Consider the following 455,322-nt stretch of genomic DNA (forward strand, 5'->3'; position numbering starts at 1 on the left):
CCCTCTGCGAGAGCCGCGAACGAGATCACGGCCGCGCCGGACAGAGAAGTGGAGGAGTTCCTCCTCAAGCGACGCCTCTTCGATGGCACCCGGACAAGGACACGACAACTCATCTGGCCAGGCAAGAACAACAGAAACACACGTATACGTCCGCAATCCACGGCTGCCAGCACGGATAGCCATGACCGTAAGACCCGGAACCGTTACGAGGTCATTGTGGTAGGAGCAGGATTTGCCGGCACAGCCGTTGCCCAGGAACTGGGACGTAAAGGAGTCGAAGTTCTCCTCGTTGATTCCAACAGCTATCACCAGTTCCAGCCACTTCTTTACCAACTCGCCACGTCCCAGATCGGTGTGTCAGCGATTGCCCGGCCGATCCGTTCCATTTTCCGGCGCTTGGGGTCTGTGAACATCATGACGGCCGCTGTCACAACCATTGACTCGCGGAACCGCACGGTCACCCTCGGAGACGGCGAAACCCTGCACGCCGACCAAACCTTGGTGGTCGCGTTGGGCGGGGTACCGAACTACTTCGATACCCCCGGCGCCGAGGAACACGCATACCCGCTCTACTCCCTGGAAGATGCCACCCGCCTCGCAACCAGACTGACCCGGATCTTCGATCACGCCGCCAACCACCCCGAGGAAACGGTCGACATAGTCGTCGTAGGAGGCGGACCGACTGGGGTCGAAACCGCTGGAGCAATAGCTGAGCACATCAACTATGTGGTACGAAAATACTTCTCACCGGACCTCACAGCCCGCAGCAAGGTGCACTTGGTTGACATGGTGTCCACCGTGTTGGCACCTTTCTCCCCCAACCTCCAGGAATACACCAAAGACCGGCTCTCCGCCCTAGGAGTCCAACTACACCTCGGCGTCGGCGTAGCCGAGGTCCGCACCAACGCGGTCAAACTCGCCGACGGAAGCGAAATCCCCGCCCAATTGACAGTATGGGCCGGAGGGCTCAAAGCCGGAAGGATCCTCCAAGATTCCGGCTTACCGCAGGGGAAAGGAGGACGCATCGATGTACTCCCGGACCTGACAGTCCCCGACCAAAAAAACGTATATGTGCTGGGCGACGCGGCCAACATCACTGATTCTGAAAGGCGGAAGCTGCCGCAACTCGGCTCCGTCGCACAACAAAGCGGAAAATGGGCAGCCCGGAACATCTACCGAGATATTAACGGCGGTCCCCGTGAACCCTTCCACTACGTCGACAAAGGCTATATGGCCATGATCGGCCGAGGCGCCGCCGTAGCGGAAATCGGACGGAAGCGCCTCCAGCTTCGTGGAGCCGTTGCATTCCTCTCCTGGCTCCTCGTGCACCTGGCACTCCTCTCCGGCGCCCAACAAAAGGTCCGTGCGATGTTTTCCTGGGTCAACGGCTACATCCTGCACAGCCCAGCCCAAGTAGTAGTAGGCAACAGAGAAGACGGCCCATCCAGCCCCGCCCAATAAGGGGAAAGCAGGGATCTCGGGACAAGCAACAACCTGTTCCGTCATTTCCCCGCTCCTTCATTGACAGAAGTTCCCTTTGCCCCACAAAATCCGCTACCTCACGAAGGGGAAACCAACTGCCTGAAGAAGCATCATTTTCTGCATATTGCCGGACAATTGAGTGTAAAAAGCGCCGGGAACGCGGTCAGGCCGCTGGCTATGTTTCTCCGACGCTTTCGCCGGGGTGAAAGAATCCCGGCCGCTCACTAGAACGTGAGGACATGGCCACTTTACAGTTTTTGTTGCGGTGAAACTGAAGTTCGTCCGTGTCTGTTACAGCGCCCCGCTTTTCTGCGATGGCGGCGCCGATCCTTTCGTATCTATGGCCAGGCGGTGGCTTCCGGGAGATCGTGCTTCACTGTCGTGGCCGCGGGCTTCGACTCCGGGCTGGACCCGACCATTACCTCCTGTGGGCTCAGCGCACCACCCGAGCGACTACACCGCATACTGACCATGACGCACGGTATGGGACGAGCACCAACCATGCATTCTCAATCATCGGTGTATGTTCCATGCTCATCTGCGTAGATAGCAAGAATGTCCACAGGCGAATCTCCGCCGGCCTGAAACTCTTCCTTCAAAGTCATGCTGAACGCGGTTAGCGCCGCTTCAAGGTGCAGGCCTGCCGCTTGAACCTCAGCTACCGGCGACCTAGAGGCTCGGCGGCTGATTCTCATGGCATAGGGTAGCTGGCGAGCCAAAGACGTGGAGGGCGCCGGATCCCGGAAGAAGTAGGTTTCCGTATTCTCCACGAGATCAGCGCACAGGCGGGCTACCGCAGCGGCCAGACTATGCACTGTATGTACAACAGCATCGGAACCGAACTGCTGCAACCGGTCGGCATATCCTGTATCGGCCAACCAGGAGAGCTGAAGAGCTAAGGTTCTGCGCCGAGCAAGAGCAGGATACACCTGACCGAACCAGGAAACGGCTGCAGTCAACAAAGCAAACCCAGCCAACGCCTCCAGCGGCGTGACCAAACGTAACCAGGGCACAGTGGGAACAACATCACCAAAACCCAGAGTCGTAAGCGTAACCATCGATACATAAAACGCATCAACGAAACCAGCGCGCTGCCCAGCCTCCTCGAAAGAGTACGAGAAGCCTCCCGGTATCTGCGGCAAATAAATCAGCGCCCAGCCAACGGCCTGCAACAACACCCAAAGCAGAGCCACGACAGCCATCGCCCCGGGCCCGTTAAGCGGACCGATCCGATTACCGGTATGCTGCGAAGCCCGCCAACTCAGCCAGAACACCTTACGAGTCACGCTGCCCCGGCCTGCCGGATGCAGAAGGGTATGAAACATATCGCCTAGACCAACAAAAATCAGTACTGCTCCGAGTATCACCAGCACTACTTCCATCAGCCAGCTCCCTCCCAACATCGGCAACCACTGGACCCAAACCCACGGGCAAGCATGAGACGGGCGATGAGGTCATGGTATCGATAATAAGAGTGCTGTCGATTTTGAGCAGAGGGGCCGGGGAGGCTCCCGTCCTTCCTCGCTTCTTCCCAATGGGCGGGCGAGTTCCTGCCGATGGCCACAGTCTCGCATCAGATTGGACCTTTGAGTGCCGATAATGGCCCATGCGTCAGCCCTTGCAGGACGGTCAGAGCACCCAGTCTCGGCCTTTCGCGTCGCGAAGGAATCTTACGGCCCGCTGAATCCGCAGGAGCGCGGGCTCCTCAGCGGCGACCGGTCCACGTGGTACCGCTTTGATACCCCAGGACGCACCATCTACACAGCGGAAGACCCCACAACTGTGTTCCTTGAAGCCTTGTCGTGGCCGCGGATGACCGCCTCGCACGATGCGTACCCGAGAAAGGCCGCCGCGTTCTTCGGCGAACCTGTAGAAACCATCAGGCAGGAAGTCGAGGAGCCGTGGCGCGCCAACGGGCACATGATTCCGGGGTGCATTCCCGCCAACTGGCGAGACGGGCGGCTGCTCTATTCGCTGCAGTTCGAGGCCCGCCCGTGGGTGGATATCGCCCACTCCGAGACTTTCGCCGCCCTCAACGGAGCGCTCCCACCAGCACCTGGCGCAGCTCCATGGCACTGCCCCGCGAAGAGAGGCTCACCGAAACACCGGAAGGCCCGCGCCCACCGGATCGCAATTGTGCACACCGAGGAAGAAGCCAGTTTGTGGTCTCGCCAGGGCAAGGATCTCACCCGCTACTTTCCGGACCTTCCCGCGGCGACCGAGGACCAGATTCCACCGGGTTTCATCATCGATGGTGAAGCGGTCATCTGGACCGATGACCGGCTCGACTCCGAAGCGCTGCAGACGGCATGGACACCCGCGGTTTGGCGTTACGTGATCGGCCAGGTACACAGACCAGCGGGGCCTACCATTCCAGTGGTCCCGCTCTCTAGCTCCCCGGGGTAGTCGGCACGGGTTCGACGACGTTTGCCTGGTCGAGCGGGTCGCGGGAATCTGGCGCCTGCCGCAGTTCGTCGACGCGGACCAGGATCACTCCGCCGATGATGAGCGCGCCGCCGAGCAGTTGGACGACTGAAGGTAGCTCGCCGAGAATGAGCCACGATGCGAGGACGGCGAACATCACTTCAGTAAGACCGACGAAGGACGCCACCTTTGATCCAAGGCCCCGCGCGGCGAAAATTCCGGTGACGTAGGCGAGCACCGTAGCGATCAGTACCAGCATCAGCACCGGGACCAGCCAGTGGGTCTGCCAGCCTGCGAGGGTCACGTCGCGGAACTCGAACGCAAAAGGCATCACGCCGATGAGCCCAAGCACGAGGATCGTGAAAGCACCGACCAGCATGCCGCCGCCGGCCATGATCAGTGGCGGCAGGTCGTCGTCGGCTTTTGCCGACATTACAAAGAACACCGCGAGGCAGACCGCGGCTCCGAGTCCATACAGAACCCCGATGGGATCGAGCCGCTGGTCACCGGTCAGGTCGAGGACAAGAAGCAGCCCCAGCATGGCGGTGATGGAACCACAGATGGTGAGCCTGCTCGGCGCCCTGCGGGAGCGCAGCCACAGCCAGCCGACAATGAGTACGGGCGCAAGGTACTCGAGCAGCAGTGAAACGCCGACCGACATGCGCTGAACAGCACTGAAGTAGAAGAACTGACAGAGCGCAATGGCCGTTGCGCCGTAGATGATCAGCGTCAGTGCATTGCGCCGCAGTGTGCCCCAGCGGCCTCGGAGCGCAACCACCACGGGGACAAGCAGCACCAGGGCTGAGCCACCGATACGGATTCCGACGGCGGCACCAGGGCTCCATCCGATCTCCAGCAGCGATTTGGCGAAGGGCCCTGACAGGCCGAAGGAGGCGGCTGACAGCAGCGCACACCACAGTCCGGTAGCTGTACCGCTTCTCATGGGTGTCCCTCATAACGTCATAACCAAAGTGTGTTTACGGTGATGACGTTACGCTGAGAATTGGTTATGAGTCAACACCAGCTACGGTCATGACGCACCAGCTACGCTTTCTGCTTCGCGGCTGCCTTCGCCGCGCGTTTGGTCTCACGAACCTTCGCCAGTGACTCTGCGTCAGTGATGTTCGCGACGGACCGGAAGCAGCCGTTCTCGCCGTAGTGGCCTGCTGCCTCCCGCCATCCGGAGCCCGTGAAGTCATAGCGTTCGCCGAGCAACGCAAGGAAAATCTGCGCTTTCTGGACCCCAAAGCCCGGCAGGCCCTTCAGCCTCTTCAGCACCTCGGCGCCGTCAGGTTCACCGCGCGTCCAGATGGCCGAGGCGTCGCCACCCCATTCATCCACCACCGTCCGGCAGAGTGTCTGGATCCGGGCCGCCATGTTGCCGGGATAGCGGTGCACAGCGGGAGGGGTGCGGCAGAGCTCAACGAAAGCATCGGCGTCGTACTCTGCGATGGTGGCGGCATCCAGCGCGCCCAGGCGTGCCTTGATCTTGGCCGGCCCCGCAAAGGCCGTTTCCATCGCTACCTGCTGGTCGAGGAGCATGCCCAGCAGCAGCGCGAGCGGATTATTGGACAGCAGCTCATCAGCTTCGCTGTCGCCGGTGATGTGAACATGTGGCGCCATGGATCCAATGCTATCGACCGGACGGGCGATCAGAGTCGGAAGCCGCTTCGTCATCCTTGAAGATGCGGAGGAGGGCACCGACGTCGTGGTGTGATTCCGCAGGATGCCTGAAGGGCTGGGAACCCTCCACGACGTAGTGTGTGCGGCGCCCTTCCTTCAGACGGTGGATGTACCCGGCTTCCTCGAGATCCTTGAGGATGTGCAGGGCGGCACGGCGGGTGATTCCCACCCGGAGCGCAAGGTCCTCCACCAGAATGTCCGGATGCGCTGCCACCGCGAGGAGCACGTGCCCGTGATTCGTGAGGATGGTCCACGACGGGCGGCCTTCACCGCCCGTCGCAGCCGGGGGGGCCATCTCCGGGATGGGGGTCCGATCCAGCCTCCGGCATAGTGCCTCCCCGTTGTCGTTTTAGGTGTCGTCGCGGGAGTCAGTTCCCGCCGCTACACCTTTTCTACCCCAGAGCGGTTGCAAATCTTCGAACTCTTCCGGTGTGGCCGTGCGGAAGGGAGAAGTCAGCGGACCGGGAAGCGCCCGGCGTTCCTCCCCGCGGGTCGCCAGCAGGCTCGCGCCTATGGAGATGGCCAAAATGGTGATGATGACACCCAGGGAAATCGCTGTGGGAATGTAGAAGACGTCCACCTTGAGGAGCATCTTGATTCCCACCCACACCAGCACCAGGGAAAGCCCTACCTTCAGATAGATGAAGCGGTGAATGAGGTCGGCAAGCAGAAAGTACATGGCACGCAGGCCCAGAATAGCGAACGCGTTAGCGGTGAAGACCAGGAACACCTCATCCGTCACCGCGAAGATCGCAGGGATGGAATCGACCGCAAACACAATGTCCGTCACCTCTACCATGACGAGGACCGCGAGCAGCGGAGTGGCAAGCAGTACGCCCTTTCTGCGGATGAGAAGACGCTGACCATAAAAGGCGTCGGTCATCGGGACATAGCGGCGGAACAGCTTCAGCGTGCGTGACTTCTCCGGATCAATGTGCTCGTTGCGCTGCTTGAGCATCTTGTAGCCGGTAAAGATCAGGAACGCGGCGAACAGGTAGAGAACCCACTCCGCACTGGCAATGATGGCCGAACCGGCGGCAATGAAAATGCCTCGGAAAACCAGGGCTCCCAGCACGCCGAGAAACAGTACGCGGTGCTGGAACTCGCGGGGAACTCCGAAGAAGGCAAAGATGATGGCCCACACGAAGACGTTGTCGACGGCGAGAGATTTCTCAATCACGTATCCGGCGAAATACTGCTGGCCGAACTCAGCGCCATATCCGAGCCAGACCACTCCACCGAACGCCACGCCCATCAGGACCCAGACAGCAGACCAGATTGCAGCTTCCCGGACAGAAATGACATGCGCGCGCCGGTGCGCAACGAGGTCGAACGTCAACATCAGGAGTATGAGGCCAATGACAGCAAACCACAGCCACAAGGGCACGTTCATGGGGTACCTGCTTCCAGTCAGTTACTACCAACTGGAGGTCTCTCCCGGCCGCTGCCGGCCTGTCCACCGGGAAGCGCTGGGGCTGCCGGAATGACGATGGACTGGTTAGGGGATACTCCCCTCCGTGAAAATAAGTGAACCAGAGTTCACCTTTTCGCGCAAGCGCCCTGGTTCCCGCGCCTCCCCTGATCCGGTTGACGGCAGCCTGCCGTCTTCGCTTGTGTGTTAGCGGGCGTCGTCGCCCGTGCTTTTCGGCTTGGTGCCCCGGGGGTTGCCGTGCTCATCGAGGTTGGCTGATCCGCCGGGAATCTTCGAGGACGAGCGATTGATCCCCGTGCCCTTCCCGAGGTGATCTTCATTGGGTTTCTCCGTCATCAGCAACAGCGCGCAGATGACCATTGAGGCGATGAAGGCGATGCCCGCAGCCGTCAGGCCCAGGTCCACCCGCAGCTCCCGGGTGCCACCGCCGGTGGCGAACACCATGGTCGCGATCCCCGCTATTGCTGCCAGAACGGTCGAAAAAATGAGAGGACCCTTGACGCCCTTGACCTGCTTGGACACGGTTCCTTCTCCTCAATGTTTTCTACGAATAGTAGAAATCTAGTTTACGGGTTTGGCGTGGGTTGCGGGACCGGGAACTTCCCGTGCATCATGCCGGTAGCTGAGGGCTGCAAGAGCAAGCACGACGGCGGAAATCACCGCGCCGCCGCCGGCCACACCGAGCAGGGCATGCGCTCCGAGAGGCTGGAACAGCGGCAGCAGAGCTCCGGTCAACGTTGTCACGATCCCGATCAGGAGGAAATCGCGGGCAGCAATATAGGAGCCGCGGTTCCTGAACCAGATAATCAGGTACACCAAACCCATCAGGATCAATGCAAACGCACCGGCTTGGGCAAACACCCGGTCTGCATGCACCCACAGATTGAGCAGACCGGCAATTGCCAGGGACACCGGCACCGTTCGGGTGAGCCACGCGGGTATGGCGCCCTGTATCAACAGGCTCTGCTCGGTGAAGTAGACGGCGGCGGCCAGCCCCAGAAAATAGAGCCCTCCGGAGACGGACATCACATGGACGGAGGGCTGTCCCCAGAAGATGGTCAGCAGCCCGAAGGCACCGGCCACTGCGGCGTGAAGCAGAAAAGCACGCCAGAGCAGAGTCAGTGCGGGCGTGCCTGCCTTTTCCACGCTCATGTCCTGCCTTTCCGTGCGTCTGATGAACGGTGCAAGTTTAGTCTCAGGCTGCCCCGGTCACCATCCAGCGATCATTCCGGACCCGCCAGCCCAGAGTCAGTGCGCGCGCCAGCATGTACCCGACAGCGAACGCTGCCCATAGCCAGGCGATCCCCTCCAGTCCCGTCAGGCCGGCTGCGCACACCAGAACCAGCAGTGGAACGTACAGAACCAGATTTACGACGCCGGCGAGCGCCAGGTACCTCGAATCACCCGCACCGATCAGCACTCCGTCCAGCACAAAGACGTAGCCGCAGACCGGCTGCGCTGCAGCGAGTACCCAGAGGCCCATGGTGAACGCCGCCTGGACGCCCTCGTCAGACGTGAAAATCCAGTCAATGAACGGTGCAACGGCTGCCAGCATCAGTCCGGTGAGGACGCCGAAGACAACTCCCCAACGGATCATGGTGCGGGTGAGGGCATGTGCAAGAGGCCGGTTGCCGGCACCGAGCTCCTTTCCGATGAGCGCCTGTGCCGCAATCGCAAGAGCATCCAGCGCGAAGGCGAGGAGAGTGAAGATGGTCATGATCAGCTGGTGGGCTGCAAGGGACACGGGCCCTTGCGACGTTGCCACCACCACGGTTGCGAGGATCGCCACCCGCAGACTGGCGGTCCGGAGCATCAGCCATGAACCGACGCGTGCCGTTGCCCTCAGGCCCCGCCAGGTGGGACGAAGCGAAACCGAGTGCCTGCCTGAAAAGCGGTAAATGATGACGAGATAGACCGCTGCCATGCCCCATTGCGCAATGCTCGTCCCCAGTGCGGAACCTGCAACGGAAAGCCCCGCACCGTACACCAGTAGGTAGTTCAGAACGATATTGGCGCCGAACCCGGCTCCGGCCACTACCAGCGGCGTGCGTGTGTCCTGGAGCCCCCTCAACACTCCTGTTGCCGCGAGTACAACGAGCATGGCCGTCAGCCCGGGCATGGAGAATCGAAGGTAATCCACCGCGAACTGGTGAACTTCGCCTTCAGCGCCCATTGCGGCAGCGAGCCCTGGCGCGAGGATCCAGCCGAGAACGGACAGGACCACGCCCAGCAACAGTGCCAGCCCGACGCCGTCGCGCCCTGCAGCGAGCGCATCCTGCATGCGTCCGGCGCCAAGGAATCGCGCAACCGCGGGCGTTGTCGAGTACGCGAGGAAAACCATGAGCCCTACGGCGGTCTGAAGCACCGTTGATGCGAGTCCCACGCCGGCCAGTTGGTTTACGCCCAGATGACCGACGATCGCTGAGTCCGCCAGCAGGAAGAGCGGCTCGGCAATGAGGGCACCCAGCGCAGGCAGAGCGAGGCGGAGAATGGAGCGGCCAAGCTGGCGGCGATCAGGGACAGTGGTGGACACGAATCCCAGCCTAGGCCCTGGGCAGGACAAAACGGATGGGCCATCCTGGCTCCGAATAGCTACGCTGGGTACTGGTTGAATAGCTGTTCAGCCAGATGAGGAGATGTCCGTGAAAGCTGGAGTCAAGCACTTCATCGTTGGTGCTGCACTCCTTCTGTTCAGCACCTTCTTCATACCGCAGGGGATGTCAGGTTTTGCGCGGTCCGCCGCTCGCAGCGAGCCTGTCGATGCCGGTTCCATAGTGCTGCTGATTATCGGCGTTGTCATCGTGGTGGCGGCGATCGCGTTGATCGCGCGGGGCCACATGCTGCGTTACAGGGAGCGCGCACGCGAGGCCGGGCAGAGGCCAACGGACCTCCCCTAAGGTCATAGCCCTTTCTCAACCATCTCCAGCAGTCGCCGCGCAGCGAAGGTCCGCTGCTCCTCATCCAGTCCCCGCAGCGGTCCGTCGATGACGAGCATGGCGAGCCCATGCACCGACGACCACGCCAGGAACTCAGCTCCCAAACGCCGCTCCGCCGGAAGAACACCCGCCTCGACCAGGCCATCCAACGCCGCAGACAACAACTGGAACGGTGTCAGGCCGCTGTCGCCGGCCGAATCAGGGGCAGCGGCATCGCGCAGGTCCGCATGCTCCGCGAACGCAGTACGAAAAAGGCCCGGCTGGGTCTGTGCATAACGAAGATACCCGGCTCCTACGGCGCGGAGCCGAGCCTTGGCCACGTCGCTGGCATCACCGCTTGGTTCAATCCGGGACAGTTCCTGCTCGATGGAACGCGCCAGTTCCGCCTGAGCTGCCATCGACACGGCATGGAGGAGTGCCCGCTTGTCGGCGAAGTGCCGGTAGGCGGCGTTGGGTGTCACGCCCGTGCGGCGCGTGACCTCACGGAGCACGACGGCGGAGGGCCCGCCTTCGCGGGCAAGTTCAGTACCAGCAGCCACCAGGGCGCGGTGCAGGTCACCGTGACGGTATGTGCTGCGCTTCCGATGAATCACACCATCTCCTCCCCTCGTGAGGCGCCTGAACAAATGTGAACAGTGTCAACAATTGTGCCACGACGCCGGTAATCGAGCCGGGACGTTCAGCGCAGCGTTGCTGCCTCGGCGGAAAGGTTCACCCGAGCCTTCACCGCCCACAGACGCCGCCCCTCCGCAGTGCGATAAAGGGGATCAAGATTCAACAAGCGGTCGACGACGACGGCCCTCCCCCGCGCGAATTCCGGGTCCGGTACGTGGGCGTACTCCTCCCGGACGGCGGCGAGGTACCGCCGGTATCCACCCGGAGCACGGCCCAGCACCGCAAGGTCCGCATCACACAGCAACTCGGCCGGGCGGTCACCCTGCAGCGGCGCGTGCGTAGTGGTCAGCAGCACCAGCCGCCTCACCTCCGCATGAGTCTCTATGACACCTTCGAGCAGGGACTCCGCGAGCGCGGCCGACGCCGCCTCATCCTCCCCAGCACGGCCGTTATACACCGCGTCGTGGAACCAGGCGGCGAGCCGGGCATTGAGGCGGGTTTCGGCGTCGTCGTTCTCGGTGAAAAGGAGGTCCAGCGCCTCCAGGACATCGAGCAGGTGTTCGGGCGTGTGATAGCGGCGGTGCGGCTCGGACCACCGGCCCAGCAACTCCGCGCCGAGATGGGATGTGCCGCGCAGGGTCTGCTCCCATCGCGTGAGGAGGGACCGGCGGATGCGGTCCGGCCGGCGTCGTGCAGGTACCCGTAGCCCACTGGCGATCAGGACCCGCACCAGCGTTCCGCCGTCAACCTCGTGGGCACCGAGCTCGGCGAGCCGGCGGTAGCGGCGGGCCGGGACGTCGTAGTGATCTATGTCGAACGCGCGCTCGGGAATGCCGGCGCCGGCTGCGAATGCGTGCAGCTCAGCGAGCGAGGTATCCGAGATGAGGTGCGAGAAAAGCGTGCCGTGCGCGGGCCAGAGCGGAGGATCGATATACACGGCCATGGGACAGAAGCATACCCAGCAAAACCCCTGTACAGCCGCTGGGTGCTGTGCCATTGTTTACGGTGTCTACATGCGGTGCAGTCGTGCGTTTGGTGTGTCCACGGCGACCGCGTTTTCACCTTCGCGAATCGAGTACCCATGGAAACCACCCTCCTTGCCATCGGAACCAAAAAGGGCCTTTGGCTTGCAACCAGCACCGACCGGCAGAACTGGACGCTCTCACAGCCCCACCACCTCATGTCCGAGATCCCGAGCATCGGAATTGATACCCGCGAGGGGAGGACGCGCATCCTGGTGGGAATGATGGACTGGCACTGGGGACCCACCGTGGTCTATTCGGATGACCTCGGCGCGACCTGGTCCGAACCCGAGCAGGGCGCCATCAAGTTTGCCGAATCAGATGACACCGCGCTTGGCCGGATCTGGCAGCTGCAGCCGGATTCAACGGACCGGCCGGGGGTTGTCTGGGCCGGCTGTGAACCGATCTCCGTGTGGAAGTCGATTGACGGCGGGCAGCACTTCGAGCTCAACCGCGGGCTGTGGGACCATCCGCACCGCTCGGAGTGGGGCGCCGGTTTCGGCGGTGCCGCGGCGCACACGGTCATGCCCAGCCCGGTCGACGACACCGTCCACGTGGCCATGAGTACCGGCGGCGTCTATCGCTCCACAGACGGCGGCCAGTCCTGGGAACCGCGGAACAAGGGCATCTCGGCGTACTTCATGCCGGACCCAAACCCGGAATTCGGTCAGTGTGTTCACAAGATCGCTCGGGATTCTGAGAATCCCCAACGGCTCTACGCCCAGAACCACCACGGTGTCTACCGGACCGACGACGGCGCAGAAACCTGGGAATCGATCGCTGACGGACTGCCGGCTGACTTCGGATTCGTGGTGCTGTCCCATCCTCGCCGCGGCGGTACCGCCTGGGTGATTCCCCTTAAAGCCGACGGCGAGCGCATCCCGCCGGATGCCCGGCTTGCCGTTCACCGCACGGACGACGCCGGTGCCACCTGGACCCGGCTGGACAACGGCCTGCCCGCCAGCGAATACAACGCCGTACTGCGCGATGCCGCAGGCGTGGACACTGCGGAGCCGGTCGGCGTCTACTTCGGCACGCGGGGCGGTTCTGTCTACGCCAGCGCGGACGAAGGCGAAACTTTCACTGAAGTGGCAGCTCACCTGCCGGATGTGCTGTGCGTGCGTGCCGCCGTCGTCGTTGGCGCGGCCGCTGGCGTCGGGTCACCATGAGCCCTGTCACCGTCCTGATTCCGACGCTGCTGCGGCCGCTGGTTAATGACCGGTCCGCCGTCGAGATTCCGTTGGAAGCACCCGCTCCGGTGTCTGCGTTACTGGACACGCTGGCCGACGGGAGACCTGTCCTTGCCCGTCGGATCCGCGATGAGACCGGGGCGCTGCGCCGCTACGTCAATATCTACGTGGACGGTGAAGACGTGCGCCGGGTGGACGGTCTTTCTACACCGGTTGCACCCGGGTCAGAGGTGATGATCATCCAGTCCGTGGCCGGCGGGTAAGCGGCCGCACTCAGCCGCAGTAGGCGTTAGTTTGGATGAATGAGCGTCTACCGGTACGAGGTCGAGATTCTGCATTTGCTCGTGTCCGGCCAGCACGCTTACTTCGGTCGGGCGCGTGATGGCGCGGCGGACGTGCCAACGGCGGACGCCGAGCACGTCAACGTGGTGGCGGGCAAGGGCATCGCCGGGGACCGATTCTTCGGCAAGGCGGCGCACATGGACGCTGCCGTGACGGTGTTCGCCGTCGAAGCGCTGGAAGCGATCGCGGCAGAGCTGGGTGAGGGTCCTTTCGATCCGCTGCTGACGCGGCGCAACGTGATCTTGAGGGGCGCGCATCTGGCGCCCCTGGTTGGGCAGGAGTTTACGCTCGAGTCCGGCGTGAACCAGGTGACGCTGCGCGGCGGCAGGCCAGCGCATCCGTGCGCGTGGATGGACCGGATGCTTGCTCCTGGGGCGCATGCGGCCATGCGTGGCCGCGGGGGCGTGCGCTGTCAGCCTGTCTCCAGTGGGATTATCCGCCGAGGGCCGGCCGTGCTGGTGAGCCCGGTGGAGCTCGACCCGGTGCAGGCCGGTATGCCGCACCGGCTGAGGCCCAGCCGTCTCCCGTGATCGGCCTCTGCCCTAGAACCCGCCCGTGTCCGCTGCCATGTTGTTGAACCGTGAGTAGTGCCCCTGGAACCCAACAACCAAAGTCTTGGTGGGGCCGTTACGGTGCTTGGCGACGATGACGTCAGCTTCTCCGGCTCGCGGCGATTCCTTGTCATAGACGTCGTCGCGGTGGAGCAGGATGACCATGTCCGCATCCTGCTCGATTGAGTTATGAACGGCGATGCCGTTGGCAACGAAGTTGTGGTTTCCAAGGACAGTCGCGTCGAATACCTCTTCCTTACCGTCCGGTTCAATACTGACAACGCTGTCCCAGAGGAGATCATTTACGGCCATGACATCGAGCTCTGCTGAGCCCAGCGCGGCCGCCACCCTTGCCAATCGCTGCCGCGACGGAGCGGCCTTGAAGAGGGTTGATCCACAATATTGGGTCCCAATGGCTGCCTGGAACTCACGGTGGGTCATATCCTTCTCCGCGAGGATGGACTTCACATCATCCCAAACCTGCAGAGGAACGGTGTCAACATTGGTGTCGCTTGTTTTGTCCCGGATGATCTCGAGCAGACGTTCACACGAAGACGCCCGGGCCCCGTGGACGCCGATCTCTTGCAGGAATCGGCGCTGATCATCGCGGCCGGAGACATCAAGCGTGTAGCCGGGACGGTGGTTGCCCTTTGCCGTCGAGGTTTTTACCCTCGCGCTGATACCGAAGCGAAGAAGGAGCCGCGTCACATCGTCGGTGAGCCGCCGTGACGTCGATGCATAGTAGATGCGGCCGCCCGTAGCCGCACGGTTCACGGTCACCGAACCGTCGGTGGCCCAAAGGTGCTTCAGGAACAGGGAAATCTGGGCCTTGGGTAATGCGAAGACCTCTTCCGGAACGAAGTCCCTCACCTTATTGGCGAGAAGGACGACCTGAGAATCATCCCAATGGGTTCGCTCTGACGGTCCATTGACGTGGCGAGGCACACCCAACCGGTCCCCGACGTTGAGATGACCGAGCGCGCGCCAGCCGTCGTAGGTGAAAAACGGGTGGTTGGAAGTGGCTCGAATAGTTTTCCCGGAGGCCAGCGTTAGACGGAAAACCTCCTTTGTGCCGGTCGAGAAAACATGCGTGAGGTGGCGCTCCACGTACCGGAGGCTGTCATCCAAAGACCAAACAGGTACATCCCGGGCACCGGTCCGGAACAGCTCGCCCATTGTGGTCTCCGCACCGGTATCCGATCGAAGCACCCTTGTGTCAGCAGTGAGGCAGCCCGATTCGCGAAGGTCCGAGACCATCGGCCGCTTGTCGGTTCGCTGTTCAGAGCCACGGTTGAGCTGGGAAAGCGCGACGACGGGGACGTTCAGTTCCTTGGCCAGGAGCTTCAGGGCGCGCGAGAATTCCGAGACTTCCTGCTGCCGGGATTCAACGCGCTTTCCGGATGACATCAGCTGCAGGTAGTCGAGGACAACGAGCTTCAGATCATGCCGCTGCTTGAGGCGGCGGCATTTCGCGCGGATCTCCATCAGGGACATATTCGGGCTGTCATCGATGAAGAGCGGAGCGTCATTCATGCGTCCCATCGTGGTGGCGATCTTGCCCCACTGCTCATCCTTCACGGTGCCCTTACGCAAGTCCTGCAGCCCGATGGTGGCTTCTGCGGACAACAGTCGCATGGCGATCTCGTTGCGGCCCATCTCGAGGGAGAAGAAGACGGTAGTCATGTTGTGCTTGATGGCGGCAGAACGAGCCCAGTCCAGCGCGAAGGTCGATTTGCCCATTGCCGGCCTGGCCGCAATCACAATCATCTGCCCGCCATGCAGGCCTTGGGTGAGTTCATCGAATTCGTAGAAGCCCGTCGGCACACCGGTCATGCCCTCACCGCGGTGGCCGGCCGACTCAATCTCGTCCACCGTGCCCTCGATGATGTCCTTGAGGGGCACATAATCTTCAGCGGTGCGGCGTTCAGCAACCGCATAAACCTCGGCCTGCGCGGCGTTGACGAGGTCATCCACCTCGCCGTCATTGGAGTAGCCGAGCTGGACGATCTTGGTTCCGGCATCAACCAGACGGCGAAGGACAGCGCGTTCTCGAACGATTTCAGCGTAGAAGCCCGCGTTGGCAGCGGTAGGAACAGACTGGATCAGTGTGTGAAGGTAGGCCGGCCCGCCGATACGTGAGATCTCCCCACGCTTGGTGAGCTCGTCCGATACGGTGACGGCATCAGCGGGCTCTCCACGACCGTAGAGATCGATGATCGCTTCATAGATGCTCTCGTGTGCCGGGCGGTAGAAATCCACGCCGCGCAGCACCTCGACGCAATCGGCAATTGCGTCTTTGGACAGCATCATCCCGCCGAGGACGGACTGCTCAGCAACCAGATCCTGTGGAGGCGTTCGGGAGAACTGCGGTGAACGAGTGTCTTCTGATGAATCCGCATGAGTCAAAGACACGTGTGCGGCCTTCCTTCCCGAAACTTTCCCGATCCCTGCCCAGGGCGTCTGCCGAGGAGTGGTGGATCCGAGCTGAATAACTATAGATACCAGCCGCCACCGACAGTCCTTGCGGTATGGGATACCCCGCAACGCTAGTGCCCAGCTTCCTCCCTGCCAAGTGAGTTATCCACAGGGGGTGTGTATAAACAGGCAATTGTTCGGCGTGTTGTGTGCACAGGCTGGGGATATCTCTGTGGAGTAGAAAGAATATTAATCCACAATGTAGGGCTGACTTGGGTAAATGCTTCATTCCACCTGTGGAGAAGAAGTTTATTCCGCCAACATTCAGCCCGCACTTTCGTGTTGACAGACGGGCAAAAGAGCCCTACGGCGGCGCATTTATGCACTGACTATCCACAACCCGTACGCCACTAGACATGACGTGCGTCACGGCGAATAGAAAGCATGACGGCCCTTTATGCCCCTACACTGATGGACCGGCCATAGACGTACGGGCACGGGAATACTCCACCTGCGAGATATATGCACCGGGCACGTTCCCGTGTACGCCTTAACCCTGAGATACTTCCTCCCATGGCAGACAACAAGACGGTACCCACCGCCGCGTCCCCACAGGACTTCATCGATTCAGTACCCCATGAACGCCGCCGGCAGGACGCTCAAACGCTCCTGGCCCTCATGAGCCGTATCACCGGGCTGGAAGCGGTGATGTGGGGTCCGTCAATGGTGGGGTTCGGAAGCTACCACTACAAGTACGCTTCCGGCCGCGAGGGGGACGCCCTGGCCGTCGGGTTCTCACCGCGCAGCGCCAACCTCGCGCTCTACGGGCTCACTTACGCACCACAAGCCGCCGAGCTTCTTCCGGAGCTGGGCAAGCATAGAACTGGTGCAGGATGCCTGTACATCAATAAGCTCCACGACGTCGACCAGGACGTTCTCGCTCAGCTCATCGCCCTGGGTCACGAGTTCATGGTCAGTGAGAACTTCACAAGCAGCTGATCCAGCGGCAAGCAGAAGGCCCCCGCTCCCGAAGGAACGAGGGCCTTGCGCGTACTGTGCGTAACTCTAGCTGGCGACGACGTCGAGATCGATCACAGCGGCAACGTCTTCGTGGAGACGAACGTTTGCCTGGTAGCTGCCGACCGACTTGATGTGTGCGGGCAGTTCCACCTTGCGCTTGTCGATGGCGCCGAGGCCAGCGGCCTCAACAGCCTTGGCGACATCTTCGGCCTTGACGGTTCCGAAGAGGCGACCGGACTCGCCGGCCTTGACGGTCAGCTTGACCGGCTTTGCCTGCAGTGCAGCAGCCTGACGCTGAGCATCCTCGAGTGAGGCGTGCTCGCGGGCAGAGCGTGCAGCCTTGATGGACTCCACCTGCTTCTCGCCGCCCTTGGTCCACGTGAGAGCGAAGCCGCGGGGCAGAAGGTAGTTACGTGCGTAACCGTTCTTGACCTCGACAACATCGCCTGCGGTTCCCAGGCCGGTGACTTCCTGGGTCAGAATGAGCTTTGCCATGGTGTGTTCCTTTCCTTAGCCGCGGCCTGCGCCGGAGTAAGGCAGGAGCGCAACTTCGCGGGCGTTCTTGATTGCCTGGGCGATTTTGCGCTGTTCCTGCACGGTCACGCCGGTAACGCGGCGCGCACGGATCTTTCCGCGGTCGGAAATGAACTTACGCAGCAGTGCTACGTCCTTGTAGTCGATGACGGTGACGTCAGCGGCCTTCAAGGGGTTGGACTTTGGTTTGGGCTTACGAAGTTCAGCCTTAGCCATCGTGGTGCTCCTTATGTCTGGTGGAGCCCGCAGAACGGTTCTGCGGGATGGTAATTTCAGATGTGGAACGCCGCCGGTGCGGCACCGTTCCTGGAAGGCCTAGAAGGGCGGCTCGGATGATTCCGGGCCGTTGCCCCAACCGGACGAGTTACCGCCGGCCGGTGCACCCCACGGGTCCTGGGACGGCTGCTGGGCCTGCTGGCCACCGCCGCCGTTCCAACCCTGGTTGGAGTTGCCGCCGCCGCCGAAGCCGCCGCCGCTGTCTCCACCGAAACCGCCGCCCCCACCGCCGGAGCGCTGGGTACGGCTTACCTTGGCGGATGCGTAGCGCAGGGATGGACCGATTTCGTCCACTTCCAGCTCCATGACGGTGCGCTTCTCGCCTTCCTTGGTGTCATACGTACGTGACTTGAGGCGGCCCTGAGCAACAACACGGGTTCCCTTGGTGAGGGTCTCCGCTACGTTCTCAGCCGCTTCACGCCAGACCGACGCCCGGAGGAACAGCGTTTCGCCGTCCTTCCACTCGCTGGACTGACGGTCGAAGGTCCGCGGCGTCGACGCAATGGTGAAATTAGCCACTGCAGAGCCTGACGGGGTGAAACGAAGTTCCGGGTCGCTGGTCAGATTACCGACGACCGTGATAGTGGTCTCGCCTGCCATGGTGCCTCCTACGGTCACGGACCCACCGGAGTGGGCCTGGTTTGATAGCCGAAATTACTCGGCGGAAACCTTCTGCTCCTCGGGCCGGATGATCTTGGTGCGCATGATGGTCTCATTCAGGCCAAGCTGGCGATCAAGTTCAGCTGCAACAGCCGGGGTAGCGGTGAAGTTGACGACGGCGTAGATACCTTCGGACTTCTTCTTGATTTCATAGGCAAGGCGGCGACGTCCCCAGATGTCTACCTTGTCCACAGTTCCTTCGCCGTTACGGACGACATTCAGGAACTTTTCGAGTGTTGGCTCAACGGTACGTTCCTCGACATCGGGGTCGATGATTACCATCAGTTCATATGCACGCATTTGTGAACCCACCTCCTCTGGGCTAAACGGTCGCGGTCTTTCCGCAACAGGAGGTTCTTTAGCGTTGATCCGCGCGCGGAAACCACTCATTTTCAGCGGTTCCACGTTGGCACGGACTCATCAATACTACCGGACATGAGGCAGCTCTCCGAACCGCCTGTGGACAAGTGGCTGGGCCGGCAAACCGTATCAGGAAACCGTGAAGAACCGCTGCATCACCCGGGTGAGCTGGTATGGATCCTCGACGCCGCAGAGCTCACGGGCCGAGTGCATGGACAGCAGTGGAACGCCGACATCCACCGTCCGGATGCCAAGTCTGGTTGCGGTCAGCGGTCCAATGGTGGATCCGCACGGCATCACGTTGTTCGACACGAACTCCTGGTACGGCGCGCCCGCATCCCTGCACAACCGCGCCCAGTAGGCGGCGCCGGGAGCGTCGGTGGTGTAGCGCTGGTTCGCGTTGATCTTCAGCAGTGGCCCGCCATTCAGGACCGGGTGATTTGCCGGATCGTGGCGCTCGGCGTAGTTGGGATGGACTGCATGGCCGGCATCCGATGACACACAGAACGACGACGCGAATGCCCGCCGCCGCTGCTCCGCACCGGCACCCAATCCCGTCGAGATCCGGTGCAGGATGTCCTCCAGGAACGGCCCGCTCGCGCCGGAGCGTGATCCGCTGCCGACTTCCTCGTGATCAAAGGCGGCCAGCACCGCGATGGGTGCACCACCGGCGTCGTTCTTTGTTGCTTGAATGAGGGCGGTGATCCCGGCGTGCACGGAAGAGAGGTTATCCAGCCTGCCCGAGGCGAAGAACTCGCCGTCCGCGCCGAAGACCCGCGGCTGCTGAGTGTCCGCAACCACCACATCGAAGCCGCCGATCTCCGCTGCTTCGAGATCAGCGTCGACCGCAAGAAGCTGCAGGAGGTCCGCCCGTCCCGGATCGCCAAGGCCCCAGACCGGGTTCATGTGTTGCTGCTTGTCGAGCTTCAGGCCGTCGTTGACAGCCCTGTCCAGGTGGATGGCCAGCTGGGGGAAGCGCAGGAGCGGGCCTGTGTGGACAAGGTGCTCCGCGCCGTCGTGCGTCACCAGCCGGCCGGCGAGCGCCAGCTCACGGTCGAGCCAGGAGTTCAGCAGCGGTCCGCCGTAGATTTCGACGCCGGCCTGTAGCCAACCGTGCCGTCCAATGGTGGGCTTGGGCTTCAGCTTGAAGGACGGGGAGTCCGTATGCGCTCCGAGGATGTGGAAGCCGGTGGTCTCCGTCGCAGTGGACGGGGCGATCCAGGCGATCAGCGCGCCGTCGCGGATGACGTAAAAGCGGCCGGGTCCCCCATCCCAGGGATCGTCCTCATGCAGCTGGCTAAAGCCGGCCGCCTGAAGTCGGATGGCGCCTTCGTGGGCAGCGTGGAAGCTGGAGGGTGAGGCGGCAACGTAGGCGCCGAGGTCTGCGATATGAGCGTGAGCGGCAGTCATGCCTGCAAGCCTACTGGCCGCCGCGTGCTGCCCCGGAGGCCGGCAAGCTCAGAAATCGAGCCCCTGGCTTGGGGTAACCAGACCGGTTTCGTAGGCATACACGACGGCCTGGACGCGGTCCCGCAGATGAAGTTTGGTGAGAATCCGGCGCACATGGGTTTTCACGGTGGCTTCGGAGAGGAAGAACCGGTGTGCCAGCTCCGCGTTGGAAAGCCCCTCCGCGATGGCACCAAGAACTTCGAGCTCACGCGGCGTCAGGTCCTGCAAAAGCGGGTCGCGGGGAGGCTTCGGCGCGTCGGGGCGGGAGCGTACGTACTCCTCGAGCAGCCGTTGGGTGACCCTCGGCGCAACTACGGCATCACCGCTCGCAACCACCCGGACGGCCTGCACCAACTCGTTGGGCGCGACGTCCTTGAGGAGAAAGGCTGAAGCCCCTGCCCGCAGCCCGGCGAACGCGTACTCATCAAGGTCGAAGGTTGTGAGAATGATGATCCGGGCACACGCACCTGACTGCGTGATGCGCCGGGTGGCCTCGATCCCGTCCATCACCGGCATGCGGACGTCCATCAATACGACGTCCGGCTCCAGCCGTGCTGCCAGACGTGCAGCCTCAGCGCCGTCGGAGGCCTCACCGACGATGTGCATGTCTTCCTCGCCCTCGAGGATCAGGCGAAAGCCCATCCGCAGCAGCGGTTGGTCATCCACCAGCAGCACCCTTGTCGGCTCGCTCACGCAATCTCCTCCTGTCGGTTCTCAATGGGCACCTGTAGTTCTGCGGCAACAACCCACCCGCCGGACGGCGTTGGCCCACAGTTCACTGTGCCGCCGTAAATGGCGGCCCGCTCACGCATGCCCGTGATTCCCTGCCCGGTTCCCACTGACGGCAGCGGTTCCATGGCGCCGCGGCCGTCGTCGGACACCCGTACCCTGACGGTGCTGCCCAGTCTGGCGATCAGGACGTCGACCGTGGTGGCCCCCTTCGCGTACCGCAACACGTTGGTCAATGACTCCTGGACAATGCGGTGGACGGTCATCTGGAAGGCGGCATCCTCGGGCAGGCCCGGCCCACTCAACTGCAACCGGATAGGCAGCCCTGCCGCGCGAAATCCCTCAAGGAGACCGGCGAGTGAACCGCCGGCCGGCAGCGGCGCGAGCGGGGCCGCGTCCGGTCCTTCACGGAGAACACCCAGTACCCGCCGCATATCCGCCAGCGCTGTGCGCCCGGTGGCGGAGAGCTCCGCCAGTACCTCCCGCGCTCGATCCTGATCCCGCTTCATAACGACGCCGGCGCCATCGGACAGCGCGATCATCACCGACAGGGAGTGCGCGACGACGTCATGCATCTCACGGGCGATCCGGTTCCTCTCGTTCGCGGAGGCAAGTTCCGCGTTGCGTTCAGCCCACTCGCGCAACTCATTCTCATGCAGCCTCTCCCGGCGGACGGTCATGCCGATGCCGACGGCCACGACGTACCACATGACCACGAATCCCACGACAACCCAGATGAGGAAGGGAGCGTCGTCGGGCATCAGGTCCGGGATAAAGGGCAGGGGAATCACCGAGGTGACCAGTGCGGCAGCAAACGCCACAGCTGCAATTTTGATAGGGAAAGCCACCGCAACCGCGTACAGCGCAAACCAGATGCTGATGCCCACCGTTGCGCGCCCGTCGGAGATCAGCAGCGCCACGGGTTCGATCAAACACAACAGCGCCAGGACAACCAGTGGCCGTCGGCGCCGAAAGAAGAGGATGAGGGCGGCGGCGCCGAGAGCCGCTATACCCCACCACCCCAGGGGAAGGTCTGCTGCCAGGACGACGTTGGGCACACTGGCAACAAGGAACAGCACGACGACGGCGACATCCATCACCCGCGGATGTGACCGGAAGTACCGGCGGATGGGGCCGAGCCGCCGGGCGTTAATCTCGGTGAAGGAGACGGCGGCCGTTCGTTCCGCAGTCTCCTTCACCAAGGCTTTTTCACTCATGGAGTGAGCTTATGTGGTGCGCAGGTCTACTCGTCTAGACGTCGCGCTTCTTGGTGACCGCCACCGAGATGACGAGCAGCACGAGAGCCCAGCCGCCGAGTACCAGCGCACCCTGCCACTGGTTGAGGGCGTCTTCAGCGATGGTGATTGCCACCATCTGCTCGCCGGCACTGCTCGGTAGGAACCGCGCGGCGTCAGGGATCCAGTCAGCGATACCTGCCAGCAACGTGGCCACGAGGATCGGAAGGACAAACAGGAGGCCAATGGTCGTTACAACTCCGCCGGCGGTGTTGCGCAGGAGGGTTCCGATGGACATGGCAATGATGGCGACCAGGGCCAGAACCGAACCCGTGTTGATGATGTGCAGCAGCACGCCGTCAGTATCCAGGCCGAAGGCCAGGTCAGATGGGGCGAGAATCGGCTGTGCAACGAGGTAGCCGACGAAAGCTGAACCCGCGCCGAGGATAAATGCGATGACAGCGAAAACGAGCTGCTTCGCCAGCAGCGCCGGAATACGTTTGGGGACCGCGACCATGGTGGACCGGATCATCCCGGTGCCCCACTCGGAGGCAATCAGGACCACTGCCAGGGACCCCATGAGCAGTTGCCCGAAGATCAGTCCGGAGCCCGGGATGGTGGAAACGATCGAGGTTGCGTCCGGCGCTCCCTGCACCTGGGCAGCCACTTCCGGATCGGACTGGAGATCAAACAGGATAGTTGTCTGCCAGGCGAACAGCGCCGCCAGGCCAACCATGACCACCACGGTGATGCTCAGCATGATCACCGTCGAGGGGACGGTTGTCACCTTGATCCACTCGGACTTGAGTACCCGCGTGAAGTTCACGCCGGATCCTTTGGCGGGGCCGCGGTGGGAGCCGGCAGTTTCCGGTGCGGGTGCAGTTGCTGTATGCGACATGGTTACTTGCCTTCCTTGGAGTCGGCGCCGGAAGGAGCCTCCGGAAGAGTGTGTGAGTGGTATTCGACCTCATCGGAGGTGAGCTGCATGTATGCGTCCTCCAACGAGGCCTGCAGCGGTGTCAATTCGTAGACGAGGATCTGGTGGTCAAGAGCGACCTCCGCGATCCGGCGCGAGTTCGCCCCGGTGACCTCGAGAAGTTCCGGTTCAAGCTGCTGGGTGGAAACGCCGTCCGCGGCCAGCGCCCGCACCAGCTCGGCTGGTCGGTCAGTGCGGACCCGGGCGCGGGTTTGACCCTGTGCGTCGAGGATTTCGCTGATGGGAGCATCAGCGATGATCCGGCCGCGGCCGATGACAATGAGGTGGTCCGCTGTGAGCGCCATTTCCGACATCAGGTGGGAGGAAAGAAAGACGGTACGGCCTTCGGACGCAAGGCCCTTGGCGAGGTGCCGGACCCACTGCACGCCCTCCGGGTCAAGTCCGTTGACCGGCTCATCGAGGATCACGGTATGCGGATCTCCAAGCAGCGCGCAGGCAATGCCGAGCCGCTGGCCCATACCGAGGGAGAAACTTCCGACACGCTTCTTCGCCACAGGTCCAAGACCGGTCATTTCAATGACCTCCTTGACCCGACTATTGGGGATGCCGTGAGTGGCAGCCATCGCCCGCAGATGGTTGTAGGCGGAGCGCTTGGTGTGGACCGCCTTGGCATCGAGCAGGGCGCCGACTTCACGCAGGGGTGCGGAGTGCTTGGCGTAGTGCTTGCCGTTGACGCGGACGTCGCCGCCTGAGGGATTGTCGAGCCCGACGATCATGCGCATTGTGGTTGACTTGCCGGCGCCGTTGGGACCGAGAAAACCAGTCACGCGGCCGGGCTTAACGTTGAAGGAGATACGGTCTACCGCCGTTTTTGCGCCATAGCGCTTGGACAGTTCTGCTGCCTCAATCATGATGGGCATCCTTGGGGAAGGGAAAGTTTTGGAATACACACAACCCTACGGAGCTTCACCGCGAAGGGCACCGACCAACCGGATGATCTTGGACGCGGCATGCGTCCATCAAAAGGATGACCCCTATTTGAAAAACTCCGGGCGACGACGGCGCTCGCTTGGCTACCCGGGCCAGCCTTGGGAACGCAGTGCCCTGCGCGCCAGCGAAGTAATCCACTGCTCCCCCTTCCGAAGATCCAGTTTGTTGAGTTCACCTGGGCTCGATCAGGTCGATCGCAAGCCGTGCCGCCCGGATACCGTGAATTTTGCTCGTGTGCTCAACCAGTTTTCGAAGCCCAGCGACGGGGATCACGGGGCGGCGAGGCTCTCCGAAATGGCGGTGGTTCTCGCTGACAATCGAATCACGCGCAGCCACCAGGTCATCAAGGTGCAACAGGGTTCCCAGATCGACGAAGGTGCGGAAGACACTTGTAACTGGCAACCCGTTGACGGGTAAGAGAGCTGCGTGCAGGGCGTGCGAGATGCAACACATCCTCGTGTTGACCCGGCACCGCGATGCCGTGAATTCTCGCGGCACTCACGTGGCTGACACAGGAGCCAAGATTGAGCTGTATGAAGGCTTCGGCGCGGCTGAGAACGTCAGCGTTCTGACCGACCGCTTCACGGATGCCCCTCGTGGGCGCAGTCAGGTCCTTCGCACGGAGTCGCGAATAGGGGATTTCGCGGGCCATCGACTCCCGCACCGTGAGCGGGCGCAGATCCAGTGGAAAAGGTAAGGGATGGGGTTGTTTCATCATCCCTTGATGCCACGCCGCACCTAGGGAAAATCAGCCGTGCCCGGATATGTGGATATCTTGAGTCATATCCGCTCCCCTTGCCGAGTTTTTGTCGCCTACTTGCTGCCTCCGCCGCCTCAACGCCTCAACGCCTCAACAAGGCGACAAAAACTTTCATGGGGCGGCGGGAATCACGGCAAGCGACTGCGGCCTCCCTGGCACCGCAAGCTCCTGCTGCTCGAACGTTTCGAGATCGACAAGGGTGACACCGGACCAGAAGCCGTCCCGGGTGTAACCCCCCGAGAGAATCGCATAGTCCTTGCCGGTTACGGGATCGGTCCACGGCACAACCGTCTCGTGCAGCCGTCCCAGCGGCACGATTCGCTCAGCGTTCGTTTCTGTATCCCGAACCGTAAGGTTCGGGGATCCAGTGGCGTTGCCGAATGCCCCCGTTCCGATCACAAGAAGGGTCCCGTCAACCAGAGCCGTTCCGTGCTGATGCGAGTTGGCGGTCATCTCCTCCACGGAGACAGCACCCGAGGCGGGGTTGACGATGGCGAGCGCCAGGCCCTGATAGGGCAGGAGGAGGTTCCCGGCGTCGTCAATTGCGCCATAGTGCGGCTTCTCCCAGGAGGCCAGGCCGCCCTGTGTGCCGAACGGGGCTACCTCGATCCGCCGCACGGCGAGGGTTTCGGTAGTGACTATGTGGACCGAAAAGGAATCATGGTCGATCGTGTAGACCTCAGAGCCGTCGGCGGAGAGCAGGATGTCAAACGGCCGCAGTCCCACCTCAACGGTACCGATGGTCCGCCCTTCCTGGACATCCATCTTCTCCAGCGCTGAGGTGCCGTCCGCCCGGAGCACCGCCACATAAACCGTGCTTCCGTCCGCGCTCACGGCAATACCCGTACCGCCTGGCCGATACTCCCCTTGCGAGATGGAATCGGCCGGATTCGCATACGGGATCAGTGACATACGACGCCGCTCCACAAGGTCGACTACCGCCACTCCTTCGGCAGTGGAGACGAAGGCCCGCGTGCCGCTCACCGCGACATCCCACGGTGCCTGCCCGACGACGACGCTCGCCACCACCGGATCGGTCACGTTGCCCGGATCGATCAAGTCAAGCGAATCCCCTGCTGCCTGCGTGGCAAGCACGGAGAATGCTTCCGGGTCCGCCGACGGAGCGGATGGCCTGGCAGGGACGGGCTGCGGCGCCGGAACCGCGGAGGCGGCAGGCGGCGTCGTTGATTGGATAACCGGAGGCGTAACGGGTGCCGTAGCCGGTGGCGAAGACAGCGACGGCGCCGCGGTGCACCCGCTGGCCAGGAGCAGCAGGACTGCGCAGGCGATGACAGTGAATCTAGCCAAGAGAATCCGCGATAGCGTCAAGGCCGGCCTGGGCGCACGCCTCGTCTGCGGTGCCCTGCGGCGCACCTCCGACGCCAATGCCTGCTATTGATGCCTCGCCCGCCTTCACACTGACACCACCGGCAAGGAATAGGGTGCCGGGAATGTCCCGGATAGTGGCGCCATCTCCGGCGGCGCGTTCGGTCAGCTCAGAGGTATTCGAGCCGAACGCGGCGGCCGTATATCCCTTCAGCCGCGCTGATTCCATCGTATGTTCACCGGCATTATCGCCGCGAAGCAGCACCTGCACCTGACCGAATCGATCAACAACGGCTACTGAAACGAATCCCAGGTTGTCCGCCTGGCACTGCGCAAGAGCAGCTTGTGCTGCTTCTGTGGCGGCCTCGATGCTCAGCCGGGGCATGCTGAGCACGGCATCTTCCGCCGATGCCGCGGGCTCTGATGCAGCAGGTGCAGGCTCGCCGGCAGTCACCGGCTCCGAAGCAGCGCCACTAGAAGCTTCAGCGCTGGCCTCCGTCGAGGGGGTATCGGCGGACGAACAGGAAACGAGGCCAACCGTCATCACGGCGGCTGCTGCGAAAGCGAAGGAAAGGCGGGGAAGGCTGGGGCTGGACATGATGATCCTTGGGGTTGGAAGTTGCCTGGACCTTTAGTGTCCCGCTCAAGCCCGCACGGGTACATCGTCTGGGCGAACTCATTCTGCTCGTACTCAAGGGCAGGTTAGCCTCCTACCTTTGGACGACGCACCAGAGCCTGCTCCGCGCTAGGATCACAGCAATCACAGCTACTGATCGGCGTTCTCCATGACTTTGCAGTTTCGCGGCAAGGCCAACGTTCTGATGTGGATGCACGCCGGTTTCTACCTGCTTCTGGTCACTTCCGCGGTTCGGTACCTTTTTCGCATGGGCTCAGCGAGGAGTGGGTGCTTCTGCTCGTGTTGTCCATTCTTCTAGCAGGCGTATATTCCGGCGGAAGCATTCTTATGGCTGCGAGCAGCTTCGCCGGCACCTGGCTGATGGCGGTGCTTCTGCTCTGGGGAACCCTTGCCTTCATGGCGCCGAGTTTCGTCTGGTGCGCATTTCCTCTATTTTTCGCCTGCCGGCACCTTCTGACCGGCTGGGAAGCCCGCATCTCCCTCGTGCTGGTTGTAGGTGTCATGATCGCTGCGCTGGCACGTTTGACCGGCGGCCCGGACATCGCCCTCATTGTGGGACCGGTTGCCGTCGCGGTACTCATGCTCGCCGTCTACAACAGGGTTGAGCAGGAGAGCCTTGCACGCAAAAAGCTGCTCGACGAGCTCACCGAAGCGCAGACCGAACTCAGTACCAGCAAGCAGCGGGAGGGTGCATTGGCGGAACGCGAACGGCTCGCCCGGGAGATACATGACACGGTCACACAGGACCTCACACAGTCTGTGCTGCTTCTGGAGGCGGCCGATCAACTATGGGAAATCGAACGGTCCTCGTCACGTTCGCATCTGATCAAGGCCACGGCATCCGTTCGGGGAAGTTTGGTGGAAGCCCGCAGCCTCGTGCACAATCTCACCTCCCCGCAGCTCACCAGCAGGAGCCTTGCCGAAGCGCTGCGCTCCGCCACCGGGGACATTCCCGCACTGCAATTGACTGTCACTGGCGAGGAATATGAGCTCCGTCCAGAAACCAGTCATGCGCTCCTGCGCATAGCGCAAAGCGCAGCGGCCAACGTCCGGCTCCACTCGGGTGCTGATAGGGCAGTCCTCACTCTGACCTATGTCGACGACGGCGTCAGCCTGGACCTCTTCGACAACGGCAAGGGGTTTGACACTCAGGCTGAGCATTCGGGCTACGGCATCCGGGCGATGCGCCAGCGTGCCGAGCAGCTCGGTGGCACCTTCACAGTGGAAAGCTCGCCTCCCGACGGAACCGTAGTCACGGCATGGTTTCCCAGGGAAGGCATCAGATGACAGCCATCCTGCTGGTGGACGACCACGAAGTGGTGCGTGCCGGGCTCCGGGCCATCCTCGAGACGCAGCCTGACCTTCACGTTGTGGGCGATGCCTCGAACGGTGCCGATGGAGTGCGCGAAGCACTTTCCCTGCGGCCGGACGTAGTGTTGATGGACCTGGTTATCGGCTCCGGAATGGACGGCATTGAAGCGACCAGGCAGATCACGGCGGAAGCTTCGGACATCCGGGTCCTCGTCTTCACCACTTACGATTCCGACGCGGATATTGTGCGGGTGATCGACGCGGGAGCCACCGGCTACTTGCTGAAGGACTCCACGCCGGCCGAGCTCTATGCGGCGATCCGGGCGGCGGCGCGCGGCCAGGCAACCCTCTCCGCGCCCGTCGCATCTGTCCTGTTGAAGCGGATGCAGCAGCCCGAGACAGCCCTGACTCCGAGGGAGGCAGAGATCCTTGAACTCCTCGCCTCCGGACTGAGCAACCGCGAGCTGAGCCGGAAGCTCTTCATCGGCGAAACCACCATCAAGACACACCTGCTCCATATCTACCGAAAGCTGGGTGTGGAGACGAGGTCGGGTGCCATCGCGGAGGCGAGCCAACGGGGTTGGGTGAGGCGCAGAGTCTGACGCAGCGCCTCACAGCGACAGGCGGCGGCAGCCCCGGTGGGCTGCCGCCGTCGACGGCTGATCTGTTACCGGGAACTGATGGACTTGAACTTCTTCACTGAGAGCGGCACGAAGATGGCAAGCATCACGATGATTCCCAGTATCACGGTGATGATCGGGTTCTGCAGGGTCCATGCGGTGGGCTCAGGGAAGTCGGGGTTTGTGTTCCCGAACAGTTGCCGCGCCGATTCCACAAGGGCTGACACCGGGTTCCACTCAGCGATGTTCTTCAGAACCTCCGGCAGGGTATGGATGGGAACGAAGGCGTTCGAGATGAACGTCAGCGGGAACAGGATCATGAAGGACGCGTTGTTGATGACCTCCGGGCTGCGGACGCTCATCCCGAGAAGGGCCATCACCCAGCTGAAGGAGTAGGAAAACAGCAGCAGGACCGCCACGCCGCCCAGGAAACCCCACACCGAGGTGGTGACCCGCCAACCGACCAGCCAGCCGGTGCCCATCATGATCATCATCGAAATGCTGTTGATCACGAGGTCACCGTTGGTACGGCCGATGAGCACTGCTGCAGGACTCATCGGCAGGGTGCGGAAGCGGTCGATGATGCCGTCCTTCAGGTCCTGTGCCATGGCTGCCCCGGAGAACGTCGAGCCGAAAATCACGGTCTGGGCAAAGATCCCGGCCATTAGGAAGTTCACGTAGTCGGGCACGTTCATTGCGCCGGCGTAAACCTGGCTGAACAGGAGTACAAACATGATGGGCTGGAGGATGGTGAAAACGAGGATCTCCGGCACGCGCCTGATCTTGATCAGGTTGCGGCGTGTGGCGATCCAGCCGTCCGAGAACAGTTGAGAGAGAGGCGACCCTACGCTCTCGTAGGCGGGCTGGCTGACCGCGGTCATTGGGCTTTCTCCATTTCGGCGTCATTCTTGCTGGCCTCGTCTTCGGCCCGGTGGCCGGTGAGCTTGAGGAAGACGTCATCAAGCGTGGGCCGGCGCATCCCGGCGTCGTGCAGTTGGATGTTTGCCTGGCCCAGATCGGAAAGCACGTACTGCAGCGCGCGTGGTCCGTCGACGACGGACACCTCCACGGTGCGCTCGCTGACGGTAGGAGTGCCGTCACCGTGACGCGCGAGGATTTCACGGGCCGCGCCGGCGTCTGCTTCATCCACCAGCGTCACGACCACCCGGTGTCCGCCGATTTGCGCCTTCAGTTCATCCGAAGTGCCCTCGGCGATAACCTTACCGCCGTCAATCACGGCTATGTCATCTGACAGGTGGTCCGCCTCCTCAAGATACTGGGTGGTCAAGAGCAGCGTGGTCCCGTCATTCACCAGCTGGGAGATGATCTCCCACAGCGCGAGCCTGCTTCGTGGATCCAGTCCGGTAGTCGGCTCGTCAAGGAACAGGATCTTCGGGTTGATGACCAGCGCTCCGGCGAGGTCAATACGACGGCGCATGCCGCCGGAGAATCCCTTGACCGGCCGGTTCCCTGCTTCCGTGAGCTCGAACTGGTCAATCAGCTCCTGTGCCCGCTTGCGTGCGGTCTTCGCACCGAGGTGGTAGAGCCTGCCCACCATCTCCAGATTCTCGAACCCGGTGAGATTTTCATCGACCGCCGCATACTGACCGGATGCTCCGATGATCCGCCGGGCCGCTTTGGGGTTGTTCACGACGTCGATGCCGTCGATATGTGCTGTGCCTTCGTCAGGCTTGATCAGGGTGGTGAGTACCTTGACCGCCGTTGTCTTGCCCGCGCCATTGGGCCCGAGCAGAGCCTTCACGGTCCCCTGCGGGACCGAAAGGTTGAGGCCCGCGAGTGCATGCACCGGGCCGCTCTTCGATTTATAGGTCTTGGTCAGGCCTTCAGCCTGGATAATCGTCATGGGTCAACCCTAGGTTTTCGGAATTACGGGAAGAAGGGGATCGCGGACAGCTTTGGTCCGCGACCCGGTGGCGGCAAATTGTGCCGCTGCGCGATGTCATGAGGAGGGGGCGGCTCCTAGGAAAACAGCATGTAGACACCGTATACATATCTTATCCTGACGGCAACGGTTTTCTTTGTACCAACCGCACTCATCGGGACTGCAGCGCGTCCAGCGCAACCGCCATCGCTGCCGCGAGCCTCCAGTCGAGACGTCCGCCGGGAACATTAACGTCATACCTGTCCCGCAGTGAAGCGCGCCGCTCCGAAGTCAGGACAAGCTGGCCCGTCGGATCGCGGAAATCGAAGTGGAACAGGAAGGGCGCCGGGATGGCGTCCAGGAACGGCACAATCTCCCACACACGGCGAGCGATCGCGACGCCCTGGCTCCGTTCGCTGCCCACCGCCTGAATTCCGGGTGCTTCGAGCTCCCAGGTGGAACGCAGCAGCGAGGAGCCGAAGTTCTTGCGAAAGCTGCCAAGCGGGCTTCCCTGCGCATCGAGCACATCATAGGTTGCTCCCAGGTCAAGACGCCGGCGAGCCTTGAAGGAGAATAGCTGCGTCTTCTTCGACTCGTCCGTGAAAAACCGAACCTCTTCCTTGAAGGCAGCCCGCTTCTGTTGCGCAAGAGCCATGAGCGCCCCCGGATTTCCGTCCGGATCGACGGATCGGACCTCGTACCGGTTGACCATGAGGGTGACCTTCTGGGTTACTGAAAATCGCTCGATCAGCGGCTGGGAGTTCATCTGATTCTTTCGTCGTTGTCTGTAGTTGCGACCGCTCTGTGGGCAGCCGTTCTGAGCCTAGCTACCTGAGGTCGCTGCCGACGTCGTCCTGAGGGAGTATCTCTGCCCAATGAGCGGCCGTGCCGGGGAAATGACGGCCGTGCCGCGAATCCGGAGCCCTTGACGACCTTCATCCGCGGGTCGAGAGTTACTACATGACGTCCCTTCTGGGCGCCGCTCAATTGGCTCGCCGCCTACGCGGCGGCCATTTATAGGAAGGCGAAGGCAATGGACGCAATGATGTGGGTCTGGATCATCATCGGGATCCTCGTGGTGCTGCTCATCATCGGACTGATCGTATTCCTTGGACGGAAGCGCAAGCACGCACACGATCAGGAGAAGCGCCGGAAAGACCACGAGCACGCAAACGAGATTCGGGAAGAGGCGCACGCCAAGGACCTGGAAGCCCGTGAGCGTGAGGCACGCGCCGCCCGCGCTGACGCCGATGCCCAGCAGGCCGAGGTGGACGCCGAAAGACTGCGCAAGGAAGCGGAACAGCGGCAAAACGATGCCCAGGGCCTGCGCCGGGAAACTGAAGAGCGCGCGCGCCACGCGGATGAGATCGATCCTGACGTACGCAACGACCAGGGGACGCGCAGCGACAGGAAGAACGACGCCGATCCCGGCCGGTCCGGACGTCACTGACAGCTGGGCCGCTAACCGCGCCGCTCCGTCATCAGGATCGGATGCCGGCGCCCCTCGGTTCGCCCGCGGGGCGCTCGGCCGCGGCAGGCGCTACAAGGAACGACGCCAATACAGCCACTCCGACGGCGAGTAGGGCATTCCGGATTCCCACCTGGTCACCGAGGAATCCGAGCAGCGGAGGCCCAGCGAGGAATGCCGTGTACCCGATCGTGGAAACCACCGACACGCGGGCAGCAGCCAGGCGCGGTTCGTCCGCGGCGGCAGACATTCCCATGGGGAACCCGAGCGCGGCGCCCGTTCCCCACAGAACCGCTCCGACTCCGGAAAGAAGCACAGTGGGTGCAAAGACGAAGAGCACCAGGCCGGCCAGCGACGACGCGAGGCTCACCTGCAGCACCCGCACCCGCCCGAACCGGTCGATGAAGCCGCCGCCAACGAAGCGGAAGAGGGTCATTGAGGCTACGAACACGCCGAACATCAGCGCACCGACGGCTTCAGTGGAACCAAGGCCGTCCACTGTTGCCTTTGCCACCCAGTCGTTTGCAGCACCTTCAGTGAGCGCTGCACCGAGCACTACCAGCCCGATGAGGAGCGTGCGCGGCTCCTTCCAGGCGGCGAATCCGCCGGAAGGGGAGGTCTCGGCGTCGTCATGTTTCCCGGCGTGAGGGTCCTCAGGCAGGAAGTAACGCGGAATCCACAGCGAAATAATGAGTACCAGCACCGCAACCACCGCCAGGTGGGTTGATAGCTCTACGCCTGCGGCCGCGAGACCGGCTCCCGTGAGCGCGCCGATGAAGGCACCACCGCTAAACGCCGCGTGGAACTTCGGCATGATGGTGCGCATGAGCCGGCGTTCGACGTCGGCGCCTTCCAGGTTCTGCGCAACATCCCAGAGGCCAATACCGAGGCCGAAAATGAAGAGGCCGATGGCGGCAACCACCACGGATTGCGTGACGAGTCCGCCGGCAATGGTGGAGGCGGCGATAGTGGCGGCCACTCCGCCCAGCCTCACGGTGTTCGCTGCCCCGATCCGTGCGGCGATCCCGCCCGACAACGGCAACGACACCATGGACCCGATCGCCGCAACAAGCAGCAGCGCGCCCGTCTGGCCGTCGCTCAGCTCCAGCGTGTCCGACGCAGATGGAATCCGGGCCGCCCAGCTGGCGAATACGAGGCCGTTGAGACCGAAAATGGCGAAGGTAGCCCACATGGCTGAATTGACGTTGCTCTGCACCTCTAAACCGTAGGCGCACGGGCTCGGAAGGGGCTACCCAGGGCAGGCAGTGTGATGGAGATGACAACAGGTTGCCGCCGCTACGGTGGCGGACCGCACTGAAACTCGGGCAAAAGAAACACGCCCGGCTCGACGTACCGCTAATCCTTGAAGCTGAGGGTGAGCTGGTCTCCATCAATCTGCACGGCCGCGCTGAAGTAGAGGCTCGCGGTGTCTTCTTCCGGCTCCCATTCGGCCGGCTCGTCGTCCTGCCACTGAGTGTTCCGCTCATAGGTGGCAGTCATCTCGCCTTCCGTCACGTACAGCGCCAGGGACCCATCCCAATTCTCCGACACCTCGAACTCAGGCTCCTGGGTAATTGACCAGCTGAAATTGCGATAGTCCTCGTCGTCGCCGAACGTGAACGCTCTGTTTGGGCAGCCCTCGGGCGCCGCCTCTGTGGAGTCGGCGCAGGTCTGAAGGAATTCCCTCGCCTGAGCCACCGCATCTTCCGTCACTGCATCCGTCATGGAGCGCTGGAAAAGGGCCCCTTCCCCAACACTGCTTGCCGGATCAGCCGACACTGTAATGGTTTGCTCCTCCCCCAACGTCACATATTTGGTGCCTTCCGGCGGAGTCAGCACATAGTCGCCCGGCAGGACCGGCAATGAGAACGCGCCCGGAGCCTGCTGGCCGAGCTGTTGGGACAGCTCCACGTCCACGCCGTTCACCGTCACCAGGTCCACGCCTTCAGGCATTTGGATCGGCAAGGTCCAGGACGTCCCGCGGGTCACCGTCCAGTTGTGGAAGAACAGCGCCGTTCGCTCTGCCTTCTCCAGGGTGAAGGTAAGTGGCACCCTTTTGGCATCCTGGGTTACCTCCGCCGTAACAGTCGCCAATTCACCCGAGAACTCGACGTCGCGAATCTCATGGTCGGTTATGCGGTTCTGAGCAGCACCGAAGATGCCGTCATCCAGCAGCAACCGCTCCTCGGACGTCACATTTGGATCATGCAGCGCTACCGCTGCGCTCGCATCCCCCTCCTCGAGCGCCTTGAGGTACTTCTCAACGTGCGCTTGGGGCCCATAGGTTGTGGCGCTCAGAATGTTGAACGCAACAGTGGCAGCCACAATCAGGACGATGACGATTCCCGCGATTGCTGTGCCAATCCGCAGCCTTTTCTTGGCATGGGCGGTTAATGGTTTGGTCTCCCGCCCGCCGGAGCCCGGGACCTCCTCCACCTGGCGCCCGGTATCGGTGCCGGCGACTGCGGAGTCGGCGGTTGCTGTGGGACCGGAGAACCAGCGGTGGATAATGGCGGGCAGGAAAGGCACTGCCACCGGGGCCAGGTATCGTCCCGAAACTTCAATTGCGGCTCCCCACAAACCCATGATCAGCGGCGTCCAGAGAGCCAGTGCCAGAGTGCCCGAAAACGACAATGCGCCGCCCCTGACACCGAAGACCACTGAGGTGAACAGAGTGATTAGGAGCCCACCCAACAGAAAAATAGCCGGCAGGATGGCCCATGACATCCAACCCTCCCGTTGCCGGTAGGAGGCTCGCGCAGCTGCCCAGGCGATCGATGCGACGAAAGCGATCGCAATGGCTAACAGGATAAGCAGCAGGGCGGCCCACCATGGGAGATCAAACAGCGTCATGGAATCTGTGCCCTGGCTGGTGGCGTTGCTGACGGAAGACAGATGCCCGATTCCGTAGGCCCAGCCGGCGGCGTTGGGTAGCCAGAGCGGTGCTGAGAATGCCGCTGCTGCTCCGCCTTTCACCGTGGCAAAGATGAACAGTACAAGCCCGCTCACGAGCGTGTAGGCCATGTAATGGAGGCAGAAGATCCTCACGCTCGCCAGTATTTCCGCGCCTGCGCGTCGCCTCGCGGTTGCTTGCAGAATGCCGTGTGTAGTCGCCGACCCGTGATGATGTCCCAAGCGACTGCCGAGTGTTCCGATGGCAAGGGCCCCGAAGAACAATGGCAAGGAGGCGCTCGTAAGGACAGCAGACATGCCGTTCTCGGAGATCCGGACTGCGAAGAGGAAGCTAAGCAACAAGCCGACGAGTGCAAGTGTCAGTCCGCTGACCGCCGAAAGCATCCACGCCTGCGTACTGGTGATACTTGTTTGGTTTCGAGCGCTCCGCCTACCAAGGAACCACAGCGTGAGTACCGCGATTCCCGTCAGAGCGAGCGGGACGCCCCAGCCTACAGCGCCTATTTGCAGCGGCATCCCGAGGACATTAAGACCCAGATCGGCGTGTAGGGCTCGATACGCGCGGAGTGGCTGGCGGCAGCGGCCGAAGGGCAGGGCGATCGACGGATTCTGGATTCATGGTTGTCCCCCAACGAAAGAATGATGAGGACGATCACTAGTTTGCCCCCGGAGACAATTTACTATGAGCGGCCAGTGCCCCGGATAGTGCTGTGGATAAGTGCAGGCCTTGTCCTAGCGCGACCGCTGCACTCTGCCTTCGTCCCACACAGGAGCTTCCGATTCATACACCTTGCCGTCCTCGCCGAAGACGAGGAAGCGGTCAAAACTCCGCGCGAACCAGCGGTCGTGGGTCACGGCCAGCACGGTTCCCTCAAACGCGTCGATAGCGCGTTCCAGGGCTTCGGCTGAATGGAGATCGAGGTTGTCCGTGGGCTCGTCGAGGAGCAGGAGCGTGGCGCCGGACAGTTCGAGGAGCAGGATCTGCAGCCGTGCCTGCTGCCCGCCGGAAAGCGAGTCATACAGCTGTTCCGCCTGCCCTGCCAGCCCGTAGCGGTCCAGTACTCCCGACGCCGCCTCCCGGCCGAGACCTGATCGGTGATCGTCGCCGCGGTGCAGGATGTCGAGCAGGCTCCGGCCCAGCAGGTCCGGACGCACATGGGTCTGGGCAAAGAACCCAGGGCGAATGCGCGCACCCAACTTCACGACGCCGGTGTGAGGCACGGGTGTGATGCTCACCTCGGACACCGGTTCATGTTCTTTCTCCGGGTCGGTGCCGCCGGCGGCGAGGAGGCGAAGGAAGTGGGACTTGCCCGACCCGTTCGAGCCCAACACTCCGACGCGGTCACCGAACCAGATCTCGGTGCTGAACGGCTTCATCAGCCCCGTCAGCTCCAGTCTCTGCGCGACGACGGCCCGCTTGGCTGTGCGGCCACCCTTGAGCCGCATGTTCACGTTCTGCTCGATCGGGATCGCTTCCGGCGGCCCTGCCTCCAGGAATTTCGCCAGGCGCGTCTGGGCGGCGTGGTAGCGATTAGCCATGTCCGAGCGGAACGCGGCCTTGTTCTTGTACATGTTCACGAGCTCTTTGAGCTTGATGTGCTCCTCATCCCAACGTCGCCGCAGTTCCTCAAAACGGGCGTTGCGGTCCGTCCGGGCCTGCAGGTAGGTGCTGAAACCTCCACCGTGCACCCAGCTGGAGGCGCCGAGTGCGCCGGGTTCCAGCGTGACGATCCGGGTAGCCGCATTGTCCAACAGCTCACGGTCGTGGCTGACAAAGAGGACCGACTTGCTGGACTCGTTGAGCTTCGCTTCGAGCCACCGTTTGCCGGGTACGTCGAGGTAGTTGTCCGGCTCGTCGAGGAGGAGCAGTTCGTCTGGACCGGAGAACAGCGCCTCCAGGACGAGCCGTTTCTGTTCTCCTCCGGATAACGACGACGCCGCCCGGTACTGCGCGCGATCGTACGGAACGCCCAGCGCAGCCATCGTCACTTCATCCCAGGTGGTTTCGAGCTCATAGCCGCCAGCGTCTCCCCAATCGGCAATCGCCTGGGCATAGCGCATCTGGGTGGGTTCGTCGTCGTGCTCCATCATTGCGAGCTCAGCGTCGTCGATCTTTTTCGCGGCCGCTGCAAGCACCGGCGGCGCCGCGGAGACGAGCAGGTCCCGCACCGTGGTGTCATCGCGGACCTGGCCCACGAACTGGCGCATGATGCCCATACTGCCGGAGCGGGTGATGGCCCCCTCATCGGCGGTGATATCGCCGGCAACAATGCGAAGGAGCGTGGTCTTTCCGGTGCCGTTGGGACCGATCAGGGCAGTCTTGTGGCCCTCGCCGACCTTGAAGGTGACGCCGTTGAGCAACTGGCGGCCATCGGAAAGAAAGTAGTCGATGTTGGAAATGTCGAGGTGCGCCACGCTCCCAGTCTTCCACCCGCATCCAGTGAGCCGAAATAGGGTCTCATCCTTGGGTAGACACTCGAGTGCGAGGATGGGAGCGTGATTCCAATAACTCCCCAGCGGGTGGTGTTCTTCGGCGTGACCGGATCCGGGAAAACAACAGCGGCTGAGCGCTATGCCGCTGCTACCGGGTTGCCGCTGACATCCGTGGACTCGGACATCGGGTGGCTTCCGGGATGGGCGGAGCGGGATCCCGCCGAGCAGCTCCGCATGGTTGAGGAAATCGCCTCGCGGGATGCCTGGGTGCTGGACAGCTTCTACCGGAAGTGGTCCGACCACCTGATTCCGCGCGTTGAAGTCATCGTTGCGCTGGATTATCCGCGCTGGCTCTCGCTCTCCCGGCTGGTCCGCAGGACACTGCGACGCATGGTGCTGCGGGAAGAGGTCTGCAACGGGAACACGGAGAGCTTCCGCCGGGTCATCGCACACGACTCGATCATTCGCTGGCACTTCACGTCCTTTGCCAGCAAGCGCCGGAGGATCCGTGAATATCAGGACGCCGGGTTGCCCGTGCTTCGCTTCACCAGACCGCGGGATCTGGAGCGATGGCTCAGGTCCTATGAGACCCCGGTAGCGGAGGACGGAGTTGGCTCATAAGACGCAGTAAGGGCTGGGCTCGCTCGGATCCGGCAACCATTTCATCGAGGTGAGCCTCGACGAGAATGAGGACGTTTGGCTCTTCCTCCACAGCGGATCCCGCGGCGTCGGAAACAAGATCGCCCAGCGGCACATCCGGGTGGCCCTTGAGCAGTGCCGGAAGCGCAACATCACCCTGCCGGACAATGACCTGGCCTACCTCACCGAAGGCGACGACGAGTTCGAGGAGTATATCCGCCAGCTTCGGTGGGCGCAGGACTTCGCGTTGCTGAACCGCGTGAAAATGATGGACCGCGTCATTCATTGCGTTACGCAGTGGACCGGGACAGCGGTTCAGGAGCTGGAGCACATCAACTGCCACCACAACTACACGGCTCAGGAAACCCACTACGGCAAGCAGGTGTGGCTGAGCCGGAAGGGCGCAATTGACGCGTCTGCCGGGCGCCCGGGACTCATTCCGGGCTCCATGGGGACCGCGTCCTATGTGGTGGAAGGCTTGGGCTTTGCGCCGTCGCTGAATTCAGCTCCGCACGGCGCCGCAGCTCAATGTCGGGGCAGTCCCTGAAACCCAATCAGCATTCCACGACGTTCAAGGCCAGCCCGCCACGGGCGGTTTCCTTGTACTTGTCCATCATGTCGGCACCGGTTTCACGCATCGTCTTGATCGCAGCGTCAAGTGAGACGAAGTGCTGCCCGTCGCCGCGCACGGCCATGCGGGCTGCGGTGATTGCCTTCATCGCTCCCACGGCGTTGCGCTCGATGCACGGGATCTGCACCAGTCCGCCGACGGGATCACAGGTCAATCCCAGGTTGTGCTCAATGCCGATTTCAGCGGCGTTCTCGACCTGCTCGGGTGCGCCTCCCAACACCTCGGCCAGCCCCGCAGCGGCCATCGCGCACGCTGAACCAACTTCCCCCTGGCAGCCCACTTCGGCACCGGAAATCGATGCGTTCTTCTTGAAGAGGGCACCGACGGCGGTGGCGGCGAGCAGGAAGCGGATAACGCCGTCGTCGTCCGCTCCCGGAACGAAGTCGGTGTAGTACTTCAGGACTGCCGGGATGATGCCCGCCGCGCCGTTGGTGGGAGCGGTCACCACACGACCGCCGGCCGCGTTTTCCTCGTTTACGGCAAGCGCGAACAGGGTGACCCACTCCATGGTGCTGAGGTGGTCATTGGGGTCAGCTTCCTTCTGGAGCAGTTCCAACTGCCGGGCAGCACGACGCCGGACATGCAACCCACCGGGAAGAGTGCCGCTGTTGGTCGACCCCCGCCGGATGGTGTCCTGCATGACGTCCCAGATCTCGAGCAGGCCGTTGCGGATCTCAGTCTCGGACCGGACGGCCAGTTCATTGGCCAGCACAATCCCGGAAAAGGACTTTCCCGTCGACGCTGCAAGGCCGAGCAACTGTTCGCCGGATTCAAACGGGTAGGGAATGGCGACGGTCTGTTCCGCGGACAGATCGGTGCCGATCTGGTCCTCGTCCAGAACGAAACCTCCGCCCACTGAGTAGTATTCGCGGGCGAGTAAGAGCATGCCCTCAGCGTTATATACCGAGAAACGCATACCATTGGTGTGATAGTCCAGCCGCTGCTTGCGGTGCAGAACAAGGTCTTGCTCCGGATCGAAAGCTACCTCGTGTGAGCCCGCGAGACGAAGGATCTTCGTTTCCGAGATTTCCTCGACACGAGGTTCAGCGCGTTCCGGGTCGGTGAGGTGCGGCTGCTCACCCTCGAGCCCCAGGATCACGGCCTTGACTGTTCCGTGCCCATGACCGGTCACGCCCAACGAACCGAACAGTTCAGCGTCGACGTGCTGGACCTGTTCCAGCAGCCCCTGCTCCACCACCATCCGGGTGAAGAGATAGGCGGCCGTCATGGGTCCGCCGGTATGGGAACTGGACGGACCTATGCCGATCTTGAACAGGTCAAAAGCGCTGATGGTCATGAGCGGCCCGGACGCTTGTAGAACGGCAGTTCAACGACGGTGAAACCCTCCGGACGCCCGCGCAGGTCAACCTGCAGTTCCGTGCCCGGTTCGCTCAACGCTGTGTCAACGTAAGCGAGGGCAACCGGGTACCCGAGGGTCGGGCTCGGAAGGCCGGACGTAACGGTACCTACGGTCTGTCCGTTCGAAACGACGTCGTACCCTGCACGGGCAGACCGGCGTCCGGTACCACGCAAACCAACCAGCTTTCGCTCCGGTGTTTCGCCCTTCAGCGGCTCCAGCACGGAGCGGCCCACGAAGTTCTCGGTCTTCTTCAGGCTGACGACACCGCCCAATCCCGCTTCAAACGGATTTGTCTCCAGGCCGAGCTCATGACCGTACAACGGCATGCCGGCTTCAAGGCGAAGCGAGTCCCGCGAGGCCAGCCCGCAGGGCGCCAGGCCATGGTCGGTTCCTGCCTCGGTCACGGCTTTCCACAGCTGTACGGCCTGGACGTTCTCGATGAAAAGTTCAAAGCCATCCTCGCCGGTGTAGCCGGTGCGAGCGAGGAGGACCGGCTGACCGGCGAGCTCCACGCGAACGGCGGCGTAGTACTTGAGCGAGGTGATGGCGTCCTGGTCTGCAGCCGGCGCCATACCGAGCAGGATCGCCTCCGCGTTCGGTCCCTGCACCGCGATGAGCGCGGTCTCCTCCGACTGATCCTGCACAGTGACATCGAAGTCGGCAGCACGCTGCTGCAGCTCGGCAGCAACCGTGTCGGAGTTCGAGGCGTTGGGCACCACAAGGAACTGGTCCTCGGCGAGACGGTACGTGATGAGGTCATCAATCACTCCGCCGCCCTCGGTGCAGATGAGGGAGTACTTGGCCTTCCCCACCGCCATGATCTCCATATTCCCCACGAGGGCATAGTTGAGGAAGCTGGCTGCCTGCGGCCCAGTGACCATCACCTCGCCCATGTGCGAAAGGTCGAAGATGCCGGCGGCCCGGCGAACCGTGTGGTGCTCTTCAAGTTCGCTGCGGTACTTCAGGGGCATCTGCCAACCGCCGAAGTCGGTGAATGCCGCACCGAGTTCCTGGTGCTGGCCATACAGCGCTGTCTGCTTCGTCATGGCAATTCCTTAGTCCTCGAAGTCTTCGATCGGCGGGCACGAGCACACGAGGTTCCTGTCACCGTGGGCGCCGTCGATACGGCGGACCGGTGGGAAGTACTTGTCGTGGCGCAGCGTCCGCAGCGGGAATGCAGCCAGTTCCCGGGAGTAGGCCTGCGACCACTCGTCACTGATGAGCGTTTGGGCGGTATGCGGTGCCTGGCGAAGCGGACTCTCCTCCAGCTGCCATTCGCCTGTTCCGACGCGGTCGATCTCGTGTCGGATGGCGATCATCGCCTCGACAAAACGGTCCAGTTCGCGGAGGTCCTCGGACTCCGTGGGCTCCACCATCAACGTGCCCGCTACCGGGAAGCTCAGCGTCGGGGCGTGGAAGCCGTAATCGATGAGGCGCTTGGCCACGTCTTCGGCTGTCACACCGGTCTTCGCGGTAAGTGCGCGAAGGTCCAGAATGCACTCGTGCGCCACGAGTCCGTTCTCACCCGAGTAGAGCACCGGGAAGTATTCATTGAGGCGGGCGGCGACGTAGTTCGCTGCAAGGAGCGCGGACTTCGTGGCTGCCGTCAGGCCCTCGCTTCCCATCAGCGCCACATAGGCCCAGGAAATCGGCAGTACGCCTGCTGAACCGAAGCGGGAGGCGGAGATAGGGACGCCGGCTGTGTCGCTGTTGTCTACACCAGCTGCGCTATTCGCATCTCCAGGCAGGAAGGGGGCAAGGTGCTCCGCCACTGCTACCGGCCCGACACCGGGACCTCCGCCGCCGTGCGGGATGCAGAACGTCTTGTGCAGGTTCAGGTGGGAAACATCACCACCGAACTCACCCGGCTTTGCTAGCCCGACCAGCGCGTTAAGGTTTGCGCCGTCGATGTAGACCTGACCGCCCGCGCCATGCACCTGGTTGCAGACCCAGCGGACGTCCTCCTCGAAAACGCCATGCGTGGACGGGTAGGTGATCATGATCGCGGACAGGGAATCCTTGTTTGCCTCGATCTTTGCCTGGAGGTCATCGTGATCGATGTTGCCGTTTCCGGCTGTCTTGACCACAACCACCTTCATGCCGGCGAGCACAGCAGAGGCGGCGTTGGTGCCGTGTGCTGACGACGGGATGAGGCACACTGTGCGGGCCTCATCACCGCGTGAAAGATGGTAGTTGCGGATGGCCAGCAGACCGGCGAGTTCACCCTGGGAGCCGGCGTTCGGCTGAATCGACACCCTGGCGTAGCCGGTGATTTCAGCGAGACGGCCCTCCAGGTCATCAATCAGCTGGCGCCAGCCCTTGGTCTGGTGCTCGGGGGCGAACGGATGGATGGTTGCGAACTCGGGCCAGGAGATCGGTTCCATCTCAACCGTGGCGTTGAGCTTCATGGTGCAGGATCCCAACGGAATCATGGTGCGGTCCAGTGCCAGGTCGCGGTCCGAGAGAGCGCGCAGGTAGCGCAGCATCTGGGTCTCTGAGCGGTGGAGGGAGAACACGGGATGGGTCATATAGGACGACGTCCGTTGCAGGTCCGCAGGGATTGCAGTCTCCGCGTCGGCTGACAGATTTACCCCGAAGATCTCGGCGATGGTTTCAAGGTGAGCGTCCGTGGTGGTCTCGTCACAGGAGATGCCGACGTGATCGGCATCGACCAACCGCAGGTTGATGCCGCGCTCCTCGGCCTTGCGGACAATGCTCTCGGAATGGCCCTCGACCTTCACGAGAAGGGTGTCGAAGAAGGACTCGTGGACCGTCCCTGGAACGGCTGCAGCGAGCCGCGCCGCCTTTCCATGGACACGTTCCGCGATCGCCTTCAGCCCGTCGGGACCGTGGTAAACGGCGTACATGCTGGCAGCGATCGCGAGGAGCGCCTGAGCGGTACAGATGTTCGACGTAGCCTTCTCGCGGCGGATGTGCTGCTCACGTGTTTGCAGTGCAAGCCGGTAGGCGGGTGCGCCGTCGGAATCCTTCGACACCCCAACAAGGCGGCCGGGGAGCATGCGCTCCAGGCCCTTTCGAACGGCCATGTACGCAGCGTGCGGTCCGCCGAAGAACAGCGGCACACCGAAACGCTGGGCGGAGCCGACGGCGATATCCGCGCCCTGCTCCCCTGGAGGGGTGATCAGGGTCAGCGCTAGCAGGTCCGCTGCGACCGTCACCAGGGCGCCGCCGTCTTGCGCTTTCGCGACAATGTCCGTGTGGTTGCGGAGGGCGCCAGACGTCCCGGGCTGCTGGAGTACGATGCCGTTGATGTCGCCGTCCGGCAATCCGTTTGAGAGGTCAGCGATCTCGATATCAAAGCCCAGCGCCTCAGCGCGGCCCTGCACGACGGCGATGGTCTGGGGGAGGCAGTCCGCGTCCAGGATGGTTCGTCCCTTGTTCTTGCCGGAGCGGCGCATCAGGAGGACGGCCTCGGCCACGGCCGATGCTTCATCGAGCAGGGAGGCGTTGGCGATGGGCAGCGCAGTGAGGTCCTGGACCATCGTCTGGAAGTTCAGCAGGGCTTCAAGACGGCCCTGAGAGATTTCCGGCTGGTAGGGCGTGTAGGCGGTGTACCAGGCGGGAGCCTCAAGCACATTGCGGCGGATGACAGGAGGGGTGACCGTGTCGTAGTAGCCCTGACCGATCATCTGCACGGCGGTCCTGTTCTTCGCGGCAATGCTGCGCAGTTCCGCCAGGACCTCCGACTCGCTCAGCGCAGACGGAATGTCCAGGCCCTCGTTGATACGGATGCTCGCCGGCACCGCAACATCGACGAGTTTGTCCAGGCTGGGGTAGCCCAGGACCTTGAGCATCTGCTCGGCGTCGTCCGAGCGGGGACCGATGTGGCGGTCGGAGAAAGTTGATTCCGTCTGGTGCGTCATGAGGAACTCCGTGAATCAGTGTGCGTGCAGGGCGCGCGGACAGGTGGATGGGTTCCTCCCCGCTCTGTATTGGACCTGAGAGATTCCGTGAACACAGGGTTCACCTTGCACCGTCGGTGAGCACAACCTGTCTTCAGCTGCGCTACTTTCCAGAGTTGCCTTTCCGCTGCGGTGCTGGGCCTGAGAGATTCCTGGGGAGGGTTTGCTCCTACGGCGCCTGCCGGCTGTAGGTCAACGGCAGGACTCTCCCGCTGCGGGTCGAGGGCGTTTTATTACTGCGCTTTTCAGTTATGCGATCGTGATCAAGCTTACTCTTCGCTGAAATCGATCAGCAAAGGAGTGCGCTCACGATGACCTTCCCAATTGCGGCACCGGCAGCCCGAACACGTCCTTGAGTGCAAGTTTCGCCGCGTGATAACCGCCCATCCCGTGCACGCCCGGGCCGGGTGGGGTCGATGCTGAGCACAGATAGAGGCCCTTCCTCGGCATCCGCCAAGGGTGCGGCCCGAATGAGGGACGCGCCAGCAGCTGAGGGATGGTCACCGCGCCACCGCTGAAGTCACCGCCCACGTAATTGGCGTTGTACTGCTCAAGGTCAGCTGCAGTCATGACGTGTGAACGCACGACGACGTCACGGAAGCCGGGCGCGAAACGTTCGATCTGCCGGACAATGGCCTCCGTCATGTCCCGCGTGGAACCGTTGGGCACGTGGCAGTAAGTCCACAGAACCTGCCGTCCGTGGGGTGCGCGGGAAGAGTCGAACAGGGAAGGCTGCGAAACCAGCACGTACGGTTTTTCCGGATGGCGTCCGGCGGCCACGTCGGCTTCCGACGCCGCCACTTCAGCCCGGGTTCCGCCCGCATGAACTGTGCCGGCCCCTCGTACTTCCTCGTTTGCCCACGGCACCGGCCCCGAGAGGATGAAGTCAACCTTGCAGGCGCCGTCCCCGAAGCGGAACCGGTCCAGCATGGAAACGTAGCCCTGCGGGAGGCGATCGCCTGCCAGACCGCCAACAGCACCGGGAGAGACATCGAGCAGGACTGCCTTGGCGCCGTCGAACTCGCCGACCGATTCAATCCGACGGGCAGTGTGGATAGCGCCGCCATGTGCCCGGATGTCATCCGCCATAGCGTTGACCAAAGTCTGGGATCCGCCAACCGGAATGGGCCATCCCACGGCATGCGCCAACGCTCCGAGGGTGAGCCCGGCACCGGCAGCTGCAAGTGTGGGCAGGGCAGCAACGGCATGTGCGGCAACTCCGGTAAACAATGCCGCCGCCTCTTCCGTCGAGAAGCGCAGGTTCCACAGGCCAGTCCCCTGCTCGAGCGTCCTTAAACCGAGCAGGGCGGCCGCGACTGGATGCCGCGGGACCCGCAGGAACTGGTTGAGCCCGGTATCGACCACCCCATCAATGTGCTGCACGAGCGGGCGCATCAGTCGCCGCCAGGCCTGTCCGTCCTTGTCCAGACCGACCGCCGTACGCCCAAGATCGCGGTACGCGAGTCCGGCACGGCCATTGTCCAGCGGATTGGCGTACGACAGCTCGGGAACCACGAAGGGAATCCGTTCCCGGAGACCGAACTCCCGGAAGAAGGGTGACGCCAACGCCATCGGATGCACAGCCGAACAAATGTCATGCACGTGTTCCGGCTCAAGCAGCTCCATGGTGCGTGACCCGCCGCCGATAGCTCGTTCGGCCTCAAATATCTCCACGCTCAAGCCTGCACGTGCCATCACGACGCCGGCAGCCAGCCCATTGGGGCCGGCACCGACAATCGCGACGTCCGCCATGGCTAGCTCTTCCCTCCGGACCGGTGGGCGCGAAGCCTGGACACGGACGAGGCTGCTCGCATGAGCAACGCGCGACCTTTGGCCGGCGCCGTTCTGCGGAATGAGAGCAGTCCAGCCACCACCTTGTACTTACCCGGGTTCAGCGGGATGTCATAAGTGGTGGGGAGGTCCACAACGTTCTTGGAGAAGTTCCGCTTGAACGTGGTGACGTTGACCAGTTGTGGGTAGTTCTCACTCACGATGCCGGTAAGCCCGCAAGCGGTATTGCCGGCAGCTTTGAGCTGTTTGAACGCTTCCCACAGCAACAGATAAGGCGCAAACGTCTTGCGCGCGTCATGTGTGCTGCCCGCAAAGTAGTAGACCGAGTAGCCGCGGTATTCGGTAGTGATCAACCAACTCACAGCCCTGCTGTCCACGTAGGCGACCATGAGCCGAAGATGATCCCCCAGAGTTGAAAGCAGCAACTCGTAGTATTCGGGGCCGAAGCTGGAGAAGCCGTCGCGCTCCGCTGTTTCCTGCAGGATCGGGTACAGGTCCGCCCTGAATACCTCGACCCAGCGTGCCCGCTCAATGGTCCGGACCTCCACGCCTGACCGTTCCGCACGACGGATACTGTTCCTGGCATTCGGCCGGAAAGACTTGAAGATGACATCCTCGCCCGGCGTCAGGTCAACGACGATCTCGCGCTCATACCAGCCGTGCTCGATCGGGCCGGCTGCAGGAGGCAGCGGGTGTTTCACCTGCATACGGACATAGAGAGGGTCTGTGCCCGGATCATCAGTGAACTGGTGCCGAACCGTGTGCATAAGACGGAGTTCAGCTTCCGCGGTACGGTCCGCGAACCATACGGGCCCGTTGATCGCGACCAGCGATTCTCGGAACCTGCGCCGCACCCGGAGGAAGCTCACCATCGCAGCCGGTGCGCCGTCGTCGTCGTAGTAGGCCCACAATCCGTACGGTTCCCGGCCCAGACTGCGCTCGAAGTCCGCCCACTGCGGAGTCTGTTCGAGCGGAATGACGACATCGGGGCTTGCCGACGCCAACAGCTCGAATGCCTCTGGCGTAAGGCGCTCACTGCGGAAGACGGATTCTGTCACTGGGGGTCTTTCGGTGCGGGGATGGTGAGGTTTGGAGAGGACTCGCTCAACAGTACCGGAGCAGGCGCATGCCGGTCTGGAGCGCCATCGAAGGGGCCGCCTGCCGGATCGTCAATACCAATGCGCCGTGCGGGGTCATATGTCGGTTCAAGTATATGTTGCGCAACCCGATACACCAGGTAACCGGTGGCCAGTAGCCGCGCCAAGATCGCGGCGACATAGTAGGGAGAGTCGATATTGTTCTCCACCACGCCTGACGACGCTTCACGGGCTACGTACATCCAGTACGCCCACCAGTGAAGTAGTTCAACAAGCTGCCAGACACAAAGTATTCGCCAATCGACATACGAGAGCGCAACGAAGGGCAGCAACCAAAGAGTGAGTGCTGGAGGGTAGTCGGGCAGGACCAGGACGAGTGCTCCGAGCAGCAGAAGAATCACTTGCGGGAGGCGTGGGCGTCGCGGTGCCCGCAGGACCAGCAGGCATATCAGGGCAACCAGCATCGCGAAAATGGTAAAAGCCAGGGTTGCTGTTGCTACCGGAGAGAGCACCGGCAGGCCGAGCCGCTGCGCAAGCAGGTCATAGCCCGCCCACAGCGAAGAGGAAATGCCGAGGCGAGCCGGATCGTATTCCCACGGCAGTGCCAGAACGCGTTCGGGCCCGAACGGCAGAACGGTGAGTACCCAGACGGCGATCAGCGAACCGCCGCTCAGCAGGGCACCCCTGAACCGGCCGGTCCGGATCGCCAACAGTATGACGGCAGCGAGGACCAGGAGCACGTGAATGCTGAACCCGGCGCCGAACCCGAGCAGGACGCCGGAGATCACATAGCGCTCCTGCGCAAACGCCCACACAGCCAGGACACTTAATAGGACGGACAGCAGCACCCAGCTTGAGGTCGCCGTCAGGATCGCGATCGGCGCCACCGCCACAAGCGCCGCATCCCACGGTCGGCGACTCGCCAGTCGCATCACGGTAACAACAGTTCCAATCCACGCGGCAGCGATCAGTACAGCGTTCACATCGAAATACTGCATCAGGGATTGCGTTTGGACTATGCCGTCCGCGGACGTCGGCACCAGTAGCGCGACCAGTCCCGCAAACACTCCAACGAGCAGCGGCCCATCAAAGGTGGACCCCTCCGCGAATGGGGACAAACCGCTTCCGAGACCCTGGAACTGGAAGGCCTCGGTCCAGTCTGTGTAGCAGCCCCGGTAGAACTGCGCAGGACGTGTCCATCCGTCGGTTCGGCACGGAGCCTTGATCAGCACCGCCAGGACAGCGGCGGCTGTGGTCATCAGGATCAGGACCCGCCCGACGGTGAAGACGGCCGGCCGCACCCTGCCCGGTGCAGCGTGCCTCCCAAGTGGTCCGCCGGCGACTTCCGCGGCATGCCTGAGCAAGGGGTCCCCGCGCGTAGGCACGGAGATGCTTGCGGGGCGGCGCTGACCCTGCTCTTGCTCCATGTCTCGAAAGCCTAGCCAACGGGCAGGACAATGGCGCCCTCTTCGTAGAAACCCACCTGTAATTCCGCACTCCGGAGAACTTGAGGGAATGAGCGGGCAACGACGGGCGTTCGCAATAACAAGTAGACTGGGTAAGCTGTGGATTTCGCCGGAGGCAAAGGCAAACAAAGACCTCGGTCCGGGCGGTTATAAGTGCGCGTAAAGAGGAGAACAGTGGGAACTAACCCCATTCGGGTAGCAATCGTCGGTGTTGGCAACTGTGCAGCATCCCTGGTGCAGGGCGTGCAGTACTACAAGGATGCAGACGCTACGGCGACCATCCCTGGCCTGATGCATGTGGAGTTCGGCAAGTACCACGTCAATGACGTTCAGTTTGTCACCGCGTTCGACGTCGATGGCAAGAAGGTCGGCCTGGACCTCGCCGACGCCATCGGCGCCAGCGAGAACAACACCATCAAGATCGCGGACGTGCCGCCCACCGGAGTGAAGGTCCAGCGCGGGCACACCCTCGATGGCCTGGGCAAGTATTACCGCGAGACCATCGTCGAATCCGATGCGGAGCCGATTGACGTCGTCGCTGAGCTCAAGGCATCACAGGTCGACGTAATGGTCTGCTACCTGCCAGTCGGCTCCGAAGCAGCAGCGAAGTTCTATGCCCAGTGCGCAATCGATGCGGGCGTCGCTTTTGTCAACGCACTTCCCGTTTTCATCGCAGGCACCAAGGAGTGGGCTGACAAGTTCACTGCAGCGGGTGTGCCGATTGTGGGTGACGACATCAAGAGCCAGATCGGCGCAACGATCACCCACCGCGTGATGGCCAAGCTGTTCGAAGACCGCGGAGTCACGCTGGACCGCACGTACCAGCTCAACGTCGGCGGCAACATGGACTTCAAGAACATGCTCGAGCGGGACCGCCTTGAGTCAAAAAAGATTTCCAAGACCCAGGCTGTCACCTCAAACGTAGAGGCCGAACTGCACGCCGACGACGTCCACATTGGACCGTCGGATTACGTCGCCTGGCTCGATGACCGCAAATGGGCGTTTGTGCGTCTCGAAGGCCGCAACTTCGGCGATGCACCGGTTTCCCTTGAGTACAAGCTCGAGGTGTGGGATTCCCCAAACTCTGCCGGTGTGATCATCGACGCCATCCGCGCCGCGAAGATTGCCGCAGACCGCGGCGTCGGCGGACCGATCCTCTCGGCGTCGAGCTACTTCATGAAGTCGCCGCCGGAGCAGTACAACGACGACATCGCCCGCGACAAAGTTGAAGCTTTCATCCGCGGCGAGGTCGAGCGCTAGAGCAGTTCCCTCTGATGAAACGCCCCCGGTCCTACCGGGGGCGTTTTGTTGTGAGGAAGGGGCACGCCGCCTAGCGACCACATTGCATGAGAGATTGTTGTCATGAGCAATAGCCTTCCCGGTCTGGCGGTGTGTCTCGCCGGCGCTGCGATTTCCTGGCTGCTGAGCGGTCTACTCCCGGGAACCAGCCCGCTCTTGATCGCCATCCTCCTTGGAGCGGCCTGGGGGAACCTATTGCCGGTGCCATCCCTGTTCTTCAAGGGGATCGGTGTTTCATCCAAAACCCTGTTGCGGGCGGGCATCGTACTGCTCGGACTTCAACTCTCACTCTCAGCAGTTCTTGGGCTGGGCCCGGGTGTGCTCCTCCTTGTTTTTCTGTCAGTGGGTGTGACCTTCGCTGCCACACTGTGGATCGGAAAGCTCCTGGGCATCAGCTTTGCCCAGCGACTTCTCATCGCTTCAGGGTTCTCCATCTGCGGTGCGGCAGCGGTTGCAGCCACGGAGACCGCGGCCGGCGCCAAGAAGACGGAAGTTGCGACCGCCATCGGACTGGTAGTGCTCTTTGGGACCCTGATGATCCCCACGGTCCCCTTCCTGGGCGGGCTGTTGGGAATGCCGGAGAAGACTCTCGGCGTGTGGATCGGGGCATCGACCCATGAAGTGGCACAGGTTGTTGCCGCGGGCGGATCGGTGGGTAGCTCTGCTCTTGCTGTCGCCGTCACGGTGAAACTCGCCCGTGTCCTCACCCTGGCGCCGATCACCGCCGGAATAGCCCTGCGCATGCGCCGTGCCGAACCGACTAAAGGCGGCAAGATGCCTCCAGTGGTCCCGTTTTTTATTGTGGGGTTTGTCGGAGCGATGCTGTTGCGCACCTCTGATCTCCTCCCGCAGGGGGTCCTGGAACTGGCACAGATCCTGCAGACGCTGCTGCTGTCAGCGGCGATGTTCGCCCTGGGACTGGGAGTCCACCTGAAAAGCCTGCTGCGCGTGGGCAAGCGCCCGGTGCTGCTCGGTTTGATTTCAACCCTGGTGATCCTCGCGGTATCCCTCGTATGCTCGGTGGCCCTGCCACTGTCCTGAAGAAACGGGCCTGCAGGCCTCACGCGGAACGTGTTCCACCCAGTCGGCGGATGCCGTGCGACGCCTGCGCCATCCCCACTAGGCCAAGGAGCAGTCGGCTGCATGCGCGGACACCCACTGCCACCGCGAGCACTGCCTGATCCCGGGACTGTGTGTCGAGGACTGTGCCCAGATCCTGCTGTGCCACCTGATCGGCCGCTCGTGCATACCCAAGTACGACGTCGGCGCTCACCGTAAGTCCCATTGTCTCCATTTCCCGGAGGATGATGTTGACGACTGACCGGAGACCCGAGATCAGCTCGAGGCGCGTCTCGGCCATCCGCCGCAACATCGTTGCTCACCGGGCCAACATGATCGGTAGCTACGTCGGCATTGCAATCGCTTTTGTGTTCGCAGCCACGGCACCGGGGCGGGCAATACCACATGACCTACCGCGAAGTAGCGGTACACCTCTGCGCGCCTGCAACCGTCAAGTCAAGGATCAGGGACGGACTGAAGCAGTTGCGCATCCGGATGGACGAGGTCTGACTGCTCTCGAAGCCGTCAGACCTACTTCAGGGGGAAGGCAGGAACTACGCCGTGGCGTCCCGTGCGGCGATGAAGGCGGTGACGCATGCTTCTACGTCTTCGGCGCTGTGCGCTGCGGAAAGTTGCACGCGGATACGTGCTGCACCCTTGGGGACAACCGGGTAGCTGAACGCGATCACGTAGACCCCGTGTTCGAGCATGCTGTCCGCCACTCTCGACGCCAGCGCGGCATCACCGAACATAACCGGGATGATGGCATGCTCACCGGCGAGCAGCTCAAATCCTTCCTCGCTCATCCGAGACCGGAACAGGGCCGCGTTCTCACCCAACCGTGCACGAAGATCCGCACTGTTCTGGACCAGGTCCAGGGCCGTCAGGGTTGCCGCGACAATCGAGGGGGCCAGCGAGTTCGAGAACAGATACGGCCGGGCACGCTGCCGCAACAACTCGACGATCTCCGCCCGCCCGGACACGTACCCACCCGAGGCACCACCCAACGCCTTACCGAACGTCCCGGTATACAGATCCACCCGGTCAGACACACCAGCATGCTCCGGTGTTCCCGCCCCCGTTGGCCCCATGAAACCCACCGCATGCGAATCATCCACCATCACCATCGCGTCATACCGCTCAGCCAAGTCGCAGATCTCCTGCAACGGAGCCAGGTACCCATCCATCGAGAAAACCCCGTCAGTGACCACCAACCGACGGCGCGCACCGGAAGACTCCTGCAGCTTCGCCTCAAGATCCGCCATATCCCGGTTCGCGTACCGGTACCGCTGCGCCTTACTGAGCCGAATCCCGTCAATGATCGAGGCATGGTTCAACGCATCCGAAATGACAGCATCCTCAGCGTTCAACAGGGATTCAAACACCCCGCCGTTGGCATCGAAACACGACGAGAACAAGATGGTGTCCTCAGTGCCCAAAAACGCCGACACGCGACGCTCCAGCTCGAGATGCAGATCCTGCGTCCCGCAGATAAAACGCACCGACGCCATCCCGAACCCGCGATCATCCAACGCACCCTTCGCCGCCTCGATAATCGCCGGATGATCCGCCAGACCAAGATAATTGTTGGCGCAGAAGTTCAACACCTGCGCCCCCTCCGCGCTGCCCAACGCCGCGCGGATCCTATTGGACTGCGGCGACGAAATCGTCCGCTCACGCTTATACAAACCCGCATCCCGGATTTCCTGCAGCTCCGACTGCAGCTGATCCCGCACTGAAACAAACATCCGCAAACTCCTCTAAATCGCCGACCAGTCAAGCACTACTTTGCCGCTGCGCCCATCACGGGCAATGCTGAAACCTTCCTGCCAATCAGAGGCCGGCAAAACGTCAGTGACCACACTCGCCACCGCATCACGCAACCGGTCATTGGACTGCAGCATCGCACTCATCGCGTACCACGTCTCGAACATCTCCCGCCCATACACACCCTTCAACGTGAGCATGTGCGTGACCACCTTCCCCCAGTCGATCGTGATGTCCTGGGACGGCAAGCCCAGCATCGCGATCCGCCCGCCGTGGTTCATGTTCTCGATCATCTCCGGCAACGCCGTGGGGTGCCCGGACATCTCCAGACCAATATCAAAACCCTCCACCATATGCAGCTCACGCTGCGCCTCGATGATCCGCATCCGGCTCACATCCACCGCCAAATCCACGCCGATCGACCGGGCAAGATCCAACCGCGGCTCGGACACATCCGTGATCGCGATGTTGCGTGCACCGGCATGACGGGCAACAGCGATCGCCATCAAACCAATCGGACCAGCCCCCGTGATCAACACATCCTCACCCACCAACGGGAAACTCAACGCCGTATGAACCGCGTTACCAAAGGGATCGAACACCGCACCCAACTCCGGGGACACAGCATCATGGTGAACCCACACATTCGTCTCCGGAATCACCACGAACTCAGCAAACGCACCATCCCGCTGCACGCCCACACTGACCGTCCGGATACACATCTGACGGCGCCCAGCACGGCAATTACGGCAAATACCACACACAATATGCCCCTCACCGGACACCCGGTCCCCCACCCGGACCTCACACACACCCTCACCGAGTTCCACCACCTCACCGTAGAACTCGTGCCCGGGAATCAGCGGCGCCTCAATAATCCCCGCCGCCCACGCATCCCACGACTCAATATGCAGATCCGTCCCGCAAATACCCGTGGTCAACACCCGGATCTTCACCTCACCCACACCAGGCACCGGCTCCGGCCGATCCACGAACTCAAAACCAGCCCCTGCACCTGATTTATAAAGCGCCTTCACCCACGGTCCTCTCGTTTGTGTCGCTGGACGGTACTCAGAACAGTCCTACCGCGTCGCCGTCGTCGTCCACGTTCATGCGCAGGGCGCCTGGCTCCTTCGGCAGGCCGGGCATAGTCATTACCGCTCCGGTGAGGGCGACAATGAAGCCCGCGCCGGTCTTCGGGATCAGATCCCGTACATGGAGGGTGAAACCCTCGGGAGCGCCGAGCCGGGTGGCGTCGTCGGAAAACGAGTACTGCGTCTTTGCCATGCACACCGGAAGCTGATCCCATCCATTTGCCTGGATCTCCTTGAGCCGGCGCAGGGCAGCCGCAGAGAAATCGACGTCGCACGCTCCGTAAATTTCCTGCGCAATCGTGCGGATCTTCTCCTCTACAGGGAGTTCCAGTGGGTACAGGTGCCGGAAGGAGCGAGGCGCTTCAAGCGCCGCCAGGACTTTCCCGGCGAGATCGTCACCGCCCGGTCCACCGCCGCCCTCACCCCAGATATCCGCCACGGCCGCGCTGATGCCCTCCGCAGCACACCACGACAACAGCCACTCGAGTTCCTCATCCGTATCAGTAGCGAATTTGTTGACCGCCACCACGGGTGTGATGCCGAACTTCCGCACGTTCGCTACGTGGCGCCGAAGGTTCACGACTCCGCGCTTCACCGCGTCGACATCCGGCTCCCGCAGATCGTCCTTCGCCACACCACCGTGCATCTTCAAGGCACGGATGGTCGCAACCAGTACGACGGCGTCAGGCGCCACATCCGCTGCCCGCGCCTTGATATCCATGAACTTCTCGGCACCCAGATCTGCGCCGAACCCGGCCTCGGTTACCACGATGTCGGAAAGGTGTTGCGCTGTCTGGGTGGCGATGACCGAGTTGCAGCCGTGCGCGATGTTGGCAAAAGGCCCACCATGGACCAGCGCCGGCGTGCCGGCAATCGTCTGCACGAGATTTGGTTTCACGGCGTCCCTCAGCAGCAGTGTTAGCGCTCCCTCAACGCCGAGGTCCGCAACGGTGACAGGCTTCCTGTCATAGGTGTACCCGATGGTCATGCGCGCGAGCCGCTGCCGAAGGTCTGCGAGATCGGTGGCCAGGCAGAAAGCGGCCATGACTTCGGACGCCACTGTGATGTCGAAACCGTCCTGGCGCGGAACTCCCTGCGTGGGCCCGCCCAGTCCGATCACAACGTCCCGCAAGCTGCGGTCATTGACGTCGAGCACGCGCTTGAAAGTGATCCTTCGCGGATCGATGTTGAGCGGGTTGCCCTGGTAGATGGAGTTGTCCACCAAGGCCATCAACGTGTTGTTTGCACTGGTGATCGCGTGGAAATCACCGGTGAAGTGAAGGTTGATGTCCTCCATCGGCAGCACCTGCGAATACCCGCCGCCGGTGGCTCCGCCCTTCATGCCCATGACCGGGCCAAGCGAGGGCTCGCGCAGCGCAACCATCACGCTCTGGCCGGCCCGCACCAGCGAATCCGCAAGCCCTACCGTCAAGGTGGACTTTCCTTCACCCGCGGGAGTTGGACTCATGGCGCTGACCAGAACCACTTTCCCCGGCGCCCTCCCGTGGACGCGAGGCAACTGCGCGACGTCGATCTTTGCCTTGTACCGCCCGTGCAGTTCCAGCGCTTCAGCAGGAATACCCGCCGCTGCTGCGATCTCCTCGATAGGACGGATACGGGCCGCTCGGGCAATGTCGAGATCGGACACAGGGGCGTGGATAGACGTCATCGTCTGAAATCCCTCCGGGGTGCTGGCTGGACTGTGGGCGGCTCGGGTGTGAACTGCATCCAATCTACCAGCGCGTCCAGGCGTGAGCGCGCCGTTGAAGAGGGGCTTCAGGCGAGTCCTGCGCGCTCCAGGACGTAGCTGGTCATCGGCTCATACAGACGTGGGCACAGATTGTCATCCAGCGGCACCGCAACCTCCAACTGCCCCTCAGCCTCGGAGACAAACAAGCCAGGATCATTGCAGTCGGCGAAGCCGAGAGTCGGGATGCCAACTGATGCGGCATGCCCTGCCCAACCATGATCGGCCACGACCAGCTCGGGCGCGGGTGCGTCCTGGGATGCGAGAAGCTCAAGGCTGAGCCGCATCGGCTCCGGATAGTGGGTGTGGACGAGGCCGCCGTACTGATGCCATGCCAGGACACCGAACAGCTGCCGGATGTCACCGTCACGGAAGGGCTGGCCCTCGGGGACCTGGACGACGGTTGCGCCGCCCCGTTCAGCTGCAGCGGCGAGCGCAGCGTGAACGGGCAGCAACCCTGCGGGGTGGCCGGTCGCGAACAGAATCCGGCTGCCCGAGCGGACGGCCACGCCAAACCGGTCCGCGAACCGGTCGAGTGCTGCGACGCACTTGTGCGCGTCGATGGTGTCCTGACCCTCGAGGTGATCCCGGTCGGCGCTGGTGCCGACGCTCTCGTGCATCAGGTCGAACACCTCATCGAGGGTCCACGTGCGGGTAAGCCGCACGCCGAATTCGAGGTGCTCGTTTCCATCAAGGAACAGCTGCATGTGCCGCAGGTTGTCCTGCCGCGGTGTGGCAACCTTCCCGGTGATACCTACTGAGTCGAGATAGCTGGCAAGTTCGGCGGCTGCATTCACCCGTCCATCCTAGGCACACTGTCCGGGGGAACTGGCTGATGTGCTGCGGCTACAGTGCGGGCGCACCCTCGTATTGTTCGACGGCCGTCCGGTAGCTCTGCGCCGTGAACAGTGCGGTCCGCTGCCAGCCGAAGGCCAGCGCGTGCACCGCAGCATTGGTGCCGAGCGTGCGGCGCATTGCGCCGTCGTCGTGAAGGACCTCCAGCGCCGCTGACCATAACGCGGCACCATGCCCGTCAACCAGAACACCGGTTCGCCCGGCACTGATCGCCTGCGGCAGTCCGCCGACATTCGCTGCCAGAACCGGTGTGCCGCAGGCCTGCGCTTCAAGCGCCACCAGACCGAATGATTCGCTGTAGGAAGGCATCGCAACGACGTCGGCCGCCCGGAACCAGTGCGCAAGCTGACCGGGCAAAACGGGCGGATAGAGCCGGACCACGTCCTGTAGTCCGAGCCGATTGATCAGGGGCCGAAGTTCCAGGGCTTCAGGTCCGCTGCCAGAGCCGATGATGCTGACCTGGAGCGGGATATCGGGACGCCGCTCCAGCAGGTCAGCGGCAGCTTCAACCAGCAGGTGGGGACCCTTCAGCTTCTGGATCCGGCCGGCGAAGACCACGTGGAACGTCTCGGCAGCGAACGAAAGCCCTGCGCGTGACGCGGGCCGGTCAAGCGCATTGAAGATGTCGAGATCCACACCGGGGGCGACAATGTCGACCTTCTCGGCGGCCGCCCCATAAAGGGATTCCAATTCCGCAGCCTCGGTACTTGTGTTGGCGATGAGGCGATCGGCGTCGTTGACGATGGTCTGCTCGCCGGAAATCCGCGATTCAGGTTCCCTTATTCCTCCGGCATGCAGCCGGAGGTTCTTCACCCTCGCCATGGTGTGCATCGAGTGGACCAACGGCAGGTTCAGGGATTTCGCGACGGTCAAGCCCACAATGCCGGAGACCCAGTAGTGGGAGTGGATGACATCGAAGTGTCCGTCTGCCAGCAGATCGGTGGCGTCGGCGATGGCGTCGGCCAGGTCATCGGAGAGTTGGGGAAGTACTTCTTTTGGAACCTGGCGCGTGGGTCCGGCAATAAGGTGGCGGACCAGGACACCCGGGCCCAGTTCCTCAATGTGCGGTTGCCCGTCCGCTGCTGCGCGGGTGAAAATTTCGACGTCGATACCGACCTTGGCGAGCTCCAGCGCCACTGAGCGTACATAGACATTCATACCGCCGGCGTCGCCGCCGCCGGGCTGATCGAAGGGCGATGTGTGAAGCGACAGCATCGCCACGCGCTTCACGGGTGTCACGACCCCTCCCTTCGCCGTCCGGATTGTGTTCTTGTGCCAGCGCTTGACCGCTGGCCACTAGTGACCATATAACGCGGACAACAGTCACTACATTCCGCGGAAGCGCCTCGTGGAGCCGGAGTGGTCCGTTAAGGCGGAAGCCCGCGCTGGGAAGCGCGGGCTTCTCTGGTGGTGGCACCGACGACTTGCATCAGTTTCTCCTTCGCGGATCGACAGGGCGCGGCACACACGCCGCATGGACGCACCTGTTATTTGATGAACAGGTGATGCTGCGGCAGGGCAAAGGACTGGGCGTTTTCCCAGGCGTTATCGACCGACGATTCCTGTATTCGCTTCCAGAAGAAAACACTTTCCCGGAGTTTCTTGATCATGACGTACACCTCCTCTCGCTGGGTAAAGTCAGGCATCACCGCTGATAGATCGACAGGTTGCGTGTCGGGTTCACGAACCGGGTTGTCGAGGCGGGTGAGATTGCCGGACATGATGAATTCCCCGTGTGAACGCTGCTGTACATCGACCTGGGTCGTGGTGCGTTCGGTGGAAACAGGGGCTGAAACAGGCATGGATATCTCCTGAAATTGTGGTGCGGGAAGAGAAGAGGGCTGCGATGAGCCCGGAATTCGTGAGAAAGGCACGAAAAAGCGAGGCGGGTTCCGCCTGACGCACACAAAGGAAAAAGGGAAACTTCTCCGCAGAAGAAAATTAGGAGAGAAGTGCCGTTTTCAGCAGGAAGTTAATGCGCAGCGATGGCGGAGGCTGGGCGGGTTCGCGCGGCCATCATGCCGCCGAGAAGATTAATCACCGAATCCCACCTCCATTTCTAACTAGCGCTTACGTGAAAAGTGCAAAAACAAAGGAAGATTGGGTTCTCCCAATGGCACTTCTCAAAGCTACCTCAAACGAAGCGCCTTCGCCTAGCTCTTTTGCGAGAAATCCCAAATATTTTTCCAGACCGGGAATACCCGGGACAGCAGCAGCGCATTAGCCCGCCAGGCAGCGTTAGGCTGACCAGGGATTCGAGGAGAGGTAGGCGGATGGGATCTGCACGGCTCCGCGAGGTTGATGCGCTGCGCAGCTTTGCGCTCGGCGGCATCCTCATGGTCAATATCTGGTACTTCGCCGACCCGTTCACCCTTGCCGCCGAAATCAGCCCGAATCACCGGTCGGCAGCCGACCTCGCAGTGCGGTTCACGGTTGCAGCTCTCTTCGAAGCAAAGTTCTACCTACTCTTCTCCTTCCTGTTCGGCTACAGCTTTGATCTGCAGTGGCGGGCGGCCATTGCAGCAACCGCATCCCCGGTACAACGCATGCAGCGCCGCCTTGCTGCGTTGTTTGTCCTCGGCTTGCTGCACGGTCTCGTCCTGTTTTTTGGGGACATCCTCCTGACGTATGCGCTGATGGGCCTGATTCTGCTCGCGACGCACTCACTGCGCACGTCCACGGCCGTCATCACGGGCAGTGCGCTGATTGGAGGGATCGGTTCGCTCATCCTGGCTGTGGGCCTATTCATTGCCGGCGCCGGAGCGGGTGCTCCTTCCGCCGATATTGCAGTGGATCCAGGCGCGCTTACCCAGAGCCCAAGCTCGGCCTTCTCAGCCAACGCGGACAACTTCCTGGAGAACGTTGCCGGTGTGGTCTTCGTTCAGGGTCCGCTCTCGCTCGGAATGTTCTACATTGGGCTCGCGGCCGCCCGGGCGCGCCTTTTCGAACGGCCGCTCTCCACCCGCATGCTGACGACGACGGCGGCAACCTGCCTTCCCGTCGGCCTCGCCGCCGGAGTTTTCCAGGCCTACCTGACCACCTATGGGAGCGGCGACCGGTTCAGTGTGCTGGCCTTCGGCATCTCAACTCTCACCGCGCCTCTGCAGACAGCCGGCTACGTGAGTCTCCTCCTGCTGCTTTTCCGCACGGCGGCCGGAGCACGCCTCTGCGGACTGCTTGCACCCGCGGGACGCATGGCGCTCACCAACTACCTCCTGCAGTCGGTGATCATGGCGCTCGTTTTCACCGCCTACGGGCTGCGGCTCTCCGACGGACTGCCGGCCAGCGCGGTGGCGGGAATCGCCGTCGTCATCTTTGCAGCCCAACTGATCCTCAGCCGCCTTCTCCTCGCACGTATAAGGATTGGCCCGGCAGAGTGGCTACTGCGGAGCATCACGTATGGCCGACGGAGTAGGCGGGCACCGGGAAGTTAGACGTTCCAGCGCAGGATGGCGGGAGTGCGCTTGTCCCAGCCGAGCGCACACACCGCGGCCGTACCAAGGATGAAGCGCCGCCCCTCGACGGGTTCGAACTCCAGCCAGCGCGCGGTAAGCACCCGGAGGAAGTGGCCGTGAGCAACCAGGAGGGCGTTACGCACCGGTTGCGCCTGCGGATCCTGGTCCGCCGGTGTGCCGCAACCGGCCTGAACCCTCGAGATGATCCGGTCAGCGCGTGCTGCGACCTGGGCAATGGTTTCTCCGTTTGGGACGCCGTCCTTCCAGATGAGGTAATCCGGATTCTCCTTGCGGACCAGCGCGCTGTTACGGCCTTCATTGTCGCCGTAGTCCCACTCGTGGGCATACGGGAGCACCTCGGCGCCACCAAAACCGGCCAGCTCAGCCGTGCGTCGCGCACGCTGAAGCGGAGACGTGAAGACCAGGTCAAACTCGACGCCGGCCAACCGGCTCGCAGCGTCCCGTGCCTGCTGCTCGCCGGCCGAAGTCAGCGCAAGGTCAGTGAGGCCGGTGTAGTTGCCGTCGCGGGACCACTCCGTCTCACCGTGGCGCAATAGCCAAAGGTTAGGCAGCGGTGTGCCCGCCGCGGTCAGATCAGCGGCAGCTGCTCCGGACTGGCTCATGATTCATCTCCTGCTTCGGGCTGGTCGGCCCACCAGAAGCGCAACTTGGACTCGGCAGCCTCACGGGTATGCGGACCATGTTCCATGCGTTCCTCCAAAAGAAAGCGGTAGGCCCGCCCCACAACCGGCCCCGGCCGAATGCCCAGCAGCTTCATGATGTCTTCTCCGTCCAGATCCGGCCGTATCGATGCGAGCTCTTCCTGCTCGGCGAGCGCAGCGATGCGGTTCTCGAGGTCGTCGTAAGCAAAAGCGAGGCGCTCTGCCTTCCGGCGGTTGCGCGTTGTCACGTCCGACCGCGTCAGCCGGTGCAGCCGTTCAAGCTGCAGCCCGGCGTCGCTCACGTAACGGCGCACGGCGGAATCCGTCCAGCCCGCCTCGCCGTAGCCGTAGAAGCGCATGTGCAGCTCCACGAGGCGCGCCACCGCCTTGATCGTGTCATTGTCGAAACGGAGCGTCTTCATCCGCTTGGCCGTCAGCTTTGCTCCGACAACATCGTGGTGACGGAAACTCACCGCGCCGGTTGATTCGAATCGCCGGGTTGCCGGTTTCCCGACGTCGTGCATCAGGGCAGCGAACCGCAGGGCAAAGTCCGGAGCCGGCACCGCGCCGTCGTCATCGGTTTCCAGTGCGCATGCCTGCTCAAGCACGGTCAGTGAGTGCTGGTAGACGTCCTTGTGCCGGTGGTGCTCGTCCATCTCGAGGCGCAGCGCAGGCACCTCTGGCAGCACATGGTCGGCCAACCCGGTGGAAACCATGAGATCGACGCCCCGCCGGGGGTGGGCGCCGTTGATGAGCTTGATCAGCTCATCCCGGACGCGCTCTGCGGAAATGATGGTGATGCGCTCGGCCATCGCGGTCATCGCATCCCGCACCTCCGGCGCAACCTCCACTCCCAGTTGGGAAGCGAACCGCGCCGCGCGCATCATGCGGAGCGGATCATCGGAGAACGACGACGACGGCGCGCCCGGAGTGCGCAGCAGGCCCGCGTGGAGGTCCTTTACGCCACCGTACGGGTCCACCAGTTCCAGTGAGGGAAGGCGAAGGGCCATGGCGTTGATGGTGAAGTCCCGGCGGAGGAGGTCATCCTCCAGCTTCGTGCCGAAGGCAACCACGGGCTTGCGGGACGACGGCTCATACGCCTCGGCGCGGTAGGTAGTGACTTCGATGGTGAAGGACGCCTTGCGCAGCCCGATGGTTCCGAACTCCCGGCCAATCTCCCAAAAGGAATCCGACCACCGCCGGATGACCGCGATGATCTGGTCCGGGTCAGCGTCCGTGGTGAAATCGAGGTCCGGCGAGGACCTACCGAGGAAAAGGTCGCGGACCGGCCCGCCCACCAGCGAAAGTTCGTGGCCGGCATCAGCGAACAGCCGTCCTAGCTCAGTAACCACCGCCGGAAGGGGGGCGGTCAACGGGGAATCTTCCAACAGGTGCACCATAGTCCTTTAAGCGTGCCAGAGATCAGCCCAAACACCATTACGGGAACGGGGCACGCGCTAAAGGGTCGCCGGTGGAACCATCGGCACGGCAACACGCCGACCGTCCTGCATGCTGGCGGGGAGCCGCCCGCGCGGTCATCATCCCCCAGCAAAGGTAGTTAGAGTGGGATCATGGACCGTCCCGTTCCGAGCGCACCAAAGCGCACCCCATTGACAGCGTCAATGGGCCGAACAGGCGCGCCTCTAATTCATCAGTCCCTCCCCACGGTGGAGGAAGTGTCGGCCGGCGGAATCGTCGTCGACACCTCTACGGACCTGCTCAACGTAGCAATCATCGCGAGGCTGAACCGCGGTGGACGGCTTGAGTGGTGTTTGCCCAAGGGACATCCGGAGAACCAGGAAAACAACGAACAGGCAGCAGTAAGGGAGATCGAGGAGGAAACCGGCATCTGCGGCCGCGTCCTCGCAGCGCTCGGCAGTATTGACTACTGGTTCACTGTCAGCGGTCACCGCGTCCACAAGACGGTCCACCACTTTCTCCTTATCTCTACGGGCGGGCATCTGACCATCGAGAATGATCCCGATCACGAGGCCGTCGACGTGGCATGGGTTCCGCTCGCAGACCTCGGCCGCAAGCTCTCCTTCCCTAACGAGCGGCGTATCGCCGACCTCGCCCGAGAGGTCCTGCCGCAGTACCTCTGAGCCGGTGTCCGTCATACCGTGGCGATTACGGGCTTGCTGCGAGGACCGCGGGTTACCGGAATCGGCCGCCAATGGTGAGACGATAAGTCACGATGTCTGATACCAACACCGCCTCAATACCGGTCCAGGATGCGGGCGTGGTGCCCAGCCGCCGTCCCACTCCCGCGGGCAACGTTCCGCCCACTGATACAACAGCACGCTCCAGCGCAATCATGGCTGCGGGCACCCTCGTTTCGCGTATCCTCGGCCTCGTCCGTGTCGCTCTTCTCGCCACGGCGATCGGCACGGCCGGCGCGGTGTCCGACCTGTTTCCTGCAGCCAACAATTTGCCGACCTACATCTTCCTGATGGTTGCCGGCGGCGTGTTCAATGCCGTGCTCGTGCCGCAGATCATCCGGGCAAGCCAGCAGGAGGACCGCGGTTCGGACTTCGTGAGCCGACTGATGACGCTCTCGGTCATCGTCCTGTTCATTCTTACGCTGCTGATTACGCTCGCTGCGCCATTCCTGGCGGACCTGTTGACCAACGTGTCCGGTGACGCGCTGGCCCTCACTACCGTCTTTGCCTATTGGTGCCTGCCACAGATCTTCTTCTACGGGCTTTACTCGATCATTGGCCAGGTGCTTAACGCCAACGGCTCCTTTGGCCCGTACATGTGGGCTCCAGTGGTCAATAACATCGTCTCGATCGGTTTCCTTATTGCCTTCATCGTGATGCTGGGCGCCGAACGGACCACTGGCCATACCCCCGATACGTGGACTCCCACCCATACGTTGCTGCTAGCCGGCGGCACCACCCTCGGCATCGTCATCCAGGCGGTGGTCCTCATCGTCCCGCTGCGCCGGTTGCACCTCGGCCTTCGTCCCAGGTTCGGGTGGCGCGGCGTCGGGCTCGGCAAGACAGGACGGCTGGCTTCCATAACGATCGTGACCATGCTGATCGGCAACGGTCTCTACATGATCAACCAGTGGGTGGCCACGATCGCCACCGAAGCTCGAACCGACCTGCCGGACGACGTCTACATCGCCGGTCTGACCAACCTGGACATCGGGTCGCTGGTCTACGTTCTGCCGCACTCCGTGATTGCGCTATCGCTGGCAACCGTCATGTTCAATCGGCTCGCGGCTGCGCACTCGCAGGGTGATGTGGAAACCACCAAGGAAACACTGTCCCTGGGCATGCGGACCATCGGCGTGGCCACTGTTTTCGGTGCAGCAGCGCTACTGGCCCTGGCCGCGCCGCTTGGCATGGTTTTCTCCGGTGGTATCCGTGCCGGCGGCGCACTCAACGCGCTGATCATCACGCTGCTGGCGGTCGGCGCGCCCTTCCTCAGCGCCAATTTTTTCCTCAACCGGGTCTTCTACGCGGCTGAAGACGCTATCACTCCGCTGAAAATCCAGCTCATCCTCTCGGTCACGGGGGTTGCACTGGCCCTCACCGCCAGCCTGTTCGAGCCGGCTCTCATCGTTCCCATGCTGGCTCTCAGCTTCACCCTCGGCAATATTGTGGCCGTCGTCGTCAGTCATGTCTTTCTGGTCCGGAAAATCGGCGGATACGGAGCTGGGCATATTTACGACGTGCACGTCCGGCTGACCGTTGCGGGCCTCATCGCAGCGGCTTTCGGCGCCGGGCTGTTGTGGTTTTTTGGTGCATACCAGCCGGACGGCTTCGTGTGGCAATCGGTGGGAAGCGCCGTCGTCGTTCTGCTGGTTGCCGGACCTCTGATGGCAGCGGTCTACATCGGCATGCTGAAAGTCCTGCGGATTACCGAACTGAGCGACTTCCTCGCTCCGCTCCTATCCCGCTTCGCACGCCGGTAAGCGGTGGCCCCGCGCGTGCGCACTATCTGCCCGGAAGTGGCCGGTAGCATTGGTACAAAGTATCCACATCCGGGAGGAACACGTGCCAGAAGCAGTAGACGTCGGCTCAGTACTGGGCGGCCGGTACAAGGTCACCGCTTACGTCCTCGCCTCTGCGGAGAAGGACCTGGTGCTCGATGGCGTGGACCAGGTGCTCAATCGGCCGGTCAGCATCCTGGTGGCATCGCCTTCCAACGCCGGTCAGGTTGCCACGAGCGCCCGCGAAGTCGCCACGGGTGAGCGGTCCGGTAATATCCAGGTTCTTGATCTGGGAATCACCGACGCCGGCACCTACCTTGTCACCAACCGCGCACCGGCGGCTGACCTCCTGGACCTCGTGATCCAGCAGGATGCCCCCTATATCGAACCGTTCTTCACAGACACCCTCGGTTCGGAGATCTTCGGTGTTGCCCGTTCCACGGAGCCGGAAACCCACGAGGACGACGACGACTATCACCACGAGCCGGAACGGCGCCCGGCACGCCTCCCGAAGGCGCGGATGCCCCGTTTCGGCCGCGGGTCTGCGGCCGGCGCCGCCGGCGGAGCTGCTGCGGGTGCTGCCGCCGCGTCCGGACAGGCAGATCCAGGCACTGCACCGCAGGACATCTCGGCATCCCGCCCCGCCGGAGGCAATGCGAGTGTTCCACCGCCACCGAGCGCCCCTCCCCGGGCTATCCCGGCTGACGAGCGGAACGAGCGGGCGAAAGTCACGGCCTGGTCCGAAGATGATTACGACCGCCCGGAAGACCGATCATCATCCCAGCGGCCGGCATCGCGTTTCCCCGCCGCTGCTGCTGCGGGCGGAGCTACCGCTGCCGGTAGCCAGTATGACGACGACGGCCCGTACGAGGATTACGACGAGGATGAAGATCGCGAGAACAACCCCCGCTTCACGCGCTTGCTCGTGGGTATCGTCCTCGCTCTTGTGATTGTGGGTGCGGTCGTCCTCGCTGTCACCCAATTGCGGCCCATCTTCGATCCGCCTGTCGCCAACGAAAGCGCAACGACGGAGAGTACCGTCGAAGCCACGGACAGCGCGGCTCCCTCTCCGTCCGCCTCAGGCTCCGCAACACCGACACCCGAGCTGATACCCCCGGTCGCCACAAGCGTCACTCGCCTGGTGCCGGATAATCCCGAGCTCAACTCCCAGACCGACGGTGACCTCGGGGCAATCATCGACGATAACCCTGCAAGCTTCTGGGGCAGCCTCGTCTACGCAAACGAAACCTTCGGCGGGCTCGCTCAGAACCTAGCGCTCGTGGTTGAACTGGAAGAGCCATCCAGCATCTCAGAAATTCAGATTGAACAACTGAACAGCTCGGGCGGCAGCTTCAGTGTATTGCTCAATGATGAGCCGACACTTGAGGGTGCTACCCAGGTGGCGCAGTCGGGCTTCACCGGACCGTCGGTGACGTTCAATGTGCCGCAGGTCGATGGTGCTCCTGCCACAGCGCAGTATGTGATCGTGAATTTCACTCAGCTCCCCAGGCTTTCCAACGTTCAGGCACAGTACCCATGGGGAATGCGTATCGCAGAGATCAACATCTCCTAGCGACTACCCCTCTGCCCGGGACACGGAATAACGGCAGCTGACCTGTCGTTATTGCAAATGATCGCGACTGGACTGAAGGTTCGATCGCTCTCACCGATAGAAAGGTTCATCAAACCCGTGAGCACTGAGACAGACAACGGCAGCAATTCGCCAAGCGATATCCGCGACGTCATCATCGTAGGGTCCGGTCCCGCTGGATACACCGCCGCGGTCTACACAGCAAGGGCCAATCTTTCACCGCTGCTGATCGCCAGCTCGGTGACCGCCGGCGGCGAATTGATGAATACGACTGACGTGGAGAATTACCCGGGATTCCCCGAAGGTGTCATGGGCCCTGACCTCATGGAGAACTTCGAGAAGCAGGCAGCGCGCTTTGGAACTGAGATCCTTTTTGAAGATGTGACGTCGGTAGACCTCTCTGGAGACGTCAAAGCCGTCACCGTCGGCACCGGTGAGACGTTCAGGGCTCGTGCGGTCATCATCTCCACCGGATCCGCTTACCGTGAACTCGGCCTCGAAGATGAGAAGCGACTTTCCGGTCACGGAGTCAGCTGGTGCGCCACCTGTGACGGGTTCTTCTTCAAGGACCAGGACATTGCCGTTATTGGCGGAGGTGACTCGGCTATGGAGGAGGCACTCTTCCTCACCAAGTTCGCCCGTTCGGTTACGGTGGTCCACAGGCGTGATTCCCTCCGCGCGTCACGAATCATGCAGGACCGCGCACTGGCTCACGAGAAGATCCGCTTCGAGTGGAACGCAGAAGTGGCAGCTATCCATGGCACGGACAAGGTGACCGGTCTGACGCTCGCGAGCACCGTCGACGATTCCTCCAGGGAACTGGCTGTCACTGGAGTGTTTGTGGCGATCGGCAACGACCCTCGGATCGACCTGGTCAAAGATCAGCTCAAGCTGACAGGTGAAGGAACCATTGCCGTTCTCGGGCGCACATCCAAGACCTCCTTGCCCGGTGTGTTTGCAGCCGGGGACGTCATTGACCCGACGTACCGTCAGGCCATCACCGCGTCCGGTTCCGGCTGTGTTGCTGCCATCGATGTCGAGCATTACCTCGCCGATCTGGGAGACACTGTGCAGACAGCCGCTGAAGTACCGACACCGGTAGCAGAACAAGTCTCCGAGACCGCTTCCGTATAACCCTCGAGAAGGAGTAGAGATATGAGCGACGCAAAGGAAGTAACTGACAGTTCGTTCGAAGCCGACGTACTCAACGCTTCGAAACCCGTAATGGTTGATTTCTGGGCTGAGTGGTGTGGCCCCTGCCGTAAACTATCGCCAATCCTTGATGACATCGCTTTAGAGCACGCCGACAAGATCGATGTCGTGAAGCTGAATGTTGATGACAACCCTGCCACGGCTGCAAAGTACGGGATAACGTCAATTCCCGCTGTGTACGTCTTTCGGGACGGGGAAGTAGCGGCTACCTCAATTGGTGCCAAGCCAAAGCAGGTGTTGGAGCAGGAGTTTGCACAGTTCCTCTAGGAACGCGTGTCAGAAGAAGCCGGGCCGCCCAATCGGTGCCCGGCTTTTTCGTGCATGAGATTGCGGTGCCGCCTCCCGATAGTTTCCAGACGCTCGTGTCCACGAGACCGATGTTTCACGTGGAACACAATCTGCGTTCGCGCGGCGCTCTAATGGCCGGAGTGAAGTGGCCGCGGGCCACTACGATTTCGACCAGAGCAACGGCTCACCACGATTCGCATCCCGCCCCCGGTGTGCTGTGGACCGATAACAGACGCTGGCCCGGGCATGTCCGGCAGGTTCTTTATCTCCTGCTCGTCCGAGACATCGGCCGTAGCTCCGCACCAGGACTGGCTAGTCGCCCGATTCTAGCCAGATATGTTTCACGTGGAACGGCCGAGCGATCAGGTACTTTCGAGGCGCCCCACCCAGCAGCCCGAAGGAGTCGGTACTCCGGTCGCAGGTGCCCAACTCTGTTCACGCCGGACTAAAGTCCGTCCAAGAACACACCTGCCGGCATCACGAGGCATCTCAGATATGAAATCGGCGGCTTCACGCGAAACCTCCGGTCTTCCTGGTGCATGGAGCCGGATCATCGACAACCAATCGCGACTCAGCCCGCTCGCGAGTCGCTGGCAACTCGATCCCGGGGAGGAATCCGCGGCCAGCCTTCCTCAGGCTTGCTAACCCGGCGCTTCGCGCTCATCCGAGCTGCGCGTCCTTCGGAACGGATCCAGGCAGTACCAGGTCTAACTCCCAACAGCGTCACGCTGGCATTCATTCGGTCGCAGTTTCACGTGAAACTGCGACTCAAACGTACAGTGACCGGGTCATTCCGATTTACAAGTTACAGGTCTTCAAAAGTTAGACGGCCATTACGGGTCGCGGCCGCCGTGGTGACGATTGAGATCAACGAGCGCGAACGTGCACGAACACACCCGCTTAAGCCTCCAGCAACGTTGTCATCGGCGGTACTTCTGAAGCACCTGCAGAAACTCATACGCAGACACTCATACCAATCGGGCTGCGGTTCTCTTTCCCGGAAGCGAGTGAGTAAGGCGGAAAAACGTTTGGCGCGGAATCTGGGCACAGGGCAACGCGCGACATGGGCACAGTTGGACCTAAATAGCGCATCGTCACATTGCATCCGGGCAGTAGTATCGTACGTTTCACGTGAAACGACTTGCTCCGACATCATAGAGCTGAAAGCAGCACCGGGGTAGAGCTCATCAACGGAAGCATGCACCAGTACGGACGCTGGACAATTCAATCAGTCGAGCCAACCGGCGACTCGCTAATGACGTCGGCCGAGTAGTGCCAGGCCCGTCGCCCGCCGTCGCCCTCGGGCCGCCCGCGCATCGCAACGGTCGGTTACCGAGATCGCATTCCGGTGTACCGGTGTTTCACGTGAAACCGTCCATTCCTTCGGACTCCCGCACGACCCACTTCCCACAAGGTAGAGGGTCGCCACGAGTGCTCGGATGCTCGGGTGACACCTTCTTCCGCCGTCGTATCCGGTGCCATCAGCACCGCAGCCGTCAACTGGGCCATCGTGCAAGGGTGCGAACGGTACGATCAGCAACCGGGTGAGTTCGGTAGACAGGCCGGCCTCTGTGCCAAACCCCGGTTCTACCTTAAGACCAAGTTTGACCAACTCAGGGATCATTCAAACCGAACGCGACCTAACCCAGGTAGCGATTGCATTTAGCGCGCCCATGGGGGTCGTGTGGTCTCAGCGTGATTCGCCGCTGTATGCGGCGATGTCTTGGACGGACGGTCCGAATGCAACGTGGAGTGATCAACCCCTGATTACACATTCAGCGCAGTTGGAACCGCAGATCCGGTCCGAGCGGACTTCGCCACTGCAATCGACCCGTCCTCGGCAGCACCAGTCTGACCAAGAAAAGGCGCCGTTTCACGTGAAACTTCCACGTAAACGGCGCCTTTTTGTAACCTATCGGCCGTTCCTTCCCACTACGGAGTCGGTGCGAGTACCCCCATGATTCGGTTTAGGTCGTCAACACTCGCGAACTCAATACTCACCCGTCCCTTTTTTGCGCCCAGTGTGATCTTGACACTGGTGTCCAACCGATCGGACAGAGAGGTAGCAAGGTAATCGAGGCGCTCATGTCGCGCGCCAACTCGCGGACTACTTGGCTTCGATGGCCGGCGCAGACCGTCACTCATGGCAACGATCTCTTCTGTGGACCGGACGGATAGACCCTCAGCGACGATCCGCTGTGCCAACTTCTCCATCTCAGCTGGATCGGACAGTCCGAGAAGGGCCCTCGCGTGCCCAGCACTGAGCACGCCAGCCGCGAGGCGGCGCTGCACGAGCGGTGGCAGTTTCATCAGACGCAATGTGTTCGAGATCTGCGGTCGGGAGCGCCCGATGCGCACTGCCAGCTCCTCTTGAGAACAACCGAAATCCTCGAGGAGCTGCTGGTACGCAGCAGCTTCCTCAAGTGGGTTGAGTTGACTACGGTGCAGGTTTTCCAGAAGGGCATCCCGGAGAAGATCATCATCCGTGGTGTCGCGAATGATTGCTGGAACGGTTTCAAGGCCGGCCTCTTTTGATGCTCGCCAGCGACGCTCGCCCATCACTAGCTCGTAGCCCTGTTCTCCACCCTCAGGGGAGACACGAACCACTACCGGCTGCAGCACACCAATTTCACGGACAGAGTGCACCAGCTCAGCCATCTCGTCTTCATCGAAGACGTTACGGGGCTGCTTCCGGTTAGGGTGGATGGAGTCGATCGGGAGTTCGGCGAAACGGGCTCCCGGCACCTCGCGAAGCGTTTCACGTGAAACGTCATCGGGTGAAACGTCATCAGCGGTATCGGTTCCGGCGTCGACGATACCTGTCGTATCCTTCCCTGGCTCGGCTTCAGAGCCCGGCAACGCCCCTTCAATTCGGGACACAGGGGAAGGTTCCTTCGCAGCCGAGTGATCCAACTCAGCTACCTCAGATGCCGCCAGGGTGGTCGCATCGCCAGGGCTTGTCTGCAAACCCGCTGCATCCGGAGCAGGCACCGCCGTGATGCCGCTATGGTCTGTCTTTTGATCATCAATCGCCAGATCAACCGGTGTGGCAACAGTGCCTTGACCAGTGGGTTCCGCCTTGGCTTTTACTGCCCTGTTCGGCGGTTGCTTCTTGAGCCCTGGCTGGTTACGTCCGGTCTGTCGCTTCGAGGGCGCGGTCAGCGCCTCCTTGTTAATCGACGATCGCGTAGACGACTTCGACGGCTCATCCCGCTCTCCGCCATCACTTGAGCGATCACCGGCGCCATTAGATGCTCCGGTGGGGAAGAAGAGGTCAACTGGACGCCCACGCTCAGTGACCCTCGTGCTAGTACTGCCTGCGTTTCCATCCTGTTGTTCTGCGCTGCTCGGTATGAGCGCGCCAAGTCCTCGACCTAGACCCCTACGCTTCTCAGGCATGAAACGGTTCCTCTCAAAGGAGAGCAGACAAACTGCAGCGATTGATAACGCGTTCAGTCTACTGTGGGGGATGCGCTATACAGCGCAGGCGCTCTAGGAGCGTTCCGCTATTTCAGCAGCCGCTTCTAAATAGGACAGTGCACCACTCGATGATGGGTCGTAGGTAAGTACTGTCTGCTGGTAGCTGGGAGCCTCTGATATCCGCACTGAGCGGGGAACAACCGCATTTAAGACCTGGTGGGGGAAGTGCTCGCGAACCTCGGCAGCCACCTGCGCGGCCAGATTAGTTCGGCCGTCGTACATGGTGAGAAGGATCGTAGACACAACCAGATCAGCATTGAGGTGCTTCTGGATCATCTCGATGTTCTTCAGAAGCTGGCTCAAACCCTCTAGAGCATAGTACTCGCACTGGATGGGTATAAGGACTTCACGAGCCGCTACAAAAGCATTGACGGTCAATAGACCGAGACTTGGCGGGCAGTCGATGAAGATAAAATCCAAACGGTCCTCACCATTCTCCGCACGCTCTTTCGCATACAGATCGATGGCACGCCTCAGCCGCTGCTCACGAGCCACCAACGAGACAAGCTCAATCTCAGCGCCGGCCAAGTGAATTGTCGCGGGCGCGCAGATCAGGTTTGGAACATCTGGGCACGGTGCCACCACACTCGACAATGGAAGGTCATCGATCAGGACATCGTAAATGCTGTCCACTTCGGCATGATGCTCAATGCCCAGAGCGGTAGAGGCGTTTCCTTGCGGATCGATATCGATAACAAGAACGTTCAAGCCGGAGGAGGCGAGACCTGCCGCGAGATTCACTGTTGTGGTCGTCTTGCCGACGCCGCCCTTTTGATTGCTGACGGTAAGCACACGCGTCCCGGCCGGCCGAGGCAACGAGCGCCCCAGTAGCTTCTCGCGTCGCCGGTTCTCCGACGCAAGCTCACGCGCCAAAGGGGTGCTGTCGTCGAGGACATCCATGACGTTCCTGGTACTTCCATTAGATTTCACGCTGGTGGCCTGACTTGAATCGCTTGCCCCGCCCGTGAGGCCCGTTTCACGTGAAACGATGCCGGTGTTTGTCGGGTTCGAAAACACTTCGGGTTGAATATCGGCGATAGTGATTGCCAAGGACGAACCCATCATCGACGTAGGCTGCTCGCGTCGCATGGCAGAATCTTTCGTCACAAGCGTTTTGCTCACTTTCCGGTCCGGGTGTTCCACTCTAGGTTATCGGGTGTAGGCCCCATACCCCGGCAAGCAATCCCTTGTGTGGTGGAACTTCCCTCTAGAGACGAGGTCAGCGTTCGACGACGATACGGACTACCGTTGTCGGTTCGTCAAGGAGATCGCCACCCACTGTTTCAACGCGCGTCGACTTTCCACCCAAACGGCGGATGATCTTCGCCGCCTTCTCTACTTCTTCACCCGCGCTTCGCCCCTTGATGGCAAGGACCTCTCCCGGACCCTTGAGGAGTGGCATGGTGAGCGAGGCGAGCCCGGACAGCGCGGACACAGCGCGAGCTGTAACAACATCTACGTCCGATTTTCCGATAGCTTGCTCAGCGCGACCGCGAAAAATCTCCACGTTCTTCAAGCCCAGATCCTCGGTCACCTCGCGAAGCCAGTTCACTCTTCGTTCGAGGGGCTCAATCAGGAGAAATGCAGCATCCGGTCTGGCGATGGCAAGAGCCAACCCAGGCAAGCCGGCACCACTACCGACATCAGCAACGCGAGACGCCTCTGGAATCAGTTCACCGACAACCGCACAGTTAAGGACATGCCTGTCCCACAAGCGCGGCAACTCCCGAGGCCCGAGAAGACCTCGCTCGATCCCTGACGTAGCCAAGTGGTGTACGAATCGCTCAGCAAGCGGAAGGTCGTCACCGAAGATGGTGCGCGCAGCAACAAGTTCCTTCGTACTGATCTCAATCGTCAAGGCAATCCCTCCTTTGGGAAAGACAGACGGGATGTCAGGATCCGGCTGACACTACGATGTGGCGCCGTGACCCCTCGCCCTCGGACTCGCTGACCATGCCCAGATCCGCAACAATGTCATGGATGATTTTGCGTTCGTATGCAGACATCGGCGCGAGAGCTACCTCTGCGCCGCCTTCCTTGACCGTACTTACTGCCTGTTCCGCAATCGCGCGGAGCTCCTTGTTACGGGCCTCACGAAATCCGTCAATATCCAGAACAAGACGTGAGCGGTGCTCCGTCGACGTAAGCACCGAGAGCCGTGCCAGTTCCTGGAGTGCTTCCAGAACCTCCCCATCCCGACCGACAAGAGCTTCAAGTCCCCGTGCTTCATTCTCTTCCGACACGATCGAGATGTAGGTGCGCCCATTTCGCACCTCAATGTCGATATCACCGTCTAGATCCGCAATGTCCAGGAGTTCCTCCAGGTAGTCCGCGGCGACGTCGCCTTCGTCTTCCGCTGAGGTCGCTTCCTTTTGGTCTCCTGCGTCCTGGGCACCGGCGTCCCCAGCAACTGTCTGAAGAGATTCTTCCTGCATGTTGTCAGTGCTCATTTGCGTTTCCTGTTCTTGCGCTGAGGCTGTACTCGTTGAGCTTTGGGTGGAGCAACTACTTCGACTGCCGGTTCACTCTTCTTCTCGCCGAGCAACGGAACCATGGGCAGTCCCTTCTTTGCGCGACGCTCGGCCAGGGCCTTCGCCGCCGGGGACCCCGGAGTAGGCATCCGCCTGATCACGTAGAACTGCTGAACCATGGTCCAGAGGTTGGTAGTGGTCCAGTAGATGAGCACACCGATCGGAAAGTTGATTCCACCAATGCCGAAGACCAGCGGAAGGATGTACAGCATGATCTTCTGCTGCCGCATGAAGGGACTCTGCATGGCCTCTTCGGACATGTTCTTGGCCATGATCTGCTTCTGCGTGATGAACTGCGAGGCGGTCATGGCAAGGATCATGATGATCGAAAGGACCACCACTGAGGTATGTCCCTCAGTACCGAACCCGTGAAGCAGGGAGGAGGAGAGGGGCGCACCGAAGATCTCGGCAGCGTCGAACTGCTGCACATCGTCGACGGTCAGAGCACCGATACCCTCACCATTGTCGCTTGCGGTGGATACACCGTTCAGAACAGTGAACAAAGCGAAGAAGAACGGCATTTGGATCAGGATCGGCAGACACGCAGCAAACGGGTTTGTCCCATGCTTCTTGTACAGCGCCATCTGCTCCTGCGTCATTGCCTGACGCGAAAGCTGATCCGTCTTGCCCTTGTATTTCTGCTGCAGCTTCCGAAGGTCCGGCTGCAGCGCCTGCATCCCGCGCTGGGCCTTGATCTGCTTCACGAAGACGGGGATCAAAGCGGCTCGGATGACCACAACCAGGCCAACAATGGACAGCGTCCAGGTCCAGCCGGACGCCGCGTCCATCCCGAGGAAGGTGAATCCCTCGTGGAAAGCCTGCATGACCCAAGACACCAGCCATCGGAAGGGCAGGAGAATCGTTTCGAAGAAATCCATAATCTGTTGCTCCTCAGGCCGCTGGGCGGCTTTCCTCGTCTGCAGGAATCACCGGGTGATTCAGCACTACAATCTGTGGTTCCTCACCGGGTGCAAAGCGTCGCCCACCAGACGGCACGTGGTCCACGCCGCCGTCGTTCCAGGGATGGCACCGGCAGAGCCGCCTGGCAGCTAGCCATGAACCCTTTCCAGCACCATGGACGGTGACAGCTTCAAGTGCGTAGGCCGAGCAGGAGGGGAAAAATCGGCATACCGGTCCATAGAGGGGTGATATCAAGCGGCGGTAGCCAACAAGGATGCCGATAAGAATGACACGTGGCAGCGACAACAGCCCGGAGAGTCTGGACGGCGAATGATCCCGTGTCATCTGCCGTCTCCCTTTCTGCCGCCGTCCTTGCTGAACCGCTTCACACTCGATGCCAGGCATCGCTCAAAATCGGAACTGAGCTCGGGCCAACCCGCCGAAGCCGCCGAAGGCAGTGCACGTACGACAACATCCACTCCGACTGGTCGCTTCACCAGCGCTGACGCTGCTGCTTCTCTCAGTCTCCTCTTAACGAGATTCCTTGTTACCGCGTTCCCCACACTTTTCGACACAATGAAGCCGAAACGCGAAGGCCTACCGGCTCCGGTTCCGACCGCATATAACACCAAGTTCCGGCACCCCGAGCGGGTACCGGAACGAACGGTATGTGAAAAATCTGTGGCCGTCCGAACTCGGTGGGTGATAGAAAGCACCTGGAGCTCCGGGACGGTCAGGGCGTTGTCAGTTGAAACAACACCGGCGGACGGATTGACTGATGCTAGGCCGAAAGCTCGGTGCGTCCCTTGCCGCGGCGCGCAGACAGGATGGCGCGGCCGGCGCGGGTGCGCATGCGAAGGCGGAAGCCGTGCTTCTTGGCACGACGGCGGTTATTCGGCTGAAAGGTCCGCTTGCTCACTGTGATACTCCAGAACGTTCTTGGCATGCGCTGCCGTTGCAACAAGGGGGAAGAACGGACTGGCGCAATGAAGTTGTAGTACATCTGCGTTGGCGGGCAACAGCATACTGTTCAGCGCTTGGCTGGCCGTATGGAGGCACGCAAAATGCAGACATAAAGGACTACATAACGTTAGGGCACCGGACACAAGACGGTCAAACCGACCGGCTTCGACACAGCGAGCGGCGTCCTGTGAACCATGTGGACAACTGCCGCCAACCGGCCGCTCCTGCACCTGACGGGCACTCGCGGGAATTACCTTATCCACAGGCACAGGCCCAGCTATCCTCTGTACTTTTCATCGTCTACTGTTGCCGGGTGGCGCAATTATCCACGTACTGTGCATAACTCTGTGGATTACTGACCCTCCTACGGGGTCGAGATGGCTCAAAAGAACTGACAACTGAGGACGCGAGTGAGTACAGACGAGATCAATGATGTAGGAAGCTCCTGGCGCAAGGTCATCCGAACACTGGAACAGGACGAGCGGATATCTCCACGTCAACGTGGGTTCGTGGTGCTGGCGCAGGCACAGGGACTCATCGGGACAACCCTGCTGGTGGCCGTTCCGAATGAACTGACCCGCGAAGTTTTGCAGAGTCAGCTGAAGAGCCAGCTCAATGACGCACTAAAAGACGTTTTCCGAGAGGATATCCAGTGCGCGTTCGTCATTGATCCGGAACTCACTCCGATCATTGAAGAAGAACCGGAAGAGATTCCGGAGGAAAGTGCGCCGCGGGAGCAGACGCCATCGCCCACTCCACCGAGCAACTCCCATGAGTTCGGGCGACTGAATCCTAAATACATCTTTGACACCTTCGTCATTGGTTCATCGAACCGGTTTGCGCATGCGGCCGCAGTGGCGGTCGCCGAGGCGCCGGCCAAGGCGTACAACCCGCTCTTCATCTACGGCGATTCCGGGCTGGGTAAAACCCATCTGCTACACGCCATCGGCCACTACGCCCGCCACCTCTACACAGGGATCCGGGTTCGCTACGTAAACTCCGAGGAATTCACGAACGACTTCATCAACTCAATTCGCGATGATGAAGGCACAAGCTTCAAGCAGACGTATCGGAACGTCGACATCCTGCTCATCGATGACATTCAGTTCCTCTCCGGCAAAGACCGTACACAGGAGGAGTTCTTTCACACCTTCAACGCCCTGCACAACCACAGCAAGCAGGTGGTCATCACCTCTGATCTTCCGCCCAAGCAGCTGTCCGGCTTCGAGGAGCGGATGCGTTCGCGCTTCGAGTGGGGGCTTCTTACTGACATCCAGCCGCCGGAACTGGAAACCCGGATCGCCATCCTTCGTAAGAAGGCAATCAGCGAAGGAATGAGCGCACCCGACGAGGTGCTTGAGTACATCGCGTCGAAGATCTCCACGAACATCCGTGAACTCGAGGGTGCGCTGATCCGCGTAACAGCCTTCGCCAGCCTGAACCGCCAAGCGGTGGACAAGAACCTGGCCGAGATCGTGCTCAAGGACTTGATCAGTGACGACGGCGCCCAGGAAATTACATCGTCGCTGATCATGGCGCAGACAGCTGAGTACTTCAACATCACTCTTGATGACCTGTGCAGCAAGTCGCGAACGCGCACGCTGGTGACGGCACGGCAGATTGCGATGTACCTGTGCCGTGAGCTGACCGATATGTCACTACCGAAAATAGGCCAGGAGCTGGGAGGACGGGATCACACCACTGTCATCCACGCTGACCGCAAAATTCGCGAGCTCATGGCGGAACGCCGGGCCATCTACAACCAGGTGACAGAACTGACCAACCGGATCAAGCACCACCGGAAAGATTCATAGGACCTCTGGTACCTACCTCAGCCGCGCGTGAATTAACAGCTGTGGAAACAATTGTGGATAACTACCGGATTCCCGTGGACGTTAATGAGGACAACGCCCGGGAAGCCTGTGGACCGCTGAATTACGGCTATCGCATACACAGCACACCTTGTACTTCTCCGTCTTCTGCTCACATGCTGTACACAGGGAGAATCCGCGGAAATGCCAGTACTAGGAAGGTTATCCACAGTATCCACAGGAGTTATTAACACTACTGATCCTTAATCCATCGATCTGTTCCAAATAACATTTCCCCTCCTGACCATCCGGCAAGACTGTCCGCTGTGTCGCGCTAAGCTGTGACTCAGTAGAGTTGACGCTTGCTCACGCCTCATCCTTCGCCCGCAAAGAATCGTCGGCCAGGTCGAGGTCGAGTGGCTTCCCCATGTACCTCGCGAAAGGCGGCACCCTTCAGTGAAATTCCGAGTCGAGCGCGATGTCCTGGCTGAGGCCGTCACGTGGACGGCGCGTTCCTTGTCACCGCGTCCTCCCGTACCGGTGCTATCGGGACTGTTGATCAAGGCGGGTGCAGGCAGTCTCAGCTTGGCCAGCTTTGACTACGAAATCTCAGCTCGTTTGGAAATTGCCGCTGATGTAGCCGAAGAAGGCACCATTCTCGTGTCCGGCAGGTTACTCGCTGACATCTGCCGCAGCCTTCCGTCCGCACCGGTTGAGGTACAGACTGACGGATCAAAGGTCACACTGACCTGCCGTAACAGCCGCTTCAACCTGGCGACGATGCCGGAAGCGGAGTATCCCGAACTTCCAGCGCTGCCGGAGGTCAGCGGCGTCGTCGACGGCGATGCTTTCGCCGAAGCCGTCTCGCAGGTCATCATCGCTGCCAGCAGGGATGACACACTGCCTATCCTCACCGGTGTACGGATGGAGATCGAGGACGACCTGATCACCTTCCTCGCCACCGACCGTTACCGCCTGGCGTTGCGCGAACTCTCCTGGAAACCGACGAATCCTGGAATCTCCACCAGCGCCCTGGTCAAAGCCAAAACTCTGAGCGAAGTGGCAAAGACCCTGGGCGGATCCGGAGATCTCAACATCGCCCTGTCTGACAACAGTGAACTCATCGGCTTTGAAAGTGGCGGCCGGCGAACTACCTCCTTGCTGGTTGACGGCGATTACCCCAAAATCCGGTCCCTTTTTCCGGACAGCACACCCATCCATGCAACGGTGGAGACGAGTTTGCTGGTCGAAGCAGTCCGTCGTGTGTCCTTGGTGGCCGAGCGGAATACGCCTGTGCGCCTCGCTTTCAGTGCAGGCCAGGTGGTACTTGACGCCGGTACGGGTGAGGACGCCCAGGCATCCGAAGCCATCGAAGCTACCCTGGACGGCGAGGACATTACCGTTGCCTTCAACCCGCATTACCTGAGTGAAGGTCTTGGTGCCTTCAGCAGCCGCTTCGTGCGGTTCTCCTTCACCACCCCGCCGAAACCCGCTGTTATCTCGGCGCAGGAAGAGGCAACCGGCTCTGACCGGGAAGATTACAGGTACTTGTTGATGCCGGTGAGGTTGCCAAACCAGTAGCAGCGAGACCGTCCATCCCACCGAAACCCATGGAGGATACTTTGCACATCGGCCTAATCGGACTCGGAAAAATGGGACATAACATGCGGGAACGGTTGCGTTCCAAGGGCATTGAGGTTTCCGGTTACGACCGCAATCCGGATGTATCCGACGTCGCAAGTCTTGATGAACTGATTGCTACGATCCCCACTCCACGGGTGGTCTGGGTCATGGTCCCGGCTGGAAAGATTACCGATCAGGTGATTGCCGAGCTGGGAGAGAAGCTCTCCGAGGGCGATCTCGTGATTGATGGCGGCAATACCAAGTTCAGTACCGATCAGGAACACAGCGAGCAGTTGTCACTCAAAGGCATTGCCTTTGTTGATTGTGGGGTCTCCGGCGGTGTATGGGGCCTTGAGAACGGATATGGGCTGATGGTTGGCGGAGCTGCCGAGGATGTTGAACGGGTGATGCCGGTCTTCGATGCCTTGCGTCCGGAAGGTGACCGCGAAGAAAGCTTCGTCCATGTGGGAGACACCGGTGCGGGACACTACGCAAAAATGGTGCATAACGGGATTGAGTACGGTCTGATGCAGGCTTACGCCGAGGGCTACGAACTGCTCGAGGCAAAAGACATCATCAAGGATGTACACGGGACATTCCGCGCATGGCAAAAGGGTACAGTCGTGCGCTCCTGGCTGCTGGACCTGTTGGTGAAAGCGCTCGAGGAAGACCCGAAACTCACCCAGGTCGGTGCTTACGTTGAGGACTCAGGCGAAGGGCGGTGGACAGTTGAGCAGGCTATTGCCAATGAAGTGGCCGCACCAGCCATCACTGCTGCGCTCTTTGCCCGCTTCAGTTCGCGGCAGGAGGATGCACCCTCGCTGAAGATGGTTGCGGCCCTGCGTAACCAGTTCGGCGGCCATGCCGTACGCCCTCCCCGCAAGTGAAACATGATTGAGCATCGGTGTACGTCCAGCATCTCTCACTGACCGATTTCCGTAGCTATTCCCAGCTTGAGGTTGCCCTGGAACCAGGAGTGACGGTGTTCGTCGGGCAAAACGGCGTCGGGAAGACCAATATCGTCGAAGCCATCGGTTACCTCGGGTCCCTCTCGTCCCACCGGGTGAGCTCCGACAAACCGTTGATAGCCTTCGAAGCTGAGCGGGCGTTGGTCCGTGGGCGCCTGGTACGCGGATCGCAGGCCACGAGTGTGGAGCTGGAGATCAACGGCGAGCGGGCCAATCGCGCCCGTATCAACCGGGCCAACCCGGTTCGGGCACGGGACGCCGCAGGTATCCTGCGTACGGTTCTCTTTGCACCGGAAGACCTCGCTCTCGTCAAGGGAGATCCGTCCAACCGCCGCCGGTTCCTGGACGAACTGATGGTGCAGCTGGTACCGCATCATGCCGGCACACGAGCGGACTACGAACGGGTCTTGAAACAGCGCAACGCATTGCTCAAATCGTTGCGGGGGCGCAGGCTGACGGATGCGCATGAGGCCACTTTGGAAGTGTGGGACCAGCACCTTGCGGCGGTTGGTTCACAACTCCTCCATGCCCGACTAGCCGTTCTGACCAGACTTCTGCCGCATATCCAAAAGGCCTATCGCGAGCTGACCGACGGCTCGAAAGTTGCAACAGCCGCTTACCGTTCGTCCCTGGTCGGTCCGGTTTCCGATGACGACGACGGCCAGGCACCTTCTTCGGCCGAAGACCTCGGCACGCTCTCCATTGAACACATCACTGAGCGGTTTTTGACGACAATCAGGGAGCAGCGGCGCCGCGAAACCGAGCGTGGTATCTCATTGGTGGGGCCGCACCGCGATGAGGTGGAGCTCATGCTCGGTCGTGCCCTGGTCAAGGGGTATGCCTCGCACGGCGAAACCTGGTCGATGGCGCTTGCGCTCCGCCTCGGCTCGTACTACCTCCTGACCGATGATGATCAGACCCCGGGATCAACGCCAGTCCTGATTCTCGACGATGTGTTTGCTGAACTGGATACTGATCGCCGGGAGCGGTTGGCCTCTGTGGTCGTCGGGGCTGAACAGGTACTAGTGACCGCTGCGGTTGGAGCGGATGTACCTGCTGCGTTGGCAGGCCGCCAGTTCGAGGTAGTACCGGGGGGCTTCAGTGAAGTACCGGCCTGAAGATAATCGTGCAGCGCCGGGTGTTATGAAGGCACAACCCAATGACGACGCCGGCACACCCCTTGCGGATGATTCCGGGGACACACCTGCCCAGGATGCACCGCGGCTGTTGTTGAACCGACTCCGCGATGCGTCTGCAGCGCGTGGTGATCTTCGCGCGCCGACCGCCCGCCGTCGTCGTACCGGGAATGGTGTTCATCATCCCGGAGGTCAGGAGTCCTACACCGGCAGGGATCCGCAGGGAGTCGGGGCCGTATTCGGGCGGCTCCTTAGTGAGCGAGGCTGGAATTCGCCGGTAGCCGTGGGGTCGGTCATGGCTCGGTGGCCGGAACTGGTCGGGCAGGAAATCGCCAGCCACTGTACTCCCGAAAGCTTCCACGAAACAACGGTTCTCGTGCGCTGCGATTCCACCGCCTGGGCAACGCAGCTCAGACTGATCAGCCCTGACCTTTTACGCCGCTTCGAACACGAGCTGGGTACAGGTGTTGTGACGGCCATGAAGATTGTCGGGCCGTCGGCTCCGTCGTGGCGAAAAGGGGGCCGATCGGTTCCCGGCAGAGGTCCCAGGGACACCTATGGGTGACCTGCTGACCGGTTATCTGCGGATCCGCTGATGAGCGGCGTGCAGCGCCGAGCGGACCCCAGCGGACGTATACGCCCCCACAAGACCCCCCGCTGAGAGCTTAAATAGCTGTTTATTCGCCGTTAGGGGGCAATTGAGGCTCCGTTGTCGGCCACTGCACGGTAGAATGACAGGTGCAGGCATTCCTTTTGGGATGCCTTCATTCTGAGACTGGGCAACATTAGGACAACGAGGAGTCGACAGCGTCAGTGGCTAACGACAACGAAGTGGAATCTGCCGGACTGCCGGAAACCGGCGCCGGCGCACCCAAAGGTTACGGCGCAAGCGACATCACAGTCCTTGAGGGGCTGGAAGCGGTTCGAAAGCGGCCCGGTATGTATATCGGGTCAACTGGTCCTCGCGGCCTGCACCACCTTGTCTATGAGGTTGTGGATAACTCTGTGGATGAGGCTCTCGCGGGATACTGCGACCACATCAAGGTGGCGCTGCTTGCTGACGGCGGCGTCCGGGTCATCGACAATGGCCGCGGTATTCCGGTTGATATGCACCCGACCGAGGGCAAACCCACCGTTGAAGTAGTCATGACTATCCTGCACGCAGGCGGGAAGTTCGGCGGTGGAGGATATGCCGTATCCGGTGGCCTCCATGGAGTGGGTATTTCGGTTGTGAATGCGCTTTCCTCCCGTGTCAACACGGAAATCAAGCGTCAGGGCCACGTCTGGAGGCAGTCCTTCGAGGATGGTGGAAAACCTGTCGGAAAGCTCGAAAAGGGTCCGGAGACCACCGAGACCGGTACCACGCAGACTTTCTACCCGGATGCCTCCATCTTCGAGTCGGTTGAGTTCGATTTCGAGACGTTGCGGGCGCGTTTCCAGCAGATGGCCTTCCTGAACAAAGGCCTGCGGATCAGCCTTGTGGATGAGCGAGTGCCTGAGGTGGAAACCGAGGAAATTACGGACGCCGCCCACGCCGAGGCAGAACAGTCCGAAGAGAACAAGCACCGCCATGTCGAGTACCTCTATGAGAACGGATTGCTGGATTACGTCAAGCACCTGAACTCATCGAAACGCGTTGACATCATCCACGAGGACGTCATTGCGTTCGAGACTGAGGATTCGGACCGCTCCATCGCCGTCGAAGTGGCAATGCAGTGGACAACGGCGTATTCCGAAAGCGTTCACACCTACGCGAATACGATCAACACCCACGAGGGTGGAACCCACGAAGAGGGTTTCCGCGCAGCTATGACATCGTTGATCAACCGTTATGCGCGTGAGAAGAACATCATCAAGGAAAAGGATGACAACCTCACGGGTGACGACATCCGTGAAGGGCTTACCGCCGTCATCTCGGTCAAGCTGTCCGAACCACAGTTCGAAGGGCAGACGAAGACCAAGCTGGGCAACTCGGAAGCCAAGGGATTTGTGCAGCGCGTGGTCACGGACCAGCTGGGTGACTGGCTCGAACGTAATCCCGGGCCTGCCCGCGATGTCATCCGCAAGTCCATTCAGGCAGCCCAGGCGCGGCTGGCTGCGCGCAAGGCAAGGGAGTCCACCCGGCGGAAGGGCCTGCTGGAATCCGGCGGGATGCCGGGCAAGCTCAAGGACTGCCAGTCGAAGGACCCATCGAAGTCTGAGATCTACATTGTCGAGGGAGATTCCGCAGGTGGCTCGGCCGTTCGCGGTCGCAATCCGGAAACGCAGGCAATCCTCCCGTTGCGCGGAAAGATCCTGAACGTTGAGCGTGCCCGGCTTGACCGTGCGCTGAGCAACACCGAAGTCCAGGCGATGATCACCGCCTTCGGAGCCGGCATCGGTGAGGATTTCGACGTCGAGAAGGCCCGCTATCACAAGATCGTCCTGATGGCAGATGCTGACGTCGATGGTCAGCACATCACCACGCTGTTGTTGACGCTGCTTTTCCGCTACATGCGGCCGCTCATCGAGAATGGGTATGTGTACCTGGCGCAGCCGCCCCTGTACCGGATCAAATGGTCCAACGCTGCGCACTCCTACGTATACAGCGACCGCGAGCGGGATGAAACCATCAAGATGGGCCTTGCCAATAGCCAGCGTCTCCCCAAGGAAAACGGGATTCAACGTTACAAGGGCCTCGGCGAGATGGACTACACCGAGCTCTGGGACACCACGATGGATCCTGACAACCGCACCTTGCTGCAGGTCACTATGGATGATGCCGCTGCGGCCGACCAGATTTTCTCTGTACTGATGGGTGAGGATGTCGAGTCACGCCGCAACTTTATCCAGCAGAACGCAAAAGACGTACGGTTCCTCGACATCTGAGCGTCATTGAGTAGCCCCGGCCGGGCACGCAGCTATCTGCTGGCCCGGGTCCTGACACGCATTCACGAATGGAACGAACTAGATGAGTGACGAAGTAACGCCTGAGGTTCCGAGCGGTACGCCCATTGAAGGTGCACTTCTGACGGACCGTATCGAGCAGGTAGACCTGCAGACCGAGATGCAGCGGTCCTACCTGGACTACGCAATGGCGGTCATTGTCGGTCGCGCGCTGCCTGACGTGCGTGACGGTCTGAAACCCGTTCACCGTCGCGTTCTCTATGCAATGTTCGACGGCGGCTACCGCCCCGACCGCTCGTTCAACAAGTGTGCGCGCGTTGTCGGTGAGGTCATGGGCCAGTACCACCCGCACGGCGACAGCGCTATCTATGATGCACTCGTCCGGCTGATCCAGGACTGGACCATGCGTTACCCGTTGGCCCTTGGTCAGGGGAACTTCGGATCGCCGGGTAACGACGGCGCGGCAGCCCCCCGGTATACCGAGACCAAGATGGCACCGCTGGCCATGGAGATGGTCCGCGACATCGACGAAGAGACTGTCGACTTCCAGGACAACTACGACGGAAAAAACCAGGAACCCACCATCCTGCCGGCGCGCTTTCCGAACCTGCTGGTCAATGGCTCCTCCGGTATTGCCGTCGGCATGGCAACCAACATCCCGCCGCACAACCTGCGTGAGGTGGCGGACGGTGTGCAGTGGTATCTGCAGAACCCGACTGCCAGCAAGGAAGAACTGCTTGAGGCGCTCATCCAGCGCATCAAGGGACCGGATTTCCCTACCGGAGCGCAGATTCTTGGCCACAGGGGTATTGAAGACGCCTACCGGACAGGCCGCGGTTCAATCACCATGCGCGCCGTGGTCAACGTGGAGGAAATTCAGGGTCGTACCTGCCTGGTCGTAACCGAGTTGCCCTACCAGGCCAATCCGGACAACCTGGCGATCAAGATTGCCGATCTCGTCAAGGACGGGAAGGTTTCGGGGATCGCCGACCTCCGGGATGAGACCTCGGGCCGCACGGGCCAGCGCCTGGTCATTGTCCTGAAGCGTGATGCCGTGGCCAAAGTAGTGCTCAACAACCTCTACAAGCACACGCAGCTCCAGGACAATTTCAGCGCCAACATGCTGGCGATCGTGGATGAGGTCCCCCGCACCCTCAGCCTGGATGCCTTCATTCGGCACTGGGTGACGCATCAGCTCGAAGTCATTGTCCGCAGAACCAGGTACCGCCTGCGGAAAGCGGAAGAAGCCGCACATATTCTGCGGGGACTGCTCAAGGCACTCGACGCCCTCGATGACGTGATCGCCCTTATCCGGAGATCTTCGACCGTAGAAGACGCACGCAATGGGCTGATGGGTCTGCTGGACATTGACGAGATCCAGGCTCAGGCGATTCTGGACATGCAGCTGCGGCGGCTCGCCGCCCTGGAGAGGCAGAAAATCCAGGATCAGCATGCCAAGCTCGAATCCGAAATCACCGAGTACAAAAGAATTCTTGCCTCCGAGGTACAGCAACGCGAAATCGTCTCCACGGAGTTGCAGGAGATCGTCGACAAGCATGGAGATGACCGCCGCACCGAGATCCTCATGGGGTACGACGGCGATATGAGCATGGAAGACCTCATCCCTGAAGAGGAGATGGTGGTCACCATCACCCGCGGTGGTTACGTCAAGCGGACCCGTAGTGATAACTACCGCCAGCAGGCTCGGGGCGGTAAGGGTATCCGTGGGGCGCAGTTGCGCGGCGACGACGTCGTCGAACACTTCTTCGTCACCACGACGCACCATTGGCTGCTGTTTTTCACCAACCTTGGGCGCGTCTACCGCGCGAAGGCGTACGAGCTTGTGGAAGCGGCACGCGACGCCAAGGGTCAGCATGTAGCGAACCTGTTGGCATTCCAACCTGACGAAACCATTGCGCAGGTACTTGATCTGCGCGATTACCAGCAATCCCCTTACCTGGTGCTGGCAACCAAACGCGGCCTGGTCAAGAAGACGCGCCTCGAGGACTATGACACCAACCGGTCCGCGGGTGTTATCGCCATCAACCTGCGTGACGGTGATGAACTGGTGTCAGCTCAGCTTGTGTCCGAAACCGACGACATGATGCTGGTCTCCCGGAAAGGGCAGTCACTTCGCTTCAGTGCCACCGATGAGGCGTTACGCCCGATGGGCAGGGCTACCTCGGGAGTGACCGGCATGAAGTTCCGGGAAGAGGATGAACTACTGGCGGCCAACGTCGTGAGTGATGACTCCTACGTGTTCATCGTGACCGAGGGCGGCTTCGCGAAGCGGACCAAGGTCGATGAGTATCGGGTGCAGGGCCGTGGTGGGCTGGGCATTAAGGTAGCAAAGCTTGCTGACGTGCGCGGCGATCTGGTTGGTGCCCTCATCGTGCAGGAAGAAGACGAAGTCCTCGTTGTTATGGGCGGCGGCAAGGTGGTGCGGTCATCGGTGGCCGGCGTTCCGGCGAAGGGCCGTGACACCATGGGCGTGATTTTCGCGAAGCCGGACAAGTCGGACCGGATCATCGCTGTTGCCCGCAACACGGAACGTGGACTCACGGTGGATGAGGAAGTTCCGGTAATGGGTGTGGATGACACTGAATCTGCGCCGGTTGCGCCTGATGAAGTACCGTTGTCGTCAGAAGAAACGGCTGAGCCGGAGGCTGAGTCAAGCGATATTGGAGGTTCCGAGTGAGTTCTGCCAACTCAAATCCGCGCACGACTGCGGGCAGCGCTGTGCGGTCGTCGGGCGGCGGACCTCGGGTCAACCCGCCCGCGCGGCCCACGCAGCGTCCGGCTTCGTCAGGCGCAAGGCCGGCGGGCAACCGTCCCGGGCTGGTCAAACCCGCACCGAAGGCCAAGGCTCGCAAAGCGCGTCTGCTGGTCAGCAAGATCGATCCGTGGTCCGTCCTCAAAATGTCATTCCTGCTTTCCGTGGCGCTGGGCATCGTTACGGTGGTTGCGGCGATCGTCATTTGGACTGTGCTAGACCTCACTGGGATCTTTGATCGGGTGAACCAGCTCCTTGGAGAGATCGCTGGATCAGAGGGTGCCGGCTTTGATCTGCGCCAGTTCGCATCTCTGGGTCAGGTGGTCTCGTTCGCCACCATCATCGCCGTCGTGAATGTAGTGCTTCTGACCGCCCTGGCCATGCTTTCTGCGGTTCTTTACAACATTTCATCGACCCTTGTCGGCGGAATCGGCGTGACGCTGACGGACGACTGATCTGCCGAAATCGATGCGGGCCTCAATTTGTGGATCGCTGAGGCCCTACGGTAAAGTCGTATCTCGGCCCGATGAGGTACGGGGGCGTATAGCTCAGGCGGTTAGAGCGCTTCGCTGATAACGAAGAGGTCCCAGGTTCAAGTCCTGGTACGCCCACGGATCGTGAAACCGGCAGGCAACTGCGAGGAGGAGCACTGTGAAGAAGTTGCTGGTAGCGGCAGCTGCTGTTGCAGGAGTTTTCGCCTACAAACGGTGGCAGGAGTCCGAGAAGGAAAAAGAAGTGTGGAGCAGCGCGACTGATCCGGTCGAGTAAAACTTCACCGCCTGGTCGGGGTATACTGATCAGGTTCCGTTTTACGGGGGCATGGCGCAATTGGTAGCGCACCTGCTTTGCAAGCAGGGGGTTCGGGGTTCGAGTCCCCGTGCCTCCACCGAAAGATAAGGGCTCCAGCCGAAAGACTGGGGCCCTTGTCTGTTAACGGTGGCTAACGGTTCGCCGCTGTGGTTCGGGCTGCACGCGCGGTGTGCACGGCACGCAACACCTTCGCTGGGTAGTAGATCGACATGAAGATCAGCATCGGAATTTTCAGAACTTTCTTGTCAATCTGATGCGCTCGGTAGGTGCGGTCGAACCTTGTGACGTAATAGCGGTAGTCCTTGGGCGAATTCTCGAGGCGCCGGGCTGACATCCCGCTCACCATGCCGGGGATATACCGGATGATCAGATCCTGTTCTGCGAGGTGAAGAGAGAGGTCTATGTCCTCATGCATCTCGTCCTTTTCATCAAGACAGGTGTACTCACGGATCTGTTCCCATGCCGTCCTGCGAAGCGCCATGTTGGAGCCGAAGAGAAAGTGGTACTGGTTACGTGCGAGCTTCAGCACGAGTTGACGCATCTTGTCATCCGCTTTCAGCCCCCACCGCCGCATCGGCATGTCATAGTAAACAACCGGTCCGGTCGCGGCGGCTACGGTTGGATCGCTGAACCCTGCCTGAACGGTTTCGACCCAGTCGGGTTCCAGGACGGAGTCGGCATCAATTCGGCCTAGTACGTCTCCTGTTGCGTGGTTCAGCCCATAGTTTCGGGTAGGTATGAGACCTTGCTTGTCATCTTGCTCCAGCAGGCGGATCGGGCTCTCAGGGTATTCGAGCTGCATCTGGCGGACAATGTCGGCAGTGCGGTCAGTAGAGCGATTGTTCACGACCAGAATCTCGTGTGCCGGCATTGACTGATAGATGGCCGCGACGAGGCACTGGCGGATGACGCCTTCTTCGTTGTACGCCGGGATGACTATCGACACGGACGGCTTCGCGGTGTGCACGGCCGTAAATCTATCACCGGCCGGTCAGACTAAGACCCCAGACATCAAAAAAGCGGGAAAGATCCTCCGATAGGTGGACCTTTCCCGCTTTTTGCGGGGCGTCAACGAACCTAGACGGCGGGCCCCTTGGGTGCGCCGGCGCCGTCGTCCGACTTTTCGGCTGCGCGGTCAGCGGCTTCCTTGATGTCGTTCACAGCCTGCTTGGCCTCTTCATTGTGCGCAATGTCTGCAACAGGAGTCGGTTCAGCCGGAGCTGGGGTTTTCCAGGGATCCTCCACAGGCTGTGAAGCGCGCCAGATGGCAACTCCAGCTGTCAGGGCGGCGGCGATGATGCCGACAATCAGCCAGCCCTTACCGCCCTTGCGCTGCTTGCTTCGCCTGAGGTCTTTCGCGGCGCGCTGGGCGGCAACAACGGCTGCTTTCTGGTACTTCTTTACGGCCTTTTTGTCACCGGTAACCTTGGTCACCACACCGGCAACTCCAGCCGGGATGGTGGCAGCAGCCAAAGTACGCGACGCTGAATCTGCGGCATCACCAAGCCGGTATGACACAGCCGGGATGTACTCACTCACGACGCGGTCGCGGGCGTGGTGGATGGCCGGGGTTGCGCGGTCCAGGGTGCCCTGAATGCGGGGCGCCGTGCCGTCGACGAACTGGTTGATGCGCGGACCTACGCGGTCCAGGCTCTCCTGAATTCTAGGGGTGACGACGGCTATGCCGTCTGACAGACCCTGTGTTGCCCGGTTCACGCCCTGCTGGATCCTGGGCGAGGCCGTCTCGATTCCCCGCTCGATTCGCGGCGTCACCCATTCTCTGGCGGCATCCACTCGCGGAGCGGCCCAATCCCGTGCCGTTCCGACGCCCATCAGAACGTTGTTCTCAAGGCTGCGGACAACGCTTTCGGATTTCTTCACAACTACCTCCCATGGATAGTGACTGTTGTTAGTCAGCCTACGTGCTATCCCGAGGTCCATGCTATCCGTGCGTTGGTTTCACAGCTTTTTCACTGTACGCGGAACGTGGTCGTTCCGGGAGATACCACGGGTGTGCGTGAAAGAATGGATCCCATGACAGCTATAGCTACTGCACACGCAACCATTCACACCAGCCTTGGAGATATCAAGGTGGAGCTTTACGGCAACCACGCCCCGAAGACCGTCAAGAACTTCACGGGCCTCGCTACCGGTGAGATCAAATGGACTCACCCCAGCACGGGCGAAGAGACCAACGCGCCTCTCTACGACGGCACCATTTTTCACCGCGTCATCAAAGACTTCATGATCCAGGGTGGCGACCCCCTTGGCCAGGGCATCGGCGGCCCGGGCTACAAGTTCGACGATGAGATCAACCCCGACCTTGACTTCAGCGCTCCCTACAAGCTGGCAATGGCCAATGCCGGCCTGCAGAATGGCCGCGGAACCAACGGCTCGCAGTTCTTCATCACCTCCGTTCCCACCACCTGGCTGCAGGGGAAGCACACCATTTTCGGCGAGGTCAAGGACGAGTCATCCCGCGCCATCGTCGACCAGCTCAACTCGATCCCCACCGATGGACGCGACAAGCCTCTCGAAGATGTCGTAATCAACAGCATCACCATTGAGCAGGCCTAGCACCGTATGACCTATGGAATCCCGGCGGGCCAGCCGGATGAGGACGTTCCCGTATGCCCACGCCACCCGGCCAGGGTGAGTTATGTGCGGTGTCAGCGATGTGGCAGGCCCGCCTGTCCGGAATGCCAGCGTCCGGCGGCCGTCGGGATTCAGTGCGTCGACTGCGTGCGTGACGCACAGCGCCTCACTCCGGCCACGCGCACCATCTTCGGCGGAACAGTGCGGCAAGGGAAGCCGCTGGTGACCTTTTCGCTCATCGGAGCCTGCGTAGCGTTGTTCCTGGCCCAACTCGCCATCCCCGGGGTGACGGACGCATTGGCGTACGCAGGAATCTATACCTCCGGCATTGTCACCCCGGAACCCTGGCGCATGATCACCGCCGCGTTCCTTCACTCCACAGGATTCCTGCTCCATATCGGTTTCAATATGTATGCGCTGTGGATCATCGGACAGGCTCTTGAACCCTTGCTGGGGCGGGCAAGATTCCTCGCCCTGTACCTGATCGCTGCCTTCGGCGGATCGGTGGCGGTACTCCTGCTGACCAATCCGCTGCAAGGCGTTGTCGGGGCATCAGGGGCGGTGTTCGGACTCTTCGGGGCCATGCTCATTGTGCAGAGGCGGCGTGGCGGTGATGTACGGCAACTGGTTGTGCTCATTGCAATCAACACCGTCCTCGGGTTTGTCGTATCGGGAATCTCCTGGCAGGCACACCTTGGCGGTCTGCTGGCCGGAAGCGCTGCCGCGGCCATCATCGCCTATACGCCGCGGAGTTCGAAGCGCTCCCTGATTCAGTGGTCAGGACTGGCTGCGCTGACGGTTATCCTCCTTGTTCTTGCGTTTGTCGGTGCAAGCCTGGTGACGTTCCCCGCTTAGTTTTCCACAAGGGTTATCCCCAGTGGGGAAAACTTACACACATGTAATTCCACAGGTGTGGATAAGCAGGACCCACGGATTTCAGAAACGGCCCGAAGAATTGCACCGAGTTACCCACAGCTGTGGATAACTCGGTGCACAACCTGTGCACGACTACGTAACCGCTTCTTGCACTTCGGCCAGCAGGTTCCGCATCTCTGTTTCGGCTGCGTCAGGGTCGGATCCGGCGATCGCCGCCGCGACGGCTTCGTGGCTGGCGAGCGAATACTCACGGGGTGTGCGGGGCATCAACCCCTGGGTGGTCCTTCCCCGGAGAACTTCCGTGACAACGTCATCGAGCGCGGAGAACATCTCGTTACCGCTGGCCAACAGGAGTAGGGCGTGGAATTCGATATCCACGGCTAGAAACTCGTCAAGGCGGCCCGCTTCGCCAAGTGTGCGCAACTGCTGGGCGAGGTTCACAACGACGGCGCGTTGCTCTTGGGTGGCATTGCGCGCTGCTCCCGCCGCAGCAAGCGGCTCAACTGCGCATCGCAGTTCCGTCAGGCTCTTGAACTGCCGTGCGCGGGATGTTCCCTCCAACCGCCAACGGATGATCCGCGCGTCGTAGACATTCCAGTGACGAGGGGCCTGAACCACAATTCCGACGCGGCGTTTGCTGAAGACGAGGTTCATGGATTCGAGAATGCGCATGCAGTCGCGAATCACGGTTCGTGAGACCTTGAAGCGCGCCTGTAGTCCCTCGATTGTCAGCCGTCCCCCGGGTTGTAGCTCACCGCTGACAATGCTGCGCCCCAGCTCCTCGATGATGCTGCTGTACTTTACGGCGGCCGCCGGTGCCTGGCCTTGCGAAGACAGCACCACTGATTGACCTTTCCGAGGGGTAGGGGTGGGATCAGAATAAGCCGGGACGCCGGCGATTCAAAGGTAGCATCTTTACATTCGGTAAAGGTGCTACCTTTATAGCCGAGTAGATTGAGCGTTGAGTCACAGGCGGCGGAAACGACCAGGAAGTCGAGGAGACGGCGTGGAGTCACGAATGCATCTGGTGATTATGGGCGTGTCGGGATCAGGCAAGACGACGATCGCCACTGCACTGGCGGAGCGCCTCGGGTGGATCTATGCCGAAGCGGACGAGTTTCATTCCCCTGAGAACATCACAAAGATGACCCAGGGTATTGCTTTGACCGACGAGGACCGCAAACCCTGGCTTGATTCAATCGCGCACTGGATCAGCGAGAAGAGCGCCAATGGAGAATCCACCATCGTGACGTGCTCGGCGCTGCGAAGGCGTTACCGCGATGTTCTGGCCGCTGCCGACGGTGACATCCGGTTTGTTCACTTGATCGGCGATGTTGGCCTCATTCGCTCACGCATGAAGACGCGCACCGGGCACTTCATGCCTGAATCCCTGCTGCCATCGCAGGTCAGCACCCTCGAAATCCTCGAGGAGAACGAGCGCGGGCTCACCATCGACAATGTCGGCACACCCGCGGAAGTTACGGATCGGATCATGGCCGAGCTCGGCATCATCGCCTGAGCGCATAGAACAAAAGAGGCGCCTTCCGCTCGGAAGGCACCTCCTTTCTGGCTGGGTAGAGCAGCCGCTCTGGCTAGAACTACCGCCAGCGGGTGGTCATGAGGAACCCGGCGATCGCGACTCCAAAGCCAATCAGAATGTTCCAGGAGTCGATGCCTGGGATCGGGAAACGTCCTTCGGAGATGTAATAGACCAGAATCCACAACAGACCAAGCACCATCAACCCGAACATTACCGGCTTGTACCAGACCGGGTTCGGCTTCGGTTCCGCAGCGGCGCGCGTCTTCGGCTCGACCTGCTTCTTGCGGGACTTCGACTCGGGCACGGATCCTCCTAGACGGTGGCTGGGGCTTCCAGCCGCTGTGTTTGTGGTCATACAGCTCGGAACCCGGCCGCGACACCAGTTATCCTGAGATGAGGACCCATGGCATCGGCGCGGTTCTAGCTGCCCATTCTAGCTAATGAATGGCCGCAGCGACGCCCGACATCACATCCGTAGGCAGGGAGAAGGATTGAGCGACCTCGGCGGCGGCATCGCGGTGGCTCGCCGTGACCGTTCCCGGCGCGCGCCCGCCCGCCGACGTCGTCGTAGTCTGCTCGAGATGGCGGCCCAAGTGATCGGTGAGCTGCTCATCACGGCCGGCGTTATCCTGCTCCTGTTCGTGGCGTGGCAGCTGTGGTGGACAAATGTCCAATCCAACGCAAAACAGGACCAGGCGGTTGAAGAGTTCTTCGCCGACCTCGGTGAGGCGCCTGTGGCAGATGATCCTGTGGACGAGCCTCCAACTTCGTCACCGGATCAGGTTCCCGTTCTGGAGGCGAAAGCAGCGGGTGAGACCTTCGCCGTCATCTACATCCCGCGTTTCGGGGACAGCTACACCCGGCCGGTCACCAGCGGGGTGACGACGGCCGTACTCGACAACCTGGGCCTGGGACACTATCCCGAGACCGGCATGCCGGGTGCTGTAGGAAATTTCGCACTTGCAGGCCACCGGCAGACAAACGGCGCCGTGCTGGACAACATACATACTCTGGTGCCCGGCGATCGCATCTATGTGCAAACACAGGACGGTTATTACTCCTACGTCTACCGGAATACGCAAATCGTGCTGCCGGACCGAACTGATGTCCTCGCGCCGGTACCTACGCAGCCGGGCGTTGAACCCGAGGAACGAATCCTCACCCTCACCAGCTGCAATCCGCGCTTTGGCGCGCAGGAACGAATCATCGCCTACGCAGTGATGGAGTCATTCCAGTCACTGGAGGACGGACCGCCGGAGGAGATTGCCGCACAAGTAGCCGAGGTCGCGGAAGGAGCCGCCTGATGTACGCCTTCATATTCCGCCACTTGCCGGGGCCTCTCTGGCTTCGGATCATCTGGGCGATTCTGCTCATCACTGCAGCACTGGCAGTTCTCGTGAGCTGGGTCTTCCCCTGGCTGTCCCAGTTCAGCCCCCTGACCGATTCAACGATTGGCACGTGATCATGAACAGTCCTACCCGAATCCTGGTTGTCGACAACTACGACAGCTTCGTGTACACGCTGGTCGGATATCTGCAGGAACTGGGTGCGGAGACCACCGTTGTCCGGAATGATGACGTGACGCTCGCCGAAGCTGTGGCGCTTGCCGAAGTGAGGGACGCAGTTCTCATCTCCCCCGGGCCGGGCGCGCCCGCGGAAGCCGGCGTCTGCATCGAGCTGATCAAGTGGTGCGGCGCAAACGACAAGCCGATGCTCGGTGTGTGCCTTGGCCACCAGGCGCTGGCAGAGGCTTACGGCGGATCAGTGACCCATGCTCCCGAACTGATGCATGGAAAGACGTCCCTGGTAGAACATGACTCAACGAACGTCTTCGAAGGTCTGAACTCGCCGTTGACGGCCACCCGCTACCACTCGCTGGCAGCAGTAGGGGACGTTCCTTCCGAACTGCGTGTGACGGCGCGGACGGCGAGTGGCGTGATCATGGGTCTTGAGCACCGGTCCGCTCCGCTGTGCGGAGTTCAGTTTCACCCGGAGTCGGTCTTGACCGAGGGCGGCTACCGGATGCTGGGGAACTGGTTGGAGCAGGCCGGCCTGGACGGCGCTGCAGCCCGCTCAGCCACGCTTAGCCCGCTGATTCACCAGCAGTCAGGGACCTAGGCCCTCCACCGCATCTCCCACGACGCCGCTGTTGCCCTGCCCGTTTCCCTGTCCTCGCCCGCGACCCTGGTTGCCGGGCTCTTCCTCCTCGGCGGGAGCGCTCGACGCGGGCGGCGGGGCTGTCGACGGAGCAGGCTCTTCTTCGGCCGGTTTGGTAGCAACATAGATGACTACTTCGGTGCCCGGCGCGATATTCGAGTTCGCAACCGGTTCCTGCCTCACTACAAGGCCGGGTTCCACGACGGCGTTTGGTTCCTCCTCGATCCGTGGGACCAAAGCGCGGGCCGGGTCTTCCAACAGCGCGACTGCTTCATCGCTCGGCAAGGAAGTGAGACGAGGGACGGTCACCAGCCCGGTGGAAAGCACGAGGTTAACCTCGGAATCAGCGGGTACGGTCGAGCCGAGTGCCGGCTCGGTTTCGATCACCCGGCCCGCGGGAACAGTTGCGCTGTTCGCTTCACTCACGCTACCGCCCCGCAGGCCAACCGACTCAAGGGCATCTCTCGCTGAGGATTCGGTCATCTGGAAAATGTCCTCAGGTATTGCGCGATTTGCCGGTCCCTTGGAAATCAGCAGTGATACCAGGGCATCCGGTTCCACCTCGCTGCCTGCTTCGGGATCGGTAGTGATAGCGAAGCCCGACTCGACTTCATCGTGGAACGTACGTTCCACCTGCGGACGGAGACCCACGGCGGTCAGCGCGTTGCTTGCCTCGGTTTCACTCAGCGAGTCAACGGCGGGAACAGAGGTGAGGATGGGCTCCTCCGGTTGCGCGTTGAGGATTCCGAAAAGCGCGATACCTCCGGCAGACAGGAGCAGTGCCAACAGCACCAGCAGTACAGCTATCCACCCGCGCCGGCGTGAGCGGGTCCGGTCCTCGGCATCGCGACGGTTCTGCGCCGCATGTGCCACGGGCAGCGAGCCCGTCTCCTCTTCCTCCACCAGCGAATCAGCTGCGATGCTTCCACCGGCAAGAACCCTGGCCATCGCTCTTGTCTGAGGGGCATCGTCGTCCGTTCGTGTTGGAACGGCGGCGATTGCTTCGGTAGGTGCTGCGGGCACGTCTGGCCGGATGCCTTTGCGCGCGTCACGAAGGGCCGACCGGAAGTCGGCTGCACTCTGGAAGCGCCGGGCGCGGTCCTTCTCCAGCGCAATAGAGAGCACTGACTCGATCTCCGCCGGAATGCTGGCATCAATTTCACGGGCAGGCGTGGGAATCTCACGCACATGCTGGTAGGCGACAGAAACCGGGCTGTCGCCGACGAACGGAGGCCTTCCGGTGAGTAGTTCGTACAGTAGGCAACCCGCCGAGTACAGATCACTGCGAGCGTCCACGGTTTCTCCGCGCGCCTGCTCAGGGGAAAGGTACTGTGCGGTACCGATCACCGCCTGGGTCTGGGTCATGGTGGCGGCGGAATCGGCCATTGCCCTCGCAATGCCGAAGTCCATCACTTTCACCTGACCCTCAGGAGTAATCATCACGTTGGCCGGTTTGATATCCCGATGGACAATGCCTGCACGGTGGCTGTACTCGAGTGCTGAGAGAACTCCCAAAAGGTAGTCGACAGAGGTCTCAGGCGTCAGTTCTCCGCGCTTAAGGAGATCGCGGAGGGTCCGCCCGGCAACATATTCCATCACGATGAAGGGAACACGGACCTCGTCATGGTGCTGGCCCTCGACCTCCTCCTCACCGGTGTCGTACACGGACACGATCGTGGGGTGGTTCAAACCGGCAACCGCCTGCGCTTCGCGGCGGAATCGGGACTGGAACAGAGGGTCCCGGGCAAGGTCACGGCGCAGCACCTTGATGGCCACGGTACGGCCGAGCCGGACGTCACGGCCGAGGTGAACGTCGGCCATACCGCCACGGCCGATCAGTTCACCCATCTCGTAACGTCCGTTGAGGACTCTCTCGCTGCTCACCTGGTGCCCCCTCACATGCTTCCTAGGGCTGGTCCTGGCCGGGCGGAGTCTGGCCGGGACCGATTGCCGGGGGCGCCTGGGTTTCATCAGGGCCCAGGGAGACGACGTAACGAACGGTGCTTCCCGGTTCCACCTCGGTGCCTTCAGCCGGATCCACGGACAGGACGGTTCCCGCTGCTTGTTCGGAAGCTTCAGAACCGGAACGGACGGCGCTGAGCCCCAGATCGGCGAGGGCCTGCTGCAGTTCTTCCTCGGTGGCACCTACAAGGCCCGATGGAACGGTCAACGTCTCGGGCGCTTCCGCGAAGGTGACAGTGATCTGGGAGCCGGGCGTCAGAGGGCCGACGGGGTTGAGGGTCAGGACCGTCCCGGGATCAAAATCGTCCGTAACCTCCGGCTGCTGGTCCACGGAGAATCCCAGATTGTTGAGCTCGGCCACGACCACGTCAATGGGACGACCCTGATAGGTGGCCTCATCCACCACGATCGCTTCCGGTGTGGTGGGTGCGGGGGTGGTGGGTTCCGGAGTGGTTTCTTCCGGCGTGGGCGTCGGGCTTTCACTTTCGGACGGCGTTGCGGACGCGGAGGAGCTGGTGGGTGCCGGGGCCGGCTCGTCTTCGTTGCCGGCCAACAGCGGAGCGAGCAGGAAGCCGGCAACGGTGAGCGCTGCCAGGACCAGCAGGACAATCAGCGCAATCAGCCAGGGACTGCGTCCACGGGATTCTTCTTCTGGCGGGGGAACTTCGTCGATATCTTCCTCGGTCCACTCCCGTGACGCCGCAACTGCGCCGGCGCCGGCGCCGGCGCCTGCCCCTGCACCTGCGACGGCGGGCAGAGCCGAGGTCGTTGGGGCGGGAATCGCGCGGGTGGCACCGGTGGGTGCAGGGACCGGAGTGGTGAGTGGGCCGGTGGAGTCCGTAAACAGCAGCATTCCGGGTACGGCTGACTCAGCAGCACGGATATCGTTGCGCCGGATGGCGGCGACAGCCTCGGCAAGCGCTTCTGCGTTCCCCGGACGGTCCGCGGGGTCCTTAGCCAGCATGCTCGCGATAAGCGCACGGACCGGATGAGGGATAGTTTCGGGTAGATCAGGCGGCGCATCATTGACCTGGGCGAGGGCAATTGCGATTTGCGACTCACCGGAGAACGGGCGGCGTCCGGCGAGTAGCTCGTACCCGATCACGCCCAGCGCGTAGATATCGCTGGAACCGGTTGCCTGCTGCCCGGTTGCCTGCTCTGGAGCCAGGTACTGGGCAGTGCCCATAACCTGTCCGGTGGCAGTCAGCGGAACCTGGTCAGCAAGGCGCGCAATGCCGAAATCAGTAATCTTCACGCGGCCATCGGGCATGATCAGCAGGTTTCCGGGCTTGACGTCCCGGTGCACAAGGCCCTGGCGGTGTGCGACGCTGAGGGCCGTTGCGGTCTGGCCGATGATTGACAGCGCCCTGTCCGGTGCCAGGATTTGCTCGCGCTCAATGATGGTGGACAGGGGCTGGCCTGGGACGAGCTCCATGACGAGATAGGCTGATCCGCCTTCCTCACCATAGTCAAAGACGTTCGCGATGCCCTCGTGGTTCAGCAGGGCGGTGTGGCGGGCTTCGGCGCGGAACCGATTGAGAAAACCGGGATCCCCCGTATATTCCTCTTTGAGAATTTTTATGGCCACGATGCGTCCGAGCACCTGGTCACGTGCCTTCCAGACCTCACCCATGCCTCCGATGGCGATGCGATCAGTCAGCTGGAACCTGCCGCCTAATGTGATACCTGAAGTAGGTCTCACCTATTCAACACCGCCTCTATGAGTCTCTTAGCGTTTGGACTTGTCAATTGAGCACCCGTCGCTATGTCGACGTCCTGCATCACGATGGAAACCACTACTTCCGGATTGTCGGCCGGCGCGAAGCCGGTGAACCAGGCGTTGTCGCCCTGCTCGGGTACTTCCGCCGTGCCGGTCTTGCCGGCTACTTCCACCCCTGGGACCGCGGCATTCTGGGCCGTACCGTTCTCCACCACGTTGACCATCCACTCCGTGATCAGGTTGGCGTTGTCCGCGCTGAGAGATTCGCGGAAAACCTCCGGCTCCGGTTCGTCGATGATGGAGAGGTCCGGTGCACGGACGGCTTTCACCAGGTTGGGCTTCATGAGCACACCATCATTGGCGATCGCAGCGCTAACCATCGCCATCTGAAGCGGCGTGACTGCGACACTGAACTGCCCGATGGCCGACTGCGCGAGCTGGGCTTCACTAAGTTCTGTGGGGAACTGGCTGGCCGCCACCTCAACCGGAATGAAAAAGCGCTCACCAAAGCCGAACTCCTGCGCCTGCTCGAGTACCGCTTGCTCACCGACCTCCCACGCAATTTGGGCAAACGGAGTGTTGCAGGACTGCTCGAGTGCAAACTCGAGGTCTGCGGTGTCACGCGCCGCGCAACCGCCGGTGGTGAAGTTCGGGAGCCCGACGTCGGTGCCCGGCAGGTCAAGCACCGGCGGGTTGGGGATGGTGGACTCCGCATCGAACTGACCTGTCTCAAGAGCGGCCGCGGCCACCACGAGTTTGAAGACTGATCCGGGAGCCACAAGTGACTGCGTTGCGGGGTTGAAGTAGATGGACAAGCCGGGAACCTGAGCGAGCTGCTCGATGTTCTGCACAACCACCGACGTGTCATGGGCGGCGAGCAGATTAGGGTCATACGACGGCTTGGAAGCCATCGCGAGCACGTTTCCGGTGGCTGGCTCCATCACAACGATCGATCCGGTCTGCCCTTCGGGGATCATGTCCCAGGCCAGCTGCTGCAATTGCGGATCGATGGTCAGCTCGACGGAGGCACCCTGTGCCTGGGCGCCAGAGAACAGCCGGACCATCTGATCAATGAAGAGGTCGTCGCTACTGCCGGAGAGCTCCTCATTCATGACGTTCTCCAGCTGTGTGGAACCGTTCACCAACGAGAAGAATCCTGTGAGGTGCGCATACATCTCCGGCTCGTTGTAGACGCGCTGGTAGTTGAATTGGTCATCCGACGGCACGGATTCCGCGATCGGACGACCATCCACCAAAATCGCGCCCCGGTTCTTTCCATAGTCCTGCAGGATTTGCCGCGTATTCCAGTCATTGTTCTCCAGCGCGTTGGCCTCGAAGAACTGGACATAGGTGAGGGATCCGAGGACGAGCGCGAACATGCTCATGGCCACGATCCAGGAGCGTCGGATTGCCTGGTTCATGCGGTGACCTCCCGCGTAGGATCTGTTGCCGGAGTGTTCCGATTCTGCTTGCCTTCGGAAAACGTTTCGCGGACCGGCCCCTTCACGGCCGGCCGCCGGGCCGTCTCCGAGATGAGAAGGAGCAAGGCGACGATGATCCAGTTCGCCAGCAGGGAAGAACCACCGGCCGACATGAAGGGTGTGGTGAGCCCGGTAAGCGGAATGAGCCGTGTGACCCCGCCAATGACAACAAAGCACTGCAGCGCGATCGTGAAGGACAAGCCGCAGGCGAGAAGCTTTCCGAACCCGTCACGGGTGCCGAGAGCCGCGCGGAAACCCCGGGAAATAAGCAAAATGTAGAGCAGCACGATGGCGAAGAGCCCGATGAGGCCGAGTTCCTCACCGAGGGCCGTGATGATCATGTCGCTGTTGGCATAGGTTACAAGATCCGGCCTGCCCTGCCCGAGCCCGGTGCCGACGAGTCCACCGTTCGCAAGGCCGAAGAGCCCCTGGACAACCTGACCGCTGCCACCGGGATTGCGGTTGAAGACCTCCGGCTCAAACGCATTGATCCAACTGTCAATGCGCAGGGCAACGTGGCTGAACAACTGAAGGGCTGCGTAACCGCCGACAGCAATCATCGCGAGGCCGATCAACACCCAGCTGACCCGCGACGTCGCGACGTAGATCATGGCCATAAAGAGGCCGAAGAACAGGATGGAGGAGCCGAGGTCACGCTGGAAGATCAGCACGCCGATGCTGACCAGCCAGGCGGCCACCATGGGTGCCAGGTCCCGGAAACGCGGAAGCTGCAGCGGTCCCAGCTTCTTTCCGGCCAGCAGGATGAGGTCGCGGTTGGTGGAAAGATACCCCGCGAAGAATATGGCAAGAGTGATCTTGGCGACCTCGCCGGGCTGGAAGGTACCCACACCCACGTTGATCCAGATACGCGCTCCGTTGATCTCGACGCCGAGCGGGGTGAGCGGCAGCATCAGCAGGACCGCGCTCACAATGAGCGATATATAGGTGAACCGACGCAACATTCTGTGGTCCCGAATCACCAGGAGTGTAGCTATGGACGCACCCATGGCGACAGTGGTCCAGAGGAACTGGCTCGGTGCAACAGGTTGTGCATCGGCCGGAAGTGCCAGGTCTAACCGGTAAATCATGGCCAGCCCGATTCCATTGAGCGCGATCACGATGGGAAGAATTACCGGATCTGCATATTTTGCGCGGAAACGAAGAAGGATGTGGAAGATCAACGCCAGCGCGGCCAGCGTACCGCCCTGCAGCCAGAAGGCCGAGTCGAACGGATTCTCCTTATCGAGACCTACAAGCCAGTTGGCGCCGATCGCTACCGTCAGGGCCACGACAAGGAGGAGTGCCTCGACATTACGACGGGATTTCGGGACTGTGAGTACCTCACTCATTGGACTCTCCCTCCACATGAGGCTGCTTCGCCTGGTGCTGCATCAGCGCTTGCGGAGGCGCTGGGGCTGGCTTCGACGGTGGCGCCGGGACTCGCAGGAGAGGCACTTGCACTCGGTTCTGGTGTTGGGCTACCCGAGGACGATGGCTCAGGCGACGCAGTCTCGGGTGAGGCTGAAACTGTGGGCGACGGGCTGGCGGACGGGCTCGGATTGCTCTCCGGTGGACACGGCAGCGCCCGCAGTGACTGGCGGAGGTCTTCAACGATGTCCTGTGCATGTTCGAGGTCGCTCGCTGCGAGAGTGTTCTCGAGGCGATTGCGCTGGAATTCCGGAAGGCTGGACACAGGAATGTCGGTCGTCTGGTCCACGTGGCTCAAGGGAATCGGCCCGAGTGTCTGAGCAACGCCGTTGTAGATGGCCACCCTGTTGTCGAAGGTAGCGACGTAATAGCGCGTCTGGGTCCAGACGTATCCCAGGGAAAGCACGGCGGCAAGGATCAGTGCCATCAACGCGAGGGCGGCCGGCAGCAGCCAGCGCCGGCGGCGGGGCGCGGAAGCTTCCTCGGTCTGGTCGTCCTCCACGGCGTCCGCGGGTGCTGCCTTGTGCGTCAGCATCATAGCTGCGCGGCGCTCGGTGGACCGCTGCGTGACGATGGGAATCTGTCCGGTTTCAGTAGCCAGCGCTGCCGAACCCACCAGGGTATGCGGGCGGGATGACAGGTCTTCCCGGATAACGTCCGCCCTGATGGCTACACCGGGTGTCGCGTCATCAATAGAAGCGTCGCTGTCCTTCTCCCCGGCTGCTTCACGCGCGGGCGGAAGTGCGGTGAGCGCGGCAGTGCGCAGATCTTCAGGCGTGGCGGTGTCCACATCAACCACCACGATGGTGATGTTGTCCGGGGATCCGCCGGCCAGCGTCAGGTCAACAAGCGTGTTGACGCAAGCTGAAAGATCACGCGTTTCACGGATAATTCGTTCGACCGTGGCATCATCCAGTACGGCATTCAATCCGTCCGAGCAGAGCAACCAGCGTTCTCCGGGCTCAGCATCGAAGGTGGTCAGGTCGAGTTCCGGACTGGCATCGACATCACCGAGGACGCGCATCAGCACGTTCTTGTGCGGATGGACCTCCGCCTCCTCCGGCTTGAGCCGGCCCTCCTCGATGAGTCGCTGCACAAAGGTGTGGTCGACGCTGATCTGTTCGAAAACATCGTTCTTCAGCCGGTAGGCCCGCGAATCACCGATGTGAGCAAAGGAAATTTTCTCGCCGTTGAGAAGCATCGCCGTAACGGTTGTACCCATGCCGGCAAGCTGCGGGTTGGTGCTGACCAGTTCAGACAGGAGCGAATTGGCAGTCTGGATCTCGTCCGCCAGGTGAGTGCCGGCGTCGCCGTCGTAATCCTTGCGGTCAAGATGCACCAGATCCAGGACTGTGGACGCTGAGGCGATGTTGCCGCCGGCGTGCCCGCCCATTCCGTCCGCTACAACGGCGAGGTAACGGCCGGCATAGGCGGAATCGTCATTCTTTGCGCGAACCTTTCCCACATCCGAGCGGGCGGCGAAACGGAAAACCAGGGCCATGGATTATGGCCTCAATTCAATAACCGTCTTACCGATCCGGACGGGTACGCCAGGTTCCACCGGCAGCGCGCGGGTCAGCTGGTTGCCGGCAAGATAGGTTCCGTTGGTGGATCCGAGATCTTCAATGAACCACCGGCTGCCCTGCGGGAAGAGCCGGGCATGGCGGCCGGACGCGTAGTCATCCTCAAGGACAAGCGTGGCTTCTTGGGCGCGGCCCAGCAGGATGGGGCTGGACGCGAGGTCCAGGGCGGTTCCCTTGAGAGGGCCTTCCGTGACGATCAGACGCCGCGCCTGCGCCTTGGCCGGTGGTTCCTCAACCAACTCCGGGTGCTTACGGGCTTCGCGGGCTGTAGGAGAGCCAGTCCGGTTGCGCAGGCCCACCACAAGATCCCGCCGCAATGCGCTGACGACGCTAAGGACGAGGATCCAGATCAGGAGCAGGAACCCGTATCTCAACAGCGTTACGGTCAGATCACTCATGCTTAGCGTCCACCGTTCTGCAAGGGTACAAGTCGGAAAGTCATGCGGGTACGGCCCATGGTGATCACTGAGCCGTCCGTCAGGTCAGCTTCCCCCTGTACGCGTTGTCCATTCACATAGCTGCCGTTGGTCGAGCCGAGGTCAACGGCACGGGACTGGCCCTGAGCGGTGTGAATCTCAAGATGCCGGCGGGACACACCGGTGTCATCGATGAGGATGTCCGCCTCCGATGAACGGCCCAGAAGGACGGACCCGGCGTTCAACGAGTAGCGCTGACCGTCGAGTTCAAGGACAGGCTGATAGCGCTTGGGCTGGCGGTTTGGGACGCTGGGAGCAGGCCGACGCTGCGCGGGCTGTTTTTCGGTGGCTGAGTCGATTTCAAAGGAACCGGGCTTGAGGTCGGAATCGCGGGTGAAAGACACCCGAACCGATCCCTGAAGCGTGTAGTGCTGGCTGTTGACGTGCTTGATGACGACATCACACAGTTCCTCGGCGAGTGGCGCCCCCCACTCCTGAGCGAGTGCGAAGTCCGGATCTGATAGCCGGGCGGTGAAAACATTCGGTGCAAGGGTGCGTCCCTGCGCCAGCGTGAGTGACTTGTTATCCAGTTCGCGGCGCAGTGCACTGGCAATCTCGACGGGCTGCACCTGGGACCGGGAACCGGTGGAGAAGGCGCCACGGACCATTTTTTCGAGTCCGCGCTCGACATTATCCAGAATGCCCATGCCTACCTCCTTACCTGCGTTTCTTGCTGCCCGAATGTGCCCGCACGAAAGCGCGCGGAGGCATGCCGGGTCGCTGCTGTCTTGTGTCGATACTACTGGGGCGTCCCCTAAATGGCCTTAACGCGGCATGTTGACCCGTCGATTACATTCAACGTCTCTACTCATCGCAAAGTTGCGCGGTGTGCCGTAGCTGTACCGTTTAGGTGTTTTTGGCGCCGCTCCGTTATGCTTGTTTCTGCTGATTCGGAGGAATCTTTTCCAAGAATCCTTCTTCACTTTGCGCGAGTGGCGGAACGGCAGACGCGCTGGCTTCAGGTGCCAGTATCCGAAAGGGTGTGGGGGTTCAAATCCCCCCTCGCGCACCAGAGAAAAATAACCCCGGCCTCGTGTCGGGGTATTTTTTTACCTACTTTCTGATGCATTGAACGGCCAAGACCCCCGGTCAGCGGAAGTCCCGTGACTTGGTGGCGGCTTTGAGGCGGAGCACCTCGAACTTGTCTGCCACCAGGTTCACCACCCCCTCGTTGGACCGCTCCAACACTCCACGCACCAGGACGCTACTGGCCTCCCGCGCTATCCGCCGATACCGCTGCCAGACACCGACTGAGCAGATGACATTAACCAGCCCTGTCTCGTCCTCAAGGTTCATGAAGGTGATGCCGCTAGCCGTGGCAGGGCGTTGCCGGTGGGTAACCACTCCACCGACTTCAACGCGCCGACCAGCCTCGGCGGAAAGGAGGTCCGCGGCGGTCAGCGCGCCCCGGCGTCGTAATGTTGGCCGGGCATGGCGCACCGGATGGTCATCTGTGGTGATTCCAGTGGACCACAGGTCTGCTGCCACGCGGTCGACGTCGGTAAGGTCCGGAAACAGGGGCGGCTGGATGTACACAGTGGTTCCCTTGATTTGGCCCTCGCGTTCCGTGGAGGCGGGGCCGGCATGCCAGAGCGCTTCCCGCTGGGTGAGTCCCATTGAGTCAAATGCCCCGGCAGCTGCCAGCGCTTCGAGCTGCTGTGAGTTCAGTTCGGTCCGGCGCGCCAGGTCACCCATGGTTTCAAAGGGGCCGTTTGCCTCGCGTTCCTCGACGATGGTCTGCGCCAGTTTCTTGCCGATCGACTGCACGCTGTCCAGCCCTAACCTGACCGCATGGTTGCCGTCGCGGCGGTGAACCGTTGAGTCAAAGCGAATGGTGCGGTCGAATTTCCCCACTGGGGGCTGGTGGAACGCCAGGCAGTTATCAGAACCTGTGGAACCTGTTCCCGCGGAGCCGTCCACCTCCAGATCTGCATGAATCCCCGACAGCAGGATGTCCGGGCGCAGGACCGTGACGCCGTGCCGCCGGGCATCTGCCACCAGGGTCTGGGGTGAGTAGAAGCCCATGGGCTGTGCGCGCAGGAGCGAGGCCAGGAAGGCCCCGGGATAGTGGAGCCGGAGCCAGGCACTGGCGTAGACCAGCAGGGCAAAGCTGATGGAGTGGCTTTCAGCGAAGCCGAAATTGGCGAACGCCTGGATCTTCCGGTAGACGGAGTCTGCGGTTTCCCCGACAATTCCATTGGACTTCATGCCCGCGTACAGCTTCTCCTTGAGGGTGTCGATCCGCTCAAGGCCGCGTTTGGACCCCATAGCGCGGCGCAGCTGATCGGCGTCGGCGCCTGAACAGTTGCCCACTACCATGGCCATCTGCATGAGCTGCTCCTGGAAGAGCGGTACTCCGAGCGTGCGCTTGAGCACCGGTATCAGCTTGGGGTGCAGGTAGCTTTCTTCCTCCTCGCCCAGTTTCCGCTTGATGTACGGGTGCACCGCTCCGCCCTGAATGGGGCCGGGACGCACCAGCGCAACCTCGATAACCAGGTCATAGAACCGTCGGGGCTGCAGGCGCGGCAACATTCCCATTTGCGCGCGGCTTTCCACCTGGAATACTCCGATGGAATCGGCGAAGCACAGTTGGTCGTAGACGCCCTGCTCTTCCCGCGGCATGGTGTGCAGCGTCCATTCCTCACCAAAGTGCTTTTTGACGAGGTCGAAGTTGTACTGCATGGCCGCCATGATGCCGAGGCCCAGCAGGTCGAACTTGACCAAGCCCATCCAGGCGCAGTCATCCTTGTCCCATTGCAGGACGGTGCGCCCGTCCATGCGCCCGTGCTCGATCGGGCACACTTCCCCGATTGGGCGGTCGGTGAGCACCATGCCGCCTGAGTGGATTCCCAGATGGCGCGGAAACTTCAGCACTCCCTGTGCCAGTTCCACCACCGGTTCGGGGATGTCGTGATCATCACTGGAAACCAGTGCACCCCAGCGCTCCACCTGTTTTGACCAGGCATCCTGCTGCCCGGGGCTGTGCCCCAGCGCCTTGGCCATGTCGCGGACCGCGAACTTGGGCCTGTAGGTGATGACGTTGGCAACCTGGGCGGCATTGAACCGGCCGTACTTGTTGTACACGTACTGAATGACCTCTTCGCGACGGTCGGAATCGAAATCGACGTCAATATCGGGTTCCTCGTCCCGCAGGCTGGAAAGGAATCGTTCAAAGGGGAGGTCATACAGGATGGAATCGACGGCGGTGATTTCCAACAGGTAGCAGATAGCGGAATTCGCTGCTGATCCGCGGCCCTGGCAGAGGATGCCCCGGGTGCGCGCAAAGTGGACCAAATCATGGACGATCAGAAAATAGCCCGGGAAGTCTTTCTCCTCGATCACACGCAGTTCTTTTTCAATGCGCTCACGGACATCATCCCTGCCGGCGTAGAACTTGGCTGCACCTTCCCAGACCAGCTTCCTCAGCCAGCTCATCTGTGTGTGGCCCTCCGGCAGGTTCAGTTTGGGCAGGCCGGGCTTGACGCTGCTGAGCCGGAATGCCAGATCATCCGCCAGTTCTACTGTCCGTTCCACGGCCCCTGGATAGGCGGCAAAACGGGCTGCCATTTCCGCGCCGCTGCGCAGATGCGCAGACCCCGACGCCGGCAGCCACCCATCCATGTCATCCAGTGACCTGCGTGCGCGGACGGCGGCCACCGCGGTTGCCAGTCTGTGTTGCTCAGGGACGGCATAGTGCACATTGTTGGTGGCAACGACGGGCAGCTTCAGCCGCGTGGCGATGTCCCACAGGGCATCATTGTGCGCACTGTCCAGCGGATTGCCGTGGTCGTAGAGTTCGACGGCGACGTTGCCCGTACCAAAAAGATCCATCAAACGCCGGGTTTCCTCTTCCGCGTCCTGAAGGCTGCCGTTGCGGAGCGCATGGCGGACGGCTCCTTTGCGGCACCCGGTCAGGATCATCCAGTTGTTGCCTGCCCTGGCGGCGAGCTCGGCAAGGTTGTACCGGGGCTTGCCTTTCTCTGCTTCCGGTTTCAGCTGAGCTTCCGTGATTGCCGCGGCCAGCTGATGATAGCCCTCTGCGCCGCGGGCGAGGACGAGCAAATGCCGGCCCTCCGGGTCTGGTTCACCGTTTTGGGGTTTGCTCAGTTCCAGGGATAGCTCAGTGCCGTAGATGGTGGAGAGCCCGGGGTGTTTCTCTGCCGCTTCAGCCAGGTGGACAACACCGTAGAACCCATCATGATCGGTCAGCGCCAGCCCGTGGAGACTGAGCCGGTGGGCTTCCTCGACAAGCTGTTCGGGACTGGCAGCACCATCAAGGAAGCTGAAATTCGAATGCACGTGAAGTTCCGCGTAGGGCACCACCGGACCGTCAGGCATGGCCACCGGTTCTTTCGGCGGGGAGTACGGATGCCGTTTCAGGGACCAGGCGGGACTGTCTCCGCCGTCAGCACCCAGGGGCGGGGAACCGGGGCGGCGACGATCGGAGAGGGTCCGTTCAAACTCCGACCAGGAAATCGGGGGATTATTGAAGCCCATGTCAGGACTCTCTGTCCGTGCCAGCACGGTGGCATACGGAAGGCCTAGTCATAGCTGGCCTCCGCCCACCAGCGGTGATCAACAAGCAGCAGCAGCCAGGCCGTTCCTGATTCATCCACCACCTGGAACCGGTTGAGGGTGCGCCCGTTCGAATCCCACCAGCGCTCGACAATGGGCCACGGCCCCGCCCAGGAGGAAATGGCGGTTTGCCGCGGAGGTGCCACGACAAGCACGGCAGGAACGGCTGTGAGCAGTCCGCGCCGATCAACGTCTACGGTGCTTCCTGCGCCGTCCAGCACCTGGACCGGACGGGGCTCGTCGAAGACGGTGGCTGGAACTGGGCCGGGGAGCTGGCCGGGCCACGGAAGATCCCGGCTTTTGGCAGCAGCTTCCGACGGCGGATCTCCCCAGGGAATGAACACCCGCCGGTCAGTGAGCATTCTTCCACCGGCCACCATGGCCGTCAGTACCGCACCATGTCCCAGCATGCTTTGCACCCGGGCAAGACCGTGGTGAATATTTTCATCCGGCCCCGTTCCCCACAGCCCGTCCGCGTGGTCGCTGAGATCCTCCACCGTCTCCGGCTGAAGCTGGACCTTGCTGATTCCGGAGCTCAACCCATGCTCAACGTTTCCGCTGCCCTGCAGTTGCCAGCGGACGCGGTCCAGCACGTCATCCGCGTCGAACCAGCGGGGGTGCCGCCAGAGCCGAACCGATTCCTCACCGGATTCCGACTGCAGCCGTACCACCAGAACCGTGCACACCAGCCCTGCTTCACGCAGCCCGCCCACGAATTCCTCCGCGGACAGGCGCAGGGTGAACGTCAGCTCGTCAATGCGTGCCAACGGCGGTTCACAGTGCACGACGGCGTCGAGTTCCGCCGGCGGTTTCCTGACCACCACGCTGTGGTGGTCAAATCCGCTTGCCTTGAGATGGGCCAGTGCACCTTCCACGCCGAACCGGTTGCGGACGTCAGCACGGGCAAGGGCGGCGAAATCTCCAAGCGTGCGGATTCCAAGCCGGCGCAGCACCACCGCGAGTGCTGGTTCCTCCAGAACTTCCAGGGGGAAGCTGCCAAGGAATGAGGCTGATTCTCCAGGCGGAAGGATCCATACGGGATCGGCCCCTGGATCTTCCAGGAATTCCGTTGCACGGGCAGCATGCTCAGCGGCAAAGGGGCTGTCTGCTACTCCTACCCGGGTGGCCGTGAGCCCGATGGCGGCGAGGGTTTTGAGCAGGACAGCCGCCGCGCGTTCTTCACTGCCGTAATACCTGGCAGGACCTTTGGCGTGAAGGACACATAATCCTGGGCGAACAAGCTGCACCCCGGGCATGATCTTTTCCATAGCGGTTATAACGGGTTCGAAGTTTCTCGCGTCCAGTGCCGGTTCATAGGGAAGAACAGTAAGGGTGGTGCACCGGGCCTGGGCTTCCCGGAGGCGAAGGCCGCGTTTGACTCCTTGTTCCCGGGCGGAGGGGGAGCAGGCGAAAACCTCGCCCTTCCCGATCAATGCCACGGGGTGTTCTGCCGGCAGGAGGTATTCCCTGAGTGCTGCAGTGATGGGCCAGTCCGGACACCAGAGAGCCATGGTGCGGGTAGTGGTGGGGGATGCCGGCGCGGTCTGGCTGGAACGGGAAGATTTCATGATGCGCGGGCCGGTCTGGAGAAAAATTCCTGCTGCCCGGACTCCGAATGCGCAGCGGGCGCAGATGGGGACATGGATGTGGACCACGGCCCATGGTGAAGATCCGGCAGCCATAGGTCTGCGGTGCGTGAACGGCCGGTGGAAGCGTGCGCTGTGATCCGCATCCTACGGCTTCGAAGATGCCCGGTTCCTGAACCCAGGCCCTGCCAGTTGCTCCCGGTTACGCTGAGCGTTGCCTCGCTGTGCGGCCAGGGCCCAATGGTCACCAGTGCAGCACCGCGCTGGCGTAGGCGTGCCATCAGACGGGAGGCATCCGATGGAGCGACGTGCTGTGGAGCGCAGGTCAGAACAATTGACACCACATCCACCATTGCTGCAGTCACCGTGAGCCACTGATCCCCGGGGTGGGGCACCAGAACCAGTTTGTCCAGCGCTATGCCGAAGCCGGCAGCGGCTTCCACACTGAAAGTGGGCATGCCGATGACGCTGCACCAGGCTCCGGCGCCTGACGGGCCTGCCAGCAAAGCCATAGCCAGGGTGGTGGAGTTGGTCACCGAATACGCCGCACCCGCCTGGAGCCCGCCGCCTGGAAGAATTCCAGCCAACACCGGCACGGTGGGCAGCCGCCTGGAAGAGGGCCTGCTGTTCTGCATGCCGTTGATTTTGGACTGGAGCTCCGCCTTGAGCCGGGCTTTGTCAGCAGCCTGATCCACGGCAGACAGCGCCCGGCGGGTACCGCCGGGGAACTGACCCGGGGGTACGGCCTGAACTACGGCTGCTGCTGGTGAACTCACACTTAATGTTCGAACGCGTGTTCGATTAAGTCAATTGGCTTTCCAGGCTGTGGAGGACTTCATGGTCACCCAGTACTCCAGTACCCTGTCTCCATGTGCGGACGCTTTGTAGTGGCAGGCTCGAATAAGGATCTGGTGGACCTTTTCGACGTTGACACGGTGGCCGATGACCTTCCCGAACCGTCGTGGAACATCAGCCCTACCGATCCCGTTCGGGTAGTCCTGGAATCACTCAAAGACGAGCAGGTCACCCGACGCATGGAGGCCGCGCGGTGGTGGTTGACGCCGTCGTTCTCAAAAGAACTGAAAACCAAGGCGCCCACCTTCAACGCCCGGTCGGAAACGGTGGGCAGCAAGCCCACCTTCAGGCCGTCCCTCGAGAGCCGCCGCGCCCTCATTCCTGCCAGCGGCTACTACGAATGGCGAACCGAGGGAAAAACAAAGATTCCGTTCTACATCCACCTGCCGGGAGAACCGGTGGTGTTCGCAGGACTGTACGCCTGGTGGCGCAACAGGGAGTTACCGGATGACCACCCCAACCGCTGGGTACTCTCCTCCACTATCCTGACCCGTCAAGCAGTGGGGCCGGTGGCTGAAATCCACGACCGCACACCGGTGACGCTCCCCCGCGAATTCTGGAACGAGTGGCTGGATCCCACCACAAAGGGGACGCAGGAACTTGCTGATGAAGCGGTTGCAGCAGCCACTCCCGTTGCCGAACAACTGCAATTCCACGAGGTGGCGCCGGTTCGGGAGGACAGCCCGCTGCTGATTGAACCGCTGAACCCGGCGTAGGAGCTAGTCCTTTGCGCGCCGCGCTTCCTTGGCCCGCTTCTCTTCCACACGTACCCGCGCCATGGTTGAGCGCTCCGCCACCAACCACTCAGGCGGTGACTGGAGCAGCGCGGTGATTTCCGCCGTCGTCAGTGGATCTGTGATTCCGCCGCGGGAGAGGCCGCTGATCGAGACACCCAGCTTGTGCGCCACTACGGGACGCGGATGGGGACCGGTGCGGCGAAGCTCGGCAAGCCACTCGGGTGGATTCTCCTGGAGCTGGTTGAAGTCTCCACGGGAGATGTCGTTGTCCTGGAACTCTTGTGGTGTTGCGGGCAGGTAGATGCCAAGTTTCTTCGCGGCGGTAGCCGGTTTCATGGTCTGCGGGGACTTCGCTGGGGTCATCCTCTCAGCGTAACCGCGACTGGGTTACTGTGAAGACGTGCCCGAGCCCCAATCTTCCACGCTGCAGGTCGGCTTTGTTCCCGGGGTAACGCCCGGAAAGTGGGTGGGACGCTGGCGGGAGCGAAACCCTGATCTTCCGATCGAAGCAACAGAGTACGACGACGGCGCGCTGGCTTCGGCGCTCCGGACCGGCTCAGTGGACCTTGCGTTCGTCCGCCTGCCCGTGGACAGGGACGCGCTCAGCGTCATTCCGCTTTACGAGGAACTCGCCGTTGTGGTGGTCTCGAAGGAGAACGAGCTCTCCCTGCTTGATGAGGTCCCACTCTCAGAACTGGGCAACGAGAATGTCCTCGACGTGCAGGAATGCGGTGGAGCGCGGATGGCCATCGAAATCGCGGCGTCGGGAGCCGGTGTCGTTATGCTGCCCATGTCCGTTGCGCGGCACTACAACCGGCGTGATGTCGAGGTTCGGGTTGTACCGGACGCACCTTCCACCAAAATTGCCGTTGCATGGATTGCCGAGAACACCACGGATGACATCGAGGAATTCATCGGGATTGTGCGGGGAAGGACGGCACGCAGCTCACGGCAGCCGTCGGCCCAGAAGGAAGTACCCAAGCAAAAGGAAACCCGTAGTGAGCCTAAAAAGGCAGTGAAGCCCGCGAAGGGCAGGTCTGCGCCCGGGAGGACCAGGAACAAACCGACCGCCAAAGGTGCGCCGAACCCTCGCGGGCGCGGCCGCCGTCGTTAAGTGAATTTCAGGATGCTTCGGCGGCCAGCGGCGTCGTAGCAGTTTCAGAGTTCACCGTGGCGTTCCTGTGCTGCGCGATAATTTCGGCGTACCGGTGGAAGGAAGCCCGCGGGACGCGGTCGAGTGTGGCCGGTTCCATGCGGATCAGGCCGAACTTCTTGGTGTAGCCCTCCTGCCACTCCCAGTTGTCCACAAGGGTCCAGTGGAAGTAGCCGCGCACGTCGACGCCGTCAGCGATTGCATCGCCGATCGCTGCCAGGTGTTTCTCCAGGAACTCGATCCGGCGGGTGTCTTCCACGTCTCCGCCGGGGCCGTCATCGTAGGCGCAACCGTTCTCGGTGATGTAGATCGGCGGAATGTTGGGGTACTGCTCCTTGAGCTGTTTTAGGATGGTGGTTAACCCGCTGGGGATGACCGGCCAGTCGAAGTCGGTTTTCGGAACGTCCGAATAATCACGCGGCATGAACGGGACCGGGAACAGCGGCGGAGCGGCGCCGACCTTCGTCGGGAAGTAATAGTTGATTCCGTAGAAGTCCAGCGGAGTGGAAATGATGTCCATGTCCCCGTCCTGGATGACCTCAAAGGACATGCCTTCGATCTCCGCAAGATCAGCCGGGTACTCACCGGTCAGCAGCGGCGCCGCGAACTGGCCGTTGTGGTAGTGATCGTAGAGAAGCGCGAGGTTGCGCTCCTTCTCCGAATCACTTGCCGGCTCCACGGGAGAGTGGTTATTGACGACGCCGATGGGTGTGTCCAGAGTCTCGCGCAACACCCGGACGGCGTGCCCATGCGCAAGCAGCAGGTGATGTGCAACGGAGAATGCGCTGCCGAGCAGCATGAGTCCGGGCGCCGCCCGCCCGATCGCATGCCCGACGCCGGTGTGCACCACCGGTTCGTTGACCGTCATCCAGGCGGCAACCTTGCTCCCGAACTCGTCACGGAGAAGCCGCGTGTAATCGGCGAAAGCATCGATTGTGTCCCGGTTCTGCCAGCCGCCGGCGTCCTGAAGCGCCAGTGGAAGATCCCAGTGATACAGCGTCACCCACGGTTCTATTCCGCGCTCGAGCAGGGCATCGAGCAGTCGGTGGTAGAAAGCGATCCCTTCCGGATTGGCGGGTCCGCGGCCTGTGGGCTGGATGCGGGGCCAGGCGATGGACATCCGGTACGCCTTGCCGCCCAACTGCTCAAGGAGGTCGAAGTCTTCTTCATACCGGTTGTAGTGGTCGCACGCGATGGCAGGGCTTGAGGCATCGAGGATGTTGCTGTGCTGGCTGGCGTATTCGTCCCAGATACTCGGTCCGCGCCCGCCTTCATTGACCGCACCCTCAATTTGCGCTGCCGCAGTTGAGGTCCCGAATACGAACCCCGCCGGCAATCCGAACTCGCTCATCCGCACTCCCTGATTCCGATGTCCCTTCACTAAAGAGCTCCCCACCCTCACCCGTCAACTGCCCGGACCCGGTTTCTTCCCGGCATAGCCGGATAAGGTGCTTTCATGGCCCGATCTTTTCTTCCGCCCGCAGGGCAGCGAACAACGCTTCGCCTGGCCAATCCCACACAGCTGACTCCCGAAGGACTCCTCGCACCGAGGTGGGGCGCCGGACTGGCACTGACAGGGCTGGTGCTTGTAGTACTGCTGCCGCTGCTGGGAACCCTTGCGCTGGTGGAGGTGCTTTCCTTCGGCCCGCCGCTGGTCCTTGCATCCCTGCTGCTGACCTGGACCGCCATGTTCTCAGTGACCTTCTACGCTTCGCGGCGCCATGGATTCCGTTCCCTTGCCCGCGATTTCGGTCTGCGGTTCCGTTGGATCGACCTCGCCGTGGGACTTGGTGTGGGGATTGCGGCACGCATTGTCCTGGCCGTGCTCCTGGCGATTCTCACCCTGCTCTGGCCGCTGCAGGACGGCGAAGTGATCCAGGGCAACGCCGAACTGTTTCTCACGGGCGATACAGTATGGCTGCTCATCAACGGCGTCCTTGGCGGTGTGCTGATTGCGCCCTTCTTGGAGGAGCTGTTCAATCGCGGCCTGGTGTTGCGCGGGATCCAGAATGCACTGTGGCTTCGGCGCACTGGCAACCCCCGCGATTCCGTAACGCCCGCAGTGCAGCGGCGGTCCCTGATGACCTCTACCGTTATTGCGCTTCTGGTGAGTTCCCTTGCTTTCGGCCTGTTGCATACCGGTGCCGTTCCGGACCTCCGGTCTTCCGTCTATCTGCTGCTCAGTACGTTCACGGTGGGCTTGATGTGCGGGGTGCTGACCGTGATTACCGGACGGCTGGGTGCTGCCATAGTGACCCATGTTGTGTTCAACGGCACCGGCGTGGGCTTGCTGCTCCTGGTGCCGCCGGAGCTGCTTCCCTGACTAGGCACTGCCCTTCCCGCCAAGCAGGTCACCGAGGGATCCCCCGGCAAGGAAAGGCTGCGCCGCGAGGAACCGGATCTCCCATTGCTGCGGCAGATGGTTGTCCGAACCCACCGTCCAGTAGACCTGCAGCGCACTGAATCCCTCCTGTCCGTACAGCTGGAACGCATCCCGCAGCCTTTTCAGCGACGCCCCTCGCACCTCGACGGCCTGCCCATCGAACTGGCCGTGGAAAACTTTTGCTCCTGGCTGGGTGAGTAGATGCAGGGCAGGTTCAAGCAACGACCAGGCATGACGCACGTGACCCGGACTTTGGCCGTACAGAATGAGTTCCGGGAGCCCGCGCTCAGTGAGGCCCACTGTGTAGGCGCAGGGCATTTCACCGTGAGCCTGGCTGAAGCGCACCAGGACGCCCTCCCGCGCCACCTGCGCTTCAATGCGCTCGCGGTCAAGGACGTCATCACGCCACAGGTTTGAGAACTCCAGCGACGAGCAGTGGGGGTGAAAGATGAGGTCGGTCATGTGCGCTCCTTCGATGTGCCTGATGCAAAGGTGTCATCCCGCTCCGACATTTTGATGACTTTCGGTCGCTACGCTTGGGATCATGCAGTTTCCCGCGTACGCCACACTCCTGACAGACATCCGCGACACCGTCCTGACCATCACGGTCAACCGGCCGGACGCCCTCAACGCCCTGTCCTCCAGAGTGATCGAGGATCTTGAACACTGCCTCGACGCGGTGTCTGACGTCCTGACAAACGACGACGGCGCGTGGCCGGTTCGCGGCGTCATCATCACCGGCGCGGGGAAGGCGTTTGTTGCCGGTGCGGATATTCGCGAAATGACCGCGATGTCACCGGACGACGCCCACGCCTACAGCTCCCGCATGCACCAGGTCACGCTCGCGATCGAGCAGCTGCCGGTCCCGGTCATCGCTGCCGTCAACGGTTTCGCCCTGGGTGGCGGCTGCGAACTCGCGATGGCCTGCGACGTCATCTATGCGGCGTCGACCGCGTCCTTCGGGCAGCCGGAAGTCAGCCTGGGCCTCGTTCCGGGGTTCGGGGGATCCGTGCGGCTGCCGCAGTACGTCGGGCCGGGCCTGGCGCGCGAGCTCCTCTTCACCGGACGCCGCCTGGATGCCGGGGAAGCCCAGCGGGCGGGTCTCGTCACAGCGCTTTTCGATACCGTCGATGACCTGCTTGACGGTGCGCACAGCACTCTGGCGCTGGTGGCACGTCAGTCTCCCGCCGCCGTCGCGCTCGTCAAGCGGACTCTCATCGCGACTTTGGGCTTGCCCACCGATGAAGGGCTTGCCATCGAGGCGGAGTCCTTCCGCACCGCCTTCGCAACGGAAGACAAGGCGGAGGGAACCCGCGCGTTCCTCGCCAAGGAGCACCCCAGCTTCCCCGGACGCTGACAATCGTGCCCTGACCTGCAGAACGGCAGGAAGGGGGTATGTTGCTAAGCATGCTGAAGATTGGTGCGGTGATCCCCGGACTGGTGCTCCTCCTCGGACTGACGTCGTGCGGCATCACCATTCCACAGGATCCGGAAGGAACTTTGGAAAAGGTATCCGGAGGCATTCTCCGGGTTGGTGTGAGCGAAAACGCGCAGTGGGTTCAACTGCCGCCTACCGGGGACCCGCAGGGCATCGAGCCGGAATTGGTCGAGGAGTTCGCGGACACACTTGACGCCGCGATCGTGTGGGTCCCGGGCGCAGAACACGAGCTGGCCGGCGACCTGTTCCACGGAGAACTTGATATGGCCATCGGCGGATTCGGCGCGGATACCCCGTGGGTCAAGGAGGCCGGCATTACCCGGCCCTACACCGAGACAGCCGATGAACGCGGCAAGACAATCAAGCACATCATGCTGGTTCCCCTGGGGGAGAATGCCTTCCTGCTGGAGCTTGACCAATTCCTTCAGGCGCAGGAGCTGGAATTGTGAGCACGACCGGCGAAAAAAACACAGCGCGCTTCGGCCATACGGAACTGCCCGAAGAACAGCAGCGTGCCCTGCGCAAGGCGATCAAATGGGAATGGATCACCATCGGCTTCCTGGTCGTCTCTACGTTCCTGGTGTATCTGGTCCTGGGAAATTCGCAGGCCATGAAGGCCGCGTGGATCGAAGACCTGCTGTCCTTCCTTCCGCCGATCTCGTTTCTCATCGCAACCCGGGTGATCCGTCGTCGTCCCTCCGAGTCCCATCCGTACGGTTATCACCGCGCCGTCGGTGTGGCGCACCTCGTGGCCGCTGTAGCGCTGGTGGTGATGGGTGCGTATCTCATTGTCGATTCCGGCATAGGTCTGTTCACTGCCGAGCACCCTACGATCGGTGGGATCACGCTCTTGGGAAGCACCTTCTGGTTGGGCTGGCTGATGGTGCTTGCCATGCTGCTCACCGCTGGGCCTCCCGTAGTCCTCGGAATCGTCAAGATGAAGCTCGCGAGGACGCTTCACGACAAAGTGCTCTACGCCGACGCGGACATGAACAAGGCTGACTGGATGACGGCGCTCTCGGCAGCGGTAGGTGTTCTGGGTATCGGCGTGGGCTTGTGGTGGGCGGACTCGGTGGCAGCGCTCCTCATTTCCACAAGCATCCTGCGCGACGGGATCAAGAACCTTCGCGGAGCCGTCGGCGGCCTGACTGACACACGGGCTCGGACCTACGATGATTCCGAGCCCGATCCCGTCGGTGAGCGCATCGACTCCTATCTCCGCAGCCTGGGTTGGGTCCGGGAAGCCAGATCGAGGGTGCGTGATGAGGGGCACGTGTTCCACATCGAATCGTTCGTGGTGCCACGGACGTGGCCGAGGGCAACGCTGCGAAGAATCGAGAAGGCCCGGGACGCGTGCGTGGAAATGGACTGGAAAGTACAGGACATGGTCATTGTGCCGGTTGCGGAGCTACCGGAGGAGTTTCTGCCCGGCGTAGCCAAGGGCGGTTCGGAGTACCGCTGACAACACGAAGAGGGTGGCAGTCTCTTGCGACTGCCACCCTCCGTGTCTGTGCCTGCCCTACTTTTTTGCGGGCTTTACGACATTGGCCGTGGGTGTCATGTTCTCCGCATCGACCATCCAGGCGTACTGCTCCAATTTCTCGATGAATCCGTGCAGGATGTCTGCGGTGGTGGGATCTTCCTCATCCACCTGGTCATGGACCTCGCGCATCCGGCCGACGGCCGCCTCAAGCATGGCTACCACCATGGAAACGGTGTCCTTGGTATCCACCAGACCGGACGGGAACTCATTCAGTGAGGTTCCTTTGGCGACGACGGCGCTGCGTCCGTCCGGAACAGCGTGCAGGGCGCGCATGCGCTCAGCCATCTGGTCCGCGAAAAGGCGGGCGTCCTCGATGATTTCATCCAGTTGAAGGTGCATGTCGCGGAAGTTCTTGCCGACGACGTTCCAGTGGGCCTGCTTGCCCTGCAGGTGCAGCTCCACCAGATCAACCAGGACAGCCTGCATGTTGTCGGTCAGGGTTTTTGACGCCTTCATAAGTTCCTCCACTCGTGACGGAAATCCGGCCGCTGTTCGCCGCCAGCATCAGCCCCAGCCTAGACCGGCGCTTTCGATCGAATCCAATTGCTGGGAAAACTCTAAGTAAACTTACCATTCTGTTGATCCGGCAAGAATCGTGGGTTAGCGTGGCGAACAAGCGGTCAGTTATCCGTGATGTTCTGCGCGAAGTTCCAGCAACGAGGAGGAACAGACAATGGCAACAGTTCAGGAATTCATAGACGTTTCAGTGCCGGTGTCCACCGCCTACAACCAGTGGACGCAGTTCGAAACCTTCCCCGAGTTCATGGGGGGAGTCGAATCGATCACGCAGATCTCCGAAACACACAACCACTGGGTAACCAAGATTGGCGGAGTTGAGCGCGAGTTCGACACCGAGATCACCGAACAGCATCCCGACGAGCGGATCGCGTGGAAGAGTACCGACGGAAAGTCCCATGCCGGCGTCGTAACCTTCCACCGGCTGAGCGACTCCTCCACGCGTGTAACTGTTCAGCTGGATTGGGATCCGGACAGTTTCACCGAGAAGGTCGGCGCAGCTGTCGGCGCCGATGACCGGCAGGTGAAGTCGGACCTCGCACGCTTCAAGGAGTTCATCGAGAACACGGGGAACGAAACCGGTGCCTGGCGCGGGGACGTGGACGCTCCCGGTTCCGGCTCTGCTACGGCCGGCCGGACCGCTGATCCTTTGGCTGGTGGGGCAGGCCTTGCCGACCCATCACTGGATGACCCGGAATCGGGCGGACCTCGAGCCGCCAACCCGGCTTAGGACCTCAACCAAAGGAAGGGCCCTCTCTCGCGAGGGCCCTTCCTTTGGTTTGAGGGATGAATCCCTCACTCTTCGACGCTGATCGTGTTGATTGCCTCGGTCGCGCGTTCCGACAGGTTCTCGGAAATCGGCGCGCTGCCGGCGGCTTCCGCTGCGGCCTGCTGACCCTCTTCGCTGACAACGAAGGTACCGAAGGTCTTGACCAGGTTTGCGGTCTGCTCGTCCTCGTAGGTGGAGCAGAAGATGTGGTAAGAAACCAGCACCAGCGGGTATGCGCCGGGGGCTGTGGTTTTTCGGTCCAGGTTGAGGGCGATGTCGAATTCGGCACGGCCCTCCACCGGCGCAGCCTCGTCGACGGCGGCAGCCGCGGCTTCTGAACTGACAGCGACATACTCGTCACCCACGAGAAGCTTTGCCCGGCCCAGCGGCGGTCCGACGGCGGAATCATCCGCATAGGTGACCGCGCCTTCGGTGGCGGCGACGGTGCTGACGACGCCGGCATTGCCCTTGGCGTTCTCTCCCGCCAGCCCTGCCGGGAAGGTGCCGTCCGCCTCGTTGGTCCAGATCTCCGGAACTACAGCATGAAGATAATCAGTGAAGTTTTCAGTTGTGCCCGAGTCATCGGAGCGGCTGACCGGAGTAATGCGGGTGTCGGGAAGGTCAACGCCCTCGTTCTGGCTAGCAATTGCTGGGTCATTCCAGCGCGTGATTTCTCCGCGGAAGATGCGGGCAATAGTCGCGGCGTCGAGGTTCAGCTCTTCGATCCCGGGCAGGTTGAAGGCGATACTGATCGGCGCCACATAGGCCGGGATATTGAAAGCGCCCTCGGGGCCGCACACTTCACGGGAATCCTCGAGTTCTTCTTCGCTGAGGTAGGCATCGGATCCCGCGAAATCAACGGCTCCGGCCAAAAGTGCACCGCGCCCTGCCCCGGAACCGTCCGGCGAATACTGCACGCGAACGTCCGGATGCATGGTTGCGAACTCCGCCTGCCAGGCATTCATGGCCGGCCCCTGCGCCGATGATCCCGCGCCGGTGATGGTCCCGCTCAGGGTCGAGGTGGCGTTCTGCGCGGCAGCTTCCTGCTCCGGTCCCAGTGGGTAGTCCGAACCGCAGGATGCAACCGTTAGGCCGGCAGCACAGCTCAGGGCGATGGTCAGCACGCGACGAAAAATCACACGCCCACGATACAGGTGAATACTGGGTGTCCCATGTTGAACAACTCGTGAACCGGCCCTACGGCGCCTGCAAGTCGCGTGTGGCCGGGCCCTCGAGGCGTACGCCGTCATGGGTGAAGCGGGATCCGTGGAGCGGGCAGTCCCAGGATTGCTCGGCGTCATTCCAGCTCAATACGCCGCCGAGGTGGGGGCAGACAGCTGATACCCGGTGCGTCACGCCGGCGATTTGGCAGACACCCACCGGCCGGGCACCTTCCCGCACAATCACGCCCTGGCCCTCGGCAGGCCGGGCGTGGGAGGTCCGCGCCAGCCCGCCCAGCCAGCCGGTGACCATTTCGACCCCGACGCCGGCGTTCGTTTTTGCGGTGCTGAGCGCGTCCTGTTTGCCCACCCGGGTCTTATACAGCTCCTTCGCCCACGGCATCTGCCCGCCGAGGATTTCCGCTGACAGGGCCAGCCCTGCAGCCACCCCGTTGGTGAAACCCCACTTGTTGAAGCCGGTTGCCGCGTAGATGGATTGGCCGCCGACGGGCATCTTCCCCACATAGGGAACCGATGACGCCGGCTGGTAGTCCTGCGCCGACCAGCTGAACGCTGCCTGCGCGGTGGGAAAGTGCTCCTGGGTCCAGCGAATGATGTCGTCGACGAGGGACTGCGTATGCGCCTCGCGCCCAACGGTATGTCCGTTGCCGCCCACGATGAGGTACGCGCGTTCCTCGATCGTGGCAGTGCGCAACGTGCGCGAGGGAGAGTCAACTGACAGGTACATGCCCTGCGGAATCTCGTCCTGCACGGTAAAAGCAACGGCATAGGAACGGTGTGGCTGCAGGACCGAGAAATGCCCGCCACGGTCCACGATCGGTGTTCCGGTGGCGATGATGACGCTGGCCGCCGAAATCTCGCCCAACGAGGTCTGGATGGTGCTCTGCTCGCCCTTGGTGCTGCCGGCCTTCACGCCGGTGACCCGAACGCCCTCGATGAGCTCGCCGGAGTGCTTGCGCAGGTCTGCTGCGAGTGCGGCAAGGACCTCCAGTGGATGTACCTGTGCCTGACCAGCCACGCGCAGCGTACGGGTCACCGGGAACGGGAGCTCCGAGGAGTCTTCAAGGACGGCACTAAGTCCGGAAGTGGCGCATGCGTCCCGTTCCTCGCCCAGGAGGCGGGCGCCCTCGTCCGTGATGGCGTAATTGAAGGCGTCCCGGACCTCGTAGCTGACGTTGTTTTCATCGCAGAACCGGAGCAGCCAGCTTTGGCCCTCGCGGTTTGCGGTGACATAGTGACGGGCCAGAGCCGCTCCGTGGTGTTTGATGACCGAGGACAACTGCGTGCCCTGCAGCAGTGAGACTTTGGCCGTGCTGTTCCCGGTAGTCACTGCACCAACCGTTCGCGCTTCCAGGACCGCTACCCGCTGACCGGATCGCGCCAGCAACGTGGCAGTGGTCAGACCGGTGATACCGGCGCCGACCACCACGGAATCGTACTGGCCGTCCGCCTGAAAGGTGTCAACGGGAATGCGCGGTGATGATTCAAGCCAAAGGGACTTCACGGCCAGTTCTCCTTCTGTAGTGCGGTTGATTACCAGTCCAGTTCAATTCCGATGTTGTCTGACGGACCTTCCGGCGCCGTGCCGAGGTAGATCACCTCACCGGTTTCGTCGTCGCGCAGGAAAGTGTGGAAAGTTCCCGGAGTGAGGCTGCCGCTGATCGGCGGGAAGCCCTGTTCGGCGGAGATCCGGTCCTGGAAGCCGACGGCGGGAAGGCCGTCGTCGTTCACAATGAACCAGTCCCACACCGCGCCGGTCGACAGGTCGACCGCGAGAACCGTGCCGGCGGGCCATCCTGCGTCCGGATCCCGGTCTGAACCTGGGATCTGGCGCCCGGCTGAGCGGTCGTACCCGGCGAGGAATTTTCCTGTGTCAGCACGCACCAGGCCAACCAGCAGGGGAAGTCCCGGTGTTCCGGGGGAGAGCGCCGTTGTGTCCCACCATCCGCTGTAGGCAGTCTGCAACGGGAACACGTCGCCCGGTTCTACGCTCACGGGCAGCGGCTGGAAGTAGGGTGGCGTTGGCGCGGCGGCCGTTTGCGCACTGCAACCCGGAAGAACGACGACGGCGAGCAGCACAGTTACGCCCGGCAGATGCGTCCGCACCTTAATCACCTCCGTGGCGTCAACGCTAGCCCTCGCCGGCCCGCCCCTCAAGGAGCATTCCTAAGTATGCTGTCAAAAGAGTTGCAAGGGACCTTCGCCGGGAGGAAGAACATGACGGCTGCACTGCTCATCATTGATATGCAGAAGGCATTTTTTGAAGACGAATCTCTCGGCAATCAGCAGGACTTCCTGATTGCGGCCTGCAACTCAGCTATCGCGGATGCGCGCGAGGCCGGCATTGCCGTCTATCTCATCCGCACAGAGCACCAGCGGGACAAATCAACGTGGACACTGAGCATGCTCGACGATGATCAGGGGTTCCTTTTCAGCGGCACCGAGCAGGCGGAATCCGTTGATGACCTCGATGTCGGGGGTCTTCCTGAGTTGGTGAAGACGCGTGACAGCGCTTTCTTCGGGACCGACCTGATGGATGAGTACCGTCAGGATTCCCTCGACGCGAGCGGGATCCGGCAGTTGTTCTCGAAGAAGCGCGCTTAGTCGGTGGACGGATCAGATGCCGATGCTGTAGCCGTCCTCCCGGTGGAACAGCCGACGGCCCGCGCCGTCGTCGGACCGGACCCAGACAACCGAGGAGTCATCGGCGTGATCTTCGAGTACGCCGGAGAACTGGTCTCCCGAGGAGTGCCGAAGGGTTATCTTCTGGCCGCGCCTGAGCGTCGAGAAGTCGGCAAGCGAGGAATGTTGCGAGGTCATTGGGGAAAGCCTTCCTGAGAGTGTGACTGACGCCACACTATGGGCCGTTCCTGAATGTTTGGTGAATAAAAACTGGGTAATTGCCCAAATGGACGCAAACGTTTATCGAAAAGATAGCTAAGCAAGCTTTCTATTCTGTTCTGCCTATGGCACGCTGGCAGTACAAATGGCGGGACATACTGTCGATAGCTCGCAAGATCACGCGCCGGTGTCCGCCAGTCCGGCCACTTTAGAGGGGATAGTGCAATGGCATCAACACATTCAGGGTCGGGTGTAGGCACCCGGACAAACATTCAGAAGGCCGCACTCGCGGTAGGAGTGGTCTTCCTCCTGGTCGGCGTGCTGGGATTCATTCCCGGTATCACCAGCAATTACGACACGCTGCAGTTCGCCGGCCCTGAGTCCGAGGCGCAACTCCTCGGCCTGTTCCAGGTTTCCATCCTGCACAACATTGTTCACCTGCTGTTCGGCGTCGCGGGCGTCGCGATGGCAAAGACTGCAACCGGCGCTTACAACTTCCTGCTGTGGGGCGGCGTTATCTACGCGGTGTTCTTCATTTACGGGCTTATCATCCCGCATGATTCGGCAGCGAACTTCGTTCCGCTCGATGCTGCTGACAACATCCTGCACCTCGTGCTGGCGATTGGCATGATCGCGCTGGCCCTCGCCCTTCGGGACAAGCACCGCACTGTTCGGGACCGGTAGTCCCGCTCCAGCCGACTACAAAACAAACAGAACGACGACGGCGGGCCGCAGCCCGCCGTCGTCGTTCTGTTTGTGCTGTGCGTGGCTCCGCTGACGATTTAGGCTTCCACAGCCCTGTCTGTCTGCACCGGCTGGGCGTCTTCGCCGGAAACCACCTCGATCTTGCGGGGCCTTGCGCGCTCGCTAACCGGGATGGTCACGCTGAGCACGCCGTTTTCGTAGCGTGCCGAGATGGCATCGATGTCGATACCTTGGCCGAGGTTCAGTTGCCGGAGGAAGGATCCGCTCTCACGCTCGCGGGTCAGCCACTTGACTCCCTCCGCGTTGCGCAGGGTGCGCTCGGCGCGGATGGTCAACAGCTGGCCGTCGACGTCAATGTCAACAGATCCCGGATCGATGCCCGGAAGGTCAGCGGTCAGGATGTAGTGGTCTCCCTCGCGGTACAGGTCCATTGGCATCAGCCGCAGACCCTGGCGGGGATCGAGAAGTGCGCCGGCCACGCGGTCCAGTTCACGGAATGGGTCGAATTTCATTGCCATGATGGTTCACTCCCTGTGAGTCAGTAACTTCAGTGGGTTGAGTCTGGTTCGCTCAACCTGCAAGTAGATTAGCACTCGCAGGAGGAGAGTGCTAACGGTTTATGTTCGCTCTGAACGAACTATTCGGAACACAAAATAGCCCGCCCCGCATGCTGCGGGACGGGCTATGAACGGTGCCTGCGCGGGGCCTCGATCCCCGGGCCTTCCGCGTGTGAAGCGGATGCTCTACCAGACTGAGCTACACAGGCAAATAGTTCCCAGTCAGTTTAGGTCATTGTCAGACGGATGATGCAAACGCGGGCGTGCGGTAGATATTCAGGCGAACACTAAGTAGCCTGACTATTTGAGGCTATCCCACTTCTCGATGTCAGCGAAGGAGTTTGGCAATGGACGATGAGGATATTCTGGCGCGGATCCAGGCGCTGGTCGACAAGGAACACGAGCTGCGGGATTCACCCTCGGGTGACGATGCTCCCGGCGAAGATCGCCGCAGCAGGCTGCGGCGGGTCGAGGAACAGCTCGACCAGTGCTGGGACCTGCTCCGTCAGCGGCGGGCGAAGGAAGACGCAGGGGAAAGCCCACAGGAAGCGGAGGCCCGGCCGATCGACCAGGTCGAGGGCTACCGCCAGTAAGCACACCGATTTGGCAGGACACGCCCCGATACCCCGTTGACAAGGGGTGTCCTGCCGACTCAACGGAAGGAATCTTCATGGACGACCTCAAAGCATTTGCACTGATCTGTACTCTCACCCCTTCGCCCGATGCCTCGAGCACCGATGTGATGGCCAACCACATCCTTGGCAAGCTCAAGGAGCAGGGGGTAACGACGTCGTCGGCCCGGGTAGTTGACCACAACGTTGCTCCGGGCGTGCAGACCGACATGGGAAACGGGGATGAATGGCCGCAGCTCCGGCAGCAGATCCTCGATGCGGACATCTTCCTCCTGTGCGCACCTATCTGGGTAGGACACATGAGCAGCCTGGGACAGCGGGTGTTCGAACGGCTGGACGCCGATCTCTCCTCGACTGATGGTGAGGGCCGGCCCATCATGTACAACAAGGTCGCTCTGACCGCGGTGGTGGGAAACGAGGACGGCGCCCACCATGTCACTGCCGAGATGCACCAGGGCCTGAACGACATCGGCTTCACCGTCGCGGCGCAGGGCGGTGTCTACTGGGTCGGGGAAGCAATGCAGACCGTGGACTTCAAGGACCTGGACCAGGTACCTGATCCGGTTGCTTCCACAATTTCCTCTATGTCCGTGAACGCTGTCCACCTGGCGAAGTCCCTCAAGGCAGCTCCCTACCCAGCTCCCTAGCATTGAGTTGGCAGGACACACCCCGAAAGGGGCCCCAAAAGGGATGTGTCCTGCTCATTGACGGGTACTACAACGGAATAGGCGAGTCGCTTGAACGATCACAAGAACGATGACGAAGCCCGACGGCGGGAACTCGGCGATAATGCGGGCCCGGTCGAGGAAGAGATCGAGGAATCGTTCGACCGCACCGTGGATGAAGGCGCACAGCGCCTGAACCGCACCTTTCCCGACGTACTCATCACCGGGCTCTTCGGAGGCTTCGAAATAGGAGTCGGCGTGATCGCCTATCTGGCGGTGCTTCACGAAACCGACAATCACCTACTCGCGGGACTCGCGTTCAGCGCGGGGTTCATTGCGCTGCTGCTTGCCAAGAGCGAACTCTTCACTGAGGGATTCCTTGTTCCCATCGCAGCGGTGACCGCGAAGCAGGCGAGCCTTGCGCAGCTCGGCAAGCTCTGGGGCGGCACCCTGATAGCGAACCTTGCAGGCGGCTGGATCTTCATGCTGATTGCCATGAACGCCTTCCCGCAATGGGCCGGCACGGTCACCACGTCCGCCGAGCACTACGTCGGCGCAGGGTTCGGCTGGGAATCCATCTGCCTTGCGTTGCTCGGCGGAAGCACCATCACGCTGATGACGCGCATGCAACACGGCACGGAGGAAATGAGTGGGAAGCTGATGGCCGCCGTCGTTGGCGGGTTTGTGCTCTCCGGCCTGCAGTTATTCCATTCCATCCTGGATTCGCTGCTCATCTTCGGCGCGATCCTCGCGGGCGCCGACATCAGCTACCTGGACTGGCTGAGCTGGTTCGGCTACACCGTTGTGTTCAACGTCATCGGCGGAATCCTGCTGGTTACCGCCCTCCGCCTGGTCCGTGACCGGAAACTCGTGGAGCGGGAACGGGAAAAGACGAGTTGAGTTGGCAGGTCACGCCCTGAAAGAGTGCTCATAAGGGGCGTGTCCTGCCAACTCACGGCTTAGTTGCGGCGGGCCAGCCAGCCCAGGGTCAGCGTGCCCATGGTCCGGCGGAAGCCGCTGTCACCCTCCGCCAACTCCAGCGCTGCCCACACCATCAGGCATGCCTTGCTCGCATCCGCCAGCGCCTCCCGGTTCTTTTCGTCGAGCGCCATCATCGATGCGACGCCCAGCAGCGCCCATCCCACAATGGGTGCATTTGGCCGCTTGGCTATTGTCTGCTGTCCAAAGTCATTCCTGATGAATCCCATTACGCGCCTTTCTTCGATGCCGACTTTGCGGGTTTCTTGGCCTCCGCGGAGCCCTTCTTTTCGCGATTCTTTTCCACACTCCGACGGAGCGCTTCCATGAGATCCAGGACGTTTCCTCCCTCTTCTTCTCCGGTCTCCCCGAAGGTCTCATCTGTATCGAGAGCCTCGCCCTTCTCGAGTTTCGCCTCGATAAGTGTGCGCAGCTGCTCCTGGTAGTCGTCCTTGAAGTTCTCGGGATCAAAATCCGAGGAGAACGACTCAACCAGGGCCGCCGACATTTCCTTCTCCTTGGCGGAGATGCGCACCTTCTCGTCGAGCGACGGGAACGTGGCCTCACGCACCTCGTCCTGCCACAGGAGCGTCTGGATCATCAGGACATCCCCGCGGACCCGCAGCGCCGCCAACCGCGACTTCTGCCGCAGCGAGAACTGCACAATGGCCGTCCGGTCCGTTTCCTCCAGCGTGCGCCGGAGCAGCACATACGCCTTCGTCGACTTTGAATCCGGTTCAAGGTAATAGGCGCGGTCGAGCATGATCGGATCGATCTGGTCGCTCGGAACAAACTCGACCACCTCGATCTCGCGGCTTTTTTCCACCGGGAGCGACGCAAGGTCTTCGCTGGTGAGCACCACGGTGCGCTCGCCGTCGTCGTACGCCTTGTCGATGTTCTTGTACTCGACGATCTCGCCGCAGATCTCACAGCGCCGCTGGTAACGAATGCGGCCGCCGTCCTTGTCATGAACCTGATGAAGGCTGATGTCGTGGTCCTCGGTGGCGCTGTAAACCTTGACCGGCACGTTGACCAGCCCAAACGCTACTGCACCCTTCCAGATGGCTCTCATGTTCCTAGTGAACCAGTGTTGCCCGTGCCGGTCTACGATTGCTTAGGTGAACTCCGAACCGATGGTTACCAAAACGCTCGCCGATGGAGAACCTGCCCTGTGGTTCGAGATGCGCTTCAACGCGCCGGCGCGGGTGTTGTGGAAGCATTTGGTCGATCCTGAAAAGCTGAAGTACTGGTTCCCCTGCCAGCTCGATGTCCTGCCGCGTCCCGGCGCGGTAGTCACCTTCACGTTCCCCGGTCAGAGACCCATGGAGGGCACAGTCCTTGAGGCTGAAAAGCCGCGGTTGCTCGCCTACACCTGGGACGAGGAAGTTCTTCGCTGGGAAATTGAGGACGACGACGACGGCGGCAGCCTCCTCACGCTCACCAATACCTTGGCGGAGGGTCAAGACATAGCCCGCTCGGCGGCCGGCTGGCACCTGACGCTCATGGGCCTGGACGACTACCTGAATGAACGCTCCCTGGGGCAGGACCCGGCGCTGTGGGATCAGTACGTGGCACGGTACGAGGACCAGCTGGGCGGTTGAGCCACTGGCGTAATCGGCGCTTCCCTACAAGACTGGGCAAATGGCTCCAGGCAGCGCGCAGCAGACGGTTACCGTCGATGGGCGCCGCCTGAGACTCACCAGCCTGGACCGCGTGATGTATCCGGGAACGGGAACCACGAAGGCGGACGTGCTGGCCTACTACGCGGCCGTCGCTGACTGCCTCATTCCGCACGCACGGAACCGGCCGGTCACCCGCAAACGGTGGGTCAACGGCGTCGGCACCGAGGAAAAGCCGGGCGAGGTGTTCTTCCAGAAGAACCTCGACAAGTCGGCGCCGTCGTGGATTGAGCGCCACGGGATCGAGCACAACGACCACACCAACGTCTATCCGATGCTCAATGATCTGGCCACCCTGACCTGGCTGGGACAAATCTCCGCCCTTGAGATCCACGTTCCGCAGTGGCAGTTCGGGCCTGAGGGTGAGGTGAACAACCCGGACCGGATGGTTCTGGACCTGGATCCGGGGCCGGGTGCTTCCCTTCCCGAATGCGCCGAGGTGGCGCGGTTGGCGCGCGAGATTCTCAATGACATGGGCCTCGATCCGCGTCCGGTGACCAGCGGTTCGAAGGGAATCCACCTGTACGCGGCGCTGAATCGGGAACAGACCTCGGACCAGGTCTCCGCGGTCGCGAAGGAACTGGCTCGTATCCTCGAGGCTGACCACCCGGACCTGGTGGTCAGCGATATGAAGAAGTCGCTGCGCGGCGGGAAGGTGCTTCTGGACTGGAGCCAGAACAACCGCAACAAGACCACCATCACGCCGTACTCGCTCCGCGGGAAGGCCCACCCCATGGTCGCCGCGCCGCGCACCTGGGAGGAACTCGACGATCCGGACCTGGCGCACCTCGACTTCGAGCAGGTGATCGAGCGCATTCGTGAGCACGGTGATCTGCTCGCGGACATGGATCGCGGGCAGGCCGGCTCGGAGCCCATGTCCTCAAACCTCCAGCACGACGACGACGGCGGCCCGGACCGGCTGCACACGTACCGTTCGATGCGGGACGCTTCGAAGACACCGGAACCCGTCCCGGATGCGGTAGGGGAGCCGGGCGGCAACAGTTTTGTGATCCAGGAACATCACGCGCGTCGGCTGCACTACGATTTCCGGCTGGAACGCGACGGCGTCCTGGTTTCCTGGGCGATTCCGAAGGGACCGCCGACGTCCACGGGCGAGAATCACCTCGCCGTCCAGACCGAAGACCATCCGCTGGATTACGGCTCCTTCGAGGGCACTATCCCCAAGGGCGAGTACGGGGCCGGTGAAGTCTATATCTGGGATTCGGGCACGTACGAGGCTGAGAAGTGGCGGCCCGGCAAAGAGGTCATCTGCACGCTGCAGGGCCGGGAGGACGGCGGACTGGCCAAGGGCGGCAACGCGGTCCGGCGGTTCGCACTCATTCACACGGGCGGCTCGACTGACTCAGCCGAGAAGAACTGGCTCATCCATCTGATGAAGGAGCAGCCCGGGCAGCCATCGCCTCCCGCCTTTACGCCGCGGCCCACCGAGGAGTTGCCCACGCCCAAACCAATGCTCGCCACCAGCGGCTCGCCGGGACTGCTGCGTTCCGAGGAGGACTGGGCATTCGAGATGAAGTGGGACGGTATCCGCGCTGTCGCTACGGTGACGCCCGAGGGAACCCGCCTGCTGAGCCGCAACGGCAACGACCTGACCAAGGCCTACCCGGAACTCGCTGATCTCGGCAGCTACGTCAACGCGCAGCAGGCGGTGCTCGACGGTGAGATTGTCGCCATCAACAAAGCCGGCCGTCCGGACTTCGGCTTGCTGCAGGGGCGCATGAACCTGACCAAGAAGTCCGACATCGATGCGGCGCGGAGGCGGACGCCTGTTCATTTCCTGCTGTTTGACCTGCTGCATCTCGACGGCAACTCGTTGCTGGACCTCGGGTACACCCAGCGCCGGGAGGTGCTTGAGCAGGCGGTAGACGCGCCGGGCGACGGTCACATCCAGGTGCCGCCCGCCCTCGACGCGACTCTCGATGAGGCGATCGACGCGAGCAAGGAGCTCGGCCTCGAAGGGATTATGGCGAAACGGGTCAACAGCACCTACTCGCCGGGCCGGCGCTCGGAATCGTGGGTGAAAATCAAGCATTCGCTGACCCAGGAAGTTGTTGTGGTCGGTTGGCGGCCGGGGAAGGGTAGCCGCGCCCACAAGGTCGGTTCACTGCTCGTGGCCATTCCCGACGGCGTGGACCTGAAGTACATCGGTCGGGTGGGTTCAGGCCTGACCGAGCGGGAGCTGGCGGAGATCGGGTCGCGGCTCAAGAAAATGGGACGCAAGACCGCACCGCTCGACGACGTTCCGGCCCCCGACGCCTCGGACGCACGCTGGGTCCGGCCGGCACTGGTCGGTGAGGTCCAGTTCAGTGAACGCACGTCCGCCGGCAAGCTGCGCCACCCGGTCTGGCGGGGGTGGCGGCCGGACAAGAAGCCGTCCGACGTCGTCGTCGAAATCTGATTCGCTGAATCGAGGAGGAACTATGCAGGTTGATGAGCTCGACGCCTGGTGGCGGGCCGCCAATTATCTGTCCGTCGGTCAGATCTACCTGCGGGACAACCCGCTCCTGCGCCGGCCGCTGCGCCGTGAGGACGTGAAGGAGCGCCTGCTTGGCCATTGGGGAACCACGCCCGGCCTCAACTTCATCTACGCGCACCTGAACCGCGTGATCAGTGACCACGGGCAGGAGATGCTCTTCATCACCGGGCCGGGGCACGGCGGCCCTGCGAACGTTGCCAACGCCTGGCTCGAGGGTACCTACACGGAAACCTACAGCCACGTCGGCCGGGATGAGGCGGGCCTGAAGGAGCTCTTCAAACAGTTCAGCTACCCCGGCGGGATTCCGTCCCACGCCGCTCCCGAAACGCCGGGCTCCATCAATGAGGGCGGCGAATTGGGTTATTCGCTGGCGCACGCTTACGGCGCGGTCTTCGACAACCCGAACTTGATTGCCGCCTGCGTCATTGGCGACGGCGAGGCAGAGACCGGACCGTTGGCGGCAAGCTGGCACTCAAACAGTTTCCTGGACGCGAAGCACGACGGCGCGGTGCTGCCGATCCTGCACCTGAACGGCTACAAGATCGCGAACCCGACGGTGTTGTCCCGAATGCCGGAGGCCCAGCTGGAGCAGTTGATGCGCGGCTACGGCTACGAGCCGCACTTCGTCACGGTCACCGATCCCCACGCGACGGAGCAGGCGCACCGGGACTTCGCCGCGGCGCTCGATACCTGCCTGGCGGGGATCAGGGAAGTGCAGGCCGCAGCCCGCCAGGAGCCGCGCGCCGGGACGGAGTACGCGCCGTGGCCCATGATCGTGCTGCGCTCGCCGAAGGGCTGGACAGGACCGGCGACGGTGGACGGCAAGCAGGTAGAGGGCACCTGGCGGGCGCACCAGGTTCCGCTGTCAGGAGTTCACGACGACGACGCGCACCTTCACCAGCTCGAGGAATGGATGCGCTCCTACCGCCCCGAGGAGCTTTTCGCAGAGGACGGGACGCTGAGGAATGAGGTAGCCGCTCAGGCACCGCCGGGAGACCGGCGCATGAGCGCCACGCCGTACGCCAACGGCGGCAGGCTCCTGCAGGACCTCAAGCTGCCTGCCTACGGGGACCACGCCGTCGTCGTCGATAAACCGGGCCTGGAAAAGGTGAGCCCCATGCTCACCGCCGGCGGCTATCTGCGGGACATCATCCGGTTGAATCCCGAAAACTTCCGGCTTTTCGGGCCGGATGAAACGGCCTCGAACCGTCTGCAGGACGTCTACGAGGTCACCAACAAGGCATGGCAGCAACGGATTGACGACGTCGACGAGCACCTGGCGCGGTCCGGCCGCGTTCTTGAGGTCCTCAGCGAGCACCTGTGCCAGGGCTGGCTCGAGGGCTACCTCCTGACCGGGCGGCACGGGGTGTTCAACTGCTACGAAGCGTTTGTGCACATTGTCGACTCGATGTTCAACCAGCACGCAAAATGGTTGAAGGTGCATCAGGACCTGCCGTGGCGGCAGCCGATCGCGTCGCTGAACTACATGTTGTCCAGCCACGTCTGGCAGCAGGACCACAACGGGTTCTCGCACCAGGATCCCGGGTTCATTGATCATGTGGTCAACAAGAAAGCGGACGTCATCCGTGTCTACCTTCCGCCGGACGCCAACACCATGCTGGCCGTCACCGAGCACTGCCTCCAGACGCGGGACAGAGTAAACGTGATCGTTACGGGCAAGCAGCCCACCATGACCTGGCTTGGCCCGGAGGAGGCGCGCCTGCACGTCGAGCGGGGTATCGGGGTCTGGGACTTCGCCGGAAGCGAGGATCCGCGCGGCGGGGAGGATCCCGACGTCGTACTGGGGTGTGCAGGAGATGTGCCGACGGTAGAGGTGGTGGCGGCCGCACGGCTGCTGAAGGACGCGCTGCCCGCCCTGAAAGTGCGGGTGGTGAACGTGGTGGACCTGATGCGCCTTCAGGACGAGTCCGGGCACCCACATGGGTTGCCCGCTCGGGATTTCGACACCCTCTTCACGCTGGACCGTCCCGTCATCTTCGCCTACCACGGCTACCCGTGGCTTATCCACCGGCTCACGTATCGGCGCACCAATCACAACAACATCCATGTGCGCGGCTATAAGGAGGAAGGGACCACCACCACGCCCTTCGACATGGCCATGTTGAACCAGATTGACCGGTACCAGCTTGCGATGGACGTGATCGACCGGGTGCCTTCGCTTCGCTCCACGCAGGCGGGGCTGCGGCAGCACCTGCAGGACGAGCGGCAGCGGGCCTGGCAGTACACGCGTGATGTCGGTAAGGACATTGATGCGGTGACCGGCTGGATGCTGGAGGAGGCTTCACCCGACGACGCCACGTGAGACGCGGCGCACGAGCGGCGCCGGACTTACTCGGCTGCGGGTGCCTCTTCCTCCGACGGAACACGCACCGACGCCTCAGGAACCCAGGTGATGTCGCCGTGCTCCAGGTTGGCGTTCCGCGCCAGCACAAAAAGCAACGCGGACAGCCGGTTGAGATACCGGCCGTTGACCGGATTCACCACACCGGGATATTCCTCGACGGCGGCCCAGACGGCCCGCTCAGCACGGCGGACAATGCCACGCGCCTGGTACAGCAGCGCCCCGGACAGCGTTCCGCCAGGAAGAACCATGCCGCTGAGGTCACCGGCCTCCTCGGCGAAGTGGTCAATGGCGCGCTCCAGCCGTTCAACATGGCCGGGAACCATGCGGGCCTGAGGCTGCGTCACGGCGTTCAGGGGAGCCGCGAGGTCGGTGGCCACGTCGAAGAGGTCGTTCTGCACACTCACCAGGGTGGCGGAAACGTCCGTACGGAGACCTCCGGCGGCAATCGCCACGCTCACTGCAGCGTTCGCCTCATCACACTCCGCGTGGGCAACAACGCGGCTGTCATTCTTGGAGCAGTTGCCGTGCCCGCCGAAGTCCGTGAAACCGGTGTCTCCCTCGCCCGTGTAGAAGTGACCGTCCGAGGGATAATTCTTCGCTTCCTCAACCATTCGGTAAGTATACTTAGCGTCGGTTCCTGCATTCCACGACTGAGGAGATCGCATGGCTACGGATTCGTCCGAGGATTCCCCCGAGGAAAGAATCGGCGGGATCAACAGCGCCGCCCCGGCCAGGGGCTGGGCCACCGTTGACAAGACCGTCTTCGCGATCTCCTTCAGCATCATCGTGGTGGTCTGCGTGCTGGGCGTCCTATTCACCACCGCGGTCAGCGACGCCACCGGCGCCGCGCTGGGGTGGATCACCGGAAACTTCGGCTGGTTGTTCATCCTCGGCGCCACCGGGTTTGTTGTGTTTTCCCTTGTCCTGGCCTTCGGAAAGTACGGGAGCATTCCGTTGTCCCAGGAAGGCGAGGGGACGGAGTACTCGACCATCTCCTGGGTGGCAATGATGTTCAGTGCCGGCATGGGAATCGGGCTCATGTTCTTCGGGGTCTATGAACCGGTGACCCACCTCGCTTCTCCGCCGCCCTTCGTGGACGCGGCAGCGGGAACGCCGGAGGCCGCCAACCAGGCCATGGCCTACACGTTCTTCCACTGGGGCCTACATCCCTGGGCGATCTACTCCGTCGTGGGACTGGCGCTGGCGTACTCCACGTACCGCATGGGCCGCGGCAACCTCATGAGTTCCCCGTTCCAGTCGATCTTCGGCAAGGAGCGGATCGAGAAGAAGGGCTGGGGCAAGCCCATCGACATCCTCGCGATCATCTGCACCAAGTTCGGTTCAGCGACCTCCCTCGGCCTCGGAGCCCTGCAGATCGCTGCCGGTCTTTCCCTTTTGACCACGGGAGAGTTCTCTGATGACCCCGGGGCGAGCCTTCCGATCCTGATCATCTGCGTCCTCACGGTCGGCGTGGTCATCTCCGCTGCCAGCGGTATTTCCAAGGGAATCAAGTGGTTGAGCAACACCAACATGGTGCTCGCCGCGGTGCTTCTGCTCTTTGTCTTTGTGGTCGGCCCAACCGTCTTCATCCTTGACCTGATACCGGCATCCATCGGCGCCTATCTCTCAAACCTCGTGCCGATGAGCTTCCACTCGGCGGTCTTCGGCGGTACTGAATGGCTCTCCAGCTGGACCATCTTCTACTGGGCCTGGTGGATCTCCTGGACCCCTTTCGTGGGCACCTTCATCGCGAAGATCTCCCGCGGGCGGACAGTGCGTGAGTTTGTCCTCGGCGTCCTGCTCGTTCCCACCGCCGTCAGTGTGGTGTGGTTCTCCGTGTTCGGTGGCGCCGGCCTGAACCTGCAGCTCGGCGGAGTGGACATCGCGGGCAGCGGAAATGAGGCGGCAGGCTTCTTCACCGCACTGCAGGAGTATCCGTTCTTCATCGGAGCTGCGCTGGTTGTCATGGTGCTCACGGCGGTCTTCTTCATCAGCGGAGCCGACGCCGGTGCGCTGGTTCTCGGAACCCTCTCCAGCTACGGGCGAGCCGAGCCGTGGAAGCCGCTGGTGATCCTGTGGGCGGTGCTCACCGGCGCGGTGGCCGCGGTGCTGCTGTTCGTCGGCGGCCTTCAGGCCCTGCAAACGTTCACTATTCTCGCGGCAACGCCCTTCGTTCTCATCATCATCGGGCTCTGCGTCTCGCTCTACGTGGACCTGCGCCGCGACCCGCTTCGTCAGCGGACATCGGGTCCCGTACGCGGCGCCGCGACTGTCCCGTCCACGGTTCCCTTCCGTGAACCGGCCCCTACTTCCAGAAACGACGACGACGACGCGTAGCACTTTGTGCTGTGGATAACCCGAATTGCTGATGGCAGGGGCGGTTCTTTGGTGTAGCGTCCGATGTGGCGCGCTCACATCGCGCGTTCGGATGCGTCTTATATATGGGGGAAGTTGTGGATATTGGTCTGTTGATCACGCTCGGGGTGATTGCCGGCGTCGTACTTGTTCTGGCCTTGATCGCCGCGGTTATCGCTCGGATGGCTTTGCGAATCGCAAGCCCGGCGGAAGCGCTCATCATCACCGGCAAGGGCAGCCAGGAAAGTCAGCGGGTGGTGTTCGGACGGACGTTCATCAACCCGTTCAGCCAGCGTGCGTTCTCGATTTCGCTGGCGTCGCGCCAGGTCACCCTGCAGATTGAGGGCATCTCGAAGAACGGCATCGCACTGCATCTGACCGGCGTGGCACAGATCAAGGTCGGTGGGGATGAAGAAGCCGTACGTCGCGCAGCCCAGCGCTTCCTGAACCAGCAGGACCAGATTGACCACTACACGCAGGAGACCCTCTCCGGTTCGCTGCGTTCGATTGTGGGCACGTTGAGCGTTGACTCCATCATCAAGGACCGGGCTTCCTTCGCAAAGAGCGTCAAGGAAGAAGCCGAGCACTCCATGCACAACCAGGGCCTGGTGATCGACACCTTCCAGATCCAATCCGTGGCAGACAGCTCCGACTACCTGCGGAACCTGGGCCGCCCTGAGGCAGCCCTCGCGGAGAAGCTCGCGAAGATCGCCGAAGCCAATGCGGCTCAGGAAGCCGCGCAGGCCAAAGCGGTTGCCGACGAGCAGGTTGCGCTCGCCGAGCAGCGCCTCGCCATCCGGCGTGCGGAGCTCAAGGAGGTTGCGGACGCGCGCCAGGCGCAGGCAGATGCCGCAGGCCCCCTTGCCGCAGCAGAGCAGAAGGAGGCGATCCTCCTCAAGGAGCAGCAGGTGACCTCCCGCCAGGCAGAGCTGCGTGAACGCGAGCTGGATATTGAAATCCGCAAGCCTGCGGACGCAGACAAATACCGCGTGGAGCAGGAAGCGGCAGCCAAACTCGAGCAGCGTAAGCGCCAGTCGGAGGCCGACCAGGTTGAGGCAGAGGTGCTGTTGTCCAAGCGTCGGCTGACGGCCGAGGGCGACAGGGTGGCCGCGGAGGCAGAGGCGGCTGCAAACACCGCACGGGGTAACGCTGCGGCCGCAGTCACTCGTGCCAATGGTTCGGCGGAAGCAGAGATCATCAAGGTCCGCGGTGAGGCGGAAGCGGACGTCGTCCGCCAGAAGGGCATTGCCGAAGCGCAGGGTATCGAGGCCCAGGCCCGCGCTTACGAGCAGTTCAATGAAGCAGCCGTACTAAACAAGGTCATGGAGATGCTGCCGCTCGTGGCACGCGAGATTGCTGCGCCCATGTCATCGATCGACAACATGACAGTGATTTCCACCGACGGTGCAAGCCAGCTCAGCAAGAACGTCAGCGGCGGCCTGCAGCAGACTTTCCAGCTGTTGAAGGACACCACGGGACTGGACGCCGTCGAGATGCTCCGTAACTGGGGCAGCAACGGTACCAAGGCGCCGGCCGCCGGATCATCCGACATTCATCCTTAAGGATTCTCGCGGTATTCTCGGTGCAGACGGTTTTCGGTTAACGCTCCTTCACTCAGTTGGTCAGGTGCTGTGGGGAAATCGTCAGAACCATAGGAGGGTCAATGAGGATCATCGTTCTGATGAAAGAGGTGCCGGACACCTACGGCGAACGCAAGCTCAATCTCGAGACGGGGCTTGCCGAGCGGGGCGCCAGCGAGGCGGTGCTCGATGAGATCGGTGAGCGTGCCCTCGAGCTGGCGCTGACACAGGCGGCTTCACTTGAGGATGCCGAGATCACTGTTGTCTCCATGGCCCCTGAAACCGCGACGGCAACGCTCCGCAAGGCTCTCGCCATGGGTGCGGACAAGCTCGTTCACATCGCGGATGAGAATCTTGTCGGCGCGGATCTCGGTCTCACGGCTGAAGTGCTGGCAGCTGCTATCCGCCGTACCGGCTTTGATCTCGTCATCGCCGGGAACCTCTCCACAGACGGCTACGGCGGGGTGCTTCCCGCCATGATCGCCGAGCTGCTCGGTGTGCCGTACGCAAGCGCCCTCACTACCGTTGACATCTCCGCTGATCGGGTGAGCGGAACACGGGAAGCGGACGGCGGGGTCATGACGGTCGCGGCCCCGCTGCCCGCGGTCATCTCCATCACCGAACGTTTCCCCGCGGGCCGGTTCCCCAACTTCAAAGGCATCATGGCTGCCAAGAAGAAGCCCGTTGAGACCCTGACGGCCGCCGATCTGGAGATCGACCCGGAAGGGTTGGAGACTCCCCGGTCCATCATGCTTGCCGTGTCAGAGCGGCCCGCGCGTTCGGCCGGAACAAAGATCGTGGACGAGGGCGACGCCGGTGAGAAGCTTGCGGAGTTCCTGATTCAGAACCGACTGGCCTAAGGAATGACCATGACCACATTCCCGGAAGACTCCATCCTCGTCCTTCTCGAGACCACGCCGTCGGGAGGACTGGCCAAAAGCGCAGCCGGACTGCTCGGCGCGGCCTCCCAGGTGGGCACGCCAATTGCGCTGGTGGTAAGCGCGTCCGGTGCAGCGTCCAACGCGACCCAAAATGCGGCCGCCCTCGGGGCGAAGCAGGTGCTGACCGCCGAACCCGAAGGGGCGGACGCACGGTTGGCTGTTCCAACCGTCGACGCACTCGCCGCCGCTGCGGACCTCGTGCGTCCGGACGCGGTTCTGATCTCCAACTCCATCGACGGCCGGGACGTCGCCGGGCGGTTCGCCGCCCGTACGCGCTCTGCCCTTGCCATCGATGCCGTGGGAGTTTCGCGCGATGAAGAGGGGATCGTCGCCCACCACTCCGTCTACGGCGGTGCCTACAACGTGGACTGCGCACCCACCTTCGGTGCGCCGGTGATCACCGTGCGCGAGGGATCAATCGACGTCCGCGCTGAGGCCGCCAGCCCAGAAGGTGCACCGCTCGACGTTCCACCCTCCGGTGCTCCCGCAGCGTCCATCGAGTCGTTCGAGGAGCAGGCGGTGGTTTCGACCCGCCCCGAGCTGCGCGGCGCTGCCAAGGTCGTAGCGGGCGGCCGCGGCCTGACCTCACAGGAACAGTTTGCCCTCGTTGACCAGTTGGCGGACGTGCTCGGCGCTGCTGTCGGGGCATCGCGTGCGGCGGTGGACGCCGGGTGGGTTCCAAACAGCTACCAGGTTGGTCAGACCGGAATCTCCGTCTCGCCTCAGCTGTATGTGGCGCTGGGCGTCTCGGGTGCCATCCAGCACCGGGCAGGCATGCAGACCGCCAAGACGATTGTCGCGATCAACAAGGACCCTGACGCGCCGATCTTCGAGATCGCCGATTTCGGCGTCGTCGGTGACCTCTTCGACGTGGTGCCGCAGCTGATCGCGTCGCTTTCGGCGCGGAAGGAGTAGGGCATGGCGACGTACAGTCGCACGATGCGGCGGGGACTGCCACGACAAATCGGTGGGGAAGCGTGGCCGCCGGCGGGCGCCGCACCCGCTGACCTGCACGACGGCGCCACCCTGGACACTCCTGCGAGGCCAGTGGACGCTTCCGTCCCGACCGGCACTGTTGCTGACGCAACGACGACGGTCTCGCCGGTTGAGGCGACCTCGACCCTTCCTGCCGAGGTGGCCGCTCCAGCAGTGCATGCGGAACCAGCAGTGCAGGCGGAACCAGCAGTGCAGGCGGAACCAGCGGCGCAGCCCGCTGCCCGCGGGATCCGGCGGGGGCTTCCCCGGGTTGTTGGGGGAGAGCCATGGCCACCGGCCGGTGACACACCGGCAGCAACTCAATCCGTTTCTGGAGCCCCCAACACGGAAGAGGCCCTATCCGTCCCCGCCTCGGTAGGGGAGCCCGTGGAAGAGGCAGCAAAGCCCACAGCGGCGGCCCCCACCGACCAGCCGCTATCGCAAGCCGCAGTTTCCGATCCTGCCCCCGCGAACGCGGCGGGTCCTGCCCCAGCGGCGCCGGTAGCGGCCGGGAACATGCGCCTGCTGCGTCGCGGACTGCCGCGCGTGACGGGTGGCGAAGCCTGGCCGCCAGAGACCGCCGTCGTCGTTGCGGCGGATACCGCCCCGGAGAGCCCGGTCGCCGCGGAGAACCCAGTCGTCGCAGCGAGCCAACCAGCCAGCAGCGAAGCTCCCCGCACGGATGCGGAAGTTTCCGCACCGGAGGAGGCTCCAGCTCAGCAGGAGACCGAGGCTCCAGCGCGGGCAGCAATGGAACCGGCGCCCGCTGAGGAGGCGAAAGCCAGGAAGCCACGCAGCCGCACAACCAAGCTGCTTCTCGGCGCGCTGGGACTCCTGGTGGTCGCGCTGGCCGCGGTGTTCTTCACGCGCTGGCTTGTCACGCTCGGCTTCATGCAGGACTTCCTGCAGGCGTATCCGGGTGAAACGCCCCTGCCTGCCGGCACCGAGCAGGGCTTCCCCGCGTGGGTACAGTGGCAGCACTTCTTCAACTTCTTCCTGATCGTCCTCATCATCCGCTCCGGCCTGCAGGTGCGCAGTCAGACGCGGCCACCGGGGTATTGGACCCCGAGATGGTCGAAGGGCGGCGACGGAAAGATCAGCATCAACCTGTGGTTCCATCAGGCGCTCGATATCCTTTGGCTCCTGAATGGGGTTGTCTTTGTGGTGCTGCTTTTTGTCACCGGCCACTGGGCGCGGCTGGTGCCCACCACGTGGGAGGTCTTCCCGAACGCACTGTCGGCTTTCATCCAGTACGTTTCGCTGGACTGGCCCACGGAGAACGGCTGGGTGAACTACAACAGCCTTCAGATGCTCGCGTACTTCGTCACCATTTTCATCGCCGCACCGTTGGCAGCCATCAGCGGGGCACGCATGTCGGGAATCTGGCCCAAGGATGCCAAAGCGCTGAACAGGGCCTACCCGGTGGAGTGGGCACGTGCCGTCCACTTCCCGGTGATGCTCTACTTCGTGGTCTTCATCATCGGCCACGTGGCGCTCGTATTCGCGACCGGCGCGCTGCGCAACCTCAACCACATGTATGGCGGTCAGGATGCGGTGAACTGGGCCGGCTTCTGGATCTTCTTCGTGTCGCTGCTGCTGGTTATCGGCGCCTGGATTGCAGCGCGGCCCATTGTGCTGGCACCCGTCGCGGGACTGTTCGGGAAAGTCAGCTCGCGCTGAGCCGGCGCTAGGAGCGCGAGCGGAACGTCCGGATCTGACGGAACCGCCGCACCAGGCTGTCGCGGCGGGATGCCCCGGTCTCGGACGAGGGATCCGCCGTCAGCTCGATATGCCGCTCGCCGTAGTTCCAGAGCAGGACGTCGTCGAGCAGGCGGTCCGGCCCCGGCGAATAGCGGTGATCGAGTGCGCGCCGAACCGAGGTGATGGTGTCAGCCTGGAGCAGTGAGGCGAGGGCCGTCGTCGTGGTCAGACCGTGGGCGGCCAGCAGCTCCGCCGCCCAGCGCCAGTCATCATCAGACTTGCGGTCCACGTGCGGCAGCAGTGTCTGCCACACCTCGCGGATGCGGTCCGGCGTGAGTTCGACACCGCCCTCGCCTTCCTGTTCCCAGAAACCGGTGACCTTCTGGTACCGCGAATGCAGGTCCGCAAACGTTGATTCGACGCTCTCCAGCATGGCTGCCGTGGCGGTGAACTGCCGGTCGAAGTAGGGGCTCCACGCCTTCGGATTGAAGGATTTGAACCGGATGTCATGCTCGATCTCCGACCAGGCGTGCGCCAGAACGGTGCGGATCTGGGTCTCGAACAGATAGCTGCCCGAATCGGAACCGAGCAGCTGCTGGTAGGCGCGGACGGCGTCGTTTTGGATGGTCCGCAGGATCAGGTGCCGGCTGGAATAGCCGTAAGTGCCGGATTCAATGGAGCCGATGTCCTTTTCGCGGTCACCACGGCAGTCGAACTCGTTGCGCTGGCGCTTGATCAGGTTGGCTGCGGTATCCACCTCATGGGGAAGCGTGGTGATGACGCGGACGCCCACGAGGTCCGTCAGGTTCCGCAGCGGGTCGGGGAAGACCAGGCTGGGCGGTCCATCAGTATCAACGAGCATCCTTGAGGCCTTGTCCCGGAAAGACTCGATGGTTTTGGTACGTGCCGTGACGAAGAGCGGCCGGAGTTCCGTGCCGACGAAAATGTTCTCAATCCTCTCGCGAGAATCGGCTGTGACAGCCTCAAGCGCCGGCCGGACGCGCTCATACTCGCGGACACTTTCCTCGACGGCCGGCCGCAGCCTCTCATCCAACTCATTCCATGCACTCACCAACCCATCTAAACACCCTGCACTGACAGCGGCTACGCTGGTGAAAGTGACCGGCCTCCCACGACGCGCAGTCCTCAGTGGGGCTGCAGCTGCGGCTGCGCTGGGCGCGGCAGCACTCGCCGGCTGCAAACTGAAGCCCTCCGCGGCGCCTGCGGACAGGACAACGAGCAAGGAAGCCATGGCACCCCAGCGCTACACCTATGGCAACGATGCGCAGCAGTTCGCCGAGCTTTACCTCCCGCAGGGACAACCGAGGCCCGGCGTCGTCGTCATTATTCACGGTGGATTCTGGCGCAGCCGGTACACCCTCGAGCTTGGGGTACCGCTCGCCGAGGACCTCGCCTCACGCGGTTATGCATGCTGGAACCTCGAGTACCGGCGCGTCGGCAACGGCGGCGGCTGGCCGCAGACCTTCGAGGACGTCGCTGCGGGAATCGACCTGATCGCCTCCGCGGCGGAGGAGCACAGCCTGGACACCAGCACGACGACGGCGCTCGGCCACTCCGCGGGCGGTCACCTTGCGGTGTGGGCAGCCGGGCGGTTCTCGCTGCCGGAGGATGCGCCGGGAGGCGGGGTGCCCGCGGTGCCGATCACCGGCGTCGTGAGTCAGTCCGGTGTGCTGAACCTGCAGCGTGCCCACGAGGAGCGGCTGGGCAACGGAGCTGTGCAGGACTTCCTGGGTGAACGCGACGGGGAAAAGTACCGCCTCGCTGATCCCATGACGGTGATTCCGCTTTCGGTGCCGGTGCTGGCCCTCCACGGGGAGAATGACACAACCGTCCCGCTCAGCCAGTCGGAGTCGTATGTCGCTGCGGCTCGGGCCGCAGGTGGGACGGCTGAACTGGTGCAGATTCCCGGAGACCACTTCGCGATGATCACCCCCGGCACGGACGCCTGGCTGCAGGTAGTCGCAGCCGTTGAGCGTCTCGGATAGCTGCGGTGGGGAACCGTTAATGGGGAATTCAGGGAAGTGTGGGATCCTGCACCAATGAGCGCGCGATCCCGGTTCCACCGGGCTGCCCACCGCACCGGCCTGGAAATTCTCGGCTGGACCCTGGTGGTGCTCGGATTAGCTGCGTTGGTGTTGCCGGGTCCGGGTCTCCTGATGCTGGTCGGCGGGCTTGCCGTCCTGTCCCAGCAGTATGAGTGGGCTGAGCGCAAGCTGCACCCCATCAAGAAGCAGGCCTACAAAGCCGCGCGGATCGGTGTGAAGACCTGGCCGCGGATAGCGGTCAGTGCGGTGAGCGCTTTCGGCTTCATGGCGCTGGGAATCCTTTGGATGCTCCAGCCTCCCGCTCCCGGATGGTGGCCGTTCAACGATGACTGGTGGCTCTTCGGCGGCTGGGGTGCCGGGCTTAGCCTCGTGCTCTCGGCCATCATTGCGCTTACGCTGCTTGTCTACAGCATCCGTCGCTTTCGAAGGCGTCCGCGCCGACAACCGGCTGCATCGTAACTGCTAGGTTGAGATGATGCTCACAGTAATCGGCGAAGCCCTCATCGACGAAGTTCTCAGCGACACCGCACCTCCGCGTGCGCACGTTGGCGGCAGTCCACTCAACGTGGCTGTGGGGCTGGCGCGCCTGGGGCATTCGGCGCAGTTCCTGGGCCAGTTCGGGGATGACGAGTTCGGCCGTCGCATCCACCAGCACCTTGCCGACAATTCAGTGCTTGTGCCGCTGCCCGCGGACTCCCACTCGACCAGCGTGGCGTCAGCGAGACTCGATCCCGCAGGGGGAGCGACCTACACCTTCAAGCTCTCCTGGGAATTACCTGACCTCGCCGCCCATGACGACCTACTTAACGGAACCACCCTCGTCCACACCGGCTCCATCGCATCGATGCTGGCTCCCGGCGCTCGCGAGGTATTGGCAGCGATCCAGCATGCGCGGCCTTTCGCGACCGTCAGTTACGACCCGAACTGCCGGCCGACCATCATCACGGACGCCGATTACGCGCGGGCGCAGGCTGAGAAGTTTGTCGCGCTCGCAGACGTGGTCAAGGCGTCGGACGAGGATCTCGAGTGGTTGTATCCGGAACAGGACCACCGGGAATCGGCGCGCCGGTGGCTGGAACTGGGTCCCGCCGTCGTCGTAGTAACGCGCGGTTCCAAGGGGCCGTGGGCGGTTGTGGACCGCGGGGAGTGTGAGGTTCCGGCCCCGGCAACCTCAGTGGTGGACACCGTCGGCGCAGGTGACTCCTTCATGGCGGCGCTGCTCAGCGCCCTGGTGGACCGGGAACTGGTCGGCGGGCAGCGGCGGAATGAGTTGCGCGCCCTGTCCGTTGAGCAGATGCAGGGCGTCCTCGCCTTCGCCGCCGCCGCTGCGGCAGTAACCGTGTCACGTGCCGGCGCCAATCCGCCCACCAGAGCTGAACTTAGAGCACAAGGAGTGTACGCATGACCCGCGATCCTTACGCAGACCTTCCAGAAGTTCCATCGTTCGAGCTGACCAGCAGTGATATCGCCGACTACCAGCCCCTCGATGCGCTGCAGGCGTCGGGTCGAATGGGTGCAGGCGGGCATGATGTGTCACCGCAGCTGAGCTGGAGCGGATTCCCTGAGGGAACTCGGAGCTTCGCCGTCACGGTCTATGATCCGGATGCTCCCACTGCCAGCGGGTTCTGGCACTGGGCCGTGTTCAACATTCCTGTGGGCACCACGTCGCTGCCCGCCGGCGCCGGTACCGAGGACGGCGCAGGCCTGCCTGAGGGTGCTGTGCAGTTGAAGAACGACGGCGGCTTCCCCGGTTTTGTGGGAGCGGCACCTCCGGCGGGACACGGCCTGCACCACTATCACGTGGTGGTGCACGCGGTGGATGTGGAGCAGTTGGACATCTCGGCGGAGGCCTCGAATGCCTACCTCGGCTTCAATCTCTTCTCCCACACCCTGGGCCGCGCGCGTATCGTGGGCACCTACGAACAGTAGATTCGCACACGATTTACAGGGAGGCCCGGCATGCTGATTCTGTTTGGTTTCAAGACCGCCGTGAAGGAACTGTTCCGCAGGCAGGCGGTGTGCCCCAACTGCGGTCAGCACGCTTCCCAGCGGGTTGATGAACGGGCTTCGAAGTTCACGCTGTTCTTCATCCCGCTCTTCACTACCCGCCGTCGCTACCTGCGGACCTGCGCCTACTGCGGCGTCACGGCCGAGCTGTCGAGGAGCGAGAAGAACGCGCTCGCCTAGGTTCACCGCGCATCGGTGAGCGCGGCTTCTTGGGTAGGCTGGATATTCACCCAGGCAAGGAGTTTGCGCATGCGTTTGGTTGCCAGCGACATGGACGGCACGATCGTCGGCCACGATGGCCGGATTTCGGAGCGGACCGTTCGCGCCTTTGAGGCTTGCCTGGATGCCGGCATTGAAGTGGTTTTCGTGACCGGGCGCCCGCCGCGTTGGCTTCAGCCACTACGGGATCTCGGTTTCAGGGGGACCGTCATCTGCTCCAATGGCGCACTGACCTATGACCTCGGACGCGAGGAAGTCCTCGATTCACACCTCCTTGATGGTGAGAGCATCTTCGAAGCCCAGGACATCATCCGGAAGCTCTACCCCGCGGTGCGGTTCGCTGCCGAAACGGTGGACAGTTTCCTCATCGAACCGGGGTTTGCGGATCCGGGCTCCGTTGAGCTGCTCGGTGCCGCCGAACCACGGCCTCTTCGTGAGTCACTCAACGGCTCGGGCGTCATCAAGTTCCTCGCCCGTGAACGGGACATCACGCCTGATGAATTCCTGCACGGCGTGGGCCCGGCAGTTGAACACATTGTCGCCACCACACACTCGGCGCCCAGCGTCCCGCTTCTTGAGATGAGCGTTCCTGGGATCAACAAGTCAGTCACGCTTGCCAGGTACGCGGCGCAGCTCGGCGTCGATCAGGGGGATGTCATCGCTTTCGGTGATATGCCGAACGACATCCAGATGCTGGGTTGGGCCGGCCACGGCTACGCCATGGCCTCCGGTCACCCCGACGCTCTCTCTGCCGCGAATCTTCGCGCACCAGCGTTCGACGACGACGGCGTGGCCCAGGTCCTCGAGGAGCGGCTGGCCGCGCTGAAGTCGGCCTGAGCCGCCGTGGCCAAGCCGTACTTTGATTCCGACGGTCCACTTGCGCTCTCCCACCGTGGCTTCTCGCCGGAGGGCCTTGAGAACACGCTGGTCGCGATGGAGGCGGCTCTGGAGCTCGGTTTCCGCTATCTGGAGATCGACGTGCGCACCACGCGCGACGGCGTCGTCATGGTTTTCCACGATGAGCGCCTCGAGCGCGTGACCGACGCTGTAGGCCTCCTCGCAGATCACTCCCTCGCGGAGTTGAGTTCCGTGCGGGTTCGCGGCGTTGAACCGATCCCCACGCTGGCCGAGGTGCTTGAGCGGTGGCCGGACGCGCGGCTGAACGTAGACATCAAGGATGACGCCTCGGTGCAGCCATTTGTGGATGTGGTCGAGCAGGCGGGGGCTCATGACCGCGTGCTGGTCGCATCATTCTCCGACCGGCGTCGTCTGAGGGTTCTTCGGCGACTGAGCCGGCCAACGGCGTCGTCTGCAGGAATGGCAGTAAACGTACTCCTCAAGGTGGTGTCGCCGCTGGGACTCGCCGGGCGGGCCGCGCGGCTGGTACGGGTCGATTGCCTGCAGGTCCCCCGGCACTACCGCGGCATCCCGGTGGTCACCGCCGGCTTTGTTCGACGCTGTGCGGCTGCGGGGATACCGGTCCACGTGTGGACCATCAATGAGCGGCCGGAAATGGAGGCCCTGCTGGACCTCGGGGTCAACGGCCTGGTGTCGGACCGTGCGGATTTGTTGGCCGCGGTGATGCGGGGGCGGGGACACTGGCCGCGCGTTAATTAGGGCACTAACAATTAGCTCGCTATGCTTCTTTGTGTGCAGTTGCTGCCCACGGCGAGAGAGGCTCAGGAATGGCGGACAGGAAGCCGTTGTCGCAACGGTTCATGAAGGCTACGGGTAAGTTGAGAATGTTCTTCGGCCCTGCGGACCAAGGCGGGTTGGAGGGTCCGGTCAAGTACGCGTACGGCGCAGCACACCAGCAACGCCAACAGGAGTTGCAGCAGTGGGACGTTGTCCGGAACGTTGACGGCTCCACGTACCTGGTGAAGCGCGAGGATGGCGACAAGTGACCGATTCGATGGTGCGGTTGTCTTCAGGGGACCTTTCCCCGGAACTTCCCCAGGACAATGACCTGCTCCTTGAGCGGCAGTTGTGCTTTGCACTGTCGGTCGCTTCACGAAGTGTCATCGGCGCGTACCGGCCAGTACTGGAGGAACTCAACCTCACCCACCCGCAGTACCTCGTGATGCTGGCCCTGTGGGAGAACAGCCCGCGAACCGTCCGTGAAATCAGCGACGCGCTCGCCATGGAACCGGCAACGCTTTCACCGATGCTGAAGCGCCTGGAAGCCAACGGATTTGTCACGAGGGAACGGGTGGTCGGCAACGAGCGAGCCCTCGCTGTGGGGCTGACCGTCAAGGGGCGTTCGTTGCGTGAGCAGGCGCTGTCCGTGCCAGGCACAATGATGGAGAAGCTTGGTTTATCGCGAAAGCAGGCCGAGGACCTCAACCGGATGATGCGGGAAGTGATCGCCGCGGCGAAGGGCGTCTGAGGGTTCTACAGAACCGGGTCGGCGATCGTCTGCAGATACTGCAGGGCGTGCGGACCGTAGGTGCGCATCGATTCGTCGTCGGCGTGGATCAGGAGCCGAAGCCAGGAGGCATACCTGTTCAGCCGGCCGAGCTGCAGCGCGGGTTCCAGAGCCTTCCGCAGCTCCGGCAGCGGGGCGTAGCCGGTCCACCGCTCAAGGTAGGCGCTGATCACGCGCCGAATGCGGGCGTCGTCGTACCCCGTTTCCCAGTTCTCCTTCATCACGCCAAGGGGAACGTAGAGCGAGCTGAACGGATGCGCCCAGTACGAGTCACCGAAGTCGAAGAACCGTAGCGGATCCGTGCTTGAGCCCGGGATGAAGGCGTTGTTCGGGTGGAGGTCGTTGTGCTCCAGTGACAGCGGTACACCGACGGCGTTCAGCTGCGCTGCGGCGCTCTCGATCGCAGGAACGCTGGCGTAGATGCTGTCCGCCTGCTCCCCGTTCAAATGCAACGGGTGCTCCTGAGGCAAGCCTGCGTGGAGGAGAAGCTGATTGCTGACAAAGTTGCCTGCGATCCCCGGATCCAGCGAAGCCAGTCCCGCATCCGTCAACCGTTGCCCGTGCTGAACCGTCTGCTGCTGCAGCTCCGCGAAATCAGTGACCACGCGGGCCCACAGCGCGTAGTCCCTCGACGCGAGAGTGGCGAGTGTGGCACCGTGATCCGGGGAAATCAGCCACCCCCTGGTCGGCTCGATGGCCAGTGGAGTGACAACGTTCTCCGGGGCAATCTCCGCCAGCGCCGCCACAATCGATGCCTCCTGGAATTGCCCCGGATTGTTCTCCTTGAACCAGAGCTTCCCGTGGTCCGTGGGAATGGTCAGCAGCACCGACCAGAAGCGGATCCTCGGCTCGCTCACCGGGCCGGTCTGCTCAATGTTGAACGTAGCGAGGACCTGCGACACCCACGACTCCACCTGGGACTTCCAGGCGGCGCTTTTCCACAGCTCGGTTTGGTGGGGGGCAGGCGAGTTCACCGGATTATTGTGTCACCCTCGCCGGTTCGGCGTGCCTTATGGGCACGGTTTCCAGGTCTTGCCTCCCGGTGCGTAGCAACGCGGTCCGTTATAACCGGGATACGGATTCTGCTCGGCCGGCGGGGCTGGAGCGGGTGCTGGTGGGACGTAGGGTGCGGGTGCTGGTGGGACGTACGGTGCCGGCGCCGGAGGTACATACGGCGGCGGAAGATTCCGGATCCGCTCTGCTTCGGCCGCGGCCGCTGCCTCGGTGGCCACCCGCGCAGCCTCAGCTCGTGCGGCCGCTGCTGCTGCTTCTTCCGCAACAAGGCGACGTGCTTCGGCTTCGGCTGCCACCCGCTCCGCTTCACGCTTCGCTGCTTCTCTTGCTGCCTCGTCTTCCGCCGCCTTGAGCCGGGTGGTTTCCTGCTCCAGCGTGGCCAGCGTTGCCCGTCCCGAGTCGATCGAGGTTATGAGTTTGGCACTCAGCGCGGCGGTTCCTGCGGTTCCCAGGGCGGCCCAGCGGATGGAGTCCTCGCCCGCTTCGAGCGCCGCATGGAGTGCCTCGGCCGTCGCCAGAGCACCTGCTACGGCGGCCGCACCGGCTGCCGCCGCGCCGGAGGTGGAGGCAGCGGGTTGCTCCACAACGGCCGCCAGCGAATCGACAGCCGCAGCGACTTCTGCCGGAAGAGTGCATTCGGCGTCAACGCTGAATACCCCGAGCTCCGCCTGTTGTGCTTCCTCCTGGGCGGTTTTGACGGCGTCGTAGTACTTTTCATTTGGTTCGAAAATGACCGCTGAACCTAGGCCTTGGCGCGCGATCTCGGCGTTCACCAGAGTGCGGTCCTCCAGAAATACTGCTGCAAGGGTCCTGCCGTACTGATCAACACGTTCGACGTCGAAGTCCAGTCCCACTTCAGTGCCTGCGGGCAGCGTTTCCGCAAGGAAGGCCGTCGCCTCCGGACCGAAGCATTCCACCGCCTTGTCGGGGTGCTTGGTTTCGGGCGTATCGATGTTGAGTAGACGGACTCTCGTGTCGACGTCGGCAATCTTCACAATCACTGTGTCGCCGTCAACAACGCGGACTACCTGACCGGTCGTGGCATCAGCAGATGGACTGCAGGCTGTGACCGACAGCGCGCCGATGGCGACGCCAAAAGCGCACCACTTTTTGATAACCGGTGTGAACACGGTTCCCCCATTTTGTTCAATATTCAAGTACGAGTCCTTGAATTGTACGGCCGCGGACCAGCCCTGGAATCCGCGAGATGAAGGGATCGCCGGCTCTGCGAACCCTCAGCCGGCCAGCGCGGCGTCCACTGCCGCCTGTGCGTGTATGGACGTCGTCGGGTAGAGGGCAATGTCCGCATCCGTCTGCGAGATCAGCAGCTCTATTTCGGTGCAGCCGAGGATCACTCCCTCTGCACCGCGCGATGCAAGCCCGGCGATGATGCGCTGGTATTCCTTGCGGGAATCGTTCGAGATAATCCCGAGGCACAGCTCCTCATAGATGACCCGGTGGACAGTCGCGCGGTCTTCGGGGTTGGGAGTAAGCACTTCCAGGCCGTGCGCGGCCAGACCGTCGCGATAAAAATCCTGCTCCATCGTGAAGGCTGTCCCCAGCAGGCCCACCGTCGTCGTGCCCGTTGCCGTGACCGCGCGTGCAGTAGCGTTGATGACGTTGATGAAAGGGATGCTGACGGCCCGCTCGATGGCAGGGGCCACTTTATGCATGGTGTTGGTGCAGAGCACTAGAAGCTCGGCTCCGCCTCGTTCAAGCTCGACGGCGGCAGCAGCCAGCGCTGCGCCGGCTTCCTCCCATAGGCCCCGGGTCTGGAGCTCTTCGATGGGCGCGAAATCCACCGATCTGAGGAGGCAGTCCGCTGAGTGGAGGCCTCCCAACCGGTCCCGCGCCATTTCGTTGATGAGGCGGTAGTACTCGGCGGTGCTTTCCCAGCTCATGCCGCCCAGGAGGCCAATACGCAACATGCTCACATCATGGCAGGCTGCGCGCTTTGGCGTGCGGGCCTGCCTACCCCAGCTTGGAAGGGCGGGTGCCGTGGTCTTCCGCTTCAAGCTCCTCCGGCTCGGCAACATGCTCGCTCCCGCGGATACGGGCAATCCCGCTCATGCCATGGAAGATGATGAGGGTAGCCGCCGTGCCCAGGGCAATGCCTGCGAAGGTAAGGTCGCCGATCGTCCACGTGAAGTCCGCGATGCCCACTACGAGCGCCACGCCCGCCGTCGAGAGGTTGATCGGGTTTGAGAAATCGACCCGGTTCTGCACCCAGATCCGCACGCCGAGGATGCCGATCATGCCGTAGAGAACGACGCCGGCACCTCCCAGTACTCCCGCCGGAACAGTTGCGATGAGCGCACCGAACTTGGGGAAGAGGCTCAGCAGCACGGCGATGACTCCGGCTACCCAGTACGCGGCAGTGGAGTACACCCGTGAGGCGGCCATGACGCCGATGTTCTCGGCGTACGTGGTGGTGCCGGAGCCGCCACCTGAACCGGCCAGGACGGTGGCCAGCCCGTCCGCCATGAGGGCGCGCCCCGTGATGGGGTCAAGGTCGCGGTCGGTCATCGCGGCCACGGATTTAACGTGGCCGATGTTCTCAGCCACCAGGACCAGGACAACCGGGACAAACAGTCCGATGACTGAAAGGTGGAATTCGGGAGCCATGAAGGGCGGCAGGCCGAACCACGCGGCGTCGTTGATGGCGGCGAAGTCCACCTCTCCGCGCAATACCGCTAGGAGGTAGCCGACGAGGACGCCGATCAGGATGGACAGCCGGCCGAGAATTCCCTTGAACAGGACCGTAACCAGCAGGATCGAGATCACCGTGACCAGGGCGGTGAGCGGCGCCTGTTCAAAGCTCGCCTTGGCGGTCGGCGCAAGGTTCAGGCCGATGAGGGCAACGATTGCGCCGGTGACCACGGGCGGCATCAGCAGCTGGATCCATCGTGCGCCTGCCCAGTGCACCACCAGTCCAATGAGCGCCAGCACCGCACCGGCCAGAACGACGCCGCCCAGTGCCCCGGCAGGGCCGTGCTGGCTCTGCGCCGCTGCGATCGGCGCGATGAAAGCGAAGCTCGAGCCAAGGTAGCTGGGTACGCGGCCGGCAGTGATGGCCAAGAAGAGCAGGGTGCCGAGACCGGAGAAGAGCAACGTAGTGGACGGCGGGAAGCCGGTCAGCAGCGGCACCAGGAAGGTGGCGCCGAACATCGCAACCACGTGCTGCGCACCGATGCCGATGGTGCGTGGCCAGCTCAGCCTCTCATCGGGGGCGACGAACCGACCCGGCTGGACGTTCCGCCCGTCGCCGTGCAGCGTCCAGTTCATTCCGAGTCTGCGCATGGCTGTGTGCCTTCCAGAGATGGTGGGGATCTGGAGGAAATCTTACGCGACACAGACTCCAGTGAGGTTAGGCGATTACGCCATCGACCAGGGCCTTGGCTTCTTCCTGCACGCGCCTCAGGTGATCTTCACCAAGGAAGGATTCTGCATAGATCTTGTAGACGTCCTCGGTTCCGGACGGGCGGGCAGCGAACCACGCATTCTCGGTGGTGACCTTCAGGCCGCCAATCGGTGCACCGTTGCCGGGCGCTTCGGTGAGGCGTGCGGTGATGTCTTCGCCCGCCAGCGTGGTGGCTGTGACGTCCGACGGCGACAGCTTGCCCAGTGCCGACTTCTGCTCACGTGTGGCAGCAGCATCGATCCGCGCGTACACCGGTGCCCCAAACCGTTGCGTCAGACCGTCGTAGTGCTGCGACGGTGTGCGTCCTGAAACAGCGGTGATTTCGGAGGCGAGCAGTGCAAGGAGGATGCCGTCCTTGTCGGTGCTCCAGGCGGCTCCGTCGTGGCGGAGGAAGGATGCCCCGGCGGATTCCTCCCCGCCGAACGCCACCTCACCGGAGAGCAGCCCCGGCACGAACCATTTGAAGCCGACGGGAACCTCTTCGAGGACCCGGCCAAGATCCGCGGCCACCCGGTCAATGATCGACGACGACACGAGGGTCTTGCCGACCATCGCATCCGAGCGCCACTGGGGACGGTTCCGGTACAGATAATCGATGGCGACGGCGAGATAGTGGTTTGGATTCATCAGGCCGGAATCCGGGGTGACTATGCCGTGTCGGTCGGCGTCGGCGTCGTTTCCGGTGGAAATATCAAAGTCCCCGGCCCGCTTGATCAGGGACGCCATGGCGTAGGGGGAGGAGCAGTCCATGCGGATCTTTTCGTCCCAGTCCAGGGTCATGAAAGCCCACTGAGGGTCAACGGCGGGGTTCACCACCGTCAGGTCGAGGTTGTGCCGCTCGGCAATGGCTCCCCAGTAATCCACTGACGCGCCGCCCATCGGATCGGCGCCGATGCGCACGCCCGCGCTGCGGATTGCCTCTAGGTTGAGCACGTTGGGGAGGTCTTCGACGTAGTGCTGGAGGAAGTCATAGGTGCTGACGGAATCCGCCTGCTGCGCCTGCGCGGTAGGGATCCGCTTGACGTCCCTGAGCCCGTTCTCGAGCAGCTCGTTGGCACGGGCCGCAATCCAGTTGGTGGCGTCCGAGTCGGCAGGGCCGCCGTGGGGCGGGTTGTACTTGAAGCCGCCGTCGGCCGGCGGATTGTGCGACGGCGTGATCACAATGCCGTCCGATTGGTCTGTCCGCGACCCGTTGTAGCCAAGAATGGCGTGCGAGAGGGCCGGAGTAGGGGTGTAGGCGCCACGGGCGTCGATCCGCACGGCGACGTTGTTGGCGGCGAGCACCTCGAGCGCCGTGTTCTGCGCCGGCTCCGACAGCGCATGGGTGTCCTTGCCCATGAAGAGCGGTCCGGTGATGCCCTGCCCCGCCCGGTATTCGACGATTGCCTGCGTGATCGCGGCGATGTGCCCTTCGTTGAAGGACGACTTTAGCGACGATCCGCGGTGGCCGGAGGTTCCGAACGCAACGCGCTGTGCGGGGTCGGAGAGATCCGGGGTGGAATCGAAGTACGCGTCCAGAAGTGCGCTTACATCAACAAGGTCGCTGGATTGGGCAACGGTGCCTGCTCGATTAGCCATGGGACCAAGCATGCCACTACCCCCATGCAGTCAGCGGAAATGACTACAGGTTTCATTGAAACCAGCAGTTTTGGCTGACTGGATCCGAAACTGGACCCGCTCCATAATTCAAAGATGACACGCTCTGTGGAGTCCGACCCGGAAGATCGATCGGTGCCTGGCTTATGGCGGTACTTCGCTCCGCTCCTTCCTGAGCTGACTGAACCGGCGGCGTGGGCCGGTCCTCGCTGGTGGTGGGGAGGACCGCTCGATGTCGAGGGTCTTGCGCTCGGGTCTGTGCAGGCGGTTGCCACTTCGCTTGCTGCTGCGTCAACGGCGAAGAGCGTGACGTTCACCGCGCCGGCGGTGGCTGCATGGTTCGACTCGTTCACGCATTTTCGCATCGCGGGATCGCCGATCCAGGCGTTTGCGCCCCTGTCAGGGTTTCGCAGGGCAGCGGACGGGTGGGTGCGAATTCACGGTAACTACCCGCATCACGAGCGGGCGCTGCTTGAAGCGCTCGGTGTGTGCGAAGTGGAGGATGTCGATGCTGCGCTCCTGGAATCTCCGGCAGCTGTAATCGAAGAGGTCGTCACCGCCCGAGGCGGGTTGGCCGCGGCGGTCCGGACACCGCAGGAATGGGCTGCAACCCAGGCCGGATGGGCTGTCGCCGATGAGCCATGGGTGCGGCTGTCGACGAGAACTTTCCGGCGGGACACCAGAACCTTCGGAGGTAGCAAGGGCTTGTTGGACGGAGTGCGCGTCCTGGACCTGACCAGGGTCATCGCCGGACCCTCCGCGAGCAGGCTCCTCGGTGCGCTGGGCGCAGATGTGCTGCGGGTGGACCCGGTGATGCGTCCAGAACTGGAGCACCAGCACGTGGAAACCGGCTTCGCGAAGCGCAGCGCGGTGGCGGACTTCAGCGACCATGAGCAGCTTGCGCGCTTGCGGGCGCTTCTTCCCGCCGCGGATGTGGTGCTGAGCGCCTACCGCGGAGGATCGATGGACCGGCACGGATTGGGCAGCGGGTCGTTACGCGCAGACTTCCCGGACCTCGCTGTCGTTGTTCTGGACGCGTGGGGTGATTCCGGTCCCTGGGCGGACCGCCGCGGGTTCGACAGCATCGTGCAGGCGGCCACCGGGATCGCACAGGTCTACGGGACCGGATCGGGAACTGATTTCCGGCCTGGTGCCCTTCCGGTCCAGGCACTCGATTACGCAACCGGTCTCGGAATGGCGGCCGCCGCCGTCGGGCTTGTATCTGCCCGCAGCAGCGGACTGAGTGGTTCAGCGCATCTTTCGCTGGCTCGCACAGCGACTGAACTACTCCGGATGCCCACACCGGGCAATGCGCCGTCTGCGGAGGTGGAGCCGCCGCTCCGCCGTTCAGACAGTGATTACGGCGAGCTCGTCTTCGTACCGCCGCCGCTGGTGGTTGACGGCAGGCAGATTGAGTACTCACATCCTCCCCAGCGCTACGGCAGTGCCTTCCTGGAGTGGAAGTAGCCGCGGTTTCCTACGGGACTTATTTACGGGACGGTGAGCGTCACCGGCCCGGCCTCAGCGGGACCGCCGCACTGCTCAGAGCCGCCTACCCGGACCCATTCCGGCGCGAAGACTTCCTCGGCGAGGACATCACCGTCGGCATCGAGGGCTCGAACAGTTATCTCCCCCGGGGTGGACATTCCGAGATTGGCGGTCCATTCATCGTTCTGTACTCGTGTGACAGAGTAGGGCGACATCTCAGGGGGAGTACTGCCATCGGGTTCAGCAGGTCTTGCCTCACACCGGGGACTTCCTCATGCGCCCAGTGTGGCACTCGCCGGCCCTAGTACACAGGCCTGCCGGGCGGTACGTTGAGAACACCCGTCAACGAAAGGTTGTGTCATGAGCGAGAACCCCACCAGCGACGAAATTGACCACACTGACGACGAAAAGCTGGAGCAGGACGCCGAGCAGGCTGCCGGCAAGGCTGATTCCGAGAGCGGTGGCGGTTACGGCGGCCCGGGTCCGGAGAGCGAGTCCGGCGGAAGCGAGGCCGGCGGCAACGGCTCCTGAAACCTTAAGCGACGACGGCGCCCTCCTGCGAGAGCAGGGCGCCGTCGTGGTTCGCTGTAGCGCCTAGCGGACGCCGCTCATCAGTTTCTTGATGGCGGGCGTAGCCAGCGCAAGGGCTATGCCGAGCACGATTGCCGTGATGCCGCTGAAGGAGAAGTACGGCACCTCGTTGTCCTGGTTGTAATATCCCGCCAGAATGCCGGCCACCGTCGTTCCCAGCGAGATCGAAAGGAAGAACAGGGCCACCATCTGGGTTCGGAAGGCACTCGGCGCAAGCTTCGTTGCAACCGAGAGCCCGATCGGCGACAGGAACAACTCCGCCCAGGTGAAGAACAGCAGGATGACCACGAGCGCCATCAGCGGGGTGCTGTTCGGGCCGCCGCCGGAGAACGGGATGAACAGCAGGAACGCGAGGCCCATGAACACGAGGCCGAGAGCGAACTTCAACGGTGATGACGGCTGCCGGTTTCCGAGCTTCGTCCACAGCGCAGCGAATACGGCGGCGAAGATGATGATGAAGATCGGGTTGATCGACTGCACAAAGCTCGGCGGCATGATCCAGCCGAACAGGTTGCGGTCCAGGCTGCGGTCCGCGTAAATCGCAACGACGGTGAACTGCTGCTGAAACAGCCCCCAGAACGCAGCGCTCGCAATGAACAGCGGAATGAAGGAGTACACCCGCTTGCGCTCGATGGCGTTAACGCGCTTGCTGCGCAGGATCACCGTGAAATAGGCGATCGACGCCGCGATGGCGACGTACGCCATGGTTTGGGCGAGATTCGCCGGGGTAACCAGGCCGGTGGTGAAGGCAAGGATGATCACGATGACGCCGGCCGCAGCAATCAGCCCCATTCGCGCAAGCCGGCCGGACGGCAGCGGGTTGGTCACCGCGTGGGCTGTCTCCGGCAGGTTCTTGCGGGTCAGCGCGTACTGAGTCAGGCCGATCGCCATGCCGACTGCCGCGAGACCGAAGCCGTAGTGGAATCCGAACTCCGTCCAGGCCAGGCCCGTCAGCAGTGGACCGATGAGGGCGCCGATGTTTATGCCCATGTAGAAGATGGAGAAACCGGCGTCGCGCCGCTCATCACCCTCGGCGTAGAGGGTGCCAACCAGCGAGGTCGCGTTGGCTTTCAGCCCACCGGAACCGACACCGACGAGGACCAGACCCACCGCAAGGCCGATTCCGCCCGGCAGCAGCGCCAGCGCTATGTGGCCGAACATGATCATGATGGCGGAATAGAAGAGGACCTTTTCGGACCCCATGACCCGGTCAGCCAGCCAGGCTCCAAGGATGGTCGAGAGGTAGACCCCGCCGCCGTAGGCGCCCACCAGGCCGGTGGCGATCCCCTGATCGATGCCGAGGCCGCCGTCGGCCACGGAGTAGTACATGTAGTAGAGGAGGATTCCCTGCATGCCGTAGAAGGAGAAGCGCTCCCAGAGTTCTACGCTGAACAGGTTGGCAAGCATTCGGGGGTGACCCAGAAATGTTTTGCCCTCCGTTGTGGCTTTGTCGTTGTGAGTTGTGCTCATTCACTCCATGATGCCAGTCACGTTTTGGACTGTCATATCCAAAATGCGAACAAACAGTTATTATGTTCGGTTTTGGCCAGTGCGGAGGTGTTCCTCAAGCTGAGCTGACACGGTGAGGAGGTCCGCCTCAGCGCTGGGCCTTCCGATGAGCTGGATGCTCATGGAGAGTCCCTCAGCCGTGGTGAACACCGGCACCGAGATGGCAGGCAACCCGCACACGTTCACCATCGACGTGTAGGGCGAGTACTGGCATTGGCGCAGATAGTCGGTGTCAGCATCCGCATCGGTGTACCAGCCGATTGGACGCGGGACCATGCCGAGAGCCGGCGTCGCAATGATGTCGAAGGCGGAGTACTGCGCGATGGTGTCCTGCTCAAATTGCCGCAGGATGTCGACGGCGGAGGCAAGGTCCGTCGCAGACTTCCCTTGCGCGCGGCGCCGGAGGGTACGGGCGAGGGTCGTCAGGTCTTTTTCCCGGTCGGCCGGGATGCGTGCGACGGCCAGGCCTGCGGTCCACACCGTCTGAAAAGCTTCGTGATAGCGGGGATCGTACCGGAGGTCTGCCTCAAGGATTTCGTGACCGACGGCGCCGAGCGCATTTACCCCGGCGTCGAAACCGGCCTGCGCGGCGTCGTCGAGCTCGATGGGAAAGGCGGCGGCGAAAGGCGAGGCGGTGCTGACCCCGATCCGGAATCTACCGTCAGCCCGCAGCGCTGCGTCGAGGAATGGACCATGGGCGGCGGCGCTGGTTGCGTGGAAGTTTGGCTCGTTCACCATGGCGTCGAGGAGCAGGGCGGCATCCGCCGTCGTCCGCGCCAGCGGTCCGGCAACCACAAACTGACCGAGATCGCTCTGGCCTGCACCGGAAGGCACCCTGCCGCGGTTGGGTTTGAGGCCGATCAGACCGGTGGCAGCGGCCGGAATCCGGACCGAGCCGCCGCCGTCCGTGCCCGGCGCAAACGGGATCAGGCCTGCCGCGACAGCCGCGGCGCTGCCGCCGGAGGAACCACCCGAGCTGAGCGCCGGATTGAGAGGATTACGCGACGGCGGCGCAACGAGATTCTCGCTGTAGCAGCTCAGACCGAACTCCGGGACCTGCGTCTTTCCCACACTGACAGCACCGGCCCGCCGGAGAACGGCGACAAGCGGCGAGTCTGCGGCCGCCACCGTGTGCTGCAACGCTGCGCTTCCGTGTGTGGTCACAACCCCGGCGACGTCGGTCAGGTCCTTGTGCGCAAGCGGCAGGCCATGTAGCAGAGGCAGGTCCGCCCCGCTCGCCTGGCGCTGGTCAGCGCCCTCGGCTTCCGCCAGTGCCGCGTCAGCAGTCACCGTGACAAAGGCGCCCAGCTCCATATTCCGGGCGTCGATTCGGTCCAGATAATGCGTAGTGAGTTCCCGGGAGCTGAGTTCACCGCGTCGGAGGAGGTCCCGCTGTTCAAGAGCGGTCAGCTCGGAAAGGGAACTCATGGGAGGGCCTTCCTCAGGGGTGGGGTGTCTGCGGTCCCCACTATAGGCTTGGATTCAAGGCGTACTGGAGTCGGACTGTCGGAGTCGGACAAGGAACAGAGACGGAGCTTGCAGTGACCAACAGCGAAAACGTGTCCATCGACGCAATCAGCGAGGGCACCGCCGTCCTGGACGTGCGTGAGGACTATGAGTGGGAGGCCGGGCACATCGAAGGAGCCCGGCACATCCCCGTCAACGATATTCCGGCGCGGCTCGACGAGCTTGACCCGGATGAAGACCTGCACGTCATTTGCCGGACCGGCGGACGCTCGTTCCGGGTAAGCGAATGGCTGGTCGCCAACGGATACTCTGCGGTGAATGTCAGCGGCGGAATGGACGCCTGGGTGGAGGCCTCGAGGCCGATGGTCTCTGAAACCGGTGAGGAGCCGCGCGTTCTATGAGCTCATACGCATTTCTCGGCCCCGAGGGCACTTTCACCGAGGCAGCGCTCCTCCAGGTGCCCGGGGCGGACAAGGCCGAGAGAGTACCCGCAGTCACGGTGAGCTCCGCTCTGGACATGGTCCGCACAGGCCGGGTGACGGCAGCGATGGTGCCCATCGAAAACTCGGTGGAGGGCGGCGTATCAGCCACCCTTGATTCGATTGCCAACGGGGACCCTCTGCGCATCATCCGGGAAATCCTCGTTCCGGTCTCCTTTGTGCTGGTGGGGCGCCCGGGGCTGGAGCTCGCCGACATCCGCTTCGTGGCAACCCACGGCCACGCCTGGGCGCAGTGCCGGGGCTGGACCGAACAGAACATTCCATCCGCGGAATACATTCCGGCGTCTTCGACGGCGGCTGCAGCCCACACCCTGCTCGACGACGGCGCCGGCCACGATGCCGCGATCTGCTCACCTCTCGTGGCCAACCGCCTCGGCCTGCGCATCCTCGCGGAGCACATCGGTGATGTTGCCGACGCGGTGACGCGGTTCATCCTGGTCAGCAGGCCGGACACCCTGCCGGCACGGACCGGCGCGGATAAGACCACCCTGGTCATTCCCCTACCGGAAGACCACCCGGGCGCCCTGATGGAGATTCTCGATCAGTTCGCGGCACGCGGCGTCAACCTCAGCAGGATTGAATCCCGCCCCACGGGACTGTTCCTGGGGGACTACTTCTTCAGCATCGACGCGGACGGCCACGTAGCGGATGCCCGCGTTGCCGACGCCCTCCAGGGACTGCACCGCATCAGTCCGGGGCTGCGGTTCCTCGGTTCCTATGCACGCGCGGACCGGCGTGAATATGACGTTGCCCGGCATACCTCCGACCAGGCATTCCAGGCAGCGCAGGAGTGGGTTGACTCGCTGCTGCGTTCCCCCACGGTTGATCCGGAGAGCATAGGCTAGGTCTTCCCTGCAGGCGGTATCAGAGGAGGCGGCGTGCCACGACTTCGACGCAGTGACTGCAACAAGCCCGGTTACACCCGCCGTCGCCACGGAAAGGGCTTCAGTTACCGCAACCAGCAGGGTGAGCCGCTGGAACGCGATGAACTTGAGCGGATCAAAGACCTGGTCATTCCGCCGGCGTGGCGTGATGTGTGGATCAGCCCCTATCCCAATGGCCATATCCAGGCGCTAGGCACAGACGACGCCGGTCGGCGGCAATACATCTATCACCCCGCCTGGCGGGAGAAAAAGGACCGCGAGAAGTTTGACCGGGCGCTGGATTTCGGCGAACGCCTCCCCAGCGCGCGGCGGGTCATCACACAGCACCTGCGCAGCAACGGCAGCGGCCGGGAGCGGGCCTTCGCGGCTGCGCTGCGCATTGTTGACTCCGGCGCGCTACGGATCGGATCGGCGCAGTACGCAGCCGAGAACGGTTCTTTCGGGGTGACAACTCTGCGGGTTGAGCACGTTACGCTCAGCGGACCGGTGATTACCCTGCAGTTTCCCGGAAAGAGCGGCCAGCAGTGGGACACCACCATCGAGGACCCGGATCTCGCCGCGGCGCTGCGCCCGATGATGCGCAGGGAAGGCGCGGACACCATGCTCGCGTACCGTGCCGCAGACGAATCCTGGCATTCCGTCGATGCGATCCAGCTCAACGAGTTCCTTCGCCAGGTCACTGGCGGAGGTTTCACGGCGAAGGATTTCCGTACCTGGCAGGCCACGGTCGTTGCAGGGATGGAGCTCGCGCGGATGGACTTGAAGGCGACCAGCCGCACAGCCCGGCAGAAGGCGGTCGCAGCAACCATGCGCTCGGTCGCCGAGCATCTTGGCAATACCCCGGCAGTTGCGCGGAGTTCGTATGTCGACCCGCGATTGGTCGATCGTTTCATGTCCGGGGAAGTCATTCCGGTGGGAAGCTACTCGGCGTCGGAGAAGGCTGTTCGCGAGCTGCTTAAAGCGTAGGAATCCTTTCCCACGGACCGGTTGCTAAGTAGGCTGATGGTGAGCGCCCGGCCAGTGGCGCTAATCCTTGATGAAAGGCAGGCATCATGAGCGAGCAGCCACACAACAGCGAGGTCAACCCAAACAAGGGCGACGGAGCAACCTCGGACCCGAACTGGCATGGAGACGCCGGAGACCAGGGCAACGACCTGCGTTTCGCTGAGGAGCAGCAACTCATCAACAGTCAGTCGCAGAATGATGAATCTGTCGCCGAACCGGCAGGTGGCGCTACCGGCGGCTACACCGGGGCGCAGCGCGCGGACGGCGTCGGCGAGTACACCGAAGGTCAGGATCAGCTTGACGAGGGCGAGTACACCGACAAGGACGGCACCACGGACGCAGACTCCAACATTGAGGGGGAGTACACCGATGCTGACTCCGTCCCGTCCCTCCAGGAAGGCGGCGACGCCGAGGGAACTGAGCGCCACTAGCAGCGTTTCTACTGCGCAGGCGCGTCGCTGAACATTCCAGCTGATGGTCCGGTTGCCCGTCCAGGTACCCGGACCATCAGTGCGCCGGGAGCCACGCTCACGCTCAGGGAGGTCACATCGCCGGAGGTGTCGCCGTCGAGCTGAGTGCCCGTTGCCTCGGAGACACGGACGTCCACCCGCTTCACGCGGTGGTAGGTGATCACCGGAATGGGCCCCGCGTGCCGGAAGAGGATCTTCGCGGCGACCCACAGCCAGCCGAGTATGCTCCGCGGACTCGTAATCACAACATCGAGATAGCCGTCGTCTATTGTCGCGTCGGGGACGAAGGTGATGCCGCCGGGCAGCCGTGCGCAATTTGCGAACAGGACACTGTGCACTTTCCGCGTCTGGGCGGGCCCGCCGTCAATGCTGATCGACATGCGTTGGCGTTTTCCAGGCAGGCTCCGCACGCCGGCTTCGCTGTAAGCCAGCCAACCGAATTTCTTCTTCAGGGCATCCTTGGTGGCAGCCACCACCACAGCATCAAGCCCGACGCCGCCCATCACCAGGAACGTATGCTCACCGCTGACACCGGTCCGATCATTGCGGAGCTCGACACGGCCCATATCGATCCGCCGGCCAGCCCCGTGAAGCGCCTGCCTGACGCTGCGTGGCACGTCATTCACCGCAATACCGAGGTTGCGCGCCAGCAGATTACCGGTCCCCAGCGGCAGCAGTCCCAGCGCGGCATCGCTGGAAACCAGCCCGGTTGCCACGGCGCGGACGGTGCCGTCTCCGCCTGCTGCAAGAACGACGTCGTAACCTTCTGCGACAGCGCGCCGCGCCTGGGCGGCACCTGGCTCCGCAACCGTAGTCTCCAGCACCAGGGGAGGTTCCCATCCGGCGTCTGAGCAGGCCTGCTCAACCTGCTCGCGGGCGAGCGGCGCACTGAGTTTGACCGGGTTGAGGACCAACGCAACCCGCTGCTGTTCCCCGGTCACCGAAAGGGTGGGGCGCGGTTCCTCCCATTGCAGTGAGCGTTCACGGCGCAGCTTTCGAACGCCCCACCAGCTGAACGCTGACGCGGCTGCGGCGACAACCGCAAGGGCGGTGATAATCCACTCAAGGGGCATGATTTCCCCAGACTATCCTTCAGCGCACGGGTGCCGGGTCGCGCAGATCCCATTCGGTAGTCTTGTGAGGTGATCGACGTAAACGAACTCCGCGACAATCCTGAAAAATTCCGCCTTTCGCAGCGTGCGCGGAAGGCCGACGAGTCTTTGGTGGATGCGATCATCGCGGCTGATTCCCGGCGTCGCGAGGCGGTCACGAGTGCGGAGTCGCTGCGGGCTGAGCAGAACTCCTTCGGCAAGCGCGTTGCCAAGGCGCAGGGTGATCAGAAGCAGGCCCTTCTTGCCGAGGTGAAGGAACTGGCGGCGTCGGTGAAGGCTGCCGCAGCGCAGGCCGAGGAAGCGAAATCCGAGGCGGACTCCCTTCTGCGTAGGCTGCCCAACGCCATTCTCGAGGGCGTGCCGGCTGGTGGCGAGGAAGACTTCGTGGTCCTTAAAACTGTAGGAGAGCCCCGGCAGTTCGATTTTGATCCGCGGGACCACCTGGAAATCGGCGAGCTGATCGGCGCGATCGACATGGAGCGCGGCGCCAAAGTTTCCGGGGCCCGCTTCTACTTCCTGAAGGGCGTAGGTGCGCGCCTGGAGCTTGCCCTGCTCAACATGGCTATGGACCAGGCGATCAGTGCCGGGTTCACACCCATGATCACGCCCACACTGGTGCGGCCCGAGACCATGCAGGGGACCGGCTTCGATATCGCCCACGACGCGGAGATCTATCGCCTTCCGGAGGACGACCTCTACCTGACCGGCACCTCCGAAGTGGCGCTCGCCGGGTACCACTCGGATGAGATCGTGGACCTCTCGGCCGGGCCACTGCGGTATGCCGGCTGGTCCTCCTGCTACCGGAGGGAAGCCGGTTCACATGGGAAGGACACCCGGGGGATCATCCGGGTGCACCAGTTCAACAAAGTAGAGATGTTCACTTACACCACGGTTGAGGAATCCGAAGCGGAGCACGAGCGCATGCTCGCCTGGGAAGAGGAGATGCTGGCAAAGGTTGAGCTGCCCTACCGCGTCATCGACACCGCCGCCGGGGATCTCGGGATGTCAGCCGCGCGCAAGTTCGACTGCGAAGCCTGGGTGCCCACCCAGAACGCGTACCGCGAGCTCACGTCCACCTCGAACTGCACCGGCTTCCAGGCGCGGCGGCTCAACATCCGCGAACGCGTGCAGGGCGCCAAGGCTACCCGCGCCGTGGCAACTCTGAACGGTACCCTCGCGACAACCCGGTGGATTGTCGCCATCCTTGAGCATCACCAGAACCCTGACGGCTCGGTCAACGTGCCGGCCGCACTGCGCCCATATCTCGGAGGCCTGGAGGTTCTCCCGGTCCTGTAGAGGCAGGTTCAGCCCTCACCCGTAACCAGCCGTTGGCTTAGTTGTGATCAAAAACCTACCCGCGATTACTGGCTTTCTGGTTCACTTTAACGATGACAACTACATTTTCCGCTGGCATCGATGACCAGCAGCAGACAACACGGAAACTCATTGCCCTCGATGTTGACGGGACCCTTGTGGACCACGAGGGGCTCATGTCGGACGAGGTCCGCACCGCGGCCAGCGCCGTCGTGGATGCCGGCCACGAGGTGGTGATTGCTACCGGCAGATCGCTCGGCGCCACCCTGCCCATTATCGAGAAGATCGGGCTTACTCGCGGTCATGCCGTGTGCTCCAACGGCGGCGTCACTCTTCGCATCGATGTGGACGAGTTCGAGGACGGCTATGAAGTCGTCAACCGGGTGGTCTTCGACCCGCGACCGGCGCTGGTGGCCCTGCGAAAATGCCTTCCCTCGGCCAAGTTCGCCCTCGAGGATGATGAGGGCCGCTTCCTTTCCACCGAGCGGTTCCAGGATGCGAGTTTCGGAGCAGAGGCAGAAAGCGTTGACTTCCAGCGGATGCTGCGGGCGCGGGCCGTCCGGGTGGTGGTGTTCAGTACGGACAGCACGGCCGAGGAGTTCGGCGAAGCCGTCGAATCCATCGGACTCCACGGTGTTACCTACTCGGTAGGGTGGACCGCCTGGCTGGACATTGCAGCTGCGGGCGTCACGAAGGCCAGCGCGCTTGAGCTGGTCCGTCGGAGGCTGGACGTCGATCCCTCCGAAACCGTTGCCATCGGTGACGGCCGCAATGACATTGAGATGCTTTCCTGGGCAGCGCGCGGGGTTGCGATGGGCCAGGCCCCTGAAGAGGTGCTGGCGGCGGCTTCCGAGGTGACGGCTTCGGTGTACGACGACGGCGCCGCGAAGATCCTGCGCTCCCTCACCCGGACGGGACAGAACGAGCGCTAGTACGCCAGCGATGCCGGCGGCAGCGCCGCCGGGCCGTACACCAGGTCCAGCAGCCGGGCGGCTGCGGGACGGGTGGCCCACTCTTCCATCCAGTGTGAACGGATGACGGCCTTGCTCACTGCCTGGGTGGTGATTCCCAGCTCCTGGGCAATCAGTTTCTGCTGCCCGCGGGCTCCCGGTGTCATGAGGTCCAGGACATTCCACTCCGCGTCGGTGCGCGTGTAGACAATCTGCCCCAAAAGCCGCAGAACCGCTTCCGCCTCGGCCGAAACCTCCGAGTCGGGGCCTTCCACCGCGAGCGGGATCCGCTCACCAGTCTTCTGCGCCCGGTTCACCGCTCTGCGCGAGTACACCAGGCCGTACCCCTCGGCGTCGGTGATGCGTTCAGGCAGGGGGGAATGGACCTCTCCGACGCCGATCCCGACGTGCCAGCGCCGGTACCGGATCGCTTTCAGCGCCACATCGACGGCAACCCCGGCGCTGCCCACAACGCCCTGCAGCTCGTCGCCCACCGAGCGTTGAAACGGCACCACCGTGTCGATGAACCGGAACTCACGCAGCAGCTCGGGCACCAGGTCACCCACGTCGCGGGAATCGCGCTGATTGATGGTGACCACGAACAGCATGACCCCAGTATGACCGAGGTAGCCCTCGAATCAACCGATTTGCGTTGATTCGAGGGCTGTGTTTGGTATGGAACTATCCGGTCAGGAACTACCGGCCCTGCGGATCATTGTCAGCGTTGTCGGTGTCGGTGTCGACAGCGCGCCCCTGCGGCTCGTCCTCTTCACTTGCTTCACCCAGAGCCTGGAAACGCTTCAGTGATGCCTCAACTTCTGCCTCTGCGGCCTCGCGGCCCTCCCAATCAGCGGCTTCAACCCACTTGCCCGGCTCCAGATCCTTGTACTTCCGGAAGAAGTGCTCGATCTCATCCAGCAGGAACTTGGAAACGTCTCCGAGATCCTGGATGTGGTCGAAGCGGGCATCAACGGGGACACACAGTACTTTGGCGTCTCCGCCGCCGTCGTCCACCATGTTGAAAACGCCGATCGGGCGGGACTCAACCAGGACTCCCGGGATGAGGTCGAAGTCCTGCAGCAAAACCAGGGCGTCCAGCGGATCTCCATCTTCGCCCAGCGTGTTCTCGAAGTAGCCGTAATGCGTGGGGTACTGCATCGAGGTGAAGAGCACGCGATCCAGCCGGAGGCGGTGGGTCTCGTGGTCGATCTCATACTTGACGCGTGATCCCTTGGGGATCTCAATGGTGACGTCGAGCTTCATTGCCATGTGGAACTCCTGCGGTCAGCGGTTGCTAAGTGAAAACGTTGGCCGGGCTGCCGAACCACCCGCAGCCCCCATCTACTGTTAAAGATATAGGCCGCCGCCCGCATCATCGATTCGTGTCCGGAGCCGATCCCTTCAGTTCCAGCATGAGCCTTTCGAGAGGACGCCATGAACCGCAGCGCCAGGGTGTTCACTAGCCTGTTGCTTGCCCTGGTTCTCGGAGTGCTAGCGGTCCCTGTCGGTTTCCATTACGGCCCGCAGGTTGCGGAGCTGGTCACCGGCCCGCCTCCGCAGGTGGAACCGGAAATCCCGGTCATCCAACAAACGCCGGACGACGTTGCCGCCCCCACGCTCGTCAGCCAGCTGGACGCACAGGCGCCGGTGCCGGTTCCGGACGTTCTTGCCCCCCTGCTCGCCGCCGCACTGGAGGTTTCGGGCGGGACCCCGGTGACCGGCGTCGTGCTTGATGCGCTGACCGGCGAGGTGCTTTTTGACCGGGGCGGAGGGGAACTGCAGCTTCCCGCCTCGAACATCAAGATCCTCACTGCCACCGCGGCGCTGGCCAAACTCGATCCGAATCAGCGGTTGGCCACCTCGGTGCTCACTGGAGGCGCCGGCGGGGAAGGCGTGCTGGTGTTGCGTGGAGGAGGGGACGTCCTCCTCGGGTCCGGAGAGTCCGATGCCGGGAGCGTTATCGGCCATGCTGGTCTTGCCACACTCGCCCGGGAGACGGCCGCCGAGCTCGACGGCGATAGCCCGTACCGCCTCGTGATTGACGACTCGCTCTTTGTCGGGGACGTCCTCAACCCCAGCTGGCAGCCCGGTGACGTGCAGGCCGGCGAGATTGCGCCGATCTATCCTCTCGCCATCAACTCGTCCTGGACGGATGAGTCGAAGCAGTCCGGCGCGAGGGCGGCGGATGCGGCACTGGCTGCGGCCACCGTATTCCGGGAGGCGCTTCTTGCCGCTGGCGTGCAGGTTGAGGAGGGCATCGAGCGGCAGGTTGCGGGTGAGGACGCGGAGGAGGTGGCGTCGGTCGAGTCGGCGACGGTCGAAGCGCTGGTCGAACACATGCTCCGCACCTCGGACAACTACCTTGCCGAGGTGCTCGCCCGGCTCGCGGCAGAGGCAAGCGGCAGGCCGGCGTCGTTTGGCGGGGGGCTCGAAACGATCGCCGAGGTGATCACCGGGCTCGAAGTGCAGACAGAGGAAATGGTGCTTGGAGATGCCTCAGGCCTTTCGCCCAGGAACCGAATCAGCCCGCGGCAGCTCTCGGACGTGGTGCGCACGCTGCTCCGCTCCGACAACCGGGCCCTGCGGCACGTGCTGCACGGCCTTCCCGTGGCCAGCCTCTCCGGCACGCTGGCGGACCGCTACAACGACGACGACGCCCCCACTTTCGCCGGCGCGGGCCTGGTCCGCGCCAAGACCGGAACCCTCAACGCGGTGACTGCCCTCAGCGGTCACGTGGTGTCAGTTGATGGCCGCCTGCTGGTGTTCTCGTTTATTGCGAGCGGCCTTGACGGGACCACGGAGCCGGCACGGGCCGCGGTGGACAGAGCAGCCGCTGTCCTTGCCACCTGCGGGTGCCGCTGAACCCCGGTGTGCACACTGGGTGGACTCCGCCAAGCGGCCTACCAGACTAATGTGGTCGAATGGCCACCATGGACAGCAACGCCCCGCTTCAGCTCGTCAACTGGGATCTGGCCGCCAGCAGCGCGGCGAAACTGGCGCCTCCGGGCCCCAAACTGAGCGCCGGGGAAGTCCGGGACGCCGTAGCGAACCTCCGGGAACTGGCTGATCTCTCCGTTGAGCACGTTCACCGGATCACGGGCCTCGAGGCGGCGCGGGACCTGCGGGATTCGGAGCTGATCATCGTGGACCGCGCATCGTGGGCCAAGGCCAACACCCAGAGCTTCAAGGTGCTGATGGCGCCGGCGATCGAGCACCTTGCGCAGACCAAAGCCGAGCAACTGAAGGCGGCCAACGCGGCCCTCGGCGGCGCCGTGACGGGCGCCCAGATGGGTGCGATCCTCGCCTTTCTCTCGAGCAAGGTCCTCGGGCAGTATGATCCGTTCGTCGCCTCCAGCCGCGGGCCCGGCGGGCGCCTGATGCTCGTGGCGCCCAACATCGTCTCCGTTGAGCGTGAACTGAACGTGGAGCCCGCCGACTTCCGGCTGTGGGTGTGCCTGCACGAGCAGACCCACCGGGTGCAGTTCGCTGCCGCTCCGTGGCTCAAGGACCACATGTTGGAGCACATCTCCAAACTCACCGTCGGCCTGGCGGACAAGGCCGAAACCCTGGCGGAGCGGCTCACCAACGCGCTGAAGTCGCTGCCAACACGCAGCCAGAACGGTAAGGAACAGGACGACGACGGCGTGCCCCCGAGCGATGGCGGCATCCTCTCCCTGCTCCAGGAACCTGAAGACAAGGCCCGGCTCTCCCACCTCACCGCCGTCATGAGCCTGCTCGAAGGACACGCGAATGTGGTGATGGACGCGGTTGATTCCAGCATCGTGCCTACCGTGAAGACCATCCGCCGCCGGTTCAACGCACGAGGCAAAACCCGTGGACCGGTCGAGAAGTTCATCCGCCGCCTATTGGGCCTGGATGCGAAAATGCGCCAGTACAGCGACGGGGCACGCTTCGTCCGCGCGGTCGTGGACGCCGTCGGTATGGAAGGGTTCAACCGGGTGTGGGAGCAAGCGGAGAACCTGCCCACCGAAAAGGAGATCCACGCGCCCAGGGAGTGGATCACCCGGATGGGGCTGTGAGCCGCCGGCCGCGGCTCAGCCCTACGGTCGGCACGGCGAGAAACCTGGTCCGCGCCGCGCTCGAGGATGCGCAGGTTTCCGAGGGATCGCTGATCCTGGTTGCGTGCAGCGGCGGAACCGACTCACTCGCGCTCGCCGTTACGGCGGCGTACTTCGCGCAGACCGGTCAGTACCGGGTGGGTGCCGTCGTCGTCGATCATGGTTTGCAGCAGGGCAGTGCGGACGTAGCGGAGGCTGCGCGCTCCCAACTGGCGGGTCTGGGCCTTGAACCGGTGGAGGTGCGCCGGGTTGAGGTGGCAACAGCTGGAATGGGTCCGGAAGCCGCAGCACGGACCGCTCGTTACGGGGCTCTCGACGCCGCCGTCGAACAGCACCGCGCCGCCGCAGTTCTGCTCGGCCATACCCTCGATGACCAGGCCGAACAGGTACTCCTCGGTCTCTCCAGGGGTTCGGGAACCCGCTCATTGAGCGGCATGCCCCCGCGCAGAGGGGTTTACCTTCGACCGTTCCTCGCCCTCCGGCGCATTCAGACGGAGGAGATCTGCCGGTTCACTGGTCTTGACCCGTGGCATGATCCGACCAACGCGGACCCTTCCCTGATGCGCTCACGCGTACGCACGCGGGTGCTCCCTTTCCTGGAGGACGAGCTAGGCCCCGGAATCGCAGAGTCCCTGTACCGGACGTCGCGGATCCTCTCCCAGGACGCCGCCTACCTGGACGAGCTCGCAGAGGTCGAGTACGGCCGGCTCAGAAAGACTGCAGGCAGTAGGGAACCGGGGAAAGAAGAGCACGACGGCGGCAGCCTCCTCCTGTCCGAAGAGGGCCTGCGCGCCCTTCCGCCCGCTCTCCGGCAGCGGGTCCTGGCGCTCGCCGTCGTCGAACTCGGCGGAATTCAACCAAGCTTCGAACGCCTGTTGGCCGCAGAGAACCTGTTGCGGCGCACCGGATCGGCGGGTCCAGTGCAGCTCGGCGGCAGCGTGAGCGCCTACCGGCAGGTCAGGGGTGCAGGGGTTCCCCAAGGCCACTCAAGCTATGGCAGTCTTGTCCTTAGGAAAAACCTCACAATCCGGGAGTAATTGGTGGATTCACAAGACGTCCAGTCGGACCTAAAGCACGTTCTCTACACCAAGGAAGAGATTCAGCAACGGGTCCAGGAACTGGCCGCGGAAATCGACCGCGATTACGCCGGCCGGGACGTCCTCATCGTGGGAGTGCTCAAGGGTGCGGTGATGGTCATGGCTGATCTGGCACGCGCCATGCACTCGCATGTCACCATGGACTGGATGGCCGTTTCCTCCTACGGTTCGGGAACGCAGTCCTCCGGTGTGGTCCGGATTCTCAAGGACCTCGAGACAGACCTCATGGGCAAGCACGTCCTGATCGTCGAGGACATCATTGATTCGGGGCTCACCCTGTCCTGGCTGAAAGCCAACCTGCTCTCACGCGGTCCCGCTTCCGTCGAGATCTGCACTTTGCTCCGCAAGCCTGACGCCGCAAAGGTAGCGATCGACGTGAAGTATGTCGGCTATGACATCCCGAACGAGTTCGTGGTGGGCTACGGCCTGGGCTTCGCCGAGAAGTACCGCAATCTGGACTTCATCGGTACCCTCGCGCCGCACGTCTACGAATAGCTCCGCAGGTGGGCGGGAACCCGCCTGTACGCCCAGAGGGAACTTTCCACCGCGGGTGCGCGTGGATTCTGGAGAGAATGTAAAGCTGGTAGCACATTTCGGGCGCGCCGCTTTGGGCGATCCGCAGGTGGACGAGCGCTATGTGGCAGTTAATCAGGAGGGACAGGGCACTGCGCCCTGAGTTGAATGAAATTGAAGAGCTTGTTCAGAGGACCCATTTTCTGGATTGTGCTGGCAGTTGCCGCACTTCTGGTCATCCTGCCCTCCGTGTTCAACAGCAGCGGTGCCCGAGTGGACACCAATATCGGCCTGGAACTCCTCGAGAGCGATCAGGTGGAGCAGGCAAAGATTTACGACGGCGAGCAGCGGGTTGATCTCACGCTGCGCGAGGACTATGAAGAGCTCGGCCGCAGCGTATCCTTCTTCTTCAGCGCCGCACGTGCCGAGGACGTAGTCGACGCCATCAACTCCTCAGATGTGGACGGCTTCACGGACCAGCCGGTCGAGAACAACTGGTTCACCAGCATCCTCGGCCTGATCCTGCCCATCCTGATCCTTGGTGCAATCTTCTGGTTCCTGCTCAGCAGGATGCAGGGCGGCGGCTCCAAGGTGATGCAGTTCGGCAAATCCAAAGCCAAGCTCATCAACAAGGACATGCCCCAGGTCACCTTCAATGACGTCGCAGGCGCTGATGAAGCAGTCGAGGAACTCCACGAGATCAAGGAATTCCTGCAGGAGCCTGCCAAATTCCAGGCGCTCGGCGCGAAGATCCCCAAGGGCGTGCTTCTCTACGGCCCTCCCGGAACCGGCAAAACCCTCCTGGCCCGCGCCGTTGCGGGTGAAGCCGGAGTGCCGTTCTACTCAATCTCCGGATCCGACTTCGTCGAGATGTTCGTGGGTGTCGGTGCCTCGCGCGTCCGTGACCTGTTTGAACAGGCAAAATCCAACGCTCCGGCCATCATCTTCGTTGACGAGATCGACGCCGTCGGACGCCACCGCGGTGCCGGTGTGGGCGGCGGCAACGACGAGCGTGAGCAGACCCTCAACCAGCTTCTGGTGGAGATGGACGGCTTCGACGCCAACACCAACGTCATCCTCATCGCAGCGACCAACCGACCGGACGTGCTGGATCCTGCGCTGCTGCGTCCCGGTCGTTTCGACCGGCAGATCGGCGTCGAAGCCCCGGATATGGGCGGGCGCCTGCGCATCCTGCAGGTCCACTCGAAGGGCAAGCCCATGGCGCCCGGCGTGGACCTGAAGTCCGTAGCCAAAAAGACTCCCGGGTTCACCGGTGCTGACCTCGCGAACGTCCTGAACGAAGCAGCGCTGCTCACCGCCCGGTCCAACGCCCAGCTCATCGACGACCGCGCCCTCGACGAGGCGATCGACCGCGTCATCGCCGGGCCGCAGAAGCGCAGCCGGGTCATGAAGGAGCTGGAGCGGAAAATTACGGCCTACCATGAGGGCGGCCACGCCCTGGTTGCCGCCGCACTGCGCAACACGGATCCGGTCACCAAGGTGACCATCCTTCCGCGCGGCCGGGCGCTGGGTTACACCATGGTGCTGCCCGCGGATGACAAGTACTCCATCACCCGCAATGAACTCCTCGATCAGCTGGCCTATGCCATGGGCGGCCGCGTGGCGGAGGAGATCGTGTTCCACGATCCCTCGACCGGTGCATCGAATGACATCGAGAAGGCAACCGCTACTGCCCGGAAGATGGTGACACAGTACGGGATGAGCGAGAGGATCGGTGCCGTGAAGCTCGGCCAGGGCGGCGGCGAGCCGTTCCTGGGCCGTGACATGGGCCACGAGCGCAACTATTCGGATCACATCGCCTACATCGTCGATGAGGAAGTGCGCCGGCTCGTGGACAACGCCCATGATGAGGCGTATGCCATCCTCACCGAAAACCGAGACGTCCTGGACCGGCTGGCTCTCGAACTGCTGGAACGCGAAACCCTGAACCAGGCGGAGATTGCAGAGGTCTTCACCGACATCCGCAAGCGGGACGCGCGCAGCATCTGGCTCTCGAAGGATAGCCGGCCCGTGCACTCCCTCCCTCCCGTGGTCTCCGCCAAGGAACGCCAGGAAGCGGAGGCAGCCGGAGAGCCTGACCCCGAAAACGTTTCGCCGCAGGATCAGATTGCGGATGCCAATCTGCCCAGCGATTTCGATGTCACGGGCGATCCCCTGCCGGAGCCGGAGACTGAGCCGGACAACAAAGGCGGAACCACCGGGACCACCGGGAACAATGACCAGGACGGGTACGGCCAGCGTCGTAACCGCTAGCAGGTCGGCCACAGGGGCCGGGATAGGATTCTTGGCGTGACCGATTTTGACGATCAAATGGTTGATGTGGCTCTCGCGGCCAGCGGTTCAACGGTGGACCAGCCGAGAATCGAGCGGGCAGTCCGGGAGATCCTCGCCGCCATCGGCGAGGATCCTGACAGGGACGGCCTCGTGCAAACACCCAAACGGGTGGCCCGCGCGTACGCGGAATTCTTCGCGGGACTTCACCAGCATCCCAAGGATGTCCTTTCGACCACCTTTGATCTGGACCACGAAGAGCTGGTGCTCGTCAAAGACATCCCGTTCTATTCGACGTGCGAGCATCACCTTGTCCCGTTTCACGGTTCAGCGCATATCGGGTACATTCCCTCAGACGACGGAAAAATCACAGGCCTGAGCAAACTGGCGCGGCTGGTGGAGATTTATGCGCGGCGTCCGCAGGTGCAGGAGCGCCTCACCACGCAGATCGTGGATGCGATGATGGAGCACCTGCAGCCGAAGGGCGCGATCGTGGTCATCGAATGTGAGCATATGTGCATGTCGATGCGCGGCATCCGCAAGCCGGGAGCCAAAACGGTCACTTCAGCGGTGCGCGGACAGGTGCGGGAAGCCGCCACGCGCGCCGAGGCCATGAGCCTGATACTTGGAAGATAGGACACAGCAACCTTATGGATTCACTCGCGGCAGCCCCAGGAACCGGACCGGCAACCTCTCCCATTCCCGTCCTGCGGCCATCCCGGGTTCGCAAGTCCTTCGCGGACCTGCCGACGGACCGGGCGCTGGTGATGGGAATCCTCAATGTCACCCCTGATTCCTTCAGCGACGGCGGCAAGTTCGCAACGGCAGATGAAGCCATTGCTGAAGGGCTGCGCATGCATTACGCCGGAGCGGACATCGTGGACGTCGGCGGAGAATCGACCCGCCCCAACGCTGACCGCATCACCGTAGATGAGGAGCAGCAGCGCATCATTCCGGTTGTCGAGGCTCTGGTGAAGGCGGGCGCGCTGGTCAGTGTCGACACCATGCATGCGGCCACTGCAGCCAGGGCGATTGACGCCGGCGCCGCCATTGTGAACGATGTGTCCGGGCTGGATTTCGATCCGGACATGCCGGGACTGATCGCCGAAAGCGGCGTCCACTACGTCCTGATGCACCAGCGCGGCAATCCGCAAACCATGGATTCCCTTGCCAACTATGATGACGTCGTTGAAGACGTCATCTCCGAACTCACGGACATCCGGGACAAGTTCTACGCCGCCGGTGTAACCCCGGAACAGATCATCCTGGATCCCGGAATCGGCTTCGCCAAGAAGGAAGACCACAACTGGGCACTGTTGCGCGCACTGGACCGATTTGACGTGCTCGGTCACCGCATTCTGGTGGGAGCCTCCCGCAAGCGGTTCCTCGGAACCCTGCTCAGCGTTGCCGGCAAGGCAGCAGCTCCCGCCGAGCGCGGTGACGCGAGCGTTGCCGTTTCCGCCCTAGCAGCTGCACACGGCGCTTGGTGCGTCCGTGTGCATGACGTCGGACCGAGCCTGGATGCGGTCAAGGTCGCCGCAGCCTGGACCAGGTAGACGGATCATGGCACAAAGTTCTCCCGCCCAGCGGGACAGGATCACACTGACGGGGATTACCGCCGTCGGGCACCATGGGGTGTTCGAGCATGAGCGCCGTGATGGCCAGCCCTTCATTGTCGACGTGGTGCTTCACCTCGATCTGCGGCCGGCAGGTGAGAGCGATGACCTCACGCGCACCGCGCACTACGGCGAACTCGCCGAACAGGTCGTCGAACTCATTACGGGTGAGCCGCTTGATCTCATTGAGGCACTGGCTGAGCGTATAGCCTCCGCTATTCTTTCCTCGTTCGCCGTGGACGCCGTCGAGGTCATCGTGCACAAACCCAAGGCGCCCATCGAGGTGCCGTTTGGCGACGTCGCCGTCTCCATCTTCCGGGAGCGCACATGAGCGGCACGGTGCGATCCATCCTCGCGCTGGGCAGCAATCTCGGCGAAAGCCGCGACACGCTGTCCCTTGCCGTTGCTGACCTTGTTGACTCCACGAACGTGCGGTTGCGTGAAGTGTCGCCGATCGTGCAGACGAAGGCCGTCGGCGGGCCGGAGCAGCCGGATTACCTCAACATGGTGATCGAGATCGAAACGGACCTCGGGCCGTATGAACTGCTCGAGCACTGTCAGGCCGTTGAGAATAGGCACCACCGGGTCCGCTCTGTCCGGTGGGGCCCGCGCACTCTCGACGTCGACATCATCACCTACGGCGATCTCGTCTCGGATGACGAAAAGCTGACCCTGCCCCATCCCCGCGCGGCGGAGCGGGCCTTTGTCCTGCAGCCCTGGGCGTGGATGGACGGAACGGCTACGCTGTCGGGACGCCCGGTCGCGGAGCTTGTCCAGCAGGCAGAAGATCTCCCCGGCCTCGTACCGTTCGAGGGGGCCTAGCAGAGCCGTGGGATCAATCCGCATCGGCTGGCTGGTTCTGATCGGTTTGGTGTTCGGTGCCGCCGGGTGGCTGGTCAACTGGTGGGCAACCCGCAACGGGTACCCCACCCCGTCGCTGCCGCTGAGTTCGCTGTTGACCATCGCCGCCGTCGTCGCGGTGACACTTATTTTCGGGCTCCGGGTGAGGCGCTGGCGCGGCGGCAATCGCAAGCGGGTCCTCGATCCGATCCTGGCGGCACGCACCGTGGTGCTCGCGCAGGCCACGGCCTATGCGGGCGCCCTGACCACCGGCTGGCACGCGGGGATCCTCGCCGATCAGCTGACGCTGGTGGGAGTTCGCAGCAATCTCGGTCCATTGTGGGGTTCGCTGGCGGTGATTGCCGGTGGCATAGTCATGATTGCAGTCGGACTGATCGTGGAAAGCTTCTGTAAGCTTCCGCCGGATGATGAGGCCGGGTCGGAGACGAGGCGTGAGAGCGGCGAGGGGGAGTATGCGTAGGGAACCAATTGACCCGGCGGGTATTGAGTGGACACGGGTCTCACCCAAGTACCTCAGGGTCCGGCTTGTAGGGTGGGCGATCGGCAGCCTCATCTTCCTTTTGATTTTCTCTGTTCCGCTCGTCCTGTTGCTGACGGGGGTGCTGCCCCGCTTTCCGTTCCTGCTCGCGTGGCTGCTGCCCGCCGTCGTCGTCATCTTTGCCGGGTGGCGTGGACTGCTCCTGCCCCGTCAGGTGCGCGCTATCGGCTATGCGGAGCGCAATGAGGATTTGCTGGTCCGGCAGGGCATCTTCTTCCAGCGCACCATGGTGGTGCCCTACGGCCGGATGCAGTATGTCGACGTCGCGGTAGGGCCGATTGAACGCGCCCTCGGCCTGTGCACGCTCAAGCTGCACACGGCGTCGCCGGGCACCAATGCCGAAATCCCAGGGCTTCCTTCCAGCGAGGGAGCGCGGCTGCGTGAACAGCTCTCGGCACGCGGTGAAGCGAAGCTGGCAGGGCTGTGACCGGCGCCGTACCTGACCCGGCGGTGCTCTCCGCTTCACCCGAGGAATGGAAGCGCGTCCACATCATTTCGCCGCTCGTCCGCGGCTGGATTGCCATTGCCGCGCTGATCTTTTTTGGCGGCCGCGATTGGTTCGAGGGTCTCCTGACCGGAGAGCCTGGAGGATTCAGGGGAGAAGGGGTAGGCAATCTTCCCCTTGCCATAGCCATCGTCGTCGGCGTCGTGCTGCTGATCGCGGCCGGGTTCTTCCTCTCCTGGTACTACACGCGCTACCAGGTGACCGAGGAGCACGTTCGGGTCAATTCGGGAGTGGTTTTCCGTCAGCACCGGCAGGCGCGGCTGGACCGGGTGCAGGCCATCGATGTCGTCCAGCCGTTCCTCGCGCGGCTGTTCGGGCTCGCGGAGCTCAAGTTCGATGTGGCGGACGCCGGGGAGTCGGCGGTACGGCTCTCCTTCCTGAAACTGGGGGAGGCTCAGAAGCTGCGGGCAACCATCCTGGCGCGGGCAGCCGGCGTCGTCGTGGATCCGGAGCACCCACAGGACATCCCCGAGGCACCCGAACGCGAGGTCCTTGCCCTCACTCCTGCCCGCGTGCTGGGCGCCGCGGCACTCTCCGGCAACACCGTTGCGGTGGTGCTCGGCCTGATCGGCGTGGTGGTGTTTGCCTTCGCTCTTGAGACCGGGGCGCTGCTGGCGGCTTTCGTTCCCATCCTCATCGGTGTGGTCAGCGGTTACTGGAACGTGCTGAACACGGGGTTCAACTTCCGGGCAGCGATTTCACCGGACGGCATTCGCATCCGCTACGGGCTTCTCGATACCCGCACACAGACAGTGCCGCCCGGTCGGGTGCAGGCGGTCGGCGTGGTCCAGTCACCCCTGTGGCGCTTGAAGGGCTGGTACAAGGTCACCGTGAACGTGGCCGGCTACGGCGCGTCCGCGAGTGGCGAGGCGCAGGCACGCGCCACCCTCCTTCCGGTGGGGACGCTGGACGAGGTTCTCCAGGTAATTGCGCTGGTGCTTCCCGATCCGGGGACAGACTCGCCCGTCGATGTGTTCTCGGCAGGCCTGTCAGGCAGGGATTCCGTTGCCGGTTTCATCACCACCCCGCGGCGTGCACGCCTCATTGCGCCGCTCGCCTGGCGGCGCAACGGGGTGGCGGTGACCGACACCGCGCTATTGGCCCGGTCAGGTGCGTGGTGGCGGCAGGTCGCCGTCGTACCGCATGAACGCACTCAGTCCCTGGCCCTTCACCAGGGCCCGCTGGCGCGCAGGTTCGGGGTGGCTGACCTCATCCTGCACACCACTCCCGGGCCGGTCTCTCCCCGCGTCCGGCAGATCCCTGAAGCGGACGCCTGGCGGCTGTTCTCCGAAGAGGCCGGGCGGGCGGCCGATGCCCGACGCCGCAGCGGTCCCGAACAGTGGATGCGGCCCGTCCCGGCGCAGGAGCAGATGGAAGAGACGGATGCGGCTGCCGACGCACCCGTCATGCCGGCACCGCCCTCATACCTGGAAGGTCCAGACCATGAACGTTCCTGAGCGTCCGGTCCGTCCCGGCGCTGGAGGCCCCCGCCGGAAACCCGGGAGGCTTGGCGTCGGAGTGATCGGCGCAGGCAGGGTCGGTGCCGTTCTGGGTGCTGCCCTACGTGCAGCCGAACACGCCGTCGTCGGAGTTTCCGCTGTCTCCGAAGCAAGCAGGGAACGGGCCGAGAACCTCCTGCCCGGGGTCCCGCTGCTTGGGATCGAGCAGATCGTGGAACGGGCGGAGCTTGTCCTGCTGGCAGTGCCCGACGACGCCCTGCCGGATCTCGTCTCCGGCCTGGCCGCCGTTGGTGCCTGGCAGCCCGGCCAGCTCGTCGCGCACACGTCGGGCCGCTACGGAACGGCCGTTCTGGACCCGGCGCGGAGGCTTGGCGCCATCCCGCTAGCGCTGCACCCTGCGATGACGTTCACCGGCATGAGCCTGGACCTCACGCGCCTGCCCGACTGCACGTTCGGTGTCACAGCGCCCACCGCCGTCCTCCCGGTGGCGCAGGCACTCGTGGTCGAGATGGGCGCTGAGCCGGTGGTCATCGAGGAAGAGGACCGCGTCCTGTACCACGCGGCGCTTGCGCACGCGTCGAATCACCTGGTCACCCTCGCTGCGCAGTCAACACAGTTGCTCGGCAGCATTGGTGTGGAGCGGCCGGACCGAATGCTCGGGCCGCTGATGCGTGCCTCCCTTGAGAACGCGCTCGCCGCGGGCGAGGGGGCACTCACTGGGCCGGTTGCACGCGGTGACACCGGTACGGTCGCGGCGCACGCCGCTGCCCTCGCCGAATCGCCCGAAGACATTTCCCGTGCCTATACGCGATTAGCCGCGGTGACTGCCTCCCGCGCACTGGAACGCGGGCTCCTGTCCGCGGAGCAGGAACGCGCAATCACTGAGGCGCTGGCACGGCCCGGAAAGGAAGAAAGCGAATGAGGCCACGGGTTCTCACTACTACGGCGGAGCTGCGTGCTGCGGTCGCCGAACAGCTGGCTGCGGCAGGTCCCGGCCCCGTCAGCCTGGGGCTCGTCCCCACGATGGGCGCCCTCCATGAGGGCCACGCGGCGCTGGCCCGCGCTGCACGGACAGAGAACGACGTCGTTGTTGCCACCATCTTCGTCAATCCCCTTCAGTTCGGGGACCCGCTGGACCTTGACCGGTACCCCCGAACGCTGGAGGCGGACCTGGAAATCCTTGGGGGCTACGGTGTCGACCTGGTCTTCGTGCCGTCCCGGGAAGAAATGTATCCGGGCGGCGAACCGCTGGTCCGGCTCTCCGCCGGACGCCTCGGCGAAAGGTTTGAGGGCGAATTCCGGCCGGGACATTTCGACGGGATGCTCACCGTCGTCGCCAAGTTGCTGCATCTGGCCTGGCCCGCCGCCGACGCCGCGTATCGGGCCTACTTCGGGCAGAAGGACGCGCAGCAGCTGGCACTGATCCGCCGGATGGTCCGCGACCTCAGCTTCACGGCGGACATCCGTGCGGTACCCACGGTGCGGTCTGCCGAAGGGCTGGCGCTCTCGAGCCGGAACCGCTTCCTGACGGCAGAGGAGGCGGATGCCGCCCTTGTCCTGTCCCGCGCATTGCGCCTGTTGGCGGAGCGCGCTGTCCGCTGCGAACCGCTGGACCTGGAATCCGCCGTCGCACTGGTGGAAAGCCAGCCGCTCGTGCAGCTGGAGTATTTCGAGGTGGTGGACCCGGATACTTTGGAACCGCTCGCCTTCAACTGCCGCGAGACTCCCTTCTCGGGGGAGGCACTCGCGCTGATTGCCGCAAGGGTGGGCAGCGTCAGGCTCATTGACAATCAACCGCTGCTTGCGGACCCGGCCGGCACGTAAGGCTGAACCGGTAACCTTAGATACCGTGACCACTGAGCCAGCCCTCTCCACCGAAGAATTCAACGAGCAGATGCGCATCCGCATGGAAAAGCGCGCGCGCCTGCTGGAGCGCGGTGAGGAGCCGTATCCGGTCAAGCCGGAGCGGACATCTTCCCTGGGCGAGATCCGGGACCGCTTCTCCGGTCTCGAGGCCGGTGACTCAACCGGTGAGAACGTCAGCGTGGTTGGCCGGATAGTCTTCCTCCGGAATACCGGAAAATTGTGCTTCGCGACGCTCCAGGAGGGCGACGGAACCCGTCTCCAGGCGATGCTGAGCCTCGCCGCCGTCGGCGAGCAGCCCCTGGCGGAGTGGAAGTCAACGGTGGATCTGGGCGATCATGTGCAGGTTTCGGGGGAAGTCATCAGTTCACGCCGCGGCGAACTGTCGGTGATGGCTACAGGCTGGGCTATGGCGTCGAAGGCGCTGCGCCCGTTGCCCACCCTGCACGCCGGGGTCAACGAGGAGACACGAGTCCGCCAGCGCTACGTGGATCTGCTGGTGCGCGAGGAAGCGCGCCAGATGGTCCGGACGCGGGCAATGATCACGCGCAGCATCCGTGAGACGCTTCACTCGCATGAATACATCGAGGTGGAAACGCCGATCCTCCAACTGGTCCATGGCGGCGCCAGCGCGCGGCCGTTCGAGACCCACGTTAATGCCTTTGATCAGAAGATGACCCTTCGCATTGCGCTGGAGCTCTATCTGAAGCGGGCAGTTGTCGGGGGAATCGACCGCGTTTATGAAATTGGTCGCATTTTCCGCAATGAGGGCGTCGACTCGACGCACAGTCCGGAATTCACGATGCTCGAGTGCTACGAGGCTTATGCTGACCAGTTCGTGATGGCCGACCGCATGAAGGAGATCATCCTGAATTGTGCTGACCTTCTGGGATCGCGCCAGATTGAATCCGGAGCCGGGACCATTGACCTGGACGGCGAATGGCGCTGGCTCGGGGTTTATCCGGGGCTCTCCGAGGCAGTTGGACGTGTTATCACTCCGGACACTGACAGGGAAACGTTGTTGACGGTAGCTGAAGAACACGAAGTTTCCGTGGACCTGGACTGGGACGCGGAAAAGCTTGTCCTGGAACTCTTCAGTGAAATTGTCGAGCCGACATTGGTGCAGCCGACGTTCGTATATGACTATCCGCCGTCAGCGCAGCCCCTGGCCCGTCCCCACCGCGACCAGCCGCAGCTGATTGAGGCATGGGACCTCATCATCGGCGGCATGGAGCGTGGAACCGCGTTTTCCGAACTGATTGATCCCGTCATTCAGAGGGAGCGCCTCACCGAACAGTCACGGCGGGCAGCTGCCGGTGACGAGGAAGCCATGCAATTGGACGAAGACTTCCTTCGTGCCCTTGAATACGGCGCACCTCCGATGGGCGGGATCGGCCTGGGCATTGACCGGCTCGTCATGCTTTTCACTTCCACGGGAATAAGGGAAACCATCCTATTCCCGCTGTTGAAGCCGGAGTTGGGTTAATTCATGGAGTATTTGGCTGTTCTCCTGCCTTCCCTTGCCGTTGGGCTCATCTTCTACTTCGTCATGAAGTCGATCTTCAACGCGGACCGGGCCGAGCGTGAGGCCGAATCCGCAGAACGCCGCAACAGGGAGAATGAAATAGTAAAACCGACACCGTCGCCGGATGATGTGCCGCCCGGGAAGCAGTAAAAAGCCTGATCATCATTTTCTCTCTTTTGACGTCTGGGTTTAATGCGGACGATAATGTCTCTTGAATACTCGATAGGCCGATTGAGGAGATTGTTATGGCGCAGAAAGTCAAAATCATTCTGATTGACGACCTCGACGGCGGTGAGGCAGATGAAACCGTAAGGTTCGGCCTCGACGGATCGCAGTATGAAATTGATCTTTCCTCAGTGCACGCGGAGGAGTTGCGCAGTGCGCTGTCCACCTATGTCTCCTCCGCCAGGCGCGAGAGCCAGGGTAAACAGCGGCAGGGCGCACCCGCCGCCCGCAATCAGGAAGCCGCGCAGATCCGCGAATGGGCAAAGGCAAACGGTTACAACGTCTCTTCGCGGGGGCGCGTCAATTCCGAGATCATCGAGGCATACCGGGCTGCGCAGCGCTAGCGCACCTCCGAGCAGGGCCCGCCGGCCTATCTCGCCTGTGGCGAACACGCTCCACAAGCCATCCGTGGGCACGTAGCATCGAACTACGCGTTAGCTAGGAGTGTGTCTCATGTTTGAGAGATTTACGGATCGTGCCCGTCGAGTTGTAGTGCTGGCCCAGGAAGAGGCCCGCATGCTCAACCACAATTACATCGGCACCGAGCACATTCTGCTTGGGCTAATTCATGAGGGTGAGGGTGTCGCCGCAAAGGCGCTTGAGTCGCTCAGCATTTCCCTCGGCGCTGTGCGCGAGCAGGTGCAGGAGATCATCGGGCAGGGCCAGCAGGCTCCTTCCGGTCACATCCCCTTCACGCCGCGTGCCAAGAAGGTGCTGGAGCTGTCTCTCCGCGAGGCACTGCAGCTCGGCCACAACTACATCGGCACTGAGCACATTCTGCTCGGTCTCATTCGTGAGGGTGAGGGCGTTGCCGCGCAGGTTCTGGTCAAGCTCGGCGCTGACCTCAACCGCGTCCGTCAGCAGGTCATTCAACTGCTTTCCGGGTACCAGGGCAAAGAACCTGTGGCATCAGGTGGCCAGCAGCAGGAGGGCACCCCTGCCGGGTCCGTCGTACTGGACCAGTTCGGACGCAATCTCACCCAGGCGGCCCGCGAGGGCAAGCTCGATCCGGTCATCGGCCGCGAGCTCGAGATGGAACGCGTCATGCAGGTCCTCTCCCGCCGCACCAAGAACAACCCCGTGCTCATCGGCGAGCCCGGCGTCGGCAAGACGGCCGTCGTCGAGGGCCTCGCGCAGGCGATTGTCCGCGGAGATGTACCCGAGACCATCCGGGACAAGCAGTTGTACACCCTGGACCTCGGCTCACTGGTTGCCGGATCCCGCTACCGCGGTGACTTCGAGGAACGCCTCAAGAAGGTCCTGAAGGAGATCCGCACACGCGGCGACATCATCCTGTTCATCGATGAGATCCACACGCTCGTTGGTGCCGGCGCGGCAGAGGGCGCTATCGACGCCGCGTCCATCCTGAAGCCCATGCTGGCGCGTGGAGAGCTTCAGACCATCGGCGCCACCACGCTGGATGAATACCGCAAGCACATCGAAAAGGACGCGGCCCTTGAGCGCCGCTTCCAGCCAATCCAGGTTCAGGAGCCTTCGGTGGCACATGCCATTGAAATCCTGAAGGGGCTCCGGGACCGCTATGAGGCACACCACCGTGTCTCCATCACTGATGCCGCACTGGCATCGGCTGCCAACCTTGCCGAGCGGTACATCTCCGATCGGTTCCTGCCGGACAAGGCCATTGACCTCATCGATGAAGCCGGAGCGCGGCTGCGTATCCGCCGCATGACCGCTCCGCCGGAGCTCAAGGAAATCGATGAGCGCATCGCGTCCGTGAAGCGGGAGAAGGAATCCGCTATCGACGCCCAGGACTTCGAGGGTGCAGCCCGCCTGCGAGATCGTGAGCAGAAGCTTCATGACGAGCGCATGGACAAGGAGCGCCGCTGGAAGTCAGGCGGTCTCGATGACATCGCCGAGGTTGACGAGGAGCTGATCGCCGAGGTTCTGGCGAACTCCACCGGCATCCCCGTCTTCAAGCTCACCGAGGAAGAGTCCTCGCGGCTGCTCAAGATGGAAGATGAACTGCACAAGCGGGTCATCGGTCAGGATGACGCCATCAAGGCAATCTCCCAGGCCATCCGCCGGACCCGTGCAGGCCTGAAGGATCCGAAGCGTCCGGGCGGTTCGTTCATCTTCGCCGGTCCCACCGGCGTTGGAAAGACCGAGCTCGCCAAGGCGCTTGCTGAGTTCCTCTTCGGAGATGAAGATGCACTGATCACACTGGACATGTCGGAGTACTCGGAGAAGCACACCGTCTCCCGGCTCTTCGGTGCGCCCCCCGGATACGTGGGCTATGAAGAGGGCGGTCAACTTACCGAAAAGGTCCGTCGCCGTCCGTTCTCCGTTGTCCTGTTCGACGAGGTGGAGAAGGCTCACGCCGATCTCTTCAACTCGCTGCTGCAGATCCTCGAGGATGGCCGCCTGACTGACAGCCAGGGCCGTGTGGTGGACTTCAAGAACACCGTCATCATCATGACCACCAACCTCGGCACCCGGGACATCTCCAAGGGCGTCATGACGGGCTTCCAGTCCGGCACTGACACCAACACGGGTTACACCCGCATCAAGGCGAAGGTAACGGAGGAGCTGAAGCAGCACTTCCGCCCCGAGTTCCTCAACCGTGTTGATGACACCGTGGTGTTCCCGCAGCTCACCCAGGACGAGATTGTCCAGATCGTGGATCTGTTCCTCGACCGCCTGAGCAAGCGGATGGCAGATCAGGGTATGAGCATCGAACTCACACCTGCGGCCAAGGTGCTGCTCGCGACCCGCGGTTATGATCCGGCAATGGGCGCACGCCCCCTGCGCAGGACAATGCAGCGCGAAATCGAAGACCAGCTTTCCGAAAAGATTCTCTTCGGAGAGATCAAGTCCGGAGAGCTCGTCTCGGTAGATGTCGAGGGCGAGGGCGACGAAGCAAAATTCACCTTCGTGGGGCATGGTGCTCCCAAGGAGATCGAGGATTCGCCGGCGGCAATCGAGGCGGTCGTTCCCGAGTAACCCGGGCACTCTCAAGCACACCTGCCCGTATCGGTCCGCCGATACGGGCAGGTTCTTTTAAGCGCATTCGGAACGACGCCGGGTTGTGAGCTGGAGCACATCGGATGATAAAGATGTTCCATGACACTCGTACCAGATTCGCCCACCCCAGCGAACACCACTGCCTTCCATGACCTGGATCGTTTCGTCGCCCTACCGCGTTTGAGTGGGCTTTCGTTGAGCGCCGACGGCACCCGGCTGGTTACCTCGGTGGCCACCCTCAACTCCAAGGGCACTGCCTACACCTCCGCCCTGTGGGAGCTGGACCCATCCGGCCGCCAACCGGCCCGGCGCATCACCCGCAGCGCAAAGGGAGAATCGGGCGCCGCCTTCCTTAGGAGCGGCGACCTGCTTTTCACGTCCGCCCGCCCGGACCCGGACAATGCGGAGGAGGAACCGGTTCCAGCGCTCTGGAAGCTTCCGGCCGCCGGCGGCGAAGCCCGGGTAGTGCACACCCGCCCGGGAGGAGTGCAATCGGTCCTCGCTGCAGCGGAGGCTGACGCCGTCGTCGTCGTTGCTGAGGTGCTGGCCGGATCAACTGATGAAGCGGACGACGAAGAACGCCGCAAAGCCCGCAAGGACGCCGGTGTCGCCGCAATCCTGCACACGGGCTACCCGGTTCGTCACTGGGATGCCGATCTGGGCCCCGCCGAGCCACGCTACTTCTTGGTTGAGCCCGGTGAGCCCGGTAAGCCCGGTGAAGCCGGCAAGATCACGCTCGACGACGAGCCCTCCGTCACGCTCCGCAATGTGACCGGCGGGATCGGCTCCGCACTCCGGAACGCGAGCCCGCGCCTCAGTCCGGACGGTACGTTCCTGCTCACAGCGCAGACCGTACCCGTCGGAGGCGGGGACCAGCGGTCGGTGCTGGTGCGCGTCGACACTGCCACCGGGGAGCGCTCCGTTCTCCTCGAACACCCTGATTATGACTACGACGCGGGCCCGATCAGCCCGGACAGCTCAACCGCCGTCGTGGTGGTCCGGCACCGCACCGGCCCCGATTCGCCGCCGAACGTGGAGCTCGGGCTGCTTCCTGCCGCTGGAGGTTCCCTGGCGCCCCTTGCCTCCGGCTGGGACCGCTGGCCTGCTCCTGCCGCCTGGCTTCCGGATGGAAGCGCACTGGTGGTCACAGCGGACGACGACGGCGCGGCGCCGGTGTTCGTTATTGACGTCGCCAGCGGCGACGTGCGGCAGGTGACGGTGGATGCTGCTGCCTACACCGACGTCGTTATTTCGCCTGACGGTTCCACCGCCTACGCGCTGCGCAGTTCCTACGAGTTCCCGCCGGAGGCTGTGCGCATCGAGCTTGCCACGGGCACTGTTGCGCCGCTGCCGGCGCCGAGTGAGCGCCCTGCGCTGCCGGGAACGCTGGAGCGGGTGGAGGCTGTCGGCGCGGACGGGCACGCCGTGAAGTCCTATCTCGTCCTGCCGGAAGGAGCCGGCGCATCTGCGCCCGCGCCGTTGCTGCTCTGGATCCACGGCGGCCCGCTCGGATCCTGGAACGCGTGGACCTGGCGCTGGTCGCCGTGGCTGCTGGCCGCCCAGGGATACGCCGTCCTCCTGCCGGACCCCGCACTCTCCACGGGTTACGGACAGAAGATGATCGAACGCGGCTGGGGCGCATGGGGAGACGCGCCCTACACGGACCTCATGGCCGCAACGGATGCTGTGGTGGCGCGTGCGGACATCGATGAGAGCCGCACGGCGGCGATGGGCGGTTCGTTCGGCGGGTACATGGCCAACTGGGTGGCCGGGCATACGGATCGGTTCAATGCGATCGTCACGCACGCCAGCCTGTGGGCCCTGGACCAATTCGGGCCCACCACCGATGCCTCTTTCTACTGGGAGAAGGAGATGACGGCCGAGATGGCGCTCGAGAACTCCCCGCACACGCATGTCGGGAAGATCAGCACGCCGATGCTGGTGATCCACGGCGACAAGGATTACCGCGTGCCGATCGGCGAAGGTTTGCGGCTCTGGTACGAGCTCCTGTCCAAGTCCCAGCTGCCTGCCGGGCCGGACGGGGAGACTGAGCACCGCTTCCTGTACTTCCCGGATGAGAACCACTGGATCCTCAAGCCGCAGCACGCGAAGATCTGGTACTCCGTCGTCGAGCACTTCCTGGCCCGTCACCTGCTGGGCGAGAAGGTGGACCTTCCCCTGGAGTTGGGAATCTGAGGTACGTCCGGGTCCCTACACTGGGTTGAATGAGCCAGTCCTTTCATATTCGCCGGGCAACCACCGCTGACGTGCCCATTATCAAGCAGCTGGTGGCCCCGCTCGCAGAAGAGCGCATCCTGATTGCCAAGGAAACGGTTGCCTACTATGAGGGCCTTCAGGAGTTCAAAATCGCCGAAGACGACGACGGCGGTGTGCTGGGGTGCGGAGCCCTCCATGTCATGTGGGAGGATCTCGCGGAGATCCGTACGCTGGCCACCGCCGCAGCGGCGCGGGGCAGGGGCGTGGGCACCGCCGTCGTCAATGCGCTGCTTGAGGAAGCGCGCGCTATCGGTGTGCAGCGGGTTTTCTGCCTCACCTTCGAAGAGGCCTTCTTCCGCCGCCACGGGTTCCATGTGATGGCGGACCAGTCGGCGGTGGATCCCGTTGTGTACTCGGAACTCCTGCGTTCGCATGACGAAGGCGTAGCGGAATTCCTGGACCTGGCACGCGTGAAGCCCAATACCCTCGGCAATACCAGGATGATCCGTACGCTCTGACGGTGAGCTAGCCAGCGGCGTTCCGCGCAGATAAGCTAAGGATGCTTGGTATGTGAACGCCAGGTGAGTCTCCTGACAGGGGGACGGAACGTCGACGAAAGGCGGAACGCCATGGGTGCAGACGACAAGACACAGAACAACGCCGAGAAATTGGGCGGCAAGGTTCAGGAAGGCCTGGGCAAGGCCACTGGCAACAAGGACATGGAAGCCGAGGGCCAGAAGGACCAGAGCAAGGCCGACCTCAAGAATGCCGGCGAGAACATCAAGGACGCGTTCAAGAAGTAGCCGGTAAAAACGTAGGCGGCATCAGGCCGCCAGCTGTGGGAAGGACCCTTTGGGTCCTTCCCACAGTCATATTGGAGTGCTTCAGCACGAAGGGTCTGGGCAACCGTCCCTGCCGCAGAGTACTGTTCAAGGGCGAACCGGTTTTGCAGCAGTCGATCACCGTCCAAGGAGACTCGCATGAAGAAGCTGATCAATGACCCGCAGGCAGTGGTAGCTGAATCCGTTGAGGGGTTCGGGGCTGCCCACGCTGATCTGGTCGAGGTGCATCCGGACCCCTTGTTCATCACCCGCCGAGACGCTCCGGTCCAGGGCAAGGTGGGGTTGGTTTCGGGCGGCGGAAGCGGTCATGAACCTTTGCACGCAGGGTTCGTGGGCCGCGGGATGCTTGATGCTGCGGTCCCTGGAGCGGTGTTTACCTCGCCTACTCCCGATCAGATCATTCCCGCCACACTTGCCGTGAACAGCGGCGCAGGAGTGCTCCACATCGTCAAAAACTACACGGGGGATGTCCTCAACTTCGAGACCGCAGCCGAAATGGCGCAGGCTGAGGGCGTAGAGGTCCGGTCGGTCCTGATCAATGACGACGTCGCTGTGGAAGATTCGCTGTACACCGCAGGCCGCCGCGGCGTCGGCGGGACGGTGCTTGTGGAACGTATCGCCGGAGCAGCAGCCGAGCGCGGTGATTCCCTCGACGGCGTCAGCGGGATTGCCCAGCGCGTCAATGACAACGTGCGTTCCATGGGCGTTGCGCTCTCTGCCTGCACGGTGCCGCACGCCGGCGTGCCCAGCTTCGATCTGACCGAGGAAGAAATCGAGATCGGCATCGGGATTCACGGTGAACCTGGCCGGCACAAGATCGCCATGGAAAATGCGGACGGAATAACCGACCGCCTCCTGGAGCCGATCCTCGCCGACCTCAAAGCGACGGACGGTGACCGCGTGCTGCTCTTCGTCAACGGCATGGGCGGCACGCCGGCCAGTGAGCTTTACATTGTGTACCGGCGCGCGCGTCAGGTGCTTGCCGAGCGCGGCATCTCGGTTGAGCGCTCCCTGGTTGGCAACTACATCACGGCGCTGGAGATGCAGGGAGCGTCGATTTCGGTGCTGAAGCTGGACGATGAAATGGTGGAACTCTGGGACACGCCGGTATGGACGCCGGCCCTGCGATGGGGAGTGTAGATGGCGCTGACTGCGCAATGGGCCGAAGCCTGGATCCGGGAATGCTCGCAGGTCCTCACTGAGCACCGTACCGCGCTGATCGAGCTGGACCGGGCGATCGGGGACGCGGACCACGGCGAGAACATGCAGCGCGGGTTCGCGGCGGTGGTGGCAAAGCTCGATGCCGGTGGGCAGGAAACACCCGGCGCGGTCTTCAAGCTGACTGCCATGACTTTGATGTCCACCGTTGGCGGTGCGGCCGGTCCGCTGTACGGCACCGCGTTCCTCCGCGCGGCCACAGCTCTGGGTGACGCAGCTGAGATCGATCCCGCCGCCGTCGTCGGCTTCCTGACTGCAGCACGCGACGGCGTGGTGGCGCGCGGCAAGGCCGAGCCGGGGGACAAGACCATGATCGATGCGTGGACTCCCGCCGTCGAGGCCGCGGACACGGCGCAGTCGGCCGGGGCGTCGGCCGTGGAGGTGCTTGAGGCTGCTGCCAATGCCGCCCAGGCCGGTGCCCTCGCCACAGAGCCGCTGATCGCCAGAAAAGGCAGGGCCAGTTACCTGGGTGAGCGCAGTGCCGGGCATCGTGACCCTGGTGCGCAGTCCTCGGCCTTAATTCTTCAGGCGGCAGCTGACACCGCAGGGCGTCAACAGTGACGGTCGGCCTGGTGATCGTCTCGCACAGCAGCAAAATCGCCGAGGGGGTCATTGAGCTGGCCGCGCAGATGGCCCCCAACGTCCGGATAGCCGCCGCCGGCGGTACGAGTGATTCCCCGTCGCGCATCGGCACCAGTCTTGAGAAGGTTCAGTCAGCGCTTGATGAAGCCGAGCAGGGCGATGGCGTCGTGGTCCTTACCGACCTCGGTTCTGCAGTCATGACTGCAGAAATGACCCTTGAATTCCTCTCCCCTGATACCCGGTCGAGGATCCGCCTGCCTCAAGCCGCCCTGGTCGAAGGAGCGGTGGCAGCGGCCGTGCAGGCGGAGTCCGGCGGCACGGTGGACGAGGTCGCTTCCGCTGCCGAGCGTGCTGTCGTTTCCATCGACCCTGAGTCACTTGAGCCGTTCGTCTCCCATGGGTCGGCGGCTCCCGGTCCCTCGGCTCCGCTGGAAGCAGCTGCTGAGCCGGCGGTGACGGGCGCCTGGACCCTGCCCAACAAGATGGGCCTGCACGCTCGGCCCGCGGCCGTCATAGCAAGGGCGCTCACGGACCTGGACGCCGAAGTGACCATCAACGGCGTGGACGGCAAGTCGGTGATGCTGCTCATGTCGCTCGCTCTGGGCGAGGGCAAGGAACTCCGCGCTGAGGCCACGGGTCCGGAGGCGCAGAAGGCCATCGAGTACATCGGCGGTGAGGTCAAGGCAGGGTTCGGCGAGCTCTAGCGGAACTTTTGGGCACTTACGGTGACTCTGCCGTGGCCTGAAGTCGCCAGAGGTGCGCAAAAGTTCGCCAGGAGGGCCCAGCGAGTTCCGACGGAGGGGTCAGGCGGGGAGCTGCAATCCCCGTGGTGTCTCCTCTGCCAGGCCATCCGCGAGGAGGCCGTTGAGCGCTCGCTCGAGCTGCTCAAGCGGGGCATGCAACCCATACAGCTTCTCAAATGCCGCGGGGGTGCCGTGCGCCAGGTCCACAGGGCGCTCGCGGATGAGCGGCCGCGGCACGGGGCTGTCCGTATGCCGCAGTACATGCATGATCGCGCCACGTACCTGCCGGTCCGTTCCTGCCCAGGATTGGCCCTTGGGTACGTACGTCGGCGCGGGTTTCCCGGCCGCCACCCAGGCGCACCGATCGAGGACCGGACACTGCTCGCAGGAGGGCGTCCGCGCAGTGCAGACCAGCGCACCCAGCTCCATCACAGCCACGTTCCAGCGGACGGAGGCGGGGCCGTCGTCGGGCAGGAGTGTGGCAGCCCGCTTCATCTCAGCGGCCGTCAGCGCCGGCGCGGGCAGGGCGGCACCGCCCACAAGCCGCGCGTGGACGCGGCGGATGTTCGTGTCGACAACCGTCTCGCGACGACCGAAGGCGAACGCCGCGACGGCGGCAGCTGTGTAGGTGCCCACGCCCGGCAGTGCAAGGAGCTCAGCATAGGAATTGGGCACGTTGCCCCCATGATGAACGACGACGGCAGTCGCCGCCGCGTGGAGGCGCAGCGCCCGCCGTGGGTAACCCAGGCGCCCCCAGTGGCGGAGGGCCTCACCGGCGGGGGCTGCAGCGAGGTCAGCTGGTGCAGGCCAGCGGGACATCCAGTCCTCCCATACGGGCAGGACACGCGAGACGGGAGTCTGCTGAAGCATGAACTCGCTCACCAGAACGCCCCAGGGGGTTCGGGAGGGAAGCCGCCAGGGGAGGTCCCGGGCGGCGTCGTCGAACCAGTCACTCAGACGAGCATGCAGCACTGCGGCGTCCACGGTGAACTCCAAATGTTCGACAAATCGGCAGGATCCACCCTACCCAAAGCATCGGCGGAAGTGGCCGCCGCGCGGCGTGGTGAGCATGCGCGTCGGCGTCACGTCTCTTAGCCTTGAATCATGAGCTCGGCAGGAGGTACAGGCAGCAGCCGGGTGAACGGTCCCCGTCGGACACCCAGCCCCCAGGTCTACAAACGGCGTCGTCAGGTGGTGGCACTGCTCGCGCTCCTGCTTGTCGGAGGTCTTGTCTGGGCAGGGATTGCACTTGCCGGGCTTTTCCGCTCGGAGCCGGGTCCGGCGCCGGCCGCCGCGGCTCCTACCAGCGCCGCCGCGAACCCGACTGCGTCCGCAACCCCCTCATCGTCCCCCTCCCCGACGGAGTCGAGCCCATCGCCAACACCAACACCGACTGAGCCGGTGTGCAATCCCGCGTCCATCGAGGTCACCGGCAGCGTGGACGCCGAAACCTATGCGCCGGACCAGAATCCCGTCCTCTCCCTCACCGTCAGCAATACGGGTGAGGTTCCCTGCCCGGTGAATGTAGGGACATCGCAGATGGAGTTCCTGATCACCAGCGGCGAAGACCGGATTTTCTCGTCCCGGGACTGCCAGGAGGGCGCTGAGGACCTGGAAGTGATCATTGAGCCGGGAAAGTCGGAAACTGCGCGCTTCACTTGGGAACGGATCCGGAGCGCTCCCGAGTGCGCAACAGTTGATGCGGTGCCCGGCGCCGGCCAGTACGCGTTCCAGACCCGCCTGGGTGAACGCACCAGCGACGAAGTTCTTTTCACGCTTGAGTAGAGATGAACTTCAGGTTTACACCGACTACATGAAGCGGTCGAGGAGGCTGGTCTCCGCGATCCGTGAGAGGCCTTCCCGGACAGTCCGTGCCCGCTGTTCGCCAATCCCGTCCACCGCCATGAGGTCATCGATGTTGGCGGCCATGAGGTTCTGCAGTCCATCAAAGTGGTCCACGAGCCGGTTGGCGACCGTGGGAGGCACGGCCTTGATACCCGAAAGCAGCCGGTACCCCTTGGGCTGCACCACCGCATCGAGGGAGTCTGTGGACGGGTTGAAGCCGAGCACGCTTGCGATGGTGCCCAGATCAATGAGGTCTGTGGAGCTGAAACCCTGGAGGCGCGCCAACTGGTCTTCGACCGGCATGGTGCTTGCGCCGAGCCCGGAGTAATCGCGAAGCACCATCTCGCTGCCCGGGCCGAGGCCCGTGGTCAGCTCCTCCACCTGTAGGGAGAGGAGGCGTCCGTCGATGCCGAGTTCGAGGACGTACTGCGAGATTTCCTCGGAAATGCGGCGCACCATTTCCTGGCGCTGCAGGGTAACGGCGACGTCGCGAACAGTGACCATGGCCTCGATTTCGAGTGCCGAGAGTGATCCGGTGACCTGGTCCAGGCGTGCGCGGTACCGTTCGAGGGTGGCGAGCGCCTGGTTGGCGCGGGCGAGCACGGGTTCGGACCCTTCCAACACATGGCGGAGGCCGTCAACGTAGAGCGCGATGATCTGCATGGATTGGCTGACGGAAATGACGGGAACGCCGGTCTGGATAGCTACGCGCTCGGCAGTCCGGTGGCGTGTTCCTGACTCCTGCGTTTCGATCCGGTGATCCGGCACCAGTTGCACGCCGGCGCGGAGGATCTTGCTGGCGTCCCGGTCACAGACAATAGCGCCGTCCATTTTTGCGAGCTCGCGCAGCCGGGTGGGGGAGAAGTCGATTCCGATGTCGAAGCCGCCAGAGCAGATCGAGTCCACTGTGCGGTCGAACCCCAGGACGATCAGGGCACCGGTGCGGCCGCGAAGGATCCGCTCAAGGCCGTCGCGCAACTGCGTGCCCGGCGCAACCCGCGCCAGGGTTGCTTTCAGCGCGTCCTCCGGACTGCGTACCATCTCACTCCCTCTTCGAAGCCGGGCAGGCGAATGCACGGACCGACAGTTCCTAATCCTATGGGAGCACGGCATCGGCTGACGGCCCAGTTTCCACTCAAATGCGTAACGTTCCAGCGTTCAGCGGGCACTGGGACCGCATCGGGAAGCCTTAGAAGAGCAATTCGAGGGCTTCCGTGAGCGTGCTGACCTGCTTGACGGTGAAGCCGGCTGGGATGCGCCCGGGGCCGTTGGGCGATTCCGGTACGACGGCGTGGGTGAACCCGAGACGCTCAGCCTCCTGGATGCGACGCGAAATTCCCGGCACCGGACGCACCTCGCCGGCTAACCCCACCTCTCCGAAGGCGATCATGCGGGAGGGAAGCGCCTGGTTGGTCTTGGCGGAAGCAATGGCAAGGGCAACCGAGAGATCCGTTGCCGGTTCGCTCAGCTTTACGCCGCCGACTGTGGCCACATAGCTGTCATCCTTGTGCAGCTGCAGCGAAGCCCGGCGCTGCAAGACGGCAAGGAGCATGGAGACCCGGGAGCCGTCGAGACCGCTGGTGGCGCGCCGCGGCTGCGAATTTGCCGATTCGGCGAGCAGCGCCTGAACCTCGGCCAGCAGCGGACGCCGGCCCTCGAGCGTGACGGTGATGCAGGTTCCCGCCACCGGCTCCTTGGTACGGGAGACAAACAGCCCGCTTGGATCCGCGAGTCCAACAATCCCGGTATCCGTCAGGTCGAAGCAACCGACCTCATCGGTGGGGCCATAACGGTTTTTGACCGCGCGCATCAGGCGGAGGCGTGAGTGCCGTTCACCCTCGAATTGGCACACCACATCCACAAGGTGCTCAAGCAGCCGCGGGCCTGCGATGGAGCCGTCCTTGGTGACGTGGCCGACCAGCAACGTGGTCATACCGCGGGTCTTGGCAGCGTTGATGAGCGACGCCGCCACCTCCCGCACCTGGGTGACACCTCCCGCGCTGCCGTCCACGTCCGGACTGCTGAGCGTCTGTACTGAATCCACAATGAGCAAAGCGGGATCCACCTTCTCAACCTGGCCCAATGCCTGACTGAGGTCCGATTCCGCCGTGAGGTACAGCGTGTCCGCCAACGCGCCGATCCGTTCTGCCCGCAGTTTCACCTGTGCGGTTGATTCCTCACCGGTGACATAAAGAACCGTGCGTCCCAGCCGGGCAACCCGGGCCGCTACGTCCAGCAGGAGCGTGGACTTGCCGACCCCGGGCTCACCGGCGACGAGGATGACCGCACCCGGAACCAATCCGCCGCCGAGCACCCTGTCGAGTTCGCCGATCTCGGTTGGGTGGTAGGACGCCGTGGTGGAATCCACCTCAGCGATCCGGAGGGCGGGGCGCGCAACAGTAGTGGCCGCCGTAGTACGCGCTACGCCTGCCGCCGCTGCCTCCTCGACCGTGCCCCACGCCTGGCACTCGCCGCACCGGCCCACCCACTTGGCGGTGGTCCAGCCGCACTCACCGCAGCGGTAGGCGGGGGATTGCGTGCGCGATCGCGCGGTCTTTGTAGCCATGGCTCAAACGTACCGGGTGTAACTGACAGTCCTGTTGAGGCTCAACTGTTTGCTACTCACAGTTTGGGCAGGTACCCGGCGGCGTCCTCATGGGAGAGGCCGGTGGCTTCGAGGAGGTCGACGATGAGCGGCCGGTACAAAACCACCAGCCCCTCACCCTCGAGCCGCTTCACATTGAGGCGGGCGGGGTGCAGGACGGTGGCCACCGCGGCAAGATCCTCCCGCGCCCTGCGCAGGTGTTGATCGCGCTCCGCTGTGGAGGAGGAGTGCAGGGCAAGCGCGAGGACATCTACGGCATCGGCGGTTTCCTCGATCACCTGCACCAGCGACTGCACGGCTTCGTCCGAGAGCGCCGCGTGATTGATCACCGAGGTCAGCCGCCGTGAGAACACCCGGCTATTTCGGATCGCGAGATCGATAGAGCTGATCGAGCCGTGCAGCTCGCCCAGCTCGCCCCGGTGCCGCCGATACGCCGGTGAAAGGCGCGCAACCTCCGTCGCCGCGCGCATGGAAGTCGAGAGCCCGTCCATCAGCGGCTGGCAGTTCCGTGCCCGGATCAGCGCGTGCCACGCCTGCGTGGGATCGCTGGCGGACAGCGCACGGGCGTTCTCACGCAGCACCGCGGAGAGCTCCCCTAGCAACTTGCGGACATCGCCTTTGGGCTCGCGGCGCGGATCACGCGGCATCGCCATGGTGATCAGCAGTGCGAAAGCACCGCCGACGACGGCGTCCACACTTCGCGTGAACGGTCCTCCTTCCGGGGCCGGCAGGAGCACAACCAGGAGGGACTGCAGTGCCAGTTGGGTGGTGAAAATGGTCCCGCTGTCCAGGAAACGCGCCAGCAGGACGGACACAAAAAGAACGACGGCGGCCTGCCAGAGTCCTGTGCCCAGCAACGCCAGGAGCACATCGCCCACAGCGATACCGAGTGTGCATCCGAAGCCGACTTCCAGCACCCGACGCAGCCGCGGATCCCGCGAAAACCCCAGTGCGATGAGCGAAGAGGTGGCAGCAAAAAGGGGCCCATCGTGACCGAGTACCTGCTCTGCAAACGCATACGCCCCAACAGCGCCGACGGTGATCTGGATGGCCGGAAGCAAGGATGAGCGGCTGCGGCGCAGGCCTACGCGGGATCGGTTGCGCAGAAAGGAACGTGCGCGGTCCAGTCGCGAGCGCCGGGTCATACGCCTGACCCTACCGCCGTGAGCGGTCCATCAGGGTAAAGGTGGTGGACCTGCCCGTAGTCCGCGTCCGGACGGCCGCGAGCGGCGCTGCAAGCAAGAGCGCCCCCGCCACCAGTTCCAGGAATTCCTCGAGGTGGTAGACCACCGCCAGCACTGCGGTCGGAGCACCGAGGCGAATGACTTCCCCTGCCACTAACTCGAGCCCGACGGCTGCGAACAACAGGGTCACTATCCCCAGCACGATCAGCCGGGTTGATGCTTCCGGCAGGTGCCGGGCGCTGATGATCGCCAACACGAGTACGGCAACGGCGATGGGTATGCCGAACACCAGCCAGACGAACGTGAAGTCCGCGACGTCCACAAACTGCCCGGCAAGGGTGTCGAGGCGTTCATGCAGCCAGGTGCCCTCGTCGAGGCACAGGAGGAACACCATGCCGGCCAGAATCCACCAGGCGGTGGCCCCCTTGATTCGCTGATGTCTGGCGAGGACGGCCGCGAACAGGAGGGTTGTTGTTGCTGCGGCCAGCTGCACCACGGACCACCAGGTAGGAAAGTTGCCCTCATAGTTGACGTCGAAGTACACGCTGAAGAGAGTTTCACCTCTTGCCTGACCTGTCAGCAGCGGAGAGATCAGGCTGAATCCGACAACCAGGGCGTGCACCAGACCGAGCCCGATGAGCAGGCGGCGCCACCGCAACGGGTGACCCGGACGCACAGCCGTGGCATCTTCGTGCTTCGCGTATCCGCCGTCAACGCTGCTGTCCGTGGTCATACCTCTAACGCTAACGGCTGGGCACTAGGACGAAGGTGACAGCTCAATAACTCATTCCGTCCAAAGCACAAGGGTTTGCAACCGGATCACGGCTAATGTCCCACCGGCGTTCATCTTCCGTTCATTTTGACCCGTCAATCTCGTTACCTGCGGTGCCTAGCGTGTGGTGAGTACCGAATCTCGTACAGACAACGCGGGTGTCATCTGAGCACCGACTGTTCAAACCCTGGAAGGGGCAATATTCACGTGAAGGCTCTTCGCTTTGGCCGCGCAGCGGCAGTTATCTCTGTGGCCGCCCTGGCCCTCACGGCGTGCGGTTCCGACGCCGCCGTCAACCCCGGTACTGAAGGTGATGCAAGCGCGGCTCCCGAAAGCACGGTTTCCGGAACCCTGACCGGTGCGGGTGCATCCTCCCAGAACGCGGCGATGACCGCCTGGAAGACCGGCTTCGAGGAGCTGAACCCCGAAGCAACCATCCAGTACTCCCCGGACGGCTCCGGTGCAGGCCGCGAGGCATTCCTTGCCGAAGGCGTGCAGTTCGCCGGCTCGGATGCGTACCTGGATGACGAGGAGTACGAGGCATCCAAGGAAATCTGCGGCCCCGATGGCGCCATCAACATCCCCGCCTACGTCTCTCCCATCGCCGTAGCGTTCAATCTCCCCGGAATCCAGGAACTGAACCTTGACGCGAACACGATCGCGTCAATCTTCGCCGGTGAGATCACCAACTGGAATGACGAGGCGATTGCTTCACAGAACGAGGGCGTTGAACTGCCGGACCTGCCGATCACCGTTGTTCACCGCGCAGATGACTCAGGTACCACCGAGAACTTCGTCGAGTACCTGGCTGCCGCGGCACCGGACGTATGGACCTACGAGGTTTCCGGCGACTGGCCTGCTGAGATCGTCGCTGAGAACGCCCAGGGCACCAACGGTGTCGTCTCCACCACCTCCTCCACGGAAGGCGCCATCACCTACACCGATGCCTCCGCCGTGGGAGATCTGGGACAGGCCCTCGTCAAGGTTGGCGAGGAATACGTGCCGCTCAGCGCCGAAGCAGCCTCCCGCGCAGTGGAAGTTGCAGAACCGGTCGAAGGACGCAGCGAGGTTGACATGTCGCTGGAACTGAAGCGCGACACCACCGAGTCCGGTGCCTACCCGATCGTGCTTGTCTCGTACCACATCTACTGCAGCGCGTACGAGGATCAGGAGACGGTAGACCTGGTCAAGGCTTTCGCCAGCTATGCAGTGAGCGAAGAGGGCCAGGCCACAGCTGAATCCTCTGCGGGCAACGCGCCCATCTCCGAGGCCCTGCGCGAGCAGGCAATGGAAGCGATTGATTCCATTCAGGTTGCCTCCTAACAGGTCAATGACGCCCTGCCAGGCCCAGAAGGCCCTGGCGGGGCTGTTGGCTGTCTGCGTCCCGGCAGGGTTGCAGGTACCTTGTAAGAGCGGGACAGTTGCGTGAGCACTGTTCCAGACGTCCCCGCGCAGCGCCGAAAGGTCCCCCCGTGTCCACGAATGCACTGAAACGAGCAGGCGGTGCAGGTCAATCCGGAGACAAGATTTTCTCCGGCGCGAGCCTGGCCGCAGGCTGCCTGATCCTGGCAGCGCTCTTTAGCGTCGCAGTCTTCCTGATCATTGAGGCTCTGCCGGTTTTCGGCGCCGACCCATCGGAAATTACCGGCGGGGACGGCTTTTTCACCTACATCTTCCCGATCGTCATCGGAACTGTGATCGCCGCGGCCATCGCGCTGCTGATTGCCACGCCGCTCGGCATCGGCGTTGCGCTGTTCATCTCGCACTACGCGCCCCGCCGGTTCGCGCAGGGGCTCGGCTATGTGATCGACCTGCTCGCGGCCATACCTTCCGTGGTCTACGGCGCATGGGGATACGCCGTCCTCGCTCCGCAACTGGCCATCGCCTATGACTGGCTGGCGCGCAACCTCGGTTGGATCCCGATTTTCGAAGGCCCCGCCAGCCAGACGGGACGCACCATGCTGACCGCCGGTATTGTGCTCGCTGTCATGGTCCTTCCGATCATCACCTCGCTCAGCCGGGAAATCTTCCTCCAGACGCCGAAGCTTCACGAAGAAGCGGCGCTCGCCATGGGAGCCACCCGCTGGGAGATGATCACCATGGCGGTCCTGCCCTTTGCCCGCCCGGGCATCATCAGCGCGGCGATGCTCGGCCTCGGCCGCGCGTTGGGTGAGACCATGGCCGTGGCGCTGGTGCTCTCCGGCGGTGCCCTGACAGCCAGCCTCATTCAGTCCGGCAACCAGACCATCGCGGCCGAGATCGCACTGAACTTCCCCGAGGCCTACGGGCTCCGGTTGGCCGAACTCATCGCCGCAGGCCTGGTCCTCTTCGTCATCACACTTGCCGTCAACATCGTGGCGCGGTGGATCATCAGCCGTCATAAAGAATTCTCAGGGGCTAACTAATGGCAAACGCCACCTTGACTCCGCGTCGCTCCCAACTGACCAAGGGGAGGATGCCCTCCTACACGCTGTGGGTGGTCCTGGCAGCATCGATCGTCGTCGGCGCCGCGCTGGCCGCGCTGGTTGGGTTCAGCCTGGTTCCCTTCGCCCTCTTCAGTGCGATTCTGTTCATCATTGCCGGTACAGCCGTCACGGGCGTCGTCGAAGGTTCACGCAAGGCCAGGAACAGGCTGGCGATGTTCCTGATCTACGGGTCGTTCCTCGTGGCACTCCTGCCGCTGCTGTCCGTGATCTGGACCGTCCTGGAGCGCGGAGTCCCCGGCCTGACCTACAACTTTCTGTTCACGTCCATGAACGGCGTCACCGGAGCCATTGACAACCAGGTCGTTGCCGAAGGGACACCGGTCCTGGGAGGCGCGTACCACGCCATTGTCGGCACCCTGCAAATCACCCTGTGGGCAACCCTCATCTCGGTGCCGATCGGGCTGCTGGCGGCCGTCTACCTGGTGGAGTACTCCACGGGCGGAAGGCTTGCCCGGGCCATCACGTTCTTCGTTGACGTCATGACGGGTATCCCGTCCATCGTGGCGGGTCTCTTCGCCGCTGCACTGTTCGGCCAGCTATTCGGGCCGGGCACGCGCACCGGCTTTGTTGCCGCCGTCGCGCTGTCTGTGCTGATGATCCCGGTTGTTGTGCGCTCCACGGAGGAAATGCTCAAAATTGTCCCGAATGAACTCCGTGAAGCGGCCTACGCGCTGGGCGTTCGCAAGTGGCGCACCATCACGCGTGTGGTCATTCCGACGGCGATCTCAGGTATCGCCTCCGGTGTCACTTTGGCCATCGCCCGGGTGATTGGCGAAACCGCTCCCATCCTGGTCACGGCGGGCTTTGCAAGCTCCATCAACTGGAACGTCTTTGGTGACTGGATGAGCACCCTGCCCACTTTTATCTACTACCAGATCCTCACGCCCACCTCGCCGACGGCCACAGACCCCAGCACGCAGCGTGCCTGGGCGGCCGCGCTGGTGCTGATCATCATGGTCATGCTCCTGAACCTCGCGGCGCGCCTCATCGCCCGCCTCTTCGCTCCCAAGACCAGCCGCTGACCCGCCGGCACAACCCAGAAGGATCTCCATTGTCCAAGCGAATCGACGTCAAGGACCTCAACGTCTACTACAGCAAGTTCCTCGCTGTGGAAGACGTGAACATCAGCATCGACGCACGTTCCGTCACGGCCTTCATCGGCCCGTCGGGCTGCGGGAAGTCCACCTTCCTGCGCACCCTGAACCGCATGCACGAGGTCATTCCCGGTGCGCGGGTTGAGGGGGAAGTGCTGCTGGACGGTGACAACCTGTATGACTCCGCGGTGGACCCCGTGACAGTCCGCAGCCAGATCGGAATGGTCTTCCAGCGGCCCAACCCGTTCCCCACGATGTCCATCCGCGACAACGTGCTGGCCGGCGTCAAGCTGAACAACAAGCGGATCTCGAAGTCGGACGCGGACGCACTGGTGGAGAAGTCGCTGCGCGGCGCCAACCTTTGGAATGAAGTGAAGGACCGCTTAGGCCGTCCCGGTTCAGGCCTGTCCGGCGGCCAGCAGCAGCGCCTGTGCATTGCGCGGGCCATTGCGGTTTCCCCCGAGGTCATCCTCATGGATGAGCCCTGCTCGGCACTGGACCCCATCTCGACCCTCGCTATCGAGGACCTCATCAACGAGCTCAAGAGCGAGTACACCGTGGTCATCGTTACCCACAACATGCAGCAGGCAGCGCGCGTTTCGGACAAGACGGCGTTCTTCAACATCGCGGGCACCGGCAAGCCGGGCAAGCTGATTGAATACGGCGAGACCACGAACATCTTCAACATGCCCTCGGAGAAGGCAACCGAGGACTACGTCTCCGGCCGCTTCGGATAAGGACCTGCCTCACAGCCTGCAATCTAGAGCAGCGGGCTCATCGCCAGGAAAAGGATGGCGGCGAGCAGCGCGGTGGCGGGCGCCGTCGTAATCCAGACCAGCAATACCGAACGCACCACGCGTCCCCGGACCGTGGCGTAGCGCTGGTTTGCGCCGGCGCCCACAATTGCCGAGGTCATGGTATGCGTGCTGGAGAGCGGCATGTTCAGCGACAGCGCGCCGACAAAAAGCATGACGGCGCTGACCCCCTGGGCCGCCATTCCGCGGAGGGGGTCAATGCGCACCAGCCGGTTGGAAAGGGTGTGTGTAATGCGCCAGCCTCCAAGCAGTGATCCGCAGGCCAGCAGCACGGCGGCGAAGACCTGGACCCAGAGCGGAATATCGCTTCCGGAGTAGAGACCGGCTCCCACCAGCGCCAGGACGATCACGGCCATGGTGCGCTGACCGTCCTGCAGCCCGTGGCCCAAGGCGAATGCGGCGGTCAGGACGGCCTGGGCCATCCGGTTCCCGTTGTTGACCTTGCGCGGGGAATTGTGACGCAGCAGCCACGTGGCAGGGAAGACAACCACGTAGGCGAGCAGGTAGGCAATCAACGGCGACAGCAGTAGCGGCAGTCCGATCTCCAGGAGGAATACGCGGCCGGACCCGGCAATGGACTCCCCGCTGAGCACTGCCGCCGCCCCGCCGGCCCCGATCAGTCCGCCGATCAATGCATGCGTGGACGACGACGGCTTGCCTCGGTACCAGGTGAAGATACCCCAGGCGCACGCTGCCAGCAGGGCGGCGAGCAGAATGCCCAGACCGCTCTGCCCTGTGGGGAGGCTGATGCTGTTCCCGGTGAAGAGAGTCGCCACGCTGGCGCTCATGAGGGCACCGACAAGGTTGAACAGCGCAGCGAGCAGGACTGCGACAGTTGGAGTCAGTGCGCGGGTACGGACCGACGTGGCAATGGAGTTGGAGACGTCGTGGAACCCGTTGATGAAGGCGAATCCGCCAGCGAGGAGCACTACGGTGCCGAGGAGGAAGACCTCCACTTACGATTCCTTGACGAGGATCGCTCCGACGTGGGTTGCCACCTTGCGAATGTCCTTTGTGACGTCGACGAGCTGGTTGGCGACGTCACGGTGCCGCGCGTAGACCAGCGGCTTGTGGTCAGCGAGCAGCTCCGAGCACCAGATCCGGTGCGTGCGTTCGGCACGCTTGGCCAGGCGCAAAATCTCGATCCAGTAGTCCTCGAGGTCATCGAGCGAATTGAGCTGCCGCATCGCCTCGGCGGTCAGTTCGGCCTGCCGGGTGATCACCTCGAGCTGCTCGGTTGCGCGGCGGCCGAGTTTGGTCAGCTTGTAGAGGGCGATGAGCTCCGCAGCGCCGTCGAGCTTCTCCATGGCTTCGCTCAACAGACGCGACATGGAGTAGAGGTCTTCACGGGGGAGCGGGTTGATGAAGCTCGTGCGCATCGAGGTCAGCAGGGCAAAGTGCAGGTCCGTCGAGGTGCCTTCATACTGGTGCAGCTCTTCGGCCAGCTGATCATAGTCCTGGGGCGCGGCACCAAGGATGCCGGACATGCTGCGGACTCCGAGGACCAGTTGCTGGGCCATGCTGGAGAGCAGTTCAAGTCCTGCGTTTTCCTGGGGAAAGAGGCGGAGCTTCACAAGGATCACCTACGGTCGCACGGACGGTTGCCACCTAAGACTACCTGCGCCTCACTCAGGTGACCGGCGCTGTGCGGCCGGCCCCCTGAGGGCACAAAAGTGGCGCCGAACCGGGAGCGCCTCTCGGCGGAAGGCCGCTCGAAGCGGCTAAATGTTGAAGCCCGGGGGTTCCACGGTCCGACACCAGTTTCAGTCTGCTACTGACCCGCGTGCATGTCAACGAGCACTGTCTACTCCGGCGCCGACTGGGTTGCGCCGGACTCCGGAGTCCACCAGGTCTTCGGCTCAACTACGGGGAATCGCCGTCCTGAGACTGTCTCCGGAATGATCCGGACAAACTGGTCTTTCCTGCCTCCCTGCCACGGAAAGAGGGGAAGCGAGAATGTCTCAAGGACGTCGTCGGGGAGTTTCACCAGTTCCGCCCCACCCCGGATGACGACGCTCCAGGCGACACCCGCTTCAGAATCCACCCCGTCCGCTTCCAGCGCAACGCGGGCATCAGCCTGCACCGCTGCAAGCTTGGTTCCGGTTCCAGTCCGAAATACGAGCGTTCCGTGATCGGTGGTGTAGTTGACCGGAAAAATGTCAGGGCCGTCTTCGAGAGCGACGGCGAGCCGCCCCACTGAAACTGCCCTCAGGCAGTTCCAGCATTCACTGTCGGTCAGAACTTCGACTCCCGCAACATTCGCTTCCATACGGCGATCCTAGACCGGGTTTGCGCGCCAGGACAGGGCCAGCGGCCAGGAGTGCGCGGTGCTGCTAGTCCAGCTCGCCGCGGCGCCAGGAAGCGGCAGCGTGCTCCAGGTCCTCCGCAGTCTTGACCAGCTGGTGTGAACTGCGCGTGAGTTTGGTGGCGTGGGCGCCGTTGGAGGTATCGGCGTCGTCCGCATGGTTGGTTTGGCCGAGCGCCACTACCCGGCAGAAAGCGGCAAAGCGCTCAAGCGCCACGTCGAATTCGCCGTCGAACGCGCCGGAAAGAATGGTGTCCGCCATGTGCTGGACCTCGTCCGCGCCGGGGGGCTCGGCGACTCCCGCGACAACCTTCGAAACCTGCGCCACCTCCTTGCCGGCCTTGAAGAAGGCGGCAATTTTTTCCGGGTTCTGCTGGGTAGCGGCACGGAGCGCGTAGAGGCGCCACAATGCACCGGGCAGCGAACGAGCAGGGCTCTCCGCCCACAACTCGGCAATGGCTTCCAGCCCCTGCTGGTCAGCCAGTTGCACCAGACGCTGCGTCACCACGGGGTCATCGGTCTCGCGGCCGTGGTGAACCAGTGCGTGCGCGGCAAGGTGGGCGGCTTCGGAAACCCGCGAGGGGTCTGCACCGCCGGCGAAAACCTCAAAATCTGCGGGCGCAAACGGCTTGGGTTTGTGGTGCCGAGGGCTGTTGTCTACATATTCGCCGTCCATGGGTCGAGAATACTCCTGCGCCTATTGGGGGGCTAGGCGCCAACCAAACCCGCGGGTTCGCTCCCACGGCACAGGGCATATCGGCCCAGGTTGCCTTATCGCCCGATCGGGTGCGATAAAGTAGACACGTTGTTCGGGCGTGCCCGGGTGACGTGGGCCTTTAGCTCAGTTGGTAGAGCATCGGACTTTTAATCCGTGGGTCGTGGGTTCGAGTCCCACAGGGCCCACCCGCGAGTACGAGCAGCGCGCCCCCGCCGAGGTATCGGTGAGGGCGCGCTTTTTCGTGGAGGGCCGATCCGCTTTCCGAGGTTGCTTTCGGGCAACAAGCATTGACTCCCGGGCGCAGGAAGCCTGTACTGGAAGGGCAGATCCTTTCCAGCAAAGCGGCACGGAAAGTGCCGGGAGGAACTCCGATGCCCGCCCTTTTGGCGTTACCCGTTCAGACGGCGCTAGCCGTCGCCGTGATCGGTGCGCTCATTGCCCTGACCGCCTTCGCCGTTTCGCGAGGGCTGCTGGCAAACAAGGACCGCGACGGCGTCTTCTGGTATGGCTTCACCGGAGGGTTCGCGTGCCTCGGCGCCATGCTGGGAGCCATGGTGCTCATCCCCGAGACAGCTGCAGTGACCGGGCTGGCAGGCATGCTCGGGATGGGGTTGGCGGGCGGTTGGGTCTGGCGCGGGGAGCAGGAGCGGGCTGTGCGCCGTCGTCGTCAATCCGTGGAAGAGGCGCGGTCAGCGTTGCGGGCACGCCATGAATCCGTGTTGCAGCGGTGGGTGAGTTATGAACTGGATCCCGCCGTCGCCATCGACTATCCGGACATGACCGACGTCAAGCGCCCAGAGACTGCCGGGTTGGTCCGCGCGATGCGGACCGCGGCGGTGCTGCGCGAGCAGGAAGATACTGACGACGACGGCGCTGCACCTGCTTATGAATCCGCGGTCAGCGAGCTGGAGGCTGCCTTCGAAAAGGCCGAGCGTGCCGCAGGAGCCCGTTCGACCCCTCCCAACCGGGACGGTTAGGCTGGACCGGTCACTGGGGGACCGGAGGGGAAGTTCATGGATTCAGCACGTGCACCGCGCCGCAGAACGGCCGCTATTCTCGTCGCGCTCGCGGTCGCCGCTGCCGGCGTCGCGGTGCCGTCAACGGCAACAGCTGCTCACAAACCGAACGGTGCTGCGCAGGGCCAGGGCAAGCAGGAAGTGCGCTTCGCCACCTACAACGCAAGCCTGAACCGGTCCGCCGAGGGTGAGCTCGTCGAGGACCTGTCGACCGGCCATGATGAGCAGGCGCGGCGCATCGCCGAAGTGATTCAGATCAACAACCCTGATGTGGTGCTGCTCAACGAATTCGATTACGACGCAGACCACGCGGCGGCCGAACTTTTCCGGACCAACTACCTCGAGGTGAGCCAGAACGGTAAACCCCCCGCCAGTTACCCCTACGTCTACACCGCCCCGTCCAACACCGGTGTTCCCAGCGGGATGGACCTGAACAATGACGGCACCGTAGGTGGGCCGAACGATGCGTTCGGGTTCGGCCAATTCGAGGGCCAGTACGGAATGGTTCTCTACTCCAGGTACCCCATCGACACCAGGAATGTCCGCACCTTCCAGAACTTCCTCTGGGCGGATATGCCGGGTGCGCTCCTGCCAGATGACCCGGCTACCGCCGGCGCCGCGGACTGGTTCACCGAGGAGGAACTGGCGGCTGTCCGCCTGTCCAGCAAATCGCACTGGGACGTTCCGGTGACCATCGGTGATTCGACAGTCCATGTTCTCGCCAGTCACCCCACGCCCCCGGTCTTCGACTCTGAGGAAGACCGCAACGGCAAACGGAACAGCGACGAGATCCGCTTTTGGGTGGACTATATCCGTGGCGGCGGCAACGCGCGCTACATCTACGACGACGACGGCGAACGCGGCGGACTGGACCGACGTGATGACTTCGTTGTGCTGGGAGACCTCAACAGCGACCCGGCTGATGGCGATTCCCGCCCTGGCTCGATCAGTCAGTTGCTCGAGCTGAAGGAACTCCAGGATCCGGAGCCCGCAGCGGAAGGCGCGGCCGAAGCGTCAGTCCTGCAGGGGCGGGTGAATACCGGGCATCGCGGTAATCCGGCTTTGGACACGGCGGACTTCGAGGACGCTGAGGCGGGAAACCTCCGGGTGGATTATGTGTTGCCGTCCAAGTCTCTCAAGGTGCGCCACTCCGGCATCTTCTGGCCGCGCGCAGGGGCTCCCGGCGCGGAGCTCACGGGGGTTTTTCCTTTCCCCACGAGCGACCACCGCTTGGTGTACGTCGATGTTGACGTCAAGAACCGCTGACCAGACCAACTCAACAGAAACCGCCGCGAACCGCGGTCAGACCGGTCATCCCTGCTGATTGGAGGTGAGGCGGCGCCGCCGGTCCCAGAAGACTGCGCTGAGTGCCCCTGCCGCCGTGAGCAGAATGCTGGCGCTGACAATGATGCCGCCCGCCGATTGGCTGATGATGAAGATCCATTGCGGGAACGGGCCGCTGACTGCGGTCTGATCAACCTGTAGAGGTGCAAACACCGCCCACAAGCCGAAGGCTAGCATGGCCGCCCCGAGCAGCCAGAGCACCAAAACAAACGGATTGAACCGCGGGTGCGCCGGCCCGGGGTCCGGCAAGACCGCTCCTGCCGGCATCACTTCAACAACGTTGGCTGGCTGCTCGGGTGAGGTTGCGGTGTGCGCCTCGGATACTGCCCGGCGTTGCTGCGGTGGTTCCTTCGGTACGGGCCAGCGATCACCCGGGGTGGTCGATGATCCGCCGCCCCGCTGGTAGATGGAACTGTACCGATTGTCGATGTTCGGCGTATTCTCGCCCATTGTTCCTCCCTCACCCTTTGTTGGAAATCTACTCGTTCTGCTCCGTCGGGGTAAGTAGCCGCTGTCTGCGCCAAAATCCGGGACACCTCTGGCCAAGGGTCCGGGAGCTCGTGTAGGTTGAAGTGCATGGGAACAATAATTTTCGAGTAATTGTGCCGGTCGCGTGCCTGGCGCACTCGTCCAAATATCAACGAAACCATTCGAAAAGACCGTGTTGAGGCCTTCGTCTCCATGTTTGTTTCCACTCCTCCCGTGATGAGTCCGGATCAGGGTCGCCCTGAACCGGCCAATCAGCGCATCAGGACCCTACGGAACCGGCAGAGCGCCGGCGGACAGCAAGAGCCGCCGTCGTCGTCGTCATTGCTTGTAGGTGAGTGGCTCAGCCGGTCAGAGCCATTGAAGGAGAGCCATGACCCAGCAAGACAATCAACAGCCGCTCAACGTCCATCTGACCGAAGATGCTGCAAAGAAACTGGTGGATGATCCGCGTGCGCGGGAAGCGTTGGCCCGGAAGAACCCCGCCTTCGGGGACCTGGACAGCGCGCACAGCACTGGGCGCAGGAACAAGTCAGTACACGCCAGTAACCGTCAGGGAAAGCGGGAGAAGAAGGTGCGCTGGTAGGGCGACAGCCCGCCTTGAGGCGCCACTGGAGAGGTTAAAGTGAAACTGGCTCCGCGTTCTGCGTATGGGGGAATCGCAGAATGGGGAGCCAGCTCTCCAACTATACTTCACAGTAGGGGTCAGAAGTCCAGTCGAAATGTTCCTGAAGGGTGATGATGGCAGTCACGGCTAAAGCTTTCCAGCTGTGGCGTACCCAGATAGCACCTGAGGCAACGGTTTCCGACCTCTGCCGGAAGGCGGACATCAAGCGGTCCACACTGGCGCAGCAGCTGGTCCGTGGCAAAGTCTCAATAGAAACCGTCATCAGCATCGCCCGCGCCTACGCTATTCCGCCGGTTCAGGCGCTGAGTGTGTTTGACGGCTACCGGGACCTCGCGGAGGGAATCCTGCCTCCCACCGGCGAGGAATACCTCAGCCAGGTTTCCCCGATGGATCTGCTGCGGCTGATCCTTGGTCGCAGTGAGGAAACAGACTGGGTGGGCAGTCCGCTGAGTTTCCGGCTTGCGCCCCTGCCCCATCGCTACTCAGTGCGCTCGTGGTTCGATGCGGTCGACGGCGGTGAACTCCGCCAGGCGCTGACCACGCGCACCGGCATTGCTCCGCAAAACCTCTCGGCGCAACTCAGCGCCGGCCGGCTGAGCACCCAGTTGTGCGTTGAGGTGGCCAGGGTTTCCGGGGTTTCGCTCGCAAACGGCCTGGTTGTCACCGGGCTGCTCACACCGCAGGAAGGCAGCTGGGCAGATGACGGCCGTGAGCAGGTGCTGAGTTCCCTGCCTGATTCGAAACTTATCCTGATAGCGCGGGACCGGCTTGACGGATTGGGTAAGCGGCTCCGTAAACAGGAGCAGGACAACACTCGTGACCAGACCTTATGGGAGAACCTCGGATGAGCGCAGGATCATTTATCCAGTGGCTTGCGCTCGCGTTGTGCGTCATTTTCGCGGCTACACGCCTCCCGGATGCCCTGCGGGGTAAAGGCCGGAGCATCTTCGCTGTGCTGGTTCTGCTGTGTGTCGCGGTGGGCCTCAGCCTGGCGCCGATTTATCTTTTTGTTGACGGCTTGCTCGGCGGGGCCAATATTGCGAACCTGCTCATCCGGTTCAGCCTGTATTCCATCATGCTGCTCCTGGGGCTTCGAGGCGCGGCAGCGTTCAGCTCCGAGAGCGCGTTAAGGCTGATCCGTGGACCATTAGGTGCTGCTGTACTGGGACTCACGGTTCTGGCCACCGTGATTCTGTTCGGACTCAGTGACCTTCCGGAGTCCTCGACGGGGCTGCGGGACTACGCAGACCAACCAACCGTGCACTGGTACTCCCACCTGGGCCGAATCTACCCGGCGTATGTCGGCGCATGCCTGCTGGGCCCGGCGATCGCAAGTGCGCGGGACACCTCCGCGCGGGGCCTTCACCGAGTCGCTGCGGCCTTCATGGCGGGCGGATTCGCTATGGTGCTTGCCCACACTGCACTCAAGTTCACCGGAGTCATGACCGGGGCGGCGGACCTCATTCTGCCGTTCGGCGCGATTGTCCTCGTCACCAGCGGCCTCACCATGATCTGGCTGTCCCGCCGGCGTTCGGTACGCAACCGCTCCGCCAATTTCCTGGCCAATGAACACCGGCGCGACTGATCCACGGTTAGTCTTTTCGCCGGATCATTTCGACCAATATCGCGAACACTGTTCACGTTTTCATCCTGGTGTGTCAAAATTATGATTATGTAACTCCCGGTGTCCGTGGGGGGTCAACGGGTTACACAGCAATAGGTGCGTCCATTAGAACGGGTGGACGCACCTATTTCGTTTCCAGGCCGGGCTGCCGCCGCCGGAAAAGCCTACTGTCAGGCGTCGTGATCGGTTTCGAGGATACGGACCAGCGAGTCCAGGGCGTCCCCGGCGCCGTCGTCCTCGGAGCGGAGCACAACAACATCACCGTGCTCGGCGCCCAGGCTCATCAGCGACAGGATGCTTGATGCGTCCATGGCCTCGTCCGCCGGGCTCCCCTCCAGGGCAATAGTGATGTCAGCCGATTGTTCCCCCGCCGCTTCGGCGAAGATGGCGGCAGGACGGGCGTGGAGCCCAACCCGGCTGGCTACGGTTGCTTTGCGTTCGATCATGATCTTCCTTCCGGTTGCTGTTGTGCGAGCCTACAGGCCCAGGGTTGTGAGGATCGGCAAACCGGCACGCACCGCTGTGCGTGCCTCGATCGCAGTGGGTGCAGCCAGGGCCTGTTGTGCCAGTCCCTGTGCGTCGGTGAGGGACACTGAACCAATCACGGCAGCGACGGCGGCGAGGGCGCGCGAACTCATGGACAGCGACGTGACGCCCAGACCCACCAGCACGACGGCGAGGGCCGGATCCGCGGCCGCCTCACCGCACACTCCGACCGACTTCCCGACGTCACCGTTGGGTGCCCCGCTGGAACGTTCACCGCCATGCGCCGTCTCGGCACCGGCCACCGTCTGCCGGATCAGCTGGAGGACAGCCGGCTGCCACGGGTCATTCAGGGCGGCCAGCGGCCCGAGTTGGCGGTCCGCCGCCATGACGTACTGCGTCAGGTCATTGGTTCCAATCGACGCGAAGTTCACGCGCTGCAGGATTGCTCCTGCGGTCAGCGCTGCAGACGGCACCTCAACCATGACGCCGGGCACCTTCAATCCCGCTGCCGCACAGGATTCAGCGAAGTGCTGGGCCTCCTCCGCCGTGGAAATCATGGGTGCCATGACCCAGACGTCCGTGGTTGCGCCGTCGGCTGCTTCGCTGATTGCCTTCAGCTGGCGGTCCAGCACACCGGGCGTCGAGAGCTCGGTGCGGTAGCCGCGAACACCGAGCGCGGGGTTGGGTTCGGAGGCATCGGTAAGGAAGGGCAGGGGCTTGTCTGCGCCGGCATCAAGAGTGCGGATCACTACCTTGCCGGCAGGGAACGCGTCGAACACTTCACGGTATGCCGCGGACTGCTCGGTCACCGTCGGCTCGGTATCGCGGTTGAGGAAGCAGAACTCGGTGCGCAGTAGTCCTACGCCCTCAGCTCCAGCATCGGCCGCCTTACGGGCGTCAGCACCCGATCCCACGTTGGCGAGCAGCGGGATCCGGTGCCCGTCCGTCGTCGTGCAGGTTCCGCTGTAGCTACCGAGCGAACGTGCCTGCTCCGCCCAGATGGCCGCTGCCGTCCGTTCTGCATCGCCCGGGCCGGCGAGCACGGTTCCGGCGGCGCCGTCGACAAACACCTCAGTGCCGTCGTCGATAGTCTCAACGCCGCGGGCGGCGACGACGGCGGGCAGCCCCAGCGCGCGGGCCAGGATAGCCGTGTGTGACTGCGGACCCCCGGAGCTGGTGATCAGCGCGATCACAAGCTCCGGGTTGAGCGTGGCGGTATCCGCAGGGGCGAGGTCCTCCGCCGCGAGGACGAACGGATGGTCGGCTGTCGGGATACCGGGCGCCGGCAGCCCGCGCAACTCGGCGACAATCCGGGAGCGGACGTCCAGGACGTCCTGGGTGCGCTCGGCCATATAACCTCCGAGGCCCCTCAGCATGTCCGCCACCTGGGAGCCGGCTTCCCACACCGAGCGCTCGGCAGAGGTTCCGGCAACAATGAGCGCGTTCGCGGACTTCAGAAGCATGGGGTCCGCCGCCATCATGGCAGTTGCCTCGAGGACCGCCTTCGAGTCACCGGTTGCGGCGTCGGCGCGTTGCTGAAGTTCGGCCTGCACGGTTTTTGCGGCAGCCTTCAGCCTGGCCGTTTCCTCATCAACCGTGGTGTTGGACCATTTCTCCCCGGCGGACGGTTCAGCTACCGGGCGCGGCATCTGCCGCACCGGTCCAACGATCCTGCCGGGGCTTACCCCTACGCCGGTGAAGGTGCTCAATGGTCCAACTCCTCAGTCAGGGACTATGCGGCAACCGACTCGGAGGCGGCGGCCGGGGCCGGCTTGCGCACGGCGAACCGCTTCAGGGCCACCACGGCAAGGGCCGAGATGACCATGCCCACGAGAATCGATAGAACAAACATAACGACATTACCGATTGCGAAGAATACAAAAATTCCGCCGTGCGGTGCCTGGGAGGTGACTCCGGTACCCATGATCATCGCGCCGGTGACCGCGGCTCCCAGCATTCCGGCGGGAATGACGCGCAGCGGATCAGCGGCAGCGAACGGAATGGCGCCTTCCGAGATGAACGCGGAGCCGAGGAGCCATGCAGCTTTTCCGTTCTCGCGCTCTGCGAGGGAGAAGCGGCGGCGGTCGATCACGGTGGCCAAGGCCATTGCCAGCGGCGGGACCATACCGGCGGCCATGACGGCCGCCATGATCTGCCACGGAGCCTGGTTGTCGATGGCTCCAGCGCCGAGGCCGGCGACTGCGAAGGCGTAGGCAACCTTATTGATGGGACCGCCGAGGTCAATTGCCATCATGAGCCCGAGGATGATGCCGAGCAGAACCGCACCGGTGCCGGTCAAACCGGACAACCAATCGTTGAGCGCAACGGTCAGGGCGGCAATCGGACCACCGAGGATCAGGATCATCAGCCCGGAGGCCACAATCGACGCCACCAGCGGGATGATCACTACCGGCATCAGTCCGCGCAGCCAGCGGGGAACTGCCAGCTTACCGATCTTCATGGCGACGTAGCCGGCCAGGAGGCCGCCGACAATCGCACCCAGGAAACCTGCGCCCATGAAGCCGGCAACAGCACCGGCAACGAAGCCCGGCGCAATGCCGGGACGGTCAGCGAGTGCGTAGGCGATGTAGCCCGCCAGGGCTGGGACAAGGAAGCCCATCGACAGGGAACCGATCTTGAAGAACACCGCCCCGAGGTATGCGCCGAGAGCGCCCTGGGCTGTCTCGGGGAACTCGGAAGGGAGGTTCCAGAGGCTGTTGTTGACCACCATGTCATCAGCGAATCCGGTGATGTCATACCCGCCGAGGAGGAAGCCCAGGGCAATGAGGAGCCCGCCGCCTGCAACGAACGGGATCATGTAGCTGACGCCCGTAAGCAGCGCGCGCTTCAACTGGCCGCCGACACCTTCACGAGGGCCGTCGTCGTCGGACCCCGGCATGGAGGAATCGGCAACTCGGCGGGCATTGGGGTTATCTGCCGCGGCGATGGCTTCCTCGACCATGACTCCCGGCTCGTCGATGCCGCGCTTGACCGGCGCATTGATGACCGGCTTGCCGGCGAACCGGTGCTTGTCCCGGACGTCGACATCGACGGCGAAGATCACTGCATCCGCTGCAGCGATCACTGAGGGGTCGAGGGGAGTGGATGCTGAGGAGCCCTGCGTCTCGACCTGCAGGTCAATACCGCGCTCCTTTGCAGCCGCTACCAGGGAGTCCGCTGCCATGTAGGTATGGGCGATTCCGGTGGGGCACGCTGTTACGGCTACAAGGCGCTTTGTCCGTGCCGCATCGGGAGGCGTGGTGGTTCCCGGGTCCGCGGACTCAGGCTTCACGGCAGTAGCGCCGCCTTCCTTCCTGGCAGGAGCGGCTTCGAGGGCTTCCTCCACCAGAGCCACGACCTCCTGCTCGGTGGATGCGGAGCGCAACGCGGCGGTGAAGTCCTTCTTGATCAGGGAGCGGGCGAGCTTCGACAGCAGCTTGAGGTGTTGCTGGTCAGCGCCTTCCGGAGCCGCGATGAAGAACACGAGGTCGGCCGGGCCGTCTTTGGCGCCGAAGTCCACCTTCGGCTCAAGGCGTGCCATCGCCAGGGTCGGTTCAAGAACGGCAGCGGACCGGCAGTGCGGAATGGCGATGCCCCCGGGGATGCCGGTGGCTGTCTTTTCCTCGCGGGCCAGAGCATCGGCGAAAAGCCCTTCCACCTGGTCGGCGCGGCCCTGCGCCACCACCAGTTCGGCGAGCCGGCGAATGACGCCGGCGCGGTCAGTGCCCAGCGACGTGTCGAGAACGACAAGTTCGGGCGTAATCATTGCGGACATGGGAGTTCCTTTGGAGGTTATGGGTGGTTGGGGGAAGCATGGGTTGAAGCGAGCGCCCGGACCGTAACCGCGTCCGGTGTGGTTTGGTGCAGGGCCGGCACTGTTGAACCCGGTAGGGATGCAGCAGCCGAGCCGTGAGCCACCGCCTGGCGCAGGCAGTCGGGTGCACTGGCGCCGCGGGTTTGCGCCAGGAGGTAGCCGGCAAGCGCGGAGTCTCCGGCGCCGACGGTGGAGATTGCCGTGATGGGTGGATGCTGTGCGTGCCACGCGCCGTCGGCGGTAACCAAAAGAGCGCCCTTGGAACCGAGGGTTGCAAGAACCGAACGGACGCCGCGGGCGAGCAGCCGGGTAGCTGCTTCGACCGCGAGGTCCTGCTGGTCCTCGAGGCTGTCTCCAACTCCAATGCCGGTGAGCTGGGAGAGTTCCTCGGCGTTCGGCTTGAGGAGGTCCGGAGCGGCGTTGTTCTCGATCGCCGCTATGAGCGCTGCTTCGGACGCATCCAGAGCGATCAGTGGAGCGCGGTCGCCGAGGCGGTTCCTTACCGTGCGAACGACTTCAGCGTAATAATCCGGGGCAAGGCCCGGCGGAAGGGATCCTGCAAGGACCAGCCAGCGGGCGTCGTCGGACAGTTCCACCACCAGGTCAATAAGGGCGTGAGCTTCCCGCTGGTTCAGTGCCGGACCGGGCTCGTTGATTTTGGTGGTGGTGCCATCCGGCTCCGTCAGCGTGACATTGCTGCGAAGTGCTGCCGCGATGGGCAGATTGCGGTAGGGGACGCCAGCGGAGTGGAGACCGGTGAGTACCGGATCATCCTCGTGGCCGGGAAGGATTGCCAGCGCCTCGGCGCCGCCGGCGGACAGGGCCCGGCAGACGTTGACTCCCTTGCCGCCCGACTCCTGGTGGTTGGCCGTTGCACGCTGCACCGCACCGCGGGCCAGGGGGGCGGCGAGCTCAATGGTGCGGTCCAGGCTGGGATTGGCTGTGAGCGTGATGATCATGCGATGACCAGCTCGACGTCCGCCTCGGCGAGGGCGCGGGTGAAACCGGTGTCCGGCTGGGCGTCGGTGACCAGGGCGTCCATGTCGCCAAGTTCGGCGAAGCTGACGAGCGTCTCTGTGTTCAATTTCGACGCGTCCGCCAGTACGACGACGCGGCGAGCGGATCTAACGATTGCTGCCTTCACAGAGGCCTCCTCCGGGTCAGGAGTGCTGAGCCCGAATTCCGGGTGCACTCCGTTGGTTCCGATGAAAACGACGTCCGGGCGGAAGCCGCTGTAGCGCGCAACAGTGCCGCTGCCGACGCAGGCACTGGTCAGGCCGCGGACGCGGCCACCGATGAATTCCAGTTGGAGTGATGAGCCGATCAGGGTCGAGGCGACCGGTACGGAGTGGGTGATGACGAGGAGCTGGTTCCCAGCTTCCTGCGCAAGGAGTGCAGCGAGGCTGCTTGTGGTGGTTCCGCCGTCCAGCACAATCGAACCTTCGGTGGGAACCATTGTCAGCGCGGCTTTGGCGATGCGCGCCTTCTCTGCCTGATTGCGGCCTTCACGGCTTGTGAGGCTGAGCTCAGTGGTGCTTGCGCTGGCGGCGGGAACGGCACCGCCGTGGACCCGACGCAGGAGCCCGTCCTTCTCCAGCAGTGCGAGATCGCGCCGGACAGTCTCCTTGGTGATGTTAAACCGCGATGCCAGCTGGGCCACAGTGACCCGGCCCTCGGACATAACCAGCGCTGCGATCCTGTTATAGCGTTCCTCGGCGAACACCGCTCCTCCTCGCTGCGTGACTACCGTCACAACCATTTCCGTTTCAGTGACTCTATCTGTGTTTCTATTTGGGTGTCAATGGAAAACGGAAGGAAAGGCAGATTTATTGGTATGGCAGTTCCTCGGAGAGGGCTCGAAAAGGAAGAAGCCGCCAGCGCCGACGGCGCTGATGGCTTCTTTCGTACCCGGACTGCTCGGCAGCCCCGCTGACAGGTTGGGTCAGATCCCGCCGTCGCGGGTCTCGTTTCGGGTGATCCGCTCGCCGGTGTTGGGATCCTGGACGGTGCGCGACTCGCTGACCCGCTTCTGGTTGCGGGGAGCATTCATAAGGAGCGAAATGATTAGCCCCAGAATGCCGACCCCCATCAGGATGTAACCCACCAGGGTGAGGTCGATGAAGTTCACCAGATTATCTGAGACTGCGAAGGCCAATATTGCACCAAGTGCAATGAGGACGATGGAGGAACCGATTCTCATGCCAACCACTCCTTGATTTGACCCGCTTGGGAAATTCTTCTGTTAGTCCCAGTAGCCACGGCGGGTTGCCGGAATATAAGCGCCACGTGATCAGCATACTGTCGATCCCGTTTCTGGTGAAGTTTCGATTACAAGGGGTTGCAAAGTCGCCGAGCAGGAGTTTAATAGTTTCACCAGTAAGGCGTATGCTATTACTAAGCTCACTTATCAAGTAGGGTGGTGTGCAGTTGCACTTCGGTGCATCGTCGAAATCGACATATATGTTGCGCAGTTAGAAGTTCGATAAAGGAGCACTTCATGAATTTCCTGGCATTTCTTCTTCTCGGCCTTATTGCAGGCGCCATCGCCAAACTGATTTTGCCCGGCAAGCAGGCCGGCGGCTGGATCATGACCCTGATTCTCGGTGTGATCGGTGCCCTCCTCGGAGGCTTCCTGGGGAACCTCCTCTTCGACGTCGGCGTGAACGAGTTCTTCTCGATCTCCTCGTGGCTGTTGGCCATCGGCGGCGCGATCATCGTTCTCCTCGTTTACGGAGCTATAACCAAGAATCGCTCGCACGCATAAACCGGGTACATCGACCAAACGCCCCGCCGGCCCCCATCCGACGGGGCGTTTTGCGTTGAGGCAAGCGCTCGCCCAAACTTGAGCATCTCGACGGAAGGATCAGTTATGGCACGCTTCAACCCTGCGGGGAAATTTGCCAGCGGAGCGGTATTCGACCGCAACGGCCAACCAAAGCCGGGCATCCAGCGCGCGGTGGAACGGGCTATCGATATTCAACGACCGTTGGTTCTCGCCAACCTGCGGCGACTGCGCAGGAAAAACCCAACGGCCACCGGCGCCGAGTTGAACGCAAAACTTGAGCGCGATTATCTCGTTGCGATCACAACCGCAGGCGCGGCTGTCGGTGGCACCGCCGTCGTGCCGGCAATCGGAACAGTGGTTTCGCTGGGACTTTCCGCCGCCGCCACCGTCGGTTTTCTGGAGGCAACGGCGCTCTATGCACAATCAGTCGCGGAGCTGCACGGAATCTCCACAGAGGATCCGGAACGTGCCCGCACGCTCGTCATGGCCATCCTCATGGGGGAGGAAGGGTCGGCTCTCATCCAGGCGACCATCGGATCATCAGCGGGCGGGGTAACGCGTCACTGGGGGAATGTTGTCGGCGGGTCGATGTCTGCCTCGTCCGTCCGGAGTATCGGAGCCAGCATCCGCAAGCGCTTCCTCAAGCGCATGCTCGCACGCCAGGGCGGCGCCCTGTTGGGCAGGGCGCTCCCGTTCGGCGTGGGCGCGGCTGTCGGAGGAGTGGCCAACCACAAGATGGGGCGAACGGTCATCGACGCAACCCGGGAAGCTTTCGGTCCGCCGCCCACCGTCATCCCCGGTGAGCTGCTCACGGAACTTGAGAAGCTTCCGGAGACCGGCAACGGCCGGCAGCCCTGACGCTAGCCGAACAGTGCGTGCGCCAATGAGAAGATGCCCAGTCCGGCAAGAGCGCCGACCACGGTGCCGTTGATCCGGATGAACTGAAGATCCTTGCCGACTTGGAGTTCGATCTTCCGTGAGGTTTCTTCGGCGTCCCAGCGCTCCACAGTTTCGGAGATGATGCCCGCGATGTCGCTTCGGTAGGTCCGCACGAGGTAACCGGCGCCGTCGGAAATCCACCTATTGATCTTGCCCGCAAGCTCCTCGTCCGTGGTGAGACGCCGCCCGAAGTCGCGGACCGCAGCCTTGAAGTTACGGGTCAGTTCACTATCAGGGTCATTGACTGCTTCCAGGAGGGCTGTCTTGATGGTAAACCAGGCCCGTGCGGCAACATCATGCAGACGCGGGTCATCAAGGATGCCGGCCTTGATCTCCTCGGCCTTCGCAATAATGACCGGATCATGCTGCAGATCCTGGGCGAGGTCCTTGAGATACTTGTCGATGGAGAGCCGGACATCGTGCTGGGGATCCGCCTGGACCGCCCGAACGAACTTGAGGAACTCCACATAAACCTTGTCGCCGACGAGCCCGTCCACGAAGTGCGGCACCCATGTGGGTGAGCGTTGGGACACAACGCGGGAAACGACGTCGTAATTGCCGTCCACCCACTCGGCTGCCCGGTCCACCAGCAGGTCAATGAGCCGGTGGTGGTGTCCCTCCTCGAAGACGCGCTCCGCCATGCGACCGACCGGCGGCCCCCACGGTGGGTCCACCACGTGCTTGCGCACCATTGATTCGATGACCTTCTGGACGGCGTCGTCATCCAGCACGGTGAAAGCACCGCGGATCAGGGCGGCACCTTCCACGGCTACGCGGTCTGCGCCCTCCGGCCGGGAGAGCCATGCGCCGGCGCGCTGGGCGAGGCCGAGTGAGGAAAGCTTCTGCTGCACCACGGACTCCGAAAGGAAGTTCTCCTCCACAAACTGCCCCAGTGATGTGCCGATCTGGTCCTTCTTGCGCGGAATGATCGCTGTGTGGGGAATCTTGAGCCCCATCGGGTACCTGAACAGGGCCGTTACGGCGAACCAGTCGGCCAGGGCTCCCACCATGCCGCCCTCCGCAGCAGCGCGGACGTACTGCAACCACGGGTACTGCTCCTGAAGAGCGAAGGCGATCAGGAAAATCACCGCCATGATGGCGAGCAAGCCCGTCGCAACGGTCTTCATCCGTCTCAGACCCGCGGCGCGCTCCGTATCGGTCAACGCAATGCTCACTTAGTCCTCCGCATCGATGCTGAATTCCCATCTAACCAGCCGTCCGGAGGACAGTCACGCCGCCGATTCGCTAGCGTAAGGCCTGTGGCAGAACAACGAGCAGTGAAGCACCTGGTTTTCGCGCACCGCGGGGCGAGCGAACAGTACGCGGAACACACCCGCGCTGCGTTCCTGCAGGCGCTCGCGGAAGGTGCTGACGGGGTGGAATGCGACGTCCACCTCACAGAGGACCTTGAACTTGTCTGCATTCACGACACCACCCTGGACCGCACCTCCAGCGGAACGGGAGACGTGGGAGACCATACGCTGCGGCAGTTGCGTGAACTGGACTTCGCCTCATGGAAGGGGGCGAATATCCCGCCAGGGTATGGCGGTGTGGCCGATCAGCTGCTCACGCTCGAAGACCTGCTGGATCTCCTGCGTACGGACGGACGTCAACTCGAGCTGGCCATCGAGCTGAAGCACCCGAGCCCCTTCGGGCTCAAGCTGGAGGAACGGCTGATCGCCTTCCTGATGAGGGAGGGCTATGATCCGGAGACTTCCCGGCTCGCCAACCTGCACATCACTTTCATGAGCTTCAATCCCGACTCGGTCCGCCACCTGCTGGAGCGCGTGCCCGCCGACGTCGTCTGCCAGCTGGTGGCCGACGTGCAGCCTGATGACGTGCGCGAAACTTTGGGCCCACTCACCGCTGCGGCCGTGATGAACCTCCTCCGGCGCGCGCTGCACGAGGGGGAGCGCATCATCGCGAGTGGAGCGGTGGGAATCGCCGGGCCAAGCATCGCGTACGTGCGTGCCCATCCGGATCGGGTTGCGCGGTGGCTCGAGTCCGGGCTTCGCCTGCGGGTGTGGACGGTTGACGCTGACGACGACATAGACCTCCTCCGCGACCTCGGCGCCCAGGAGATCACTACCAACCGTCCGGCGTATGTTCTTGGCAGGCTCAAAGGGGAGTCCTCGACCGGCCGGGTGTGATTGAGTTATCGCATGGCTATGCCGATTGAGGACTACGCGCTGATTTCCGATCTTCACACCGGTGCGCTCGTTTCCCGGGGTGGGAGCGTGGACTGGCTTTGTTACCCGCGCTTTGACTCGGCGTCGGTCTTTTCCGCGCTGCTGGGCAATGACAACCACGGACGGTGGCTCGTGGCGCCGGCGCACGCCGCCGGTGTTGCCGAGCTGGTGGAGTGGAAGTACATCGAGTCCACGTTCGTACTGCAGTCCAGATGGCGTACCGAAGCCGGTGAAGTCCTGGTGACCGACTACATGCCCATCCACGACCGGCGCGCATCCCTTGCACGGCGTATCGAGGGAATCAGCGGATCAGTGCCTATGCGCCAGGAGCTTGTAGTGCGCTTCGGCTACGGCGAGGTGCTGCCATGGGTGCGGCGTACCCATGAGAAGGGCGGTCCCGGAATCCTCGCGATGGCCGGACCGGATGCCTTGCTCCTGCGTGGCACCCATCTTCCGCGCGCCGCCGATCACCGCCACGTGGGAGAGTTCACCGTCGAAGCCGGTGAGAAGGTGGACCTCGAGCTGGTGTGGTACCCATCCCACCGTCAGCAGCCGACACCCCTGGACTTCGACGTCGCACTTCAGGCAACCATCGACTACTGGCAGGGCTGGGCGGAAAGCTGCGAGAAGCAGGGCGAGTATGACGGCATCGTCAAGCGCTCACTCCTGGTGCTGCGTGCCCTGACGCATGAAGACACCGGCGGCATCGTCGCGGCCCCCACCACGTCGCTGCCCGAGGCCTTCGGCGGCGAGCGGAACTGGGATTACCGGTTCTGCTGGCTACGTGACGCCGCATTGACGCTCGAAGCGATGATGACGCACGGCTACGAGGATGAGGCCTCGGAATGGCGGAACTGGTTGCTCCGTGCGGTTGCCGGCGACCCCGAGGATCTCCAGATCATGTACAGCGTTTCTGGTGAGCGGAACCTTCCGGAGAAAGTCCTAGGGCACCTGCCGGGTTACGCGGACTCCGCTCCAGTTCGGATCGGCAACGGGGCCGTGACCCAATACCAGGCCGACGTCGTCGGTGAAGTAATGGTTGCCCTGGAAAAGCTGCGCAAGCGCGGAGTGAAGGAAGACGAATTCTCCTGGCCGCTGCAGCATGCACTGTTGGGGTTCCTGGAGAAACACCTGAGCGCCAAGGACCACGGTATCTGGGAGATGCGCGGTGAGCCGGCCTACTTCACGCACTCCCGCGTCATGATGTGGGCCGCGTTCGACCGCGGAGCCCGCGCGGTCCGCGAGCACGGTCTCAAAGGTGAGGCAGACCGGTGGGAGCAACTCCGGGATAAGCTCCGCGCCGAGATCCTTGAGCAGGGTTTCAGCAGTGAGGTGAACTCTTTCACCCAGTATTACGGCACCACCTTGGTGGATGCGTCACTGCTGCAGCTGCCGCAGGTCGGGTTCGTTGATTACGACCACCCGATGATGCTCGGCACGGTTACGAGGCTGGAAGAAGAGCTGCTCGATGAGCATGGGCTGCTGCTCCGCTACCGCACCGAATCATCAATCGATGGTTTGGCGCCCGGCGAGCACCCGTTCCTTGCCTGTTCCTTCTGGCTCGTTGAGCAGTACGCGCATACCGGCAGACTTCAGGACGCCAAGAAACTGATGGACCAGCTGGTGGGCTATGCCAACCAGCTTGGCCTGCTGTCCGAGGAGTACGACGCCGGGAACGCCAGGATGGCCGGAAACTTCCCTCAGGCGTTCTCCCACCTGGGGCTGGTGCGGGCCGCCGATGCGATCCACGCGGCCCAGCAGGTCTCCCTCGCGTCCTGATTTCACAGGACACGCCCCTTATGAAGGGTCATAAGGGGCGTGTCCTGACAGATGAACGGTGGACGGTTAAGGCTTGAGCACCACCTTGATGCAGCCGTCCTCCTTCTTCTGGAAGGTTTCGTAAGCAGCCGGTCCTTCATCAAGCGGAACTTCGTGGGTCTTGAGATCCATGACACCCAACGGATCCGAGGGGTCTTCCACGATGGGAAGCAGATCATCGGTCCACCGGCGGACGTTGCACTGGCCCATGCGTGTCTGAATCTGCTTGTCGAACATGGTCAGCAGCGGCATGGGGCTTGCCGTGCCGCCGTATACGCCGCTGATGGATAACGTTCCACCCCGGCGCACGGCATCAATCGCGGCGTGCAGGACGCTCAGCCGGTCCACGCCGGCTGTTTCCATGGCCTTTTTCGCGACAGCATCGGGGAGGAGCCCGACAGCGTGCTGGGCGAAGGCGCCTAGGGGTGAGTGGTGTGCCTCCATGCCGACAGCGTCAACGACGGCGTCCGGCCCGCGCCCATCGGTCATTTCCCGCAGCTCATCGCCGACGTTCTTTGAGAAGTCGACAACCTCGATGCCGTGCCGCTCTGCCATCGCGCGGCGCTCCGCTACGGGCTCAACCGCGATTACCCGCTGACCGAGGTACTTGCCGACCCTGCTGGCGAACTGGCCAACGGGACCAAGACCAAAGACGGCCAGGGTCCCGCCGTCGGGCACGTCTGCGTACTTCACTCCCTGCCAGGCGGTGGGAAGGATGTCGGAAAGGTACAGGTAGCGCTCGTCGGGCAGCTCGCTGCCCACCTTGACGGCCCCGTAGTCTGCATGCGGAACGCGCAGGTACTCGGCCTGGCCGCCCGGCACGGAGCCATACAGTTCCGAGTACCCGAGCATCTTCGCGCCAGTGCCTTTGTCCCTGCTTTGGGTGGTCTCGCACTGGGACTGCAAGCCCTGATTGCACATCCAGCAGTGACCGCACGCCACGTTGAACGGGATGACCACGCGGTCTCCGGGCGCGAGGTTGGTCACGCTGCTTCCCACCTCCTCCACGATGCCCATTGGTTCATGGCCAAGGATGTCCCCTTTGTTCATGAACGGACCGAGCACCTCGTAGAGGTGAAGGTCGGATCCGCAGATCGCGGTTGAAGTGATGCGAACGATTGCATCCGTGGGCTCCTGAATTCGTGGATCAGGAACGTTGTCGATGCTGAGCGATCGCTTGCCCTGCCAGGTAAGTGCCTTCATGTTGGTCTCTCCCAAGGGTTGGTAAGCATGCTGACTATATTCAGTATTGCCGGGATTCCGTCGGAAGTGAACCCCATCGGCGGAACGGCATACGCTTGGCCGGTGGAGTTATCGAGATCCCCGGCTGTCCGGGTTGGACTGTCAATTGCCGTGGCGACCGGCCTCTATGGGGTGTCCTTCGGTGCCCTGTCAATCGCCTCCGGGCTGGACCTCCTGCAGACCATGGCACTGAGTCTCCTGCTATTCAGCGGCGGTTCCCAGTTCGCGTTCATCGGCGTGGTGGGAGGCGGCGGAACCGGGGCGGCCGCGATGTCCGCGGCTTCCCTGCTCGGTATCCGCAACGCCGTCTACGGAATGCAGATGAACGCGATGCTCCGGCCGCGCGGCCTGCGCCGTTTCGCGGCCGCGCAGGTAACCATTGATGAGTCGACGGCGACGGCCACCGGACAGAGCGAGCCGCAGGAGCAATCGCGAGGGTTCTGGGTTGCCGGGATCGGTATATACGTTCTATGGAATGTCTTCACGCTTGCGGGCGCGCTGCTGGGGAATGCACTCGGTGATCCTGCGCAATGGGGTCTGGACGGCGCTGCGGTCGCCGCATTCCTCGGACTGCTGTGGCCCCGGCTGAAGGCGCGGGAGCCGGCGGCCATCGCCGTGGTCTGTGCGCTGGTTACCCTGCTCACCGTCCCCTTTGTGCCTGCCGGCATCCCGATCCTCGTGGCCGCCGCGGTTGCTGCGCTGGCCGGCTGGTTCAGTTCCGGCCACCCGCGCGAGGGCCTTGAGCCCGATGTCGAGCCCTATCCCACGGAAGGACACCGGTGAACCTCTGGATCTGGATCCTCATTGCCTGCGGAATCAGCTATCTCACGAAGCTCGCCGGCTATCTGGTGCCCGCGCGCCTCATGGAGAACCCGCACATGACCCGCGTCGCCGGCACGCTGACGATCGGGCTGCTCGCGTCACTGACCGCCGTGAACACCTTTTCGAGCGGGCAATCCCTGGTGATTGATGCGCGTCTCGCGGCCCTCGTCGCAGCAGGGGTGGCGCTGTGGCTGCGGGCGCCGTTCCTCGTCGTCGTCCTCGTGGGGGCGGGCGCCGCGGCGCTGGCGCGCCTGCTTGGCGCCCCGTAGCCCCGTGAATACGGCCGCTCGCGTATGCCAGTGCGGCCCACTAGAAGGGATCTAGACAGAGCCGACGACGGCGGCAGTCGCCTCAGCGATAGCCGCCTCTTCGTCTGTGGGCACCACGAGGACCGGGAAAGCCGATTCCTCTGTGCTGATCTCCCGCGGCGAGCCGCCCGGTTTCTGGTTCTCGGCGTCGTCAATGTAGACACCCAGGGCGCCCAGACGGTTGACCACGCGCTCCCGGAAACGCCAGGAGTTCTCCCCGATGCCCGCCGTGAACACGAGCGCCTGCGCGCCTCCAACAGCAACGTGGTACCCGCCGATGTACTTCGCAAGGCGATAAGACGCGATGTCCAGTGCCACAGCACCGGCAGGGTCCCCGGACTCCTCGATCGACCGCATGTCATTGTGGCCTGTGAGGCCCTTCAGGCCGGACCCGCGGTTGAGTAGCTGATCGAGATCCGTCTCCGTGTAGCCCTCCCGGCTGAGGAACAGCAGGATCGACGGATCGATGTCGCCGGACCTGGTTCCCATGACAAGTCCCTCCAGCGGAGTGAACCCCATCGAGGTATCAATGCTTTGGCCATGCTGCACAGCAGTAATGGACGCGCCGTTGCCCAGGTGCGCGATGATGCCCGTGAATTCGGTTGGCGGCATCCCGAGCAGCCCGGCGGCGTGCCGAGTCACGTACTCGAAGGATGTGCCGTGAAACCCGTACCGGCGGATGCCGAAATTCTTGTACAGCTCATCCGGCACGGCGTACCGCCACGCATGCTCGGGCAGCGTGCGGTGGAAGGCCGTGTCAAACACTGCCACCTGCGGCATGTCCGGCCACCGTTCGGCAATGGCGCGCAGACCCTGCACGTTGGCAGGATTGTGCAACGGGGCCAGTGGGTTGAGCCGGTCGATCGCGCGGATGATCTCGTTCGTGACGAGCACTGGTTCGCTGAACCGTTCGCCGCCGTGAACCACGCGGTGACCGACGGCGCCGATGGACTTGCCCTGCAGCTTGGCATCCAGCTCCTCAGTGACCCGGTCCAGCGCTTCGGTGTGATCCTTCGGACCGCCGTTCGCGGTGTCGCCGATGCGCTCGATCAGCCCGTTGGCCAGGCGCTCCCCGCTCGCGGAATCCCGGACCTGGTACTTGAGCGACGACGAGCCCGAGTTGATGACGAGGATGATCATGGCGCCTCCTGCGCTGGTGTGCCCTGCGCCTGCACGGCCGTGATGGCGACGGTATTCACAATATCTTCGACGGTACAGCCCCGTGACAGGTCATTGACCGGCTTGCGCAGGCCCTGAAGGACCGGCCCGACGGCGACCGCACCGGCTGACTGCTGAACCGCCTTGTACGTGTTGTTGCCTGTATTCAGATCGGGGAATATAAAGACCGTCGCCTGCCCCGCGACCGACGACCCGGGCAGTTTGGACTCTGCCACGGAGGCATCTACGGCGGCGTCGTACTGGATGGGCCCCTCCACCGGCAGGTCGGGGCGGATCGAGCGGACCAGCTCCGTTGCCCGCCGCACCTCGTCCACTGCGCCTCCGTAACCCGACTCTCCGGTGGAGTAGGAGAGCATGGCCACGCGCGGTTCAACCCCGAACTGGGCAGCCGTTTCAGCCGACGCCACAGCGATGTCTGCCAGTTGCTCCTCGGTGGGATCCGGATTGACGGCGCAGTCTCCGTACACCAGCACACGGTCACGAAGCAGCATCAGGAACACGGAGGAGACAATTTTTACGCCCTCCTTCGTCTTCACGAACTCAAGCGCGGGCCGGATGGTGTTCGCGGTGGTGTGCGCGGCGCCGGAGACCATGCCGTCAACGTAACCCAGCTGAACCATCATTGTTCCGAAGTAGGAGCCATCGAGCATGCGGTCCCGTGCGTCGTCGAGCGAGACGTTCTTGTGCGCACGCAGCCGCGCGTACTCCGCAGCGAACTCCTCGCGCAGGTCCGAGGTTGCCGGGTCCAGCAGAGTGAGCCCGGTCAGGTCCACACCGAGGCCGGCGGCACGCTCGCGCAGCTGCCCCTCCGGTCCGAGGATTGTCAGGTCGCAGACATCCCGGCGGCGCAGGATCTCAGCGGCGCGGAGGATCCGCTCGTCCAGGCCTTCGGGTAGAACCACATGCTTACGGTCCGCGCGGGCCTTCTCGATCAGCTCGTGCAGGAACCGCAGCGGAGTCATCTTCACCGGCCGGGGCAGCTCAAGGCGTTCCAGCAGCTCAGTCGCATCCACCTGCCGTGCCCACACACCAAGTGCGGCGGCAGCCTTTCGCCGCAGGCCGGTCGCAATCTCGCCGCGCACCTCACTGACGCGCTTCGCGGCCGTGTAGGTGTCGTCGTCGACCGCGAAAACAGGGAAGGTGGCATGGGCAAGCAGGGCAAGGATGTTGGGGTCCGGCGTCAGGCCACCGGTGAGAATCATGCCGGAGGGCACGGGAAACTCAGGCGAGAACGACGACGCCACAGTCGCCACCAGCACGTCCGCCCGGTCTCCGGGAACAATCACCAGGGCGCCGTCGGTCAGCAGTTCCAGGAAGTGGCCAACGTTCATGGCAGCGACGCGGATGGAGGACACATCACGTTCCAGGCTGGCGCCGCCGGCGATGTGACGCGCGTCCAGGGCGCCGGCGACCTCGGCCATTGTCGGCTGGGAGATCTCGCTCATTTCGGGAATGACGTAGACCGGGCGGCCGGACTTCCCCGGGCGAACCTGATCGCGGATGGCGTCAACGGCGCTCTCTGCCGCACGGTTCACCATCATGGCCAGCAGCGATACCTCCGCTGCGTCCAGTTCCCTGCGCGCGACATCGACGGCGTCCGCTGCCTCAGCGGAGGTCATGTCCTTTGCGCTCACCACGGCAAGCACCATGGCGCCCAGATTGTTGGCCAGCCGTGCGTTCAGATCAAACTCGACGGCGGCGTCCTGCCCGCTCAGGTCCGTCCCCTCCACGATGATTACGTCGCAGAACTGCGCCATCTCGCTGTACACGGAGACGGAACGCGCATCGATTTCCTCACGCTCGCCGGACACGAGCAGGGCACGGGCTTCCGCCCGCGTCATGGCGCTCCTGGCGGTCTTCTCATCCAGCCCGAACGCGCGACGCATCAGGAGAACCATCGGATCATCGTTGCCGTCTTCCGCTTCCGAGATTGGGCGAAGGAAGCCGACTCTGTCCGCGTGTCCCTGCAGCATGCTGGCCAACCCCAGGGAGATGAGCGACTTGCCTGACCCGGGGGCCATGGCGCTGACATAAATTCCGCGGGTGGTCATTCCTTCATCCTGCACGATCGACGGTGCATAGTCACTGCCCGGCGCCTGCTGCCTGCGTCACCCTCCGGACTGCCGGTTCACCCTCGACGTACGGAACGGGTGACCGGTGGGGCCAAACCTGACAGACTGTTTCCCATGCTCGTAGCCTTCTCAGTTGCACCTTCCGGCCGGCCCAGCGACGCACGTCAGGACACCAGCGAAAACGGGGACGGTTCGGTTCACGCCGCGGTAGCCGAAGCCGTGAAGATCGTGCGTGACTCCGGCCTGCCGAACTCCACCAGTTCCATGTTCACCGAGATCGAGGGTGAGTGGGACGAGGTCATGGACGTGGTCAAACGCGCTACGGAGGCAGTGGCCAAGTACGGCACCCGCGTCTCCCTGGTGCTCAAGGCGGACATCCGTCCCGGCTACACGGGCGAGCTCACCGGGAAAGTGGAGCGCCTCGAGCGCGCGATCGATGAGATGGACGAGTACCAGGGCCACTCATGAGGAATTGGGCAGAGGTTGACAGCTACCTGAACCGCACGGTGGTCCAACCGGACGCCGCTCTCCTTGCGGCCGTTGAAATCACCCGCAACGCAGGTATGCCTGCCATTGAAGTGACTGCCGGGCAAGGCAAGTTCCTGATGCTCCTTGCCCGTATCCATCAGGCGAAGCGGGTCCTGGAGATCGGTACGCTGGGCGGCTTCAGCACCATCTGGCTGGCACGGGGTCTTCCCGAGAGCGGAACCATTGACACCTGCGAATATGAGCCGGCCCATGCGGAGGTGGCCAGGCGCAATCTGGAGGCGGCCGGCGTCGGGCACAAGGTAACTGTCCACGTGGGAGCGGCACTGGAGACGCTTCCCACGCTGGCAGGGCCCTATGACCTCTTCTTCATCGACGCGGACAAGGCGAACAACCCCAACTATCTGGAGTGGGCGGTGAAGCTGTCCCGTCCGGGATCCGTCATTGTGCTCGATAACGTTGTGCGCGGGGGCAGCGTGCTGGAAAAGAACGGCGACGAAGACATCCAGGGCACCCGCAGGGCGCTGGAACTACTCGCTAGCCACCCGCGCCTTGATGCGACTGCCCTGCAGACAGTTGGGTCCAAGGACTGGGATGGGTTTGCGGTCGCCATCGTCAACTAGGACGCAACTACAACCGCTACAGGCGAGTGACCGTCGTCGTTCCCGATAGCATGAACGGCATGGCCACCATCCGTCCGCTCCGCATCGACGAGACCGAAGCTGCGCTGCGCATGAAGAACCAGGGCTGGCGCCAGGCCTACCGGGGGAAGGTGCGCGAAGAAGTCCTCGATGGCCTGGATGACGGCATCGAGGCCATCGCCGAAGCATGGAGACAGGGATTCGATGAGAGCGGCAGCGTACCGCTGGTAGCGGTCAACGACGATGGCGCGATCGTCGGTATTGCAGCAGGCGGTGAGGCGCGGGGTGATAACCCTCCTGCCGCCGTCGAACTCTTTATGCTGTACGTGCTGGAGGAGTATTACGGCACCGGTCTGGGCCGGGCACTCGCCGATGCCGCTATCGGCGGTGCCGCCGCGTGCGTCTGGGTCCTGGAGGGCAACGAACGCGCCATCGCTTTCTACCGCAAGCTCGGCTTCGCTCCGGACGGAGAGCGGGAACAACTCTCCGAACGGTGGAACGGCCTTCATGAGATTCGGATGGTGCGCGCTGCCTGCGCCGTCGAGCCGCCGCGCATCAGCGCTTCGGCACCAGGTTCACAACTGACAGGGGAATGACGTGTCCAACTACTACGGCAACCAGCCTTCTCAACACGTGGTGGTCTACGCCGCGAAGGAAAGCTGGCTCGCCTACCCGCTCTGGTTCCTGCTCGGAAACTTCGGCGCCCACAAGTTCTACCTGCGCCAGAACCGGATGGGCTTCCTCTACCTGGGCCTGGGTCTCATTGGCTACGCCACGGCGTGGTTTGTTCTCGGGTTCCTGTTCCTGATCCCGCTGTGGATCATGATGGTCATTGACCTGTTCACCATTCCGGGCAGGGTGCGGCAGGTCAACGCACACCTGCACCACCAGGGTACCGTCCGTCCTTACTAGCCGAACAGCACCAGGCAAAGCGTAAGGATCAATGGGACGCCAGCGCGAGCGCAGGGAAACAGCGGGCACAGACGGCGGTCCGGTTCCCGGCATTCACACCATCGACACCGGCACTTGTGAGCTCGTCCACGACCGCTTCAACCCCAACGGCTGGGTGCTTCACATCAACGGTGTGCCGAGTTCCCACATCGACCTCACCGATCCTGCCCGGCTCGACTTCGAGTACATGCGCTGGATCAGTTCGCTGGTAACGTCCCAGTGGCCGTCCACATTCCGGCTCCGCGCCCTGCATCTTGGTGGCGGGGCCTGCTCGCTGGCGCGGAGTTTTGCCGTGACCTTTCCCGATGCGCGGCAGGTGGTCGTGGAACTCGACGGCGCGCTCGCGGGCCTGGTGCGTGAGTGGTTCGACCTGCCGCGTGCACCGCTGCTACGGATCCGTGTTGGCGAAGCGCGCGAAGTCACTGAGGCACTGTCCGCGAGTAGCCGGGACCTCATCATCCGGGACGTCTTCGCGGGCAGCCGCACTCCAGCCCCACTGACCACCGTCGACTTTGTTGAGCACGCCAAGCGTGTCCTGGATGCGGCCGGGGTCTATGTCGTCAATTGCGGGGATTCCCCGGACCTGGGGATGGCGCGGCGCGAGGCGGCGACCATCTCCGCGGCCTTCACCCATACCGTGATCATTGCGGACCCCGCGATGCTCAAGGGCCGGCGCTACGGCAATGTGATTCTTGCCGGAAGCGATGGTCCACTTGGGGAGGATCCCGGCCTGGCTCGTGAGCTGCTTGGCGGTGGAGTGCCGGCGCACCTGTGGCGGGATGCGCAGGTGACCCGTTTCATCAGTGGCGCGGCAGTCCTCACCGACTAGCAACGGGTGGGTCAGGCGACGCCGAGCAGCTGCTCTATCGGGCCGATCCCGAAGAACACCACGAATGCACCTGCCACGGCCCACATCAGCGGGTGGATCTCTTTGGCCCTGCCCTGGAACGTGCGGACCAGGACGTACGCGATGAACCCGGCGCCCAGTCCGTTGGCAATCGAATAGGTGAACGGCATGAGCGTGAACGTCAGGAACGCGGGAATGGCGATTCCCCAGTCCTGCCAGTCAATCCGGCCCACCTGGGATACCATCATGAAACCAACGACGACGAGGGCAGGCGCCACCGCCTCGAACGGCACCAGCGAGATCAGCGGCGTGAAGAACATGGCCACGAGGAACAGCAGGCCGGTCACGATGTTGGCGATGCCGGTCCGCGCTCCTTCACCGATCCCGGCGCCCGATTCGACGTAGATCTGGTTGGAAGAGACTGATCCCGCCCCGCCAGCCACCGCTCCGAGAGCGTCAACAATGAGAACGCGGTCGACGCCGGGGATGTTGCCCCGCTTGTCCACCAGCTTTGCTTCATTTGCCAGGCCCACCATGGTGCCCATGGCGTCGAAGAAGATGCTGAGCAGGATGGTGAAGGTGAGCAGCAGGGCGGCGGTGGCGCCGAGGCTACCGAACGCCCCGAAGACGCTGACACTGCCGACCAGGCTCAGGTCGGGGAGGCCGATCCAGGCCCCGGAAGGAAGCTCCGGAACAACGAGCGACCAGCCCTGTGGGTTGGAGCCGTCCGGTCCCACACTCGGCCCGACGTTCGCCACGGCTTCGATGATGACGGCCAGAATGGTGGCGGCGATGACACCGATCAGGATGCCGCCGCGAACCTTGCGGACCACCAGTGCGATGGTCAGGATCAGGCCAAATACGAACACCAGGGTGGGCCAGCCGAGGAGTACGCCCCCGAATCCCAACCCGACCGGCACGGTGGTCTCCGCAACATCTGGGATACGCCGGACAAAACCGGCGTTCACCAGTCCGATCAGGGCGATGAAGAGCCCGATACCGACGACGATCGCTGTTTTCAGGCTCTCCGGCACGGCATTGAAGACGGCTGTACGGAAGCCCGTCAGGACCAGCACCAGCATGGTCAGGCCGGCAAGAACCACAAGGCCCATCATGTCCGGCCAGGTGAGCTCCGGATTGGTGGCAACCGTGATGGCCACAAAGGCGTTGACGCCCAGCCCGGTGGCAAGAGCAAAGGGATACTTGGCCCAGGCGCCCATGAGGATGGTCAGCAGTCCCGCGACGAGCGCGGTCACTGCCGCCACACGTTCAAACCCGAGGCTGCCTCCGCTTGCGTCCGCTCCAGCGAGGATCAGCGGGTTGAGCACCACTATGTAGCTCATCGCGAAGAACGTGGCGATGCCGCCCCTGATTTCACGCGAGTAGGTTGATCCGCGGGCGGTGAGCTGGAAGTAGCGGTCCATCGCGGCGCGCAGTTCAGGCACGGGTATTCCTCTGTTGGTGGGAGAGTTTCGCTCAAGGAGTCTATCCAATGGCGGATTCAGGATCCTGCCAGTTCGCTCCCGTAGGCTTTAGGCATGAAGCCTTCCGCAGTAGTTGCAGCGCGCGCGGCGCGCATTCCGGGTGCGCGTTCCGTTCAGCGCACCGTCGTGCTCCTGGCCGGCGTACTTCTGGTTGCGTTCGCGTTAATCCTGGGATCAGCCTCGATTGCGTCAGCGCATGATGAGCTGAGCTCCTCAACTCCGGAGCCGGGTGCAACGCTCGAGACAATGCCTCAGGCGATTGAACTCACGTTCACCAACGTTCCTGCGACCATCGGCTCGCAGGTTCAGGTGCTTGATGCTGCGGGCGAAGACTGGGCTGAGGGCGAGGTCTCCATCACTGACACCGTGGCCACACAGGCGATCCGCGCCGGGGCGCCGGCCGGAACCTACACGGTGAACTGGCGTGTGGTGTCCTCTGATTCGCACCCGATTGAAGGTACATTCGACTTCACGGCTACGGCAGGCGCCGCTGCCGAGGCGTCTGAGGCTGCGGGGACGCCTGAGGCGTCCGCGGGTACAGCAGGCCCGATCGAAACAGCTGACCCCGGCGCGCTTGACCAGGAGCCGGCGGCAGACTCCGGCCTTTCCTGGGGAGTCATCCTGATGATTGCGGTGCTGATTGCGCTCGCTGTGGTGCTGGCACTTGGAGCCAGGCGGCGCCTCACCCAGGGCAACAACGACGACGCCGCGTAGGCACCTTCTCAGACGCTGATTGCGGGCGGACGCCTGGTTGATCCGGCAACAGCGGCGGCCATCACAGAAGCCTTCACTGGCTGGATCACCTGAGCCGCGAGAGCTCCCTGCGAGACAATTGAGTCACTGATGACCTTGGCCTGCCGGACAATTTCCCGCGTTGTCGGCGTCAGCATCTCGCCCACCCCGATGAGGTAGAGACCGATAGCCCGGAGCGCCGCTTTGATGTCGATTCCCACGGCGAGGCCGAGGGACTGCACGAAACGGCGCAGTTGGTTCTGTGGATACTTGGTCAGGACCACGTGGTCAGCGAGCAGGACGCCGTTCCGCGTCTGCACCGCCCATTTCTTGGACCCGAGTACCGGAGCCGGAAGAAGCTGGGAGTAGCCCACCATGCACAGTCCCTCAGCAACCGTCTCCTGGCGGATGTCCAGTGAATGGCTTGACGCGTAGCAGCGCAGCAGCCGCAGGAGTTCCGTGCGTTCGGACAGCGACACCGAGTCCGTCATTACGGTTCGGTTTGGTCCGGAGTTCAGGCATTCGATGCTCTCGACCACGATGGACTGCACGCCGCGCCGGCTCAGCTCGCTGGCAACGGCCAGCCCGGACAACCCGGAGCCAATCACCACTGTGGTGGTCATCTCTGCGGCTGAGGGCACGGAAGGATCAGGGGCGACGTGGTCGATCGGCTTCGGCAGCATCGATGAAAACCTCCTGGAGGAAGGAGAATTCCGCACAGCCCGGCGCCTCTTCCGGGCTGTGCGGACACTTGGCTGCGAACGGGTCAACCAAGCGCACTGAAAGCGGGCGGGAACCTTTGTGGAGACCATCCGCCCGATAACGATTCTCGAAGCCTATATAACTTTTTGGGTGCTGAATAGTCCTCCTACTGGAGAGTAGGCTAGAAATATCTGGACGGCTGAGCGAAGGTGTCAATTGAGGTTCAACCGCGAGGAGGCGGACCATGAGTGAGGCTCATAAGCCGGATGCGCCGTGGCATCCCCAGGGGCGCGGACTGGTTGTGGGGGTTGATGGCTCCGACCAGAGCATGTGTGCTCTGGTCTGGGCGGCACAGGAGGCCGAGCGCCGCCACTGCCCACTCCATGTAGTAACTGCCTATACCGTCCCGGTCTTCGCGGCCTCGAGCATGGATGCCGGTTACGCAACCGTGGATGATTCGGTAATCCGGGAGGGGGCGCAGGCGGTCCTCGATCAGTCCATCAGGAAGATAGCCGGTCACCACGACATCGAAATTGTGCCGCGGGTGGAGAGCGGTGACGCCGCAGGTGTGCTCCTTGAGCTCTCCGAGGAGGCCGAACTCATGGTTGTGGGTTCGCGTGGCAGGGGAGGCTTCGTTGGACGCCTCCTTGGCTCCGTGAGCGCCGCACTGCCGGCGCACTCAAAGTGCCCCACTGTGGTTGTACCGCTGTACTGTGCCCCGAGGCTCGATGAGGCCGGCGTCTCCGCACCGAAACCGAAGGGCGAGCCGTGCCCGCGCGCGGAAGAGATCGAAAAGGTGGTTGTGGTCGGAGTTGACGGCTCCGAGCAGGCGCGCATGGCTTCGCTGATTGCAGCCGAGCAGGCGCAGTCCCGTGGTCTGCCCGTACGGGTGGTGTGTTCACTGCCGCCCTTCACCGGTTCACTTGCATGGATGCCCACCCCGGTTGACCGGGACGCACTCCACGCGGAGATCATGGTTCAACTCAACGCGGGGAAGGCATGGCTGCAGAGCCATTTCCCTCAACTGGACATATCAGTGGAACTCCTCGACGGGCCTCCCGTTGAGGTGCTGATCGAGGCATCACGGACGGCCGAGCTGGTTGTGCTTGGCACCCGCGGCCGCGGCGGGTTCGCCGGAATGCTGCTCGGCTCCACCAGTCAGGGCGTGCTGCACCACGCGAAAGGCCCGGTTCTTGTGGTGCCGGACAGGGAGGATCCTCGCCTGACGGACCGCGTAAACTTCGGACCGATGGTCGCCTAGAACCGCGCAGCGAGCGGGTTGAGTGCGCCCATCCCGGTCATATTCGCGAGATTCACCTCGAGAATGCCCTGTGACGGGTTCAGCGCGTTGACCACGGTGTTGTTGCCCACGTAGATGGCAACGTGCCAGATGCCGGCGCCCTCGCCCCAAAAGACAAGGTCACCGAACTGTGCCTGCGACAGCGGCACATGGGTTTGTGCCGCGTAGAACTGCGCGGACGCTGTACGCGGGAGTGAGATGCCTCCTGAGGCGAAGGCCTGTTGCACCAGCCCGGAGCAGTCATAACCCCGCGGACCGTTGCCTCCCCACTGATAGAAATATGGGGCTCCGACGCGCGCACGGGCGTAATTGACGGCTGCCGCCACTCCGCCGGGATTCACAACAGGCGGAGCGGGTGCCGGCGCAGGTTGGGGTGCCGGTGCCGGCGGAGGAGGTGCCGGCGTCGGAGCAGGTGCAGGTGCAGGCTGGGGTGCCGGTCGCGGCGGAACCGGAGCGGGCGCGGGAGCAGGAGCCGGCGTCGTCGGACGCGGAGAAGGTGCCGGAGCAGGAATGGTGGGTCGCTGGGGCGCCGGTGCCGGCGCGGGTGCTTGCGGAGAATCCTGCGCCGGCGGCACCAGTGTGGGGGCTGGAGCAAGCGGTGCTTCGGAGCGAGGCGAGGCGGTCGCTGCGGCAGCCGACTCGGCTGATGCGGCAAGAATGCGAGCGAGCTCATCCTCGCGTCGTTCCTGTTCAAGGCCGGCGATGCGCTGCTCCTCGAGAGCCGCGGTGGTGTCCCGCAGCTGCGCCAACTGCGCAACCAGGGTTCCGCGTTCGGCCTGCTTCTCCTCCACCAGGCTCGCGGCGCTCGCCATCGCGGATTCGGTGGCGGCCCCGGCCTTTTCCGCGGCCTCTGCTGCGTCGGCGGCTGCCTGCTCCGCGTTGCGTGCGTCGGCCTGCAGGGACTCGAGCGACTTCGCCGCAGTTTCAGCCTGGTTGACGGTGCGTGACCGGGAGGCGGCCATGCCTTCGACAGTGGAGGCCTGATACATGATGCTGCCTGGGTCCTGGGCGAACGAAAGGAGGCTGCTGTCCGGCATGATGCCGCCCGCACGGTAGATATCCGCGGCAAGTTGACCGAGCTCCGTGGAGGCAGTGCGGTAGGTCTGCTCAGCCTGCCCGGCCAGTGCCGAAAGCCGCTGGGCGGTCGACCGCCGCTCATCAAGTTCCGCGAGTGCATCGATGTAGGCGCCCTGCGACTTCATCGCCTCAACCTGCGCGCCCTGCAGCTCTGCGGAAGCATTCTCGAGGATGCTTTCGATCTCTGTCACGAGTTCCGCCGCCGCAGCTGTGTTGTCCTCCGCAGCGGCAACGTCGGCGGGGCTGGGCAGATCCGATGCTGCAAGGGCTGGCGACGGCGTCAATCCCAAGGTGAGCAGCGATCCCACGAGCATGGCAGTGAGCGCGGAAAATCCGCGCTGCGAAAAGGTTTGCGGCATAACTCGATCCTCGGACGGCAACCAGACTTGTCCGAGGATAGAGCCCCAAATGTCACTTTAGCAACATTTGTCACACCAGTATCTTAAACAACAGCGGTGTCATTCCCGACGCAAGGCCGTTCACGGCGTGTCGCGCCCGAGTCAGGCGTGCTGCCGGCTCTCATGCACGGCATGCTCCAGCGGTTCAAGTTGAAAGGTGCAGTGCTCGGTATCGAAATGGTTGCTGAGGCAGTGCGTAAGGCGGTCGAGCATGCGGTCAACACCCTCGGCGTTCAGGCTTTCGGTGTCCACCACTACGTGGGCCGAAAAGACTGGAACGCCGGAGGTGATGGTCCACGCGTGAATGTCGTGTGCATCGACAACCCCCTGCACTTTCAGGATGTGCTCCCGGATCATCGCCGGATCCACACCCTTGGGGGCGGACTCGAGCAGCACATTGATCACGTCTCTCAGCAGGCTCCATGCGCGCGGCAGAATCATGGCTGCAATGAGGATGGAGGCTATGGCGTCAGCCTGCAGGAATCCGGTCACTGCGATGACGACGGCGGCAATCACCACGGCGATTGACCCAAGTAGGTCTCCCAGCACCTCCAGATAAGCGCCTCGAAGATTGAGGCTTTCCTTATGCCCGCCGTGGAGGATCAGCAGGCAGGCGAGGTTCGCCGCGCCGCCGAGCAGCGCAGCTATCAGCATGATGTCCGTGCGCACCTCTGTTGGCTCACCCAGCCTGCGGAACGCCTCGATCGCAATGACCACCGCGATCACCACCAGGATGACGGCATTGGCCAGTGCCGCCAGCACTTCTGCCCGCTGGTAGCCGTAGGTGCTCCGCACAGTGGCAGGCCGGGTTGCTATCCAGGAGGCAAGCAGCGCTATGAAAACGCCGGCGGCGTCGGAAAGCATGTGGCCCGCGTCAGCGAGCAGGGCCAGGGACCCGGACAGCGCAGCGCCGATCACCTGAACAACAACGACGGCGAGTGTGATCGCCACGACCAGCACCAGCGACTTGCGGTGCTTCCCCGTCGCGGTGACGGGATGCCCATGAGAGTGTGCGCCCATATAACCAGTATGAAGCCCCGGCGGTAGCCAGGTTGGGCTACCCCCAGCCCAGCTCGTGGAGGCGTTCGTCATCAATCCCGAAGTGATGCGCAACCTCGTGGATCACGGTGATGAGGATTTCATCCACGAGTTCCTCGCGGCTCCCGCACATCCTCAGCAGCGGCTGCCGAAAGATGCTGATGCGGTCGGGCAGGGAGCCGGCATCCCACCAGGAGTCCCTCTCCGTCAGCGGAGTACCCTCATAGAGGCCGAGCAGGTCGGGATCCGCTTCCTCGCCGGGTCCGGGCTCAAATTCCTCCTTGACGAAGATGGCGACGTTGTTCATAGCCCTCGCCAGCCTGTCCGGGATCTGGTCAATTGCGTCGTCGACTGCTGATTCGAAGTCCTCGCGGCTCATATCGATGGGCACGGAGGAAACTCTACTGCCGCCGCTTCCGCGAGACGTCCGGCCGGCGATTCAGAGGTTTTGTGTAATCCAGATCGAAGCCCTATAGTTTTAGAGGTCCACAACGAGGAGTAAAGTACTTGTGTGGTCCTGGCCCCCATCGTCTAGCGGCCTAGGACACCGCCCTTTCACGGCGGCGGCACGGGTTCGAATCCCGTTGGGGGTACGCAAGGGAGTGGTTCAAAGCACCGTTTGGGTGCTGATAGGATCAAACTCTTGCAAAATCGCAAGGCCCTGTAGCGCAGTTGGTTAGCGCGCCGCCCTGTCACGGCGGAGGTCGCGGGTTCAAGTCCCGTCAGGGTCGCTGAGGCGGTCGGAGAAATCCGGGCGTCGACGGTGATCATCACACGATGGTTGCAAGGCTCTGTAGCTCAGTTGGTAGAGCGTTCGACTGAAAATCGAAAGGTCACCGGATCGACGCCGGTCGGAGCCACCACTGAAAGTCCCTGGGAAACCGGGGGCTTTTGCTTTGCCCTGCAGTTTCCCCGCCAAGCCAATCCTTCCGCACATCAGCGACGAATCGAAACAGGGTCTCCGGCCGTCGATTAGGCTAGGTCTGGGTAGGGGGCAAGATGCAAGGATTGCGGGGAGGATCGGCAATGCCACACAGAATCCTGGTTGTTGACGATGACGCGGACATCCGCGATCTCGTCTCCACCAAGCTTGAGTCAAGCGGTTACGAGGTTGAGACCGCCGGTGACGGGGTCGCCGGACTGGAACTGGCCATCAACAATGAGTACAGCCTCGTGATTTCCGACGTCATGATGCCCGGTATGTCCGGCGTGGACATGGTCCGGATGATGCGCTCGGCAGAGCCCCCGATCTCCGTTCCGGTGATCCTCCTGACCGCCAAGAACCAGGAACGCGACATTGAAAGCGGATTCGCCGCCGGAGTCACTGACTACGTCGTCAAACCCTTCAGCCCCCGCGAACTCGCAGCCCGGGTTGCCGGCATCCTGGCACGCTAACTCCCGTGCTGGTCTCATGGGATGTGCTGGCGGTCGCCGTCGTCGTTCTGGTTGTCGCGTGCGTGCTGGCTCTGACCGCCGTCGTTCTCATCAAGGCGGCACGCCACGCCGGTGAGCGCCGGAGGGCTGTCCATGACGAGGCAATCCGCACCCGCATCATGATGCTCGCGGTTGCCGAGGATGAGGCGCTGGCGAAGTTGGAGTCGGAACTCGCATCGACAACGGGCGCCCTCGGGGAGCACGTGGAAAACACCCTGCTGCGCATGATCCCCGAAGTTCGTGGTGATGTGCGCGGGGCCATGATCCGCGTCCTCGCCGCTCGCGGCCTGCTCAGCCGATCCCTTGACCGAATCCATTCCCGCGGCGCCATTCAGCGGGCTGCTGCGGCTGAACTGCTCGGCATTCTCGGCGGCAGGGAGGTCATCGGCCCCTTGACGGCCGCCCTTCAGGACAAGAGCCTCGAGGTCCGTCTTGTGGCGGCGCGTGCCCTCGGCGTCGCGGCCCGGCCGGAGGCCGGAGGGCACCTCGTCGATGCGCTTTCGCTGACCAGCGGGATCCCGCACTCGGTTGCCGCCACGGCGTTGCTCAATCTGCCCGAACAGGATCCCGCAGTGTATATCGAGGGTCTGCGGGACCGGGACGCCGGGATCCGCTATGGCTCTGCGGCTGTGGTGGGCCTGCTGCTCATGTCGGAAGCCGCGGACGCACTGTTCGACTGCATGGTGGCGGAGCGCGGCCGGGAAGGTGCGTCCGATGTCGTCATCGCTGCCTGCGCCCGGTCACTGGGACGGCTCGGCCACAAGCCTGCCATCAGCGAACTTGCGGACATTTCCTGCTCAAGCGCTGCGTCGTCGTCTGTCCGGCAGGCAGCAGGAGAAGCTCTCAAGGCGATGCCCGGCGCCGAGGCACGCGACGTGCGCAGGCGGGTCATCGAGCATGCCGATGCGGATGTCCGCCGCATCCTCGTGGATGCATAGGGGGAACGGATGGAGAATGTGCTTGAGCCGCTGAGAGCGGCAATCCGGTTGCTCTTCGAGGTCACGGCGTACCCTGTACTGGCCTATTTCATAGTGATCAATTCGTTCCTGCTGCTGCTGATCATCTTCGCGAGCGTGAATTTCACCGCGCATCTCCGGCGGCAGTCCTTTGCCGGGGCCCGAGTCACCGCCGCATCCCCGCTCAGTCCGGGAATCTCCGTCCTGATGCCGGCGTATAACGAGGGCGCTGTGATCGCAACGTCCGTCCGCTCCGTGCTCGACCTGCGCTATCCGGATCACGAAGTCGTGGTGGTCAATGACGGCAGCTCGGATGAGACGCTGCAAACGCTGATCGACGTCTATGACCTCGTCGAAGACCGGCGGGAAGTGTCCGTCAAGGTGCCCGTCCGGGGAACCGTCCGCGCCATCTACCGTGCGCGGGATACCGCGCTGCCCATCGTGGTTGTTGACAAGGAAAACTCGGGCCGGTCGGATTCGCTGAACATGGGACTGAACGTCGCGTCCAAGGACCTCGTGGTGATGGTCGACGCCGACAGCCTGCTGGATCCCGACTCCCTCCTTGTGGTGTCCAAGCCCTTCACTGATGACCCCGAGCGCGTGATCGCAACCGGCGGAGTGGTGCGCGTGGCCAACGGATGCGAGGTCGTTGCAGGCCGCGTGGTCAGAGTGAACATGCCGAAGAACTACTTCGCCCGCATTCAGATCGTGGAATACCTGCGCTCCTTCCTCCTCGGGCGGGCCGGGTGGTCCCAGCTGAATTCCCTGATTCTCATTTCCGGGGCCTTCGGAATGTTCCGGCGCGACCTCGTGACCCAGGCGGGTGGTCTGGACCCGGACTGCATTGGCGAGGATTTCGAACTGGTCATGCGGCTGCACCGGATGATGCGCCGGTCCAAGCGGAAGTACCGCGTCATCTTCATCGCCGAACCGGTGTGCTGGACCGAAGTTCCCTCCACGGCAGCGGTCCTTGCAAGACAACGACGGCGGTGGCACCGCGGTCTGTGGGAAGTCCTGATCAAATACCGCGGCATGACGTTCAACCCCCGCTATGGGACCGTGGGCATGATTGCGCTGCCCTACTACTGGATCTTTGAGCTCATCGCTCCCGCCATTGAGCTCTTTGGCCTCGTCATTGTCCCGCTGGGACTGCTGCTCGGCGTGGTGAACGTGCCCTACGCGCTCGCGTTCATTGCTGTCGCATACCTCTATGCCATTTTTGTCTCGCTGATGGCATTGCTGGTCGAGGAAGCGTCGTTCCACCGCTACAACCGGTGGGGAGATCTCTGGGTGGCCCTGCTGGTATCGGTTCAGGAAAACATCGGGTACCGCCAGCTCACCGCTATCTGGCGGATTCAGGGCTGGTGGGCAGCGCTTCGCGGCAAGAAGCAGGTCTGGGGCACCATGACGCGGACAGGTTTCGAGAACGCGTCACCGTAGCCGGCGCCGGTGTTCCTGCTAACTACCGCTGCCAAAACACGCGAGGATGGTCAGGCCGCCGCCCTCGGTCTCCGCCAGCTCAAGGAAACCGCCGTGCGACTGGGCAATCCGATTGCAGGTTGCCAGGCCGAGCCCGGTACCGGCGATTGCGTTGCTCTCCAGCCGCACGAGCGGTTCGAGCACCCTCTGCCGGTCTTCGGGAGCAATCCCGATGCCATTGTCCTCGAACTTCAGGCACCACCTATCTTCGGCGGTCTGGCAGGCACTGATTCTTACTCTGGGAGACCTGTGCGGATGCCGGTAGTTCAGGGCGTTCTGGAGCAGGTTCTGTAACAGCGTATGTAGCTGGGTGGGATCAGCCTGGCCAACAAATTCCTCCACCTCAAGGTGCGCTCCGGCAGCGGAGATGGCGGCGGCGAGGTCGTCCTGTACGGCTCTCACGGTTGACGCCAAACTGACCGGTTGGACGCGTAGAGCTCCGTTGGAGCGGGCAAACGCAAGGAGCTCGTCGATCATCGCCGTCATCCTGCCCGCGCTGGCCCCGATGCGCTCGAGGTATTTTCGACTGGTGCTGCCGGCGGGAATCGCAGCGTCATCCTCAAGCATCTCGGCGAAGCCGCGGATACTTGTCAGCGGACCCTGCAGATCATGGCTTACCCGCCCGGCGAATTCCGCGAGGAGTTCATTGCTGCGTCTCAGCTCCTGCAGCGCGGTGCTCAATTCGCGTGTTCGAAGCTGCAGGTTCAGGATGTCCATGATCTGGGCGGCCAGGATTTCCAGACTGCGGCTCTGCTGTGGAGTGATCGAGCCGGGCGAATCATCGAATACGCACAGTGTTCCCAGCGCATCGCCCTCAGCGGTGATGAGCGGAGTAGAGGCGTAGAAGCGGACCTCGGCGATCTCACCGGTGACAAAAGGGTTCCCGCGGAACCGCGGGTCCTCCAGGCAATCCTCCACGATGACCGTGTGACCGTAGCGGAAGACCTGGGCACACATTGAGTCTTCGCGCGAACACACACTCGCCTCGATACCCCGGGCGGCTATCTGGTGCTGTTGGTCGGCGGTGATGATGTTGATGACGGCGAAGGGAACCCGGCACACGTCAGCGGCCAGTAGTACGAGGTTGTCGAGATCCTCGTAATAGGTTCCCTCGCGGCCGGACAACCCGTCCGCAAGGGAATAGCGCTCCAGTGTGAGAAGCCGCTGTGTCTCGCTTCGGCTGCCTACCTCAATGGACACGGTGTGGTTCCCCCTCCTGCACGTCCTAGGGGAAGTCTAACGGCTGGCAGGCTGTGGCCATGCTGCGGGAGAAGACTCACGCCGTTGACCGTTAGAGAGGTGGAGCCCTGTCTGCAGGCAGCCGGCACTCCATCAGCCACCACCCCTCAATGGAAGGACCGCCAGGCGTGAGACTCAAGTTCGCCGTGGCCGTTTTTGGTGCGCTCACCCTGTCCCTGGCCGGGTGCGCCGCTGCCCCACCGGAGGCAACCAGCACGCTGAGCATGCCGCCTATCCCTTCCGAACCACCGCAGTCTTCGCCATCCATGTCACAATCGCCCGATCCTCGGCTCGCGGAGGGCGCGCACAACACCGGAGCAGCCATGGGGGACTGCCTGGTTGTTGCCGCCGGAATCTCCTCTGTACTGTTGGCCCCGCTCAGTTTCAGGGGAGATGAAGATCCCGAGACCATGGCCAAGCTTGAGGATCAGCTGCATCACCTGCACGGCAAGGTTCCCGACGAGCTCAAGCCGCACTTCGTCCGGGCGGCGGACGCCGCTGAGAGCGGCCCGCACGGCACTGGCCAGTTTGACGAACCCGCGTTCCGTGAGGCGCTGCAGCCAATCCAGGAGTGGCTCAGGGAGCACTGCAGCGAGCCTTCCCGCTGACCCTTCCGGCGCGTGTCAAAGGTTCAGCGGAAGGGTTAGGCTGGGCGAAAGAGAAAGGGCGCCAGCATGGAGCACGAGCAGGGAACAGGGCCGGCGGGCGTAGCGCCCGTTACTGAATCCGCAACCGGCAGGACAACCATCTCCGAAACTGCCGCCGCAAAGGTTGCCGCGATCGCCGCCCGCAAGGTGCCGGGGGTCTACGCGCTGGGCAGCGGCACCGGCAGAGCGCTTGGGGCGCTTCGCGATGTGGTCGGTGGCAGCGACCTGGCGCAGGGTGTGCACGTGGAGGTGGGAGAGATTCAAGCCGCTGTTGACATCAACCTCGTTGCTGAATACGGCTACCCGCTCACTGCGGTGGCCGACCAGGTGCGCGCAGCCGTATTCGCCGCTGTCGGTGAGCTCGTGGGCCTGACGGTGATTGAAGTCAACGTTGAAATCAATGATGTACACGTGCCCGGCCTGAATGATCCCAAGAGCACTGAGAAGCCCCGCCCCGCGGCGAGCTAAGGAGCCACTATGAACCTCACCGTCGTCGGTATCCTCGTTGGCACCATCCTTGCTTTCGCTGCGCTCATCTTCCACTTCTGGGGCTTCCTCCTAGTGGCACTCTTCATGACTATCGGCGCTTTCGTCGGCCGGGTTGCGGACGGCAAGCTCGACCTGCGCAGCGTGCGGGATGCCCTGGCCGGACGCCGCTCATCATCGTGACCGCAGCAGCCGCAGCCCCGCAACGGCTGGCCGGCCACAACCGGATCAGCACGCAAGCGCTCACCAGCACAGCGTGCGCCGTTGCAGCCGAGGTGCTTCGGGTTCCCGTCCGCGAGGTCCGCGCCAGCTGGTTTGACGACGCCGGTCTGCTCGCCCTCAGCCTTGCTACGCCCATCGCCATGCCTTCCCTGGACCGGGTGGCAGCGGACCCCGCGGCTGTTGAGATGTTCGGTGGATCCGTTGAGGGCCGCGTGCATCGAGCCAAGGGGGTCATTCTGGAGCGGGTCGCCCAGCTGAGCGGGTCCCGTCTGAGCCGCGTCGACATCAGGGTCACCGGCGCGCGTGTCAGTGAGCGCGGGAGGACGCAATGAATGATGAGACCACCCGCCTGACCTCGGACGTCATCCGACGGGAAACCCACGCATCCCGGGCGGTACCGGCCACGATCGTTGCCGGCTTGGTCATCCTCGTCTGCCTGTACGTGATGCTTGAGGCCGCTCTGAAGGCGCTTGGCCAAAATCCCTGGTTACTGGGGCCGGAGGCAACGGCAGGGTGGCTGGGTGCGCTTCCGGCAGGTGTCTCCGCCTCAGTGCTTGCCGCGGCGGGAGTGTTGATCTTCCTGGTGGGGCTCCTGTTTTTCCTTGCTGCGATCCTTCCCGGCAGGCGGGCGCGGCTCAGCATTCCCAATGGGCGCGCCGCAGTCGTCGTTGATGCGGAGGTGCTGGCATCCTCGCTGGCGCGCCGCGCGCGTGTGGCTGCAGGGGTGACTCCGGAGCAGGTGCTGGTGACTATCGGCCGCCGGCTGGTCGATGTGCAGGTGCGGCCAACATCCGGCATCCCCGTGAACCAGGAGTCCGTCCAGGCGGCCGTGGAGGATGAGCTTCGCCGGACCGCCATCGATCCGGTGCCCGAGGTCTCGGTGGCGATTGCGCAGTCTGGGGTGATCGGGCAGTGAACCAGACTCCACGGACCATCAACCGGATCCTGCTCGCAGTCTTCGGTCTGGGACTGATGCTCGCCGGAGCGCTCGCCATGGCGCTCGGTGTCCCCGCCGTTGCCCGCTGGTGGCAGTCAACGGCTGCGCAGGCCGGTCAGTGGGTCAGCAACGTTTTGGACGCTACAACCCTCCCCGGCCAGCGGGACAGCTGGCTCTGGATCGTTCTAGCCCTGCTGATGGTGCTGCTGATCATCCTCATGTTCGCGTGGGTGGCCAACCAGGGGAAGGGACGGTCAGGCACGCTTGCCTATGACGACGACGACCACCCGGTTCCCGGCAGCGTCACCATCAACGCGGCGGTGGCGGAGCAGGCCCTGAAGGCTGCACTGAGTGAGCGGGTGGACCTTGTGAACTCGGCCGTATCCACCTACGAGTTCCGTGGCCGGCCTGCACTGAAGGTGAAGGTCTTCCCGCGGCAGGGCGTAGCTCCCTATGTGGTAGCGGAGGAGGTCTCGGCGCTCGTGTCTGCCCTGGATGCCGTGCTCGGCGTGCAGACACCGGTGCTGATCAGCATCAGCTCCGGTGCCCGCTCGCGTTTCACCCGCGCCGAAAGGGTGCGCTAGGCAGCGGGTGCGCTAGGCGTAGTCCCAGGCGGCGCCGGCTGCGTCAGGACCGCTCGATCCACACCGCGCAGTCCGGCTGCAGCTTCTTGCCGCCTCCCGTTTCAGATACGGCATCTTCCGCGCTGGCAAGTACGACGACGCCGGCAGGCAGCTCGATGGGCTTCTCGCCCATGTTCGCAACCACCAGCACTGAACCGTTGGTAAGGGCGATCACGCCCTCGCCGGGGCGGTGCTCCGGCGCCCACTCCAGCGATCCGCGCCCCAGTCCACGCGAAGAGCGTTCGGTCAGCGCGGACTTCACCAGCTCATGCACGGAGCCGGGGCGGTCAACCTGGACGTCCGCCGCGTACGCCGCGAAGCCGGCGGGCTGCGGCAGCCAGGGGGCGGCGTCGTCGTTGTTGTTGGTTGTGCTGAAGCCGAAGCCCGGTGCGTCAGCCTTCCACGGAAGCGGCACCCGGCAGCCGTCGCGGCCGCGCTCCACGCCCTCCGTGCGGAAGAACGCGGGGTCCTGGCGGACGGTGTCATCCAGCAGGGTGTGCTCGGGCAGACCGAGCTCATCTCCCTGGTAGAGGTAGGCGGAACCGGGCAGCGCCAGCATGGTGAGAATCGCTGCGCGTCCGCGCCGCAGTCCCAGCGCCTCGTCAGGCTGCTCATCCTGCGGCCCAACGCCCTTGGGCAGCTGCGTCGGGTCCTGCAGGCCGAAGCGCGTGGTGTGCCGGACGGTGTCGTGGTTGGAGAGGACCCAGGTGCTGGGCGCACCGACATTCCCGGCCTGCGCCAGTGATTCGGTGATGCTTGCGGTCAGGCGCCCGGCATCCCAACCGGCGCGCAGGAAATCGAAGTTGAAGGCCTGCTGCATCTCGTCCGGGCGGACATAGTGGAAGAGCCGCTCCGCCGGTTCCACCCAAGCTTCCGCAACCAGCATCCGGTCCCCGGGGTACTCGGCCAGGACGCGGTTCCAGTCGCGGTAGATCGCATGGACGCCGGGCTGGTCGAAGTACGGCGGCGTGGGCTCGGTGGCTGTTGATTCCTCGGCTGCATCGGGGTTGTGTACGTCGCCCACCATGCTCTCGCGGCCGGCCCAGTCCGGCAGTCCCTCCGCTTTGACGAGGCCGTGCGCTACGTCGATGCGAAAGCCGTCCACCCCGCGGTCCAGCCAAAAGCGCAGGACGGAGATCATTTCCTCATGCACTTCGGGGTTCTCCCAGTTGAGGTCCGGCTGCTTGGTGTCAAACAGGTGCAGGTACCACTGGCCGTCCTCCACCCGCGTCCACGCATTGCCGCCGAAGATCGACTGCCAGTTGTTCGGGGGCAGCTCGCCGTTCTCGCCGCCGCCGTCCCGGAACATATAACGGTTGCGCTCGCTGGAGCCCTTCGGAGAGCGCAGGGCGGCCTGGAACCACTCGTGCTCGTCCGAAGTGTGATTAGGTACCAGGTCAACGATCACCTTGAGTCCGCGCTCGTGGGCGTCGGCCAACATGGCATCGAAGTCAGCGAGGGTGCCGAAGCGGGGATCCACATCCCGGTAATCAGCGACGTCGTAGCCGGCATCCGCCTGTGGTGAAACATAGAACGGCGAAAGCCAGACGGCGTTTACCCCAAGGTTCTGAAGGTAGGGGAGCTTGCTGGTGATGCCGTGCAGGTCACCCATGCCGTCGTTGTTTCCGTCCGCGAAGGAACGGGGGTAGATCTGGTAGATCACGGCGTCTTCCCACCAGGTGGCGCCTCCCCGGTCCTGAACCGGGTGGACGGGGGTTGAAAGATCGGAGGCAGTCATGGGGGCTCCTCTGCAGGATGGTGGGTCACGATTGGATATCGACGGGGCGGTCGGGTGCGCCTGGTGTTGCAGATCACAACGTAAGCGCTTACTTTGATCGTATCAAGAGGCAAGGCGGCGGTAACCAATTCAGTGCCTAGCTGCCGGACAAAGGAGTCATTTTCATGGCGATTATTCGCGGTAAAAAAGCGGTGCTGCCAGTGGCCGCACTCAGCGTGCTAGCACTCACACTCTCCGCCTGTGGATCGGGAAGCGAGGGCGAAGGAGGCGGTGACCAGCCGGCTGCCGACTGCGCTAACTACGAGGACTACGGAACCTTCGATGGTGAAGAGGTAAGTGTCTACTCGACCATCGTCGACGTCGAAGCGGAGAGTCTCGAGAACTCGTGGGCCGATTTCGCCGAGTGCACCGGCATCGAGGTTGTCTACGAAGGCTCGAAGGAATTTGAAACCCAGATCGGCGTCCGTTCACAGGCCGGGAACCCGCCGGACATCGCCATCTTCCCGCAGCCGGGTCTGCTTGCAGCCGAGGTTGCCAGCGGCAACGTCCTGCCCGCACCGGATGCCGTCGAGGCACTTGTCGACGAGAACTGGTCCGAGGACTGGAAGGGCTACGGCACCGTGGACGGCGAGTTCTACGCCGCCCCGATGCTGGCCAACGTCAAGGGTTACGTTTGGTATGACCCTGCAACCTTCGAGGAGAAGGGCTGGGAAATCCCTACCACCCTCGATGAAATGATGACCCTCACTGAGGACATCGCAGCCGAGGGAACCATGAAGCCGTGGTGCGCAGGCTTCGAATCCGGTGAAGCCACAGGCTGGCCGGGTACTGACTGGGTTGAAGATTATGTCCTCCGCCAGGCCGGACCTGAGGTATATGACCAGTGGGTGAACCACGAGATTCCGTTCAATGATCCCCAGATCGTGGAAGCTTTCGATTCCGTCGGTGAGATTCTGAAGAACGACGAGTTCGTCAATGGCGGTTTCGGAGACGTCCGCTCCATCCTGACAACTCCGTTCGCTGATGCCGGTCAGCCGGTACTCGACGGCGAATGCGCCATGCACCACCAGGCATCCTTCCAGGCCGCCAACTGGCCTGAAGGAACCGAGGTTGCCGAAGACGGAGACGTCTGGGCATTCATGACCCCGGGTGTCGAGGCAGGCAGCAGCGCGATCACCGGTGGCGGCGAATTTGTCGCTGCCTACTCCGATGAGCCTGCCGTGGTTGCTTTCCAGACCTTTATGGCAAGCGGCGAGTTCGCGAACAACCGCGTGGAGCAGGGCGGCGCGATCAGCGCCAACAAGGCACTGGATCCGTCACTCGCGCAGAGCGCACTCGACCGGCAGTCCATCGAGTTGCTGCAGAGCGAAGACACTGTCTTCCGCTTTGACGGCTCCGACCTGATGCCGGGCGCCGTTGGCGCCAACTCCTTCTGGAGCGGCATTGTCGAATGGATCAATGGCACGCCGACCAACGAAGTGGTTGACACCATCGAAAGCAGTTGGCCCCAGTAGTTCCTTCTTCGGACCCGGCGTTCCACGGTAGTGGGACGCCGGGTCTGTCCTGACAACTGACCGCACCCAGCAAGGAGGCTGCGTTATGGAGGATCTCGGCGAGAAATTCCTGCAGGTGGTGATCGCCATGGCGATCTTCGCCGCCGTCATCGGGATCATCATGCTGCTGGTGGACCGTGCACCCAAATCGTTCCGCGACAAGGCGACGATCATCGGCTTTCTGGCGCCCGCTGCAATCCTGTTGATTGTCGGCATGGTCTGGCCCGCCCTGCAGACCACCTTCCTCGCGTTCACCGACCGCGACGGAAACCTCACCGGTCTGGACAACTTCATCTGGATGTTCACCGAGCCGACCGCCCTGGTCACCCTTCGGAACACCGTCCTATGGGTGATTCTCGTGCCCACAATCTCCACGGTCATCGGTCTCGTCTATGCCGTCTTCATCGACAAGGCGCACGGCGAGAGAGTGTTGAAGGCACTCGTCTTCATGCCGATGGCCATCTCCATGGTGGGCGCGGGCATCATCTGGAACTTCATGTACGCCTACCGCGGAGTGGAACAGGAGCAGATCGGGCTGGTCAACCAGATACTCGTCTGGTTCGGTGGCGAACCGCGTCAGTTCCTGCTCGAGGCACCGGGGAACACCTTCTTCCTGATCGCCGTCATGGTCTGGATCCAGGTGGGCTTTGCCATGGTGATTCTCTCCGCCGCCATCAAAGGCATCCCCGCAGACATCGTGGAGGCATCGCGCCTGGACGGTGCGACTGCCTGGCAGCAGTTCCGGAGCATCACCATTCCGTCAATCCGCGGTGCGTTGGTGGTGGTGATCACCACCATCACGATCATCACCCTGAAGGTGTTCGACATTGTGCGGACCATGACTGCCGGAAACTATGACACCTCCGTGATCGCCAATGAGATGTACACGCAGGCATTCCGGGCCAACGAACCCGGCCGGGGCGCGGCACTGGCGCTGATCCTGTTCCTGATGGTGCTGCCCGTGGTCATCTACAACGCCCGCGTGCTCAAGAAGCAGAAGGAAATCCGATGACTTCGACACCAGCTGTTCCAGCCATGGGAACCAAAGACACCGGGGAAGACACCACGGTACAACCGCCCATCGCCCGCCGGGTGAAACAGCGCCTGACGTCCCGCGGCGCCACGATCGCCGCGGTGATCATCGCTGTCATCTGGACCGTACCGACGCTCGGGCTGTTCATCTCATCGTTCAGGCCGGAAGAGAACATCAACCAGAATGGTTGGTGGAACGTGCTCTCGAACTTTGAGTTCACACTCGACAACTACGCGGACGTCCTGATCTCGGGCGGCAGCCAGTCGCCGAACCTCGGCCAGTACTTCATCAACTCCCTGGCGATCGTGATTCCGGCGACGCTCATACCGCTGGTGATCGCCTCCATGGCGGCCTACATCTTCGCGTGGAGCAGTTTCCGCGGGAAGGACACACTGTTCGTGTTCATCTTCGCCCTGCAGATCATCCCTCTACAGATGGCGCTGATTCCGCTGCTCACCCTGTTCGTGAACCTGAAGATCGGCGAGTTTGAGCTCCTTCCATCCGGATCCTACGCACAGCTGTGGATTGCGCACACCATCTTCGCGCTGCCGCTGGCCATCTTCCTGCTGCACAACTTCATCGCGGAGATTCCCGGTGAAGTGATCGAGGCGGCGAGGGTGGACGGCGCCGGACACGCCACCATCTTCTGGCGGATCATCATCCCACTGTCGGTTCCGGCGCTGGCCTCCTATGCCATTTTCCAGTTCCTGTGGGTCTGGAATGACCTGCTGGTTGCCCTGGTGTTCTCCGGAGGTACAGGAGACGTTGCGCCCATCACGCAGCGGCTCGCCGAGCTCACCGGTACCCGAGGCGGTGAATGGCACCGCCTCACGGCCGGGGCCTTCGTGTCCATGATCGTCCCGCTGCTGGTCTTCTTCGGGCTGCAGAGGTACTTCGTTCGGGGTCTGCTGGCTGGTGGCCTCAAGGGCTGATGCACTGTGACCGGCATCGAGGATGTTGCGGTAGCCACGGGAGTTTCAACCGCAACCGTGTCGCGTGCCCTGCGGGGCCTCGCCGGAGTCTCGGCGGGGACGCGCGCCCGGGTGCTGAGTGCCGCTCAGGAACTCGGGTACGTGCCGTCGTCAGCGGCGTCCGGCCTGGCCTCCGGACGCACCATGGCAATGGGCGTGCTGCTGCCCCTGATCGAACGCTGGTATTTCTCGGCCGTGCTTGAGGGGGTTGACCGTCAGCTCAGGGCCGCGGGCTACGACCTCATTGTCTTCAGCCTCGGTGGAACGGGAGTCAACCGGGAACGCGTGTTCCACCGCTCCATCCTGCGGAAGCGCATCGACGCCCTCCTGGTCATGTGTATGGAGCTCACCGAAGACGAGCACCTGGCCTTGCGTGAACTGGAATCGCCCACCATCGTGGTGGGCGGCTCCGTTCAGGGAGTGCGGCACGTCGGCATCGACGACGGCGCTGCCGTGCGGGACGCCGTTGAGCACCTGATTTCACTCGGTCACACCAGGATTGGGCATGTGCGCGGAGGCGGTGCCTTCGGTCTCTACTTCGAGGTGCCACGCATCCGCGAGGAGTCTTATCTAGCGACCATGGCCGCTCACGGGCTGCCCCTGCGGGATGACTGGTCCGTGTTCGGCGACTTCCGGTTCGGTGAGGCCAAGATTGCCGTGAAGCGGATGCTGTCCACAGTGGATGAACGCCCAACCGCACTGTTCTGCTCTTCCGATGAAATGGCTTTCGGCGCCCTGATTGCTGCCTCCGAACTCGGCATCAGCGTGCCCGGCGAACTGTCGATCGTGGGTATTGACGATCACGAGTTCGCCGAACCTATGGGCCTGACCACCGTGCGGCAAGTGCCTGAGGAGCAGGGAGCCTTCGCCGCGGATCTCCTACTGAGGGAGCTGGAGGGGGCGCTGCCCGTGCTCAATCCGCCAATGCAGCCCCATGAACTCATCCAGCGCACCTCGACGGGTCCGGCACCCCGCTAGCTGCTACCATCCTGGTTCGAATTCGGTCGCTACGCTGGTACGCATGGCTACTGAACTCCTCTACCTTGACGATTTCGATGTCCTGACCGCCCCCGCAACCGTCACAGCGGTTACCGTGCTCGAGCACGGCAGGCTCGACGTTGTGCTGGACCGCACCTGCTTCTACCCCCGCGGCGGCGGACAGGATTGGGACACCGGCACCATCCGCGCGGGCAGCGCGGCCTTTCGGGTTGAGGAGGTGCGCCTTGATGAGCACGGGGTTGTCCATCACCTGGGCGACGGTGAAGCGTGGAAGGAATCCGCGGGCGGGGAGGCAATATCGGAGGGCGCCGCCGTCGTGCTGGAAGTGGACGCAGACCGGAGGGCTGTCAACACGCGGCTCCATTCCGCAGGGCATATCGTTGATCTCGCCGTTGAGCGGCTGGGGCTGCCCTGGGTGCCGGGTAAGGGTGCGCACTATCCGCACATGTCCTTTGTCGAGTACACCGGGGGCGTGCCCGGTGAGGTGGAGGATGTCCGGCAGCGCATCGAACAGGAGGTCGCGCAGATCATCGGCGAGGGCAGCCGCAACGAGATCCGGTTCATGGCGGTTGCGGACATGGGTGAGTACTGCAGGCATGTCCCGGACAACATCCCGACCAACAAGCCCGCGCGGATTGTGCTCTACAACCAGACGTTCGGCGTGCCGTGCGGTGGAACCCACGTCCGGGATGTCGCGGAGGTCGGTACGCTGAGCATTCCCAAGATCAAGTCGAAAAAGGGCGTCACGAAGGTCTCGTACGCGGTAGAGGGCGTGAGCTGACCGTTACGGTGGTGAGGTAGGCACCGAAATCCGAGACCGTCGAAGCAACCCAGAACCGGACAAAGGCGGGATTCCGGCGGAGCTGCATGCCCTGCGGAGTCCGCCGGCTCAGGACGCGCGTGCGAGCTGGCGAATGGGAACCCACCGTGATGCGAGGCGGCGGTAAGCCGCGGCCGCGCCGGTCATATCCGCTTCGGCGAGGCACTCGATTCCCATCCGGACATCCATGGGGGACTCGTCCGGAAATACCAGGTCCGCAACCGGTCCGTAGTCGAGTTCGACGACGGCGTCGCGGCGGAAAGACTGCAGCCACTGAGTGATTTCGGTGAGCTCTTCCAGCAGATCAAGCTCCGGAGCAGCGATCGCGAGCCCGGCGACGGCACGGCGCGCACGATCGATGCAGTCGCTGATGGTGGCGGAGACTCGGACGGTGTGGACTTCGCCGTCGTCGTCCACCACCTCGGTGAGGTCGTCTTCGTGGATGAGGACAAACCAGGCGAAGGGGATGCCCCACGTCGCAGAGCGGGTATGCAGCTTGGCGGTGGATTCGGTCAGCGTTTCGGGATCGAGCCGCGCCTGGTGCGCCTCCCTCGCGATCTCCGGGAGGAGCACATCCATCAGCGGACCGCGGATGGTCTGCTCGAGGGACTCAGCGGATAGGTAGGTGCGTACTGCCAGCTGGTTAGGGCAGTAGTAGGGCGCGGTGGTGCCGTTGCTGCGCGGGAAATGCAGCACGCGCACAAGATCCTGCGCGTGGTGCGGAAACGGGTCCGATACTGCGCGCGTTATGCGCCGCATCGCATCGATGCGTTCCAGCTGCTCGGTGACCCTGCGGCCGCGGGTCCGCTGTTCCAGGATGGTGAGCTGCTGGGCGTCACTGAAGGCATCAAGCGGCTCATACACCCGTAGGTAGGAAACGTAGGGGAAACTGCTGCCGGCGCCGGGCACGTCAGCCATGGATCAGGTCAGCTCTACGATGACCGGCGCGTGGTCAGAGGCGCCCTTGCCTTTGCGTTCCTCCCGGTCGATCGACGCGCCGCTGACCCGCTCTGCGAGGGCGGGGGAGGCCAGGATGAAGTCAATACGCATGCCCATGCGCTTGGGGAAGCTCAGCTGCTTGTAGTCCCAGTAGGTGTAGACACCGGGGCCCGGGGTGTGGGGGCGGACAACATCGGTGAAGCCCGAGTTCTCGAACGCGTGGAAGGCTGCGCGCTCCGGCGGGCTCACATGCGTGTAGCCGTTGTTGACGAAGAGGTCGATATCCCAGACGTCCTCATCCTGCGGCGCGATGTTCCAGTCCCCCGTCAGCGCAACCTGGGCGGAGGGGTCTGCCTCCAACAGTCCGACGGCGTGCTTGCGCAGCAGCTCAAGCCATTCGACCTTGTACGCCATGTGCGGGTCCCCGAGCGCCCGCCCGTTCGGGACGTACAGGCTCCACACGCGCACGCCGCCGCAGGTTGCACCGATGGCGCGGGCCTCCTGCACGGGGTCGGTGTCCTTCCCGAACACCGGCTGCCCGGGGAAGGTGCGCTCAACATCGGTCAGCCCAACACGTGATGCAATGGCGACGCCGTTCCACTGGTTCAGACCGAAGTGCGCAACCTCGTAGCCGCTCTTCTCGAACATGTCCCAGGGAAAGTTGTCGTCTTTGCACTTGGTTTCCTGGATGGCAAGGACGTCCGCATCGGAGCGGTCAAGCCAGGCTTCCACGCGGTCGGCACGGGCTCGGAGGGAATTGACGTTCCAGGTCGCTATTTTCACAGTTGCTACGTTACCTAATCAGCGCCACCACGAGTCGTCGATGGAAACCGGGACGGTGCGCTTGTGCCGGGTCATCAGGTAGCGGCGCTCGATCAGCTGCGCGGCTTCCTCGGGAACGTCTCGACCCTCGAGGTAGTCATCGATCTGCTCATAGGTGAGACCGAGCTCGTGCTCGTCGCTCTGCCCCGGTTTCTCATCCAACAGATCCGCGGTGGGGATCTTGTTGTAGAGGCGCTCCTGCGCGCCGAGTTCCTTCAGGACCTGCCGGTTCTGCCGTTTATTCAGGCCGAACAGGGGAAGGATGTCTGCCCCGCCGTCACCGTACTTGGTGAAGAAGCCGGTGACTGATTCCGCGCCGTGATCGGTGCCGATGACCAGCAGGTTGTCATCACCGGCCAGGGCGTACTGCGCCACCATTCGTACGCGCGCCTTGACGTTCCCCTTGTTGAAATCGGACATCTCGTTGCCTGCAGCGCTGGTGAACTCAGCCTGGAAACCGTCGACGGCGGCAGCGACGTTGTAGACAACGGACCGGTCCGGTGTGATGAACGCCAGAGCAGCCTGCGCGTCCTCCTCATCATGCTGCACGTTGTACGGCAGGCGAGCCGCGACGAACGAGGCATCGATGCCGTCGGCCCGCAGCTCATCGGCTGCTAGCTGCGCGAGCTTCCCGGCAAGGGTGGAGTCCAGGCCGCCGCTGATTCCGAGCACGAAGCCCTTGGTGCCGGTGGCCCGGACGTAGTCCTTGAGAAAGTCCACGCGCCGGCGGATCTCCTCCGCAGGGTCGATGGTGGGGCATACGCCCATTTCTTCGATGATCTTCGCCTGGAGTTCGCGCATGGGGACAGGTTACTAAACTCCGGAGGACCTACTGCTTGAAGGCGGCATCGAAGGACAATGACGACGGCGCGAAGTCGAACTTCTTGAGGAAGGCCAGGGCCTCGGGGGCTCCGTCCAGGCGGTCCATGCCGGCATCTTCCCATTCAACCGAGATCGGCCCTTCATAACCGATCGAGGTCAACGCGCGGAAGCTGTCTTCCCAGGGCACGTCTCCACGGCCCGTGGACACGAAGTCCCAGCCGCGGCGCGGATCTCCCCATGGCAGGTGGGAGGAAAGGATGCCGTTGCGGCCGCCGCCCATCCGCATCTTCGTGTCCTTGCAATCCACGTGGTAGATCCGGTCAGCGAAGTCGGAGATGAAGGCTACCGGGTCGATCTGCTGCCACATAAAGTGGCTCGGATCCCAGTTGAGGCCGAAAGCGGGACGGTTGCCGACGGCGTCAAGCGTGCGCTTGGTGGACCAGTAGTCGTAGGCGATTTCGGAGGGATGCACCTCGTGTGCAAACCGCACACCGCAGTCATCAAACACGTCCAGGATGGGGTTCCAACGGTCGGCGAAATCCTGGTAACCGGCATCGATGACGTCCTGGCTGACGGGCGGAAACATCGCGACATACTGCCAGATCGAGGACCCGGTGAACCCGACGACCGTCTTCACCCCGAGTTTCTGCGCAAGCTTGGCGGTGAGCTTCATTTCCTCCGCTGCACGCTGCCGGACGCCCTCCGGATCGCCGTCTCCCCAAATGCGCGGCCCGACGATGGCTTCGTGGCGGAAGTCGATCGGATTGTCACAGACCGCCTGGCCCTTGAGGTGGTTGGAGATGGTCCAGACCTTGAGGTTGTTGCGCTCCAGAATGTCGAGACGGTCCTGGATGTAGTCATCGTCGTCCCACCGCCACGCGTCCAGGTGGTCTCCGGAGACTGCGATTTCCAGGCCGTCGTAGCCCCACTGGCCCGCGAGTTCGGCGACCTTCTCAAACGGCAGGTCGGCCCACTGGCCGGTGAACAGTGTGAAGTTGCGTGCCATGATTTTCTCCTTGTGTGAGTGGGTCAGGAAAGAGTGCGGGTAGTGGGGTCCCAGTCCTCGGGCAGGGGCTCGGCCGCAACGGCTGAACTGGCGACGTCAACGAACGCGTGCCCCTCCACCGATTCGGCGATCGAGGCCATGGTGTCCAGGACGTGGAAGGCGGTTTCGCCCTGGGCGCGGTGTGGAACGCCGGCGCGGATCGAGCGGGCCAGGTCGAGGACGCCTGTGCCGCGACCGTAGGTGGAACCGACGGCCGGGAAGGTCTCCCAGTCTTCGGCGCCGTGGCGGTGGAGGCGGATGTCGCCGTCGAACATGTTGGGGTCCGGAATGGCGATGGTCGCCTCGGTTCCGGTGATCTCAACGAAACCTTCGCGCCGCAGCGGTGAATCGAAACTGAAGTTGCTCGTGGAGGAGGCGCCGCCCTCGAACTGGACCAGCGCACTGACATGCGTGGGAACAGTGACATCGAACTCTTCACCCGCGCGCGGCCCGGAACCGATCACCCGGGTTTCCCGCGAGCGTGATCCGAGCGCGGCTACCGTCTTCACCGCGCCGAAGGCCTGGACCAGGGTTGTCAGGTAGTAGGGACCAAGGTCGAACAGCGGCCCGGCGCCCTCCTGAAACAGGAACGCGGGGTTGGGATGCCAGGCCTCGGGACCGGGCGACTGCATGAGGGTCAACGCAGTGAGCGGCACTCCGATGTCCCCGCGCCGGATCATGCGCAGGCCCGTCTGCAGGCCCGCGCCGAGAAAAGTGTCAGGGGCACAGCCAAGGCGGAGACCGGCGTCGGAGGCTGTCTTCAGGAGCAATTGGCCGGATTCGCGGTCGAGTGAGAACGGCTTCTCGCTCCACACATGCTTCCCGGCGGCCAGCGCGTCCAGCGCGACGGGCACATGCGCGGCGGGAGTGGTGAGGTTGACGATGATCTCGACGTCCGGATGCGCGAGCGCGTCCGCGACAGCCCCGGATGCTGGAATCCCGAACTCCTCCGCGCGCGCCCGGGCTGCCTCCGGGAAGAGGTCAGCGACGATGTGGACCTGCACATCGGGGAACGCCGTGAGGTTGGTCAGGTACTCCTTGCTGATGACGCCCGCACCGATGATGCCGACGCCCACCGGGCCGCTCATGCTCCTGCCTGCCTGGAGTCCGCCTGCAGGTAGTGCAGGCTCGCCTCGAGCGCCTCGAACAGGTCACCGGCGCTGTCATCGAGCTCGACGACACCTACCTCTACCGATCCGGCAGCGGCCAGGACTGAGGGGACGTCCATCCTGCCCGCGCCCACCGCCACCTGCGAGGTGTTGTCCTTGTCCAGCGCTCCGTCCTTGAGGTGGATGAACCGCACGCGGTCGCCCAGCTTCGCGAGCAGCCCAGCCGGGTCCTGCCCGCCCACTGCCACCCAGTAGGTGTCCACTTCAAGTACGACGGCGGGATCCAACGCACCGGCGAGCACCTCCAGCCCGGTGCGGCCGCCGAAATCAGTTTCCACCTCCCACCAGTGGTTGTGGTAGCCGACGGTGATGCCGTACTCCGCGCCGAGGGTCGCCACCTCGTTAAGGGCCTGTGCGGTCTGCTCGATGGCCTCCTCGGTGGTCCACCGCTCAGGGTGCACCATGGGCTCGATGACCGTGCCGATGCCCAGTGTCCGGGCCGCTTCAAAGGTGAGGTCGCGGTCGCCGTCGAGCAGCGGTGCGTGGCCCGACGGAGCGGCCATGCCGTTGCGTTCCAGCGCAGCGGAGAGCGCCGCCGTGTTCGTTGCGAAGTTGTAGGGCTCGACCCGTGAGAAACCGATCGATGCAAGTCTGTCGATGGTGCCGTCCAGATCAGCCTCGAGGGCTTCACGGACGGTATAGAGCTGTACAGACAGGGGTGGAGTTGGCACGTGGGATCCTCTCGCTGGCGCCGTCGGGATAGCCGGTACTAGATAGTCTTAGTCCAGATGCTGTCAGCTTCCGCGCTGCGCTCCACACCGTTAAGGACCTTCTGCACCTGCAGTCCGTCCGCGAAGGATGGCTCCGGCTGGCGATTCGCTGTGATTGCTTCGACGAAATCCTTGGCCTGATGGGCAAATCCATGTTCATAGCCCAGGATGTGCCCGGTGGGCCACCAGGCAGACATGTAGGGGTGGGAGGGCTCCGTCACCATGATGTTGGTGAAGCCCTGCCGGGTATCAGGCGCGGTTGCATCGTAGAAGCCGAGCGAGTTCATGTTCTCCAGATCGAAGGAAATCGCGCCGGTGGAGCCGGACACCTCAATGCGCAACGCGTTCTTGCGCCCGGTGGACATGCGGGTCGCTTCGAATGAGCCCACCGCGCCGCCGTCGAACCGGCCGCTGAACAGGGCAAGATCGTCCACTGTGACGCTTCCCCGCTCGGCTGAGGCGGTGCCTGCGAGCCCGGAGGCTTCGGCCAGCAACGGACGCTCGTGCACAAAAGTGTTGAGGATCCCGCTCACACCGGTGATCTTCTGGCCGGTGATGAACTGCGAGAGATCTACCGCATGCGCGCCGAGGTCACCGAGTGCGCCGGAGCCGGCGGATTCCTTCTGCAGCCGCCACGTCAGCGGGGCGTCGGCGTCAACCAGCCAATCCTGCAGGTACGCGGCACGTACCTGACGGACCTCGCCGATTGCACCGGACTGAACCAGATCCCTCGCGAAGGCCGCTGCAGGAACGCGGCGATAGGTGAAACCAACCATCGCGAAGACGTTGTTGCCGGCGCGGTCAGCGGCGGCTGCCATCGCCTCAGCCTCTTCGAGGGTGTTGGCGAGCGGCTTCTCGCACAGAACGTGCTTTCCCGCCTCAAGCGCTGCAATGGCGATCTCCGCATGGGATCCGCCGGGAGTAACGATGTCGATGACGTCGATGTCGTCGCGGGCGATGGCCGCCCGCCAGTCAGTAGCCGTCTCTTCCCAGCCCCATTTACGAGCCGATTCCTCTACTCCACGGGCGTTGCGCCCCACGAGCAGGGTCATCTCCGGCCCTGCCGGCAGGTCGTGGAAGCGCGGTGCAACCCGCCACCCCTGCGAATGGGCAGCCCCCATAAATCCGTGTCCGATCAGGGCGATTCTCAGGGGTGGTGCGTCGTTGTGCATGTTTCCTCTTTATCCGGCGGCGGTTATAAGCAGTTGGATGGAGGCGGGGCGCCCTGCCAGCGATTGAGCGCCCCGCCCCTTAGTGTCCTACGATTCGAAGGCCGTCGGCAGGTACTGCTCAACGTTCTCACTGGTGACAACCGGAGCGTTCAGAACGATGCGCTTCGGAACCTCGACCTCCACCAGATCGCTCATGGCCTTGCCCTGGACGATCAGGCGGGCAAGGAGAATGCCGTCGGCCGCCTGGGTGGCGGGGTAGATGACGGTAGCTTCCAGGACGCTCTCACCGGACTGGATCTCTCGCATGGCGTTAGCGGATCCTGCGCCGCCAACCATGAAGAATTCGTCGCGGCCGGCGTTGTCAATGGCTGCCAGGACACCGATGCCCTGATCATCATCATGGTTCCAGATCGCGTCGATCTCCGGTGCTGCTGAGAGGAGCTGCGAGGTTGCTGCTTCGCCTCCGGCAATGGTGAAGTCGGCTGCGACGCGGTTGTCCACGTCGAGGCCGCATGACTCCAGTGCATCGGCGAAGCCCTGGCTGCGGTCCTGAGTCAGTGGTAGCGAGTCGACGCCGGCGATCTCGGCAACCACTGCGTCCTCGTCACCTTCGAGCTGTTCGCAGATGTAGGTGCCGGCGCTGACGCCCATTCCGTAGTTGTCGCCGAGGATGGTGGTGCGGGCAGCAAACGGGCTCGAGAATTCACGGTCAACGTTGATGACCGGGATGCCGGCTTCCATGGCCTGGGTGGCCACCGGGGTGAGGGCGGCGCCGTCCGTCGGCAGGAGCACGATGGCATCGACGCCGTCGTTGATGAACTGTTCAACCTGGCTGATCTGAAGGTTGGCGTCATTGGTTCCCTCGGCGACACGCAGGTCGATGTCCGGGTAGTTTTCAGCCGTCGCGATGGCAGCGGAGTTGATGGCGCCCAGCCAGCCGTGGTCGGCAGCAGGTCCGGAGAACCCGATGACTACGGTGTCGCCTTCGGCCTGGTTTCCTTCGACGGATGCATTGGTGGGCTGCGTGTTGGTGTTACCCGCGTCGGCTGTGCACCCGGTGACAAGGGCGCCGACAGCCAGGAAGGCACCGGTGGTGACGAGCATCTTCCGGCCCGTACGAACTGCAAGCATGTGAATCTCCTCAATGAGTTAGGTGCGTCTTCGCAAGGGTGCAGCATGCATCTTCCATGGCCGCTTCTTCGCGTGACTGCAATCACAATAACAGAAGATCGAAAGAAATCGACGACTTTATACCGATTGCCGACATAATGTGTTAGCTTCGTCTCATGTTCGAAGAAGATCAGCCACGTCCGTTGCTCGAAGTTCGGGGGATTACCAAGCAATTCGCTGGTGTCCAGGCGCTTAAAGGCGTCGACCTGCAGGTACTTCCAGGAGAAGTGCACTGCGTCATGGGTCAGAACGGAGCCGGTAAATCCACCCTCATCAAGACGCTGTCCGGAGTACACCAGCCCGACGGCGGTGAAATCCGCTGGGAGGGAAAGGAAATCTCGATTCCCGGCCCCACCGCCGCCCTGGATCTCGGCATCGCCACGATGTACCAGGAACTCGACGTCGTGGATGGACTGTCCGTAGCGGAGAACATCTTCCTCGGGCATGAACGCGCCAGCGGAGGCGTGCTCCACGTCAAGAAGACAAATGCGATCGCGCGTACCCTGCTGAAGCGGCTCGGGCACGGCGGTCTTTCGCCGTCCACCGAGGTCGGTACGCTCTCTGCCGCCAACAAGCAGATCGTGAGCATGGCCCGCGCACTGTCGCGGGATACGAAGCTGATCATCATGGATGAGCCGAGCGCCATCCTGGACTCCGGCGAGGTGGCCAACCTTTTCCGCGTGGTCCGCGAGCTCACGGCCCAGGGCATCGCTGTCGTCTACATCTCCCACCGGCTGGAGGAGATCCGCCAGATCGGTGACCGCATATCCGTGATCAAGGACGGCCGGAGCACAGCGAGCGGTCTGAGCGTCACCGATACGTCGAGGGCGGAGCTGATCCGCCTGATGACCGGCAGGGACGTCGAGAACGTTTTCCCGGAGGGGACACCGGTACCGTCCGATGCTCCCATAGTTCTCAAGGTCGACAACCTGGAACTGGCCGGACACTTCGAGGATGTCAGTTTCACGGTACGGGCAGGCGAGATTGTCGGGCTCGCCGGCCTCGTCGGGTCCAAGCGGTCGGAGATCCTTGAAACCATCTACGGTGCACGGAAGGCTTCTTCCGGGACGGTATCCGTCAACGGCAAGGTACTGCGTCCCGGGTCTGTTCCAGCCGCGGTTGACGCGGGAATCGGGCTTTCGCCGGAGGAACGCAAAAGTCAGGGCCTGATTCTCGATGAACCGATCTTCAAGAACGTAACGCTCTCGACCTTCGAGCGTTTTGCCCGCTCCGGATATCTGAATGAAAAGGCAGAGAGGAACGCCGCGCGCGAGCAGATCGCAGCCCTCGAGTTGCGTCCAGCTGATCCGGACCGCCCGGCCCGGACGCTTTCCGGCGGAAATCAGCAGAAGATACTCCTCGCCCGCTGGCTCGTGCACGGAACTCCGGTGCTGCTGCTCGACGAACCAACCCGCGGCGTCGACGTCGGGGCGCGCGCTGAAATCTACGCGCTCATCCGCAAACTCGCCACTGCCGGGACCGCAATCATTGTTGTTTCGAGCGAAATCGAGGAAGTGCTCGGCCTCGCCGACAATGTCCTCGTCATCGATGACGGCACCGTTATCACCCAAACCAAAGCAAGCGACCTAGACGAGCACGGAGTGCTCGACCTCGTCATGAAGGGAAGTGCCGCGTGAGCGAGCAGAAGACCAAGGTGGCTGAACCGCGCATCGACGCGTCGGCCGACCACAGCGCCCCGAAGGCCAACCCGCTACAGAGCTTCCTGAAGGGCTCCGGAGGCCGCAGCCTGGGGCTGGTCATTGCCCTGGTGCTGCTGTTCGTGGTGGGTGCCATCACCAGTGGGGACCGGTTCCTCAACCCCGAAAACATGCTGACCATCCTCCGGTACGCCTCGATCATCGGTGTGATCAGCATCGGCGTCACCTTCGTTATCACCGCCGGAGGCATTGACCTTTCGGTCGGTTCGGTCATGGGACTGGCGACCGTCGTTGCTACCCTGACCAGCGTCCAGCTGGCGGCTACGCAATCATCCTGGATTCTCATGGTGCTTGTGGCGCTCGCGGTCGGTGCCGGAGCGGGCCTGATCAACGGCGTTGTGATCGCTTATGGCAATGTCGTCGCCTTCATTGCCACCCTGGCCATGCTGGTTGGCGCACGGGGTCTGGCCGAGCTCATCTCCGGGCGCAGCACGCAGATCGTCGTCAACCAGGACTTCCTGCAGGTCATGCGCGCTGACTTCCTGGGCGTTCCTGTTCTCGTGTGGATCTTCCTCCTTGCCGCTGTTGCAGGATGGTTCCTCCTAAACCGCACCACGTTCGGCCGGCGGACCATCGCTATCGGCGGAAACCTCGAAGCCTCCCGCCTGGCGGGTATCAAGGTGAAGCGCCACCTGGTCTACCTGTACGTCCTGGCCGGACTCGCTGCGGGCATTGCGGCTGTCATGATGCTCGGCCGCACAACAGCCGGCACCTCGACGCACGGTCTGCTCTACGAACTGGACGCGATTGCCGCCGTCGTTGTTGGTGGAACACTGCTCATTGGCGGGCGCGGCACAATCATGGGCACGGTTCTGGGTGTGCTGATCTTCAGCACACTCACCAACGTCTTCATCCAGAACAATCTGGACACCTCCGTTCAGGCTCTAGCCAAAGGCGTGATCATCGTGGTTGCCGTTCTGTTGCAGCAGCGCTTTGCAGCCAGCGGCAAGACACGACGGGCCAAGACGAAACCTGCGAAGGCCTAACCGCAAAACCAGATGCAGGTCACCCAGCCGGCTCCCGAACTCCGGGAGCCGGGCGAGCAGCGGTAACCGGAAGGTGAGTCGGTGAGTTTCCTGAACGCGGACTACGCGCTGCACGGCAACGCAGACCTCGACCTGGTTGAGGATGCCCTCCAACGGTTCTTCAGTGACGCGAAACTCCGTGCTGTATCGGTGAACGCTGCCTACCTCGGTCTCTGGGAATCGCTGGAAAGGGCAGCCGCGGGCGGCAAGCGCTCCCGCCCGCGGCTGGTTCTGCTTGCCTACCAACAGCTGGGAGGTACTGATGCCTCCAGCGCGGCGCAGCTTGCCGCCGTCTATGAGCTCCTGCACAGCGCGCTGATCATTCACGACGACGTCATTGACCGTGACTTCGTCCGTCGCGGCAGCCCCAACGTGTCCGGCCACTACAGGAACCGGGCACTGCGCACCGGAGCTTCCCCGGCGGCCGCTGAGCACGCCGGAGTTTCGGCAGGAGTACTCGCCGGTGACCTCGCACTCTCGGGTGCCTACCGGCTCTTGAGGTCCGTGGCGGCGCCGGAGGCCGTAGCGCAGCGGCTTGGCGACATCCTCGATGATGCCGTTTTCTCATCAGTGGGCGGGGAGGTCCTCGACATTGAGTTCAGCCGGACGCGGGACATGCCCTCGCTCGAGGACATCACCAAGACGGCCCACCAGAAAACGTCTGTCTACTCGTTCGAGGCGCCGCTACAGGCTGGAGCCGTGCTGGCCGGGGCTCCGGAGCCGGTCGTCGCGGCCTTGACGTCTTTCGGGCGTTACGCCGGGATCGCCTACCAGATTTCCGATGACCTGCTGGGTGTTTTCGGCAGGGAAAGCCGGACGGGGAAGACCAGCTGGGGAGATTTGAGGGAGGGCAAGCGGACAGCCCTGCTCTCCTATGCAGCAACGCGGCCGGAATGGAGGAGCGTCGCGGCACTCATCGGCTCCTCGGACCTGACAGCCTCCAGCGCCGGGTACGTCCGCTCTGTTCTGGTGGCCTGCGGTGCCAGGGACTTCGCGGTCAGGCTGGCTACCGAGAACGCACAGCTCGCCGTTATGCATCTGGAGTCCGAGGGCGTGCCCGACGGACTGCGCAGCAGCCTCGAGCGCATGCTGTTCGCCGCCATCTCCGAGGCCACCTCACACTAACCGCGCTTCTGCCGTTCGCCCGGCTCAGGGCTGCCGCCTGTTCTGCCGTTATCATGAAGGAACAATTCCGGCTCCGAGGCGATCCGCCAGGAAGGACCTGAACCAGGTGGAAGGTAGAACGGTGGCCGGCACCAACCTCGGTAACAACCGTGACTCCACACGGCAGCACAATCTTTCCACGGTGCTGCGGCTGGTGCATTCCATGGCCGGGGTATCCCGCGCAAAGCTCACCCGCGCCACGGGGTTGAACCGTTCGACCATTGCGGCGCTTGTCGGGGAACTGGTCCAGCTCGGCCTCGTAGTGGAGAGCAATCTCGACCAGGCGCAGCAGCACGGACGCCCCAGCATCATGATCGAGCCGAGTCCCGGAGCGCTGGCGCTGTCGGTCAATCCGGACATCGACGTCGTCAGCGTTGCCCTGGTCTCGCTGGGCGGCCACATCGTCAATCCGGTCCGCTTCCACACCGTTCGTGCGCCGTCGGTCGCGGAAGTAGTGAACATCGTGACTGCTGTCTACGCCGGAATGCGGACCTCCCTGCCGGCGGGGCACCGAATCATGGGGGTAGGGCTTGCGGTTCCGGGGCTGGTAGATCCCGGGGATGGCACTGTCATTGAAGCGCCGCACCTCGGCTGGCGCGACCAACCGCTCGCGGCTCTGCTTAGCGACGCGCTGAAGCTTCCGGTCATCGCCGCGAATGACGCCGTGGTGGGCGCTCGCGCGCAGGCAACCTTCGGCGCGGGCCGGGACGTGTCAGACCTGGTCTATCTTTACGGAGGCGCCAGCGGGATCGGCGGAGGCGTGATCAGCGGCGGCCGCCTGGTGCGCGGTGCCACCGGCTTTGCCGGCCAGCTTGGGCACACGCACGTGCGCTCCGGGGGCGAGGCATGCGCCTGCGGGTCCTTCGGCTGCCTCGAAGCCGAGATCACGCGGGAAGCGCTGATCGCGGCGGTCGGTCTGCCTGCCGGCGAGACGGAGAACCTCGAAGAAGCCGTACTGGAAAGGCTCCAGGATGAATCGGAATCGCAGGAATTACGCGAACTGATTGACCGCCAGGTCCAGCTGCTGGCAATTGGGCTACAGAGCGTGGTCAACCTGCTCAACCCCTCAATGATCGTGCTGGGCGGCTTCCTTCGCATCCTGATTCGTGCCGCCCCGGGTGCCTTGAGCGAAGCCCTGCGCACGCCCGGTACACGCGGGCCGAGGGAGAGCGTGGCCATCGAGCTGGCGCCACTTGGCGAAGATCCCATTCTGGTTGGTGCCGCGGAGCTCGCCTTCGAGCCGCTCATCCGGGACCCGGCCGGTTTCCTGCGGCCGCAGCACGACGACGCCGGCACAACGGTTTCCTTCGCATAGCGGACAAACTGTCTGACCACGAAGAAGCGGATCCTGTACCAGCCTCAGCTGGAACAGGATCCGCTCTGCTATCGCGGCCGGGTGGCCGTTACGGTGCGATCAGCGTGCTTCGTACGTAATCAGTTGGGGATGATGACCACTTCAGCCGTTCCGGTCAGCGGATCGGAAGCCGCGTCGCCGGCGTCGGTGTAGGACGCGTTGAACACTGCCGAGAGGTCATCCACTGCGGGATCATGGCCTTCAGGAACCGTGGTGGTGATGGTTCCGGTGCAGCCCGTGGTGGTGGTCTGCGGATGTCCGTGGGTGTGGTGGCCCAGGATGTAGGTGACCTGGACCAGTGCGCAATCGACGGGCTGGTCATCGGTGACGCGGACTTCATAGGAAACGGTGTCGCCGAACTGGAAGGGCTGGTCCGAAACCGGAGTAATGAATTCGACAACCGGTGCCTGGTTCCCGACTTCAACAGTTACTTCTGCGGAAGTGTGCTTCCCCCGGTGCTTGCCGCCCTGGTCGGTGACCTGGAGGCTGGCGGTGTAGGAGCCGATCTCCTCGTAGATGAACGTGGGGTTCGCGTCTGTTGAGTCCACCACCCCGTCAGAGTTGAAGTCCCAGGCGTAACGCAGCTTGTCGCCGTCGGCGTCTGCCGTGCCTTCGCTTGAGAACTGGACGGTCAGCGGGGCTGAACCAACGGTGGGAGTACCGGAGGCCACTGCTACCGGGCTGTGGTTGCCGTTCTCGCCGATGTAGTCGATGCGGGACAACTGCGCATCAGGGTTCTCACCGAAGTAGCCGTCGCCGTACTCGAGTACGTAGAGCGCGCCGTTGGGGCCGAACTCCATATCGATCGGGTTGTCAGTGACCAGCGAGTCCACCACGTTCTCAATGGAAACGAGCTCACCGTCGGCGGTGGTCATGCCCTTGATGTAATCGCGGGTCCACTCGTAGAAGAAGGACATTCCGTCGTAGTACTCCGGCCAGGCGACGGGTGCGCGGCCCTTGGTGGCCTTCTTGTCGAAATCATAGGCAGGCCCGGCCATGGGACCGATTCCGCCGGTCTCCAGTTCAGGGAACTCAGCCGAAGCGCCATAGGAGTACCAGACCTGAGGCTGGGATACCGGCGGCAGCTCGCGGAGCCCGGTGTTGTTCGGGGACTCGTTGACCGGTGCATCGCAGTTGAACGTCTCACCGGAGGTGTTGGTGGCGAAATTGTAGTCAACGTAGGGCAGTTCGGCGGTGGCGCAGTAGGGCCAGCCGTAGTTGGAAGGCTCGGTCACTGACATCCACTTGCCGGTTCCTGCCGGACCGCGAAGCGGATCGGCTGACCGGGCGTCGGGGGAGTAGTCAGCGATGAGCAGTTCACCCGTGTTCTGGTTGAGCTCGATGCGGAACGGGTTGCGCAGGCCCATGACGTAAATCTCGGGGCGGGTCTGTGGAGTTCCCGGTTCGAAGAGGTTGCCCTCGGGGATGGTGTAGCCGCCGCCCTCGGTGGGAGTGATCCGGAGAACCTTGCCGCGCAGGTCATTGGTGTTGGCGGAGGTCCGCTGTGCATCGAATGCCGGGTTGCTGTCCGGGCGTTCGTCAATAGGGGTGTAGCCGCCGGATGCGAAGGGGTTGGTGTCATCGCCGGTGGACAGGTAGAGGTTGCCCTCGGCATCGAAGACGATGTCGCCGCCGACGTGGCAGCAGATGCCGCGGTCAACGGGAACCTCGAGGATTTCCTGTTCGCTGGCCAGATCGATGGTGGAACCGTCGAACTGGAAACGGGACAGGACAAGCGAGCCCTTGAAGGGCGCGAAATCTGCGGCGGTGCCGGTGGTCGGTGCGTCACCCTCGTTGATGCCCTCAGTGGCCGGATCATCTACCGGGGTGTCCCCTGGAGGCGAGTAGTAGAGGTAGACCCAGTTGTTGCCCTTGGTTCCGAAGTTCGGATCGAGCGCGACGCTCTGCAGACCTTCCTCGTCATGCTCGTAGACATCGAGGGTTGCCGCCAGAGTGTTGACGCCGGATTCGGCATCGTTGAGCCACACCTCGCCGCCGCGGGTGGTGTGCAGGACGTCATTGTTGGGGAGGACGGCAAGGTCCACCGGTTCACCCGGCGTGTCATTCAGGGTCACCTTTTCGAAGTTTGCGTCCGGCGGAGCCGCCGGCGGTGCTGCGGCGTCCTTGGCCTGAGCCGGTGAAGCGGCGAACGAGGTGGCCAGCAGTGCCACCATTGCCAAACCTGCGCCCGCTCGTGCAGCGCGCTTCATTGAGAATCGTGCGGCATCGGTTCGATGCCCGGAAGCTTGCGCTATCCCGTGTTGATTGACTGTCATCATTCACTTTCTTCTCGCCTTTGAGGACCCGGGCCAGCCGGAGTCAGGTCACCTAAAACGCTAGTAGAAGCGTCTCGGTTCCGCTAGTGGTTTCAATAAACAAAGTTTGCAATTCTTCCGGTGCGGACCAGATTTTGGGCGTGCAAAAGTGACTTTTGTCCTTTGAATCCGGAACCAGCGCCCGCCGGACAGCGTTTGTTGTTCGGTCTAGCTAAAGTAGGGCTGCGGGCGCTGAGCTTCGCATCCCCTGTGTCTCGAGCACCAACTGCTTCACCGCCGCCGCCGGCACCTGCCTGCCACCGTTCACGAGGGTTTCAATGGAAGCCGGGACCTGGTCGTGGGAAGCGATGATCAGGGGCGTGCCGTTCTTCGAATCGGGTAGCCTTCCATGCGTTCCGCGGACGTGCGTTGGATCCAGGGGCACCGTGTTCATGGCGTACCGTAGGCCGAGCTTCTTCTTGGCCAGGTTCAGGACGGCCTTTGCCTTGGCCAGTCTGTCCGCCGGGTTGAAGAAAAGTTCAGCCGGGTCGTATCCGGGCTTTCGGTGGATATCGACGCCGCGTGCGTATTCGGGAGCCCGGTCATCGTCGAGCCAGAAGTAGTAGGTGAACCAGGCGCCGGGTTCAGCAACAACAACCAGCTCACCGGACCGCTCATGGTCGAGCCCGTAACGGCCCTGAGCCTCCCGGTCGAGGACTTCGTCCACCCCGTCGGTTGCGCGAAGGATCGCAGCCACGCGCTCAACGTCCGCCGGATCAGAGACGTACACGTGGGCAACCTGATGGTCTGCAACGGCGAACGCCCGCGATGTCCACGGGTCCAGCTGCTCCCTGGCGTCCTGCACATAGACTTCGAGCAGGCCCTCCCGCCGCAGCACACGGTTGATGTCCACCGGCTTGCGAGCTTCCTCTATGCCGTACTCGGAGACGGCGATCACGGCATAGCCCCGGGCCTCGGCTTCGTCCAGCAGGGGAGCGAGGACTCCATCCAGCTCGGCCGCTGCCCGGGCAGCCTGCGGAGAATCCGGTCCGAACCGCTGGAGGTCGTAGTCAAGGTGGGGGAGGTAGGCCATCAGGAGATTCGGGGACTGGCTCCGCAGGACGTGGCGGGTCGAATTCACGATCCACTGTGTCGACTGGATCGCGGCCGTGGGCCCCCAGTACTGGAACAGCGGGAATTCGCCGTAAGGGCCCACCAGTTCGTCATGCAGCGCTGGGGGACGCACATACGCGTCGGGCGATTTCCGGCCGTCCGCATGGTAGATCGGCCGGGGAGTCACGGTGAGATCGGTGGACATTCCCATGGCGTACCACCAGCAGATATTGCCCGCGCGGTACCCGGGATCCTGCTGCCGCGCGGTCTCCCAGATCTTCTCTCCGGTGACCAGCCTGTTGTGCTGGCGCCAGAAGTACACATCTCCCAGTTCCCGGAAGTACCAGCCGTTCCCAACGATTCCGTGCTGCGCCGGAGCCAGTCCGGTCAGCATGGTCGATTGCACGGTGCAGGTCACCGCCGGCAGGACCGTCGCCAGTTCGGACGACCATCCCTGTGACGCGAGTTTGCTCAGGCGGGGCATTGAACGGAGGGACAGGGCAGTCAGCCCCACAACATCCAGCAGCAGTACTGGTTTCACGGTTCTTCCTTGCAGTTGTCTTACCTAAATACGGATGAATGCTCAAGTGCTCCCAGCGATTACGACGCCGGTGCTGCCGCGAGCAGATGGGACTCGGCCCACCCGATCTCGGCGGCGATGCCGTCGACAATCCCCACCTGCCCTCCGGGCAGGACGCTCCAGGTGTAAGTTTCGATGTCCAGGTGCACTTCCCGGCCGTAGTGCCTGCGGGACACCTCGGCCACGGTGTGCCGCAGCACAGCCGCAGTTGTCTCCAGCGGGGCAGAGGGGATGTGGTGGAGCGGGATGTGGAAATGAACCCGCCAGGGTGCCTTTCCAGGCAGGGTGTCAAGGGCCTCCGTCAGGTCATCGGCAGCCAGGATCCCGTTCTCACCCTGTTCCCGCACCTGGTGAAGGTAGCGCGGTTCGGCGAAGGCCCTGAGTGCGGCCCGGGCGGCGGCGCTGGAGGGGTCGGTTACGTGCAGGGCGGCCGACGCCTGAATCTTGACCACTCGCAGGCCTGCCGCTTCGATCCGCTTGACGGCGTCAACCGGGTCAGCGAAGGACACAGCGAGGTGACAGGTGTCCACACACAGGCCGATGTACTCGGGATCAATGCCGCGGTCAATCCGCGCTGCGAGCCACCCGGCAACATCGGCGACCGTATCGAGTACGCAGCCCGGCTCCGGTTCGACGGCGATGCGGACAGTTTTTCCCGTACGCTCCCTCAGTTCCCGCAAGCGGGAACTGAGCTCCACAAAAGCGGAGGTGGCGGCGTCGTCGTCGGTTTGTGTCCAGGGCTCCCGCCAGGCAAGGGGGAGGGTCGAGATCGAGCCGGCGGTGTTCTCGGGCAGGAGCGCAGCGAGGACCTCCGCGCAGTCGAGGGTGTACTCTAGGCGCTCGCGCTCAGCCCACGTGGGCTTGTAAACGTCGAGTTTGACCACCTCATTGTGGAAACCGCCATAGGGGAAGGCGTTGATGGTGTGCAGCTGCAGCCCCTCCGCCGACAGGACCTCACGGAGCACCGCCAGATCATCGGCATTCCCGGCCAACCGGCGTGCCAGTCCGGCGGGAAGCCAGAGCCCCACACCGAGAACGGTCAGCCCCGTCTTCCGGCGGATGGGGCCCGAGTACTCGCGAAGCTGCCGGATCAGCCCGTCGAAGTCCTCGGCCGGATGGACGTTCGTGCAGTAGGAGAGGAGCATCAGGCGCGTGCACCCCGCAGGACCGAGTTGCCCTCGAATCCCGCTGTAGCGTTGGGAGGCTCTGCCGCGTCGAAGCCGGGGATCGGGTCGAGGATCAGCTGGCCGCTTTGACCGTAGAACTCGACGGGGTTGCGCCAGAGGACCTGATCGACGTCGTCGGCGGTGAAACCGGCATCAAGCATGGCGTGTGCGGTGCGTGCGGTCTTGAGCGGATCAGACCGGCCCCAGTCGGCAGCGGAGTTGACGAGCACACGCTCGGTTCCATAGCGGCTGAGAATCGCCACCATACGCTGCTCATCCATTTTGGTGTCGGGGTAGATGGAGAAGCCCATCCACGCGCCCGCGTCCTTTACAATCTCAACATTGGTCTCGTTGAGGTGGTCGACAACCACCATGCCGGGGGCGATGCCGGATTCGCGGACAACATCAAGCGTCCGGTGGGTGCCGGCCAGCTTCTCCCGGTGCGGCGTGTGCACCATGACCGGCAGTGAATACTCCAACGCCAATTCGAGCTGGCGGCTGAACGCATGATCCTCGGCCGGCGTCATCGAGTCATAGCCGATCTCTCCCACGGCCACCACACCCTCCTTCACGAGGTAACGGGGGATCTCCTCCAGGATGGGAACACACCGCGGGTCATTTGCCTCCTTGGGATTGAGGGCGATCGTGGCGTGATGCCGAATGCCGAACTGCGCCGCACGGAACCGCTCCCAGCCCAGCAGCGAGTCGAAGTAGTCGAGAAAGGAACCGACATTGGTGCGTGGTTGCCCCAACCAGAAGGCGGGTTCCACGAGCGCGCGCACGCCGCTGGCGTACAGCGCCTCGTAGTCATTGGTTGTCCGGCTGGTCATGTGAATATGAGGATCAAAAATGCGCATGGCTGGTTTCCCCTTAGAAAGTGGTCGAATGGCTGGAGGTGGCCAGGAGCAGCGTGACGTCGTCCGGGACCGGCCGCCCAGCGGCTGTCCGTTCGGCGGCGAAGTCGCCTGCCATCCGGGCAAGCTCGTCATCCGCACGTTCCTGCAGGTCCGTGACGGCACGGAGGCTGACCCCCATGAACACCAGCTTCAGCACGGCGTGGCGCCAGCTGTGCTGGTCCAGGTGGGCGGCTGCAAACGGCCCGACGGCGGCGGCAACAAGGCCGCTTTCGTTGGTTCTCAGGGCCTCGGTGGTGAGCCTCAATCCCGCGATTACGACGACGTCGGGAAGCTTCGGTGAGCGCGCGGCCAACGTTGCCAGCCCGCGAAGCACGCCGCGGCGCTCCGCGGAGTCACCGCCGTCGTAAAGTGCCGACAGCGCAAGCGCAAACTCTTCGGGCGGAAGCAGTTCACCGAGTCGGCCGAGCAGCAGGCCACGGGCGGAGTCGCTGGTGGTACCGAAGAGTACGCCGGTGGGGTCGGCATCCGGGTACAGGGGCGTGCGGCCCAGCCGGCGCCCGGCCTGGGCGAAGACGGTGGTGAGGGTGGAGGGATCGGCGGTGACCGCCGTCGTACTCTCCTGAAGCCAGCGCTCAGATTCCCTGCTGCGTACTGATTCCGCCCAGGCGTCGCCGAGCGCCGCGATGCTGCGGGTGGCGAGTCCCGGTGCGTCGTGGGAGTGCCGCGGCAGTTCGACGGCGGCCACACCGCGGTAGTTCAACTCGGCCAGGGTGCCGAGCGCGAGGGGCAAATCCACGGTTCCTTCGCCGAACGGCAGATGCTCGTGGGCGTGCGGGCGCATGTCATCCAGCTGGACGTTCGCCAGCAGCGGCCCGGCCTCAAGAAGAGCACCGCGTATGCCGTCCGGTTCGACCACTACACAGTGCCCGATGTCCACGGTGATCCGCAGGTTGTCCGGGTTGTCGAGCTCTGCCCGGAGGCGCAGGGCGTCCGACACCGTCTCCACCAGCATGCCCGGCTCAGGCTCCACGGCCAGCAGCACGCCTTTGTCGCGGGCATACTCAACGACGCCCGCCACACGTTCGGTGAGCCGCTGCCACCCCGTTTCCGGGGACGTTCCGTCCGGGAGGACCCCGGAGAAGAAGGAGACACACTCGGCCTCCAGCTGTGCCGCGATGTCGACCGCGCGGCGCAGGAAGCCAACGCGGCTTGCGGCCTCCTCATCCACCAGGGCGGGACGGTGCTTGTGGCGCGGATCGAGCAGGAAGCGGGTGCCCGTTTCGATGACCACGCGAAGATTCAGCTCACCGAGCGTCTTCCGCAGGGCCTGCAGTTGTTCAGCCAGGTCCTCGGCGAACGGGTCCAGGTGTGGATGCCCCAGGGTCAGAGCCACTGCTCCATAGCCCTGCTCGGCGAGGAGATCCAGGGCCACTGAAAGGGGGTGGTCGGTGAATCCGTTGGTGCCGTATCCCAGGCTGAAGGGCAATGGTGATGCCGTCATGACTCGCTCAACTTCCTGTTCCCCGAACGTGTGCGCATGAGCTTCCCGAACAGGTCCACCGACGCAAGCACGCCTGCGGCGGCCAGGTTTCCGTGGCGAACCGTGAGCGCTGCCTGCAGCGGCACCATTGCGCGAATGCCCGCTTTAGTGGCGTCGAGTGCATTTGTTGCCACCGGGTTGCGGGCAGCGCGCACCTGCGCCGGGGCGCACCGGCCGGCGTAGGCAGCTGTAGCGGCAAGCAGGGCAAGGATTTGGTTGCGGGACTCTTTGCCACCGGATTGCAGAGTGCCGCCCACTACTGCACTGGCAAGCAGGGCGGTGCCGGCAGCGACGCCGGAAGCCGTCGTCGTCGTTGTTCCGTGGACTTCCCCGCGGGAGAGGACGGTGACCCCGACCGTGTGGCCGCCCATGATGGCCGCCGCACTCAGGGCGAGGCGCAGGTGCCCGAAACCGGCACCCATGAGGACGTCAAGGGCACGGCAGGCGCCCATGGTGAGCGCGCCGGGGACGGCATGATTCTTGGCGATCAGGTCATAAGTCCAGATGGAGGCTGCGAGCGGAACTCCCACCGCCAGCGCCGGCCTGCCTCCGCCGACCGCACTGAGGCCCAGCCCGGCGACGGTCAAACCCGCGGCGGCAGCAAGAGCGCTGCGTGCGCTGATCCTCCCGGACGGAATGGGGCGCTCGGGGCGCTCGCGGGCATCGACTGTGCGGTCGGCGTAGTCGTTGAGTGCCATGCCGCCGGCGTAAAGGCACGCGCTCGCCAAAGGGAGAGCCATCCGGCGGCCGCCCAGTGCGTGCCCGGCGGCAGATCCGCCCGCGAGAGTGTCGCCAAGTACCGTCAGCACGGCCGGCGCGCGCACGAGCTCAAGGTAGTCGTTGACGCTCACGGCTGCTCTGAGCTCCCGCCGCCGGCCGTCAGCCGGGCACTTGCCGTCTCCGCCCACTCCACGAGGTTGCGGGTCTGGTTGGCGAACGAGTGCTCGTCGCTGCCCCAGGGATCCTTGAAGAAAAACCCCAGTGCCTCGACATGGCCTTCCTCTCCCGCAGCGTGGGCGAGGGCCATCAGCCGCGCGAGGTCGAGCACCATGGGAGCGGCGAGCATGGAATCGTAGGCGCTCCAGGTGGTTTGCAGGGTCAGGCGCGATCCTAGGAAACCCTCAACGTTGATGTGGTCCCACGCCACCTTCGTTTCACCGAGATCCTGGACATTGTCAATGTGAAGTGGAGTGACCGCACACCCCGTCAGCTCCTGCAGGCCGCGGTTCTTGGACTGAAGCTTGCCTGAGACGGCCTGCGGATCGGCGAGGGTTGCGCCGTCCCCACCGCCGAGCAGGTTGGTGCCGGCCCAGGACAGAACGCGGAGCCCACGTGCTGCGAAAGCCGGAGCGAGGACTGACCGCAGCCAGGTCTGGCCGGTCTTGCCGTCCTGGCCGGCGGACGGCACCTGATGCCGGGCGGCGAGCTCACGCAGCGCTGGGATGGTGAGAGCCGTGGAAGGTGTGAAACACACATAGGGGGAACCGGCCAGGATAGCTGCGTAGGCGCCCACCGAGCTCGGCGGCAACACGCGGCGGGCCGGATCCTTCAGGGCGGCGAGAAGCAGGTCTACGTTGAAGAACTCGGCGATCGGTTCAACGGGCGCCTCGGTGGAAGCGACATCAAGAACGACGACGCGGTCCAGGTTATTGGCCTGCTTGAAGTCGGTGATGTCCTGCGCGAGCCGCTGGGCCACCTTTTCCTGTGACTCGGACTTCTGTGCGGGGTCGTAACCCGGCCGCACGCGCTGGTCCGCCTCACCGAGCTGTGAGCGGACGGATTCGAGCAGATGAGACGGCAGCATTCCCGAATCAACGAGTGCCTCGGCACGCTTGGTCATGCAGACGCCGCTGATGTCGTGTCCGCCCACCACGAGGTCGGTGAAATCGGGAAGCAGCGCCGCATTGAAGGAGTGCTGGTCCGTGACGCAGCCCGTGGCGGGGGCAAGGCCCGAAGAGATGGCAGCGAGTCCCACCGTGGCAGTGGTGGCCACGGATCCGCGCGCACCGATGAGCCAGATGCCGTTCCTGCCATAGGCATGAGCGGTTGATTCTGACCTTTCGGCCTCGCCCTGAGTGCCTTCGGCTGATGTACCCAATTCGGTGTTCCTTTCGAAAGTTCGGCAGCGCTGAGGCCCTCCGGGCGGACCTGTTCAGGACCACCCGGAGAGCTTGCGCGTCAGTAGGAGTAGCAGGTGAGGAAGTTGAAGCTGTCCTCGGCGAACTCCGCCGTCGCCGGGGCGCCGTCGCGTTCAATGACGTAGTACTTCACGTGGCCCTGCGCGGCGTCGAGAATGGGCGCCCAGTCAATGTCCCCTTCTCCGACGTCGGTCAGCAGGGGAAAGCTCTCGAAACCGAGGGTGTCGGCCGGCAGGGCGCCGTCCTTGATGTGCAGCAGTTCAATGCGGTCACCGTGGCGCTCAAGCAGGTCGACGACGTCGACCCCCGCGTCAGATGCCCAGTACACGTCCAGCTGGAAGGCCACGTAACGCGGGTCGGTGTTCGCCAGGAGCACTTCATAGGCGGTTGTCTGCTCGCCGGTCTCCGGGTTGGTAACCAGCGTGGTGAACTCCCACCAGTGGTTATGCCCGAAGTGCTTGCCGGTGCCGGCCTCGACGGAGAGCTGGCCGAGATGGTTCATTGCCTCGGCGGTGGCCAGCACGTCTGCGTAGGTGCTGCTTCCATCCCTGTTGATACCGGGTGCGGCCCAGCCGCCGGATCCCGTGTACTTCTGGCCGATGGTCTTGGCGTACGCAAGGGTCTGGTCGAAGGTCGCTTCAGCTGTGCTTCCGTGCGCCGACGGAGCCTTGAGCTTGTATTCCTTGAGCAGTGCACGGAACTCCTCCGCGCTTCGTCCTTCATAGGAACCGCCGAACGGCTCCACGTTCTTGTAGCCGATCTCAGCCAGCTCGGCGAGGACGGCCTCGGTACCGATCTCCCCCTGCCAGCCCGCGTAACTGTAGAGCTGGAACGAAATCTTGCTGGCCGGAATGCTCTTGCCTGCGCAGTCGGCTGCCGGGTTTGCATTGCTGGACGCGGGAGCCGCAGCAGCGGGCCCGGTCAATAGAGCGGTCGCCGCGATGGCAAGTGAAGCGGCGCCTGCCAGCCTGCGAATAGCCCCCCGGTGTGAGCGGGTGCTGCCGGTACGGGTGTCCTTGATCAAAGCTTCCTCCTTGAAGTGATGCTGCGTCGTAGCTGTGCCGGAGGTTCCCTCCTGCTGGGAGACCTGTGGAGAGACGCCGGTCACAAAGAACCTAACACGACTAATGACGATGACCAACGGATGTAGTGGTTCCTTCGATATATTCGCGCAACCCAGCGTGACCGATAAGGCGAAATTGCGGGCAGTAACGCGGATTGCGTGGCATTCGATCATTTCGACGGCGGTGGAAGCGGTTGAAGCGCGTGCACGCGCCCTTTCTTCCGGGTGCCCACCGAGCCCGCTTCCAACCCTCTGTTTCGTCGAAAGGTGTGCTGTAATTAGTCGATGAGTGACATAAGTAGCTTCAATGGCCTTGGTTCATCCGGCGCGAGCGAGTTGTTCCAGATCCTGCGCGATGGCCGTCCGCGTACGCGGACCGAGCTCGCCGAGCAAATGGGCCTTGCCCGTTCCACCATCACGCTGCGCATCGAGGCGCTCATGGAACTCGGTCTTGTTGGTTTCGTGGATGATGCGGTTTCGACCGGCGGGCGTCCCTCCTCACGTATCGCGTTGAAGGCCGGCAGCAAGGTAGTACTCGGTGTGGACATTGGCGCTTCGCATCTGCACGTCGCGGTTACGGACCTGACGGGCCACCGCCTGCATGAAGCTTCGCGGGCCATCGAAGTCACGCAGGGCCCCGATGTTGTGTTGCAGGCAGTTGTGGAGTTGGGCACCGAGTTGCTCGAGCAATCAGGGCGGGCCGTCAAAGACCTGCTGGCCATCGGCATCGGCGTGCCCGGCCCGGTGGAGCACCGGACCGGCAGGCCGATCAACCCGCCGATCATGCCCGGATGGAACGGTTTCGACGTGCCGGGCCACCTGCAGGCCCACTTCCACGTGCCGGTCCTCGTAGACAACGATGTGAACATCATGGCGCTCGGTGAGCGCAACGTCGCCTGGCCCACAGTAGACAACCTCATCTTCGTCAAGGTCGCCACCGGCATCGGCTCGGGCATCGTCTCCAGCGGTATGCTGCAGCGCGGTGCAGACGGCGTCGCCGGGGACATCGGCCATATCCGCGTGCACAACGGCGGTGGAGTGCCCTGCCACTGCGGGAACAAGGACTGCCTGGAAGCAGTGGCATCCGGGCCGGCCGTCGCGTCGAAATTGCGCGCCCTCGGACTGGAAGCCACTACCAGCGAGGATGTGGTTCGGCTGGTTGGCGCGGGAACCACCGAAGCCGTGCATGCCGTGCGCCAGGCCGGCAGGGATGTAGGTGAGGTGCTCTCTGCCTGTGTCAGCCTCATCAATCCGTCCGTCATTGTCATCGGCGGCTCGATGGCACTCACTGGCGAGCACTTCATCGCGGGCATCCGCGAAGTGGTCTACTCCCGAACTATCCCCCTGGCTACCCAGCACCTGCAGATTGTGCAGTCAAGTTCCGGCCTCGATGCCGGCGTGCTCGGCGCCAGCATGCTGGCCATCCACCATGCCATGTCCCCACAGCGCATCGATGCCATGGTCCTGGGCCTGTCTGACTCGATGGCGGGCTAGCCGCCGACTTCTTCTGACACCCTTCCGACTTTTGCTTGACAGACAACAAAACCCCGAATTAGGGTCAGACCACAAGCCCGAACGACGGCGGCACTGACCTTCCCGGTAAGCGTCGCCGCCGGCTGGCCAGGCGGGAGGGTCAACACGTTCCTGCCTGGATTTCAGGTGCAATTGCTCTTGAAATCGGGGAAGTTGTGGTTGTGAAAGCTCGGATTACATCAGCACCATGACTTCCTGCCACTATCGCGTCTGGCACCGATTGACAGCAACGGTGGTGTGTTGAGCGCACGGCGAGGACGCTGTGGGTGAGGCAACCAACCGTGGGTAGCGCTGCTGCCCGGCTGCTTCGGTTCCTGCCGTGAGCCCCGTAACCAATTGCTGCACCGCAGCTTCACATGCTTCCCCACCAAGGTCGGCGGCGGAACGCATCCAGTGCCAGGAAAGGCAAACATATGTGCTTTGGATTCAATGCCCCAGGCGCCCTTCGTCGTTCATTGGAAGAGAAGGGGGTTGACCGGCGCAGCTTCCTGAGGGGAGCCGCAGCGGTCGGTGTAGGAATGGGTCTGGCCGGCGTTGGCGGGACTGCTGCCATCGCCGCTCCCGGTGGCAGGAAGGGCCGGCCGGTGCCTCCCGGACTCATCAGCATCCAGCTGTACACGCTGCGCGACATCATGCGCGGCGAGGGAGTGGATGCAACTCTGGCGAGCCTTGCTGACTTCGGCTACACCAAGGTTGAGCTTGCCGGCCTCTACGGACGCACCGCTGAATCGATGCGCTCAACCCTTGATTCGCTTGGCATCACCCCATCGTCGAGCCACGACGGCATCAGTTCCTCGCCGGCCGCACTGGAGGCGAAGATCGCGAACGCCGTCACCCTCGGCCAGACGCACATCAACGTGCCGTATCTGGCTTCAACCTCCGGGGATGACTGGCGCCGCTGGGCGGACCAGATGAACGTGGAGGCCGCAGCTGCCCGCGCAGCCGGGCTCAAGTACGGTTACCACAATCACGCCCACGAGTTTACGACCGACGTCGGCGGCGGAGAGACCCCATGGGACATCTTCACCAGCCGCCTTGATCCCAAACTGGTCCACCTGGAGGTAGACCTGTACTGGGCTGTCACCGGCGGTGTTGGCGTGGGCGCGAAAGATCCCGTTCAGTTCGCCATCGACACCATTCAGCAGGCGCCGCAGAAGGTTCTGCAGTATCACGTGAAGGATCGGGATACTGCGGGCGGATTCGCCGACCTCGGAACCGGAACCATCGACTTCGCGCGTATCTTCCGAGCCCACACACCGAAGGAATACATCGTCGAGAACGACCAGCCGGACGTCACGCCCCTGCAGACGGCAGAGGTGGGCTACGACTACCTGCGTGCGCTCCGCTTCTAGCGGGAACTGCTCCAGTAGAGCCGTAGAGCGGACCGACGCTCCCAGTCGAGCCGTCCGGTGAAAGCCGGGTAGATGTCTCCCACAGAGGCACCTGCCCGGCTTTCGTCGTCGTCGGGCTTGGGAAAGCCTGTACAGCAGGGTGGCAGGTTTTACCCGGCAAACGCCCACGCAATCGTCACCGGAATGATGCGCTGAGCTGAAATGTGCAACCGTCGCCCCGTCTAAACTGATTCCCATGACCGATATCCCCACCGCCCGTGACCGACTCCGCGATCTCATTTTGGAACTGGCGGTGGTGCGGGGGAAGGTCACACTTTCCAGCGGCAAGGAGGCGGACTACTACATCGACCTCCGCCGGGTGACGCTGCATCATGAAGCGTCGGCGCTGGTGGGAGAGGTCATGCTGGGCCTGCTCGACGACGCCGGCATCACCTTCCAGAGCGCGGGCGGCCTGACAATGGGGGCGGACCCGGTGGGAACAGCGCTGATGCACGCCGCCACCCGGGACGGACGCGCTATTGACGCCTTCGTGGTGCGCAAGGCGCAGAAGACATACGGAATGGGCCGCCAGGTCGAGGGCCCGGATGTAGCAGGTCGCGACGTCGTCGTTCTTGAGGACACCTCCACTACCGGCGGATCCGCGCTCACCGCAGTGGAGGGCGTGCGGAAGGCCGGCGGGAATGTAGTGGCAGTCGCGGTCATCGTGGACCGCGATACCGGTTCGAAGGAGCGGATCGAATCCGAAGCGGGCGTGCCCTACCTCTTCGCGTTCAGCAAGGACGAACTCGGTCTGGAGTAATGGCCAACCCATGACCAACGATCCGGAGCGGCTCCTCACCTATGCGCATGGCCTGAAAGGCATGTCGCGCCGGCGCTTCCTTACCGGCTCCGCTCTTGGGCTGGCCCTGGCCACGGACCTGTTCGTTACGCGCCAGATCCAGGAAGCCCGCGAAGAATTCACCATTATCCCTGTGGAGGATGAGTACGCAGACGCCACCTTCCCCAACGCTCGCTGGATCCTGTTCCCGGGATACAAGACGAGCTGGGAAGAAGGTGTCTGGATCATGAACTCGCTCCGGCCGGTGCTCAGCCGGCGGGCACGGTTGGCCGTCATGGGCTACTCCAACCGGGGCCTGGATATCTCCACCATCGTCGGCTCCCTGCGGCGCTACATCCGCACCCAGCAGATTGACACCCTGTATTTCTACGGGCACAGCTTCGGGGGAATGGTGGCCGTGGAGGTTGCTTCCCGGCTTCGTGAGGTGGGTATCGACGTCCGGTTCATCCTGCTGGATTCGAGCCCGCATGACCGGTTTGACGTGATCGACCAGGCAATGTTCGACGGCGTTGTCTACCTTTACGAGGCCGGTTACCGTGTTCCCACCGTTCTTCGCGGTAGTTACGAGCTGGCTGAGCGCATTGTGCACAAGAACGAGCGCACCTGGTCGCAGATCGTCGATCAGACCCTTGAGCAGCTCTCACCGTTGGCTCCGTCCAGTGTGCTGATCCAGTCCCAGGCGTCGTACATCTTTCATTACAACGTTGCCCGGTTCAGTCTGGGCAGCAGCACCGAACTGGCGTTCATCGGCAACCCGAATGACGGCACGGTGGATTACGCGACGGCGCGTCCCGGCTGGGCGGCGGCCTTCCCGGACAGCTTGGTTTCAGCGGACCTCATTACCGAGGGTGCTCTCCCGCCCCACGCCAGCCCGCAGTGGAACCCGCTGATTTACCAGGCTGTGGTGCGCGAACTGCAGCAGGAATTCCTTCCGATTCCCACCGGTGGAGCAGTGAAGAGCATCTCCTAGTTTCGTGCAGAACCGGCGCCAACCTGCCTATAGTCGCTTCAGAACGGTGGCAGACCTCGCACTTGCGCGGAATGCAGCCCAGAGCTAGGCGGCGATGTCCCGCAGGTTGAGGATGCCGGGCATCAGACCTGCTCGATGAGGTCCTGCACGGAGTCCACGATCTGCGCCGGCCGGAACGGGTAGGCATCGACGTCTTCCCGCTTGGTGATGCCGGTAAGCACCAGGACAGTATGGAGACCGGCCTCCATGCCCGCGATGATGTCTGTGTCCATGCGGTCACCCACCATGGCGGTGGTCTCCGAATGCGCGTCGATCTGGTTCATTGCCGAGCGGAACATCATCGGGTTCGGCTTGCCCACGATGTACGGCTCGCGGTTGGTTGCCGCTGTGATGAGCGCCGCTATTGCCCCGGTGGCGGGAAGCGGGCCCTCCTTGGAGGGGCCGGTGGTGTCCGGGTTGGTGGCAATGAACCGGGCGCCGTCCAGGATCAGGCGAATGGCCTTTGTGATCGCTTCGAACGAGTAGGTTCGCGTTTCGCCGAGCACCACATAGTCCGGATTCTGGTCGGTGAGGACAAAGCCGGCCTCGTGCAGCGCCGTCGTCAGTCCGGCTTCACCGATCACATAAGCTCGGCCGCCGGGCAGCTGATCGCGCAGGAACTGCGCTGTGGCGAGCGCCGAAGTCCACAGGTTTTCCTCCGGAACCTCGAGCCCGGAGGCCTTCAGCCGCGCAGCCAGGTCACGCGGGGTGTAGATCGAGTTGTTTGTCAGAACGAGGAAGCGGCGGGAGGTTGCCACCCACCGGTCAATCAGCTCCGCAGCTCCTGGGATGGCCTGATTCTCGTGAACCAGGACGCCATCCATATCAGTCAGCCAGCACTCGATGTGTTCGTTTTCGCGCATTTGCTTCTTCCGTGACGAAGTTGGAGGGGACATAAACCCGGCATCAGTCTTTCACTCTAGTCTTGGGGGGTGGAAGAAACTGTGGAAAACGCTCCGGCAACCGTGGGCGTGGGTCCCTGGGAGGGCGTGTGGCCCTCTGGTCCGCACTGGGACCCGGAGTTGCTGGCACACGGGGATACCCGGAACGTAGTTGATGAATACCGCTACTGGCAGCATGAGGCCATCGTTGCCGACCTCGATTCCAAGCGCCATAACTTCCACGTGGCCATCGAGAACTGGCAGCATGACCTGAATATCGGCTCAGTGGTCCGCACGGCCAACGCATTCCTGGCGCGTGAAGTGCACATCATCGGACGACGACGGTGGAACCGCCGCGGAGCCATGGTCACCGACCGCTACCAGCACGTTCGGCACCATCCCACGGTTGAGGAGTTTGTCGAGTGGGCGCAGGCAGCCGGGCTACGTGTGATCGGCATCGATAATTTCCCCGATTCCGTGCCGTTGGAAACGTATGAATTGCCGCGCGATTGCGTGCTCGTGTTCGGGCAGGAGGGCCCGGGCCTCACTCCGGAAGTCCATGCCGCAGCCGATGCCACGCTGTCCATCGCCCAGTTCGGTTCCACCCGTTCGATCAACGCATCAGCAGCAGCGGCCATCGCCATGCACGGTTGGGTGCGGCGCCACGTCTTTGGGCAACACACCATTCCGCAGTAGTCAGCCCTGCTGGTCCGCGTCGATCCCGTCCACGGCCTCGCGCAACCGGACAAGGAAATCAACGACGACGGCCGCATCCCCCGGTGGGAGCGTCTGAGCGACATCCATCATCCGCTGGTGCGTATTGCTCATGGTCCGCCGGGCGTCGCAATCCGGCTCTGCGCTCGCCTCCAGGACCAGTGCCCGGCGGTCGCTGGGGTGCGGTTTGCGCCGCACGTGCCCTGTCCGGGCCAGCCTGTCGATGAGGCTCGTGGTGGAGGCAGAGGAGATCCCCAGCCGAACAGCGAGTTCCTTGGGGCTGACTTCGCGATGATCATGCTGCGCCTCAAGCAGGTAGCGCAGCGCAAGGAAGTCGGTTTCGCCCATACCAGTGGAGGAGCGAGTGCGTCGGCGCATGGCGGTTTCGGAGGCACGGTAGTCCCGTAAGGCGTTGAGCACTGAGATACCCGGATCCAACCGGTCAGTTACGGTTCCCGCGGTGACGGGAACAGCCTGCGGAAGAGTGCTCATGTCCGTCAGCCTAGCATTTTGTTAGCGCGCCTTGCAGGACGCTTGCCATGTAGCTAGTTTTCCTAGGGAAATGGGTGTAGAACTGCTAGGAGGCTAACTATCAGAAGGAACAACCGCGATGACGATGAGAATCAACAGACCGCCCCGGATCTCACGTCAGGTTGTCTCATGTCGGTGACCGTCGCGGAGAGGCTTCCTTCGCTGAGTGAGATGCCGGAGCCGGACCTCGCCTCTCTCCTCATGCAGGTGGGGTTGGGTAACGAACGTGCATTCACCGCCCTTTACCGGGTCACGAGCGCGCGGATCTTCGGGCTGGTTCGGAGGATCGTCGTAGACCCCACGATGTCGGAGGAAGTGACCCAGGAGGTTTTCCTTCAGGTATGGAACAAGGCGCCGGAATTCTCACCGGCACTCGGATCACCCATCGCGTGGCTCATGACCCTCGCGCATCGTCGTGCAGTGGACAGGATCCGGTCGGAGCAGGCTCATCGGAACAGGTTCAACCGGTGGTCCACTGCCGAGGTGCTGACGCCTTTTGACTGCGTCATGGAATCGGTTCTGGCGCAGGACGAGTCGCAGGCGGTGAAGGCTGCCTTCGGTGTGCTGACCGAGAAGCAGAGGCAGGCAATCGAGATGGCGTACTACAAGGGGCTCACCTACGCGCAGGTGGCGGAAGTGTTGGGAACCCCTCTCGGCACGGTGAAAGCCCGGATCCGCGACGGCCTTGCACGGCTCAAGGATGCACTCGAACCCAATTCATCACTCGCGCCGTAAGGTTTCCGCGCAATTAGCGCCCTCGTTAGGATGGGACAGAAGCGAGGCTTCACCTGCGTGAGCCTTGAGTGCCCGAAAAACCATACGAGGAGTTGCCATGCCCATCGCCACACCGGACAGTTACGCCGAGATGATCGACCGCGCCAAGGCCGGCGGCTTCGCCTACCCGGCGGTGAACGTAACGTCCTCCCAGACGCTGAATGCGGCCATTCGGGGTTTCGCCGAAGCTGGCTCTGACGGCATCATCCAGGTTTCCACGGGCGGTGCAGCCTACTGGTCCGGCGCCTCCGTCAAGAACATGGTTGCCGGCTCCCTCGGTTTCGCAGCCTTTGCGCGCGAGGTCGCCAAGAGCTATGACGTCAACATTGCGCTGCACACGGACCACTGCCCGAAGGACAAGCTCGACGACTTCGTGCTGCCGCTGCTGGCCGCATCGGAGGAAGCAGTCAAGCGCGGTGAAAACCCGCTTTTCCAGTCCCATATGTGGGATGGCTCGGCCGAGACGCTCGAGGAAAACCTGCGGATCGCCAAGGAGATCCTGCCCCGCGCCGCCGCGGCGAAGATCATTCTCGAAGTCGAGATCGGCACCGTCGGCGGTGAGGAAGACGGAGTCGAAAACGCGATCAATGACAAGCTCTACACCACGGTGGAAGACGCAATGGCAACCATTGACGCCCTCGGAGCCGGCGAGCACGGCCGTTACATCACTGCGCTGACCTTCGGAAACGTTCACGGAGTCTACAAGCCGGGCGGTGTGAAGCTGCGCCCCGAAATCCTGAAGGACATTCAGGAGCAGGTGGGTTCGAAGATCGGAAAGGACAAGCCGTTCGACCTCGTGTTCCACGGTGGTTCCGGCTCCTCGGACCAGGAGATCGCTGACGCCGTTTCCTACGGCGTGATCAAGATGAACATCGACACGGATACGCAGTACGCCTTCACCCGCCCGGTGGCGGACCATATGTTCAGGAACTATGACGGCGTCCTGAAGGTCGACGGCGAGGTGGGCAACAAGAAGACCTATGATCCGCGCGTCTGGGGTGCGTCCGCGGAAGCCGGCCTGGCAGCCCGCGTTGTCGAGGCCGCCAAGTCGCTTGGATCAGCGGGCAAGAAGCTCTGATGTCGGACGAGTTCCGCAAGAACCTCCTGGGCCCGGAGCCTACGCTCCTTCCCGAGGAGCCGGATGTTGTGTCCCGTCTGGCGGCAGGGGACGAGGCTGTCGATCTGGCAGCCAAGCACCCGACGTCGTCGTTATTGTGGGCCATCCTCGCCGACGAGGCGTATGGCGACGGACGCACCATCGAGTCCTACGCCTACGCACGCACCGGCTACCACCGCGGGCTGGATGCGCTCCGCCGGAACGGGTGGCGCGGAGCGGGTCCGGTGCCGTACTCGCATGAGCCGAACCGCGGCTTCCTGCGCGCGCTGAACGCGCTCGGCCGTGCGGCGGCCTCGATCGGTGAGATCGATGAGGCGGAGCGCATTGCGAAGTTCCTGCGCGAATCGGACCCGGAGGCAAGCGAGAAGCTTTCCGGTTCGTAACTGTCGCTCCTTGAACAGGAACTTTTGCGCAGGTCTGGTGAGCTGACGACGTCGGCAAGTCGCCGGACCTGCCCGAAAGTTCCGTTGGTGGTGGGCGCCCTTTGACACTCCCGCAGCCGAACTCATAGTTTCGTTGTGAGACCCATGGGCGCCGTGGGCGCCTCCACACGAAGGAGACGCATGGCTGAGCAGGAGAGAACAACCGGACCTCCCACAACGGACGCAGGGGAATTCGCCACTCCGGATTCCGAAACTCCCGAAGGGAAACGGACACTTCGGAAGGCGATCGGCGCCTCCGCGATCGGCAATGGTGTCGAGTGGTTCGACTACAGCATCTACGGACTGATGGTGGTGTACATCAGTTCCATTTTCTTCCCGGGAGACCAGGCAACGGTCTGGGCGCTGGGAACCTTCGCCGTCTCATTTCTGGTGCGGCCATTCGGCGGGTTCTTCTGGGGTCCGTTGGGTGACAAGATCGGACGGAAGTCCGTGCTGGCGATGACCATCCTGTTGATGGCGGGTTCCACTTTCTGCATCGGTCTGCTGCCAACGTATGACGCCGCCGGCTTCCTCGCTCCGGCGCTGCTGGTTCTGCTGAGGTTGATTCAGGGCTTCTCTGCCGGCGGTGAGTATGGTGGCGCGGCGACCTTCATGGCTGAATACTCCCCGGACAGGAAACGCGGTTTCTACGGCAGCTTCCTGGAGTTCGGCACGCTCGCGGGGTTTGCCTTGGGCAGCCTGGTCGCTCTGTTGTGCCAATTGATCATCGGCGCCGACGCCATGGCCGACTGGGGCTGGCGCATTCCGTTCCTCATCGCGGGTCCCATTGGAGCGGTTGGTTGGTACCTTCGCAAGAAGCTCGAGGACACTCCCGTCTTCCGGGAGGCGGAGTCGAAGGGCGAAACCGAATCCAAAGCCGGGGTGGCGCTGAAGGACCTGCTGACCAAGTACTGGCGTCCGATCCTCTCGATGTCAGGGCTCGTAATCGCCCTCAACGTAGTGAACTACACGTTCCTGCAGTACATGCCTACCTACCTTCAGGTCACGATCGACATGGACGCGGACGCCACTTTTACCCTGCTGCTCATCGGACAAGTCGTGTTGATGGCCTTGATCCCCTTTTTTGGAGCACTGTCCGACCGGGTCGGACGCAAGCCTCTGTGGTGGTTCTCTCTGATCGGGCTGTTTGTCCTGGCAGTGCCGATGTACATGCTCATGGGATTGGGGTTCGGATTTGCACTGCTGGCGTTTGCGGTCCTCGGACTCCTCTACCTGCCGCAGCTTGCGACCATTTCGGCGATGTTCCCATCCCTGTTTCCCACCCACGTACGGTTTGCCGGCTTTGCCATTACCTACAACGTCGCCACTGCCCTGTTCGGCGGAACAGCCCCGGTGGTCAACGGAGCACTCGTGGAAAGCACCGGGAACAATCTGGTCCCGGCCATGTACATGATGGGCGCGTGCGTGATCGGAGCTCTCGCGCTCATCAAGACTCCCGAGACCGCGGGCCTCTCGTTGCGCGGACGCAACACACCCGGCAGCAAAGTGGCGGCAGAAGCTGCCTAGCGGCGTCAGGTATCGGAAACTGCCGTTGATTCGGTGAGCGGCAGCACCGTCGTCGTTACGTCCACCACCTGCGGCTTCTTCGGCACCGAGCTGAACCCGAACCGCACGCGGGGACGCACGCTCGTGAGCTCGCCGAGTGGATCGCCCGCCCACGACGCCGTTGCGGCGGTGATGACCCGGGCGCCGGTAACGCCGTAGAACTGCCGGCGGCCGTCCTTCGTGGTACCTGCTGTGCGCACGCCGGGCATGATGATTTTGGAGATGGGATTGATGGCAGTCAGCCAGCGCGGATGCGTGGCGATCATGGTAGGAATCAGGCCGAGCACACGCCCGACGACGGTTGACTCACCCAGTTCCGCGCGGATACTGAGTGGGCCGGCATCGAGGGCGAGCGAATCCTCTCCCATGCTGACCGTCAGCGGAACGGTGCGCACAATGTCGAAGGAATAGGCTCCGGACACGTAGTCGGCGACGGCCGACGTCGGAGCGAGCAGCGTGCGCGTTCCCTCGGCGCTCTGCACCATCACGTCGGTGAATGCACCGTACGGGGACGCGCCCCACATGCCGATGACGATGCGCACTCCCGATGTGGTGCCCAGGCTGGCGATGTGTCCAACGAATTGTTCGGTCTCGGCGCTCATGGTTTCCATTATGTACGGTGCGCTGCGTAGTTCCACCGGACGTCACTGATGCGCCCGATGTTGATGCGCCCGATCGAACTCGTTGCCCGCCAAAACCACACATTTACGTTGACTTATTCCAAACAGCTGAGAAACGCTGGTCAGTAATACTTGCCTAGCCTAGGTTGGTTTTATGGCACAGGGACCTGTTCGTGCGGGGCTTGATGGTTCGGCCTCTGACGCGTTGTTGAAGCTGGGGCGTTTCTTCAGCAAGTGGGAAGAAACCGATGACGGCCGGGCGGTTTTCAGGGAAGGCGGAAGAAGCGGCGACATCTTCTACCGGGACCGCTGGAGCCATGACAAAGTGGTCCGCTCCACGCACGGGGTCAATTGCACGGGCTCGTGCTCCTGGAAGGTGTACGTCAAGGACGGCATCATCACCTGGGAATCGCAGCAGACCGATTACCCTTCCGTAGGTCCCGACAGCCCGGAATATGAACCGCGCGGCTGTCCCCGCGGAGCGGCCTTTTCCTGGTACACCTATTCCCCAACCCGGGTCCGCTACCCGTACGGACGCGGTGTGCTCATTGAGATGTACCGGGAGGCAAAAGCCCGGCTGAAGGACCCCGTGCTGGCATGGGCAGACATTGTGAACGATCCCGATCGGCGGCGGCGCTACCAGCAGGCCCGCGGCAAGGGCGGCCTCGTCCGGATTCCCTGGCAGGAAGCAATCGAGATCGCCGCGGCGGCGCACGTCCACACCATCAAAGCCCACGGACCGGACCGGGTGGCCGGCTTCTCGCCGATTCCCGCGATGTCCATGGTGTCCCACGCCGCGGGTAACCGCTTCATCCAGCTCATCGGCGGAGTGATGACGTCCTTCTACGACTGGTACGCGGACCTGCCGGTGGCCAGCCCGCAGGTGTTCGGTGACCAGACGGATGTTCCGGAGTCGGGCGACTGGTGGGACGCGACCTACCTGATGATGTGGGGCTCGAACGTACCTGTGACCCGTACGCCGGACGCGCACTGGATGACGGAGGTGCGTTACCGCGGAACCAAGGTGGTCTCGGTGAGCCCCGACTACGCGGACAACACCAAGTTCGCCGACGAGTGGCTGCCTGCCCAGGCAGGCACGGACGCCGCGCTGGCAATGGGCATGGGCCACGTGATGCTCAAGGAGTTCTTCGTGGACAGGGAGGTCCCGTTCTTCCGCAACTACGTCCGCCAGTTCACGGACCTGCCATTCCTTGTCCGGTTGGAACAGCACGACGGCGGCGCACTGGTCCCGACCAAATTCCTCACCGCCGCGGATCTGAGCTCACATGCTCCGGGCGAGGATGATGCGTTCAAGACGGTCCTGTTCGACCAGAAGACCGGCCGGGTCGCCGTCCCCAACGGCACGATGGGACACCGCTACAACGACGACGGCATGGGTAAGTGGAACCTCGACCTAGGAGAGGTTGACCCCGCGCTGTCCATGCTGGAAACGTCCGGTGCCGGCAGCGCCGAGATCCTCATGCCGCGCTTCGATGACCCGTCCGGTGAGGCAGGAGTCCAGCGCCGCGGCGTTCCCGTTCGGGAGGTCGAAGGGCACCTCGTCACCACGGTGTTCGACCTCATGCTTGCCCAGTACGGTGTTGGCCGCGAGGGGCTGCCGGGGGAGTGGGCCGGCAGTTACGACGATGCTGCTACTCCCTACACGCCAGCGTGGCAGGAGGAGATCACGAGCGTCCCCGCGCAGGCCTGCATCCGGGTGGCGCGCGAGTTCGCCCGCAATGCCGAGCAGTCCAACGGCCGCTCGATGATCATCATGGGTGCGGGAATCTGCCAGTGGTTCCACGGGGATGCAACCTACCGGGCAGTGTTGTCGCTTCTGATGCTCACCGGGTGCATGGGCCGCAACGGCGGCGGTTGGGCCCACTACGTCGGCCAGGAGAAATGCAGGCCGATCACCGGGTGGATCTCATTGGCCAACGCGTTGGATTGGTCCCGGCCGCCGCGCACCATGATCGGCACGGGTTACTGGTACATGCACACTGACCAGTGGCGCCAGGACGGCTACTCCGCTGACGCGCTGAAGTCACCGCTGTCCACCGGAAACCTCGACGGCATGCACACCGCCGATGCCCTGGCGCAGTCCAACCGGCTCGGCTGGATGCCCTTCTACCCGCAGTTCGACCGGAACCCGCTGGATCTGGCCGAGGAAGCCCAGGACGCGGTGGATCGCGGTGAGGTGGCCGACGCGCCGTCGTACATTGCGGATCAGTTGAAAAGCCGCAAGCTCAATCCGGCCATTGAGGACGTCGACTCCCCGAAAAACTGGCCGCGCACCCTGATGCTCTGGCGGTCCAATCTGTTCGGAAGCTCGGCAAAGGGAAACGAGTACTTTCTCCGCAACCTGCTCGGGACCCACAACAACGTGATGGGCGAGGACCATTCCAGCGGCCAGCTTCCCGAGGACGTCACGTGGCATGAGGAAGCGCCGCAGGGGAAGCTGGACCTATTGGTCACCGCGGACTTCCGGATGACGTCGAGCACGCTGCTCTCGGACATCGTCTTCCCTGCCGCAACCTGGTATGAGAAACACGATCTCTCCTCCACCGACATGCACCCATTTGTCCATGCCTTCACCCCGGCTATTGACCCGCCGTGGCAATCGAAGTCGGATTTTGAGACCTTCCACCTGCTGGCCAGGGAGTTTTCCCGCCAGGCCAAGACGCACCTCGGTGTGCGCAAAGACCTGGTGAGTGTGCCGCTGCAGCATGACACCCCCGGGCAGGTTGCTCAGCCGGGAGGTGTGGTGCGCGATTGGCGCCGGGAGGACATTCCGGCTGTTCCCGGCCAGAACATGCCCAATTTCCATATTGTCGAGCGGGACTACACCGCTATTGCCGACAAGCTCGCGTCCGTGGGGCCGCTGGCCGACACGCTGGGCTTCACCGTCAAAAACATCACTTACCGTGTCAAACGGGAAGTTGACCGGCTGGGGCACTCAAACGGGGTCATGCAGGGCGGCGCGGGCAACGGCCGGCCGGCGATCGACACCGATTCGAAGATGGCTGAGGCAATACTGGCGTTCTCCGGAACCACCAACGGTGAGCTTGCCGTCCAGGGTTTCAAGGACCTCGAGAAACGCACCGGAGTGAAGTTGGCGGACCTGGCGGAGGGGTCGGAGGAGAAACGCATTACCTTCGCCCAGACGCAGGCAGGACCGGTTCCTGTAATCACCTCGCCGGAATGGTCCGGCTCGGAGACGGGGGGCCGCCGTTACGCTCCGTTCACCGTCAACGTTGAACGGTTGAAGCCCTGGCACACACTGACGGGACGCATGCACTTCTTCCTGGATCACGACTGGATGCGTGACGTCGGCGAGGCCCTGCCCATCTACCGGCCGCCGCTCGACATGAACCGGCTGTTCGGTGAGCCGAAGCTGGGCCCCGACGGCACCAGAGAAATCACGGTGCGGTACCTCACCCCCCACTCGAAATGGTCCATCCACTCGGAGTACCAGGACAACCTGCTGATGCTTTCGCTTTCACGCGGCGGCCCGACCGTCTGGATGAGCCCTGCGGACGCTGCCTCCATTGAGGTGAAGGACAACGACTGGGTTGAGTGCGTCAACACCAACGGCGTACTGGTCGGCCGGGCGATCGTCAGCCACCGGATGCCGTCCGGCGTCGTTTTCGTCTACCACGCACAGGAACGGACGATCGATGTACCGAAGTCCGAGGCGACCGGCCGGCGCGGCGGAATCCACAACTCGGTGACCAGGCTGCTGGTCAAACCGACCCACATGATCGGCGGCTACGCCCAGCTCGCCTACGCCTTCAACTATCTGGGCCCAACGGGAAACCAGCGGGACATGGTTACGAGGATCCGCCGTCGTTCACAGGAGGTGAAGTACTGATGCGTGTCATGGCTCAGATGGGCATGGTGATGAACCTGGACAAGTGCATCGGGTGTCACACCTGCTCGGTGACCTGCAAGCAGGCCTGGACCAACCGGGCGGGCACCGAGTATGTCTGGTTCAACAATGTTGAAACCCGGCCCGGGCAGGGGTACCCCCGGCGTTACGAGGACCAGGATAAATGGCGCGGGGGTTGGGAGTTGAACAAGCGCGGCCGCCTGAAACTGAAGGGCGGCGGACGGCTGAAGAAGATGCTTGGGCTCTTCGCGAGTCCCGTGCAGCCTGAGCTGGCCGACTACTACGAGCCCTGGACGTATGACTACAAGAACCTCGTGGACGCCCCGCTCGGCGACGACTTCCCCGTTGCCAGGCCGAAGTCGCTCATCACCGGGGAAGACACCAAGGTGACCTGGTCCGCCAACTGGGATGACAACCTGGCCGGCACAACGGAGATGGGCCATCTGGATCCGATGGTCGAGAAAGTCCGAAAGGAGTCCGCAGACAAGATCAAGTTCGAGTTCGAGCAGACCTTCATGTTCTACCTGCCGCGGATCTGCGAGCACTGCCTCAACCCCTCCTGTATGGCCTCCTGCCCCTCCGGCGCTATCTACAAGCGGGTGGAAGACGGAATCGTGCTGATTGACCAGGACCGCTGCCGCGGGTGGCGTCAGTGCATCACGGGCTGCCCGTACAAGAAGGTCTACTTCAACCACAAGACAGGGAAGGCGGAGAAGTGCACGTTCTGCTACCCCAGGATCGAGGTGGGACTGCCCACCGTATGCTCGGAGACTTGTGTTGGCCGCCTGCGCTATCTGGGCCTGTTCCTGTATGACGCAGACAAAGTAACCGAAGCGGCATCGGTTCCGGATGACAAGGATCTTTACCAGGCGCAGCTGGACGTGCTGCTGGATCCCAATGACCCGGCCGTGGTTGCGACCGCCCGCGAGCAGGACATCCCGGACGACTGGATCGATGCCGCGCAGCGCTCGCCCGTCTACGCGCTCGCGAAAGTCTACAAGATAGCCCTTCCGCTGCACCCGGAGTACCGCACCATGCCAATGGTCTGGTACGTTCCGCCGCTCTCTCCGATTGTTGACCTGCTGCGCGACCAAGGGCATGACGCTGAAGACCACGGAAACCTGTTCGGCGCCATCGACGAGTTGCGCATTCCGGTTGAGTACCTTGCCGAGCTTTTCACCGCCGGCGATTCCGAGATGGTTACCGGTGTGTTGAAGAAGCTCGCTGCCATGCGCTCCTATCTGCGCGGCATCAGCCTGGGCAACGATCCGGACGATTCCATTCCGGCTTCCGTCGGGATGGAGGGCGAAACGATGTATGAGATGTACCGGTTGATGGCTATCGCCAAGTACGACGAACGCTATGTGATTCCGAAAGCCCACGTGGAGCAGGCACACGATCTCGAGGAGCTGGGATGTTCCCTCGATTTCGACGGCGGCCCCGGCATGCAGGACTCCCCCTTCGGGGAGGCCAGCGGCGTACCGACACCGGTCGCAGTGGAAACGTTCAATGCGCTGCAGCAGCGGCAGACCTCCGACGCTCCCGGAGGTCGGGAGACGCTGCGTGGTCGGGTCAATCTGCTGAATTGGGACGGCAATGGTGTGCCCGAGGGCATGTTCCCTGACCAGCCGCGCGATGATCCGCAGGAATACGATCACTCCGATGGGGAGGAACGGCGATGAGCAAGCTCTTTGGCGGCTGGACGTCGAAGAGGTCTACGCACGAGGGACGCGAGGGAAGGGAGGCCGTCACCTACCTCGCCGCGGCCTGGTGCCTGTCCTATCCCGATGAGGAGCTGCTCGGCCGGATCCCGCTGATCCGGGCGGCTCTCTCCGAGCACGACGGCGCGCTTGCACCCTTTGAGTCCGTCCTCCGTCAGCTCGAGACCATTGCACTGCCCGACGTCCAGGCGACGTATGTGCAGGAATTCGACCTGAGCCGGCGGCACTCGCTCCATCTGTCCTACTGGACCGACGGCGATACCAGGCGCAGGGGCGAGGTGCTGGGCGAATTCAAGCGGGTGTACCGGCGCAGCGAGGTGTTGGTGGACCTGGACGGTGAACTGCCTGACTACCTGCCGATGGTCCTCGAGTTCGCAGCCACGGTGGACCCGGCTGCAGGAAGGGATCTGTTGCTGGGATTCCGCCCGAGCGTCGAACTGATCCGGTTGGCTCTCGAGGACGACAAGCTGGCGCACGCCGACCTCGTGCGTGCAGTGTGCGACACCCTGCCCGGCCCGTCACCCGCGGACCGCAACGCCGTCATGCGGCTGGCCAGACAAGGGCCGCAGACGGAATCCGTGGGCCTTGATCCGTATGATCCGCGCCTGCTCCCCCTGAGTTCATCGAAAGGTTGACCATGGACGTCCTGCTCTGGGGAATCGCCCCGTACGTCTCAATGGCGGTGCTCATCGGCGGGCTCATCTGGAGGTACCGCTATGACCAGTTCGGCTGGACGACGCGCTCCTCGCAGCTGTACGAGTCCCGGCTGCTGCGGATCGGATCACCGCTGTTTCACTTCGGCATTCTGGCGGTAGTGGCCGGCCACTTCTTTGGTCTGGTCATTCCCATGTCCTGGACCGAAGCAGTGGGGATGAGCCAGGACTTCTATCACTTCAACGCGCTCTTCGTCGGGGGGATCGCAGGAATCGGCACTCTTGGCGGGATCGCGATCCTGATCTACCGCCGCCGTAAGACAGGCCCTGTCTTCATGGCGACAACACGCAATGACAAGATGATGTACGTGGTTCTCGCGGCCGCGATCGTCTTCGGATTGTGGACCACGCTGGCGAGTGTCTTCCTTGGCGGGCACGGGCACAACTACCGTGAGACGGTAGCGCCCTGGTTCCGTTCCCTCTTCATTTTCCAACCAGACATTGCATCCATGGCGGCCGCTCCGTTCTCCTTCCACCTGCACACGCTGGTGGGCATGCTGCTGTTTGTCATCTGGCCATTCACCCGCCTGGTGCATGCGTTCACTGCTCCCCTCCATTACCTGTTCCGGCCCTACATCGTCTACAGGTCGAGGGATCGCAGAGGTTCGGGCAGTTCACCCTCGCGTCGGGGCTGGGCGCCCGTCGGTACACCGGACCGCGATAACCGCAGGCGATAAGGACGAGGCAGAGGGGAAGAGATGGGTCCACAGACGCCGGCCAGCGCAACTCCGCCGGCTACCCATACACCGGGGAAGACCCGCAACCTGGCGCTGGCAACGCTCGCCTCAGTGGTTGGTTTCCTCGCGTGGACGGTCATTGCACCACTCAGCGGCACGTACACTGCGCAGCTGGGCCTTGCCCCCTCCGCAACGGCAGCACTGGTAGCGATGCCCGTGCTGGTGGGGTCGGTCGGGCGGATTGTGGTCGGTGTCCTCACGGACCGTTACGGCGGAAGGGTCATGTTCACTGCCGTACTGCTCGCAGCCGTCCCGCCGATCCTGCTGGTGGCCCTGGGGGGAACCATCAATTCCTATCTCCTCCTCATTGCGGCAGGGTTCCTGCTGGGGATCGCCGGAACCGTCTTCGCCGTCGGGATACCTTTTGTCTCCGCCTGGTACGAGCCCGAAAGGCGGGGATTCGCCACCGGCGTCTTCGGTGCCGGCATGGGCGGAACCGCACTGTCTGCCTTCTTCACACCGCGGCTCGTGGACCTGATCGGCTATCTTGCCACGCACCTTCTCATTGCCGGGCTGCTGGTGGCCACGGCCATCGTGGTGTGGCTTTTCATGCAGGAGGCACCTGCGAGACCGTCGGTCCCGTCAACCGGAGTCGCCGCGAAACTCCTGGGCGCCGCACGGCTGGGAGTGACCTGGCGGATGTGTTTCCTCTACGCCGTGGTCTTTGGCGGGTTCGTGTCATTTTCGACCTATTTGCCCACCTACCTGCGGGACATCTATGAGTTCGACCTCACGGCGGCCGGAACACGCACAGCGGGCTTTGCTCTCGCGGCGGTGCTGGCTCGCCCGGTGGGCGGTATCCTGGCGGACCGGATCGGGGCGAAACCAGTGGTTCTCACCTCCCTTGCCGCTGTTGCCATCCTCGCCTGGGTGGTGAACCTCAAGCCGGCCGGCGAGGTGCCGGCGGGGCTGACCTTCCTTGCAATGGCTGCGGCGCTCGGTCTCGGTGCGGGCGGCGTCTTCGCATGGGTGGGGGTACTGTCTCCGCCGGAGAAGGTAGGTGCGGTTGCAGGGATTGTCAGCGCTGCGGGCGGTTTGGGCGGCTACTTTCCGCCATTGATTATGGGCGCCACCTACGACGCCGAGGACAACAGTTACTTCATCGGGCTGATGTTGCTCACGGTCACAGCACTGGTTGCGCTCCTTTTCACTCTCTTCGCGGTGAAGGGCAAGCCCGAAAACTCTCAGCCGCCGTCCTGACCCGCGGAGCATGGGGTGGCGGTGCATTGATTTTGTTAGCTGACCTAGACTTAAAGCATGAGGATCAACGCGTTTGCAGACGTATGCCTGCGCGCAGTAATGCTGCTGTCGGCGGCCCCGGAAGGGGACCTGCTCACATCCCGGGACATCGCGGACGGCATCGGCACTCCTTACAACCACGTCAGCAAGGCCATCGCGCGTCTGCGTACGCTTGGACTCGTTGACATTACGCGGGGACGCAGCGGGGGCGTGACCCTCAGCCAAGCCGGGCGGCACGCCACGGTGGGTTGGCTCCTCAGGCAGCTGGATGACCGTGCCGATGTCGTCGACTGTGAAAGTGCCGCAGGCGGATGCCCGCTGAACCATCGCTGTTCGCTGCGCGCTGCACTGCGCCGGGCACGCGAGGCCTTCTACTCGGAACTGGATGACCTCGTTATTTCAGAACTGCCTAGAACGGAGCAGATGGGCCCGGTCTTCGTGACTTTGCACACACGTAAGTCGGCCTGACAGCTCAAATTCAAGGAATTTTCTACGTGTTGTAGAAATTACTGCAAAAACTGGTATCAGAAATGCTACTTTTCTTGTGTAAGCCCTTCTACGCAGGAGAAAACGATGCTCTCGGATCAGTCCCTTCCCATCATTGAAGCTACCCTCCCCCTTGTTGGAGAGCGCATGCCGGGCATCGCCAAGAACTTCTATGAGCGTCTTTTCGCAGCGCACCCCGAACTGCTGGACGGTCTGTTCAGCCGGGCCAATCAGAAGAACGGCTCCCAGCAACAGGCGCTCGCCGGAAGCGTTGCCGGATTCGCTGCGCACCTGGTCCGCCACCCGGAGACCTACCCCGAGGTGATGCTTTCGCGCATCGCACACAAGCACGCCTCCCTGGGAATCGCACCGGAACAGTACGACGTCGTCTACAAGTACCTGTTTGAGGCAATCGCGCATGAGCTCAGCGACGTCATCACCAGCGAGATCGCTGCTGCCTGGAGCGAGGTGTACTGGCTCATGGCCCACGCCCTTATCAAGATCGAAACGGGGCTCTACGCCGAACAGGCCAACACTCAGCCCTGGAGTTCCTGGACCGTCGTCGCCAAGCAGTCGGCGGGAACCGCGGCCATGACCTTCACGCTTGAGCCGGCGGATGACACGCCGGTAACCCTCGCCAAACCCGGTCAGTTTGTCAGCGTCCGCGTGCAGTTGGCCGACGGTCTCCGTCAGGTGCGCCAGTACTCGCTGTCGGCGGAGACCAGCTCCCGCCGGCGGGTCTTCACCACGAAGCGCGATGACAACGGAGAGGTTTCGCCGGTCCTGTACAACGACGTCGCTGTCGGGGACGTGATCGAGGTATCCAACCCATACGGTGACGTCACTCTTGCTGACGGGAACGCGCCGCTGGTGCTCGCCACCGCAGGCATCGGCTGCACTCCGTCAGCGTCCATCCTGCGCTCACTGGTGGAGCGCGGCTCTGAGCGTGAGGTCCTGGTGCTCCATGCCGAGCGCAGCCTCGACCAGTGGGCGTTGAAGGACCAGATGAATGCCGACGTCGATGCACTCACCGGCGCCCGGCTGACACTATGGCTGGAGAACCCGACCGGCACTGCACACCCCGGGTTCATGTCCCTGAAGGGGCTGGACATTCCCGATGGCGCGTCTGTGTACCTGTGCGGTCCGCTTCCCTTCATGAAGAACATCCGCGCGGAGGCACTTGCCGCCGGGGTCCCGGCGGACCGCATCCACTACGAGGTCTTCGGTCCTGACCTCTGGATGAATTCAGCCAACTGATCCGGTGGGCGGCTAGCACCATGAAGCGGCGGTAAGCACTATGAGAACGACGACGACGGACCGGCCGCCGGCCGCACGGGCGTCCTGGCATCGGAAGGCCAGTAGGCCGGTGCTGGTCTGGTTTGTGCTGCTGCTAGTGCTGGCGCTGGTTCACCGGTGGGTGCCGGAGTCCCGCTGGCTGCTGGTCCACATGTTCGTGCTGGGAATGGTCACGAACTCCATCCTGGTCTGGAGCCAGCACTTCGCAGAGGCTTTGCTGAAAAACCGGCTCGGCGAGGAGCACCGGAACATCCAGGTGCTCCGCATCCGTTTGCTGAACCTCGGCATCGCAGCCACTGTTGCGGGTGTACTGACCGGCATCTGGGCGCTGACGCTGGTGGGCGCCGTCGTTATCGGAGCCATGGTGACCTGGCATGCAGTGTCCCTGATGCAACAGCTGAGGACGGCTCTGCCGTCCCGCTTCGGGTCAACGATCAAGTACTACATCGCCGCCGCGCTGTTGCTGCCGGTCGGTGCTGCGTTCGGTGCAGTTCTGGCGTACGGGCTCGATGAGCGCGCGCATGCGCGGTTCCTGCTGGCTCACCAGGCGCTCAATGTGCTCGGGTTCGTCGGGCTTACCGTTATTGGAACCCTGGTGACGCTGTGGCCCACCATGCTGCGGACCCGCATGGTGGACGGGCTTGCGCGCGCGGGGCGCTGGGGTCTCGCGGCCATGCTCGCCGGGACGCTGTTGACAACCGTTGGGGCGCTGGGCGGGTGGGCCATTCCCACTGCGCTGGGGGTGCTTGTCTACCTCGACGGCGTCGTGATCACCGGGTTCTACTTCGTCAAGTGCGCCCTGCAGAAGCGGCCCAACGACTATTCCACATTCTCTGTGGCTGCGGGACTGCTCTGGCTCACCGGTTCACTGCTGGGACTCTTCCTCCTGATCGTCACCGGGCCGGCGGACCCGGAGCGGTTGCACCTGCTCACCGTTCCCGTGGTTGCCGGCTTCGCCGCCCAGGTACTCCTGGGCGCCATGAGCTTCCTCATGCCCACCGTTATGGGCGGCGGTCCGGTGGCTGTCCGCAACGCGCTGCAGGAAACCAACCGCTTCGCGATGCTGCGGATCGCAGTCATCAACTTCGGCCTGCTCATCTTCTTGTTCAGTGAGGCCAGTTGGGTCAGGGTGATTACCTCAGCGCTGGTTCTCGCCGCTTATGTGTCCTTCCTGCCGCTCATGCTCCGCGCGGTAAGGGTCTCGGTGGCTGCGCGGAAAGCGACGCTCCGCGACCAGGATGGGTCCAACGGACTCCGGCGCCCGGTGCGGGTGACCATCGAGCCTACTCCGGCTCCGCAACGCCATCTGGCCGGGGCGGCGGCCGGCATCGTGATCGTCCTGGCGGGAGCAGGAGCGGGCATCATGCTGGACCCGGCGGCGGTTGGACTGAACCTGGCCCAGCGGGCCGGGACCGCCGAGGTAGAGGCAACCGGTGAAGAAACCCGCGTCAAGGTTTCTGCGCGGGACATGCAGTTCCACCCGGCGTCCGTGGACGTGCCTGCCGGGAACACGCTGCTCATCGAACTGAGCAATGATGATCCCACCACCGTGCATGACCTCGCGCTCGAAACGGGCGAACGGTCGGAGCGCCTCCGCCCGGGAGAAACAGCCATCCTGGACGCCGGCCTCATCGCGGCCGGCACGGACGGCTGGTGCACTGTCGTCGGGCACCGGAGCATGGGGATGGTGTTCAAGGTCAACGTGATTGGCGGCCCCAGTGATGATCCGGCTGCGGCAGCCGGGGTCAACCACGGTGGCGAGAGCAACCACGGCGGCCATGGCGGGAGCGGCGGTACCGGCGGGCCGCTCAACCTCAGCGAGGACTCCGGCCCCGGCTTTGTGGCGCGCGAAGCGGCCCTCCAACCGGCGCCGGCAGGCACGGTGCACCGCTTCACTTTCGAGATCACGCAGGAGCAGCGCGCCATCGCTCCGGGGGTTCTCCAGGAAGCGTGGACCTACAACGGGCAGGTTAACGGCCCAACCCTGCGCGGTAGGGTCGGCGACACGTTTGAGATCACGCTGGTCAACAACGGGAGCATCGGGCATTCAATCGACGTCCATGCGGGCGCGGTCTCTCCTGAAGAAGTCATGCGCTCCATCCCGCCCGGGGAATCCCTGGTCTACCGGTTCCGCGCCGAGCGGTCCGGCATCTGGCTGTATCACTGTGCCACCGCGCCTGTCTCGGCCCATATTGCCTCCGGGATGTTCGGTGCGGTGATTATTGATCCGCCGAACCTGCCGCCCGCCGACCGCGAGTACCTCCTGGTGCAGTCGGAGGCCTACCTTGAGGACGGCTCCGGTGCGGTGGATGTAAGGGCGATCGCTGCGGGGCAACCGGACGCCGTCATGTGGAACGGACACGCTAACCAGTACATGTTTCAGCCGCTTCAGGCGGAGAGCGGTGAACGCGTCCGCGTGTGGGTGATGGCGGCCGGGCCTTCGCGCGGTACCAGCTTCCACATCGTCGGTGACCAGTTCGACACCGTCTTCAAGGAAGGCGCCTACCTTTTGAGGAAGGACAATCCGGAGCAGGGCGGCGCCCAATCACTCGACCTTGCGCCGGCTCAGGGCGGTTTCGTGGAACTCCAATTCGACCAACCCGGAAACTACATGTTCCTCAATCATTCCCTCGCTGATGCCGAGCGGGGCGCGCAGGGGATGATCGCGGTCACCGACGCACCATAATGTCACCGACCTTCGTTGAGTAGTCTCACTCCCCGCGCTGCTCGTCCTCCTCGTTGGTGGGGCGGTCATCATCGGCCGCGTCGGTTGCCGCGCCCGACGGCGTTGCCCCGCCCTCGCCGGTCCAGTCGCCCTGATCGCTGGCATCGGCGGCGGGATCGGACTGCACATCCGGATCGACCGGCGGCTTGCCCGGCAGGTCCTCGTTAATTTCCTGCGGCTTGTCCGACGTGCTTTCGCTCATGGTCTCTCCTCGCGTATCCGAATAGCTGATACCTGAGTCCTATGCCCCGGCGACGGTCCGCGTCAAGGCCGTCACCGGGCATAGGAGACGAATCACAGACCGAGGTCTTCCAGCACGGGGAGCTTGCCGCGCACGGCGCTCCGGGCATCTTCAGCGGTGCGCGCGGAGAGTGCAAGTTCTGCCAGTTCCTGCGCCTGCTCCAACGTCACGGTCTTGAGCACAGCTGCCACCGCTGCCAGGGACCGCGCGGTCATGGACAGCGTGGTAACGCCCAGACCCACCAGTACGACGGCGAGCGCAGGGTCCGCTGCTGCCTCACCGCAGACTCCCACCGGTTTGGCGTTACGTTCTGCGGCTGCGCCTTCCGTTGCCGCGCCTTCGGCTGAAAGGCGGACCAGCCGCAGCACGGCCGGCTGCCAGGGTGTGTTGAGCGCTGCAAGGGGGCCAAGCTGGCGGTCCGCCGCCATGGCGTACTGCGTGAGGTCGTTGGTGCCGAGGCTCGCGAACGACACCTCGCGGAGGATGGCGTCCGCGGTCAGGGCAGCGGACGGCACTTCCACCATCACGCCGGGCGTCTTCAGGCCGGCGTCAGCACACATGGAGGCGAACTTCGCAGCCTCGTCCGCCGTCGAAATCATGGGTGCCATCACCCACACGTCTGCTTCCGACTGTTCAGCGGCGCGGGCAATTGCCTCGAGCTGCCGCTGCAGCACGCCGGGGGAGGTGAGGTCCGTGCGGTAACCGCGGACCCCCAATGCCGGGTTAGGCTCCGTCGCGTCCGTGAGGAAGGGGAGCGGCTTGTCCGCTCCGGCATCGAGGGTGCGGAGTACAACCTTCTTGCCGGGAAAAGCGTCGAAGACGCCCTGATAGGCAGCTGCCTGCTCATCGACGGTCGGCTCGCTGTCCCGCTCAAGGAAACAGAACTCGGTCCGGAACAGGCCAACTCCTTCGGCCCCAAGCTCGGCTGCAGCCACAGCGTCTTTCGCTCCGCCCACATTGGCGAGGAGGGGCACCAGATGACCGTCCGCCGTCGTGCCCTGGCCGTCAAAGTCAGCCAGCAGTGAAGCTGTTTCCTCCCACGCGGCAGCCGCGCTCCGTTCGGCATCCCCTGGTTCCTCGACAAGCGTGCCGGCCGCGCCGTCGACGTACACTTCCGCGCCGTCGGGCAGGTCGTCGACACCGGGTGCTGCCACTACGGCAGGCAGTCCGAGGGAGCGGGCAATGATGGCGGTGTGCGACTGCGGGCCGCCGCCCGATGTGACGAGGGCGAGGACAGTGGCGGGGTCCAGCGTGGCGGTGTCGGCCGGCGCAAGGTCCTCAGCGACGAGGACAAACGGTGTGGCAGAGGCAGGAATGCCCGGAGCTGCCTGGCCGCGGAGCTCGGCGACGATGCGGGAGCGGACATCAAGGACGTCCGTTGCGCGCTCGGCCATGTACCCGCCGAGGTTGTGCAGCATCTCGGACACTGAGGCCGCGGATTCCCAGACGGCCCGCTGGTTGGACAGGCCTTTCGCGATCAGCTTCCCGGCGCCTTTGAGCAACATCGTGTCCCTGGCCATCAGCGCCGTTGCCTCAAGAACCGCCTTGCCGTCACCGGACGCGCGCTCGGCACGCGACTTGAGTTCGTCGTGGACCGCCGTTGCTGCCTGTTTCAGCTCCGCCGTTGCCTCCTCGGCGCTCATGCCGTCGGGAAGCTGTTCCCCGGCCGGAGGTTCACTGACGGGTCTGGGCATCTGGCGGACCGGTCCGATCACTCGACCGGGGCTGACGCCTACTCCTTGAAAGTTCTGCACTGGAGGTCCTCATTTTCGTTGTGACGCAGTTCATATAGCGTTGCTATAGGTGCTAGGCTAGCGGCCATGAGTTTCGAAGGCCAGCCACCGGCGAAGATGAGACTGCTGCGTGCAGCCGCAGAACTGCTGGCCAACTCTGCTGGAGCTCCCGTTTCCACCCGCCAGATCACCCAGCTGGCGGAGGTGAGCGCGCCTACCCTGTACCACCACTTCGGTGATAAGGAAGGCCTGTTTGATGCGGTGGTTTCAGCTGGTTTCGAAGAGTATGTGGCGGGCGAGAGAGATTTTGCCCCGTCCGGACAGCCGCTGGTGGACATCCGGCGGATGTGGGACAACCACGTGCAATTCGGGCTCAACCAGCCGGAGCTCTATTTGGTGATGTTCGGCAATATCCGCCCCGAAAGCCGCCCGGCCATCGTTGCAGATGCCGAGGCGCTCATGGAGGAGATGCTGAACAAGGCCGCTGCTGCCGGCCAGTTGAGCGTCCAGCCGCGGGAGGCGGCCAGGAGCATCCTGGCAGCCAACGTGGGAGTAACGCTCATGCTGATCGCAGAAGCTGTCGTTGACCGGAACCTCGATCTGTCCACCATGACCCGCGACGCCATGATCTATGCGGTGGCTTCGGATCAGGCGGAGCAGAACGGGAACGAATCGTCTGGAAAATCGTCGGTTGTGGTGGCTGCGATCGCGTTGAATGCAGCACTGCAGTCATCGCACTCCGATCAGCTGTCCAGTTCCGAACTCAAGCTCTTCCTTGAGTGGCTCCACCGGATCTCAACCAGTTCCACCACATAGTGCTCCACATCTATCGGACCATCCTGCGCTGGCGCGGGACTCACGGTTAGGAAATCACATGGCAACAGAGACAGCTGCGAAGCCCAAGGGCAGCATGCGCGTCGGCGTCCAGAAGTTCGGCACGTTCCTGTCCGGCATGATCATGCCCAATATCGGTGCATTCATTGCGTGGGGACTCATTACCGCGCTCTTCATTGAAGCGGGCTGGCTTCCGGTTGCGGAGCTGGGCGGCTTCGGAACGGATGCGGAGGGCAACCCGAATACCGGCCTTGTGGGCCCCATGATCACCTACCTGTTGCCGCTCCTGATCGCCTACACCGGCGGCCGGATGGTCTATGACGTCCGCGGTGGCGTCGTCGGTGCAATCGGCACCATGGGCGTGATTGTCGGCGCTGGTATTCCCATGTTCATCGGCGCCATGATCATGGGCCCGCTCGGCGGCTGGACCATGAAGAAGATCGACAAAATCTGGGACGGCAAGATCAAGCCCGGTTTCGAGATGCTGGTCAACAACTTCTCCGCCGGCATCTGGGGAGCAGCACTCGCGTTGATCGGCTTCTACGGTATCTCCCCGCTGGTCGAGGCATTCAGCACGGCTGCGGGCAACGTGGTCCAGTTCCTGGTGAACAACGGGCTCCTGCCGCTCACCAGCATCTTCATCGAGCCCGCCAAGGTCCTGTTCCTGAACAACGCCATCAACCACGGCGTCCTCACCCCGCTGGGTGTCCAACAGTCGCTGGAGGACGGCAAGTCCATCCTGTTCCTCCTCGAAGCAAACCCCGGCCCGGGCCTCGGCATCCTGCTGGCGTACATGTTCTTCGGCCGCGGCATTGCCAAGGCGTCCGCTCCCGGAGCTGCAATCATCCACTTCCTCGGCGGCATCCACGAGATTTACTTCCCGTACGTCCTGATGCGCCCGCTGCTGATCCTGGCCGCCATTGCCGGCGGCATGACCGGAATCGCGACGCTCGCCGTCACCAACTCCGGCCTGGTCGCCCCTGCCGCTCCCGGTTCGATCATTGCTGTACTCGCCCAGACGGCCCGTGACAGCTACTTCGGTGTGATTCTCTCGGTGATCCTTGCGGCCGCCGTGTCCTTCCTGGTTGCTTCGGTGATCCTGAAGACCTCGAAGCAGAAAGACGACGACGGCGATGAGGGCGGTCTTGCGGCGGCCACCTCGCGGATGGAATCGATGAAGGGCAAGAAGAGCTCTGTTGCCTCCAACCTGACCGGTGGCGGGAACGTTGCTGTGATTGCCGGACCGATCCAGAACATTGTTTTTGCGTGCGACGCCGGCATGGGTTCAAGCGCGATGGGCGCATCGGTACTGCGGAACAAGATTAAGGCGGCGGGCTACCCGGACGTCAAGGTCACCAATGCTTCGATCGCGAATTTACGGGATGATTACGACGTCGTGGTAACCCACCAGGACCTGACGGAACGGGCCAAGCCCGCTACCTCCAGCGCAGTGCACGTCTCTGTGGACAACTTTATGAACAGCCCCCGGTATGAAGAAATCGTGGACCTGGTCAAGGAAAGCCGCAGTGATAGGGCGGATTCAGGTGGAGCGCACGCGGCAGGAAATGCCGCGGAAGAGGCAGTCGGCGGAACGTCTCCTGACTCCCGTGGAGCCGGTGCACACGCTGCCGCAGCGTCTGCGGATGGTGAGGAATCGGCGTCGGACATTCTGGTTGCGGAAAGTGTTGTACTCAGCGGTTCCTCGACCTCCCGGGATGCAGCCATCGACGAGGCAGGGCAGCTGCTGCTGGCCCGCGACGCAGTGGATGAGGGCTACCTCCGCGCCATGCATGAACGCGAGGAATCCGTCTCCACCTACATGGGCAGCTTCCTGGCGATTCCGCACGGCACCAACGCGGCGAAGGGCCACATCCGCAAGTCCGCGGTGTCTTTTGTCCGCTACCCGGAGGGAATCGACTGGAACGGCAAGGAGGTCAAGTTCGTGGTCGGTGTGGCCGGTGTGAACAACGAGCACCTGCACATTCTGTCCTCCATCGCGAAGGTCTTCACGGACAAAGCGCAGGTGGCGCAGCTGGAGGCAGCGACCTCGGCTGAGGAGATCCTCGAAATCTTCCGGAAGGTCAACGCATAGTGAAGGCGGTCCATTTCGGAGCAGGGAACATCGGGCGCGGCTTTGTTGGGCTGCTCCTCCATCACGCTGGCTATGAGTTGGTGTTCGCGGATGTGGCTGACGCTCTCATCAGCGAGCTGGCGGGCGCGGAGAATTACCGCGTCCACGAGGTGGGTGAGCAGCCGGCCGTGCATACAGTCGACAACTTCCGGGCGGTGAACTCCACCACGGAGGAGAGTCGGCTGATCGAAGAGATCGCGTCGGCGGACATCGTGACCACAGCCGTAGGGCCGCACATTCTGAAGTTCGTGGCACCGGTGATAGCGAAGGGGATAGCCGCACGGGCCGGCGGCTCCGCCCCGCTGCAGGTCATGGCCTGTGAAAACGCGATCAACGCGACCGACATCCTTCGGGAGTTCGTCGTTGCATCCTGGAACGAGGCAGGCGGGAACCTGGCGGACCGTGCGGTCTTCGCCAACACGGCGGTGGACCGCATTGTCCCGAATCAGGAGCCCGGCCAGGGCCTGGACGTGACGGTGGAGACGTTCTACGAGTGGGTGATCGACCGTAGCCCGTTCGGGAACAATCCGCCGGTGATTCCGGGGGCGATGTTCGTGGATCGACTCGGCCCGTATATCGAGCGGAAGCTGTTCACCGTGAACACGGGACACGCGTCGGCGGCCTACTTTGGGTATCAGGCGGGGTTGGAGAAAATCTCCGAGGCCATGGCTGATCCGTCAGTAGCCGCCGACGTTCGAGCGGTGCTCGGGGAAACCAAGCAGCTCCTCGTGGATAAGCACGGCTTCGATGGGGGGGAGCAGGAGGCGTACGTCCAGAAGATCCTTGGGCGCTTCACCAACCCGCACCTTCCGGACACCGTGAACCGGGTGGGGCGCGCGCCCCTGCGCAAACTCAGCCGGAATGAACGGTTTATCGGTCCCGCTGCCGAGCTCGCAGAGCGCGGTGTTACGCCATCGGCTTTGCTGAAGGCGATTGGGTCAGCGCTGCGTTTTGATGATCCGGCGGATGCCGAAGCGGTTGAGCTACAGAAGCTCCTACGGTCCTCAGGGGCAGCCGAAGCTACTCAACAGATCACCGGGCTCTCATCGGATCATCCGTTGTTCCCGGATGTGCTGAAGCTTGTGGAGGAGCGGCAGAGCGCGCTGGTCTGAGTTCTGATCACACCGAAACGGCGCCGTACCCCATCGGGGGTGCGGCGCCGTCGTCGTTCTTGCGGGTGCGCTGACTCAGGCGCTCTCTTCGCCCTTGGTGTCGACTTCCTCAACCCAGCTCGGCGGCTCGTCCTTGCCCTGGTCCTCGTCCTTCTCGGCGTCTTCCGGCGTGTTCTGCACGATGCCCTGGGCGTGGTGGGTAGGCGCGTAGATGGTGTAGAGGCGGAGTGCTTCGTCGCCGGTGTTTTCGACGTCGTGCCAGGTTCCAGCGGGCACCTGGATGCTCCAGCCGTCCCCGACATCCTGCTGGTAGGGGAGGTCGTCCTTTGACGGTCCCATCTTCACGCGGCCCTTTCCTGCGTCAATACGCAGGAACTGGTCGGTGCCGTGATGCACTTCGAGGCCTATTGCACCGCCCGGCTCAATCGACATGAGCGTCACCTGCAGGTGCTTGCCTGTCCAGGCGACGCGGCGGTAAGCGGCGTTTTCCGTTGTGGCGTCCTCAATGTTGAACGCGTTGGGGTTCGGTCCGTTGTCAGTGATGTCCATGAATCCATCCTTGACCATCCCGGCCAGGACCGCCAGAGTGATGGTGGGCCACCCGACGGCCTCGGAATCCAGTTCCTGGTACGCCGTCGTCATCACTCGGTATAACGACGCGGAGGTCTGGTGTGTTCCGCCTTCAGGCAGGCAGTGGGAGGTGTGGGTACTCGGGCTCCCGTTGCTGGAACTGCAGTACGTCCGGGTTCAGGACGACCCCCTCGCGGATTTCGATCGCGCGGCTGATGGTCTCGTTCCGCGCCCAGCCCGCCGGGCCTGTGATGACGGTTTCCAGGAAGGGCAGCAGGGCCTCGCTGATCTCCCAACTGGCGGAATTCCAGAGGTAGGAGGGGCTGTGATCCACCGCGTAGTAGTCGATGTGGTCGCCCACCGTGAACATGGGCTGGGCAAAGGTGGTCGGCTTGGCCCAACTGAAGCCCATACCCTCATCGCAGGAAACATCAACAATCAGGCTGCCGGGCCGGAAAGCCTCCAGGTCCTTGGTGCTCAGGTAGGTCAGCGGTGCATTTGGGTCCTGCAGAGTGCAGTTGACCACGATGTCCCTTTCCGCCAGGAATGGCGCCAGCGGTACCCGTCCGCGTTCGGTGATGACCTCGCTGAGGAACGGTGCCTCATGATTGTGGTCAAACTGGGCGATCCGTACCGAATGGATGGGTGAACCGACGGCGGCCACTCCCCGGTTGGTCAGAACCTGGACGTCATGGATGCCGTGGGCGTTGAGGGCGGTGACGGCCCCGCGTGCCGTTGCGCCGAAGCCGATGACGACGGCGCTCAGCCGCCGTCCGTAGTCGCCGGTAGCGCCGGTCAGGGCGAGGGAGTGCAGCACTGAGCAGTATCCGGCCAGTTCGTTGTTCTTGTGGAACACGTGCAGGCCGAAGCCGCCGTCGCTGGCCCAGTGGTTCATCGCCTCGAAGGCGATCAGCGTGAGCTTTTTGTCGATTGCCAGTTGGGTGATGGCCCGATCCTGAACGCAGTGCGGCCATCCCCAAAGGATCTGCCCGTCGCGGAGTTCGGCGAGATCCTCGGGTTGCGGTTTGGGCAGGAGAACGACGTCCGCCTCCGCCAGTACATGCTCGCGTGGGACGATGCCGCCTACGAGCGGTGCCAGCTGGGAGTCTGAGACACCGAACCGCTCGCCGTACCCTTCTTCCAGAATCAGGTGCTGCAGCAATTCGGGGGCAATGCGTTTCAGATGCAGGGGGTGTATCGGCAGGCGCCGCTCATCAGGTTTTCGGGTGCTGGAAAGGACGCCGAGGGTGAGGCGATCGGTCTTGGATAGTGCCTGGCGGGGGGACTTATCTGCCATGATCGCTCCTGTAGCGGAACCGAAGGGGTTCCTTGCTTTGAACGTTACAGGCATGCCGGGGCTCTGCGGGAAGCTGTATCAAGGAACCACTTCATTTCACCCCGGCCTACGATAGTAAGTATGCTTGTTAATCGACCTCCTCCAAGATAGGAATTTTTGCCACAGGACACGCAACGCACGCTATTGAACAGGCTGGGCTGGCTGAAGCCCTCCGTCACACGCTCGAGGCTGCTACTCGCCTGCAAGGCTGCCCTAGCCGTAGGTATAGCCTGGGTGGTTGCGCCGCTGATGCCCGGAGTCGTGGATGAATACCCCTACTACGCCCCGCTCGGCGCGTTGCTCAGCATGCATTCAACGCTCAAAGGGTCGGCGAAATACGGTCTGCAGATCCTCGCGGGGCTCGCCATCGGTATTCTCCTCGCCGCGATCGTGCTGGTTGTCGGTGCGCCAAACTTCCTGACTATCTCGCTTGTGGTCGCCGTCGGTGTGTTGATTGGCAGCATGCGCTGGCTTGGAGCCCCGGGCCAGGAATACTTGCCCATCGCGGCACTATTCGTCCTGATTGTGGGCGGCCAGGACGCAAGCGGGTACGCGATCGGCTACCTTGTGCAGATGATCGTGGGCATAGCCGTAGGGCTCCTGGTCAACCTCCTGGTTCTTCCGCCCCTGACATTCGATTCTGCTGTACAGAAGGCATCACGCTTCCGTCGGAGCCTCTCGCGCCACCTCAACGACGTCGGTACCGCGCTGACGGAGAGTTGGCCTCCCACCCGCGAGGACTGGGCCAGCCAGAATGATGCCTTGGCTGCAGCGGCCGCCGAGGTACGAGAGACCATACACCTCGCCGATGACAGCAGGAAGGGCAACCCGCGGGCAAAAATCCATAAGCGGAACCTGGAAGCAGATTATGAGGACTTGGCTGCCCTTGAGAACGTCACGTTCCATATCCGAGACCTAACCGAGGTACTCGCCGGGGCGGTGTGGGGAAAGCCGTTCCCGGTGGAACTGCCGGCAACCCTGTGTGAACCACTCAGCGAAGCGATTCTCGCGGTGGCTGACGTACTGGACGCCTGGGACGGGCAGGCAGACCCACAAGAACCCATCAATCATGCAGAACGCAGTATTGAACGGCTCCACGCTGGACTTGATGAGCATCGTTCCGGGGGTCCGGCGTCGATGAGCGCCGGTGCCACTGTTGCCATGGCCCTGCAGCGGATACTGGCAACCGTCAGGATCCGGCTGGAGGGCGCCCGGGCGGGCCACGCGGACTGACGGAAATGTTGCTTGGATAGCTGCGTCGTCTCACACACCTTCGAGTGAGCCCTCGCCGGATTCCTCGACACGCCGCATCACTGCAAGATGGACGGCAGTGTCCGCGACTCGGTGGATCGAGTCCAACGATTCTGCAATGTCATGACCGTCGTTGGTTTCGATTACCAGCCGCCCTTTGAAATAGGGCGTATGTGTGCCGGCATTGCCGCGCACTCCTGCTGCCAGTATTCTTCGGGCCTGCACTCCATCAAGTACTAGATCCGGTGATGGTTTCACGCCCTCAGCAAGCTCTAGGGCTTTCACGACACCGATGAGAGCGCCGGTCCGATCAAGTACGGCCATACCAATACGAATCCTGCTCAGACCTGCCATATTTTCATTCCCTGTCATTGAAGCGTTACGCCTTCAACGCTAGCGAAAAGGCATGGCTAGGACCCGAGAGATTGCTGACAGCAGTATGCAAGATCTCTTCGTATTCCCTGATAGCGCGCTATACGTTTGCTCCACGCCGGTTTCCCACCCGAGAGGCGAAGTAACGGTAGAGCGCGTCCTCTTCCTGATCGCTGAGGTGCCCGTCGGGTGGTGGTGCGCTAGACCACTTTAACCTGCGGTCAAAGCGTTGAAATTCCCCGGTTTCAGGCGCTCTGGCGGTCGCCGCGAACCGAAGCTGAAAGAGAAATCAGCTGCGAATCCGCCAAGCCGGCCTGCTGCTGATCGGCGTTGGAGACCGCAGGACGAAGAGAAACTATGACGTTCTCCAACGCGGCACGGAGGTTCTGATTCGCCAGCCCGGTGGACCGATCGAATTCTTCCTCTTCTGCCTCCAGAGTCGACAGGAGTTGCCGGCCGATAGCAGTGAGCTCGACCAGGAGGACGCGGCGGTCCTCTTGGTCGCGCACGCGGTGCACAAAGCCTCGCAGCTCCAGCCGCTCCACGGTCTTGCCCACGGTCTGGGGCTGGATATGCAGCACGGCGGCCAGGCGGGCCTGGGCAACCGCCGATTGATCGGAGAGGACCCGCAATAGAGTCAGGCCGGAGTGGGTGATCCCATGGGCTTTCAGCCGCTCATTCTCGTAGCGTTCGTTCATCCGGGCTGCAGTGTTGAGCAGCCGCCCGATCGGCCATGAGTTGATTTCCACTGGTTCCCAACTTCCCTTTGTGCCAGCCCGGCCACCTCACTTGCGGGCTGTTGATAGGTAAGCCTACTGATGGTGTCCCTATTTCACCTGAGTATTATGCCGTGGTTTCACACAAGAAATGCTCAACCCTGGACAAGCCGGATCAGGGGCGCGTCCTGTTCGTCCAGTTGAGCATCGCGGCGGTCAAGTTCATCTGTGAGTTCTTCCTTGCGGATTTCCGTCTCGAACGACGGCATGCCGTCACGAACGTATTCAAGGTCAAGCTCGCGGTGCACCTTGCTGTTGAGGATCTCCACCTCAGTGAGCTCGAGCTCACTGAGGTCTTCGGGGAATGGGTCGGAGGGGCCGAGTTTGGAACTCAAAGTAATCGCCTATCGATCAGCACTTTCGGGCCTGCTTCTGGACCCCAGCCCAAGATGCGAAATCTCGTGGCAGTCAGAATCATAACCGTCCCGTAATCCTGATGTGTTTCACCTGGATTATGTGTGCGTAGCACCCACTCAACATGCGGCGGTTATCGCTGCGAGACAGTAGATCGGTCACGCTTCGCCGAGTACAGGAAAGCGATCGCAGAACACGGCATCCGTTCAGCGCAGTCCGCGCCCGTCCAGACCCACTTCACTTAACCGACTCGCGCCCTGAGCCCACGAAAGCTCGCGCCCGGCATCAACGGTTGAGAATTTCTTCCTGGACGAGGCGGGCCAGGTCCTTGAGGAACTGATCGTCTTCGACGGAAAAGTCGCGTGGTTTCTGATCGATGACGCACAGTGTGCCCACGGTCCATCCACCGGGCCCCCGTAAGGGGTAACCGGCGTAGAAGCGGATGAATGGCTCGCCGAGCACGAGTGGGTTCTCCCGGAACCGTTCGTCCTCGAGTGCATCGTTGATAATGAGCGGGCCCGCGCTCCGGACCGTCGTATTGCAGAAAGTGATCTCCCGCGGCAGATTCTGCTCAATCGGCCCAAGCACCGATTTGAGAAACAAGCGCCGGTCATCGAGCAAAGCGATGATTGACGAGCTGACCTGGAAGTGCTCCTTCGCCTGTTGCGTGTACCGATCAAACCGGGCCTCGGGGACGGAGTCCAGTAAGCGGGTCCGGTCCAATGCAGCCAAGCGTTCATTCTCCTGCTCGACGGCGCTGAACAGGAAGGCCCCTGCCGCGCCGAGCCCCCGCAGCGGGTCCCTGTCGGTGAAGTCGGCATCGTTCTCGGAATGAAGCGGCACACGGGTCTGCACCGTTGTCGCCTCAAGCAGTTCATTAGCGGCTTCGGCCAGAAGATTCCGTTCCAAAGACGGCAATGACAGTAGGCCCGTCAGGTAGCACTGCACCTCGAACGCTGAGACGCCGCCTCCAAGCCCGTAGTAACGGATCCATAGATCCTCAACAGTCAACTCCGCCTCAAACAAAGCCGTGGACGTCATCTCAATCTGCACTTGCTCGTTCAACGTACCTCCAGGGCAATCCAACTAGCGATCCCAGCAGCAGCCGAGCAGTAGGCTGGGATGATAAGCGTGCTGATCATCCCAGCCTAAGCGCTTTTCGTCAGGTGAGGGGAATGACCTCGTAGGTATGGCCTGCCGCGCGCAGTCTCTCCACCAGGACGTCGCCGAGGGCGGTCGCCGGGGTCAGCGATCCTGCAGCGGGCGGCAGGCGGTCGCCGTCGAGGGCAAGTGAGAGCGCTGCCTCCCCGGCCATCACGGCGGTCGCCGCGTATCCCGGGTCGCCGGGCCCAGCTGCGATGGCCCGGTATCGCCGGCCGCTCTGGGTGGAAGCCGTCACCTGGGAACGGAACCAGCCTGAGCGCCGCGCGGCCTCGCTCGGGCCTGCGCCGGGGGATGGAAGGACGCGGTCCAGTAGTTTCCTCGTGAAAGGTAGGGCCAGGGCGGCTCCGAACGCCCGCAGGCCGAACGCCGTCGCTCCGGCAAGAACGGCGCCGGCGGGGCCCCGCCCCGTACCCATCACCTCGCCGTACCGCAGGGACCGGCCGTAGGCCCAACCCTGCAGGGCATTACTGCGACGCACTATCCGCGTGTTCACTGACGCCATGATGAAGGGCGCGGTCCACAGGCCGTCCTCCGCACGGCCGACCCACGCCAGGTCTTTCGGTTGCGGGGTTGCGGGGTCCGCCGTCCGGTCCGGACTGAGGGAGTAGGGATCGCCCGCGAGGAAACGCAGCGCAGGATCCGAACGCACGCCGTCGAGCTGCCCGCGCATCGACTCGATGGTGCCGCCGCTGAAGCCACCCTTCGCCCTGGCCACGAGCTGCACCTCGGTCAGTCCGACCGCGCCGTCGGTCTCCGCGGCGCGGTGCAGGAGGAGCGCTGCGAGGTCCGACGGGACAGAGTCATAGCCGCACGCATGGACGATCCGTGCGCCGGTAGTCCTTGCCATGGCGTCGCAACGGTCGATGGCTTCACGGATGAAGGACACCTCGCCCGTCAGGTCCCCGTAGTGGGTGCCGGCGCGGGCGCACGCTTTGACGACGGGCAGTCCGTACTTCGCGTAGGGACCGACCGTGGTGAAGAGCACCCTGGTGCCCGCGGCCAGCGCAGCGAGCGAGTCAGGATGATCCGAATCGGCCTCGATGAGCGCCCAACCGTGTGCGGCGACGGGCAGCTTGGACCGTACGGCCTCGAGTTTTCCTCTCGACCTCCCGGCGAGTCCCACGCGCAGGTCCGGCGGAGCGTGGTCCGCAAGATAGCGGGCGATCAGTTCACCGACGAAGCCGGTCGCACCGAAAAGGACGAGGTCGTGGTCACGCGCTGGTGCCTCCATGCCAGCAGTCTTCCATGGCAGCGGCTTCGCGACATATGTGGGCGGATTCCCGGAGCTGATGCAACCACTCCGGGCCTTACGAGGGCGCAGCGCCGTCGTCGTTCTGGGCTTCGCACCCGCGCAATCGCTGAGCGAGCCCGATTGCGTTGAACGGGGCGTGGACCTTCACATCGTTGTCGAAATATACGTAGGCGTCGCGACCGCGCCCGTCCGGGCAGGCACGCCCGGACAGCCAGCCCTCACAAAGCGTCGCCCATTCGTCCAGTTCTGTATCCGTGTATCCGCTGGTGTAGAGCTCGGTGCTGCCGTGCAGCCGGACATAGACGACGTCGCCGGTCACCTCCCGGAACTGCGGCCACTTGTCTGCCGAGTCCGCCACCACCAGCCCGACGCCGTGACGCCGCAGAATCTCGTAGCATTCTGCGGTGTCGAAACTCTCATGCCGAGGCTCGAGCACATGGTGAATGGGCCGGTCCGCGTCAGTTGTGACCCAGTCCCGGTCCTTGAGCCGCTCATCGTGGCCGCGGGCGAGGGAGGCCGCCGCCGTCGTCGTTCTGGGTAGTTGAGAGAAGAAAGTATCCAGGAGTTCCGGATCGAAGCGGCGGGTAGCTGGCAGCTGCCAGAGAACGGGCCCGAGTTTCTCGCCAAGGGCAAGCACTCCGGAGGCGAAGAAGTTGGCCAGCGCGGTCTCGGCATTCCGTAGTCCGAGCATGTGCGTGATGTAGCGCGGGCCCTTGACGGAGAACCGGAAGCCGTCCGGCACGGTGTCCCGCCAGCGGAGGAAGCTGTCGCGATGCTGGAGCGAGTAGAAGGTCCCGTTGATCTCGATGGTGTCGAGCTGGGACGCCGCGTACTCAAGTTCGAGGCGCTGCGGAAGGCCGGCCGGGTAGAAGGACTTGCGCCAGGGTGCGTACCGCCAACCGGAGATGCCGCAGCGGGCTTGGGCCTGGGAATCCGACATGGGCGAACGCTACCCCGCACGGCGCTTCCGGCACCAGTGGCGCCCGACAGTTGGCAGAGGCAATTGTCCTTGTTGCGGGAGTCGTGTCAGGCGTAAAATGCAGTCCTCAGTTCACTGTTGGGGGCCGACGTGAAAGGAGTCGGAAACACCCGTTCCCTCACGTCCGCCGCGACCAGCGTGGCACCCAGAGAAGCTGAACATCATGGATTCCGCCCTACCCCGCGTTTCCCTGCGAACCTCCTATTCACCTCCGCGCATTGCACTCTTTGCAGTCGGCGCCACGGCAGCCTGGATTCTGTCCGTGACGATCGGCGCTCTGCTCGAGGTTGATCCGTGGGTCGCGAAGGTTGCCCTCATTGTGCATACCATTTCCCTGGTCGCGGCATTCGGTGCTGTCCTGCTGGTCGACTGGGTCGGGTTCCTCTGGCTGATCTCCCGGCGGAAACTGGTTGAAACCAGCCGGATAGAGTCCGCGGCCATGCCCATCATCTGGGGTGGGCTCGCAGGCTTGCTGGTCACCGGCGCCCTGATCAACCCGGCCATGGAAAATCCCCTGACCATCATCAAGGTCTCCGCGGTGCTGGTGTTGATGCTCAACGGGATCCTCCTCATACCGTGCATGCGACGGCTGAACTCCATGCCGGCAGGGACCCGGTTTGGCGACGTCCCCGGCGGGATGCGGGTTCATCTGCTGATCTGCCTCGCAATTTCGCAAACCTGCTGGTGGACGGCGATGGTTGTCGGGTTCATCAACAGCTCAGACCTTCTCTAGCGTCCCCCGTTATGTTGTCCGCTAAACTTGGGTGGTAAGAGCCCCGGACTTCTTACAAGTCTTGGGGCATTCTCATGCACGGCGGCACCTTTTCGCGCGGCACGCGGCGCGCACTTGTTGCCGCCAAACAATGGGGGAGGATCCCATGCCAGCAATCGTGATCGTCGGAGCCCAGTGGGGCGATGAAGGCAAAGGCAAGGCCACAGACCTGCTCGGCGGGCGCGTGGACTACGTAGTGAAGCCAAACGGCGGCAACAACGCCGGGCACACCGTCGTCGTCGGCGGAGAGAAGTACGAGCTCAAGCTCCTTCCCGCCGGTATTCTCAGCCCCAACGCCATTCCGATCATCGGCAACGGCTGCGTCATCAACCTCGAGGCTCTGTTCCAGGAGATCGACGGGCTGGAGGCACGCGGCGCTGACACCTCGAAGCTGCGCGTTTCCGCCAACGCACACCTCGTTGCTCCGTACCACCAGGTCCTCGACAAGGTCACTGAACGCTTCCTCGGCAAGCGCGCCATTGGAACCACCGGCCGCGGCATCGGACCGGCCTACATGGACAAGGTCGCGCGCCTTGGCATCCGCGTACAGGACGTCTTCGACGAGTCCATCCTCCGCCAGAAGGTTGAGGGATCGCTCAAGCAGAAGAACGAACTGCTGCTCAAGGTGTACAACCGGCGGGACGTCGAGGTCGAGGAGATCGTCCAGTACTTCGTGTCCTTCGCCGACCGGCTGCGCCCGCTGGTCATCGATTCGACGTATGTGCTCAACGAAGCGCTCGACGCCGGCAAGGTGGTCCTCATGGAGGGCGGCCAGGCCACGTTCCTCGACGTGGACCACGGCACCTACCCGTTCGTGACGTCGTCGAACCCGACCGCGGGTGGAGCGTCGGTGGGCTCCGGCATCGGACCCACCCGGATCAGCCGCGCCGTTGGCATCATCAAGGCGTACACCACACGGGTAGGCGCGGGGCCGTTTCCCACCGAACTGTTCGATGACATGGGCATCTACCTGCAGAAGACCGGCGGTGAGTTCGGCGTGAACACCGGCCGGCCGCGCCGCTGCGGCTGGTATGACGCCGTGCTGGCACGCCACGCCGCGCGCGTCAACGGCTTCACAGACTACTTCGTGACCAAGCTCGATGTCCTCACCGGTATCGAGCAGATTCCGGTGTGCGTGGCCTATGACGTGGACGGCGTCCGCCACGATGAAATGCCCATGACGCAGACCGAGTTCCACCACGCCAAGCCGATCTTCGAGTACTTTGCCGGCTGGACCGAGGACATTACCGGCGCACGCACCATTGAGGACCTGCCGGAGAACGCCCAGGCCTACGTGCGGGCGCTCGAGAAGATGTCCGGTGCCCGGTTCTCGGCGATCGGCGTTGGCCCGGACCGCGACCAGACGATCGTGATCAATGATCTGATCGGCGGCTAGCTTTCCTCATAAGAGCGGCCAGGTTCCCGTTGCGGGGACCTGGCCGTTCTTATTGTCCGGGTTGGCTCAAAGATTACTGACGACGTCGGCCTTTTCACGCAGCTTCTCTACCAGTGCAAGCGCGACTTCCGACGTTTTCTGCTGCTTGGCCTGCTGCTCAAGCTGCGACTTCACTTCCTCATACGGCGGGATCTCCGCACCCTGGGCGGCGGCTCCGGAGGCCTTCGCCTCTTCATACAGAGCCTTCAGCTCCTCCTCGGTAGGCGCGGCGCCAGCGCCTTCCTCGGCGAGCAGCGCATCGATTCGGACCTGCTGCTTGATTTGCTCGGTGGCTTCCTCCTTGGGAATGCCCTGCTTCTCTTCAAGCGCCGCGAACAGCTCGTCAGCGGACGTGAACTGGTTCGATGCAACCAGCTCATCAGTTGTCGCTGTGATGGCTTCCTCGCTGGCTTCGATCCCACGGGCGTCAGCCTCCTGGATGAGAAGCTTGTTGCCGATGAGGTTATCGAGTGTCTGTGTCTTCAGCTGTTCCTGGTCGACTTCCTGCCCGGTCACCTGGGACTGCATGGACATTTGCGTGAAGGCACCCTCATAGGAAGTGGTGAATTCTTCCTTGGTGACCTCGATGCCATTGACGGTTGCGACGACGTCCGGAACCCCTTCAAGATCGGGGGTAGGGGCTTCAGCCGGTGTGCTTGCTGCACTTTCACTCGGTGCAGGCTCTGCCTCGGTGTTACCGGCGCAGCCAGTTGCGAAGGCGAGCGAGCCCGCCAGGACAACGCTCAAGAGCAACTTCTTCTTCACGGACTCTCCTCATATTGATGACCGACGTAAAACTCTAACAATCGGGAATGTGTGTCGACTCGGCGTCGGCTGGACGGACGCTGGACGGTAGGATGCGCAAGATGCCGAACCTCAGCGCCGACCTGCATTTGACCAGCCTCCCGCAGCTGCTGCTTGATGTTGATGCCATTGATGCCAACATTGAGCTCAAGGAGCAGTGGGCGGTGGAACACTCCATGGTGCTGGCTCCGCATATCAAAACAACGATGACCCGCGAAATAGTCCAGCGTCAGCTTCCGGGTTCGTGGGGAGTAACAGTCGCGACGACGGCGCAGGCAGCCCATGCCGTGGGCTGGGGTGCCCGGCGGATCCTGATTGCCAACGAAGTGGTGTTTCCTCCGCTGGTCCGCGAACTGCGCCGGCTGCTGGAGATCAATCCGTCCGTCGAGGTGTACTGCCTGGCTGACTCTTCGGCTGCCGTCTCAGCACTCGCGCGCGGATTCGAGGACACTGACCGGCAGCTGTTCGTGCTGCTCGACGTCGGTATTCCGGGCGGGCGCACCGGCATCCGACATCCTGCGGAGGCTCCCCGTCTCGCCGCAGCGGTGAAGGATGCCCGCGGTCTCCGCCTCGCGGGCGTCAGCGCCTACGAGGGAATTGCGCCGAATGTAAGGACCCCCGAGAACCTCGCGGTGATCGACGCGCACTGCCGGACGGCGATGGAAGTCTTCGATGCGTTGCGGAGCCAGTTCGAGGTCGAGCGGCCGCTCTTCTCGGTCGGCGGGTCGGCCTTTCAGGACCGTGCTGCACAATTCCTTCCGGAAGGAGCATTGAGCGTGCTCCGTTCCGGCTGCTACGTCATTCATGACCACGGCACCTACGCGGATGTTTCCCCGTTGCCGGACCTGCGGGCCGCAGCGGTGGTGCGCGCCGTCGTACTTTCCGTGCCGGAAGAGGGGCGGGCAATCGTGGGTGCGGGGAAGCGGGAGCTGGCGTACGACGCCGGCCTGCCCACCCTGGTGGCCCACCACCGGGACGGCGAGGCGCTGCCTGAGCCAACGGGCGTCGTCGTTCGGTTGTTTGACCACCATGCGGTGGTGGACAGCGCCGGGTCCCTTCAGGTGGGCGACACCGTTGATCTCGGCATTTCCCACCCCTGCTCCGTCTTTGACCGGTGGCGAACGGCGCTTGCAGTGCACGGCAACTCAACGGAGCTGTGGCACCCGCAGTTCTGAGGGCTACCAGCCCCAGGTACCCGGCGGGCCCTTGAAGGGACCCACCACCTTCGAGGTGATCCAGCCGCCGTAGAAGTCGCCGGGCTGAGCCTGGACCACCTCATTGTCAACGAGGCAACGGTCCATCCGGCCCGGATACACGGCTACGGTTCCGGACAGCTGCTCAAAGCCGGCCGTGGGTTCAAGGTACGTCCAGGCGGACCGTTCCGCGCGCTCTGAGCCGGCAACGACGTCGTAATAGGTGGCCGCTCCCTTGAATTCACACCAGGTGGTTCCCTCCACCCGGTGTAGGGTACCCGGAGCGAAATCAGCCTGCGGCACATAGAAGACGGGCGGATGGCTCGTTTCCAGAACGCGCATGGCGCGCTGAGTCCGCGCGATCTCCTGACCGCCGAATTCGAGGACGACGACGCCCGGATAGCTCTCGACGCGGGGCGGGCGCGGGTAGTCCCACACCGATTCCTGGCCCGGCCCCGGCTGATCTCTCGTGATACCCATAGCGCCACGCTACTCTTCGGTACCCTTGAAGCAGCCCCACTTCCTATCCGAGAGGTCCGCGATGAAGATCAGTGTTGGACAATTCAGGCCGGGCGGGGACGTCTCCGCGAACGTTGCGACCATGCGCGAGCTCGCGGGCCAGGCTGTGGAGGATGGGTCGGAGCTGATTGTCTTCCCCGAGGAATCCATGTTCTCGATCGGGAAAGTTGAAGGTGCGCTCGCTGCGGCTGTGGACGCAGGCTGGTCCGTCTTCGTGCAGCAGCTCTCATTCCTCGCGGCGGAACTGAAGATCGCCGTCGTCGCCGGCGGGTATGAGTCCAGCGGCGAGGAACGCCCCTACAACACGCTGGTGCTCATCGACGCCACCGGGCGGATTGTGGATACCTACCGCAAACTGCACCTCTATGACGCCTTCAGCTACTCCGAGTCGCAGCGCATCAAACCGGGCGACGGCGGTGTCACCGTGGTGCCTGTCGGTAGCCTCAATGTGGGGCTGATGACCTGCTACGACCTCCGTTTCCCGGAGCAGGCGAGGGCACTGGCTGACCGCGGTGCCGACGTCGTGCTGGTGCCTGCCGCTTGGTTCAAGGGGGACCACAAGATTGAGCACTGGGAGACGTTGCTGCGCGCGAGGGCCATCGAGAATACGGTGTGGATTGCGGCGGCGGGGACGTCGTCCTCACACACGATCGGGCACTCGGCCATCCTCGATCCGATGGGCGTTCCGCAGGTTTTCCTGAACGACGAGGAGCAGGGTGTGGTGACGGCCGAGGTGAACCGGAAGCGCATCGAAGAGGTGCGTGAATTCCTGCCGGTGCTCCGTAACCGCCGGTTCGCGCGGAATGAGGAGATCGTCGAGGGTCACTAGCTTGTAGGACAAGTTATGTAGTTGTACTATAAGTTATCCGATCCGCTCTTTAGAAGGCTTCCGCGATGACTTACACGCCCGATGCGATCCGCCACGTTCAACTCTCCACCGTCACGCTGCCGCTGGCCACACCGATCTCCGACGCCAAGGTTTTCACCGGCAGGCAGAAGCCCATGACCGAAGTGGTCTTCCTCCTCGCGGAGATCCTCACGGAGCAGGGGGTGTCCGGGCTCGGCTTCTCCTACTCGAAGCGGGCAGGCGGCCCGGCGCAGTATGCACACGCGAGGGAGGTCGCCGAGATACTGATCGGTGAGGATCCCAACGACATCGCCAAGCTGTATAACAAGTTGCTCTGGGCAGGCGCCTCGGTGGGCCGCTCCGGTGTTGCCACCCAGGCGCTCGCTGCACTGGACATCGCGCTGTATGACCTGAAGGCGAAGCGCGCCGGACTCCCGCTGGCCAAGCTGCTCGGCTCCTACCGGGACTCGGTGCGCACCTACAACACCTCCGGAGGCTTCCTCAACGCGTCGATTGACGAGGTGAAGGAGCGTGCCTCGCAGTCACTCGCCGAGGGTATCGGCGGCATCAAAATCAAGGTTGGTCTGCCGGATTCCGCGGAGGATCTGCGCCGCGTCGCGGCGGTTCGCGAGCACATTGGCCCGGACGTGCCGCTCATGGTGGACGCGAATCAGCAGTGGGACCGCGCCACCGCCCTGCGCATGGGGCGCAAGCTTGAGCAGTTTGATCTGGTCTGGATTGAAGAACCCCTGGACGCGTACGACGCCGAGGGGCACGCCGCGCTGGCACTGGCACTTGATACCCCCATCGCCACGGGCGAGATGCTCGCCTCCGTCGCCGAGCATGAGCGGCTGATTGCCACCCGCGCCTGCGACATCATCCAGCCTGACGCCCCGCGCGTCGGCGGCATTACCCAGTTCCTCAGGCTCGCCACCCTGGCGGACCAGGCGGGGCTGGACCTTGCGCCGCATTTCGCCATGGAAATTCACCTGCATCTCGCCGCTGCGTATCCGCGCGAGCCGTGGGTTGAGCACTTCGACTGGCTGGACCCGCTGTTCAACGAACGGCTTGAGACCCGTGAAGGCCGCATGATCGTCCCCGACCGCCCGGGGCTGGGCGTGACCTTCAGCGACCAGGCGCGGGCGTGGACCACGGACAGCGTCGAGTTTGGCCGGCGCTGATCAGGCTGGCTGTGGCAGGCAGCGGCCCTGGCCGTGTCAGACGTGACGTCGTGTCAGCATTAAGCGCATGAAGCAAACGCTGGCAGTCTCGCTCGTCGACAGCCTCCGCCGTCGGATTGTGGATGGCACCATCCCTTCCGGCGAGAAGCTGCCGAGCGAAAGCGCGCTCATCGGCGAGTTCGGCGTCAGCCGCACAGTGGTGCGGGAGGCCGTATCGCGCCTCCAGGCCGAGGGGCTTGTGTACACCCGGCGGGGGAGCGGCAGTTTCGCGCTGACCCCGCCGTCCCCGGACGAAGACTCGACGGGCGGCATGCGCCGGCCCCGGACCCTGGCGGAGCGGCGCGCGCTGCTGTCATTTCGCGCGGGGGTGGAGAGTGAGGCGGCTGCGCTCGCGGCCGGTAACGCCACGCCTGCGATGATTGCCGCGCTCGATAGCGCCCTCGAGGCATTCGACGCAGCCGGCAACCACGCGGCAACGGCGGTCTCCTGCGACTTCGCCTTCCACCGGGCTGTGGCCGAGGCCAGCGGAAACTTCTACTTCGTTGACGCGCTGCTGTCGCTGGGGCCAGCCATGATTGCGATGCCGCCTGAGCGTCTTGAACCAGCCGACGACGGCGGCCAGTCAGAGCGGTTGCAGCGCGTCGCCGCGGAGCATCGTGCGGTGCGCAACGCGATAGCTGCGGGGGATCCACTGACCGCCGCCGCTGCCATGCGGCTGCACCTCGCGAACTCGCGGTCCCGCTTGGGCGGGGAGCCCGGTTCCTAGCTCGCCGTACGATGGACGCATGAGCACAAACCCAGAAACCATCCGGATGTACGGGGCCGACTGGTGCCGTGACTGCATCCGCACCAAGCGGCAGCTGGACGAACTCGGCATCAGCTACGAGTACATCAACCTCGTTGAAACGCCGGATGCCGCTGAAGAAGCCAAGAGCATCTCCGGCAGGACCAACATTCCGGTAGTGGTGTACCCGGACGGCGCGCATCAGGTCGAACCGACCAACCCTGACGTTGAGGCGAAGCTTCGCGAGCTGAACCTTCTCGGCTAACTAGTCCCGGCCGTCCGGCTTCACCGCGAGTACCGGGCGGTCCGCCTGCAGGAGGATGCGCTGCGCGTGTGAGCCCATGATGAACTTGCCCACCTGCGTGCGCTGGCGAAGGCCGATCACGATCAGCGAGACGTCGTGTTCGACCGCGAGCTCGAGGATTTCGTCCGCGAGGTCATCCCTGTGGGAGGGGCGAAGAACGCGTGCGGTGATGCCGGCGTCGGCGGCTGATTTTTGCAGCCGCGAAAGGTCTTCGTCACTGGCAACCGACTTGTCCACGCGGGAGCCCTCGCGCACGGAGTTGACGATCAGCAGCTCCTCGCCGCGGAGCTTCGCCTCGGTGATCGCTGCAGCGACGGCCGCTTCGCCGACGGGTGTGGGCACGTAGCCGACCATGATGCTCATGGGTTCTCCTAGAAGTGTGCGATTAGGAATCTGCGTTGACGCGGGTGGTGTCGTGCTGGCGGCGGGCCAGGGCGGACTTGATCATGGGGCCTACTGCTACCAGGACGAAGATCACCAGCAGGGTGGCCGAGATGGGGCGGGTGAGGAAGCCCGAGACGTCGCCTTCGAGTACCAGCAGCGAGCGGCGGAGGTTCGACTCGAGGAGCTCACCGAGTACGAACGCCAGAACCAGCGGCCCGGGCTCGAAGCCGAACTTCTTCATCAGATAGCCGAGCGCCCCGAAGAGCACCACGAGCAGCACATCGAACATTGAATTACGGATGGTGTACGCGCCGAGGATGGTGATCAGCGCCGTGATGGGGGCGAGGATGGCGGCCCGAACCCGCAGGATCTTCACGAACAACCCCACCAGCGGGATGGACAGGATCAGGAGCAGGATGTTCCCGATGTACATGGAGTTCACCACGCCCCAAAACAGCTCCGGGTCTTCGGAGATCAGCTGCGGCCCGGGGGTGATGCCGTGAATCAGCAGCGCACCGAAGATGATGGCCATCGTGGCGTTGGCTGGGATGCCAAGCGTGAGCAGCGGGATAAAGGAGCTCGTCGCAGCCGCGTTGTTGGCGGTCTCCGGTCCGGCTACGCCCTCGACGGCACCTTTGCCGAAGCGGGAGGGGTCCTTGGCCCGCTTCTTCTCCACCGCGTAGGACACCATGGAGGAGATCGTTGCCCCTCCGCCGGGAAGGATGCCGAGGAAGAAGCCCAGGACGGAGCCGCGGCCGATAGCGCCGGAGGATTTGCGCAGGTCCGCGCGGGAGGGCCACACGTTGGCAACCTTCGCCGGTGCGCTGACCGCCCGGTGGCGCTCCTCAAGGTTGTAGAGGATCTCGCCGATTCCGAACAGACCCATCGCAATGGGTACGAAGTCGATGCCGTCTGCGAGGCTCAGGTTACCGAAGGTAAACCGTTCGGCGCCGGTGAAGACGTCGCGGCCGACGGTCGCCAGTAGCAGGCCGACTGCGGCGGCGATGAGTGCCTTGATCTTGGTTCCACCGCTGATGGTTGCAACCAGCAGGATGCCGACAAGCGCGAGCGCCGTGTATTCCGGCGGGCCGAAGTCGAGCGCGAAGCTGGCTACGAGCGGCGCCAGGAAGGTGAGGCCGATAATGGCGACCGTCCCGCCGATGAATGAACCGATGGCCGCGATGCCCAGGGCGGTTCCGGCTTTGCCCTGCTTGGCGAGGACGTAACCGTCAAACACGGTCACCACGGAGCTCGCCTCGCCGGGAAGCCGCAGGAGGACGGAGGTGATAGTTCCGCCGTATTGGGCGCCGTAGAAGATGCCGGCGAGCATGATGATTGCGGTGACCGGGTCAATGCCGTAGGTCAGGGGCAGCAGGATTGCGATGGTTGCTGCGGGGCCGAGGCCCGGCAGCACGCCGATGAGCATGCCGATGACGACGCCCATCAGGCAGTAGAGGAGGTTCTGCGGGTCCAGCACTACGCCGAAGCCGTTCAGAACCGGGTCGAAGAAATCCATGGTGGGTCCTTTGGTCCGTCAGGTCTTAGAACAGGTGGGGGATGGACGTCCCCAGACCCAGGATGAAGATGGCATAGAAAGCGGCAACAACGAGCACTGAATAGAGAGTGGCTGAACGCCAGGTCTCTCCGCCGAGGAACTTCATCCAGACGAAGCACAGCAGCAGGGCCGGAATCTCGAAGCCGATGACCGGCATCAGCCACACCATGGCCAACAGCGTGACGAAGCCGAAGGCTGCCATGCGGGACAGCGGGGAGAATCTTTCGCCGTCCACACCCCCGCGCCGGCCGACAACCAGTTGCGCGAGGGCGAGGACGGCGATGATGAGACTGATAATGAACGGCCACGTCCCGGGGCGCGGCTCGCCCGGTGTGCCCAGGCCGAGACCAACAGCAATGACCATGCCTGCGACGCCGAGGCCGGCCGCCACGAGTGAGGCGGCAAGGTTGGCCGTGGAGCCCGACGGCGGTGGAGAATCTGCCGCCCATTCGGCGGCGAGTCCCTCCGGCGTCAGATCTGGAACGCCAGGGACATCGGTGCCTGTGCTTTCGGCTTCGAAGTCGTGATTCCGCTTCATGGTGGTGCTCATTTCAGCTGATGGTCTCGGCTGGGACAGGAAACTGGCTCTTACTCGCCGGAAAGCGAGATGTCGTACTCCTCAACCAGTGCCTTGTACTGCTCTGCGAGGGCGTTCCACTCCTCGACAACCTCTTCACCGGTTACTTCCCACGGGGTCAGGATGTTCTGCTGGTTGAACTCCTGGTAGGTCTCGGAGTCACGGACCGACTGCACGGACTCGATGAGTCGCTCTTTCACGTCCTCGGGAAGACCCTTGGGCGCAGCCAGTGCGCGGTACTGCGACACGGGAACCTCATAGCCTTCTTCGATGGCGGTCGGGGTGTCGGGAAGGAACTCGGGGCGCTCTTCAGCGAAGGTAACGATCGGCGTGACGGTGCCGGCTTCAATCTGGGGGAGAGCTTCACCAAGCTGGATTGTGGCGACGTCGACCTGGTCACCCATGACAGCGGTCAGGGCCGGCGAGCCTGAATCGAACGGTACTGCGGTTCCGTCAATCTCGGCCTGGGCAAAAAGAACCGCCTGGGCCAGCTGGGAGCCGGTGCCGACGCCGGTGGTGCCGAAGTTCAGTTCTTCGGTGCTTTCCTGTATATCTGCGAGGGTCTCAAACCCGGACTCCGGGCTGGCTACCAATACGTAATCGTCCTGGGAAAGACCTGCGATGACGTCCAGATTGTCCAGGTTCACTGCCTCGTCCTCGCCGACAGCGAGCGGCGTGATGGTGATGAGGGAGGCGTTGAGGAGGATGAGATTCTGTCCATCCGCCTCCATGGCGGCAACTTCCTTGGTGGCCAGCGCGCCGTTGGCTCCAGCCTTATTAACCACGGGCACGGCAACGCCGAGGTCTTCCGCCATCCCCTCGGCAACGGCGCGTGCGATGCGATCGGTCGAACCACCGGCATCCTGGCCAACAGTGATCGTTACGGGGCCGCTGGGGAACGCTTCGCCGGATTCGGCGCTGCCCCCGGCCACGTTACCGCCGCAGGCTGACAGGGCGAGAACACCGGCAGCGGCAGTGGTTGTGATCAGGGTGCGGCGGGTAGATGATGCTTTCACGTGTTGGTACTCCTCATTCAGGAACGGCGTTGTTCGGCTACAGGCCTGGAGCAAAGGTGTGATGGCACTCACGGCTCGGCCCTGAGAAGACTGTACGGAGCGGTTATGATGCATGTCCAAGCCAACATATGCATGAAGTGATACCCGGAAGGCATCATGTTCACTCTTGATCAGGCACACAGTTTTGTCATCGTCGCCGAAGAGCTGCACTTCGGCCGGGCAGCCGAACGGCTCAATATGACCCAGCCCCCGCTGAGCCGCCAGATCCAGAAACTGGAGCGCAGTGTCGGCGTCGAGCTGCTGTTGCGCGACAACCGGAAAGTGTCGCTCACTGCTGCCGGCCGCGCCTTCCTGGTGGAAGCCAGGAAGCTCGTCGTCGCCGCCGAGAGGGCGCCGCGGACGGCGCAGCGCATTGCGGCAGGCAAATCCGGTCAACTGCGGGTCGGGTTCACCGCCGCTTCCGGTTTCAGCCTCCTTGGGCCGCTGCTGACGGAGATCGCAACGGAACTGCCCGACGTCGATGTGGAGCTTCAGGAGCTCGTCACCGGCGAGCAGCTGGCAGCGCTCATCGACGGCGACCTGGACCTTGGCCTCGCCCGGCCGGCTTTCGACGCTGATCTCTTCGAATCGCATCTGATGTTCACCGAGGATCTCCTGCTGGCAGTCCCGTCCGGGCACGAGCTTGACCAGCTGAACCGCTTGTTGACGGTGGCGGACCTCAAGGGCGTCCCGCTGATCATGCATTCGCCGACCAAGGCCCGGTACTTCTACGACCTGGTGGTCCGCACCATTCCGGTGGAGCACGGCAATGTAGTTCATACGGTGAGCCAGGTCCTCACGATGGTGGCGCTGGTTGCTGCCGGGCGGGGAGTGGCCTTCGTCCCGGAGTCGACAAGCCTCTTGGGGGTAGAGGGTGTCTCCTACCTGCGCCTGGCGGATATTGAACCGGACGCCGTCGAGCTTTATGCCATTTGGAGCAGGGAGCTGCGTAACCCTGCCCTCGGCAGGCTCCTTGAGGTCATCCGGACCAAGGACCTGTAGGTCCTTTTGATACCCGCAGGGCATCAGTCCATTCAAAAGTGGGCTTGGACAGGCATCACCCGATTTCCTACGGTTGAAGTAATCCATCAAGGAAGCACCACCCCTCGCCGTTCACGGCGATCTGCCCTAAGGAAGATGCATCGTGGCCCAGTACGAGCCCCAGGAACTTGCCCAAAAGCTGAAGGACGGCCTGCTGTCCTTCCCGGTAACCGCCTTCACGCCCGAGCTGGCCGTGGATGAGAACGCCTACCGGCAGCACCTGTCCTGGCAGGCGAGTTTCGGCGTCGCAGGTCTCTTCGCAGCCGGCGGCACCGGTGAGGGTTTCAGCTTGACGCCCGCCGAAGCGGCTCAGGTCATCCGCGCTGCCGTCGACGAGGTGGGCAACAAGGTGCCCGTCCTCGCTTCCGCCGGTGGTTCCATGGCCCAGGCGATTCAAAACGCGCAGGACGCCGAGGCTGCCGGCGCCGAGGGCCTCCTGCTGCTCCCGCCATACCTGACCGAGTGCGACCAGGAGGGGCTCCTGGCCCACGTCAGCGCCGTCTGCTCCGCCACGAACATCGGCGTCATTGTCTACAACCGCGCCAACGCCATCTACTCGGCAGACACCGTTGCCCGCCTCGCGGAGCGCCACCCAAACTTCATTGGGTTCAAGGACGCCATCGGCGATATCGAGCACCTCACCAAGGTGTACGCCAAGAACGGCGACCGGCTCTTCTACCTCGGCGGCCTGCCTACAGCGGAAACCTTCGCCCTTCCGCTGCTGCAGCTGGGCATGAGCACCTACTCCTCGGCGCTGTACAACTTCGTTCCGGAGTTCGCACTCGAGTTCTACGGAGATGTGCGGAAGCAGGACCATGCGGCGGTCACCGAGAAGCTGCAGCGCTTCGTGTTGCCCTACCTCGACATCCGTGACCGGGTGCGCGGTTACGGTGTCTCGATCGTCAAGGGCGGGCTGAAGGTAGTCGGCCGCGATGTCGGCGGGGTCCGACCGCCGCTACAGAACCTGACGGAGGCTGACCTTGTTGACCTCGGCGCGCTCATCGACGCGGCGGGTATCCGCCCAGCATCCGCAGCGCTCACCCACGCCTGACGCCAGTACTTTCAGAAAAAACCAACCGGCCACCATCGGTAAGGAGCTTTCATGCCTACGCAGCACGCCACACTTCAGGGTCACTCCATCATCGCCGGGCAGGGAACTGCCGGTAACGGCAAGACCGTCAATGGCTTCAATCCGGCCACCAACGAGACGCTGGAGCCCGGCTACTCCCTGATCGACGAGGCACAGCTCAGGGAAGCGACCTCCGCCGCCGAGGAAGCCTTCGACTCCCTCAGCACCCTCGATCCCGAAACCCATGCGGCTTTTTTGGCGAGCATTGCCGACCGCATTGAAGCAGCGGGTGAGGAAATCGTTGCCCGTGCGATGCTCGAGACCGGCCTGCCGGAACCACGCATGCGCGGCGAGCTTGCCCGCACCACCGGCCAGCTTCGTCTGTTCGCTTCGGTGGTTCGCCAAGGCGATCACCGCGGCGTCCGGATCGACCCTGCACAACCCGACCGCACGCCGATGCCACGCGCGGACATCCGGCAGCGGAAGGTGCCCCTCGGTCCCGTTGCCGTCTTCGGCGCGAGCAACTTCCCACTGGCTTTCTCCACCGCCGGTGGTGATACTGCGTCGGCGCTCGCCGCGGGCTGCCCGGTGATCTTCAAGGCGCATAACGCCCACCCCGGCACCAGCGAGCTGGTTGGCCGCGCTATCACGGAGGCCGTGAACGACGCCGGTCTCCACCCGGGCGTCTTCTCCCTCATCTACGGTCCCGGTGCCAGTATTGGCCAGGCCCTCGTTTCGGATCCGGTCATTCAGGCGGTCGGCTTCACCGGCTCGCGTTCCGGTGGCACGGCGCTCATGGCAACAGCCGCCGCGCGGCCCCAGCCCATTCCGGTGTACGCGGAGATGAGTTCCATCAACCCGGTGATCTTCTTCGAGGGTGCCCTGCAGGGCGATCTCGACGGGCTCGCTGCCGCGTATGTCACCTCCGTCACCGGGTCCAGTGGACAGCTATGCACCTCACCCGGCCTGGTCTTCGTGCCAACCGGCGACGCCGGCGACAGCTTCCTTGCCGCAGTCACCCGTGCACTCGCGCCGTCCGCGGGACAGACCATGCTGACCCGTGGAATCGCGGATTCCTGGAACGCAGGCGTTGACGCTCTCGGTTCGCAGGCCGGGGTTGAACTGGTGGCACAGGGTACAAACGGAGCCACCGAGAACGCGCCCGCACCGGTTGTCTACGGAACCCAAGCGGAAACTTTCCTGAACAATCCTGTGCTGCACGAAGAGATCTTCGGCGCAGCGTCCCTCGTGGTGCGCTACTCCTCCACGAAGGAGTTGGTGGCGGCAGCGAAGCGCCTCGAAGGCCAGTTGACCGCTACCCTTCACCTCACCGACTCGGACTACGAGACTGCGGCGAGCGTCCTGCCCGTGCTGGAGCGCAAGGTTGGCCGCATTCTCGCCAACGGCTGGCCCACCGGCGTCGAGGTTGGTCACGCGATGGTTCACGGCGGCCCGTTCCCTGCCACCTCGGATACCCGCACGACGTCGGTCGGCACCCTCGCGATCGAGCGTTTCCTGCGGCCGGTCGCCTACCAGAACATTCCAGAGGTGCTCCGCCCCGCCGCAATCCAGGATGGCAATCCCTGGCAGCTGAACCGCCGGATTGACGGCACTGTAGTGCCGGCAACAGAGGATGAGGGCAGCGGCGCAGCCGTCAAGGCCACCGGGGAGGACGCGTGACCGCCCAGCCAACCATCGCCGTCGTCGAGGTTGTCCCGGTTGCCGGGCACGACTCGATGCTGCTCAACCTCTCGGGAGCGCACGGGCCGTTCTTCACCCGCAACGTCGTCATCATTACTGACTCGGATGGTCGGACCGGGCTGGGCGAGGTTCCCGGTGGGGAGGCGATCCGCTCCACCATCGAGGAAGCCGGTCGGCTGCTGACGGGCAAGCCGATAGCGCGTTTCCGTAGCCTCCTGCGCATCGTCGCCGCTGCGTTCGCTGATCGCGACGCCGGCGGCCGCGGGCTCCAGACGTTCGACCTGCGCACAGCTGTCCACGCGGTCACCGCGATCGAGTCGGCCCTGCTGGACCTGCACGGCCAATTCCTTGGGGTTCCCGTTGCCGAGCTCCTGGGCGACGGTCAGCAGCGCGACGCCGTGCCGATGCTCGGCTACCTCTTCTATGTGGGAAATCCGGATTCCACCGACCTGCCGTACCTGCGCGAGCAGGATTCCGCCGACGACTGGGTGCGTGTCCGGCGGGAAGAAGCGATGACGCCTGCCGCCGTCGTCCGCCTGGCCGAAGCAGCACAGGCACGCTACGGTTTCGCGGACTTCAAGCTCAAGGGCGGAGTGCACGCGGGCGATGACGAGGTGGACGCCGTCGTCGCGCTCAAGGAACGCTTCCCGGACGCGAGGATCACGCTCGATCCGAACGGGGGCTGGCTGCTGGAGGATGCCATCCGGCTGGGGAAGCGGATGCAGGGCGTTGTGGCCTACGCCGAGGACCCCTGCGGCGCCGAAGGACGGTTCTCCGGCCGTGAGGTCATGGCGGAGTTCCGCCGCGCCACTGGGCTGAGGACGGCGACCAACATGATCGCGACGGACTGGCGGGAGATGGCCCATGCCGTTCGCTCCAACGCCGTGGACATCCCGCTCGCTGATCCGCACTTCTGGACTATGGCAGGCTCAGTCCGGGTGGCGCAGCTCTGCAGCGAGTTCGGGTTGACCTGGGGATCGCACTCCAACAACCACTTCGATATCTCGCTGGCCATGTTCACCCACGTCGGCGCTGCCGCTCCTGGCGAAATCACGGCGATGGACACGCACTGGATCTGGCAGGACGGCCAGGGGCTCACCACCAGCCCGCTGCAGATCCGTGGCGGCGAGATTAGGGTTCCGGACGCGCCCGGACTAGGGATCGAGCTGGACCGCGGCCGCCTCGAAGAAGCGCATGCGTTGTATCTTGAGCACGGTCTTGGCGCCCGCGATGATGCCGCGTCCATGCAGTACCTGATCTCCGAGTGGACGTTTGACCCGAAGAGGCCCTGCCTGGTCCGCTGATGCAGGGTCAGTAGGAAACGACAGGTAAACAGGAGGGTTTGTGGAGGGGGTTCTCCTCGGGTTCGGCATTGTCCTGGCGCTGGTCGGCGTTGGCACTGTCGCCTCGATCCTCCTCCCAACCCGCACCCGGGCCATGCAGGAGGGGCTCACGCCGGTGATTTACTACATCACCAACCCGGCGCTCATGTTCATCCTGCTCGCCGAGACCGAACTTGCTGAAGTCTTGAGCATCTACACGCCGATCGCGCTCCTGGTTGCTGCCGCGACCGCCGTTGTCTATGCGTTGTTCAGCCGCTTCATCCTCAAACGCCCGGCGGCACAGACAGCGGTGGGCGCGATGGCGTCCTGCTATGTCAACGCCGGAAACATCGGCATACCTATTGCCCTGTATGCGGTGGGGAGTTCCGCCCCGGTGGTCTCGGTGCTGCTGGCCCAACTGCTGGTGATCGCACCGGTCTTCCTCACAATCTTCGCCTGGTGCGGCAGGAAGACAAGCCCCGCCGGCTCATCGACGGCGCCTGGGCCAGCCGGTGCGTCCCAGTCTCAGCGCAGCTCACCGACGCTTGCGCCGACGGTACTGCGGTCGGTGGCCAATCCCGTCACTCTCGGGACGGCCGCAGGGGCACTGTTTGCCGCAACCTCGCTCACGCTGCCGGCAATCATCTGGACGCCGCTGGAGATGCTTGGCCAAGCGTCGATCCCGTTGCTCCTGATGGTTTTCGGTATGAGCCTCCCGGGACAGAAGCCGCTGGCACAGCGGAGCCTGCGTGCCGACGTCGTGCTCGGGAGCATAGTGAAGCTCGCGCTGATGCCGGTCATCGCGTGGGCGGTTGCGTACTACCTCTTCCGTGTCGGGGGCACCGCGCTGCTGGGCGTGGTGGCCATGGCGGCGCTGCCCACCGCGCAGAACGTGTTCCTGTTCTCCGCCCAGTTCGGGCTGAAAGTCACGCTGGTCCGCGACATCATTCTGATGAGTTCGTTACTGGCACTACCGGCGTCGCTGTTGGTGGCGGTTCTGCTGGGCTGAGCGCGCGGCCGATAACGGGAGTGGCCAGGGCTGTGCGGGCGCTATCCCGAGCAGAGGCAGAAGGGGTGCCCAGCCGGGTCCAGAAACACACGGAAGGATTCGCCCGGCTGGTGCTCGTGCTTGGTTGCTCCGAGTTCGAGTACGGCGGCTTCGGCTGCCTCCAGATCATCCACGATCACGTCCAGGTGCATTTGCTGCGGGGAGTGCTGGCCCGGCCACTCAGGCGGCGAATAGTCCCCCACCTTCTGGAAGCAGATGCACTGGCCGTAGTCCGCCTGGACCTCAACCCAGTCAGGCTCTTCCTTGACCTTCCAGTCCAGCATGGTCCCGTAAAACCGTGCGAGGGCAAGGGGATCAGGACAATCAATAACGGTCGTGGGAAACCTTGCGATAGCCATGCCCATACCCTATGTACAGTTGCGGTCGATTAGTGTCCGCATGAGGGGTCTTTTCCTGCGGTCACTGCGTGCAATACGGACTCGTCCGGCAGGGTAATGCCCGGCCAGACAATCTTGGACCTGCCGCGTGCGCGCTTCATCGCGGCAGGTACAAGGGACAGGTCCGCACCGGCCTCAAAGCAGATCTGTGCCACGAGGGGATGCGACCAGCTGCTGGTCGGTTTACCCTCGATCGATCCGAGATACATTCCGGCGACCTCCGCGAGGACTTGCGGGCTGATGCCGTGAATAGTCCTGATTTCGCTGACGGCGCTGCCGAGGTCGAAGGGCCGTGTTGTTGCGTGACGGATGGCGGTCCCGGCCACCCATGAAGCGACAATCTGAGCGTCTCTCGCAAGCATGGCGTCAGCATAGAAGCCGGCTCTGACATCCCGCTCCATTTCATACATGCGTACATTGGGACAGACTTGCCTCATGGCTGATTCAGAAATCACAACTTCCGGCTCCACAGTCGAGGAATGGACACAGGCTCTCGGGGAATCGGTGGGTTCGCCCGGCGGCGGTGCAGGAGCAGGGGTCATGCTCGCCATTGCAGCGTCGCTGACCTCTATGGTCGCGGGGTACACCGATGCAGGCGCTGAGCAGGGGGAGCAGTTGGAGCGTCTGCTGGCCCGGGCGCAGGAGCTGCGCCGGACCGCCCTGCGGTTGGCGGATGATGACGCGGCCGCTTCGCGCGCCTTCGGTTCCGCGTTCCGATTGAACGAGGGCGGCGAGCGCGACCGGGCCATCCGCGAGGCATCGCTGGGCGCCGCGCGGTCATCCGCGATGCTGGGAGATCACGCCATCGCTGCGATTGATGACCTGTCCTGGTTGGCGGAGAACGGCAATAAGGCACTGATAGCGGACGTCGTGGTGGCCTTTGGTGCACTGCGCGCGGCCGTGACCGGAGCCCGAACGAATGTCAGCTTCGATCTGGCCACTCTGAGATCTTCCGGCCTCACACTCGAGCAGGTCCGCGAGCAGCAACCCCGCCTCTGGGCAGCCGTCGAGAAGCTTGATGCAGCAATTGTGCGGATCGATGAGGCGACGGCTGCCGTGGACCACCGTGCTGCCCCGACCGACTCGGCCTAACGCTGGTCGCCCGCCTGGCCGGGTCCCGTGTACGGAGTGGCAGCGATGATCGAGATGGTGACCTGCCGCTTGTTCGGCGCCGTGTAAGAGGTGACATCCCCGGGCCGCAGACCGCGGATGGCTACACCCAGAGGGCTCTGTTCGCTGAAAACGTTTAGCTCCTCCGTTCCCAGGATGACTCGGTTTCCCATCAGGAACACTTCGGGCTGCCCGTCGATGCAGGCTTCAATCAGCATGCCCGGCTCTACGATTCCATCATCTGCGGGGGAATGGATGTTCACGTTCTTCAGCAGTGCTGTCAGCTGCCTAATGCGTGATTCCGTGGCCATTTGTTGGCTGGACTCTTCCTGCTGCCCCCGTGCATTGAGCAATCCGTCCAGTTCTCGCTTCAGACGGGTATAGGCCTCCTGTGTGAGCCAGGTAGCGGGGGCAACTGAATGCAGCATTTCACTCCTCGAATACGTGCGGGCACCACCGGAAGAACCGAGTGAACGAAGGTCCGGGACGGTGATGAATGCTTGAGCATAGCCCATTCCTGTTTTTTAGCAATTCCGGAGATCGTGAGGGTTGCATATTTCTTCGACAGCGTCAGGACTGGCTTTAAAAATATAACTGGGTATGGTTCTGGGTATTGATGAGGAAGGCGGTGATCCCCGTGTCAGGAAAGTCTCCCCGGAGCGCTGGCGTGAAAAAGCAAGGAAAGTCCATCCTTGAAAAGCGTGCCCAGAAGAGGGCAAAGGCAGAGTCCAGCGAATCGCTGTTCGCCAAGCCCCGTAAGAACCAGCGGTAGCTGAAGCTTCAGTGGTGTCCCGCTCATGCCTCCGCCAGTCGACGTTCCTCCCACGGGTTGGTGAAGATCGGGCGTGAGCGGGATACCGCTGATCGGTTTTGTCTGCAATTCGGGTCCTTTCCCGGGAGAACTGTTCTCCGTCGGAGAATCGCTACTGCCGAATTCAACTACATTCCTGATAAGTAGGTGCTACATTTTTCGTCGCAACGAGGTGTGAATGCTCGGCGCTTTCTGCCGTGATGCCGAAATATTTCCACGCGACTGGCTGTGCTATTTCTGCGGAGTTTTCCCCTGATCAAGTACCGTTTCCTGTGTGACCGTGAACAGTGAACCGACGCCGTCGTCTGCCGGGCAGCCGCCCGCGCGCAGCCGCTCCGCGAACATCCGCGACGTCGCGAAGGCGGCAGGTGTCTCTCACCAGACAGTCTCGCGCGTGATCAACGGGCACCCAAGCCTGCGCGAGAGTACCCGGCAGCGGGTTCTCGACGCGATGGAAGCACTTCAGTTCCGCCCCAACCGCGCGGCCCGCTCGCTGGTCACCAGCCGCTCCGGCATGATCGGCGTGTTGGTCACAAACGGCACCTACTTCGGTCCGGCGTCGACCAGGGCTGCGATTGAATCTGCAGCCTCCACTGCCGGCTATCTTGTCGATACGGCTACGCTTACGTCCCTTGAAGAGACCGCCTTCAAAGAAGCCCTTGGACGGCTTGTTGATCACGCGGTTGAGGGACTCATTGTCCTGGCGCCGCAGGAGGCTACCCTTCGCCAGCTCGCTCACCTGCCCGTCAAGTTGCCCATGGTCACGGTGCATTCGACATCAGCAGCGGACGATCACGGGCTCTCGGTTGATCAGGTGGCCGGCGCCAGGCTCGCAACCCGGCATCTGCTGGAGTTGGGCCACCGCAGCATCGCGCATGTTGCGGGACCGGACGGCTGGGTGGAGTCGAATGAGAGAATTCGGGGGTTTCGTACTGAAATGGCGAACTGGGGTTTGGATTCGTCCTGGATTGTGACCGGTGACTGGACCTCCGACAGCGGTTTCCGGATAGGCCAGGATCTCCTCGCCGCTGACCCGCCCACGGCAGTCTTCTCCTCCAATGACCAGATGGCGCTTGGGCTCATGCATGCGTACGGTGACCGCGGTCTTCGGGTTCCTGAGGACATCAGTATTGTTGGGTTCGACGATGTGCCTGATGCCCGGCATTTCGCCCCGCCCCTCACGACGGTTCGCCAGGACTTCGACGAACTGGGACGGCGCTGCGTGGCGCACCTGCTCACTCAACTGGGAGTACCCGTCCAGAACGCTCCGCGGACTGTTGTTCCCGAACTGATAGTCCGACGGTCAACCGCAGCGCCCAGCTAGCATCTCTCACGAAAAGATCTAGTGGGGATCTACTGCGAGGTCACCTCACCGGCAGGGCGTCGATCGCGGCGCGCTCCACGTGGAGTCCGCCGTGGTAGCGGTCGAGGTAGGTTGCGAAGCCGGTGACGTCCTCAGGGTCAGGTTCGGTTGTTTCGAATTCCGCGTTCGCGAACACGCGTTCACGAAGGTAGGCGTCGAGGGTGAGCTCAGTGCCTGCGGCCTTGGCCGAAGCGTAGGAAGCGAGCACCGCCATGCCCCAGGGGCCGCCCTCTGACGCGGTCGCCGCGACGGAGACCGGTGCATTGAGAGCGGCTGAGAGAAAGCGCTGCGCTACACCTGCTGTACGGAACATGCCTCCGTGCGCAAACATCTGATCCAGCCCGACGCCCTCGCCGGTGAGGACGCGCATGCCCAGTGCGAGGGTGCCGAATACTCCATAGAGTTGGGCGCGCATGAAGTTGGCCAGCGTAAATTCACTGTCCGGCGTCCGGAGGAACAACGGCCGGCCCTCACTGATTTCCGCAATTGGCTCCCCGGCAAGGTGATTGTAGGCGAGCAGACCGCCGGCGTCGGCAGCGCCGTCGAGCGCTTCCCGGAAGAGGGTAGTGAAGACGTCGTCCGAATCCAGGGCAGCACCGGAAGCCGACACGGCTCCCGAAGCCGCTGCGAAACGGGAGAAGAGGCCCACCCACGCAGCGAGTTCACTGGCACCGTTATTGCAGTGCACCATGGCAACGGGGTCACCGGAAGGGGTTGTGACCAGGTCCAGTTCATGGTGTACCCGCTCAAGCGGACGTTCAAGTACCACCATCGCGAAGATGCTCGTGCCGGCGCTTACATTGCCGGTACGGGGGGCAACCGAGCACGTTGCCACCATCCCGGTGCCGGCGTCGCCCTCCGGCGGACACAGGAGGGCACCCGGGCGGAGGCCGCCGGTGGGGTCAAGGAGAACGGCCCCCTCAGCAGTCAGTTCGCCTGCCGGCTGGCCAGCCACCAGGACCTCGGGCAGAAGTCCGGATAGCTTCAGGCCGGGTACGGTTTCGGCTGCCAGGGTGTCATAGCGGGTGAGCAGCCCGGCGTCGTAGTTGCTGGTGCGGGAGTCGATGGGGAACATTCCGGAGGCATCGCCCACGCCAAGGACATTGCGGCCGGTCAATTCACGATGGACGTAGCCGGCCAGGGTCGTGATCGAGCGAACCTGCGCTACATGGGGTTCGCCGTCCAGTACAGCCTGGTGCAGGTGCGCGATTGACCACCGCAGCGGGATATTGACTCCGAAGAGCTCGGTGAGCTCCGCCGCCGCCGGTCCCGTGTTGGTGTTGCGCCAGGTGCGGAAGGGAACGAGGAGGCTGCCGGCGTCGTCAAAGGCAAGGTACCCGTGCATCATCGCTGAAACGCCGATAGCGCCTAGCCTCTCCAGCCGTGTATCGAATCGGCGTTCGACGTCGGCGCGTAGGTCCGCATAGGCGGCCTGAATGCCCGTCCAGACCTCCTCTAATGAGTAGGTCCACAGTCCGTCGACGAGCTTGTTCTCCCAATCATGACTGCCTACCGCCAGGACCGCTGAAGGATCCTCACCGATGAGGCATGCCTTGATTCGTGTTGATCCGAGTTCGATTCCGAGGCTGGCACGGCCGCCGGCTATAACGTCCTTGGGGTCGGTCATGAACAGAGTCTCCTTCAAATAGACGTCGCCGGTCCACGCGATTTTCCGGCGATTCCCTGCGATGAGAAAAGTGCCCGGACCCGGTGGTGCTTGACAGTGAACGTGACGTCGAGCATATAGTGTGAACGGTCACATTGGGTAGTTCAAGGAACTCCGCCGGACCGCCTACTCGAAAGCGATGGTCAAGTATGACTAGCACCACCCGGTCCTTTTCAGATCGTGAAACGGACGCCATCAATGCCGTCCGCCGCGACGTGGCCAGGCTGCACGCAGAGCTGGTCCGTTACAGCCTGGTGGTCTGGACCGGCGGGAACGTGTCCGGACGCGTGCCGGGAATGGACCTCTTCGTGATCAAGCCCAGCGGCGTCGACTATGACGAGCTGACGCCCGAGAACCAGATCCTGTGCACCCTCGACGGAGCCGTCATCGAAGGAACGCCGGGTTCGGAGCGCTCGCCCTCGAGCGACACCGCCGCGCATGCCTACGTCTACCGGAACATGCCGCGCGTTGGGGGAGTAGTGCACACCCACTCGACCTACGCCACGGCGTGGGCTGCGCGCGGCGAATCCATCCCGTGCGTCATCACGGCCATGGCGGACGAGTTCGGCGGGGAAATCCCGGTCGGCCCGTTCGCGATCATCGGTGATGACTCCATTGGCCGCGGCATCGTTGAAACGCTGACCGGCCATCGGTCACGCGCAGTTCTCATGCAGAACCACGGACCTTTCACGATCGGCAAGGACGCGCGCGACGCCGTCAAGGCCGCCGTCATGCTCGAGGACGTAGCCCGCACCATCCATGTCTCCCGCCAGCTCGGGGATCCGCTGCCGATCGAGCAGCGCCACATCGAATCCCTCTTTGACCGCTATCAGAACGTGTACGGGCAGCCAACGCCCTCAAGAACCGGAGCAACACTGTGACCACCCTGAATACCTCGCTCGACCAGTACGAGATCTGGTTCCTCACCGGAAGCCAGGACCTCTACGGCGAAGACACGCTCCGTCAGGTCGCCGAGCAGTCCCACCAGATCGTGAAGCTGATCGACGACTCGGATGTGCCGGTCAAGGTGGTCTGGAAGCCGACGCTGAAGGATTCGGCTTCCATCCGCCGCATGGCACTGGAAGCCAACGCGAGCGACCGGACCATCGGCGTCATCGCGTGGATGCACACCTTCAGCCCCGCCAAGATGTGGATTGCCGGGCTGGATACCCTGCGCAAGCCGCTGCTGCACCTCCATACGCAGATCAATGTCGAGCTGCCCTGGGCGGACATCGATTTCGACTTCATGAACCTCAACCAGGCCGCCCACGGAGACCGCGAGTTCGGCTACATCCAGACACGCCTGTCCGTGGCGCGGAAGACCGTCGTCGGGCATGTCTCCAACCCGGCCGTGACTGCCCAGATCTCCACCTGGTCCCGCGCCGCAGCCGGCTGGGCCGCCGTTCACGAGCTCAAGGTTGCCCGGTTCGGCGACAACATGCGCAACGTCGCCGTTACCGAGGGTGACAAGACCGAGGCAGAGCTGCGCTTCGGCGTCTCCATCAACACCTGGGGCGTCAATGAGCTCGTCGAGGTGGTGGATGCGCAGTCGGATGCCGACATCGACGCCCTCGTCGAGGAATACGAGGCGACGTACGACGTCGTTCCTGAACTGCGGCGCGGAGGGAACCGTCACGAGTCCCTCCGGTACGGCGCGCGTCAGGAGCTGGCGCTGAAGTCCTTCCTGGAGGAAGGCTCCTTCGGTGCGTTCACCACGACGTTCGAAGACCTCGGCGGTCTGCGCCAGCTTCCCGGACTGGCAGTCCAGCGGCTCATGGCCGCGGGCTACGGCTTCGGAGCCGAGGGCGACTGGAAGACCGCTGTGCTGGTCCGCGCAGCCAAGGTGATGGGCGCGGGGCTTCCGGGAGGCGCGTCGCTGATGGAGGACTACACATATCACCTGGTACCTGGGGAGGAGAAGATCCTCGGCGCGCACATGCTGGAAATTTGTCCAACGCTCACCACCTCGAAACCCACCCTCGAGGTGCACCCGCTGGGAATCGGCGGCAAGGAGGACCCCGTCCGGCTGGTGTTCGATACGGACTCAGGGGACGCCGTCGTCGTCGCCATGTCCGACATGCGGGACCGCTTCCGCCTCACGGCCAACGCCGTCGAAGTGGTTCCGCCGGACGCGCCGCTGCCCAACCTTCCGGTGGCGCGCGCCGTCTGGAAGCCGCAGCCGGACCTTGCCACCTCCGCAGCGGCCTGGCTGAGCGCCGGTGCCGCGCACCATACCGTGATGAGCACTGCCGTAGGGCTCGACGTGTTCGAGGATTTCGCGGATATAGCCGGCACGGAACTCCTGCGCATTGACAGCACGACGACGCTGCGCGAGTTCCAGCGTGAACTGCGGTGGAACTCGGCCTACTACCGGCTGGCGCAGAAACTGTAGTCACAGGCGAATAACGATCTCAGCGGTTGGTTCCGCGGCGGTGGGAGCAGCACCTACAGTTGCTCTACTGTGACCGTTCACATTGGATTCCATTGCGGCGGGAATCGTCCGTTCCCGCCGAGAACAGTAAATCTTTCGGGCACCGGTGCCCGGGAAAGGAAGGAAAATCATGAAGAAGAACATGCTTACGGGGGTGGCTGCGGCCAGCGCCCTGGTTCTGTCGCTCTCGGCCTGCGGCGGTAGCCGCGGCGGCGGAGACGAAGCCGCCGGGGACGGCTCCAATGAAGGAGCGACGATCGGCGTTGCGATGCCGACGCAGCAGTCGGAGCGTTGGATTGCAGATGGCGAGAACGTGCAGGCACAGCTGGAGGAACTCGGTTATGAAGTGGACCTTCAGTACGCCAATGACGACATTCCCACGCAGGTCTCCCAGATCGAGAACATGATCAACGGCGGCGCCGAAGCCCTGGTCATCGCCTCCATTGACGGGACCACCCTCACCAGCGTTCTCGAAACCGCTGAGGCGCAGGACATCCCGGTCATCGCGTATGACCGCCTGATCAACGGTTCCGACACTGTCGATTACTACACCACCTTCGACAACTACCAGGTCGGTGTCCAGCAGGGCACGTCCCTCCTGACCGGCCTCGGCATCCTCGATGAGAACGGTGAGGAAACAGGGGAAAAGGGACCGTTCAACATTGAACTGTTCGCGGGCAGCCCTGATGACAACAACGCAACGTTCTTCTGGAACGGGGCAATGGATACCCTTCAGCCGTACCTCGACAGCGGCGTCCTCAACGTCCCCAGCGGACAGACGGAGTTCGAGCAGGCAGCAATCCTGCGCTGGCTGCCCGCCACCGCCCAGGCCCGGATGGAAGACCTGCTGACCGTCGGCGGCGGCGAGCGTCTCGATGGCGTGCTGTCCCCCTATGACGGCCTGTCGATCGGCATCATCTCCGCCCTCACCTCGGGTGGATACTCAGCGGACGAGCTTCCCGTTGTGACCGGCCAGGACGCCGAACTGGGCTCCGTCAAGTCGATCATCGCCGGTGAGCAGTACTCAACCATTTTCAAGGACGTCCGCGAGCTTGGCGAGCGTGCCGTGCTGATGGTGGATGCGCTGATGAACGGCGAAGAACCCGAAGTCAATGACACTGAGACCTATGACAACGGCGAGAAGATTGTGCCGTCGTACCTGCTGGAATCAGAGATCGTGACAGCGGAGAACTACGAGGAAGTGCTCGTTGACAGCGGTTACTACACCGCTGAAGAACTGAAGTAGCACGTTCGGACGAGAGGGGGTGGCTGCTGCCGGTGGCCACCCCTCGTCCGGCACACCCTTAGCAAAGCGAGGCAGTCATGACCCAGCCCATCCTTGAGATGCGCGGCATCACCAAGACCTTCCCCGGGGTCCGTGCGCTTGATGGCGTTGACCTCGCCGTGGAACGCGGCGAAGTACACGCCATCTGTGGCGAGAACGGCGCCGGAAAATCGACCCTCATGAAAATCCTGTCGGGCGTCTACCCGCACGGAACCTACGACGGCGACATCGTGTTTGAGGGGCAGACCGCCAGCTTCCGGGACATCAAGGACAGCGAACACAGCGGCATCGTGATCATCCACCAGGAGCTTGCGCTGTCACCGTACCTCTCCATCGCGGAAAACATTTTCCTTGGCAACGAACGTTCGCGAGCCGGTTTCGTCGACTGGAACGCAACAAACCTCGAAGCGTCCAAGCTGCTGAAGCGCGTTGGACTGCGCGTCAATCCGGTCACCCGCGCACAGGACATCGGGGTGGGTGCCCAGCAGCTGGTGGAAATTGCGAAAGCCCTCTCCAAAGACGTGAAACTGCTGATTCTCGACGAGCCGACGGCGGCGCTCAATGATGAGGACTCCGCCCACCTGCTCTCGCTGGTGAGCGGCCTGAAGGCCGAGGGAATCACCAGCATCATCATCAGCCACAAATTGAACGAGATCCGCGCGATCGCCGACTCCGTCACGATCATCCGCGACGGCAAGACCATTGAAACGCTGGGGATTCATGACGGATCGGTCACGGAGGACCGCATCATCAAAGGCATGGTGGGCCGCGATATGGCGCACCGGTATCCGCAGCGGACGCCGTCGATCGGTGAGGAAGTCCTGCGCGTTGAGGGCTGGACCGTCCACCATCCCCAGGAGCACCACCGCGTGATCGTCGACAACGCCCACCTCAATGTGCGCGCGGGTGAAATCGTCGGCATTGCCGGTTTGATGGGCGCCGGCCGGACCGAACTGGCCATGAGTATCTTCGGCCACAGCTACGGTTCAGCCATTTCCGGCCGGCTGTACAAGAACGGCAAGGAGATCAAAGCCAATACCGTTGGCGCCGCGATCAAGCACGGCATCGCCTACGCAACGGAGGACCGGAAGCGGTACGGCCTGAACCTGATCGAAGACATCAAGCGGAACATCTCCGGTGCGGCGCTCGACAAGCTCGCTTCCCTGGGGTGGGTCGACGGCAAACAGGAGACGGTCGTGGCCAACGACTACCGCCGTTCAATGAACATCAAGGCGCCGTCAGTATCGGCCATCACGGGCAAGCTGTCTGGCGGCAACCAGCAGAAAGTCGTGCTCTCCAAGTGGATGTTCGCCGACCCAGATGTCCTCATCCTCGATGAACCTACGCGCGGTATTGACGTCGGAGCCAAGTACGAGATCTACACGATCATCAACAAACTGGCGGCGGAGGGGAAGGCGATCATCGTCATCTCCTCCGAACTTCCGGAACTCCTGGGCATCTGCGACCGCATCTACACCCTTGCCGAAGGCGTCATCACGGCAGAGGTGCCGATTGCCGACGCCACCCCCGAATACCTCATGCAACACATGACGAAGGAAAAGGACTGAATCCATGGCAACAAGTGTCAAGGACGCCGATGTGAAGACGGCGCCTCCGTCAATCAAGGACGGCTTCGTCTTCCTCACCAGCCGGCTGCGCCAGATCGGCATTTTCGTAGCCCTCCTGGTGATCGTGACCCTGTTCCAGGTGCTGACCGGGGGCCAGCTGCTCCAGTCGGAAAATGTCTCGAACATCATTGTCCAGAACAGCTACATCCTGCTGCTGGCCATCGGCATGGTGATGATCATCATCGCCGGTCACATCGATTTGTCCGTGGGCTCGGTCGCCGCGTTCGTCGGCGCGATGTCCGGCGTGATGATCCAGGACTGGGGTCTGCCCTGGTGGCTTACCCTCATCCTGTCCCTCGCCATCGGCGCACTGGTCGGCGCCTGGCAGGGATTCTGGGTGGCCTACGTCGGTATCCCCGCCTTCATCGTGACGCTGGCGGGCATGCTCCTTTTCCGCGGTCTTGCCCAGATCACCCTCGATAATCAGCGTATTTCCGGGTTCCCTGACGCGTACCGCCAGCTTGGCGGGGGATTCCTTTTCCCGGGCCTCTTCCCGCCGGAAACGAACATCCTGGACTGGACCACCGTTGGGCTTGGGCTCATCTCCACGGCGCTGCTGGTGTTCAGCCAGCTCCGCGGCCGGGCGGCCCGCCGGAAGCTCAATCTCGACGAGGAACCGGCAGCATGGTTCTTCACGAAACTTGGTTTCGGCGTCGTCGTCATCCTGGGTCTCACTTACCTGCTGGCTTCGTCCCGGAGCGGTACGCCCATTGTCCTGGTGGTCCTCGGCATCCTTGCCGTCGCCTACAGCGCGGTGATGAACAACAGTGTTTTCGGCCGGCACATCTACGCCCGCGGCGGTAATCTCCAGGCCGCGCAGCTTTCCGGCGTCAACACCAAGCGCATCGACTTCATGCTGTTCGTCAACATGGGTGTGCTCGCTGCCCTTGCCGGACTGGTCTTCACCGGCCGGCTGAACTCGGCGGGGCCGGGCGCCGGTAATCTGTTCGAACTGGATGCGATCGCGGCAGCCTTCATCGGAGGCGCTGCCGTGACCGGCGGCGTGGGAACAGTGATCGGTGCCATCACCGGTGGACTCATCATGGGTGTGCTGAACAACGGTATGTCCCTGCTGGGTGTGGGCACCGACTACCAGCAGTTCATCAAGGGCATGGTGCTCCTGCTCGCTGTAGCCTTCGATGTCTTCAACAAGCGCAAGGCCGCCAGCGCAGCAAAGTAGGTCCTGCCAACTCACGCGAGGAGAACATTGATGGCGAACGACGTCGGCACCAACTGGGCGGGGAATCTCGCCTATGGAGCTTCCACCCTGCATGAGCCGACGTCGGTGGACGAGGTGCGTCGGATCGTCGCCGGTGCGTCGTCGATCCGAGCGCTGGGTTCGCGGCACTCCTTCAATGGCATCGCCGACGGGACGGCCGAGCTCCTGTCGACCGCGGCCCTGACAGGTCCGGTGACGGTCGACCGAAACCGCTCGACCGTGACCGTCGGTGCGGGGATCCGCTACGGAGAGCTGGCGCGGGAATTGGAACGGGAAGGTCTTGCCCTGGCGAATCTTGCGTCCTTGCCGCACATCTCGGTAGGAGGGGCTGTGGCTACGGGAACCCACGGGTCAGGCAAGGGGAACCGCAGTCTGGCTGCCGCCGTCGTCGGTCTGGAGCTGGTGAGCGGCAGCGGTGATGTGGTGCGGTTCTCGGCTGGGGATCCGGACTTCGAGGGTGCTGTGATCAACCTCGGGGCGTTGGGTATTGTGACCAGTCTGGAGCTGAAGGTTGAGCCCGCTTTTGAGGTGGAACAGACTGTTTTCGAGCGGCTTCCGCTGGAGAACCTGCTGCAGGATTTCGACGGCGTAACCGGCGCCGCATACAGCGTCAGCGTCTTCACCACCTGGCGGGATCCGGATGTTGCCGACTCGGTATGGGTGAAGCGCCGCGCCGATCAGGATGCGCCCCTTGAAGAGACTCTGTTCGGTGCCGTGGCTGCAAAGGATGAGCGTCACCCGCTTCCGGGGCTGCCGGCCATCGGCTGTACTCCGCAGCTGGGCGTGGCCGGTCCCTGGTACAACAGGCTGCCGCATTTCAAGCTGGACTTCACTCCAAGCAACGGCGTGGAACTTCAATCCGAGTACCTGGTTCCCCGCGAGCACGCCGTTGACGCTATTCGTGCGGTTCGGGAGCTCAGCGCGGAGATCGTGCCGTTGCTGCAGGTCAATGAAATCCGGACCGTTGCCGCTGACGATTTGTGGCTCAGCTCAAGCTACGCCACCGACGCCATTGGGCTGCACTTCACCTGGGTTCAGGACCAGCCTGCCGTCGAGGCACTGTTGCCCACCCTCGAGGCCGCACTGGAACCATTCTCGGCGAGGCCCCACTGGGGGAAAGTGTTCACCGCCGGAGCTCACAACTTCAACCAGCTGTATCCGCGGCTCCAGGACTTCCGGATCCTGGCCAAACAGCTGGACCCCGAGGGGATTTTCACTAACCCGTTCATCGCAAGCGTTATGGGCCGCTGACACCCTTCGGTCCGCGGGAGCGTCTTCCGAGCACAACCAAGCCGGCGGCCAAAAGGATCAGCAGTGCAGCGCTGATGCCGACCACCGGTGGAGAGCTTGCTGCGGCGATGTCCGGAGACTCGCTTTCGGCAGCCGGTGGTGCGGCAGTGGGTGATTCTGTCGGCTCCACGTACATGGGTGCCCAGGCATAGGGCGGCATCGCGAATGGAGCGGACTCCTTTTCGGCGTCCTTGGTCTTCTCCGGCGTCGGCTTCTCGGCCGGGGCAATCTGCATCGGCACGGTCAGCACCGGCGCGGGCGGTGCGGGAGGTATGAACTGCTGGGGGATCTGGGCTGGTGCTGGTGCTGGCGGCGGAGGAACCGGAGCGGGCTCTGGATCGGGTGCCGGGGCAGGTGCGGGAGCGGGTTCTGGAGCGGGCGGTGCCGGCGCAGGTTTGGCCGGCGGTGCCGGCGCAGGTTTGGCTGGCGGGGCAGGCTCAGGCGCCGGTTCGGGTTCAGAGGATGGCGGAGGCTCGGACGGCGGCATCACCGGCCCGGTTGCCGGCGGCTCGCTTGGCGAGGGAGGTGGCGTCGTCGGATCATCGCGATCACGCTCGCCGTCATCATCGCGATCGCGATTCCGTCGCGGCTCGATATCGGTGTCGGGCGGTCCAACCTGAGATGGCGGCCCGACGTCGGATCCCGTTGCAGGACCTGATGGAGAAGGACCAGAATCCGAGTTGGGATCCGCGCTGGCGGGCGGAGCAGCGGTGAGCGTTGCGCCGATGATCAGTGCAACCCCTGCGGTATATCTGAACCAGTTTTCAGTGCTATGCACGGCATTCTCCCAACGCTGCCGGTCGAAATACGCGGTACAGCTCAACGCGGGCTGGTGCCCGCTTGATGGAGGGCCGATTGCTTGACCGTCAGTGTGCTTACGAGTTTACACAGCGGCTCCTGATTTGTATCCCGCCGGGTTCAGCTTCACCCGCCGAAGCCTGCGCCCATCCATGCAATCAACTCGGGAATCATTATTCGTCCGCTAACCAGGGAGAAGGGAACGGTCCCAGGTGACTTTAGTCATCCACAGGGTGTGAATAGTCAGCGCGGCTTCCGTTGTCCGTCCCGGATCTCCCGGACGGAGAGGGCTCCGGTGACGTCCTCAGCCGCTGATCGGCCGAGCACCACCACACGGTCGGCCAGCCGGAGTGCTTCTTCCATGCTGTTGGTCGCCAGGAGGACGGTGGTCGGAAGGGCACGGTGAAGCGTCTGCAGCACGTTATGCAGCACGGTACGGGCAGCGCCCTCGACGGCGGCGAACGGATTGTCCAGCAGCATGACGCCCGGCCCGCTGGCCAAAGCCCGCGCCAGTGCCGTCCGGCGGACTATCTCAGCGGTGACGTCGGTCGGCAGTAGCTTCGCGAAGCGATGCAGGCCTGCGAGGTCGAGAAGTTCAGCGATCTTCGCCTTGCCCTCACTGGCGCTGGAACTCTTGCGGAGCCCTAGCGCGAGGTTCGCCTGCAGCGAGTGGGCAGGCTGCAGGGCGGCGTCCCTGGGCGTCCAGGAACAGCGGTCGTCGGTCCGGCGAACAGGTTCACCGCCGACCAGAACCGATCCAGACTGGGGATGATCGAGGCCGGCTACTGCACGCAGCAGGCGGGAGGCGCCGTCGTTCTCTCTGCCCATAAGGTTCTCCGTGCCGGGCGAGGCGCCTATAAAGGCAAGCACTTCACCCGCGCGAATCTCGAGGTTGACATCCCGCACACCCTCGGCGTGAAGGCTCACGAAGGAGACGGGCAACGGCATGGAAGCGCGCTTCACCGCGGCGTGAGGGGGTGGAACCGTGCTGGGACTCATCGGTTACTCCATAGCATCCAGGTGGCGGGGCAGCCCCGTCTGCCCGCCAGTGATCTCCCCTAACCTAGCGGGAGCTGGACCGCATATGGCTTCCTCAAAGGATATGTCTCGAAACATTACGGACGGCGCGTCACTGTCTACTAGGGCGGAACGTCTCTTCCATGGTGCGGTCCAATGGAGTCTGCACCGCGCAGACAATTAGGCCGAGCCAGGCGTTCCGGGCGACGTCGGAAACGCGCCAGGACGAGAGCGGCAGGCGCTCCGACGCTGGGATCGATGTTCGTCCGATGTACGCGAACACGGCAACGGTAATACCGAGGATCAGGAGCAGTTCCATGACTCACACACCTTCCGGCGTGGAATTGGACGTGGAGTAGGAGCGGCTCGGCAGAGCAGAATCTCCCCAGCCCGTGTGAGAGCGGACCGTTGGATTGTGCCCCCTGCCGTCAGCCTGAACGACGCGGAGGACTGCCGCGGTGAGTGCGGCCAACAGAACCAGTACGACGACGATTTCCATACCTCGATCGTCCTCCGCACCACCGCGGCACAACAGTGGCAGAAAAGACCACTATCGTTAACTTTCTGCCACATCCACGCTGGTTGTGCCCGCCTTCGTATTAAGCGGTGACCTGACGCTTCGAGGAGATGACTCCCGTGTTGAAGCCGGCAAGGTTGAGGCCGCCGTGGAAGCGCGCGTGCTCGATCTTGACGCAGCGATCCATGACCACGTTCATGCCGGCAGCTTCGGCGTCCCGCGCCACGTCCTCGTGCCAGGAACCCAGCTGAAGCCATAGGGTTTTCGCGCCGGCGGCTTTGGATTCCTCGAGTACCGAGGGGAGGTCATCATGCTTGCGGAACACATCGACGATGTCCGGCTGCTCAGGCAGGTCCGCGAGGGACTTGTAAACCGGCTGCCCGAGAATCTCGGTGGCTGTCGGATTCACGAAGTACAGCCGGTACGGCGAGGACGACTGCAGGTACGTTGCCACGAAGTATGATGCCCGCGACGGCTTGTCCGAGGCCCCGACGATGGCGATCGACTTGGCGTTGCGAAGGATATTCAGGCGTTCGGGTGCCGACGGGCCCTCCCAGGTGCGGTCCTGCGTGCTCATGCCTTCACTCCCTCTGCGGCGATTTCCTCTTCGCTGACGTCCAGCGCCTGTTCCAGGCGCTCGGATGTTCCGGCAACAGCAGTCTCGAGTGCCTGGTCGAGGTCCCAGAGGATGTCGTCCAGATCCTCAAGGCCAACGGAGATCCGGATGAGATCCTCCGGGATGCCGGCGGCCGCAAGCTGTTCGGTTGAGAGCTGCTGGTGCGTGGTGGATCCGGGGTGGATCACGAGTGTCCGGGCATCGCCGACGTTGGCGAGGTGGGACGCCAACTGCAGGGCTTCGATGAACTTCTGCCCCGCGTCCCGGCCACCCTTGACCCCGAAGCTGAAGACTGAGCCGGCGCCCTGCGGCAGATACTGCTTCGCCCGTTCATGGTGCACGTGCGAGGGGAGCCCCGCGTAGTTCACGTACTCAACCCGCGGATCCTTATCAAGCCACTCGGCAACGGCCTGAGCGTTGGCCACGTGCTCGTCGACGCGCTGCGCCAGCGTCTCGACGCCCTGCAGCAGCTGGAAAGCCGACGACGGCGACAGTGATGGCCCGATATCGCGCAACTGTTCGGTGCGCAGCTTGGTGAGGAACCCGTACTCGCCGAAATTGGCCCACCACTGGATGTTTCCGTAGGAGGCGACAGGCTCGGTCATGGTGGGGAACTTGCCGTTGCCCCAGTTGAACCGACCGCTTTCGACGATGACGCCGCCCAGCGTGGTGCCATGCCCGCCAATGAATTTGGTGGCCGAGTGAATCACGATGTCAGCGCCATGCTCAAGCGGGCGGATGAGGTAGGGCGTGCTCAGGGTGGAGTCGACGATCAGGGGGACACCGGCGTCGTGCGCTACCTTTGCCAGCCCCGCGATGTCCGCAATTTCACCGCTCGGGTTCGCGATGATCTCTGTGAAGACCGCCTTGGTGTTGTCCTTGATGGCGGCGGCGTAGTCGGCCGGGTCGGTGCCCGGAACAAACGTGGTTTCGATGCCGAAGCGGCGCAGCGTCACATCGAGCTGGGTGACGGTGCCGCCGTAGAGCTGGGCTGCTGCGACGATGTGATCACCGGCCTGGCACAGTGCGGCGAAGGTGATGAACTCGGCGCTCATGCCTGATGCCGTCGCTACGGCACCGATGCCGCCCTCAAGCGAGGCGATGCGCTCCTCGAAGGCCGCGACCGTGGGGTTGCCGATGCGCGAGTAGATGTTGCCGTACTTCTGCAGCGCGAAGAGGTTGGCGGCGTCGTTGGTGTCCTTGAAGACGAACGACGTGGTCTGGTAGATCGGAACGGCCCGGGCGCCGTGCGTGGCGTCCGGGGTTCCGCCGGCGTGCAACGCACGGGTGCGGAAGCCAAAAGCGCGGTCAGTGCCCATGTTTCCTCCATCGTCTCTGGCAGTAGCACCCTTCAGTCCTTGGGAGAAAAAGCGAGGGTTGCTGCGGCGTCAGTGAGCCAGATCTCTCGTGCCGCTCGGGATGGTCACCTTCGATCATCCCAGCTGTATGGGCCGTGCTCCAAGATTGTTGCCGTCGTTTACCACCTCGTTAGTTTTCCCCCGCCTAACCGGTGATCACGGTGAGCAGGCCCGTTGCGGCGGCGGCCACCAGGCCGGTCCTTGGATTGGGGCTCCGGTGTCGTCTGCTCCTCCACAGTAAGGGTGGTCCCGGTGGCGTTGCGGGTTCGTCGCGCGACCGCAGCCTCGCGGACCCGGGAGCTGAGCAGCACCACCAGCACGACGCAGATGATGTTGCCTGCCGCGCCCGCGATTGCAGCAACGAAGGGATTGACGCCGGCGATGATGCCAAGCGCCGCCGATCCCTCACCTTCGATATAGGGCACGGCCGCGGCGGCGGCGATGATGAGCGGCTGAAGCAGTTCCGGCATGGTGGCCACGAAATCCTGCAGGCCTTGATAGAGGTCGGACATTGTTTTTCCTTGTCTTTGTAGGGTTGTTGGCCGCCCGAGGGCATAGCGGTATGGACCGGCGTCGAGTACGACGACGGGCGGGAGAAGCGGGGTAAAGCGGGTATCAGGTGATGTCAGTCACCGCGGGCGTCGAGGGCGTCGAGACGTTCATCCGTGACACCCCGGGCGATCATGTCTGCCCGGTAGAGCACCTCCAGCTGGGCTGGATTGTAGAGCTCCTGCAGGGCGAGCGTCACGGCACTCTTCGCTGTTTCAGCTCCAAGTGAGGTGTGCGAATGGAGATCAGTCAAGGCAGGGTAGGTCTCGTATTGTCGACGAATGCCCGGCGCCAGCTGCTCGGCCAGGCGCTGGCGGGTTGGCCGGTCCGCGTCAGCGGGCAACGCGTCAAGCTCCTCATCCACGCTGGTGCGCGGCTCATTCAGCATCAGGTTCCGCAGCTCGTCCAGCCAGGTCTTATCGAACACCCGCGAGTAGATCATCAGCATCGAGCGGTCCTGTGACGAGAGCCCTTCTGCCACCGTGCTGAAGGCGGCGGGAAGGTCGATGGGTGCCCGGTGGCGCAGAATAACGGCGAGTTCAGCACGCACCCGCTGCAACCGCTCGCTCGTGGTAATGGCGAACTGCCTTGACGGTGGTTCCCGCAAGTTCCGCCAGTTGGCGGGTGCTCCAAGCCACGCTCTGCTCCTCTCGTCCAGCCGGCGGAAAGGCCGACTGATACCAGTGGAAACCATGACCTCGGGGCACAGTCAAGCAGATTTCTGAACGGTCCCTCAAACCTCCGAAAGTTTGTGCAGGTCCGGTGGGTTCAACCGCCGTCGAACCCCACCGGACCTGCGCGAAATTTCCGTCAGTTTCGGGCGGCGAGGACTTCCGCGATTCCAGCAACGCAGCCCTCGTTCTGCAGGGAGGTGGTGTCACCGAGCGGCGTTCCTTCGTACAGCTGGGTCAGCAACCGCCGCATGATCTTCCCGGAACGGGTCTTCGGCACATCCTCCACGACGACGACGGCGCGCGGCTTGGCAATAGGCCCGATTGCCTTTGCGACGTGGTTGCGCAGTTCCTGTTCAAACGCCGGCGTGCCGCCGACTTCATGCACGACGACGAACGCCGCGATCGCATGTCCCGTCACCGCATCAGCCACCGGGCAAGCGCCCGCCTCAACTACAAGCGGATGGGACACCAGCGCTGATTCGATCTCGATGGTCGAGAGCCGGTGCCCGGAGACGTTGATGACGTCGTCCACCCGGCCGAGGATCCAGGTGTCGCCGTCGTCGTCGTACTTGGCGCCGTCACCGGCAAGGAACCAGCCCTGCGCAGCGAACTTCCGCCAGTAGGAATCGAGGTAACGCTGCGGATTTCCCCACACTGTGCGGGCCATCGCCGGGCCATGCCGGTCCACCACGATCAGCCCCTGCTCTCCGGGACTGACTGGCTCCCCGTCGTCGTTCACGATGCGCGTGCTCACACCCGGCAGGGCGCGTGAGGCGCAGCCGGGTTTGAAGGAGACATCGGTGGGACGGGGACTGAGGACTGTCGCGCCGGTTTCCGACTGCCACCACGTGTCCACAACGGGAGCGGTACCGGAGCCGATTTTCTCCCGGAACCAGCGCCACGCCTCGGGATTGGTTGCCTCGCCGACCGTGCCCAGGACTTTGATGGAAGAACGGTCATAGGAGGACGGAACGCCGTCGGGAAACCAGCCCATCAGCGAACGGATCAGCGTGGGCGCCGTGTAATAGCTGGTGACGCCGTAGCGTTCGATGATCTCGAAGTGCCGCCCGGGATGCGGGGTGTTCGGTGTGCCCTCGAAGATCACCTGAGTGGCACCGTTGGAGAGTGGACCGTAGATCTCGTAGGTGTGTGCCGTGACCCACGCGAGGTCGGCGGTGCACCAGTGGACGTCGTTCACGCGGCCCGCGGGATCCGGGTCACTGAAGAGAAACTCGTAACTCCACGACGCCTGCGTCAGGTAACCGCCGGTGCTGTGCACCAGGCCCTTCGGCTTGCCGGTGGTGCCGGAGGTGTACATGATGAACAGCGGCGTCTCGGCGTCGAACGCCTGCGGCTCGTGTACGGGGGAGGCGGTGCCAACAACGTCGTGCCACCACACGTCGCGGCCTTCGGTCCACGCGACATTGCTGCCCGTCCGCCGGATCACCAGCACGTGTTCAATGGCGTTCTTGCCGACGACGGCGGCATCGGCGTTGTCCTTCACCGGCACCGCGGTGCCGCGTCGGTACTGCCCATCGGTGGTCACCAGTAGTTTGGCGCCGGTGTCCTCGACCCGGAAGCGCAGCGCCTCGGCGGAAAAGCCACCGAAGACGAGCGAGTGAACGGCGCCGATACGCGCGCACGCCAGGGTCACGACGACGGTCTCCACCAGCACGGGAAGGTAGATGACCACGCGGTCGCCCTTGCCGATCCCCAGGGCAGTCAGGGCGTTGGCCGCCCGGCACACCTCGTCCTGAAGCTCGGAGTAGGTGACCGTGCGGCGGTCTCCCGACTCGCCCTCGAAGAACAGGGCAGGCTTGTCGCCCAGACCTGCAGTGACGTGCCGGTCCACGCAGTTGTAGGCGGCATTCAGGGTGCCGCCGGCGAACCACTCAATGCGAGGCACCGACAGCTCGCCGTCCGGTCCCTGCCGTGCCGGTTCGAATGTGTGGGCCGTATGCCAGTCGGAGGACCAGTGCAGCCGCCGCGCCTGTTCCTCCCAGAAGGCGATCCGCTCTTCCTCGTTGGTGAAGCCACCGTGAACAAAGGAATCTACGGCACTTATGCCCATTTCCGGATAGCCCACTTCTCGAAAACACCCAGGATCGCGTCAGTGAGCTTGCCGAGGATTGCCAGCAGCACGATTGCCAGGAGCAGCCGGTCCACCCGTCCGTTGTTCTGGGAATCGGTCAGCAGGAAGCCGAGGCCCATCGAGGACGCCAGGAGCTCCGCCGCGACGAGGAACAGCCACGCCTGCGCGAGCGCCAGCCGCAGGCCGGATATCACCGAGGGGACGACCGCAGGCAGTTGCACCGTGGTGAACAGCTTCAGCCCGTTCAGGCCGAAGGCCCTCCCTGCCTCGACCAGGTTTTTGTCCACGTGCTGCAGCGCCATGGCCACGGTGGTGAACACTGGAAAGAATGCGCCGATGGAGATGAGGATGACTTTCGAGTCCTCACCGATCCCGACCCACAGCATCAACAGCGGGACCCACGCCAGTGACGGCACGGCGCGGATGGCGCCGATGGTCGGCGAGAAGAGGGTGTCCACCCACCGGGACAGGCCGACAAACGCTCCGACAACGAGACCGGCGATGGCACCGATCAGGAAGCCGATGACCACGCGTTGGGTCGAAATAGCAATGTGGATGCGAAGTTCCCCGCGCTGGATCAGATCGACGGCGGCGTCAAAGACAGCGGTTGGCGCCGGCAAGGTGACCGGACTGATCAAACCGACGACGGCGGCCAGTTGCCAGGCCGCCAACAGCGCCAGCGGAACAATCAGTCCCAGTCCGAGCTTGGCGACTGCCTTGCCTCGCGGGTTGCGGTGGATGAGGGCATTGCCCTGCCTGCCGTCGTCGTCGTTCTGGTTCGTTGTGTTCGCGGAGTTTGTCCCCTTCGGCGAGAGAACCGAGGCGGGGCCGGTGCCGACGCCGCCGGGCACTGCGCTGTTACCGGTGAGGTAGGGGTTGCTCATTACTCTCCAATAGCGGACGGATCGGCGTTGGTTGCGTAGGTGTCATCAAGAAGGGTGGAGAGGGCTTCGTCGATGTTTTCCTGGCTTGCGACGTCACCGGATTCGACGAACATCGGGCCGACTACCTCGAGCACGTCCAGCTGGGCCTGGCCGGGGGTGCCGTTGACGTCGAGGTTGGACCGTTCGGAGATGACCTTGGTGGCCACGGATTCTTCGATGCCCGCAACTTCCGCGAGGATGGCCGCGGTTTCCTCGGGATTCTCCTGGGCCCACTGCCGTGCCTTCTCGTAGGCGTTGACCACTGCCTGTGCGAGTTCCGGGCTTTCCTCCAGGAAGGACTCCGTGGCATTGAGGAAGCCGTAGGTATTGAAGTCCACGTTGCGGTAGAACAGCTCGGCGCCGTCTTCTTCGGCTGCGGCCATGATGGGGTCGAGGCCGGACCAGGCATCCACCGAGCCGGTGTTGAGGGCGGCCCAGCCGTCGGCATGCTGGATGTTCTGGATGGTCACTTCGCTCGGATCAACATCGTGCTCGGCCAGAGACTGGAGCAGGAAGAAATAGGGGTCGGTGCCCTTGGTGGCGGCGATGGACTTGCCGCGAAGGTCCTCTGCGGATTCGATACCCGTATCCGCCGTTGTGACCAGTGCGGACCATTCGGGCTGTGAGTAGATGTCGATGGTCTTGATGGGGGAGCCGTTGGCGCGGGCCATCAGCGCTGCCGAACCGGCCGTTGAGGCGACGTCAGCTTCGCCGGAGCGGAGCAGTTCGTTGGCCTTGTTCGATCCGGCGGACTGGACCCATTTGACCGTTACGCCCTCATCTTCCAACTCGGCCTCGAGCCAGCCCTGGTCCTTGATGATGAGGCTCAGCGGGTTGTAGGTGGCGAAGTCCACCGTGAGTTCCCCGCCGGTCGCGGCTGCGGCTTCGCCGACTGAGCCGTCGGCGTTTTCCCCGGCAACGCAGCCGCTAAGGGCGAGGGCGGCGATTGCGGCGGTGGCGGCGAACTGAAAACGTGCGGTGCTCTTCATGGTGATCCTTTTCGGAGAGTGCGTGGGACGGGTGTAGGGGGCTTGTTCTTGGGGTGTCGGCGCAACATGGCGGCACGGTGGGCGCCGCACGCGCTGGGATACGGCGCTGCGAACTGGCCGCAGGCGCGCGGTTAGTGCTGGTGGCTGTCGACGCCGAGGCTGCTCAGCAGCGAACTGCGTAGCGCGGCAAGTTCGGCTGAGCCGCGGTCGCGCGGACGGTCGCCCGGAACCTCCAGCACGCGGCTGATGGTTGCACCCTGGACGTCAGGCTCCTTCGCGAGAACGATCACCCGGTCGGCGAGTTGTAGTGCCTCGTCAACATCATGGGTGACCAGCAGGACCGTGGTCGGCGTGGTTTGGTGGATACGCAGCAGGAGGTCCTGCATCTTCAGCCGGGTCAGGGCATCGAGCGCGCCAAAGGGTTCGTCGAGGAGCAGGACGCCCGGATTGCGTGCCAGTGCGCGCGCCAGCGATGCCCGCTGGGCCATGCCTCCGGACACTTCGCGGGGCCGGTGGCCGGCGAACCCGTCAAGTTCCACGAGACCCAAAAGCTCCTCCACCTTCGCCTTGCCCGCGGCGGAACTGGTTCCCCTGGGCAGGCCGATAGCGATGTTGTCGCGCAGCGAGAGCCAGGGGAGCAGCCGGGGTTCCTGGAAGGCGACGGCGCAGCGGGGATCGATCCCGTCCACTGCTGTGCTGTCGATGAGTACCGCACCACTGGTGGGTGCGTCCAGTCCTGCCGCGGCTCGCAGGAGGGTCGACTTGCCGCAGCCGCTGGCGCCCACAATGGCGAGAACCTCGCCTGCTTCAACGTCGAGATTCACGTCACGAAGCACGACGTGCTGCTCGCTTCCGCTCCCGAAACTTCGGGTCAACGAAGAGAAAGTCAGCGGCAATGTCTGGTTGCCCTCGGTGGATGCGGCCTGGGTACGGTGCGCTCGAAGAACGGTGCTCATGTATAACTCCATCGCTCCTGGCAGTAGCACCCGTTCTCCTGCATAGCAGGTAAGGGTTGCTGCGGCGTCAACGATCCAGGTCTCTCGGCCGCTCGGGATGGTGGAATTCCACTAAACGCTTTCACGAGGGTCCGGCGCAATATGTGTCGTAACAAAGGAACGGTTCACCCGGACATCGGCTGCGTGAGAGGGTCATCTACATGATTGAAATTCTGAATCCGCGCGAGTTGGTCAGGGCGAAGGAAGCGGGTGCGCTGGTCGCCAACATTCTGCAGACGGTGAAGAGCCGCAGCGCGGTTGGGACAAACCTGTTGGACATCAACCAGTGGACCAAAGCGATGATCGCTGAGGCAGGCGGGGTGTCCTGCTACGTCGACTACGAGCCGCCGTTCGGGCGCGGGCCGTTCGGCGCCTATATCTGCACGTCCGTCAACGATGCCGTGCTCCACGGTCTGCCGCATGACTACTCGCTTGCCGACGGCGACCTGCTTTCCCTGGACCTCGCCGTCTCCCTACGCGGAATCGTCGCGGACTCGGCCATCAGCTTCATCGTTGGCGAGTCTAAGCCGGCGGAGAGCGTTGCAATGATTGATGCCACCGAACGTGCACTGACTGCGGGGATTGCCGCCGCCGGACCGGGCGCGCGCATCGGCGACATCTCCGCTGCCATCGGTTCAGTCCTCAGCGCAGCGGGCTATCCGATCAATACGGAATTCGGGGGTCATGGCGTCGGGTCGACAATGCACCAGGATCCACACGTAGCCAACACCGGACGGCCCGGCAGGGGATACGTGCTGCGCCCGGGACTTCTGCTCGCTCTGGAGCCGTGGGTCATGGCGGACACTGCCGAGTTGGCCGTCGATGCCGACGGGTGGACGCTCCGCAGCGCTACGGGCTGCCGGACCGCGCACAGTGAGCACACCATCGCAATCACTGACGACGGCGCGGAGATCCTCACCTTGCCGGAAGCGACCTAGCCAAGCAGCCAGTCCACCGCGCGCTTCAACAGTTCGCGGTGCTCCGGCGAGGAGTACGACGCCGCGTCGTGGCCGAGCGCGTCATAGAAGCTTCGTGCGGATCCAGTTCCCACCGGTCGCTCCAGCGACCACATCAACGGATGCAGGTGTCCCTCGTGTTCGTGGCGGGCGTGAACGACGGCGTCCGGTGAGGTGCGCAGCCAGCTGTAGCGTTCGTCGTCGAGAGTGAAGTCGGGAATACCGACGGGGAAGGAGCCCTCGAGCAGTATGTTCGCCGCGCCGTACTCCGGGTGCATGGACACGTCGCGTACCCAACGTCCGCCGAGCGCCGCTTCCCAGGACTCGGAATCGACAAAACTCGTGGCGCTCGAGTGCAGGGCGAGCAGCGGACGGCCGCCGGCTTCCCAGGCGTCCAGGCCCTCACGGGCGGCATCTGTACCGGGGGAAGCGCCGCCGTCCCGCGGGAGGCCGACATTCACTACCAGCAGATCCGGCCAGGCAGCGGGGTCCTGGAAGCCTTCAAGGGTGGTGTCGACGTCGGCGGCTGTTTCCACGGTGAGTCCGTGATCGCGGAGGAGGTCCGCGATGGCCGCGGAAGTCTCCGCGAACGGGTGCCAGGGGTCCGCATACCGGCCGGTACCGCTCAGGATGAGTGCTGTTGTCATGCGAACCATTCTGCCCATAACCGGCGTTCTCGACCCTGGTCACATGTCAGGATGGCACGGTGACGCTGTCGGAACTTGTTGATCGAATTGAGCGCATATCGGCGCGCGAGGCCGGCGTCGTGGTTGTATATCCGTCGGTGCGCACCATTCTCACGGAGGGCAACTACCTGCTGCTCGATCGCCCGGACTGGCGGGAGGCCCAGGCTCAGTGCACTGAGGTCTGGTACTGCGAGCAGGATGAGAACCTGCGGCTGGACCGGCTGATCCAGCGGCACATCCTGTTCGGAAAGGGTCCGGCTGCGGCGGCGGAGTGGGTAGAGCGGGTGGACGAGCCGAATGCGCGATTGATCGAGGCGACGAAGAGCCGGGCGGATCTGGTGATTCGGGTCGAGTAGCCGGTCGGGTTCGAACGCAAAGGTGCCGGAGGTGTGCAGGATCGTGGGGACGTCCCTACGTTCCCGCACATCTCCGGCACCTTTGTCGCATCAAGGTCGCTCCACGTTTGACCGCCTATCGTTTCTCGATATATTATACTTGTTAATCAATCGAAGGAGAATCCCGATGGGAAAGTTGGCCGTCCTCGCGTTGCAAGTCGTCATTGCGATGGTCATTGCGGGCTCGTTGTTCATCCAGCTCTGGATGGTCCCGCTGATCTCCGCCGACCTCGAGGAGTCGGGCGTGCCCACTGGGCTGCGCATCACGTTGAACGCGATCGTCGTCTTCGGCATCCTGACGGTTCAGGTGAGCGCCGTCTGCTTGTGGAAGTTGCTCACCATGGTCCGCAGCGGCACGGTCTTCTCCGATGGAGCATTCCGGTATGTCGACATCATCTTCGGGGCCATCGCCGCCGCGTCGGTCCTGGTGTTCGGTCTCGCGGTTCTCCTGGCTCCGGGCGAGATTGCTCCGGGTGTAATCCTGCTGATCTGCGGTGCGTCACTGTTGATCGGCGGTGTAGCGCTGATCGTGCTGGTGCTGCGGGTGTTGCTCGCCCAGGCCGTAGCCCGTGACGCCGAAGCGAAACACCTGCGCAGCGAACTCGACGAGGTCATCTGATGCCCATCATCGTGGACATCGACGTGATGCTCGCCAGGCGCAAGATGCCCGTGGGAGTACTGGCTGAACGCATCGGCATCACCCCGGCCAATTTGGCTGTCCTGAAGAACGGCCGCGCCAAAGCCGTCCGCTTCACCACCCTCGAGGCGATCTGCGAGATTCTGGATTGCCAGCCTGGAGACGTGTTGCGTTGGGAGCCGGGAAGCTCCGAGTACAGCAATAACGACAGCAACAACGACGACGACGGCGGCAACGGCAGGCGCTGACCGCGCACCCGAGATTCGGGCGGGGTGCCGCAGCGGCCGCCGATGCTGTGAGAAACTCGCCTAAGCCCCGTTTCCGACGGACGGAATGCGGCGGAGCGCAGCAGACTAGAGTAAGGACGGCACGGTGGCCATCGTTGACAACGGCGTGTATGTGGACGGCCAACGAACCGCCAACCCGGAGAATCTGGACCAGACGTTTGAACTCAAGCGTGATCACGGTGGAATGGCCTGGATTGGGTTGTACCGGCCGGATGATGCTGAAATCCAGAGAGTGGCGGAGGAGTTCGCGCTGCATGAACTCGCCGTCGAGGATGCGATGCACGGCCATCAGCGATCCAAGCTCGAACGCTACGGGGAAACCCTCTTCGCGGTCCTCCGGCCGGCCAGATATCTCGATGCCGAGGAAATGGTGGAGTTCGGGGAACTGCACGTCTTCGTCGGACCCGATTTCATCGTCACGATCCGCCAGGCTGAATCGCCCAACCTCGCGAAGGTCAGAACGCGACTCGAAGCACGGCCCGAATTACTCGCACTCGGACCCCAGGCAGTGCTTTACGCAATCCTTGACGAGGTCGTTGACCAGTACGCGCCCGTCGTCGCGGGGCTCGAGAACGACATCGACGAGATCGAGGACGAGCTTTTCAGCTCCGCTCCTGACGTGGCACGCCGCATCTATGACCTCTCCCGCGAAGTGATCGGCTTTCAGCGCGCCACGCATCCGTTGCGGCCGATGCTCGATGCGCTCCTGGCGGACTCCGAGAAGCACGGCATGCATTCGGAACTGCAGCCCCGCCTGCGGGACGTGCAGGATCATGTGCTGCGCATCATCGAGCGGATCGACTCCTTCCGGATCTTGCTGCAGAACGCGCTCTCGGTCCATGCGAGCCTCGTGACGCAACGGCAGAACGAGGAAATGCGGCACCTCTCCGAAGCGAGCCTTGCGCAAAGCGAGGAGGTCAAGGCCATTTCTTCCTGGGCAGCGATCCTCTTCGCGCCCACACTGGTGGGCACGGTGTACGGGATGAACTTCGCCTTCATGCCGGAGCTGGACTGGCCGCTGGGCTACCCCTTCGCGCTTGCACTGATGCTGCTGATGGGTGTCGGTCTGTATCTGACGTTCAAACGCAAGAAGTGGCTCTAGCACCCCGCAGGGCCAGACTCCCGTTCAATAGAACTCCACAGTGTCAACAACATTGAGGAGCGCTTCGCCGTCGAGCAGTCGCCGGGCATTCTCCGCGAAGAGCTCGGCGATTTTCCGTTCCTCTTCCTCGTACGTCCCTGCATTGTGGGGGCTTACCAAGACGTTCGGAAGGTTCCACAGCGGGCTGTCAGCCGGCAGCGGCTCCTGTTCGAAAACGTCGAGCGCGGCAAAACCGACGCGCCCGTCCCTGAGCGCCCCGATGAGCGCTTCCTCGTCCACGGTGACGCCTCGGCCGACGTTCACTACGGTGATCCCCTCCTTCACCTGCTCCAACAGCTCGCGGCTGAGCATGTGGTGGGTCGATTCGGTGGCGGGCAGGCACAAAACCACGGCGTCAACGTCCGGAAGAAGAGCGCCAAGGCGCTCCGGCGGGACGATGCCTGAGACACCTTCCGCGTCGACGTCGCGTCGATGCACACCCACGACGTCGGCTCCCAGCGCACTCAGCTTGCGCGCCACCGCGCGCCCGATTCCGCCCAGCCCGACGACGGCGACACGCTGGTTTGCCACCAGCGGCACCGGGCGCCGTGCTCCCCAGACGCGGTTGCGCTGATCCTCCAGTAACTGGGGCACGCCCTGCGCGCCGGCAAGGACGCCGAACACTGCGAACTCGGCCAGCGGTTCGGCGTGCACGCCGCCTGAAGTGGTGAATGTGATGCGCTCCAGCTCATCCGGAGTGAGCTGCGCCGCCTTCACCTGGCTGCCGCCGCCAGCCGGAGTGGTGTGGACCCACCGAAGGCGCGGGTTGGCACGGGCAGTCCGGCGCAATTCCTGCCCCGACTGGCCGGGCACGCCATACAGGGCCTCCGCACTGTCAATGAGGCGCTCGTACTTTGTCTGCTGAGATGGCGTCCGCCGGAAGTCCCTGGCGCCCTGATGGTCGCCCGCGTAGAGCTGAGGAGGCAGCAGTGACTGGTCCCGCACCAATTCGATGCGCGGCTCCAGCTCTTCGATCAGCTCGCAGAGGGGCTCGGGCAGGGGAGTGGGTACAAAGACGCGAAGCTCGGCCACGGTTCTCCAGTCGACGGGGTTCTTACGGAAGCATATGTGACCTCACCGACGGAAATTCTGACCGGAACTCCGGCCTTTCGCGGTAAGTTCCTAAGCAGAGTCCCAGCCAACACCTCGACCCGTGAAACGGAGACACTGTGCACGAACAGATGCAACACACCGTCGATCCCCGGCCGCTGGGCGGTACCGGCCTCCTCACGAGTCCCATCACGCTCGGCACCTCATCGCTCGGCGCCGGAACCAGCGCCGGAGATCCGGGGGAGGCGGCCGCCGTCGAACTTGCCCAGGCCATGCTGCACGGACCCTACTCACTCATCGACACCTCCAACAACTATGCAAAGGGCAGAAGCGAGGCAGTTCTGGGCTTGGCGTTGGCGAAAGGCGGCACAGCCGAAGGCAGGTCTGTTGTCACCAAGGCTGACCAGGATCCCACGACCGGGTCCTTCGACCGGGACCGCGTCCGGCAGTCCTTCGAGGAGAGCTGCGGGCGGCTCGGAGCGGACCAGCTACAGCTGCTGCACCTGCATGACCCTTACTCCATCACCTTCGAGGAGGCGGCAGCGCCGGGCGGTGCAATCGCCGGAATGCTCGAACTCAAGGAAGAGGGGCTGGTCGACGCCATCGGCATCGCCGCAGGAACAGTCAGCCTGATGCGGCAGTACGTCGCCACCGGAGCGTTCGATGTCCTCCTCACCCACAACCGGTTCACACTGGTTGACCGAAGCGCACTCCCGCTCATCGAAGAGGCAGCGGAGCAGGGGATGGGCGTGTTCAACGCTGCGCCCTTCGGCGGCGGACTCCTCGCTCGCGGGTCCGCCAGCGGTGCCGCCTACGCCTACAGCGATTCGCCGCCGGAACTCCTCGAATGGGTTGCCCGGATCGAGAGCCTCTGCACCGAACACGGAATCGACCTCCCGACTGCGGCACTCCACTTCTCCCTGCGTTCACCCCTGGTCGACTCCACCATCGTCGGCCTCTCATCCACCAAGCGCATCGACCAACTCGAGCAAGCGCGGCAAACGGAAGTGCCGCCGTCGTTTTGGGAGGATCTGGACAAGCTGGGCACACCGCCGTCGACCATCACCGACTGACCGTAGCGGCCCGTGGACTTCGCGGTCACCTCGGACGGCACCCGTCTGGCCTGGCGGTCGGACGGCTCCGGAAGTCCGCTCCTGCTCATCGCCGGCCAGGCCACAGCGCTGACAGGCTGGGAACCGATCGTTCCCAGCCTGGCCGAGACGTTCCGGGTCATCCGCTTTGACCATCGAGGGGTCGGCACAAGCGACGACGGCCCCACCGGCCACCTCAGCACGAGGGACTTCGCCGCCGACGCCCTGGCCGTCCTCGACGCCGCCGGTGTGGAACGCGCGCACATCTATGGGCACTCCATGGGAGGCCGTGTAGCGCAGTGGCTCGCCATCGACCATCCGGACCGGGTGGGCGCCATCATTCTCGCCGCCACCTCCGCGGGCGGATTCCTTGGGAAGAACCGTGATCCCGATGCCACCCGGGCGCTCACCAGCGGAGACCCAGCCCGGCTCGAACCGCTCTTCTTCGACGCGGACTGGGCAGCCGCGCACAGCTCGGCCGTGCGGACCTTCTTCACGTTACGGGCATCGAAGCAGGCCAAACGCCGGCACTTCCGTGCAAGCACAGAGCACGACGCGCGGAACCTCCTGGGCTCCGTCCAGGCACCGACGCTCATCCTTCATGGCACCGACGATCGGCTCACCCCGCTGGACAACGCACTGGCCCTCCGCGAACTCATTCCGCACTCCATGCTGGTCAAGATCGTGAATGGACGGCACGGCTTCCACCTCGACCACCCCGAAACGGTCGATTGGATCCGACGGTTCGTCGCCCGCAAGGCACCGCAACTTTAGCGTGGCTGGATCTTAACTATCGGGCACAAACCTGCCACACTGGGTGCATGCTGAAGAAGGTCGCCGTCGTCGCGCTTCCAGGAGTGACGCCCTTCGAGTTCGGGGTCGCGTGCGAGGTGTTCGGTGTTGACCGCTCCACACGCGGAGTGGGCATACCGGCCTTCGACTTCTCGATCTGCACGCCCTCGCCCGGCCTCGTTCCCACGGGCCTGGGTTTCTCCATTTCCGTGGAGCAGGACCTCGCAGCTCTCGAAACAGCGGATCTGGTGATCATGCCGCCGTTCGGAATCGATGCACCGGGACAACAAGAAGTACACCGGGCACTTCAGTCGGCCCACCGGCGCGGCGCCTGGGTACTGTCAGTCTGCAGCGGAGCCTTTGCGTTGGCGGAAGCGGGACTCCTCAACGGCCGCCGGGCAACCACGCACTGGCTCCACGCACAGCGGCTTGCCGAGCAGTATCCCGAGATTCACGTTGATGAGAACGTGCTCTACGTCCAGGACGGCACCATCATCACCAGCGCCGGAACAGCCGCGGGAATCGACGCCTGCCTACACCTGGTGCGCACCGAACTGGGAGCCGCCGCGGCCACGAGCATCGCCCGGTCCATGGTGGTCCCGCCCCACCGCGCCGGCGGGCAGGCTCAGTACATCGACCGTCCCATCTCCGTGGCACAGTGCGACACCCTGGAGAACATCCTCGTCTGGATGGACGAACACCTTGACGAGGAACACTCCGTCAGCGCCCTCGCCGCCCGCGCCCACATGTCGGAACGAACCTTCGCACGACGCTTCAAGGCGGAAACGGGCACGACGCCGGCGGCCTGGCTCACAGCGCAACGGGTCCTTCGCGCGCAGACCCTGCTGGAGGAATCCGACCTCGGGATCGAAACCATCGCCCGCGACACCGGCTTCGGGCAGGCGGTACTCCTGCGCCATCACTTCCAGCGTGCACTGGGCACGTCACCGGCCGCTTATCGGAAAACATTCCGCGGGCATCCGGCGCCCGCGCAGAATGCTGGCGCCCGTAACCTGCAGCCCGCCTGAGAAGGAGCCCCTCATGCCGCACTCCAATGACCCAGCCACCATCAAACGGCTGCTGACCACTCCGGCGCGCTGGGCCGTCGTCGGGCTCTCGAACAATCCGCGGCGGGCCGCTATGGGGGTATCGCGCTTCCTGATCCACCAGCTCGGAATGGAGGTTGTTCCGGTCAGCCTGAAAGGCGACGACGTCTACGGCCGCACCGGATACAAACGGTTGGCGGACGTGCCGGGGGAGGTCGACGTCGTTGACTGCTTTGTGAACAGCCAACGGGTGGGGGCGGTGGTCGATGACGCAATTGCTGTGGGTGCCAAGGCGGTCTGGCTGCAGCTCGGAGTGATCGACGAGGCGGCGGCCCAGCGGGCGGCTGATGCAGGACTGGACGTTGTCATGAACACCTGCCCCGCCATCGAGGCTCCGAGGTTGGGGCTGTAAGCACGAAGCCCCCGTACTCACATGCGCTGGTAACGGGAGCGCACCACCATGAAGACGCCGTACGCGATCAGCCCCAGTGCAACCGCGCCCAGGATGTAGACGCCGAAGGGCTGCTCCTGCAGTGACTTGAGTGCGCCGTCCAACCCGCTCGACTTTTCCGGGTCGTGTGTGACGGTCGCGGTGATGACCAGAATGCCCAGCACGCCCAGCGCGATCCCCTTGGCGACATAGCCGATGGTCCCCAGCGTGGTGATGGCCTTGCCTGTCGAGCCGGATGGCTTGCCCGACAGATGCTCTTCGAACTTCTGGGTGACGCCGCTGTAGACGAAGTACCCCGCCACAATGAGAATACCGACGCCGATCGCGAGCAGGAGCGCCGGCCCGGCGGGGCTCGCCATCAGGGCCGCACTGGTCGACTGGGTTGAGCCGCCTCCTCCTCCGCCCAGCGCGTACTGGGCAAACCCGATTCCGATTGCCGCATACACCACGGCTTTTCCACCGTTTTTCAGCCGGTAGATGACATCCTCCTTGCCGTCGAGGCGCTGCGGCGGAAAGAACACCTCGCTCAGCAGGAACAGCGCAAGGGCACAGCACCCGATTGCACAGGCCCACAGCAGGATTCCGCCGAACGGCGTGCTGGCGAGCGATGACATGGCCCCGGCCTGATCGGGGCTGCCTGATCCTCCCGAGGCAACGCGCACAGCAATCACGCCGATGAGGATGTGCAGCAGGCCTGCCGCGACATACCCTGCACGGGCAGCGATGATGAACGGCTTGGAATCAGCTGCGTCTTCGGCTCCGTCTGCAACCTTCCGCGCCTGTCGGCCCAGGTCTGACATGTGCACTCCTTGATCGTGGTCCCTATAGTGTGTCACCGCTTCGCTGTAGGCTCACTACGTGGATGCAGAACAGCTTCGGGTGGCCTGTCTGGCGTTTCCCGGCACGTTCGAGGACTTCCCGTTCGGGCCTGAAGCTTCCGTATTCAAGGTGCGCGCACCGGGCGGTTCAGCGAAAATGTTCGCGCTGTCAGACCTCGGATCACCCGTCCTGTCCATCAGCCTCAAGTGTGAGCCGGATCTGGCAGAACAGCTGCGGGCCGCTCACCCGGAGATCACCGGAGCCTGGCATATGAACAAGACCCATTGGAACGGCGTGGACTGCACCGGCTCCCTCCCCGATGACATGCTTCGAGACATGATTGAGGACTCTTACGACCTCGTGGTGGCAGCGCTGCCGAAGAAGGACCGCGAATCACTCGGCTGGTCCCGGCTGGCGCAGGGCAGCGATGCCTGATATCACTCACACCGCAATAGGGTGGACGCGGCTTGGCGCCTGGCCGGCAGGCTTTCGGCCCATGCGCCACCGAATCCGGGTGGGCACGGGAGAAGCCGCCTTTCGCCGGTTGGCCGAGGGCATCCTCACGTTTGAGCTCCACCGCCGCTCCAACCTGCGTATCACGGCGGAACCACGAGCCGCCGTCGGAGGCTCCGTAACCGTGGGGTTCGGTGTGGGCAACTTACGCCTGAATGCGCCGTGTGAAGTGGTATGGGTGGAAGAAGTGAACCCAACCAGCGACGACGACGGCGGTGCCGCTCGCGGCGCCCGCCGGGCCGGCTTTGGTTACGCCACCCTGCCGGGTCATCCGGAGACCGGCGAGGAGAGTTTCGTTGCAGTGCTGGAGGCCGACGGCTCGGTGTTCTTCGAACTGCACGCCTACAGCCGGCATGGGAACTGGTTCTACCGTCTCGGTGCTCCGGTAGCGCGGTTCTGCCAGGAACTCGCTACCCGCTGGTACCTTAATGCTGCCCGCCAGCTGGCGGCGGGTCCAGCGTAAGCAGCTTCAGGCCTGCTGCACCATGGGCAGGGTCAACAGCGCAAGAAGAGGAGGGGCTCCCTGGACCAGGGCGGCAATCCATAGCGACCGGTTGGTGACCACGAGCACGACGGCGGCGAGCACCATGACTGCCAGCGCGAGGACAATCATGCCGTAACCAACGAGCGTGCCGGACAGCGCCAGGCCCACAATCACACCGGCAGCCAGGAAGAGGTTATAGAAGCCCTGGTTAAACGCCATGGGCCGAATGATGTCTGCGTGTTCCTGGGAGACAATCCCGAACTTCCGCCACGCGGACGGGTGACGCCAACGCACACTTTCGAGCACAAAGATGTACACGTGCAACAGACCCGCAATCATGGCGAAAAGCGCACTCAACAGCGGAAATGTCATGCATCAACCCTATCTGCTGGGTTGCTCTACCCATGGACAGCCTACGTAACGATATGGCACAGCACCGGCGTGCAGTACGCCGGTGCTCTGCCATATCGGTCTGCTCGGAGGCTTACGCGAAGTGCTTCGGAAGCGTGGCTTCGTGTGCTTCCTTCAGCTCCGTCAACGGGAGGGTGAAGTGACCCTGCACGTCGAGCGCGTCGCTCTCGACATCCACAACACCGATCCGCGTACGCGGGAAGTTCCGCGCGGCGCACATATCGTTGAACCGCACCTCTTCCGAACGGGGAACGGAAACGACGGCGCGGGCCTGGCTTTCACTGAACAGTGCGGTAAACGCGTCAATTCCGTCGCGCTCGCACAGCTCGTCAATCGCGATCCGCGCACCCACACCGAAGCGCAGGGCCGCCTCGGACAGTGCGGCGGCGAGTCCGCCCTCGGAGAGGTCGTGTGCCGCATCGATCATGCCGTCGCGTGAGGAGTTGATGAGGATCGCTGCGAGCGTCTTCTCGGCACCGAGATCCAACGCCGGGGGCTGCCCGCCGAGGTGGCCGTGAAGGTTTGCCCACTCGGAGCCGTCGAGCTCATCGCGGGTGGTGCCGAGCAGGTAGATAGCCTGCCCGTCCTCCCGCCAGCCCGACGGCGTGCGGCGGGCGACGTCGTCGAACACGCCCAGCACACCGACCACCGGCGTGGGGTGGATTGCCACGCCGCCCGTCTGGTTGTATAGCGACACGTTGCCGCCTGTCACCGGTACTCCCAGTTCCTGGCAGGCGTCAGCGAGACCGCGAACGGACTCCGCAAACTGCCACATGACTTCCGGGTCCTCGGGGGATCCGAAGTTGAGGCAGTCAGTGACCGCCATCGGCTTGGCACCGGAGGTAGCGACGTTACGGTAGGCCTCCGCGAGAGCCAGGCGGGCGCCGTCGTAAGGGTTGAGGTAGGAGTAGCGGCCGTTTGCGTCAGTGGAGAGCGCGATGCCCAGGCCGGTTTCCTCGTCAACGCGGACCACACCGGCATCATCCGGCATGGCCAGGGCGGTGTTGCCCTGGACGTAGCGGTCGTACTGGTTGGTGATCCAGTCCTTGGAGCACATGTTTGGGGAGGCCATGAGTTCGAGCACCGCTGTCTTGAGGTCGGAAGGCCGGTCTCCGGCGAAGGAATCTGCCTGCACACCGTCCAGCCACTCGGGGCGGGAGTACGGGCGCTCGTAGACCGGGCCGTCGTGGGCAACGGTGCGGGGATCGACGTCGACAATTTTTTCGCCGTCCCACTCGATGATGAGGCGGCCGGTGTCCGTGACCTCACCCAGCCACGAGTACTCGACGTTCCACTTGTCCATGATGGCCTCGAACGCGGCGGTATTCTCCGGTGTCACCACCGCCATCATGCGTTCCTGCGATTCCGACATGAGGATTTCGCCCGGAGTCAGCGAGGGGTCCCGCAGCAGGACGCTGGTGAGCTCGACGTGCATACCGCCGTCGCCGTTCGAAGCCAGCTCCGACGTTGCGCAGGAGATACCGGCTGCGCCGAGATCCTGGATGCCCTCCACCACTGATGCCTTGAACAGCTCAAGGCAGCACTCAATGAGTACCTTCTCAGCGAATGGGTCACCCACCTGAACCGCGGGCCGCTTCGACGGCTTGGAAGAATCAAACGATTCCGACGCCAGCACCGACGCGCCGCCAATTCCGTCGCCGCCCGTCCGCGCACCGAAGAGCACCACGCGGTTACCGACGCCGGAGGCGTTGGCCAGCCGGATGTCCTCGTGGCGAAGGACGCCTACCGCGAGGGCGTTGACCAACGGGTTGCCCTGGTAGACGGAGTCAAACACCACCTCGCCGCCGATGTTCGGCAGGCCGAGGGAGTTGCCGTACCCGCCGATGCCGGAGACGATGCCGTGCACCAGGCGCGGGGTGTCCGGGTGATCGATAGCTCCGAAACGCAGCGGATCCATGACCGCAACCGGGCGCGCACCCATCGAGATGATGTCGCGGACAATGCCGCCGACGCCTGTCGCCGCGCCCTGATAGGGCTCCACGAACGAGGGGTGGTTGTGGGACTCGACCTTGAAGGTCACCGCCCAGCCGTCACCGATATCCACGACGCCGGCGTTCTCACCGATACCGACGAGCAGGTGCTCCTTCATGGCCTCGGTTACCTTGTCACCAAACTGGCGCAGGTGCACCTTCGAGGACTTGTAGGAGCAGTGCTCGCTCCACATGACCGAGTACATGGCGAGCTCAGCAGCGGTCGGGCGGCGTCCGAGGATCTCGACGACCCGCAGATACTCGTTTTCCTTCAGGCCCAATTCAGCCCAGGGCAGGGGCTGCTCCGGAGTCTGCTCGGCGTGCTCGACCGTGTCGATATTGAACTTCTTGGACGTTGTCTCTGTGGTCACTTGTTAACCAGCTTCTGCAGTACCGAGGTGAAAATGCCGAGTCCGTCCACGCCGCCGCGGACCTCAACCTCACCGAGAGCTGAGGAGTCAGGACCGAAGCCCGCCTCGACTGCATGCTCAGGGTGGGGCATGAGGCCAACAACGTTGCCGTGCTCATTCGTGATGCCGGCGATATCGCGGCGTGAGCCGTTGGGGTTGCCGCCCAGGTAACGGAAGACCACGCGCCCCTCGCCCTCAAGCTCGTCAAGAGTGCGCTCGTCGGCAACGAACTGGCCGTCCTGGTTCTTCAGCGGAACCACAATCTCACTGCCCTCGGCGTAGGAGGAGGTCCACGCCGTCGAGCTGTTCTCCACTTTCAGGCGCTGGTCCTTGCACAGGAAGTGCAGGTGGTTGTTCTTGACCATTGAGCCGGGGAGGAGGTGTGCCTCGGTGAGGACCTGGAAGCCGTTGCAGATGCCGAGCACGGGGAGTGAACCACCGGTTGCGGCAGCGGTGATCTGCTCCATCAGCGGAGCGAAACGCGAGATTGCACCTGCACGCAGGTAATCCCCGTAGGAAAAACCGCCGGGGATGATGACTGCGTCCACATCCTTGAGGTCATGGTCGCCGTGCCACAGCGCGACGCCGGTGCCTCCTGCGAGGCGGACGGCCCGGAGGGCATCGCGATCATCGAGCGATCCGGGGAACGTGACAACACCGACGCGGACGCCCGACAAACTCGAATCCACCACCGCGGCATTCGAGTGCCCGATCAGCGGAGTTTCGACGGTCACTGGGCGTCCTCGATAACCTCGACGCGCGTCACGTCCTCGATCACCGGATTGGAGAGCAGGGTAGCGGCCGCATCGCGGGCGGCTTCCAGCACTTCTTCCGTGACATCGCCCTCGACGGACAGCTCGAACCGCTTCCCTTGCCGCACTTCAGCGAAGCCGGTGAATCCGAGGCGGGGGAGGGCGCCGGCAATGGCCTTGCCCTGCGGATCCAGGATTTCGGGTTTGGGCATGACGTCAACAACGATCCGGGGCATCCGGCAACTCCTGTGAAGTGTGCGCACTGGAAAATGCGGTTAAATGCGGGTGCCCGACGGGTGCCGTCTCACGCTTGGATGTTTACAGCCTGTTCCAGCGCTCCGCGAGCTTGCCGTTCCATTCTACCGGCCGAACTCCCCGGCCCGGAAACTCGCGTCCGTTCGCCCGGAATCAGCGTGCGTCAGCGAAGAACTAGCGTGCGCCGGCAGCGCCCAGCACGGTTTCGAGGGCATTCCATCGTGCAATCTCGCAGCCGTCCGTGGCCGAGAAGGAGGCGTACACTCGGTGTCCGTCGACGGTGCCCTTGACTGTTGCTGTCTGCGGACCGCCGTACTGCTGGGTGCACATCTGGTTGGGATCCGGCTGTGCGTTGAAGAAGGCAGCGCCCAGACGTTTCACAGCTGCACACGCCGCTTCCGGGTTGGGCACAGTTGTGGTTTCGCCGATGCCGTCCGGAGTGCATTCGAGGAAGTACTCGGTTGGCGGGGAGTCCGGGGTGGGCTTGATGCTGATGGCCAGCATGGCGGTACCGACCGCGTCAGGGTCCGACGGCAGGCTGGGGGCGGGCTTCGGTGAATCTGTTGGCATGCTGCTCTCCGTGGCTGTCGGCGACGAGGATGGTCCCGCTGATTCGGTACTGGGCGTCGTGGGAGGGGCAGCGGTCAGCTCCGTACCGGGCTCACCCGCCGTGCCGCACGCTGCCAATGCAGCCGAAAGTGCCGTGGCGGTAAGGATGCAGGCTATCCTGACGGCAGCGCCGTGTGCCAGTCCCATGGGAAAACTCCTTGTCACCCTTGAAGCACCTCTGCGCAGGGTGTACCCCGCGCTCAGCGCCCGACGCCGGGTTGATTTCCCGGCTGAAGTTGATTGATGTACTGGCTTAACTGTGCACGCTTTAGCTGGGATTCAGCCGAGAACTCACGTTGCGCCCGCACATAGTCTGCCCGGCCTGCCGGAGTCTCGATGGCGATCGGAGGGTAGCCCCACTCGGCAAGGTCGTAGGGAGATGCCTTCATGTCCATGATCCGGATCCGCCAGGCGAGTTCAAAGCAGTCCATCACGAGCTCGCTCGGAAGCGCCGGCACCAGCTTGTACGCCCACTTGTAGAGGTCCATGTTCGCGTGCAGGCAGCCTGGCTGTTCAAGGGTCCGCTGTGTTGTGCGAGTCGGTTGAAGTTCGTTCAGCGGGACCGCCTGCGGCGCATAGAAGCGGAAGGCGTCGAAGTGGGTGCACCGGATGCGGTTTGCCTCCACGACCTCGTCCGTCCCGCTGGAGCCAAGCCGAAGGTTCAGGTATTCGTGCCGGATGACGTTGTCCTCCGACTTGTACGCCATGGCCCACTCATGCAGCCCAAAGCAGCCAAGCTGCGCCGGACGGGCAGCGGTGCCGGACAGGATGATTCGCGCAAAGTCCACTGCCTCGCGCCGCACAGCCAGGAATGCGGCGAGATCCACGGTGACTGCGCCGTCGTCGTTGTTCAGGTTCAGTTGCTGCCGTTCCCCGCCCGTGAGCGGGCGGTAGAACTTCCAACCGGCGCGTTCGACGGCACCCGGTCCGGTCAGAACGGTATGCGCACCTGGATGCCACCGCAGCAGTTGGGCGGGCTTCTGGGTGTAGTAAGTGAAGAGGAAGTCCTCCACCGGATGCTTGCGCTGTTGCGCGCGGCGACGCAGGTACGGCTCGGTGTAGGCGCGAGCGCGCTCGGCATGGGCGAGGGCTCGGGGCTCCCACTCTTCCGGAGCCAGGACTGTCAGTGGCACCTCACCATTATCACCTGATGGCCTCAAGCAACCGACTTCTACCATTCTGGCCGTCGGAAGTGAATAAACGAGCGTTATGAAAACCCGATTTTGCTGGAAGTCTCTGTTTACCGGCAGGATCTGCTCAGGAGTGTGCCCTCCTGACGTTACTCGGGGGTAGCCTATGTGAGGCTCGGTTGTGATTCAGGGCACAGCCCCACACCAGCTGCTTTCAGTCCGGCAGGTCCGGGCGCTTTTTCGATGAAAGGTAATCTCGCGTGAAAGACCCCCAACACAGGAATCCGCGGGCAGGTGGTCTGCGTGGAGCTACAGCTCTCGTACTTGGCCTGCCGCTGATTCTCGGATCCATGACGGCGGTACCTGCCGCTGCAGCACCTGCTGGTCCTACTGCTACCCAGCAGATCCAGCCGGTCAAGAAGGTGGACCCCAGCAACTACCCGGACGGCCGCTACATCGTTGTGCTCAATGAAGAGCCTGCGGCTACATACGACGGCGGTGTGCCCGGCATCGAAGCCACCAAGCCGGGGAAGGGCGAAAAACTCACCGGCAAAAAGGACTTCCAGAAGTATAAGAAGCACCTGGAGCAGAATCAGCGGGCTGTGGCCGCCGCGGAGGGTGTGGAAATCAACCGCTCCTACGCTGCCGCGCTCAACGGCTTCAGTGCCAAGCTGACATCGGAGCAGGCGGTTGAACTCGCCAAGGATCCGAACGTGCGCATGGTTGCTCCGGACGTCGAAAACGCGCCGGACGATTACTCGAGCATGGACATCCTTGAACTCCGCGGTAAGAAGGGTGCCTGGAAGACCGAGTTCGGCGGCGAGAAGAACGCAGGCGCCGGGACAGTCGTCGGCGTCATCGACACCGGGTACGCACCGGGCAGCGCGTTCTTCGCCGGCGAGGAAGTACAGCCGCTCAAAGGCAACGCGAAGCCGAAGGTCGGCGTCCCCTACCTCAACGCTGAAGGCCAGATCGCCATGCTCAAGGCGGACGGCTCCACCTTCCTCGGTGAGTGCCAGGCCGGAGAAGGCTTCACCGGTGAGGAGTGCAACTCCAAGGTTCTTGCGGCACAGTACTTCGCGGATGACTTCATCCGCTTCGTTCCCGAAGCGAATCGTGCACCGGAGGAAGTTCTCTCCCCGGTCGACGTCGACACGCACGGAACGCACACGGCGAGCACCGCCGCGGGCAACAGCGGCGTCACGCAGACCGTTGACGGCCGCGACTTCGGTGTGTCTGCGGGCGTAGCTCCAGCGGCCAAGCTGTCGGTCTACAAGGTCTGCTGGGCTGATGATGATCCGGCTACCGGCGGCTGCTACTCGTCCTCCTCCGTTGCTGCCATCGAGCAGGCAACTCTTGACGGCGTAGACGTGCTGAACTACTCGATCTCAGGCAGCGCGACCACCACCACCGATCCTGTGTCGCTGGCCTTCCTCGGCGCAGCATCCGCAGGAGTCTTCGTGGCAGCCTCGGCCGGTAACTCCGGTCCGACCGCCAGCACCGTCAACCACGGTGCGCCATGGGTCACGACCGTCGCAGCGAGCACCTTCAGCCACGCGCTGCAGGGCACTGCCGAGTTCTCCGACGGGACCAAGTTCCGCGGCGCCAGCATCATGAACGCCGGCGTACCCGCCAGCCCGGTTATTCTCAGTGCCGACGCGGCTGCAGCAGGCGGGGTCAGCCCTGCCCTGTGTGGACCCGATTCGCTTGACCCCGCACTGGTGACCGGCAAGATCGTTGTCTGTGATCGCGGTGTCTTTGACCGCGTTGCCAAGTCCGCTGAGGTGAAACGAGCGGGCGGCATCGGCATGATCCTGGTCAACCTCACCGATTCCTCGATGGACACGGACAAGCACTCGGTACCTACCGTGCACGTCAATGCTCCCCAGAGCCTCGCGCTCAAGGAGAAGGTTGCAGCCAACCCGGACATCAAGGTAGCGCTGGTCCCTGAGGACACCACCGGAGAGCCGTTGCCTCCCGTCCCGCAGATCGCAGGCTTCTCCTCACGCGGTCCGCTGCTCGCAACGGGTTCGGACCTCCTGAAGCCGGACATCGCCGCTCCCGGCGTGGCCGTTCTCGCAGGTGTTTCACCGATCGGTACCGGCGGCGACGAGTTCGGGTTCCTTTCCGGAACCTCGATGGCGTCCCCGCATGTTGCCGGCGTCGGAGCCCTTATTCTGGCCGAGAACCCCAAGTGGTCACCCGCTGCGGTCAAGTCCGCCATGATGACCACTGCAACCCCCGTGAAGAACGCTGAAGGTGGCGTCGACGGCGACGTCTTCGCAACCGGCGCAGGCCAGGTCAACCCTTCTGGCGTGCTCAGCCCGGGCCTCATCTACGACGCCGGTCTGAAAGAATACCTGCAGTTCGTTGAGGGAACCGGCTTTGCGGACGTCGATGGCCTCGAGGGCATCGACGCCAAGGACATGAACGTCCCGTCCTTCGCCGTGGGCAACCTGACCGGTAAGGTCACCGTCACCCGTACGGTCACCGGTATGAAGCCGGGCACCTACACCGCATCAGCGAACGTGCCTGGTGTGGATGTGACGGTTACCCCGTCGGTCCTGAAGTTCACCAAGCCGGGCGAAAGCCAGAGCTTCACGGTGACCTTCGAGAACGACACAGCGGCCCTCGGCCAGTTCGCCAAGGGCTCGCTCACCTGGCAGAGCAAGCAGGAAGCGGTTACGTCGCCTGTTGCAGTTCGGCCCCAGTCGGTAGAGGCTCCGTCCGAGGTGTCCTTCACCTCCGAGGGTTCTGACGGCAGCGGAACGATCCCCGTAACCTCGGGATCCAACGCTCCTATCGCCATGGAACTTCTCGGTTTGTCCAAGGCAACCAGTGAAGACTTCTCACTGGTCCCGAATGGCGGAGGACTTTCCCTCTCAACGAACGCATCAAACTACGTGAGTACCCTGACTATCCCTGAGGGCACTCCGTTCGCGAAGCTGTCCGTTGTCTCCGCCGATCCGACTGCGGACTTTGACTTCTTCGTGGTCAACTCGCGTAATCAGATTGCCTATCAGGCAGCTACGGGCTCGGCAAGCGAGAGCCTGAACCTGCAGAATCCCACTCCGGGTACCTACAGGGTGATCGTCAACCTGTTCGCCAGCCCTGACGGTCGGGCAACTGCCGGAACCTTCGATGCCGCCATCCTGGGCGCCGATGAGGGCAACGCCTCGCTCACACCGAACCCGCTGGAGCTCGCCAACGGTGAGTCCGGTGAAGTCACGCTGAACTGGACCGGTCTCGAGCCGGGCTCCTACGTAGGTCGCGTGACCTACGAAGGATCCGCAGCCGTAACGTTCGTTTCGGTTGTTGTAGGCGCTGACGGTGTAGCCGCACCGACGGCAGTGTCATCGACCGGTGATGCAGACAAGCTGCGCACTGCCCCTCAGGGGGACGCTACTCCGACAAACGGTAAGTAGCATTCGCCGGTAGGAAAGCACAGCAAATCCCTCGCACTGGTAACGGTGCGGGGGATTTCTGCGTTCAGCAGGCTCTTTTTACCCCGTACGGACTTAAGATGTGGGTACTCGACCAGCCGCAGAGAGAAGGCGATACCCATGGCTGAGAGAAACCGGCGCCGCTGGATCAGGAATCCGATACCGATCTTCCTCGGTCCTGCCGAGAGGGACGATCTCGATGGGCCTGTAGTACACCGGCATGATGAGTTCGAGCAGGCTTCAGAAACTGAACTCGCTGAACTCAACATCGAGGTGGACTCGGACGGGCATCACTACGCCGTCCGGAGGCATCCGGACCACGAGGCGGTGCGCCGTACCGAACCGGTCCAGAAGTACCCGGACTACTTCACGAAACCTGTCCTTCACACCGAGGATTAACGCGTGGTTTAGCGACCCGTGCCCGCATAGACGGTGGCGACGGCCTCACCGTCGAGGTCGAACGCGGCATGCACCGCGCGTACCGCAGTGTCGAGCAAATCTGCGCTGGTCACTACCGAGATACGGATCTCGGAGGTGGAGATCATGTCGATGTTCACACCGGCGTCGGACAGTGCCTTGAAGAACTTGTAGGAGACGCCGGGATTTGATCGCATGCCGGCGCCGATGAGCGACAGCTTGCCGATCTGCTCGTCGTATTCAACACTCTCGTAGCCGACATCCGCCTGGGCGGTCTTCAATGCCGCGCGGGCATCTGCGCCTTCAATAATCGGCAGAGTGAAGGAAATGTCCGTGCGCCCGGAGCCGTGCGTCGAAACGTTCTGGACGATCATGTCGATGTTCGAGTGCGCGCCTGCAACGATCCCGAAAATCTCAGCTGCCTTGCCCGGGATATCCGGAACGCCGACCACTGTGACCTTTGCTTCTGACCGATCATGGGCAACACCGGAGATGATGGGCTGTTCCAAGGGTTCTCCCTCTTGAATCTTGATGGTGTCATCGGGGTTGGGTAGTACCCACGTCCCCTCGAGCTGGCTGAAGGATGAGCGGACGTGCAGCGGAACGCCGAACCGGCGAGCGTACTCCACGCAGCGAAGGTGCAGGATTTTTGCCCCCGAGGCGGCCATCTCGAGCATTTCCTCGCTGGAGATGGTGGAGATCTTCCGGGCGGCAGGGACAACACGCGGATCAGCCGTGTAGACGCCGTCGACGTCGGTATAAATCTCGCAGACGTCGGCATTCAGCGCCGCTGCGAGCGCTACAGCCGTGGTGTCCGAACCTCCGCGGCCGAGAGTGGTGATGTCATTGCTGTCCTGGCTCATCCCCTGGAACCCGGCGACAATCGCGATGTCGCCTTTGTCGATTGAGGTCTTGATCCGGTGCGGCGATACGGCGATGATCCGGGCCTTGCCGTGGATGGCATCGGTGATCATGCCGGCCTGGCTGCCGGTGAAGGACTGCGCGCTGGAGCCTGCCTCATGGATGGCCATGGCGAGCAGTGCCATGGAGATGCGTTCCCCGGCGCTGAGGAGCATGTCCATTTCCCGCGGGTTGGAGGACGAGCTGACCTGCCCGGCTAGATCAAGCAGTTCATCGGTGCTGTCTCCCATGGCGGAAACAACGACGACGACCCGGTTGCCTGCGGCCTGTGTCTCAACGACGCGTTTGGCGACGCGTTTGATTCCTTCGGCGTCCGCCACGGACGAGCCACCGAACTTCTGGACAATTAGGGCCATGCGCACGCTCGCTGAAACTTGGGAGATGATGTCCGGCGGCGTCTTCGGCGCCCGAAACTGGTCAGTTGCGCGGGATTGCTCCCGTGCTGGAGACCGGCCGTGGGATCGAAATGAACCACCGGTAACCGCACACCATGTTAACTGTTCGGATTCGGCTCACCCAATTGGAAGTCGAATTGTGCCGGGATGTCAGTGTGCCTTGCTAGTGTCACATCATGACCAATGGGTATGGGGGAATCATTGCCAGGGGTATTCGACGAAGTTTCGGTTCGGTTGCTGCCGTCCGCAACATCGATTTTGAGGCGCCGCCGGGAGAGGTGACAGCGCTGATCGGGCCCAATGGGTCCGGCAAGACCACCCTGCTGCTGATCCTCGCCTCGCTGTTGGCGCCGGATGCCGGCACTTTGTCCGTCGGCGGATCAGATCCGGGGAGGGACACGGCGGCCGTACGGCGTAAGGTCGGCTGGATGCCTGACACGCTGGGCGTGTGGGAATCCCTCAAGGCCCGGGAGATTCTCACCACCGTCGGTGCGCTCTACGGACTGAGCCCGACGGCGGCAGCTCACCGCGCCGCTGAATTGCTGGCAGAAGTTCGGCTCAGCGACTACGCCGACGCCCCCGCGAGGGTACTGTCCCGTGGCCAGCAGCAGCGGCTCAGCCTGGCCCGGGCGCTCATTCACAACCCGGAGGTGCTCCTTCTGGATGAACCGGCATCCGGACTGGACCCGGGTTCCCGGGTGGAACTGCGGATCATGCTGAGGCGGCTGGCAGGAGAAGGCAAAACCATCGTTGTGTCCAGCCACGTCCTGTCCGAATTGGATGAGATTGCGGACCGTGCCGTTTTCGTCAACCGCGGTGAATCCGTGAAGAGCCAGACACTGGATGAGGCAGGAACGCAGCTGCGCAGATACTGCATCCAGGCTGAACCGATGGGAGCGCTCGCGGACGCCTTGACGAGCCACGGCGTCGTCTTCGAGGAGCCCGGTGATTCCCGGCGCGTCGAGTATCAGGTGCTTCTCAGTAGCACCGAACAGGCAGCGTGGCTGTTGCGCACGCTCATCCTGGCGGACGTCGTCGTCACCGCCTTCGCGCCTGCGGGCGGCGCCCTTGAAGAGACTTACATGAGCCTGGATACGGAGCGGCAATGAGCGCCATGGAGACCCAGTCCCTGCAGGAGAGCAGTACACACCACCTCGGCTACGTGACGGGAGTGCGCACCATCTTCGGGTTGGAGATGAAACAGCGGCTGCGGGGCCGTGCCTGGTACATCATGATGGCCGTTTGGTTCCTTGTGATCGGCCTGGTGTTCCTGCTCGCCACACTGACGACGGCGACCATGGACGGCGCGGGTCCGTTCCTCTTCGACCTGGTGGTCGGCTTTGTCCTGCTCTTTGGCCTGCTGGTGGCGCCGGGACTTTCAGCGAACGCAATCAATGGCGACCGGACCGGCGGGACCCTTGCCATTCTCCAGATCACGCTGCTTACGCCAGGGCAGATCCTGTGGGGAAAATGGCTGGCGTCCTGGACTGCGTCACTGGGGTTTCTTGCACTGAGCTCTCCGTTTATTTTTTGGGCGCTGGCTCTGGGAGGGGTCAACCCGCTTGAGGCGTTCGTCTCGCTGCTGGTGCTGGCCATTGAGCTGGGCCTTGTGTGCGCACTCGGTGTCGGGATCTCTGCGCTTGCGGGCAGGCCCCTGTTTTCGATCGTCACCACCTACATGATGGTTGCGCTGCTGTGCATCGGTACGCTGATTGCCTTCGGCCTGAGCATGTCGCTCGTGATCGAGGAGGACGTGCGGGTCACGCAGTCCTTCTACGACTATCCCCAGGAGGCCCTCGAGAGCGGGCAGATGCTCACCGAGGAGGATCTGGAGTGCGTCACCAACGAGGTGCTCACGCCGGTCCTGCACACCGAAAGAACTGCGTGGCTTCTCGCTGCCAATCCGTTCGTGCTTGTGGCCGACGCGGTGCCGTATGACCGGGATACCGGAAATGCGAACTCCGGCGTAGTGACCGCAAACTACCGCGCTCCCGGAGTGATGGAAAGCATCAGTGAGCAGGTCCGCCTTGCCCAAGCAGGTCCGGACTACGAGGTCACCTGTGAGGAGGCGCAGTTCTTCGGATCCGGCTCCCGTGACATCGATTCTGAACCACTGCCGATCTGGCCGCTGGGGCTCGCCCTGCAGGGTGCATTGGCCGGCCTGGTGCTGTGGGCGGGCCGCCGGAAGCTGGTGACGCCGGTTCGCCGTCTCGCACGGGGCACCCGCATCGCCTGATCACCCGGCCCGGCTGACCCGTCAGGCGTTCTGCGCAACCACTTCCCACGTGCCGAATAGGGAGAGACCGGCCCGCTTCGCCAGCCGCGCTGACGCCTGATTGGTCTCCTGGCAGCGGTACTGCGCCTCGAATCCTTCTGCGTGCGCGTAGCGGGTAATTGCACGGACCACCTGGCGTCCGTACCCCTGTCCACGGACGAATGGGAGCGTCAGGACGCCGAGGTCCGCCAGGCGTGAGTCCTCCCACGGGTACATGCTCGTTGCACTCACCAGTCGGCTGTCGGCGAAGGCGCCGACTACAACCCAGTGGTCCAGTTCCACAAATGACTCATCCCGATCCGCTTCAGGCGCGCTCGCCTGGAACTCCGCGAAGGCCGAACTGTCCGCAGATGAAAGACGCCTCACGTGCGAAGGATTGGGTTCATCAAGTACCTCGGCCAGCATGTCCTCCGAGAAGTGGAAGTAGAGGTCGGGGCTGTGCAGCTGCACCCCGAACTCGGACAGGGCACGGCGGAAGGCCGCTTCCGAAGTTTCTTCGGCGGGAAGGTGCAGCTGAGCCCGCACGTCCGGGGTTACCACCGCCCGGACCCGGCCGTCGGGTTGGGTGAGCACCATGACGCGCCGCTTGTCACTGAGGTGGGGGTTGACGCTCAAGGTGAAGCGGCCGTCGTCGTGCAGTGTGATCTTCGGGGTGAAACGTGCGTCCCAGTAGCCGGTAATCGCGGGCGAGAATGCGTTCACGTGCCGGTTCCTTCCGACTTTACTGTGATTAGGAGACGGTGCGGCGACCCTCGAAAGCGCGGCCAAGGGTGATCTCATCGGCGTACTCGAGGTCCCCACCCACGGGCAGTCCGGAGGCCAGACGCGTGACCTTGATGCCGATGGTTTTCAGCATGCGCACCAGATAGGTGGCCGTTGCCTCGCCCTCGAGGTTGGGGTCCGTGGCGATGATGATTTCCTGGACCTGATCGTCCGAAAGACGGCTCAGCAGTTCACGGATGCGCAACTGCTCCGGTCCGATCCCGGCGATGGGATTGATGGACCCGCCGAGAACGTGGTACTTGCCGCGGAAGGAACGGGTGCGCTCAACGGCGATGACATCTTTGGACTCTTCGACCACGCAGATCGCGCTTGGGTCCCGCCGCGGGTCGCGGCAGATCCCGCAGGTTTCCTGCTCTGCGACGTTCCCGCAGATGGTGCAGAATTTGACCCGTTCCTTCACGGTGACAATGGCGTTGACGAGGCGCTTGGTGTCTTCCCCGTCAGATTCGAGAATGTAGAACGCGATGCGCTGTGCCGATTTGGGGCCAACGCCGGGAAGGCGTCCCAGCTCGTCGATGAGCTCCTGAACTGCGCCTTCGTACACGGGTGTATGCCTTAGCTGTAGGTGGTGCTGGGCTGGTTCTAAACGGCCCGACTACTGATCGAGGCTGCGTTCCTCGATCAACCGGCCGTTGAGTATCCGTTCGATGGCCTGGCGGCCGACCAATCCGGATTGTTCGATGGTCTCATCATCCGCACTGGGAATGTCTTCGACGTAGCTTAAGTCTACGGCGCCCGCTGGGCGCTCCTGCTGTTTTGGCCGGGCTGCTTTTGCCCGCGCAGCTTCATCGAGCAGCTGTTGGTAGCGGCTGGGACGCGCCGGAGGTTCCCCCTCAAATGAGGGTTCTTCAGGGCCGGGGTCATCGGGATCTTTCGCCGGTTCCGCGGCCAGCCAACTGTCGGCGGCTGGTGACCGGTCGGCTGGTGACGGGTCTCCTGTTGCCCGATCGGCTGGTGACCGGTCTGGGGGAGTAGGTTGAACGGCGGGCGCAGGCGCAGCTACGGGTGTTGACGGCACTGAGGGCGTGCCACCGCTCGGCTGGGACGCCGGAGCGGCGGTAGGAAGCCCCCACGCATCGTCCACCATTGCTGACTTGGCTTCGCCCGCCGGAACGGGCGTAGCGGATGGAACGGGAGTGACGGCTGGAGCGACGGCGGTAACGGCTGGACTGACGACCCGCGGTTCCTGCGCCTCTGCCGGCTGATCCCGGCTAGTTAATACTTTTGGGTCGGGTTCACCCGCTGCCGCGGAGCCGTCGTGGATGGCTTCGATGCTGCAGCTCAGGCCGAGCACCTTATTGATGGCCTGCTTCAGGTTGTCTGTGTGCTGGCCGCGCTGGAAACCGAGCGCATTGCCCTGCGAAGCGAACGCCAGTATGAGCTGGTTGTCGCTGAAGGAACGCGGCTTCGCGTCGGCGTTGACGTTCAGCCAGGTGCTGCGCTTGATACGAGCCAGTTCGTCCATGATCTCCGGCCACGCCCTGCGGATCATCTCGATCTGACCGGACGCCTGCGCTGACTGCGAAGGAGACTGCGCTGCTTGCTCCTGCGAGGGTTGCGTGGCGGGAGATGCCGGCGCGTGCGGCTCGCGCGTAGCGGTCGAAGGACGCTCTTCGGTGTTGGGTGCATCGGAGGGCAAACCCCATCCGCCGCCCCAGTCGGCAGCACCAGGTTCCTGGGCAGGCTCCGAGGCCCGCTCCAGTTTCTCTGCGGGGGCCGGTGTTGCCGCTGAATCCGGAGCTTCCTGCTGAGTCTCGGGCGGCTGTTGGCCGGCGTCTCGGGATGCCGAAACTGCTGTCGGTGTTTCTTCTGATGTGTTGGAGGCAGCGGGTTGGAGAACGGCGGCCGGCGCCGGTTCCGGCTTCGCAGCCGAGGCAGGACCAGCCGGAACCGCGGATGGCGCGGGCAGCGATCCCGCTGTACCCGCACCAGCGGAGCCTCCCGCCTCGGGGAGGCCGCTCGCGTAGCTGAGCCGGCGCTCAATCCGGTCAACACGGGCAAGCGTGCCCTGCTCCGACTGGTCCGCAGCGGGCAGTAGGATGCGGGCGCAGAGCAGTTCGAGGTGCAATCGCGGAGAGGTTGCGCCAGTCATTTCGGTCAACGCGGTATTGGTGATGTCAGCGGCTCGGGAAAGCTCGGCGCGTCCAAGCTGCTGCGACTGGGTCCGCATCCGGTTCAGCTGGTCATCAGGGATGCCCCGGAGGATGGACGCGGCGGCGTCGGGGACTGCATTGACGATGATGAGGTCGCGGAACCGCTCCAGCAGGTCCTCAACAAAGCGACGCGGGTCATGGCCCGTCTGGATGACGCGGTCAACGGCACCGAAGACGGTCGCGGAGTCACCGGCCGCAATGGCATCAACGACGTCGTCGAGCAGGGATGCGTGCGTGTAACCGAGCAGCGAAACCGCCAGCTCATAATCAAGGCCGGACGCCCCCGCCCCGGCCATCAGCTGATCCAGCACGGACAGGGAATCGCGGACTGATCCGCCACCCGCACGAACCACCAGGGAGAGTACGCCCGGCGCCACCGGGATGTTCTCCTGGTTGCACAGCAGCTCCAGGTACGCCATGAGCGGCTCGGGTGGAACGAGCCGGAATGGATAATGGTGGGTCCGGGAACGGATGGTTCCGATCACTTTATCCGGCTCAGTTGTGGCAAAGATGAACTTGATGTGCTCCGGCGGCTCTTCGACGATTTTCAGCAGCGCGTTGAAGCCGGCGCTGGTGACCATGTGTGCCTCATCAATGATGAAGATTTTGAAGCGGTCCCGGACCGGTGCAAAGGTAGCGCGCTCGCGGAGGTCCCGGGCATCATCCACGCCACCGTGGGAGGCCGCATCAATCTCGATGACATCCAGGCTTCCCGAGCCGTTACGGGCTAGTTCGACGCAGCTGTCACAGGTGCCGCAGGGGACCGGCGTTGGCCCCTGCGCGCAGTTGAGGCAGCGCGCAAGGATGCGCGCTGAGGTTGTCTTGCCGCAGCCGCGCGGACCGGAGAAAAGATAGGCGTGGTTGACCCTGTTCTTGGAGATCGCCGTCATCAATGGTTCGGTGACGTGCTCCTGGCCGATCACGTCGGAGAACGTCTCCGGACGATACCGGCGGTAAAGGGCTGTACTCACAGAAGAACTCTATCGGTTGGGTGGAACGGTCGCGGCATCGGTGGAGGACAGGTGGGGCGGGTCAACAATCCATGGTTCACGAGGTAGCCGGAAAGGATCAAACGCACCCAGCGCGGCGTCGAGTGAGGTGTCCGGCAGGCCGAGTGAACGCAGGATGAGCGACCGTACTGCCGCTGCCTCCCAGCCCTCCGCGGCGAGCGCTTCGAGAGTTACGGCGCCGTCCCGCTTGGCCAACCGGCGTCGTTCCGGGTTGAGGGCCAGCGGTACGTGCGCATACTCAACCGGCGGCAATCCAAGCAGCGAGCCGAGATACGCCTGGCGCGGCGCCGAGCTGAGCAGATCCTCGCCGCGCACCACCTGGTCGATGCCCTGCTGCGCATCATCGACGACGACGGCGAGGTTGTACGCAGGCACCCCGTCATTGCGGACCACCACGAACGCATCGACAGCACCGGTATATTCGCCGTGCAGTAGGTCCAGGACTTCATATTGCCCGACGTCGGTACGCAGCCGCAGCGCCGCCGGCCGCACCCTGCGGGCGGCCTCCCGCTCAGCCTCCGACAGGTTCCGGCAGGTTCCGGGGTAGTGGCCTGGCAGGACATGCGGCGCGGAGGCCGCCTCAGCAATATCGCGGCGGGTACAGAAGCACTCGAAAAGGCGGTCATCCCTGCGCAGGCGGGTGACGGCGTCGTCGTAATGGGCCTGCCGATCGCTTTGGCGGGTGGCCTCACCGTCCCAGGTGAGCCCGACGGCGGTGAGCTCAGCGAGCTGCGCTTCCTCGGCTCCAGCACGGACACGGTCGAGGTCTTCGACCCGCAGCAGGAACTGCCGGCCGGTGGAGCGAGCGAAGAGCCAGGCCAGGATTGCGGTGCGGAGGTTCCCCACGTGAAGTTCACCCGTGGGGCTTGGCGCGAAGCGGCCGGCGGTCACAGAACTCCTTCACGAAATCACTGCAGATAAGGTGCTGTCAGGGAACGTAAAGACCCCCCATGCACCTGCCAGAGCCCGCTTACCCTTGCTACCTTCCGGTCCTGGGGGAGTTCAACAGGATGACACCACATGAGGGGCCGCGTAATAGTCTACACAAACCGGCAGGAGGGTCACTCGCTGAGATGCACATCTCCCGATTCGGTACATGGGGGATGTACGGGTATTCTGGAACCTGCTCCAAACAAGGAGGATTCGCCTAGCGGCCTATGGCGCACGCCTGGAACGCGTGTTGGGTTCACGCCCTCGGGGGTTCAAATCCCCCATCCTCCGCTTTCCTCAACACCCCGGCTCTGCGGCCGGGGTGTTGTACTTTTCGCCGTGGAAACGGCCTAGCTCACAACCGCAAGAGCACGGCGCTCGCTCCGGATCTTCACCAGGGCGTGGGCCGGTGCTGACCGAACTTCGCCATCAATTTGGTAGGGGATGGGTTTGAGCGTGGTGAACTCGTAATAGTCCATGCTGGGCTGGTCCCCGAGCCCTTTTGTTGTCGCACGGAGTGCCCTGAGCAGGATCCGCCACTTTGCCTGGTGCGCAAAAGTGATGACTTCGAACTTGCCGTCGGAGGCGTCGTCGTCGGCTTCGCTGAGCGTGGCGTACTTTGCCATCTCTGAGATGTTCGCAAAAACCAGGCTGTCGAACCTGCGGCGCTTTCCGTCCTTCTGGCGGATCTCGAAAGGGCGGAACCTTGCGAAGGTGCGCACCACGGTGAACATTTCCTTGAAGGCGCCCTTGCTGCCCTTCTCAAGGTCGATGGCCACGATCGGGGTCAGCCCGAACCCTATGTAGGAATGCGCGTAGACCGATTCAGCATCAGCACCCGCCTCGATGGTGATTTCCAGCACATCGATCCGGCGCACTGCGCCCGCCACGATGGCGTCAGCGAGAGGCTGCCGGCTTGTCGTGCGGTGGTGATCGTTGGCGTTTCCAGCGGCGAGGACGGCACTCACGGCCTCCGGATTGGAACTCGCCAGCACACCGTTTACTACTTCGTTATAGCCGCCGTCGCCGCTCACCGACACAACGAGGACCCGGCCGCCGCTGTCCGCGGCATTCCGCGCGAGTTCGATGGCGTGGCCGGCGTGATCCGTAGGCTGCAGCCCGATCTTCACCGAGTCAGGTAGGGACTGTTTGAGTTCTTCCAGCAGTTTTTCGGCCAGTTTGGGAGCGTCCCCGGTGCTGTTCGGGTTGAAAATAATCGAGATGATGTCGAATGCATGTTCTGCGGTCATGGCCTGCCTTTGGCGTCCTTTTTGTTGCCGCTTGACAGCGGATCCTGAAGTAATCGTAAGCCTGCTGAGTAAAGTATTCTTAAGTAACCATTTCGAAGCGTGAAGTATGGAGTTCATACTGGACACTGCACCGGCCGTGATGGCTTGATATGTTCGGCCAGACGCCCGTCCTGTAAGGAGTTGACATTGGACCTGCAGGAATGACCCGGCGACCGAAGCTCAGCCACGCGCTGTCCGCGCTGACCACACCGTTGGCTCCGGAAGATTTTATGTCGCTCTTCAACCCCGTGTTTTCCGCGCGGCAGTTGCGTGGCATCGTCACCAAGGTAGTGCCTGAAACCGCTGACTCGGTGACCATCCACTTTCGTCCGGGGCGGGGCTGGAAAGCGCACCGTGCAGGGCAGTGGGCGCGCATCGGAGTTGAACTTGATGGTGTCCGCCACTGGCGCTCCTACTCCCTGAGCACTGCTGCGGGACAGGATCCGGCAATTACCGTGACAGACATGGGAGCGGTGTCCGGTGTGCTGGTCCGTGAAACCAAGCCGGGAGACATCCTGTTCCTGGCGCCGCCGCAGGGAACCTTCGTCCTGCCGGATCGGCCACGGCCGCTGTTGATGCTGACGGCCGGCAGCGGCATTACGCCGGTGATGTCCATGATCCGCACGCTGGTTCCCCGCCGTCCCGACGCAGACGTTGTCCTGATTCATTCAGCGCGGACTCCCATGAAGACGCTCTTCGTGGAGGAACTTCGCGAACTCGCTGACCAGTTCCGCCAGTTCCGCGTGAAGCTCTGGTTCACCTCCGAGCAAGGCCGCATTGATTTCAGATCTCCGGCTGCGCTGGACGAAATCTGTGATGACTGGCGGGACCGGGCGGCCTACGCTTGCGGACCCGAGGAGTTCCTCGAGAGTGCCGAGTCGCTGTGGGAAAAGCAGGCGAAACTGCCTTCGGGCAGCCTGACCATCGAGCGCTTCAGCACAGCGCTGGCTGATGGCACCGGAAACGACGGCGGACTGGTCACCTTTGAAGCCTCCGACCGCGAGGTGGAAGCTGACGGAGATACCCCGCTCCTTGAAGTCGGCGAGGATGCCGGGCTGCTCATGCCGAGCGGTTGCCGTATGGGCATCTGCCACAGCTGTTTGCTTCCGCTCCGTGCGGGGCAAGTCCGGGACCTCCGTACCAACGAAGTACATGGAGACCCCGGTCAATTGATACAAACCTGCGTTTCGGCGGCAGCCGGACCGGTGAACCTCGATATCTGAAGGAGTGGGTATGACAGACCTCGTAGAAAAAGTGTCAGAGGACACGAGTGTTGAGAAGCCCCGGCGACGGCCCGGAGCGCTGGCGGCAACCGGCCACCCGCTGGTCCGTCCGCCTGCCGCTGCACACCTCTCCGATGAGCAGGTTGCCGAGCTGGGTCGCGAACTGGATGCCATTCGCGACGAAGTGCTCGACCGCCGCGGCAAGCACGACGCCGACTACATCCGCCGCGTCATCAAGGCACAGCGGGCGCTGGAGTTCGGTGGTCGCGCGGCGCTGCTGTTCAGCAGGAACAAGGCGGCCTGGGTAGCCGGCACAACGATGCTCAGCTTCGCCAAGATCCTGGAGAACATGGAGCTCGGCCACAACATCCTCCACGGCCAGTGGGACTGGATGCGGGATCCGGATATCCACTCCACCACGTGGGAATGGGACTTCGTGACCCCTGCACGCTCCTGGCAGCACACGCATAATGATCTGCACCACCGCTGGACCAACGTTGTGGGCAAGGACCGCGATGTCGGCTACAACCTCCTGCGGATGGATGATGACCAGCCCTGGAAGCCCTTCAACCTGGGCAACCCGCTGTACAACGCCATCCTGGCGCCGGTCTTCGAATGGGGCATCGCCCTGTATGACCTGGAGATCCCCGAGTACAAGGAAGGGCTCAAATCCAAGGAAGCCATGCGCAAGGACCTCCGGGCCCTCGGGCTGAAAGCGGCCAAGCAGTTCGGCAAGGACTACGCTGCGACACCCGCGGTGGCCATGCTCACCGGTTCCGGTAAGCAGGCGCTGATCGGAACGCTGACCGCGAATGCGGTGCGTAACGTGTGGGCCCACGCAGTTATTTTCTGCGGACATTTCCCCACCGGCGCTGACACCTTCACGGAGGAAATGGTCGACGGCGAGACTCGCGGCGATTGGTACGTACGCCAGATGATCGGCTCGGCCAACATCTCCGGCTCCAAGTTCATGCACCTGATGACGGGCAACCTGTCCCATCAGGTTGAGCATCACCTCTTCCCGGACCTGCCGTCCAACCGTTACCACGAGGTTGCGCCCAAGATCCGTGAGATCTGTGCCCGCTACAACCTGCCGTACACCACCGGGCCGCTCCTGAAGCAGGTCGGTTCCGCGTGGGCCAAGGTTTTCCGGCTGGCGCTTCCTGACCGGACGCCTAAGACGAGCTAGGAGACGCAGCGCAACTTCAGGCGCCGGCGGGCGGGTGCTTCTGCACCCGCCTGATCCGGCGCAGTGCTGCCTGCTCGGTGGGGCTCTGACTGCCCAGGCCGAGCTTCATAACCCCCAGCACGAGCAGGACCGCCGGCTTCACCGGCAGCCTAACCGGCCCGAGATGTGTCAGGGACAGGCCGAGGAGTTCGCGTTGCCGGGGAGTCAGCGTGGCCACGGCTCCGGCGAACAGTACCCGGTACCCAAGGCGCTGTGAGCGCGGAAGCGGCGGACGCCGGATGTAGGCCAGCGCGTCCTGAACCTGTTCGCTGGAAGTGAGTTCGCCGTCGTACGCGGAAAGCTGCTCGCGCAGTTCGCCGGCGCTCCGCGGCGGGTCGCTCACGCCCATCAATTCACCGGCTTTCGCCCACTGTCGGACATACTCATCCGCGCCGCCCGGAAAGCTGAGCCCATACTGTTGGTGCGCGCTGAGGAAGGCGTCGGTGAAGGCCAGATGCACCCAGCGCAGCAGATGGGGATCATTGGCGCTGTAGGCGCGTTCGACGCCGTTTGCGTCCACGTACGTGCCGGTCACCTTCTCATGCAGGCGGCGCACCCAGGCGGACGCGCCGCGTGCGGCATCCGTTGACCCGTAGGTCACGGTGAAAATCCAACGGATGGTGTTGGCCAACCGGCCAAGCGGGTCCTCGCGGAAGTTCGAGTGGGCATACACTCCCGCCATCGCCCCGGGATGCAACGCCTGCAGCAGGAGCGCACGAATGCCGCCCACCGTCGGGGTCATTGAACTGTGGACTGCCCAGACGGCTGAGCCGGGAGCGAAGTAGCCGGCGTCATCGCCGTCGGCCAGTTCCTCCGTCCAGGCAGGGGGGTGGGCGCCGGTGCCCGTGAAAGTGTTCTTGAGCTCGACGCGGAGGCGGGTGAAGGGTGACGCCATGGCACCAGTATGCAGGGTCAACCCGTGAGTCCCATCCAGAAAGGGTTGGCTGACGAACCGCCTTCAGCGACAATTTCAAGCCGAACACCGTTTCACTTCAAGGAGCACCAGTGTCCCCGCAGAACCTTCACGACATCCCGCTGACCATGATCGACGGGACCGAGCGCAGCTTCGGCGATTTCCGGGGCAAGACGGTCCTCGTGGTGAATGTCGCCTCGCAGTGCGGCTTCACCCCTCAGTACGCGGGCCTCGAGGAGCTCTACCGGAAGTACGCGGACCAGGGGTTTGTGGTGCTCGGTGTTCCGAGCAATCAGTTCATGGGCCAGGAGCCGGGAACTGAAGCGGACATCCAGGCCTTCTGCTCGATGAACTTCGGGGTGACGTTCCCACTCACCACGAAGAGCGACGTCCGCGGAAGGAACCAGCACCCCCTGTATGCAGAACTGACCCGGTTCCGGACGGGCATGATGCCGGGTCTCGTGAAGTGGAACTTCGAAAAATTCCTGGTGAACGACGCCGGCACCGTCGTTGCGCGGTTCGCCCCCACAGTGGAGCCGGACTCCGAGGAGATAGTTACGGCGATCGAGGCCGCACTCGCCGCTTAGGCGCGGGAAACCGCCGTTTCGGCGCAGCGCAGCAGGAAGGCGGCACCGGCGTCGTCGTTGGTCAGCTCACCTTCGATGAGGACCGGGTAGGGCTTTTCCGGAACGCCGTCGGCTGGCCGGACATCGACGTGCGCAACGCTGTAGCCATGCTCGTGGAGGTAGTCGGCCATGGCGTAATCAGTGCGTGAATCGCCTACGGTCCGCCAGGTATGGGGGATGTCTCCGTCGATCAGGCGCAGCGCACGCTCTGCACCCAGGTCCTTGCCGACGCGCACGGATTCAATGTCCGTGGAGATGATGGTGGGGTCAACCCGGTAATCGACGCTGTCATCGCTGTCCGGCAGGTGGTGCGCCAGCCGGCAGACGCCCATGTCGAAGTGCCGCATGATGTCCAGGACCGCGGCATCGAAGGGGCCCTGCCTGTCGAGGTAGTCCTGGTTCCCGACATCAACGCGCTGCTCGATCGACACCATGGCGCGCTTGGTCTCGTCGAAAAACATGTGGTCGGCGAACTGTTCCTCCACCAACCGACGGACCTCATTGCCGAACTCCTGCGGCAGCGCGAGGGTCTCGTCGACGTGCACTTCGGTGGCGCCCTCAGTGGTGAAACTGAACCAGGTTGCACCCTTCTCGCAGATGGCGTGGAAGGTGATCCCGGCAGGGATCCCGGCGACCAGCATCGGCTTCAGAACCTCTTCGCGGATGAACTCATCCGAGCGGCCGGTATTGAAGATCACCGGCCATCCTGCTCCTGCCAGCGCGATCAGCGCATCAATGATTTCCGGCCGCACGGTGCGTGTAACGGGGCTGGCAACGGGTCCGTCGACGTCGAGCAGCAGGCCGATGGGAGCGGGCGCGGTTGTGGAGGAGAACACCGAAGCAGTCACCGCCCCAGTATCCGCGTCTCGGGCCGCCGCGGGGAAATCGGTGACGCGCAGGGTTTCCCCAAGGTCTGAAGATGACACTAAATTCCTGCAGCATCCAAGGCATGATATTGAGGCGAGTAATGGCGATTGAAGAGATCGCGCTGGCCGAGCAGGGTGCGGCTGACCTGATGCCTGGGGAGGCAGCCGACCGTCCCATCGGACTGACGCGACGAGTGTTTGGCATTTTGATAGGTACCGGTGCACTTGGCACCGCAGCGGGTTGGGGGATTGTCTCCGCCGCCGGTGGCACCGAGGAGGTTCCGACGTCGTTCGGAACCGTTCGGATTACAGCGGCTGAGCGGCAGGCCCGCATGGTTGGCGCGGTGGGAGGCCACGCGAGTAGCGCAGCGCACGGGGCCGCTCCGCCAGGCGCTTCGGCGCAACCGTTCAACCACACCTGGGGCGAACACCTGGCAGTGAAACTGGAGGTACGCAACACTTCCGAGCGCAACGTGCTGTTTGCGCCGGGACAGCTGCGCCTCCTCGTGGCGAAGACGACGACGGTGACGAACCGTGGTGCCGACGTCGCCAAGATCCTGCTCACGGCCGGCTCCCACCGCAGCGTGTGGGTCAGTTTCCTGGTTCCGAGCGGCGTAGCAGGACTAGCCGCACAGTTCACCGATCCCTGGGGCGGCCGTGCTCCGTTGGCGTTGGCGCTTCCCCGGATCTCCCTTCGACCAGGCTCACTGGAGGACAACCATGGCTGAGCAGCTCCCTCCCGAAATACTGGCGCGCGGGGATCTCCTCAAGTTGGGAGCAGCGGCCGGGCTGGGCTTTGCTGCCCTGCCGCTGGTGCAGCCCTCAGCTCCGCGGAACCGCGTTGCACGGACGCCGGTCCCGTTGGCGCTCGCTGCGCAGCCAGGGGTGCTGGACCTCTACATCAACGAGGGCTACCTGAAGATGGTGGACGACACGCTTGTCTACCACCGCGGGTTCGGCAGCCGACCAACCGACGTTGATGACCCGAGCCCGAGCCTCACCATGGACCCGACGGTGATCACCGTTGCGGGTGACGTGATTCCCAGCCGCAGTTACCCGCTCGAGGCTCCGCTGCCTCCGCGCGGAACCCCGGCGCCGCTGCGGGCTGATGCGGCCAATCCCGGCCAGTTCCTGATCCGCCGCAACTACTGGGCGAGCTACTTCCCGGCGCGGACCATCATCGCCGAATTGGGTAGCAGTATCCGCTTGCGCGTTCAGAATCGCCTGGGCAAACCGCACACCCTCACCGTCTTCGGTGCCGGGACCGACGGCGGTGATCTCACCACCGGCCCTGTTGCCCCCGACGCCGTGGCCACCCTTGATTTCCCCTGCCCGCGACCGGGAACCTACATCTTCGCCGACCCGACCAACGCGCCGGTCGAACGTGTACTCGGGCTGTTCGGGGTGCTCGTCGTCATGGACCCGGAGCACCAGTGGGATATTGCGGAGGACCTTGCAACGTTTGAGCGGCAGTGGGTGTGGATCTGCCACTGCGTGGAATCACGCTGGGCGTCCATGGAAGCTGCGGGACAAACCGTGGATCCTGTGCAGACGCCGGCGCTGCCGCGCTACTTCACGCTCAACGGGCGCAGCGGGTTTGAATCCCTGGGCATCACCTTCGACGACACCGTCAATCTCGCCACCGAGGAGGAAACCCTGATCTCGGGCTATCCGCGGCAACTGGACGTACGCCAGTTCGGTGAGGGAACGGAGGCGGGCACGCTCCGCGGCGGTCAACTGGTGCGCCTGATCAACCCCGGGATCTGCCTGCACCAGATGCACTTCCACGGGAACCACATCTGGACGGTCCGCCGGAACAACATCGACTGGCCGCGGCACGAGGGGTTCGTGGACAACGAAGGCCACGTGGTCCTCCAGCAGTGGGAGGACGTCGTTGAACTGGCGCAGATGGACACCAAGGACTGCATCATCCCGATCAAACGTCCGCCGGACGCCATCGACCCGGTCTGGTTTGCACGTACCGGTGACTGGGTCTACCCGATGCACTGCCACGCTGAGCCGTCTCAGACCGCCGCCGGCGGCATGTACCCCGGCGGACTTGTTGCCCACTGGACCCTCAAGGGCCCGATCCCAGGAGCCACACCGTGAGTATTTTCAGCCGCAAGCGGAGTGAGAGACGCTCGAGTCGCCGCTCGATCCGCGCAATCGAAAGAGCCCAGGAAGTCGCCGAACGCCGTCGTCGTGAAGAGGAACGACGGCGGGAGGCAGCTGAGCGCCGCAGGCGGGAGGAGGAACGCCGGCGAGCGGCGGCGGCAGAGCGCCGCAGGCGGCGGTCTTCGCCCAAGCCGAGCGTGTCATCGAAGCCGAGTGCTTCGCCGTCTGCGTCGGCAAGCGCTACCGCAACGGCGGGCGCCACTCCCAGTGCCACCGCTTCCGCCACCCAGAGCGCCACCCCAACGGCCACCGCCTCTGAATCCGTTACGCCGTCGGCGACAGCGGATCCAACGGTCACAGCGGAGCCCACCACCACCGCCGAGGCGACCGCAACGGCTGAACCGACGGTTACGGCGGAACCTACTGAACAGCCGGATCCGGTCGGAGGGGTGGAACCGGTGCTGCACCACCGCTTCCAGAGCCAGGTGGACTTCAGCTCGGACCAGCTGGAGGTGGAGAACCCCGTGACGGAATTCCTGCAGACCCCCGCGGTTGCCGTCGACTTCGACTTCCACAGCCGCGATCTCGTCATGGACGATGGCGCGGAATTCGAGATGTGGAGCTTCGAGGACGACCAGTACGAGCGGGGCTTTCCCGGTCCCACCCTGCGGGTCCAGGAGGGGAAGGTGTTTCACGCAACGGTGCACCCGAGCAAGGGACCGCACACCATTCACTGGCACGGCATGGAACCTGACCCCCGGAACGACGGCGTGGGGCACACGTCATTCGAGGTGGACGGGCAATACACCTACCAGATGCAGCCCGAACCGGGACGGCCCGGCGACCCGAACTACGGGGCCGCGGGAACGTACTTCTACCACTGCCACGTCAACACCCCGCTGCACGTCCAGATGGGGATGTTCGGTCCACTGGTCATCGATCCGGTGGTGCACCCTGCCTATCCGGTGAGCCCCGGCGCTCGCCGTGCCTTTGTGGACGGACCGGAGTATGACATCGATACTGAGGCGTTGCTCGCGCCCTACTCGCTGGACCCGCGGTGGCATGAGATGAACCATGCTGACGGTCTGTCTGGAGAAGACGCCGGCCTCAACCGGTTTGAGCCCGAGCACTTCTACGTCCTGGGCGGGGAACTCGCCCGCCGTCCTGCCGGCAAGGAAGTGGTGTGGAGTCTTTCCAGCCTGCGCGCCAATGTGAAGGGCGGCCCGAAGAAGCCGACGCTCCTGCGGACGCTCAACGCCAACTACCTGCCCACAACGCTGATCTTTACCGACGCGGATGGAACCGAAGCGCGTATCGCCGAATTGATCTCCCACGATGGCCGGCCGTTCCGAGACACTTCCGTTCCGAATGTCCCTGCACCGAGTTGCCGTGATGCCGGTTATCCGTTGACCGCCAGCAGGCTCGCCTACGGCGCCGCCGAGCGCTTCGACATGCTGCTGCATCCGCCAACGGCCGGTCGGTACTACCTTCGGGTGCAGTGGGAGGACTGGGTGACCGGGGCGCTCCTCGGTACACGCACCATCCCGATCGACGCGACCTGACACTCAATGCCACCCCCTGAAGGAGGACTTTTCCGGTAACTCTTTGGCGACGACGGGCACGCTGCCAGAGCGCCACATTCCCTTGGGGCAATATCTTGCCTAGGCTGTGTTGGTGATCTTCAAAGCAGTGAGCGATGGACGCCCGTACCCCGACCACGGACACGTGACACCCAAAGACTGGGCCAACGTAGCCCCACGCCAGGTTCGGCTGGACGAACTCGTCACCACCAAGACCACGCTAGACCTCGAGGCGCTGCTGGCCGAAGACTCAACCTTCTTCGGGGACCTCTTCCCGCATGTGGTGCAGTGGAACAACACGTTGTACCTGGAGGACGGGCTGCATCGGGCAGTCCGTACGGCACTTCACCAGCGGACCATCCTGCACGCGCGTGTTCTGGTTATCGATGGCTAGGACACCGAAACGCAAGCCGATCCGATCGAAGAAGAACCCGATCGAATGGCACGGTCACCGCATTGTGACCGAGAACGATCTCGAGACGGTCTTCGCCGATGACGGAAATGTCGAACGCCCGCACGTCTACATGCGCAGGCTGCGCCACGGTGTGGTGCTGGTACTGCTCCTCGCTCTGGTGACCGCGGCCGTGCTCTTCGCGCTGGCCCTGGCCCGGGGGGATATCCAGCTCACCGCCAGCCAGCCATCGGCGAGCCCCGTCAGCGCCTGCCCTGCCGGTCCGTTCGAGCTCGTTGATCCTGCCACAGTGACCGTGAACGTGCTCAACAGCACCAGCATCGCCGGGCTCGCAGGGAATGGTTCGGCGGCTCTGGAGGAACGCGGCTTCACGGTGAACTCCGTCGGCAACCGGTCCGTTGGTCAGACCAACATGACCGCTATCATCGTCTCCGGGCCGTCCGGGTATGCACAGGCATTTACCCTGCAGCGGACCATTCCCGGAACAATCTACGTCGAAGATGAGCGGCCGGACGCCACCGTGGACGTTGTGCTTGGCTCCGAGTTCGAGGCGCTGGTGCCCGCTGAGGAAGTCAACGCCGAACCCGGCGGGCTGGTCTGTGAACTGCCGTCCACAGCGAGCCCCACGCCCGCGCCGTCGTCAGCTGCTCCGTAGGAATGAAGCCGTAAGAACGGAACCTCAGAAAACGACGACGACGCGCGCCGGCCTGCTAGCAGCCGTCTGGTCCGCAGACCTCGCCATCGGGCGAGGTGGATAACGGGACCAGGGGATGGGCTTCCTGCCACGCCTGGTCCAGTGCCTGCCGGAAGAGCTCGACGGGCTGTGCGCCGGAGATGCCGTACTTCCGGTCAATCACGAAGAACGGCACGCCGCTCACCCCGAGGGTCTGGGCCTCGCTGATGTCCCGCCGTACGTCGTCGGCAAAGCGGTCGCCGGCCATGGTGTCACGGACGGACTGCTCATCGATGCCGAGGTCATTGCCCAGTTTCACGAGCACGTCGGTATCGGAGGTGTTCAAGCCCTGCTCGAAGTGCGCCGAAAGGATGGCTTCCTTCGCTTCGTTGCCGTGACCAAGCGACTTCGCGAGGTGCAGGAACCGGTGGGCGGGGAAGCTGTTGCCAACAACCACGGAGTCGAAGTCGAAGTTCACGCCGACATCGGCCGCTGACGTGGTGAGCTGGTTCCACATTTGGCGGACCTGCTCAGGGGCAATTCCCTTGCGTTCGGAAAGGTACTGCTGCTCGGTTCCGTCATAGTGCTCGGGGAGGGTGGGGTCCAGCTGGAAGCTCTTCCACGTCACTTCCACGCTGTCGCGGTGCGGGAATTCAGCAAGGGCTTTCTCGAAGCGGCGCTTACCGACGAAGCACCACGGGCATTTGACGTCAGACCAAATTTCAATGTGCATACCTTTCCCAACGGGACGACGGCGGCGCGCTATTCCCGCCCCACCACCTCGCGTTGATTTGGCAGGACACGCCCCTTAGCGCTCCGCAAGAGGGGTGTCCTGCCAAATCAACGGCTGGGGTTAGCGCTGCAGGGCCAGCGCCGGCCGCTGCCCGGCGCGGAGGTGCCGGGTGTAGGCGGGGAGGGTCAGGAATTCGGGGAAGTCCTCGCGGAGGGCCACTTCCTCGAAGAGCCGACGGGCGTCGTCGTACCGGTCATCATCGAAGCGCGGCAGCCGGTCAAATTCATCCTCCAACAGCAGTTCCACCCACTCACGCGTGATGACCTCGCCGGTGTCAGTCACGGCATGGACGTGGATCCACTGCCAGATCTGCGAACGGGAGATCTCCGCGGTGGCGGCGTCCTCCATCAGGTTCTTCAGGGTCACCGCGCCATGGCCGCGGAGCCACGTTTCAAGGTAGCGGACGCCCACCGTCAGGTTGGTCCGGATCCCGGTTTCCGTGATGAGGCCCTGCGTTCCGGTCAGGTCGATGAGGGCGCGGTCATCGGGCACCACGTCCGTGCGCTGGCGGTCCAACTGGTGTGGGCGGTCGCCGAGCACCACGTCGAACACGGCCCGCGTCACCGGGACCAGGTCCGGGTGAGCCACCCAGGCGCCGTCAAAACCGTCGCCGGCCTCGCGGGACTTTTCGGTGCGCGCCTGTTCCCGGGCGATGGCATTGATGGCGTCATCGCGGCGGCTGGGAACGAAGGCGGCCGGTCCGCCGATGGCGTGGGCGCCGCGCCGATGGCAGGCGCGCACCAACTGCTCGGTGTAGGCCCGCATGAACGGGGCGGTCATGGTGACCATGGTCCGGTCAGGCAGGACAAAGCGGGGGCCACGGAGCCGGAAGTTCTTGATGAGCGAGAAGATGTAGTCCCACCGGCCGGCATTCAGGCCGGAGGAGTGTTCGCGCAGTTCGTAGAGGATCTCCTCCATCTCGAAGGCGGCGGTAATGGTCTCGATGAGCACGGTGGCGCGGATGGTGCCGCGGGGGATGCCGAGCAGCTGCTGGGAGCGGAGAAAGATGTCGTTCCACAGCCGGGCTTCGAGGTGGTTCTCCAGCTTCGGCAGGTAGAAGTAGGGTCCCCGGCCGGAATCGATCAGCCGGTGTGCGTTGTGGAAAAAGTAGAGGCCAAAGTCCACGATGCTGCCGGAGACCGGTTCGCCGTCGACCAGCAGATGCTGCTCCGGCAGGTGCCATCCCCGCGGACGTACGACGACGGTGGGCAGCTTGTTCCCGAGCTGGTACTCCTTGCCCTCTTCGGTGGTGAAGTCGATGCGGCGTCGCAGTGCGTCATGCAGGTTGAGCTGTCCGTTGATGACATTGGACCAGGTGGGGGTCAGTGAATCTTCGAGGTCGGCCAGCCACACGTTAGCGCCGGAGTTCAGTGCGTTGACCGTCATCCTGCGCTCCGCCGGACCGGTGATTTCGACCCGGCGGTCCTCCAAGCCGGGAGCCGGGGGCGCAACCCGCCAGCCGCCGTCGTTCCTGATGTGTGCGGTGTGGGCCAGGAATCGCGGGTCCTCTCCGCGCGCGATCCGGTTCCGGGTTTCCCTGCGCCGCTGGAGCAGCTCCTGACGGCGCGGCTCGGCGAAGGCGTGGAGCTCGCTGAGGAAGGTCAGCGCTTCCGTGGTGAGGATTTCGTCCTGGCGGGGGATGGGCGGTGCGGTCAGCGTGATGCCGTGGGAGTTCATGGAAGGTGCTCCTTCAAAGCTTGCGTTGAATTGGCAGGACACGCCGCTTATGGGCGTCCAAAAGGGGTGTGTCCTGCCAACTCACGGGGGAGGGGTTTAGTGAAACTGTTGGGTCTCGGTGGAGCCGGCGAGGGCCAGGGTGCTGCCCGTGGGGTTGAGGGCGCTGGCTACCTGGTCGAAGTAACCGGTGCCGACCTCGCGCTGGTGGCGTGTGGCGGTGTAACCGCGTGCTTCAGAGGCGAATTCCTTTTCCTGAAGTTCCACATAGGCGCTCATGCCGCCGGTTGCGTAGCCGTGCGCGAGGTCGAACATCGAGTAGTTCAACGCGTGGAACCCGGCAAGGGTGATGAACTGGAAGGTAAAGCCCATGGCTCCGAGCTCGCGCTGAAACCTGGCGATGGTCGTGTCGTCGAGGTGCTTGCGCCAGTTGAACGACGGCGAGCAGTTGTAGGCCAGCATCTGATCGGGAAACTCGGCCTTGACGGACTCAGCGAAGCGCCTGGCGAGCTCAAGGTCCGGGGTGCCGGTTTCCATCCAGATCAGGTCCGCGTACGGAGCGTAGGCGTGTGCCCGCGCAATGCAGGGATTGATCCCGTTGCGGACCTCGTAAAACCCTTCCGGTGTGCGTCCTCCGGTGAGGAACGGGCGGTCCCGCTCGTCGACGTCGGACGTGAGAAGTGTGGCCGCTTCCGCATCGGTCCGGGCCACGATGACCGATGGAACGCCGGCAACGTCGGCTGCCAGCCTCGCCGCGTTCAGCGTGCGGACGTGCTGTTGCGTGGGGATGAGGACCTTGCCGCCGAGGTGCCCGCACTTCTTCTCGGACGCCAGCTGGTCTTCCCAGTGCACGCCTGAAGCGCCGGCTACGATCATCGACTTCATCAGCTCGAACGCGTTGAGCGGCCCGCCGAACCCGGCCTCTGCGTCTGCGACGATCGGCACGAGCCAGTCTTCGACTGACTGCGTCCCTTCGGCCCACTCGATCTGATCCGCACGCTGCAGCGCGTTGTTGATGCGGCGCACCACCTGTGGGACCGAGTTGGCCGGGTACAGCGACTGGTCCGGGTATGTCTGCCCGGAAAGATTGGCGTCGGCTGCAACCTGCCAACCGGACAGGTAGATGGCCTTCAGCCCGGCCTTCACCTGCTGCACTGCCTGGTTGCCGGTCAGTGCGCCGAGGGCGTGGGTGTACTCGCCCGTCTGTGCCTGGGTGGTGAGCTGCTGCCACAACTTCTCGGCGCCGCGGCGGGCGAGTGTGTGTTCTTCCTGGACGCTTCCACGAAGGCGTACGACGTCGGCGGCCGAGTAATCACGCTGGATCCCTTCCCAGCGCGGATCGGCTGCCCACTCCAGCTCGAGTTCGTGGACCGCTTCGGTGCGGGTATTGCTGCCTGGGGTTCCGGCTTCCTGCGTCATTGCGTTTCTCCTTCCGGGAGGCGTCGGTGCCTCTGCGGTAGCTGCTGGTGAGATCAACGATTCAGCATCCTGCACCCTGCAACCAGAGCAAACCTCTGGAAAGAAACGCGTTTCTTCGCGTATCGTCAAGAAATGACTACTTCGAGCTGGAATCGCACCCGGCAGCCCGAATTTGAATCCGTTCCCGAGGGCGAGGACGCGATCAGCCTCGGCCGCCGCCTGCGGCACCTCCGCAAGAGCCGGCGCATGACGCTGGAGGAGCTGGGCGCCGTAGTCGGGACAGCGCCGTCCCAGCTCTCATTGATGGAGAACGGCAAGCGTGAGCCCCGGTTGGGCATGCTGCAGTCGCTCGCGAAAGCGCTCGGGGTGAGCATCGACCAACTGCTGGGTGCGGAACCGCCCAGCCGGCGGGCTGCGTTGGAGATCGCCCTCGAGCGGGCTCAGCGGGGTCCGCTGTACGAGTCGCTCGGGCTGCCGAAAGTCCGCACGTCGGCGCGGCTGCCGATGGAGGCCCTTGAAGCGTTGGTGGGTCTGCAGGCGGAGCTCGAGCGCCGGTTGAATGAGCAGGTGGCAACGCCGGAGGAGGCCCGCCGCGCCAACGCCGAGCTCCGCGGCATCATGCGGCGCCAGAACAACTATTTCCCGGATATCGAGGCCGAGGCACAGAAGGTCCTTGGCTCCGTCGGCCACACCAGCGGGCCGCTCTCGCAGCACCTCATCGCCGATATCGCTGCGCATCTCGGGTTCACGTTGCACCATGTGGGGGACCTGCCGCATTCCACCCGATCGGTGACGGATCTGAAGAACCGGCGCATCTATCTCACGCAGTCGCAACGGACGGACCATGACCCGCGGTCGGTCCTGCTGCAGGCTCTCGGCCACTACGTTCTGCAGCATGAGACACCGGAAAACTATCGGGAGTTTCTGAGGCAGCGGGTGGCCACAAACTACTTCGCGGCAGCGCTCCTGCTGCCCGAGAAGGCAACGGTCGATTTCCTCCAGACGGCGAAGTCCGCCAAGGAGATCGCAGTCGAGGACGTTCGGGACGCGTTCGCCGTCTCCTATGAGACCGCGGCCCACCGGTTCACCAACCTCGCAACCCAGCACCTGGGCATCCCCACCCACTTCCAAAAGACCCACCAGAGCGGGATCATTTACAAGGCCTACGAGAACGACGGCGTGACCTTTCCGCAGGATCACACCGGCGCCATCGAGGGCCAACCCTCGTGCAGGAAGTGGACGTCCCGCGTGGTGTTCGATGTTCCGGACCGCTTTTCCGCCTACAGCCAGTACACCGACACACCGAGCGGCACCTACTGGTGCACCGCCCGCACCGAGCGGGCCGCTGCCGGTGAGTTCTCCCTCAGCGTCGGCGTGCCCTATGCGCATGTGAAGTGGTTCCGCGGACGTGAAACTTCCATCCGTGGTGAGTCCCGCTGTCCGGAGGAATCATGCTGCAAGCTGCCGCCGTCGTCATTGGCGGATCAGTGGTCAGGCTTCGCCTGGCCCAGCGCGCGTGCGCACTCCCACCTGCTGGCGGCCATGCCGCCCGGCGCTTTTCCCGGTGTTGACGAAACCGAGGTGTACTCCTTCCTGCAGGCGCACTCGGGCTAGTCTGGAGCGAGACTGACAGGAGCCTCATGCTTTTTGCCAATGACACTGAAGAGGGTTTGCGCAGCGCGGCCGCGCTCGTGAATACCGAGGATGGGGAGCAGCTTCCCGACGTCGGCTCCCTTCACCGGTTTGCCCGGAACTGGAACTGGACCGGCAACCTGGCGCTCGATGACGCAGAGTTGGACGCCGTCCGTCATTTGCGCCCCCGGTTACGCGCTCTGTGGAGCGGGGATGAGGACTACGTGGTGGAGACGGTGAATGCCCTGCTGCGGGAGTTCAATGCCCTGCCGCAGCTGGTCCGGCATGATTCCTGGGATTACCACATCCATGCAGTTCCGCGGGAGGCGCCGCTGTCCGCGCGCATGGCCGTCGAGGCGGCTATGGCCTTCGTTGACCTGGTGCGTAGCCGGGAGCTAAGCCGATTGCGACTGTGTGCATCGCCGGATTGCGGGAATGTCCTGGTGGATCTGTCGAAGAACCGGTCGCGGCGCTTCTGCGAATCGGGCTGCGGGAATCGGGCTGCGGTGGCCGCGTACCGTGCCCGGCTCGCTGAGCGTGCGGGGCCCGCCTGACCTTTCGAGTCCGGCAAAAAAGAAGCCCCCGGCCCATTTCTGGACCGGGGGCTTCGTCGATCAGTACCTACCTACTCAACGGAGAGGTTACGGCACCATCCAGGTGAAACCGCCCCAACCGGTTCCGTTCTGGACCTTGCCCGCGAAGCCACCGGTGCCATTTCCCGAGTAGAGGAACAGCTTGCCGGCGGAGTCACGCGCCAGAAGATCCGCGTTGCTGTCCCCGTCGAAATCGCCGGGGGCAACGAGGGTGAAGTTGTTCCAGCCCTGGCCCGGCTGCGTCCGGGTGCCGAAGCCACCGGTTCCGGTGCCCGGGTAGAGGAACAGCTTGCCGGCGGAGTCGCGGGCCAGGAGATCAGCGGCGGTGTCGCCGTTGAAGTCGCCCGGACCAACGATGGTGAAGCCGTTCCAGCCCGAACCGATCTGGTCCGGCGTCAGGAAGCCGCCTGCACCATTGCCCGGGTAGAGTCGCAGCTTGCCGTCACCAAGACGGGCAATCAGATCAACGTTGCCGTCGCCATCCCAGTCACCCGGGGTGACCATGGTCAAGCCGCTCCAGCCTTGCCCGATCTGCGTCTTTCCCGTGACCGTGCCGGTACCGGTGCCCTTGTACAGCCACAGGCGTCCGGAACTGTCCCGAGAGATGACGTCGGAGTTGCCGTCGCCGTCCCAGTCACCCGGAATCAGGATGGCGTTCATGGAGTTCCAGCCCGTACCGATGACCCGGCTCTTCAGGAACCCACCGGTGCCGTTGCCCGGGTAGAGCAGCAGTTGGCCGGCGGAGTTGCGGACAACCACATCCGGATTGCCGTCACCATCCAGGTCTTCGTTGACGGTTGCACCCGCGACCGAAATCGGGACGATCTCCTGCTTGTCACCCGTTGCATTGTGGTGATGAATGAACAGCGCCTTGGCGTCCGTGACGGACTCCTGGCGGTTGACGTTCAGTGTGACTCCAGCCGCTGAAGCGAAGGACGCCGCTGCCGGCTCGCCGCCCTCGAACCACAGTGCCGGTTCGGTGACGTTGAAGTCGATCCAGTCGGTGGTGTCGACCGGGCCACCAGAAACACCGTTCTCGTCAACGTTGAAAGCGCTCGCCGTCGACACCCGGTACTTGATCGGCGCCGAGGCGCCCAGCGTTGCGGCGTTCATACCCAGCTCCGTCACCGGAACCGGAAGGGTCACAACGTTGGTGTCGAACGTGTTGGTGTCCACACTGCCGTCCACCCCATTGGCGAAGTAGAGGTCGGTATCGAAGACGGGTGCTCCCGCATCATCGATGGTGACAACCTCGAACAGGATCATGTCCAGTGTTGGAGCTCCGGGACCAAGATCCGAGTAACGCAGGGTCTGAACAACGTAATCGACCGTGCTGTCGCCGTCGGTATCGAGCTCGATTGACACGCCGTTGTTGCCGCCGAGCTGCGCCCAGTTCTGCCAGGTACTGATACCGAAGTTCAGCACACCGGTTGTCGGGTCCCCGGCAGCATCAACCAGCGCCGGAACCGTTGAGGCAGCGCCTACTGCGCGGAGGTCAAACGAGTAGAGAGACTCAAGCGGACGCTCCGCTGCCTTGGGGCTCTCAGCGCCGAGGACCAGCGGTGAAACGATGGACTGGTAGGCGGATTCTCCAGGAACTCCCTGCGAGAGCCCGCGGCCTTCGAGTGCAATGCTGCTCAGGAGGTCAGACGCGCCGTCGAAGGCAATTTCAGTTCCGGCCGAAATATCCGAGGTGGGCTTCGGTGCCGAGTAGACGGGCACACGAAGTTCCTGCCCATCAGCGCCGAGGAGCTGAATCCGGCCGGAAACGTCAGCGAGGTACTGACGCGGAATACCGGCTTGGATCTCTTCTGCCGCCGGATCGATTGTCTTGGCGAGAGCCGCAGGATCGGCAATCGTCAGCGTGACGGTCAGCGTTGCCGGGTTGTTGGCCGGAACAGTGATCACCGCTGGTGACACCGAGATGGCAACGCCAGGCGTTGTCGACGCTGCAAGGTAGCTGGCGTCATAAGTGACCGGAGCGTTGGACGTGTTCTGGACGGTGACCTGCTTGGTGACCGTCAGAGCTTCAGTGCCGAGTTCCAGCACCCCGAAGTTAACCGAGGTGAGGGCCGGCTGCTCCGTCGCGTAGGCCAGAACGGATGTTTCCAGGGCTTGCATCGCGTCAACGCGTCCGGATCCCACGCGGTTCGGTGCGTAGGGAATTCCATCTGCCGTCAGGAGATCATGCGTCGCCGTGTTCATGATGACGCTCTTGGCCTGATAGGGGTTGTACTCGTTCGCGGAGAGGACCAGCGCAGCAATGCCTGCCGTGTGAGGCGCGGCCATCGAGGTGCCGCTCTTCGTCGAGGCGCCGTTGCCGGTTCCTACCTGAACTGAGCCAATGGAAACACCGGGAGCAGTCACATCCGGCTTGACCACGCCGTTGGAGCCATGGACGCCCCGCGAGGAGAACGCCGCAAGGGTGTCCTTCGCGTTGGAGGGTCCGGTAGCCGTTGCCTGATAGGAGGGGTCGAGCTGGAGGACAAGCGTTCCCGCTTCCGCCGCCGGCATCAGCCTGGCGGTGTCAGCGGCGGTGAGCTGGAGGCCCGGGATCTTGTCGTTGCCGCCGATACCGGCAGGGAACACGTCAAGCGTTGTGCCGATGACGACGCCGGCGTACCCGGCGGCGGCGGCGTTGTTCCACCGATCGGCTGAGCCGCAGTCACGAGTGGTGTCATTGTCATCCCAGAACAGCCACACCCACTTGCCGGCATTGTCACCGGCAGCAGGCAGGGCGTCGCAGCCGTCATTGTTGGCTCCGTCAGGTCCCATCACCACTTCACCCCGAAGCGTTTCGGGAGTAACTCCTTCAGCGGCGTAATCGAAGTTGACGGTGTACTGCCCGGAAGCAGGTCCCGCCACGGCCTCGGGCGCCAATACATCAACGCGGTCCAGGGTTACCTGGGAACCAACGCTGGCCGCAACAGTCAGTGCGGATTCGGCGCTGCCGGGTGAGCCGCCGATGTCGTAGACATCGCCGTCGTTACCGGAGGATACGACCGACAGGACGCCCTGTTCGGTCAGTTCATTGACAATGTCGTTCTCGGGGTCGTCGTACGCCGGGAAGGAGGAACCCAGCGACATGTTGACTACCTGTGCGCGGTCGTCGAAGTTGCCGTCGCGGTTGGGGTCCAGTACGTAGTCCAGGGCCTGTCCCACCACGAGGCTTGAACCCTCGCAACCGAAAACGCGGAGGGCAACAATGCCGGACTCAGGGGCTGATCCCGGGCCGATTCGCATTTCGTTGACGGTCTCCGCCGTGAGGGTGCTGTAGTCACCTTCGAACGTGGTGCCGTCAGCGTTGACTCCATAACCCGAAGAGGTGCCTGCAACGTGTGATCCGTGGCTCTGGCAGTCAAGGGGATTGAGGTCCGGCTGGGGAATTGTGCGTGCGGGATCGGTTGAGCCGGCGTCGTAGGCATCGCCCACCAGGTCATAGCCGCCGAGGAACTTGGCGGCATCGTAGAGCGCGGGATCAGGTTCGGCATCAGCCTTGGCCTGATTGAAGGCCTCGATGGTGCCCGGTCCGCCGAAGCCCGCATGGGTGTAGTCAAGACCGGTGTCCAGCACGGCAATGGTGATTCCCTCGCCGGTATTGTCCCGTGCCGTCCATGCTTCGAGCGCGCGGGTGTCAATATCCGCGCCCTTGTTCTCGATGGTCTTGGGGACTATTCCGGTGATCTTCACGACGTCCGGACGGGCAGCGAGCGCCTTGATTGCCTCAGCATCGCCCTGGATGGCGACGCCGGGAAGAGTGTTGGTCGTGGTGTACAGCTGGGAAGCGCCGGCTTCGGCTGCCACCTCGTCCGCTTGTGTCTGGATGCCGGCACGGATTTCAAGAACGCGGTCGGTCCGCTGAATCGGCGTGGTGAACCCGTTGCTGCGTACTTCAGCCGGCTGCGTCTGCTCAAAGGCTCCTTTGCCAGCGAACTGGACGTAGGCCGCCGTCGTTCCCGTTTTCCCGGCGAGGTCCCGGCTGATTTTGGAATCGATTGCGGGCTGAAGCGTTATTCCCTCAGCGGTTGGGTTGTCGGAATCCGGCGCCTGCACTGCCGAAGCCGGTGCCCACATGCTGGAGGCCAGGGCGAGACCGGTCAGCGACGCCAGCACAGCCCTTCCTGATCTCCGGCGGTATGACTTGCTCATGCTGCTCCTTACGAAGGAAGAGTCAAGGCCATACCGCTTGAGTCCATTCCTAGCCCCCGCAGCACTGCTGGCACGGCCAAGACCGGTGTGAGTGTTATTCCATGTGTTGCGATGGGTGCCAGCAGAGATGTGAAGCCCGTTCAGGCTTCACCCTTACAGCTTCATGTGTCACGAGTCACAAGTCAACGGATTTGGTTCGTTAAGGTAGCTAAACGGTCGAGATTTTTCTACGCGGCGCTAGACGGCCGCAGCGCCGCCCTGCCAGACCGCATCGAACGGTGCGTTCGAAGAGACCCTGTTCCTGATCCCGTCGGTCACGAAAGCCTTGGCAGTACGGGCGGCTTCCAGCGGCGCTGCACCCTTGGCCAGCTCCGCAGCGACCGCGGCCGCAAGCGTGCAGCCGGCACCGCTGACTGCGACGTTCCCCACCTTGGGGGCGCTGAGAACTTCCAGCGTCTCGCCGTCGTAATAGACATCCACGGCGTCGCTGCCTTCCAGCCTCACGCCACCTTTTGCCAGTACGACGGCGCCGCTTGCCTCATGGATGCGCCGCGCCGCTTCCTTCAGATCCTCCACCGAACGGATCTCGATTCCCGAGAGCGACTCCGCCTCGAAGTGGTTCGGCGTGACGAAGGTGGCCAGGGGCAGGATGTTCGCCTTGAGCGCCTGATCGGTGTCGAGTGCCGCGCCGGGCTCCTGGCCCTTGCAGATCAGCACGGGATCCAGCACCACGTTCTTCCACTCCTGGGACTTCAGCGCACCGGCAACAGTGTCGATGGTTTGCGGGGTGCCCAGCATGCCGATCTTCACGGTGCCGATCGCATAGCAGGACTGGATAGCTTCAAGCTGGTCTGCGATGACCTGGGCATCAACGGGAACGAACCGGTGGTTCCAGCTGTCCTTCGGATCGAACGAGACAATGCAGGTGAGAGCGGCGATGCCGTAGGTACCCAGTTCCTGGAACGTCTTCAGGTCCACCTGCGCGCCGGCGCCGCCGGTGGCCTCGGAACCTGCGATGGTCAGCGTAATTGCGGGTGCGTCAGTAGCCATTGCACCAGTCTGCCCGACGCCTCGCGGCTTGCGCCAACAGCATCACCGTGCCCGGCCCTCGTGCAGCATCCCGACGGACTTCTCGATCCGTGCTGCCCGGGTCTCAGCTTTCTTGGCGCCGGTGACCTGCAGCGCGTGCCAACTCTTGTTGCTGTAGGAGAGGGTGTCCCAGAACGCCTTGGCTGCCGGGTCCTTCTCGAGCGCGCCCGCAAGGTCCTCAGGTACCTCCACCTCGCGTGGGGCTGTGTCGAGTTCCACCTCGACATCATGCACTTCGCCGGCCTGGACACCGGCTTCCTGGCGCCTGTCCGCGCTGAGCCCGAACATGAACCGGCCACCCATTGACGCGATCGAAGTGCGGAAGGTGAAGCCGTTGACGGTAGCGACAATCTTCGGGTGTTTCCCGCCCCCGAGTTGCTCGACGATGGATTCCGGAACTTCGAACCCTGCCGTATTCTTGCCGGATGATTCGAGCTCAGCGCGAAACTGCATCGTTGCCTCCAAGGGTTGCCGAGTTTGTGTCGTGATCGACGTTGGCTGCAGATTATCCCTAAGAGTGCGGACTTGTCTCGGCCTTCCCGGGGTTCAGGGGCGAACGGTAACGAGCTTCCAGACGCTCGCCCGGCCGGCGGCCGCAGCGGCACCGATTGCGGCTCCCAGCGCAAGGGCTCCTAACCCGCCGCCGCCCGCGAAGAGCGTGATGAGCGCTGACAGGAGCGAAGATTCCGAAGAATGCCGCGATGTGCAGCGCCTGATTGGCCACCGGGCGCAGGGCGAGGCCCAGGACCAGCGCGACGCCGCAGCCGGCGACGGTGATGGGGATTCCAGCGATTGCCGCCATGACCGCGACTGTGAACGCATGCCACGCTGACTCTGCGTTGAACGTCAGCCCGATGACGGTCGCCAGCAAAAGGTGAGTGGCCCCCGTTCCGGTCAGCAGCGCGAACGGGCCGAAGGTAACTCGGCGGGCGCGGCCGTTGCCGTTATGAAGCGGAGCCGGCTGCGCGCCGTCGTCGTGCTGGGGGAGGTGCTGCACGGCCGCTCCTTCGTGAACGTATTCAGTTCAATGTAGGGACTGGCCCTGCACGTGTTCAATTCGATGCTCCGCGACCACTCACCGCCCGTCGTGGGAGAATGGTGGATGCCTGGGGGCAGCCGGGCGACAGTGCTAATACAGCGGGCCCTTTGGGCTGCGCGAACCACTTCCACGAATGAGAAACAATGACTCAACTGCAGGACCATGCCCGCGCGCGTTACGCGACCGCCGGCAGCGCAAACTTCTCGATCATGCTGGCGGTTCTTGCCGTCGTCGTCATCCTTTCCAATATCGGCGCATCGAAAGGTGTGGTGATAGGGCCCGTCGTCGGTGACTTCAGCATCATCACGGACGGCGGGTTCTTCCTCTTCCCGCTGGCCTACATCCTTGGCGACGTCATCAGCGAGGTGTACGGCTTCAAGGCCGCCCGGCTCGGGATCATCGTGACGTTTGTCTTGTCGGCCTTTGCCTCGCTCGCGTACGCAGTCATCATCGCGCTGCCGGGGTTCGACGATGACTTTGGTCTCGCCAAGCAGGAAGCGCTGGAGCTGGCGCTCGGTCCGGTACCGCTGATTGTGCTCGCGTCTCTGCTGGGGTTCGTTGTGGGGCAGACGCTTAACTCGCTGGTGCTGGTGCGGATGAAGTCGCGGTTCGGCGAGCGCAGCATGGTGGCCCGCCTCATCGCCTCGACCGGTGTCGGGGAATTCGCTGACACGCTGATCTTCTGCGCCATTGCCGCCTCGGTGATCGGCATTACGGATTTCCCGACGTTTCTGAATTACCTCTTCTTTGGCTTCGTCTACAAGACGCTGGTGGAGGTGCTCCTGCTGCCGGTCACGACCGCGGCCATCCGCTGGGTGAAGCGTCGGGAACCGAGCTACGCGGCCGCCTAGACGCCCTCCCCTCGCACCCCTCCCTCCGCAAAAGTGCCGTTGTTGTGCAGGATCGTGGGGACGTCCCCACGATCCTGCAACTACCCGGCACTCCTGGTGCTGTTCCACCACGCTTTCAGAATGCGCCCACGGGTAGCTTCCTGAAAAAGGTCCGCCCATTCGAGCCTGATGAATATCCACCCCTGCTCCATAAGGGCCTTTTCACGTCGGCGCTCCTGAAACAGCACCTCAGGGGTCGGAGCGTAGTCAAAGTACTTGGTCTTGCCGTCAAACTCGAGCGCAAGCTTCTGCTCGCGCCAACCGAAATCGATGCGGTGCTCACCGAATCGGGTGCGCACAACCAACTGCTGTTCCGGCGGAGGTATCGGCATACCGGCCAGCAGGTGTGCGGTGAGAGACTCGCCCGCTGACTCAGACAGGGCGCTGGCCTTCTCGACAACCTGACGAGCAATCTGTACACCCTTGTAACCTGTCTGGCGTTGAAGCACCTGGTGTAGCTCGGCGCGCTGGACACCCAGATGAAGCGCGTGATCGGCGGTGATCAGCCCCTGCCTGAAGGACAACAGCCGGGCGGAGTCAACAGCGGTGCGGGCGAGGGAGGTAACCTGCAACCCGTCAACCATGTCCACCTCGCCGGGCAGCAGCTTCGCTCGGTGTCGAACAACATCAGGGTTGTGCTCCCTGGACGATCCGGAAGACGGCTGCGTGATATGAATCCGGTCGTCCACATCCCACAGGGTGAGGCGGTGAATGCGTGCGGCGGACGTGTGGCTATACGCGCTCTGGGTCAATGCAAGCCTGGCACGGTTGTGGGCCATGACCCTGAATCGACCCTGCTCCGCGTTGCTCAGCGATTTCCAGTACTTCGCTGGTACATAAGCGTTGACCTGCAGACGGGCGAGGATGCCCCGCTCGACCAGTCGAGTGATGGTGCGGCGGCTGACTCCCATCTGCTCCAGCTCGGTGGTGCGCCAGGATCGGGTCGATGCGCTCAGCCAGGAGTATGCGTTCACGTCCATTGCACTAGCTTGACCGGCGAAGCGTGGCCCCGTGGCCGTCGTCGCGCATTTGTGGATAAACCGCTACGCCCGCGGCTCAAAGGCGCCGACGTTGTGCAGATACGTGGGGATGTCCCCACGATCCTGCACAGAAACGGCGCTTTTGCGGGAGAGGGGGCGGAAGGGCGAGTGTGGCGAGCAGAAGCGGCACTTTTGCGGGGAGGGGGTGTGCGTGGGCGTGAGGGGTGTGCGGTGTTCGCGGGGAGGGCGTGCGAGCTAGCGCTTCGAGGCGTAGTAGCGGCCCAGCACCTCGGCCTTGAGATCGAAGTACGTTCCGTCCTCGATGGCTGCACGGGCGTCGTCGACCATCCGGATCACAAACCGCTCGTTGTGGATGGAGATCAGTGTTGCCGAGACCATCTCCTTGGCCTTGAACAGGTGGTGAATGTAGGCCCGGGTGTAGTGGGTGCAGGTGTAGCAGTCGCAGCCCTCCATGAGGGGCGTGAAGTCGCGCTTGAACCGGGCATTGGACAGGTTCCACCGACCATCGGGCACGTAGAACGCTGAGTTCCGGGCAACCCGGGTGGGGGAGACGCAGTCAAAGGTGTCCGCGCCGTTCTCAATACCCGTGAACAGGTCGTCCGGCTCCGAGATGCCCAGCAGATGCCGCGGCTTCGATTCCGGCAACTCATCCGCGCACCAGCCCAAAATGGTACCGAGGTTCTCCTTCTCCAGGGCGCCTCCAACACCGAACCCGTCAAAGTTCATCGCCCCGAGATCGCGCGAAGCCTTCCGTCGGAGATCTTCATACTGTGCTCCCTGAATCACGCCGAACAGCGCCTGGTACGGCTTGTCCGACCGCACGTCGGTCAGCCGCTCATGCTCGGCGATGCACCGCTCCGCCCACAGCCGGGTCCGCTCCAGAGACTCCTCCTGATACCCCCGCGAATTCATCAGGGTGGTCAGCTCATCGAACGCGAACATGACGTCGGCTCCGAGCTGGTGCTGCACCTGCATCGAGATCTCCGGGGTGAATCTGTGCCGGTCTCCGTTGAGATGGGAGACGAACCACACGCCGTCGTCGTCGATGTGGGCAAGGCGCTCCTTGCCCACCGCAACGCGGTCATCATCCCCGGCGTGCTCGGCAGCTGCTGCCGAGTCCATGGTGATGACCTTCTTGAATCCCGACCCCAGGCTCATCACCTGGAAGCCGCCCGAATCGGTGAAGGTAGGCCCATTCCAGTTCATGAACTTCCCCAGCCCGCCGGCCTCGTCAAGAACGTCCGCTCCCGGCTGCAGGTAGAGATGGTAGGCGTTGGCGAGCAGCGCCTGCGCGCCGGCCTCCCTCATGGACTCCGGGAGCACTGCCTTCACGGTGGCCTTGGTTCCGACGGCGATGAAGGCTGGCGTCTGAATCTCGCCATGGGGAGTGGTGATGGTCCCGGTGCGGCCATGCAGGCTCTCGCCGGACGCGGTGGTCTCGCTGAGGCGTTTACCGATGGAGAACGAAAAGTCTGATTGTGGCACCCGCCCATCTTCTCAGGAATAGACGGAGGTGCCCGCGCCAGGGAAGAAGCTAGCCGTCCAGCTTCGAGGTCTCAAGGGGGTCCGAGGACGGGTAGTGCTGCCGGCGGAACGCGTCCCAACTACCCCAGGCAGTACGCAGCGCCTTCGCTCCCAGACCATAGGTTGAAATGACGACGAGGCTGGACCCCGGCCCTTCGAGAGACGGCTGATCGGCGAGGATCACCAGCCCCTCACCGTGGTCGGCGTACTCCGAGACTGTCAAACCAACCTGGTTCTCGGTGCGGAACCACACCGATCCGGTCAACTCGTGCCCGTCAGGAAGGCTAAGTGAGTAGGAGTCGCCGGGCTGTTGCAGCTGCTCAGCATTGAGCTTGCCGATGATCGAACCGCCGTCAGCCGGCTCACCCATGAAGAAAGCGGTGCGGCGGGAGCTGGAGGGGTGCCGCTCGAGCGCAAAACGCAGCTGCTGCAGGAAGGTGATCCAGCCCTCCGTGATCTCATCAGCCTCGGCTTCAACCCGCTCAATCGTGACCACACAACCGTCCTGCACCGGTTCGATCCGGAACGTGTCACCGCCGTCGACGGTCAGGAACGTATGGTTGGGCCCTTCAACCACTGACGGCGCAAAGAAGATGGACTGAATTTCCTCATCCAGGGTGTCGGCTTCCCAGCCGTGCCACTGCCGGACCAATCGTGGTTCCCGGAGCATGAGCCAGATTTGCCGGGCGTCCGCGTTGATGTGCACGCTCAACGGGTTTGAATCTGCAACCGGCACCTCCTGCGCAGGGTGCTGTTCGGTGCTGGACTGTGTGAGGGAATCCGCCTGCTCGCTCATGCGCGCCACTCTACTCCCGCACCTGCAGGCTAACCAGAGGCGGCGGTTTTCCCGTTCAGTGCACGAATGGCGAGCAACTCATGCCCAATGCGCCGGTCCAGCGCTTCAGCCCCAAGGGTCTCAGAGCCGCCGTGCGCTCGCAGGTACAGCAGGACTGTCAGGCGCAGGCCCCGCCAGTCCTTCTCGGCCGCGGGGTTCTTCGCGGACCGCGCGATTTCCCGGTCATACAGGTTCGGCTCGTTCAGCTGCCGCTGACGCACTGCAGCAGCGAGTTTCGCCTTCAGCGGGTCTGTCTCGGCGTCGTCGGCCGTTCGAAGCGCAGCGGAATAACCAGCGGCACGGGAACCGCCGTCGTCGTTCTGGGTGAGATGCGCAGCGAGCGCAAGGCAGCCCTCGATCAGGTTCCAGCGGCCGAAGTTGCCGTCAAACGGCTGGTCCGTGAGCAGGTCGCAGACCCGGAGCGCGCTCGCGGCGTCGGACAGGTCCACGTACAGCGTCAATGCGAGGTCCCGAATATCCTGCAGACTGCTGCCCGACTTGAAATTGACGCCGCGGGTGAGCCGTTCGGCCAGCTCATTCACTCGCGGGCTCTCGGTATGGATGGCGGCGACGTGGGCAACCAGCGCCTCCGGTGACCCCTCGTCGGTGACGATGTGCGCGAGTTCATCGGGCGCCTCCGCCTGGACGGTCGATCCGGTGGCAATCCGCACCGTTTCACCCGACTCAAGCGTGGCCACCACGATGGCCGGAACACCGAAATCATCATGCTCGACGGCGGTGTCCACCACTTCACTGGTGCGCTCGCCTCCCGGAAGGAGGAGTTTGCGGCCGGCCTTCACGGCCTCGGCGGCGAGCGGTTGTAGCTGCGCGTCCACGTCGCTGTCGATCATTGGGAAGTCCTGCCTCACTGCACCTGTTACCCCGGTTCGAACGGAACCGGTCGATAAAGAAACGGTAACGCCTCAGCGGCCCCAACCGGCGTAGGCGAGCGCCTGGCGCAGGAGGCTGTCGCGTCCGCCGGAGAACTCGGCGCTGACTGCGGGGCTGAGAGCTTCCTCGGGCGTCAGCCACGTCAGTTCCAGGGCATCCTGCCGCGGGTTACATTCGCCGGTGACCGGAATGAGGTACGCCAACGCGACGGCGTGCTGCCGGTCATCGGTCAACCCGGTCTCGGAGGGGGAGGGGAAATACTCCGCAACAGTGAACGGCGTGGGGCACGGCGGCAGCTGGGGGAGCGCGAAGGGCCCGAGGTCCTTCTCGAGGTGCCGCAGCAGGGCGGCCCGAATAGTTTCCCGGTACATCACGCGCCCGGAGACGAAGGTGCGCACCATCTCGCCCTGGTCATTGGCCTGCAGCAGCAACCCCACCTCGGTGACATACCCGAGGGAATCGCATCGGACCGGGATGGCTTCAACATAGACCATGGGCAGCCGGCGGCGTGCTTCGTAGAGGTCATCCTCATTGAGCCAGCCGGGGTTGGGGTCTGGGGTGCGCAGGTTCATACCTTCTGTTTTATAGCAGAGAAGGGCTGCGGCGTCCCTGACTCGCTGCACTTCGGCCAATGGCTGAATAGCGGGGGACGCTCAGGAAGCGGTGTTTTCGGTGTAGTCGTTGAGGTCTTCCTGCCGCTGCTTGACTCGGATCTCGCCGCCGTCCGGGTTGGGAAGTCGCAGGGATCGCCCGTAGTTCTCATCGATCAGGATCGTCGCGGTGGGGATGCGCTGCTGCAGGATCTCCACGTCGCCGGAGAACTCGAAGGCGAGCTCCGTGCTGCCCTTGTCGGCTCCGTGAACCGCGATCAGGCCGCCGTTCTTCGCCGTGAAGTCCACCCAGGACCCCGCCTCCGAGCTGAACCGCTTTCGGGCGCCGATGTCACTGAACACCTTCGCGGCGGCTGCCACGTTCGTCGCCAACCAGATGGGCATAACCGCCAGCCCTTCCTCCGCGGGCGCTGTACCGCGGAGTACGGCCTCATAGGCGAGGAATGTCCGCCCGTCCGTTGCGGTGACCTGCACTGCCGGCCCATCTGCAGTGTCAATAACGACGGCGGCTGTCCCCGCTTCAGCGGTACGGCGGGCGAACTCCGAGACGGACCCGACCTCGAAGCTGAAGCTCACTGACGGCTGGTGTGCAACGTGCAGGGCAATGTGCCCACTGTCCGCGGCGAAAACCCGCCAACCCGGTGCATCCTCGACCTGGCGCAATCCGAGAGCGGTGAACAGGTCTGAGAAGGCGTCGACGTTGGGGGTGAAAACGATGGGCCGTACCCTGAGCATTACTTCTCCTCCACCTGGATGTGCAGCTCGCAATCTAGCGCAACACCGTCCAGTACTCTCAACCCATGGCCGCTGAACTGCCCGAACTCCTCCTGCCCGATGCCCAGCACTGGCGGGTGTGGCTGGAAGAGAACCATGCGTCGTCGTCGGGAGTGTGGCTGGTCCTCCACAAGAAGGGTGGAGCGGTGACCACCCTGACCTGGGCTACTGCCCTCGATGAGGCGCTGTGTTTCGGTTGGATTGACGGCCAGACCAGAAAGCGCGACGGCGAGAGCAGCTTCCAGCGATTCACGCCTCGCGGGCCGCAGAGCATCTGGTCGCTGCGCAATGTAGGGCACATTGAACGGCTGGAAGCGGAAGGCAAGATGCAGGCTGCCGGTCGCGCCGCCGTCGAGCGGGCCAAGGCGAACGGGCGGTGGGAGCGCGCGTACGCAGGGCCCGCCACCGCCGTCGTACCGGATGATCTTGCAGCCGCAATTGCGGCGAATCCGGACGCGCAGGCGATGTTCGACGTGCTCACCTCGCAGAACCGGTATGCGCTCATCTTCCGGCTCGGTCAGCTGAAGACAGAGGCCGGGCGCAGGAATCGGATCGAGGCCTTCGTGGACATGCTCGCACGGCACGAGGCGCCCTATCCGCAGAAGCGGAAGCCCTGAGGCTCGCGTCAGCTGCGGTCGGTGTAACGGCCTTCGGTCTGCCTGGAAGACCGGTAGCCCAGCGAGACATAGTGACCGCGGATCGCCGCGGCGGGAACCGTTTGCGAGTGTTGGGTAGTGACGTAGCTGCCGGTGGTTGTAGGACGCGATTGCGTTGTCACGTAGGCACCGCCACGCAGGGCAGGGCGCTCGGCGGTGCGGATCTCGTTAGTTTCAATAGGACGGCTCGCGAGAAGTGTCATGGGTATCTCCTAATCGATGGTTATCGGTGGTCAGGTAGGGGCGGACGGAGGCGCGCGGGGATGGCGCAGCACTACGTCCGTTGTGGCGACGCTGCCCGGGTAGAAAAGAAAGGTCAGGAGGCGTTCCGGCACTGCGGGCAGATGCCGTTGAACGTCACTTCTGCTGACAGGACGGCGAAGCCGGAGCTGTCAGACGGGCTCAGGCACGGAGCGGCACCAACGACGCAGTCGACGTCGGTCACCTTCCCGCAACGGATGCACAGCAGATGATGATGGTTGTCACCCACCCTGCATTCAAAGAGCGCAGCGGTGCCCGGTGGATCGAAACGCCGGACCAGCCCTGCCTCCGTGAAAGCCGCAAGCACTCCGTAGACCGCCTGGGCGGACGTGCCGGGCAAGGCCGGCAGAACGCTCAGTAGGAGGTGTTCGGCGCTGGAATGCGGCGCCTGCTGGAGCGCCTCCAGGACGGCAAGCCGCGGAGCAGTGACCTTGAGGCCAGCCGCGCGGATGATGCGCACCAGGTCTTCGTTCCGCTCGACGGTTGTGTGTGCCATGCCTTGAACGCTACGCGTTGTTTTGAATTATTCAAAATAAGATCGGCCACTTGTGGGCGGACTAACACGGTATGGATGGCCGCTCAACTGCGAGTTGCGGGGTGCGACCTCCGCCTGGCCCGGACTGTGACGGTTGTGAGGATGACGGTGGCCGCTGCGAGTCCGGCCACAACCGCCGTCGTCGTCGATTCCGGTGCCCCGAAGGTGCGCCCCACCAGAATCCACATGAGTCCCCAACTGATGGCAGCGGCAATCGCGAAGCGCCCGCTGCCGTGAAATGCAAGGCGCACACCGATCATCGCGACGACAGCGAGAACGATTGCGGCCCACACCTCCGGCGGGATACCGAAGCCGCCGAAGCCCGCCGCGACGAGAGCTGCGGTGAGGTTCGCGCAGACCGCCACGCAGACCCAGCCCAAGTAGAGGCCCAGCGTTCCGTCCGTGATGATCCCGTCCATCGTGGAGGTGGGCATCGTGGTGGTGAAGATAGCGAAGAGTGCAGCAAGTACGGCGAGCAGGACGAGAATGATCAGTACGCTGCCGCCAAGCAGGCCGGCCTGAATCGACAAAATCCATGCCGCATTGAGCAGCAGCGACGCGGCAACCCACCAGCCGAGGCGACGCTGGCGGCGGGCGGTGCGCTGTGAGGGGAACCACTGGTAAACGGTGTAGGCGCCCAGGCCCGTATAAATGACGCTCCAGATGCTGAACGCCGCGCCCGCAGGTGCCAGGAGTGTTGCGTCCGAACTGAGGGCGCCGCCGGCCGCCTCGTCGATCGGTGTGCCGCCGAATGCCCCGGAGCCGATAGCGGTGCCGATGAGACAGAGAACAAACGCAACCGTCACGCCGGTTTGCCGAACCCGATCCGACGTCATGGCTCTCCTTCCTCGCTTTATCTCCACCATAGACACATCAGTTGAACTAGTGAAAGCCAGTGTGCGGTTTCCGCTGATACAGAACGAGACCTCCTCCGTCGTCGGGACTCCAGCGGAACTAACAGCGTCATCAGACGGTTAAATGTTCACGCTCTCTTTTATCGCCGAAGTTCCGCGATCCACCGGAAGGCACACGTCATCGTACGCAGGATCACTGTGACCAGCGCCATGCTGCTCGCGCTGCTCGCCTCGGTGGTGTTCCTCGGTCCCCGATTGGTCGACGGCTTGCAGGCGGGCGGCGGCTCTCTGCTGGGACTCGCTGAATGCACGGTGGATACCTCGGAAGGAGAAGTTGGACTCAACCGTGACGAGGCTCAGCTGGCGACGACGGCCATGGCGCTGTTGGCCCGCGGTATGGACGCTCCGGACACTTCCACCATTGACGAGGCGGTATTGCAGCGGCTGGCCGAGGGCCCGCCCGAGGACGCCGGTCCCAGCTTGAGCTGCCGCGGATCAGCGGCCAGTGACCTGCCCGAACAGCAGTTGACTGTCACCGGACTGACACCCCGCGCGGAGCAGTTGCGCGTGGCGATGCTGGAGGTGTTCGGTGACCAGAGCCTGGGCGGGTTTGCTCCGGGAGGTGTCGGTCAGGGGCACGGAGCTGACTCGACCCACTATGACGGACGCGCCATTGACGTCTTCTTCCGTCCGGTGACAGAGGAAAACCGGCGCGAAGGGTGGATTCTGGCCCATTGGCTTGTCGCTCATGCCGAGAAGTTCGACATTCAGTACGTCATCTTCGACGATCGGTTCTGGAGCGCGCACCTGGCTCGAGGTGGATGGCACGATTACGATGCGCCTGACCCAAGCAACGAGATCCTGCGTCACCTCGACCACGTGCATGTGGACGTGCTGGGCGGAGGGACTGGCTGAACTTCCGGCGATCGCTTCAGAGGACGGTTGATGCTGCCGCCGGACACCCTGAGACCTTCCGATGGGACGAATCAGCGCTGTAGTGTGATCGCGTGATCCTTCCCAACACCGTTCAAAACGCCGTGGCAGTCGCCGATCACTACGACGAGCTCGATCCGGTTTACCGGCACGTATGGGGCGATCATGTCCATCATGGGCTCTGGGCGACGGGCCGTGAGACACCCGCCGAGGCCGTCGTCGCACTGGCTGAGACGGTCGGCGATCGACTGAACCTGACGCCTGGTGATGAGTGCGTCGATATCGGCTGCGGCTATGGTTCCACCGCTCGGCAGCTCGCTGAGACCCGTAAGGTTCACGTCACCGGCTTCACCCTCTCCGCTGAACAGGCCCACTACGCTGCCGAGCATCACGAACCCAACGTCGACATTCAAGTCCGCGACTGGCTCGACAACGGGCTGAGCGATGCCTCGGCCCATGCCGCATGGGCGATCGAGTCGAGCGAGCACATGGTCGACAAGCCCCGGTTTTTCGCCGAGGCGCATCGCGTGCTGGCGCCTGGCGGCCGCTTGGTCGTATGCGCGTGGCTCGCGGAGACAGATGCAAGCGGTTGGAAGGTTAGGCACCTGCTCGAGCCGATTTGCCGTGAGGGACGGCTGCCCTCGATGGGTACTCGGGAGGAGTATGAGGCGATGGCAATGGCGGCTGGCTTCCTGGTCACGGACTATGAGGATGTCAGCAGCCGAGTCGCCCGCACTTGGACGATTTGCGCCCGTCGACTTGTGAAGGCCTTGCTCCTCGACCGTGACACCCGGCGCCTCGCTTTTAGAGCACGCAATCGCATCTTCGTTCTAAGCATCCCGCGTCTGATCCTGGCCTACCGCACCGGCGCGATGCGCTATGGGATATTCACGCTGTCGAAAGCCGACGACGACGCAACGCCACCCCAGCCCGGTGAACCGACGCTGTGAGCATGAACCCCTGACGATCGCCCCATGTTTGAAGTAAGTTTGGGCCTATGAATCCCCAGCACCTCCCGGTCGAGGCTTCGGATGGCAGTCAGCTCGCTGTCACCCGGTGGCAAACCCCGGGGCCCGCAGTCGTCTTCTTACACGCTGGAGTAGCGGATAGACGTTCCTGGACCGCGGTCGCGGATGCCCTCCAGAATGATGGTTTCGACCTCGTCGCATATGATCGGCGGGGTTACGGTGACACCCCGGCCGCTGCGGAGTCTTCATCATTCACGCACGTTGAGGATCTGCTCACTATCATCGATAGTCTTGGCCTCGAGCGAGTCCTCCTCGTTGGCAACTCGATGGGTGGGGCAGTCGCGCTCGATGCTGCGCTGATGCACCCTGATCGAGTCAAGGGTGTGGTACTCATCGGTGCTGCGGTGTCTGGCATGACCGACGAGGACACTCCGTTTGACTGGCATCCGGATGACGCGTCAGGACCGCTCATGGCGCGCGCAGATGACCTCAACGCGACAGATGACGACAGGATTCGTGCGCTTGCTCATCTCTGGCTGGATGGGCCAAGGGCCGCGGAAGGCCGAGTCGCGGGTGAAGCCCGTGACCTCTTCAATGCGATGAACCGGAAAATTCTCGCGGTCGCTGCGCCGGACTCAGCCGGCAGCAGCGGTACTGATGCCTGGACCCGACTCGGTGAGGTGGACGTGCCGGTGTTGTGCACCTGGGGTGATCTCGATCTGCCCTGTGATGTGCCGTTCTACGAGGAGACAGCACGCCGGATCGGGCAAGGGGCCGTACAGGTCTTACCCGAGGTGGCACACCTACCCGGCCTCGAGAAGCCCGCCCTCATCGCAGAGTTGGTGCGAGAAAGGGTGCGCTGATGGATGCCGTCTCGGGAAGACCGATGCCATGCGCAACCTGACCTTCGCCATGAATCTGAGCCTGGACGGCTACATCGCTGCGCCGGGTGACGGGCTCGGCTGGGGTGTTTCGAGCGACGAGCTGTTCCAATGGTGGTCCGACCGCGTGAGGTCGACGGATTTGGCGCTATACGGGCGCAAACTGTGGGAGACGATGAGCTCACACTGGCCGACGGCAGACCAGCAGCCAGGCGCAACACCGGCGCAGATTGAGTATGCGGGCCGCTGGCGGGAAATGCCGAAAGTGGTGTTCTCCTCTACAATCAGCACGGTTGACTGGAACGCCCGCTTGGTTACCGGCGACGCGGTTGCCGAGATAACCCGACTGAAAGCCGACGACGGCGGTCGCATGGACATCGGCGGCGCCACCCTCGCAGCGGCGGCCATGAGGGCAGGCCTAATCGACGAGTATGTACTCGTCACCCATCCCGTGTTGGTGGGCGGCGGCACGCCGTTCTTCACGGCCCTGGACAACTGGGTGAACCTAAGCCTGGTAGAAACCCGGACGTTCCCCAATGATGTGGTCGTGGCCAGGTACGAGACCAGGCGCTGAACGCCTGTTCCGGTTCGTGAAATTTCCCGGGCATAGAGTAGGCGGATGGCTGCAAACGCGAAGAAGTCTGAGGTCATCGATGGTTACACCGTCAAGTACCACGCGAACGGTACTACCCGGTGGTCGAAGGGACGCATCGAGAATGGGAATCCGGTCGGCTACTGGGAGTGGTACCGAATAGATGGCACCGTAAAACGGTCTGGATATTTCGAAGCGGGCGAGCCGGTGGGGCAATGGACTACATATGACAAAGACGGCAAGCCATACAAAGTGACTGATCGCGGCCACGTCAGTGCAAAGCTGCCAGACCAGGACTTTGGGTCGGATTCAAGAAGCGGGTAACGCTGCAAGGAAGGTACGATCCGAAATTAAGGGGGAAATGAAGGATTTAAGGCTGATCGGCATGATCATCATGGCTATTGGAGCGACCCTTGCGGCGGCTATGTTCGCTTTGATGCTGTACTCACGGATCCTTCACCCGAATTCGGTGCCTATCCTCCCTGGACTTTTGCTCATTCTCGGTGGCGGTATTGGTGCGACTGGCGCAATACTGCTGGCTATCGCCACGGTCAGGCTCCATCGCAACAAGAACCCCAGAATTTAGAAGCGAAGAGTGTTCGCTGAGGGATCGGGCAACGCACCGAGGTGATCAGTCCCGAAACTCTGCGCGCTGAACTCGCCAAACTCAGCGGCGAGATGGCTATCGAGCACCCAGAGCTGGCTCATTGCCGGTTCACACCGCACGACTTCCGTCGACTCTTCGCGACCGACCTCGTCAACCACGGCCTGCCCATCCACATCGGAGCGGCCCTTCTCGGACACCTGGACGTGCAGACCACCCACGGTTACGTCACCGTCTTCCAGGAAGACGTCATCAGGCACTACCAGAAGCACCTGGCCGACAGACGCTCCGCCAGGCCAGCCCGCGAATACCGATCTCCAACCGGTACAGAATGGGTCGAATTCGAAGGGCACTTCAACAAACGCAAGGTCGAGCTAGGCAACTGTGGACGCCCCTACGCCACACCATGCGAACACGAACACGCCTGTCTGCGCTGCCCCATGCTCCACATCGACCCCACCATGATCCAACGCCTCGATGAACTCAACACCGATCTGTTAGCCCGACGTGAGCTCGCCGAATCACGAGGTTGGTTAGGTGAACTCGAAGGCATCGACCTCACCCTCCACTTCCTCAAACAAAAACGCGCTGACGCACAAAGATCTGGCCCCTTAGGGCCAACCAGCCTGGGTATCCCGTCCATCCGTACTTGAGAATCACGGATACACGTGTGGCGCGCTCCCTAGAAACGGTGCTGCCCATGAGCCCAACATGTTGACGAATCGTTGAGTACTCAATACGGTGAAGACATGAATGACAAAGATACGCATATTGGATCCCGGCCCGCTGCGGCGGATGCAGCGGACCGGCATCATTTCTCCAGCAAGCGCGAGGCGCTAGTGCTGGCCACTTGGACGTTCATCGGTGCGTTATCCCTGGTCGGTATGTTCCGCTTCGGAATTGATCTTTGGGCTGGGGCCCGGGGCGCGGTCATTCTCGGGGGGCTTATCGTGTTGGTCGTGCTTTTCGCAATTAGTCGCGCGCGAACCCGCACCGTGCGTCCCCGCCACTTCAATCTAGTGGAAGCGTTCAGCGCCTTATGGCTCGGCGTGGGCGGCGGGGTCGCCCTTCAGGTCCTCGGTAAGGGCGATCCAATGCCTCTAGCTCTTTCCATAGTTGCTGCCGCAGCGCTAACTGCCCCTTTGTTTGTCTGCTCAGTGTGGCTAGCGGTGCGCGGCCGGTGAGTCTGGGTGAAGCGATGTCTAGACTCAACGATGTGGTGAATTCCCCTGTCCGGTTCACAATCATGGCCGCACTTGCCACGGTCGACGACGCCACCTACCAAGTCCTCAAAGAGGAGCTCGAAACCAGCTACGCCTTGCTGTCCAAGCATGCCGCGATCCTGGAAGAGCGCGGCTATCTTGAAGTACACAAATCCTTTCTGGCGAAAAAGCCTCAAACCGTCTTTCGCCTCACCAACGCCGGGCGACGAGCGTTCGAAGACCACGTCGCCGCTCTGGAAGAGATCCAACGCGGGTTTCGGTGATATGACGAGGATTCACCACCCGGGAGCGGTTCACCGGCGACCATAATCGCATGCGCCGCTGGGTGCCGCTAATGACGGACGATCATCGGTGGCGGACTTACCTGCTCGACCTATCGACCAGGCTTAGGCGGAAGGAGGGGCGATGACCCCATAGAACCAGGCGAGCACTGGTGGTGGACGGGCCTGGCATGGCTGTGAGTAACGGTTCGGTGAACATATTCAGTGAGGAGCATCTGCAGGGGTGACTTTGACAGAGGTTTGGAGCAGTGTTGAAAAGGTAAGAAGCGTCGATTGACTGTACGCCGGGACGAATGGGGGCGTCATCGTCGGCGATAACTGCAGCCAATTGGAGTTCAAAGATGAACGAATTAGAACGCTATTACCTTGGGTATGACGCCGGGTGTGGAACCTGCTCGAACGTTGCCCATCAGATCGCCGAAGTCGTTGGGGACAAGGTCCAGATCATGTCCTTGTCTTCTCCTGAAATGGAACGCTGGCGCACTGATGCGATGGGGGAGAACCCGCCATGGAAACCAACACTGGTCGCCGTCAGCCGTGATAGGGCTAAGGCTTGGACTGGCTTAGGGATGGCCTTCGCGCTTCGCAGGGAAATCGGTACAGCCAGTATGTGGAAAGTCGCGCAATTGATGGGTGCTCATAAAGATCTGGTCCGCCCCGAGGTTCGAGGTTTCACTAGGGGACAGTTCATGCGGGGCACCATAGGCGCCGTTGCCGGAGCATCCATCTTGATGGGCACAGGTTCTGCCCTCGCAGCAGCAAAGACGAAAGATGATTGGGCAGGGTCTGTCGCGATTCGCTCGAAAAAGGAGCTGAACAGAGGGGAGATTATCTCGCAGCTTAGGAGCCAGAGAGCCAAGAATGCGCTGACTCCCCTACGAGGCTCAGCTGGGATCGAGGAAAGTAACGCTATCAAGCGTTTTGACGCTCTCGTCGCGAACCATGATGCAACACCGTCGGAGAGCGAAATAGCGCTGGGGGCTAGGCATCAACTCTCTGACGGTGGCGAGATACTCGCAGTCTCTTTTCAGTTCGAATCGGACGCCATCATTTTTCATCAGTTGACCCATTCGGATGGCACTTCGAAAGATCGCTTGATGGTCTTCCGTTCTGATCAACGAGATGAGAAGACAGGCGATCCCGGAAGCGTCCACTTACTTGCCATGTCGGAGGACGGGTTTCCCACGCGAATGGTCGACTCCAACGCTGTGGCTGCAGCCATTTCGTGCACCAGCAGCAGCCAATGCGGGTCGACATACTGCAACCGATGCGGTTGCGACTCGTACAACATCGCTTGTCTAGCCAACTGCTGTGCGCCCTGTGCCTTCTCCTGTGGTGTGGCATGGACATGCGTTGGATGTATAGGAGTTTGGTGTCCCATCTGCATAGGTCTCAATTCTTGCTGCACCAGTTCGTCCTGCAAATATCAACCTGGCCCCAACTGCTGAGCGTCAAGGTCCGGGAAAATGGGCGAGGTTAGAAGAAGGTGCAACTGGAGGGCACTTATCTCTTATAGAGGACCGTACGCTTCAGATTCATGACAGCCCTGCGTAGGACGAATGCGAAACACAAGGGAGGGGTGCGGGGAGCATGTAGCTACCCACGTAACATTCGTACTACCAGCAAGTGAGAGGCCCAGCAAGAGTTCTGGGCCTCTCACTTTGTATGCAACGCCCCTTGCGAAGTGCAGAGAAGCGACCGAGGTCCGGCACCAGTGGCTCACCACCCTGCTCAGCCGGAAGAACCCGCCCACAAGCTGGGCCCGGTTCACCGCCACCACACTGGCCAACTACGGCAACAGCGTCGCCAAAGCCACCGCACAGAAGCAGGACCTCGCCGCAGGATTCGCCGGAGTGACAGAGCCCGGATACCGCTCCTACAAGGAACTCACCGAGAAAAACAGCACGAACCCCAACATCGCCGTGCTGGCCATGATGCTCGCCGCCCACGAATCCGACCTCAGCCGCGACTCATGGCGGCGACCCGGCCAACAGGCCGCCTACTACCTCTTCCAACTCCAGGACTGGGGATATGTTGACCGGACTAAGGCTGTTAGCCTCGGACGACCAACCAGCCGATGGAGGCACGACCATGGGGGATCAGAGTCAGTGCGCTTCCGAGGGCTTAAGCCGCCCTGGTGGCAAGGTGCGGGCGATCCCGGTTGCCCCGTATTGGGAAGTATTGGCTCCTGACGACGATCCCATACCGAGTGTTGGGCTGTATCTGCTGGACTTCTGGGCGAGGGGGATGAGTCCGGCCAGCGTTGAGTCTTATGCCAGAGACCTGTTGCGGTGGTTCCGCTTTCTCTGGGGTGTCGGCCGCGAATGGAACCGTGTAAATGGCGACGACGTGCGTGACTTCGTGATTGGTTTGCGCGATGCGCCGAAACAAGCCGTGCAGCGTTGCCGAGTAAGACCAGCGGTCAACGAAGTCTCCGGCAAACCCTACGTCAGTGACGTCTATTCGCCTCGGACGATCAACCACAACCTGTCTGTGATCAGCGCGTTCTATGACTTCCATCGGAGAGCGTTGAGCGGGCCTTTGCGCAATCCGGTTCCGGAGAGAGTCGTGAATGGTGGCCGCTTCGGAGCCCATCACAATCCCGAGAACAAATATAGACAGGGACGTAGGGCGGACTACCGGCAAAAAGTTCCTGTTCGGGCGCCACGTTCCATCCCGGACCATGCCTTCGAGGACCTGTTCACTGCGCTCGCTACGGACAGAGATAGAGCCTTGGTCGCGTTTTATGTCTCCAGCGCGGCGCGGCCTTCGGAGCTTGTCGGGTTGACCAGCGGGATGGTGGACGTCGGGCAGCAGTGCATCTCCGTGGTTCGGAAGGGGTCGGGAGCCGTTCAGCGGATCCCCGCGTCTCCAGAGGCGTTTACCTGGTTTCGGCTTTATCAGGAGTCCCTCCCGGAAGAACTTATCCGCTCCGGATCGGCTGCCTGGTGGACGTTGAGAAAGCCTTATCGGCCCCTGAATTATGAGGCAGCACGTGCGATCCTTCGTCGCGTGAACAGTGTTTTGGGTGCCAACTGGACTCTTCACGATTTTCGTCATACAGCCGCTACTCGTATGGCGCGGGACCCTAATGTCTCCCTGACTGACATTCAGGCGGTTCTGGGGCATGTTCACCTCACTACGACCGAAGCGTATTTGAAGCCGCGTATGGATGAAGTGATTGAGCGGGTGAACCTGCATTTTGTCTCGCGGGCTGCCGGTGCTGGCGCCGCCGACGTGGCGCCTGTTCGTTTGTCGCCGTACTCGGCTGATGACATGACTGAACTCTTCGGTGGCACTGTATGGCAGTAGTTCGGGACTATGTTTCCACCCAGCCGGCCCCGCCGGCTCCGGCGAAGCAAGTAATTCAGTCGAAGGGCAGCGCACCATTTCTGGCCACGGTGCGGCAAGAGGATCTCGTTGAACGCGCCACGGCCCTTAACGACGCGGACAGTGTGTCGGTTCGTGGTGTCCGTACCGTCCTCGAAGCGCTGGCCGCTTTTGAGGGTGAAACCTGGCAGGAGCGGTGGGAGAACGCCGGCTGTCAGGAGCCTGGTAGGGACTGGCGGCAACGCCTTGGCAGTCCGTGGGAAGGCGTTCGTGCGAAGCGGGCAGCTGATGAATCCGGGCACGGAATCGCAGACTTGATTGCCATGGACGTGATCCGGCCAAGTTACACATGGCTTCGACTGGCATCGCCCAGGTTCGACCGGATTCGTCGTAACCGGAATCCGGAGTTTTTCGAGAGGATGGTCGAGCATGGGGCAACTCGGGTTGTCAGGCCGCCGAACTTCGGAAACAGCCTGGTGGTGATGACGAAAGTCCTGGCGCGTACGGGAGCGCCGGTGTATCAGCTACTCCCTCGACATCTCCTTGAGTACCGCGAGTACCAGACGCGACGGGGCCAGAAGCCTGACGGGCTCACCTATGCATGGTCAATGCTCAAAGATCTCGGTGTATTCGATGCGTCGACGCCGGGGTTGCTGCAGGCGGTCACCGGTGCGCGCCCTTCCGTTGAGGAAATGATCGACTCCTACGGGCTCGGGAGCCGGCCCGTGCGGGACATGTTGGTCCGCTACCTCAAGACCAGAGAAGCATCAGTGGACTACTCCACCTTGCGCTGGCTGGTCTACGAGCTGGTTAAGAATTTCTGGCTAGACATTGAAGCTCATAATCCCGAGGCCAACAGTCTGAACATTGGCTTCGACGAGGGAAGGGCCTGGCTCCGCCGCTTTATGGAGGGCCCCATCTCCACCAAGCACAGAACCCTTTTCACGGTCCGCGGCCTGTACTTGGACATCGCAGCATGGGCCACCGACGACGCGTACTGGGCCCGGTGGGCGGCACCTTCTTTCCTGACCCGTGAAGATACAAAGGGTGCCACTAAACACAAACGGCGAACGCAGGCCCGGATCCATCAGAGGATCCGGGACCTGGGTCCGCTGCTGCCGAAATTGTTGGTAAGTGTTGCCGAAGAACTAAAGGCCGCACAAGCCCTATTAGCTGCAGGAACAGTGACGGATCAAGGGCAGGAATTCGAACATCAAGGAGTCCTCTACCGCAGGGAAGAGATGAGTCACAGGACGAGCAGCGCCCCCCGGGGTTCTGGCCGGGTCTGGATCGTTGGCGGCAGGTTCGAACGTCGGGTTAATCTGACTCAGCTCGAAGAGAGCTGCTTCTGGGGTTGGGCGCTGATCAACACTTTGAACGAGACCGGAGTGCGCATCGAGGAACTCGTTGAGATCACGACGCACGCACTATCCATCTATAAGCTTCCCGAAAGCGGTGAGGCGCTTCCCCTTCTTCAGATAGTTCCCTCAAAGACCGACAGGGAACGGATGCTCCTTGTCTCTCCCGAGCTCGCCCACGTCTTTGCGCTGATCAAGAGGCGGATCTCGAATGCTAGCGGGCGGGTCCCCCTGACCGTCCGCTACGACGGCGCCGAGCGCGTCTACAGCCCGCCCCTCCCTCATCTCTTCCAAATTCGAAGCGGAAGCGAACGCCGAGTCATGTCCCCGGGCTGGGTCAGAGTTGCCATACGCGAGGCGATCACCAGGTCTGGGCTTAGGGACGAGAACGGTGACGAGTACAAGTTCACCCCGCACGATTTCCGACGACTGTTCGCGACATCCGCTCTGTCCTCAGGTCTGCCGATCCACATCCTTGCCAAGCTCATGGGCCATCAAAACATCTCCACCACCCAGGGCTACGCAGCGATACATGACGAAGACACCCTCCGGCACTTCCGAAGCTTCGTCGACAGACGAAGGGCGCTGCGGCCAAACGACGACTACCTTGATCCAAGCGATGCAGAAATCCGCGAATTTCACGGACACTTCAAAAAGCGAAAGGTCGAACTCGGAAGCTGCGGACGGGCGTACGGGACCCCCTGCGTCCACGAACACGCCTGCATACGCTGCCCCATGCTTCGCCCTGACCCAACACAACGCCCCCGTCTGCAGGAACTGATCCAAGGCCTCGAGGACCGGAAGCTTGAGGCCGAACAGCGCGGATGGCTCGGTGAACTTGAAGGCATCGAAATCAGCCTGAACGCCGCACGAGACAAGCTAAGCCAAATGGTCCGGCAGGTTCCCCTTGGAATACCGGCTTTCCCGCAACCCTAAGATCGGCTCTACTTTCCAGCAGGCCTTCTCGTAGGCGAGGTCCACGACCAGGTAGAGCACTTCCGCGGCGTCCGTGGCCACCGGTAGTGCAGCTGGTGATCGTGTCAACTCGAAGGGGGACCACCGTGACGGCTTGAACGGTACCCACCTCTAGCGTGAACAGATGCTTCTGTGTCGGTCTCATCGATCATCGGTGACCCTGAAGGCACGGTCGTCATCCAGCCGACTCTGACTACGTAAAGGATGAGAAGCGCTTCCATTCACTCGATTAAGGTTGCATTACGTTCTACTTGGCGATCTTCTCGCGGTAGCAGTGGTCGCCATAGACTCGTCGGTCTAATCCCCCGTTGGGGCGGGATAGATTGGAGTAGATAGATGAGCAAGCACATCAGGAGGACTGCTGCAACGATGGCGTTTGTAGCTGCCCTCACCGGCATGGGTACGCTTTCGGCATCAGCATCGGAAATGAGACCCAGTACTGACAACGTAGTCGTAGACGGTCGGACATTCGGTCCCGAGGATGGGATGCGGGTTGTAGAGGAATCGTTTGAGCTCGACGAATCTGCTAACGATGAGCGTGTAGGACGGGTTTGGGAAACCACCCCTTCTGAGGGTGAGATAGGTGCTCAAACATACTGGGGAGCGAGCTACGCATTTTCTGAGCACCCGACGGATTTCACCTACTATGGCTACGCGCACGCCGCTGGGAACGTCTACAACGGTGAACGAATTATTCAAGTGTGCATGTGGTTCACGCAAGGGACCAGAGCCCAGATTCCAACCTGTTCGTCGGCGACATCCAACGGCAGTTATTGGAGCCCAGGCATCAAGGAGTTTACGGCTTTTGCAGACTCACTCGATCCCAACGTACCAGTAACCATCTTCAATATCCGGACCACTCGGATCGACCCTGGCGTTGTGTGATATGCGCGATACGTTGAGGCCTCGGCTAGCCGCACGAGCACACAGATGCGGCTAGCCGAGATCTCCAGCGATAAGTAGGGGGTACGTATGCAACGTAGGACTGCGCTTGCACTCACTGGCTTAGTTCTGATCTTGCTGCTTACTTCAGTAGTGGTTGAAGTGTATGTTCTCCCTCGAGAAATCCAGGAAGCGGTCGCTAACTTTCCGGAAGTTAGATCTTTGGCAATCCCTGGCCTTGTCTGGGGAATCAGCGCGATCTCATGTTGGCAAATAATTGCCTTGATGACGTTGCGGTTGATTTTTCTTACTCGCGCACGAGACTTCCGAGAATCCGCCTACAAGTGGGTACTTGCGATCGTCGGTGTCCTGCTCTTCTATGTTGCATTGGTCGTTGTCGCCACGGTGGTATTGCTCTCCATGGGGTACTCGACTCCAGCATTGCTCGTGCCCGTTTGTTTCGGCACTCTGGCCTTCATCGCTGCAATTGCTCTGATTGTATCTCCGGCCACAAATCATGCCCGAATAGTGGGGAGAAGTAGTAGTTCATCTTCTTCACCTAAAGTCTGAACAACGGGCTACTGGCATCAGCGATGCGCCGAACCTTCTTGCCCATGCAAACGAATGGCCCCAGCAAACTGGGGCCATTCGATCACGATAGCTTAGACATTTGGAAGCACCCTTGCTGTCATTGGTTTTTCGATGAAACCATCCGGGCCCACAAGAGTGGCCACGCGGCTTCCAAGAACGGTCTCTGCAACGGACATGAAGTCGAGGGTGCCCGCCCGGCAGGGAACCTTCTCGCCATCGATCTCCAATGTGGAATCGCGCAACTTGATGGCTGCGGCGCGGCGTTCGAACTTCTCCAACCGCTCGGGTAGGTCCCGTGCAGTCTTTCCCGAGGGAAGAATTTGACTGCCGCATGCAGTTACTAGGTGCTGGTAAAGAGCCGTCCCAGGGCCAACGATGTGCCGAACAACATCCCCATTTACAAAGGTCTTGATCGAAACCCGTACGCCCAAGTCGCTGCGGAAAGAATCGACATAAGAGACCTCAACGGTGTCCGTGGGATCAGTGTCTGTTCCTTGCCAGTTAACTCTGTCTAGCTTGAATCGGTCATTCACCATTAGACTCAACAGTGGAGTACCAAATTCGCTAAACCGTTCGTCATTGCTGCGCATACCCAGTAGGTTCACGGGAATTTTCTCCCTTTCGGCTTAGTAGCCGTACCAGCTGTCAGATGGACGCATTGAGCTGCAAACGAATCCAGCTGCGGTGACGACCGTTCCTTCAGAAACGTAGGCGTTGTAGGGTAGCCCCTTGAACGCAATTGCCTGCTGGTGGATCCAGCCGCTACCACCGAACCAGCCGCTCAGATTGTAAACCTGGTAACCATAACCTGAGGCGACTGCCACCTTCCATGTGTGCCTGGCAGATGGACCGAGCCACCAATTGATGGTGTACGTCGTGGTGAATGATTTGCCACTACCAACTAGTGATGAGGTCCCGCAGTTTCCGTCTGCAAACCGCGAATCCATGGTTGTGAATTCACCAGTTGATACTTCCGGTTCGGTACCTGGCCCATAGACTGCCCCTGTCATGTCCCCCTTCGGTGTGGACGCTGGGATCGAGTACTCGACACCCTGAGCATCCTTGCGAATGTCGTACCCGTTCGCCGCTGCAACCTTCTTGTCGAAACCGACGAACTTCATCTCCGACTTGGAAACCTCTACCGGCTCCAGTTCCACGGAATTTGCCTGAGCACCCCCAACTCCGAGCCCTAACGCAAGTACTGTGCATGCGGCTGCTGCCGATACTTTTTGCGTAAAACTATTCACAGTGAACCCCCATTTTGAAGTGCCGTAACCCCCATGGCTCCGGCACTTCGAACGTTATGCGTTGAAAGTCGCTGGCGATAGTCGTCATACACCAACCTTGATCTATTTGTGACAAACGAAGGGGGTCAGGTTGAAGTAAATGTTGGGCACAGGAGACAGCGCGTCGTGCCATGACCGCAGTGACAATCACCGACTGGGCAGGGGCATGATTGCCCAACCTTTCTGGCGCGTTCTCATGGGCTGTTGAAGGGCGCACCGGTTGACGACGGTCACTAGTCCAGAGAAGCTACACCCTCAGTGAGGTGGAAAGCATCATCACCGACCACGCCATGGCTACCGACAAAGCAAACACTGCCAGCGACGAGACGGAAACTTTCAGGGACGTGCGCCTGGAAGAGGAAGACGTGATCGCTGAGGAATCCGAATACGCCGAAGCAGGCTAATCCAAAAAGGGGAGAGGCGCCCCACCCATCATCGGGTGGGGCGATGCCCGGGCGAGGACAAACCCGGCCAGCCCACCCTTCCACCCAAACGGCCCTGCGCTAGCGCTCCGGACTGTGTACGGTGCCGGCCGCTCCCTGGCGGTCGCGTCCGTCCCCGCGATCTGCCTGCGGCGTTTTTTGCTGCTGTCCTACGGATTATGTGGCCCCGCTCCACCAGGTCAACAGCTGCGCTGCTGCGGCCCAGAAACTCCGGACGGCGCTCCTACGTCGCTTATTTCCTTGCCGGACTTTCTGTTTCCTTGCCCCTGCGGGGTTGACCCGGCTCCGTCGGGACCAAAGCAAGCAAGCTTGCCAGCAGGCAAAAAACAACGGGGGAGAGGGCCACTGCTGGACCACCACAGGCACCTCACCACCACCGCGAAAAGGGAGCAACCCATCATGAGCAAGACACCTATCTCCGTCACGTCCCCGGCCGACATCCTGGCCTACATCCCGCACACCCTCGGCTTCACCCCAGCGGATTCGTTCGTGTTCCTAACCCTGCGCGGCAAGCAGCTCGGCGCGACCCTGCGCATCGACGCACCCCAGCAGGACACAGACCCGGCACGGTTCGCCCAAGCGATCCTCGGCTACCTATCCAACGACGTCCACGCTGACGGCACCCTGCTCGTCGTCTACACCGACCGGGCCACCATCGACGGGACCAAACCCTACAGCGACCACGCCAACACCCTCGACGAGCTGCTAGGGACCGCCGGGATGCCCGTTAGGGACAGCTGGCTCGTCACCTCCACCGAGTGGATGACCTACTTCTGCGAAGACGCAGACTGCTGCACCCCGCACTCACTAGAAGAAATCACCGACAGCGTCCTCAGCGCTCACATGGTGTTCGAAGGCTCCACAACGACGCGGGAAACCGTCGCAAACCCCGACTTCACCGGAGACAACACGGACGTTGACCGGATCGCGGACATCATCACCAGCTGGGTGATCGAGGATCCCACCGACTGGACCACCCCAGTCATGACCGAGAACCAGGCACTGTGGCAGGAAACCCTCGGCGCTGAACCGGGCAAAGACACCACCCTGCAACTCATCGCGGCCCTGCACACTCCGGCACTGCGGGACCGGATCATGGCGGACACCATCAGCGACGACGATGACCTGGGCACCTTCGCTGACGTGTTCCTCGGCAAGTACGCAGGAGCACCGGACTGGAACCGTGTGGACGCCGTGCAGGAACTCATCATTGAACTGCTCCGGCACACCCCACCCGGAGCCCGCGCACCACTGTTCACGTTCCTCGGCTGGATCTACTGGTACAAAGGCCGGTCCTCCATCGCCGCCCAGTACCTCACCAGAGCCCGCGAGGCCGACCCCGCCAGCAAGCTCCCACAGTTACTCACCCAGCTCGTGAACACCGGCCAGCTCGCTGAATGCGTCAAACACGAGAAAACCGCCTACCACCGGTAAAGAAGCAATACGGGGCAGGGAACCAGGCAGGTTCCCTGCCCCCTGCTGTACAGGGCGCGGCGGCCTCCCCCGCTAGCGCTCCTCCGGCCGCATCCTGCACGACACCCAGGTGCACGATTTCAAACCCTCAGCGCGACGCCATCAGGGCTCATCCTCTTGAAGTGCTGACAGAGCAGACCGTACTGCAGCCTCTGAATTCGAAGTGTCCACGCGGAAGCGATCCCCGTCTGTTGTTGTATCCCATGGCTGGTAACAGAGACTTTGAACGGAGTCCCAAGTCGGTAAGTGTTGCCCAGGAATGTCTGGCACACGAGCGATCACGCGTTGCTCGTGCTCAGCGAGATCAGTGAGGTGCGTCTCGAAGATCGTCAAGCTTGCGCTGGCCTCGACAGCCAAGTTAGCCCACGCGGTTCGCGACTCAATAACAGGGCATACAGCATCAACTACGACTGATTGCCCTATCAGCAAGTTGGAGCGACTCACTTCAACTGCGACGGCATATCCTTCGGGACCCGTTACGGGCCCGTTGATTCGAGCGATGGCAGTCTCGATTGCATCTACGCGGATATAGCAAGCACCGATCCGCTGACTGATTGATCGCGCAAGTGTCGTCTTGCCCGTGCCCGGCAAGCCCGCAATAACAATCAATTTCGCAACGTCGTCGGTCATGCAATCGTTCTATCACGGTGCCGCTTCACCGGAGCCGCCTTGCTACTCGAATCGGCTGAGCTTCTCATCTGAATGCCACCAAGAACTGACCACTTAAGCCGAACCGTCAGCGTGCGGATAGGCACCTCACGACTAACCCGCTGCCCGCAAGCTGGGCCTCCTGGCGGTGAAGTTGGCTGCGGTCTACTTTGGGAAGTACCGCCAGAGGCCCTCTGTGAGAACGTCTACGGCATCATCGGTCACGCTGATGGCGGTCCGGTCGTCGATGGCGTAGGACGGGTGACGTATGCCGCCAGCCCATCTCTCTGCTGCCGCCAAAGAATTACCGGCTGCGCCATCGGGCGCGAGGTGCGGGCAGATTGAGAAGGGAACTACTCCCAGTGCGCTGTCGTCACCGGTCATCGACTTCCAGCCGACGAACTCTCGACCGATCTGCGGGGTCATCACCATGCTGCCAGCGCTCATCCCAACCCACACAGTTTCCGTCAGCGACGGGATCATGTCGACCAGTCCAGACTGCTGCATCCAGTGGTGGAGGTATAGGGCGTCACCGCCCGCAACCAGTAACACGTCGGCTTCGAGTAGAAGAGGCTTCCACCGCTCTTCATCGATGCTCGGCAGCGCGGTCAATTCCAGCACACCGACCGATTTCCATCCCAGGTCAACCATGGGATTCTCGGATTTTCCACTGATGAATTCCCATGCTTTGATGCCGGGGCCGACCCATGGGTGACCATATTGCGCGGTGGGAATGCACAGTGCGTTGGACTCGCTGATCGGCTTGCCGATCAGTGCTTCGAGTGCAGCGAAGATCGTTGGATTGGTGACGCCTGCCGACGTAAGGAGAAGCTTCACGGCGCCATCCTAGCGGCTGCGGCTCGTAGCACCGCGACTCGATCGGTCGGCGTTCACCGCGCCTAACTGCCACCGAGCGCTCGACCGACCATCAAAATGCGCGTAAAACCCGCACGATGAAAAGCCCCGTGAAGGCACGATAAGTGCAACACTGAAATGGTGAAGATCGGCTACGCGCGAGTCTCTACACACCAACAAGACCTCACCATCCAAAGGGAAGGCCTGGCCGCTCTCGGAGTAGAAGCGGACAACACTTACGTCGACCATGGGCTGACCGGCACCAACCGAGCGCGTCCCGGACTTCTCCAGGCATTGGCGGCAGTCCGGGCCGGTGACACGCTTGTCGTCACCAAACTTGACCGGCTTGCGCGGTCGTTACCCGACGCACGGGATATCGCGGATGAGCTTACGCGCAAGGGAGTGTCATTGAGCCTGGGCAGCAGTGTCTACGATCCGACTGATCCGGTGGGCCGCCTCATGTTCAACGTGCTCGGCATGGTCGCCGAGTTCGAGTCAGACCTGATTCGAGCCCGCACGCGCGAAGGCATGGCCGTGGCGAAAGCTAAAGGCCGGCTGCGGGGCAAGCCGCCCAAACTGTCTCTCACTCGCCGCCGTCACCTATACGAGCTGGTCGACGAAGACAAGTACACACAGATGGAACTGGCAGAGATATTCTCAGTCTCCCGGACAACTATTTATCGCGAGATCAAGAGACGCGCTGCGACCCTGAGATCCTGAACCATTAATCGCGTGTATCGGCTACTGAGAAGTAGGTGCATCGTCTACAGCTACGCCCTCCCGTCGCTCGAACCGATAGATTGGTTCCAGCTTAATCACTTCAATCCATTCCTGAAGGAGTTGCCGATGGGCGAGTATCCCGGTCCGTCTGCGTCCATTACGCGGCGCGTGGAATGGGTGGATACTGATGCTGCCGGTCACCATCATAATTCCGCCGTCGTCCGATGGGTGGAGGCTGCCGAAGCGCAGCTGATTCGTGAGCGCGGAATCAGCGGCTACTTCCCCTCTTCGCCGAGGGTTCAGCACGTGTTGAACTTCCGCGACAAGCTCTGGTTCGAGCAGGAAATCACGGCCACCGTGTGGGTCGAGCGGGTCGGAAGTTCCTCTCTCACACTTCGTTTCGAGATCGCCGGGCACCCCTGCGATCATTCCGACGGCGGCCCTGCAGCAGATGGCACAGTCACCACCGTTCATGTACCGGCAGGCGCGACACGATCCGCACCGTGGCCCGAAGCCATGCGCCAGGCGCTGGGCGGCTCCACCTAATGATCACTCATGAGGACGCGGGCCAAACGAGCGGGGAGAATATCCCGAATCCCGTAGTGCGCCACCAACAGTTGATCGTGACCCTCTTCGGCCTGTACTGCCGGACGCCCGGGAACAGTCTTCCGGTCGCCTCACTTGTCAGCCTGCTCGGGGACCTCGGCTACGACGCCCCGGGCGTGCGGTCCGCCGTGTCTCGCCTCAAAGCCAAAGGCATACTTCGCAGCACCCGTGCAGGGGGAGTGGCCGCATACAACCTTTCCGAGTCGCAGCAGACCATCTTCGCCGAAGGTGACCGGCGGATCTTCGCTGAGCAACGCGAAGATGGTGAGCACGACTGGCTGCTGGCCCTTTTCTCGGTTCCGGAAGCGCAACGGCACCTGCGGCACCGGCTTCGAACCATCCTCGCCGGGCTCGGGTTCGGCACGGTGACCTCCGGCGTGTGGATCGCTTCCGCCAGCATCGCCGAACGCGCCCGTGCCAACCTGGCCAGACACGAACTTGACCAGTTCGTCGAATTCTTCCGCGGCGACTACCTCTTCGCCGGCGATGTCCGCGACAAGGTTGCCACCTGGTGGAACCTAGAAGCGATCGACGCACTCATCGGCGAATTCCTCGACGTCTACAGCGGAGCCGACGTCGCATGGACCCAGCGGCTGGACCAAAACATGGCTCCGGGCCGAGAAACCGCGCACGACCACGAACCAGACGAAGAACTCTGCCGCGACGCCTTCCGTTACTACGTACCCATGCTAACGCTCTGGCGCAGGCTGCCCTACAGGGATCCGAACCTACCCCTTGAATACCTGCCCGAGTGGTGGCGGGAGCCTGAAGCGCGGCGGGTATTCAGCCGTACGCACCAGATCATCGCGCCACTGGCCGAACGGCACGCCGCCACCATCATCGCGCGGCACCGTTCATAACCGGGCTATGCCTGTCCAATGACGGCAATGCCCTGAATTTCGATGAGCGCTTCCTTCTGCCATAGACGGGATACACCGATCCCGGCCATTGAGGGGTACTCAGAGCCTGCCATCTCCCGCCAGATGCGGCCGATTTCGCGGCCGTTGGTCATATAGTCGTCGACATCCGTGAGGTAGATGGTCACGCTCACCAGATCCTGCGGGCGTCCGCCGGCCTCCTTGAGTGTGGCGAGCACATTGGAGAACGCCTGCCGGAACTGCTCCACTATCCCGCCCTGAACAATGTTCATGTCCTGGTCCAGCGCGGTCTGTCCGCCCAGGTACACCGTGTTGCCGGTCAGCGTGCCGTGTGCGTATCCGGAAGGCCTCGCCAATGACGCTGGATTGATGGTGCGTTTTGCGCTTGTGGGCTCTGCGGTCATGGGGGCCTCCTGGTGACAAATTTTCCGAAGGTGGTCTATTGCACATCCTGACGATCATGCTAAATTGATCATATGTTGCGACCGCAAAATTGTCGACATATAAGCATAAGCTGAAGGAGCATCATGAAGTTGGCTACCCTGCGAACGGGCGAGGGGACCACCGCCGCCGTCGCGGTTGATGCGGGGTTCCTGCCCCTTCAGGTGCGCGACATCGGAACTCTGATCGCTACTCCCGCCTGGCGGGAAGCCGTGGAGGCTGCGCTGGAAGCCCACGCAGCCGGTAACGGCCCGAATGTTGTGCCCGAGGCCAATGCCAACTTTGCACCAGCAGTCCTTCAACCCGGGAAAGTGATCTGCTGCGGACTGAACTACACCGACCACATCCTGGAAATGGGCCGCGAACTGCCCGCCCATCCCACGTTGTTCGCCAAGTTCGCCGACACCCTCACCGGGGCGCATGACACCATCACTGTCCGCGGCAGCGACAACGTGGACTGGGAAGCGGAACTGGCCGTCGTCGTCGGTAAAGAGTTGCGGCACGCCAGCGCATCCGAGGCATCCGAAGCCATCGCAGGGTACTGCGTAGCCAATGACGTCTCCATGCGCGACTGGCAGAACCGCACGCTGCAGTGGCTGCAGGGCAAGGCCTTCGACGCCAGCACTCCGATTGGTCCCGTCATCGTCACCGCGGACGAGTTCGAGGCAAACCCGAACTTCAGCGTCCGGGGGTATGTCAACGGCGAACTCGTGCAGTCGGGGGAGACCTCAACGCTGGTTTTCGGCGCGGACCAGCTCCTGGCGTACATCTCCGCCTTCGCCACCCTGCGTCCCGGGGACATTGTGCTCACCGGTACGCCAGGCGGTGTTGGGTCAGGCATGAAACCGCCACGGTTCCTGGTCAACGGAGACGTCCTCACCACAGAGATCGACGGTTTAGGCCGTCTTGAGAACACGATCACCCTCATACCGACCGCGGCGCCGTTGCCGCAGCCAGCCCCTGAACGTCAAGGAGAATCACTATGACCACTGCCAGCGAGTACATTTTGGAAGGCGACAACAGCCAGTACGCCAACGAGCAGGGCAACGTTGTTCCCGTGGTCACCCGCAGCGGCCAGGAAGACACGAACACAGCGCAGTCCGGTGACTGCGTGCGGGTTTCAGGCGTGTCCATCCAGCACACACCCGCCACCAAGCTCTGGTTTGGCCAGGTCTCCAACGTTCCCGGATACCGGTCGCTGCCGCACCACCACGCGGAAGCCGAGACCGGCGGCTACGTGTTGCGCGGACACGGCCGCATCTACTTCGGGGAAAACTACTCGGAGTACCTTGACATGAAAGCAGGGGACTGGGTTTTCGTTCCGCCCTTCATGCACCACATCGAGGCCAACATGTCCGTCACCGAGGAACTGGTGTGGCTCACGGCCCGCACCCCCGAAAACCTCGTAGTCAACCTGGAGGACGTCCCGGACGAAACCCTCGCCGACTACCGGAGGGCATGAGGATGCCCCCCGTCCTTGCGCCCGGCACGGCACATACGTTCCTGCGGGCCATCGAACTGACCCCGGTTGATGGCCCCACGGATCAGTCCTTCGAAGCAACCACCCAGTACGTCCCCTGGCCGAAGGCCTACGGCGGCGACATGGTTGCCCAGGCCACCGCTGCCATGCAGGCCACAGTGGGCGCCGACCGGGCGCTGCACTCCATGCACAGCTACTTCATGCGTCCCGTGGACATCGGTGCCACCGTTCGTTACGACGTCGAAATCCTGCGGGATGGCCGCGGCTACTCCACGCGCAGCGTGCGTGGCGTCCAGAACGGAAAGACGGCGTTCACCGCGCTTGGTTCCTTCCACGTCCAGGAGGACGGCCCGGAATTTCAGCAGTCGGCTCCGGAATCGGCCGATCCGCAGACGATGGATCCGGAGACGCTGCGCACTGCCGCGGAAGTGCTCGAGGGAACCACCGGTCCCGCCAGCGAGTACTGGTCTCATGGACGCAGCTTCGACATGCGTCACGTCCCGGAACCTCTCTATCTCACGTCGGACGCCGGGGCGGTACCCACCCAGGCGGTGTGGGTCAAGGCCTTCCAGGCCCTCCCCGACCTCGACGACGCCCAGGCCACCGCAGACCTGCATCGCACGGCACTGACCTACGTATGTGACTACACGATCCTTGAGACCCTGCTGCGCGTCCGTGGCTTGAACTGGTCCAGCCCCGGTCTGGCCACCGCCAGCCTGGATCACTCAATGTGGTTCCACCGTGACGGCCGTGTAGATGACTGGATCCTCTACGCCCAGGACGCCATTTCCGTGCAGCACAATCGCGGCCTGGCGATGGGCCGTTTCTACGACCGTTCCGGCCGGCTGCTGGCCACGGTTGCCCAAGAAGGCATGATCCGGGGCTAGTTCCCACTAGACATCCCGCTTACTCGGCTAACCGCGAAAGGATCGGCCATGCACCTCACGCCATCGGCCCACGTGGATACATTTACGCGCGACCACCTTCCCCCTGCGGATCTGTGGCCTACCCTGGAGTTCACGCTGCCGGAGCTGCAGTACCCGGATCGCCTCAATGCCGCCGCTGCCCTCATCGACGAATCGACGGCGAAATTCGGAGCCGGCAGGCCGGCCCTGCGCACCCCGGACGGCGAAGTGTGGACTTACGCCCAGCTGCTCGAGCGTTCCAACCAGATAGCCCGGGTGCTCACCGAAAACCACGGCATCGTTCCCGGTAACCGCGTGCTGCTGCGCGGACCGAACAATCCGTGGCTGGTCGCAGCGTGGCTGGGCGTGCTCAAAGCCGGCTCAGTGGTCGTCACCACCATGCCCATGCTGCGCGCCACGGAAGTCTCCACCCTCGTGCGTCTGACGCGGCCGGTTCTGGCAATCACGGATCACCGTTTCGCTGAGGAAATGGATGTGGCCGCAGCGAAGACCGCCTTGCCGGTGGTGCGCTACGGTTCCGGCGGGTCGTCGGATTTGGAGTCGGTGGCCGAAACCAAGCCGGGCACGTTCGAGAACGTTGCCACCGCAGCGGACGACGTCGCTCTCCTTGCCCCCACCTCGGGGACCACTGGCGTACCGAAAGTCACCATGCACTTTCACCGGGACATCTTGGCCAACGCCGACACTTTCGCGCGTCACGTGCTGACGCCGAGTCCCGAGGACGTGTTCGCGGGTTCGCCTCCACTGGCTTTCACGTTCGGGCTGGGCGGTCTGGTGGTTTTCCCGTTGTATTTCGGTGCCTCCGCATTGCTCACCGAGCGCGCGGGCCCGGTGGAGCTCGCCGAACGCGCAGCCGAAGCGGGCGCCACAGTCCTCTTTACCGCGCCCACCGCCTATCGCGCCATCATCAAGGAAGGCCGCGCCGACCTGCTCTCCCGATTGCGGATCGGCGTTTCGGCCGGCGAGAACCTGCCCAAGGAGACGTGGGAGGCGGTCGAGCGCGCCTCCGGTCTCAAACTGGTCAACGGCATCGGGGCCACCGAAATGCTGCACGTCTTCATCTCAGCCGCCGGCGATGACATCCATCCGGGCGCTGTCGGTGTTCCCGTCCCAGGGTTCCGGGCCGCCATCCTCGGCGACGATGACCAGGAGCTGCCCGACGGCGTCGCCGGACGGCTGGCTGTCATCGGCCCGGTAGGTTGCCGCTATCTCGACGACGAACGCCAGCACAACTACATCTGCAACGGATGGAACGTCACCGGCGACACCTTCCTCCGCGATGCCGAGGGCTACTACATCTACCAGGCGCGGTCAGACAACATGATCGTTTCCTCCGGATACAACATCGGCGCCCCCGAAGTGGAAGCGGCCATCGAACAGCACGAAGACGTGCTGGAGAACGCCGTCGTCGCCCGCCCCGACGAGGAGCGGGGCAGCGTGGTCTGTGCTTTCATCGTCCTGCGCGACGGCGTGGTGGGGGATGACGCGAAACGCAGAGAGATCCAGAACTTCGTGAAATCCAGTATCGCCCCCTACAAATACCCCCGCGACGTGCGATTCGTCGATGAACTGCCCCGCAACCCCAGCGGCAAACTGCAGCACTTCCGCCTCCGCGAGAAGCTGCAAGCCAATGCTGATACCGAAACCACCGGCGTGGAACTGGTCTAGAAAGGAATATTGGCATGAAGATCGCAATTGTGGGAGGCGGCCCGGGAGGGCTCTACTTTGCCGCGCTGATGAAGCAGCTTGACCCATCCCACGACATCACTCTCTGGGAGCGCAACGCCGCTACAGACACGTTTGGTTTCGGTGTGGTCTTCTCGGATGAGACCCTGGGCGGAATCGGTAACGCCGATCCCGTGGTGGCTGAATATATGTCGCGGAGATTCGCCCGCTGGGCCGATATTGACATCCACTATCGGGGTGAGAAGCTCACGGTCGGCGGCCAGGGTTTTGCTGCCATGAACCGTAAGGAGCTCCTCCAACTTCTCCAGCATCGCTCAGTGGAGCTCGGCGTCGACGTCCGCTTCTCCGCCATTGCGCCGCCCATTGAGGAACTGGAGGCTGGCTACGATCTGGTACTCGCCTCCGACGGCGCGAACTCGCAGATCCGCACCGCCTACGCCAAGGACTTCCGTCCCTCGCTGGATGTTCGCCCCAACAAGTTCATGTGGTTGGGCACAGACCAGGTTTTTGAGGCCTTCAAGTTCTTCGTCAAGGACACCGAGTACGGAACCATGCAGGTCCACGGCTATCCGTATTCAGAGACCGGGTCCACCTTCATCGTTGAAATGCATGAGGACGTCTGGAAAGCCGCAGGCTTCGGCGCCACAACCAACACAGTATTCCCGCCCGGGGTTTCGGACGAGCTGGCAGTAGCGAAGATCCGGGACCTCCTGTCGGAGGAACTGGACGGCTACGAGGTGCTGGCGAACAACTCCAAGTGGCTGAACTTCAGCACCGTTCGCAATGAGAGTTGGCGCAAGGACAACGTGGTGCTGCTCGGCGACGCAGCGCATACCGCACATTTCTCCATCGGCTCCGGAACCAAACTGGCTATGGAAGACGCACTCGCCCTGGCCGCCTGCCTGCACGAACACAGGGACCTTGACGCGGCTTTGGAAGCGTACGAGACCGAGCGGCGCCCCGTCGTCGAATCCACCCAGCGTGCAGCGCAAGCTTCCCTGGAGTGGTTCGAGACCATTGGCCAGTACGGCAAACAGGATCCAGTGCAGTTCGCCTTCAACCTGCTCACGCGCTCACGCCGCATCACCCAGGAGAACCTGCGCCTTCGTGACCCGGAGTTCGCGCACAGGGTGGAGGAACACTTCGCGGTCAGTCAGGGGCTGGAACAGGTCATCCCCGCCATGTTCCAGCCACACACCATCGGCGGCCTGACTCTGAAGAACCGCATTGTGGTTTCCCCCATGGACATGTACTCAGCGGTCGACGGCGTTCCCACTGACTTTCACCTGGTCCACCTTGGCTCAAAGGCCGTGGGCGGCGCTGGCCTGGTCATGACGGAAATGGTGTGCGTCTCACCAGAGGGGCGGATCACGCCCGGCTGTAGCGGCCTGTACAACGAGGAACAGCTCGAGGCATGGCGTCGAGTGGCCGACTTTGTGCACACGCGGTCCAGCGCAAAGCTTGGCATCCAAATTGGTCACTCGGGACGAAAAGGATCAACCCGCCTGATGTGGGAGGGAATCGATCAGCCGCTCCTGGAAAACAACTGGGAAACACTGGCACCCTCCGCCCTGCCGTACTCACCGGATAATGCTGCACCGAAGGAGATCGACAGGACTGATATGGATCAGGTGGTCGCTGACTTTGTCGCTGCTGCCCAACGGGCCGACGCTGCCGGGTTTGACCTCCTCGAGATCCACGCGGCTCATGGCTACCTCCTGTCCTCCTTCCTGTCTCCGCTGGCCAACCAGCGGACTGATGAATACGGCGGAAGCCTGGAAAACCGGCTGCGCTTCCCGCTGGAAGTGTTCGACGCCGTCCGCACCGCCTGGCCCGCCGACAAACCCATGACGGTCCGCATCTCCGCCACGGACTGGGTTGACGGCGGAAACACAGCTGACGACGCCGTCGAAATTGCCCGTGCGTTAATTGGCCACGGCGCTTCGGGGATCGACGTGTCCACCGGTCAGGTTGCCTCCGAGGAGAAGCCGGCTTTCGGGCGCAGCTACCAGACGCCCTTCGCGGATCGCATCCGCCAGGAAGTTGCAGCCCCCGCCGGTGCCACCGTGATCGCAGTTGGCGCGATCTCCACCTACGATGACGCGAACTCCATCCTGCTGGCCGGACGGGCCGATCTGATTGCGCTGGGCCGCACGCACCTCTACGACCCGCAATGGACACTTCACGCCGCAGCCGAGCAGGAGTATCAGGGCGAGGGAGCCCGCTGGATTGAACAGTTCCGGGCCGGACGGCGCAAACCCCCCAGCGCCCGCACCGACGCAGTGAGGCCGCGGTTGTCGCTGCTGCGCGAGGCCGACCCGGAAACTGATCCGCACCTCCGCTGGCGCCCAAAAGCGGTTGCCAAAGCACAATAACGTTGCCTACAGAGAAGGAGGGATCCCCGCTACGGCGGGGATCCCTCCTTCTCTGCGAGCGTTGTATGTCGGCGAACTCAGCCCACACCCAGCAGGCTGTGGGCTAGTTGTTCGTCACGTCGGAAATCAACGACTGAACTTTCGTGGACAATTTCGCCCTTACGCATGATCGCCAACCGGTCTGACACCGTGAACGCCAGATGGAGGTTTTGCTCCACGATCAGAATCGCCATGCCCGTATCTGTCAGGTCAAGGATGATCTCGCCAACCTGTTCAACCACTTTTGGGGCAAGGCCGTCGGATGGCTCGTCGAGGAGCATCAGTTTCGGCGAACCGAGCAGTGCCCGGCCGATCGCGAGCATCTGCTGTTCACCACCGGAAAGCTGCGAACCCAGGTTCGTTCGGCGCTCCCGCAGCCTGGGCATGAGATCGTAGACCCGCTCGATCGTCCAGTCGCCCGAACGCTTCCGCAGCGCGATCTCCAGGTTCTCCTCCACGGTCAAGGGTGCAAACACGCGCCGCCCCTGAGGAACAATTCCCACACCGGCCTGCGACACCACGTGCGGGGGTTTGGCGGTGACATCCTTGCCGTCAATCCGCACATGACCATCCATGGCCGTGACCATCCCCATGACCGTTTCAATCAAGGTCGTCTTGCCCGCACCATTGCGCCCCAACAGGGCAACAGCCTCCCCGGAACCGACGGTCAGGGACACACCATCCAGCACCCGGCTGCCCGCGTAACCAGCCGCCAGGTCCTCGACCTCGAGCAGCTGGTGGGCGTTCATGATGCGGCTCCGAAGAGAGCTTCGTTGCTGGATGTTCCCAGGTACGCTTCCTGGACGGCGTCGTTGGTACGGATCTCTTCCGGTGTCCCGTCAGCTATCAGCTTTCCAGCAGCAAGCACGCTGACACGCTCGGCCAGGCGGAAGACAATATCCAGATCATGTTCGACGACGACCACGGTGACCTTTCGGGGGAGTGATTCCACAATCTCTGCGAAACGGTTGGTCTCAGCCACTGACATTCCCGCCGTTGGTTCATCGAACAGAACCATCCGCGGTTCACAGGCCAATACCATGGCCACCTCCACCTGACGGCGCTCGCCGTGCGAGAGCGCCCCGCACAATGCGGAGGGGCGGCTCAAAAGGCCCACGCTCTCCAGATGTGTCATTGCCGCATCGGTGACGGCACGGTCCCGGCGGCGGCTCGGCCAGGGCCGTTTCGGCTGGCTGGTCGAGCGTTCCACCGCGAGGCCGACGTTGTCCAGCACACTCATCCCAAGGAAGAGGCTGGAGTGTTGGAAAGTACGGACGAGACCGTTTCGGGCGCGCTCCGCCTCACTCAACGCCGTCACATCCTGGCCATTGAAGAAAATCTGCCCACTGGTGGCACGAAGGCGCCCGGCCAGAACGCCGAAAAGTGTTGATTTTCCGGCACCATTGGGGCCGATGAGCGCGTGACGTGCGCCCTCGTCCACCCGCAGGGTTACCCGGTCCACGGCAGTGAGTGAGCCGAAGGAGAGGGTGAGATCACGGATATCGAGGATGGACGTGTCCGTGGTTGTCATGAATCACTCGACTTTCGTCGTAAGGAACGCCCCTTGATGCCTGCAACACCCCGGGGAAGAACATAGACGGCAATAACGAAAACCACACCGAGCAGAAGCGTTCCGCGACCCTCAATGTAGCCACCGAGCCAGTCGCGGACAAAGATCACCAGGCCTGCTCCGATTACCGGCCCCCAGAGGCTGCCCGCTCCACCAAGAACAACACTGAGAAGTGCGAAAGCGGCCATGTCGAAGCCCAAATCTCCGGGCGAGATGAACTGTGTCTGCGCTACCCAGGCGGTTCCGGCTGCGCCGGCGACGCCACCGGCAATCGTGTAGGCAATGAGCTTGACCGAGTACGTATTCTGTCCCAGGGCGCGCAGCCGGAGTTCACCGTCGCGAACGCCGCGCATCGAGCGGCCCAGCGGGGAGCGGTTGAGAATCACGGCAGCGCAGAAGCCGATGACAAACACGGCCAGAACCCACCAGTAGAGGTATCCGGGAACAGTCAGTGGTTCGCCGCCGGGCAGCACGCTGACTGGTGGGATGCCGGCCAGACCATTACTCGCACCTACCACGGAAAGGGAATCGACGCCGATGTGGGCCAACTCGCCGATGGCGAGGGTGATCATGAGGAACACGATGCCCGCGGTTCTTACGGCGACGGCTCCCGTCAGCAGTGCAAGCGCGGCCCCGGCCAGTGTTCCGATGAGCAACTGCACCAGGCCGCTGGAGGAGAGATGTATACCGACCAGCCCGGCCGTGTAGGCGCCGGCACCAAAGTAGGCAACCTGCCCGAGCGAGGGCATCCCCATGACACCGGTGAGCAGATCAACGCTGACCACCAGCAGGCCGAAGGCCAGCGCCCGCCCTGCAAGGCTGAGCGGATACGGTGCGAGGAAGAACGGGAGGGCCACCAGAATCAGAAGGATGACGACGGCGACGAACAGCCGGAACGCCGGCCGCGGCGCGCCGGTGTTGAAGAGTTTCGTCGTGCCGGGCTGATCTGCGGTCAGGCCGGAGAGTGTGTTCGTCGCGCTCATACGTGCGCTCCCTTTCGAGCTGGCAATAGGCCCTGCGGCCTGAACAGGAGAACCGCGGCGAGTGCTGCAAAGAGCAGGAAGGACGCGAACTCGTTGACCACGGACACGCCGATCGTCTGCACCTGTCCCACCACGAGTGCGCCGAGCAGTGCACCGCGCAGCGAGCCGAGGCCGCCGATCACGACGATGACGAGAGCGAGGAGGAGGATCTGATCGTCCAGTCCCGGTTGTGCACCGAGGATGGGTGCTGCGAGCAGACCTCCGACGGCGGCCAGTGCCGCGCCGCCGCCGAAGACGAGGGCAAGCACCACTTTGGTGCGGATTCCGATGGCTTCGACCATGGCACGGTCTGCCACGGTCGCCCGCACTATTGCACCGGCACGGGTGCGTTCAAGCACGATGTAGAGCACGACCGCCACGACGATTCCGGCCGCTACCATTGCGAGCCGGTACACCGGATAGGGGTTACCCATGAGGCTGACCGTGCTGGAGAGGAACTCGGGGACGGGAACGGACCGTACCTCCGGGCCAAACACCTCCTGGAGGAGCTCAGCAACGATGAGCGCCATGCCCAGGGTGAGCAACGCCTGCCGCAGGTGGTTTCTCACGGGCGAGACCATCGTCGCCAGTACCCCACCGGCCGCGAATCCCACGGCGGCAGCGATTGCCATGGCCAGGAAAAACATCCCCGTTGTGGGCGCGGCGCCGTACATCGCCACGCCCACGTAAGCGCCCATCAGTGACACGGCGCCATGCGCCAGATTCAACACGTCCATGGTCCCGAAGACCAGTGACAGCCCGACGGCGATCAGGAACAGTACTGCGCCCAGCGCCAGGCCGTTGAGGATGGTTGCGGTGTTCGCATCGAACCATGCCAGCATCGGAATTTGTCCTTTAGTCCTGGATTTCGCGGAGAACCACGTTCGAGAGCTTGCCATCGACTTCCTGCACTTCACGCAGGTAGTAGTTCTGGTCCGGGTCGTGGTTTTCGTTGAAGCTCCACGACCCACGCGGGCTGTTTTCGAACTCGCCGACCTCCGACAATGCTGCGGCAATGCCGGGGCCGTCAACGGAATCGGCAGCCTCCAGTGCGGCTTCGATCGCAGCTGCAGCGTCATAGGACTGCATGGCATAGACAGTGGGAACTTCGTCATACGCTGCGACGTAGGCTTCCACGAACTTGTTGTTGACTTCGGAATCGATCGTCGGGCTGTAATTCAGCGACGTCTGGATGCCGAGAGCTGCCTCGCCCTGCGCCTGCAGCACATCGCCCTCGACAATGAAGCCGTTCCCGTAGAGCTGTGCTTCTTCAGCCAGGCCGAAGGTGGAGTACTGCTGGACAAAGTTGGCAGCTTCGGAGCCCGCGTAGAACGCGAAAACGGCTGATGCCCCGGAGCTGCGGATCTTGCTGAGGTAGGGCTGCCAGTCACTCGTGGAGCCAAACGGTGTGAAGGTTTCTCCAGCTACCTTGCCGCCGGCGGCTTCGAACTGTTCCTTGAACCCGTTGACGTGCTCCTGCCCGGCGGCGTAGTCGGCTGCGATGAGATAAACGGAACCATCTCCAACCTCTTCGGCCACGTGTTTGCCAATAGCGCCGCTTACCTCGCTGTTGGTGTAGGAGGTGCGCCAGATGTACGGGGACGGCTCGGCGGTGATGTCATCGGCGCCTGCATTGGCGATGATCAGCGGGATCTCTGCCTGCACGAACGTATCCCGGAGGCCCAGAGCGGTGGCGGAGCTGACAATGCCGGTAACGACGTCGGCCTGCTCCTGTTGGATCAGACGGGAAACGGCGGGAATGGCTGTCTGCGGCCCTTCACCGGTATCAGCGCTGACCACCTCGATGTCGTAACCGCTTAGTTTGTTGTCCGCCTGTTCCAGGTACAGCTCGAAGCCCTGCGTCATGTCCTCACCAAGGCCGGCGTAGACGCCTGACTGGGGAACGGCCAGACCTACGGTAACGGTGTCGGTGGAGCCAGTAGCGCCGTCGTCGCCCTCTGCGTTGCCGAGGCTTCCGCCTCCACATGCCGTGAGCATCATCAGGGTGAGGGAGCCAGCCATAACGGCGGTAGTGCGGCGCGCCGTGCGGCCACCCCGGAAGAAGATTTCAGACATGGTTTATATCCCTTCTGGGCACACGGTGCGCGTGCGGGTGGTGAGTGAGATCACACTGAGCAGTCTTACGCTGAACAGCATCGCATAATCAAGATACGTATACAACAGGATTTACGACCGTAATCAAACAGTGATACCGGTCAAACGTATGCCATGGCAGGGCGCACCGAGCAGCGCGCTCAGCAGGCCTGCCGGGAGCTGCGCCGGAGCGATCGCGAGTGTTTGTGCAAAAGGCACGCAACAGAAGCGTTGCGTTATTGCCGAGTCAGCGGATTACCGCGTACCAGATGAGCAGCATCGTCACGAAGAACCCGGTGACATAGTTCAGCCACAGGAACCGTTCCCAACCGCGGTGGGCGAGCTCGGCGCCGTCGTCCTCCAGGGAAGCAAAGGGGACGATATTGACCACATACAGCAGAACCAGGAAGGAGGCCAGCGGTCCAGGCCACGGGGTGAAGAGCAGGAGAGCACCGCTGACCAGATAGGAGGCGATGGCAAACCTCACGGTCGCCCGGCCACCGGTCACCGTCGCAATGGAAGCAATACCCCCGGCCCGGTCTGCGACGACGTCCTGCACCGCACCGAACGCCTGGCTCGCCACGCCCCACAGGAAAAACGAGGCCAGCAGTGCCCACAGCGCCGGCGTGAACTCGGCCTGCGCCAGCACCAGCCCATAGACCGCCGGGCTGACAAAGTGCGTGCTCGAGGTGATTGAGTCCAGGAAGGGACGTTCCTTGAAGCGGAGCTTGGGCGCGCTGTACGCGATCACCGCGAAGACGCTGACGGCCAGCACCAGCCAAGACAACGGCCCGCCCAAAAGAACCAGCGCAGCGAGGAACGGCACGTTCGTGGCGATCGCCGCGCGAAGGGTGATCGCGTGCATGGTCCGGTCAAGCACGGCCCCTTCCACACCCCCCTTGCGGGGATTGCGGAGGTCCGACTCGTAGTCGAACACGTCATTGATCCCGTACATCGCCAGGTTATAGGGGATGAGGAAGTAGAGGGTTCCAATCATCCAGGCGAGGTCGATCTGCCCGGCGGTCAACAGGTAGGCGGCCGCAAACGGGAACGCAGTGTTTACCCAGGACAGCGGGCGCGAGGACACCAGCAGGGTGCGGAGAGTCTTCATGGCTGCCGCTTCCCAGCCCGTTTACCCAGCAGAATCCACAGCGCGGGCAGCAGGAGCACGGCCGCCACGGGATAGGCGAAGTCTTCAATCGGAGCGAACCCGATGTAGACGCCGGAGATCAGCTCCTCGGAGTAACTGAAGAGCCCGAACGCAATCATCATGCTGTCGAACACGGCGGTCAAAACCAGTACGACGACGGCGGCAGCACCTGCCGCAGCGAGCGCAGTCCTGCGCCTGCCGCCTTTCAATGCAGCCGCGGCCAGACCGCCGACAACGAGCGCCGGAAGAAGGAACACGGCGTTGAGAGCCCAGTAGGTCACGATTGCCCTCCCGGCTCGTCCGACAGTTCCCGTGCAGCTAAGGAACTGCCGCTGCGCTCCCCGAAGATGCGCCGGAACCACAGGAACAGGTTCATGACCAGGTAACACAGGAAGGCGAGGAAGATCGGTTCCTCCAGGGGCAACTCGGGCGCGAGCATCACTCCCGTCATCGCTGCGGTACCCCGGTAGAAGATCCCCAGCGCGATCCCGGCGAGGTCCCACATGAGGAAGAACAGCACTCCCGTGACAAGAACGGCAGCGGCCCGGCGGGCGTCGTGCCAGAAGAACAGGCGCAGACGTTGGTCGAGAAGCACCATGCAGCCCAATGAAACCAGGAGGAACAGCAGGTAGGCAGCGCCCATCAGTTGACCGTGGTTTCGCGGACCTTGCCGGCCCCCAGCGGCACGGGAAGCGGACCGGTGCTCAAATCCCGGCGCAGCCGCTTGATCACCAGTTCGGCGCTGATCAGGCACATCGGGATCCCGATCCCGGGGATGGTGGAACCGCCCGCGTAGTAGAGGCCCTGGACCTTGCGGCTGATGTTGCCCGCCCGGAAGAACGCGCTTTGCTGCAGCGTGTGGGCAGGGCCCAACGATGTGCCCTTCCACGAGTGGTAGTCGCGCTCGAAGTCCGCCGGGCCGTAGCTGCGCCGGAGTACAATGCGGTCCGCGAGGTCCGGGATGCCTGCCCACTCGCTCAGCTGTTGGATAACAGCATCAGCGACGCGCTCGATGCGCTCGCCGCCCGCACCTCCCAGGCTGGGATCCGCCGGGATCGGGACCAGGACAAAGACGTTCTCGTGTCCCTCCGGAGCCACGGTGGGATCCGTGGCGCTGGGCTTACACACATACATGGACGCGGGAGTGGGAATGAAAGGAGTCCGTCCGAAGATCGCGCGGAAGTTCTCCTCCCAGTTCCCGGTGAACAGCAGTGTGTGGTGCTGCAGTTCCGGCAGCCCGCCGCGGACGCCCAGGTAGAGCAGCAGGGCGCTGGGCCCGGCGGTGCTGCGGTTCCAGTACCGCTGCGGGTAGGTCTGCAGCTCGCGAGGGAGCAGCGTGGTTTCGGTGTGGTGGAGATCAGCTGCGGAGACGACGACGTCGGCCGCGATGGTGCGCTCCCTCCCGTCAGCGGAGCGGTAGCTCACCCCACGGACGGCCGCGGGTCGCTTGCGGGAGGCCGTCGCAGTGGTCTCGATCGCGGTGACCTCGGCGCTCGTGGTGATGGTGACGCCGGCATTCCGGGCCAGGCCGTCCAGCGCGTCCACCAGCCGGGTGAACCCGCCCATGGGGTAGAGCACGCCGTCGTCGAGGTCCAGGTGGCTCATCAGGTGGTACATGCTGGGCGCGGTGAACGGGGAGGTCCCGAGGAACACTGCAGGGTACTCGAGGATCTGCTGCAGGCGCGGGTCGCTCACATAGCGGCGGGCGTAGTTGTGGAGCGGTTCCAGCAGCAGCCGGCCGAGCCGCGGCAGGCGCCCGAGCACGTCCGGTGTCAACAGCGAAGTGAACGATTCGAAGGTGGAGTAGAGAAACCGGCGCGTGGCCATGGTGTAGGTGTCCGCAGCGGAATCAAGGTACTGCTCCAGCCTTGCGCCGGCACCCGGTTCGAGCCGCTCGAAGAGCTCCACCACCCGGTGCCGCTCGGCGGGGACATCGACGGGTTCCGGATACCCCTCGGACAGGAGCCGGTAGCCCGGATCGAGTTTCACGAGGTCCAACTGCTCATCGGCCGAGGTGCCCAGCAGCCGGAAGTAGTGGTCGATCACCTCGGGCATGAGGTACCAGGAGGGCCCGGCGTCAAACCGGAAGCCGTCCTCGCTCCAGGAGCCGGCCCTGCCGCCCACGGCGTCCTGCTTTTCCAGCACGGTGACGGAGTGGCCTTCGGTGGCCAGCAGCGCTGCGGTTGCCAGTCCGCTGATGCCGCCACCGATGACGACGACAGCGCGTCCGGACGGTGTGCGTGCTTTCACTGCGCCTCCACGCGGGACGAATCCGGCCTGGAGGGTTCCAGTCCGCGCTTGCCGGTGAGGACAGCGGCCGCGATGCGCAGCTTCACCGTGTTGGGCACGCTGATCCGCGTGCGCATCAGTTCTGAGGCAGGAGTCACGCGGATGCGCGCGGCCAGTTCGGCGAAGAGTTCCTGTGCCAGGGCCACGGCCCGTCGGCTGGACGGGGGTAACCCGCGAAGCACGGCACGGGATTCGCTCAGATCGTGTTCGATGTCAGCAAGCAACCGTTCCTTGTGCGCCTCATCGAAGTAGTCGGGGGAGACTTCCGGGAAGTAGCTGCGGCCAAGCGACTCGAAATCCTCGGCGAGGTCCCGAAGGAAGTTGACCTTCTGGAAGGCTGCGCCGAGGTGCCGGGCGCCGCGCTCGAGCTTCTTCGTTTCCGTGGCGCTCACCGCGTGCCCGTCGAGGAAGCACTTCAGGCACATCAGCCCGACTACTTCCGCGGATCCGTAGACGTACACGGCGAAGGACTCAGGGGTGTGTTCCGCCTGCTCCAGGTCCGCGCGCATGGAGGCAAAGAATGGGCGAGTGAGGTCAGTGCCGATCCCGGTGCGGCGGGCGGTATGGGCAAAAGCGTGGACCACCAGGTTGGTGCTGTACCCGGTATCCAGTGCGCGTTCCGTTTCGCGTTCGAAGTCGTCAAGCTGGCGCCGGGTGTCCTCAGGAGTCAATCCCGCGGCGGAGGTGACGCCGTCGACAATTTCATCAGCAACCCGCACCAGCGCGTACACGGACTCCACCTGCCGGCGCACGCTGCCCTCGAACAGCCGTGAAGCCAACCCGAAGGAGGTCGAGTAGGAGCGCAGCACTACGGCGGAGGACTTCAGTGCAGCAGCCGTGTAGTCAGCAAGCGCATCGCGGTCCCGGCTCACGCCCGAACCCTTTCGCTGACGACATCGGAGATGGGCGCCAGACCGTCACGCAGGGCCTGCGGCACATACGGTTCCACGAGGGCCTGCAGCGCGCGTTCGGTCAGGTCGGCGGCGAGACGGGTGGCCTGGTCACGCGCCCCCGATTCGATCAGCAGCTCTCGGACCTCCGCCGCTCCGGTCGCGGTCAGGTCCGGATCCGCCAGCAGGGCCGCGATCCGGGGCCACTGCGGCTGGGCCGCCGCATAGGAGATCAGTGCAGTACGTTTACCCTCGCGCAGGTCACTCCAGCCGACTTTGCCCGTGCGGCTCTCATCGCCGAAGACGCCGATCAGGTCATCAGCCACCTGGTACGCAATCCCGATGCAGCGGCCAAACTCTCCCAGCGCGTTCACCAGCAGGTCATCGCCGCCGGCAAGCACCGCACCGGCCTGCAGCGGCGCTTCGAAGGAGTACACAGCAGTTTTCAGCCGCGCCATGTCGAGCACTTCCTCAACAGGCTGCGGCGTTGGATCAAAAGGAGCTAGCACATCAAGTAGTTCGCCGGCCGCGGACGCAAAGATGGCTTCGTCGAGAAGATCTCCCAAGCGCTGCCGGGTAGCGAGGTCTGTGTCCACCTCGCCGAGCAGCCGGTAGGCGTTGGACAGCGCCAAATCACCGGCAATCACTCCCACGGACAGCCCGGCGTGCTCGGCGCGCGAGGGACTGCTTCCCTGTGCAGCCGCGAGGTTGCGGTACGTCCCTGACACGTTGGGGATTCCGCGGCGGGCAAAGTCCCGGTCCACGACGTCGTCATGCACAATCAGCGAGGTGTGGAGGAGTTCGAAGGATGCAGCGACGGTGGCCGCGGTGGTCCTTTCAGTGCCGCCCAGCAGGCTGTAGACAGTCATTACGAGGCGGGGGCGGAACCGCTTGCCTCCCACGGTGCACGTTTCGAGGTGCTCCCACATGGTGCGGTAATCGGGGTGCATCGCTTCGGCGCGTGATTTGGACCGGGCGAAGAAGGACGTCAGGACGTCATCCACCAGCTGGCTGTCGGTGGATCCAGCCAGTGTGATCTCCTTGTCCATAGGTAAAGTAAACACGCGTCACCCATTGGAGGGAAATGAACCGCACCGCAGAGCTGGTTGTCTTGGCGGCTGACGACGGAACGCCCGTTGGGACGGCGGACAAGGCGACGGTCCATTCGACCTCCACCCCGCTGCATCTGGCCTTCTCGACGCACGTGTATGACGACGCCGGCCGCATCCTCCTTACGCGCCGCGCGCTGTCCAAGCGCACCTGGCCGGGCGTGTGGACCAACTCCTTCTGCGGCCACCCGGGCCCGGGTGAGGCAACCGAGGATGCCGTGGCGCGCCGCGCGGATCACGAGCTGGGGCTGCGCCTTGATCTGATTGAGCTACGGCTTCCGGACTTCCGGTACCGGGCTGTGGATGCCTCGGGCGTGGTGGAAAACGAGATCTGCCCCGTTTACACGGCACGCGCGGTTTCCCCGGTGAGCCCCCGCGAGGACGAGGTGATGCAGGTGCAGTGGGCGGACCCGCTGCAGCTCACCGCGGCCGTTGCCGCCGCACCCTGGGCCTTCAGCCCGTGGCTGACCCTGCAGTTGCCGCTGCTCTACCCGGAGCGGTTCGCCGCCTCCGTCTGACGGCTGTTCTATGCAGAAGGTCAGCGGTGCTCTGTCCGACGACGCCGCTCCCGGCCCGCGCTGATTGCTTGCCTCCAGCGCTCCCACGGCGGAGCCAGCCGCCAGTGGAGCGCCAGCGTGTGAAAGGCGCGGCGGAAGCGCCGGCGGCCGGCAGCCCCGCCGGCCAGTGAGCGGGCCGAGATCCCCACTTTGAGGGAGCGGTCGTACGCCGTGCGCTGCGAAGGGTCGAGCGCGAAGCCCAGATCGACGTCGTCGTGGACGTCCGGATCCCGGCGATGGATCCGCGAACGCACGCTCTCCCAGTCCGCGCGCCGGAAGGCGCAGTTCGAGCCGAACGGCGGCCAGTGGGCCATGGCGAGCCCCATAGAGACGAAGTACGCCTGCATATAAGCAAGGTTGGCCAGCCACGCACGGAGGGGTCCGGCGTCGTAAAAGTTTCCGGGACCGGTCAGTACGGCGAGGTCGGGTTCCGCAGCGAAGCGGTTCGCGATGCGTTGAAGCCAGTCCGTAGGCGGGAGTGTGTCCGCGTCGCAGCGGACGATGATGCTGCCGAGCGCGGCGTCGTAGCCGGCGGAAGCAGCAGCGGCGATTCCGGGCACTGGCTCCGTCAGCACGCGGGCGCCGAGCCGGGCAGCTATCTCCGCGCTGTTGTCGGTGGAGTTGTTGTCCACCACGATGACCTCCAGCGGGGCCACTGTCTGCGCGGCGAGTGCTTCGAGGCAGCGAGTCAGGGGACCGGCGTCGTCCTTGCAGGGAATCACCACGGACAGGGACGGCATGTGCTGATCCTAGCCGCCGCCTACAGTTCTATCGGTGTCGTCTCCAGGGAAGAAGAGATCCTCGATGGTGCAGCCGAAGATCGCGGCCAGCCGGAATGCCAGCGGCAGGGAGGGATCAAACCGGCCGCGTTCGATGGAGATGATGGTCTGGCGCGAGACGCCCAGTTCATCGGCGAGCCGCTGTTGGGACCACGCCAACCGCTGGCGGGACTCATGGACAGAGTTGCGCACATCAGCCCTTGCGTTGGAGGACCAGGTAGCGGATGCCGAAGGAGGCAAAGCACGCGAGCACAACAGCGGGAAGGACAAGCTTGAGGTCGACGGGAAAGTCTGCGGGAATGAACGCAAGGATGGTCGCGCCCGCTCCGGCGAGCAGGATGAGGTCGGTGAACGCGCCGGCGGCCGCACGGTCATACCATCCGGATTCAACGGATTCCTCCGGCCGGTCGGCGGCACCCTTGATGGTGCCGCGGTCCACCACGATGGCGTAGACGAGGGCAACCAACGGCAGGGCCAGGCAAAAGGCAAAGACCACGCCGCCAAGCATCGGGTTAGATTCGGTGACGCCCATTGCAGCCGCGACCACCCCGAGCGCTGCCGCTAGGGCCAGCCCGGCGGGAATGGCTACCCCCAGCGCCGGGAAACCGCCCCTTTTTGTGGTGCCCCACGGTGTGCGTACCTGTTGATCGTGCATTGGTTCCCCTCCATCATGTAAACCTTGCTTCACATGACAAGTTTGCTTTACATGCTGTCGACTGTCAAGCGCCATTCACTGCCAGGCAGGGGCGCTTTGGAAGGCCTCACGCACAGCGCGCAACGCGGCCAGTAGGCTTGAGTTCATGATCGCCGACCTCATCCGACGGCCGGCCACGCACGCCGAAGTCGCAGCGGACGGCGTGCGGGCTGCAGCCGTACTAAGCACCATCGTGATGGTGTTCTGGTGGGGGCCGGTGGACGTAGCCGTGTTCTTCCTCGCGCTCGGTGGGCTCACGTTGTCCCGCTATGCCCGTCCGCACCCGGTGTTCGATGCGGTGTACGGGTGCGCGCTGCTCTTCGCATGCTGGAGCAGCGTCCTGAATGTGTACGAACTGATTGCCTGGTGGGACCTGCTGGTGCACTGCGTCTGCACCGGGCCGGTGGCCGGCATGGCGTACGTGCTTGGATCGCACCTGCAGGTCTTGCCCGCCGCCGGCCACGGACGCCGGAACCGCGTGGGTGTGGTGCTGCAGGTGGTGCTCCTCGGCATGGCGCTCAGCGTCCTGTGGGAATTCGCCGAGTGGGCCGGTGATGCCTGGGTCACCGAGGACATCTACGTAACCTATGCGGACACCATGGGCGACCTCGCCGTTGCCACCCTCGGGTCACTCGCGGCGGGGATTCTGCTCGTAGCGCTCAGCCGCCCGCGCGTCCGGTCCTACCAGTAGCCTGCCACGCGGCTTCGAAAATCATCCACGCCTGAAGCTGCGTGGACAGTTCCACTGGGCCCTTACCGGCCGAATCTCCCGGCGCGGCAGGAAAGACCAGGACAGTACGACGACGGCGGCCGCCGGCTTCCCGCTCCGTGCGCCCCTCCCACAGGGCGCGCGCCGTCGTCGTGATCAGGGTGCGGGCGGTTGTGCGGGATGCTTCCGGCAGGTGCGGTGAAACCGCCGCGAGCGCAAGGTAGCGGGCGAGGATTCCCGTGAACAGGCCCCCGTCACCGCCGCCGTGGGTGCGTAGGGCGCCGTCCGGCTGAACGAGGTGGGTTGCTATGGCGGTGATCAGGCCGCTGGCGCGCTCCAGGCTTCGTTGGTCTCCAAGGGCCAGCAGGGCACCCAGGACCGGGCCCTGGTTGTAGGTGTAGAGGTCGGTGACCAGCCGTTCGCCGGGCATGCGGATGCCATCGAAGAGGAGCCCGGTTGCCGGGTCCAGCAGCCGGGCAAAAAGCCAGTCCACCAATTGTGCCGACTCGTCCGTCCGTCCGATGCGTGCGAAGTACAGCGCCGCCGGGGCGGTAGCCGGGGTGTTCTTGAAATCGCGGAACGTGTTCCAGAAGAGGCCGCCGCCGAGGTCCGGAGTGTGTGCTGAGGCCAGGGCTGCGGTAAGCGTGGAAAGCGGTCTGGTGCCTGCGATATCGGCTGAGCGCAGGGCAGCAAGGGCTAGCCAGGCCATGTCGTCGTAGTAGCTGTTTCTCCAGCGCCCGCCGTTGCGCAGGCGGATGGTGCGCAGGAGGCGGCGTGCGCGCGTGCGGTGAGCGGCGCCGTCGTCGTGATTAGTGATGTCTGCGCGCTCCGCCGCATCGAGGAGGCAATCGAGATAGTGCGCCTGCCACCAGTAGTGCCACGGAGCTGTGCTCCGGTTCGGGAGAGTGACCTGCGCGAGGTGCGTTCCGGGCAGGCCGAGCAGCCGGTGGCCGAAGGCCGCGGGGACTGAGGCGGCGGCTGCTGCGGGGCGCAGTTGTGCTTCCCGATGTTCCTCAGGGAGTTTCTCGGCGGGCAGTTCGGTGGGCATAGAGCCACCCTAAAGGGCGCCGTCGTCCTTGTGTTTGAGCACTATGCACAGTGCGGCGGCCTGCGGATGCTGCGGTGTGCTGCATCACAGTAGGCTCGAAGGAGTGTTCGCAGCTGAGTCTTCGACTCACCCCTCGAATCGACCCCCGACGCAAAGGAGATGTCATGGAG

Annotated in this window: 453 protein-coding genes, 9 tRNA genes, 1 other RNA gene, 2 pseudogenes and 4 riboswitches (1 of these 469 cut by a window edge); of the genes and pseudogenes, 242 read left to right on the forward strand and 223 right to left on the reverse strand. The window is 63.2% G+C overall.

What is annotated here, in order from left to right:
- Positions 1-144: 144 nt before the first annotated feature.
- Positions 145-1,461, forward strand: coding sequence for an NAD(P)/FAD-dependent oxidoreductase (locus ASH00_RS04645; RefSeq protein ID WP_056546651.1), 1,317 nt, complete (start codon positions 145-147; stop codon positions 1,459-1,461).
- A gap of 530 nt (positions 1,462-1,991) precedes the next feature.
- On the opposite strand, the gene ASH00_RS04650 is transcribed toward ASH00_RS04645, so the two are convergent.
- On the reverse strand, positions 1,992-2,864 hold the full coding sequence (locus tag ASH00_RS04650) for a potassium channel family protein (RefSeq protein ID WP_162252840.1): 873 nt from the start codon (positions 2,862-2,864) through the stop codon (positions 1,992-1,994).
- Positions 2,865-3,081: 217 nt separating this feature from the next.
- Between ASH00_RS04650 and ASH00_RS17155 the strand changes: the two genes are divergently transcribed.
- Complete coding sequence (locus ASH00_RS17155) at positions 3,082-3,888, forward strand: ATP-dependent DNA ligase (RefSeq protein ID WP_056545475.1); 807 nt, start codon at positions 3,082-3,084, stop codon at positions 3,886-3,888.
- Here ASH00_RS17155 and ASH00_RS04660 read toward each other — a convergent pair.
- The 4 genes from ASH00_RS04660 to ASH00_RS04675 form a co-directional block, all read right to left on the reverse strand.
- Positions 3,872-4,849, reverse strand: a complete 978-nt coding sequence (locus ASH00_RS04660; protein WP_056545477.1) for an EamA family transporter — start codon at positions 4,847-4,849, stop codon at positions 3,872-3,874. The two genes, ASH00_RS17155 and ASH00_RS04660, sit on opposite strands and share 17 nt — an antisense overlap.
- 101 nt (positions 4,850-4,950) lie before the next feature.
- Positions 4,951-5,529 carry an HhH-GPD-type base excision DNA repair protein gene (locus tag ASH00_RS04665; RefSeq protein WP_056545479.1) on the reverse strand — a complete coding sequence of 193 codons (579 nt, stop codon included), beginning with the start codon at positions 5,527-5,529 and terminating at the stop codon, positions 4,951-4,953.
- A 10-nt stretch (positions 5,530-5,539) separates the two neighbouring features.
- Positions 5,540-5,884 carry a helix-turn-helix transcriptional regulator gene (locus ASH00_RS04670; RefSeq protein WP_056545481.1) on the reverse strand — a complete coding sequence of 115 codons (345 nt, stop codon included), beginning with the start codon at positions 5,882-5,884 and terminating at the stop codon, positions 5,540-5,542.
- Between the two features lie 54 nt (positions 5,885-5,938).
- Complete coding sequence (locus ASH00_RS04675; protein WP_056545482.1) at positions 5,939-6,982, reverse strand: TerC family protein; 1,044 nt, start codon at positions 6,980-6,982, stop codon at positions 5,939-5,941.
- On the opposite strand from ASH00_RS04675, the gene ASH00_RS17105 reads away from it, so the two are divergent.
- A complete protein-coding gene (locus ASH00_RS17105; RefSeq protein WP_268760496.1) occupies positions 6,948-7,076 on the forward strand; it encodes a hypothetical protein in 129 nt (42 codons plus the stop codon). The two genes, ASH00_RS04675 and ASH00_RS17105, sit on opposite strands and share 35 nt — an antisense overlap.
- 131 nt (positions 7,077-7,207) lie before the next feature.
- On the opposite strand, the gene ASH00_RS04680 is transcribed toward ASH00_RS17105, so the two are convergent.
- From ASH00_RS04680 to ASH00_RS04690, 3 genes are read right to left on the reverse strand one after another with little or no spacing between them, the layout of a single operon-like run.
- Positions 7,208-7,543 (reverse strand): hypothetical protein, encoded by a 336-nt coding sequence (locus tag ASH00_RS04680; RefSeq protein ID WP_200954740.1) that lies wholly within the window; start codon positions 7,541-7,543, stop codon positions 7,208-7,210.
- 39 nt (positions 7,544-7,582) lie between these two features.
- Positions 7,583-8,173 (reverse strand): hypothetical protein, encoded by a 591-nt coding sequence (locus ASH00_RS04685; protein WP_056545484.1) that lies wholly within the window; start codon positions 8,171-8,173, stop codon positions 7,583-7,585.
- A gap of 43 nt (positions 8,174-8,216) precedes the next feature.
- Positions 8,217-9,554: an MATE family efflux transporter gene (locus ASH00_RS04690; RefSeq protein WP_056545486.1), complete on the reverse strand. Its 1,338-nt coding sequence runs from the start codon at positions 9,552-9,554 to the stop codon at positions 8,217-8,219.
- A 109-nt stretch (positions 9,555-9,663) separates the two neighbouring features.
- Here ASH00_RS04690 and ASH00_RS04695 point away from each other — a divergent pair, with 109 nt between their 5' ends.
- Entirely contained in the window at positions 9,664-9,918 is a 255-nt protein-coding gene (locus ASH00_RS04695; RefSeq protein ID WP_157358996.1) for a hypothetical protein, read from the forward strand.
- 2 nt (positions 9,919-9,920) lie between these two features.
- On the opposite strand, the gene ASH00_RS04700 is transcribed toward ASH00_RS04695, so the two are convergent.
- Both ASH00_RS04700 and ASH00_RS04705 read right to left on the reverse strand, forming a co-directional pair.
- On the reverse strand, positions 9,921-10,550 hold the full coding sequence (locus tag ASH00_RS04700; RefSeq protein WP_056545495.1) for a TetR/AcrR family transcriptional regulator: 630 nt from the start codon (positions 10,548-10,550) through the stop codon (positions 9,921-9,923).
- 86 nt (positions 10,551-10,636) lie between these two features.
- A complete protein-coding gene (locus ASH00_RS04705; RefSeq protein ID WP_056545497.1) occupies positions 10,637-11,515 on the reverse strand; it encodes a DUF4031 domain-containing protein in 879 nt (292 codons plus the stop codon).
- A gap of 138 nt (positions 11,516-11,653) precedes the next feature.
- On the opposite strand from ASH00_RS04705, the gene ASH00_RS04710 reads away from it, so the two are divergent.
- From ASH00_RS04710 to ASH00_RS04720, 3 genes are read left to right on the forward strand one after another with little or no spacing between them, the layout of a single operon-like run.
- Positions 11,654-12,763, forward strand: a complete 1,110-nt coding sequence (locus tag ASH00_RS04710) for a WD40/YVTN/BNR-like repeat-containing protein (protein WP_056545499.1) — start codon at positions 11,654-11,656, stop codon at positions 12,761-12,763.
- Positions 12,760-13,047: a MoaD/ThiS family protein gene (locus ASH00_RS04715; RefSeq protein WP_056545501.1), complete on the forward strand. Its 288-nt coding sequence runs from the start codon at positions 12,760-12,762 to the stop codon at positions 13,045-13,047. Before ASH00_RS04710 ends, ASH00_RS04715 begins: the two co-directional genes overlap by 4 nt.
- 39 nt (positions 13,048-13,086) lie before the next feature.
- Positions 13,087-13,656, forward strand: coding sequence for an MOSC domain-containing protein (locus tag ASH00_RS04720; protein ID WP_056545503.1), 570 nt, complete (start codon positions 13,087-13,089; stop codon positions 13,654-13,656).
- A 12-nt stretch (positions 13,657-13,668) separates the two neighbouring features.
- Here the strand turns inward: ASH00_RS04720 and dnaB are convergent, their stop codons facing one another.
- Positions 13,669-15,987, reverse strand: a complete 2,319-nt coding sequence (gene dnaB / locus ASH00_RS04725; protein WP_157359040.1) for a replicative DNA helicase — start codon at positions 15,985-15,987, stop codon at positions 13,669-13,671.
- A gap of 678 nt (positions 15,988-16,665) precedes the next feature.
- On the opposite strand from dnaB, the gene ASH00_RS04730 reads away from it, so the two are divergent.
- The gene (locus ASH00_RS04730) at positions 16,666-17,091 is read left to right on the forward strand and encodes a DUF1801 domain-containing protein (protein ID WP_056545505.1); all 426 of its coding nucleotides are present in this window, start codon (positions 16,666-16,668) and stop codon (positions 17,089-17,091) included.
- Between the two features lie 66 nt (positions 17,092-17,157).
- Here the strand turns inward: ASH00_RS04730 and rplI are convergent, their stop codons facing one another.
- From rplI to ASH00_RS04795, 12 genes are all read right to left on the reverse strand, one after another.
- On the reverse strand, positions 17,158-17,607 hold the full coding sequence (gene rplI / locus ASH00_RS04735; protein WP_056545506.1) for a 50S ribosomal protein L9: 450 nt from the start codon (positions 17,605-17,607) through the stop codon (positions 17,158-17,160).
- Positions 17,608-17,622: 15 nt separating this feature from the next.
- Positions 17,623-17,862 carry a 30S ribosomal protein S18 gene (gene rpsR / locus ASH00_RS04740; RefSeq protein ID WP_005273147.1) on the reverse strand — a complete coding sequence of 80 codons (240 nt, stop codon included), beginning with the start codon at positions 17,860-17,862 and terminating at the stop codon, positions 17,623-17,625.
- Between the two features lie 99 nt (positions 17,863-17,961).
- Positions 17,962-18,522 carry a single-stranded DNA-binding protein gene (locus tag ASH00_RS04745; protein ID WP_056545507.1) on the reverse strand — a complete coding sequence of 187 codons (561 nt, stop codon included), beginning with the start codon at positions 18,520-18,522 and terminating at the stop codon, positions 17,962-17,964.
- A 54-nt stretch (positions 18,523-18,576) separates the two neighbouring features.
- Positions 18,577-18,882 (reverse strand): 30S ribosomal protein S6, encoded by a 306-nt coding sequence (gene rpsF / locus ASH00_RS04750; RefSeq protein ID WP_026543913.1) that lies wholly within the window; start codon positions 18,880-18,882, stop codon positions 18,577-18,579.
- A 189-nt stretch (positions 18,883-19,071) separates the two neighbouring features.
- The gene (locus ASH00_RS04755; protein ID WP_056545512.1) at positions 19,072-20,352 is read right to left on the reverse strand and encodes a M18 family aminopeptidase; all 1,281 of its coding nucleotides are present in this window, start codon (positions 20,350-20,352) and stop codon (positions 19,072-19,074) included.
- A 48-nt stretch (positions 20,353-20,400) separates the two neighbouring features.
- On the reverse strand, positions 20,401-21,084 hold the full coding sequence (locus tag ASH00_RS04760; protein WP_082565885.1) for a response regulator: 684 nt from the start codon (positions 21,082-21,084) through the stop codon (positions 20,401-20,403).
- Complete coding sequence (locus tag ASH00_RS04765) at positions 21,081-22,337, reverse strand: sensor histidine kinase (RefSeq protein ID WP_056545513.1); 1,257 nt, start codon at positions 22,335-22,337, stop codon at positions 21,081-21,083. The genes ASH00_RS04760 and ASH00_RS04765 overlap by 4 nt, the downstream gene beginning before the upstream one ends.
- Before the next feature lie 34 nt (positions 22,338-22,371).
- Positions 22,372-23,253, reverse strand: a complete 882-nt coding sequence (locus tag ASH00_RS04770; RefSeq protein ID WP_056545514.1) for an ABC transporter permease — start codon at positions 23,251-23,253, stop codon at positions 22,372-22,374.
- Between the two features lie 2 nt (positions 23,254-23,255).
- Positions 23,256-24,203, reverse strand: coding sequence for an ABC transporter ATP-binding protein (locus ASH00_RS04775; protein ID WP_056545515.1), 948 nt, complete (start codon positions 24,201-24,203; stop codon positions 23,256-23,258).
- Positions 24,204-24,453: 250 nt separating this feature from the next.
- Positions 24,454-24,684 carry a hypothetical protein gene (locus ASH00_RS16615; RefSeq protein WP_157358997.1) on the reverse strand — a complete coding sequence of 77 codons (231 nt, stop codon included), beginning with the start codon at positions 24,682-24,684 and terminating at the stop codon, positions 24,454-24,456.
- A gap of 469 nt (positions 24,685-25,153) precedes the next feature.
- Positions 25,154-26,350: a YncE family protein gene (locus tag ASH00_RS04790; RefSeq protein ID WP_157358998.1), complete on the reverse strand. Its 1,197-nt coding sequence runs from the start codon at positions 26,348-26,350 to the stop codon at positions 25,154-25,156.
- Positions 26,343-26,966, reverse strand: coding sequence for a GlcG/HbpS family heme-binding protein (locus ASH00_RS04795; protein ID WP_200954741.1), 624 nt, complete (start codon positions 26,964-26,966; stop codon positions 26,343-26,345). The genes ASH00_RS04790 and ASH00_RS04795 overlap by 8 nt, the downstream gene beginning before the upstream one ends.
- Before the next feature lie 366 nt (positions 26,967-27,332).
- On the opposite strand from ASH00_RS04795, the gene ASH00_RS04800 reads away from it, so the two are divergent.
- Both ASH00_RS04800 and ASH00_RS04805 read left to right on the forward strand, forming a co-directional pair.
- Positions 27,333-28,292 (forward strand): sensor histidine kinase, encoded by a 960-nt coding sequence (locus tag ASH00_RS04800; RefSeq protein ID WP_056545530.1) that lies wholly within the window; start codon positions 27,333-27,335, stop codon positions 28,290-28,292.
- Positions 28,289-28,918, forward strand: a complete 630-nt coding sequence (locus tag ASH00_RS04805; protein WP_056545532.1) for a response regulator — start codon at positions 28,289-28,291, stop codon at positions 28,916-28,918. Before ASH00_RS04800 ends, ASH00_RS04805 begins: the two co-directional genes overlap by 4 nt.
- A 65-nt stretch (positions 28,919-28,983) precedes the next feature.
- Here the strand turns inward: ASH00_RS04805 and ASH00_RS04810 are convergent, their stop codons facing one another.
- The 3 genes from ASH00_RS04810 to ASH00_RS04820 form a co-directional block, all read right to left on the reverse strand.
- Entirely contained in the window at positions 28,984-29,817 is an 834-nt protein-coding gene (locus tag ASH00_RS04810; protein ID WP_056545534.1) for an ABC transporter permease, read from the reverse strand.
- Positions 29,814-30,800 carry an ATP-binding cassette domain-containing protein gene (locus ASH00_RS04815; RefSeq protein ID WP_056545536.1) on the reverse strand — a complete coding sequence of 329 codons (987 nt, stop codon included), beginning with the start codon at positions 30,798-30,800 and terminating at the stop codon, positions 29,814-29,816. The genes ASH00_RS04810 and ASH00_RS04815 overlap by 4 nt, the downstream gene beginning before the upstream one ends.
- Positions 30,801-30,990: 190 nt before the next feature.
- The gene (locus ASH00_RS04820) at positions 30,991-31,584 is read right to left on the reverse strand and encodes a hypothetical protein (RefSeq protein WP_056545538.1); all 594 of its coding nucleotides are present in this window, start codon (positions 31,582-31,584) and stop codon (positions 30,991-30,993) included.
- Between the two features lie 267 nt (positions 31,585-31,851).
- Here ASH00_RS04820 and ASH00_RS04825 point away from each other — a divergent pair, with 267 nt between their 5' ends.
- Positions 31,852-32,268, forward strand: coding sequence for an EGFR-like transmembrane domain-containing protein (locus ASH00_RS04825; RefSeq protein ID WP_056545540.1), 417 nt, complete (start codon positions 31,852-31,854; stop codon positions 32,266-32,268).
- Positions 32,269-32,299: 31 nt separating this feature from the next.
- Here the strand turns inward: ASH00_RS04825 and ASH00_RS04830 are convergent, their stop codons facing one another.
- The 3 genes from ASH00_RS04830 to ASH00_RS04840 form a co-directional block, all read right to left on the reverse strand.
- Positions 32,300-33,478: an MFS transporter gene (locus ASH00_RS04830; protein WP_056546659.1), complete on the reverse strand. Its 1,179-nt coding sequence runs from the start codon at positions 33,476-33,478 to the stop codon at positions 32,300-32,302.
- Positions 33,479-33,642: 164 nt separating this feature from the next.
- Complete coding sequence (locus tag ASH00_RS04835; protein WP_162252841.1) at positions 33,643-35,334, reverse strand: hypothetical protein; 1,692 nt, start codon at positions 35,332-35,334, stop codon at positions 33,643-33,645.
- Between the two features lie 597 nt (positions 35,335-35,931).
- Positions 35,932-37,614: an ABC-F family ATP-binding cassette domain-containing protein gene (locus ASH00_RS04840; protein ID WP_056545546.1), complete on the reverse strand. Its 1,683-nt coding sequence runs from the start codon at positions 37,612-37,614 to the stop codon at positions 35,932-35,934.
- Between the two features lie 81 nt (positions 37,615-37,695).
- Between ASH00_RS04840 and ASH00_RS04845 the strand changes: the two genes are divergently transcribed.
- Both ASH00_RS04845 and ASH00_RS04850 read left to right on the forward strand, forming a co-directional pair.
- Complete coding sequence (locus tag ASH00_RS04845) at positions 37,696-38,253, forward strand: adenylate kinase (protein WP_200954742.1); 558 nt, start codon at positions 37,696-37,698, stop codon at positions 38,251-38,253.
- A 13-nt stretch (positions 38,254-38,266) separates the two neighbouring features.
- Positions 38,267-38,800: pseudogene (locus ASH00_RS04850) on the forward strand (RtcB family protein); the annotation flags it as partial.
- A 25-nt stretch (positions 38,801-38,825) separates the two neighbouring features.
- On the opposite strand, the gene ASH00_RS04855 reads toward ASH00_RS04850, so the two are convergent.
- The 6 genes from ASH00_RS04855 to ASH00_RS04880 form a co-directional block, all read right to left on the reverse strand.
- A complete protein-coding gene (locus tag ASH00_RS04855; RefSeq protein WP_056545548.1) occupies positions 38,826-40,199 on the reverse strand; it encodes an L-serine ammonia-lyase in 1,374 nt (457 codons plus the stop codon).
- The gene (gene gcvT / locus ASH00_RS04860) at positions 40,196-41,308 is read right to left on the reverse strand and encodes a glycine cleavage system aminomethyltransferase GcvT (protein ID WP_056545549.1); all 1,113 of its coding nucleotides are present in this window, start codon (positions 41,306-41,308) and stop codon (positions 40,196-40,198) included. Before gcvT ends, ASH00_RS04855 begins: the two co-directional genes overlap by 4 nt.
- Positions 41,309-41,317: 9 nt before the next feature.
- On the reverse strand, positions 41,318-44,146 hold the full coding sequence (gcvP, locus tag ASH00_RS04865) for an aminomethyl-transferring glycine dehydrogenase (RefSeq protein WP_056545552.1): 2,829 nt from the start codon (positions 44,144-44,146) through the stop codon (positions 41,318-41,320).
- A gap of 54 nt (positions 44,147-44,200) precedes the next feature.
- Positions 44,201-44,304, reverse strand: a riboswitch (glycine riboswitch).
- A 1-nt stretch (position 44,305) separates the two neighbouring features.
- Positions 44,306-44,407: riboswitch (glycine riboswitch) on the reverse strand.
- Between the two features lie 84 nt (positions 44,408-44,491).
- Entirely contained in the window at positions 44,492-45,937 is a 1,446-nt protein-coding gene (locus ASH00_RS04870; RefSeq protein WP_056545554.1) for a phytoene desaturase family protein, read from the reverse strand.
- A gap of 2 nt (positions 45,938-45,939) precedes the next feature.
- Positions 45,940-47,034, reverse strand: coding sequence for a lipid II:glycine glycyltransferase FemX (locus tag ASH00_RS04875; RefSeq protein ID WP_056545555.1), 1,095 nt, complete (start codon positions 47,032-47,034; stop codon positions 45,940-45,942).
- A complete protein-coding gene (locus tag ASH00_RS04880) occupies positions 47,031-48,500 on the reverse strand; it encodes a hypothetical protein (RefSeq protein ID WP_056545556.1) in 1,470 nt (489 codons plus the stop codon). The genes ASH00_RS04875 and ASH00_RS04880 overlap by 4 nt, the downstream gene beginning before the upstream one ends.
- Before the next feature lie 213 nt (positions 48,501-48,713).
- Between ASH00_RS04880 and ASH00_RS04885 the strand changes: the two genes are divergently transcribed.
- Both ASH00_RS04885 and ASH00_RS04890 read left to right on the forward strand, forming a co-directional pair.
- Complete coding sequence (locus ASH00_RS04885; RefSeq protein WP_056545557.1) at positions 48,714-49,799, forward strand: inositol-3-phosphate synthase; 1,086 nt, start codon at positions 48,714-48,716, stop codon at positions 49,797-49,799.
- 102 nt (positions 49,800-49,901) lie between these two features.
- Positions 49,902-50,879, forward strand: coding sequence for a YeiH family protein (locus tag ASH00_RS04890; protein ID WP_056545558.1), 978 nt, complete (start codon positions 49,902-49,904; stop codon positions 50,877-50,879).
- A gap of 19 nt (positions 50,880-50,898) precedes the next feature.
- Here ASH00_RS04890 and ASH00_RS04895 read toward each other — a convergent pair whose 3' ends face one another.
- The 7 genes from ASH00_RS04895 to ASH00_RS04925 all read right to left on the reverse strand — a co-directional run bounded on the left by ASH00_RS04895 (position 50,899) and on the right by ASH00_RS04925 (position 58,162).
- Complete coding sequence (locus ASH00_RS04895; protein WP_157359000.1) at positions 50,899-51,198, reverse strand: hypothetical protein; 300 nt, start codon at positions 51,196-51,198, stop codon at positions 50,899-50,901.
- Positions 51,199-51,451: 253 nt separating this feature from the next.
- Positions 51,452-52,645, reverse strand: a complete 1,194-nt coding sequence (locus ASH00_RS04900) for a glycine C-acetyltransferase (RefSeq protein ID WP_056545560.1) — start codon at positions 52,643-52,645, stop codon at positions 51,452-51,454.
- Between the two features lie 12 nt (positions 52,646-52,657).
- Entirely contained in the window at positions 52,658-53,701 is a 1,044-nt protein-coding gene (tdh, locus tag ASH00_RS04905; protein ID WP_056545561.1) for an L-threonine 3-dehydrogenase, read from the reverse strand.
- A gap of 34 nt (positions 53,702-53,735) precedes the next feature.
- The gene (locus ASH00_RS04910; protein ID WP_056545562.1) at positions 53,736-55,427 is read right to left on the reverse strand and encodes a formate--tetrahydrofolate ligase; all 1,692 of its coding nucleotides are present in this window, start codon (positions 55,425-55,427) and stop codon (positions 53,736-53,738) included.
- 107 nt (positions 55,428-55,534) lie between these two features.
- Positions 55,535-56,302 (reverse strand): phosphatase, encoded by a 768-nt coding sequence (locus ASH00_RS04915; RefSeq protein ID WP_056545571.1) that lies wholly within the window; start codon positions 56,300-56,302, stop codon positions 55,535-55,537.
- 49 nt (positions 56,303-56,351) lie between these two features.
- Entirely contained in the window at positions 56,352-57,599 is a 1,248-nt protein-coding gene (mshA, locus tag ASH00_RS04920; protein WP_157359001.1) for a D-inositol-3-phosphate glycosyltransferase, read from the reverse strand.
- A 248-nt stretch (positions 57,600-57,847) separates the two neighbouring features.
- A complete protein-coding gene (locus ASH00_RS04925; RefSeq protein ID WP_056545574.1) occupies positions 57,848-58,162 on the reverse strand; it encodes a hypothetical protein in 315 nt (104 codons plus the stop codon).
- 471 nt (positions 58,163-58,633) lie between these two features.
- Here ASH00_RS04925 and ASH00_RS04930 point away from each other — a divergent pair, with 471 nt between their 5' ends.
- Complete coding sequence (locus tag ASH00_RS04930) at positions 58,634-59,794, forward strand: DUF418 domain-containing protein (RefSeq protein WP_056545576.1); 1,161 nt, start codon at positions 58,634-58,636, stop codon at positions 59,792-59,794.
- On the opposite strand, the gene ASH00_RS04935 is transcribed toward ASH00_RS04930, so the two are convergent.
- Both ASH00_RS04935 and ASH00_RS04940 read right to left on the reverse strand, forming a co-directional pair.
- A complete protein-coding gene (locus ASH00_RS04935; protein ID WP_056545578.1) occupies positions 59,791-60,438 on the reverse strand; it encodes a histidine phosphatase family protein in 648 nt (215 codons plus the stop codon). The two genes, ASH00_RS04930 and ASH00_RS04935, sit on opposite strands and share 4 nt — an antisense overlap.
- The gene (locus ASH00_RS04940; protein ID WP_056545579.1) at positions 60,435-61,877 is read right to left on the reverse strand and encodes a CCA tRNA nucleotidyltransferase; all 1,443 of its coding nucleotides are present in this window, start codon (positions 61,875-61,877) and stop codon (positions 60,435-60,437) included. The genes ASH00_RS04935 and ASH00_RS04940 overlap by 4 nt, the downstream gene beginning before the upstream one ends.
- A gap of 171 nt (positions 61,878-62,048) precedes the next feature.
- Here ASH00_RS04940 and ASH00_RS04945 point away from each other — a divergent pair, with 171 nt between their 5' ends.
- The 5 genes from ASH00_RS04945 (at position 62,049) to trxA (ending at position 67,487) form a co-directional block, all read left to right on the forward strand.
- Complete coding sequence (locus tag ASH00_RS04945; RefSeq protein ID WP_082565888.1) at positions 62,049-62,579, forward strand: NUDIX hydrolase; 531 nt, start codon at positions 62,049-62,051, stop codon at positions 62,577-62,579.
- Positions 62,580-62,671: 92 nt separating this feature from the next.
- Positions 62,672-64,399, forward strand: a complete 1,728-nt coding sequence (murJ, locus tag ASH00_RS04950) for a murein biosynthesis integral membrane protein MurJ (protein WP_056545580.1) — start codon at positions 62,672-62,674, stop codon at positions 64,397-64,399.
- Positions 64,400-64,481: 82 nt separating this feature from the next.
- Positions 64,482-65,990 carry a hypothetical protein gene (locus tag ASH00_RS04955; RefSeq protein WP_056545581.1) on the forward strand — a complete coding sequence of 503 codons (1,509 nt, stop codon included), beginning with the start codon at positions 64,482-64,484 and terminating at the stop codon, positions 65,988-65,990.
- A 117-nt stretch (positions 65,991-66,107) separates the two neighbouring features.
- Complete coding sequence (trxB, locus tag ASH00_RS04960; RefSeq protein WP_056546670.1) at positions 66,108-67,142, forward strand: thioredoxin-disulfide reductase; 1,035 nt, start codon at positions 66,108-66,110, stop codon at positions 67,140-67,142.
- A gap of 21 nt (positions 67,143-67,163) precedes the next feature.
- Positions 67,164-67,487 (forward strand): thioredoxin, encoded by a 324-nt coding sequence (gene trxA / locus ASH00_RS04965; protein WP_056545583.1) that lies wholly within the window; start codon positions 67,164-67,166, stop codon positions 67,485-67,487.
- Between the two features lie 1,953 nt (positions 67,488-69,440).
- On the opposite strand, the gene ASH00_RS04970 is transcribed toward trxA, so the two are convergent.
- The 8 genes from ASH00_RS04970 to rpmH all read right to left on the reverse strand — a co-directional run bounded on the left by ASH00_RS04970 (position 69,441) and on the right by rpmH (position 75,338).
- Positions 69,441-70,544, reverse strand: coding sequence for a ParB/RepB/Spo0J family partition protein (locus ASH00_RS04970; protein WP_442854343.1), 1,104 nt, complete (start codon positions 70,542-70,544; stop codon positions 69,441-69,443).
- A 456-nt stretch (positions 70,545-71,000) separates the two neighbouring features.
- Positions 71,001-72,110, reverse strand: coding sequence for a ParA family protein (locus ASH00_RS04975; RefSeq protein ID WP_235563157.1), 1,110 nt, complete (start codon positions 72,108-72,110; stop codon positions 71,001-71,003).
- Positions 72,111-72,207: 97 nt separating this feature from the next.
- Complete coding sequence (gene rsmG / locus ASH00_RS04980; RefSeq protein ID WP_056545585.1) at positions 72,208-72,846, reverse strand: 16S rRNA (guanine(527)-N(7))-methyltransferase RsmG; 639 nt, start codon at positions 72,844-72,846, stop codon at positions 72,208-72,210.
- 34 nt (positions 72,847-72,880) lie between these two features.
- Positions 72,881-73,438: a Jag family protein gene (locus ASH00_RS04985; RefSeq protein ID WP_056545586.1), complete on the reverse strand. Its 558-nt coding sequence runs from the start codon at positions 73,436-73,438 to the stop codon at positions 72,881-72,883.
- A complete protein-coding gene (gene yidC / locus ASH00_RS04990) occupies positions 73,435-74,397 on the reverse strand; it encodes a membrane protein insertase YidC (RefSeq protein ID WP_056545587.1) in 963 nt (320 codons plus the stop codon). The genes ASH00_RS04985 and yidC overlap by 4 nt, the downstream gene beginning before the upstream one ends.
- 13 nt (positions 74,398-74,410) lie before the next feature.
- Positions 74,411-74,764, reverse strand: coding sequence for a membrane protein insertion efficiency factor YidD (gene yidD / locus ASH00_RS16365; RefSeq protein ID WP_082565890.1), 354 nt, complete (start codon positions 74,762-74,764; stop codon positions 74,411-74,413).
- Positions 74,761-75,135 (reverse strand): ribonuclease P protein component, encoded by a 375-nt coding sequence (gene rnpA, locus ASH00_RS16370; RefSeq protein WP_082565891.1) that lies wholly within the window; start codon positions 75,133-75,135, stop codon positions 74,761-74,763. Before rnpA ends, yidD begins: the two co-directional genes overlap by 4 nt.
- Before the next feature lie 65 nt (positions 75,136-75,200).
- Positions 75,201-75,338: a 50S ribosomal protein L34 gene (rpmH, locus tag ASH00_RS04995; RefSeq protein WP_022892375.1), complete on the reverse strand. Its 138-nt coding sequence runs from the start codon at positions 75,336-75,338 to the stop codon at positions 75,201-75,203.
- A 454-nt stretch (positions 75,339-75,792) separates the two neighbouring features.
- Here rpmH and dnaA point away from each other — a divergent pair, with 454 nt between their 5' ends.
- The 11 genes from dnaA (at position 75,793) to ASH00_RS05045 (ending at position 87,465) form a co-directional block, all read left to right on the forward strand.
- Positions 75,793-77,196 (forward strand): chromosomal replication initiator protein DnaA, encoded by a 1,404-nt coding sequence (gene dnaA, locus ASH00_RS05000; RefSeq protein WP_056545588.1) that lies wholly within the window; start codon positions 75,793-75,795, stop codon positions 77,194-77,196.
- Positions 77,197-77,649: 453 nt separating this feature from the next.
- Positions 77,650-78,774, forward strand: a complete 1,125-nt coding sequence (gene dnaN / locus ASH00_RS05005; protein WP_056545602.1) for a DNA polymerase III subunit beta — start codon at positions 77,650-77,652, stop codon at positions 78,772-78,774.
- Between the two features lie 41 nt (positions 78,775-78,815).
- Entirely contained in the window at positions 78,816-79,703 is an 888-nt protein-coding gene (gene gnd, locus ASH00_RS05010) for a phosphogluconate dehydrogenase (NAD(+)-dependent, decarboxylating) (RefSeq protein WP_056545603.1), read from the forward strand.
- 17 nt (positions 79,704-79,720) lie between these two features.
- On the forward strand, positions 79,721-80,902 hold the full coding sequence (recF, locus tag ASH00_RS05015; protein WP_056545604.1) for a DNA replication/repair protein RecF: 1,182 nt from the start codon (positions 79,721-79,723) through the stop codon (positions 80,900-80,902).
- A gap of 25 nt (positions 80,903-80,927) precedes the next feature.
- Positions 80,928-81,485, forward strand: a complete 558-nt coding sequence (locus ASH00_RS05020; RefSeq protein WP_056545605.1) for a DUF721 domain-containing protein — start codon at positions 80,928-80,930, stop codon at positions 81,483-81,485.
- A gap of 248 nt (positions 81,486-81,733) precedes the next feature.
- The gene (gene gyrB, locus ASH00_RS05025; protein WP_056545606.1) at positions 81,734-83,788 is read left to right on the forward strand and encodes a DNA topoisomerase (ATP-hydrolyzing) subunit B; all 2,055 of its coding nucleotides are present in this window, start codon (positions 81,734-81,736) and stop codon (positions 83,786-83,788) included.
- 82 nt (positions 83,789-83,870) lie between these two features.
- Positions 83,871-86,504 (forward strand): DNA gyrase subunit A, encoded by a 2,634-nt coding sequence (gyrA, locus tag ASH00_RS05030; RefSeq protein ID WP_056545610.1) that lies wholly within the window; start codon positions 83,871-83,873, stop codon positions 86,502-86,504.
- Positions 86,501-87,034 carry a DUF3566 domain-containing protein gene (locus tag ASH00_RS05035; RefSeq protein WP_056545612.1) on the forward strand — a complete coding sequence of 178 codons (534 nt, stop codon included), beginning with the start codon at positions 86,501-86,503 and terminating at the stop codon, positions 87,032-87,034. Before gyrA ends, ASH00_RS05035 begins: the two co-directional genes overlap by 4 nt.
- A gap of 82 nt (positions 87,035-87,116) precedes the next feature.
- A tRNA-Ile gene (locus ASH00_RS05040) sits at positions 87,117-87,190 on the forward strand.
- A 40-nt stretch (positions 87,191-87,230) separates the two neighbouring features.
- Positions 87,231-87,347, forward strand: coding sequence for a DLW-39 family protein (locus ASH00_RS16965; RefSeq protein ID WP_235563158.1), 117 nt, complete (start codon positions 87,231-87,233; stop codon positions 87,345-87,347).
- A gap of 45 nt (positions 87,348-87,392) precedes the next feature.
- A tRNA-Ala gene (locus tag ASH00_RS05045) sits at positions 87,393-87,465 on the forward strand.
- A 54-nt stretch (positions 87,466-87,519) separates the two neighbouring features.
- Here the strand turns inward: ASH00_RS05045 and ASH00_RS05050 are convergent.
- Positions 87,520-88,356 (reverse strand): glycosyltransferase, encoded by an 837-nt coding sequence (locus ASH00_RS05050; RefSeq protein WP_056545614.1) that lies wholly within the window; start codon positions 88,354-88,356, stop codon positions 87,520-87,522.
- 110 nt (positions 88,357-88,466) lie between these two features.
- Positions 88,467-89,270 (reverse strand): hypothetical protein, encoded by an 804-nt coding sequence (locus tag ASH00_RS05055; RefSeq protein WP_056545616.1) that lies wholly within the window; start codon positions 89,268-89,270, stop codon positions 88,467-88,469.
- Between the two features lie 153 nt (positions 89,271-89,423).
- On the opposite strand from ASH00_RS05055, the gene ASH00_RS05060 reads away from it, so the two are divergent.
- Positions 89,424-89,966, forward strand: a complete 543-nt coding sequence (locus ASH00_RS05060) for a peptidylprolyl isomerase (RefSeq protein ID WP_056545617.1) — start codon at positions 89,424-89,426, stop codon at positions 89,964-89,966.
- Positions 89,967-89,972: 6 nt separating this feature from the next.
- The gene (locus ASH00_RS05065; protein WP_056545618.1) at positions 89,973-90,839 is read left to right on the forward strand and encodes a rhomboid family intramembrane serine protease; all 867 of its coding nucleotides are present in this window, start codon (positions 89,973-89,975) and stop codon (positions 90,837-90,839) included.
- Positions 90,840-90,992: 153 nt separating this feature from the next.
- Here the strand turns inward: ASH00_RS05065 and ASH00_RS05070 are convergent, their stop codons facing one another.
- Positions 90,993-91,700, reverse strand: coding sequence for a FadR/GntR family transcriptional regulator (locus tag ASH00_RS05070; RefSeq protein ID WP_235563160.1), 708 nt, complete (start codon positions 91,698-91,700; stop codon positions 90,993-90,995).
- Positions 91,701-91,866: 166 nt separating this feature from the next.
- Between ASH00_RS05070 and ASH00_RS05075 the strand changes: the two genes are divergently transcribed.
- Complete coding sequence (locus ASH00_RS05075) at positions 91,867-92,379, forward strand: gluconokinase (RefSeq protein WP_235563161.1); 513 nt, start codon at positions 91,867-91,869, stop codon at positions 92,377-92,379.
- A gap of 79 nt (positions 92,380-92,458) precedes the next feature.
- Here ASH00_RS05075 and ASH00_RS05080 read toward each other — a convergent pair whose 3' ends face one another.
- Entirely contained in the window at positions 92,459-92,704 is a 246-nt protein-coding gene (locus ASH00_RS05080) for a cell division protein CrgA (RefSeq protein ID WP_056545619.1), read from the reverse strand.
- A 277-nt stretch (positions 92,705-92,981) separates the two neighbouring features.
- Between ASH00_RS05080 and ASH00_RS05085 the strand changes: the two genes are divergently transcribed.
- Genes ASH00_RS05085 through ASH00_RS05090 form a run of 3 tightly spaced genes read left to right on the forward strand, consistent with a single transcriptional unit; the run spans position 92,982 to position 94,518 of the window.
- The gene (locus ASH00_RS05085) at positions 92,982-93,704 is read left to right on the forward strand and encodes a class E sortase (RefSeq protein WP_157359044.1); all 723 of its coding nucleotides are present in this window, start codon (positions 92,982-92,984) and stop codon (positions 93,702-93,704) included.
- Positions 93,704-93,862 carry a hypothetical protein gene (locus tag ASH00_RS16855; RefSeq protein WP_200954745.1) on the forward strand — a complete coding sequence of 53 codons (159 nt, stop codon included), beginning with the start codon at positions 93,704-93,706 and terminating at the stop codon, positions 93,860-93,862. Before ASH00_RS05085 ends, ASH00_RS16855 begins: the two co-directional genes overlap by 1 nt.
- 2 nt (positions 93,863-93,864) lie before the next feature.
- Entirely contained in the window at positions 93,865-94,518 is a 654-nt protein-coding gene (locus ASH00_RS05090; RefSeq protein WP_056546686.1) for an anthranilate synthase component II, read from the forward strand.
- Here the strand turns inward: ASH00_RS05090 and pknB are convergent.
- The 7 genes from pknB to ASH00_RS05125 are packed head-to-tail and all read right to left on the reverse strand — an operon-like array spanning position 94,507 to position 103,854.
- Positions 94,507-96,441 (reverse strand): Stk1 family PASTA domain-containing Ser/Thr kinase, encoded by a 1,935-nt coding sequence (pknB, locus tag ASH00_RS05095; RefSeq protein WP_157359003.1) that lies wholly within the window; start codon positions 96,439-96,441, stop codon positions 94,507-94,509. The genes ASH00_RS05090 and pknB overlap by 12 nt on opposite strands.
- Positions 96,442-96,463: 22 nt before the next feature.
- Entirely contained in the window at positions 96,464-98,221 is a 1,758-nt protein-coding gene (locus tag ASH00_RS05100) for a protein kinase domain-containing protein (RefSeq protein ID WP_056545620.1), read from the reverse strand.
- Positions 98,218-99,660 carry a peptidoglycan D,D-transpeptidase FtsI family protein gene (locus ASH00_RS05105; RefSeq protein ID WP_056545626.1) on the reverse strand — a complete coding sequence of 481 codons (1,443 nt, stop codon included), beginning with the start codon at positions 99,658-99,660 and terminating at the stop codon, positions 98,218-98,220. Before ASH00_RS05105 ends, ASH00_RS05100 begins: the two co-directional genes overlap by 4 nt.
- The gene (locus ASH00_RS05110; protein WP_056545628.1) at positions 99,657-101,069 is read right to left on the reverse strand and encodes an FtsW/RodA/SpoVE family cell cycle protein; all 1,413 of its coding nucleotides are present in this window, start codon (positions 101,067-101,069) and stop codon (positions 99,657-99,659) included. Before ASH00_RS05110 ends, ASH00_RS05105 begins: the two co-directional genes overlap by 4 nt.
- Positions 101,066-102,649, reverse strand: a complete 1,584-nt coding sequence (locus tag ASH00_RS05115) for a PP2C family protein-serine/threonine phosphatase (RefSeq protein WP_056545630.1) — start codon at positions 102,647-102,649, stop codon at positions 101,066-101,068. Before ASH00_RS05115 ends, ASH00_RS05110 begins: the two co-directional genes overlap by 4 nt.
- Before the next feature lie 3 nt (positions 102,650-102,652).
- Complete coding sequence (locus ASH00_RS05120; RefSeq protein WP_056545632.1) at positions 102,653-103,129, reverse strand: FHA domain-containing protein FhaB/FipA; 477 nt, start codon at positions 103,127-103,129, stop codon at positions 102,653-102,655.
- A gap of 2 nt (positions 103,130-103,131) precedes the next feature.
- A complete protein-coding gene (locus tag ASH00_RS05125; protein ID WP_056545638.1) occupies positions 103,132-103,854 on the reverse strand; it encodes an FhaA domain-containing protein in 723 nt (240 codons plus the stop codon).
- Between the two features lie 279 nt (positions 103,855-104,133).
- Here ASH00_RS05125 and ASH00_RS05130 point away from each other — a divergent pair.
- A tRNA-Leu gene (locus tag ASH00_RS05130) sits at positions 104,134-104,219 on the forward strand.
- A 77-nt stretch (positions 104,220-104,296) separates the two neighbouring features.
- Here ASH00_RS05130 and ASH00_RS05135 read toward each other — a convergent pair.
- Genes ASH00_RS05135 through ASH00_RS05145 form a run of 3 tightly spaced genes read right to left on the reverse strand, consistent with a single transcriptional unit; the run spans position 104,297 to position 110,144 of the window.
- Positions 104,297-107,704 (reverse strand): error-prone DNA polymerase, encoded by a 3,408-nt coding sequence (locus tag ASH00_RS05135; RefSeq protein WP_056545639.1) that lies wholly within the window; start codon positions 107,702-107,704, stop codon positions 104,297-104,299.
- Between the two features lie 44 nt (positions 107,705-107,748).
- A complete protein-coding gene (locus ASH00_RS05140; RefSeq protein WP_056545640.1) occupies positions 107,749-109,350 on the reverse strand; it encodes a DNA polymerase Y family protein in 1,602 nt (533 codons plus the stop codon).
- Positions 109,347-110,144: a hypothetical protein gene (locus ASH00_RS05145; RefSeq protein WP_200954746.1), complete on the reverse strand. Its 798-nt coding sequence runs from the start codon at positions 110,142-110,144 to the stop codon at positions 109,347-109,349. The genes ASH00_RS05140 and ASH00_RS05145 overlap by 4 nt, the downstream gene beginning before the upstream one ends.
- A 93-nt stretch (positions 110,145-110,237) precedes the next feature.
- Here ASH00_RS05145 and ASH00_RS05150 point away from each other — a divergent pair, with 93 nt between their 5' ends.
- Positions 110,238-110,939, forward strand: a complete 702-nt coding sequence (locus tag ASH00_RS05150; RefSeq protein ID WP_056545641.1) for an SOS response-associated peptidase — start codon at positions 110,238-110,240, stop codon at positions 110,937-110,939.
- Positions 110,940-110,942: 3 nt separating this feature from the next.
- Here ASH00_RS05150 and ASH00_RS05155 read toward each other — a convergent pair whose 3' ends face one another.
- The gene (locus ASH00_RS05155) at positions 110,943-111,323 is read right to left on the reverse strand and encodes a DUF5997 family protein (RefSeq protein ID WP_056545643.1); all 381 of its coding nucleotides are present in this window, start codon (positions 111,321-111,323) and stop codon (positions 110,943-110,945) included.
- Positions 111,324-111,360: 37 nt separating this feature from the next.
- On the opposite strand from ASH00_RS05155, the gene ASH00_RS05160 reads away from it, so the two are divergent.
- A complete protein-coding gene (locus ASH00_RS05160) occupies positions 111,361-112,074 on the forward strand; it encodes a LysR family transcriptional regulator substrate-binding protein (protein ID WP_235563162.1) in 714 nt (237 codons plus the stop codon).
- Between the two features lie 7 nt (positions 112,075-112,081).
- On the opposite strand, the gene ASH00_RS05165 is transcribed toward ASH00_RS05160, so the two are convergent.
- Positions 112,082-113,464, reverse strand: a complete 1,383-nt coding sequence (locus ASH00_RS05165) for a GH1 family beta-glucosidase (protein ID WP_056545656.1) — start codon at positions 113,462-113,464, stop codon at positions 112,082-112,084.
- 105 nt (positions 113,465-113,569) lie between these two features.
- Here ASH00_RS05165 and ASH00_RS05170 point away from each other — a divergent pair, with 105 nt between their 5' ends.
- The gene (locus ASH00_RS05170; RefSeq protein ID WP_056545657.1) at positions 113,570-114,436 is read left to right on the forward strand and encodes a CPBP family intramembrane glutamic endopeptidase; all 867 of its coding nucleotides are present in this window, start codon (positions 113,570-113,572) and stop codon (positions 114,434-114,436) included.
- On the opposite strand, the gene ASH00_RS05175 is transcribed toward ASH00_RS05170, so the two are convergent.
- Complete coding sequence (locus tag ASH00_RS05175) at positions 114,437-114,958, reverse strand: DUF4262 domain-containing protein (protein ID WP_056545658.1); 522 nt, start codon at positions 114,956-114,958, stop codon at positions 114,437-114,439.
- Between the two features lie 82 nt (positions 114,959-115,040).
- Between ASH00_RS05175 and ASH00_RS05180 the strand changes: the two genes are divergently transcribed.
- The 3 genes from ASH00_RS05180 to ASH00_RS05190 are packed head-to-tail and all read left to right on the forward strand — an operon-like array spanning position 115,041 to position 117,396.
- Positions 115,041-115,853, forward strand: a complete 813-nt coding sequence (locus ASH00_RS05180) for an enoyl-CoA hydratase/isomerase family protein (RefSeq protein ID WP_056545659.1) — start codon at positions 115,041-115,043, stop codon at positions 115,851-115,853.
- 50 nt (positions 115,854-115,903) lie between these two features.
- A complete protein-coding gene (locus ASH00_RS05185) occupies positions 115,904-116,383 on the forward strand; it encodes a transporter substrate-binding domain-containing protein (RefSeq protein ID WP_056546689.1) in 480 nt (159 codons plus the stop codon).
- The gene (locus tag ASH00_RS05190) at positions 116,380-117,396 is read left to right on the forward strand and encodes a cation diffusion facilitator family transporter (protein WP_200954747.1); all 1,017 of its coding nucleotides are present in this window, start codon (positions 116,380-116,382) and stop codon (positions 117,394-117,396) included. Before ASH00_RS05185 ends, ASH00_RS05190 begins: the two co-directional genes overlap by 4 nt.
- Positions 117,397-117,453: 57 nt before the next feature.
- Here ASH00_RS05190 and ASH00_RS05195 read toward each other — a convergent pair whose 3' ends face one another.
- Complete coding sequence (locus tag ASH00_RS05195; protein ID WP_056545662.1) at positions 117,454-117,933, reverse strand: Dps family protein; 480 nt, start codon at positions 117,931-117,933, stop codon at positions 117,454-117,456.
- A gap of 217 nt (positions 117,934-118,150) precedes the next feature.
- Between ASH00_RS05195 and ASH00_RS05200 the strand changes: the two are divergent.
- Positions 118,151-118,600 (forward strand): annotated as a pseudogene (locus ASH00_RS05200) (SRPBCC family protein); the annotation flags it as partial.
- A gap of 188 nt (positions 118,601-118,788) precedes the next feature.
- On the opposite strand, the gene pstS (ASH00_RS05205) reads toward ASH00_RS05200, so the two are convergent.
- The 3 genes from pstS (ASH00_RS05205) to ASH00_RS05215 are packed head-to-tail and all read right to left on the reverse strand — an operon-like array spanning position 118,789 to position 122,049.
- On the reverse strand, positions 118,789-119,901 hold the full coding sequence (pstS, locus tag ASH00_RS05205) for a phosphate ABC transporter substrate-binding protein PstS (protein ID WP_056545666.1): 1,113 nt from the start codon (positions 119,899-119,901) through the stop codon (positions 118,789-118,791).
- Between the two features lie 58 nt (positions 119,902-119,959).
- Positions 119,960-121,447, reverse strand: a complete 1,488-nt coding sequence (locus ASH00_RS05210) for an FAD-dependent oxidoreductase (protein WP_056545667.1) — start codon at positions 121,445-121,447, stop codon at positions 119,960-119,962.
- A 29-nt stretch (positions 121,448-121,476) separates the two neighbouring features.
- On the reverse strand, positions 121,477-122,049 hold the full coding sequence (locus ASH00_RS05215) for a hypothetical protein (RefSeq protein WP_056545668.1): 573 nt from the start codon (positions 122,047-122,049) through the stop codon (positions 121,477-121,479).
- Between the two features lie 111 nt (positions 122,050-122,160).
- On the opposite strand from ASH00_RS05215, the gene ASH00_RS05220 reads away from it, so the two are divergent.
- Complete coding sequence (locus ASH00_RS05220; RefSeq protein ID WP_157359004.1) at positions 122,161-122,547, forward strand: cysteine hydrolase family protein; 387 nt, start codon at positions 122,161-122,163, stop codon at positions 122,545-122,547.
- A 12-nt stretch (positions 122,548-122,559) separates the two neighbouring features.
- On the opposite strand, the gene ASH00_RS05225 is transcribed toward ASH00_RS05220, so the two are convergent.
- Positions 122,560-122,763 carry a hypothetical protein gene (locus ASH00_RS05225; protein ID WP_056545678.1) on the reverse strand — a complete coding sequence of 68 codons (204 nt, stop codon included), beginning with the start codon at positions 122,761-122,763 and terminating at the stop codon, positions 122,560-122,562.
- A 246-nt stretch (positions 122,764-123,009) separates the two neighbouring features.
- Here ASH00_RS05225 and ASH00_RS05230 point away from each other — a divergent pair, with 246 nt between their 5' ends.
- On the forward strand, positions 123,010-123,468 hold the full coding sequence (locus ASH00_RS05230) for a DUF4383 domain-containing protein (protein WP_056545680.1): 459 nt from the start codon (positions 123,010-123,012) through the stop codon (positions 123,466-123,468).
- 98 nt (positions 123,469-123,566) lie between these two features.
- On the opposite strand, the gene ASH00_RS05235 is transcribed toward ASH00_RS05230, so the two are convergent.
- Positions 123,567-124,007, reverse strand: coding sequence for an Hsp20/alpha crystallin family protein (locus ASH00_RS05235; protein ID WP_056545683.1), 441 nt, complete (start codon positions 124,005-124,007; stop codon positions 123,567-123,569).
- Positions 124,008-124,181: 174 nt separating this feature from the next.
- Positions 124,182-124,255: transfer RNA gene (locus tag ASH00_RS05240), tRNA-Val, on the reverse strand.
- Between the two features lie 138 nt (positions 124,256-124,393).
- On the opposite strand from ASH00_RS05240, the gene ASH00_RS05245 reads away from it, so the two are divergent.
- The 3 genes from ASH00_RS05245 to ASH00_RS05255 all read left to right on the forward strand — a co-directional run bounded on the left by ASH00_RS05245 (position 124,394) and on the right by ASH00_RS05255 (position 126,243).
- Entirely contained in the window at positions 124,394-124,639 is a 246-nt protein-coding gene (locus tag ASH00_RS05245; protein ID WP_056545684.1) for a DUF2630 family protein, read from the forward strand.
- 77 nt (positions 124,640-124,716) lie between these two features.
- A complete protein-coding gene (locus ASH00_RS05250) occupies positions 124,717-125,325 on the forward strand; it encodes a flavodoxin family protein (RefSeq protein ID WP_056545686.1) in 609 nt (202 codons plus the stop codon).
- A 90-nt stretch (positions 125,326-125,415) separates the two neighbouring features.
- A complete protein-coding gene (locus tag ASH00_RS05255; RefSeq protein ID WP_056545688.1) occupies positions 125,416-126,243 on the forward strand; it encodes a formate/nitrite transporter family protein in 828 nt (275 codons plus the stop codon).
- Positions 126,244-126,302: 59 nt separating this feature from the next.
- Here the strand turns inward: ASH00_RS05255 and ASH00_RS05260 are convergent, their stop codons facing one another.
- Together ASH00_RS05260 and ku are read right to left on the reverse strand one after the other, a co-directional pair.
- A complete protein-coding gene (locus ASH00_RS05260) occupies positions 126,303-126,551 on the reverse strand; it encodes a hypothetical protein (RefSeq protein WP_056545690.1) in 249 nt (82 codons plus the stop codon).
- Positions 126,551-127,393, reverse strand: a complete 843-nt coding sequence (ku, locus tag ASH00_RS05265) for a non-homologous end joining protein Ku (RefSeq protein ID WP_056545692.1) — start codon at positions 127,391-127,393, stop codon at positions 126,551-126,553. The genes ASH00_RS05260 and ku overlap by 1 nt, the downstream gene beginning before the upstream one ends.
- A gap of 46 nt (positions 127,394-127,439) precedes the next feature.
- Here ku and ASH00_RS05270 point away from each other — a divergent pair, with 46 nt between their 5' ends.
- Genes ASH00_RS05270 through ASH00_RS05280 form a run of 3 tightly spaced genes read left to right on the forward strand, consistent with a single transcriptional unit; the run spans position 127,440 to position 132,820 of the window.
- Positions 127,440-127,922: an SRPBCC domain-containing protein gene (locus ASH00_RS05270; protein WP_056545693.1), complete on the forward strand. Its 483-nt coding sequence runs from the start codon at positions 127,440-127,442 to the stop codon at positions 127,920-127,922.
- 40 nt (positions 127,923-127,962) lie between these two features.
- A complete protein-coding gene (locus ASH00_RS05275) occupies positions 127,963-130,419 on the forward strand; it encodes an ATP-dependent DNA ligase (RefSeq protein WP_056545695.1) in 2,457 nt (818 codons plus the stop codon).
- Between the two features lie 22 nt (positions 130,420-130,441).
- The gene (locus ASH00_RS05280; RefSeq protein WP_056545698.1) at positions 130,442-132,820 is read left to right on the forward strand and encodes a phosphoketolase family protein; all 2,379 of its coding nucleotides are present in this window, start codon (positions 130,442-130,444) and stop codon (positions 132,818-132,820) included.
- Positions 132,821-132,846: 26 nt separating this feature from the next.
- Here ASH00_RS05280 and ASH00_RS05285 read toward each other — a convergent pair whose 3' ends face one another.
- Positions 132,847-133,473, reverse strand: a complete 627-nt coding sequence (locus ASH00_RS05285) for a cob(I)yrinic acid a,c-diamide adenosyltransferase (protein WP_056545699.1) — start codon at positions 133,471-133,473, stop codon at positions 132,847-132,849.
- Between the two features lie 52 nt (positions 133,474-133,525).
- Here ASH00_RS05285 and ASH00_RS05290 point away from each other — a divergent pair, with 52 nt between their 5' ends.
- The 5 genes from ASH00_RS05290 (at position 133,526) to ASH00_RS05310 (ending at position 140,393) form a co-directional block, all read left to right on the forward strand.
- On the forward strand, positions 133,526-135,199 hold the full coding sequence (locus ASH00_RS05290) for a BCCT family transporter (protein WP_056545700.1): 1,674 nt from the start codon (positions 133,526-133,528) through the stop codon (positions 135,197-135,199).
- 116 nt (positions 135,200-135,315) lie between these two features.
- Positions 135,316-136,779 carry a flotillin family protein gene (locus ASH00_RS05295; protein WP_056546691.1) on the forward strand — a complete coding sequence of 488 codons (1,464 nt, stop codon included), beginning with the start codon at positions 135,316-135,318 and terminating at the stop codon, positions 136,777-136,779.
- A gap of 101 nt (positions 136,780-136,880) precedes the next feature.
- A complete protein-coding gene (locus ASH00_RS05300) occupies positions 136,881-137,657 on the forward strand; it encodes an electron transfer flavoprotein subunit beta/FixA family protein (RefSeq protein ID WP_056545701.1) in 777 nt (258 codons plus the stop codon).
- A gap of 9 nt (positions 137,658-137,666) precedes the next feature.
- Positions 137,667-138,653, forward strand: coding sequence for an electron transfer flavoprotein subunit alpha/FixB family protein (locus ASH00_RS05305; RefSeq protein WP_056545702.1), 987 nt, complete (start codon positions 137,667-137,669; stop codon positions 138,651-138,653).
- Between the two features lie 3 nt (positions 138,654-138,656).
- A complete protein-coding gene (locus ASH00_RS05310; protein ID WP_056545703.1) occupies positions 138,657-140,393 on the forward strand; it encodes a cytochrome b/b6 domain-containing protein in 1,737 nt (578 codons plus the stop codon).
- Positions 140,394-140,400: 7 nt separating this feature from the next.
- Here the strand turns inward: ASH00_RS05310 and ASH00_RS05315 are convergent, their stop codons facing one another.
- Positions 140,401-141,489, reverse strand: coding sequence for a GTP pyrophosphokinase (locus ASH00_RS05315; RefSeq protein WP_056545705.1), 1,089 nt, complete (start codon positions 141,487-141,489; stop codon positions 140,401-140,403).
- A 175-nt stretch (positions 141,490-141,664) separates the two neighbouring features.
- On the opposite strand from ASH00_RS05315, the gene ASH00_RS05320 reads away from it, so the two are divergent.
- From ASH00_RS05320 to ASH00_RS05360, 9 genes are all read left to right on the forward strand, one after another.
- A complete protein-coding gene (locus ASH00_RS05320) occupies positions 141,665-142,420 on the forward strand; it encodes an alpha/beta hydrolase family protein (RefSeq protein ID WP_056545707.1) in 756 nt (251 codons plus the stop codon).
- A gap of 54 nt (positions 142,421-142,474) precedes the next feature.
- Positions 142,475-142,939, forward strand: a complete 465-nt coding sequence (locus ASH00_RS05325) for a PGPGW domain-containing protein (protein WP_056545709.1) — start codon at positions 142,475-142,477, stop codon at positions 142,937-142,939.
- 16 nt (positions 142,940-142,955) lie between these two features.
- Positions 142,956-143,885 carry a carbohydrate kinase family protein gene (locus ASH00_RS05330; protein WP_056545711.1) on the forward strand — a complete coding sequence of 310 codons (930 nt, stop codon included), beginning with the start codon at positions 142,956-142,958 and terminating at the stop codon, positions 143,883-143,885.
- Complete coding sequence (locus tag ASH00_RS05335) at positions 143,882-144,409, forward strand: YbhB/YbcL family Raf kinase inhibitor-like protein (protein WP_056545712.1); 528 nt, start codon at positions 143,882-143,884, stop codon at positions 144,407-144,409. Before ASH00_RS05330 ends, ASH00_RS05335 begins: the two co-directional genes overlap by 4 nt.
- Before the next feature lie 30 nt (positions 144,410-144,439).
- The gene (locus ASH00_RS05340; protein WP_056545714.1) at positions 144,440-144,667 is read left to right on the forward strand and encodes a zinc-ribbon domain-containing protein; all 228 of its coding nucleotides are present in this window, start codon (positions 144,440-144,442) and stop codon (positions 144,665-144,667) included.
- A gap of 69 nt (positions 144,668-144,736) precedes the next feature.
- Complete coding sequence (locus ASH00_RS05345; protein ID WP_056545715.1) at positions 144,737-145,543, forward strand: HAD family hydrolase; 807 nt, start codon at positions 144,737-144,739, stop codon at positions 145,541-145,543.
- Between the two features lie 6 nt (positions 145,544-145,549).
- Entirely contained in the window at positions 145,550-146,323 is a 774-nt protein-coding gene (locus ASH00_RS05350) for a glycerophosphodiester phosphodiesterase family protein (RefSeq protein ID WP_056545718.1), read from the forward strand.
- A 68-nt stretch (positions 146,324-146,391) separates the two neighbouring features.
- Positions 146,392-146,610, forward strand: coding sequence for a hypothetical protein (locus ASH00_RS05355; protein WP_056545720.1), 219 nt, complete (start codon positions 146,392-146,394; stop codon positions 146,608-146,610).
- Positions 146,611-146,618: 8 nt separating this feature from the next.
- Entirely contained in the window at positions 146,619-147,092 is a 474-nt protein-coding gene (locus tag ASH00_RS05360) for a MarR family winged helix-turn-helix transcriptional regulator (RefSeq protein WP_200954767.1), read from the forward strand.
- A 5-nt stretch (positions 147,093-147,097) separates the two neighbouring features.
- Here the strand turns inward: ASH00_RS05360 and ASH00_RS05365 are convergent, their stop codons facing one another.
- The 5 genes from ASH00_RS05365 to pgm all read right to left on the reverse strand — a co-directional run bounded on the left by ASH00_RS05365 (position 147,098) and on the right by pgm (position 153,144).
- Entirely contained in the window at positions 147,098-148,105 is a 1,008-nt protein-coding gene (locus tag ASH00_RS05365) for a phosphotransferase (RefSeq protein WP_157359006.1), read from the reverse strand.
- A gap of 36 nt (positions 148,106-148,141) precedes the next feature.
- On the reverse strand, positions 148,142-149,302 hold the full coding sequence (locus tag ASH00_RS05370) for a thermonuclease family protein (protein WP_162252842.1): 1,161 nt from the start codon (positions 149,300-149,302) through the stop codon (positions 148,142-148,144).
- A 78-nt stretch (positions 149,303-149,380) separates the two neighbouring features.
- The gene (locus ASH00_RS05375; protein WP_056545727.1) at positions 149,381-150,073 is read right to left on the reverse strand and encodes an aspartate/glutamate racemase family protein; all 693 of its coding nucleotides are present in this window, start codon (positions 150,071-150,073) and stop codon (positions 149,381-149,383) included.
- Positions 150,074-150,116: 43 nt separating this feature from the next.
- Positions 150,117-151,445: a uracil-xanthine permease family protein gene (locus tag ASH00_RS05380; protein WP_056545728.1), complete on the reverse strand. Its 1,329-nt coding sequence runs from the start codon at positions 151,443-151,445 to the stop codon at positions 150,117-150,119.
- Between the two features lie 67 nt (positions 151,446-151,512).
- Positions 151,513-153,144 (reverse strand): phosphoglucomutase (alpha-D-glucose-1,6-bisphosphate-dependent), encoded by a 1,632-nt coding sequence (gene pgm / locus ASH00_RS05385; protein WP_200954748.1) that lies wholly within the window; start codon positions 153,142-153,144, stop codon positions 151,513-151,515.
- 114 nt (positions 153,145-153,258) lie between these two features.
- Here pgm and ASH00_RS05390 point away from each other — a divergent pair, with 114 nt between their 5' ends.
- Positions 153,259-154,629 carry a CoA transferase gene (locus tag ASH00_RS05390; RefSeq protein ID WP_056545732.1) on the forward strand — a complete coding sequence of 457 codons (1,371 nt, stop codon included), beginning with the start codon at positions 153,259-153,261 and terminating at the stop codon, positions 154,627-154,629.
- A 23-nt stretch (positions 154,630-154,652) separates the two neighbouring features.
- Here ASH00_RS05390 and ASH00_RS05395 read toward each other — a convergent pair whose 3' ends face one another.
- Complete coding sequence (locus ASH00_RS05395; RefSeq protein WP_056545734.1) at positions 154,653-154,865, reverse strand: hypothetical protein; 213 nt, start codon at positions 154,863-154,865, stop codon at positions 154,653-154,655.
- A 145-nt stretch (positions 154,866-155,010) separates the two neighbouring features.
- On the opposite strand from ASH00_RS05395, the gene ASH00_RS16620 reads away from it, so the two are divergent.
- A complete protein-coding gene (locus ASH00_RS16620; protein WP_157359007.1) occupies positions 155,011-155,181 on the forward strand; it encodes a hypothetical protein in 171 nt (56 codons plus the stop codon).
- Between the two features lie 63 nt (positions 155,182-155,244).
- Here ASH00_RS16620 and ASH00_RS05400 read toward each other — a convergent pair whose 3' ends face one another.
- The gene (locus ASH00_RS05400; RefSeq protein ID WP_056545736.1) at positions 155,245-156,711 is read right to left on the reverse strand and encodes a peptide MFS transporter; all 1,467 of its coding nucleotides are present in this window, start codon (positions 156,709-156,711) and stop codon (positions 155,245-155,247) included.
- Between the two features lie 60 nt (positions 156,712-156,771).
- Positions 156,772-158,178 (reverse strand): amidase, encoded by a 1,407-nt coding sequence (locus ASH00_RS05405; protein WP_056545737.1) that lies wholly within the window; start codon positions 158,176-158,178, stop codon positions 156,772-156,774.
- Positions 158,179-158,291: 113 nt separating this feature from the next.
- On the opposite strand from ASH00_RS05405, the gene ASH00_RS05410 reads away from it, so the two are divergent.
- From ASH00_RS05410 to ASH00_RS05425, 4 genes are all read left to right on the forward strand, one after another.
- Positions 158,292-158,618, forward strand: a complete 327-nt coding sequence (locus tag ASH00_RS05410; RefSeq protein ID WP_056545739.1) for a rhodanese-like domain-containing protein — start codon at positions 158,292-158,294, stop codon at positions 158,616-158,618.
- Positions 158,615-159,562, forward strand: a complete 948-nt coding sequence (gene pheA, locus ASH00_RS05415; RefSeq protein ID WP_056545741.1) for a prephenate dehydratase — start codon at positions 158,615-158,617, stop codon at positions 159,560-159,562. Before ASH00_RS05410 ends, pheA begins: the two co-directional genes overlap by 4 nt.
- Before the next feature lie 33 nt (positions 159,563-159,595).
- The gene (locus tag ASH00_RS05420; RefSeq protein WP_056545744.1) at positions 159,596-160,567 is read left to right on the forward strand and encodes a DNA topoisomerase IB; all 972 of its coding nucleotides are present in this window, start codon (positions 159,596-159,598) and stop codon (positions 160,565-160,567) included.
- Between the two features lie 86 nt (positions 160,568-160,653).
- Entirely contained in the window at positions 160,654-161,037 is a 384-nt protein-coding gene (locus tag ASH00_RS05425; protein WP_056545745.1) for a hypothetical protein, read from the forward strand.
- 8 nt (positions 161,038-161,045) lie between these two features.
- Here ASH00_RS05425 and ASH00_RS05430 read toward each other — a convergent pair whose 3' ends face one another.
- Entirely contained in the window at positions 161,046-162,149 is a 1,104-nt protein-coding gene (locus ASH00_RS05430; RefSeq protein ID WP_056545747.1) for a diacylglycerol/lipid kinase family protein, read from the reverse strand.
- 69 nt (positions 162,150-162,218) lie between these two features.
- On the opposite strand from ASH00_RS05430, the gene serS reads away from it, so the two are divergent.
- Together serS and ASH00_RS05440 are read left to right on the forward strand one after the other, a co-directional pair.
- Positions 162,219-163,484 carry a serine--tRNA ligase gene (gene serS, locus ASH00_RS05435; RefSeq protein ID WP_056545749.1) on the forward strand — a complete coding sequence of 422 codons (1,266 nt, stop codon included), beginning with the start codon at positions 162,219-162,221 and terminating at the stop codon, positions 163,482-163,484.
- Between the two features lie 92 nt (positions 163,485-163,576).
- On the forward strand, positions 163,577-164,434 hold the full coding sequence (locus tag ASH00_RS05440) for an HAD family hydrolase (RefSeq protein WP_056545751.1): 858 nt from the start codon (positions 163,577-163,579) through the stop codon (positions 164,432-164,434).
- Here ASH00_RS05440 and ASH00_RS05445 read toward each other — a convergent pair.
- Entirely contained in the window at positions 164,431-165,057 is a 627-nt protein-coding gene (locus tag ASH00_RS05445) for a hypothetical protein (RefSeq protein WP_056546696.1), read from the reverse strand. The two genes, ASH00_RS05440 and ASH00_RS05445, sit on opposite strands and share 4 nt — an antisense overlap.
- A gap of 91 nt (positions 165,058-165,148) precedes the next feature.
- A complete protein-coding gene (locus ASH00_RS05450; RefSeq protein ID WP_056546699.1) occupies positions 165,149-165,715 on the reverse strand; it encodes an inorganic diphosphatase in 567 nt (188 codons plus the stop codon).
- Between the two features lie 171 nt (positions 165,716-165,886).
- On the opposite strand from ASH00_RS05450, the gene dacB reads away from it, so the two are divergent.
- The 24 genes from dacB (at position 165,887) to dhaM (ending at position 189,571) form a co-directional block, all read left to right on the forward strand.
- A complete protein-coding gene (gene dacB / locus ASH00_RS05455; RefSeq protein WP_056545752.1) occupies positions 165,887-167,314 on the forward strand; it encodes a D-alanyl-D-alanine carboxypeptidase/D-alanyl-D-alanine endopeptidase in 1,428 nt (475 codons plus the stop codon).
- A gap of 59 nt (positions 167,315-167,373) precedes the next feature.
- Complete coding sequence (locus ASH00_RS05460) at positions 167,374-168,492, forward strand: zinc-dependent metalloprotease (protein ID WP_056545754.1); 1,119 nt, start codon at positions 167,374-167,376, stop codon at positions 168,490-168,492.
- Positions 168,489-169,568 (forward strand): tRNA lysidine(34) synthetase TilS, encoded by a 1,080-nt coding sequence (gene tilS, locus ASH00_RS05465; RefSeq protein WP_056546702.1) that lies wholly within the window; start codon positions 168,489-168,491, stop codon positions 169,566-169,568. Before ASH00_RS05460 ends, tilS begins: the two co-directional genes overlap by 4 nt.
- Positions 169,569-169,571: 3 nt before the next feature.
- Positions 169,572-170,123, forward strand: coding sequence for a hypoxanthine phosphoribosyltransferase (gene hpt, locus ASH00_RS05470; protein WP_056546705.1), 552 nt, complete (start codon positions 169,572-169,574; stop codon positions 170,121-170,123).
- A 186-nt stretch (positions 170,124-170,309) separates the two neighbouring features.
- Complete coding sequence (gene ftsH, locus ASH00_RS05475) at positions 170,310-172,415, forward strand: ATP-dependent zinc metalloprotease FtsH (RefSeq protein WP_056545756.1); 2,106 nt, start codon at positions 170,310-170,312, stop codon at positions 172,413-172,415.
- 36 nt (positions 172,416-172,451) lie between these two features.
- Positions 172,452-173,069 (forward strand): GTP cyclohydrolase I FolE, encoded by a 618-nt coding sequence (gene folE, locus ASH00_RS05480; RefSeq protein ID WP_404800751.1) that lies wholly within the window; start codon positions 172,452-172,454, stop codon positions 173,067-173,069.
- A gap of 14 nt (positions 173,070-173,083) precedes the next feature.
- Positions 173,084-173,989: a dihydropteroate synthase gene (folP, locus tag ASH00_RS05485; RefSeq protein ID WP_056545758.1), complete on the forward strand. Its 906-nt coding sequence runs from the start codon at positions 173,084-173,086 to the stop codon at positions 173,987-173,989.
- Between the two features lie 7 nt (positions 173,990-173,996).
- Positions 173,997-174,380, forward strand: a complete 384-nt coding sequence (gene folB / locus ASH00_RS05490; RefSeq protein WP_056545759.1) for a dihydroneopterin aldolase — start codon at positions 173,997-173,999, stop codon at positions 174,378-174,380.
- Positions 174,377-174,871 (forward strand): 2-amino-4-hydroxy-6-hydroxymethyldihydropteridine diphosphokinase, encoded by a 495-nt coding sequence (gene folK, locus ASH00_RS05495; RefSeq protein ID WP_056545761.1) that lies wholly within the window; start codon positions 174,377-174,379, stop codon positions 174,869-174,871. The genes folB and folK overlap by 4 nt, the downstream gene beginning before the upstream one ends.
- A 7-nt stretch (positions 174,872-174,878) precedes the next feature.
- On the forward strand, positions 174,879-175,370 hold the full coding sequence (locus ASH00_RS05500; RefSeq protein ID WP_056545763.1) for a DUF3180 domain-containing protein: 492 nt from the start codon (positions 174,879-174,881) through the stop codon (positions 175,368-175,370).
- On the forward strand, positions 175,363-175,875 hold the full coding sequence (locus ASH00_RS05505; protein WP_056545764.1) for a PH domain-containing protein: 513 nt from the start codon (positions 175,363-175,365) through the stop codon (positions 175,873-175,875). Before ASH00_RS05500 ends, ASH00_RS05505 begins: the two co-directional genes overlap by 8 nt.
- A complete protein-coding gene (locus ASH00_RS05510) occupies positions 175,872-177,410 on the forward strand; it encodes a PH domain-containing protein (RefSeq protein WP_056545766.1) in 1,539 nt (512 codons plus the stop codon). The genes ASH00_RS05505 and ASH00_RS05510 overlap by 4 nt, the downstream gene beginning before the upstream one ends.
- Entirely contained in the window at positions 177,397-178,335 is a 939-nt protein-coding gene (locus ASH00_RS05515) for a Rossmann-like and DUF2520 domain-containing protein (RefSeq protein WP_056545767.1), read from the forward strand. The genes ASH00_RS05510 and ASH00_RS05515 overlap by 14 nt, the downstream gene beginning before the upstream one ends.
- The gene (panC, locus tag ASH00_RS05520) at positions 178,332-179,237 is read left to right on the forward strand and encodes a pantoate--beta-alanine ligase (RefSeq protein ID WP_056545770.1); all 906 of its coding nucleotides are present in this window, start codon (positions 178,332-178,334) and stop codon (positions 179,235-179,237) included. The genes ASH00_RS05515 and panC overlap by 4 nt, the downstream gene beginning before the upstream one ends.
- A gap of 70 nt (positions 179,238-179,307) precedes the next feature.
- Positions 179,308-180,762, forward strand: a complete 1,455-nt coding sequence (gene lysS / locus ASH00_RS05525) for a lysine--tRNA ligase (RefSeq protein ID WP_082565955.1) — start codon at positions 179,308-179,310, stop codon at positions 180,760-180,762.
- A 3-nt stretch (positions 180,763-180,765) separates the two neighbouring features.
- Positions 180,766-180,951, forward strand: coding sequence for a hypothetical protein (locus ASH00_RS05530; RefSeq protein WP_056545774.1), 186 nt, complete (start codon positions 180,766-180,768; stop codon positions 180,949-180,951).
- A 95-nt stretch (positions 180,952-181,046) separates the two neighbouring features.
- Positions 181,047-181,370 (forward strand): histone-like nucleoid-structuring protein Lsr2, encoded by a 324-nt coding sequence (locus ASH00_RS05535; protein ID WP_056545775.1) that lies wholly within the window; start codon positions 181,047-181,049, stop codon positions 181,368-181,370.
- A 109-nt stretch (positions 181,371-181,479) separates the two neighbouring features.
- On the forward strand, positions 181,480-183,987 hold the full coding sequence (locus ASH00_RS05540) for an ATP-dependent Clp protease ATP-binding subunit (RefSeq protein WP_056545777.1): 2,508 nt from the start codon (positions 181,480-181,482) through the stop codon (positions 183,985-183,987).
- Between the two features lie 120 nt (positions 183,988-184,107).
- Positions 184,108-186,204 carry a S9 family peptidase gene (locus tag ASH00_RS05545; protein WP_056545780.1) on the forward strand — a complete coding sequence of 699 codons (2,097 nt, stop codon included), beginning with the start codon at positions 184,108-184,110 and terminating at the stop codon, positions 186,202-186,204.
- 29 nt (positions 186,205-186,233) lie between these two features.
- The gene (locus tag ASH00_RS05550; protein WP_056545782.1) at positions 186,234-186,743 is read left to right on the forward strand and encodes an amino-acid N-acetyltransferase; all 510 of its coding nucleotides are present in this window, start codon (positions 186,234-186,236) and stop codon (positions 186,741-186,743) included.
- A 111-nt stretch (positions 186,744-186,854) separates the two neighbouring features.
- On the forward strand, positions 186,855-187,028 hold the full coding sequence (locus ASH00_RS05555; RefSeq protein ID WP_056545784.1) for a CsbD family protein: 174 nt from the start codon (positions 186,855-186,857) through the stop codon (positions 187,026-187,028).
- Between the two features lie 177 nt (positions 187,029-187,205).
- Positions 187,206-188,207: a dihydroxyacetone kinase subunit DhaK gene (gene dhaK, locus ASH00_RS05560; RefSeq protein ID WP_056545786.1), complete on the forward strand. Its 1,002-nt coding sequence runs from the start codon at positions 187,206-187,208 to the stop codon at positions 188,205-188,207.
- Positions 188,208-188,846 (forward strand): dihydroxyacetone kinase subunit DhaL, encoded by a 639-nt coding sequence (gene dhaL / locus ASH00_RS05565; protein ID WP_056545788.1) that lies wholly within the window; start codon positions 188,208-188,210, stop codon positions 188,844-188,846.
- The gene (gene dhaM, locus ASH00_RS05570; protein WP_056545789.1) at positions 188,843-189,571 is read left to right on the forward strand and encodes a dihydroxyacetone kinase phosphoryl donor subunit DhaM; all 729 of its coding nucleotides are present in this window, start codon (positions 188,843-188,845) and stop codon (positions 189,569-189,571) included. The genes dhaL and dhaM overlap by 4 nt, the downstream gene beginning before the upstream one ends.
- A 99-nt stretch (positions 189,572-189,670) precedes the next feature.
- Here the strand turns inward: dhaM and ASH00_RS05575 are convergent, their stop codons facing one another.
- Positions 189,671-190,594, reverse strand: coding sequence for an A/G-specific adenine glycosylase (locus tag ASH00_RS05575; protein WP_235563163.1), 924 nt, complete (start codon positions 190,592-190,594; stop codon positions 189,671-189,673).
- Positions 190,595-190,714: 120 nt separating this feature from the next.
- Here ASH00_RS05575 and ASH00_RS05580 point away from each other — a divergent pair, with 120 nt between their 5' ends.
- Entirely contained in the window at positions 190,715-191,395 is a 681-nt protein-coding gene (locus ASH00_RS05580) for a hypothetical protein (protein ID WP_056545793.1), read from the forward strand.
- Between the two features lie 24 nt (positions 191,396-191,419).
- Here the strand turns inward: ASH00_RS05580 and disA are convergent, their stop codons facing one another.
- From disA to ASH00_RS05600, 4 genes are all read right to left on the reverse strand, one after another.
- Positions 191,420-192,496, reverse strand: coding sequence for a DNA integrity scanning diadenylate cyclase DisA (gene disA / locus ASH00_RS05585; protein WP_056545795.1), 1,077 nt, complete (start codon positions 192,494-192,496; stop codon positions 191,420-191,422).
- Between the two features lie 148 nt (positions 192,497-192,644).
- Positions 192,645-194,021 carry a DNA repair protein RadA gene (gene radA / locus ASH00_RS05590; RefSeq protein ID WP_056545797.1) on the reverse strand — a complete coding sequence of 459 codons (1,377 nt, stop codon included), beginning with the start codon at positions 194,019-194,021 and terminating at the stop codon, positions 192,645-192,647.
- A 56-nt stretch (positions 194,022-194,077) separates the two neighbouring features.
- Positions 194,078-195,205: an FUSC family protein gene (locus tag ASH00_RS05595; protein WP_056545799.1), complete on the reverse strand. Its 1,128-nt coding sequence runs from the start codon at positions 195,203-195,205 to the stop codon at positions 194,078-194,080.
- 10 nt (positions 195,206-195,215) lie between these two features.
- Positions 195,216-195,977 carry a hypothetical protein gene (locus ASH00_RS05600; protein ID WP_056545801.1) on the reverse strand — a complete coding sequence of 254 codons (762 nt, stop codon included), beginning with the start codon at positions 195,975-195,977 and terminating at the stop codon, positions 195,216-195,218.
- 246 nt (positions 195,978-196,223) lie between these two features.
- On the opposite strand from ASH00_RS05600, the gene pstS (ASH00_RS05605) reads away from it, so the two are divergent.
- The 4 genes from pstS (ASH00_RS05605) to pstB all read left to right on the forward strand — a co-directional run bounded on the left by pstS (ASH00_RS05605) (position 196,224) and on the right by pstB (position 200,333).
- On the forward strand, positions 196,224-197,339 hold the full coding sequence (gene pstS, locus ASH00_RS05605) for a phosphate ABC transporter substrate-binding protein PstS (RefSeq protein ID WP_056545802.1): 1,116 nt from the start codon (positions 196,224-196,226) through the stop codon (positions 197,337-197,339).
- A gap of 149 nt (positions 197,340-197,488) precedes the next feature.
- Entirely contained in the window at positions 197,489-198,421 is a 933-nt protein-coding gene (pstC, locus tag ASH00_RS05610) for a phosphate ABC transporter permease subunit PstC (RefSeq protein ID WP_056545804.1), read from the forward strand.
- Positions 198,421-199,524 (forward strand): phosphate ABC transporter permease PstA, encoded by a 1,104-nt coding sequence (pstA, locus tag ASH00_RS05615; protein WP_056545806.1) that lies wholly within the window; start codon positions 198,421-198,423, stop codon positions 199,522-199,524. Before pstC ends, pstA begins: the two co-directional genes overlap by 1 nt.
- A 29-nt stretch (positions 199,525-199,553) precedes the next feature.
- Positions 199,554-200,333: a phosphate ABC transporter ATP-binding protein PstB gene (gene pstB, locus ASH00_RS05620; protein ID WP_056545807.1), complete on the forward strand. Its 780-nt coding sequence runs from the start codon at positions 199,554-199,556 to the stop codon at positions 200,331-200,333.
- A gap of 23 nt (positions 200,334-200,356) precedes the next feature.
- Here the strand turns inward: pstB and ASH00_RS05625 are convergent, their stop codons facing one another.
- The 4 genes from ASH00_RS05625 to ASH00_RS05640 all read right to left on the reverse strand — a co-directional run bounded on the left by ASH00_RS05625 (position 200,357) and on the right by ASH00_RS05640 (position 203,392).
- Positions 200,357-201,367 (reverse strand): inorganic phosphate transporter, encoded by a 1,011-nt coding sequence (locus tag ASH00_RS05625; protein ID WP_056545809.1) that lies wholly within the window; start codon positions 201,365-201,367, stop codon positions 200,357-200,359.
- Entirely contained in the window at positions 201,368-201,985 is a 618-nt protein-coding gene (locus ASH00_RS05630) for a DUF47 domain-containing protein (RefSeq protein ID WP_056546711.1), read from the reverse strand.
- Between the two features lie 230 nt (positions 201,986-202,215).
- Positions 202,216-202,680, reverse strand: a complete 465-nt coding sequence (locus ASH00_RS05635; RefSeq protein WP_056545810.1) for a pyridoxamine 5'-phosphate oxidase family protein — start codon at positions 202,678-202,680, stop codon at positions 202,216-202,218.
- 64 nt (positions 202,681-202,744) lie between these two features.
- Positions 202,745-203,392, reverse strand: a complete 648-nt coding sequence (locus ASH00_RS05640) for a hypothetical protein (RefSeq protein ID WP_056545812.1) — start codon at positions 203,390-203,392, stop codon at positions 202,745-202,747.
- Positions 203,393-203,546: 154 nt separating this feature from the next.
- On the opposite strand from ASH00_RS05640, the gene ASH00_RS05645 reads away from it, so the two are divergent.
- The 3 genes from ASH00_RS05645 (at position 203,547) to ASH00_RS05655 (ending at position 205,716) form a co-directional block, all read left to right on the forward strand.
- Positions 203,547-203,619, forward strand: a tRNA-Lys gene (locus ASH00_RS05645).
- Between the two features lie 186 nt (positions 203,620-203,805).
- Entirely contained in the window at positions 203,806-204,411 is a 606-nt protein-coding gene (locus tag ASH00_RS05650) for a hypothetical protein (protein WP_056545814.1), read from the forward strand.
- A 36-nt stretch (positions 204,412-204,447) separates the two neighbouring features.
- Positions 204,448-205,716, forward strand: a complete 1,269-nt coding sequence (locus ASH00_RS05655; protein ID WP_056545815.1) for an endonuclease/exonuclease/phosphatase family protein — start codon at positions 204,448-204,450, stop codon at positions 205,714-205,716.
- Positions 205,717-205,761: 45 nt separating this feature from the next.
- On the opposite strand, the gene ASH00_RS05660 is transcribed toward ASH00_RS05655, so the two are convergent.
- Positions 205,762-206,244 carry a tetraspanin family protein gene (locus ASH00_RS05660; RefSeq protein WP_056545817.1) on the reverse strand — a complete coding sequence of 161 codons (483 nt, stop codon included), beginning with the start codon at positions 206,242-206,244 and terminating at the stop codon, positions 205,762-205,764.
- A 409-nt stretch (positions 206,245-206,653) separates the two neighbouring features.
- Here ASH00_RS05660 and ASH00_RS05665 point away from each other — a divergent pair, with 409 nt between their 5' ends.
- From ASH00_RS05665 to ASH00_RS05675, 3 genes are all read left to right on the forward strand, one after another.
- The gene (locus tag ASH00_RS05665) at positions 206,654-206,866 is read left to right on the forward strand and encodes a hypothetical protein (protein ID WP_056545819.1); all 213 of its coding nucleotides are present in this window, start codon (positions 206,654-206,656) and stop codon (positions 206,864-206,866) included.
- A gap of 155 nt (positions 206,867-207,021) precedes the next feature.
- Positions 207,022-207,756, forward strand: coding sequence for a hypothetical protein (locus tag ASH00_RS05670; RefSeq protein WP_056546714.1), 735 nt, complete (start codon positions 207,022-207,024; stop codon positions 207,754-207,756).
- The gene (locus ASH00_RS05675; protein ID WP_056545821.1) at positions 207,753-208,493 is read left to right on the forward strand and encodes a hypothetical protein; all 741 of its coding nucleotides are present in this window, start codon (positions 207,753-207,755) and stop codon (positions 208,491-208,493) included. Before ASH00_RS05670 ends, ASH00_RS05675 begins: the two co-directional genes overlap by 4 nt.
- 209 nt (positions 208,494-208,702) lie before the next feature.
- On the opposite strand, the gene ASH00_RS05680 is transcribed toward ASH00_RS05675, so the two are convergent.
- The 6 genes from ASH00_RS05680 to ASH00_RS05705 all read right to left on the reverse strand — a co-directional run bounded on the left by ASH00_RS05680 (position 208,703) and on the right by ASH00_RS05705 (position 215,032).
- Positions 208,703-208,978 (reverse strand): HPr family phosphocarrier protein, encoded by a 276-nt coding sequence (locus tag ASH00_RS05680; RefSeq protein ID WP_056545823.1) that lies wholly within the window; start codon positions 208,976-208,978, stop codon positions 208,703-208,705.
- Between the two features lie 30 nt (positions 208,979-209,008).
- The gene (ptsP, locus tag ASH00_RS05685) at positions 209,009-210,727 is read right to left on the reverse strand and encodes a phosphoenolpyruvate--protein phosphotransferase (RefSeq protein ID WP_082565900.1); all 1,719 of its coding nucleotides are present in this window, start codon (positions 210,725-210,727) and stop codon (positions 209,009-209,011) included.
- Between the two features lie 23 nt (positions 210,728-210,750).
- A complete protein-coding gene (locus tag ASH00_RS05690) occupies positions 210,751-212,793 on the reverse strand; it encodes a PTS fructose transporter subunit IIABC (protein WP_056545825.1) in 2,043 nt (680 codons plus the stop codon).
- 17 nt (positions 212,794-212,810) lie between these two features.
- Positions 212,811-213,791, reverse strand: coding sequence for a 1-phosphofructokinase family hexose kinase (locus ASH00_RS05695; RefSeq protein WP_056545826.1), 981 nt, complete (start codon positions 213,789-213,791; stop codon positions 212,811-212,813).
- The gene (locus tag ASH00_RS05700; protein ID WP_056546721.1) at positions 213,788-214,555 is read right to left on the reverse strand and encodes a DeoR/GlpR family DNA-binding transcription regulator; all 768 of its coding nucleotides are present in this window, start codon (positions 214,553-214,555) and stop codon (positions 213,788-213,790) included. The genes ASH00_RS05695 and ASH00_RS05700 overlap by 4 nt, the downstream gene beginning before the upstream one ends.
- A gap of 219 nt (positions 214,556-214,774) precedes the next feature.
- Positions 214,775-215,032, reverse strand: a complete 258-nt coding sequence (locus ASH00_RS05705; protein WP_056545827.1) for a DUF6458 family protein — start codon at positions 215,030-215,032, stop codon at positions 214,775-214,777.
- A gap of 297 nt (positions 215,033-215,329) precedes the next feature.
- Here ASH00_RS05705 and ASH00_RS05710 point away from each other — a divergent pair, with 297 nt between their 5' ends.
- On the forward strand, positions 215,330-215,596 hold the full coding sequence (locus tag ASH00_RS05710; RefSeq protein ID WP_056545828.1) for a GlsB/YeaQ/YmgE family stress response membrane protein: 267 nt from the start codon (positions 215,330-215,332) through the stop codon (positions 215,594-215,596).
- Positions 215,597-215,701: 105 nt separating this feature from the next.
- Positions 215,702-216,475 carry a hypothetical protein gene (locus ASH00_RS05715; RefSeq protein WP_056545830.1) on the forward strand — a complete coding sequence of 258 codons (774 nt, stop codon included), beginning with the start codon at positions 215,702-215,704 and terminating at the stop codon, positions 216,473-216,475.
- Between the two features lie 2 nt (positions 216,476-216,477).
- Here ASH00_RS05715 and ASH00_RS05720 read toward each other — a convergent pair whose 3' ends face one another.
- Positions 216,478-217,683, reverse strand: a complete 1,206-nt coding sequence (locus ASH00_RS05720; protein ID WP_082565957.1) for a DUF445 domain-containing protein — start codon at positions 217,681-217,683, stop codon at positions 216,478-216,480.
- A 132-nt stretch (positions 217,684-217,815) separates the two neighbouring features.
- Here ASH00_RS05720 and ASH00_RS05725 point away from each other — a divergent pair, with 132 nt between their 5' ends.
- Together ASH00_RS05725 and ASH00_RS05730 are read left to right on the forward strand one after the other, a co-directional pair.
- Positions 217,816-218,706 (forward strand): glycerophosphodiester phosphodiesterase family protein, encoded by an 891-nt coding sequence (locus ASH00_RS05725; protein ID WP_056545834.1) that lies wholly within the window; start codon positions 217,816-217,818, stop codon positions 218,704-218,706.
- 12 nt (positions 218,707-218,718) lie between these two features.
- A complete protein-coding gene (locus ASH00_RS05730) occupies positions 218,719-220,524 on the forward strand; it encodes a glycoside hydrolase family 15 protein (RefSeq protein ID WP_056545836.1) in 1,806 nt (601 codons plus the stop codon).
- A 66-nt stretch (positions 220,525-220,590) separates the two neighbouring features.
- Here the strand turns inward: ASH00_RS05730 and ASH00_RS05735 are convergent, their stop codons facing one another.
- Positions 220,591-221,766: a zinc-dependent alcohol dehydrogenase gene (locus ASH00_RS05735; RefSeq protein WP_056545838.1), complete on the reverse strand. Its 1,176-nt coding sequence runs from the start codon at positions 221,764-221,766 to the stop codon at positions 220,591-220,593.
- Positions 221,767-221,868: 102 nt separating this feature from the next.
- Here ASH00_RS05735 and ASH00_RS05740 point away from each other — a divergent pair, with 102 nt between their 5' ends.
- Together ASH00_RS05740 and ASH00_RS05745 are read left to right on the forward strand one after the other, a co-directional pair.
- A complete protein-coding gene (locus ASH00_RS05740; protein ID WP_056546723.1) occupies positions 221,869-222,588 on the forward strand; it encodes an AzlC family ABC transporter permease in 720 nt (239 codons plus the stop codon).
- The gene (locus ASH00_RS05745; protein ID WP_056545839.1) at positions 222,585-222,896 is read left to right on the forward strand and encodes an AzlD domain-containing protein; all 312 of its coding nucleotides are present in this window, start codon (positions 222,585-222,587) and stop codon (positions 222,894-222,896) included. Before ASH00_RS05740 ends, ASH00_RS05745 begins: the two co-directional genes overlap by 4 nt.
- 51 nt (positions 222,897-222,947) lie before the next feature.
- On the opposite strand, the gene ASH00_RS05750 is transcribed toward ASH00_RS05745, so the two are convergent.
- On the reverse strand, positions 222,948-224,075 hold the full coding sequence (locus tag ASH00_RS05750) for an acetate/propionate family kinase (RefSeq protein WP_056545841.1): 1,128 nt from the start codon (positions 224,073-224,075) through the stop codon (positions 222,948-222,950).
- Positions 224,072-226,165, reverse strand: a complete 2,094-nt coding sequence (gene pta, locus ASH00_RS05755) for a phosphate acetyltransferase (protein ID WP_082565903.1) — start codon at positions 226,163-226,165, stop codon at positions 224,072-224,074. Before pta ends, ASH00_RS05750 begins: the two co-directional genes overlap by 4 nt.
- Before the next feature lie 135 nt (positions 226,166-226,300).
- Here pta and ASH00_RS05760 point away from each other — a divergent pair, with 135 nt between their 5' ends.
- The 5 genes from ASH00_RS05760 to ASH00_RS05780 are packed head-to-tail and all read left to right on the forward strand — an operon-like array spanning position 226,301 to position 229,093.
- Complete coding sequence (locus ASH00_RS05760) at positions 226,301-226,654, forward strand: thiamine-binding protein (protein ID WP_056546730.1); 354 nt, start codon at positions 226,301-226,303, stop codon at positions 226,652-226,654.
- On the forward strand, positions 226,651-227,295 hold the full coding sequence (locus ASH00_RS05765; RefSeq protein WP_056545843.1) for an O-methyltransferase: 645 nt from the start codon (positions 226,651-226,653) through the stop codon (positions 227,293-227,295). The genes ASH00_RS05760 and ASH00_RS05765 overlap by 4 nt, the downstream gene beginning before the upstream one ends.
- Before the next feature lie 59 nt (positions 227,296-227,354).
- Complete coding sequence (locus tag ASH00_RS05770; protein WP_056545845.1) at positions 227,355-227,909, forward strand: GNAT family N-acetyltransferase; 555 nt, start codon at positions 227,355-227,357, stop codon at positions 227,907-227,909.
- 1 nt (position 227,910) lies between these two features.
- Positions 227,911-228,225, forward strand: a complete 315-nt coding sequence (locus tag ASH00_RS05775; protein WP_235563164.1) for an NINE protein — start codon at positions 227,911-227,913, stop codon at positions 228,223-228,225.
- Positions 228,226-228,256: 31 nt separating this feature from the next.
- A complete protein-coding gene (locus tag ASH00_RS05780; protein WP_056545847.1) occupies positions 228,257-229,093 on the forward strand; it encodes a spermidine synthase in 837 nt (278 codons plus the stop codon).
- A gap of 11 nt (positions 229,094-229,104) precedes the next feature.
- Here the strand turns inward: ASH00_RS05780 and ASH00_RS05785 are convergent, their stop codons facing one another.
- Complete coding sequence (locus ASH00_RS05785) at positions 229,105-230,535, reverse strand: NCS2 family permease (RefSeq protein ID WP_442854344.1); 1,431 nt, start codon at positions 230,533-230,535, stop codon at positions 229,105-229,107.
- Positions 230,536-230,649: 114 nt separating this feature from the next.
- Here ASH00_RS05785 and ASH00_RS05790 point away from each other — a divergent pair, with 114 nt between their 5' ends.
- Entirely contained in the window at positions 230,650-231,309 is a 660-nt protein-coding gene (locus tag ASH00_RS05790) for a copper resistance CopC family protein (RefSeq protein WP_082565905.1), read from the forward strand.
- An 8-nt stretch (positions 231,310-231,317) separates the two neighbouring features.
- On the opposite strand, the gene ASH00_RS05795 is transcribed toward ASH00_RS05790, so the two are convergent.
- Positions 231,318-232,010 (reverse strand): FAD-dependent monooxygenase, encoded by a 693-nt coding sequence (locus ASH00_RS05795; protein ID WP_056545851.1) that lies wholly within the window; start codon positions 232,008-232,010, stop codon positions 231,318-231,320.
- Between the two features lie 263 nt (positions 232,011-232,273).
- On the opposite strand from ASH00_RS05795, the gene ASH00_RS05800 reads away from it, so the two are divergent.
- Positions 232,274-233,290 (forward strand): universal stress protein, encoded by a 1,017-nt coding sequence (locus tag ASH00_RS05800; RefSeq protein WP_056545853.1) that lies wholly within the window; start codon positions 232,274-232,276, stop codon positions 233,288-233,290.
- Here ASH00_RS05800 and ASH00_RS05805 read toward each other — a convergent pair.
- The 3 genes from ASH00_RS05805 to ASH00_RS05815 all read right to left on the reverse strand — a co-directional run bounded on the left by ASH00_RS05805 (position 233,287) and on the right by ASH00_RS05815 (position 236,221).
- Positions 233,287-234,765, reverse strand: coding sequence for a C40 family peptidase (locus ASH00_RS05805; protein WP_056545855.1), 1,479 nt, complete (start codon positions 234,763-234,765; stop codon positions 233,287-233,289). The genes ASH00_RS05800 and ASH00_RS05805 overlap by 4 nt on opposite strands.
- A 141-nt stretch (positions 234,766-234,906) precedes the next feature.
- The gene (locus ASH00_RS05810; RefSeq protein ID WP_056545857.1) at positions 234,907-235,824 is read right to left on the reverse strand and encodes a cation diffusion facilitator family transporter; all 918 of its coding nucleotides are present in this window, start codon (positions 235,822-235,824) and stop codon (positions 234,907-234,909) included.
- 37 nt (positions 235,825-235,861) lie between these two features.
- Complete coding sequence (locus ASH00_RS05815; protein WP_056546742.1) at positions 235,862-236,221, reverse strand: metallopeptidase family protein; 360 nt, start codon at positions 236,219-236,221, stop codon at positions 235,862-235,864.
- Between the two features lie 141 nt (positions 236,222-236,362).
- On the opposite strand from ASH00_RS05815, the gene ASH00_RS05820 reads away from it, so the two are divergent.
- From ASH00_RS05820 to ASH00_RS05845, 6 genes are all read left to right on the forward strand, one after another.
- Positions 236,363-236,435, forward strand: a tRNA-Glu gene (locus ASH00_RS05820).
- A 64-nt stretch (positions 236,436-236,499) separates the two neighbouring features.
- A tRNA-Asp gene (locus tag ASH00_RS05825) sits at positions 236,500-236,573 on the forward strand.
- Between the two features lie 56 nt (positions 236,574-236,629).
- Positions 236,630-236,705, forward strand: a tRNA-Phe gene (locus tag ASH00_RS05830).
- Between the two features lie 163 nt (positions 236,706-236,868).
- Entirely contained in the window at positions 236,869-237,237 is a 369-nt protein-coding gene (locus ASH00_RS05835; RefSeq protein ID WP_056545859.1) for a response regulator transcription factor, read from the forward strand.
- Positions 237,238-237,242: 5 nt separating this feature from the next.
- Positions 237,243-238,214: a HEAT repeat domain-containing protein gene (locus ASH00_RS05840; RefSeq protein ID WP_056545861.1), complete on the forward strand. Its 972-nt coding sequence runs from the start codon at positions 237,243-237,245 to the stop codon at positions 238,212-238,214.
- A gap of 9 nt (positions 238,215-238,223) precedes the next feature.
- On the forward strand, positions 238,224-239,672 hold the full coding sequence (locus ASH00_RS05845; protein WP_056545863.1) for a glycosyltransferase family 2 protein: 1,449 nt from the start codon (positions 238,224-238,226) through the stop codon (positions 239,670-239,672).
- A gap of 18 nt (positions 239,673-239,690) precedes the next feature.
- On the opposite strand, the gene ASH00_RS05850 is transcribed toward ASH00_RS05845, so the two are convergent.
- Positions 239,691-240,911: a sensor histidine kinase gene (locus ASH00_RS05850; RefSeq protein ID WP_056545866.1), complete on the reverse strand. Its 1,221-nt coding sequence runs from the start codon at positions 240,909-240,911 to the stop codon at positions 239,691-239,693.
- 167 nt (positions 240,912-241,078) lie between these two features.
- Between ASH00_RS05850 and ASH00_RS05855 the strand changes: the two genes are divergently transcribed.
- The 6 genes from ASH00_RS05855 to ASH00_RS05880 all read left to right on the forward strand — a co-directional run bounded on the left by ASH00_RS05855 (position 241,079) and on the right by ASH00_RS05880 (position 243,826).
- Complete coding sequence (locus ASH00_RS05855) at positions 241,079-241,558, forward strand: hypothetical protein (RefSeq protein WP_056545868.1); 480 nt, start codon at positions 241,079-241,081, stop codon at positions 241,556-241,558.
- Positions 241,559-241,624: 66 nt separating this feature from the next.
- Entirely contained in the window at positions 241,625-242,065 is a 441-nt protein-coding gene (locus tag ASH00_RS05860) for an Asp23/Gls24 family envelope stress response protein (protein ID WP_056545870.1), read from the forward strand.
- A 9-nt stretch (positions 242,066-242,074) separates the two neighbouring features.
- On the forward strand, positions 242,075-242,266 hold the full coding sequence (locus ASH00_RS05865) for a DUF2273 domain-containing protein (protein ID WP_056545872.1): 192 nt from the start codon (positions 242,075-242,077) through the stop codon (positions 242,264-242,266).
- The gene (locus tag ASH00_RS05870; RefSeq protein ID WP_056545876.1) at positions 242,257-242,637 is read left to right on the forward strand and encodes a hypothetical protein; all 381 of its coding nucleotides are present in this window, start codon (positions 242,257-242,259) and stop codon (positions 242,635-242,637) included. The genes ASH00_RS05865 and ASH00_RS05870 overlap by 10 nt, the downstream gene beginning before the upstream one ends.
- Positions 242,634-243,221 (forward strand): DUF6286 domain-containing protein, encoded by a 588-nt coding sequence (locus tag ASH00_RS05875; protein WP_056545878.1) that lies wholly within the window; start codon positions 242,634-242,636, stop codon positions 243,219-243,221. Before ASH00_RS05870 ends, ASH00_RS05875 begins: the two co-directional genes overlap by 4 nt.
- Positions 243,218-243,826 carry a hypothetical protein gene (locus ASH00_RS05880; protein WP_056545881.1) on the forward strand — a complete coding sequence of 203 codons (609 nt, stop codon included), beginning with the start codon at positions 243,218-243,220 and terminating at the stop codon, positions 243,824-243,826. The genes ASH00_RS05875 and ASH00_RS05880 overlap by 4 nt, the downstream gene beginning before the upstream one ends.
- 43 nt (positions 243,827-243,869) lie before the next feature.
- Here the strand turns inward: ASH00_RS05880 and ASH00_RS05885 are convergent, their stop codons facing one another.
- Positions 243,870-245,603 (reverse strand): glycoside hydrolase family 13 protein, encoded by a 1,734-nt coding sequence (locus tag ASH00_RS05885; protein WP_056545883.1) that lies wholly within the window; start codon positions 245,601-245,603, stop codon positions 243,870-243,872.
- Positions 245,604-245,767: 164 nt separating this feature from the next.
- Here ASH00_RS05885 and ASH00_RS05890 point away from each other — a divergent pair, with 164 nt between their 5' ends.
- From ASH00_RS05890 to ASH00_RS05910, 5 genes are all read left to right on the forward strand, one after another.
- Entirely contained in the window at positions 245,768-247,117 is a 1,350-nt protein-coding gene (locus ASH00_RS05890; RefSeq protein ID WP_056545885.1) for an ABC transporter substrate-binding protein, read from the forward strand.
- A gap of 85 nt (positions 247,118-247,202) precedes the next feature.
- Positions 247,203-248,168: a carbohydrate ABC transporter permease gene (locus ASH00_RS05895; RefSeq protein ID WP_056545887.1), complete on the forward strand. Its 966-nt coding sequence runs from the start codon at positions 247,203-247,205 to the stop codon at positions 248,166-248,168.
- A complete protein-coding gene (locus ASH00_RS05900) occupies positions 248,165-249,121 on the forward strand; it encodes a carbohydrate ABC transporter permease (RefSeq protein WP_056545889.1) in 957 nt (318 codons plus the stop codon). The genes ASH00_RS05895 and ASH00_RS05900 overlap by 4 nt, the downstream gene beginning before the upstream one ends.
- Before the next feature lie 6 nt (positions 249,122-249,127).
- Positions 249,128-250,138 carry a LacI family DNA-binding transcriptional regulator gene (locus tag ASH00_RS05905; protein ID WP_056545891.1) on the forward strand — a complete coding sequence of 337 codons (1,011 nt, stop codon included), beginning with the start codon at positions 249,128-249,130 and terminating at the stop codon, positions 250,136-250,138.
- A gap of 43 nt (positions 250,139-250,181) precedes the next feature.
- A complete protein-coding gene (locus ASH00_RS05910) occupies positions 250,182-250,940 on the forward strand; it encodes an alanine--tRNA ligase-related protein (RefSeq protein WP_056545892.1) in 759 nt (252 codons plus the stop codon).
- Between the two features lie 108 nt (positions 250,941-251,048).
- Here ASH00_RS05910 and ASH00_RS05915 read toward each other — a convergent pair whose 3' ends face one another.
- From ASH00_RS05915 to ASH00_RS05950, 8 genes are all read right to left on the reverse strand, one after another.
- Positions 251,049-251,897, reverse strand: a complete 849-nt coding sequence (locus ASH00_RS05915) for a hypothetical protein (RefSeq protein WP_056545894.1) — start codon at positions 251,895-251,897, stop codon at positions 251,049-251,051.
- Positions 251,898-251,900: 3 nt separating this feature from the next.
- Positions 251,901-252,701, reverse strand: a complete 801-nt coding sequence (locus tag ASH00_RS05920; RefSeq protein ID WP_056545896.1) for an exodeoxyribonuclease III — start codon at positions 252,699-252,701, stop codon at positions 251,901-251,903.
- 18 nt (positions 252,702-252,719) lie between these two features.
- On the reverse strand, positions 252,720-253,541 hold the full coding sequence (gene nadE, locus ASH00_RS05925; RefSeq protein WP_056545897.1) for an ammonia-dependent NAD(+) synthetase: 822 nt from the start codon (positions 253,539-253,541) through the stop codon (positions 252,720-252,722).
- Positions 253,542-253,569: 28 nt separating this feature from the next.
- Positions 253,570-254,568: a sugar phosphate isomerase/epimerase family protein gene (locus tag ASH00_RS05930; protein ID WP_056545899.1), complete on the reverse strand. Its 999-nt coding sequence runs from the start codon at positions 254,566-254,568 to the stop codon at positions 253,570-253,572.
- A 23-nt stretch (positions 254,569-254,591) separates the two neighbouring features.
- Positions 254,592-255,695, reverse strand: a complete 1,104-nt coding sequence (locus ASH00_RS05935) for a Gfo/Idh/MocA family protein (protein ID WP_056545900.1) — start codon at positions 255,693-255,695, stop codon at positions 254,592-254,594.
- The gene (locus tag ASH00_RS05940) at positions 255,692-256,447 is read right to left on the reverse strand and encodes a sugar phosphate isomerase/epimerase family protein (protein WP_235563165.1); all 756 of its coding nucleotides are present in this window, start codon (positions 256,445-256,447) and stop codon (positions 255,692-255,694) included. Before ASH00_RS05940 ends, ASH00_RS05935 begins: the two co-directional genes overlap by 4 nt.
- 38 nt (positions 256,448-256,485) lie before the next feature.
- Positions 256,486-257,658 (reverse strand): Gfo/Idh/MocA family protein, encoded by a 1,173-nt coding sequence (locus ASH00_RS05945; protein WP_200954750.1) that lies wholly within the window; start codon positions 257,656-257,658, stop codon positions 256,486-256,488.
- Positions 257,659-257,745: 87 nt separating this feature from the next.
- Positions 257,746-258,789, reverse strand: coding sequence for a substrate-binding domain-containing protein (locus ASH00_RS05950; protein ID WP_056545902.1), 1,044 nt, complete (start codon positions 258,787-258,789; stop codon positions 257,746-257,748).
- A 155-nt stretch (positions 258,790-258,944) separates the two neighbouring features.
- On the opposite strand from ASH00_RS05950, the gene ASH00_RS05955 reads away from it, so the two are divergent.
- The 4 genes from ASH00_RS05955 (at position 258,945) to ASH00_RS05970 (ending at position 264,050) form a co-directional block, all read left to right on the forward strand.
- On the forward strand, positions 258,945-260,465 hold the full coding sequence (locus tag ASH00_RS05955) for a sugar ABC transporter ATP-binding protein (RefSeq protein ID WP_157359010.1): 1,521 nt from the start codon (positions 258,945-258,947) through the stop codon (positions 260,463-260,465).
- A gap of 32 nt (positions 260,466-260,497) precedes the next feature.
- The gene (locus tag ASH00_RS05960) at positions 260,498-261,532 is read left to right on the forward strand and encodes an ABC transporter permease (protein ID WP_235563210.1); all 1,035 of its coding nucleotides are present in this window, start codon (positions 260,498-260,500) and stop codon (positions 261,530-261,532) included.
- Between the two features lie 81 nt (positions 261,533-261,613).
- Positions 261,614-262,696, forward strand: coding sequence for a polyprenyl synthetase family protein (locus ASH00_RS05965; RefSeq protein WP_235563166.1), 1,083 nt, complete (start codon positions 261,614-261,616; stop codon positions 262,694-262,696).
- A 121-nt stretch (positions 262,697-262,817) separates the two neighbouring features.
- Positions 262,818-264,050, forward strand: a complete 1,233-nt coding sequence (locus tag ASH00_RS05970; RefSeq protein WP_056545906.1) for an ROK family protein — start codon at positions 262,818-262,820, stop codon at positions 264,048-264,050.
- 119 nt (positions 264,051-264,169) lie between these two features.
- Here the strand turns inward: ASH00_RS05970 and ASH00_RS05975 are convergent, their stop codons facing one another.
- The 8 genes from ASH00_RS05975 to ASH00_RS06010 form a co-directional block, all read right to left on the reverse strand.
- Positions 264,170-266,263, reverse strand: a complete 2,094-nt coding sequence (locus tag ASH00_RS05975) for a PQQ-dependent sugar dehydrogenase (protein ID WP_082565906.1) — start codon at positions 266,261-266,263, stop codon at positions 264,170-264,172.
- Positions 266,264-266,576: 313 nt separating this feature from the next.
- Positions 266,577-267,998, reverse strand: a complete 1,422-nt coding sequence (locus ASH00_RS05980; RefSeq protein ID WP_056545910.1) for an alkaline phosphatase family protein — start codon at positions 267,996-267,998, stop codon at positions 266,577-266,579.
- A gap of 59 nt (positions 267,999-268,057) precedes the next feature.
- A complete protein-coding gene (eboE, locus tag ASH00_RS05985; RefSeq protein ID WP_056545912.1) occupies positions 268,058-269,182 on the reverse strand; it encodes a metabolite traffic protein EboE in 1,125 nt (374 codons plus the stop codon).
- On the reverse strand, positions 269,182-270,060 hold the full coding sequence (locus tag ASH00_RS05990; RefSeq protein WP_056545913.1) for a TatD family hydrolase: 879 nt from the start codon (positions 270,058-270,060) through the stop codon (positions 269,182-269,184). Before ASH00_RS05990 ends, eboE begins: the two co-directional genes overlap by 1 nt.
- A gap of 13 nt (positions 270,061-270,073) precedes the next feature.
- Positions 270,074-271,561, reverse strand: a complete 1,488-nt coding sequence (locus tag ASH00_RS05995; RefSeq protein ID WP_056545915.1) for an EboA domain-containing protein — start codon at positions 271,559-271,561, stop codon at positions 270,074-270,076.
- The gene (locus ASH00_RS06000; RefSeq protein WP_056545917.1) at positions 271,558-272,451 is read right to left on the reverse strand and encodes an SCO3242 family prenyltransferase; all 894 of its coding nucleotides are present in this window, start codon (positions 272,449-272,451) and stop codon (positions 271,558-271,560) included. Before ASH00_RS06000 ends, ASH00_RS05995 begins: the two co-directional genes overlap by 4 nt.
- Entirely contained in the window at positions 272,448-273,698 is a 1,251-nt protein-coding gene (locus ASH00_RS06005) for an inositol-3-phosphate synthase (protein ID WP_157359011.1), read from the reverse strand. Before ASH00_RS06005 ends, ASH00_RS06000 begins: the two co-directional genes overlap by 4 nt.
- A gap of 80 nt (positions 273,699-273,778) precedes the next feature.
- Entirely contained in the window at positions 273,779-274,846 is a 1,068-nt protein-coding gene (locus ASH00_RS06010; protein WP_056545918.1) for a sugar phosphate isomerase/epimerase family protein, read from the reverse strand.
- 240 nt (positions 274,847-275,086) lie between these two features.
- Here ASH00_RS06010 and ASH00_RS06015 point away from each other — a divergent pair, with 240 nt between their 5' ends.
- From ASH00_RS06015 to ASH00_RS06030, 4 genes are all read left to right on the forward strand, one after another.
- Entirely contained in the window at positions 275,087-276,295 is a 1,209-nt protein-coding gene (locus ASH00_RS06015; RefSeq protein ID WP_056545920.1) for an ROK family transcriptional regulator, read from the forward strand.
- A 452-nt stretch (positions 276,296-276,747) separates the two neighbouring features.
- Complete coding sequence (locus tag ASH00_RS06020; RefSeq protein ID WP_056545922.1) at positions 276,748-277,686, forward strand: TIM barrel protein; 939 nt, start codon at positions 276,748-276,750, stop codon at positions 277,684-277,686.
- Positions 277,687-277,921: 235 nt separating this feature from the next.
- Positions 277,922-278,485: an orotate phosphoribosyltransferase gene (pyrE, locus tag ASH00_RS06025; protein WP_056545924.1), complete on the forward strand. Its 564-nt coding sequence runs from the start codon at positions 277,922-277,924 to the stop codon at positions 278,483-278,485.
- A 10-nt stretch (positions 278,486-278,495) separates the two neighbouring features.
- Positions 278,496-279,494 (forward strand): thioesterase domain-containing protein, encoded by a 999-nt coding sequence (locus ASH00_RS06030; protein WP_056545927.1) that lies wholly within the window; start codon positions 278,496-278,498, stop codon positions 279,492-279,494.
- Positions 279,495-279,616: 122 nt separating this feature from the next.
- On the opposite strand, the gene ASH00_RS06035 is transcribed toward ASH00_RS06030, so the two are convergent.
- Positions 279,617-280,396, reverse strand: coding sequence for an HAD-IIA family hydrolase (locus tag ASH00_RS06035; protein WP_157359012.1), 780 nt, complete (start codon positions 280,394-280,396; stop codon positions 279,617-279,619).
- A 69-nt stretch (positions 280,397-280,465) separates the two neighbouring features.
- Between ASH00_RS06035 and ASH00_RS06040 the strand changes: the two genes are divergently transcribed.
- Complete coding sequence (locus ASH00_RS06040; protein ID WP_056545930.1) at positions 280,466-281,110, forward strand: TrmH family RNA methyltransferase; 645 nt, start codon at positions 280,466-280,468, stop codon at positions 281,108-281,110.
- On the opposite strand, the gene ASH00_RS06045 is transcribed toward ASH00_RS06040, so the two are convergent.
- Positions 281,111-281,620, reverse strand: a complete 510-nt coding sequence (locus ASH00_RS06045; RefSeq protein ID WP_056545932.1) for a MarR family winged helix-turn-helix transcriptional regulator — start codon at positions 281,618-281,620, stop codon at positions 281,111-281,113.
- Positions 281,621-281,788: 168 nt separating this feature from the next.
- Between ASH00_RS06045 and sigK the strand changes: the two genes are divergently transcribed.
- The 4 genes from sigK (at position 281,789) to ASH00_RS06065 (ending at position 285,499) form a co-directional block, all read left to right on the forward strand.
- Complete coding sequence (gene sigK, locus ASH00_RS06050) at positions 281,789-282,394, forward strand: ECF RNA polymerase sigma factor SigK (RefSeq protein WP_056545934.1); 606 nt, start codon at positions 281,789-281,791, stop codon at positions 282,392-282,394.
- An 82-nt stretch (positions 282,395-282,476) separates the two neighbouring features.
- The gene (gene fbaA, locus ASH00_RS06055; RefSeq protein ID WP_268760495.1) at positions 282,477-283,511 is read left to right on the forward strand and encodes a class II fructose-bisphosphate aldolase; all 1,035 of its coding nucleotides are present in this window, start codon (positions 282,477-282,479) and stop codon (positions 283,509-283,511) included.
- Positions 283,511-283,933: a DUF3151 domain-containing protein gene (locus ASH00_RS06060; RefSeq protein ID WP_056545938.1), complete on the forward strand. Its 423-nt coding sequence runs from the start codon at positions 283,511-283,513 to the stop codon at positions 283,931-283,933. The genes fbaA and ASH00_RS06060 overlap by 1 nt, the downstream gene beginning before the upstream one ends.
- 180 nt (positions 283,934-284,113) lie before the next feature.
- Positions 284,114-285,499 (forward strand): MFS transporter, encoded by a 1,386-nt coding sequence (locus ASH00_RS06065; protein ID WP_056545939.1) that lies wholly within the window; start codon positions 284,114-284,116, stop codon positions 285,497-285,499.
- A gap of 5 nt (positions 285,500-285,504) precedes the next feature.
- Here the strand turns inward: ASH00_RS06065 and ASH00_RS06070 are convergent, their stop codons facing one another.
- On the reverse strand, positions 285,505-286,140 hold the full coding sequence (locus tag ASH00_RS06070) for a hypothetical protein (protein WP_056545941.1): 636 nt from the start codon (positions 286,138-286,140) through the stop codon (positions 285,505-285,507).
- Between the two features lie 172 nt (positions 286,141-286,312).
- On the opposite strand from ASH00_RS06070, the gene ASH00_RS06075 reads away from it, so the two are divergent.
- From ASH00_RS06075 to ASH00_RS06110, 8 genes are all read left to right on the forward strand, one after another.
- Entirely contained in the window at positions 286,313-290,029 is a 3,717-nt protein-coding gene (locus tag ASH00_RS06075) for a nitrate reductase subunit alpha (protein ID WP_056545943.1), read from the forward strand.
- Positions 290,029-291,729, forward strand: a complete 1,701-nt coding sequence (gene narH / locus ASH00_RS06080) for a nitrate reductase subunit beta (protein WP_056545945.1) — start codon at positions 290,029-290,031, stop codon at positions 291,727-291,729. Before ASH00_RS06075 ends, narH begins: the two co-directional genes overlap by 1 nt.
- Entirely contained in the window at positions 291,726-292,403 is a 678-nt protein-coding gene (gene narJ / locus ASH00_RS06085; RefSeq protein ID WP_056545947.1) for a nitrate reductase molybdenum cofactor assembly chaperone, read from the forward strand. The genes narH and narJ overlap by 4 nt, the downstream gene beginning before the upstream one ends.
- 2 nt (positions 292,404-292,405) lie before the next feature.
- On the forward strand, positions 292,406-293,158 hold the full coding sequence (gene narI, locus ASH00_RS06090; protein ID WP_056545949.1) for a respiratory nitrate reductase subunit gamma: 753 nt from the start codon (positions 292,406-292,408) through the stop codon (positions 293,156-293,158).
- A gap of 21 nt (positions 293,159-293,179) precedes the next feature.
- Positions 293,180-294,418, forward strand: coding sequence for an MFS transporter (locus ASH00_RS06095; RefSeq protein WP_056545950.1), 1,239 nt, complete (start codon positions 293,180-293,182; stop codon positions 294,416-294,418).
- 57 nt (positions 294,419-294,475) lie between these two features.
- The gene (locus ASH00_RS06100; RefSeq protein ID WP_056545952.1) at positions 294,476-294,925 is read left to right on the forward strand and encodes an RrF2 family transcriptional regulator; all 450 of its coding nucleotides are present in this window, start codon (positions 294,476-294,478) and stop codon (positions 294,923-294,925) included.
- 105 nt (positions 294,926-295,030) lie between these two features.
- Positions 295,031-296,200, forward strand: coding sequence for a globin domain-containing protein (locus ASH00_RS06105; RefSeq protein ID WP_056545955.1), 1,170 nt, complete (start codon positions 295,031-295,033; stop codon positions 296,198-296,200).
- Between the two features lie 40 nt (positions 296,201-296,240).
- Positions 296,241-298,925, forward strand: a complete 2,685-nt coding sequence (locus tag ASH00_RS06110) for a multicopper oxidase domain-containing protein (protein ID WP_056545959.1) — start codon at positions 296,241-296,243, stop codon at positions 298,923-298,925.
- Between the two features lie 25 nt (positions 298,926-298,950).
- Here ASH00_RS06110 and ASH00_RS06115 read toward each other — a convergent pair whose 3' ends face one another.
- A complete protein-coding gene (locus ASH00_RS06115; protein WP_082565908.1) occupies positions 298,951-299,166 on the reverse strand; it encodes a hypothetical protein in 216 nt (71 codons plus the stop codon).
- A gap of 92 nt (positions 299,167-299,258) precedes the next feature.
- On the reverse strand, positions 299,259-300,959 hold the full coding sequence (gene ptsP, locus ASH00_RS06120) for a phosphoenolpyruvate--protein phosphotransferase (protein WP_056545961.1): 1,701 nt from the start codon (positions 300,957-300,959) through the stop codon (positions 299,259-299,261).
- 66 nt (positions 300,960-301,025) lie between these two features.
- Here ptsP (ASH00_RS06120) and ASH00_RS06125 point away from each other — a divergent pair, with 66 nt between their 5' ends.
- Genes ASH00_RS06125 through ASH00_RS06135 form a run of 3 tightly spaced genes read left to right on the forward strand, consistent with a single transcriptional unit; the run spans position 301,026 to position 305,015 of the window.
- Positions 301,026-301,754: a TetR/AcrR family transcriptional regulator gene (locus ASH00_RS06125; protein ID WP_056545963.1), complete on the forward strand. Its 729-nt coding sequence runs from the start codon at positions 301,026-301,028 to the stop codon at positions 301,752-301,754.
- A 58-nt stretch (positions 301,755-301,812) separates the two neighbouring features.
- Positions 301,813-303,864, forward strand: coding sequence for a PTS mannitol transporter subunit IICBA (locus tag ASH00_RS06130; RefSeq protein ID WP_056545965.1), 2,052 nt, complete (start codon positions 301,813-301,815; stop codon positions 303,862-303,864).
- The gene (locus ASH00_RS06135; protein ID WP_056545967.1) at positions 303,864-305,015 is read left to right on the forward strand and encodes a mannitol-1-phosphate 5-dehydrogenase; all 1,152 of its coding nucleotides are present in this window, start codon (positions 303,864-303,866) and stop codon (positions 305,013-305,015) included. The genes ASH00_RS06130 and ASH00_RS06135 overlap by 1 nt, the downstream gene beginning before the upstream one ends.
- A gap of 75 nt (positions 305,016-305,090) precedes the next feature.
- Here ASH00_RS06135 and ASH00_RS06140 read toward each other — a convergent pair whose 3' ends face one another.
- Together ASH00_RS06140 and ASH00_RS06145 are read right to left on the reverse strand one after the other, a co-directional pair.
- Positions 305,091-305,657, reverse strand: a complete 567-nt coding sequence (locus tag ASH00_RS06140; RefSeq protein ID WP_235563168.1) for a cupin domain-containing protein — start codon at positions 305,655-305,657, stop codon at positions 305,091-305,093.
- Positions 305,658-305,697: 40 nt separating this feature from the next.
- Positions 305,698-306,882 carry a N(5)-(carboxyethyl)ornithine synthase gene (locus ASH00_RS06145; RefSeq protein ID WP_056545969.1) on the reverse strand — a complete coding sequence of 395 codons (1,185 nt, stop codon included), beginning with the start codon at positions 306,880-306,882 and terminating at the stop codon, positions 305,698-305,700.
- 183 nt (positions 306,883-307,065) lie between these two features.
- Here ASH00_RS06145 and ASH00_RS06150 point away from each other — a divergent pair, with 183 nt between their 5' ends.
- On the forward strand, positions 307,066-308,154 hold the full coding sequence (locus tag ASH00_RS06150) for an FUSC family protein (RefSeq protein WP_082565909.1): 1,089 nt from the start codon (positions 307,066-307,068) through the stop codon (positions 308,152-308,154).
- A gap of 30 nt (positions 308,155-308,184) precedes the next feature.
- Here ASH00_RS06150 and ASH00_RS06155 read toward each other — a convergent pair whose 3' ends face one another.
- The 6 genes from ASH00_RS06155 to ASH00_RS06180 form a co-directional block, all read right to left on the reverse strand.
- Complete coding sequence (locus ASH00_RS06155) at positions 308,185-308,496, reverse strand: hypothetical protein (RefSeq protein WP_056545971.1); 312 nt, start codon at positions 308,494-308,496, stop codon at positions 308,185-308,187.
- A gap of 293 nt (positions 308,497-308,789) precedes the next feature.
- Entirely contained in the window at positions 308,790-309,293 is a 504-nt protein-coding gene (locus ASH00_RS06160) for a MarR family winged helix-turn-helix transcriptional regulator (RefSeq protein ID WP_056545974.1), read from the reverse strand.
- Positions 309,294-309,415: 122 nt separating this feature from the next.
- Positions 309,416-309,655 (reverse strand): hypothetical protein, encoded by a 240-nt coding sequence (locus ASH00_RS06165; RefSeq protein ID WP_056545975.1) that lies wholly within the window; start codon positions 309,653-309,655, stop codon positions 309,416-309,418.
- 304 nt (positions 309,656-309,959) lie between these two features.
- Complete coding sequence (locus ASH00_RS06170; RefSeq protein WP_157359014.1) at positions 309,960-310,739, reverse strand: GAF domain-containing protein; 780 nt, start codon at positions 310,737-310,739, stop codon at positions 309,960-309,962.
- A 97-nt stretch (positions 310,740-310,836) separates the two neighbouring features.
- The gene (locus tag ASH00_RS06175) at positions 310,837-312,069 is read right to left on the reverse strand and encodes a saccharopine dehydrogenase family protein (protein WP_056545978.1); all 1,233 of its coding nucleotides are present in this window, start codon (positions 312,067-312,069) and stop codon (positions 310,837-310,839) included.
- A 76-nt stretch (positions 312,070-312,145) separates the two neighbouring features.
- The gene (locus ASH00_RS06180; protein WP_056545980.1) at positions 312,146-313,030 is read right to left on the reverse strand and encodes a DUF72 domain-containing protein; all 885 of its coding nucleotides are present in this window, start codon (positions 313,028-313,030) and stop codon (positions 312,146-312,148) included.
- A gap of 202 nt (positions 313,031-313,232) precedes the next feature.
- Here ASH00_RS06180 and ASH00_RS06185 point away from each other — a divergent pair, with 202 nt between their 5' ends.
- Together ASH00_RS06185 and ASH00_RS06190 are read left to right on the forward strand one after the other, a co-directional pair.
- A complete protein-coding gene (locus ASH00_RS06185) occupies positions 313,233-313,802 on the forward strand; it encodes a hypothetical protein (RefSeq protein WP_056545982.1) in 570 nt (189 codons plus the stop codon).
- 145 nt (positions 313,803-313,947) lie between these two features.
- Positions 313,948-315,237, forward strand: coding sequence for an adenylosuccinate synthase (locus ASH00_RS06190; RefSeq protein WP_056545983.1), 1,290 nt, complete (start codon positions 313,948-313,950; stop codon positions 315,235-315,237).
- A gap of 66 nt (positions 315,238-315,303) precedes the next feature.
- On the opposite strand, the gene ASH00_RS06195 is transcribed toward ASH00_RS06190, so the two are convergent.
- Positions 315,304-316,041 (reverse strand): SurA N-terminal domain-containing protein, encoded by a 738-nt coding sequence (locus ASH00_RS06195; RefSeq protein WP_056545985.1) that lies wholly within the window; start codon positions 316,039-316,041, stop codon positions 315,304-315,306.
- A 101-nt stretch (positions 316,042-316,142) separates the two neighbouring features.
- Here ASH00_RS06195 and ASH00_RS06200 point away from each other — a divergent pair, with 101 nt between their 5' ends.
- Positions 316,143-317,255 carry an alanine racemase gene (locus ASH00_RS06200; RefSeq protein ID WP_162252843.1) on the forward strand — a complete coding sequence of 371 codons (1,113 nt, stop codon included), beginning with the start codon at positions 316,143-316,145 and terminating at the stop codon, positions 317,253-317,255.
- 3 nt (positions 317,256-317,258) lie between these two features.
- On the opposite strand, the gene ASH00_RS06205 is transcribed toward ASH00_RS06200, so the two are convergent.
- On the reverse strand, positions 317,259-317,753 hold the full coding sequence (locus tag ASH00_RS06205; protein WP_056545989.1) for a DUF427 domain-containing protein: 495 nt from the start codon (positions 317,751-317,753) through the stop codon (positions 317,259-317,261).
- 61 nt (positions 317,754-317,814) lie between these two features.
- Here ASH00_RS06205 and ASH00_RS06210 point away from each other — a divergent pair, with 61 nt between their 5' ends.
- The 4 genes from ASH00_RS06210 (at position 317,815) to ASH00_RS06225 (ending at position 320,869) form a co-directional block, all read left to right on the forward strand.
- Positions 317,815-318,621: a carbon-nitrogen hydrolase family protein gene (locus tag ASH00_RS06210; protein ID WP_056545991.1), complete on the forward strand. Its 807-nt coding sequence runs from the start codon at positions 317,815-317,817 to the stop codon at positions 318,619-318,621.
- A 65-nt stretch (positions 318,622-318,686) separates the two neighbouring features.
- Positions 318,687-319,820, forward strand: a complete 1,134-nt coding sequence (locus tag ASH00_RS06215; protein ID WP_056545993.1) for an L-talarate/galactarate dehydratase — start codon at positions 318,687-318,689, stop codon at positions 319,818-319,820.
- A gap of 67 nt (positions 319,821-319,887) precedes the next feature.
- On the forward strand, positions 319,888-320,586 hold the full coding sequence (locus ASH00_RS06220) for a FadR/GntR family transcriptional regulator (RefSeq protein WP_056545995.1): 699 nt from the start codon (positions 319,888-319,890) through the stop codon (positions 320,584-320,586).
- Positions 320,587-320,605: 19 nt separating this feature from the next.
- Complete coding sequence (locus ASH00_RS06225; protein ID WP_056545997.1) at positions 320,606-320,869, forward strand: glutaredoxin family protein; 264 nt, start codon at positions 320,606-320,608, stop codon at positions 320,867-320,869.
- On the opposite strand, the gene ASH00_RS06230 is transcribed toward ASH00_RS06225, so the two are convergent.
- Genes ASH00_RS06230 through ASH00_RS06245 form a run of 4 tightly spaced genes read right to left on the reverse strand, consistent with a single transcriptional unit; the run spans position 320,870 to position 324,440 of the window.
- Positions 320,870-321,271: a universal stress protein gene (locus ASH00_RS06230; RefSeq protein WP_056545999.1), complete on the reverse strand. Its 402-nt coding sequence runs from the start codon at positions 321,269-321,271 to the stop codon at positions 320,870-320,872.
- A 22-nt stretch (positions 321,272-321,293) separates the two neighbouring features.
- Entirely contained in the window at positions 321,294-322,808 is a 1,515-nt protein-coding gene (locus ASH00_RS06235) for a tripartite tricarboxylate transporter permease (protein ID WP_056546000.1), read from the reverse strand.
- A 25-nt stretch (positions 322,809-322,833) separates the two neighbouring features.
- Positions 322,834-323,397, reverse strand: a complete 564-nt coding sequence (locus ASH00_RS06240) for a tripartite tricarboxylate transporter TctB family protein (RefSeq protein ID WP_235563171.1) — start codon at positions 323,395-323,397, stop codon at positions 322,834-322,836.
- Positions 323,398-323,435: 38 nt separating this feature from the next.
- On the reverse strand, positions 323,436-324,440 hold the full coding sequence (locus ASH00_RS06245) for a Bug family tripartite tricarboxylate transporter substrate binding protein (protein ID WP_056546004.1): 1,005 nt from the start codon (positions 324,438-324,440) through the stop codon (positions 323,436-323,438).
- A gap of 156 nt (positions 324,441-324,596) precedes the next feature.
- Between ASH00_RS06245 and ASH00_RS06250 the strand changes: the two genes are divergently transcribed.
- The 5 genes from ASH00_RS06250 to ASH00_RS06270 all read left to right on the forward strand — a co-directional run bounded on the left by ASH00_RS06250 (position 324,597) and on the right by ASH00_RS06270 (position 330,621).
- Positions 324,597-325,481, forward strand: coding sequence for a LysR family transcriptional regulator (locus ASH00_RS06250; protein ID WP_056546006.1), 885 nt, complete (start codon positions 324,597-324,599; stop codon positions 325,479-325,481).
- Positions 325,482-325,623: 142 nt separating this feature from the next.
- On the forward strand, positions 325,624-326,571 hold the full coding sequence (gene kdgD / locus ASH00_RS06255; protein WP_056546008.1) for a 5-dehydro-4-deoxyglucarate dehydratase: 948 nt from the start codon (positions 325,624-325,626) through the stop codon (positions 326,569-326,571).
- Between the two features lie 51 nt (positions 326,572-326,622).
- Entirely contained in the window at positions 326,623-328,269 is a 1,647-nt protein-coding gene (locus ASH00_RS06260) for an aldehyde dehydrogenase (NADP(+)) (protein ID WP_056546011.1), read from the forward strand.
- Entirely contained in the window at positions 328,266-329,594 is a 1,329-nt protein-coding gene (locus tag ASH00_RS06265; protein WP_056546013.1) for an enolase C-terminal domain-like protein, read from the forward strand. The genes ASH00_RS06260 and ASH00_RS06265 overlap by 4 nt, the downstream gene beginning before the upstream one ends.
- Positions 329,595-329,634: 40 nt before the next feature.
- Positions 329,635-330,621, forward strand: a complete 987-nt coding sequence (locus ASH00_RS06270; RefSeq protein ID WP_056546014.1) for an AEC family transporter — start codon at positions 329,635-329,637, stop codon at positions 330,619-330,621.
- 41 nt (positions 330,622-330,662) lie between these two features.
- Here ASH00_RS06270 and ASH00_RS06275 read toward each other — a convergent pair whose 3' ends face one another.
- Together ASH00_RS06275 and ASH00_RS06280 are read right to left on the reverse strand one after the other, a co-directional pair.
- Positions 330,663-331,019, reverse strand: a complete 357-nt coding sequence (locus tag ASH00_RS06275; RefSeq protein WP_056546770.1) for a VOC family protein — start codon at positions 331,017-331,019, stop codon at positions 330,663-330,665.
- A gap of 29 nt (positions 331,020-331,048) precedes the next feature.
- Positions 331,049-331,420 carry a hypothetical protein gene (locus tag ASH00_RS06280; protein ID WP_157359015.1) on the reverse strand — a complete coding sequence of 124 codons (372 nt, stop codon included), beginning with the start codon at positions 331,418-331,420 and terminating at the stop codon, positions 331,049-331,051.
- 73 nt (positions 331,421-331,493) lie between these two features.
- Here ASH00_RS06280 and ASH00_RS06285 point away from each other — a divergent pair, with 73 nt between their 5' ends.
- Positions 331,494-332,150, forward strand: a complete 657-nt coding sequence (locus tag ASH00_RS06285) for a cyclodeaminase/cyclohydrolase family protein (RefSeq protein ID WP_056546018.1) — start codon at positions 331,494-331,496, stop codon at positions 332,148-332,150.
- On the opposite strand, the gene ASH00_RS06290 is transcribed toward ASH00_RS06285, so the two are convergent.
- Positions 332,147-332,596 carry a GreA/GreB family elongation factor gene (locus tag ASH00_RS06290; protein WP_082565961.1) on the reverse strand — a complete coding sequence of 150 codons (450 nt, stop codon included), beginning with the start codon at positions 332,594-332,596 and terminating at the stop codon, positions 332,147-332,149. The genes ASH00_RS06285 and ASH00_RS06290 overlap by 4 nt on opposite strands.
- A gap of 657 nt (positions 332,597-333,253) precedes the next feature.
- On the opposite strand from ASH00_RS06290, the gene ASH00_RS06295 reads away from it, so the two are divergent.
- Positions 333,254-334,303, forward strand: a complete 1,050-nt coding sequence (locus tag ASH00_RS06295; RefSeq protein ID WP_235563172.1) for a LacI family DNA-binding transcriptional regulator — start codon at positions 333,254-333,256, stop codon at positions 334,301-334,303.
- Positions 334,304-334,343: 40 nt separating this feature from the next.
- Here the strand turns inward: ASH00_RS06295 and ASH00_RS06300 are convergent, their stop codons facing one another.
- Positions 334,344-335,969 carry a xylulokinase gene (locus ASH00_RS06300; protein WP_056546022.1) on the reverse strand — a complete coding sequence of 542 codons (1,626 nt, stop codon included), beginning with the start codon at positions 335,967-335,969 and terminating at the stop codon, positions 334,344-334,346.
- Between the two features lie 188 nt (positions 335,970-336,157).
- On the opposite strand from ASH00_RS06300, the gene ASH00_RS06305 reads away from it, so the two are divergent.
- The 6 genes from ASH00_RS06305 to ASH00_RS06330 all read left to right on the forward strand — a co-directional run bounded on the left by ASH00_RS06305 (position 336,158) and on the right by ASH00_RS06330 (position 343,822).
- Positions 336,158-336,889 (forward strand): L-ribulose-5-phosphate 4-epimerase, encoded by a 732-nt coding sequence (locus ASH00_RS06305; RefSeq protein ID WP_056546025.1) that lies wholly within the window; start codon positions 336,158-336,160, stop codon positions 336,887-336,889.
- Positions 336,886-338,400: an L-arabinose isomerase gene (gene araA / locus ASH00_RS06310; protein WP_056546026.1), complete on the forward strand. Its 1,515-nt coding sequence runs from the start codon at positions 336,886-336,888 to the stop codon at positions 338,398-338,400. Before ASH00_RS06305 ends, araA begins: the two co-directional genes overlap by 4 nt.
- A gap of 169 nt (positions 338,401-338,569) precedes the next feature.
- Positions 338,570-339,685, forward strand: a complete 1,116-nt coding sequence (gene chvE / locus ASH00_RS06315) for a multiple monosaccharide ABC transporter substrate-binding protein (RefSeq protein WP_056546028.1) — start codon at positions 338,570-338,572, stop codon at positions 339,683-339,685.
- 77 nt (positions 339,686-339,762) lie between these two features.
- Positions 339,763-341,292 (forward strand): multiple monosaccharide ABC transporter ATP-binding protein, encoded by a 1,530-nt coding sequence (mmsA, locus tag ASH00_RS06320; RefSeq protein ID WP_056546030.1) that lies wholly within the window; start codon positions 339,763-339,765, stop codon positions 341,290-341,292.
- Positions 341,293-341,296: 4 nt separating this feature from the next.
- Positions 341,297-342,532 (forward strand): multiple monosaccharide ABC transporter permease, encoded by a 1,236-nt coding sequence (gene mmsB, locus ASH00_RS06325; protein WP_082565912.1) that lies wholly within the window; start codon positions 341,297-341,299, stop codon positions 342,530-342,532.
- A gap of 30 nt (positions 342,533-342,562) precedes the next feature.
- On the forward strand, positions 342,563-343,822 hold the full coding sequence (locus tag ASH00_RS06330) for an FAD-binding protein (protein ID WP_056546032.1): 1,260 nt from the start codon (positions 342,563-342,565) through the stop codon (positions 343,820-343,822).
- Here the strand turns inward: ASH00_RS06330 and ASH00_RS16625 are convergent.
- From ASH00_RS16625 to ASH00_RS06390, 12 genes are all read right to left on the reverse strand, one after another.
- Positions 343,809-344,639: a hypothetical protein gene (locus ASH00_RS16625; protein ID WP_157359016.1), complete on the reverse strand. Its 831-nt coding sequence runs from the start codon at positions 344,637-344,639 to the stop codon at positions 343,809-343,811. The genes ASH00_RS06330 and ASH00_RS16625 overlap by 14 nt on opposite strands.
- A 263-nt stretch (positions 344,640-344,902) precedes the next feature.
- Entirely contained in the window at positions 344,903-345,658 is a 756-nt protein-coding gene (locus ASH00_RS06345; protein WP_056546037.1) for an ATP-binding cassette domain-containing protein, read from the reverse strand.
- Between the two features lie 130 nt (positions 345,659-345,788).
- Complete coding sequence (locus tag ASH00_RS06350) at positions 345,789-345,995, reverse strand: hypothetical protein (RefSeq protein ID WP_056546040.1); 207 nt, start codon at positions 345,993-345,995, stop codon at positions 345,789-345,791.
- Between the two features lie 3 nt (positions 345,996-345,998).
- Complete coding sequence (locus ASH00_RS16860) at positions 345,999-346,175, reverse strand: hypothetical protein (RefSeq protein WP_200954753.1); 177 nt, start codon at positions 346,173-346,175, stop codon at positions 345,999-346,001.
- A 100-nt stretch (positions 346,176-346,275) separates the two neighbouring features.
- Entirely contained in the window at positions 346,276-346,770 is a 495-nt protein-coding gene (locus tag ASH00_RS06355; protein ID WP_056546041.1) for a CoA-binding protein, read from the reverse strand.
- Positions 346,767-348,128 carry an O-acetylhomoserine aminocarboxypropyltransferase/cysteine synthase family protein gene (locus ASH00_RS06360; RefSeq protein WP_056546044.1) on the reverse strand — a complete coding sequence of 454 codons (1,362 nt, stop codon included), beginning with the start codon at positions 348,126-348,128 and terminating at the stop codon, positions 346,767-346,769. The genes ASH00_RS06355 and ASH00_RS06360 overlap by 4 nt, the downstream gene beginning before the upstream one ends.
- 4 nt (positions 348,129-348,132) lie before the next feature.
- A riboswitch (SAM riboswitch) is annotated at positions 348,133-348,235 on the reverse strand.
- Positions 348,236-348,286: 51 nt separating this feature from the next.
- Positions 348,287-348,679, reverse strand: a complete 393-nt coding sequence (locus ASH00_RS06365) for a hypothetical protein (protein ID WP_056546045.1) — start codon at positions 348,677-348,679, stop codon at positions 348,287-348,289.
- 113 nt (positions 348,680-348,792) lie between these two features.
- On the reverse strand, positions 348,793-349,266 hold the full coding sequence (locus tag ASH00_RS06370; protein ID WP_056546047.1) for a hypothetical protein: 474 nt from the start codon (positions 349,264-349,266) through the stop codon (positions 348,793-348,795).
- 260 nt (positions 349,267-349,526) lie between these two features.
- Positions 349,527-351,461 carry an acetate--CoA ligase gene (gene acs / locus ASH00_RS06375; protein WP_056546049.1) on the reverse strand — a complete coding sequence of 645 codons (1,935 nt, stop codon included), beginning with the start codon at positions 351,459-351,461 and terminating at the stop codon, positions 349,527-349,529.
- A complete protein-coding gene (locus ASH00_RS06380; protein WP_082565913.1) occupies positions 351,452-352,366 on the reverse strand; it encodes an ABC transporter permease in 915 nt (304 codons plus the stop codon). Before ASH00_RS06380 ends, acs begins: the two co-directional genes overlap by 10 nt.
- Positions 352,366-353,394, reverse strand: coding sequence for an aliphatic sulfonate ABC transporter substrate-binding protein (locus tag ASH00_RS06385; RefSeq protein ID WP_056546050.1), 1,029 nt, complete (start codon positions 353,392-353,394; stop codon positions 352,366-352,368). Before ASH00_RS06385 ends, ASH00_RS06380 begins: the two co-directional genes overlap by 1 nt.
- Positions 353,395-353,525: 131 nt before the next feature.
- Positions 353,526-354,350 carry an ABC transporter ATP-binding protein gene (locus tag ASH00_RS06390; RefSeq protein WP_056546053.1) on the reverse strand — a complete coding sequence of 275 codons (825 nt, stop codon included), beginning with the start codon at positions 354,348-354,350 and terminating at the stop codon, positions 353,526-353,528.
- A gap of 5 nt (positions 354,351-354,355) precedes the next feature.
- A riboswitch (SAM riboswitch) is annotated at positions 354,356-354,454 on the reverse strand.
- A gap of 96 nt (positions 354,455-354,550) precedes the next feature.
- Between ASH00_RS06390 and map the strand changes: the two genes are divergently transcribed.
- Positions 354,551-355,327, forward strand: a complete 777-nt coding sequence (map, locus tag ASH00_RS06395) for a type I methionyl aminopeptidase (protein WP_056546055.1) — start codon at positions 354,551-354,553, stop codon at positions 355,325-355,327.
- On the opposite strand, the gene ASH00_RS06400 is transcribed toward map, so the two are convergent.
- Positions 355,324-355,992 carry a ThuA domain-containing protein gene (locus ASH00_RS06400; RefSeq protein ID WP_056546057.1) on the reverse strand — a complete coding sequence of 223 codons (669 nt, stop codon included), beginning with the start codon at positions 355,990-355,992 and terminating at the stop codon, positions 355,324-355,326. The genes map and ASH00_RS06400 overlap by 4 nt on opposite strands.
- 59 nt (positions 355,993-356,051) lie before the next feature.
- Between ASH00_RS06400 and ASH00_RS06405 the strand changes: the two genes are divergently transcribed.
- From ASH00_RS06405 to corA, 4 genes are all read left to right on the forward strand, one after another.
- Entirely contained in the window at positions 356,052-356,387 is a 336-nt protein-coding gene (locus tag ASH00_RS06405) for a hypothetical protein (protein WP_056546059.1), read from the forward strand.
- 166 nt (positions 356,388-356,553) lie between these two features.
- Positions 356,554-357,045, forward strand: coding sequence for a DUF2975 domain-containing protein (locus tag ASH00_RS06410; RefSeq protein WP_056546062.1), 492 nt, complete (start codon positions 356,554-356,556; stop codon positions 357,043-357,045).
- Positions 357,045-357,311 carry a helix-turn-helix domain-containing protein gene (locus ASH00_RS06415; RefSeq protein WP_056546063.1) on the forward strand — a complete coding sequence of 89 codons (267 nt, stop codon included), beginning with the start codon at positions 357,045-357,047 and terminating at the stop codon, positions 357,309-357,311. The genes ASH00_RS06410 and ASH00_RS06415 overlap by 1 nt, the downstream gene beginning before the upstream one ends.
- A gap of 124 nt (positions 357,312-357,435) precedes the next feature.
- On the forward strand, positions 357,436-358,452 hold the full coding sequence (gene corA / locus ASH00_RS06420) for a magnesium/cobalt transporter CorA (protein ID WP_056546065.1): 1,017 nt from the start codon (positions 357,436-357,438) through the stop codon (positions 358,450-358,452).
- 24 nt (positions 358,453-358,476) lie between these two features.
- Here the strand turns inward: corA and ASH00_RS06425 are convergent, their stop codons facing one another.
- On the reverse strand, positions 358,477-359,523 hold the full coding sequence (locus ASH00_RS06425) for a D-2-hydroxyacid dehydrogenase (RefSeq protein WP_056546067.1): 1,047 nt from the start codon (positions 359,521-359,523) through the stop codon (positions 358,477-358,479).
- A gap of 137 nt (positions 359,524-359,660) precedes the next feature.
- On the opposite strand from ASH00_RS06425, the gene ASH00_RS06430 reads away from it, so the two are divergent.
- From ASH00_RS06430 to ASH00_RS06445, 4 genes are read left to right on the forward strand one after another with little or no spacing between them, the layout of a single operon-like run.
- The gene (locus tag ASH00_RS06430) at positions 359,661-360,614 is read left to right on the forward strand and encodes an aldo/keto reductase (protein WP_235563173.1); all 954 of its coding nucleotides are present in this window, start codon (positions 359,661-359,663) and stop codon (positions 360,612-360,614) included.
- Positions 360,615-360,626: 12 nt separating this feature from the next.
- A complete protein-coding gene (locus ASH00_RS06435; RefSeq protein ID WP_056546069.1) occupies positions 360,627-361,406 on the forward strand; it encodes an alpha/beta fold hydrolase in 780 nt (259 codons plus the stop codon).
- Between the two features lie 47 nt (positions 361,407-361,453).
- Complete coding sequence (locus ASH00_RS06440) at positions 361,454-362,452, forward strand: GlxA family transcriptional regulator (protein ID WP_056546071.1); 999 nt, start codon at positions 361,454-361,456, stop codon at positions 362,450-362,452.
- A gap of 13 nt (positions 362,453-362,465) precedes the next feature.
- Positions 362,466-362,882 carry a CoA-binding protein gene (locus ASH00_RS06445; protein ID WP_056546072.1) on the forward strand — a complete coding sequence of 139 codons (417 nt, stop codon included), beginning with the start codon at positions 362,466-362,468 and terminating at the stop codon, positions 362,880-362,882.
- 17 nt (positions 362,883-362,899) lie between these two features.
- On the opposite strand, the gene ASH00_RS06450 is transcribed toward ASH00_RS06445, so the two are convergent.
- Positions 362,900-363,721: a DUF1206 domain-containing protein gene (locus ASH00_RS06450; RefSeq protein WP_056546074.1), complete on the reverse strand. Its 822-nt coding sequence runs from the start codon at positions 363,719-363,721 to the stop codon at positions 362,900-362,902.
- Between the two features lie 58 nt (positions 363,722-363,779).
- Between ASH00_RS06450 and ASH00_RS06455 the strand changes: the two genes are divergently transcribed.
- On the forward strand, positions 363,780-364,175 hold the full coding sequence (locus ASH00_RS06455) for an MmcQ/YjbR family DNA-binding protein (protein ID WP_056546076.1): 396 nt from the start codon (positions 363,780-363,782) through the stop codon (positions 364,173-364,175).
- Entirely contained in the window at positions 364,168-364,716 is a 549-nt protein-coding gene (locus ASH00_RS06460) for a DUF1990 family protein (RefSeq protein WP_056546077.1), read from the forward strand. Before ASH00_RS06455 ends, ASH00_RS06460 begins: the two co-directional genes overlap by 8 nt.
- Positions 364,717-364,722: 6 nt before the next feature.
- On the opposite strand, the gene ASH00_RS06465 is transcribed toward ASH00_RS06460, so the two are convergent.
- From ASH00_RS06465 to ASH00_RS06485, 5 genes are all read right to left on the reverse strand, one after another.
- Complete coding sequence (locus tag ASH00_RS06465; protein WP_056546079.1) at positions 364,723-365,109, reverse strand: DUF1304 domain-containing protein; 387 nt, start codon at positions 365,107-365,109, stop codon at positions 364,723-364,725.
- A 112-nt stretch (positions 365,110-365,221) separates the two neighbouring features.
- The gene (gene purL, locus ASH00_RS06470) at positions 365,222-367,510 is read right to left on the reverse strand and encodes a phosphoribosylformylglycinamidine synthase subunit PurL (RefSeq protein ID WP_056546081.1); all 2,289 of its coding nucleotides are present in this window, start codon (positions 367,508-367,510) and stop codon (positions 365,222-365,224) included.
- On the reverse strand, positions 367,507-368,283 hold the full coding sequence (purQ, locus tag ASH00_RS06475; RefSeq protein WP_056546083.1) for a phosphoribosylformylglycinamidine synthase subunit PurQ: 777 nt from the start codon (positions 368,281-368,283) through the stop codon (positions 367,507-367,509). Before purQ ends, purL begins: the two co-directional genes overlap by 4 nt.
- Complete coding sequence (gene purS / locus ASH00_RS06480) at positions 368,280-368,537, reverse strand: phosphoribosylformylglycinamidine synthase subunit PurS (protein WP_056546085.1); 258 nt, start codon at positions 368,535-368,537, stop codon at positions 368,280-368,282. Before purS ends, purQ begins: the two co-directional genes overlap by 4 nt.
- 193 nt (positions 368,538-368,730) lie before the next feature.
- The gene (locus ASH00_RS06485; protein ID WP_056546088.1) at positions 368,731-369,126 is read right to left on the reverse strand and encodes an SSI family serine proteinase inhibitor; all 396 of its coding nucleotides are present in this window, start codon (positions 369,124-369,126) and stop codon (positions 368,731-368,733) included.
- Between ASH00_RS06485 and ASH00_RS16800 the strand changes: the two genes are divergently transcribed.
- The gene (locus ASH00_RS16800; protein ID WP_056546090.1) at positions 369,125-369,409 is read left to right on the forward strand and encodes a hypothetical protein; all 285 of its coding nucleotides are present in this window, start codon (positions 369,125-369,127) and stop codon (positions 369,407-369,409) included. The two genes, ASH00_RS06485 and ASH00_RS16800, sit on opposite strands and share 2 nt — an antisense overlap.
- On the opposite strand, the gene ASH00_RS06495 is transcribed toward ASH00_RS16800, so the two are convergent.
- Positions 369,366-370,343, reverse strand: a complete 978-nt coding sequence (locus tag ASH00_RS06495) for a hypothetical protein (RefSeq protein WP_056546092.1) — start codon at positions 370,341-370,343, stop codon at positions 369,366-369,368. The two genes, ASH00_RS16800 and ASH00_RS06495, sit on opposite strands and share 44 nt — an antisense overlap.
- 302 nt (positions 370,344-370,645) lie before the next feature.
- Here ASH00_RS06495 and ASH00_RS06500 point away from each other — a divergent pair, with 302 nt between their 5' ends.
- A complete protein-coding gene (locus tag ASH00_RS06500) occupies positions 370,646-373,720 on the forward strand; it encodes a S8 family peptidase (RefSeq protein ID WP_082565915.1) in 3,075 nt (1,024 codons plus the stop codon).
- A 138-nt stretch (positions 373,721-373,858) separates the two neighbouring features.
- Positions 373,859-374,137 (forward strand): hypothetical protein, encoded by a 279-nt coding sequence (locus ASH00_RS06505; protein WP_235563176.1) that lies wholly within the window; start codon positions 373,859-373,861, stop codon positions 374,135-374,137.
- Positions 374,138-374,145: 8 nt separating this feature from the next.
- Here the strand turns inward: ASH00_RS06505 and ASH00_RS06510 are convergent, their stop codons facing one another.
- Positions 374,146-375,432, reverse strand: coding sequence for an aspartate kinase (locus ASH00_RS06510; protein ID WP_082565916.1), 1,287 nt, complete (start codon positions 375,430-375,432; stop codon positions 374,146-374,148).
- A gap of 215 nt (positions 375,433-375,647) precedes the next feature.
- On the opposite strand from ASH00_RS06510, the gene ASH00_RS06515 reads away from it, so the two are divergent.
- Both ASH00_RS06515 and ASH00_RS06520 read left to right on the forward strand, forming a co-directional pair.
- A complete protein-coding gene (locus ASH00_RS06515) occupies positions 375,648-376,580 on the forward strand; it encodes an ABC transporter ATP-binding protein (RefSeq protein ID WP_056546096.1) in 933 nt (310 codons plus the stop codon).
- On the forward strand, positions 376,577-377,707 hold the full coding sequence (locus ASH00_RS06520; RefSeq protein WP_056546097.1) for an ABC transporter permease: 1,131 nt from the start codon (positions 376,577-376,579) through the stop codon (positions 377,705-377,707). The genes ASH00_RS06515 and ASH00_RS06520 overlap by 4 nt, the downstream gene beginning before the upstream one ends.
- 21 nt (positions 377,708-377,728) lie before the next feature.
- Here the strand turns inward: ASH00_RS06520 and ASH00_RS06525 are convergent, their stop codons facing one another.
- From ASH00_RS06525 to ffs, 5 genes are all read right to left on the reverse strand, one after another.
- On the reverse strand, positions 377,729-378,448 hold the full coding sequence (locus tag ASH00_RS06525) for a GNAT family N-acetyltransferase (RefSeq protein WP_056546099.1): 720 nt from the start codon (positions 378,446-378,448) through the stop codon (positions 377,729-377,731).
- 28 nt (positions 378,449-378,476) lie between these two features.
- On the reverse strand, positions 378,477-379,073 hold the full coding sequence (recR, locus tag ASH00_RS06530; protein ID WP_056546101.1) for a recombination mediator RecR: 597 nt from the start codon (positions 379,071-379,073) through the stop codon (positions 378,477-378,479).
- Between the two features lie 51 nt (positions 379,074-379,124).
- Complete coding sequence (locus tag ASH00_RS06535) at positions 379,125-381,653, reverse strand: DNA polymerase III subunit gamma and tau (RefSeq protein WP_056546103.1); 2,529 nt, start codon at positions 381,651-381,653, stop codon at positions 379,125-379,127.
- Between the two features lie 9 nt (positions 381,654-381,662).
- Positions 381,663-382,583 carry a tRNA glutamyl-Q(34) synthetase GluQRS gene (gene gluQRS, locus ASH00_RS06540; RefSeq protein ID WP_056546106.1) on the reverse strand — a complete coding sequence of 307 codons (921 nt, stop codon included), beginning with the start codon at positions 382,581-382,583 and terminating at the stop codon, positions 381,663-381,665.
- A 45-nt stretch (positions 382,584-382,628) separates the two neighbouring features.
- Positions 382,629-382,725: signal recognition particle sRNA small type (gene ffs, locus ASH00_RS16375), an RNA gene on the reverse strand.
- Positions 382,726-382,828: 103 nt separating this feature from the next.
- Between ffs and ASH00_RS06545 the strand changes: the two genes are divergently transcribed.
- Positions 382,829-382,913, forward strand: a tRNA-Ser gene (locus ASH00_RS06545).
- Positions 382,914-382,972: 59 nt separating this feature from the next.
- Here ASH00_RS06545 and ASH00_RS06550 read toward each other — a convergent pair.
- On the reverse strand, positions 382,973-383,872 hold the full coding sequence (locus tag ASH00_RS06550; RefSeq protein ID WP_056546108.1) for a diacylglycerol/lipid kinase family protein: 900 nt from the start codon (positions 383,870-383,872) through the stop codon (positions 382,973-382,975).
- A gap of 200 nt (positions 383,873-384,072) precedes the next feature.
- Here ASH00_RS06550 and ASH00_RS06555 point away from each other — a divergent pair, with 200 nt between their 5' ends.
- Both ASH00_RS06555 and ASH00_RS06560 read left to right on the forward strand, forming a co-directional pair.
- Positions 384,073-385,134: a ferredoxin reductase gene (locus tag ASH00_RS06555; RefSeq protein ID WP_056546110.1), complete on the forward strand. Its 1,062-nt coding sequence runs from the start codon at positions 384,073-384,075 to the stop codon at positions 385,132-385,134.
- Positions 385,135-385,144: 10 nt separating this feature from the next.
- Positions 385,145-386,323, forward strand: a complete 1,179-nt coding sequence (locus ASH00_RS06560; RefSeq protein WP_056546112.1) for a fatty acid desaturase family protein — start codon at positions 385,145-385,147, stop codon at positions 386,321-386,323.
- A 16-nt stretch (positions 386,324-386,339) separates the two neighbouring features.
- Here ASH00_RS06560 and ASH00_RS06565 read toward each other — a convergent pair whose 3' ends face one another.
- Positions 386,340-387,257 carry an oxygenase MpaB family protein gene (locus ASH00_RS06565; RefSeq protein WP_056546114.1) on the reverse strand — a complete coding sequence of 306 codons (918 nt, stop codon included), beginning with the start codon at positions 387,255-387,257 and terminating at the stop codon, positions 386,340-386,342.
- Positions 387,258-387,403: 146 nt separating this feature from the next.
- On the opposite strand from ASH00_RS06565, the gene ASH00_RS06570 reads away from it, so the two are divergent.
- Positions 387,404-387,862: a glutathione peroxidase gene (locus ASH00_RS06570; RefSeq protein ID WP_056546787.1), complete on the forward strand. Its 459-nt coding sequence runs from the start codon at positions 387,404-387,406 to the stop codon at positions 387,860-387,862.
- Here ASH00_RS06570 and ASH00_RS06575 read toward each other — a convergent pair.
- Positions 387,859-388,749, reverse strand: coding sequence for a hypothetical protein (locus ASH00_RS06575; RefSeq protein WP_056546790.1), 891 nt, complete (start codon positions 388,747-388,749; stop codon positions 387,859-387,861). The two genes, ASH00_RS06570 and ASH00_RS06575, sit on opposite strands and share 4 nt — an antisense overlap.
- A gap of 119 nt (positions 388,750-388,868) precedes the next feature.
- Here ASH00_RS06575 and ASH00_RS06580 point away from each other — a divergent pair, with 119 nt between their 5' ends.
- From ASH00_RS06580 to ASH00_RS06605, 5 genes are all read left to right on the forward strand, one after another.
- Positions 388,869-389,495, forward strand: a complete 627-nt coding sequence (locus ASH00_RS06580; protein WP_056546117.1) for a hypothetical protein — start codon at positions 388,869-388,871, stop codon at positions 389,493-389,495.
- Complete coding sequence (locus ASH00_RS06585) at positions 389,488-390,876, forward strand: multicopper oxidase domain-containing protein (protein WP_056546119.1); 1,389 nt, start codon at positions 389,488-389,490, stop codon at positions 390,874-390,876. Before ASH00_RS06580 ends, ASH00_RS06585 begins: the two co-directional genes overlap by 8 nt.
- On the forward strand, positions 390,873-392,444 hold the full coding sequence (locus ASH00_RS16970; RefSeq protein ID WP_235563177.1) for a multicopper oxidase domain-containing protein: 1,572 nt from the start codon (positions 390,873-390,875) through the stop codon (positions 392,442-392,444). The genes ASH00_RS06585 and ASH00_RS16970 overlap by 4 nt, the downstream gene beginning before the upstream one ends.
- 112 nt (positions 392,445-392,556) lie before the next feature.
- Positions 392,557-392,856: a type II toxin-antitoxin system VapB family antitoxin gene (locus tag ASH00_RS06600; RefSeq protein WP_056546123.1), complete on the forward strand. Its 300-nt coding sequence runs from the start codon at positions 392,557-392,559 to the stop codon at positions 392,854-392,856.
- Entirely contained in the window at positions 392,849-393,529 is a 681-nt protein-coding gene (locus tag ASH00_RS06605; protein WP_056546125.1) for a LytR C-terminal domain-containing protein, read from the forward strand. The genes ASH00_RS06600 and ASH00_RS06605 overlap by 8 nt, the downstream gene beginning before the upstream one ends.
- Before the next feature lie 55 nt (positions 393,530-393,584).
- Here the strand turns inward: ASH00_RS06605 and ASH00_RS06610 are convergent, their stop codons facing one another.
- From ASH00_RS06610 to aceA, 3 genes are all read right to left on the reverse strand, one after another.
- On the reverse strand, positions 393,585-394,280 hold the full coding sequence (locus tag ASH00_RS06610) for a DsbA family oxidoreductase (RefSeq protein ID WP_056546127.1): 696 nt from the start codon (positions 394,278-394,280) through the stop codon (positions 393,585-393,587).
- A 120-nt stretch (positions 394,281-394,400) separates the two neighbouring features.
- Positions 394,401-396,017, reverse strand: a complete 1,617-nt coding sequence (aceB, locus tag ASH00_RS06615) for a malate synthase A (protein WP_056546130.1) — start codon at positions 396,015-396,017, stop codon at positions 394,401-394,403.
- Between the two features lie 96 nt (positions 396,018-396,113).
- Positions 396,114-397,433 (reverse strand): isocitrate lyase, encoded by a 1,320-nt coding sequence (gene aceA / locus ASH00_RS06620; protein ID WP_056546131.1) that lies wholly within the window; start codon positions 397,431-397,433, stop codon positions 396,114-396,116.
- A 132-nt stretch (positions 397,434-397,565) separates the two neighbouring features.
- On the opposite strand from aceA, the gene ASH00_RS06625 reads away from it, so the two are divergent.
- Both ASH00_RS06625 and ASH00_RS06630 read left to right on the forward strand, forming a co-directional pair.
- Complete coding sequence (locus ASH00_RS06625; RefSeq protein ID WP_056546133.1) at positions 397,566-399,047, forward strand: helix-turn-helix domain-containing protein; 1,482 nt, start codon at positions 397,566-397,568, stop codon at positions 399,045-399,047.
- Positions 399,048-399,073: 26 nt separating this feature from the next.
- Positions 399,074-399,619: a CGNR zinc finger domain-containing protein gene (locus ASH00_RS06630; RefSeq protein ID WP_056546135.1), complete on the forward strand. Its 546-nt coding sequence runs from the start codon at positions 399,074-399,076 to the stop codon at positions 399,617-399,619.
- An 87-nt stretch (positions 399,620-399,706) separates the two neighbouring features.
- Here ASH00_RS06630 and ASH00_RS06635 read toward each other — a convergent pair whose 3' ends face one another.
- The 4 genes from ASH00_RS06635 to ASH00_RS06650 form a co-directional block, all read right to left on the reverse strand.
- Positions 399,707-403,807: a S8 family serine peptidase gene (locus tag ASH00_RS06635; protein ID WP_082565919.1), complete on the reverse strand. Its 4,101-nt coding sequence runs from the start codon at positions 403,805-403,807 to the stop codon at positions 399,707-399,709.
- A gap of 237 nt (positions 403,808-404,044) precedes the next feature.
- Positions 404,045-404,857 (reverse strand): bifunctional hydroxymethylpyrimidine kinase/phosphomethylpyrimidine kinase, encoded by an 813-nt coding sequence (gene thiD, locus ASH00_RS06640; RefSeq protein WP_056546136.1) that lies wholly within the window; start codon positions 404,855-404,857, stop codon positions 404,045-404,047.
- A 42-nt stretch (positions 404,858-404,899) separates the two neighbouring features.
- Entirely contained in the window at positions 404,900-405,349 is a 450-nt protein-coding gene (locus tag ASH00_RS06645; protein ID WP_056546138.1) for a YdeI/OmpD-associated family protein, read from the reverse strand.
- A 58-nt stretch (positions 405,350-405,407) separates the two neighbouring features.
- Positions 405,408-405,893, reverse strand: coding sequence for a hypothetical protein (locus ASH00_RS06650; RefSeq protein ID WP_056546140.1), 486 nt, complete (start codon positions 405,891-405,893; stop codon positions 405,408-405,410).
- 185 nt (positions 405,894-406,078) lie between these two features.
- Between ASH00_RS06650 and ASH00_RS06655 the strand changes: the two genes are divergently transcribed.
- Positions 406,079-406,786, forward strand: coding sequence for a queuosine precursor transporter (locus ASH00_RS06655; RefSeq protein ID WP_157359017.1), 708 nt, complete (start codon positions 406,079-406,081; stop codon positions 406,784-406,786).
- A gap of 80 nt (positions 406,787-406,866) precedes the next feature.
- Here the strand turns inward: ASH00_RS06655 and ASH00_RS06660 are convergent, their stop codons facing one another.
- The 6 genes from ASH00_RS06660 to ASH00_RS06685 all read right to left on the reverse strand — a co-directional run bounded on the left by ASH00_RS06660 (position 406,867) and on the right by ASH00_RS06685 (position 412,422).
- Positions 406,867-407,805, reverse strand: a complete 939-nt coding sequence (locus ASH00_RS06660; protein WP_056546142.1) for a type IV toxin-antitoxin system AbiEi family antitoxin domain-containing protein — start codon at positions 407,803-407,805, stop codon at positions 406,867-406,869.
- A 255-nt stretch (positions 407,806-408,060) separates the two neighbouring features.
- Positions 408,061-409,311 carry a tRNA guanosine(34) transglycosylase Tgt gene (gene tgt, locus ASH00_RS06665; RefSeq protein WP_056546144.1) on the reverse strand — a complete coding sequence of 417 codons (1,251 nt, stop codon included), beginning with the start codon at positions 409,309-409,311 and terminating at the stop codon, positions 408,061-408,063.
- A 49-nt stretch (positions 409,312-409,360) separates the two neighbouring features.
- Positions 409,361-410,146 carry an SRPBCC domain-containing protein gene (locus tag ASH00_RS06670; RefSeq protein WP_235563178.1) on the reverse strand — a complete coding sequence of 262 codons (786 nt, stop codon included), beginning with the start codon at positions 410,144-410,146 and terminating at the stop codon, positions 409,361-409,363.
- Positions 410,147-410,175: 29 nt separating this feature from the next.
- Positions 410,176-411,036: a DUF6707 family protein gene (locus ASH00_RS06675; protein WP_056546146.1), complete on the reverse strand. Its 861-nt coding sequence runs from the start codon at positions 411,034-411,036 to the stop codon at positions 410,176-410,178.
- 72 nt (positions 411,037-411,108) lie between these two features.
- The gene (locus ASH00_RS06680; RefSeq protein WP_056546148.1) at positions 411,109-411,648 is read right to left on the reverse strand and encodes an NUDIX hydrolase family protein; all 540 of its coding nucleotides are present in this window, start codon (positions 411,646-411,648) and stop codon (positions 411,109-411,111) included.
- An 81-nt stretch (positions 411,649-411,729) separates the two neighbouring features.
- Complete coding sequence (locus tag ASH00_RS06685) at positions 411,730-412,422, reverse strand: hypothetical protein (protein WP_056546150.1); 693 nt, start codon at positions 412,420-412,422, stop codon at positions 411,730-411,732.
- Positions 412,423-412,487: 65 nt separating this feature from the next.
- Between ASH00_RS06685 and ASH00_RS06690 the strand changes: the two genes are divergently transcribed.
- Positions 412,488-413,078, forward strand: a complete 591-nt coding sequence (locus tag ASH00_RS06690) for a YdeI/OmpD-associated family protein (protein ID WP_056546152.1) — start codon at positions 412,488-412,490, stop codon at positions 413,076-413,078.
- Between the two features lie 8 nt (positions 413,079-413,086).
- Here the strand turns inward: ASH00_RS06690 and ASH00_RS06695 are convergent, their stop codons facing one another.
- From ASH00_RS06695 to ASH00_RS06705, 3 genes are all read right to left on the reverse strand, one after another.
- A complete protein-coding gene (locus ASH00_RS06695; protein ID WP_056546154.1) occupies positions 413,087-413,320 on the reverse strand; it encodes a hypothetical protein in 234 nt (77 codons plus the stop codon).
- A 113-nt stretch (positions 413,321-413,433) separates the two neighbouring features.
- A complete protein-coding gene (locus ASH00_RS06700; RefSeq protein WP_056546156.1) occupies positions 413,434-413,874 on the reverse strand; it encodes a Fur family transcriptional regulator in 441 nt (146 codons plus the stop codon).
- 83 nt (positions 413,875-413,957) lie between these two features.
- A complete protein-coding gene (locus ASH00_RS06705) occupies positions 413,958-414,749 on the reverse strand; it encodes a tryptophan-rich sensory protein (protein ID WP_200954754.1) in 792 nt (263 codons plus the stop codon).
- Between the two features lie 216 nt (positions 414,750-414,965).
- On the opposite strand from ASH00_RS06705, the gene ASH00_RS06710 reads away from it, so the two are divergent.
- The 14 genes from ASH00_RS06710 (at position 414,966) to ASH00_RS16630 (ending at position 427,364) form a co-directional block, all read left to right on the forward strand.
- On the forward strand, positions 414,966-415,682 hold the full coding sequence (locus tag ASH00_RS06710) for a hypothetical protein (protein ID WP_235563179.1): 717 nt from the start codon (positions 414,966-414,968) through the stop codon (positions 415,680-415,682).
- A gap of 92 nt (positions 415,683-415,774) precedes the next feature.
- Positions 415,775-416,650 carry an SAM-dependent methyltransferase gene (locus ASH00_RS06715; protein ID WP_056546160.1) on the forward strand — a complete coding sequence of 292 codons (876 nt, stop codon included), beginning with the start codon at positions 415,775-415,777 and terminating at the stop codon, positions 416,648-416,650.
- A 47-nt stretch (positions 416,651-416,697) separates the two neighbouring features.
- On the forward strand, positions 416,698-417,531 hold the full coding sequence (locus tag ASH00_RS06720) for an alpha/beta fold hydrolase (RefSeq protein WP_056546162.1): 834 nt from the start codon (positions 416,698-416,700) through the stop codon (positions 417,529-417,531).
- A gap of 28 nt (positions 417,532-417,559) precedes the next feature.
- Entirely contained in the window at positions 417,560-418,123 is a 564-nt protein-coding gene (locus ASH00_RS06725) for a dihydrofolate reductase family protein (protein ID WP_056546164.1), read from the forward strand.
- Between the two features lie 45 nt (positions 418,124-418,168).
- Positions 418,169-418,465 (forward strand): toxin-antitoxin system YwqK family antitoxin, encoded by a 297-nt coding sequence (locus ASH00_RS06730; protein WP_056546166.1) that lies wholly within the window; start codon positions 418,169-418,171, stop codon positions 418,463-418,465.
- A gap of 37 nt (positions 418,466-418,502) precedes the next feature.
- On the forward strand, positions 418,503-418,727 hold the full coding sequence (locus ASH00_RS06735) for a hypothetical protein (RefSeq protein ID WP_056546168.1): 225 nt from the start codon (positions 418,503-418,505) through the stop codon (positions 418,725-418,727).
- 41 nt (positions 418,728-418,768) lie between these two features.
- Positions 418,769-419,398, forward strand: coding sequence for a tyrosine-type recombinase/integrase (locus ASH00_RS16380; protein WP_200954755.1), 630 nt, complete (start codon positions 418,769-418,771; stop codon positions 419,396-419,398).
- A gap of 96 nt (positions 419,399-419,494) precedes the next feature.
- Complete coding sequence (locus ASH00_RS06745) at positions 419,495-419,929, forward strand: hypothetical protein (RefSeq protein WP_056546173.1); 435 nt, start codon at positions 419,495-419,497, stop codon at positions 419,927-419,929.
- A 14-nt stretch (positions 419,930-419,943) separates the two neighbouring features.
- Complete coding sequence (locus ASH00_RS06750) at positions 419,944-420,231, forward strand: winged helix-turn-helix domain-containing protein (protein WP_157359046.1); 288 nt, start codon at positions 419,944-419,946, stop codon at positions 420,229-420,231.
- A gap of 1,679 nt (positions 420,232-421,910) precedes the next feature.
- Positions 421,911-422,441 carry a hypothetical protein gene (locus tag ASH00_RS16805; protein WP_056546181.1) on the forward strand — a complete coding sequence of 177 codons (531 nt, stop codon included), beginning with the start codon at positions 421,911-421,913 and terminating at the stop codon, positions 422,439-422,441.
- Positions 422,341-423,561, forward strand: coding sequence for a tyrosine-type recombinase/integrase (locus tag ASH00_RS06765; RefSeq protein WP_327019684.1), 1,221 nt, complete (start codon positions 422,341-422,343; stop codon positions 423,559-423,561). The genes ASH00_RS16805 and ASH00_RS06765 overlap by 101 nt, the downstream gene beginning before the upstream one ends.
- 341 nt (positions 423,562-423,902) lie before the next feature.
- The gene (locus ASH00_RS06770; RefSeq protein WP_162252845.1) at positions 423,903-425,873 is read left to right on the forward strand and encodes a tyrosine-type recombinase/integrase; all 1,971 of its coding nucleotides are present in this window, start codon (positions 423,903-423,905) and stop codon (positions 425,871-425,873) included.
- Between the two features lie 375 nt (positions 425,874-426,248).
- Positions 426,249-426,797, forward strand: coding sequence for a hypothetical protein (locus tag ASH00_RS06775; RefSeq protein ID WP_056546187.1), 549 nt, complete (start codon positions 426,249-426,251; stop codon positions 426,795-426,797).
- A gap of 150 nt (positions 426,798-426,947) precedes the next feature.
- On the forward strand, positions 426,948-427,364 hold the full coding sequence (locus ASH00_RS16630; protein ID WP_157359018.1) for a hypothetical protein: 417 nt from the start codon (positions 426,948-426,950) through the stop codon (positions 427,362-427,364).
- 92 nt (positions 427,365-427,456) lie between these two features.
- Here the strand turns inward: ASH00_RS16630 and ASH00_RS16635 are convergent, their stop codons facing one another.
- Complete coding sequence (locus ASH00_RS16635) at positions 427,457-427,975, reverse strand: hypothetical protein (protein WP_157359019.1); 519 nt, start codon at positions 427,973-427,975, stop codon at positions 427,457-427,459.
- A gap of 36 nt (positions 427,976-428,011) precedes the next feature.
- The gene (locus ASH00_RS06785) at positions 428,012-428,542 is read right to left on the reverse strand and encodes a hypothetical protein (protein WP_056546191.1); all 531 of its coding nucleotides are present in this window, start codon (positions 428,540-428,542) and stop codon (positions 428,012-428,014) included.
- Between the two features lie 392 nt (positions 428,543-428,934).
- Between ASH00_RS06785 and ASH00_RS16640 the strand changes: the two genes are divergently transcribed.
- Complete coding sequence (locus ASH00_RS16640) at positions 428,935-429,075, forward strand: hypothetical protein (RefSeq protein WP_157359020.1); 141 nt, start codon at positions 428,935-428,937, stop codon at positions 429,073-429,075.
- 438 nt (positions 429,076-429,513) lie between these two features.
- Positions 429,514-430,548 carry a DUF4192 domain-containing protein gene (locus ASH00_RS06790; RefSeq protein ID WP_056546193.1) on the forward strand — a complete coding sequence of 345 codons (1,035 nt, stop codon included), beginning with the start codon at positions 429,514-429,516 and terminating at the stop codon, positions 430,546-430,548.
- Positions 430,549-430,689: 141 nt separating this feature from the next.
- On the opposite strand, the gene ASH00_RS06795 is transcribed toward ASH00_RS06790, so the two are convergent.
- Entirely contained in the window at positions 430,690-431,217 is a 528-nt protein-coding gene (locus tag ASH00_RS06795; protein ID WP_056546195.1) for an AAA family ATPase, read from the reverse strand.
- 183 nt (positions 431,218-431,400) lie between these two features.
- Positions 431,401-432,072, reverse strand: coding sequence for a Type 1 glutamine amidotransferase-like domain-containing protein (locus tag ASH00_RS06800; RefSeq protein WP_056546197.1), 672 nt, complete (start codon positions 432,070-432,072; stop codon positions 431,401-431,403).
- 159 nt (positions 432,073-432,231) lie between these two features.
- Between ASH00_RS06800 and ASH00_RS06805 the strand changes: the two genes are divergently transcribed.
- From ASH00_RS06805 to ASH00_RS06815, 3 genes are all read left to right on the forward strand, one after another.
- Complete coding sequence (locus ASH00_RS06805) at positions 432,232-432,810, forward strand: recombinase family protein (RefSeq protein WP_056546803.1); 579 nt, start codon at positions 432,232-432,234, stop codon at positions 432,808-432,810.
- A gap of 126 nt (positions 432,811-432,936) precedes the next feature.
- Complete coding sequence (locus ASH00_RS06810) at positions 432,937-433,356, forward strand: acyl-CoA thioesterase (RefSeq protein WP_056546199.1); 420 nt, start codon at positions 432,937-432,939, stop codon at positions 433,354-433,356.
- Positions 433,356-434,276, forward strand: a complete 921-nt coding sequence (locus ASH00_RS06815; RefSeq protein ID WP_056546201.1) for a PaaX family transcriptional regulator — start codon at positions 433,356-433,358, stop codon at positions 434,274-434,276. Before ASH00_RS06810 ends, ASH00_RS06815 begins: the two co-directional genes overlap by 1 nt.
- Positions 434,277-434,281: 5 nt before the next feature.
- Here the strand turns inward: ASH00_RS06815 and ASH00_RS06820 are convergent, their stop codons facing one another.
- Complete coding sequence (locus tag ASH00_RS06820; protein WP_056546203.1) at positions 434,282-434,698, reverse strand: RidA family protein; 417 nt, start codon at positions 434,696-434,698, stop codon at positions 434,282-434,284.
- 123 nt (positions 434,699-434,821) lie between these two features.
- Between ASH00_RS06820 and ASH00_RS06825 the strand changes: the two genes are divergently transcribed.
- From ASH00_RS06825 to ASH00_RS06845, 5 genes are read left to right on the forward strand one after another with little or no spacing between them, the layout of a single operon-like run.
- Entirely contained in the window at positions 434,822-435,721 is a 900-nt protein-coding gene (locus ASH00_RS06825) for a fumarylacetoacetate hydrolase family protein (RefSeq protein WP_056546204.1), read from the forward strand.
- A complete protein-coding gene (locus tag ASH00_RS06830; protein ID WP_056546206.1) occupies positions 435,718-436,197 on the forward strand; it encodes a cupin domain-containing protein in 480 nt (159 codons plus the stop codon). The genes ASH00_RS06825 and ASH00_RS06830 overlap by 4 nt, the downstream gene beginning before the upstream one ends.
- A complete protein-coding gene (locus ASH00_RS06835) occupies positions 436,194-437,102 on the forward strand; it encodes an acyl-CoA thioesterase (protein ID WP_157359021.1) in 909 nt (302 codons plus the stop codon). Before ASH00_RS06830 ends, ASH00_RS06835 begins: the two co-directional genes overlap by 4 nt.
- 48 nt (positions 437,103-437,150) lie before the next feature.
- Positions 437,151-438,809 carry an AMP-binding protein gene (locus tag ASH00_RS06840; RefSeq protein ID WP_056546210.1) on the forward strand — a complete coding sequence of 553 codons (1,659 nt, stop codon included), beginning with the start codon at positions 437,151-437,153 and terminating at the stop codon, positions 438,807-438,809.
- 14 nt (positions 438,810-438,823) lie between these two features.
- Positions 438,824-441,202 carry a bifunctional salicylyl-CoA 5-hydroxylase/oxidoreductase gene (locus ASH00_RS06845; protein WP_056546213.1) on the forward strand — a complete coding sequence of 793 codons (2,379 nt, stop codon included), beginning with the start codon at positions 438,824-438,826 and terminating at the stop codon, positions 441,200-441,202.
- 77 nt (positions 441,203-441,279) lie between these two features.
- Here the strand turns inward: ASH00_RS06845 and ASH00_RS06850 are convergent, their stop codons facing one another.
- From ASH00_RS06850 to ASH00_RS06900, 11 genes are all read right to left on the reverse strand, one after another.
- Positions 441,280-441,990, reverse strand: coding sequence for an ABC transporter ATP-binding protein (locus ASH00_RS06850; RefSeq protein WP_157359022.1), 711 nt, complete (start codon positions 441,988-441,990; stop codon positions 441,280-441,282).
- A complete protein-coding gene (locus ASH00_RS06855; RefSeq protein WP_056546215.1) occupies positions 441,987-442,772 on the reverse strand; it encodes an ABC transporter ATP-binding protein in 786 nt (261 codons plus the stop codon). Before ASH00_RS06855 ends, ASH00_RS06850 begins: the two co-directional genes overlap by 4 nt.
- Positions 442,769-443,794 carry a branched-chain amino acid ABC transporter permease gene (locus tag ASH00_RS06860; RefSeq protein WP_056546217.1) on the reverse strand — a complete coding sequence of 342 codons (1,026 nt, stop codon included), beginning with the start codon at positions 443,792-443,794 and terminating at the stop codon, positions 442,769-442,771. Before ASH00_RS06860 ends, ASH00_RS06855 begins: the two co-directional genes overlap by 4 nt.
- Positions 443,791-444,675 carry a branched-chain amino acid ABC transporter permease gene (locus tag ASH00_RS06865; protein ID WP_056546219.1) on the reverse strand — a complete coding sequence of 295 codons (885 nt, stop codon included), beginning with the start codon at positions 444,673-444,675 and terminating at the stop codon, positions 443,791-443,793. Before ASH00_RS06865 ends, ASH00_RS06860 begins: the two co-directional genes overlap by 4 nt.
- Positions 444,676-444,688: 13 nt before the next feature.
- On the reverse strand, positions 444,689-445,909 hold the full coding sequence (locus ASH00_RS06870; RefSeq protein ID WP_056546221.1) for an ABC transporter substrate-binding protein: 1,221 nt from the start codon (positions 445,907-445,909) through the stop codon (positions 444,689-444,691).
- Positions 445,910-446,174: 265 nt separating this feature from the next.
- Positions 446,175-447,038 carry a prenyltransferase gene (locus ASH00_RS06875; RefSeq protein ID WP_056546223.1) on the reverse strand — a complete coding sequence of 288 codons (864 nt, stop codon included), beginning with the start codon at positions 447,036-447,038 and terminating at the stop codon, positions 446,175-446,177.
- Positions 447,035-447,358: a lycopene cyclase domain-containing protein gene (locus ASH00_RS06880; protein ID WP_056546225.1), complete on the reverse strand. Its 324-nt coding sequence runs from the start codon at positions 447,356-447,358 to the stop codon at positions 447,035-447,037. Before ASH00_RS06880 ends, ASH00_RS06875 begins: the two co-directional genes overlap by 4 nt.
- A complete protein-coding gene (locus ASH00_RS06885) occupies positions 447,355-447,720 on the reverse strand; it encodes a lycopene cyclase domain-containing protein (RefSeq protein WP_056546227.1) in 366 nt (121 codons plus the stop codon). Before ASH00_RS06885 ends, ASH00_RS06880 begins: the two co-directional genes overlap by 4 nt.
- On the reverse strand, positions 447,720-449,327 hold the full coding sequence (gene crtI, locus ASH00_RS06890) for a phytoene desaturase family protein (RefSeq protein ID WP_056546229.1): 1,608 nt from the start codon (positions 449,325-449,327) through the stop codon (positions 447,720-447,722). Before crtI ends, ASH00_RS06885 begins: the two co-directional genes overlap by 1 nt.
- Entirely contained in the window at positions 449,324-450,238 is a 915-nt protein-coding gene (locus tag ASH00_RS06895; protein WP_056546231.1) for a phytoene/squalene synthase family protein, read from the reverse strand. The genes crtI and ASH00_RS06895 overlap by 4 nt, the downstream gene beginning before the upstream one ends.
- Entirely contained in the window at positions 450,235-451,305 is a 1,071-nt protein-coding gene (locus ASH00_RS06900) for a polyprenyl synthetase family protein (RefSeq protein WP_235563182.1), read from the reverse strand. Before ASH00_RS06900 ends, ASH00_RS06895 begins: the two co-directional genes overlap by 4 nt.
- Positions 451,306-451,340: 35 nt before the next feature.
- Between ASH00_RS06900 and idi the strand changes: the two genes are divergently transcribed.
- Complete coding sequence (idi, locus tag ASH00_RS06905) at positions 451,341-451,883, forward strand: isopentenyl-diphosphate Delta-isomerase (protein ID WP_056546233.1); 543 nt, start codon at positions 451,341-451,343, stop codon at positions 451,881-451,883.
- Positions 451,884-451,903: 20 nt separating this feature from the next.
- Here idi and ASH00_RS06910 read toward each other — a convergent pair whose 3' ends face one another.
- The 3 genes from ASH00_RS06910 to ASH00_RS06920 are packed head-to-tail and all read right to left on the reverse strand — an operon-like array spanning position 451,904 to position 453,356.
- Positions 451,904-452,662 carry a glycosyltransferase family 2 protein gene (locus tag ASH00_RS06910; RefSeq protein WP_056546236.1) on the reverse strand — a complete coding sequence of 253 codons (759 nt, stop codon included), beginning with the start codon at positions 452,660-452,662 and terminating at the stop codon, positions 451,904-451,906.
- Positions 452,663-452,671: 9 nt separating this feature from the next.
- On the reverse strand, positions 452,672-452,893 hold the full coding sequence (locus ASH00_RS06915; protein WP_056546238.1) for a helix-turn-helix transcriptional regulator: 222 nt from the start codon (positions 452,891-452,893) through the stop codon (positions 452,672-452,674).
- A 1-nt stretch (position 452,894) separates the two neighbouring features.
- Entirely contained in the window at positions 452,895-453,356 is a 462-nt protein-coding gene (locus ASH00_RS06920) for a hypothetical protein (protein ID WP_056546239.1), read from the reverse strand.
- A 145-nt stretch (positions 453,357-453,501) separates the two neighbouring features.
- On the opposite strand from ASH00_RS06920, the gene ASH00_RS06925 reads away from it, so the two are divergent.
- Positions 453,502-454,086, forward strand: coding sequence for a hypothetical protein (locus ASH00_RS06925; protein WP_056546241.1), 585 nt, complete (start codon positions 453,502-453,504; stop codon positions 454,084-454,086).
- Here ASH00_RS06925 and ASH00_RS06930 read toward each other — a convergent pair.
- Positions 454,055-455,152, reverse strand: coding sequence for a glycoside hydrolase family 76 protein (locus ASH00_RS06930; RefSeq protein WP_056546243.1), 1,098 nt, complete (start codon positions 455,150-455,152; stop codon positions 454,055-454,057). The genes ASH00_RS06925 and ASH00_RS06930 overlap by 32 nt on opposite strands.
- A 164-nt stretch (positions 455,153-455,316) precedes the next feature.
- Here ASH00_RS06930 and ASH00_RS06935 point away from each other — a divergent pair, with 164 nt between their 5' ends.
- On the forward strand, positions 455,317-455,322 hold the beginning of the coding sequence (locus ASH00_RS06935; RefSeq protein WP_056546245.1) for a 3-hydroxyacyl-CoA dehydrogenase. Its footprint extends 771 nt past the window's final position; 6 of the gene's 777 nt are visible here — the first part of the coding sequence; its start codon is at positions 455,317-455,319; the stop codon falls past the right edge of the window.

Origin of the sequence: Arthrobacter sp. Soil782 (assembly GCF_001428435.1) — a bacterium.
Lineage (GTDB): Bacteria > Actinomycetota > Actinomycetes > Actinomycetales > Micrococcaceae > Arthrobacter_D > Arthrobacter_D parietis.

Coding starts and splice junctions, on each gene's coding strand:
- ASH00_RS04650 (WP_162252840.1), bottom strand. CDS start 2,864: ATGGAAGTAGTGCTGGTGATACTCGGAGCAGTACTGATTTTTGTTGGT.
- ASH00_RS17155 (WP_056545475.1), top strand. CDS start 3,082: ATGGCCCATGCGTCAGCCCTTGCAGGACGGTCAGAGCACCCAGTCTCG.
- ASH00_RS04660 (WP_056545477.1), bottom strand. CDS start 4,849: ATGAGAAGCGGTACAGCTACCGGACTGTGGTGTGCGCTGCTGTCAGCC.
- ASH00_RS04665 (WP_056545479.1), bottom strand. CDS start 5,529: ATGGCGCCACATGTTCACATCACCGGCGACAGCGAAGCTGATGAGCTG.
- ASH00_RS04670 (WP_056545481.1), bottom strand. CDS start 5,884: ATGGCCCCCCCGGCTGCGACGGGCGGTGAAGGCCGCCCGTCGTGGACC.
- ASH00_RS17105 (WP_268760496.1), top strand. CDS start 6,948: ATGACAGCAAACCACAGCCACAAGGGCACGTTCATGGGGTACCTGCTT.
- ASH00_RS04675 (WP_056545482.1), bottom strand. CDS start 6,982: ATGAACGTGCCCTTGTGGCTGTGGTTTGCTGTCATTGGCCTCATACTC.
- ASH00_RS04685 (WP_056545484.1), bottom strand. CDS start 8,173: ATGAGCGTGGAAAAGGCAGGCACGCCCGCACTGACTCTGCTCTGGCGT.
- ASH00_RS04705 (WP_056545497.1), bottom strand. CDS start 11,515: ATGGCCGTGTATATCGATCCTCCGCTCTGGCCCGCGCACGGCACGCTT.
- ASH00_RS04710 (WP_056545499.1), top strand. CDS start 11,654: ATGGAAACCACCCTCCTTGCCATCGGAACCAAAAAGGGCCTTTGGCTT.
- ASH00_RS04715 (WP_056545501.1), top strand. CDS start 12,760: ATGAGCCCTGTCACCGTCCTGATTCCGACGCTGCTGCGGCCGCTGGTT.
- ASH00_RS04720 (WP_056545503.1), top strand. CDS start 13,087: ATGAGCGTCTACCGGTACGAGGTCGAGATTCTGCATTTGCTCGTGTCC.
- dnaB (WP_157359040.1), bottom strand. CDS start 15,987: ATGATGCTGTCCAAAGACGCAATTGCCGATTGCGTCGAGGTGCTGCGC.
- ASH00_RS04730 (WP_056545505.1), top strand. CDS start 16,666: ATGGCAGACAACAAGACGGTACCCACCGCCGCGTCCCCACAGGACTTC.
- rplI (WP_056545506.1), bottom strand. CDS start 17,607: ATGGCAAAGCTCATTCTGACCCAGGAAGTCACCGGCCTGGGAACCGCA.
- rpsR (WP_005273147.1), bottom strand. CDS start 17,862: ATGGCTAAGGCTGAACTTCGTAAGCCCAAACCAAAGTCCAACCCCTTG.
- ASH00_RS04745 (WP_056545507.1), bottom strand. CDS start 18,522: ATGGCAGGCGAGACCACTATCACGGTCGTCGGTAATCTGACCAGCGAC.
- rpsF (WP_026543913.1), bottom strand. CDS start 18,882: ATGCGTGCATATGAACTGATGGTAATCATCGACCCCGATGTCGAGGAA.
- ASH00_RS04755 (WP_056545512.1), bottom strand. CDS start 20,352: ATGACTGCCGCTCACGCTCATATCGCAGACCTCGGCGCCTACGTTGCC.
- ASH00_RS04765 (WP_056545513.1), bottom strand. CDS start 22,337: ATGAGTGAAAAAGCCTTGGTGAAGGAGACTGCGGAACGAACGGCCGCC.
- ASH00_RS04770 (WP_056545514.1), bottom strand. CDS start 23,253: ATGTCGCATACAGCAACTGCACCCGCACCGGAAACTGCCGGCTCCCAC.
- ASH00_RS04775 (WP_056545515.1), bottom strand. CDS start 24,203: ATGATTGAGGCAGCAGAACTGTCCAAGCGCTATGGCGCAAAAACGGCG.
- ASH00_RS04795 (WP_200954741.1), bottom strand. CDS start 26,966: ATGTCCAGCCCCAGCCTTCCCCGCCTTTCCTTCGCTTTCGCAGCAGCC.
- ASH00_RS04800 (WP_056545530.1), top strand. CDS start 27,333: ATGGCTGCGAGCAGCTTCGCCGGCACCTGGCTGATGGCGGTGCTTCTG.
- ASH00_RS04805 (WP_056545532.1), top strand. CDS start 28,289: ATGACAGCCATCCTGCTGGTGGACGACCACGAAGTGGTGCGTGCCGGG.
- ASH00_RS04810 (WP_056545534.1), bottom strand. CDS start 29,817: ATGACCGCGGTCAGCCAGCCCGCCTACGAGAGCGTAGGGTCGCCTCTC.
- ASH00_RS04815 (WP_056545536.1), bottom strand. CDS start 30,800: ATGACGATTATCCAGGCTGAAGGCCTGACCAAGACCTATAAATCGAAG.
- ASH00_RS04820 (WP_056545538.1), bottom strand. CDS start 31,584: ATGAACTCCCAGCCGCTGATCGAGCGATTTTCAGTAACCCAGAAGGTC.
- ASH00_RS04825 (WP_056545540.1), top strand. CDS start 31,852: ATGGACGCAATGATGTGGGTCTGGATCATCATCGGGATCCTCGTGGTG.
- ASH00_RS04830 (WP_056546659.1), bottom strand. CDS start 33,478: ATGTGGGCTACCTTCGCCATTTTCGGTCTCAACGGCCTCGTATTCGCC.
- ASH00_RS04855 (WP_056545548.1), bottom strand. CDS start 40,199: ATGACCATCAGCGCTTTTGACCTGTTCAAGATCGGCATAGGTCCGTCC.
- gcvT (WP_056545549.1), bottom strand. CDS start 41,308: ATGACGAAGCAGACAGCGCTGTATGGCCAGCACCAGGAACTCGGTGCG.
- gcvP (WP_056545552.1), bottom strand. CDS start 44,146: ATGACGCACCAGACGGAATCAACTTTCTCCGACCGCCACATCGGTCCC.
- ASH00_RS04870 (WP_056545554.1), bottom strand. CDS start 45,937: ATGGCGGACGTCGCGATTGTCGGTGCCGGCCCCAATGGGCTGGCTGCC.
- ASH00_RS04880 (WP_056545556.1), bottom strand. CDS start 48,500: ATGGAGCAAGAGCAGGGTCAGCGCCGCCCCGCAAGCATCTCCGTGCCT.
- ASH00_RS04890 (WP_056545558.1), top strand. CDS start 49,902: ATGAGCAATAGCCTTCCCGGTCTGGCGGTGTGTCTCGCCGGCGCTGCG.
- ASH00_RS04895 (WP_157359000.1), bottom strand. CDS start 51,198: ATGGCCGAGACGCGCCTCGAGCTGATCTCGGGTCTCCGGTCAGTCGTC.
- ASH00_RS04900 (WP_056545560.1), bottom strand. CDS start 52,645: ATGTTTGTTTCAGTGCGGGATCAGCTGCAGTCGGAGCTGCAGGAAATC.
- ASH00_RS04910 (WP_056545562.1), bottom strand. CDS start 55,427: ATGACGTCTATCCACGCCCCTGTGTCCGATCTCGACATTGCCCGAGCG.
- ASH00_RS04925 (WP_056545574.1), bottom strand. CDS start 58,162: ATGCCTGTTTCAGCCCCTGTTTCCACCGAACGCACCACGACCCAGGTC.
- ASH00_RS04930 (WP_056545576.1), top strand. CDS start 58,634: ATGGGATCTGCACGGCTCCGCGAGGTTGATGCGCTGCGCAGCTTTGCG.
- ASH00_RS04935 (WP_056545578.1), bottom strand. CDS start 60,438: ATGAGCCAGTCCGGAGCAGCTGCCGCTGATCTGACCGCGGCGGGCACA.
- ASH00_RS04940 (WP_056545579.1), bottom strand. CDS start 61,877: ATGGTGCACCTGTTGGAAGATTCCCCGTTGACCGCCCCCCTTCCGGCG.
- ASH00_RS04945 (WP_082565888.1), top strand. CDS start 62,049: ATGGACCGTCCCGTTCCGAGCGCACCAAAGCGCACCCCATTGACAGCG.
- murJ (WP_056545580.1), top strand. CDS start 62,672: ATGTCTGATACCAACACCGCCTCAATACCGGTCCAGGATGCGGGCGTG.
- trxA (WP_056545583.1), top strand. CDS start 67,164: ATGAGCGACGCAAAGGAAGTAACTGACAGTTCGTTCGAAGCCGACGTA.
- ASH00_RS04985 (WP_056545586.1), bottom strand. CDS start 73,438: ATGAGCACTGACAACATGCAGGAAGAATCTCTTCAGACAGTTGCTGGG.
- yidC (WP_056545587.1), bottom strand. CDS start 74,397: ATGGATTTCTTCGAAACGATTCTCCTGCCCTTCCGATGGCTGGTGTCT.
- yidD (WP_082565890.1), bottom strand. CDS start 74,764: ATGACACGGGATCATTCGCCGTCCAGACTCTCCGGGCTGTTGTCGCTG.
- ASH00_RS05020 (WP_056545605.1), top strand. CDS start 80,928: ATGAAGGCACAACCCAATGACGACGCCGGCACACCCCTTGCGGATGAT.
- gyrA (WP_056545610.1), top strand. CDS start 83,871: ATGAGTGACGAAGTAACGCCTGAGGTTCCGAGCGGTACGCCCATTGAA.
- ASH00_RS05060 (WP_056545617.1), top strand. CDS start 89,424: ATGACAGCTATAGCTACTGCACACGCAACCATTCACACCAGCCTTGGA.
- ASH00_RS05065 (WP_056545618.1), top strand. CDS start 89,973: ATGACCTATGGAATCCCGGCGGGCCAGCCGGATGAGGACGTTCCCGTA.
- ASH00_RS05085 (WP_157359044.1), top strand. CDS start 92,982: ATGGCGGCCCAAGTGATCGGTGAGCTGCTCATCACGGCCGGCGTTATC.
- ASH00_RS16855 (WP_200954745.1), top strand. CDS start 93,704: ATGTACGCCTTCATATTCCGCCACTTGCCGGGGCCTCTCTGGCTTCGG.
- ASH00_RS05090 (WP_056546686.1), top strand. CDS start 93,865: ATGAACAGTCCTACCCGAATCCTGGTTGTCGACAACTACGACAGCTTC.
- ASH00_RS05105 (WP_056545626.1), bottom strand. CDS start 99,660: ATGAACCAGGCAATCCGACGCTCCTGGATCGTGGCCATGAGCATGTTC.
- ASH00_RS05110 (WP_056545628.1), bottom strand. CDS start 101,069: ATGAGTGAGGTACTCACAGTCCCGAAATCCCGTCGTAATGTCGAGGCA.
- ASH00_RS05115 (WP_056545630.1), bottom strand. CDS start 102,649: ATGGCCCTGGTTTTCCGTTTCGCCGCCCGCTCGGATGTGGGAAAGGTT.
- ASH00_RS05120 (WP_056545632.1), bottom strand. CDS start 103,129: ATGAGTGATCTGACCGTAACGCTGTTGAGATACGGGTTCCTGCTCCTG.
- ASH00_RS05125 (WP_056545638.1), bottom strand. CDS start 103,854: ATGGGCATTCTGGATAATGTCGAGCGCGGACTCGAAAAAATGGTCCGT.
- ASH00_RS05135 (WP_056545639.1), bottom strand. CDS start 107,704: ATGGGCTTCAATAATCCCCCGATTTCCTGGTCGGAGTTTGAACGGACC.
- ASH00_RS05140 (WP_056545640.1), bottom strand. CDS start 109,350: ATGAAATCTTCCCGTTCCAGCCAGACCGCGCCGGCATCCCCCACCACT.
- ASH00_RS05150 (WP_056545641.1), top strand. CDS start 110,238: ATGTGCGGACGCTTTGTAGTGGCAGGCTCGAATAAGGATCTGGTGGAC.
- ASH00_RS05155 (WP_056545643.1), bottom strand. CDS start 111,323: ATGACCCCAGCGAAGTCCCCGCAGACCATGAAACCGGCTACCGCCGCG.
- ASH00_RS05165 (WP_056545656.1), bottom strand. CDS start 113,464: ATGAGCGAGTTCGGATTGCCGGCGGGGTTCGTATTCGGGACCTCAACT.
- ASH00_RS05170 (WP_056545657.1), top strand. CDS start 113,570: ATGGCCCGATCTTTTCTTCCGCCCGCAGGGCAGCGAACAACGCTTCGC.
- ASH00_RS05175 (WP_056545658.1), bottom strand. CDS start 114,958: ATGACCGACCTCATCTTTCACCCCCACTGCTCGTCGCTGGAGTTCTCA.
- ASH00_RS05180 (WP_056545659.1), top strand. CDS start 115,041: ATGCAGTTTCCCGCGTACGCCACACTCCTGACAGACATCCGCGACACC.
- ASH00_RS05185 (WP_056546689.1), top strand. CDS start 115,904: ATGCTGAAGATTGGTGCGGTGATCCCCGGACTGGTGCTCCTCCTCGGA.
- ASH00_RS05195 (WP_056545662.1), bottom strand. CDS start 117,933: ATGAAGGCGTCAAAAACCCTGACCGACAACATGCAGGCTGTCCTGGTT.
- ASH00_RS05220 (WP_157359004.1), top strand. CDS start 122,161: ATGACGGCTGCACTGCTCATCATTGATATGCAGAAGGCATTTTTTGAA.
- ASH00_RS05225 (WP_056545678.1), bottom strand. CDS start 122,763: ATGACCTCGCAACATTCCTCGCTTGCCGACTTCTCGACGCTCAGGCGC.
- ASH00_RS05230 (WP_056545680.1), top strand. CDS start 123,010: ATGGCATCAACACATTCAGGGTCGGGTGTAGGCACCCGGACAAACATT.
- ASH00_RS05235 (WP_056545683.1), bottom strand. CDS start 124,007: ATGGCAATGAAATTCGACCCATTCCGTGAACTGGACCGCGTGGCCGGC.
- ASH00_RS05245 (WP_056545684.1), top strand. CDS start 124,394: ATGGACGATGAGGATATTCTGGCGCGGATCCAGGCGCTGGTCGACAAG.
- ASH00_RS05250 (WP_056545686.1), top strand. CDS start 124,717: ATGGACGACCTCAAAGCATTTGCACTGATCTGTACTCTCACCCCTTCG.
- ASH00_RS05260 (WP_056545690.1), bottom strand. CDS start 126,551: ATGGGATTCATCAGGAATGACTTTGGACAGCAGACAATAGCCAAGCGG.
- ku (WP_056545692.1), bottom strand. CDS start 127,393: ATGAGAGCCATCTGGAAGGGTGCAGTAGCGTTTGGGCTGGTCAACGTG.
- ASH00_RS05275 (WP_056545695.1), top strand. CDS start 127,963: ATGGCTCCAGGCAGCGCGCAGCAGACGGTTACCGTCGATGGGCGCCGC.
- ASH00_RS05280 (WP_056545698.1), top strand. CDS start 130,442: ATGCAGGTTGATGAGCTCGACGCCTGGTGGCGGGCCGCCAATTATCTG.
- ASH00_RS05285 (WP_056545699.1), bottom strand. CDS start 133,473: ATGGTTGAGGAAGCGAAGAATTATCCCTCGGACGGTCACTTCTACACG.
- ASH00_RS05290 (WP_056545700.1), top strand. CDS start 133,526: ATGGCTACGGATTCGTCCGAGGATTCCCCCGAGGAAAGAATCGGCGGG.
- ASH00_RS05300 (WP_056545701.1), top strand. CDS start 136,881: ATGAGGATCATCGTTCTGATGAAAGAGGTGCCGGACACCTACGGCGAA.
- ASH00_RS05305 (WP_056545702.1), top strand. CDS start 137,667: ATGACCACATTCCCGGAAGACTCCATCCTCGTCCTTCTCGAGACCACG.
- ASH00_RS05310 (WP_056545703.1), top strand. CDS start 138,657: ATGGCGACGTACAGTCGCACGATGCGGCGGGGACTGCCACGACAAATC.
- ASH00_RS05320 (WP_056545707.1), top strand. CDS start 141,665: ATGGCACCCCAGCGCTACACCTATGGCAACGATGCGCAGCAGTTCGCC.
- ASH00_RS05325 (WP_056545709.1), top strand. CDS start 142,475: ATGAGCGCGCGATCCCGGTTCCACCGGGCTGCCCACCGCACCGGCCTG.
- ASH00_RS05330 (WP_056545711.1), top strand. CDS start 142,956: ATGCTCACAGTAATCGGCGAAGCCCTCATCGACGAAGTTCTCAGCGAC.
- ASH00_RS05335 (WP_056545712.1), top strand. CDS start 143,882: ATGACCCGCGATCCTTACGCAGACCTTCCAGAAGTTCCATCGTTCGAG.
- ASH00_RS05340 (WP_056545714.1), top strand. CDS start 144,440: ATGCTGATTCTGTTTGGTTTCAAGACCGCCGTGAAGGAACTGTTCCGC.
- ASH00_RS05345 (WP_056545715.1), top strand. CDS start 144,737: ATGCGTTTGGTTGCCAGCGACATGGACGGCACGATCGTCGGCCACGAT.
- ASH00_RS05355 (WP_056545720.1), top strand. CDS start 146,392: ATGGCGGACAGGAAGCCGTTGTCGCAACGGTTCATGAAGGCTACGGGT.
- ASH00_RS05360 (WP_200954767.1), top strand. CDS start 146,619: ATGGTGCGGTTGTCTTCAGGGGACCTTTCCCCGGAACTTCCCCAGGAC.
- ASH00_RS05375 (WP_056545727.1), bottom strand. CDS start 150,073: ATGTTGCGTATTGGCCTCCTGGGCGGCATGAGCTGGGAAAGCACCGCC.
- ASH00_RS05380 (WP_056545728.1), bottom strand. CDS start 151,445: ATGCGCAGACTCGGAATGAACTGGACGCTGCACGGCGACGGGCGGAAC.
- pgm (WP_200954748.1), bottom strand. CDS start 153,144: ATGGCTAATCGAGCAGGCACCGTTGCCCAATCCAGCGACCTTGTTGAT.
- ASH00_RS05390 (WP_056545732.1), top strand. CDS start 153,259: ATGACACGCTCTGTGGAGTCCGACCCGGAAGATCGATCGGTGCCTGGC.
- ASH00_RS05395 (WP_056545734.1), bottom strand. CDS start 154,865: ATGTCGCCCTACTCTGTCACACGAGTACAGAACGATGAATGGACCGCC.
- ASH00_RS16620 (WP_157359007.1), top strand. CDS start 155,011: ATGAGCGAGAACCCCACCAGCGACGAAATTGACCACACTGACGACGAA.
- ASH00_RS05400 (WP_056545736.1), bottom strand. CDS start 156,711: ATGAGCACAACTCACAACGACAAAGCCACAACGGAGGGCAAAACATTT.
- ASH00_RS05405 (WP_056545737.1), bottom strand. CDS start 158,178: ATGAGTTCCCTTTCCGAGCTGACCGCTCTTGAACAGCGGGACCTCCTC.
- pheA (WP_056545741.1), top strand. CDS start 158,615: ATGAGCTCATACGCATTTCTCGGCCCCGAGGGCACTTTCACCGAGGCA.
- ASH00_RS05425 (WP_056545745.1), top strand. CDS start 160,654: ATGAGCGAGCAGCCACACAACAGCGAGGTCAACCCAAACAAGGGCGAC.
- ASH00_RS05430 (WP_056545747.1), bottom strand. CDS start 162,149: ATGCCCCTTGAGTGGATTATCACCGCCCTTGCGGTTGTCGCCGCAGCC.
- ASH00_RS05440 (WP_056545751.1), top strand. CDS start 163,577: ATGACAACTACATTTTCCGCTGGCATCGATGACCAGCAGCAGACAACA.
- ASH00_RS05450 (WP_056546699.1), bottom strand. CDS start 165,715: ATGAAGCTCGACGTCACCATTGAGATCCCCAAGGGATCACGCGTCAAG.
- dacB (WP_056545752.1), top strand. CDS start 165,887: ATGAACCGCAGCGCCAGGGTGTTCACTAGCCTGTTGCTTGCCCTGGTT.
- ASH00_RS05460 (WP_056545754.1), top strand. CDS start 167,374: ATGGCCACCATGGACAGCAACGCCCCGCTTCAGCTCGTCAACTGGGAT.
- ftsH (WP_056545756.1), top strand. CDS start 170,310: ATGAAATTGAAGAGCTTGTTCAGAGGACCCATTTTCTGGATTGTGCTG.
- folP (WP_056545758.1), top strand. CDS start 173,084: ATGGATTCACTCGCGGCAGCCCCAGGAACCGGACCGGCAACCTCTCCC.
- folB (WP_056545759.1), top strand. CDS start 173,997: ATGGCACAAAGTTCTCCCGCCCAGCGGGACAGGATCACACTGACGGGG.
- folK (WP_056545761.1), top strand. CDS start 174,377: ATGAGCGGCACGGTGCGATCCATCCTCGCGCTGGGCAGCAATCTCGGC.
- ASH00_RS05505 (WP_056545764.1), top strand. CDS start 175,363: ATGCGTAGGGAACCAATTGACCCGGCGGGTATTGAGTGGACACGGGTC.
- ASH00_RS05515 (WP_056545767.1), top strand. CDS start 177,397: ATGAACGTTCCTGAGCGTCCGGTCCGTCCCGGCGCTGGAGGCCCCCGC.
- panC (WP_056545770.1), top strand. CDS start 178,332: ATGAGGCCACGGGTTCTCACTACTACGGCGGAGCTGCGTGCTGCGGTC.
- lysS (WP_082565955.1), top strand. CDS start 179,308: ATGCGCATCCGCATGGAAAAGCGCGCGCGCCTGCTGGAGCGCGGTGAG.
- ASH00_RS05530 (WP_056545774.1), top strand. CDS start 180,766: ATGGAGTATTTGGCTGTTCTCCTGCCTTCCCTTGCCGTTGGGCTCATC.
- ASH00_RS05535 (WP_056545775.1), top strand. CDS start 181,047: ATGGCGCAGAAAGTCAAAATCATTCTGATTGACGACCTCGACGGCGGT.
- ASH00_RS05540 (WP_056545777.1), top strand. CDS start 181,480: ATGTTTGAGAGATTTACGGATCGTGCCCGTCGAGTTGTAGTGCTGGCC.
- ASH00_RS05545 (WP_056545780.1), top strand. CDS start 184,108: ATGACACTCGTACCAGATTCGCCCACCCCAGCGAACACCACTGCCTTC.
- ASH00_RS05550 (WP_056545782.1), top strand. CDS start 186,234: ATGAGCCAGTCCTTTCATATTCGCCGGGCAACCACCGCTGACGTGCCC.
- ASH00_RS05555 (WP_056545784.1), top strand. CDS start 186,855: ATGGGTGCAGACGACAAGACACAGAACAACGCCGAGAAATTGGGCGGC.
- dhaK (WP_056545786.1), top strand. CDS start 187,206: ATGAAGAAGCTGATCAATGACCCGCAGGCAGTGGTAGCTGAATCCGTT.
- dhaL (WP_056545788.1), top strand. CDS start 188,208: ATGGCGCTGACTGCGCAATGGGCCGAAGCCTGGATCCGGGAATGCTCG.
- ASH00_RS05580 (WP_056545793.1), top strand. CDS start 190,715: ATGAGCTCGGCAGGAGGTACAGGCAGCAGCCGGGTGAACGGTCCCCGT.
- disA (WP_056545795.1), bottom strand. CDS start 192,496: ATGGTACGCAGTCCGGAGGACGCGCTGAAAGCAACCCTGGCGCGGGTT.
- radA (WP_056545797.1), bottom strand. CDS start 194,021: ATGGCTACAAAGACCGCGCGATCGCGCACGCAATCCCCCGCCTACCGC.
- ASH00_RS05595 (WP_056545799.1), bottom strand. CDS start 195,205: ATGACCCGGCGCTCGCGACTGGACCGCGCACGTTCCTTTCTGCGCAAC.
- ASH00_RS05600 (WP_056545801.1), bottom strand. CDS start 195,977: ATGACCACGGACAGCAGCGTTGACGGCGGATACGCGAAGCACGAAGAT.
- pstA (WP_056545806.1), top strand. CDS start 198,421: ATGGCAAACGCCACCTTGACTCCGCGTCGCTCCCAACTGACCAAGGGG.
- ASH00_RS05635 (WP_056545810.1), bottom strand. CDS start 202,680: ATGGAAGCGAATGTTGCGGGAGTCGAAGTTCTGACCGACAGTGAATGC.
- ASH00_RS05640 (WP_056545812.1), bottom strand. CDS start 203,392: ATGGACGGCGAATATGTAGACAACAGCCCTCGGCACCACAAACCCAAG.
- ASH00_RS05650 (WP_056545814.1), top strand. CDS start 203,806: ATGCCCGCCCTTTTGGCGTTACCCGTTCAGACGGCGCTAGCCGTCGCC.
- ASH00_RS05655 (WP_056545815.1), top strand. CDS start 204,448: ATGGATTCAGCACGTGCACCGCGCCGCAGAACGGCCGCTATTCTCGTC.
- ASH00_RS05660 (WP_056545817.1), bottom strand. CDS start 206,244: ATGGGCGAGAATACGCCGAACATCGACAATCGGTACAGTTCCATCTAC.
- ASH00_RS05665 (WP_056545819.1), top strand. CDS start 206,654: ATGACCCAGCAAGACAATCAACAGCCGCTCAACGTCCATCTGACCGAA.
- ASH00_RS05670 (WP_056546714.1), top strand. CDS start 207,022: ATGGCAGTCACGGCTAAAGCTTTCCAGCTGTGGCGTACCCAGATAGCA.
- ASH00_RS05675 (WP_056545821.1), top strand. CDS start 207,753: ATGAGCGCAGGATCATTTATCCAGTGGCTTGCGCTCGCGTTGTGCGTC.
- ASH00_RS05680 (WP_056545823.1), bottom strand. CDS start 208,978: ATGATCGAACGCAAAGCAACCGTAGCCAGCCGGGTTGGGCTCCACGCC.
- ASH00_RS05690 (WP_056545825.1), bottom strand. CDS start 212,793: ATGTCCGCAATGATTACGCCCGAACTTGTCGTTCTCGACACGTCGCTG.
- ASH00_RS05695 (WP_056545826.1), bottom strand. CDS start 213,791: ATGATCATCACGCTCACAGCCAATCCCAGCCTGGACCGCACCATTGAG.
- ASH00_RS05705 (WP_056545827.1), bottom strand. CDS start 215,032: ATGAGAATCGGTTCCTCCATCGTCCTCATTGCACTTGGTGCAATATTG.
- ASH00_RS05710 (WP_056545828.1), top strand. CDS start 215,330: ATGAATTTCCTGGCATTTCTTCTTCTCGGCCTTATTGCAGGCGCCATC.
- ASH00_RS05715 (WP_056545830.1), top strand. CDS start 215,702: ATGGCACGCTTCAACCCTGCGGGGAAATTTGCCAGCGGAGCGGTATTC.
- ASH00_RS05720 (WP_082565957.1), bottom strand. CDS start 217,683: ATGAAGACCGTTGCGACGGGCTTGCTCGCCATCATGGCGGTGATTTTC.
- ASH00_RS05730 (WP_056545836.1), top strand. CDS start 218,719: ATGGCTATGCCGATTGAGGACTACGCGCTGATTTCCGATCTTCACACC.
- ASH00_RS05735 (WP_056545838.1), bottom strand. CDS start 221,766: ATGAAGGCACTTACCTGGCAGGGCAAGCGATCGCTCAGCATCGACAAC.
- ASH00_RS05750 (WP_056545841.1), bottom strand. CDS start 224,075: ATGATCATCCTCGTCATCAACTCGGGCTCGTCGTCGCTCAAGTACCAG.
- pta (WP_082565903.1), bottom strand. CDS start 226,165: ATGACCACCCGCGGAATTTATGTCAGCGCCATGGCCCCCGGGTCAGGC.
- ASH00_RS05760 (WP_056546730.1), top strand. CDS start 226,301: ATGCTCGTAGCCTTCTCAGTTGCACCTTCCGGCCGGCCCAGCGACGCA.
- ASH00_RS05765 (WP_056545843.1), top strand. CDS start 226,651: ATGAGGAATTGGGCAGAGGTTGACAGCTACCTGAACCGCACGGTGGTC.
- ASH00_RS05770 (WP_056545845.1), top strand. CDS start 227,355: ATGGCCACCATCCGTCCGCTCCGCATCGACGAGACCGAAGCTGCGCTG.
- ASH00_RS05780 (WP_056545847.1), top strand. CDS start 228,257: ATGGGACGCCAGCGCGAGCGCAGGGAAACAGCGGGCACAGACGGCGGT.
- ASH00_RS05785 (WP_442854344.1), bottom strand. CDS start 230,535: ATGGACCGCTACTTCCAGCTCACCGCCCGCGGATCAACCTACTCGCGT.
- ASH00_RS05790 (WP_082565905.1), top strand. CDS start 230,650: ATGAAGCCTTCCGCAGTAGTTGCAGCGCGCGCGGCGCGCATTCCGGGT.
- ASH00_RS05795 (WP_056545851.1), bottom strand. CDS start 232,010: ATGCTGCCGAAGCCGATCGACCACGTCGCCCCTGATCCTTCCGTGCCC.
- ASH00_RS05800 (WP_056545853.1), top strand. CDS start 232,274: ATGAGTGAGGCTCATAAGCCGGATGCGCCGTGGCATCCCCAGGGGCGC.
- ASH00_RS05805 (WP_056545855.1), bottom strand. CDS start 234,765: ATGCCGCAAACCTTTTCGCAGCGCGGATTTTCCGCGCTCACTGCCATG.
- ASH00_RS05810 (WP_056545857.1), bottom strand. CDS start 235,824: ATGGGCGCACACTCTCATGGGCATCCCGTCACCGCGACGGGGAAGCAC.
- ASH00_RS05815 (WP_056546742.1), bottom strand. CDS start 236,221: ATGAGCCGCGAGGACTTCGAATCAGCAGTCGACGACGCAATTGACCAG.
- ASH00_RS05835 (WP_056545859.1), top strand. CDS start 236,869: ATGCCACACAGAATCCTGGTTGTTGACGATGACGCGGACATCCGCGAT.
- ASH00_RS05845 (WP_056545863.1), top strand. CDS start 238,224: ATGGAGAATGTGCTTGAGCCGCTGAGAGCGGCAATCCGGTTGCTCTTC.
- ASH00_RS05860 (WP_056545870.1), top strand. CDS start 241,625: ATGGAGCACGAGCAGGGAACAGGGCCGGCGGGCGTAGCGCCCGTTACT.
- ASH00_RS05865 (WP_056545872.1), top strand. CDS start 242,075: ATGAACCTCACCGTCGTCGGTATCCTCGTTGGCACCATCCTTGCTTTC.
- ASH00_RS05875 (WP_056545878.1), top strand. CDS start 242,634: ATGAATGATGAGACCACCCGCCTGACCTCGGACGTCATCCGACGGGAA.
- ASH00_RS05885 (WP_056545883.1), bottom strand. CDS start 245,603: ATGACTGCCTCCGATCTTTCAACCCCCGTCCACCCGGTTCAGGACCGG.
- ASH00_RS05890 (WP_056545885.1), top strand. CDS start 245,768: ATGGCGATTATTCGCGGTAAAAAAGCGGTGCTGCCAGTGGCCGCACTC.
- ASH00_RS05895 (WP_056545887.1), top strand. CDS start 247,203: ATGGAGGATCTCGGCGAGAAATTCCTGCAGGTGGTGATCGCCATGGCG.
- ASH00_RS05900 (WP_056545889.1), top strand. CDS start 248,165: ATGACTTCGACACCAGCTGTTCCAGCCATGGGAACCAAAGACACCGGG.
- ASH00_RS05910 (WP_056545892.1), top strand. CDS start 250,182: ATGGCTACTGAACTCCTCTACCTTGACGATTTCGATGTCCTGACCGCC.
- ASH00_RS05915 (WP_056545894.1), bottom strand. CDS start 251,897: ATGGCTGACGTGCCCGGCGCCGGCAGCAGTTTCCCCTACGTTTCCTAC.
- nadE (WP_056545897.1), bottom strand. CDS start 253,541: ATGCGCGAACTCCAGGCGAAGATCATCGAAGAAATGGGCGTATGCCCC.
- ASH00_RS05930 (WP_056545899.1), bottom strand. CDS start 254,568: ATGGCACGCAACTTCACACTGTTCACCGGCCAGTGGGCCGACCTGCCG.
- ASH00_RS05935 (WP_056545900.1), bottom strand. CDS start 255,695: ATGAGCGGCCCGGTGGGCGTCGGCATCATCGGTGCGGGCGTCATCAGC.
- ASH00_RS05945 (WP_200954750.1), bottom strand. CDS start 257,658: ATGCACAACGACGCACCACCCCTGAGAATCGCCCTGATCGGACACGGA.
- ASH00_RS05950 (WP_056545902.1), bottom strand. CDS start 258,789: ATGCTTGCAGTTCGTACGGGCCGGAAGATGCTCGTCACCACCGGTGCC.
- ASH00_RS05955 (WP_157359010.1), top strand. CDS start 258,945: ATGTTCGAAGAAGATCAGCCACGTCCGTTGCTCGAAGTTCGGGGGATT.
- ASH00_RS05975 (WP_082565906.1), bottom strand. CDS start 266,263: ATGGTGGCACTGCTGGCCACCTCGTTCGCCGCTTCACCGGCTCAGGCC.
- eboE (WP_056545912.1), bottom strand. CDS start 269,182: ATGCTCCTCTCCTACTGCACGAACGTCCATCCGGCCGAGGACTTCGAC.
- ASH00_RS05990 (WP_056545913.1), bottom strand. CDS start 270,060: ATGCGCATTTTTGATCCTCATATTCACATGACCAGCCGGACAACCAAT.
- ASH00_RS05995 (WP_056545915.1), bottom strand. CDS start 271,561: ATGACGGCATCACCATTGCCCTTCAGCCTGGGATACGGCACCAACGGA.
- ASH00_RS06015 (WP_056545920.1), top strand. CDS start 275,087: ATGAGTGACATAAGTAGCTTCAATGGCCTTGGTTCATCCGGCGCGAGC.
- ASH00_RS06020 (WP_056545922.1), top strand. CDS start 276,748: ATGTGCTTTGGATTCAATGCCCCAGGCGCCCTTCGTCGTTCATTGGAA.
- pyrE (WP_056545924.1), top strand. CDS start 277,922: ATGACCGATATCCCCACCGCCCGTGACCGACTCCGCGATCTCATTTTG.
- ASH00_RS06030 (WP_056545927.1), top strand. CDS start 278,496: ATGACCAACGATCCGGAGCGGCTCCTCACCTATGCGCATGGCCTGAAA.
- ASH00_RS06035 (WP_157359012.1), bottom strand. CDS start 280,396: ATGCGCGAAAACGAACACATCGAGTGCTGGCTGACTGATATGGATGGC.
- ASH00_RS06045 (WP_056545932.1), bottom strand. CDS start 281,620: ATGAGCACTCTTCCGCAGGCTGTTCCCGTCACCGCGGGAACCGTAACT.
- sigK (WP_056545934.1), top strand. CDS start 281,789: ATGTCGGTGACCGTCGCGGAGAGGCTTCCTTCGCTGAGTGAGATGCCG.
- ASH00_RS06060 (WP_056545938.1), top strand. CDS start 283,511: ATGTCGGACGAGTTCCGCAAGAACCTCCTGGGCCCGGAGCCTACGCTC.
- ASH00_RS06065 (WP_056545939.1), top strand. CDS start 284,114: ATGGCTGAGCAGGAGAGAACAACCGGACCTCCCACAACGGACGCAGGG.
- ASH00_RS06070 (WP_056545941.1), bottom strand. CDS start 286,140: ATGAGCGCCGAGACCGAACAATTCGTTGGACACATCGCCAGCCTGGGC.
- ASH00_RS06075 (WP_056545943.1), top strand. CDS start 286,313: ATGGCACAGGGACCTGTTCGTGCGGGGCTTGATGGTTCGGCCTCTGAC.
- narH (WP_056545945.1), top strand. CDS start 290,029: ATGCGTGTCATGGCTCAGATGGGCATGGTGATGAACCTGGACAAGTGC.
- narJ (WP_056545947.1), top strand. CDS start 291,726: ATGAGCAAGCTCTTTGGCGGCTGGACGTCGAAGAGGTCTACGCACGAG.
- narI (WP_056545949.1), top strand. CDS start 292,406: ATGGACGTCCTGCTCTGGGGAATCGCCCCGTACGTCTCAATGGCGGTG.
- ASH00_RS06095 (WP_056545950.1), top strand. CDS start 293,180: ATGGGTCCACAGACGCCGGCCAGCGCAACTCCGCCGGCTACCCATACA.
- ASH00_RS06100 (WP_056545952.1), top strand. CDS start 294,476: ATGAGGATCAACGCGTTTGCAGACGTATGCCTGCGCGCAGTAATGCTG.
- ASH00_RS06105 (WP_056545955.1), top strand. CDS start 295,031: ATGCTCTCGGATCAGTCCCTTCCCATCATTGAAGCTACCCTCCCCCTT.
- ASH00_RS06110 (WP_056545959.1), top strand. CDS start 296,241: ATGAGAACGACGACGACGGACCGGCCGCCGGCCGCACGGGCGTCCTGG.
- ASH00_RS06115 (WP_082565908.1), bottom strand. CDS start 299,166: ATGAGCGAAAGCACGTCGGACAAGCCGCAGGAAATTAACGAGGACCTG.
- ASH00_RS06125 (WP_056545963.1), top strand. CDS start 301,026: ATGAGTTTCGAAGGCCAGCCACCGGCGAAGATGAGACTGCTGCGTGCA.
- ASH00_RS06130 (WP_056545965.1), top strand. CDS start 301,813: ATGGCAACAGAGACAGCTGCGAAGCCCAAGGGCAGCATGCGCGTCGGC.
- ASH00_RS06140 (WP_235563168.1), bottom strand. CDS start 305,657: ATGACGACGGCGTACCAGGAACTGGATTCCGAGGCCGTCGGGTGGCCC.
- ASH00_RS06145 (WP_056545969.1), bottom strand. CDS start 306,882: ATGGCAGATAAGTCCCCCCGCCAGGCACTATCCAAGACCGATCGCCTC.
- ASH00_RS06155 (WP_056545971.1), bottom strand. CDS start 308,496: ATGGCCGTACTTGATCGGACCGGCGCTCTCATCGGTGTCGTGAAAGCC.
- ASH00_RS06175 (WP_056545978.1), bottom strand. CDS start 312,069: ATGGAGGCACCAGCGCGTGACCACGACCTCGTCCTTTTCGGTGCGACC.
- ASH00_RS06180 (WP_056545980.1), bottom strand. CDS start 313,030: ATGTCGGATTCCCAGGCCCAAGCCCGCTGCGGCATCTCCGGTTGGCGG.
- ASH00_RS06185 (WP_056545982.1), top strand. CDS start 313,233: ATGGATTCCGCCCTACCCCGCGTTTCCCTGCGAACCTCCTATTCACCT.
- ASH00_RS06190 (WP_056545983.1), top strand. CDS start 313,948: ATGCCAGCAATCGTGATCGTCGGAGCCCAGTGGGGCGATGAAGGCAAA.
- ASH00_RS06200 (WP_162252843.1), top strand. CDS start 316,143: ATGCCGAACCTCAGCGCCGACCTGCATTTGACCAGCCTCCCGCAGCTG.
- ASH00_RS06205 (WP_056545989.1), bottom strand. CDS start 317,753: ATGGGTATCACGAGAGATCAGCCGGGGCCGGGCCAGGAATCGGTGTGG.
- ASH00_RS06210 (WP_056545991.1), top strand. CDS start 317,815: ATGAAGATCAGTGTTGGACAATTCAGGCCGGGCGGGGACGTCTCCGCG.
- ASH00_RS06215 (WP_056545993.1), top strand. CDS start 318,687: ATGACTTACACGCCCGATGCGATCCGCCACGTTCAACTCTCCACCGTC.
- ASH00_RS06220 (WP_056545995.1), top strand. CDS start 319,888: ATGAAGCAAACGCTGGCAGTCTCGCTCGTCGACAGCCTCCGCCGTCGG.
- ASH00_RS06225 (WP_056545997.1), top strand. CDS start 320,606: ATGAGCACAAACCCAGAAACCATCCGGATGTACGGGGCCGACTGGTGC.
- ASH00_RS06230 (WP_056545999.1), bottom strand. CDS start 321,271: ATGAGCATCATGGTCGGCTACGTGCCCACACCCGTCGGCGAAGCGGCC.
- ASH00_RS06235 (WP_056546000.1), bottom strand. CDS start 322,808: ATGGATTTCTTCGACCCGGTTCTGAACGGCTTCGGCGTAGTGCTGGAC.
- ASH00_RS06240 (WP_235563171.1), bottom strand. CDS start 323,397: ATGAGCACCACCATGAAGCGGAATCACGACTTCGAAGCCGAAAGCACA.
- ASH00_RS06250 (WP_056546006.1), top strand. CDS start 324,597: ATGTTCACTCTTGATCAGGCACACAGTTTTGTCATCGTCGCCGAAGAG.
- ASH00_RS06260 (WP_056546011.1), top strand. CDS start 326,623: ATGCCTACGCAGCACGCCACACTTCAGGGTCACTCCATCATCGCCGGG.
- ASH00_RS06275 (WP_056546770.1), bottom strand. CDS start 331,019: ATGGCTATCGCAAGGTTTCCCACGACCGTTATTGATTGTCCTGATCCC.
- ASH00_RS06280 (WP_157359015.1), bottom strand. CDS start 331,420: ATGCTTGCGAGAGACGCTCAGATTGTCGCTTCATGGGTGGCCGGGACC.
- ASH00_RS06285 (WP_056546018.1), top strand. CDS start 331,494: ATGGCTGATTCAGAAATCACAACTTCCGGCTCCACAGTCGAGGAATGG.
- ASH00_RS06290 (WP_082565961.1), bottom strand. CDS start 332,596: ATGCTGCATTCAGTTGCCCCCGCTACCTGGCTCACACAGGAGGCCTAT.
- ASH00_RS06300 (WP_056546022.1), bottom strand. CDS start 335,969: ATGACCGACCCCAAGGACGTTATAGCCGGCGGCCGTGCCAGCCTCGGA.
- ASH00_RS06305 (WP_056546025.1), top strand. CDS start 336,158: ATGACTAGCACCACCCGGTCCTTTTCAGATCGTGAAACGGACGCCATC.
- chvE (WP_056546028.1), top strand. CDS start 338,570: ATGAAGAAGAACATGCTTACGGGGGTGGCTGCGGCCAGCGCCCTGGTT.
- mmsA (WP_056546030.1), top strand. CDS start 339,763: ATGACCCAGCCCATCCTTGAGATGCGCGGCATCACCAAGACCTTCCCC.
- mmsB (WP_082565912.1), top strand. CDS start 341,297: ATGGCAACAAGTGTCAAGGACGCCGATGTGAAGACGGCGCCTCCGTCA.
- ASH00_RS06330 (WP_056546032.1), top strand. CDS start 342,563: ATGGCGAACGACGTCGGCACCAACTGGGCGGGGAATCTCGCCTATGGA.
- ASH00_RS06345 (WP_056546037.1), bottom strand. CDS start 345,658: ATGAGTCCCAGCACGGTTCCACCCCCTCACGCCGCGGTGAAGCGCGCT.
- ASH00_RS06350 (WP_056546040.1), bottom strand. CDS start 345,995: ATGGAACTGCTCCTGATCCTCGGTATTACCGTTGCCGTGTTCGCGTAC.
- ASH00_RS16860 (WP_200954753.1), bottom strand. CDS start 346,175: ATGGAAATCGTCGTCGTACTGGTTCTGTTGGCCGCACTCACCGCGGCA.
- ASH00_RS06355 (WP_056546041.1), bottom strand. CDS start 346,770: ATGAGCACGCAGGACCGCACCTGGGAGGGCCCGTCGGCACCCGAACGC.
- ASH00_RS06360 (WP_056546044.1), bottom strand. CDS start 348,128: ATGGGCACTGACCGCGCTTTTGGCTTCCGCACCCGTGCGTTGCACGCC.
- ASH00_RS06365 (WP_056546045.1), bottom strand. CDS start 348,679: ATGTCCGACCTCTATCAAGGCCTGCAGGATTTCGTGGCCACCATGCCG.
- acs (WP_056546049.1), bottom strand. CDS start 351,461: ATGGGCATAAGTGCCGTAGATTCCTTTGTTCACGGTGGCTTCACCAAC.
- ASH00_RS06380 (WP_082565913.1), bottom strand. CDS start 352,366: ATGAGCAACCCCTACCTCACCGGTAACAGCGCAGTGCCCGGCGGCGTC.
- ASH00_RS06385 (WP_056546050.1), bottom strand. CDS start 353,394: ATGAAGAGCACCGCACGTTTTCAGTTCGCCGCCACCGCCGCAATCGCC.
- ASH00_RS06390 (WP_056546053.1), bottom strand. CDS start 354,350: ATGAGCACCGTTCTTCGAGCGCACCGTACCCAGGCCGCATCCACCGAG.
- map (WP_056546055.1), top strand. CDS start 354,551: ATGATTGAAATTCTGAATCCGCGCGAGTTGGTCAGGGCGAAGGAAGCG.
- ASH00_RS06400 (WP_056546057.1), bottom strand. CDS start 355,992: ATGACAACAGCACTCATCCTGAGCGGTACCGGCCGGTATGCGGACCCC.
- ASH00_RS06410 (WP_056546062.1), top strand. CDS start 356,554: ATGGGAAAGTTGGCCGTCCTCGCGTTGCAAGTCGTCATTGCGATGGTC.
- ASH00_RS06415 (WP_056546063.1), top strand. CDS start 357,045: ATGCCCATCATCGTGGACATCGACGTGATGCTCGCCAGGCGCAAGATG.
- ASH00_RS06440 (WP_056546071.1), top strand. CDS start 361,454: ATGCTGAAGAAGGTCGCCGTCGTCGCGCTTCCAGGAGTGACGCCCTTC.
- ASH00_RS06445 (WP_056546072.1), top strand. CDS start 362,466: ATGCCGCACTCCAATGACCCAGCCACCATCAAACGGCTGCTGACCACT.
- ASH00_RS06450 (WP_056546074.1), bottom strand. CDS start 363,721: ATGTCAGACCTGGGCCGACAGGCGCGGAAGGTTGCAGACGGAGCCGAA.
- ASH00_RS06460 (WP_056546077.1), top strand. CDS start 364,168: ATGCCTGATATCACTCACACCGCAATAGGGTGGACGCGGCTTGGCGCC.
- ASH00_RS06465 (WP_056546079.1), bottom strand. CDS start 365,109: ATGACATTTCCGCTGTTGAGTGCGCTTTTCGCCATGATTGCGGGTCTG.
- purS (WP_056546085.1), bottom strand. CDS start 368,537: ATGCCCCGGATCGTTGTTGACGTCATGCCCAAACCCGAAATCCTGGAT.
- ASH00_RS16800 (WP_056546090.1), top strand. CDS start 369,125: ATGCTGCTCTCCGTGGCTGTCGGCGACGAGGATGGTCCCGCTGATTCG.
- ASH00_RS06485 (WP_056546088.1), bottom strand. CDS start 369,126: ATGCCAACAGATTCACCGAAGCCCGCCCCCAGCCTGCCGTCGGACCCT.
- ASH00_RS06495 (WP_056546092.1), bottom strand. CDS start 370,343: ATGGTAGAAGTCGGTTGCTTGAGGCCATCAGGTGATAATGGTGAGGTG.
- ASH00_RS06500 (WP_082565915.1), top strand. CDS start 370,646: ATGACGGCGGTACCTGCCGCTGCAGCACCTGCTGGTCCTACTGCTACC.
- ASH00_RS06505 (WP_235563176.1), top strand. CDS start 373,859: ATGGCTGAGAGAAACCGGCGCCGCTGGATCAGGAATCCGATACCGATC.
- ASH00_RS06510 (WP_082565916.1), bottom strand. CDS start 375,432: ATGGCCCTAATTGTCCAGAAGTTCGGTGGCTCGTCCGTGGCGGACGCC.
- ASH00_RS06515 (WP_056546096.1), top strand. CDS start 375,648: ATGACCAATGGGTATGGGGGAATCATTGCCAGGGGTATTCGACGAAGT.
- ASH00_RS06520 (WP_056546097.1), top strand. CDS start 376,577: ATGAGCGCCATGGAGACCCAGTCCCTGCAGGAGAGCAGTACACACCAC.
- ASH00_RS06550 (WP_056546108.1), bottom strand. CDS start 383,872: ATGACCGCAGAACATGCATTCGACATCATCTCGATTATTTTCAACCCG.
- ASH00_RS06555 (WP_056546110.1), top strand. CDS start 384,073: ATGACCCGGCGACCGAAGCTCAGCCACGCGCTGTCCGCGCTGACCACA.
- ASH00_RS06560 (WP_056546112.1), top strand. CDS start 385,145: ATGACAGACCTCGTAGAAAAAGTGTCAGAGGACACGAGTGTTGAGAAG.
- ASH00_RS06565 (WP_056546114.1), bottom strand. CDS start 387,257: ATGGCGTCACCCTTCACCCGCCTCCGCGTCGAGCTCAAGAACACTTTC.
- ASH00_RS06570 (WP_056546787.1), top strand. CDS start 387,404: ATGATCGACGGGACCGAGCGCAGCTTCGGCGATTTCCGGGGCAAGACG.
- ASH00_RS06580 (WP_056546117.1), top strand. CDS start 388,869: ATGGCGATTGAAGAGATCGCGCTGGCCGAGCAGGGTGCGGCTGACCTG.
- ASH00_RS06585 (WP_056546119.1), top strand. CDS start 389,488: ATGGCTGAGCAGCTCCCTCCCGAAATACTGGCGCGCGGGGATCTCCTC.
- ASH00_RS06605 (WP_056546125.1), top strand. CDS start 392,849: ATGGCTAGGACACCGAAACGCAAGCCGATCCGATCGAAGAAGAACCCG.
- ASH00_RS06610 (WP_056546127.1), bottom strand. CDS start 394,280: ATGCACATTGAAATTTGGTCTGACGTCAAATGCCCGTGGTGCTTCGTC.
- aceB (WP_056546130.1), bottom strand. CDS start 396,017: ATGAACTCCCACGGCATCACGCTGACCGCACCGCCCATCCCCCGCCAG.
- aceA (WP_056546131.1), bottom strand. CDS start 397,433: ATGACGCAGGAAGCCGGAACCCCAGGCAGCAATACCCGCACCGAAGCG.
- ASH00_RS06625 (WP_056546133.1), top strand. CDS start 397,566: ATGACTACTTCGAGCTGGAATCGCACCCGGCAGCCCGAATTTGAATCC.
- ASH00_RS06630 (WP_056546135.1), top strand. CDS start 399,074: ATGCTTTTTGCCAATGACACTGAAGAGGGTTTGCGCAGCGCGGCCGCG.
- ASH00_RS06635 (WP_082565919.1), bottom strand. CDS start 403,807: ATGAGCAAGTCATACCGCCGGAGATCAGGAAGGGCTGTGCTGGCGTCG.
- thiD (WP_056546136.1), bottom strand. CDS start 404,857: ATGGCTACTGACGCACCCGCAATTACGCTGACCATCGCAGGTTCCGAG.
- ASH00_RS06645 (WP_056546138.1), bottom strand. CDS start 405,349: ATGCAGTTTCGCGCTGAGCTCGAATCATCCGGCAAGAATACGGCAGGG.
- ASH00_RS06655 (WP_157359017.1), top strand. CDS start 406,079: ATGACTCAACTGCAGGACCATGCCCGCGCGCGTTACGCGACCGCCGGC.
- ASH00_RS06660 (WP_056546142.1), bottom strand. CDS start 407,805: ATGGACGTGAACGCATACTCCTGGCTGAGCGCATCGACCCGATCCTGG.
- ASH00_RS06670 (WP_235563178.1), bottom strand. CDS start 410,146: ATGAGCGAGCAGGCGGATTCCCTCACACAGTCCAGCACCGAACAGCAC.
- ASH00_RS06675 (WP_056546146.1), bottom strand. CDS start 411,036: ATGATCGACAGCGACGTGGACGCGCAGCTACAACCGCTCGCCGCCGAG.
- ASH00_RS06680 (WP_056546148.1), bottom strand. CDS start 411,648: ATGAACCTGCGCACCCCAGACCCCAACCCCGGCTGGCTCAATGAGGAT.
- ASH00_RS06685 (WP_056546150.1), bottom strand. CDS start 412,422: ATGCTCAGGGTACGGCCCATCGTTTTCACCCCCAACGTCGACGCCTTC.
- ASH00_RS06690 (WP_056546152.1), top strand. CDS start 412,488: ATGGCCGCTGAACTGCCCGAACTCCTCCTGCCCGATGCCCAGCACTGG.
- ASH00_RS06695 (WP_056546154.1), bottom strand. CDS start 413,320: ATGACACTTCTCGCGAGCCGTCCTATTGAAACTAACGAGATCCGCACC.
- ASH00_RS06700 (WP_056546156.1), bottom strand. CDS start 413,874: ATGGCACACACAACCGTCGAGCGGAACGAAGACCTGGTGCGCATCATC.
- ASH00_RS06705 (WP_200954754.1), bottom strand. CDS start 414,749: ATGACGTCGGATCGGGTTCGGCAAACCGGCGTGACGGTTGCGTTTGTT.
- ASH00_RS06720 (WP_056546162.1), top strand. CDS start 416,698: ATGAATCCCCAGCACCTCCCGGTCGAGGCTTCGGATGGCAGTCAGCTC.
- ASH00_RS06725 (WP_056546164.1), top strand. CDS start 417,560: ATGCGCAACCTGACCTTCGCCATGAATCTGAGCCTGGACGGCTACATC.
- ASH00_RS06730 (WP_056546166.1), top strand. CDS start 418,169: ATGGCTGCAAACGCGAAGAAGTCTGAGGTCATCGATGGTTACACCGTC.
- ASH00_RS06735 (WP_056546168.1), top strand. CDS start 418,503: ATGAAGGATTTAAGGCTGATCGGCATGATCATCATGGCTATTGGAGCG.
- ASH00_RS06745 (WP_056546173.1), top strand. CDS start 419,495: ATGAATGACAAAGATACGCATATTGGATCCCGGCCCGCTGCGGCGGAT.
- ASH00_RS06750 (WP_157359046.1), top strand. CDS start 419,944: ATGTCTAGACTCAACGATGTGGTGAATTCCCCTGTCCGGTTCACAATC.
- ASH00_RS06765 (WP_327019684.1), top strand. CDS start 422,341: ATGGGGGATCAGAGTCAGTGCGCTTCCGAGGGCTTAAGCCGCCCTGGT.
- ASH00_RS06770 (WP_162252845.1), top strand. CDS start 423,903: ATGGACGTGATCCGGCCAAGTTACACATGGCTTCGACTGGCATCGCCC.
- ASH00_RS06775 (WP_056546187.1), top strand. CDS start 426,249: ATGAGCAAGCACATCAGGAGGACTGCTGCAACGATGGCGTTTGTAGCT.
- ASH00_RS16635 (WP_157359019.1), bottom strand. CDS start 427,975: ATGCGCAGCAATGACGAACGGTTTAGCGAATTTGGTACTCCACTGTTG.
- ASH00_RS06790 (WP_056546193.1), top strand. CDS start 429,514: ATGAGCAAGACACCTATCTCCGTCACGTCCCCGGCCGACATCCTGGCC.
- ASH00_RS06795 (WP_056546195.1), bottom strand. CDS start 431,217: ATGACCGACGACGTTGCGAAATTGATTGTTATTGCGGGCTTGCCGGGC.
- ASH00_RS06810 (WP_056546199.1), top strand. CDS start 432,937: ATGGGCGAGTATCCCGGTCCGTCTGCGTCCATTACGCGGCGCGTGGAA.
- ASH00_RS06815 (WP_056546201.1), top strand. CDS start 433,356: ATGATCACTCATGAGGACGCGGGCCAAACGAGCGGGGAGAATATCCCG.
- ASH00_RS06820 (WP_056546203.1), bottom strand. CDS start 434,698: ATGACCGCAGAGCCCACAAGCGCAAAACGCACCATCAATCCAGCGTCA.
- ASH00_RS06825 (WP_056546204.1), top strand. CDS start 434,822: ATGAAGTTGGCTACCCTGCGAACGGGCGAGGGGACCACCGCCGCCGTC.
- ASH00_RS06830 (WP_056546206.1), top strand. CDS start 435,718: ATGACCACTGCCAGCGAGTACATTTTGGAAGGCGACAACAGCCAGTAC.
- ASH00_RS06835 (WP_157359021.1), top strand. CDS start 436,194: ATGAGGATGCCCCCCGTCCTTGCGCCCGGCACGGCACATACGTTCCTG.
- ASH00_RS06840 (WP_056546210.1), top strand. CDS start 437,151: ATGCACCTCACGCCATCGGCCCACGTGGATACATTTACGCGCGACCAC.
- ASH00_RS06845 (WP_056546213.1), top strand. CDS start 438,824: ATGAAGATCGCAATTGTGGGAGGCGGCCCGGGAGGGCTCTACTTTGCC.
- ASH00_RS06850 (WP_157359022.1), bottom strand. CDS start 441,990: ATGAACGCCCACCAGCTGCTCGAGGTCGAGGACCTGGCGGCTGGTTAC.
- ASH00_RS06855 (WP_056546215.1), bottom strand. CDS start 442,772: ATGACAACCACGGACACGTCCATCCTCGATATCCGTGATCTCACCCTC.
- ASH00_RS06860 (WP_056546217.1), bottom strand. CDS start 443,794: ATGAGCGCGACGAACACACTCTCCGGCCTGACCGCAGATCAGCCCGGC.
- ASH00_RS06865 (WP_056546219.1), bottom strand. CDS start 444,675: ATGCTGGCATGGTTCGATGCGAACACCGCAACCATCCTCAACGGCCTG.
- ASH00_RS06870 (WP_056546221.1), bottom strand. CDS start 445,909: ATGTCTGAAATCTTCTTCCGGGGTGGCCGCACGGCGCGCCGCACTACC.
- ASH00_RS06875 (WP_056546223.1), bottom strand. CDS start 447,038: ATGAAGACTCTCCGCACCCTGCTGGTGTCCTCGCGCCCGCTGTCCTGG.
- ASH00_RS06885 (WP_056546227.1), bottom strand. CDS start 447,720: ATGGGCGCTGCCTACCTGCTGTTCCTCCTGGTTTCATTGGGCTGCATG.
- ASH00_RS06900 (WP_235563182.1), bottom strand. CDS start 451,305: ATGGACAAGGAGATCACACTGGCTGGATCCACCGACAGCCAGCTGGTG.
- idi (WP_056546233.1), top strand. CDS start 451,341: ATGAACCGCACCGCAGAGCTGGTTGTCTTGGCGGCTGACGACGGAACG.
- ASH00_RS06910 (WP_056546236.1), bottom strand. CDS start 452,662: ATGCCGTCCCTGTCCGTGGTGATTCCCTGCAAGGACGACGCCGGTCCC.
- ASH00_RS06920 (WP_056546239.1), bottom strand. CDS start 453,356: ATGCACGATCAACAGGTACGCACACCGTGGGGCACCACAAAAAGGGGC.
- ASH00_RS06925 (WP_056546241.1), top strand. CDS start 453,502: ATGATCGCCGACCTCATCCGACGGCCGGCCACGCACGCCGAAGTCGCA.
- ASH00_RS06930 (WP_056546243.1), bottom strand. CDS start 455,152: ATGCCCACCGAACTGCCCGCCGAGAAACTCCCTGAGGAACATCGGGAA.